General features: G+C 65.2%; 287 protein-coding genes, 18 pseudogenes, 1 CRISPR repeat array and 3 riboswitches (1 of these 309 cut by a window edge). Of the genes and pseudogenes, 134 read left to right on the plus strand and 171 right to left on the minus strand.

Annotated elements, in window-relative coordinates; genetic code table 11:
• Together OCI36_RS10050 and OCI36_RS10060 are read left to right on the plus strand one after the other, a co-directional pair.
• Positions 1 to 478: the 3' portion of a glycosyltransferase family 2 protein gene (locus OCI36_RS10050; protein ID WP_261664955.1), read on the plus strand. The gene continues 425 nt to the left of window position 1, outside the view; the window shows 478 of its 903 coding nt (coding positions 426-903); its start codon lies off the left edge, out of view; it ends in the stop codon at positions 476 to 478.
• A gap of 166 nt (positions 479 to 644) precedes the next feature.
• A complete protein-coding gene (locus tag OCI36_RS10060) occupies positions 645 to 2,411 on the plus strand; it encodes a sugar transferase (protein WP_315941278.1) in 1,767 nt (588 codons plus the stop codon).
• 36 nt (positions 2,412 to 2,447) lie between these two features.
• Here the strand turns inward: OCI36_RS10060 and OCI36_RS10065 are convergent, their stop codons facing one another.
• Positions 2,448 to 3,113, minus strand: a complete 666-nt coding sequence (locus tag OCI36_RS10065; protein WP_261664956.1) for an acetyltransferase — start codon at positions 3,111 to 3,113, stop codon at positions 2,448 to 2,450.
• A 23-nt stretch (positions 3,114 to 3,136) separates the two neighbouring features.
• Positions 3,137 to 3,799 (minus strand): annotated as a pseudogene (locus OCI36_RS10070) (transposase); the annotation flags it as partial.
• 60 nt (positions 3,800 to 3,859) lie between these two features.
• On the opposite strand from OCI36_RS10070, the gene OCI36_RS10075 reads away from it, so the two are divergent.
• Positions 3,860 to 4,948, plus strand: a complete 1,089-nt coding sequence (locus OCI36_RS10075) for a transposase (RefSeq protein WP_261664635.1) — start codon at positions 3,860 to 3,862, stop codon at positions 4,946 to 4,948.
• Here OCI36_RS10075 and OCI36_RS10080 read toward each other — a convergent pair.
• Positions 4,948 to 5,202, minus strand: a pseudogene (locus OCI36_RS10080) (IS4 family transposase); the annotation flags it as partial. The gene OCI36_RS10075 and the pseudogene OCI36_RS10080 overlap by 1 nt on opposite strands.
• A 261-nt stretch (positions 5,203 to 5,463) precedes the next feature.
• On the opposite strand from OCI36_RS10080, the gene OCI36_RS10085 reads away from it, so the two are divergent.
• The 5 genes from OCI36_RS10085 (at position 5,464) to OCI36_RS10105 (ending at position 10,396) form a co-directional block, all read left to right on the plus strand.
• Positions 5,464 to 6,702: a DegT/DnrJ/EryC1/StrS family aminotransferase gene (locus OCI36_RS10085; protein ID WP_261664957.1), complete on the plus strand. Its 1,239-nt coding sequence runs from the start codon at positions 5,464 to 5,466 to the stop codon at positions 6,700 to 6,702.
• A gap of 12 nt (positions 6,703 to 6,714) precedes the next feature.
• Entirely contained in the window at positions 6,715 to 8,622 is a 1,908-nt protein-coding gene (locus OCI36_RS10090; protein WP_261664958.1) for a polysaccharide biosynthesis protein, read from the plus strand.
• Between the two features lie 95 nt (positions 8,623 to 8,717).
• Positions 8,718 to 9,431, plus strand: a complete 714-nt coding sequence (locus tag OCI36_RS10095; RefSeq protein WP_261664959.1) for a uracil-DNA glycosylase — start codon at positions 8,718 to 8,720, stop codon at positions 9,429 to 9,431.
• 103 nt (positions 9,432 to 9,534) lie between these two features.
• Positions 9,535 to 10,086, plus strand: coding sequence for a MarR family winged helix-turn-helix transcriptional regulator (locus OCI36_RS10100; RefSeq protein ID WP_261664960.1), 552 nt, complete (start codon positions 9,535 to 9,537; stop codon positions 10,084 to 10,086).
• On the plus strand, positions 10,070 to 10,396 hold the full coding sequence (locus tag OCI36_RS10105; protein ID WP_261664961.1) for an HNH endonuclease: 327 nt from the start codon (positions 10,070 to 10,072) through the stop codon (positions 10,394 to 10,396). Before OCI36_RS10100 ends, OCI36_RS10105 begins: the two co-directional genes overlap by 17 nt.
• Here the strand turns inward: OCI36_RS10105 and OCI36_RS10110 are convergent.
• From OCI36_RS10110 to thiC, 7 genes are all read right to left on the minus strand, one after another.
• The gene (locus tag OCI36_RS10110) at positions 10,383 to 10,601 is read right to left on the minus strand and encodes a hypothetical protein (RefSeq protein WP_261664962.1); all 219 of its coding nucleotides are present in this window, start codon (positions 10,599 to 10,601) and stop codon (positions 10,383 to 10,385) included. The genes OCI36_RS10105 and OCI36_RS10110 overlap by 14 nt on opposite strands.
• A gap of 167 nt (positions 10,602 to 10,768) precedes the next feature.
• Positions 10,769 to 11,716: an SMI1/KNR4 family protein gene (locus OCI36_RS10115; RefSeq protein ID WP_261664963.1), complete on the minus strand. Its 948-nt coding sequence runs from the start codon at positions 11,714 to 11,716 to the stop codon at positions 10,769 to 10,771.
• 106 nt (positions 11,717 to 11,822) lie between these two features.
• A complete protein-coding gene (gene thiD, locus OCI36_RS10120) occupies positions 11,823 to 12,569 on the minus strand; it encodes a bifunctional hydroxymethylpyrimidine kinase/phosphomethylpyrimidine kinase (protein ID WP_261664964.1) in 747 nt (248 codons plus the stop codon).
• The gene (locus OCI36_RS10125) at positions 12,566 to 13,495 is read right to left on the minus strand and encodes an NAD(P)/FAD-dependent oxidoreductase (RefSeq protein ID WP_261664965.1); all 930 of its coding nucleotides are present in this window, start codon (positions 13,493 to 13,495) and stop codon (positions 12,566 to 12,568) included. The genes thiD and OCI36_RS10125 overlap by 4 nt, the downstream gene beginning before the upstream one ends.
• Positions 13,492 to 14,292 carry a thiazole synthase gene (locus tag OCI36_RS10130; protein ID WP_261664966.1) on the minus strand — a complete coding sequence of 267 codons (801 nt, stop codon included), beginning with the start codon at positions 14,290 to 14,292 and terminating at the stop codon, positions 13,492 to 13,494. Before OCI36_RS10130 ends, OCI36_RS10125 begins: the two co-directional genes overlap by 4 nt.
• 23 nt (positions 14,293 to 14,315) lie before the next feature.
• Positions 14,316 to 15,215, minus strand: coding sequence for a thiamine phosphate synthase (thiE, locus tag OCI36_RS10135; RefSeq protein ID WP_261664967.1), 900 nt, complete (start codon positions 15,213 to 15,215; stop codon positions 14,316 to 14,318).
• On the minus strand, positions 15,208 to 16,977 hold the full coding sequence (gene thiC / locus OCI36_RS10140; RefSeq protein ID WP_261664968.1) for a phosphomethylpyrimidine synthase ThiC: 1,770 nt from the start codon (positions 16,975 to 16,977) through the stop codon (positions 15,208 to 15,210). Before thiC ends, thiE begins: the two co-directional genes overlap by 8 nt.
• Before the next feature lie 95 nt (positions 16,978 to 17,072).
• A riboswitch (TPP riboswitch) is annotated at positions 17,073 to 17,190 on the minus strand.
• Between the two features lie 197 nt (positions 17,191 to 17,387).
• On the opposite strand from thiC, the gene OCI36_RS10145 reads away from it, so the two are divergent.
• A complete protein-coding gene (locus tag OCI36_RS10145) occupies positions 17,388 to 17,525 on the plus strand; it encodes a hypothetical protein (RefSeq protein ID WP_261664969.1) in 138 nt (45 codons plus the stop codon).
• 85 nt (positions 17,526 to 17,610) lie between these two features.
• Here OCI36_RS10145 and hisIE read toward each other — a convergent pair whose 3' ends face one another.
• The 7 genes from hisIE to hisG are packed head-to-tail and all read right to left on the minus strand — an operon-like array spanning position 17,611 to position 23,923.
• Complete coding sequence (hisIE, locus tag OCI36_RS10150; RefSeq protein ID WP_261664970.1) at positions 17,611 to 18,246, minus strand: bifunctional phosphoribosyl-AMP cyclohydrolase/phosphoribosyl-ATP diphosphatase HisIE; 636 nt, start codon at positions 18,244 to 18,246, stop codon at positions 17,611 to 17,613.
• Positions 18,247 to 18,294: 48 nt separating this feature from the next.
• Entirely contained in the window at positions 18,295 to 19,116 is an 822-nt protein-coding gene (gene hisF / locus OCI36_RS10155) for an imidazole glycerol phosphate synthase subunit HisF (protein ID WP_261664971.1), read from the minus strand.
• Positions 19,113 to 19,889, minus strand: coding sequence for a 1-(5-phosphoribosyl)-5-[(5-phosphoribosylamino)methylideneamino] imidazole-4-carboxamide isomerase (locus OCI36_RS10160; protein WP_261664972.1), 777 nt, complete (start codon positions 19,887 to 19,889; stop codon positions 19,113 to 19,115). Before OCI36_RS10160 ends, hisF begins: the two co-directional genes overlap by 4 nt.
• Positions 19,883 to 20,518: an imidazole glycerol phosphate synthase subunit HisH gene (gene hisH, locus OCI36_RS10165; RefSeq protein WP_261664973.1), complete on the minus strand. Its 636-nt coding sequence runs from the start codon at positions 20,516 to 20,518 to the stop codon at positions 19,883 to 19,885. The genes OCI36_RS10160 and hisH overlap by 7 nt, the downstream gene beginning before the upstream one ends.
• Positions 20,518 to 21,600 carry a bifunctional histidinol-phosphatase/imidazoleglycerol-phosphate dehydratase HisB gene (hisB, locus tag OCI36_RS10170; RefSeq protein ID WP_261664974.1) on the minus strand — a complete coding sequence of 361 codons (1,083 nt, stop codon included), beginning with the start codon at positions 21,598 to 21,600 and terminating at the stop codon, positions 20,518 to 20,520. Before hisB ends, hisH begins: the two co-directional genes overlap by 1 nt.
• Positions 21,597 to 22,943: a histidinol dehydrogenase gene (gene hisD / locus OCI36_RS10175; RefSeq protein ID WP_261664975.1), complete on the minus strand. Its 1,347-nt coding sequence runs from the start codon at positions 22,941 to 22,943 to the stop codon at positions 21,597 to 21,599. The genes hisB and hisD overlap by 4 nt, the downstream gene beginning before the upstream one ends.
• Before the next feature lie 50 nt (positions 22,944 to 22,993).
• Positions 22,994 to 23,923 carry an ATP phosphoribosyltransferase gene (hisG, locus tag OCI36_RS10180; protein ID WP_261664976.1) on the minus strand — a complete coding sequence of 310 codons (930 nt, stop codon included), beginning with the start codon at positions 23,921 to 23,923 and terminating at the stop codon, positions 22,994 to 22,996.
• Positions 23,924 to 24,207: 284 nt separating this feature from the next.
• Here hisG and argF point away from each other — a divergent pair, with 284 nt between their 5' ends.
• Positions 24,208 to 25,236, plus strand: coding sequence for an ornithine carbamoyltransferase (gene argF / locus OCI36_RS10185; RefSeq protein WP_261664977.1), 1,029 nt, complete (start codon positions 24,208 to 24,210; stop codon positions 25,234 to 25,236).
• 13 nt (positions 25,237 to 25,249) lie between these two features.
• On the opposite strand, the gene OCI36_RS10190 is transcribed toward argF, so the two are convergent.
• Both OCI36_RS10190 and OCI36_RS10195 read right to left on the minus strand, forming a co-directional pair.
• Entirely contained in the window at positions 25,250 to 25,945 is a 696-nt protein-coding gene (locus OCI36_RS10190) for a PIG-L deacetylase family protein (RefSeq protein ID WP_261664978.1), read from the minus strand.
• A gap of 4 nt (positions 25,946 to 25,949) precedes the next feature.
• Positions 25,950 to 28,193: an acyl-CoA dehydrogenase family protein gene (locus OCI36_RS10195; protein ID WP_261664979.1), complete on the minus strand. Its 2,244-nt coding sequence runs from the start codon at positions 28,191 to 28,193 to the stop codon at positions 25,950 to 25,952.
• A 129-nt stretch (positions 28,194 to 28,322) separates the two neighbouring features.
• Here OCI36_RS10195 and OCI36_RS10200 point away from each other — a divergent pair, with 129 nt between their 5' ends.
• Complete coding sequence (locus tag OCI36_RS10200) at positions 28,323 to 29,480, plus strand: Gfo/Idh/MocA family protein (protein WP_261664980.1); 1,158 nt, start codon at positions 28,323 to 28,325, stop codon at positions 29,478 to 29,480.
• A gap of 18 nt (positions 29,481 to 29,498) precedes the next feature.
• Here OCI36_RS10200 and OCI36_RS10205 read toward each other — a convergent pair whose 3' ends face one another.
• Positions 29,499 to 30,035 carry a lytic transglycosylase domain-containing protein gene (locus tag OCI36_RS10205; RefSeq protein ID WP_261664981.1) on the minus strand — a complete coding sequence of 179 codons (537 nt, stop codon included), beginning with the start codon at positions 30,033 to 30,035 and terminating at the stop codon, positions 29,499 to 29,501.
• A 93-nt stretch (positions 30,036 to 30,128) separates the two neighbouring features.
• Between OCI36_RS10205 and OCI36_RS10210 the strand changes: the two genes are divergently transcribed.
• Positions 30,129 to 30,842 carry a molybdenum cofactor biosynthesis protein gene (locus OCI36_RS10210; RefSeq protein WP_261664982.1) on the plus strand — a complete coding sequence of 238 codons (714 nt, stop codon included), beginning with the start codon at positions 30,129 to 30,131 and terminating at the stop codon, positions 30,840 to 30,842.
• A 91-nt stretch (positions 30,843 to 30,933) separates the two neighbouring features.
• On the opposite strand, the gene OCI36_RS10215 is transcribed toward OCI36_RS10210, so the two are convergent.
• Entirely contained in the window at positions 30,934 to 31,920 is a 987-nt protein-coding gene (locus OCI36_RS10215) for a bile acid:sodium symporter family protein (RefSeq protein ID WP_261664983.1), read from the minus strand.
• A 363-nt stretch (positions 31,921 to 32,283) separates the two neighbouring features.
• Here OCI36_RS10215 and OCI36_RS10220 point away from each other — a divergent pair, with 363 nt between their 5' ends.
• The gene (locus tag OCI36_RS10220) at positions 32,284 to 32,940 is read left to right on the plus strand and encodes a hypothetical protein (RefSeq protein WP_261664984.1); all 657 of its coding nucleotides are present in this window, start codon (positions 32,284 to 32,286) and stop codon (positions 32,938 to 32,940) included.
• A 64-nt stretch (positions 32,941 to 33,004) separates the two neighbouring features.
• Here the strand turns inward: OCI36_RS10220 and OCI36_RS10225 are convergent, their stop codons facing one another.
• Complete coding sequence (locus OCI36_RS10225) at positions 33,005 to 33,316, minus strand: hypothetical protein (protein ID WP_261664985.1); 312 nt, start codon at positions 33,314 to 33,316, stop codon at positions 33,005 to 33,007.
• A gap of 428 nt (positions 33,317 to 33,744) precedes the next feature.
• Here OCI36_RS10225 and ptsG point away from each other — a divergent pair, with 428 nt between their 5' ends.
• From ptsG to OCI36_RS10255, 6 genes are all read left to right on the plus strand, one after another.
• The gene (gene ptsG / locus OCI36_RS10230) at positions 33,745 to 35,838 is read left to right on the plus strand and encodes a glucose-specific PTS transporter subunit IIBC (RefSeq protein WP_261664986.1); all 2,094 of its coding nucleotides are present in this window, start codon (positions 33,745 to 33,747) and stop codon (positions 35,836 to 35,838) included.
• A gap of 131 nt (positions 35,839 to 35,969) precedes the next feature.
• Positions 35,970 to 37,286: an AI-2E family transporter gene (locus tag OCI36_RS10235; RefSeq protein ID WP_261664987.1), complete on the plus strand. Its 1,317-nt coding sequence runs from the start codon at positions 35,970 to 35,972 to the stop codon at positions 37,284 to 37,286.
• A 119-nt stretch (positions 37,287 to 37,405) separates the two neighbouring features.
• The gene (locus tag OCI36_RS10240; protein ID WP_261664988.1) at positions 37,406 to 37,675 is read left to right on the plus strand and encodes an HPr family phosphocarrier protein; all 270 of its coding nucleotides are present in this window, start codon (positions 37,406 to 37,408) and stop codon (positions 37,673 to 37,675) included.
• Positions 37,668 to 39,485: a phosphoenolpyruvate--protein phosphotransferase gene (gene ptsP, locus OCI36_RS10245; protein WP_261664989.1), complete on the plus strand. Its 1,818-nt coding sequence runs from the start codon at positions 37,668 to 37,670 to the stop codon at positions 39,483 to 39,485. The genes OCI36_RS10240 and ptsP overlap by 8 nt, the downstream gene beginning before the upstream one ends.
• On the plus strand, positions 39,482 to 40,690 hold the full coding sequence (gene nagA, locus OCI36_RS10250; RefSeq protein ID WP_261664990.1) for an N-acetylglucosamine-6-phosphate deacetylase: 1,209 nt from the start codon (positions 39,482 to 39,484) through the stop codon (positions 40,688 to 40,690). The genes ptsP and nagA overlap by 4 nt, the downstream gene beginning before the upstream one ends.
• Positions 40,687 to 41,727 (plus strand): SIS domain-containing protein, encoded by a 1,041-nt coding sequence (locus OCI36_RS10255; RefSeq protein ID WP_261664991.1) that lies wholly within the window; start codon positions 40,687 to 40,689, stop codon positions 41,725 to 41,727. The genes nagA and OCI36_RS10255 overlap by 4 nt, the downstream gene beginning before the upstream one ends.
• A 75-nt stretch (positions 41,728 to 41,802) precedes the next feature.
• Here the strand turns inward: OCI36_RS10255 and OCI36_RS10260 are convergent, their stop codons facing one another.
• Together OCI36_RS10260 and OCI36_RS10265 are read right to left on the minus strand one after the other, a co-directional pair.
• Complete coding sequence (locus tag OCI36_RS10260) at positions 41,803 to 43,146, minus strand: acetyl-CoA hydrolase/transferase family protein (RefSeq protein WP_261664992.1); 1,344 nt, start codon at positions 43,144 to 43,146, stop codon at positions 41,803 to 41,805.
• A 37-nt stretch (positions 43,147 to 43,183) separates the two neighbouring features.
• The gene (locus OCI36_RS10265) at positions 43,184 to 44,623 is read right to left on the minus strand and encodes a CCA tRNA nucleotidyltransferase (RefSeq protein WP_261664993.1); all 1,440 of its coding nucleotides are present in this window, start codon (positions 44,621 to 44,623) and stop codon (positions 43,184 to 43,186) included.
• A 184-nt stretch (positions 44,624 to 44,807) separates the two neighbouring features.
• Between OCI36_RS10265 and OCI36_RS10270 the strand changes: the two genes are divergently transcribed.
• Positions 44,808 to 46,661 (plus strand): ABC transporter substrate-binding protein, encoded by a 1,854-nt coding sequence (locus OCI36_RS10270; protein ID WP_261664994.1) that lies wholly within the window; start codon positions 44,808 to 44,810, stop codon positions 46,659 to 46,661.
• Between the two features lie 159 nt (positions 46,662 to 46,820).
• Here the strand turns inward: OCI36_RS10270 and OCI36_RS10275 are convergent, their stop codons facing one another.
• Together OCI36_RS10275 and OCI36_RS10280 are read right to left on the minus strand one after the other, a co-directional pair.
• Complete coding sequence (locus OCI36_RS10275; RefSeq protein WP_261664995.1) at positions 46,821 to 47,636, minus strand: DUF4388 domain-containing protein; 816 nt, start codon at positions 47,634 to 47,636, stop codon at positions 46,821 to 46,823.
• A 108-nt stretch (positions 47,637 to 47,744) separates the two neighbouring features.
• A complete protein-coding gene (locus OCI36_RS10280; protein ID WP_261664996.1) occupies positions 47,745 to 50,504 on the minus strand; it encodes a right-handed parallel beta-helix repeat-containing protein in 2,760 nt (919 codons plus the stop codon).
• Between the two features lie 144 nt (positions 50,505 to 50,648).
• Here OCI36_RS10280 and OCI36_RS10285 point away from each other — a divergent pair, with 144 nt between their 5' ends.
• A complete protein-coding gene (locus OCI36_RS10285; RefSeq protein ID WP_261664997.1) occupies positions 50,649 to 51,566 on the plus strand; it encodes a tyrosine-type recombinase/integrase in 918 nt (305 codons plus the stop codon).
• A 41-nt stretch (positions 51,567 to 51,607) separates the two neighbouring features.
• Positions 51,608 to 52,846 (plus strand): polyphosphate kinase 2, encoded by a 1,239-nt coding sequence (gene ppk2, locus OCI36_RS10290; protein ID WP_261664998.1) that lies wholly within the window; start codon positions 51,608 to 51,610, stop codon positions 52,844 to 52,846.
• A 59-nt stretch (positions 52,847 to 52,905) separates the two neighbouring features.
• On the opposite strand, the gene trpA is transcribed toward ppk2, so the two are convergent.
• The 6 genes from trpA to OCI36_RS10320 are packed head-to-tail and all read right to left on the minus strand — an operon-like array spanning position 52,906 to position 59,762.
• Positions 52,906 to 53,724 carry a tryptophan synthase subunit alpha gene (gene trpA, locus OCI36_RS10295; protein WP_261664999.1) on the minus strand — a complete coding sequence of 273 codons (819 nt, stop codon included), beginning with the start codon at positions 53,722 to 53,724 and terminating at the stop codon, positions 52,906 to 52,908.
• Entirely contained in the window at positions 53,721 to 54,953 is a 1,233-nt protein-coding gene (gene trpB, locus OCI36_RS10300; protein ID WP_261665000.1) for a tryptophan synthase subunit beta, read from the minus strand. The genes trpA and trpB overlap by 4 nt, the downstream gene beginning before the upstream one ends.
• A gap of 60 nt (positions 54,954 to 55,013) precedes the next feature.
• Positions 55,014 to 56,420 (minus strand): bifunctional indole-3-glycerol-phosphate synthase TrpC/phosphoribosylanthranilate isomerase TrpF, encoded by a 1,407-nt coding sequence (gene trpCF, locus OCI36_RS10305; protein ID WP_261665001.1) that lies wholly within the window; start codon positions 56,418 to 56,420, stop codon positions 55,014 to 55,016.
• Positions 56,417 to 57,481, minus strand: coding sequence for an anthranilate phosphoribosyltransferase (trpD, locus tag OCI36_RS10310; RefSeq protein ID WP_261665002.1), 1,065 nt, complete (start codon positions 57,479 to 57,481; stop codon positions 56,417 to 56,419). The genes trpCF and trpD overlap by 4 nt, the downstream gene beginning before the upstream one ends.
• Positions 57,478 to 58,155, minus strand: a complete 678-nt coding sequence (locus OCI36_RS10315; protein WP_261665003.1) for a glutamine amidotransferase-related protein — start codon at positions 58,153 to 58,155, stop codon at positions 57,478 to 57,480. Before OCI36_RS10315 ends, trpD begins: the two co-directional genes overlap by 4 nt.
• Positions 58,152 to 59,762 carry an anthranilate synthase component 1 gene (locus tag OCI36_RS10320; protein ID WP_261665004.1) on the minus strand — a complete coding sequence of 537 codons (1,611 nt, stop codon included), beginning with the start codon at positions 59,760 to 59,762 and terminating at the stop codon, positions 58,152 to 58,154. Before OCI36_RS10320 ends, OCI36_RS10315 begins: the two co-directional genes overlap by 4 nt.
• Positions 59,763 to 60,090: 328 nt before the next feature.
• On the opposite strand from OCI36_RS10320, the gene OCI36_RS10325 reads away from it, so the two are divergent.
• Positions 60,091 to 61,791: a bifunctional metallophosphatase/5'-nucleotidase gene (locus tag OCI36_RS10325; RefSeq protein WP_261665005.1), complete on the plus strand. Its 1,701-nt coding sequence runs from the start codon at positions 60,091 to 60,093 to the stop codon at positions 61,789 to 61,791.
• A 123-nt stretch (positions 61,792 to 61,914) separates the two neighbouring features.
• Complete coding sequence (locus OCI36_RS10330) at positions 61,915 to 63,255, plus strand: FAD-dependent oxidoreductase (protein WP_261665006.1); 1,341 nt, start codon at positions 61,915 to 61,917, stop codon at positions 63,253 to 63,255.
• Between the two features lie 64 nt (positions 63,256 to 63,319).
• Here OCI36_RS10330 and OCI36_RS10335 read toward each other — a convergent pair whose 3' ends face one another.
• From OCI36_RS10335 to OCI36_RS10345, 3 genes are read right to left on the minus strand one after another with little or no spacing between them, the layout of a single operon-like run.
• Positions 63,320 to 63,604: a FeoC-like transcriptional regulator gene (locus OCI36_RS10335; RefSeq protein WP_261665007.1), complete on the minus strand. Its 285-nt coding sequence runs from the start codon at positions 63,602 to 63,604 to the stop codon at positions 63,320 to 63,322.
• Positions 63,605 to 63,618: 14 nt separating this feature from the next.
• Positions 63,619 to 65,856 carry a ferrous iron transport protein B gene (gene feoB / locus OCI36_RS10340; protein WP_261665008.1) on the minus strand — a complete coding sequence of 746 codons (2,238 nt, stop codon included), beginning with the start codon at positions 65,854 to 65,856 and terminating at the stop codon, positions 63,619 to 63,621.
• Positions 65,853 to 66,083 carry a ferrous iron transport protein A gene (locus OCI36_RS10345; RefSeq protein ID WP_261665009.1) on the minus strand — a complete coding sequence of 77 codons (231 nt, stop codon included), beginning with the start codon at positions 66,081 to 66,083 and terminating at the stop codon, positions 65,853 to 65,855. The genes feoB and OCI36_RS10345 overlap by 4 nt, the downstream gene beginning before the upstream one ends.
• Before the next feature lie 294 nt (positions 66,084 to 66,377).
• On the opposite strand from OCI36_RS10345, the gene OCI36_RS10350 reads away from it, so the two are divergent.
• Together OCI36_RS10350 and OCI36_RS10355 are read left to right on the plus strand one after the other, a co-directional pair.
• The gene (locus OCI36_RS10350; RefSeq protein WP_261665010.1) at positions 66,378 to 66,956 is read left to right on the plus strand and encodes a carbon starvation CstA family protein; all 579 of its coding nucleotides are present in this window, start codon (positions 66,378 to 66,380) and stop codon (positions 66,954 to 66,956) included.
• Positions 66,905 to 67,846 (plus strand): carbon starvation CstA family protein, encoded by a 942-nt coding sequence (locus OCI36_RS10355; RefSeq protein WP_261665011.1) that lies wholly within the window; start codon positions 66,905 to 66,907, stop codon positions 67,844 to 67,846. Before OCI36_RS10350 ends, OCI36_RS10355 begins: the two co-directional genes overlap by 52 nt.
• 147 nt (positions 67,847 to 67,993) lie before the next feature.
• Here OCI36_RS10355 and OCI36_RS10360 read toward each other — a convergent pair whose 3' ends face one another.
• Positions 67,994 to 68,917 (minus strand): LysR family transcriptional regulator, encoded by a 924-nt coding sequence (locus OCI36_RS10360; RefSeq protein WP_261665012.1) that lies wholly within the window; start codon positions 68,915 to 68,917, stop codon positions 67,994 to 67,996.
• Between the two features lie 218 nt (positions 68,918 to 69,135).
• Between OCI36_RS10360 and OCI36_RS10365 the strand changes: the two genes are divergently transcribed.
• Positions 69,136 to 69,654 carry a MarR family winged helix-turn-helix transcriptional regulator gene (locus OCI36_RS10365; protein WP_261665013.1) on the plus strand — a complete coding sequence of 173 codons (519 nt, stop codon included), beginning with the start codon at positions 69,136 to 69,138 and terminating at the stop codon, positions 69,652 to 69,654.
• Positions 69,651 to 71,744, plus strand: a complete 2,094-nt coding sequence (locus OCI36_RS10370) for an MDR family MFS transporter (protein ID WP_261665014.1) — start codon at positions 69,651 to 69,653, stop codon at positions 71,742 to 71,744. The genes OCI36_RS10365 and OCI36_RS10370 overlap by 4 nt, the downstream gene beginning before the upstream one ends.
• Before the next feature lie 124 nt (positions 71,745 to 71,868).
• Here OCI36_RS10370 and hutH read toward each other — a convergent pair whose 3' ends face one another.
• The 5 genes from hutH to hutU all read right to left on the minus strand — a co-directional run bounded on the left by hutH (position 71,869) and on the right by hutU (position 78,414).
• Entirely contained in the window at positions 71,869 to 73,371 is a 1,503-nt protein-coding gene (gene hutH, locus OCI36_RS10375) for a histidine ammonia-lyase (RefSeq protein ID WP_261665015.1), read from the minus strand.
• A 100-nt stretch (positions 73,372 to 73,471) separates the two neighbouring features.
• Complete coding sequence (locus tag OCI36_RS10380; RefSeq protein WP_261665016.1) at positions 73,472 to 74,812, minus strand: YjiH family protein; 1,341 nt, start codon at positions 74,810 to 74,812, stop codon at positions 73,472 to 73,474.
• A 51-nt stretch (positions 74,813 to 74,863) separates the two neighbouring features.
• Complete coding sequence (gene hutI / locus OCI36_RS10385; protein WP_261665017.1) at positions 74,864 to 76,087, minus strand: imidazolonepropionase; 1,224 nt, start codon at positions 76,085 to 76,087, stop codon at positions 74,864 to 74,866.
• Positions 76,088 to 76,091: 4 nt separating this feature from the next.
• Positions 76,092 to 77,003 carry an arginase family protein gene (locus OCI36_RS10390; RefSeq protein WP_261665018.1) on the minus strand — a complete coding sequence of 304 codons (912 nt, stop codon included), beginning with the start codon at positions 77,001 to 77,003 and terminating at the stop codon, positions 76,092 to 76,094.
• Positions 77,004 to 77,073: 70 nt separating this feature from the next.
• Positions 77,074 to 78,414, minus strand: a complete 1,341-nt coding sequence (hutU, locus tag OCI36_RS10395; RefSeq protein ID WP_261665227.1) for a urocanate hydratase — start codon at positions 78,412 to 78,414, stop codon at positions 77,074 to 77,076.
• Positions 78,415 to 78,524: 110 nt separating this feature from the next.
• Here hutU and OCI36_RS10400 point away from each other — a divergent pair, with 110 nt between their 5' ends.
• The 3 genes from OCI36_RS10400 (at position 78,525) to OCI36_RS10410 (ending at position 80,826) form a co-directional block, all read left to right on the plus strand.
• Positions 78,525 to 79,286, plus strand: a complete 762-nt coding sequence (locus OCI36_RS10400) for an IclR family transcriptional regulator (protein WP_261665019.1) — start codon at positions 78,525 to 78,527, stop codon at positions 79,284 to 79,286.
• 80 nt (positions 79,287 to 79,366) lie between these two features.
• A complete protein-coding gene (locus tag OCI36_RS10405) occupies positions 79,367 to 79,948 on the plus strand; it encodes a DUF1990 domain-containing protein (protein ID WP_261665020.1) in 582 nt (193 codons plus the stop codon).
• The gene (locus tag OCI36_RS10410; protein WP_261665021.1) at positions 79,945 to 80,826 is read left to right on the plus strand and encodes a DUF1990 domain-containing protein; all 882 of its coding nucleotides are present in this window, start codon (positions 79,945 to 79,947) and stop codon (positions 80,824 to 80,826) included. Before OCI36_RS10405 ends, OCI36_RS10410 begins: the two co-directional genes overlap by 4 nt.
• Before the next feature lie 81 nt (positions 80,827 to 80,907).
• On the opposite strand, the gene hemG is transcribed toward OCI36_RS10410, so the two are convergent.
• The 4 genes from hemG to OCI36_RS10430 all read right to left on the minus strand — a co-directional run bounded on the left by hemG (position 80,908) and on the right by OCI36_RS10430 (position 85,464).
• On the minus strand, positions 80,908 to 82,314 hold the full coding sequence (gene hemG, locus OCI36_RS10415; RefSeq protein ID WP_261665022.1) for a protoporphyrinogen oxidase: 1,407 nt from the start codon (positions 82,312 to 82,314) through the stop codon (positions 80,908 to 80,910).
• 106 nt (positions 82,315 to 82,420) lie between these two features.
• Entirely contained in the window at positions 82,421 to 83,476 is a 1,056-nt protein-coding gene (hemH, locus tag OCI36_RS10420) for a ferrochelatase (protein ID WP_261665023.1), read from the minus strand.
• Positions 83,477 to 83,544: 68 nt separating this feature from the next.
• A complete protein-coding gene (gene hemE, locus OCI36_RS10425; RefSeq protein WP_261665024.1) occupies positions 83,545 to 84,735 on the minus strand; it encodes a uroporphyrinogen decarboxylase in 1,191 nt (396 codons plus the stop codon).
• Between the two features lie 117 nt (positions 84,736 to 84,852).
• Complete coding sequence (locus OCI36_RS10430; protein WP_261665025.1) at positions 84,853 to 85,464, minus strand: DedA family protein; 612 nt, start codon at positions 85,462 to 85,464, stop codon at positions 84,853 to 84,855.
• Positions 85,465 to 85,698: 234 nt separating this feature from the next.
• Between OCI36_RS10430 and rsgA the strand changes: the two genes are divergently transcribed.
• The 16 genes from rsgA (at position 85,699) to OCI36_RS10510 (ending at position 99,566) form a co-directional block, all read left to right on the plus strand.
• A complete protein-coding gene (gene rsgA / locus OCI36_RS10435) occupies positions 85,699 to 86,781 on the plus strand; it encodes a ribosome small subunit-dependent GTPase A (RefSeq protein WP_261665026.1) in 1,083 nt (360 codons plus the stop codon).
• Between the two features lie 320 nt (positions 86,782 to 87,101).
• Complete coding sequence (locus OCI36_RS10440) at positions 87,102 to 87,683, plus strand: hypothetical protein (protein ID WP_261665027.1); 582 nt, start codon at positions 87,102 to 87,104, stop codon at positions 87,681 to 87,683.
• Positions 87,684 to 88,199, plus strand: coding sequence for a GTP-binding protein (locus OCI36_RS10445; protein WP_409996737.1), 516 nt, complete (start codon positions 87,684 to 87,686; stop codon positions 88,197 to 88,199).
• Between the two features lie 86 nt (positions 88,200 to 88,285).
• Positions 88,286 to 88,657, plus strand: a complete 372-nt coding sequence (locus tag OCI36_RS10450; protein ID WP_261665029.1) for a roadblock/LC7 domain-containing protein — start codon at positions 88,286 to 88,288, stop codon at positions 88,655 to 88,657.
• Positions 88,658 to 88,840: 183 nt separating this feature from the next.
• Positions 88,841 to 89,917 carry a sulfite oxidase gene (locus tag OCI36_RS10455; RefSeq protein ID WP_261665030.1) on the plus strand — a complete coding sequence of 359 codons (1,077 nt, stop codon included), beginning with the start codon at positions 88,841 to 88,843 and terminating at the stop codon, positions 89,915 to 89,917.
• Positions 89,918 to 89,936: 19 nt separating this feature from the next.
• On the plus strand, positions 89,937 to 90,257 hold the full coding sequence (locus tag OCI36_RS10460) for a VOC family protein (RefSeq protein ID WP_261665031.1): 321 nt from the start codon (positions 89,937 to 89,939) through the stop codon (positions 90,255 to 90,257).
• A 261-nt stretch (positions 90,258 to 90,518) separates the two neighbouring features.
• The gene (locus OCI36_RS10465) at positions 90,519 to 91,541 is read left to right on the plus strand and encodes a type III polyketide synthase (protein ID WP_261665032.1); all 1,023 of its coding nucleotides are present in this window, start codon (positions 90,519 to 90,521) and stop codon (positions 91,539 to 91,541) included.
• A complete protein-coding gene (locus OCI36_RS10470; protein WP_261665033.1) occupies positions 91,538 to 92,260 on the plus strand; it encodes a class I SAM-dependent methyltransferase in 723 nt (240 codons plus the stop codon). Before OCI36_RS10465 ends, OCI36_RS10470 begins: the two co-directional genes overlap by 4 nt.
• A gap of 22 nt (positions 92,261 to 92,282) precedes the next feature.
• Positions 92,283 to 93,431, plus strand: coding sequence for an FAD-dependent oxidoreductase (locus OCI36_RS10475; RefSeq protein WP_261665034.1), 1,149 nt, complete (start codon positions 92,283 to 92,285; stop codon positions 93,429 to 93,431).
• Positions 93,432 to 93,475: 44 nt separating this feature from the next.
• Positions 93,476 to 94,762 carry a glycosyltransferase gene (locus OCI36_RS10480; RefSeq protein WP_261665035.1) on the plus strand — a complete coding sequence of 429 codons (1,287 nt, stop codon included), beginning with the start codon at positions 93,476 to 93,478 and terminating at the stop codon, positions 94,760 to 94,762.
• Complete coding sequence (rfbB, locus tag OCI36_RS10485) at positions 94,755 to 95,876, plus strand: dTDP-glucose 4,6-dehydratase (protein ID WP_261665036.1); 1,122 nt, start codon at positions 94,755 to 94,757, stop codon at positions 95,874 to 95,876. Before OCI36_RS10480 ends, rfbB begins: the two co-directional genes overlap by 8 nt.
• Positions 95,873 to 96,772, plus strand: a complete 900-nt coding sequence (rfbA, locus tag OCI36_RS10490; RefSeq protein WP_261665037.1) for a glucose-1-phosphate thymidylyltransferase RfbA — start codon at positions 95,873 to 95,875, stop codon at positions 96,770 to 96,772. Before rfbB ends, rfbA begins: the two co-directional genes overlap by 4 nt.
• Entirely contained in the window at positions 96,769 to 97,305 is a 537-nt protein-coding gene (locus OCI36_RS10495; protein WP_261665038.1) for a dTDP-4-dehydrorhamnose 3,5-epimerase family protein, read from the plus strand. Before rfbA ends, OCI36_RS10495 begins: the two co-directional genes overlap by 4 nt.
• Positions 97,302 to 98,024: an SDR family oxidoreductase gene (locus OCI36_RS10500; protein ID WP_261665039.1), complete on the plus strand. Its 723-nt coding sequence runs from the start codon at positions 97,302 to 97,304 to the stop codon at positions 98,022 to 98,024. The genes OCI36_RS10495 and OCI36_RS10500 overlap by 4 nt, the downstream gene beginning before the upstream one ends.
• Before the next feature lie 17 nt (positions 98,025 to 98,041).
• Positions 98,042 to 99,118: a hypothetical protein gene (locus tag OCI36_RS10505; RefSeq protein WP_261665040.1), complete on the plus strand. Its 1,077-nt coding sequence runs from the start codon at positions 98,042 to 98,044 to the stop codon at positions 99,116 to 99,118.
• Positions 99,096 to 99,566, plus strand: a complete 471-nt coding sequence (locus OCI36_RS10510; RefSeq protein WP_261665041.1) for a phospholipase D family protein — start codon at positions 99,096 to 99,098, stop codon at positions 99,564 to 99,566. The genes OCI36_RS10505 and OCI36_RS10510 overlap by 23 nt, the downstream gene beginning before the upstream one ends.
• 33 nt (positions 99,567 to 99,599) lie before the next feature.
• On the opposite strand, the gene OCI36_RS10515 is transcribed toward OCI36_RS10510, so the two are convergent.
• A complete protein-coding gene (locus OCI36_RS10515) occupies positions 99,600 to 101,309 on the minus strand; it encodes a formate--tetrahydrofolate ligase (RefSeq protein WP_261665042.1) in 1,710 nt (569 codons plus the stop codon).
• 207 nt (positions 101,310 to 101,516) lie between these two features.
• Here OCI36_RS10515 and sstT point away from each other — a divergent pair, with 207 nt between their 5' ends.
• Positions 101,517 to 102,728, plus strand: coding sequence for a serine/threonine transporter SstT (sstT, locus tag OCI36_RS10520; protein ID WP_261665043.1), 1,212 nt, complete (start codon positions 101,517 to 101,519; stop codon positions 102,726 to 102,728).
• A gap of 57 nt (positions 102,729 to 102,785) precedes the next feature.
• Complete coding sequence (locus OCI36_RS10525) at positions 102,786 to 103,841, plus strand: XdhC family protein (protein ID WP_261665044.1); 1,056 nt, start codon at positions 102,786 to 102,788, stop codon at positions 103,839 to 103,841.
• A 24-nt stretch (positions 103,842 to 103,865) separates the two neighbouring features.
• On the opposite strand, the gene OCI36_RS10530 is transcribed toward OCI36_RS10525, so the two are convergent.
• From OCI36_RS10530 to OCI36_RS13375, 7 genes are read right to left on the minus strand one after another with little or no spacing between them, the layout of a single operon-like run.
• A complete protein-coding gene (locus OCI36_RS10530) occupies positions 103,866 to 104,864 on the minus strand; it encodes an NADPH:quinone oxidoreductase family protein (RefSeq protein ID WP_261665045.1) in 999 nt (332 codons plus the stop codon).
• Positions 104,865 to 104,873: 9 nt separating this feature from the next.
• A complete protein-coding gene (locus tag OCI36_RS10535; protein WP_261665046.1) occupies positions 104,874 to 105,551 on the minus strand; it encodes an NTP transferase domain-containing protein in 678 nt (225 codons plus the stop codon).
• A complete protein-coding gene (locus OCI36_RS13365) occupies positions 105,552 to 106,898 on the minus strand; it encodes a xanthine dehydrogenase family protein molybdopterin-binding subunit (RefSeq protein WP_315941279.1) in 1,347 nt (448 codons plus the stop codon).
• Positions 106,849 to 107,817: a molybdopterin cofactor-binding domain-containing protein gene (locus tag OCI36_RS13370; RefSeq protein WP_315941280.1), complete on the minus strand. Its 969-nt coding sequence runs from the start codon at positions 107,815 to 107,817 to the stop codon at positions 106,849 to 106,851. Before OCI36_RS13370 ends, OCI36_RS13365 begins: the two co-directional genes overlap by 50 nt.
• Complete coding sequence (locus OCI36_RS10545) at positions 107,814 to 108,773, minus strand: FAD binding domain-containing protein (RefSeq protein WP_261665047.1); 960 nt, start codon at positions 108,771 to 108,773, stop codon at positions 107,814 to 107,816. The genes OCI36_RS13370 and OCI36_RS10545 overlap by 4 nt, the downstream gene beginning before the upstream one ends.
• On the minus strand, positions 108,770 to 109,138 hold the full coding sequence (locus OCI36_RS10550) for a 2Fe-2S iron-sulfur cluster-binding protein (protein ID WP_315941281.1): 369 nt from the start codon (positions 109,136 to 109,138) through the stop codon (positions 108,770 to 108,772). Before OCI36_RS10550 ends, OCI36_RS10545 begins: the two co-directional genes overlap by 4 nt.
• Before the next feature lie 25 nt (positions 109,139 to 109,163).
• On the minus strand, positions 109,164 to 109,334 hold the full coding sequence (locus OCI36_RS13375; RefSeq protein ID WP_315941282.1) for a hypothetical protein: 171 nt from the start codon (positions 109,332 to 109,334) through the stop codon (positions 109,164 to 109,166).
• Positions 109,335 to 109,587: 253 nt separating this feature from the next.
• On the opposite strand from OCI36_RS13375, the gene fdhF reads away from it, so the two are divergent.
• The 3 genes from fdhF (at position 109,588) to OCI36_RS10565 (ending at position 114,060) form a co-directional block, all read left to right on the plus strand.
• Positions 109,588 to 112,689, plus strand: a complete 3,102-nt coding sequence (gene fdhF / locus OCI36_RS10555) for a formate dehydrogenase subunit alpha (protein WP_409996738.1) — start codon at positions 109,588 to 109,590, stop codon at positions 112,687 to 112,689.
• Positions 112,690 to 112,765: 76 nt separating this feature from the next.
• Entirely contained in the window at positions 112,766 to 113,248 is a 483-nt protein-coding gene (locus OCI36_RS10560; RefSeq protein ID WP_261665048.1) for a DUF1641 domain-containing protein, read from the plus strand.
• Positions 113,249 to 113,277: 29 nt separating this feature from the next.
• The gene (locus OCI36_RS10565; protein ID WP_261665049.1) at positions 113,278 to 114,060 is read left to right on the plus strand and encodes a formate dehydrogenase accessory sulfurtransferase FdhD; all 783 of its coding nucleotides are present in this window, start codon (positions 113,278 to 113,280) and stop codon (positions 114,058 to 114,060) included.
• 57 nt (positions 114,061 to 114,117) lie between these two features.
• Here the strand turns inward: OCI36_RS10565 and OCI36_RS10570 are convergent, their stop codons facing one another.
• Complete coding sequence (locus tag OCI36_RS10570; protein ID WP_261665050.1) at positions 114,118 to 115,815, minus strand: S8 family peptidase; 1,698 nt, start codon at positions 115,813 to 115,815, stop codon at positions 114,118 to 114,120.
• Between the two features lie 198 nt (positions 115,816 to 116,013).
• On the opposite strand from OCI36_RS10570, the gene OCI36_RS10575 reads away from it, so the two are divergent.
• Positions 116,014 to 116,331: an HU family DNA-binding protein gene (locus OCI36_RS10575; protein ID WP_261665051.1), complete on the plus strand. Its 318-nt coding sequence runs from the start codon at positions 116,014 to 116,016 to the stop codon at positions 116,329 to 116,331.
• A 115-nt stretch (positions 116,332 to 116,446) separates the two neighbouring features.
• Here the strand turns inward: OCI36_RS10575 and OCI36_RS10580 are convergent, their stop codons facing one another.
• Genes OCI36_RS10580 through OCI36_RS10590 form a run of 3 tightly spaced genes read right to left on the minus strand, consistent with a single transcriptional unit; the run spans position 116,447 to position 119,384 of the window.
• Entirely contained in the window at positions 116,447 to 116,875 is a 429-nt protein-coding gene (locus OCI36_RS10580; protein WP_261665052.1) for a hypothetical protein, read from the minus strand.
• Positions 116,872 to 117,276 carry a metalloregulator ArsR/SmtB family transcription factor gene (locus tag OCI36_RS10585; protein WP_261665053.1) on the minus strand — a complete coding sequence of 135 codons (405 nt, stop codon included), beginning with the start codon at positions 117,274 to 117,276 and terminating at the stop codon, positions 116,872 to 116,874. The genes OCI36_RS10580 and OCI36_RS10585 overlap by 4 nt, the downstream gene beginning before the upstream one ends.
• Positions 117,273 to 119,384, minus strand: a complete 2,112-nt coding sequence (locus tag OCI36_RS10590) for a heavy metal translocating P-type ATPase (RefSeq protein WP_261665054.1) — start codon at positions 119,382 to 119,384, stop codon at positions 117,273 to 117,275. Before OCI36_RS10590 ends, OCI36_RS10585 begins: the two co-directional genes overlap by 4 nt.
• 87 nt (positions 119,385 to 119,471) lie before the next feature.
• Here OCI36_RS10590 and OCI36_RS10595 point away from each other — a divergent pair, with 87 nt between their 5' ends.
• Complete coding sequence (locus tag OCI36_RS10595) at positions 119,472 to 120,443, plus strand: SPFH domain-containing protein (protein WP_261665055.1); 972 nt, start codon at positions 119,472 to 119,474, stop codon at positions 120,441 to 120,443.
• Positions 120,444 to 120,462: 19 nt separating this feature from the next.
• Here the strand turns inward: OCI36_RS10595 and OCI36_RS10600 are convergent, their stop codons facing one another.
• Together OCI36_RS10600 and OCI36_RS10605 are read right to left on the minus strand one after the other, a co-directional pair.
• The gene (locus OCI36_RS10600) at positions 120,463 to 120,798 is read right to left on the minus strand and encodes a DMT family transporter (protein WP_261665056.1); all 336 of its coding nucleotides are present in this window, start codon (positions 120,796 to 120,798) and stop codon (positions 120,463 to 120,465) included.
• A complete protein-coding gene (locus OCI36_RS10605) occupies positions 120,795 to 121,112 on the minus strand; it encodes a DMT family transporter (protein ID WP_261665057.1) in 318 nt (105 codons plus the stop codon). The genes OCI36_RS10600 and OCI36_RS10605 overlap by 4 nt, the downstream gene beginning before the upstream one ends.
• A 96-nt stretch (positions 121,113 to 121,208) precedes the next feature.
• Here OCI36_RS10605 and OCI36_RS10610 point away from each other — a divergent pair, with 96 nt between their 5' ends.
• Positions 121,209 to 121,808: a TetR/AcrR family transcriptional regulator gene (locus OCI36_RS10610; protein ID WP_261665058.1), complete on the plus strand. Its 600-nt coding sequence runs from the start codon at positions 121,209 to 121,211 to the stop codon at positions 121,806 to 121,808.
• Positions 121,809 to 121,818: 10 nt separating this feature from the next.
• Here OCI36_RS10610 and OCI36_RS10615 read toward each other — a convergent pair whose 3' ends face one another.
• Positions 121,819 to 123,327, minus strand: a complete 1,509-nt coding sequence (locus OCI36_RS10615; RefSeq protein ID WP_261665059.1) for a Mur ligase family protein — start codon at positions 123,325 to 123,327, stop codon at positions 121,819 to 121,821.
• A gap of 296 nt (positions 123,328 to 123,623) precedes the next feature.
• Here OCI36_RS10615 and OCI36_RS10620 point away from each other — a divergent pair, with 296 nt between their 5' ends.
• Entirely contained in the window at positions 123,624 to 124,202 is a 579-nt protein-coding gene (locus tag OCI36_RS10620; RefSeq protein ID WP_261665060.1) for a phosphatase PAP2 family protein, read from the plus strand.
• The gene (locus OCI36_RS10625; RefSeq protein WP_261665061.1) at positions 124,199 to 124,516 is read left to right on the plus strand and encodes a GNAT family N-acetyltransferase; all 318 of its coding nucleotides are present in this window, start codon (positions 124,199 to 124,201) and stop codon (positions 124,514 to 124,516) included. Before OCI36_RS10620 ends, OCI36_RS10625 begins: the two co-directional genes overlap by 4 nt.
• A 55-nt stretch (positions 124,517 to 124,571) precedes the next feature.
• On the opposite strand, the gene OCI36_RS10630 is transcribed toward OCI36_RS10625, so the two are convergent.
• Entirely contained in the window at positions 124,572 to 126,896 is a 2,325-nt protein-coding gene (locus OCI36_RS10630) for a penicillin acylase family protein (protein WP_261665062.1), read from the minus strand.
• Between the two features lie 172 nt (positions 126,897 to 127,068).
• Entirely contained in the window at positions 127,069 to 127,581 is a 513-nt protein-coding gene (locus OCI36_RS10635; RefSeq protein WP_261665063.1) for a hypothetical protein, read from the minus strand.
• Positions 127,582 to 127,794: 213 nt separating this feature from the next.
• Between OCI36_RS10635 and nudC the strand changes: the two genes are divergently transcribed.
• Positions 127,795 to 128,646: an NAD(+) diphosphatase gene (nudC, locus tag OCI36_RS10640; RefSeq protein ID WP_261665064.1), complete on the plus strand. Its 852-nt coding sequence runs from the start codon at positions 127,795 to 127,797 to the stop codon at positions 128,644 to 128,646.
• 118 nt (positions 128,647 to 128,764) lie between these two features.
• Here nudC and OCI36_RS10645 read toward each other — a convergent pair whose 3' ends face one another.
• From OCI36_RS10645 to cobT, 5 genes are all read right to left on the minus strand, one after another.
• The gene (locus tag OCI36_RS10645) at positions 128,765 to 129,871 is read right to left on the minus strand and encodes a Gfo/Idh/MocA family protein (protein ID WP_261665065.1); all 1,107 of its coding nucleotides are present in this window, start codon (positions 129,869 to 129,871) and stop codon (positions 128,765 to 128,767) included.
• A gap of 126 nt (positions 129,872 to 129,997) precedes the next feature.
• Positions 129,998 to 130,555 carry a DUF421 domain-containing protein gene (locus OCI36_RS10650; RefSeq protein ID WP_261665066.1) on the minus strand — a complete coding sequence of 186 codons (558 nt, stop codon included), beginning with the start codon at positions 130,553 to 130,555 and terminating at the stop codon, positions 129,998 to 130,000.
• A gap of 157 nt (positions 130,556 to 130,712) precedes the next feature.
• Positions 130,713 to 131,711, minus strand: coding sequence for a GTP 3',8-cyclase MoaA (gene moaA / locus OCI36_RS10655; protein WP_261665067.1), 999 nt, complete (start codon positions 131,709 to 131,711; stop codon positions 130,713 to 130,715).
• Between the two features lie 156 nt (positions 131,712 to 131,867).
• A complete protein-coding gene (locus tag OCI36_RS10660) occupies positions 131,868 to 132,593 on the minus strand; it encodes an adenosylcobinamide-GDP ribazoletransferase (protein WP_261665229.1) in 726 nt (241 codons plus the stop codon).
• Between the two features lie 8 nt (positions 132,594 to 132,601).
• Positions 132,602 to 133,666 (minus strand): nicotinate-nucleotide--dimethylbenzimidazole phosphoribosyltransferase, encoded by a 1,065-nt coding sequence (gene cobT, locus OCI36_RS10665; RefSeq protein WP_261665068.1) that lies wholly within the window; start codon positions 133,664 to 133,666, stop codon positions 132,602 to 132,604.
• 96 nt (positions 133,667 to 133,762) lie between these two features.
• On the opposite strand from cobT, the gene OCI36_RS10670 reads away from it, so the two are divergent.
• On the plus strand, positions 133,763 to 134,596 hold the full coding sequence (locus OCI36_RS10670) for a hypothetical protein (protein ID WP_261665069.1): 834 nt from the start codon (positions 133,763 to 133,765) through the stop codon (positions 134,594 to 134,596).
• Positions 134,597 to 134,640: 44 nt separating this feature from the next.
• On the opposite strand, the gene cobU is transcribed toward OCI36_RS10670, so the two are convergent.
• The 7 genes from cobU to OCI36_RS10705 form a co-directional block, all read right to left on the minus strand.
• Positions 134,641 to 135,189 carry a bifunctional adenosylcobinamide kinase/adenosylcobinamide-phosphate guanylyltransferase gene (gene cobU, locus OCI36_RS10675; RefSeq protein ID WP_261665070.1) on the minus strand — a complete coding sequence of 183 codons (549 nt, stop codon included), beginning with the start codon at positions 135,187 to 135,189 and terminating at the stop codon, positions 134,641 to 134,643.
• Positions 135,186 to 136,619, minus strand: coding sequence for a cobyric acid synthase (locus OCI36_RS10680; protein ID WP_261665071.1), 1,434 nt, complete (start codon positions 136,617 to 136,619; stop codon positions 135,186 to 135,188). Before OCI36_RS10680 ends, cobU begins: the two co-directional genes overlap by 4 nt.
• Positions 136,620 to 136,641: 22 nt before the next feature.
• Positions 136,642 to 137,550: an aminotransferase class I/II-fold pyridoxal phosphate-dependent enzyme gene (locus tag OCI36_RS10685; protein ID WP_261665072.1), complete on the minus strand. Its 909-nt coding sequence runs from the start codon at positions 137,548 to 137,550 to the stop codon at positions 136,642 to 136,644.
• Between the two features lie 76 nt (positions 137,551 to 137,626).
• Entirely contained in the window at positions 137,627 to 138,535 is a 909-nt protein-coding gene (gene cbiB / locus OCI36_RS10690) for an adenosylcobinamide-phosphate synthase CbiB (RefSeq protein WP_261665230.1), read from the minus strand.
• Positions 138,535 to 139,893: a cobyrinate a,c-diamide synthase gene (locus OCI36_RS10695; RefSeq protein WP_261665073.1), complete on the minus strand. Its 1,359-nt coding sequence runs from the start codon at positions 139,891 to 139,893 to the stop codon at positions 138,535 to 138,537. Before OCI36_RS10695 ends, cbiB begins: the two co-directional genes overlap by 1 nt.
• Positions 139,890 to 140,504 carry a cob(I)yrinic acid a,c-diamide adenosyltransferase gene (gene cobO, locus OCI36_RS10700; protein WP_261665074.1) on the minus strand — a complete coding sequence of 205 codons (615 nt, stop codon included), beginning with the start codon at positions 140,502 to 140,504 and terminating at the stop codon, positions 139,890 to 139,892. The genes OCI36_RS10695 and cobO overlap by 4 nt, the downstream gene beginning before the upstream one ends.
• Positions 140,501 to 141,409, minus strand: coding sequence for an ABC transporter substrate-binding protein (locus OCI36_RS10705; RefSeq protein WP_261665075.1), 909 nt, complete (start codon positions 141,407 to 141,409; stop codon positions 140,501 to 140,503). The genes cobO and OCI36_RS10705 overlap by 4 nt, the downstream gene beginning before the upstream one ends.
• A gap of 141 nt (positions 141,410 to 141,550) precedes the next feature.
• A riboswitch (cobalamin riboswitch) is annotated at positions 141,551 to 141,702 on the minus strand.
• A gap of 90 nt (positions 141,703 to 141,792) precedes the next feature.
• Here OCI36_RS10705 and OCI36_RS10710 point away from each other — a divergent pair.
• The 4 genes from OCI36_RS10710 to modA all read left to right on the plus strand — a co-directional run bounded on the left by OCI36_RS10710 (position 141,793) and on the right by modA (position 146,336).
• The gene (locus OCI36_RS10710) at positions 141,793 to 142,743 is read left to right on the plus strand and encodes a hypothetical protein (RefSeq protein WP_261665076.1); all 951 of its coding nucleotides are present in this window, start codon (positions 141,793 to 141,795) and stop codon (positions 142,741 to 142,743) included.
• 178 nt (positions 142,744 to 142,921) lie between these two features.
• Positions 142,922 to 144,073 carry a DHHA1 domain-containing protein gene (locus OCI36_RS10715; RefSeq protein ID WP_261665077.1) on the plus strand — a complete coding sequence of 384 codons (1,152 nt, stop codon included), beginning with the start codon at positions 142,922 to 142,924 and terminating at the stop codon, positions 144,071 to 144,073.
• Positions 144,074 to 144,147: 74 nt separating this feature from the next.
• Positions 144,148 to 145,377, plus strand: a complete 1,230-nt coding sequence (locus OCI36_RS10720; RefSeq protein WP_261665078.1) for an alpha/beta hydrolase — start codon at positions 144,148 to 144,150, stop codon at positions 145,375 to 145,377.
• 47 nt (positions 145,378 to 145,424) lie between these two features.
• Complete coding sequence (gene modA / locus OCI36_RS10725) at positions 145,425 to 146,336, plus strand: molybdate ABC transporter substrate-binding protein (protein ID WP_261665079.1); 912 nt, start codon at positions 145,425 to 145,427, stop codon at positions 146,334 to 146,336.
• A gap of 105 nt (positions 146,337 to 146,441) precedes the next feature.
• Here the strand turns inward: modA and OCI36_RS10730 are convergent, their stop codons facing one another.
• Positions 146,442 to 147,875 (minus strand): NAD-dependent succinate-semialdehyde dehydrogenase, encoded by a 1,434-nt coding sequence (locus OCI36_RS10730; RefSeq protein WP_261665080.1) that lies wholly within the window; start codon positions 147,873 to 147,875, stop codon positions 146,442 to 146,444.
• Between the two features lie 361 nt (positions 147,876 to 148,236).
• On the opposite strand from OCI36_RS10730, the gene OCI36_RS10735 reads away from it, so the two are divergent.
• The 5 genes from OCI36_RS10735 to ilvD all read left to right on the plus strand — a co-directional run bounded on the left by OCI36_RS10735 (position 148,237) and on the right by ilvD (position 153,091).
• Positions 148,237 to 149,121 (plus strand): CoA transferase, encoded by an 885-nt coding sequence (locus tag OCI36_RS10735; RefSeq protein ID WP_261665081.1) that lies wholly within the window; start codon positions 148,237 to 148,239, stop codon positions 149,119 to 149,121.
• 45 nt (positions 149,122 to 149,166) lie between these two features.
• Positions 149,167 to 149,850, plus strand: coding sequence for a molybdate ABC transporter permease subunit (gene modB / locus OCI36_RS10740; RefSeq protein ID WP_261665082.1), 684 nt, complete (start codon positions 149,167 to 149,169; stop codon positions 149,848 to 149,850).
• A gap of 20 nt (positions 149,851 to 149,870) precedes the next feature.
• The gene (locus tag OCI36_RS10745; RefSeq protein WP_261665083.1) at positions 149,871 to 150,521 is read left to right on the plus strand and encodes an ATP-binding cassette domain-containing protein; all 651 of its coding nucleotides are present in this window, start codon (positions 149,871 to 149,873) and stop codon (positions 150,519 to 150,521) included.
• Positions 150,522 to 150,558: 37 nt separating this feature from the next.
• On the plus strand, positions 150,559 to 151,167 hold the full coding sequence (locus OCI36_RS10750) for a thymidine kinase (RefSeq protein WP_261665084.1): 609 nt from the start codon (positions 150,559 to 150,561) through the stop codon (positions 151,165 to 151,167).
• Between the two features lie 100 nt (positions 151,168 to 151,267).
• Positions 151,268 to 153,091 carry a dihydroxy-acid dehydratase gene (ilvD, locus tag OCI36_RS10755; RefSeq protein ID WP_261665085.1) on the plus strand — a complete coding sequence of 608 codons (1,824 nt, stop codon included), beginning with the start codon at positions 151,268 to 151,270 and terminating at the stop codon, positions 153,089 to 153,091.
• A gap of 59 nt (positions 153,092 to 153,150) precedes the next feature.
• Here ilvD and hpaD read toward each other — a convergent pair whose 3' ends face one another.
• The 3 genes and pseudogenes from hpaD to OCI36_RS10770 form a co-directional block, all read right to left on the minus strand.
• Positions 153,151 to 154,131 carry a 3,4-dihydroxyphenylacetate 2,3-dioxygenase gene (gene hpaD, locus OCI36_RS10760; protein WP_261665086.1) on the minus strand — a complete coding sequence of 327 codons (981 nt, stop codon included), beginning with the start codon at positions 154,129 to 154,131 and terminating at the stop codon, positions 153,151 to 153,153.
• Between the two features lie 245 nt (positions 154,132 to 154,376).
• Positions 154,377 to 154,514: a hypothetical protein gene (locus tag OCI36_RS10765; protein ID WP_261665087.1), complete on the minus strand. Its 138-nt coding sequence runs from the start codon at positions 154,512 to 154,514 to the stop codon at positions 154,377 to 154,379.
• Between the two features lie 11 nt (positions 154,515 to 154,525).
• A pseudogene (locus OCI36_RS10770) lies at positions 154,526 to 154,680 on the minus strand (4-hydroxyphenylacetate 3-hydroxylase C-terminal domain-containing protein); the annotation flags it as partial.
• A gap of 216 nt (positions 154,681 to 154,896) precedes the next feature.
• Here OCI36_RS10770 and OCI36_RS10775 point away from each other — a divergent pair.
• A pseudogene (locus OCI36_RS10775) lies at positions 154,897 to 155,151 on the plus strand (IS4 family transposase); the annotation flags it as partial.
• Here OCI36_RS10775 and OCI36_RS10780 read toward each other — a convergent pair.
• A complete protein-coding gene (locus OCI36_RS10780) occupies positions 155,151 to 156,239 on the minus strand; it encodes a transposase (RefSeq protein WP_261665088.1) in 1,089 nt (362 codons plus the stop codon). The pseudogene OCI36_RS10775 and the gene OCI36_RS10780 sit on opposite strands and share 1 nt — an antisense overlap.
• 61 nt (positions 156,240 to 156,300) lie before the next feature.
• Here OCI36_RS10780 and OCI36_RS10785 point away from each other — a divergent pair.
• A pseudogene (locus tag OCI36_RS10785) lies at positions 156,301 to 156,875 on the plus strand (IS1 family transposase); the annotation flags it as partial.
• 14 nt (positions 156,876 to 156,889) lie between these two features.
• Here the strand turns inward: OCI36_RS10785 and OCI36_RS10790 are convergent.
• The 3 genes and pseudogenes from OCI36_RS10790 to OCI36_RS10800 form a co-directional block, all read right to left on the minus strand.
• Positions 156,890 to 157,564, minus strand: a pseudogene (locus tag OCI36_RS10790) (transposase); the annotation flags it as partial.
• Positions 157,565 to 157,597: 33 nt separating this feature from the next.
• Positions 157,598 to 157,807 (minus strand): hypothetical protein, encoded by a 210-nt coding sequence (locus tag OCI36_RS13440; protein ID WP_409996728.1) that lies wholly within the window; start codon positions 157,805 to 157,807, stop codon positions 157,598 to 157,600.
• Between the two features lie 60 nt (positions 157,808 to 157,867).
• Positions 157,868 to 157,999: pseudogene (locus OCI36_RS10800) on the minus strand (IS1 family transposase); the annotation flags it as partial.
• On the opposite strand from OCI36_RS10800, the pseudogene OCI36_RS10805 reads away from it, so the two are divergent.
• The 3 genes and pseudogenes from OCI36_RS10805 to OCI36_RS10815 all read left to right on the plus strand — a co-directional run.
• Positions 157,997 to 158,140, plus strand: a pseudogene (locus OCI36_RS10805) (IS982 family transposase); the annotation flags it as partial. The pseudogenes OCI36_RS10800 and OCI36_RS10805 sit on opposite strands and share 3 nt — an antisense overlap.
• A 7-nt stretch (positions 158,141 to 158,147) precedes the next feature.
• Positions 158,148 to 159,062 (plus strand): annotated as a pseudogene (locus tag OCI36_RS10810) (transposase); the annotation flags it as partial.
• A 648-nt stretch (positions 159,063 to 159,710) separates the two neighbouring features.
• Positions 159,711 to 161,558, plus strand: a complete 1,848-nt coding sequence (locus tag OCI36_RS10815; RefSeq protein WP_261665089.1) for an alpha/beta hydrolase — start codon at positions 159,711 to 159,713, stop codon at positions 161,556 to 161,558.
• 279 nt (positions 161,559 to 161,837) lie between these two features.
• On the opposite strand, the gene OCI36_RS10820 is transcribed toward OCI36_RS10815, so the two are convergent.
• On the minus strand, positions 161,838 to 162,206 hold the full coding sequence (locus tag OCI36_RS10820) for a hypothetical protein (protein ID WP_261665090.1): 369 nt from the start codon (positions 162,204 to 162,206) through the stop codon (positions 161,838 to 161,840).
• A 419-nt stretch (positions 162,207 to 162,625) separates the two neighbouring features.
• On the opposite strand from OCI36_RS10820, the gene OCI36_RS10825 reads away from it, so the two are divergent.
• Positions 162,626 to 163,326, plus strand: a protein-coding gene (locus tag OCI36_RS10825) for an IS1 family transposase (RefSeq protein WP_261665091.1) whose coding sequence is annotated in 2 segments (ribosomal slippage) — positions 162,626 to 162,860 and positions 162,860 to 163,326 — 702 coding nt in all. Because the reading frame shifts where the segments join, the coding sequence is not laid out codon by codon here.
• 106 nt (positions 163,327 to 163,432) lie between these two features.
• Positions 163,433 to 164,353, plus strand: a complete 921-nt coding sequence (locus OCI36_RS10830) for a transposase (RefSeq protein WP_261665092.1) — start codon at positions 163,433 to 163,435, stop codon at positions 164,351 to 164,353.
• Between the two features lie 47 nt (positions 164,354 to 164,400).
• On the opposite strand, the gene OCI36_RS10835 is transcribed toward OCI36_RS10830, so the two are convergent.
• Positions 164,401 to 165,792: a replication initiator protein A gene (locus OCI36_RS10835; RefSeq protein ID WP_261665093.1), complete on the minus strand. Its 1,392-nt coding sequence runs from the start codon at positions 165,790 to 165,792 to the stop codon at positions 164,401 to 164,403.
• A gap of 339 nt (positions 165,793 to 166,131) precedes the next feature.
• On the opposite strand from OCI36_RS10835, the gene OCI36_RS10840 reads away from it, so the two are divergent.
• The gene (locus OCI36_RS10840) at positions 166,132 to 166,974 is read left to right on the plus strand and encodes an HpcH/HpaI aldolase/citrate lyase family protein (protein WP_261665094.1); all 843 of its coding nucleotides are present in this window, start codon (positions 166,132 to 166,134) and stop codon (positions 166,972 to 166,974) included.
• Here OCI36_RS10840 and OCI36_RS10845 read toward each other — a convergent pair.
• From OCI36_RS10845 to OCI36_RS10905, 13 genes are all read right to left on the minus strand, one after another.
• Positions 166,967 to 168,169, minus strand: coding sequence for an NRAMP family divalent metal transporter (locus OCI36_RS10845; RefSeq protein ID WP_261665095.1), 1,203 nt, complete (start codon positions 168,167 to 168,169; stop codon positions 166,967 to 166,969). The genes OCI36_RS10840 and OCI36_RS10845 overlap by 8 nt on opposite strands.
• 96 nt (positions 168,170 to 168,265) lie before the next feature.
• On the minus strand, positions 168,266 to 169,762 hold the full coding sequence (pxpB, locus tag OCI36_RS10850) for a 5-oxoprolinase subunit PxpB (RefSeq protein WP_261665096.1): 1,497 nt from the start codon (positions 169,760 to 169,762) through the stop codon (positions 168,266 to 168,268).
• Complete coding sequence (locus OCI36_RS10855; RefSeq protein ID WP_261665097.1) at positions 169,734 to 170,540, minus strand: LamB/YcsF family protein; 807 nt, start codon at positions 170,538 to 170,540, stop codon at positions 169,734 to 169,736. The genes pxpB and OCI36_RS10855 overlap by 29 nt, the downstream gene beginning before the upstream one ends.
• A gap of 89 nt (positions 170,541 to 170,629) precedes the next feature.
• Entirely contained in the window at positions 170,630 to 171,862 is a 1,233-nt protein-coding gene (locus OCI36_RS10860) for an MFS transporter (protein WP_261665098.1), read from the minus strand.
• 143 nt (positions 171,863 to 172,005) lie between these two features.
• Positions 172,006 to 172,749, minus strand: coding sequence for a metallophosphoesterase family protein (locus OCI36_RS10865; RefSeq protein ID WP_261665099.1), 744 nt, complete (start codon positions 172,747 to 172,749; stop codon positions 172,006 to 172,008).
• A gap of 5 nt (positions 172,750 to 172,754) precedes the next feature.
• Positions 172,755 to 174,062 carry an arsenic transporter gene (locus OCI36_RS10870; protein WP_261665100.1) on the minus strand — a complete coding sequence of 436 codons (1,308 nt, stop codon included), beginning with the start codon at positions 174,060 to 174,062 and terminating at the stop codon, positions 172,755 to 172,757.
• A gap of 105 nt (positions 174,063 to 174,167) precedes the next feature.
• A complete protein-coding gene (locus OCI36_RS10875; protein WP_261665101.1) occupies positions 174,168 to 175,199 on the minus strand; it encodes a sensor domain-containing diguanylate cyclase in 1,032 nt (343 codons plus the stop codon).
• Between the two features lie 164 nt (positions 175,200 to 175,363).
• On the minus strand, positions 175,364 to 177,712 hold the full coding sequence (gene treY, locus OCI36_RS10880) for a malto-oligosyltrehalose synthase (RefSeq protein ID WP_261665102.1): 2,349 nt from the start codon (positions 177,710 to 177,712) through the stop codon (positions 175,364 to 175,366).
• A 101-nt stretch (positions 177,713 to 177,813) separates the two neighbouring features.
• Positions 177,814 to 178,959 (minus strand): thiolase family protein, encoded by a 1,146-nt coding sequence (locus OCI36_RS10885; RefSeq protein WP_261665103.1) that lies wholly within the window; start codon positions 178,957 to 178,959, stop codon positions 177,814 to 177,816.
• 10 nt (positions 178,960 to 178,969) lie between these two features.
• Positions 178,970 to 180,172, minus strand: coding sequence for an AMP-binding protein (locus OCI36_RS10890; protein WP_261665104.1), 1,203 nt, complete (start codon positions 180,170 to 180,172; stop codon positions 178,970 to 178,972).
• Complete coding sequence (locus tag OCI36_RS10895) at positions 180,075 to 180,554, minus strand: AMP-binding protein (protein WP_261665105.1); 480 nt, start codon at positions 180,552 to 180,554, stop codon at positions 180,075 to 180,077. Before OCI36_RS10895 ends, OCI36_RS10890 begins: the two co-directional genes overlap by 98 nt.
• Positions 180,551 to 181,312, minus strand: a complete 762-nt coding sequence (locus OCI36_RS10900) for a 3-hydroxyacyl-CoA dehydrogenase (protein ID WP_261665106.1) — start codon at positions 181,310 to 181,312, stop codon at positions 180,551 to 180,553. Before OCI36_RS10900 ends, OCI36_RS10895 begins: the two co-directional genes overlap by 4 nt.
• A gap of 16 nt (positions 181,313 to 181,328) precedes the next feature.
• Positions 181,329 to 182,459 (minus strand): acyl-CoA dehydrogenase family protein, encoded by a 1,131-nt coding sequence (locus OCI36_RS10905; RefSeq protein ID WP_261665107.1) that lies wholly within the window; start codon positions 182,457 to 182,459, stop codon positions 181,329 to 181,331.
• 377 nt (positions 182,460 to 182,836) lie between these two features.
• Here OCI36_RS10905 and OCI36_RS10910 point away from each other — a divergent pair, with 377 nt between their 5' ends.
• Both OCI36_RS10910 and OCI36_RS10915 read left to right on the plus strand, forming a co-directional pair.
• Complete coding sequence (locus OCI36_RS10910) at positions 182,837 to 183,208, plus strand: roadblock/LC7 domain-containing protein (protein ID WP_261665108.1); 372 nt, start codon at positions 182,837 to 182,839, stop codon at positions 183,206 to 183,208.
• 2 nt (positions 183,209 to 183,210) lie between these two features.
• Positions 183,211 to 183,762: a protoglobin domain-containing protein gene (locus OCI36_RS10915; RefSeq protein ID WP_261665109.1), complete on the plus strand. Its 552-nt coding sequence runs from the start codon at positions 183,211 to 183,213 to the stop codon at positions 183,760 to 183,762.
• A 53-nt stretch (positions 183,763 to 183,815) separates the two neighbouring features.
• On the opposite strand, the gene OCI36_RS10920 is transcribed toward OCI36_RS10915, so the two are convergent.
• The 3 genes from OCI36_RS10920 to OCI36_RS10930 form a co-directional block, all read right to left on the minus strand.
• Positions 183,816 to 184,139 carry a hypothetical protein gene (locus tag OCI36_RS10920; protein WP_261665110.1) on the minus strand — a complete coding sequence of 108 codons (324 nt, stop codon included), beginning with the start codon at positions 184,137 to 184,139 and terminating at the stop codon, positions 183,816 to 183,818.
• Between the two features lie 39 nt (positions 184,140 to 184,178).
• Positions 184,179 to 184,718 (minus strand): erythromycin esterase family protein, encoded by a 540-nt coding sequence (locus OCI36_RS10925; protein WP_409996739.1) that lies wholly within the window; start codon positions 184,716 to 184,718, stop codon positions 184,179 to 184,181.
• Between the two features lie 147 nt (positions 184,719 to 184,865).
• Positions 184,866 to 185,954, minus strand: a complete 1,089-nt coding sequence (locus OCI36_RS10930) for a transposase (RefSeq protein WP_261665112.1) — start codon at positions 185,952 to 185,954, stop codon at positions 184,866 to 184,868.
• A gap of 200 nt (positions 185,955 to 186,154) precedes the next feature.
• Between OCI36_RS10930 and OCI36_RS10935 the strand changes: the two genes are divergently transcribed.
• The gene (locus tag OCI36_RS10935; protein WP_261665113.1) at positions 186,155 to 187,066 is read left to right on the plus strand and encodes a 1,4-dihydroxy-2-naphthoate polyprenyltransferase; all 912 of its coding nucleotides are present in this window, start codon (positions 186,155 to 186,157) and stop codon (positions 187,064 to 187,066) included.
• Positions 187,067 to 187,922: 856 nt separating this feature from the next.
• Here the strand turns inward: OCI36_RS10935 and OCI36_RS10940 are convergent.
• Entirely contained in the window at positions 187,923 to 188,837 is a 915-nt protein-coding gene (locus tag OCI36_RS10940) for a ParB/RepB/Spo0J family partition protein (RefSeq protein WP_261665114.1), read from the minus strand.
• Entirely contained in the window at positions 188,834 to 189,607 is a 774-nt protein-coding gene (locus OCI36_RS10945) for a ParA family protein (protein WP_261665115.1), read from the minus strand. Before OCI36_RS10945 ends, OCI36_RS10940 begins: the two co-directional genes overlap by 4 nt.
• A 347-nt stretch (positions 189,608 to 189,954) precedes the next feature.
• Between OCI36_RS10945 and OCI36_RS10950 the strand changes: the two genes are divergently transcribed.
• The 3 genes from OCI36_RS10950 (at position 189,955) to OCI36_RS10960 (ending at position 193,525) form a co-directional block, all read left to right on the plus strand.
• Positions 189,955 to 190,503: a BPL-N domain-containing protein gene (locus tag OCI36_RS10950; protein WP_261665116.1), complete on the plus strand. Its 549-nt coding sequence runs from the start codon at positions 189,955 to 189,957 to the stop codon at positions 190,501 to 190,503.
• A gap of 284 nt (positions 190,504 to 190,787) precedes the next feature.
• On the plus strand, positions 190,788 to 193,055 hold the full coding sequence (locus tag OCI36_RS10955; RefSeq protein ID WP_261665117.1) for an ATP-binding protein: 2,268 nt from the start codon (positions 190,788 to 190,790) through the stop codon (positions 193,053 to 193,055).
• On the plus strand, positions 193,052 to 193,525 hold the full coding sequence (locus OCI36_RS10960; RefSeq protein WP_261665118.1) for a response regulator: 474 nt from the start codon (positions 193,052 to 193,054) through the stop codon (positions 193,523 to 193,525). The genes OCI36_RS10955 and OCI36_RS10960 overlap by 4 nt, the downstream gene beginning before the upstream one ends.
• Positions 193,526 to 193,618: 93 nt before the next feature.
• Here the strand turns inward: OCI36_RS10960 and OCI36_RS10965 are convergent.
• Positions 193,619 to 195,343: pseudogene (locus tag OCI36_RS10965) on the minus strand (oleate hydratase).
• A gap of 352 nt (positions 195,344 to 195,695) precedes the next feature.
• Here OCI36_RS10965 and OCI36_RS10970 point away from each other — a divergent pair.
• Complete coding sequence (locus OCI36_RS10970) at positions 195,696 to 197,069, plus strand: MDR family MFS transporter (RefSeq protein WP_261665119.1); 1,374 nt, start codon at positions 195,696 to 195,698, stop codon at positions 197,067 to 197,069.
• 100 nt (positions 197,070 to 197,169) lie between these two features.
• Here OCI36_RS10970 and OCI36_RS10975 read toward each other — a convergent pair.
• Positions 197,170 to 199,077, minus strand: a pseudogene (locus OCI36_RS10975) (MDR family MFS transporter).
• A gap of 325 nt (positions 199,078 to 199,402) precedes the next feature.
• Between OCI36_RS10975 and OCI36_RS10980 the strand changes: the two are divergent.
• The 3 genes from OCI36_RS10980 to OCI36_RS10990 all read left to right on the plus strand — a co-directional run bounded on the left by OCI36_RS10980 (position 199,403) and on the right by OCI36_RS10990 (position 203,955).
• On the plus strand, positions 199,403 to 199,903 hold the full coding sequence (locus OCI36_RS10980) for a group III truncated hemoglobin (protein ID WP_261665120.1): 501 nt from the start codon (positions 199,403 to 199,405) through the stop codon (positions 199,901 to 199,903).
• A gap of 123 nt (positions 199,904 to 200,026) precedes the next feature.
• A complete protein-coding gene (locus OCI36_RS10985; protein WP_261665121.1) occupies positions 200,027 to 202,093 on the plus strand; it encodes a WD40 repeat domain-containing protein in 2,067 nt (688 codons plus the stop codon).
• The gene (locus OCI36_RS10990; protein WP_261665122.1) at positions 202,090 to 203,955 is read left to right on the plus strand and encodes a hypothetical protein; all 1,866 of its coding nucleotides are present in this window, start codon (positions 202,090 to 202,092) and stop codon (positions 203,953 to 203,955) included. The genes OCI36_RS10985 and OCI36_RS10990 overlap by 4 nt, the downstream gene beginning before the upstream one ends.
• An 80-nt stretch (positions 203,956 to 204,035) precedes the next feature.
• Here the strand turns inward: OCI36_RS10990 and OCI36_RS10995 are convergent, their stop codons facing one another.
• The 9 genes from OCI36_RS10995 to kdpB all read right to left on the minus strand — a co-directional run bounded on the left by OCI36_RS10995 (position 204,036) and on the right by kdpB (position 214,156).
• A complete protein-coding gene (locus OCI36_RS10995; protein ID WP_261665123.1) occupies positions 204,036 to 204,383 on the minus strand; it encodes a hypothetical protein in 348 nt (115 codons plus the stop codon).
• Positions 204,384 to 204,439: 56 nt separating this feature from the next.
• Positions 204,440 to 205,531, minus strand: a complete 1,092-nt coding sequence (locus OCI36_RS11000) for a sensor histidine kinase KdpD (protein ID WP_261665124.1) — start codon at positions 205,529 to 205,531, stop codon at positions 204,440 to 204,442.
• 45 nt (positions 205,532 to 205,576) lie between these two features.
• Positions 205,577 to 206,890: a polysaccharide deacetylase family protein gene (locus OCI36_RS11005; RefSeq protein WP_261665125.1), complete on the minus strand. Its 1,314-nt coding sequence runs from the start codon at positions 206,888 to 206,890 to the stop codon at positions 205,577 to 205,579.
• Positions 206,891 to 206,902: 12 nt separating this feature from the next.
• Positions 206,903 to 207,919, minus strand: coding sequence for a hypothetical protein (locus tag OCI36_RS11010; RefSeq protein ID WP_261665126.1), 1,017 nt, complete (start codon positions 207,917 to 207,919; stop codon positions 206,903 to 206,905).
• Between the two features lie 104 nt (positions 207,920 to 208,023).
• Positions 208,024 to 209,199 carry a heparan-alpha-glucosaminide N-acetyltransferase domain-containing protein gene (locus tag OCI36_RS11015; protein WP_261665127.1) on the minus strand — a complete coding sequence of 392 codons (1,176 nt, stop codon included), beginning with the start codon at positions 209,197 to 209,199 and terminating at the stop codon, positions 208,024 to 208,026.
• Between the two features lie 115 nt (positions 209,200 to 209,314).
• Entirely contained in the window at positions 209,315 to 209,950 is a 636-nt protein-coding gene (kdpC, locus tag OCI36_RS11020; RefSeq protein ID WP_261665128.1) for a potassium-transporting ATPase subunit KdpC, read from the minus strand.
• Between the two features lie 129 nt (positions 209,951 to 210,079).
• Positions 210,080 to 211,786, minus strand: a complete 1,707-nt coding sequence (gene kdpA, locus OCI36_RS11025) for a potassium-transporting ATPase subunit KdpA (protein WP_261665129.1) — start codon at positions 211,784 to 211,786, stop codon at positions 210,080 to 210,082.
• Between the two features lie 3 nt (positions 211,787 to 211,789).
• Positions 211,790 to 211,870 carry a K(+)-transporting ATPase subunit F gene (gene kdpF, locus OCI36_RS11030; RefSeq protein WP_261665231.1) on the minus strand — a complete coding sequence of 27 codons (81 nt, stop codon included), beginning with the start codon at positions 211,868 to 211,870 and terminating at the stop codon, positions 211,790 to 211,792.
• Positions 211,871 to 212,131: 261 nt separating this feature from the next.
• On the minus strand, positions 212,132 to 214,156 hold the full coding sequence (gene kdpB, locus OCI36_RS11035; protein WP_261665130.1) for a potassium-transporting ATPase subunit KdpB: 2,025 nt from the start codon (positions 214,154 to 214,156) through the stop codon (positions 212,132 to 212,134).
• Between the two features lie 137 nt (positions 214,157 to 214,293).
• Here kdpB and OCI36_RS13380 point away from each other — a divergent pair, with 137 nt between their 5' ends.
• Positions 214,294 to 216,525, plus strand: coding sequence for a response regulator (locus OCI36_RS13380; protein WP_315941283.1), 2,232 nt, complete (start codon positions 214,294 to 214,296; stop codon positions 216,523 to 216,525).
• Positions 216,526 to 216,550: 25 nt separating this feature from the next.
• Here the strand turns inward: OCI36_RS13380 and OCI36_RS11050 are convergent, their stop codons facing one another.
• The 4 genes from OCI36_RS11050 to OCI36_RS11065 form a co-directional block, all read right to left on the minus strand.
• Entirely contained in the window at positions 216,551 to 216,862 is a 312-nt protein-coding gene (locus OCI36_RS11050) for a hypothetical protein (RefSeq protein WP_261665131.1), read from the minus strand.
• Positions 216,784 to 217,644, minus strand: a complete 861-nt coding sequence (gene dinB / locus OCI36_RS11055; protein ID WP_261665132.1) for a DNA polymerase IV — start codon at positions 217,642 to 217,644, stop codon at positions 216,784 to 216,786. The genes OCI36_RS11050 and dinB overlap by 79 nt, the downstream gene beginning before the upstream one ends.
• A gap of 71 nt (positions 217,645 to 217,715) precedes the next feature.
• Positions 217,716 to 218,003: a ZIP family metal transporter gene (locus OCI36_RS11060; RefSeq protein ID WP_261665133.1), complete on the minus strand. Its 288-nt coding sequence runs from the start codon at positions 218,001 to 218,003 to the stop codon at positions 217,716 to 217,718.
• A complete protein-coding gene (locus OCI36_RS11065; protein ID WP_261665134.1) occupies positions 217,889 to 218,536 on the minus strand; it encodes a ZIP family metal transporter in 648 nt (215 codons plus the stop codon). The genes OCI36_RS11060 and OCI36_RS11065 overlap by 115 nt, the downstream gene beginning before the upstream one ends.
• A gap of 103 nt (positions 218,537 to 218,639) precedes the next feature.
• Here OCI36_RS11065 and OCI36_RS11070 point away from each other — a divergent pair, with 103 nt between their 5' ends.
• Complete coding sequence (locus tag OCI36_RS11070) at positions 218,640 to 221,459, plus strand: ATP-binding protein (RefSeq protein WP_261665135.1); 2,820 nt, start codon at positions 218,640 to 218,642, stop codon at positions 221,457 to 221,459.
• The gene (gene yccS, locus OCI36_RS11075; protein ID WP_261665136.1) at positions 221,456 to 223,651 is read left to right on the plus strand and encodes a YccS family putative transporter; all 2,196 of its coding nucleotides are present in this window, start codon (positions 221,456 to 221,458) and stop codon (positions 223,649 to 223,651) included. The genes OCI36_RS11070 and yccS overlap by 4 nt, the downstream gene beginning before the upstream one ends.
• A 16-nt stretch (positions 223,652 to 223,667) precedes the next feature.
• On the opposite strand, the gene OCI36_RS11080 is transcribed toward yccS, so the two are convergent.
• On the minus strand, positions 223,668 to 224,822 hold the full coding sequence (locus OCI36_RS11080; RefSeq protein WP_261665137.1) for a glycerate kinase: 1,155 nt from the start codon (positions 224,820 to 224,822) through the stop codon (positions 223,668 to 223,670).
• 159 nt (positions 224,823 to 224,981) lie between these two features.
• Here OCI36_RS11080 and OCI36_RS11085 point away from each other — a divergent pair, with 159 nt between their 5' ends.
• The 10 genes and pseudogenes from OCI36_RS11085 to OCI36_RS11130 all read left to right on the plus strand — a co-directional run bounded on the left by OCI36_RS11085 (position 224,982) and on the right by OCI36_RS11130 (position 236,004).
• Positions 224,982 to 226,727, plus strand: a complete 1,746-nt coding sequence (locus OCI36_RS11085; protein ID WP_261665138.1) for an IucA/IucC family protein — start codon at positions 224,982 to 224,984, stop codon at positions 226,725 to 226,727.
• A 127-nt stretch (positions 226,728 to 226,854) separates the two neighbouring features.
• Positions 226,855 to 227,943, plus strand: coding sequence for a transposase (locus OCI36_RS11090; RefSeq protein WP_261665139.1), 1,089 nt, complete (start codon positions 226,855 to 226,857; stop codon positions 227,941 to 227,943).
• Positions 227,940 to 228,554, plus strand: coding sequence for a xanthine dehydrogenase family protein molybdopterin-binding subunit (locus OCI36_RS11095; RefSeq protein WP_261665140.1), 615 nt, complete (start codon positions 227,940 to 227,942; stop codon positions 228,552 to 228,554). Before OCI36_RS11090 ends, OCI36_RS11095 begins: the two co-directional genes overlap by 4 nt.
• Before the next feature lie 232 nt (positions 228,555 to 228,786).
• Positions 228,787 to 229,755 carry an ABC transporter substrate-binding protein gene (locus OCI36_RS11100; protein ID WP_261665141.1) on the plus strand — a complete coding sequence of 323 codons (969 nt, stop codon included), beginning with the start codon at positions 228,787 to 228,789 and terminating at the stop codon, positions 229,753 to 229,755.
• 26 nt (positions 229,756 to 229,781) lie between these two features.
• The gene (locus OCI36_RS11105; RefSeq protein ID WP_261665142.1) at positions 229,782 to 230,720 is read left to right on the plus strand and encodes a sucrase ferredoxin; all 939 of its coding nucleotides are present in this window, start codon (positions 229,782 to 229,784) and stop codon (positions 230,718 to 230,720) included.
• Entirely contained in the window at positions 230,717 to 231,709 is a 993-nt protein-coding gene (locus tag OCI36_RS11110) for a FecCD family ABC transporter permease (RefSeq protein ID WP_261665143.1), read from the plus strand. The genes OCI36_RS11105 and OCI36_RS11110 overlap by 4 nt, the downstream gene beginning before the upstream one ends.
• Before the next feature lie 25 nt (positions 231,710 to 231,734).
• On the plus strand, positions 231,735 to 232,808 hold the full coding sequence (locus OCI36_RS11115) for an ABC transporter substrate-binding protein (RefSeq protein ID WP_261665144.1): 1,074 nt from the start codon (positions 231,735 to 231,737) through the stop codon (positions 232,806 to 232,808).
• On the plus strand, positions 232,805 to 233,827 hold the full coding sequence (locus OCI36_RS11120) for a FecCD family ABC transporter permease (protein WP_261665145.1): 1,023 nt from the start codon (positions 232,805 to 232,807) through the stop codon (positions 233,825 to 233,827). Before OCI36_RS11115 ends, OCI36_RS11120 begins: the two co-directional genes overlap by 4 nt.
• Positions 233,828 to 233,991: 164 nt before the next feature.
• Positions 233,992 to 234,822, plus strand: coding sequence for an ABC transporter ATP-binding protein (locus OCI36_RS11125; RefSeq protein WP_261665146.1), 831 nt, complete (start codon positions 233,992 to 233,994; stop codon positions 234,820 to 234,822).
• Positions 234,823 to 234,889: 67 nt separating this feature from the next.
• A pseudogene (locus OCI36_RS11130) lies at positions 234,890 to 236,004 on the plus strand (Gfo/Idh/MocA family oxidoreductase).
• Between the two features lie 39 nt (positions 236,005 to 236,043).
• On the opposite strand, the gene OCI36_RS11135 reads toward OCI36_RS11130, so the two are convergent.
• The 3 genes from OCI36_RS11135 to OCI36_RS11145 all read right to left on the minus strand — a co-directional run bounded on the left by OCI36_RS11135 (position 236,044) and on the right by OCI36_RS11145 (position 240,779).
• Positions 236,044 to 237,237, minus strand: coding sequence for a sugar transferase (locus tag OCI36_RS11135; protein WP_261665147.1), 1,194 nt, complete (start codon positions 237,235 to 237,237; stop codon positions 236,044 to 236,046).
• Positions 237,238 to 237,487: 250 nt separating this feature from the next.
• The gene (locus tag OCI36_RS11140) at positions 237,488 to 239,194 is read right to left on the minus strand and encodes a hypothetical protein (protein ID WP_261665148.1); all 1,707 of its coding nucleotides are present in this window, start codon (positions 239,192 to 239,194) and stop codon (positions 237,488 to 237,490) included.
• Complete coding sequence (locus OCI36_RS11145; RefSeq protein WP_261665149.1) at positions 239,175 to 240,779, minus strand: lipopolysaccharide biosynthesis protein; 1,605 nt, start codon at positions 240,777 to 240,779, stop codon at positions 239,175 to 239,177. Before OCI36_RS11145 ends, OCI36_RS11140 begins: the two co-directional genes overlap by 20 nt.
• 83 nt (positions 240,780 to 240,862) lie before the next feature.
• Here OCI36_RS11145 and galE point away from each other — a divergent pair, with 83 nt between their 5' ends.
• A complete protein-coding gene (galE, locus tag OCI36_RS11150; protein WP_261665150.1) occupies positions 240,863 to 241,906 on the plus strand; it encodes a UDP-glucose 4-epimerase GalE in 1,044 nt (347 codons plus the stop codon).
• A gap of 51 nt (positions 241,907 to 241,957) precedes the next feature.
• Here the strand turns inward: galE and OCI36_RS11155 are convergent, their stop codons facing one another.
• From OCI36_RS11155 to OCI36_RS11175, 5 genes are all read right to left on the minus strand, one after another.
• A complete protein-coding gene (locus OCI36_RS11155; RefSeq protein WP_261665151.1) occupies positions 241,958 to 243,232 on the minus strand; it encodes a glycosyltransferase in 1,275 nt (424 codons plus the stop codon).
• Positions 243,229 to 244,413 carry a glycosyltransferase gene (locus OCI36_RS11160; RefSeq protein ID WP_261665152.1) on the minus strand — a complete coding sequence of 395 codons (1,185 nt, stop codon included), beginning with the start codon at positions 244,411 to 244,413 and terminating at the stop codon, positions 243,229 to 243,231. The genes OCI36_RS11155 and OCI36_RS11160 overlap by 4 nt, the downstream gene beginning before the upstream one ends.
• Positions 244,414 to 244,416: 3 nt before the next feature.
• Complete coding sequence (locus tag OCI36_RS13445; RefSeq protein WP_409996742.1) at positions 244,417 to 245,295, minus strand: O-antigen ligase family protein; 879 nt, start codon at positions 245,293 to 245,295, stop codon at positions 244,417 to 244,419.
• 470 nt (positions 245,296 to 245,765) lie between these two features.
• Positions 245,766 to 246,923, minus strand: coding sequence for a glycosyltransferase (locus OCI36_RS11170; protein ID WP_261665154.1), 1,158 nt, complete (start codon positions 246,921 to 246,923; stop codon positions 245,766 to 245,768).
• Entirely contained in the window at positions 246,923 to 248,227 is a 1,305-nt protein-coding gene (locus OCI36_RS11175; RefSeq protein ID WP_261665155.1) for a lipopolysaccharide biosynthesis protein, read from the minus strand. The genes OCI36_RS11170 and OCI36_RS11175 overlap by 1 nt, the downstream gene beginning before the upstream one ends.
• Before the next feature lie 87 nt (positions 248,228 to 248,314).
• On the opposite strand from OCI36_RS11175, the gene OCI36_RS11180 reads away from it, so the two are divergent.
• The 3 genes from OCI36_RS11180 to OCI36_RS11190 all read left to right on the plus strand — a co-directional run bounded on the left by OCI36_RS11180 (position 248,315) and on the right by OCI36_RS11190 (position 252,337).
• The gene (locus OCI36_RS11180; RefSeq protein WP_261665156.1) at positions 248,315 to 249,592 is read left to right on the plus strand and encodes an LCP family protein; all 1,278 of its coding nucleotides are present in this window, start codon (positions 248,315 to 248,317) and stop codon (positions 249,590 to 249,592) included.
• Between the two features lie 81 nt (positions 249,593 to 249,673).
• Positions 249,674 to 250,888 carry a hypothetical protein gene (locus OCI36_RS11185; protein ID WP_261665157.1) on the plus strand — a complete coding sequence of 405 codons (1,215 nt, stop codon included), beginning with the start codon at positions 249,674 to 249,676 and terminating at the stop codon, positions 250,886 to 250,888.
• Between the two features lie 146 nt (positions 250,889 to 251,034).
• A riboswitch (cyclic di-GMP riboswitch) is annotated at positions 251,035 to 251,115 on the plus strand.
• Positions 251,116 to 251,125: 10 nt separating this feature from the next.
• Positions 251,126 to 252,337, plus strand: coding sequence for a hypothetical protein (locus OCI36_RS11190; protein WP_261665158.1), 1,212 nt, complete (start codon positions 251,126 to 251,128; stop codon positions 252,335 to 252,337).
• 73 nt (positions 252,338 to 252,410) lie between these two features.
• Here OCI36_RS11190 and OCI36_RS11195 read toward each other — a convergent pair whose 3' ends face one another.
• On the minus strand, positions 252,411 to 253,319 hold the full coding sequence (locus OCI36_RS11195) for a ribokinase (RefSeq protein WP_261665159.1): 909 nt from the start codon (positions 253,317 to 253,319) through the stop codon (positions 252,411 to 252,413).
• A gap of 17 nt (positions 253,320 to 253,336) precedes the next feature.
• On the minus strand, positions 253,337 to 254,215 hold the full coding sequence (gene serB, locus OCI36_RS11200; protein WP_261665160.1) for a phosphoserine phosphatase SerB: 879 nt from the start codon (positions 254,213 to 254,215) through the stop codon (positions 253,337 to 253,339).
• 103 nt (positions 254,216 to 254,318) lie between these two features.
• Here serB and OCI36_RS11205 point away from each other — a divergent pair, with 103 nt between their 5' ends.
• Both OCI36_RS11205 and serA read left to right on the plus strand, forming a co-directional pair.
• Positions 254,319 to 255,467, plus strand: a complete 1,149-nt coding sequence (locus tag OCI36_RS11205) for a phosphoserine transaminase (protein ID WP_261665161.1) — start codon at positions 254,319 to 254,321, stop codon at positions 255,465 to 255,467.
• Positions 255,468 to 255,574: 107 nt separating this feature from the next.
• Positions 255,575 to 257,167, plus strand: a complete 1,593-nt coding sequence (gene serA / locus OCI36_RS11210) for a phosphoglycerate dehydrogenase (RefSeq protein ID WP_261665162.1) — start codon at positions 255,575 to 255,577, stop codon at positions 257,165 to 257,167.
• A gap of 74 nt (positions 257,168 to 257,241) precedes the next feature.
• Here serA and OCI36_RS11215 read toward each other — a convergent pair whose 3' ends face one another.
• The 4 genes from OCI36_RS11215 to OCI36_RS11230 all read right to left on the minus strand — a co-directional run bounded on the left by OCI36_RS11215 (position 257,242) and on the right by OCI36_RS11230 (position 261,219).
• Positions 257,242 to 258,426 carry a mechanosensitive ion channel family protein gene (locus OCI36_RS11215; RefSeq protein ID WP_261665163.1) on the minus strand — a complete coding sequence of 395 codons (1,185 nt, stop codon included), beginning with the start codon at positions 258,424 to 258,426 and terminating at the stop codon, positions 257,242 to 257,244.
• A 99-nt stretch (positions 258,427 to 258,525) separates the two neighbouring features.
• Entirely contained in the window at positions 258,526 to 259,002 is a 477-nt protein-coding gene (locus tag OCI36_RS11220; RefSeq protein WP_261665164.1) for a MerR family transcriptional regulator, read from the minus strand.
• Between the two features lie 106 nt (positions 259,003 to 259,108).
• Complete coding sequence (locus OCI36_RS11225) at positions 259,109 to 260,326, minus strand: MFS transporter (protein ID WP_261665165.1); 1,218 nt, start codon at positions 260,324 to 260,326, stop codon at positions 259,109 to 259,111.
• A gap of 185 nt (positions 260,327 to 260,511) precedes the next feature.
• Positions 260,512 to 261,219, minus strand: a complete 708-nt coding sequence (locus OCI36_RS11230) for a metal-dependent transcriptional regulator (RefSeq protein ID WP_261665166.1) — start codon at positions 261,217 to 261,219, stop codon at positions 260,512 to 260,514.
• Between the two features lie 78 nt (positions 261,220 to 261,297).
• On the opposite strand from OCI36_RS11230, the gene OCI36_RS11235 reads away from it, so the two are divergent.
• Positions 261,298 to 262,593, plus strand: coding sequence for an Nramp family divalent metal transporter (locus tag OCI36_RS11235; RefSeq protein ID WP_261665167.1), 1,296 nt, complete (start codon positions 261,298 to 261,300; stop codon positions 262,591 to 262,593).
• A gap of 70 nt (positions 262,594 to 262,663) precedes the next feature.
• Here OCI36_RS11235 and OCI36_RS11240 read toward each other — a convergent pair whose 3' ends face one another.
• The 4 genes from OCI36_RS11240 to OCI36_RS11255 all read right to left on the minus strand — a co-directional run bounded on the left by OCI36_RS11240 (position 262,664) and on the right by OCI36_RS11255 (position 266,358).
• A complete protein-coding gene (locus OCI36_RS11240) occupies positions 262,664 to 263,860 on the minus strand; it encodes an aromatic amino acid transaminase (RefSeq protein WP_261665168.1) in 1,197 nt (398 codons plus the stop codon).
• A 176-nt stretch (positions 263,861 to 264,036) separates the two neighbouring features.
• The gene (locus OCI36_RS11245) at positions 264,037 to 264,870 is read right to left on the minus strand and encodes an acetoacetate decarboxylase family protein (RefSeq protein WP_261665169.1); all 834 of its coding nucleotides are present in this window, start codon (positions 264,868 to 264,870) and stop codon (positions 264,037 to 264,039) included.
• A gap of 181 nt (positions 264,871 to 265,051) precedes the next feature.
• Entirely contained in the window at positions 265,052 to 266,137 is a 1,086-nt protein-coding gene (locus OCI36_RS11250) for a catalase family protein (protein ID WP_261665170.1), read from the minus strand.
• A 77-nt stretch (positions 266,138 to 266,214) separates the two neighbouring features.
• The gene (locus OCI36_RS11255) at positions 266,215 to 266,358 is read right to left on the minus strand and encodes a hypothetical protein (protein ID WP_261665171.1); all 144 of its coding nucleotides are present in this window, start codon (positions 266,356 to 266,358) and stop codon (positions 266,215 to 266,217) included.
• A gap of 47 nt (positions 266,359 to 266,405) precedes the next feature.
• On the opposite strand from OCI36_RS11255, the gene OCI36_RS11260 reads away from it, so the two are divergent.
• Positions 266,406 to 267,494: a transposase gene (locus tag OCI36_RS11260; RefSeq protein WP_261663354.1), complete on the plus strand. Its 1,089-nt coding sequence runs from the start codon at positions 266,406 to 266,408 to the stop codon at positions 267,492 to 267,494.
• Positions 267,495 to 267,725: 231 nt separating this feature from the next.
• Positions 267,726 to 267,881, plus strand: a pseudogene (locus OCI36_RS11265) (IS4 family transposase); the annotation flags it as partial.
• On the opposite strand, the pseudogene OCI36_RS11270 reads toward OCI36_RS11265, so the two are convergent.
• Positions 267,879 to 268,025 (minus strand): annotated as a pseudogene (locus OCI36_RS11270) (IS701 family transposase); the annotation flags it as partial. The pseudogenes OCI36_RS11265 and OCI36_RS11270 sit on opposite strands and share 3 nt — an antisense overlap.
• Positions 268,026 to 268,053: 28 nt before the next feature.
• On the opposite strand from OCI36_RS11270, the pseudogene OCI36_RS11275 reads away from it, so the two are divergent.
• Positions 268,054 to 269,058: pseudogene (locus OCI36_RS11275) on the plus strand (IS630 family transposase).
• On the opposite strand, the gene OCI36_RS11280 reads toward OCI36_RS11275, so the two are convergent.
• On the minus strand, positions 269,041 to 269,520 hold the full coding sequence (locus tag OCI36_RS11280; protein ID WP_261665172.1) for a hypothetical protein: 480 nt from the start codon (positions 269,518 to 269,520) through the stop codon (positions 269,041 to 269,043). The pseudogene OCI36_RS11275 and the gene OCI36_RS11280 overlap by 18 nt on opposite strands.
• Before the next feature lie 60 nt (positions 269,521 to 269,580).
• Between OCI36_RS11280 and OCI36_RS11285 the strand changes: the two are divergent.
• Positions 269,581 to 270,243: pseudogene (locus OCI36_RS11285) on the plus strand (transposase); the annotation flags it as partial.
• A 505-nt stretch (positions 270,244 to 270,748) separates the two neighbouring features.
• The gene (locus OCI36_RS11290) at positions 270,749 to 270,958 is read left to right on the plus strand and encodes a hypothetical protein (RefSeq protein ID WP_261665173.1); all 210 of its coding nucleotides are present in this window, start codon (positions 270,749 to 270,751) and stop codon (positions 270,956 to 270,958) included.
• Positions 270,959 to 271,238: 280 nt separating this feature from the next.
• Here OCI36_RS11290 and OCI36_RS11295 read toward each other — a convergent pair whose 3' ends face one another.
• The 8 genes from OCI36_RS11295 to OCI36_RS11330 form a co-directional block, all read right to left on the minus strand.
• Positions 271,239 to 272,636, minus strand: coding sequence for a hypothetical protein (locus OCI36_RS11295; protein WP_261665174.1), 1,398 nt, complete (start codon positions 272,634 to 272,636; stop codon positions 271,239 to 271,241).
• Positions 272,637 to 272,699: 63 nt separating this feature from the next.
• Positions 272,700 to 273,311 (minus strand): hypothetical protein, encoded by a 612-nt coding sequence (locus OCI36_RS11300; RefSeq protein ID WP_261665175.1) that lies wholly within the window; start codon positions 273,309 to 273,311, stop codon positions 272,700 to 272,702.
• Positions 273,312 to 273,365: 54 nt separating this feature from the next.
• Positions 273,366 to 273,659, minus strand: coding sequence for a GNAT family N-acetyltransferase (locus OCI36_RS11305; RefSeq protein WP_261665176.1), 294 nt, complete (start codon positions 273,657 to 273,659; stop codon positions 273,366 to 273,368).
• 186 nt (positions 273,660 to 273,845) lie between these two features.
• Positions 273,846 to 274,049, minus strand: a complete 204-nt coding sequence (locus OCI36_RS11310; protein ID WP_261665177.1) for a hypothetical protein — start codon at positions 274,047 to 274,049, stop codon at positions 273,846 to 273,848.
• 141 nt (positions 274,050 to 274,190) lie between these two features.
• Positions 274,191 to 274,532 (minus strand): hypothetical protein, encoded by a 342-nt coding sequence (locus OCI36_RS11315; RefSeq protein WP_261665178.1) that lies wholly within the window; start codon positions 274,530 to 274,532, stop codon positions 274,191 to 274,193.
• Between the two features lie 88 nt (positions 274,533 to 274,620).
• Positions 274,621 to 274,944 carry a CAP domain-containing protein gene (locus tag OCI36_RS11320; protein WP_261665179.1) on the minus strand — a complete coding sequence of 108 codons (324 nt, stop codon included), beginning with the start codon at positions 274,942 to 274,944 and terminating at the stop codon, positions 274,621 to 274,623.
• Positions 274,925 to 276,013, minus strand: a complete 1,089-nt coding sequence (locus OCI36_RS11325; RefSeq protein ID WP_261665180.1) for a transposase — start codon at positions 276,011 to 276,013, stop codon at positions 274,925 to 274,927. The genes OCI36_RS11320 and OCI36_RS11325 overlap by 20 nt, the downstream gene beginning before the upstream one ends.
• A gap of 304 nt (positions 276,014 to 276,317) precedes the next feature.
• Positions 276,318 to 276,872, minus strand: coding sequence for a recombinase family protein (locus tag OCI36_RS11330; protein ID WP_261665181.1), 555 nt, complete (start codon positions 276,870 to 276,872; stop codon positions 276,318 to 276,320).
• Positions 276,873 to 276,942: 70 nt separating this feature from the next.
• On the opposite strand from OCI36_RS11330, the gene OCI36_RS11335 reads away from it, so the two are divergent.
• Both OCI36_RS11335 and OCI36_RS11340 read left to right on the plus strand, forming a co-directional pair.
• Positions 276,943 to 277,302, plus strand: coding sequence for a hypothetical protein (locus OCI36_RS11335; RefSeq protein WP_261665182.1), 360 nt, complete (start codon positions 276,943 to 276,945; stop codon positions 277,300 to 277,302).
• A 3-nt stretch (positions 277,303 to 277,305) separates the two neighbouring features.
• Entirely contained in the window at positions 277,306 to 277,719 is a 414-nt protein-coding gene (locus tag OCI36_RS11340) for a helix-turn-helix domain-containing protein (protein WP_261665183.1), read from the plus strand.
• Positions 277,720 to 277,856: 137 nt separating this feature from the next.
• On the opposite strand, the gene cas3 is transcribed toward OCI36_RS11340, so the two are convergent.
• Complete coding sequence (cas3, locus tag OCI36_RS11345) at positions 277,857 to 280,742, minus strand: CRISPR-associated helicase Cas3' (RefSeq protein ID WP_261665184.1); 2,886 nt, start codon at positions 280,740 to 280,742, stop codon at positions 277,857 to 277,859.
• Positions 280,743 to 280,774: 32 nt separating this feature from the next.
• The gene (locus OCI36_RS11350; protein ID WP_261665233.1) at positions 280,775 to 281,758 is read right to left on the minus strand and encodes an IS4 family transposase; all 984 of its coding nucleotides are present in this window, start codon (positions 281,756 to 281,758) and stop codon (positions 280,775 to 280,777) included.
• Positions 281,759 to 282,129: 371 nt separating this feature from the next.
• On the opposite strand from OCI36_RS11350, the gene casA reads away from it, so the two are divergent.
• The 7 genes from casA to cas2e are packed head-to-tail and all read left to right on the plus strand — an operon-like array spanning position 282,130 to position 288,216.
• Positions 282,130 to 283,824: a type I-E CRISPR-associated protein Cse1/CasA gene (gene casA / locus OCI36_RS11355; RefSeq protein ID WP_261665234.1), complete on the plus strand. Its 1,695-nt coding sequence runs from the start codon at positions 282,130 to 282,132 to the stop codon at positions 283,822 to 283,824.
• Entirely contained in the window at positions 283,805 to 284,419 is a 615-nt protein-coding gene (gene casB / locus OCI36_RS11360) for a type I-E CRISPR-associated protein Cse2/CasB (RefSeq protein ID WP_261665185.1), read from the plus strand. Before casA ends, casB begins: the two co-directional genes overlap by 20 nt.
• On the plus strand, positions 284,416 to 285,570 hold the full coding sequence (gene cas7e / locus OCI36_RS11365; protein WP_261665186.1) for a type I-E CRISPR-associated protein Cas7/Cse4/CasC: 1,155 nt from the start codon (positions 284,416 to 284,418) through the stop codon (positions 285,568 to 285,570). Before casB ends, cas7e begins: the two co-directional genes overlap by 4 nt.
• Positions 285,530 to 286,276, plus strand: a complete 747-nt coding sequence (gene cas5e, locus OCI36_RS11370) for a type I-E CRISPR-associated protein Cas5/CasD (protein WP_261665187.1) — start codon at positions 285,530 to 285,532, stop codon at positions 286,274 to 286,276. The genes cas7e and cas5e overlap by 41 nt, the downstream gene beginning before the upstream one ends.
• On the plus strand, positions 286,273 to 286,929 hold the full coding sequence (gene cas6e, locus OCI36_RS11375; RefSeq protein ID WP_261665188.1) for a type I-E CRISPR-associated protein Cas6/Cse3/CasE: 657 nt from the start codon (positions 286,273 to 286,275) through the stop codon (positions 286,927 to 286,929). Before cas5e ends, cas6e begins: the two co-directional genes overlap by 4 nt.
• A 3-nt stretch (positions 286,930 to 286,932) precedes the next feature.
• Complete coding sequence (gene cas1e / locus OCI36_RS11380) at positions 286,933 to 287,865, plus strand: type I-E CRISPR-associated endonuclease Cas1e (protein WP_261665189.1); 933 nt, start codon at positions 286,933 to 286,935, stop codon at positions 287,863 to 287,865.
• Positions 287,866 to 287,877: 12 nt separating this feature from the next.
• A complete protein-coding gene (gene cas2e / locus OCI36_RS11385) occupies positions 287,878 to 288,216 on the plus strand; it encodes a type I-E CRISPR-associated endoribonuclease Cas2e (protein WP_261665190.1) in 339 nt (112 codons plus the stop codon).
• A 66-nt stretch (positions 288,217 to 288,282) separates the two neighbouring features.
• Positions 288,283 to 290,630: direct repeats of the CRISPR family, unit length 29 nt; unit sequence GTTTTCCCCGTGCAGGCGGGGATGTCCCG.
• Between the two features lie 44 nt (positions 290,631 to 290,674).
• Here cas2e and OCI36_RS11390 read toward each other — a convergent pair.
• Positions 290,675 to 291,763 (minus strand): transposase, encoded by a 1,089-nt coding sequence (locus OCI36_RS11390; protein WP_261665191.1) that lies wholly within the window; start codon positions 291,761 to 291,763, stop codon positions 290,675 to 290,677.
• A 387-nt stretch (positions 291,764 to 292,150) separates the two neighbouring features.
• Here OCI36_RS11390 and OCI36_RS11395 point away from each other — a divergent pair, with 387 nt between their 5' ends.
• The 5 genes from OCI36_RS11395 (at position 292,151) to OCI36_RS11415 (ending at position 300,633) form a co-directional block, all read left to right on the plus strand.
• Complete coding sequence (locus OCI36_RS11395; protein ID WP_261665192.1) at positions 292,151 to 293,734, plus strand: class I SAM-dependent DNA methyltransferase; 1,584 nt, start codon at positions 292,151 to 292,153, stop codon at positions 293,732 to 293,734.
• A complete protein-coding gene (locus tag OCI36_RS11400) occupies positions 293,731 to 295,209 on the plus strand; it encodes a class I SAM-dependent DNA methyltransferase (RefSeq protein WP_261665193.1) in 1,479 nt (492 codons plus the stop codon). The genes OCI36_RS11395 and OCI36_RS11400 overlap by 4 nt, the downstream gene beginning before the upstream one ends.
• Positions 295,199 to 296,389 carry a restriction endonuclease subunit S gene (locus OCI36_RS11405; protein WP_261665194.1) on the plus strand — a complete coding sequence of 397 codons (1,191 nt, stop codon included), beginning with the start codon at positions 295,199 to 295,201 and terminating at the stop codon, positions 296,387 to 296,389. The genes OCI36_RS11400 and OCI36_RS11405 overlap by 11 nt, the downstream gene beginning before the upstream one ends.
• Entirely contained in the window at positions 296,386 to 299,343 is a 2,958-nt protein-coding gene (locus OCI36_RS11410) for a type I restriction endonuclease subunit R (RefSeq protein ID WP_261665195.1), read from the plus strand. Before OCI36_RS11405 ends, OCI36_RS11410 begins: the two co-directional genes overlap by 4 nt.
• A 201-nt stretch (positions 299,344 to 299,544) precedes the next feature.
• Positions 299,545 to 300,633 carry a transposase gene (locus OCI36_RS11415; protein ID WP_261665196.1) on the plus strand — a complete coding sequence of 363 codons (1,089 nt, stop codon included), beginning with the start codon at positions 299,545 to 299,547 and terminating at the stop codon, positions 300,631 to 300,633.
• On the opposite strand, the gene OCI36_RS11420 is transcribed toward OCI36_RS11415, so the two are convergent.
• The 5 genes from OCI36_RS11420 to OCI36_RS11440 form a co-directional block, all read right to left on the minus strand.
• Positions 300,628 to 301,305: a xanthine dehydrogenase family protein molybdopterin-binding subunit gene (locus OCI36_RS11420; RefSeq protein ID WP_261665197.1), complete on the minus strand. Its 678-nt coding sequence runs from the start codon at positions 301,303 to 301,305 to the stop codon at positions 300,628 to 300,630. The two genes, OCI36_RS11415 and OCI36_RS11420, sit on opposite strands and share 6 nt — an antisense overlap.
• The gene (locus OCI36_RS11425; RefSeq protein ID WP_261665198.1) at positions 301,302 to 301,760 is read right to left on the minus strand and encodes an FAD binding domain-containing protein; all 459 of its coding nucleotides are present in this window, start codon (positions 301,758 to 301,760) and stop codon (positions 301,302 to 301,304) included. Before OCI36_RS11425 ends, OCI36_RS11420 begins: the two co-directional genes overlap by 4 nt.
• Complete coding sequence (locus OCI36_RS11430) at positions 301,696 to 302,286, minus strand: FAD binding domain-containing protein (protein WP_261665199.1); 591 nt, start codon at positions 302,284 to 302,286, stop codon at positions 301,696 to 301,698. The genes OCI36_RS11425 and OCI36_RS11430 overlap by 65 nt, the downstream gene beginning before the upstream one ends.
• A gap of 29 nt (positions 302,287 to 302,315) precedes the next feature.
• The gene (locus OCI36_RS11435; RefSeq protein ID WP_409996740.1) at positions 302,316 to 302,810 is read right to left on the minus strand and encodes a 2Fe-2S iron-sulfur cluster-binding protein; all 495 of its coding nucleotides are present in this window, start codon (positions 302,808 to 302,810) and stop codon (positions 302,316 to 302,318) included.
• A gap of 249 nt (positions 302,811 to 303,059) precedes the next feature.
• Positions 303,060 to 303,314 carry a DUF2171 domain-containing protein gene (locus OCI36_RS11440; RefSeq protein ID WP_261665200.1) on the minus strand — a complete coding sequence of 85 codons (255 nt, stop codon included), beginning with the start codon at positions 303,312 to 303,314 and terminating at the stop codon, positions 303,060 to 303,062.
• Positions 303,315 to 303,706: 392 nt separating this feature from the next.
• Between OCI36_RS11440 and OCI36_RS11445 the strand changes: the two genes are divergently transcribed.
• Positions 303,707 to 304,414, plus strand: a complete 708-nt coding sequence (locus OCI36_RS11445) for an HD domain-containing protein (RefSeq protein WP_261665201.1) — start codon at positions 303,707 to 303,709, stop codon at positions 304,412 to 304,414.
• Positions 304,415 to 304,418: 4 nt separating this feature from the next.
• On the opposite strand, the gene uvrA is transcribed toward OCI36_RS11445, so the two are convergent.
• Positions 304,419 to 306,950, minus strand: a complete 2,532-nt coding sequence (gene uvrA, locus OCI36_RS11450) for an excinuclease ABC subunit UvrA (protein ID WP_261665202.1) — start codon at positions 306,948 to 306,950, stop codon at positions 304,419 to 304,421.
• Between the two features lie 229 nt (positions 306,951 to 307,179).
• Here uvrA and OCI36_RS11455 point away from each other — a divergent pair, with 229 nt between their 5' ends.
• Positions 307,180 to 307,683 (plus strand): ferritin-like domain-containing protein, encoded by a 504-nt coding sequence (locus OCI36_RS11455; protein WP_261665203.1) that lies wholly within the window; start codon positions 307,180 to 307,182, stop codon positions 307,681 to 307,683.
• 76 nt (positions 307,684 to 307,759) lie between these two features.
• On the opposite strand, the gene OCI36_RS11460 is transcribed toward OCI36_RS11455, so the two are convergent.
• From OCI36_RS11460 to OCI36_RS11500, 9 genes and pseudogenes are all read right to left on the minus strand, one after another.
• Positions 307,760 to 309,055, minus strand: a complete 1,296-nt coding sequence (locus OCI36_RS11460; RefSeq protein ID WP_261665204.1) for a S41 family peptidase — start codon at positions 309,053 to 309,055, stop codon at positions 307,760 to 307,762.
• The gene (locus tag OCI36_RS11465) at positions 309,052 to 309,927 is read right to left on the minus strand and encodes a hypothetical protein (RefSeq protein WP_261665205.1); all 876 of its coding nucleotides are present in this window, start codon (positions 309,925 to 309,927) and stop codon (positions 309,052 to 309,054) included. Before OCI36_RS11465 ends, OCI36_RS11460 begins: the two co-directional genes overlap by 4 nt.
• Complete coding sequence (locus OCI36_RS11470; protein ID WP_315941285.1) at positions 309,924 to 310,589, minus strand: DUF808 family protein; 666 nt, start codon at positions 310,587 to 310,589, stop codon at positions 309,924 to 309,926. The genes OCI36_RS11465 and OCI36_RS11470 overlap by 4 nt, the downstream gene beginning before the upstream one ends.
• Positions 310,570 to 311,658, minus strand: coding sequence for a transposase (locus OCI36_RS11475; protein WP_261665206.1), 1,089 nt, complete (start codon positions 311,656 to 311,658; stop codon positions 310,570 to 310,572). Before OCI36_RS11475 ends, OCI36_RS11470 begins: the two co-directional genes overlap by 20 nt.
• A gap of 57 nt (positions 311,659 to 311,715) precedes the next feature.
• Positions 311,716 to 312,063: pseudogene (locus tag OCI36_RS11480) on the minus strand (DUF808 family protein); the annotation flags it as partial.
• A 202-nt stretch (positions 312,064 to 312,265) separates the two neighbouring features.
• Positions 312,266 to 312,541, minus strand: a complete 276-nt coding sequence (locus OCI36_RS11485) for a thioredoxin family protein (protein WP_261665207.1) — start codon at positions 312,539 to 312,541, stop codon at positions 312,266 to 312,268.
• On the minus strand, positions 312,534 to 313,598 hold the full coding sequence (gene nrdF, locus OCI36_RS11490) for a class 1b ribonucleoside-diphosphate reductase subunit beta (protein ID WP_261665208.1): 1,065 nt from the start codon (positions 313,596 to 313,598) through the stop codon (positions 312,534 to 312,536). Before nrdF ends, OCI36_RS11485 begins: the two co-directional genes overlap by 8 nt.
• A 72-nt stretch (positions 313,599 to 313,670) precedes the next feature.
• A complete protein-coding gene (gene nrdE / locus OCI36_RS11495) occupies positions 313,671 to 315,758 on the minus strand; it encodes a class 1b ribonucleoside-diphosphate reductase subunit alpha (protein ID WP_261665209.1) in 2,088 nt (695 codons plus the stop codon).
• A gap of 121 nt (positions 315,759 to 315,879) precedes the next feature.
• Positions 315,880 to 316,257: a class Ib ribonucleoside-diphosphate reductase assembly flavoprotein NrdI gene (locus tag OCI36_RS11500; RefSeq protein ID WP_261665210.1), complete on the minus strand. Its 378-nt coding sequence runs from the start codon at positions 316,255 to 316,257 to the stop codon at positions 315,880 to 315,882.
• Between the two features lie 296 nt (positions 316,258 to 316,553).
• On the opposite strand from OCI36_RS11500, the gene OCI36_RS11505 reads away from it, so the two are divergent.
• Positions 316,554 to 317,558, plus strand: coding sequence for a tyrosine-type recombinase/integrase (locus OCI36_RS11505; protein WP_261665211.1), 1,005 nt, complete (start codon positions 316,554 to 316,556; stop codon positions 317,556 to 317,558).
• A gap of 21 nt (positions 317,559 to 317,579) precedes the next feature.
• Here OCI36_RS11505 and OCI36_RS11510 read toward each other — a convergent pair whose 3' ends face one another.
• Positions 317,580 to 318,359 (minus strand): AraC family transcriptional regulator, encoded by a 780-nt coding sequence (locus tag OCI36_RS11510; protein ID WP_261665212.1) that lies wholly within the window; start codon positions 318,357 to 318,359, stop codon positions 317,580 to 317,582.
• 83 nt (positions 318,360 to 318,442) lie between these two features.
• Between OCI36_RS11510 and OCI36_RS11515 the strand changes: the two genes are divergently transcribed.
• Positions 318,443 to 319,375: a DMT family transporter gene (locus tag OCI36_RS11515; RefSeq protein ID WP_261665213.1), complete on the plus strand. Its 933-nt coding sequence runs from the start codon at positions 318,443 to 318,445 to the stop codon at positions 319,373 to 319,375.
• A gap of 84 nt (positions 319,376 to 319,459) precedes the next feature.
• Here OCI36_RS11515 and arcD read toward each other — a convergent pair whose 3' ends face one another.
• Positions 319,460 to 320,929: an arginine-ornithine antiporter gene (gene arcD / locus OCI36_RS11520; RefSeq protein ID WP_261665214.1), complete on the minus strand. Its 1,470-nt coding sequence runs from the start codon at positions 320,927 to 320,929 to the stop codon at positions 319,460 to 319,462.
• Between the two features lie 281 nt (positions 320,930 to 321,210).
• Between arcD and OCI36_RS11525 the strand changes: the two genes are divergently transcribed.
• Together OCI36_RS11525 and OCI36_RS11530 are read left to right on the plus strand one after the other, a co-directional pair.
• Positions 321,211 to 322,032, plus strand: coding sequence for a hypothetical protein (locus tag OCI36_RS11525; RefSeq protein ID WP_261665215.1), 822 nt, complete (start codon positions 321,211 to 321,213; stop codon positions 322,030 to 322,032).
• Between the two features lie 84 nt (positions 322,033 to 322,116).
• Positions 322,117 to 323,433 (plus strand): SGNH/GDSL hydrolase family protein, encoded by a 1,317-nt coding sequence (locus OCI36_RS11530; protein ID WP_261665216.1) that lies wholly within the window; start codon positions 322,117 to 322,119, stop codon positions 323,431 to 323,433.
• 31 nt (positions 323,434 to 323,464) lie between these two features.
• Here OCI36_RS11530 and OCI36_RS11535 read toward each other — a convergent pair whose 3' ends face one another.
• Positions 323,465 to 324,241, minus strand: a complete 777-nt coding sequence (locus OCI36_RS11535; RefSeq protein ID WP_261665217.1) for a DUF554 domain-containing protein — start codon at positions 324,239 to 324,241, stop codon at positions 323,465 to 323,467.
• Between the two features lie 243 nt (positions 324,242 to 324,484).
• On the opposite strand from OCI36_RS11535, the gene OCI36_RS11540 reads away from it, so the two are divergent.
• Positions 324,485 to 325,045, plus strand: a complete 561-nt coding sequence (locus OCI36_RS11540; protein ID WP_261665218.1) for a serine hydrolase — start codon at positions 324,485 to 324,487, stop codon at positions 325,043 to 325,045.
• 134 nt (positions 325,046 to 325,179) lie between these two features.
• Here OCI36_RS11540 and OCI36_RS11545 read toward each other — a convergent pair whose 3' ends face one another.
• A complete protein-coding gene (locus tag OCI36_RS11545; protein WP_261665219.1) occupies positions 325,180 to 328,938 on the minus strand; it encodes a YhgE/Pip domain-containing protein in 3,759 nt (1,252 codons plus the stop codon).
• A 254-nt stretch (positions 328,939 to 329,192) separates the two neighbouring features.
• On the opposite strand from OCI36_RS11545, the gene OCI36_RS11550 reads away from it, so the two are divergent.
• A complete protein-coding gene (locus OCI36_RS11550; RefSeq protein ID WP_261665220.1) occupies positions 329,193 to 329,819 on the plus strand; it encodes a TetR/AcrR family transcriptional regulator in 627 nt (208 codons plus the stop codon).
• Between the two features lie 93 nt (positions 329,820 to 329,912).
• Here OCI36_RS11550 and OCI36_RS11555 read toward each other — a convergent pair.
• Both OCI36_RS11555 and OCI36_RS11560 read right to left on the minus strand, forming a co-directional pair.
• A pseudogene (locus OCI36_RS11555) lies at positions 329,913 to 330,286 on the minus strand (acyl-CoA dehydrogenase family protein); the annotation flags it as partial.
• Positions 330,283 to 331,371, minus strand: a complete 1,089-nt coding sequence (locus tag OCI36_RS11560; RefSeq protein ID WP_261665221.1) for a transposase — start codon at positions 331,369 to 331,371, stop codon at positions 330,283 to 330,285. The gene OCI36_RS11560 and the pseudogene OCI36_RS11555, both read right to left, overlap by 4 nt.
• A 47-nt stretch (positions 331,372 to 331,418) precedes the next feature.
• Between OCI36_RS11560 and OCI36_RS11565 the strand changes: the two genes are divergently transcribed.
• Positions 331,419 to 331,625 carry an aminotransferase class V-fold PLP-dependent enzyme gene (locus OCI36_RS11565; protein WP_261665222.1) on the plus strand — a complete coding sequence of 69 codons (207 nt, stop codon included), beginning with the start codon at positions 331,419 to 331,421 and terminating at the stop codon, positions 331,623 to 331,625.
• Between the two features lie 178 nt (positions 331,626 to 331,803).
• Here OCI36_RS11565 and OCI36_RS11570 read toward each other — a convergent pair whose 3' ends face one another.
• Complete coding sequence (locus OCI36_RS11570; RefSeq protein ID WP_261665223.1) at positions 331,804 to 333,984, minus strand: family 1 glycosylhydrolase; 2,181 nt, start codon at positions 333,982 to 333,984, stop codon at positions 331,804 to 331,806.
• Positions 333,985 to 334,260: the final 276 nt, after the last annotated feature.

Consider the following 334,260-nt stretch of genomic DNA (forward strand, 5'->3'; position numbering starts at 1 on the left):
TCCTTTTGTCGAACAGGGGTTGAGCAGTGTAATGCAACGGGGTGGTTTTATCCATCCGACTGTGGCGGGCAAGACAAGCTGGTTTCTGGCACATCCTTATGACGTGACTGCACAGCGCTGTGAAGACATTGAACTTTGGCTGCGTACTGCTGATGTATCCTGCTTCGTGCAGCTGCCTGAGCCACTACTCTTTTACCGTGAAGCCGGCGACCAGCATGCCAAGGTAGAACAGACTTCGGCCGGATATCAGGCGATGCTGCAGGAAAAGTGCTGCACTGCTGCGCCAGAATACCGTTCGCTATTTCAGCAGCAGATACGCGGTTCAAAGCTTCGGGTAGCTCTTCGGCGGACACTCCATACTTTTGGGGCAGAGAAGTATATCTTGCGGAAGCGCTCGCAACCTATCAGCGACGCAGATCGTCAGGCTGGAGAAAGAGCCTTGCAGATAGCTTTGCATCCTTTAAGCAATAATACATAACAACTAGCAGAACGACACGCGGCAAGTGTTCCTATTACTGGATTTTACCGTGCAGTAAGCTAGTGATTGGAGCAGCTAAGCTCTGCGTCAAACTTGCAGTTTCTTCCGGCTTGCCTCATTCAACTTGCCCGATCACGTTAGAATCCCAATTCCCTGAAAGTTCACTATGCCCAGAACCGACCGCAGTATTTTCTTTGCCGTGACCGCCTCTATCAGCCTTGGCTTCTTGCGGGGGCAAGTCAGATTGCTCCGCGATCGGGGCTGGCGCGCCGGCGTCGGCAGCGCGCCCACAGTGCCAGGTCAGCTGGAGAGATTCGCCCGGCAGGAGGGGGCGCAAGCCTACGCGGTCCCAATGCAGCGCGAGATCAGCCCGCTCTCTGATCTTCGTTCGCTGTGGCAGATGTACCGGACACTGCGGCATTTCCGTCCGGCAGTGACCAACGTTGGTACGCCTAAGGCGGGCCTGATTGGCGGTATGGCAGCGGTGGCTGCACGAGTTCCGGTCCGCGTATACACCCTGCACGGCCTGCGACTGGAAACAGCCGACGGAACCAAACGCCGAATTCTGAACCTGACCGAGCGAGTGGCGATGGCGTGTGCTCATCAGGTGGTCTGTGTCAGTCCCAGTTTGCAGCAGCGAGTCCAGGAATTGAAGCTGGCTCCAGCCTATAAAACGCGTGTGCTGGGTTCGGGAAGTCCCAACGGCGTCCGGTTGCCTGAAGCACTCCCCACTGTTGAGGAAACGGAGCAGCGTCAGAACGAACTGGAGCTGCAGGGTCCAGTGGTCGGCTTTGTTGGTCGTTTCGTGCGGGATAAGGGCATGGCCGAACTGATGGAAGCGTTTCAGCTAGTGCGGCAGCAGGTGCCTGCAGCTCAGCTTCTGCTGGTGGGTGACTTTGAGGAGGGCGATCCGGTCCCGGCCCAGGTTCGGGAAGCCATTGAATCAGTACCAGGCGTGGTGAAAACCGGGTTTGTGCCGGATGTAGGGTTTTATTACCCGATGATGGACGTGCTGGCCCTGCCCACCTACCGTGAAGGCTTCCCCACCGTGGCTCTGGAAGCTTTGGCCTGGGGCGTCCCAGTGGTGACCACCAACGCCACTGGCGCCAGGGATGCTGTGCAGGACGGAGTGACTGGCTGGCAGGTCCCTGTCGGGGACGCGCAGGCGTTGGCGGCAGCGCTGCTGGAAGCAATCACCAACCCTAAAGAAGCTCATCGGCGCGGTGCGGCAGGCCGGCGCTGGGTGGCGGCTTCGTTTCGCCCCGAGGATATCCAGCAGCGCTGGGCTGAACTGTACGAGGAGCTGCTGTACCACAGACAGTTGGCTGCCAAAGACCCAGCGAAGCGGTGGCTTGATGCTGCTCTGGCCGCCAGTGGACTGCTGGTCCTGAGTGGGCCAATGCTGCTTCTGGCTCTGGCTATCCGCAGCAAGCTGGGAAGTCCAGTTATCTTCCGGCAGGTGCGGCCGGGGCTGGGGGGCCAACCATTTACCATGTACAAGTTCCGCACCATGACCGATGAGCGGGGGCCGGACGGCGAGCTACTGTCTGACAGCGTTCGCCTAACACCATTTGGCCGCTTTCTGCGCTCCACTTCGCTGGACGAGCTGCCTGAGTTATTCAATGTGTTTAGGGGCGAGATGAGCCTGGTCGGACCCCGGCCGCTGCTGATGGATTATCTGCCGCTGTATTCGTCCCAGCAGGCCCGCCGTCACGAGGTGCGCCCTGGAGTGACCGGATGGGCGCAGGTTAACGGTCGCAACGCGATCTCCTGGGATCAGAAGTTCAAGTATGACGTCTGGTACGTGGACCATCACAACCTGCTGCTGGACTTGAAAATCCTTTTGCTGACCCTCAAAAAGGTCTTTGTACGTGAAGGCATCAGCGCGGCGGGTGAAGCAACCATGTCACGTTTTACGGGGAGTTCGGCTTAAGCGGGAGGATTGGCTCAAGTGCACTTGATAACTTGATTAAAGATGCCACCCGTCTTCCCGTTGCTTAATGGGTTTGGCGGGGGCTCCCACGGCAGTGACATTGTCAGGAAGCGGGCGGGTGACTACTGCTCCGGCCCCGACAACGCTCCAGCGACCTACGCTGACGCCCTGAATAAGGGTAGCATTGGTGCCGATGTCGGTGCCTTCGCCGATGGTCACGTTGCCGCTGATGACCGCTGCGGGTGCAACAGTTACGAAATCCTCCAGGACATCGTCATGTGCGATGGTGGCCATAATGTTGATCAGGACATGGTTGCCGATTCTGTAGTCGTCCGTGGTGGTCACATTGGCGCAGATCGTCACACCCTCACCGATCCTGACTTCCTGACCGATGATAGCTGTGGGATGAATCAGGGTCGCGAACTTACAATGCCCCAGTTCCTGAAGCTGCAAAACGATCTTGCGGCGGGTCGGCGGCGCACCAATACCTACCGCCACCAGTGTCTCAGGGTACGCTGACAGCCACTGAGCGTCTCCCAGCACGGGCAGGCCGTGCACCTGCTGGCCATGCATCTGTGCATTGCTATCCAGCCAGCCTAGGACTTCATAAGTTTGCTGACGCGCATTGATGTCCCGAACCAGCTGATGGATTTCCCGGGCCAGTCCGCCCGTGCCGAAGATGACCAGAGGTTTCGCTTCCACAAGCGGCATTGTAATTGAGAACCTCAGTAGGTGACAACTTCACTTCCAGCCCCTCCTGGTGGGCAAAAAGGCTGGGTCAACAGGTCTAGGACAGCCATGAACTGTTGTGGTTTCCACCGTAAGGCATCCACGAGATGCTGAGCACCGTACCGCACCAGACTGACCGCTCTACGACCATGCTTGAGAATGGGGATGGACTGGGTCTGGTCAAACCAGACCCCCAAGCGCAAACAAAACATCCAGGCCAGTGTCACCAAGCCGAAGAGCCGCTGAAGACGGCTCCTTTCCGTCATCCCAGTCCGCTCCAGGTCGAAGCCTCGCTTCTTGAAGCTGCTGAAGGTGCACTCGATTGACCAGCGCTGCTTGTACAGCTTCCAGGTCTTCCGAGCGCTGAAATCTGTGGCAATGATGACGAGGTCACCTGTGGATGACCTCGTCGCGACCACCCGCATGAGTTCGCCAAACACGAACACCTTTTCGTCGATTTCATGGAAATGACCGTGCTGGACGTGCTTAAACCATTCCTTCCCATTCATGTCGTCCAGCATGTCGCTGTGCCGAATGCGGATCGCCCGCTTGATGCCTTGACGACGGAGAAAACGGAACCACTCCGCACCGATGAACTCACGGTCAGCCACCAGGCCTTGCCAGCGTTTCGCTGGCAAGACGCGGAGGAGCTTCAATACTCAGAACTTGCACCTGAATAGGCGGACAAAAAGCGCTCCCAGAGCTGAAATTCTGGAAGTGTGTACAAACAGGTTTCAGGGGAGCGCACCCATATTCTCTCACAGCGGATTCTGGACATTCCAGAGACGCTGTACCAACGGCGAAGCCTCCAGGCTTCGCTGCACCTCTTCCACAGTCCAGGTCAGAAGACCAAGTTCAGCCAGGCTGAGGGAGTCAGCCCCAGTGCACTGAGTCGCTTCTTCAACGTCTATGACTGGGATTCAGACCGCTGCCGGGAAGAGATGCAGGACTTCCAGTGGCGCATCCTGCTGGATACAGCTCGTCACAAACGCAGACCTCGTCTGCGGCTCAGCGTGGATCTGACCACGGTGGAAAAGGTGGGAATTCAGCTGCCCTACGTCAGCGTCTACAACGGCAGGCACGGCATCCATCTGGTGGTCCTGTTCGCCGAATATGGGGAACTGAAGTTCCCCATTTCTTACCGGGTCTACCAGGGCAAGTACACCAGCACTCCCGTCACGTTAGCCCTTGACCTGCTGGAAGAGGTGCCAGACTTCGTCGGGAAACGCTTTCAGGTCTGCGTACTGGCAGACAGTGGATTCGAATCCGCTGTCTTTCTGGACGGTGTGCAGCGTCTCGGTTTCGAGTTCGTGGTGGGTGTGAGGAGTAACCGGCGCACGGATCATCCTGGACAGGTGACGGTTGCGGACTGTCCGCATGGGGGGTACGTCAACCTCGCCAACTGGCCTCTGGAAACGCTGTCTCTGGGGAGGATGGACCGTGGGGACCGCGAATTCTTCGCGGTGTCGTCTGAGCTGTTAGAGGGGGATGACATCCTGGCCGAAGGAAAACGGCGCTGGGCGCTGGAATCCTTTTTTAAGGAGGGAAAGCATCAGTTTGGGTTGGCGCAGTTCGCGCTGCGAACTGCCAGGGGTCTGGACCGCTGGATTTTGATGGTCTTCCTGGCCTTCACCCTGACCATGCTGTACCGCTCTGAGGACATGACCCTGAAAGAGGCAGCCCGCTTGGCCCTACATACCCTCTTCCCCGAAGTCAGGCTGAACCACCTGCTGAGCCAAATTCAAAAAGAGCAAGAATTCCTCCACCAGCACGGCTATTCGCTCAGCTATGCAAGGTGCAACTTATGAGTGAAGCCATGAACCACGGCTCCAAGCACCAGAAAATTGATGGGCGTTTCCCCATGCTCCCAATTGGTGCGGTCCAGACTCAGCAACACCTTCCCCGGTGGAAGATGGACAACGAGCAGAGCGATGAAAAAGTCCATGTCCAGCTGCTCATCCCGGAAGGTGCGGTCTGCCCGCCTTTTCTTAGCCTGGGGCATGCTGATACCCGGCATGTGGGCACTCAGGTCGTGATGATTGATGCTCCTCGCGGCAATCATCGCCAGAAGGACGTCAATCAAGCGCTGAAGGGTGTCAATACGGAGATGACTGGCGTGCGCTTTGAAGTGCTGGGTGAGTGCGGTAGCCTGCTGAGCAGCGGATTCTGTCGATTTCACACTCCCAGGAGACCGCGAAGAGACAGCCCCATCAAGCTTGATGGGGCCGACTGTTGATTTTTGCCGTCTGGAACGAGGTCAAACTGAAGTTGTCACCTACTGAGATTGAGAACAGCTATGATGCCTCTAAGCCCTGCAAGCAGTATGCTGGATCTTGTGATGAACGAGGTGAGTGCAAGCGGGGCTTCCCGGCAGGAGGCTCCCCCCCGGGCCTGGCCGGGATGGCCGGTCTTTCCTGAAGACGAGCGGCAGGCAGTGATGGCAGTGCTGGAGTCGGGGAAAGTGAACTACTGGACCGGCACCGAAGCCCGTGAATTCGAGCGTGAATACGCCGAGTATCTGGGTGTCAGGCATACCATCGCGCTCCACAACGGTAGTCTGGCACTCGAACTGGCGCTACAGGCGTTCGGGATTACTGAAGGTGAAGTCATTACCACTGCCCGCACCTTTATCGCCTCAGCGAGTGCAGCAGTCATGCGGGGCTGCGTGCCGGTCATCGCCGATGTGGATCCGGTTTCGCAGGTGATTACCGCCGAGACCATCCGTCCGCTGATCAACGATAAAACTCGGGCTATCATCGCGGTGCATCTGGCCGGTTGGCCCTGCGACATGGACTCCATCATGGAACTGGCCCGCGAGCATGACCTGATTGTAATTGAGGACTGTGCGCAGGCACATGGGGCTTTTTACAAGGGCCGGCCGGTGGGCAGCATCGGGCACGCGGGGGCTTTTTCCTTCTGTCAGGACAAGATCCTCACCACCGGCGGTGAAGGCGGCCTGTTGGCCTTCAATGACGAGCTGGCCGGAGAAGACATCTGGAAAAAAGCCTGGGCTTTCAAGGATCACGGTAAGAGCTACGACGCGGTCTATCACCGCGACCATCCGCCTGGGTTTCGCTGGCTACACGAGTCGTTCGGTACCAACTGGCGTATGCTGGAAATGCAGGCCGCTATTGGCCGCTTGCAGCTACGGAAGCTGCCCGGCTGGATTGAGCAGCGCCGTGCCAACGCGGCTGTGCTCAACCGCCGCCTGGGCGAATTTGCCAGCATCCGGCTGACCTTGCCGCCTGCCGAAATCTTGCATTCTTACTACAAGTACTATGCTTTCGTGCAGCCTGAGCGCCTGAAAGAAGGCTGGGACCGCGACCGGGTTATGAATACCATTGCTGCGCAGGGCGTGCCAGCTTTCAGCGGCTCCTGCTCGGAAATCTATCTGGAGAAAGCTTTTCAGGACGCTGGCTATGGTCCCAAGGAGCGGCTGCCGGTGGCCCGCGAACTGGGAGAAACGTCGCTGATGTTCCTGGTGCACCCCACCCTGAGCGGAGCCGATATGGAAGCCATGGCCGATGTGATTTGCAGCGTGCTGAAAGAAGCCACCCGCTAAACGCAATTCGTCATGACCCAGCCTCCCGTTCCTGATCCCATTGACGGCCTGTCAGACACCTCTGCCAGTATCCAGAGTTATCAGATTCAGAAGTTTTTCATCGATCTGGGCCTCTGGACTCTGGCGGCAGTGCTGGCGTACCTGTACCGCAAACCCAGCGCACTGACCGAGGGCCTGGACCGGCTGGATACGTCTGTTCTGAGCCCGGGAGTACTGACCTATTTCCTGATCGGTGCACTGACCATGACCGTGCTCAGCCGCTATTACGGGCTCTACCGCCAGACCTGGCGGCGTATCGGGGTGCCGGATTTGCTGCTGCTGCTGCGCGCCGTATTGCTGGCGACCCTGATTGATCTGGCCGCGGCTTTTCTCCTGCGCGACTTTCTGGATTTGCCCCGCAGTGTGCCACTTTTGACCGGCGTGCTAGGCCTGCTGCTGATGGGCGGCGTACGGCTGTTGGCGCGGGTTCTGCATGAGCGAGTGCCGCATGATCAGCAGCCGGGGATGCGTCGGGTATTGATTGTGGGCGCCGGGGAAGCCGGCAGCCTGATCGCCCGCGAGATGCTGCGGCATCCCGAAGCGCAGATGCGGCCAGTGGGCTTTGTGGATGATGCGCCCGATAAGCGCGGAAGTTCGCTGGTGGGCTTGCCGGTGTACGGTGCAGTGGCCACCTTGCCTGAAGTGGTCCGCCGCGAGAAGGTAGAGGAAGTGCTGATTGCGGTGCCGTCTGCAGCGGGGCCTTTTGTGCGCCAGGTGGTTGATCTTGCCAAGGACACCGGGGTGAACTACCGGATTATTCCGGGCGTTTTTGAGATTCTCTCGGGTGACGTGTCGCTGAGCCAGATCCGTGACGTGAACCTCGAAGACCTGCTACGTCGGCCCTCAGTGCAGCTAAACACTGCCGAGATCGCCGGCTACCTGCGCGGCCGCACTGTTATGGTGACGGGGGCCGGGGGAAGCATCGGTTCGGAAATCGTGCGGCAGATTTTGCCGTTTGGTCCTGCAAAGATTCTGTTGCTGGGCCGGGGCGAAGGCAGCATTTTTGCCATTCAGCAGGAGCTGCGCCGCCTGGCGCCGGAGCTGCCACAGGTGGCCCTGATTGGTGATGTGCGCGACCGTGAGCGGCTGGAGCAGGTCTTTAGAGCGCACCGGCCGCAGGTAGTCTTTCACGCGGCGGCGCACAAGCATGTCCCGCTGATGGAAGCCGCACCTTCCGAAGCGATTCTAAATAACGTGATCGGCACCCGCAATGTGGTGGCGATGAGCCTGAAATATGGGGTGGAGCGGTTGGTCAATATCTCGACTGACAAGGCCGTGAACCCGACCAGTGTGATGGGCGCCAGCAAACGCATGGCCGAGAAGACTGTTTCAGCAGGTGCCGCGCGGGCCCGGCCCGGCCAGGCTTTTGTCTCGGTCCGCTTTGGGAATGTGCTGGGCAGCCGCGGGAGCGTGGTACCCACCTTCATGACTCAGATTCGCCGGGGCGGCCCCGTCACCGTGACCCATCCGGAAATGACCCGCTACTTCATGACTATTCCCGAAGCGGCCCGGCTGGTGCTGCAAGCGGGTGGCCTGGCCGAAAACGGCAAGGTGTACCTGCTGAATATGGGGCAGCCGGTCAAGATTGCCGACCTGGCACGTGATGTCATTCGCCTGAGCGGAGCGCAGAATATTGAGGTTGTCTACAGTGGTGTGCGGCCCGGCGAGAAGCTGTACGAGGAACTGCTGACGTCTTCCGAAGGCACCGATGCCACCACCCACGCCGAGATTTTCAGTGCCCGATTGGAACAGGTGGACCCGGTCGTGCTGGACCGGGATATTGCTGGGCTGGAAGCGGCCGCCCATGCCGGTGATTTTGACCGCATTCGAGCTGAGCTGGACCGGATCATCCCTGAGAATAAGTTCGGCTCTCTGGGCTGACATTTGCCAATCCGGCCCTGGCTGGCCAGACTACTGGCACAGCTCTGCTCGGAGGGTCCAGACCGAACCAACTATCAGCCTGAAGGAGACACACCATGCCTGATCAACCCAATCTGTTCGATTCATCCACAGGCGAACCTGCCGTGCAGCTTCCCCAGGACTGGGGCGAAGTGCTACACGACGCTGTCCGCCGGCCCGAATTCCGGCGTCTCCTGGAATTCGTGGAGCGTGAGCGGCAAAGCCACACGGTCTATCCACCGCGCGAGGATGTGTTCACAGCCCTGCAACTGACGCCTTACCGTGACGCCAAAGTGCTGATTCTGGGCCAGGATCCCTATCATGGGGCGGGGCAGGCGCAGGGCCTGGCTTTCAGCGTGCGGCGTGGGGTACGGGTGCCGCCCAGCCTACGCAACATCTACCGCGAGTTGCAGGAAGACGTGGGAGTCAAGCCGCCCAAGCATGGCAATCTGGCTGCTTGGGCTGAACGTGGCGTGCTGCTGCTGAACGCCGTACTGACCGTGCGTGAAGGCGAGCCGAACAGCCACGCCGGCCAAGGCTGGGAAGACTTTACCGATGCCGTGATCCGTGCGCTGAATGACAAGGAAGAGCGGGTGGTCTTTGTGCTGTGGGGCGCTTATGCTCGCAAGAAGAAAAAGCTGGTGACGGCGCCGCAGCATGTGGTGATTGAAAGCGGCCATCCCAGCCCACTCAGTGTGCGGCACTTTGCGGGCACCCGGCCCTTTAGTGCAGTCAACCGGGCACTGGAAGAAGCCGGCGAGACGCCGGTGGACTGGTCGCTGCCGGAGTAACCAGCCTAAAGTCACTGTCGAGAATCGGGCGGTGCTTTCTGACTGGTTAATCCATTCGGGCAGACAGTAAACCTTTGCCCCTGCCGCTAAACTGTCCAGGTACATGTCCCTCTACGAAGAGCTGCTGCAAAACAGAGAATATGACGATCTTTCGGAAGAGGCGGTGGTTAGTCTGCCGAGAACCCACGCGGTGGTGATGGCCGATTTTGACTCTTTCGTGCGCCAGTACGGGGTGACGCCGGATCAGTACAATATTCTGCGGATTCTGCGTGGTGCCTGGCGCGCTGGAGAGGAACTCAGCCGCGCCGAGATTCGCCGCCGCCTGATTGACCGGGTGTCGCCGGACCTGACCCATCTGCTGACCCGGCTGGAAAAAACTGGTCTGGTCAGCCGCGAAAGCAGGGGTCAACCGGAAGGGAAGCATCCCCAGGCCCCGTTCCGGATCACCGCACAGGGGCTGGACCTGCTGGCCCGGATGGATGAGCCTCTGCGCCAGCACAACATGCATAGTGTGGAGACCCTGGACGCCGCCGAGCAGCGGCAGCTGATCAGCCTGCTGGGCCGCGTCCGTCAGGGTGTTCAGGATCTGCCGAGTATTCGGGCTGGGCAGGCAGCAGAAGCCGGAGCTGGAGGCGAAGATGGCGCGCCGGGCTAAGGCCGCAGCCTGGCCGCCGCCCGCCGCTGCTCCCGCTGCCTGCGCACTGTGCGGCCGCGAGGTGCCGCGCCTGACGGAACACCACCTGGTGCCCCGCTCACAGGGCCGGCGCCGGGGCCTGAAAGTGGCCGAGCTGCCTACCGTGATGCTGTGCCCGGCCTGTCACAAGTACCTGCACACCACCTTTTCCAACCAGGAGCTGGAAACCGGGTATTCGTCGCTGGAGGCCCTGCGGGAACATGAGGGTGTGCAGAAGTTCGTGGCCTGGATTCGCAAGCAGCCGGCCAGCAAGGGCGTCAGGGTACGCTGAGGCTCAGCTCTGCCGGCGCAGTCCCGAAGCCGGGAAAGGCCGCGACCACACCCCGGCCGGTTTGCCCATGCGTGTCTGGCACGCGCAGGCTGGGGCCGTCGCGCACCAGCAGCCCAGCCTCGGCGAAGCGAACATATCGGTCCAGCACGCGCCCCAGATGCTCGCCCAGCACGTGACGCGGGCGCACATTTCCGAAGGTCCGCACCTCGCCGTAGTTCGCCAGGTTTAGGCCCAGATAGCCGCCTGCACCGTCCTCCCACAGCGGCAGCTAGTCGGCGGCGGTACTCGGCGCGCCGTAGGGGCTAAACGGCACCACCGTCCCTGCCGCGTCCGGCGGCCCGAAGCCAGCCGGGTCTGCCGTGCCCAGCTCTTCTAGCGGGACAGAGCGCAGCCCGAATAACCCTCCCCAGTCACGGTGTTGTGCGTACCAGAAGCGCACTTCGGGCGGGAGCGGCCGGCCAGTCTGGCCTCGGCGGCGGTCAGTTCGGCGGGGGTGGCTCCCGACGTGAGGGTGGCCCGCAGGTCAGGATGCTGGGCGGCCAGAAACGCGTCCAGGCGGCGTACTGCTTGGGAAAGAGGCATCTCATCGTCATTCTGCGGGTTCTCGCCGGGCGTGACGGGTGCGGCCTCAAACCCGGGGAAGAGGTTGCCCAGCTGAGAGTAGCCGTCATGGGCCTGTCCGGCTGCATTGGTCAGGGTCACGTTCCACATGTCGTGATCGTAGCCACTCAGCTTCTGCGCGCTCACCTGCCCGGTTTCCAGGCGGCGCAGGTACTCGCGCAGGAAACCTTCCAGGCTGCTGGCCAGCAGATAGCGGTGAGTTTCGTCGCGGCCGGTGGTGATGACCTGCCCGTATGTGCCCACCACGTCCGGCCCCAGGTCCACTGACACATGATTGCCGCCGCCATCGTGCAGAAACGGCACCCACAATGCCGAAGCGTACTGCTCGCGGATGGCCCCGGTAGGGTGCGAGACGGTGAAGATAGAGACGTTCATGTCGCTGTCCTCACGGGCGATATCGTCCCAAGTGCCCCAGCGACCTTCCACCTCTGTCAGCGGCATCCAGTCCAGCCCGAAGAAGCCGCCCACTGCCCAGTTCTGGCCGTCGTGCCAGCGGTAGAGGGCGCGGAACTCCGGCGGTAGCTTGTGCCCCAGCCGCGCTTCCAGAGCGTCCAGCTCGGCGTCGCTGGCTCCGGGGCGCAGGGTGGCGTGGATGGCGGGGGCGTGCTCGGCGTACCAGGCGTCGATGCGGTCCAGCACAGCACTCAGCGGTGCGTCAGCAGGGAGGGGAGCCGGGTGGGGCAGAACTGGGACAGACATGGGAGCCTCCTGGGAAGAAGTCGGGGGCGCGCAACCTGTTGCTGGAACGCAGGCACTCAGCAGGGTGCAGAGGGACAGGGCCAGCGGGAGGGGGCGGGGCATGCCGCTAGTCTAGAGTGCTCACCGCATGTTCCAGTGGGCCGTGTCCCCCGCCTAGGCCCGGAGCCGCTGTGATGGCGCGGGCCACATAAGCGTGTGCTCTGGCGACCGCCAGCGGCAGGGACCAGCCCCGTGCTAGCCCCGCTGCAATCGCGCTGGACAACGTGCAGCCGGTGCCGTGGGTGTGGCGGGTGTGCTGCCGGGGAACGGCAAAGTGATATTCCTCGCCTTGCCAGCGTAGCCGGTCTTCCACCACGGCTCCCTCGGCGTGGCCGCCCTTGAGCAGCACGTCGTGCCCGTCTAGTGCCGCGCCCAGTGCTGCCGCTTCCGGCAGGTTGGGGGTGGTCAGGGTGGCGAGAGGCAGCAGCTCCGTGACCAGGGCAGACACCGCTTCGGCGGCCAGCAGCGACGAGCCGCCTTTGGCGACCATCACCGGGTCGAGGATGATGGGAACGCTTATTCCGCGCAGCTCTGCCGCCACCGCCCGGATGATGTCCACCTCGCCCAGCGCACCGATTTTGACGGCGGCCGGGGGCAGGTCGGCCAGCACCGAACGAAGTTGCGCGGCCACCACGCTGGCCGGCAGGGGAAAGACCTGCTGCACGCCCAGTGTGTTCTGCGCGGTAACGATGGTGATGACTGAGGTGCCGAAGACCCCCAAAGCCTGAAAAGTCTTCAGATCAGCCTGGATACCGGCACCGCCGCCCGAATCCGAACCGGCGATGGTCAGGGCAATAGGTTTGGGTGGCGTCATAGCAGCACCTGGGCCACCTGCTGCGCGGCCAGCGGAGCCAGCGGGGCACCGTGCCGCCCGTGCCCGGTCGCCGCTACCACCTGCCCGCCCCAGCCGGGCAGCGGCCCCACGATGGGCAGGCCATCCGGCGTGCAGGGGCGCAGGCCCACCAGCGCCTGCCGGGGTGTCAGCCGGCCACTTTCCGGCCAGACCCCGCGGGCCGCGCGGCCAAGCCAGCGGGCATCGGCGGCCAGCGGCTGCGCCTCCCAGCGGTGGGGCCGGACGGTGGCGCCCACGTAGTGGCCGTCAGGACGCGGCAGACCGTACAAGGGAAAACCGGCTGAACTGACAGTATGGCCCTTGGCAGTGTAGCGGGCCAGCAGTGGGGCGCTGCCGTCACTGTCCAGCAGCAGTGCCTGTCCACGTACCGGAAAGACCGGCAGGCCGAAGCGCCCCGACCAGGCTACCGCCGCCAGCACCACCTGCTCGGCGGTCAGGGCACCGGCGCTGGTGAGCAGCCGCACGTCGGCCCGCAGCGGCTCCAGCCCCAGCACCTCGGCGCGGCGCAGGTCCAGCCCCAGCCGTGCGGCCCGGACGACCGAGGGAGGATGGGTGGTCGCCTCGTCCTGGCGGCAGGTGGCAGGGGAGGGGAGACTGGCCGCTGCACCGTAGCCCACATGCTCCACGCCCCAGCGTAATGGCACTGCCTGCCCCGTCGCCGCTTCCAGGCGGCGCGCGAAATCGGGCCAAAGGCGCAGGCTCTCGCGGGCCAGGGCGTCCAGTGGCGTGCCGGCCAGCCGCTCGCCGGTGGGGGTCAGCATGCCGGCGCCGGCCCGCCAGGCGGCGCCGGGCTTCTCGGCGTCCAGCACCACCACTTCTGCCCCGGCCCGGCTCAGCGTGAAGGCTATGGCGGACCCGATCAGGCCGCCGCCCACCACCGCGATCACGCCGGGACTTCCGGGTCGGGCAGCCGCACCACGCCCAGCTGCGGGCTGCTGGGGCTGGCGGTTTCGCGCACGGCCATTCGCCCAGCCAGAAAAGCGGCGCGGCCCGCCTGCACCCCCAGGGCAAAAGCTTGTGCCATTGCCACCGGGTCGCGGGCTTCGGCCACGGCGGTGTTGACCAGCACGGCGTCCGCGCCCATTTCCAGGGCGGCCGCCGCCTCGCTGGGCACGCCCAGCCCGGCGTCTACCACCACCGGCACCCCGGCGCCGTCCAGCACCGTGCCGATCAGGGCAGCGTTCTGGAGGCCCCGCCCAGACCCGATGGGCGAGGCCAGCGGCATCACGGTGGCGCAGCCGGCACGTTCCAGCGCACGCGCCAGCACAGCGTCCGGCTGAATATAGGGCAGCACGGTAAAGCCCTCGGCACACAGCATCTCGGCGGCCCGCAGGGTGCCGGTAGGGTCGGGCAGCAGGTAGCGAGCATCAGGAATCACTTCCAGCTTCACCCAGTTGGTACCGGTGGTGGCGCGGGCCAGCCGGGCCACCCGCACGGCTTCCTCGGCGGTGCGGCAGCCGGCGGTGTTGGGCAGCAGCTGGTAGCGGTTCCAGTCCAGCGCGTCCAGCAGGCCGTCGTGTCCGGCACTTTTCAGCTCTACTCGCCGGATAGACACCGTCACGATCTGGGCGCCGCTGGCCTCAATGGCGTCCCGCATCACGCTGAAGTTGGGGTACTTGCCGGTGCCCAGCATCAGGCGGCTGGAGAACTGCCGGCCGCCAATGGTCAGAAGGTCACTCTGCATCTTCGCAATCGTCCTTTCGCCTGTCATCCCCCTACCATCATCTGCACCACGTCCACCACGTCTCCGGGGCTCAGTGGGCGGTCAGGCAGAGAGCCGGCAGGGTAGAAGTCGTCGTTCACGGCGGCCGCCACGCGGGCCGGGTCAACGTCCAGCTCGTGCAGCAGAGCCAGCAGCGTCAGGCCGGCGCTGAGGGGCGCCGGGTCGCCGTTGAGGGTAAAGGTCGGCGTGACAGTCAGGCTGGCCTGCTGAAGTGCCGCTTGCAGTTCGGCCGCCGCCGCTGCCGGGTCGGGTGCGTCCAGCACCGCCCGCACCACCGCCACCCGGCGCGCTCCGGCGTCCAGCGCGGCATGAATGGTCTGATGATCAATGCCGCCAATCGCGTACCAGGGGCAGGCCGGTTTCATGGCAGCCACGGCGCGGATATAGTCCAGCCCCACCGCTGCCCGGCCCGGTTTGGTGGGCGTGGCGTGGACCGGCCCGCAGGCAAAATACGCCGGGGCTTCGGCCAGCGCGGCGGCCGCCTGCTCCGGCGCGTGCGTGGAGCGGCCCAGCATGAGACTTGGCCCCAGCTGCCGCGCCCAGGCCACCGGCAGGTCGTTTTGGCCCAGGTGGACGCCATCGGCCCCGGCGGCCAGCGCCACATCGGGGCGGTCATTCACGAAAAAGGGGATGTGGTGGGCGTGCGCCAGTTCGCGCACTTTTTCGGCCAGGGCGATGTAAGGCCGCGCCTCGGCGTAGCGGGGGTCACCATCGGCCTTGCAGCGCAGTTGCAGGGTGTCCACCCCACCGTCCAGCGCCGCCGCGATGCGGGCCAGAAAATCGGCCTCGGTCATTTCAGGGCGCGGGGTGGCGACGAGGTAGAGGTGGCCCAGCGCGGCAACCCCAGCCTGACCGCCGAGGCGAGGCGGGGCCACCTCAGTCATCCCCGCCTCCCGGCGCCACATAGAGGTCCCCGCCCCCTGCCCGGAACTCCTGCGCTTTTTCGGCCAGACCTCGCTGCATATAGACCTGCAGGTCGCCGGCCAGGTCCTGGCTCAGCTTCATCGAGCAGAACTGTGGGCCGCACATCGAGCAGAAATGCGCGGTCTTGGCGGCCTCGGCGGGTAGGGTTTCATCGTGGAAGGAACAGGCTTTTTCCGGGTCCAGGCTGAGGTTGAACTGGTCTTCCCAGCGAAACTCGAAGCGGGCCTTGGAAATGGCGTTGTCGCGGGCCTGCGCCCCCGGAAAGCCCTTGGCGAGGTCGGCGGCGTGGGCGGCCAGTTTGTAGGTCACCACGCCCTCGCGCACGTCGTCTCTGTCCGGCAGGCCCAGATGTTCCTTGGGCGTCACGTAGCAGAGCATGGCGGTGCCGTGCCAGCCGATCTGCGCGGCCCCGATGGCGCTGGTGATGTGATCGTAGCCCGGCGCGATGTCGGTGGTCAGCGGGCCCAGGGTGTAAAAGGGCGCTTCTAGGCAGGCGTTCAGCTCGCGGGTCATGTTTTCGGCAATCAGCTGCAGCGGCACGTGCCCGGGGCCTTCAATCATGGTCTGGATCCCCTCTTCCCAGGCCACACGGGTCAGCTCGCCCAGCGTGTCCAGCTCGGCAAACTGTGCGGCGTCGTTGGCGTCCTCGATGCTGCCGGGACGCAGACCGTCACCCAGACTGAAGGTCACGTCGTACTCGCGCATGATTTCGCAGATGTCGCGGAAGTGGGTATACAGGAAGTTCTCCTGGTGGTGGGCCAGGCACCAGCGCGCCAGGATGGACCCGCCCCGCGACACGATGCCGGTACGCCGCCTGGCGGTCAGCGGCAGGTGGGCCAGCCGCACGCCGGCGTGAATGGTGAAGTAGTCCACGCCCTGCTCGGCCTGCTCAATCAGGGTATCGCGGTAAATGTCCCAGGTCAGCTCCTCGGCCACGCCGCCCACCTTTTCCAGTGCCTGATAAATCGGCACCGTGCCGATGGGCACCGGGCTGTTGCGGACGATCCACTCGCGGGTCTGGTGAATCTGCGGCCCGGTAGACAGGTCCATCACGGTATCGGCGCCCCAGCGGGTGGCCCAGACCAGTTTCTCCACCTCGTCCACGATGCTGGCCCGCACGGCCGAGTTGCCGATGTTGGCGTTGATCTTGACCCGGAAGCCCCGCCCGATGATCATCGGCTCCAGCTCCGGGTGCATCACATTGGCGGGAATCACGGCGCGGCCGCGTGCCACCTCTGCCCGCACATATTCTGGGGTGATCTCGCCGGGCATCCGGAAGCCGTGGGCAAAGCCGGGGTGCTGGTGCCTGAGCGTGAAGTCGTCCGGCTGACGCATGCTTTCACGCAGCGCCACATATTCCATCTCCGGGGTGATTTCCCCGGCGCGGGCGGCCTGCATCTGGGTGCGGCCACGGGCGCGGGCCCAGGTGCGCACCGGCGCCAGGCCCCGTTCCAGGTTGATGGTGGCGGCCGGGTCGGTGTAGGGGCCGCTGGAATCGTAGACGTATACGTCAGGGTTGGGCACGCTGCGGGTCAGTCCGCCGGGACCGGCTTCCAGGGTGGGCGTCTGGGTAATGGCCCGTACCGGCACGCGAATATCTGCACGCTGCGGGTGGGCCAGATAGAGCTTGCGGCTGCCGGGAAAGCCGCCCAGCGTCAGCCCAGCAAGGTCGCGCCCCGCATCTTTTTTGCCAAAAACAGTTTTATCCAGTGTGGCGGTCATACTTCCTCCGCTGCTGGCCGGAGCAGCGCAGGAACGGCGGCACATGATCAACACAGGAGGCCGCCCGCACCGAGCAGGCCGCCTCCAGGTTGTTTTGACTGCGTCCATCACATTCCCTCCGCTGGTCCTAACCAGTTCAGGTTCAATGGGTTGAACGCCAGACCCCCGGTGGGCGGGTTCTCTCAGCCGCAGTGGGCACCCCAAGTGATGCCGGCAGTGTGGCACGCACCGGGCAGTCCGTCAAGAGGAGGGGTGCCGCTGGCACCGCCGAAAAGTCCACCCTACAGGCCAGCGGTCAGCCTGGGGTCAGCACACCCGCTACGGCAGCAGGAATTTTCTTTATACTGCCGGTGTATCTAAACAGTTGTGTTGCCGCTTGGCCCGAAGAGCCAGGGGGGGAGGACCGCCGAATGTGGACCAGATTGAAAAAAGTGTGGTTGTCGTGGCGCGCCGGGGTGGCGACGGCCAGCGCCGCGCCGTATGTGGCAGCGGGCCAGCCGGCCATCACCGAAGATGACCTGCTGCGGGCTTTCGGCTGCGACGTGTGACCGACGACCAATTGTAAAAGTGCCGGCCCCTGGATATCGGGACCGGCACTTTTGCGGTGTTGCAGAAAATGTAGCTTTCAGTGTCTCAGTGTGAGCGTTGCCGCAGCACGGCGATGACGTCTTCCAGCCGCAGACCGCGCAGGGTCAGCACCACCAGCAGGTGATACAGCAAGTCGGCAGCCTCGCCCAGCAACTCCTCATCGTTCTGGGTGACGGCAGCCAGCGCCACTTCCACCCCTTCCTCGCCCACTTTCTGTGCGGCGCGGCGTGGTTCGCCGGTCAGCAGCCGGGCGGTGTAGCTCTCGGCCGGGTCGGCTTCCCGGCGGCCCTGTACGGTGCGCTCCAGACGGCCCAGCATTTCCAGCGCGGGTGGCTCGGCGCTGAAACAGCTGACGGCCCCGGTGTGGCAGGTCGGTCCCTGCGGCCGGGCCAGGGCCAGCAGCGCGTCGCTGTCGCAGTCGGTGCTCAGGCGCACCAGCTGCAGGGTATTCCCCGAGCTTTCGCCTTTGGTCCACAGGCGCCCCTTGGAGCGGCTGTAAAACGTGACCAGCCCAGTCTCGTGGGTGCGGGCCAGCGCTTCGGCGTTCATGTAGCCCAGCATCAGCACCTGCGCGGTGTCGGCGTCCTGCACCATGCAGGGCAGCAGGCCGTCCATCTTGGCAAAATCCAGGCTGTCGGGGTCGGGGAACAGATCGGTGGCCGGGTCAGTGGGGACAGTCATGGGGAACCTTCTTTCTGAAAAAGGAGTGGGAGACGGGAGAAGTTGCGCTCAGGACGCGGCCGCAGGCACCGGGCGAACGCTGACGCCCTGGCGGGCCAGTTCGGCTTTCAGGTCGGCAATTTCAATCAGGCCCTTGTGGAACACCGAGGCGGCCAGGGCGCCGTCCACTCCCGCCTGCTGAAAGGCGGCCGTGAAGTGCTCAGGCGCGCCGGCGCCGCCCGAGGCGATCAGCGGCACTGGGCAGACCTCGCGGACGGCGCGCAGCTGGGCCACGTCGTAGCCCTGGCGCACGCCGTCGCGGTTCATGCAGTTCAGGACAATCTCGCCGGCGCCGCGCCACACCACTTCCTGCGCCCACTCCAGCGTGTCCCAGCCGGTTTGCCGGGTGCGGGTTTCCTCGCCGGTGAACTGATAGACCCGGTAGCGCCCGGCGTCGTCCTGAAACGAATCGATGCCGATCACCACGCACTGCTGCCCGAACTCGGCCACCAGTTCTTCAATCAGGTCCGGGCGCTGCAGGGCCGGCGAGTTGATGGAAATCTTATCGGCGCCGCGGCTGAGCACCGCGCGGGCCTGCTCGGGCGTGCGGATGCCGCCGGCCACGCAAAAAGGAATATCGATCACCCGGGCGATGTCTGACACCCATTCCTTGCCGACTGTGCGGCCGTCGCTGGACGCGGTGATGTCGTAAAAAACCAATTCGTCGGCGCCGGCCTGCGCGTAGCGGCGCGCCAGAACCACCGGGTCACCAATCACCTCGTGGCCCCGGAACCGCACGCCCTTGACCACCTGCCCATCTTTAACATCCAGGCAGGGAATGATGCGGCGGGTCAGCGGCGAACTAGGTGCGGAGAGGGAAGATAAGGTCATAGCTGAGCCTCCTGAGATGTTGTGACGGGCGCGGCGCTGTCCCAGACCGCCTGGGCCTGCGGCAGCGTGAATTGCCCGGTCAGCAGGGCCTTGCCGAGAATTACGCCAGACACCCCGGCGCGGCGCAGCGCGGCGATGTCGTCCAGGCTGGACACACCACCCGACGCTTGCCAGCGCAGCTGCGGGTATTCCCTGACCAGTGCCGTATAGAGCGCCGTATTGGGACCGCTCAGGGTGCCGTCCCTGGCGATGTCGGTGCAGAGCACGTGCCGGGGTTGCGCTCCCAGCCCAGACAGCTCGGCCAGGAAACTGTCCAGGCTGCGCTCCGAGCCGGCCTGCCAGCCGTGGGTGAGCAGGGTGCGGCGGCCGTCGGCTTCCAGCCGCAGGTCCAGCGCCAGCGTCAGCCGCTCGGGGCCGAATTCGCGCAGCCAGGTGGCCGCCTGTCCCGGATTGGCAATGGCGGCGCTGCCCACCACCACCCGGCTCACGCCGCTGTCCAGCAGCCCGGCAATGTCTTCACCGCTGCGGACTCCGCCGCCCACCTGCAATGGCAGCGATAGCTCGCGGCTCAGGCGGGCCAGTGGCGCCAGCTGCCGCCGCGCCGGGTCGCGGGCGCCGTCCAGGTCCACCAGATGCAGCAGCCCGGCGCCTGCCGATTGATAATTCAGCGCCAGCGGCAAAGGGTCGGGGGCAAACACCATTTTCTGCGCGAAGTCGCCCTGGTACAGCCGCACCACCTCGCCGCCCAGCAGGTCAAGCGCTGGAATCAGCATCCCGCCACCTCCAGTTCCAGAAAGTTGCGCAGCAGCCGTGCCCCGGCCGGGCCGGAACGCTCGGGGTGGAACTGAGCGCCCATGAAGTTGCCCTGCCCCAGCACGGCGCTGAACGGCCCGCCGTAGTCGGTCTGGGCTAGGGTGGCGTCTCCCACTGGCACCGCGTAGGAATGCACGTAGTACATGTAAGCGCCGTCTAGCCCTGCCAGCAGCGGGGTTTCCCGGCGCACGTCCAGCCGGTTCCAGCCCATGTGCGGCAAGGTCAGGCCGCCGACGTCCAGGCGGCGAGTTTCGCCGTCCACCACGCCCAGGCAGGGCTGATTGCGCCCGCCCTGCGCCGATTCCTCGGAGCTTTGGGTCAGCAGTTGCATGCCCAGGCAGATACCCAGCACTGGCTGGGTCAACGCGCGCAGCACGTCCGGCAGGCCCAGGCGCTCCAGCTCGCGCATGGCGGCGCCGGCGGTGCCCACGCCCGGCAGCAGCACCCGTTCGGCGCGGCGCAGTTCGGTGGCGTCGGCGGTGACCAGTGGGGACACCCCCAGCCGCTCGAAAGCGAACACCACCGAAGCGAGGTTGGCGCAGCGGGTGTCCACCACCGCGACCGGCGCCCGCGTTTCCGCCCCGCTCATCACAGCACCCCCTTGCTGCTGGGCAGCTCATGGCCCTCGCGGCGAATGCACTGGCGCAGCGCCCGCCCGAATGCCTTGAACAGACTTTCCACCTGGTGGTGGGCGTTGCCGCCGTCGCTCACGCACAGGTGCAGGGTGGCCCCCAGAGTCTGCGTCAGGCTCTGGAAAAAGTGCTCGACCAGGCTGGTGTCCAGCTCGCCCACCCGCTCGCGGGTAAAGTTCGCCCCAAACACCAGATAAGGCCGGCCCGAGAGGTCCAGCGCGCATTCGGCCCTGACCTCGTCCATCGGCAGCACGAAGCCGAAGCGGCCGATGCCGCGCTTGTCGCCCAGCGCCTCCCGCAGCGCCTGCCCCAGCGCCAGCGCGGTGTCCTCGACCGTGTGGTGCTCATCGATGTGCAGGTCGCCGGACACCTGCACGTCCAGCGCAAAGCCGCCGTGGGTGGCGATCTGGTCCAGCATGTGATCGAAAAAACCCACGCCGGTCTGAATATGAATCGGCCCGCTCCGGTCGAGGTTCACCCGGATGGTGATATCGGTTTCGCGGGTGGTGCGCCGCACCTCGGCGGTGCGCTCGCGGCCCAGCAGCTGCGCGGCGATGCCCGGCCAGTTCAGGCCGCCGCCGGAACCGTCCCGGCGGTAGAGCAGGCCCTCCACGCCCAGGTTGGCGGCCAGCCCCAGGTCGGTTTCGCGGTCCCCGATGACGAAGGAGCGCTGGGGATCGAAGCGGCGCCCCCGCAGTTCGTCCAGCAGCAGCCCGACCTGTGGTTTGCGGCAGGCGCAGCGGTCCTCCGGAAAATGCGGGCAGATGTAGACCGCGTCAAACGTCACGCCCTGCGACTCGAAAATCTCCAGCATCATCCGCTGCGGCGCGGCGAAATCGGCCTCCGGGAAACTGGGAGTGCCCAGGCCGTCCTGGTTGGAGACGATCACCAGCCGGAAGCCGGCCGCCTGCAACTCGCGCAGCGCGGGAATCACCAGTGGCTCGAACTGCAATTTGCTGAGCGCGTCCAGCTGCTTATCCGGCAGCGGCTCAAAGATTAGGGTGCCGTCACGGTCGAGAAAAAGGGTGGGCTGATTCATGCGGGTTCTCCGGATTCTTGCTGGGGGTCGGTCCCGGCCGGGCGGGACAGGCGCACCTCGGCCGCTCTGGCGTGGGCTTCCAGCCCTTCCTCGCGGGCCAGGGCGGTGACGGCCGGAGCCAGGCTGGCCAGGCCGGCGGCGGTCACGGTCTGCACGGTGTAGCGGCGGTAAAAGTCCAGCAGGCCCAGGCTGGAAAAGGCCCGCGCCGCGCCGTAGGTGGGCAGCACGTGGTTGGTGCCGGTGGCGTAGTCGCCGCCCGCTTCGGGGGTCAGGTGCCCAGCGAACACCGACCCGGCGCGGATTCGTCCGCTCAGCGCCGCGGGGTCTGCTACCTGCAGGCTGAGGTGCTCGGGAGCGTAGGCATCGGCCACCTCGGCGGCTTCTTCCAGGCTGCCGGTCAGAATCAAGCGGCTCTGCGCCAGGGTGCGGGCGGCAATGTCGCGGCGTGGCAGGGTCGCCAGCTGGCGGGCCAGCTCCTGGCGGGCCGCTTCCAGCACCCGGCGCTCGGGGCTGACCAGCACCACCTGCGAGTCGGGGCCGTGTTCTGCCTGCGAAAGCAGGTCGGCGGCGGCCCAGGCGGGTTCGGCGCTGGCGTCGGCCACCACCAGCAGCTCGGAAGGGCCGGCCGGCATGTCTGCGGCGGGGCCGCCCGCCTCGGCGCTGACCAGGGTTTTGGCAGCGGTCACGTAAGCGTTGCCGGGGCCGAAAATCTTGTCGGCACGCGGCACCTGCTCGGTGCCGTAGGCCAGCGCGGCTATCGCCTGTGCCCCGCCCACCCGCACGAAATCGGTCACGCCCACTTTCAGCGCGGCGTAACATACAGCGGGCGAAAGCAGACCCTGCGCGTCCGGCGGGCTGCACAGAACCACCCGCTCACAGCCGGCCAGCGCCGCCGGCACGCCCAGCATCAGCACGGTGGAGGGCAGCACGGCGCTGCCACCCGGCACATACAGCCCCACCGTGCGCAGCGGCGCGTAGCGCAGTTCGCACTGCACGCCGGGCGCCGTTTCCACCGTCACCGGCTGCGGCTGCTGCGCGGCGTGAAAAGCGCGGATAGTGCCGTAAGCGGTGTCAATCGCGCGGCGCACCTCGTCGCTGACCTGGGCGGCCTGAGCTTCGGCCTGCTGACGGCTCAGCAGCGGTGATGTCAGCTCCACCCGGTCAAACTGGGTGGTCAGCCGCAGCAGCGCGGCGTCACCCTGGGTGCGCACCTCATCCAGAATGGCCCGCACCCGGGCGGTAATTTCCTGCTCGGCGTTCTGGGCCGGGGGGCGCAGCACCTCGCGGCGCGCTCCAGTGTCCAGCTCGGCCCACACCTGGATGGTCGGCAGCGGTTCGGTCATGGGTTCACTCTCCTTTTTAGGGGCCTGCTTGGGTTTGAGGGAGTCGGGCATCACAGCATCTTCTCGATGGGCATCACCAGAATGTTGGAGCAGCCCAGTTCGCGCAGCCGTTCCATCGTTTCCCAGAACAGGTTCTCGGTGCTGACAGCATGCACCGCCACCTCGGCGTCGGTGTGGCCCAGGCGCAGCACGGTGGGGTGCTCGGCGGGCAGCAACTGGGTCACCTCTTCCAGGCGGCCTACCGGAGCGTGCAGCATGATGTATTTGCTCTCGCGGGCCTGCTGCACTCCGTCCAGCCGGCGCAGCAGCCGCTCCAGCGTGCTCTGCTGCGCCGCTTCCAGGGTGCCGGGGCGGGCAATCAGCTGGGCCTGCGAGCGGAAAATCACCTCGCGCTCGCGCAGGCCGTTGGCTTCCAGGGTGCCCCCGGTGCTGACCAGGTCACAGATGGCGTCGGCCAGCCCGGCGCGGGGTGCCACCTCCACTGAGCCGGTCAACATCACCGGGGTAGCGGCAATGCCCTGGCGTTTCAGCCAGCTGCGCAGCAGGTAAGGGTAGGAGGTGGCAATGCGCTTGCCGTCCAGCGGCGCGCTGCGGTCCTCCTCGGCGCGGCCGGCGATGCTCAGGCGGCAGTGGCCGAAATCCAGCGAGCGCAGCAGCCGATACTCGGCGGCGCTGCCGGCCACCTCGCGCTCCAGCCGGGCTTCTTCCAGCACGTTCTCGCCCACCACGCCCAGGTCGGCGGCGCCGTCCATCACCAGGCCGGGAATGTCGTCGTCGCGCACCCGCAGCAGGTCCAGCGGCCAGTCCTCGGCGTGGGCCATCAGCCGGGCCTCGTGCAGGTTAAAGCGAATCCCACAGGCCCGCAGCAGCTTGAGGGTGTCGTCGCTCAGGCGGCCGGACTTCTGCATGGCAATTTTCAGGCGGGGCGGGCGGTCAGTGGAAACGGCCGGGGCGTCAGGTACGGCGGTGGGCTGGCTCATGGTCGAGTCTCCTTATGCAAGCAGAACTCCCCCGGGGAACCGCTGTGGTGGCTTCCAGGGGAGTTCTGCTTGTGAAGAAGAGGAAGGCACCATCAAGTCGCCACCTTCCCGCTTCCGGGACGTGGCTAGCTCGAATGATGGTGCGACAAGACAAACATCAGTGGCGGTAGCCTATGCCCGAGGCTGCCGGCTTGTCAAACGCCGGGTTGCCCCCCGCCGAGGAACAGGGGGGGCGGTTGCATTTTGGCTGCCCGTACGTATAATTTTGCAATGGTGATACAGCAATGACCTCAGCTCTCTACGGACGCCACCTGCTCAGCCTGCTGGACTGGAGCGCTCAGGACATCCTGAGTGTGCTGGACCTCGCCGCCGAACTCAAGCGCGCCCGACGAGAGCGGAAGGAATTTCCCAACCTGCATGGCCGCAGCCTGGCGATGATTTTCGAGAAAGGCTCTACCCGCACCCGCAGCGCTTTTGAGTTGGGCATGCTGGACCAGGGCGGGCACGCTGTGCATCTGGACAGCCAGGGCACGCATATTTACAGTAAAGAGTCCAATAAAGATACAGCTCGGGTATTGGGCCGAATGTACGACGGCATCATGTACCGGGGCCGGCTACAGCGCACCGTGCAGGAGCTGGCCGACCATGCCGGCGTGCCGGTCTACAACGCCCTGACCGACGAGTTTCACCCTACCCAGATGTTTGCCGACATGCTGACCATGCTGGAATATAAACCGGGTCCGGTCGGGGACATTGCCTACGCCTACCTGGGCGATGCCCGCAACAACATGGGCAACTCGCTACTGCTGCTGGGGGCCAAGTTGGGCATGGACGTGCGCATTGCCGCGCCGCAGCATCTGTGGCCCGAGGAAGCCCACGTGGCTCGCTGCCGCGAGTTTGCTGCTGAGAGCGGCGCCCGGCTGCTGCTGACCGAGGACATCGCGGAGGCGGTGCAGGACACCGATTTTATCCACACCGATGTCTGGGTCAGCATGGGCGAGCCGGTAGAAACCTGGGGCGAGCGCATCGAGGAGCTGCTGCCCTATCAGGTGAACAGCGATGTGATGGCCGCGGCGCAGAACCTGGCAGTGCGGTTCATGCACTGCCTGCCAGCTTTCCACAACGCCGAAACCCGGCTGGGCGCTCAGCTGATGAGCCAGCATCCCCACCTCGCAGGCGGCCTGGAAGTCACCAACGAGCTGTTCGAGTCGCCGGCCAGCATCGTGTTTGATCAGGCCGAGAACCGCCTGCACACCATCAAGGCGCTGCTGGTGGCGACCCTCTGCCCCGAACCGCGCGTCTGGGCTGACTGAACCAGAGAACTGTTCAGGGCTGGCTGGCCGGGTGGAAATAAAGTTCCGGACCGGCCACGGCGCGGACCACCATCTCCGGCGCCAGGGTGAAGCCGCCTGGGTCGTCGGTGATAGTGCCCAGTTGCGTGGCGTGGGCAGCGATGGCGGCGGCTTTGTGGGCCGCATAGGGAGCGGTGTCGAAGCTCAGTGCCTGCGCCTCGGCCGCTGACGGCCAGTCGGGACCGGCCCCCCGCTCGGTCAGCCAAACTGAGTAGCCCAACACCGGTGCCGGGGACGCCGCCCGGACCGGCGCCCAGGCGGCGCGGTGGTCGGGGTGGGGGTCACGCTGCCAGGGCAGCAGCACCAATGCGGGCGGCGCGGCCTGAAAAGCCTGCTGTACGGCCTGGGTCACGGTAGCGACCGGAACTTCTGCCAGCTGCCCATCCGGAAACCCCAGCGCCCGGGTGCGTTCTTCCGGTACGCCCAGCAGGTCCAGGCCGCGCCGCCACTCGGCCAGCCGGGCCGCCACCAGCCGTTCCCGGGGGTATGCCTGTGAGCCGGGGTGCGAGAACCCACCATCGGTGAGCAGTAGCGCCCAGACTTCGGTCTGCTGGGCTGTCAGGGCAGCCAGCAGGGCGCCGCAGCCCAGCGCCTCGTCGTCCGGGTGGGGAGCCACCACCCAGACCGGGCCCTGCAGCCGGCTTGCATTCAGTGGAACAGGTGTCAGCACCGGCTCAGCTCCATGCGGTTCCGTTCAGGGTGGCGGCGCCCACCTGCAGACGGGCCGCGTCGGGGGCCGGCTGGCGCAGGTAGTGGCGCAAGTCACGGATCAGCCGCTCCGGGTCGTTGGGAGCCAGCAGCCCACGGGCCCCCACGGCGCGCTCAGCTGCTTCACAGGCTTGCAGGCAGGCATTTTCTGCCACCACCCGGCACAAGGCCACATAGTCCAGTGCCCCCTCGCCCTGTACGGCCAGCCGGAACCCACCTTCGCGCACTGTCTGCCAGGCAGCTTCTACCCCGGCCGCCGCTTCGGCAAAGCGCAGACGCTGCACATCGTCGTCCTGACGGCCCAGCTGGGTCACGACCTCGCGGGCGGCGTCCAGCACAGCCTCGGCCCCGCCCAGCTGCGCGGCCAGGAAACGCAGGGCGCCTCCGCTGAACTCCGGCTGGCGGTAATAGTCGCCGCTCTGCCCGACAGCGCTGCCGGGCGGAAACACCAGCCCACTCAGGTTGGCCCGTGCACTCACGCTGGCCCGCATGCCCAGCGGCTGCCAGAAGCGGTGATCAAACCGCTCAGGAGGCAGCGGCGCCGGCGCCAGCAGCATGATTCGGCCCTGGCCGGCCACCTCGGCCGGCAGCAGCGGCCGGATGAATTCGGCGCCGGACGCAAAAGTCTTGTTGCCACTCAGTGTCCAGCCGCCCGGCGCTGGCTGCGCCTGCAAGCCGGGAGCTTCCTCGGTGTTCCAGACGCCCAGCAGCTCGCCGCTGGCGGCCGCTTCTGCCAGTTGCTCCGGGGTGCCGTAGCGCCGCAGCAGGCTCAGCGCGTTGAGATGTCCCTCGTACAGCCGGGCCACCGGCAGGCTCAGCCGGCCGACTGCCCGCAGCAGTTCCAGCAGGTCAGGGCCGCTCAGGTCGTGGCCCAGCCCGCCCGGCAAGTTGGCCCACAATAGCCCCTGCCGGCGCAGCGCCGCGATGGACGCGTGTGGAAACTGCCCATCGGCGTGGCGCAGCGGGGCTTCGGCCAGCAGGTCGGGGGCGGCCAGGGCCAGCCGGTGCAGCGCTGTGCCCAGCGACTGGGGCAGACTGGGCGCCGGGGGTTCCTGCGCGGGCAGACCGCTCTGCTCCCAGCCCTGAACTTCTCGCAGCGCCGCACTCAGGACCGGGTCGGAGGCCCGCTGGCCCTGCGGCCCCCCGGTGCCTGCATAGTCCAGCAGGCCGTTGGGGCAGTGGCGGTCGTCCACCCAACCGGGATGGTCCAGCACCGGATAGAGGCAGATGCCCTGCAGCTGCACCCCGGCGGCCCGCGCCGCCAGCGCCTCGTAAGCTACCCAGCGCAGCCAGGCGGACCGGGCGCTGCCCTCGGTGCCGGTTTCGGAAAGGACCACCGGCAGCTCATAGCGGCGCCAGACTTCCGTAAGCAGTTGCCGCAGTGGAATGAACTCCGGGTCGGCCGGCTCCAGCGTGCGCCGCCGCTCGTGTTCCGAGTGGTGGATCCACTGGTTGGCCGGGTAAGAGTTCAGCCCGATCAGGTCCACCAGCTCCGGCGAACCGCCCAGTTCGGGGTAAAGCCGGCCCAGCAGCATGTCCAGCGCCTCGAACTGCGAGGCGTGAAAGCCGGCGGCTTCCTGCGCTTCATGAGGCCGCTGTGGGTCGGCGTGCACGGCAATCAGCGGTTCAGCATGCAGAAAGTGCACCTCTGGTAGCGTGGCCCGCAGCGCCCGCATCGCCGCGATAGAGGCGGCGGCCAGCTGCCGTTTCAGCTCGTGCCCGCGTCCATGTGCGAAAGGCGCGAACTCGCCCACCTCGCCGCCCGACCACGCGAAAAACGAGATTTCGTTGACTGGGCACAGCCACAGCGGCCCGGCCGTATGCTGCGCCAGGAACTCGCCGGCTGCCCGGGCGTAAGCGGCAAAGGCCGGGGCAAATTCCGGCGAGTAGGGATCCAGAAAATCCGGGTAGCCGTAATGCAGCAGGTCCCAGATCACCTGTACGCCGCTGCTCTGTGCGGCCAGCACCTGCTCCTCGGCCGAGCTGAAGTCGTACTCGCCGGGCCGCCGCTCGATCTGCGGCCAGCGCAGGCCGTCGCGCACGGTGCCCAGTCCCAGGCTCTGCACCGCCGCGTAGTCCTGCGCGGCCAGCCGGTCGTGGGCGGTGGCGTCCAGGACATCCACCCGCTGTCCGGAAGGCAGGCGTTGCTGACTGCACTCGAAGCCGCCCATCCAGAAAGAGGCCAGTGGGGAAGCAGAAGGACCATTCATCTTTCCTACGATGCGCTGAGCCGCTCCTGAGATAGATGAACTAGAGCCCTGCACGGCATTTAATCTCAAGGGACCGTCAATGCGCCGCTGCGCCCGGCGGCAGCGGTGGCTTTCTAGACTGAGGAGATCATGACTGAGAAACATCCGCCCCAGACATCTTCCACAGCTTCAACGCACGCCCGGCCTGACGGCCGCATCGGCTACGCCATTGTGGGCGTGGGCCAGCTGACCCAGGACGAGCTGATTCCGTCTATCCGCGAGAGCGACCAGGCTTATCTGGCCGCTCTGGTCACCAGCGCCGAGGACAAGGCTGAGGCGTTCGAGATCTCGCCTCTGCGCCCTGAAGATATTTACGCCTACGAGGACTTCGAGCAGCTGGCTGACCGGGGCGATATTCAGGCGGTGTATATCGTGCTGCCCAACGCGCTGCACCGCGAGTACGTGGAGCGGGCGGCGAGGATGGGCAAGCACGTGCTGTGCGAAAAACCGCTGGCCAGCACCCCGGAAGACGCCAAGGCGATGGTGCAGTCCTGCCGCGAGGCCGGCGTGCTGCTGATGACGGCCTACCGCTGCCAGTACACTCCGCACCACTGGGCCGTGCGCGACGCCGTGCAGCGCGGCGAGCTAGGGCCGGTCCGGCTGCTGAATTCGGTTCATTCCCATGTGGAAGATGATCCGGAAGCCTGGCGCCTACAGCAGGAGATGGCGGGCGGCGGTCCCCTGCCGGACATCGGGCTTTACAGCCTCAATACCGTGCGCTTTGTGCTGGGGCAGGAGCCGCTGTGGGTCGAAGCCGCCCTGGAACAGCCCCAGGATGTGGGCGATGACCCCCGCTTTCAGGAGGTGGAGCGCAGCATCAGTTTCCGGCTAGGATTTGCGGGCGGCGTCCTGGCCGACTGTCAGGCCAGCTACGCCGCGCTGGACGTGAACACTTTCCGCGTGCTGGGCGAACTCGGGCACGCCGCGCTGGACCCGGCTTTTCAGTACAACGATCTGGACCTGACCCTGACCACCCAGCGGGGCCAGCAGCAGCCGGACTTTCCTGAATACGACCAGTTCACGCTGGAAATGGACCACTTCGCGCAGTGCATTCGCAGCGGGGCGCAGCCCTGGACCCCCGGCGAGGAAGGCGTGCAGGACCAGCGTCTGATGGCTGCCATTTACGAGTCGGCCCGGCAGGGACGCCGCGTGGAGCTGGACGCTCCGCAGGGCCGCGATGTGTTCCGCGGCACCCCACCCGAGGTGCCGGGACGGACGGCGCCGCAGGAAACGGTGCTGCCCGGCTAAGGAAGGTGTCCTCCCACTTCAGCTGAACGACAGATACATCTGCACGATGTTGTTCACGTAGTTGCGGGTCTCGGGAATGGGCGGCACGCAGCCGCAGGCCGCCACCCGTGCCGGGCCCGCGTTGTAAGCGGCCAGGGCCAGCTCGATGCGGCCAAAGCGCTGGTACTGCTGGCGTAGGTAGCGGGCACTGCCGCGCAGATTCTGTTGGGGATCGTAAGGGTCGACACCCAGACTGTGGGCGGTCCCCGGCATCAGCTGTCCTAGCCCGATGGCTCCGGCGCTTGAAAGCGCATTCTGGCAAAAGCCCGATTCATGCCATACCAGCGAGAACAGCAGGGTTTCAGGCACGCCCTCGGCGCGGGCCGATTGCCGCAGCCAGTCGGAATATTCCTGTGGCACCAGAATCTGCCGCTGCCCGGCGTTGTAGGCCAGCTGACCGCGTTCGTGCGGGGCGCAGGAATTCCAGCCGCGCTGCACCGGCGCTATCTGCATGGGGGTGGCGGCACTCTGGGCCTGAGCCGCGCTGCCCAGGCCCAGCAGGCCAGCCAGGATCATACTTACCTTCCACTTCATACCGGCTCTTATAATCCCAGGTTTTGCACGGCTCTGTCACAGCTGCCCGGCGCTGACCCCCGTAGAATGCCTGCCATGACTTTCCCCGTGCGTGTGCTGCTGTTCGCCCATCTCAGCCGTCAGGTGCCCGAGCCCGAGTTTGCCGCCGAGGTGCCGCAGGGCGCCACGGTCCGCGACCTGGCCCGGCAGCTGCAGCAGCAGCAGGGGCTGGACCTCAGCGGCTGCATGGCCGCCGTGAACGAGAACTACGCTGCCCCTGACACTGCCCTACACGCCGGCGACGAGGTGGCTTTTCTTCCGCCGGTGGCTGGCGGCTCGGATATAGAGAATGAACAGGAGCCAGGGCTGACCGCCGTGCAGGTCACGGCCGAACCCCTGAGCCTGGCGCAGGCTGAAGCGTTTCTGGTGCGGCCCCGTTACGGTGCCCAGAGCTATTTCGTGGGTACGGTGCGTTCGCCCAACAAAGGGCAGGCCGTGACCCTGATTCAGTACGAAGCCTATGCCAGTATGGCCGAGAAAGTGCTGCGTGAGGCTGCCGACCAGGCCCGCGAGCGCTTTGGCGGCGAGGACGGCGACCTGGCAGTCTATCTGGCGCACCGCACCGGCCGCCTGCAACCGGCCGAGGCCAGCATCGTGATCGGGGTGGGCAGCCCTCACCGCCGCGCTGCACTGGACGCCGCCGACTGGCTGATTGAACATGTCAAGGCCGTGATTCCGGTCTGGAAGTTGGAGGAACTGGAAGACGGCCAGCGCTGGGTGGAAGGCGTCAGCCCGGCCGAAACGCTCTGAGCTGATCTGTTGCCTCCTGACCTGAGAACTCAAAGAGCACCGCCACCGGGCGGAAACCTTATCCGGTGGCGGTGCCCCTCTTTCTAACCGGTCAGCCTAGGGGCTCAGTAGTGGCTGGGCTGACCGGCTGCTCTTCAGGCAGTGGCTGCCGGGCAAATACAGCGGCCAGCATGGCGCCCGAGAGGTTGTGCCACACGGCGGCGACAGCACCGGGCAGCGCAGCCAGCGGCGAGAAATGCAGGGTTGCCAGCGAAGCGGCCAGCCCCGAGTTCTGCATACCGACTTCAAAAGCCAGAGTGCGCTGCGCGGCGGCGCTGAGGCCCATGCTGCGGCCAACCAGGTAGCCCAGCAGCAGGCCGAGGCCATTGTGCAGCACCACTGCAACCAGCACCAGCAGGCCAGCGGTTGCCAGCCGCTCGGCGGCGCCTCCCACAATCACGGCCACGATAAAGCTGATGGCCAAGGTCGAGAGCCAGGGCAGCAGCGGCTGCACCGCTTCGATTCCACGCGGAAAAAAGACCCGCACGATGACGCCCAGCACCACCGGCAGCAGCACCGTCTTGAGAATAGAGATCATCAGGGCACTGAAGCTGACCTGGGTCGCCTGCCCCATCAGCCATAACGTCAGCAGCGGCGTCATGATGGGAGCCAGCAGAGTTGAAGCGGTGGTCAGCGAGACCGAAAGTGCCACGTCACCGCGGGCCAGATAGGTCACCACATTGGAGGCAGTGCCGCCGGGCACACAGCCCAGCAGAATCAGTCCCGTGGCCAGTTCGGGTGGCAGCTGTAGCAGCCTTGCCACGCCCCAGGCCAGCAGCGGCATGATGACATACTGCGCAGCCACACCGGCTGCCACAATCAAGGGGCGGCTGGCAATCCGGGCAAAATCCGGTAGGGTCAGCGTGGCCCCCATAAAGAACATGATCAGCCCCAGCCCCCAGGGTACCAGCGATCCCAGCGACTTGAAGGTGCCCGGCAGGAGATAACCGGCCAGGCCGCTCAGCACGACCAATACCGGGAAAACCGTGACGGCCAGCCGCTCGGCGCGGCCTGGTGGGATAGCTGCCGTACCGGTCACTGGCAGGCTCCGTTTGCCTGGCCGATGCCGGGTTCATACTGCTGAAGATATGGTCGGCTGTACATGGGGTTGCCTCCAGTATGCTAATCGTCTGGCAGCTACAAGCTATTACTTGCCTGCCAGTTGTCAGCTGTTTGATTGGGATGCCCCGACTATAAAGCATCCTGGCTTCTGCGCCACTCTGCCACGCGTTCTGTTTCTCTTGCTCTGTGGCAGGGAGGGTTCACGCTTCTCAGCCCTGCGAGGACCACAGTGGAAAACAGCAGAAGGAGGAGCGCAATGAAAAGGATTTCCAGATCCAGATCCCGTCTAGCCCTGGCCCTGCTGGGTCTCGCTCTGGCTGGGGCAGCGCAGGCCGGCGAAATGCATAGTTATATTCAGACCACTGCCGGCCACCCTGTGCAGGCGCTGGCCTGGTGTGACGCGCCAGACGCTGTCCTGGCCTTGTCCCGGCCACCCACTGATGTTGGCGGCGTGGCAACGCTTTATCGCTGGCGTAAGGGTTCTGTACCCGGCGTGCAGGAAAGCTGGCCTGTAAGGGTAGGGCGGGCAGACCCCGGCGCGGGCAACATTTACTATCCACTGGCTTTCCCCGGCCGGCAGCTGACGGATCAGAATAACCGGGATTACCTGCACATCAGCAACGTCGAAAATGCGCATGACCCTGAATACCGCATGACCCGGGTGGGGGAGATGATGCTGAATGGTCAGCGTCATTCCTGCCGTTATGTGCCTCAGGCGGCCTTTATGGGGGCAACTGACCGGCGTACCGTCATCATCTGGGACAATGGCCGGACGGCTACCTATGCCACCCGCAACTTTGATGGCTCGCCGGGAGTGTATGTGACCGGAGGCCAGCGCAGCCAGACTTCTGCAGGCGTGAACATCTACCGTTTTCCAGCGCCGGGAGGGTACGTCTATAACGTGTCCACCGGCGGGGAAGATGCCAAGGTAACAGTGATCCAGCGTGGTGTGACGCGGCTCAGCGAACCGTTTCGGGCCTATTCACAGGGCGACTAGCGAGATCTAACCAAAAAAAGTGCCTCCGTTGAACTGGAGGCACTTTTTGTTTACTGAGGAAGGCTCAGTTGGTGGTGGTGCTGCTGGCCATATCGGTGCTCATGGTGCTGCTGGCCATGTCGGTGCTGGTGGTGTCACTGGCCATATCGGTGCTGGTGGTGTCACTGGCCATGTCAGTGCTGGTGGTGTCGCTGGCCATGTCAGTGCTGGTGGTGTCACTGGCCATGTCAGTGCTGGTGGTGTCGCTGGCCATGTCAGTGCTGGTGGCCGCACTGGTGGTTTCAGTGGTCGTAGTGGTGCTGGTGGTGGTCTCAGTCTTAGGAGAGCAGGCCATCAGAGCGGTGCTGGCGATCATCAACAGAAAAATCTTCTTCATGGCGCACATCTTGCTCTCCCGACATCTGAGCAGGATGAGAAAAACAAGACCTCTTTTTGCCCCGGTTTCATCCGGTAGCCTAGAGCCCTTTTTGCTGTATTTATAGAGAGATTTTTGTGTGTGAAAGATTACGCTTGTTGAGAGGTAAAAGGACCATTGCCTTTATAAAACTTTAATACTTGTAAGTTGGCCTCAAACTTAGGCCCTCTTTCTCTGCTCAGTGGTCTCCCGCAAGGCTACTGGAAAACTTTCCAGGCTTCAGACGACTCAGGCCGGCTGAACGAGAAAGGGTTTCGTGTTCTGTTTTAGGTCATACTAGAGCGTCCGCCTGGAATGTCAACCAAGAAATGCCGGCCCCTCTGACTCCCGCGGGCCGGAAGCTCTGGCCCGGTTCCCGCTTGCGGCCAGCCCCTGAAAGGATTCCTCTGATGACCCAAACGCCCGTCAGGCAGCCTGTTTCTGCCGCTTCCCCCAGCCCCACAGGACCGCGTAAGAGCCTGTTCGGTTCCTTACAGGAAATCGGCAAGGCCCTAATGCTGCCGGTCGCCGTATTGCCGGCCGCCGGTCTTCTGCTGGGCGTCGGCTCAGCGCTCAACGACAAGTCCTATACCTGGTACAACTCCATCCCCGACTGGCTGCATTTCATCGGCAAGCTGATGGTGGGCGCGTCCGACGTTATTTTCGGCAACCTGCCTATCATCTTCGCCATGGGCGTGGCCGTGGGCCTCAGCAGCGGCGCTGGCGTGGCCGCGCTGGCTGCCCTGGTGGGCTTTTTGGTGATGAACTCCACCATGAGCGCCTGGCTGGGCCTGGGCGACGCCGACAAATTTGCGGCAGTCAAAGACGCGCAGCCGGGCGCCTACGCGAGCGTTCTAGGGATTCCCACCCTGCAAACTGGGGTCTTCGGTGGCATCATCATGGGCCTGCTGGCGGCCTGGCTTTATAACCGCTACAAGGACATTCAGCTGCCACAGTGGCTGGGCTTTTTTGCCGGGCGCCGTTTTGTGCCGATCGTGACGGCAGCGGCGGCCATTTTCCTGGGCATCGCCCTGACTTTTCTGTGGCCGCCGATTCAGCAGGGCCTGAATGCCTTTTCCAACTTTGCGGTCAACGAGCAGCCCACCCTGGCCGCCGCTCTGTTTGGCTTTATCAACCGCCTGCTGATTCCCTTTGGGCTGCACCACATCTGGTATCAGCCGTTCTGGTTTATCGCCGGTGACTACACTAACCCGGCCACCGGCGAGATTGTGCACGGCGACCTGACCCGGTATCTGGCCGGCGACAAGACGGCCGGCACTTTCATGACCGGTTTCTTCCCGATCATGGGGTACGCCCTGCCGGCGGCGGCGCTGGCCATTTATCAGGAAGCCCGCCCCGAGCGCAAGGCAGCTGTAGGCGGCATCATGCTCTCGGCGGCGCTGACCTCTTTCCTGACCGGCATCACCGAGCCGATCGAATTCGCTTTCATGTTCGTGGCGCCGGTGCTGTACGTGTTTCACGCCGCCATGACTGGCCTCAGCTTTGCGCTGATGCACCTTTTCAATATCCACGCTGGCTTTACTTTCTCGGGTGGCTTTATTGACTACGTGCTGCTGTGGCCCAAGAGCCAGAACGCGATCCTCGTTCCGCTGTTCGGTCTGGCCTTCGCCGCTATTTATTACGTGGTGTTCCGCTTCCTGATTCGCCGACTGAACCTGGCGACCCCCGGCCGCGAGGCCGAGGAAGAAGTGACTGCCAGCGCCGCCGCTGTGGTGCCCGCCGACGAGAAAGAAGAAGCGGTGGAAATTCTGCGTGCTTTTGGCGGCCCGGACAACATCCATAACCTGGACGCCTGTATCACCCGCCTGCGCGTTACCGTGAACGACAAAAACCGCGTCAGCAAGGCGCGCTTGCAGCAGCTGGGCGCGTCCGGCGTGCTGGAAGTGGGCAACTCGGTGCAGGCCGTATACGGCACCCGCTCTGACCGCATCAAGGAAACCATGCAGCAGGTGATCGCTCAGGGTGGCTACACCGAGGTCAGCATCCCGGCCGCGCCCCAGGCTGCGCCGCAGCCGATGCCAGTGCAGGACCCGGTCAGTGCGTCTCACCCCGGCTTGCCGCAGGACTGGACCATGCCTCTGGACGGCCGCGTGGTGCCGCTCAGCGAGGTGCCGGACGAAGTGTTCAGCGGCGGCATGATGGGCCAGGGCTTTGCCATCGAGCCGGCCAGCGGCGAGGTGCGGAGCCCTGTGACCGGCGAAGTGGTGACCCTGTTCCCCACCCACCACGCGCTGGGCCTGCGGGCCGACAACGGCCTGGAAGTGCTGGTCCACGTGGGCATTGACACCGTAAACCTGCAGGGCGAGGGCTTTACCCCGCTGGTGCAGCAGGGTGACCGCGTCACGGCCGGCCAGCCGCTGCTGCGGGTGGACCTGGACACTGTCCGTGGCCGGGTGCCCAGCCTGCTGACCCCGGTGCTGTTTACCAACCTGGACGACAGCCAGCGGGTCGAGCTGGACGGCGGCCGGGTGCGCATCAGCTGATTTTTCTTTGTGGTAGAGGGGCAGGAGGCTGGTGAGCCTTCGGCCCCTTTTTCTGGATTGGATCGGGGGCGCAGGTGGGCGGCCTTGGCCTTTTAACATCGGCCAGGGCCGCCGCGCTCTACTATTCGGCTATGACCACCCCACCTGCCTCGGTCCGCATCATCAATCTGGTGCCGGCCGCCCTGATGACTATTGGCGCGCTGCTGCTGATCAACTTCTTCAGTCATGTCGCCTCGCCGCTGATGGCTGTCGTCCTGGCGCTCCTGATTGCCACAGCGCTCAACCCGGTCGTGAGGACACTCTCGCGCTGGATGCCGCGTGGTCTGGCCGCTGCCGCCACTGTGCTGGTGCTGACGGCTGTGCTGCTTGCCAGCGTGCTGCTGACCTTGCCGCCCCTGTTCGCGCAGCTGAGTAACCTCGCTGCACTGGTGCCTACCAATGTGGGCCAGCTGCAGGACATTCTGGGCAATCTGCAGCAGCGTTACCCGCAGCTGGAACCGCTGCTGAACCTCAACAGCGACGCCCTGCGCCAGGTGGAGAACTGGGCCGGCGGCTGGCTGTCGCGTTCGGCCGGCTCGCTGGTGAGCAAGGTCACCGAGCTGGGACTGGGTATTTTTCTGGCCCTGGTCACGCTGGTCATGATCATCTACGCCCTGGCCAACCCCACCCCGCTGATCAACGGTGCCATCGGCGCGGTGCCGCAGGGTTACCGGATCAAGGCCACCCGCGCGCTGGCGCAGATTCTGATGCAGATGGGCGCCTGGGGCCGCGCCACCGTCCTGCTGATGCTGCTGATGGGCGGAGCGATGGCGGCCGGGCTGTATTTCCTGGGCCTGGAAAACTGGCTGATTTTCGGGTTGCTGGCGGCGGTCGGTGAGCTGATTCCGGATATCGGGTCCATTATCGCCACGGCCATTCCGGCCGTGTTCGCTCTGGCCGTCGACCCCAAAATCGCTGTCTATGTGGTGATTCTTTCTATCGTGCTGCACGTGCTGGAAGCCTACGTGGTCGCGCCGATGCTGATGAGCGGCGCCGCCAAGATGCATCCCCTTTCGGTCATGGCCGGCATCCTGCTGTTCGGCAGCGTGTTCGGGCTGGTCGGCGCCTTTCTCACGGTGCCGTTTCTGATCGTGATCAAGGCGCTGTACGAGAACTTCTACCTCACCGACCGCCCCAATATCAGTGACGACGTGGCCCAGGCCCTGATTCGCGGCGATGTGGAAGAGGAGCTGGCCGAGGAAAGAAAGCAGCAGGAACGGCAGGACGAGGAGCAAGAGACCGCGAAACCGGCCGCGCGGGACGAGAGCGGTGTATCGTTGGATCAGCTCGAAGGCTTACTCGGCGACACGCCGGAGGACCAGGCAGGCAGCGCTCCTGGAGCAAAGAGTAGTGTGACCCTTTCGCCGGCGCCAACCGATCCCGGCACCAAGGCTCCTCCCCGGCGCTGAAGCTGAGCGCAGGGCCCCAGTTTCGGGCCGAGTTCAGCCTGGGAATGAGGCAGAATTGACTAAGGTCAGATGTACGGCTGCGCCTGGAGCGCTTCTAACGCATGCGCTATGCTCGGCGTATGGAACAGAAGTTTATCGTGACCGACGAACATGGCCTGCACGCCCGTCCCGCTTCGGCAGTGGTCAAGGCGGCCACGCCTTTCGCGGCCGATCTGAAACTGGTGGCCGGTGACAAGTCCGTGAACCTCAAGAGCCTGATGAGCGTGCTGAGCATGGGCCTGACCAAGGGCAGCGCCTTTACCCTGACGGCGGAAGGTGAAGACGCGCAGCAGGCACTGGACACTGTCAGCCAGACGCTGATTGATCAGGGACTGGCGCAGCGTGCCTGAACCTGAACTGTTGGCCGGCGACCAGGCCAGTATTCGCAGCCCGGCGCAGGAAGCCACCGCCCTGGACGTGGCCCGCCGCCTGACCGGAATTGCTGCTTCGCCGGGCCTGGGTATTGGCCGGGCTTTTGTCTTGCGGCCGCCGGACCTGACGTTTGAGGCCCAGACGGAGGGCGCCGACCCGGCCGAGCAGCAGCGGCGCTTTGACGCTGCGCTGGAACAGAGCCGCGCCGAGTTGCAGGCGGTGCGCGACCGAACGGCCGAGCAGCTGGGCGAAGAACACGCTGAAATTTTCGACGCCCATCTGCTGCTGCTGGCCGACCCCGAGTTGCTGGAACAGGTGACGGCCGGCTTAAAGCAGGGCCAGAGCGCCGAGACGGCACTCAGCCAGGTATCGGAAACCTTTATCGCAGTGTTCGAAACGATGGACGACGAGTACATGCGCGAGCGGGCCGCCGACCTGCGCGACGTGCGTGACCGGGTGCTTTCGCACCTGCTGGGTCGCCCGCTGTCCTCGCTGGGAGACTTGCGTGAACCGTCTATTCTGGTGGCACACGATCTGGCCCCCAGCGACACGGCGGCTCTGGACCGCTCACTGGTGCGCGGGGTCGTGACGGCGGTCGGGGGGCGCACCAGCCACTCGGCCATCATGGCGCGCGGGCTGGGCCTGCCGGCAGTGGTGGGCGCCGGAGAAGCGGCCCTGACGATTGCCAACGGTACCCCACTCATCGTGGACGGCGAACTGGGCCGCGTGCTGGTGGAACCGGGCGAGAGCGCTCTGGCCGAAGCCCAGGCCCGCGCCCGTTCCTACTCCGAGCACCGCGACCGCTTGCTGGCGCTGGTTGGCACCGAAGGCCGCACCCTTGACGGCGAGCGCATTGAACTGGCTGCCAATATCGGCAGCCCCGGCGACCTGCCCATCGCGCTGGACTACGGCGCCGAGGGCGTGGGCCTTTACCGCACCGAATTCCTGTATATGGCCCAGGACCGGCTACCTACCGAGGAAGAGCAGTTCAGCGCCTACCGCCAGGTTCTGGAAGGCATGAATGGCCGGCCGGTGATTATCCGCACCCTGGATATCGGCGGCGATAAGGCCGCGCCCTACCTGAATCTGCCGCAGGAAACCAATCCCTTCCTGGGCTTCCGGGCCATCCGGCTGTGTCTGGCCCGCCCAGACATCTTCCGGGTGCAGCTGCGGGCGCTGCTGCGGGCCAGTGCGTACGGCAATCTGCGAATCATGTTCCCGATGGTGGCCACGCTGGAAGAATTCCGCCAGGCCCGTGGCCTGCTGGAAGAGGAACGCACTCGGCTGGAAGTCGAAGGCGTATCAGTGGCCGAGCATGTCCCGCTGGGCATGATGATCGAAGTGCCAGCGGCGGCCGTGCTGGCCGAAACTTTTGCCCGTGAAGCCGAGTTCTTCTCGGTGGGGTCCAACGACCTGATCGGGTACTCAATGGCCGCCGACCGCCTGAACGAACAGGTGTCGGGCCTTTACCAACCGCTGAATCCCAGCGTGCTGAAAATGATTGCGCTGACCTGTGAAGGCGCGCAGAAACACGGCCGCTGGGTGGGCGTGTGCGGCGAGATGGCCGGCGACCGCCTGGCCATGCCGCTGCTGGTGGGGATGGGCGTCACCGAACTGAGCATGAGTGCGCCCGCTCTGCTGTCGCGCCGCGAACAGCTGCTCAATCTGAATCTGTCCCAGGCCCGCGAAGTCGCCGCCGAGGCGCTGACCCTGGGCACCGCTGCCGAGGTTGAAGCTCTGGTTCACCGGGCTTTCGGCACGGCCGCTGAGGAGCTGGCCGGAGTATGAGCCGCATTCCGGAGCAGCGGGGAGCGGGGGCTAGTCATCCCCTGCTGGAACTTTCCGGCTGGCTGGTGCTGCCGCATGGCACGGCCGCTTCTTTCGGCCGGCTGAGTTTCGGCCAGTGGATCGAGAGCATGGAAACGCTGGAGGAGTCTCAGGATCAGCCCCGGCGCTACATCCTGCCCGGATTTATTGATACCCACGTGCATGGCGGCGGTGGCGGCGACACCATGGACGGTGTGGCAGGTATCCAGACCCTCAGCCGGCTGCACGCCCGGCACGGCACCACGTCACTGCTGGCCACCACCATCACCAACCCCTGGGAGCGGATTATGGCGGCCCTGCAGGCGGTGCGTCAGGTGATGGACTTGCAGGCGCAGCAGCAGGCTCAGGGCAGAGTGCCCACTGGTGCGCAGGTGCTGGGAGCCCATCTGGAAGGGCCTTTTATCAGCCCGCAGCGCCTGGGCGCGCAGTATCCGGCCACCCGGGAGCCTACCCCGGAACTGATCGCGGAGGTGCTGGCTGCAGAGTGCGTGCGGGCCATTACCCTGGCGCCGGAAGTGCCCGGAATCGCTGCGGCAGCGCAGCAGCTGGCCGCCGCCGGAGTGCGCATGGGAGTGGGGCACACCCGCGCCGACGGCGACCAGACGGCCGCGTTCTTGCAGGAACTGGCCCCGCTGGGACGGCTGGCCGCCACCCACCTCTTTAACGCGATGGGCGGCATCGAGGGCCGAGTGCCGGGACCGCCCGGCGCCCTGCTGAGCCATCCCCAGGTCTTTCCGGAAGTAATTTTCGACCTGCAGCACGTGCATCCCCTCAACCTGCAGTTGGCCCGAGCCGCCTGTCCGGACCGGGTCATGCTGATCACCGACGCCATGCGGGCCGCCGGCCAGGGTGACGGCGAAAGCGAACTGGGCGGACAGGCGGTCACTGTGCGTGACGGCCGCGCCACCCTGGCAGACGGCACCCTGGCCGGCAGCGTGCTGACCATGGACCAGGCCCTCCGCAACGCAGTCGGCGCTGGCGTGCCGCTGCCAGAAGCCAGCCGGATGGCCTCGGCTCACCCGGCCCGCTCGCTGGGCCTGACCGACCGCGGCGAGTTGCGCGAGGGCCTGCGTGCCGATCTGGTGGTGCTGGACGAAGACCTGCAAGTGGTGGACGTCTACATTGGCGGGCAGCGCTTGGCACCTGTGCCTCAAGGAGAGATATGACGACAGCCCATCCGACCGACCCTTTGATGCTGCAGGAGACCCGCGAGATTCCCCGCGTGCTGCGTGAGCAGCGAGAGCGCAACGCTGCCGTGACCGGGGCGCTGGCCGCCCGCCTACGGGGGCAACTGCCTCCCTACGCCATTACGGTGGCGCGGGGCAGCAGCGACCATGCCGGCCGGGTGATCAAATACGCGCTGGAAGTGGGCCTGGGCCTGCCGGTGGGCAGCATGGGCCCCAGTGTTCAGACGGTGTATGGCCGCGAACTTCATCTGGACGGCGCTCTGGTCATCGCCATTTCGCAGTCGGGAGCCAGTCCGGATGTGGTGGAGACGGTGCAGGCGGCCCGCCGCAGCGGCGCCATTACCCTGGCGCTGGTCAATGTGGAAGACAGTGACCTGGCCCAGGCGGCCGAGTGGGTGCTGCCCCTGCACTGCGGACCCGAAAAAGCTGTGGCAGCCACCAAGAGCTACCTGGCCAGCCTGCATGCCCTGATGCCGCTACTGGCTGAGCTGATGGACGACCAGAAGCTGCACGCTGCGCTGGACTGCTTGCCGGACCTCTGCGAGCAGACACTGGGGCTGGAAGCTCAGGCCCGGGAGCTGGCAGAACGCTACCGCTTTGCTGAGAACCTGATTGTCCTCTCGCGTGGGTTGCACTTCGGAGTGGGAGAAGAAGCCGCCCTCAAACTGAAGGAAACCAGTGGCCTGCACGCCGAAGCCTACTCGGCAGCCGAATTCAGCCACGGCCCCAAGCGCCTGATTGCCGAAGGCGTGCCGCTGCTGGGGCTGACCTCACAGGATGCTGCCGCCACCACCACCGCCGAGGCATATCAGGCCCTGCGGGGGGATGGCGCCGACCTGCGGACTCTGGGCTCGGCCGCCGGCAGCGACCTGCAGGTCCCGGGCAGCGGCCATCCTTTTACCGATCCTCTGCTGACGGCACTGGGTTTTTATCTATTTGCGGCGCATGTGTCGCTGGAGCGGGGCAACGACCCCGACCGGCCGCCGCTGCTGAACAAAGTGACTCGCACCCGCTGACGGTTTTTCGGGGGTGGACCGGGGCAAGAAGTCCAAGCTTCTTTTTCCGGCCCGCCTTTGCTGTGCCAAGTGCCTTTACTGATTTGCCGGTGCAGTGGGCAGGCCGGGCGCCACACTTAGCGGGCGCAGGCCGCGCGCCGCCGCCGCGGCTTCCAGTTCCTCGCGGAAATCGGGGTGGGCGATGGCGGTCAATGCCTGCGCCCGCTCGCTCAGGCTGAGGCCGTACAGGTCAGCCACGCCATATTCGGTCACGATATAGCGCACGTCGCCGCGGGTGGTCACCACGCCCGCGCCGGGTTGCAGCAGGGGGACAATCCGTGAAGTGACCTGCCCCCGCACCAGCGCGGTGCTGGTCACCGCCATGATGGAGCGGCCACCCTCACTGGCATTGGCGCCGCGCACGAAATCCAGCTGCCCGCCAAAACCCGACACCATTCGGGTGCCAACCGAGTCGGCGCAGACTTGCCCGGTCAGGTCAATCTCGATGGCCGAATTGACCGACGTCATCCGCCGGTTGCGGGCAATCAGGTTCACGTCGTTGGTGTAGTTGCTGGGGTACATCTGAAACATGGGGTTGCGGTCGGCGAAATGGTACAGTTCCGGCGTGCCCAGCATCAGGGTGCCGATGATCTGCCCCGGGTGCACCGTCTTGCGGCGGCCGGTAATCACGCCGGCCTGCACCGCGTCCATCACCGAGGTGCTGATCAGTTCGGTGTGCATGCCCAGGTCCTTCTTGCTGTGCATGGCGCTGAGAGCAGCGTCGGGAATGGCCCCGATGCCGATCTGGACGGTGTCGCCGTCTTCGACCAGGTCGGCGATATGCTGCCCGATCAGTCGCTCCTCGGGGGTCAGGACGGACGCTTCGGTGCTGGGCAGGGCAAAATCGTCCTCCACGATCACGTCCACCTCGCTCAGATGCAGGTGGCAGTCACCGTACATGCGCGGCATCTGCGGGTTGACCAGTGCAATTACGAAAGGTGCCGAGCGGGCCGCCGCCTGCATTCCCACCGACTCGGTGCCCAGGCTGACAAAGCCGTGTTCGTCGGGCGGCGCGACCTGCACAATGGCGGCGTCCAGGCGGATTCTGCCGGAAGTGAACAGGCCTGGAATGTCTTTGAGGAAAACCGGGATGTAATCCAGCTGCCCCTTGCCGTAAGCACGGCGGTCGGCCGGCCCCATGAACAGCGCCCGGCGCAGAAAGGGGCTGTTCTCGTTGGGCAGAGGGTTCTCGCCCATCAGCAGGACCGAATAGAGTTCGGTGCCGCGCAGGCGTTCGCCCTGGCGGGCCAGTTCCCGCAGCAGCGGGGTGGGCGAAGAGGCGTTTCCAGAAATGGCGACCCGCCAGCCGGGGTTCAGGTGAGCAATGGCCTCGGCGGCGCTGAGCCGGGCCGGGGTGCCCGTCCGTGAATTGTGAAGCATGGCCCCAGTGTCGCACCCGGAGCGGGCGGCTGACCCTTCAGAATTCCTTGTGCTCTGGCAGATATTCCTGCTGAAGCAGCTGCAGTAGGGAGCCGCGTTCGTTGCTGGCCCGGCCTTCCAGCACTTGCTCGGTCAGCCACCGTTTGGCGGCGCCCACCCCACGGGGGCTGAGGCCCAGCGCCAGCAGTTCGTGGCCGCTCAGTGCCAGAGCATGCTGCGAGAAAGCCGGCGGCAGCGCAGCGGCAGACGCCCGGATCAGCGCCTGCCGCTCCCGAACCTGCGCTGGGTCCTCGCCCACGTGCGAGAGTCGGTCGGCAGCGTACAGTTCCAGCAGCGGCTCCAGCAGGTCGCCGGCTGCAGCGGCCAGGCGCCGGGCAGCGGCCGGCGAGGCAGCCTGGCCAGGGCGCATGTGTAGCTCAACCAGCCGTCCCAGATCGCGGATGTGGCGCTGATCGGCCCGCAGCCGGCGCAGGCTCTGGCGGGTCAGCTCGGCGCCCACCTTCTCGTGGCCGTAAAAATGCCCCAGGATTCCCCGCGGGCCCCTGTCCAGCCGCCGGGTACGCCCTTTGCCGATATCGTGAAAAAATCCGGCCTGCCGGGCCAGCGGTGCGGCGCTCATCCGGTCCAGCTTCTCCACCACACTCAGCAGGTGCTCCGAGACGGTTTCGCTGTGGTGGGGGTTGTGCTGTTCCAGGCCGTCCACTTCCGACCAGGCTGGCACCAGTTGCGCCAGGGCGCCCGTGTCGGCCAACCAGCGTAGGCCGCGTGCGCTGTGGGGCGCCGCGAACAGCTTGAGCCATTCCTGCCACAGCCGCTCGGGAGCCACCTCGGCCAGCCGGGGTGCGGCGGCCCGCGCCGCAGCGGTGAGTTCGGTGTCCGGCGTCAGGCCCTGCGCGGCGAAGCGGGCGGCCCGCAGCAGCCGCAGCGGGTCTTCGGCCAGCCGGTCAGCCGCCGAGAGGGTGGCCCGCAGCAGCCCGGCTGCCAGGTCCGCTTGCCCGCCGAAAGGATCGTATAACCTGGCTGCGCCGTCTTCTCCCTCGCCCTGGGGGCACAGCCTCAGCGCCAGCGCATTCACAGTAAAGTCACGCCGGGCCAGGTCGTCTGCCAGCGGAAGGCGTGGGTCGCTGGTCCAGCGCGCCGTGCCGGACTCCCGGCGGCTGGGCAGGGCCAAGTCCAGCCACTCGCCGGCCCACTTCACTTTCAGCACCCGGAACGATTCGCCCACCCCCAGCACCGGCGCCGGCGCCAGCCGCTCACGCAGCAGGGTTTCCAGCGCTGGGCTGCTCAGGTCGGGATGCCGCACCAGCAGGTCCAGGTCGTGGGCCGGGCGCCCCAGCAGACGGTCTCGCAGTGCTCCCCCCACCAGGTACAGCTCACAGCCGGTGCCGGCCAGCGCGGCACAGAGTCCTGAAACTGGCTCCGGCGGCATGGCAAAGTTCGGCTGGTCGGTGTTTTTGAGAGAGGGGGCAGGGGCCATGACTCCAGTCTAGAAGACCTGTCATCTGAAAGGCAGACGGACTTGTGCTTGCAACGGATAAAGCAGAACTGTATAAAGACTCAAGGCTTCTTGCACGACCGTTAAACAAATGTACAGACCTGACCCCGCGCAGGTTGTCGCTTGTTCATGGCGTTGCCGGCCCTGAGCTAGAGGAGAACCCCCCATGAAAAAGAACCTGCTGCTGCTGCTGATCGGCACCCTGATGCTGGCCGCCTGTAACAATAAGACCGAAACCACCACCTCCACGACCACCACGGCGCCGGCGTCCGGCACCGAAACGTCCAGTAGTGGCACTGAGACGGCCAGCGCTGCCAGCACCGGCGCGTCCGGCGCGGCCACTGCGGTGGCAAACACCGCCGACACCCTGATCATCCAGCAGTCGGCCGATATTCCCACCCTGGACCCCGGCACCACCTATGACACCAGCTCCGGCCAGGTCGTGGAAAACATGTACGAAACCCTGGTGGATTACGACGGCGCCAGCCTGAACAAGATGGTGCCGGGCCTGGCGACCAAGTGGGAAGAGGGCAACGGCGGCAAGCAGTACCGCTTTACCATGCGCGACGGCGTGAAGTTCCATACCGGCAACCCCATGACCTGTGAGGACGCCAAGTACACTTTCCAGCGCAATCTGGTGACCAACACCAGCTCCAGCGGCAACTGGTTCCTCTCGGAATCGCTGCTGGGCACCCCCGCCAACGCCAACGACGACAAGGACGGTCTGGTGACCTGGAAGGCCATTCAGGCTGCCGTGCAGTGTGACGGCAACGTGCTGGTGTTCAACCTGCCCAAGGTGGACCCCTCTTTCGTGCCCAAGCTGGCTTACCTGGGCCAGGGCATCGTGGATTCCAAGCACGCCAAGGAGATTGGCGAGTGGGACGGCACAGAAAAGACCTGGAAAGACGCCGTGGGCAAGGACCTCGAAGGCAGCCCGCTCTCCAAGGACCCCAGCGGCACCGGCCCCTTCAAGTTCCAGAGCCGCGACGCCAACAACATTATCGTGGAGCGCTTTGACGGGTACTGGGGCAAGGCCCCGGCCCTCAAGACCGTGGTGCTGCAGATCGTTCCCGAGGAAGCCTCGCGCAACCAGGCCTTCTTGAACGGCGACGCCGACGTGGTGGAAGTGGCCGGCGGCCGCCCCTTTATCGAGCAGCAGCTGACCGGCAAGCCGGGCATCAAGATCATCGACAACCTGCCCAACACCTATGTGTTCGGTATTTCCATGAACCAGAAGGTCAAGGACCCGGTCAACCTGGGCAGCGGCAAGCTGGACGGCCAGGGCATTCCGGCCGATTTCTTCAAGGACCCGGATGTCCGTAAGGGCTTTATCGCCGCGTTTGACCAGAAAGCTTACATCGATCAGGTGCAGAGCGGCAAAGGCCAGCCGCGTAACTTCATGCTGCCCGACACCTTCCTGGGCTACGACCCCAGCCTGCCCGCGCCGCAGTTCGACCTCAAGGTCGCCGAGGAGTATTTCAAGAAAGCCTGGGGCGGCAAGGTCTGGGAAAACGGCTTTACCATCAACGCGTCGACCCGCCAGGGCAACCTGGAACACCAGACCATGATGGAAATGATCAAGCAGAACGTCGAATCTCTAAACCCCAAGTTCAAGATCAACCTGAACCAGAAGCAGTGGAGCGACATTCTGGCCGACGCCCGCGCCGGCAAGGAAGCCCTGACCGTGGCGACCTGGGCGCCTGATTATGCCGACCCGGACAACTTTGTCCACACTTTCTACGATTCCAAGGGTTACTACAATGTCCGTACCGGCATCAATGATCCCGAGCTGGACAAGATGATTGATCAGGCCCGCTCCACGACCGACGAGGCCAAGCGGAAGGACCTGTACCGCCAGATCGCTCAGCGGTCGATGGACCAGGGCTACTTCATCATGATGCCCACCAACCCGCAGATCCGCGCCATTCGCGACAACGTGAAGGGTGTTGACGAAACCACTTACAACCCGATGCGCTCGTTCACCATGGGCGTGCTGTGGAAGAACATCAGCAAGAGCTGAACAGTAGAGCAGTAGAGCGATAGCTACAAAAGAGACAGGCGGTGGGGTGACCCGCCGCCTTGTCTGTTTGTTCTATGGAATGACTGGCTACGGCAAGCCTGTTTGCTCTTGCGCCTCCTCGCTGGGTAATGACCTGCTGCTTTCCACATAGGCAGGGCTTTAGAGCACCATCAGATCAGCTTCTTCCCAGTCCTGTTCCCAGATCAGGTCGCGCATCACCCAGCCGCAGCCGGGGAAGCGGTAGCCGCGCTGAATGGCCCGCATCAGCTCGGCGCGGACCAGGCCGATAGGAATAGACCTGGCCTGCTGCACATCAAACAGGCTGAGCTGACCGTTCAGGTCTTCCAGGGGGCTGCCTGCCTGAGCGGCAATAAAGGTGTGTGGCGCCGGCAACGGCAGGAACTGCCACTCCTGATGGGGTGGCTCGTTCTTTGGGCGGAGCAGTCCGGCCTGGGCCAGTTCAGCGACCTGCGAGGCCACCTCGTGCAGCGGCCGGGCGCCCGCGTGTGCCGCGGCCCGCACGCTGCATCCACCGGGCCGGCTGAACGGGGCCATCGCGCCGATAAAGCGGGTGCTGGGGCTGCCAATCCACTCGTTGTAACGGGGCCATTCGTCGGTGACGCGCGCCCACTCACTCAGGATGAACTCGAACGGCGCCAGAGGTGGCTGGGCCTGCACCTGCGCCGGATCAATGGCCCAGAATTCGGCGTGCCCGGCACTCAGGTCCTGCGGAAAGCTGAACAGTGCGTCCAGACCCGGCCAGTCCAGTACAGCGCAGTCCACGATTTCGCCGCCGAAAAAAGCCAACCGCAAAGTCAGGCTGCTGCGGCCTAGAAAAGCCTCGACTTCCAGCAGCCCGGTCTGCTGGGCAGCATGAATCAACTCCAGCAGACTGTTCAGGGGCAACTCGGCCAGGGTCCCACGGATGCCTGCGGCTCCCCCCGAAGCCTGAAAAGAGTGATTTAAGACCAACATAATGTGGTTATATTCGCCTAAGCTTTCTCACTCAATTCTTTTCTTTCGCCATGGTGGGCCGCGGAACATTCCCTGAACGCTGAGCCAGGGCCCGCCCGCTTTCTTTTTTCAGGGAGAGACGCTGATCTCCGATCCTGTCTCGGCCGGCAGGGGCTCTAGCGGCGTGGCAGGAACCGGGTCACTTGCAGGGGCCGCCGCAGGTCCCGGGGTCATGGATGGCTGTGCCTGTGATTGCCCCGGTGATGGGGACTTGTTCTGTTCTGCTGTGCTGGGCGCATTCTTGGCTGGCGCCGCTTTCTGGGCTGGGGCCTGAGTGGCCGCTGCAGCGGAAGCGGCTGGAGCTTCGGGCGGCACAGGCGGCGGCCAGGTAATGCCGTCCAGGCAGCCGTCGCGGCCGAACAGGGGACCGAAAGCCGCCGGATTCAGCTGCACGGTGGCCCGGCCGGCCCGGTTGTTCTGGCAGAGATTGCGCTCGCCGGTGCCGCCGGCCGCTTCCTTGAAGACCAGGCCGTAGCCGCCGTTGCCCAGCAGGGCATTTTGCTCCAGCACCGGCGCCGCTTCACCGCGCACCACGATGCCGTTCTGGGCCTGCTGCTGCACCGTGTTGCGCCTCAGCTGTGCGCGGCTTTTGTCCTGCAAGACCACACCACTTTGCCGGCCGCCGCTGATCCGGTTGCCCTCCAGTACCGGTGCGGCCTGCCCGGCAATGACAATGCCGTTGCCCTCGGCGCCTTCAATCACGTTTTCGCTGGCTTCTCCGCCGGCGGTGCCGCTGTAGTCCAGCGCGCTCCCGTGAATGTTCAGCAGCTGATTGCTGCGCAGTGTTGGGGCTGCTGCTTCGCCTAGCCGGATGCCGGTCCGGCTGCCGCTGATGGTGTTGCCTTCGGCGCTGCCGCTGGCCTGGGCCAGATACAGCAGGCTCTCCTGCGAGGCATCACTCAGCTGGTTGCCGCGCAGCTGCGGCTGGGCCTGACCGCCCACGCTGACGGTGTTCTGGCCGCCGCTGATCCGGTTGTCTTCCAGGGTGGGGGCCGCCGCGCCGCTGATTTCTACCCCGCGCTGCTGTCGGCCCTGAAAGCGGTTGCCCCGCAGGGCCGGTTTGGCGCTGCCGGTGATGACAGCGCCGCTTTCGGCGTTGCTGTCCAGCAGGTTGTCGTGTAGGTCACCGCCGGTCTGGCCGCTGAACCGCACGCCGGTGATGCTGTTGTGTTCCAGCCTGGAGCCGCTGAGCGTCAGGGTGCTGTCTTCCACACTGATGCCGATGGTGTTGCGCGAAAAGAGGCTGTCGCTGACAGTGGCCTGGGCGCCGGACCGCAGCCACAGACCGCTGCCCTGCATCTGCTGGGTGCCTGAGGGAACGGCGCCGGTCAGCCAGATGTTCTGCCCGGTGAATTGGCCGCGTTCGACCCGCACAGCTGCTCCTGCCTCCCGGCCGGCCCAGGCCACCGTCAGGTTCTGCAGGGACAGGTGCACGTCGCGCGACAACACGGCGCTGCCGCCGCCGCTGCCCAGCAGGTAAGTCTGCTGCTGGCCCTGGCCGATCAGTTCGGTGTCCCAGCGCGGTTCCAGCGGTGCGGTGAGCAGATAGACGCCCCTGGCGAGGGTTACCCGCCCACCTTTGGCCGCCGCCTGCATCAGCGCCCCGACCTTGGCCGAATCCAGCACCGGTAGGGTGTATTCGGCCTTGAGCCAGCCGGTCTGCTGGCCGTAACACACCTTGTACCAGTCTCCTTTTTGCGACAGTACCTTGACCACGCTGCGGCCTGGAATGGCGGCTAACGGCGTGCCGGCAGTGTCGGCGGCTGGGCGCAGGTTCAGCGAGGCAGGCAGGGTCATCAGCTGCGCGGCGTCGCCGGGGTTGGGCGCGCTGCCGGTCATAGCGCCGGGTGCCTCGGCCGTGCTGCTGGCGCTGGCCACCGTGGTCTTTTCAGTCTGCGCGGTCTGCACACTTTGCGTTTTTGTCTGGAGGGCCTCACGCAGCTGCGGCAAGCCAAGATAAACAATGCCTCCCAGCAAAGCCAGTGCCACTGGCAGCAGCCAGGGCCACAACGGACGCGGGGCCGGGGCGGGCACCGCGTTCGTTGGTGCGGGCGCGGCAAACTCGTGCTCGCTGACCGGAGCGGTTGCTGGAGCTGGTGCCCCGGCTTGCGGGACAGCCGGCGGCACCGCGGGCCGGTCCAGCAGCCGCAGGGCCGCCGGGGCGGAGATCGGCAGGCCCGCGCCGGCCGGGGCGCTCAGGGCGTCCAGCAGCCGGGCCAGAGGGGAACCGGCCGGCAGCAACTGCACCGCTCCGCGCAGCAGGGCGCCGATGCGCTGCAGGTCGCTGCCGACCGAGCCTTCGCCCAGCGCGGCCCAGAGGTCCTGCACCCCCACGCCGCCCCCCTGATCCAGCCAGACCTGTGCTGGTGTCAGCCCCGGCAGGTGCAGACCGGCCGTGTGCAGCTGCGCGGCCGCTCCCAGCAGCCCACGTGCCAGCAGTTCGCCGTCCTGCGGAGGCAGCGGCGGGTGGTGCTCCAGGTACTGTGCCAGGCTCTGTCCCGGGCGTTCCCGGTAGACCAGGAAGCTGGCCTGCGCGTCGCTCCAGGCGGTCAGGGCCGGGCTGAAGGCCTGCCGCTCGGCCGCCGGGCGTGCCTGCACAGCCGCCAGCCACTCGGCTTCGGTGCGTGCTTCCGGTGGCGGGGGCAGGATTCGGCGCAGCAGCAGGGCCGGGCTGTCTGCTTCCTGCACTGGCGCGAGCGGTTCGACCTGATAGTGCTGCACCGTATAGCCATGCATGCCGGCCTGTCCGGTCAGCGACAGGATACGGAAGTCGCCGGCCCGGTCTCCGGGGGCCAGCGGACTCGGGTCGGGAATCTGGGACTGCGTCATCAGTTCGGTTCCGATGATACTGGACAGGCCGCGGCAACGGGGCTCTTTTGTGCTGCCGGAGCCTCTTTCTGTGTCCGGCTGATTCGGCCAGCTCCCCAGGCCTGAACGGTTGCATCTGCCCCCTCTTTCCCACATACTGCGCGTATGACAAAAGGTGGTCAGATCCCGGCCCCAGGCGATGTCCCGCAGGACGAGCGCCGGCTCAAGCTGGCCCAGGCTGTGCGCGGAGCGGACCTGGACCGGGTGGTGGCGATGCTGCCAGACGCGTTCCGGGCGCCGCAGCACACCGTTCGCTCCACTCTGAAGTGGATTTTCGAGGCGGCAGAGCGCGACGGAATCAACCTGCTGGACCCGCCCGAGGACTTCCAGGCCTGGCTGGGCGCACCACTGGGTGAAACCCGCAGCGGCCCCGACACCGCCAAGCCCAACACTGTGCGGACCCGCCTGACCCTGCTGGGCGCCATGTACCGCGCCCTGTACGACGAAGGCCTGATCGGACGCGATCCGCTTTACGGCTTCAAGCGGCCGCCCGCGCAGCGCAAGCTGAATTACCTGCCGTCACGGGAAGCCATCGAGCGCTTGATCGCTCAGGCGGATGACCCGGAAATGAAAGCGGCCCTGTACCTGATCACCTGGCAGGCTTTCCAGACCGGCGAGGTGCTGGGCCTGAAATGGTCGGACATCGACCCGCAGCGCGGCACCATCCTGCGGCGGCGCACCGAGACACATGTGGCGCCGGAAGTACTGCAGGCCCTGCAGAATCTGGCCGACAAGCAGGGCGGCTGGCTCTTTTCCAAGGGCTGGGTCATGACCATCCGCACCGACGCCGGCTTCCGGCAGGCACTATGGCGCACCTGCAAACTGGCCAACACCGATTATGTGCCGCCGTCGCACCTGCGGCAGGCGGCGCTGCGCGACTTCGGGAACATCCTTTCCGCTCAGGATGCCGGCTATGTCAGTCCCAAAGCTTACGCTGAGGCCCTGGACCTGGCCCGCGGGGTGCTGGAAGAGCAGAAAGCGTACCCGGCAGCGGAGCCGAACACCGGAGCCGAAGATTCCTGAACTGTGACATTCTTCCTGCTTGACAGCCGGTAAAATTGGGCATGTCTAAGTCCAGAGCGAAAGCCAGTGCCTCTACCGCCGCGCCCCCACAGGCCGCCGAGCCAGTGGTGCCGATGGAAGTGCCCGACACCGAGGTGCTGCCGGCGACCCGCGTCAACCCCCGCTCCTATGGGTTGGATGAGCAGCAGGTCGAGGAAAAATACGTGCAGGAGCGTGGCGAGGCCAAAGGGTCGGGCCGGGCAGTGGCCACCCAGGACATTCTGCTGAACACTCCCATCGAGGACATCGGCGGGGTGGCGCGCACGCTGCTGGACGCCCTCTCACCCGACGAACAGCGGGCGCTGCTCAGGGCCCTCAAGCGCGGGCAGGCGGAAGACCCGGCCAGCGAGGACGGCGCCGAGCTGAACGAACAACTCAACCCCGACTGGCGCGAGGGCGGCTACCCTTACCGCTACCACATGAGCCGCCGGACCTACGAGCAGGAAAAATACCGCCTGCAAATCGAACTGCTCAAACTGCAGGCCTGGGTCAAAGACACCGGCCAGAAGGTGGTGATCATCTTCGAGGGCCGTGACGCCGCCGGCAAAGGCGGCACCATCAAGCGCTTTACCGAGCACCTCAACCCGCGCGGCAGCCGGGTGGTGGCCTTGGAAAAACCCACCCCCACCGAAGCGGGGCAGTGGTATTTCCAGCGCTACATCCAGCACCTGCCTACCGCCGGCGAAATCGTGCTGTTCGACCGGTCGTGGTACAACCGCGCCGGCGTGGAGCGGGTGATGGGCTTTTGCACCGATGACGAGTACCACGAGTTCCTGCGGCAAGCACCCGAATTCGAGCGGCAACTGGTCCGCAGCGGCACCCGGCTGATCAAGTTCTGGTTCAGCGTCAGCCGCGCCGAGCAGCGCCGCCGCTTCAAGGAACGCCAGATTCATCCCCTCAAGCAGTGGAAACTGTCCCCGATCGACATGGCCAGCCTGGACAAATGGGACGACTACACCCGCGCCAAGGAAGCGATGTTCTTTCATACCGACACCGCCGACGCGCCCTGGTACGTGGTCAAGAGTGACGACAAGAAGCGTGCCCGCCTGAATGCCATGCGGCACGTGCTGTCCAGCATGCCGTACGACAACCGCGACCCGGCCAATGTCGGCGTGTCTGACCCGCTGATCGTGGGCCGCGCTCAGGGCCTTTACGACCGCGACGAACTGCCCGACGTGGCCGAGCTGCCCGGCAAACCCGGGGCGGCAGCGCCCAAGGGCGGACACGCCAAGAAGAAATAAGCACCGGGTCCAGTCAAGGCAAGCGGCAGGAGTCAGAGGCACTCCCGCCGCTTGCCTTTTTACTGTTCGCCCGGCCGGGTCGCGGCCTTCATCTGCCGCACGTAAGCTTGCAGCCCGTCCAGCATGGCGGCTTCATCGTCCAGATGATCTTCGATGATCTGTACCACTGCCGAGCCGCTGATGGCGCCGCCAGCGCCGGCGTCCAGCGCGGCCCGCACGTGTTCGGGCCACGAGATGCCGAAGCCCAGCAGCGCCGGGGGGCCGCCCGCGTTCCGCAGCGCCCGGATCACGGCCTCGGCCGGCCGGGCGGTGCCGCCCTCGGTGCCGGTCACGCCCGAGCGGGCCAGCAGGTACACGTAACCCTGCGACCTCTGCGCCACCCCACGCAGGCGCTCCTCGCTGGCGTCAGGCGGCGCGATGAAAATGGGCGCGATGCCGTGCCGGGCGGCGGCATCCTGAAAGCGCTGGCCCTCGCGCAGCGGTACGTCGGCCACCAGCACCGAGTCACCGCCGGCGGCCGCCACCCCGCCGTAAAATTCCTCCAGCCCGAACGATTCCACCAGGTTGGCATACACCAGCAGGCCGATAGGCGCGTCCGGATAATCGGCGCGGACCCGACGGATGATGTTCAGCCCGGTGCTCAGCCCGGCGCCGGCCGCCAGCGCCCGGATATTGGCCGCCTGAATGGTGGGGCCGTCGGCCACCGGGTCTGAGAAAGGCAGGCCCAGTTCCAGCGCGTCAGCACCAGCGTCCAGCAGGGCGCGGATCACCTTTTCGCTGGTCTCCACGTCCGGATCACCCAGCGTCACGAAGGGCACGAAGGCGCCCCGCTCGCCGCGTCCCCGCAGCGCCGCAAACATCATCTCGTAGCGGGTCATGCCTGCTCCTCCCCGGCGGCCAGCAGCGACCGCACATGGTCAATGTCCTTGTCACCGCGCCCCGAGAGATTGACCAGCAGCGTGGTGCCTTCGGGGGCGTCCTGGGCCACTTTCAGCGCGTAGGCCAGCGCGTGCGCCGATTCCAGCGCGGGGATGATGCCCTCGTACTGGCTGAGCAGCCGGAACGCTTCCACCGCTTCCGCGTCGGTAATCCCCACGTACTGGGCGCGGCCGGTCTGCTGTAAATAGGCGTGCTGCGGCCCCACGCCGGGATAATCCAGCCCCGCCGACACCGAGTGTGATTCTTCCACCTGCCCCTCGGCGGTGCGCATCACAAAGGTGCGCGAGCCGTGCAGAATCCCGATTTTGCCGGCGTAGATGGGCGCGCCGTGCCGCCCGCTGTCCAGGCCCTCGCCGGCCGGCTCCACACCGGTCAGCCGCACGCCCGGCTCGTCCAGAAAGTCCGCGAACATACCGATGGCATTGCTGCCGCCGCCCACGCACGCAATCACCTCGTCCGGCAGCCGCCCGGTCCGCTCGATCATCTGCGCCTTGGCTTCCTCTGAAATCATCCGGTGGAATTTGCGCACGATGGTGGGAAAGGGGTGCGGCCCGGCGGCGGTGCCCAGCAGGTAGTGGGTGGTGTCGTAGGAGGCGGTCCAGTCGCGCAGCGCCTCGTTCACGGCGTCCTTGAGGGTGCCGCTGCCGGAGTCCACCGGCACCACCTTGGCGCCCATCAGTTCCATGCGGAACACGTTGGGCTGCTGCCGGGCCACGTCCTTGGCGCCCATGTAGATGGTGCAGTCCAGGCCCATCAGAGCGCAGGCCAGCGCGGTGGCGGTGCCGTGCTGCCCGGCGCCGGTTTCGGCAATCACCCGCTGCTTGCCCATTCGCCGCGCCAGCAGAGCCTGCCCCAGCACCTGATTGGTCTTGTGGGCGCCGCCGTGAACCAAGTCTTCGCGCTTGAGAAAAATGCGGGCCCCACCTTTCAGCGGCAGATGACGGCACTCGGTCAGGGGCGTGGGGCGGCCCAGATAGTCTTTCAGCAGGCTGCGGAACTCGGCCTGAAATTCGGGGTCGCTCTGCGCGGCGATGAACTCGGCTTCCAGCTGATCGAGCGCCGGCAGCAGGATTTCGGGCACGTATTGCCCGCCGAACTCGCCGAAGTAGGCGGGCAGCTGCGGCGTGCCGCCGGGGCGTGGGGTGGCCGGGGAAGTCTGGGTGGTCATGGGTGAGCTCCTTATCTAGAAAGGGGAGAAAGGCGGAAAGAGAGTTTGGGCTGCGCCGCGTCAGTGAATGGACAGCTGGACCTCCGGCGGTGCGGTGTCCGGGCGTGTCTGGCCGCCGTATTGCCGCAGCTGGGCAAAAGCCTGGGCAATCAGCGCTGCGTCCTTGACCCCCTTTTCGCGCTCCAGGCCGGAGTTGAAATCCAGGCCCAGCACGCCGGTCTGGAGGGCCGCCTGGGCATTGGCCGGGGACAGACCGCCGGCCAGCAGCGAGCTTCTTCGCAGTTCCGGCGGAATCTGCGCCCAGTCGAACGGCTGCCCGGTGCCGCCGGCGCCCCGGTCCAGCACGAAGCGGTCCACCGCCGCGCCGGGCAGCGGCTGGCCGGCCGGGACATCCAGCGCGTACCAGACCTGCACCCCGGCCGGCAGCTGCTCGCGTAGCGCCTGGATGAAGGTGTCGTCCTGACGGCCGTGCAGCTGAAGGGCGTATAGCGGCAGAGCGCGGGCCAGCGCAGCCGCTTCGGCGGGGTCGTGGCCGGTGAACACCGCCACCCAGTCCAGCTGCGGTGCGGCGGCCGTGAGTGCTTGAGCCTGCGCCACGCTTACCTCACGCGGTGAGCCGGGCGCGAAAATCAGGCCGCCGTACAGCGCCCCGGCTGCCGCTGCGGCCTGAGCAGCTCCCGGCGTGGTCAGGCCGCAGACCTTGTGTTCGCCGTAAATCAGCTGCCGGGCGGCGCGGTCCACGTCCGGCTGGCTGCACAGGCTGCTGCCCACCAGAAAAGCCTTCACGCGCGGCGCCGTGCGGCGCACCGCAGCGTTGTCTCGCAGGCCCGATTCGGCCACCAGCACGGCGCCGGCCGGAGCCAGCGGCGCCAGCTCCGCCGAGCGGTTCAGGTCAATGCTCAGGTCGCGCAGGTCGCGGTGGTTGATGCCGATGATCTCGGCGCCCAGCGCGGCGGCCCGCCGCATCTCTTCCGGGGAGCTGACCTCGGTCAGAATGTCCAGCCCCAGCGAGCGGGCCAGCGCTGCCAGCCGGCGGTATTCCTCATCGTCCAGCACCGACAGCATCAGCAAGATGGCGTCGGCGCCATAGTGGCGGGCGGCCAGCACCTGCACCTCGTCCACCACAAAGTCCTTGCACAGCACCGGCAGGTGGGTGGAGAGCGCCACCGTCTGCAGGTGCGCGTAGTCGCCGCCGAAGAAGTCCGGCTCGGTCAGCACCGAGATGGCGGCCCCGTAGCGCGAGTAGATGTGGGCCAGCTCCTGCGGGCGGTAGTCGGAGCGAATGGCTCCCAGGCTGGGGCTGGCGCTTTTGCACTCCAGGATAAAAGCGTCGCCCGGCGCCAGCGCGGCTTTCAGGCTGCGGCGGCTGGGCGGCAGGTCGGCGGCACGCAGGTCGCCGTAGCGTGCCCGCAGTTCCTCCACCCGCACGCGGCGCTGGGCGACGATTCGGCGCAGAACCTCGCTCATGCGTCCACCTGTGCCTGCGCGGAGGCGGCGTGGGCCGGGTGCTTCAGCCGCTCGACGTGTTCCGCTACCTGGCCCGAGCGCAGCTGTTCCAGCGCCACCTCGACCCCGTCGCGGATGCTGGGGGTGTCGCCCATCAGGTACAGCAGGGCGCCGGTTGCAGCGGCGATGGCCTCACGGTGCGCCTCGGCGCCGCGGCCTTCCAGCACCTCGCGGATCATCCGGGCGTTGTCCTGTGGGCCGCCGCCCACCAGCGCCGACAGCGGCCGGTCCTGCAGGCCCATATCGGCCGGGGTGATGGTGTAGTGCTCGATTCGGTCGTCCTCGAACACCTCGTACACCTGGGTGGGGCCGTGCAGCGCGATCTCGTCCAGGCCCGAGCCGTGGACCACCAGCGCCCGGGTCTGGCCCAGCTGCGCCAGCGTCTGCGCCAGCAGCGGGGCCACCTCGGCGCGGGCCACGCCCAGCAGCTGCCGGGTGGGGCGGGCCGGGTTCAGCAGCGGCCCCAGGAAATTCAGCAGGGTGGGCACCGCCAGCGCCCGGCGCAGCGGCATGATGCGGCCCACCGCCGGGTGGTACTGGGTAGCGAAGATATAGCAGAAGTCGTGCTCGGCCAGCTGCCGGGCGGCGTCCTCGCTGCTCAGCTGGGTGGGAATGCCCAGCGCTTCGGCCAGGTCGGCCGACCCGGTGCGGCTGCTGACCGAGCGGTTGCCGTGCTTGGCGACCGGCACGCCCAGGCTGGACGCTGCCAGCGCCGCCGTGGTGGAAATGTTGATGGTGCCGGCCATGTCGCCGCCGGTGCCCACGCAGTCGGCAATCGGGCGCGGCTGCCTGGGAAAGGGCAGGCAGGCGCAGCGGTAGGCCAGGGCGGCGCCGGCCAGTTCTTCGGCCGTTTCGCCGCGCGTCTTCATGGCGATCAGCAGCCCGGCCATCTGCCCTTCGCTGAAGTCGCCGCCGATCATGGCGGTAAAGAGCTGCTGCGACTCCTGCTGGGTCAGGCGCTGGCCCAGCAGCACCGAGCGGAGCAGGTCGGGCGGGGTGGGAATGGTGCGGGAACGGGTCATTGGGAGGCCTCCTGGGGATGGCTGCTTGGCTGAGAAGCACTGGGCTGGACAAGGTATTCGGCGGCCCGCAGCAGCAGTTCGCGGCCCCGGGGTGTCAGGATGGATTCAGGGTGGAACTGAAAGCCCAGTGCTGGGACCTGGCGGTGTTCGGCGGCCATACAGATGCCGTCTATCTCGGCCAGTGAGCAGAGGTCCGGGGGCACGGCGCGGGTGCCCAGCGAGTGATAGCGGGCCACGCTGACGGTGCCCAGCCCGGCGAACAGCGGGTGCCCGGTGCCTTCAGCGGTCAGGGTCAGCGGCTGCGCTTCGCCGTGGACCGCGCCCACCCGGCCCACCGGATTGCCGCAAACTTCCAGCAGCGCCTGAAAGCCCAGGCAGATGCCCAGCACCGGAAAGCGGCCCAGGGCGGCCCGCAGCAGCGGCGACAGTTCGCCGGCGTCCTGTGGGTGGCCGGGGCCGGGCGAGAGCACCAGCAGCACGCCGCCCGGCTGGGCCTGCAGTTCGCTCAGCCGGGCCAGCAGCTGCGGGGCCGGAACGTTGTTGCGGTAGACCTCGGTGGTCATCCCGGCCGAGGCGAATTCGTCCAGCAGGTTGTAGACGAAGGAATCGCGGTTGTCCAGCAGCAGCACCTGGGGCCCCGGGGTTCCAGAGGCAGAAGGCTGGGGCCGGGTCATGCGCTCTGCTCCTGTGCCTGAACTGAGCCCTCTGCTTGCGCCTGCGCCCGGGCAACAGCCAGCAGCACTGCACGTGCTTTTTGCTCGGTTTCGGTGGCTTCGGCGGCCGGGTCCGAGTCGCGGACCACGCCGGCGCCGGCTTGCACGGTGCACTGCCCGCCCTGCACGAAGCCCGAGCGAATCACGATGCAGGTGTCCATGTCGCCGTTTCCGGCCAGATAGCCCACCGCGCCGCCGTAACTGCCACGCCGCTCGCCCTCGGTTTCGCGGATCAGGCGCATGGCTTCCAGCTTGGGCGCGCCGCTCAGGGTGCCCATATTCATGCAGGCGCGGTAGGCGTCCAGAGCGTCCAGCCCCGGTTTCAGCTCGGCCACCACCTGACTGACCAGGTGCATCACCTGCGAGTAGCGGTCCACTTCCAGCAGCCGCGCCACCTGCCGGGTGCCCGGCACCGCCACCCGCGCCAGATCGTTGCGGGCCAGGTCCAGCAGCATCAGGTGCTCGGAAAGCTCCTTGCGGTCCAGCCGCAGTTCCAGCTCCTGGCGGTGGTCGCGTTCGGGGCAGATGTCGCCGCGTTCGTCCCGGCCCCGCGCCCGGGTGCCGGCGATAGGATACAGCTCGGCCTGGCGCGTGGCGGCCGTGAACTTCAGCGCCGATTCCGGCGAGGCGCCGAACAGCTCGAACTCGCCGGCGTGCAGGTAAAACAGGTAAGGGCTGGGGTTGATCGCCTTCAGCTCGGCGTAGGCGGCCAGGGCGCTGGGGCAGGGCAGGGTAAAGCGCCGCGAGGGCACCACCTGATAGATGTCGCCGGCTTGGATATGCTCCTTGAGCCGGCTGACCTGCGCCATGAAGGTCCGGTCGTCGGGGAACACCTGGGCGGGCGGAGCGGCGGCTGTGGCTGCTGCTAGCGTGGCCGGGGGCAGCGGCGCAGGCAGGGTTTGCAGCTGCGCGGCCAGCGCGTCCAGCTGCTGCTGCCGGTCGGCGGCGGTATCTGGTGTGGCCAGTGCCAGCAGCTGAGCCGTCTCCTGCTGATGGTCCAGCACCAGGGCCGTTTCTGCCAGGTAAAAGCGGTAGTCGGGGCAGCTGTTCACGCCTGCCGGCACCGGGGGCAACTCCTCGAACGAATCCAGCAGGTCGAAGCCAAAGATGCCCAACAGCAGTGGAAACAACTCGCCGGGCAGGCCCAGTTGTTCCGGCGCCCCGGGCCGCACTGGCAACTTTTGCAGCGCCCGCAGCGGCTCCACGTTGCTGGGTGCAGCCAGCCGCTGGCTTTCGCTGAGGCCGGCCGGAGGCGCGGGAAACAGCAATTCGAGGCTTCGGGGTTCCTGCGCGGTCACGAACTGCGGCAGGGCGCCGGCCAGCTGTGCCAGTGCCGTCTCACCGGTAGGCGTGAGCGCCTGCACGCTGACCATGTGGCCGCAGCAGGTCAGGCGCAGGGCAGGCGTGAGCATCATCAGGCTTTTGAGGTGGGCGCCGGAGCGCACGTCGGCAGATTCCAGCAGCACGCTTTCGGGGCCGGAGCTGCCGGGCAGTGCGCCGCGCAGCGCCTGAAAGTAGTGCAGGGCGTCGGGCTGATAGGGCGCGGGAGACTGAAAGGAGAGCAGCATCGGCAGAGGGAGCCTTTCTGAGAGGGGAAGAAGAGAAAAAGGGAAAGCAGCTGCGGCGGGGCTCTCCGGTCTACCGAATAAAAAAACGCCCGCCTGCGGGGAGGCGAGCGGGCGGGGTCTGTAAGGGAGAGGAAAAATTTTCCTGTCAGGATTCAGACGCGGAGATGGCCGGCTCGCTTCAGCGAGGGCCACCACCAGCGGTTGCTCTGAATCTTCATGTAGCCGAGTGTAGGGGTCCGGCAGGAGACTGTCAACCCAGGTGCCTCCCGGCTCCGCAGAAATTGCTGACATCTGGCAAACGAAACCCCTCTACTCTATAGTGGCCGTTATGAAAAAGCTCATGTCGCTCATCTCTTTGCCGTTGCTGCTGGCCGCCTGCCACCAACCAGCCCAGCCCCAACCGGCCGACGGCACCACCACCGTGACGGTGCTGGGTCTGAACGACTTTCACGGCCAGCTGGAGCCATCCTCTTTCCGGGGCAAGCAGGTGAATGACCCCAAGAACCCTGGCAAGACCATGCCGGCCCCGGCCGGCGGGATTTCGGCCATCGGCGGGTTGGTGCAGGAGATCCGCACCGCCAACCCCAACACCGTGCTGGTGGGCGTGGGCGACCTGACCGGCGCTTCTCCGCTGAGCAGCAGCCTGCTGGCCGACGAGCCGAGCGTGCTGGCGATGAACCGCCTGGGCATGAGCGTGAACGTGCTGGGCAACCACGAGCTGGACTACGGCCTGAAGGAGCTGCAACGCCTGCAAAAGGGCGGCTGCGGCGGCGCGCGCGCCGAGAAAGCCTGCCAGTTCGAGAACAACTTTCCCGGTGCAAGCTACCGCTACATCGCGGCCAATGTGTTCGACAAGGACGGCGCCCACGTGTTCCCCGCCTACAAGATGGTCAAGGTGGGCGACCTGAATATTGCCTTTGTGGGCGCCGTACTGAAAGACGCCCCCAGTGTGGTCACGCCGTCGGGCGTCGCGGGGCTGCGATTCCAGGACGAGGCCGAGAGCATCAACAAAGTGCTGCCCGAGGTCAAGCAGCAGGGGGCCGACGCCGTGATTGCGCTGATTCACCAGGGCGGCGCGGCCGGATCACCCTACGATCAGCCGGGCTGTACCGACCTGAGCGGGCCCATCGTGGACGTGGTTAAGCGCCTTGAACCCAGCGTGGTTGCCGTAATGACCGGCCACACCCACCAGGCCTACAACTGCGTGGTGGGCGGCCGTCCGGTGATTCAGGGCGCCTCGCAGGGCCAGCTGATGCAGCGCCTGGACCTGACTGTGACCCGCAGGAACGGGGTGTCCAGCGTGACCGGCGTGAAAGCCGAGAACCTGCTGGTAGACGCGCAGAAATACAGTTCGCCGGAGCTGGCCGACCTGGCCGCGCAGGCCAAGGCCAAAACTGCCCCGGTAGCGAACCGGGTGGTGGCGACCATCGGCGCGCCGCAGTTCAGCCGCCAGACCAATGCCGCCGGGGAAAGTGCCCTGGGTGACCTGATTGCCGACGCCCAGCTGGCCGCCACCCGCGCGCCCGAGCGGGGCGGGGCCGTCATTGCCCTGATGAACCCGGGCGGCATCCGCGCCGACCTGCCGGCCCAGCCTTCGGCTCAGTCCTCGACCACCGTCACCTACGGCGACATTTTCGCCGTGCAGCCGTTTGGCAACCTGCTGACCGTGCTGACCCTGACCGGCGAACAGATCAGGGCCACTTTGGAACAGCAGTTCGACAACCCTTCGGCCGGCAGCCAGCGCATCTTGCAGGTCAGCCAGGGCTTTGCCTACAGCTATGACCTGTCGCAGCCGGCCGGGCAGCGCGTGCGGGATGTCACCCTGAACGGCCAGCCGCTGAACATGAATGCCGATTACCGCGTGACCGTGAACTCGTTCCTGGCCGATGGGGGCGACAACTTCAGCGCACTGCGGGCCGGCCGCGACCGCCTGGGCGGCGGCCTGGATGTGGACGCGCTGTCGGCTTACCTGAGCAGCGGTGCAGTCAAGCCCGGCGCGCAGAACCGGATCACCCGCGCCGCCCCCTGAGACTGCCGGGCCGGGGGAGGCGAAGGGAGGGGCGAGGCTATCCCGCTTCCTCCCGCCCCTTGTGCGTTCGTTGGCCTGGGTCTAACCCGGCGGCGTACCGGCAACCTTTAAGCTGAAAGCCTTATGCGAATCGTGATCGTGGGCGGCGTGGCCGCCGGAATGAGTGCCGCCAGCCGGGCGCGGCGACAAAACCCCGACGCCGACATTGTGGTGTTCGAGGCGGGCGAGTTCATCTCCTACGCGGCCTGTGGGCTGCCCTATGCGCTGGGCGGCGAGGTAGAGGGCAGCGACTTCGGCCGGCTGGTGATCCGCACGCCGGGGCAAATGCGGCAGCGCGGGATTTCGGTGCGGCTGGGCTGTCAGGCCGAAGGGGTAGACGCCCGCGCCGGCACTGTGACGGTCCGTGGGCCGGACGGGGCCACCCGCGCCGAGCCGTATGACCGCTTGCTGCTGGCGACTGGCGCCGAGCCGGTGCGGCCTCCCTTTGCCCAGACGGACCTGCAGGGAGTCCACGTGCTCAAGTCCATTCCTGACGCGCAGGCGCTGGACGAGACTCTGCGGGACGCACAGCGGGTGTGCATTGTGGGCGGCGGCTATATCGGGCTGGAAATGGCCGAGATGCTGCGCCAACGTGGCCTGAGTGTGGTACTGGTAGAGCGGATGCCTGAAGTGGCTTCCATTCTGGACGAACCACTGCGCGCGCCGGTGCGGGCAGCGCTGGAACGCGGCGGCGTGGATGTCCGCACTGGCGTCAGCGTGAGTGGCCTGACCGGTCACGGGCGCGTGACCGGCGTGCAGACCGACGCCGGCCTGATTCGCGCCGATACCGTGCTGGTGGCGGTCGGCATTCGCCCCCGCACCGAGCTGGCTCGGGCGGCAGGCGTGACGCTGGGAGCAAGTGGTGCCATCGCCGTGAACAACCGCCAGGAAACGGACGTGCCGGGCATCTCTGCCGCCGGCGACTGCGCCGAAGCCCTCCACCGGGTGACCGGCCGGCCGGTATACATTCCGCTGGCGCTGACCGCCAACCGGGCGGGCCGGGTGGCTGGCGTGAACATGGCCGGCGGCGACGCCACCTTTCCCGGCATCGTGGGCACCGGTATTTTCAAGACGTTTGAGCTGGGCATCGGCCTGAGCGGGCTGACCCAGGCGCAGGCCGAGCAAGCCGGGTTGAAAGCCGCTTCGGTGGACCTGAGCACCACCGACGCCGCCGGCTACCATCGCGCCGCCCGGCCGGTCCACATTCGCCTGACCGGCGAGAAGGGCTCCGGCCGGCTGCTGGGCGCACAGATCGTGGCGGAAGAACACCACGCCGCCAAACGCATCGACGTGATTGCCGCCCTGCTGGGCACCGGCGCCAGCGTGCAGGACCTCTTCGACAGCGACTTGGCCTACGCTCCGCCTTTTTCCAGCACCTGGGATTTCCCGCTGGTGGCGGCCGACCGGCTGCTGCGGCTGCTGTAAAGCGGCGCTCGCCGGCCTGGAGAACTATCTCAGACTGGCGAGCTTCAACGTCTGCGGTTTCAGGTCAGGGGCGGGCCAGGTAGCGCTCGCCCCGGGGGGTCAGCCGCAGCAGCGGCAAAGGTGTGCCGGCGTCTTCGTCATCGGCATTGCGGCAGAGGCTTTTCAGGGCGCAGGGGCCGCACTGGCAGTCACCGGACTGTGGCTGCGCGGCCTGCACGTAGCCACTGCGCTCCAGCGTGAGCAGCATGCCTTCCAGCGCCTGCGGAGTGCTGCCCAGCCGCCCGGCCAACTCGGCCGGAGTAAGTGGCTCGCCGGCCACGGCCTGTAAAACGGTTTTCAGCAGCGGCATCTCGGTTCTTCCTTTCAGCCCCAGAAGGCCAGCGCGGTGCGGTAGGTGAGGAAGGCAGCCACCCAGGCGGTGACCAGCTGATACGCCACCGTGATCCAGGCAATGCGGCGGCCATGTTCCTGGGCAATGGCACCCACCGTGACCACGCAGGGCGTGTACAGCAGCACAAACACTAGATAAGCCAGCCCCGAAGCGGGCGTGAAAGCCTGGGCCAGCGCGGCGGCCAGTGGGGAACCCACTTCGGCGCTGCTGCTGGCGCTCAGCGAAGGCAGCGCAATCAATCCGGGCAGCGCGGCGAGGGTGGCGTTCACGGTGTCCCACAGGGCCTGGCCCGCCTGCTGCAAACCGGCCAGCAGGCCCAGCGGCGCGGCGGCGGCGGCCTGTTCACCCAGGTAAATCTGGCCCAGGGTGCCCACCACCACTTCCTTGGCGATGAAGCCGGGAATCAGGGCGCCGGTCGCCTGCCAGTCACCGAAGCCCAGCGGCGCGAACAGCGGCGAGAGCCAGCGGCTGACCATTCCGAAGACCGATTCGGCCGGGTTGACACTGGCAAAGCTGGCCCCGGCGGTGGCCGGCAGCGACAGCAGCAGCCAGACGCCGGTCACGGTCGCCAGCACAGTGGTGCGGGCGCGGCGCGCGAAGCTGGCGGTGCGGCGCCAGGCGTGTTTCCACAGCACCCGCCAGGCCGGGAAGCGGTAGGGCGGCAGTTCCAGCAGCACGCCGCTGCCCTCAGCCGGCAGGGTGGTGCGACGCAGCACCCAGGCGAAGGCCAGCGCCACCAGCATGCCCAGCACGTACAGCCCCCACACCAGCCAGCTGCCCGATTTGGGAAACAGCGCCGCCGCGAAAATCACGTACACCGGTAGCCGCGCCGAGCAGCTCATAAACGGCAGAATCATGCTGACCAGAATGCGGTCGCTGCGGTGTTCCAGCGTGCGAGTGGCCGACACGGCCGGCACGTTGCACCCGAAGCCCAGGATTAGGGGAATAAAGGCGCGGCCGTCCAGCCCCACCGAGCGCATCAATCGGTCCATCAGGAAAGCGACCCGGGCCATGTAACCGCTGTCTTCCAGAAAGGCCATCGCCAGGTACAGCACCAGCAGGGTGGGCAGGAAGCTGAGCACCGTGCCCACCCCCGGCAGGATGGCGCCCACCACCAGGTCGCGCAGCAGCGGCAAGCCGGCCAGCAGCCCGGCCGCCCAGACGCTGACCACTTCCAACAGCGGCCCGCCGATCAGGTCCACCCAGGGCGCCGCTACGGTGAAGGTGAGGCGGAAAACCAGCAGCAGCAGCGCGAAGAAAACGGGCAGGCCCAGCAGCGGGTGCAGGGTCAGCGCGTCCAGCCGCTCGCTGAGGGTGCGCCGCGCCTCGTAGGTGGGGGTAGCCAGCTGCGCGATGTCGCGGGCGCGGGCGTAGCGGGCCTCGGCGATGTCGATCAGGGGGTCCAGACCCTGGGCTTCCAGCGATTCGGTCAGGGCGTCGGCCTGCGCTGTCAGCTCGGCGTGCCCGGTGGCGACCAGGCGGCTGCGCAGGCTGGGGTCGCCTTCCAGCAGCGCCAGCGCCAGGTAACGCCGGGCGTGTGCCGGCAGGGTCGTGACCGCCTCCATGCCGCCCGTCAGCTGCCGCACCGCGTCCTCAACGGCGGCCGGGTAGCGCACCGGCTGCCCCGGCTGCGAGGCGAACAGCGCCGTTTCGATGACCTCGTCCACGCCCTGATTGTGGCTGGCCACCGTCTCGATGACTGGCACGCCCAGCTGCCGCGCCAGCGCCGCTGCGTCCACCTGAATCCCCTTGTCGCGGGCCTCATCTACCAGGTTCAGCACCACGCTGACCGGCAGCCCGAAGTCCAGCAGGCTGAGGGTGAGGTAGAGGTTACGCTCCAGGTTGCCGGCGTCCAGCACGTTGATAACTGCTTCGGGCGCCTCGTCCAGCAGGGCGGTGCGGGTAATCAGTTCCTCGGGGGTATGCGGGCTGAGCGAGTACGCGCCCGGCAGGTCCAGCAGCAGCAGTGGGCGGCCGCGGTGGTTCAGCGCCGCTTCGCGCTTTTCCACCGTCACGCCGGCCCAGTTGCCCACTTTCAGCTCGGTGCCGGCCACCGCGTTGATCAGGGTGGTCTTGCCCACGTTGGGGTTGCCGGTCACCATCACCCGGGGGCGGGCCGCGGCGCGCAGGCGCTCCAGCGTGTCCTGGCAGGCGTCTGGCAGGTTGGCAGGTAAGTCGTCGCCCGGCCGCGGCGGAATAAAAGTGGTCACCAGCTCACCTCAATAGCTTGCAGGTCGGCGCGGCGCAGCGCCAGATCGGTGCCGCCCAGCCGCAGTTCGACCGGGTCGCCGCCCGGAGCGGCGCGCAGCACCCGGATGGGCGCGCCACGAATGCAGCCCAGCTCCAACAGGCGGCGGCGCAGGGGGTGTGAGCGGTCGATGCCCACCACATGGGCAGGCTGGCCGGCAGGCAGTTGGGCAGCGGTTTGTCTGGTCATAGGGAAAGTTCCTGTGGCCGGCTAGAAGGGCAACTGGCGAATACCTGACCAGACTACTCCGATTTGTAGGGATTGCAAGGGGCCAGTGGCCTTTTCTGCCGTCTGGAAGCTGACCGACCGGTCCGGCAGCCATTCCCGTTGTTCCTTTTTGCATCCGCTTTCGTTCTGTCCTTCAGGGTGCCTGATTCTTCTCATGTTTCTGCCGCTGTCCCTCATTCTCGAACATTCTCAAGCAGGCAAAACGTGTCCTCATGCTAAATTGTCACGTCACTACAACATAAAGGAAGATAAAATATGATCACATTTTTGGTTTCACTGGTGATTCTGGTGGTGGGCTATTTCACCTATGGTGCCTGGATCGAACGGATGTTTCAGGCCAACGATGGCCGCCCCACCCCGGCACTGACCCATGCCGACGGTGTGGACTATGTGCCGATGGGCGAGGGCCGCAATTCGCTGATTCAGCCGCTGAATATTGCCGGTGTAGGCCCCATTTTCGGGCCGATCATGGGTGCCCTCTACGGGCCGGTGGCTTTTCTGTGGATCGTCTTCGGCTCGATTTTTGCCGGGGCCGTTCACGACTACCTGACCGGAATGATTTCTATCCGCAACGGCGGGGCGCACCTGCCCGCGCTGGCCGAGAAATACCTGGGCAAAGCCTTCCGGCATGTGGTCAATGCCTTTGGCGCTGCTGCTGCTGGTGCTGGTAGGCACGGTGTTCGTGACGGCGCCGGCTGGCCTGATCGTGGGCATCTCGCCGGCCTGGGTCACGCTGGGGCTGGTCACGGCGGTGATTTTACATCCTGGCCACCCTGCTGCCGGTGGACCAGATCATCGGGCGGCTGTATCCAGCGTTCGGGCTACTGCTGCTGATCAGCGCGGTGGGCATCGGCGGGTCGCTGATTCTGCGCGGCGCTCCCATCCCCGAGCTGACCCTGCAGAACCTGCACCCCGACAACGTGCCGATTTTCCCGCTGCTGTTTCTGACCATTTCCTGCGGGGCGCTGTCGGGCTTTCACGCCACGCAGTCACCCATCATTTCCCGCATCACCCAGCGTGAAAGCCAGGGCCGCGCCATTTTTTACGGCATGATGATCACCGAGGCCGTAATTGCCATGATCTGGGCCGCCGCCGCCATGAGCCTGTTTGACGGCCAGAGCCTGAACGCCCTGCTCAAGGCCAGCGGCCCCGCCGCCGTGGTCAGTCAGGTGGCGACCACCACCCTGGGCGCGGTGGGCGGCACGCTTGCCATCATCGGCGTGATCGTGCTGCCAATCACCTCCGGCGACACCGCTTTTCGCAGCGCCCGTATGATTATCGCGGATTATCTGAATATCGGTCAGCAGCACATCAGCAAGCGCCTGATGATCGCGCTGCCCATGTTCGTGATTGCCGCCGTGCTGACGCAGGTGGACTTCAATATCCTGTGGCGCTACTTCTCGTGGGCCAACCAGTCCACCGCCATGATCGCGCTGTGGGTGGGCGCGGTGTACCTGACCCTCTCGCGCAAGAACTTCTGGGTGGCACTGCTGCCTGCCATGTTCATGACCGCTGTGACCTTCACCTATATCCTGAACGCCCCGATCGGCTTCGGGCTGGCGCGCACGCTGTCTATCGCCGGTAGCCTGGTAATCACGGCCGCCTTTACTGCCGCTTTCTTTGCCGGTACCCGCCGGCAGCTGGCCGGCAGTGGCCCCGCCGTGGTGCCGGTAGACGAGCCGGCTGGCCCGGTCCGGGTGCCCACGGCTGCGGCCGGCGACTGAGCCTCAGAGCACTACCAAGTTCAGACAGGGCTGCTGCTCCGGAATGGAGAAGGCGGCCCTGCTTGGTGATTGCCCGGTGCCGGACAACGGGTGCTGGACAATGGGCGGCGGGGAACGGTCAGCGGATAGGAAAAGAGCGGCCGCCGCTCAGCCGGGGAGGCGAAGGCTTCCGCTCTCCTCGCCGGCAAGCTGGGTGCTGCCCCGCAGAAAGGTGGTCAGGGCGTGATGTTCGGGGCCCTGCATGGCCGGGGGCGGCGCAATCAGCAGCTGGTTGACCCCCACCAGCGGGGCTTCCAGGCCCAGGGTGGCGATCAGGCCCAGGTCGCGTTCGCGCTGCACGAACTCGCGTGGCAACAGGGCCACGCCGTGGCCGTCCAGCAGCGCCTCACGCACCCCGATCAGGCTGCCGAGTTCCAGGCTATGCGGGGTCAGGCCGGCACCTTGCAGCAGCCGCTCCGACTGCCGCCGCACCGACGAGGTCCTTACCGCCCACAGAAACGTTTCGTTTTTCAGAGCGTGCAGCGGGGCGTAGCGCAGCTCGGCCAGCGGGTGCCCGGCCGGCAGCGCTGCGACCAGATCGTCCTCGCCCATCTGCTGAATATCGAGCTTGTCGGTGGGCACCGACACCGGCCCCAGTACCAGCGCGGCGTCCAGATCGCCGCTCAGCACCAGTCCGGCCAGGGTGCTGGAATCGCCGGCCAACAGTTGCAGGTGCAGGCGCTGCTCGGCCCCGGCCGTTACCAACCCGTAAGCTCGCCGCCCCAGCGAGTACGACAGCCCCAGTTTCAGAATGCGTTCGGGCCGCTCCTGCACTCCGGCGATATGGTCGCCCACCTGCCGCAGGGCGCGGTCCACTGCGTGCGCGTAGGGCAGCAGCTGTTCGCCGGCCGGCGTCAGTTCCACCCCGTGCGCCCGGCGGCGGTAAAGCGCCTCGCCCAGCTGTTCCTGCAAGGCCCGCAGCTGACTGCTCACGGTGGGCTGACTGAGGTTCAGCTGCTCTGCGGCGCGGCTGACACTGCCCAGCTCCGCCACCACCGAAAAGGCGACCAGTTGGTCCGAACTGACTTTCATATGGCTCACTTTATCGCTTCTGCCAATACCCCAGCTGCCGATTTGCGGCTGTCATAGCAAGCGCCAATATCCGCCCGGCAACTTTTAACCGGCGAAAATAGTTGACTAAAGTCAATAATAGGCGTAGGTTAAATTCAACGGCGCCTCCTCTGGGGGCGTATCCAATTTCTAAACTGGTGGCCGCGCTAGAAACGGCGCGGCCTGGAGGACCACCTGCTGTGACCACATCCCCCCCCTCCTCACCGCCTTCCCCCGACCAGCTGCACGACGAGCAGATTCTGCGTTTTCTGAGTGGGCTGTGGCGCCTCAACCGCCGCATCAAGGCCGACGTGATTCCGCTGCTGGTGCCGTTCGGGCTGGACCTGCGGCTTTATTTCATTCTGCTGGCCATTCGCCGTGGTCAGCGCCATCCCAAGACCATTGCCGAAGGGCTGGATTTCCCGGCGAGCATGCTGAGCCGCTACCTTGAACAGCTGCGCACCCTCGGCTATACCGAGCGGCAACTGGACCCGGCCGATTCGCGCCGCATTCTGCTACAGGTGACGCCCGCCGGACATCAGGCGCTGGACGGCGCGATGGACGCCATCAAACGCAACACCAGCAAGCGGCTCAGCCAGCTGGACCCGGCCCGCCTGAGCGCCCTGCTGGACGCCATTGACGTGCTGACCAGCCTGGACCTGCCCACCAGCCCGCTTTCCCCTCCACACCCCAGCCCCGCCCAGAAGGAGACTGCATGACTGCACTGACCGATTCCGAAAAAGGAAAGGAAACCACCCCGGCCACTGCGCCGGCTGCCGCAGATACCCTGCCGCACTACACCGAGGCCGAACGTAAAATCACCCTGACCGGGCTGATGGTGGTCTTCCTGCTGGCGGCCCTCAGCCAGAACGTGGTGGGCACCGCCATGCCGCGCATTATCGAGGACCTCAAGGGCTTTAACCTCTACACCTGGGTGACCACCGCCTACCTGCTGGCCGGCACGGTGATGGTGCCGATTTACGGCAAGCTGTCGGACCTCTACGGCCGCAAGCCGGTTCTGATTTTCGGGATTGTGGTGTTCCTGCTGGGCAGTGCCCTGTGTGGACTGGCCGGCGAGCCGTTCCTGGGCAATTTCCTGGGTGGCGGCATGAACCAGCTGATTGCCTTCCGCGCCGTGGCCGGCTTTGGCGGTGCCGCCCTCTTTACCACGGCCTTTACCATCCTGGCCGATATGTTCGAGCCGGCCGAGCGTGCCAAGTTCGGCGGCCTGTTCGGGGCCATCTTCGGCCTGAGCGCCGTGCTGGGGCCTATTATCGGCGGCTTCCTGACCGATAGCCTGTCCTGGCGCTGGACTTTTTATGTGAACCTGCCGCTGGGCTTGCTGGCGCTGTTCCTGATCGTGGCCAAGATGCCGCGTCTGGGCCAGCGCAGTGGCGGCAAGATTGATTTCCTGGGTGCGCTGTTTATTCTGGGCGCCACCATTCCGCTGCTGCTGGCACTGACCTGGGGCGGCATCACTTACCCCTGGGACAGCACCACCATCCTCAGCCTGCTGGGCGGCGCTTTTGTCAGCCTGCTGGCGTTCCTGTTCGCAGAAAGCCGGGCCTCGGACCCCATCATTCCGCTCAGCCTCTTCCGCATTCCGATGTTCCGCACCGGCAACCTGGCCTCGTTCGTGATCAACATGGCCTTTTTCGGCGTGGTGATGTTCCTGCCGCTGTACATGCAGATGGTGCTGGGCGTGTCGCCCACCAAGAGCGGCATGAGCATGCTGCCGCTGATGGCGGGCCTGATGGGCTCCAGCATCCTGGCCGGCAACGTGGTGGCCAAGACCGGCGCTTACAAGCCCTGGATGATCGGCGGCGGCATCGTGCTGGTGTTCGGCATGTGGCTGCTGACCGGCCTGCAGGCCGAATCCACCCTCACCGACCTGTACTGGCGCATGTTTATCGTGGGTCTGGGCCTGGGCCCGGCGCAGAGCCTCTTTACCCTGGCAATTCAGAACGCCGTGCCGGTACGTGAACTGGGTGTGGCGACTTCCAGCAGCCAGTTTTTCCGGCAGATCGGTTCCACCATCGGCGCGGCCGTCTTCGGCACTCTGCTGATGAACAACCTGCACACCGAACTGCCCAAGCACCTGCCCGAAGTGCCCGGCGCGCAGATGGACACCAAGAACATCGACCTCGGCGCCCTACGCGCGGCCGGTTCCGGCAAGGGTGGCCCCGGCGTCAAGATCAAGCAGGCCTTCAACGACCAGTACGTTCAGATCGAGAAGGCCATGAACGGGGATCAGGCCGCCGCCAAGGCCATTCAGGCCAACCCGCAGCTGCCCAACGAACTGAAGACGCTGGCGACCGGCGGCCTGAAGGCGCAGGTTCACCAGAAGCTCAGCACCCAGGCGGCCGGCATCAAAGCGGCCCTCAGCCAGGGCGAAGCGGGCCGGCAGGTGCTGCTCAACAACGCCGAAACGCCTCAGGCCCTCAAGGACCAGCTCAAGTCCATTCCGCCGCAGGCCTTCGCTACCCCGCAGGGCTCGGCTGCGGTGGCTGCCAAAGTCAGCCAGGCTGTGATGGCGCAGGAAGACAAGGTCTACGGCCAGGCCAAGGACAAGGCCCTGGCCACCATCAAGACCCGGCTGGACAAGCAGGGCACCGAGCTGGCCGACAAGGTGGACACCGGCCTGAAGGAAGGCTTCACCGCCGCCATGACCCGGATGTTCGGCAGTGCGATCTGGTTCGCGGTGGCCGGCCTGATCATCACGCTGCTGGTGCCGGTGCTGCCGCTGGTCAGCCGCCGCAGCGCCGCCGCCCAGCAGCCTGAAGCCGAGGCGCCCACGACCTCTGCCTGAGCTTTACGGCCGGTAACCGCCCAAGCGAAGTTCCAAGAAAGAGCGCCCCCGATGCAATAGGGGCGCTCTTTTTGCTGGAGGTTGGCCGGGAAGGGTTCAGGCGGTTGGCAGGCTGGCCGGAAATTTACTCGCCGCGCGCTGCCGCGACCAGTTCGCCGTTCAGCACCGCTTCGCGGATGCGCAGCACTTCGGGCCGGAAATAGCGGTCACCTTCCAGGGTGGGCATCAGGGTACGCAGGTATTTCCAGGCGCGGTCCACGCCTACGCCGGGAGTGAGGGACTGAAAGTCCAGGCCCTGCGCCGCGCAGGCCAGTTCGATGGCCAGCACGCCCGCCACGTTGTTCACGATATCGCGCAGCTGCCGCGCTCCGTGGGCGCCCATGCTGACATGGTCTTCCTGGTTGGCCGAGGTGGGAATGCTGTCCACGCTGGCCGGGTGGGCCAGCACTTTGTTCTCGCTGACCAAGGCCGCCGCCGTGTACTGCGCGATCATAAAGCCGCTGTTGAGGCCGCCCTGCGGGGTCAGAAAAGCGGGCAGCCGGCTGAGTGCAGGGTTCAGCAGCTGCTCGGTGCGCCGCTCGGAGATGCTACCCAGCTCGGCCACCGCCACCTTGAGGGCGTCGGTGGTCACAGCCAGCGGCTGCCCGTGAAAGTTGCCGCCCGAGACGACTTCACCGGTGTCCGGGAAAATCAGCGGGTTGTCGGTCACGGAGGCGAACTCGGTGGCCAGCACCTGCTCGGCGTGGGGCAGGGCGTCCCAGGTGGCGCCGTGCACCTGCGGCACTGCCCGCAAGCTGTAGGGGTCCTGCACCCGGCCGTCGCCGGTCAGGTGGCTGGGGGCAATTTCGGAATCTTTCAGGTAGCCGCGCAGCTCGCCGGCCACCGCCAGCGCGCCGGGGTGCGGGCGCAGGCCCACCACGTCGGCCTGAAAGGGGCGGTGCGAGCCGTAGCGGGCCTCCACCGTCATGGCAGCAGCCAGGTTGGCAGTGTCCAGCAGCGTGCGGGCGTCGGCCAGGGCCAGGGCCAGCAGGCTGCCCATCAGCTGGGTGCCGTTGATCAGGGCCAGGCCCTCTTTGGCCTGCAGGGTCAGCGGGGTCATGCCCAGTTCGGCCAGCACCTCGGCGGCGGGGCGCACCCGTCCCTGATACTCGATCTCGCCCAGGCCCAGCAGCCCCAGCGTCAGGTGGGCCAGCGGGGCCAGGTCCCCCGAGGCGCCCACGCTGCCCTGAGCCGGGACCACCGGCAGGGCGTCGGCGTTCAGCAGGGTCAGCAGCGCCTCGACCACGGCGGGGCGCACGCCGGAATGCCCCAGAGAAAGTGACTGCGCCCGCAGCAGTAGCATGCCGCGCACCACTTCGCGGGGCAGAGGCTGGCCCATGCCGATGGCGTGCGACACGATCAGGTTGTGCTGCAACTGCGTGAGCTGTTCGCGGCTGACCTGCACGTTCTCGAACTTGCCGAAGCCGGTGTTCACGCCGTAGATGGGCGTGTCGCCCTCCACGATTTGTTCGATGACAGCCCGCGCCCGCTCAATGCGTGCCCGCGCGGCGGCCGAAAGTTCCACTTTTTCAAAGCCGCGCACCACGCTGATAAAGCCCTCCAGAGTGAGGTTATTGTCCAGAATCATATTGGCTCCTTTTGATCTAATTCTCTTTGCGAAATTATGCTGCTGAGCCAGTCGGGGGATTGAAGTTCAGCGTTTCTGTCCTGTGCTGCCGGGGAGAGCCTCAGCCCAGCCAGCCGGCCGCTATGCCGACCCGGTAGACCAGGCTGGCCAGCACAATACTCAGGCCGATCCGCAGCAGCCAGATCAGCAGCAGACGGCCCAGGCCCAGCGGAATCCGGGTGGCCAGCATACAGGGCACGCTGCCCGAGAAGAAAATCACGCTGCTTACGCAGGTGACGGCTGCCAGGTAGCGGGTTGCCAGGTCGGCGTCCTTGAGCAGCAGCGCTGGCAGGAACATCTCGGCCAGCCCCGAAGCCAGGGCGCCTGAGTGAGCGGCGGTGCCGGGCAGCGCGGTCAGCCACAGGAAAGGCTTGAGCAGCAGCCCCACCGCGTCGAACACTGGCGTGTACTTGGACAGCACCAGCCCCAGAAACCCGATGGCCAGAATAGAAGGGGCCACCACCGACGCCATATTGATGCCGTCGCGCAGATTGTCCAGCAGCATCTGGCCCAGCGGCGGACGGGCGCGGGCCACCTGCAGCCCGGCCTCCAGCGCCTGCGCGGCGCGGTGGCCTGGCTGTGGCTGCGGATCGGGGTTGGCCTCGTGCTCGTCCAGCCCGGCGAGGGGCGGCAGCCAGGCGGTCACGGCCGTGACCACGAAGGTGATCAGCATGGTGGACCAGAAGTAGAAGTTCCAGCTGTCCATCAGCCCCAGCGTGCGGGCCACCACCATGAAGGTGGCCGAGACGGTGGAAAAGCCGGTGGCAATAATGGGCGCCTCGCGCAGCGAGTATTTGCCTTCTAGAAAGACCCGGTTGGTAATCAGCAGGCCGATGGAGTAGCTGCCCACGAACGACGCCACCGCGTCGATGGCCGAGCTGCCCGGCGTGCGGAACAGTGGCCGCATCACCGGCTCCATCAGTACACCCACCGCTTCGAGCAGACCGAAGCCCAGCAAAAAGGTGAGCGCCAGGGCGCCGATGGGAATCAGGATGCCCACCACCAGCGCCAGTTTCTCGAACAGAAAAGGCAGCATGTCAGGCGCCATCGCCCAGGCGGGTGCCAGCTGGGTCAGATAAAGCCCGGCCAGAATCAGCCCCAGCCACTTGAAAAAGGTAAAGACCTTCTCGCTGGTGCTGCTGCGAAACCGGCCGTCCAGCAGCGGCGAAACGGCGCCCCAGGCCATCAGTGCCAGGACCAGACCCACGGCCAGCGGGCGGGCCTGCGTGACCAGCAGCGTGGTGAGGTGGTCTGGGATGATGGTGCTGCGTTCACCCAGCGTGACCGGAACAAAGAACAGCAGCAGGCCGAGGGCGCTGAAGCCTATCAGTTGCAGCAGGTTCAGAGTGTTGGACGCCGGGGGCGAGCCGGTAAGCGTGGTGCGGGGGGAAGGCTGGGACATGGGGGTGCCTCCTGGGGCTATCTCCGGCAGCTCAGCGGCCTGGAGTCGAAGTCACGGATGAGAGAGAGGAGTGCTCCGCTGCACCTGCGCTACCGCCTGGCCGCCCAGCGTATAGGTCACCTCGCGCCAGTCGGGACCGTTCAGCACGCAGAAGTCGGCCCGCTGGCCGGCGCTGAGGCTGCCACGGTCGTTCAGGCCCAGGGCGTGCGCCGCGTTGACGGTACAGGCGCTCAGGGCTTCGGCGGGAGTCAGGCCATTCAGGCGCACCGCCAGTGCCAGCGCCAGCTGGGTGCTGAACAGCGGCGAGGAGCCGGGGTTCAGGTCGGTGCCCACTGCCACGCAGGCGCCGGCGTCCACCAGCTGCCGGGCCGGGGCGGCGGGCAGGCGCAGGTGCAGCGTCACGCCTGGCAGCACCGTCGCCACGGTGTCCGAAGCGGCCAGCGCGGCAATCTGCGCAGGGCCGCTGGCCTCAAGGTGGTCCACGCTCAGCGCGCCCAGTTCGCAGGCCAGCTCGGTGCCGCCGATGGCGTGGAACTGGTCGGCGTGCAACTTGAGCTGAAGGCCGTTGGCTGCCCCGGCCAGAAAAATGGCGCGGGTTTCCTCCACCGTGAAGGCTTCCTTTTCGGTGAACACGTCCACCGCCTGCGCCAGTCCCTGCCGGGCCACCTCGGGAATCAGTTCTTGGCACACGCCCTGCACGTAGCAGGCGCGGCCTTCCTCGGGCGGCACATGAATCAGCAGGGTGGGGCACAGCTCGAATTCGCCTTGTAGCTCGCGCACCGCCTGCAACATCCGCAGTTCGGCCCCAAATTCCAGGCCATAGCCGCTCTTGACTTCGGTGGTGGCCGCACCCGAAGCAACCAGAGCAGCCAGGCGCGGGTGGGTCAGGGCCACCAGTTCGTCCAGCCCGGCGGCCGCCGTGGCCCGCATGGTGGAGCGAATGCCGCCGCCGCGGGCCAGGATTTCCTCGTAGGTGGCGCCTTGCAACTTGGCTTCCCAGTCGGCCAGCCGGTTGCCGGCCCAGACTGCGTGGGTGTGAGGATCGATCAGCCCCGGCACCACGGCCCGGCCGCCCAGATCCACCACGTTTGCGGTGGCCGGCGCCTGTGCCGCGGGCCCGACCCACTCGATCACGCCGCCGCGGACCAGCAGCGCCGCGTTCTCGGTGATCTCCAGCCGGCCCATCTCGGCGCCGCGCTGGGGGCCGGGGCGGGGGGTCGCCAGCTGGGAAATGCCGGTGTAGAGCGTCTCGGCCGGCATAGAATCAGCGGGCATCACATCAGTGGGCATCAAACACCTCGCACAGGGTTTCCATGATCAGACGGGCCATCAGCAGTTCGCTGCGGCCGCTGGGGTCGAGATTGGGGGCCAGTTCCACCAGGTCCAGGCCCACCACCGTATTGTTCCGCGCCGCCGCTGCCAGCAGCTGCATGCCCTGCGCGTAGCTCAGGCCGTCCGGCTCGGGGCTGGAGGTGCCGGGAATTACGGCCGGGTCAAAGCCGTCCACGTCAACCGAGAAATAGACGTTTTGCCCTTTTGGCAGCTGTTCCAGCACGCTGCTCAGGTCGGCGGTGACGTCTTCCATCGGAATGAGCGCATGGCCCCGTGCCCGCGCCGCCGCCACCGCTTCGGGGTCAAAGCGCAGGCCGCGCAGGCCGACAGTGGTGATGTGGACCAGGTTGGGCATCGCTTCGCAGGCCCGGCGGAAGGGGCTGGAATTGCTCCATTTCGTGTTGCGCACATCGGTAAAGTCCAGGTGGGCGTCCAGTTGCACCACATGCAGGTCAGGCACGTCGCTGAAAGCCTGCAGCAGCGGATAGCTCACCGAGTGGTCGCCACCCAGAAAGACCGGCAGACGGCAGCGCTCCCGCAGTTGCCGGGCGGCCTCGGTGGTGCGTTCATGCGCCAGTTCCGGTTCCAGACTGGGCAGGATCACGTCGCCAGCGTCGGCAAAGGTCACGCCCTGCAGGCGGGTTTTGCCGTTCAGCCCTGTAAAAGGCGGCACACTTCGCAGGGACGCTTCCCGCAACGCACGCGGCGCAAAGCGGGCGCCAGGGCGAAAGCCCAGCGCAATGTCGAACGGCACGCCCAGCGCCGCCACGTCTGCCTGCCAGTCGCCGTCTGGTGCGACGAGCGGGGCGCGGGCGAAGGTGGGAATGCCGGAATAGGTGAGGTGGGTGGGTTGAGTCATGGGATAGGTTCTTCTCCCGGGTTCTGGGGCCTGCGGCGATTCTGGCTGCCGCAGGTCGGCGGTAGGGCTTTTACTCGTGGTTCTTGATCCCCAGGCTGGGCAGGTCGATGCCGCGCTCCTGCGCCGTTTCGATCGCGTGTTCGTAGCCGGCGTCGGCGTGGCGAATCACGCCCATGCCGGGGTCGTTCAGCAGGCAGCGGCTCAGGCGCTCGGCGGCTTCGTCGCTGCCGTCGGCCAGCGCCACCAGGCCGGAGTGCTGCGAGAAGCCCAGACCCACGCCGCCGCCGTGGTGAAAGCTCATCCACGCGGCGCCCGAGGCGATGCCGGTGCCGACCACCCAGCGGAAGGGACCACGCCCCTCACAGAAGGAATCACGGATAAAGGCCGGCACGAAGCCGGGGTAGCTGAAGGCATCCTCCACGCCGGCTTCGAAGGCGCGCTGGCGCAGGTTGTTGCCGTAATCGAAAGCCACCGCGCCGCGCTTTTGCAGCTCCAGAATGGCCCGCACGTGCCGCGCCATCGCCTCGTAAGCCCGGGCGCGGTAGTCGTCCGGGTGCTCGCTGCGCAGTTTGGAAGCGTCCTCGTCGGGGCGCATCACCGGGATATAGCCCCACATCGGGTCGTGGGCGCTGGTCTGGTCGGTGATCAGGTCGGGCGTCCAGTTCATGTCCACCAGAGCGGGCACCAGTTCGGCCGCGTTGCCCAGCACGCCGATAGAGCGGGCCACGCCCTCGGCCTTGTACCCCTCGGCCCGCTTGATGGCGTCCTGCAGGTTATCGGCCACCTCGTCCAGGTAGCGGGTTTCCAGCCGCTTTTCGATGCGGGTGGGGTCAATCTCGATGCAGACGGCCACTCCGCCGGCCAGCTTGACGGCCAGCGGCTGTGCGCCGCCCATGCCGCCCAGGCCGGCAGTCACGGTGATGGTGCCGGCGAGCGAGCCGCCAAAGTGCTTGCGGGCCGCTCCGGCAAAGGTTTCGTAGGTGCCCTGCAAGATGCCCTGCGTGCCGATATAGATCCAGCTGCCAGCGGTCATCTGGCCATACATCATCAGCCCGGCCTGGTCCAACCGGTCGAACTCTTCCCAGGTGGCCCAGTGCGGCACCAGGTTGGAGTTGGCAATCAGGACGCGCGGCGCCTGCGCGAAGGGGCGGAACACGGCCACCGGCTTGCCGCTCTGAATCAGCAGGGTTTCGTCGTTCTCCAGCCGGTCGAGGGTTTCCACGATCTTGTCGAACGCTTCCCAGCTGCGGGCGGCCTTGCTGCGGCCGCCGTACACCACCAGATTCTCGGGGTGTTCGGCCACTTCGGGGTCGAGGTTATTCATCAGCATGCGCTTGGCAGCTTCTTGAATCCAGCCTTTGGCGGTTTTCTGGGTGCCACGCGGGGCACGAATGACACGGGGTTCGGTCAGGGTCTTCTGGGGTTCCTCCTTGGATTTTGATGTGTTCCTATGCTGCCGCTGAGTTAAACCAGCCACAAGACCCTTTTCCGCCTCCTCCGGAAAAGCTTTACACTCCCTTTATGTCCCGCACCCTTCAGACGGTAGCCGGCGCGGTGCGCGTACTGGAGGCTTTCGACGCCGACCGCACCGAGTGGCGCCTGAGCGACCTGGCGCAGTTTCTGGACCTGCCCACTTCTACCCTGCATGAGCAGCTGGAAACCCTGGCCGGCTCGGGGCTGCTGCGCAAGACCGGCCGGGGCCGCTACACCTTGGGCTGGCGGCTGCTGAAGCTGTCCAGCGCGCTGTATTCGTCGCTGCCCTGGTATGGCCCGGCCCACGATGCCATGAACGCCCTGGCCCGTGGCACCCGCCGGCTGGCTTTTCTGGCGGTGCTGGATCAGGGGCCCGGTGCCGCAGGCCCACGCGTGCTGTGCATTGCCCGCAGTGTGCAGGGCCGCGAGGGCGAGCAGGTGGAAGGCGAAACCCGCTTCGAGTTGCCCCCTCACGCGACGGCCGGCGGCAAGTTGCTGTTCGCGCTGCACGGCTTACCGCTGCCGCCGCGTCAGGCACGCTACACCGCCGCCACCTCACAGCGACCCTGGGCACAGGAGGCCGCCGAAATCCGCACCGCCGGGCTGGCGCTGACGCAGGACGAATGGTCGCTGGGCACCTCCTCGCTGGCGGTGCCGCTGCGCGGCGAAGGCGGCGAGGTGCTCTGCGCGCTGGGCTTCAGCCTGCCTACAGCGCGGCTTTCCGGGCAGGAGATGCTGGAACGCCGCCTGCGCACTGCCGCGCAGGAGGTGAGCTGGGCGCTGGGGCATCAGGCTGGCCGGCCCGGCTGAGAGAGTGGGCGTTTCTTCATTAAAGGCCGCCTTAGCCGTCTTGAGTTCCCCCAGCGCTGCCGGGGGAGCACAGTAAAGTCATGAGTGACCAAGACAAACAGACCTCCAGTGACGGCTTCGGTCCCCTGATCGAGCGGCGCTACTGGATCGAATTCCAGCAGCCCCAGAAGTCTGCGGCCGAGATCATGGGCTATATCCAGCGCAACATCGACGAGTTCAGCCCCAAGGCCCTGGCCGATTTTGAAAAGGCCGAAGGCTCCGAGCGCAAGCTGCGTCCCGGCGATGAATTCCACATCACTATTCTGGGTCCCTGGAACGGTGACGTGCGGGTGCTGGAAGTCAGCGATTCGCAGTTCAAGCTCGAAACGCTCGAAGGCCACCCGGAAGCCGGCGAAATCACATTTTCCATCGAACCGGTCGAACTGCTGGACAACGCCCTGCACTTTGAAATCCGCTCGCTGGCCCGCTCGCGCGACGGCCTGGTGGCGGTGACTTACGACAAACTGGGTGTGGGCAAAAAGGCGCAGGAAATCACCTGGGTGCAGTTCTGCCAGCGGGTCTGTGAATTTGCAGGTGGCGAGGCCATCGGGGACGTACAGGTCCGCACCCTTTATGAAGAAGACCTTGACCACCGCACCAAGGCCGAGGCTGAGAACCAGTGAGCCGTCCTGAGCACGCCCAGCGGTTGGGGCGTCTGGGCCGGCTGGGCCGCTTGGAACAGCTGCGCCGGCCGCTGAGCCCCGAAGAACAGCGCCGGCGGCTTTACGAGCGCCAGAAATACCGCCTGGACCAGTACACCAGCGCCAAGCCCAACTTCGACCCCACCCGCCTGAGCGAATACACCGCCGATACCGGCTGGCACGTGGACGACTACGAGCAGGACCTGATGCCCGAAAGCCCCGGCGACCCCTGGCCTGACGGGTCATTCCAGGCGGCCCAGCAGGTGCTGAGCAACTACACTTTTCCGCCGCCTGACCTGATCACCGGTATCTTTACGCCAGACACCCCGCTGGAAGACCGCATCATGGTGCTGCGCGGCCGTTTCTTGATTTTCACTTTCTGGTTTGGAGTGAAGGTCAATCAGGTGGTGGACGAGGTCCGCGCCCTGCCCGACGGCAGCCACGAGGCGGTCTGGGGCTACTCCTACCAGACGCTGGAAGGCCACTACGAGATGGGGCAGATTGACTTCACGGTGCATAAGGCGCTGGAAACGGGCCGGGTCACTTTCCGGATTCACGCCGTTTCGCGCACTGGCAAGATTGCTAACCCCATCTACCGGCTGGGTTTCCGGATGTTCGGGCGCTATCTGCAGCGGCGTTTTGCTTACAGCTCCATGCGCCGGCTCAAGCAGCAGGTGGGCGAAATGCTGCGCGAAGGCCGCCTGACCCCGCCGCCCAGCCAGACGCCGGTGCAGCCGGCCGAATCCGGCGACCTGCCGCCGCAGGTGGAGCAGCACATCGACCAGCAGACCGGCTCTCATCTTTCGGATGGTGACCCGACTGATGGAAACGCAGGAGAGAGCGCAGCAAAGCAGAATTGAGCTTTGCTGAAAGCTGAACAGTCTATCCAAAGCCGCCGGGCGCCCTGTCAGAAGACAGAAGCAGCACCCGGCGGCTTTAAGTCAGCGGCCAGCTGCGGCTTCTACCACCGCCCGCGCGGCGCTGCGGCCGGCGTGAACGCAGTCGGGCAGGCCCACGCCGGTAAAGCTGGCCCCGGCCACCTGTACGTTCTGCGGCAGGGCGGCGCGGATGGCCGCCAGATGGTCCCGGTGCCCCACCACGTAAGCCGGGTTCTTGCCGCGCCAGTCGGCAAAGGTCTGGAACAGCGGCTCGCCCTCGGCGCCGAGCAGCTCCTGCACGTACTGCTGGGCCAGCCGCAGGGCTTCGTCCGGGTCAGTGTTCTTGAAAAAGACCCGCAGCAGTACGTGGCCTTCCGGGGCGCGGCCGGCCATCTTGCCCGAATGCACCGTGATGGCCGTCATGGGGATGTCCTCAGCCCAGTCCACCTGTAGGCCGTGCATATTCATATCGAATTGGAACTGGTCCTCGCGGTAGGCCAGCATCACCGCCACCGAGGAATTGGTCTTGAGCTGTCCGGTCAGTTCGGCGGCCTGCGGAAAGTCGCCGGTCAGCATCGGCGCAGCGGCCCAGGCCGGCGCCGCAACGATCACGCCGCGTCCGGCGAGACGTTCGCCGCTCGCCAGCGTCACCCCGTCCTGATGAATCTGCGCCACCGGCGCGTTCAGCCGCACCTCGCCAGTCAGGGCGCGGCCCACGGCGCGGGGCAGTTCGCCCATGCCCCGGCGGAACGACCCGAACACCGGTGTGGTGCGCGGCGGCAGCGCCCGGTGCCCGGCAATCAGGCTGCCGGCACGCTGCTCCATTTCCAGAAACTGCGGAAACGCCATCTGCATGCTCAGCTCGTAGGGGTTCGCCACGTAAATCCCGGCCGCCATCGGCACGATGAAATTCATGGCTTCCTCGCCAAAGCGCCGCTGAATGAACGAGGCTAGCGATTCGTCCTCGTCGGCATTTTCACGCGGCGGCACATGTTCCTCGGCCAGCATCCGCTCGGTGCCCTCGGGGCTCAGCACCCCGCTGCGGCGAAAAGCTTCGGCGTCGGTGGGCACGAACATCCGTAAATGTTCCGGGAAGGTCAGCAGCTGGCCCCCTTTCAGAAAATACAGCCGCTTGGTGTCCTCACGCGGATGAATCAGCTCCGGTTCCAGGCCCACCTCGCGGGCCAGTTCCAGCGCCCAGGGCTTGCCCAACACGAAGGCGTCGGCGGCCTGCTCTACCAGAAAATCGTCCCAGAACTCGGTCTGCACCTTGCCGCCCAGCGAGTCGCTGGCTTCCAGCAGCACGTAGGGCACGCCGCGCTGTTGCAGTTCCCAGGCGGCACTCAGCCCGGTCACGCCGCCGCCCACCACGATCACCGGCCCGGCTCCGGCCGGCTGCGCCCCGCTCTCTTTGGGGGACAGGGTAGGGACAGAGGAAAGGGAGGAATCCAGCTCAGTTTCAGGGGTCATTTCAAAGCTCCATATCAGAAAGAAGGGAAAAAGCCCCTCTGCCGGAGAGTCTGGGCAGCAGGGGCCGGAGAAGAAAGGGGGCCGGGGGCAAGTTCCCCGGCGGCCCTCAGGCCAGTTCCTGCGCCTTGCGGTGAATCACGCTGGCCAGCGTGCCGATGAAAAGGGGGTCGGTGTTCAGGGCCGGCGGGCGCACCAGGGTCATGCCGATTTCGTGGGCCACCTTCTGCGCTTCGATGTCGATATCGAACAGGATTTCCACGTGGTCCGACACGAAGCCGATGGCGATGGACACCACCTTGTCGACGCCGCGTTCTGCCTTGAGCTGCGGCAGCCAGTTTTCCAGCTGCGGCCCCAGCCAAGGCTCGGGGCTGCGGCCTTCGGACTGGTAGCTCCAGCTCCACTGGTTGTCGCTCAGGCCAGCCTGCTGCGCGATCAGGCGGGCCGATTCCAGCAACTGATCGGCGTAGGGGTCGCCCTCACGGACCACCCGCACCGGCAGGCTGTGGGCGCTCAGCACCACGTGCACGTCGCCGCGCTGGCCCTCGGGGAATTCCTGAATGCCCATCCGCACCCGGTCGGCCATCGCGGTGATGTAGCCGGGCTCGGTGTGGTAGTCGTTGACAAAGGCAAAATCAATCTGGCCGTGGTACATCTCCAGCGCCGCCTTGATTTTCTTCTGGTACTTCTCCACGCTCAACTTGGAGTAGTGCGGCGCCAGCACGATGGCTACCGCCCGCTGAATGCCGTCGTCCAGCATGTCGCGTACCGCTTCTTCGATCCAGGGAGACCAGTGCCGCATGCCGATATAGGCGCGGTAATCGCCGCCGGTGCTCTGCAGCTGCTGCATGGTCGCTTCGACCTGGGCACGGGTGAACTCGGGCAGCGGGCTCTTGCCGCCGATGGCGCGGTAGTTGCCGCTGATTTCTTCCAGCACGGCGCCGTAGGTGGGCCGGCCGGAGCGGATGTCGGCCAAGTAGCCGGACATCTCGTCCAGCGTTTCGGGGCCGCCGTAGGCCATAAACAGCACGCCGATGGTCTGGTCGGTCACCGGGCCCTGCTGGCCGATGCGGGTGCTGGGAATGCTGGGCGCAAACGAATCGTTGACGATGCGGACCGGCGGATAGGGATTGACGTCTGGGGTGGTCGTTTCGGATTGGGTCATGGTCGGGGCTCCCTGAGGGTCGGAAAGGTCAAAAGCAAAAATTGAAGCGGGCGGCAGAGTGGGGCCGCTCAGCGAGCGGTGCGCTCGTGAACGTAGTCAGTCACTCGGCGCACGCTGTCCAGCGGCGTGGTGGGCAGGATGCCGTGCCCGAGGTTGAAGATGTGCCCGGGGCGGCCGCCGGCTTCGTCCAGTACCCGGTCCACCTGGTACTTCAGCTCGCGCCAGGGAGCCGCCAGCAGCAGCGGATCGAGGTTGCCCTGAATGGCCTGGCCGGGGTTCAGCTGGCTCCAGGCGGCGTCCAGCGGGGTGCGCCAGTCCACACCCACCACATCGGTCCCATAGCGGGCAATGTCCGGCAGCAGGTGCCCGGTGTCGGTCCCGAAATAGATAACCGGCACCCCGTAGGGCTTGACCGCTTCGATCAGGCGCTGGGTGGCCGGCCAGACGAAGGTCTGGTAGTCGTAGCGCGACAGCACGCCGGCCCAGGAATCGAAAATTTGCACGGCGGCAGCCCCGGCCTTGATCTGCTCACCCAGCGAGTCGGCCTGCACGGTCGCCAGTTTGTCCATCAGGCGGAACCAGGTGGCCGGCTCGGCGTACATCATCTGCTTGGTGTACTCGTAGTTCTTGGAGCCGCCGCCCTCAATAGCGTAGCTGGCCAGGGTAAAGGGCGCGCCCACAAAGCCGATCAGCGGAATGCCGCGGGCGTCCAGCTCGGGTTTCAGCAGCCGCACGGCGTCGGCGGTGTAGGGCATAGCTTCACGGGCGGCCGGCACCGCCAGCAGGTCTACCGCGCGGGTGCTTCTCAGCGGATTGCTGATGCGCGGGCCCGCGCCACTCACGAAATCCAGGTCCAGACCCATGGCCGGCAGCGGGGTCAGGATGTCGTTAAAGAGAATGGCGGCGTCCACGTTGAACGCCTGCACCGGCTGCAGGGTAATCTCGGCGGCCAGCTCAGGGGTGCGGATACATTCCAGCATGCTGCGGCCGGCGCGGACCGCGCGGTATTCGGGCATGTAACGCCCCGCCTGCCGCATGAACCATAGCGGGGTGTGGGGGGCCTGCTCGCCACGGGCCGCTTTCAAAAAAGCCGAGTCGGCCAGTGCCGGATTGGGCTCCACCCGGACAGAGGGCCGCATCGGCCGCTTGGGCGGCTCGTGCAGGGCCTGGTCGGCCGGGGACTGCCCGGTCGCGCGGTTGCCCTGCGGCTCGGGGGAGGGCTGGGCGCTTGGGTCGGTATCGTGCTGGGAATGAGTCACAGTGGCTCCACCATACCCGCCGCCTGCTGGGTCTGCCAGGGGACAAATTAACCTGTTCTGGTCTGTTATTTACCGAACGGTCGGTCTCTCTGACGGGTGTTGCCGGAGCCTGCGGGCTCAGCTTTCCTGGGCCGCCTCCTGCGCCGCACGCCGCCGTGCCAGCCGCCAGCGCAGCAGCAGCGCCAGGGCAACCAGGGCGCCGGTCACGGCCAGCGCCCGGCCGCCCACCTTTTCCAGATAAGGCAGCACCTGCATCCCGAACCGCCACAGCACCCACTGCCACAGCCCGATATGAATCAATGCCCCGATCAGGCTCAGAATGATGTACGGCACCAGCGGGTAGCGCATGGCCCCGGCCATCAAGGTGACTGGCGTACGCAGCGCCCCGATGGTCCGGCTGGCCACCACCGTCAGTGCGCCGTAACGCCGCAGCAGGTCGCGGGCCTGGTCACTTTCCAGGCGGCTTTGCCAGCGCTGCGGAATAAAGCGGCCCCCCCAGCGCCCGAAAGCGTAACCGGTGATGCTGCCCAGCCAGTTGCCCATGGTGCCCCAGAAAATGGTCGTTTCCAGCGTGGTTTTGCCGGCGTCGATCAGGCCCACTTGCGCCATCATCGGCAGCACGCCGGGAATGCCGGGAATGCCCATTCCTTCCAGAAACAGCAGCCCGAAGGTGCTGAGATGCAGCATGGTGGGGTCCAGCCCGGCCAGCCAGGCACGCAGATCGATCATCAACCGATGAGTGTACCTCCCCGCTCCGGCAGCAACATGAAGTTCAGTCTTGTTTTGGAGGTGCCCTGTCCTCTAGAGCATTTCACAAAAAGCTGTGCCAGCTTCTAGCGAGCGGGGCGAGTGCACAACAAAGAGCAGGACGGACTTGCGAAGCTGCGGAGCAGAGAATGGAGCGGGTGGCGGTGCTGTTTCGACGCACGCGTCATTCGGGGAACTGCTCTAAAATGCCAGGCAGTGACTGCTGACTTTTCCGCAGCTGCCGGCAGCCCGGCCGCTTCCCCTTCCGCTTTTCCGAACCTGGCCGCCTATGGCTACGGCCCGGCTCAGGCCCAGGCGTTGGCTGCGCTGGAGGGTGACTATCCGGATGGACAGCCGGCCCGTGTGATCCGGGTAGAGCGCAACGGCTACCGGCTCCAGACCGAGGCTGGCCCCCGCGAGGCTGTCTGGCCGGGGGGACGCCGCCACAAGCTGCTGGACGTGCCGGTGATTGGGGACTGGGTGGTCTACGCGGCCCCGGAACCCGGCGCGGCCGCCGAGCAGGCCCTGCGGATTGAGGCGGTGCTGACCCGGGCCAACACCTTGATCCGCGCCGTGCAAAAGGGCCGCCGCAGCCAGCCGCAGGTGCTGGCTGCCAATCTGGACACGGTGTTTGTAATGACCAGCCCGGCCGACTGGGAGCCGGAGCGGCTGACGCGCTATGTGCAGGCGGTGCGGCTGGCCGGGGCGCAGCCGGTCATTCTGCTGAACAAGCTGGATCAGGCCCCTAAGGGCTTTTTGGACACCGCCCGCGCCGCCGGACTGGACGCGCCGGTGCTGCCGCTGGCGGTCCGGGGCGGAGAAGGGCTGGAGGCGCTGGAACCCTACCTGAAGGCCGGGCAGACCGTGGCCCTGACCGGATCGTCGGGCATGGGCAAATCTACCCTGACCAACCGGCTGCTGGGCGCGTCGGCTGCCGCGACCGGCGAACTGAGCAACTTTTCCGGCGAGGGCCGGCACACCACCACCTGGCGCACTCTCTACCAGCTGCCGGCAGATGACATTGGCGGCGGCGCACTTCTGATCGATAACCCTGGTCTGCGTGATCTTGCCGTGTGGGACGAGGAAGGCGCAGCGTTCTGGACCATCGAGGAACTGGCCGCCGACTGCCGCTACTCGCGCTGCACCCACGGCCGCGAGCCCGGCTGCGCGGTACAGGCTGCCGTGCAGCGCGGCGAACTGAGCGAAGAGGTGGTGGATGCTTACCGCGAGCAGCAGGCTCAGGCGGCTCCGTCAGGCCGGGCCGAGCGGCCGCGCGAGAAGAAGCGGACGCACCGTTGAACCGGGCTCCATTGAATAGAGCTCCGCTGAGCAGGGCCGTCAAGTCGCCCGGAGAATTTTTTACGTCAGGGAAGGCTTCTGGAGCAGCTTTTCGCGTCCTGCCAGACTTGGCGGGATGTGATACTCCTGACAGGAAGTGCAGCATAAGCTCGGCACCAAGGTGTTGAACCACCAGACAAGAATGACGAGAAGAGAAAGGAAGGAAGTGACACGTGGCTATTTACGGTGATTTTGCCGATCATGCTTTTCCCGACGTTGCCAAGGTGTTGCAGCGCCACACGGGGACGCTTTTTCTGCAGTCCGCCCTCGGGGGGAGGAGTGTGGAACTGCATCTTCACCGCGGAGAGCTGCGGGCGCTGTTCGTGGACGGGTTCCCGGTGCGCGAGGCACTGCGGGTGCAGGACATCCTGCGCCAACTGATGAACGGCGCGACCGGCACCTACGAGTTCGAGGCGATGGCGCCGGGTGAACTGACAACCCATTTCTCGCTGCCGCTGGCGCAGGTGCTGCGCTCGCTGGTGCAGGACGCTCATATTGACGAGTCCCAGCTGCCGCACGAATCTACCCGGTTCGTGACGGTGCCGGACGCCGAGAGCCAGGTGCCCAGCCTGCCGGTGGCCTTACAGGGAGCCTGGCGCAGTGTTGCGCCGCTGCTCAGCCGTGGCGGCAGCGCCACCGAGCTGGCCCAGACGGCCTTTATCAGCCTGGATGAAGCCCGGCTGATGCTGTTCCGGCTGCGCGCCGCCGGTATGGTGACTCCTTACCGCGCTGCGGGCGTGGTCAGCCCCGCTGGAAGCCCGGTGCAGTTTGAATCCCAGGTGGCCGCCGCTGCCGAGCCCGAAAAGGCCGGCCCGGTTCGCCGTTTTCTCAATGCTCTACGCCGCCTGACTGGAGGTGCATAAGTGGGACCTATGAAACTGGTGATCTCCGGGCCGGTAGGTGCCGGCAAGACCACCTTCGTGCAGACACTGTCTGAAACCGAAGTCGTTGCGACCGAGGCCGAAGCCAGCGAAGATATCGGCAAGAAATACACCACGGTCGCTTTTGATTTCGGCACGCTCAACCTCGACGGGCAGGAGCTGCTGCTGTACGGCACCCCCGGCCAAGACCGCTTTGACTTCATGTGGGACGTGCTGTGTGAAGGTGCGCTGGGCCTGACCCTGCTGGTGGCCGGCGACCGTCCCGAAGATTTCGCGCAGGCCCGCAACATTCTGGAATTCATCACCTCGCGTAACCCGGTGCCGTTCGTGGTGGGCGTGACCCGTCAGGATCTGCCCAAGGTCTGGAAGCCGGAAGACGTGGCCAGCTACTTCGACCTGCCGGCCGAACAGGTCTGCGGCCTGAATGCCACCGACAGCGACAGCGCCCGCGAGGTGCTGATTCGCCTGCTGGAACTGAACTTTCCGAGCAGCCGCTGAGCGCCGCTGCCGACGCCTGAGCCGCGAGATTTTTCGTCACATTTTCCCATGACCCGGCAGCCTCTGTGGCTGCCTGGAGGTTTTGCATGACCAGAAGCAAACAGGAGCGGTTGCAGGTGACCCTGAGTGGCCTGCGCAGCGCCATTCCCGATGTCCGGGGCGCCATGATCGCCACCACCGACGGCCTGCCTATCGCGCAGCTGTTTACCGACAACACCGACGCCGGCCGGGTGGCCGCGATGGCCGCGACGGCCCTGGGCTTGGGCAAGCGCATCAACGACACCCTGGGCACCGGTGACCTCAGCGAGATGAGTGTCAGCGGAATGGAAGGGCAGGTTTATATCTACGCCACTGGCCGCAAAGGTGTGCTGGCGGTGGTGGCCCCGGCCGGTATGAACCTGGGCCTGCTGCACATGGAGGCCCGCGACACGGCCGGCCGGGTGGCCAGTATTCTCTGAAGCCCTTATACGATCACTTCAGAGTTACCTCAGAAGGCGGAGGCCGCAGCCAGCAAGCGCGGTTTTCGCCTTCTGTGCTGTTCGGGGGGGCAGCGGCCTGAGCTGTACGGCCGGACCAGCGTCAGGCCATAATGGCTTTCTACTCACACCACTGATCTTGCTCCTTTTCGCAGGAGGACCCCCATGCCCCCGAGCGCTGCTCCCGGCCGTATTACCCGCCAGAACAACCCCGACAACCTCGAAACCCCGTTTGCCTCGCTGGACGGCGAAGTGACGTCAACCCAGCAGCATTATGTTCGCAGTCATTTTGCAGTGCCTAAGCTGGACCCAGGCACTTTCAGCTTGAAAGTCGCCGGACTAGTGGGCCATGAACTGAGCCTCAGCCTGGCTGACCTGCGGGCGCTGCCGCAGGAAACTCGCCGGGTCACGCTGGAATGTGCCGGCAACGGCCGGGTGTATCTGCCCCAGAAGACCAGTGGCGTGCAGTGGGAGCTGGGCGCTGTCAGCACGGCCGACTGGACCGGGGTGCCGCTGCGGGCTGTGCTGGAGCTGGCCGGGGTGCAGCCGCAGGCGCTGGAAGTGGTGCTGCAGGGCGCTGACCGGGGCACCATGGATGACCCGCTGCCCAGCGGGGGTGACATCCACTACGCCCGCAGCCTGCCGCTGGCCAAAGCCCAGGACGACGTGCTGCTGGCTTACGAGATGAACGGCCAGCCGCTGCCCGCCTGCCACGGTTTTCCGCTGCGGGCGGTGGTGCCGGGCTGGTATGGCATGGCTGCCGTGAAGTGGCTGAACCGCATCGAGCTGCTGGACCGGCCCTACGGTGGGTACTTCCAAACGGTGGATTACGCTCGCTGGGAGCCGCGCGGCGACCTGCCGCCCGAACGGGTACCGCTCGGCCCGCTGCACATCAAAGCCCAGATTGCCTCTCCAGCGCCGTATCAGGCGCTGCCGCTGGGCCAGCTCTGCCGCATAACCGGTGCAGCGTGGTGTGGAGAAGGCCACCCGGCGGCAGCCGAGGTGAGCACCGACGGCGGCCAGACCTGGCAGCCGGTGCGCTGGACCACGCCGGCGCAGCCTGGCCTCTGGCGGCTGTGGGCCTTCGACTGGACCCCGGCGGAGGCTGGCCCGGCCGAACTGCTGGTGCGGGCTACGTCCTCGACCGGCGAAACCCAGCCGCAGACCCATGACCCCGGCCGGGGCAGTTACGAGATCACCCACCCTGTCGCGGTGCCGGTCACGGTGGTGCCGCGTGCCTGAGGGCCGGGTTGCTGCGGTCATGGTTCATGTGCCTGATCCTGCGGCGGCGCTGGACTGGTACAGCCGGGCCTTTCCGCAGGCGCAGCGCCGCCGCGTGGAAGGATTGACCTTGCTGGACCTGGACGGCTTCAGTCTGGAGATCGTTCCCGCCGATAGCCGGGTGGGCAGCGGTGCGGCCGGCAGCGTGGTCTACTGGCAGGTGCTTGACTTTGCGGCAGAAGTGGCCCGCCTGCAGGCGCTGGGGGCCACCCTCTACCGTGGTCCGCTGGCGATTGAGAACGGGCAGCAGATGTGTCAGCTGCGGGATCCCTGGGGCAATCTGCTGGGCCTGCGCGGCTGAGCTGGCTGTAACTACTCACCTGATTACCGCTGCTGGGTATAAACCGCTGCTTTTCCTCAATTTTTCCTCAGCCAGATACATCCGGCGCCGGCTTCCGGTACGCCATATTGGCTTATGATTAGTGGTTTTCCGGGTCCGTCCGTCCGTGTGGTTTCTCCTGTGAGTGCTTTTCTGTTGTCAGTCGGGACTGCCGTTCCCGAATATGTTTATCCGCAGGAGATGGTGCGGGACATGATCAAAGCCTAATCCAGCCTGGGCCGATTGGCACGGCGGCTGGTGCCGGCGGCGTTCAACGCCTCTGGGATAGCGCAGCGTCACAGCGTGATTGGCGACTACCGGCCCGGGTCCGGTGGTGGTCCATTTTATGACGAAGCCAGCGGAGTGATGCTGGCGCCCAGCACCGGGGCACGCAACGCCGTGTATGTGCAGGAAGCCACGCCGCTGTTCGTGGCGGCCGGCCGCCAGGCGCTGGAAGCCAGTGGCCTCAGCGCAGAAGACATTACCCAGGTGGTCACGGTGTCCTGCACCGGCTTTTTTGCGCCGGGACCCGACTATATGGTGGTGCGTCAATTGGGGCTGCGGCCCACCACCGGCCGCTACCATGTGGGCTTTATGGGCTGCTATGCGGCCTTCCCAGCCCTCAAGATGGCACAGGCTTTCTGTGAAGCCGACCCGCAGGCCAACGTACTGGTCATCTGCACCGAGCTGTGCAGCCTACACGTCAACCCCGGTGACGATCCCGATTCTATTCTGTCCAGCACGGTGTTTGCAGACGGTTCGGCGGCAGCGGTCGTGAGCGGACAGCTGCCGCGGAGTGGGCAGCGGGCCCTGCGCCTGGACGCTTTCGAAACCACCCTGACCCCGCCCGGCGAAGGGGAGAAGGACATGGCCTGGAAGATCGGCGACCAGGGCTACGAGATGGTACTGAGCAGCTACGTGCCTGACATCATCGAAACTCACCTGCACGGCGCGCTGGGTCCACTGCTGCTGAATCTGGCTGAGGAGGTGCAGGCCAGCGGCGCCGAAGTGGAGCACTGGGCGGTGCATCCTGGTGGCCGGGCTATTCTGGACAAAGTACAGGGGAGCCTGGGTCTCAGTGAGGAGCAGATGCGGCCCTCGCGGGAGGTGCTGCGCGATTACGGCAATATGAGCAGCGCCACGGTGCTGTTTATTCTGCGTGAGCTGCTTGCGCAGGCCCAGCCGGGCGAACGGGCCTGTGCGATGGCTTTCGGCCCCGGCCTGACAGTGGAATCGGGCCTGATGACTGCGGTGATGGGCGAGTGACCCTGCAGCCTGGCAGCTGGCTGCCTGACTTTTCCCGCCGTGAGCAGGAGCAACCCGAGCTGATGGACGACCCGGCCTGTGACCTGCCGGAGCTACACCGCACCTACGCACAGTTCGGGGCTGTCAATGCACTGGTGTCTGGCTGGCCGCTGGTGTACCGCACGCAGATTCGGCCGTTTTTGCAGCCCGGACGGGCCAACACCTTGCTGGACATCGGCTGCGGTGGGGGAGACGTGGCCCGGACTCTGATCCGGTTGGCCGCCCGCGACGGGTACACGCTGCGGGTGCTGGGCATTGACGCCGACCGCCGGGCCACCGACTACGCTCAGGCCCAGCCGGCTTTTTCGGGGTTATATTTCCGGGCAGTGGTGAGCAGTGAACTGGTCCGGGAAGGCCAGCATTTCGACTTCGTGACCTCCAACCATGTGCTGCACCACCTCACGGCGCCAGAGCTGACGGCTTTGCTGCACGACTGTGAAGCTCTGGGTGACCGCACCGTTCATTCCGATATCGAGCGCTCGGCGCTGGCCTGGGCCGGCTTCGGTGCGCTGACCGCGCCTTTTTTCCGGGACTCGTTTATCGTGCCTGACGGCATGTTGTCGGTGCGCCGCTCTTTTACCCTGCCGGAGTTGCGCCGCGCCGTGCCGCCCGGCTGGCAGGTGACCCGCCCCTTTCCTTTTCGGCTGCTGCTGACCTATCCGGGGGCTGGCCGTGCCTGAGAATCCTGTGACAGACTCGCCCATGCTGGACGTGGCTGTGGTGGGCGGCGGCCCGGTAGGCACTTATCTGGGCTGTCTGTTGGCTCAAGCAGGGCTGAGTTTCGCTGTGCTGGAGCGGCGCACCCAGCCGCTCCAGCATTCGCGGGCCATTGGGATTCATCCGCGGGCGCTGCATGGATTCAGCCGGCTGGGTCTGGGAGATGCGGTCCAGGCAGCTGGCGTCACCATTCGCCGTGGCCTGCTGCTGGGTGAGGGCAGCCGGGTGCTGGGCGAGCTGAGCTTCCGTGCGGCCGACCCCCGTTTTCCCTACATCCTCTCGCTGCCGCAGGTGCAGACCGAGCAGCTGCTGAATGGTCGGCTGGACGCCCTGGCTCCCGGGGCACTGCGCCGCTCGGTCACGGTGCGGCAGTTGAAAGACTGCGGCAGCCACCTGACCCTGACTCTGGAAACGGCCAGCGGTCAGCTGGAGCAGCTCTCGGCCCGTCAGGTGGTTGCTGCCGACGGCTGGCGCTCGGCCCTGCGAGAAGCGGCTGACCTGGACTTTCCGGGCGGGCTCTACGCTGACCGCTATCTGATGGGCGACTTTCCCGACACTACCCCTTTCGGGCAGGACGCTGTCATTTCGCTCACGCAGGGCGGCGTGACCGAATGTTTTCCTCTGCCAGGCGGGCTGCGGCGCTGGGTGGTACACACTGGCTGCGACCTGCTGACTGACGCCGAACCAGCGGCGCTGACCGATATTATCCGCGAGCGGACCGGCCTGCCGGTGCCGGCCAGCGAGTGCCGAATGCTCAGCGCGTTTACAGTGCGCCGGCACCTCGCGCCACGCATGCACCTGGGCCGTCTGAGCCTGATCGGAGACGCGGCCCACGTGGTCAGTCCTATCGGCGGGCAGGGCATGAATCTGGGCTGGCTGGACGCCGAAACGTTGGCACCGCTGCTGACCCGCGCGGCCCGGGGTGAGCAGGTGGCCCCTGCCGAGTGGCGGCGCTGGGAGCAGACCCGCCGCCGCTCGGCCTGGATGGCGGCCCGGCAGGCCGAGGCAAACATGAGCGCCGGCCGGCCGGTGACCGCTGCGCAGCAACAGGCCCGCGAAGCTCTGCTGACAGGCCTCCTGGGCCCGCGCACCGCGCCACTGCTGGCCAGTGCCTTTACCATGCGCTGGCTGTAAGTCTGGCAGAAACAAGCTGGAAGAACTCGAAGGAGAGAAAGCCCGTGAACATCCTGATTGCAACCCAGCCGATTGCCGGCCATGTGGCGCCGATGGCGGCCATTGCCCACGAACTGCATGCCCGTGGGCACCGGCTGCGCTGGTACACCGGCCGCAAATATGCCGCGCAGGCCGAGCGAACTGGGGCCAGCTTTGAGCCGTTCGTGCATGCCCGCGACTATGACGACGCCGATTTCGGGGCGGCTTTTCCGGGCCGGGACAACCACCGCCCCGGCCTGGAAAAGCTGCGCTTTGATGTCCGCGAGGTGTTCGTGGGCCAGATAGAAGGGCAGCTGTACGACCTGCGCGGCCTGCAACGTGCCTGGCCGCACGACCTGGTGCTGGCCGACCAGACGGTGGCCGCCGCTCTGCTACATGAGGAATTGGGTGGGCCGCCCGCCGCGCTGCTCGGGGTGCTGCCGCTGGGCATTGTCAGCCGGGACACCGCTCCTTTCGGCCTGGGGTTGCCTCCAGTGACCTGCCCCTGGCAGCGCCCAGCCTACCGGCTGCTGGACCGCCTGACCAAGTGGGCGGTATTTGGAGAGGTCAACCGTGATCTGGCAGCACTGTGCCGGCGCATGGGTTTGCCTGAGCGTTCCTTCGCGCCCCCGGTGGCCCCGGCGCTGATGCTGCAGCCCAGCCTGCCAGAGCTGGAATATCTCCGCAGCGACCTGCCGCCGCAGCTGCACTTTATCGGGGCGTTGCAACCACCGCATGTGCCGCGCCCTCTGCCGGAATGGTGGCCGCAGGTGCAGCGGTCCGGGCGCCCGCTGGTGCTGGTGACCCAGGGCACCCTGGCCACTGACCCGCAGCAGCTGATCTGGCCCACCCTGCAGGCGCTGGCGGGTGACAACGTCACCGTGGTGGCGGTCGGCGTGGACCCGCAGACGCTGCCTCCGCTGCCGGCCAACGCTTTTGCGGCAGCTTTCGTGCCGTTTGCCCAGGTGCTTCCCCAGGCCAGTGTGTTCGTGACCAACGGTGGTTACGGCGGCGTAATGCAGGCCATGGCGGCCGGTGTGCCGTGCGTGATGGCTGGCCGCAGCGAGGACAAGGCCGAAGTGGCGGCGCGGGTGGCTCACGCTGGAGCCGGCCTGAATCTGGGCACTTCCCGGCCCCGGCCGGCCGCCCTGCGCCGCGCGGTCCAGGCCCTGCTGGCCGCAAACAGCCCTCAGCGCCGTCAAGCCCGCCGCTTTGCCGCCGAACTCGCGCAGCACGACGCTCCCCGCGAGGCTGCCGACCTGATTGAGGCGCGCTTTGCGGGAGTGGCCGCCAGGGGAGCCGCACATGCCTGAGATTCCTGCTCCTCCGCTGTCTCATCTGCTGGTGACCGGCGGTCTGGGTTTTATTGGCAGCCATTTCGTGCGGCATTGGCTGAGCCGGCAGCCGGCGTCCCGGGTCACTGTGCTGGACAAACTCACCTATGCAGCCAGCCCCGAGCGACTGGCTGACCTGACCGGGCACCCGCGCCTCAGGGTCGTCACCGGCGATATCACCGATGGGGCAGCGGTGCGCCGTCTATGTGAGGAAAGCGGCGTAGATATGCTGGTCAACTTTGCCGCCGAGACTCATGTGGACCAGTCCATTCAGGCTTCTCAGGTCTTTACCCTGACCAACGTGCTGGGCACCCAGGTGCTGCTGGACATCGCCCTGGCCCTGGGCCTGCGGTTCCATCAGGTGTCCACCGACGAGGTATACGGGGATATTCCTGCCGGGCAACGCAGCCGGGAAGACGCTGCGCTGTTGCCGCGCAGCCCCTACTCGGCCAGCAAGGCGGCGGCCGATCATTTCACGCTGGCTTACGTGCACACCCACGGCCTGCACGCCACCATCACGCGGGGGTCCAACACAGTCGGCGCCTGGCAGCATCTGGAAAAGGTGGTCTCGCTGTTCGCCACCAATGCCCTGCTGGGCGAGCCGTTGCCGCTGTACGGTGACGGCTGGCAGCAGCGCGATTACCTGGACGCCGGGGACCATTGCTCGGCCATTGCCCTGGTGCTGGAGCAGGGGGCGCCCGGAGAAATCTTCAACGTAGGCACCGGCACCGAAACGGCCAACCGCCGAATGGCCGAGCTGGTGCTGGAGACGCTGGACGCACCCAGAGCCCTGCTGCGGCAGGTGGCCGACCGCCCGGGACACGACCGCCGCTACGCACTGAATACTTCCCGCCTGGGGCAACTGGGCTGGCAGCCACGGCTGACATCCGAGCAGGCCATCGTGCAGGCGGCCCGCTGGTACCGGCAGCACCCGGAGTGGTGGCGCGCGCTGCGGGCCGGGGATTTCGGGACTTATTACCGCCGGCAGTACGCGGCCCGGCTGGCCGGCGCCAGCTCTCTGGAAAGCACCGGCTCTCCGGAACATTCTGGCTCTCTAGAAAACGCTGCGCCTATCACAGAGGCCGGGTCATGAGCCAGCTGGGCATCATCCTGGCAGGTGGGCGGGGCACCCGGCTGTATCCGGCCACGCTGGCCCTCAGCAAGCAGCTGCTGCCGGTTTACGACAAGCCGATGGTGTATTACCCGCTGACCACCCTGATGGAAAGTGGCTTGCGCGACCTGCTGGTGATCACCACCCCGCAGCATCAGCCGCAGTTTCAAGCTCTGCTGGGCAGCGGCGAGCAGTGGGGAGTCCAGCTGCAGTACGCGGCACAGCCCGAGCCGGGCGGTATCGCGCAGGCGTTGCTGCTGGCCGCGCCTTTCTTGCAGGGGCGCGGCTGCACCCTGATTCTGGGCGACAACATCTTCCACGGGCCGGCGCTGGGGCAGCGGCTTCGGGCAGCGCGGCATACGGCCGGCGCGACCATTTTCACCTATCCGGTCAGTGACCCTCAGCGTTACGGCGTGGTGGCTTTCGGCCCGGACGGCCGGGCGGCGGCCCTGCTGGAAAAACCTCCGGTGCCGCCTTCCAATCAGGCGGTAACGGGGCTGTATGTCTATGATGGGCAAGCCCCTGCCCTGGCCGCGCAGCTGGTTCCCTCAGCGCGGGGCGAGCTGGAAATTACTGACCTGAACGCCGCTTATCTGCGCCGTGGCTCGCTGAATCTGCAGCGCCTGGGCCGCGGCTACGCCTGGCTGGACGCCGGCACCCACGACTCGCTGCTGGAAGCGTCCGCCTTCGTGCAGACCCTGGAGCGGCGGCAAACCCTGAAAATCGGCTCACCGGAAGAAGCCGCCTACCGCCAGGACTGGATTGGCCGCGGCGAGGTGCAGCGCCTGATTCGGCAGTTGGGCCAGGGCAGCTCCTACGCCCAGCACCTTCAGACCCTGCTGGACACGCCCCCCGAATTGCTGGAGGAAGAACCATGAAACTGACCGACGCTGTGACCCGTGACGTCACTTTTCAGACTTACGGCGCTGCCGAACCCCTGGAGGGCGTGCAGCTGCACCCTTTGCGCAAACACCGCAGCGAAAACGGCGCCTTTATGGAGTGGCTGCGGCTGAATGAGGGCCAGCTGTCTCAGCCGGCAGTGGCCGGGTTCGTGCCGGCGCAGCTGAGTGTGTCCTGGGCCGCACCGGGCCGGGTGAACGCTTTTCACCTGCATCCCAGGGAACCGCAAAATGAACTCTGGACGGCCGTGCAGGGACAGCTGCTGGTGTGGCTGGTCGACGTGCGGGCCGGTAGCGCGACCAGCGGGCAGCGTCAGCGGGTGCTGCTGAGCGCCGAGGAACCAGCCGCCCTGTTTATTCCCAGTGGGGTGGCCCACGGATATCAGGCCGGCCCGGACGGGGCACTGCTGCTGTACGGTGTGGACGCCAGTTTTGACCCGGCCGCGCCCAACGAGGGCCGGCTGCCCTGGGACTACTTTGGGCCGGAGCTGTGGCAGGAGGACCGCGGATGAGGCTGCTGGTCACCGGCGGCAGTGGCCGGTTGGGGCGTGCACTGCGGACCTTTTTCCCCCAGGCTTGGTGGCCGTCTCATGCTGAGCTGGACGTGACCCGGTCGCAGCAGGTGCAGGCTGCCGTGGCTGCCTACCGCCCCGACCTGATTCTGCACGCGGCAGCCTATACCGACGTGGCCCGCGCCGAAACCGACCGGGCCACCTGCTGGCAGGTCAATGTGGAAGGCACCCGGCACATTGCCCGGGCGACGCTCGACCACGGTGCCCGGCTGGTGTTTGTCAGCACCGATTATGTTTTCCAGGGTGACCGGGGCCAGTACCGTGAGGACGACCCGCCCGGTGTGCCCACCACCTATTACGGCCTGACCAAACTGGTGGCCGAGGAAGCGGCCCGGCAGGCCGGTGCCCTGCTGCTGCGCACCAGTTTCCGTGAGCGGCCTTTTCCCCACCCCCAGGCCGTTACCGACGCTTATACCTCGCAGGATTATCTGGACGTACTGCTGCCCGAGCTGGCACTGGCCGTTCAGCACGCGCTGGAGCTGGGCGCCGGACCGTTACATGTCTCTTCTGTGCGCCGCAGCGTCTATGAACTGGCCCGGCTGTCCCGGCCTGACGTGCGCCCGGTGCGGCGGGCCGACATGGCCACCCCGCTGCCGCAGGATGTCAGCCTGGATTCCAGCCGCTGGCGGGCCCTCTCACAGCAATGGAGAATCCCCTGAAACTGAAACGCTCTGCCGTGTTGGCCCTGTGTCTCTCGCTCTGGCCGCTGGCTCAGGCGGCTGGCCCTGCTGCACCCGCACCCGGCGGGCAGCTCAACTTGGGCCCCATCTCGGTGCAGACCGGCACTTTGCCGCCTCCCTCAGCGACGGCCCTGCGTGGTGGGGCCACCATGACCGACTGTCCACGCCCGGCTGCCCGTCTGGACCGGGTGCTGTATGACCACCTGCGCGGCCAGGGTGCCGAGCTGAGCTGCGGCAACCTGTTTCTGCAGCTGCTGGAGTTGCCCGGCGACCCACAGCAGCTGGGCCCGCAGGGCGGCTACCGTGAGCTGGCCGCGCAGATCCGGCAGGCCCGCAGCGAGGTGCTGCTGGCAAACATGGTCTGGGATTCTGGGCCGCAGTGGCCTGGGCGCCTGCTGGCCCAGGCCACTGCGGACCTGCGGGCCGACGTGCTGGCGCACCCGGAAGCTTACCCACAGGGCATGACAGTCAGGATTTTGCTGGGGCATTCGGTGCGGCCCGAAGATGCGCCGCTTGACCCGCGCCTCAGCCTGGACTACGCCGCGCAGGACCTGCTGGCGGCGGGGCTGCCCCTGACCGGCGAGGCCGAGGGCCCCTGGCGGCTGGAACTGGCCGACTACGCTTTTGCGGTGCCACATAGCCACACCAAGTTGCTGGTCACAGACCGTGAGCGGGTGCTGGCCGGGGGGTTCAACATCAGCAACTTGCATTTGCCGCTCAGTACGCCGGGCGGCCGGGGATCGCACGACCTGGGGCTGGCAGTAAAAGGTCCGGTGGCGCGGCAGGCGGTGGCCGCCTTTGAAGACCTCTGGAGCCTCAGCCCGGTCGCTGACCTGTCCGCCGGGTCTGGGTACACGCACCACCTCAGCGCAGGTGCGGGCTGCCTGCACCTTGGGCCCGCCAGTGCCTTCTGCGCCGCTGATCTGGGTCTCAGCGCCGCCGACAGCCGGTACCGCTCTGGTCTACCCGCTGTACCGCCGCAGCGGCTACGAGCAGGCGGACGCGGCGCTGGTGGCTCTGCTGGCAGCCTCGCAGCAGCGCTTGGACCTGATGCAGGCGCAAGTCGGCGGTGACTTGGCCTGTGATCTGGTGCTGGGCCGGACCCCCGGCTGCTCGGCCCGCGGCCCGGGCCTGCCGGCCTGGCAGGCGGTGGCGGCCGCGGTCAAGCAGCGTGGCGTGCGGGTTCGCCTATTGCTGGACCAGGGCCAGCCGCTGGCAACCGAGAACTGGGCATTGCTGCGCCGCCTGCGGGACGACCTGGCGCGTGCCGGCGCGGCAGACCGGCTGGAGGTGCGCTGGGCGCCGCACCGCCTGCATACCAAGGCTGTCATTGTGGACGGCCAGATGACGGTGGTGGGCAGCACCAACCTGCACTTTTCCTCGTTTGGGCCGCGTGGGCTGACCGAATATGCCCTGGCGACCAGCGACCCGCAGGCTGTGGCAGCGGTGCAGGCCAATTTTGCGGCCGAGTGGGCACAGGGTGTGGAATTGCCGGAGCCGTGGTGGTCCGCTCCCCGCTGAGAACAGCCCCATAGTTTCCCAGTTCAGCAGGAGTCAGAACAGGCCCTGGATCTCGCCGTTTTCGTCCAGGTCAATCTTGCAGGCAGCTGGGGCCCGGCCCAGCCCCGGCATTGTCCGCATGTCGCCGCAGATGGCATACACGTAGCCGGCCCCCGCAGCGGCCCGCACCTCGCGCACCGGCAGCCGCCAGCCGGTGGGCGCACCCCGCAGCCTAGGATCGCTGGAGATGCTGAGGTGGGTCTTGGCAATGACCACCGGGAAATGCCCGTATCCCAGCTCTTCGAACCGCTTGAGGTCCCGGCGTGCCTGCGGGCTGAGGTCGAGGCCGTCTGCCCCGTACACACCGCAGGCCACTTTTTCAAGCTTGGTCACCAGCGGGTCGGCGAGGTCATAGGTGGGCCGGAAGTCGCTGGGGTCTTCGCAGGCGGCCATCACGGCCTGCGCCAGTTCAGTGGCTCCGGCGCCGCCGTCCGCCACGTGGGTGGCGCGGGCTACCCGGGCACCTGCCGCCTGCGCCACCTCCTGGATCACGGCGTGTTCGCTGTCAAAATCACCCGGGAACACGTTGATGGCGACCACCGGCGACACCCCGAAACCTCGCACGATCTCAATGTGCTTGCGTAGATTGTCGGCGCCGGCGCGCACGTCGCCTGGGTTTTCTTCCAGCATTGCGGCCGGCAGCGGCTGGCCGGCCACCACCCGGTGGCGCCCCGAATGCGTTTTGAGCGCCCGCACCGTCACCACCAGCACGGCGGCGGCCGGGCGCAGGCCCGACACCCGGCATTTCACGTTGAAGAACCGCTCGGCGCCCATATCGGCCCCGAACCCCGCTTCGGTAATCAGGTAATCGGCGGCGCGGCTGCCCACCAGATCGGCCATCACGCTGGAATTGCCGGTGGCGATGTTCCCGAAAGGCCCGGCGTGAATCAGCGCGGGCGTGTGTTCCAGCGTCTGCATCAGGTTGGGCTGCAGGGCGTCTTTCAGGATGACGGCCATCGCGCCGGCTGCGCCCAGCTGCTCGGCCGTGACCGGCTGGCCGCTGCGGGTAAACCCGATCACGATCCGGCCCAGGCGCGCCCGCAGGTCCTGCAGCGAGGTGGCGAGGCTGAGAATCACCATCACTTCCGAGGCGGCCGTGATGTCAAACCCGGTCTGCCGCGGCACGCCGTCCTGCCGGCTGCCCAGCCCGGTCACCACGTTCCGCAGCGCGCGGTCGTTCATATCCAGCACCCGGCGCCAGGAGATGTTCTGCGGGTCGATCTCCAGCCGGTTGCCGTGGAACAGATGGGCATCGATCATGGCGGCCAGCAGGTTATGGGCGGCCGTCACTGCGTGAAAGTCGCCAGTCAGGTGCAGGTTCAGCGCCTCCATCGGCACGATCTGGCTGTAGCCCCCGCCGGCTGCCCCGCCCTTGACGCCGAAAGTGGGCCCCATGCTGGGCTGGCGCAGGGTCAAGGTGGCCTGTTTGCCGCTGGCGGCCAGCCCCTGCGCCAGGCCCACCGCCGTGGTGGTCTTGCCCTCGCCCAGCGGAGTTGGCGTCACGGCCGTAACCACGACCAGCCGCGCCGGCGGCCGCCCGGCGGGGGTGTCCAGCACCCGCAGGTCCACCTTGGCGACGTGGCGGCCGTAGGGAATCAGGTCCTCTTCGGGAATCCCGGCCCGGGCAGCCACCTGACCGAGCGGCCACAGTTCGGCCTGCCGGGCGATCTCCAGATCGGAGGGCAAAGTCTGCTGAGCTGTCATGGTGCTTTTCACTATGGCAAACCGGCGCCGGCCGCTGCCCGGTGCAGTCCGTTTCCGCTGGACACCGCCGCTGCTGAGACCCACGGTTTGGGGTATGGTGAGCGGCCAACGGACCGATAACTGGCGTGCGGGGCGGCATGACTGTAGTTCTGCCGCGCCTGAACGGTGCTCTGGCCCGAGTAGGCCAGCAGGGGGAGGAGAAAAAAGATGTGGAAAGTTCTGAATCGCTGGGGTCTGGTGCCCCAAATTATTGTCGGTCTGCTGATCGGCGCCGGGGTGGCCCTGCTGTGGCCGGCAGCCGGCGCGGCGCTGGGCCTGCTGGGCACCCTGTTCGTGGGTGCGCTTAAAGCGGTGGCCCCGGTGCTGGTGTTCGTGCTGGTGATTGCGGCCATCTCAGGCCACCAGCAGGGCCAGGACACCAATATGGGGTCGGTGCTGTGGCTGTACCTGCTGGGTACCTTTTCCGCCGCGCTGCTGGCCGTGGCCTTCAGCTTCGCCTTTCCCACCCAGCTGACCCTGGCCACTGCCGTGCAGGACGCTGCCCCGCCCGGAGACGTGGTGACGGTGCTGACCAATCTGCTGAGCAACGCCGTAATGAACCCGGTGCGGGCGCTGGTGGAAGCCAACTACATCGGCATTCTGTTCTGGGCGGTGCTGCTGGGGCTGGCACTGCGGCAGGCCGGCGCCGGCACCCGGCAAATGCTGCAGGAAGCCGGCGACGCCGTGTCGCAGGTGGTGCGCTGGGTAATCGCGTTTGCGCCGCTGGGCATCCTGGGCCTGGTGGCTTCGACGGTGGCCGAAACCGGCTTTGACGGCCTGCTGTCGTATGGCCGGCTGCTGGCGGTGCTGCTGGGCGCCATGCTGACCATGGCCCTGGTGATCAATCCCCTGATCGTGTGGTTCAAGCTGCGCCGCAACCCCTACCCCCTGGTGCTGACCTGCCTGCGCGAAAGCGGCATTACCGCCTTTTTCACCCGCTCCTCGGCGGCCAATATCCCCGTGAACCTGGCACTGGCCGAGAAACTGGGTGTGCGCGAGGAAACCTATTCCATGTCCATCCCGCTGGGGGCCACCATCAACATGGCGGGCGCGGCCATCACCATCACGGTGCTGACGCTGGCCGCAGCCCATACCGTGGGCACCGAGGTCAGCCCACTCTCGGCGCTGCTGCTGAGCCTGGTGGCGACCATCAGCGCGGCTGGGGCTTCGGGGGTGGCGGGCGGCTCGCTGCTGCTGATTCCGCTGGCCTGCTCGCTGTTCGGGATTTCCGAGGACGTTGCCCTGCAGGTGGTGGGCGTGGGCTTTATCATCGGCGTGATTCAGGATTCGGCCGAAACGGCCCTGAATTCCAGCACCGATGTGCTGTTCACCGCCACCGCCGATTTCGCGGCCCGCCGCGCGGGGGGGCAGGAAACCTAAACCGTTCGTCACCTTCCTGTGGCCCGCTGCGCGCGGGCCTTTTTTATGCTGCGGGAAGTGGACGAGACTTTTGACGACTTTCTGAGGGCCCTGACTGGCCTGCCGGCCGGCACCCCGGCGGTGGTGGCGACCCTGGTGGGCGCCGGCGAGAGCCGCAAGCCGCTGGGCCGCCGCGCCATTTTCCTGCCCGGCAGCGAGCCGCTGGGGTCGGTTACGCTGGGCGGCTGCGCGGAAGGCGCACTGCGCCGGGCTGCCGACGAGGTGCGGGCCAGCGGCCAGCCCCGGCTGCTGGACGTGAACCTGGGCAGCGAGGAAGCTTACGAGTTCGGCATGACCTGCGCCGGGCAGGTCACGGTGCAGCTGGTGCCCACGCCCCCGGATTCGCGGTTGTGGACGGCCGCAGCGGCAGCCCGCGCCCGCGGCGAGGTGCTGCGGCTGGTCACGCCGCTGGGCGCAGGAGGGACGCCTCTGTTGCTGACCCAGGCCGGTGAAGTGGTTACCGATGGCACCGCCGGCAGCGAGCCGGATCCGGCCCTGGCCGCGCAGGCGGCGGCGTTGCCGCTGGACGCGGAAGTGCTGGAGCGCAGCGGCAGCGCCTTTCTGGAAACCCGGCTGCCCCCGGCCGAACTGGTCATCGTGGGCGCCGGCCCGATTGCGGCGCCGCTGTCGCGAATGGCCCGCACCGCCGGGCTGCGTGTCACCGTCTGCGATGACCGGCCCGGCCGCCTGAACCCGCAGCGCCTGCCCGACGCCCACGCGTTGCTGCTCAGCCGCCCCGACCAGGACCTGCAGCTGCCGCCGCTGTCGGCCCGCAGCAGCCTGGTCATCATCTCGCACGACTACGGCCACGAGGTGCCGGTGCTGCGGCAGGTGCTGGGCAGCGACGTGCCTTATGTGGCGATGGTCGCGAGCCGCCGCCGTGGCCGGGCGGTGCTGGAGTTCCTGGCCGAAACCGGCGTGGAGCGGCAGCTGCTGGAGCGTGTCCGTTCGCTGGCAGGGCTGGACCTCAACATCGAAACCCCGGCCGGCATTGCCCTGAGCATTCTGGCCGAGCTGACCGCCGTGATGTACGGCGGTAGCGGACAGTCCTTATCTCAAAAACGCGCCGAGTAACGGCTCTCGGCCCGCCGCCAGGGATCAGCGCCAGGGTTCGATGATGACCTTGCCGGTGGTGCGCCGGCCCAGCAGGTCCTCGAACGCCTGGGCGGTTTCGCTCAGCGGGTAGCTGGGGCCCGGCTGCGGCACGATCTGGCCTTTTTCCAGCAGCGCCGCGAACTCGGCGGCTGCCTGGGCCTGTGCCTGGGGATCACGCAGCAGGCTGTTGAGCCACAGCCCGGTCATGGTGAGGTTGCGTTTCATCAGGTGGGTTGGGTTGAGACTGACTTCCTCGCGGCTGGCGTTGCCGATCAGGATGATGCGGCCCCGGCTGGCCGCCATCGCCACGCTCTCGTTGATGCGCCGGCCGCCCACGATTTCCAGAATCAGCGGCACACCTTTGCCGCCGGCCGCCTGACGCACTTTTTCCACCCGCTCGGGGTCGTCTTGCAGCAGGGTCACGTCGGCGCCCAGCCCGCGGGCCAGTTCCAGTTTCTCTTCGGTGCTGGCCATGGCAATCACCCGCATATCCAGCGCCTTCGCCATCTGGATACTGGCCTGCCCCAGTGCGCCGGCGGCCGCCTGCACCAGCACCCACTGGCCCGCTTCGCCGTAGCCTAGGGTACGCAGCGCGTGAAAAGCGGTCATGTACGACACCGCAAAGGCGGCCGCCTGCGCCGGGGTGTAGGTCTGCGGCACCGGCACCAGGGCGCTGACCGGCACGCTGGCGTAGCCGGCCAGCCCTCCGTGCCCAGCCAGGCAGGCCACCAGTTGGCCTTCCTGCACGCCGCTTACACCTTCACCCAGCGAGACGACCCGCCCGGCAAATTCCATGCCCGGCACGTAAGGATAGTGGGTGCGGGTCAGGTACTCGTTCATGGCGGCCAGGGCGTCGGCGTAGTTGATACCCACCGCTTCCACCTTCAGCAGCACCTCGCCGGCGGCCGGCTGCGGTACGGGCACTTCCTGGAATTCCAGGGCTTCGGCAGGGCGCCCTTCGTGGACGGCAACGACAGTGCGCATGGTTTCTGTTTCAGACATTCGCCCAGACTAGCGCGGAACAATTTTCCTTGCCTGAGACAGCGCTTCGGGCGTGTCTACGTCCAGCAGCTCGGCGGCGGGTCGCTGCAGCTCGGCTGTCTGTGCCCGGTACTGCCGCAGCAGCTGACGCGGGCCGTGGTCGGTGGGGTCCAGCGCCAGCAACTCGGGGAACAGTGCCCGGCGCAGCAGCAGCGGCGGCGCGGCCACCTCGCCGTACACGCACTGCACGGCGGCCACCTGTTCGGGCGTTGCATTGGCAGCCACCTCGCGCAGCTGCCGGTGGGTGTCCAGGCTCACCAGCGGCATGTCGGCCAGGGCGAAGACGGCCCCGCCTATCTCGGCCGGCAGCGCCTGTACTGCTGCCTGAAACGAGGAGAGCAGCCCCCGCCCCGGCTGCGGGTTGATGACGCACTCGAACCCCAGCCCGTCCAGCGCCGCCGCAACCTCGGCGCCCAGCTCGCCAGGCGGCACCACCGCCAGCCGCAGCGCGTCGTCAGCGCCAGCCAGGGCCGCGCCGGCGTGGCGGCACAGCGGCTGCCCGGTCAGCGGCACCAGTACTTTGGGCACCAGCACTTTGGGCGGCAGGGCTTTGGGGGCCCCGGCGGGCTCGCCAGAAAAAAGGGAGCCGGACGCCTGACGCATCCGCTCCCCTTTGCCGGCGGCCAGCAGAATACCGGCCAGCCGCATCTAGCGGCCCTGCTCGGCCCAGCCGGCCAGCACCTTGTCCACCGTCAGCGGGTACTCGCGGATGCGGACCCCGCTGGCGTTGTACACCGCGTTGGCGACCGCCGCGCCCACGCCGCAGATGCCCAGCTCGCCTAAGCCCTTGCCCTTGATAGGCGAGGCCTTATCATCCAGCTCTTCCGGGAAAATAACGTCCAGGTCGGGAATATCGGCGTGGACCGGCACGTGGTATTCGGCCAGGTCGTGGTTGACGAACAGGCCCAGGTTCTCGTCCACCTGCAGTTCCTCCATCAGTGCGGCGCCCACGCCCATGGTCATACCGCCCAGGCACTGGCTGCGCGCCGTCACCGGGTTGAAGATCCGGCCGGCCGCCGCCACGCTGGTCAGGCGCCGCACCCGGATTTCGCCGGTCACGCTGTGAACCGCCACCTCGCAGAAGTGCGCCCCGAAGCTGGCTTGGGCGTATTTTTCGCTCAGGTCGCCAAAAGTAGCGTTGACGGTGGCCTCAATCGGCTCGGGGGCCTTGGCGGCCACCACACCCAGCAGAGTGCATTTGTCGCCTTCCCAGACCTCGCCGTCCTTGAACACGGCCTGCTTGGGGTCATACCCGGCTGCCTTGGCGATCTTGTTGCGCAGCTCGTCGGCTGCGTAGTACACGCCGGTGGCCGAGCTGTTGGCGCCCCAGGAACCGCCCGAGCCGCTCGACTTGGGAAAGTCGGAATCGCCCAGTTTGACGGTCACGTCGTCCAGCTCCACGCCCAACATCTCGGCGGCGGTCTGGCCCAAAATGGTGTAGGAGCCGGTGCCGATATCGGTCATCTGGGTTTCGACGGTGATCTTGCCGCCCCTATCCAGCCGGGCCGTGGCGCCGCTGGGCTTTTGCTGGTTGCCGCGAAAAGCGCTGGCCACCCCCAGCCCGATCAGCCATTCGCCGTCACGGACCTGCCCCGGCTGCGCCACTCGCTGGTCCCAACCGAACGCTTCGGCGCCTCGCCGCAGGCTGTCCACCAGTTTGCGGCTGGAAAAGGGCCGCTGGGGGCCTTTTTCCGGGTCGTAGCCGATGTCGTTGATTACGCGCAGCTCGATGGGGTCCATCTCCAACTTCTCGGCCAGCTCGTCCATGGCGCATTCCAGCGCCAGCATGCCCACCGCTTCGCCGGGCGCGCGCATAGAGCCACCCGGCGGCAGGTGCAGTTCGCTGAGGCGCTGGCGCACCAGCCGGTTCTCGCCGGCGTAGAGCAGCTCGCTCTGGTGACTGGCGGTCTCGGCGCTGCCCCCCGGCAGATTTCCGGAGTAGGAATCATGGCGCAGAGCGTGAATGCGGCCTTCCTGATCGGCCCCGAAGCGCAAGGCGCTGAATGGTGGCGGGGCGATGGCTGGTGTGGTTGAAAATCTGCGGGCGGGTCAGGGCGCACTTGACCGGGCGGCCCAGCATCCGGGCGGCCACCGCGCTCAGCACGGCGTCTCCATAGAACATCAGCTTGGAGCCGAAACCCCCGCCGATATAGGCCGAGATGATCCGGACATTTTTCTGCGGCATGTCCAGGGTCTTGGCCACGCCGCGCTGCACCCAGTGCACCACCTGATGCGAGGTGTACAGCGTCAGCTGCTCGCCGGCTTCGTCCCACTCGGCCAGCGAGGCGTGCGGCTCCATCATGACCTGTGACTGGTACGGCGTGGTGTAAGTCACGTCCAGCTGCACGGCGGCCCGCTCGAAAGCGCCGGCAAAGTCGCCCACCTTCTGGTCCTTGCTCTCGTCGTCGTCGCCGGCCGGCTCGGCTTCGGCCATCACGTCGGCCAGCACGAAATCGCCCTCGTCCGTCTGGTCCTCGTACTCGATGACCAGAGCCTGCGCGGCGGCGCGGGCCTGCTCGAAGGTTTCGGCCACCACGAACGCCACCGCCTGGTGGTAGTAATCCACCTCGTCGTCGGACATCTGGGGAGTGCTGTCGTTTTCCTGCGGCACCGGGGATTCGCTCTCGCCCTGCGCCGGCATGTTCTCGTGGGTCAGAATCAGCAGCACGCCGGGCATCTTCTCCGCGGCGCTCTGATCCACCGACTTGACCTTGCCGCGGGCCACGCCGGCCCCGACCAGATAGCCGTAGGCCGCGTTTTGCGGCTCGCCTTGCTGGTGGCCGTATTCGTAGGCGTAGGTGGCCTGCCCAGTCACTTTGAGCGGGCCTTCCTTGCGGGGGTGGGGCCGGGTCAGGACTTTTTCCTGGTCCAGCGGGTTGATTCCGGCGGGGGTGTCGAACTTGCTGCCGCTCATGCTGCTCCTCCGTTGTGCTCTGCCGCGTTCATCACGGCCTGGACAGCCCGGCGGGCCAGGTCCAGCTTGAACGCGTTCTGTTCGGTGGGCCGGGCGCCTTCAAAGGCCGCATCGGTCACCGCCTGGGCGCCCTGCGCCCACTGGGCTTCGGCTTCCGGCACCCGGCAGGGCTTGGGCGCCACGCCGCCGAACGCCACCCGCGCCTGTCCGTCCTCCGTTACCACGGCTGCCACCGACACCAGCGCAAAAGCGTAGGACTGACGGTCGCGGACCTTGTGGTAAAAGTGCTGCCCGCCCAGCGGCACCGGCAGCGTGACCGACAGGATCATTTCGCCCGGTTCCAGCACGTTTTCGATGTGCGGGGTGTTGCCGGGCAGCCGGTAAAAGTCGTGGATGGAGATGTCGCGCTCCGTGCCGTCCGCCTGCTGGGTCTGAATGGTGGCGTCCAGCACGCTGAGAGCCACCGCCATATCGCCGGGATAGTTGGCGATGCAGTCGTCCGAGGTGCCGATCACGGCCAGCGAGCGGCTGACGCCGTGCAGGGCGCCGCAGCCGGTGCCGGGTTCACGCTTGTTGCAGGGCAGGTCGGTGTCGTAAAAGTAGGGGCAGCGGGTGCGCTGCAGCAAGTTCCCGGCGGTGGTGGCGCGGTTACGAATCTGCACCGAGGCTCCGGCCAGGATGGCCCGGCTCAGCACCGCGTAGTCCTGCCGCACGCGGGGATGCGCCGCCAGGTCGGTGTTGCGCACGCCGGCGCCGATTTTCAGGCCGCCGCCTTCGGTGTCCGAGATGTCTTCCAGGCCGGCGCGGTTCAGGTCCACCAACTGCGCCGGGGTTTCGATGCCCAGCTTCATCAGGTCCAGCAGGTTGGTGCCGCCGGCCAGGTATTTGCCGCTGTCTTCCAGCAGGCCGGGTGCCTGCGCGGCGTCTTCGGCCCGTACATATTCAAACGCCCTCATTCGCCGGCTCCTTCATGTTCGTGCACGCTGCGCACCGCTGCAACGATGTTGGGGTAGGCGGCGCAGCGGCAGATGTTCCCGCTCAGGCGCTCGCGCACCTCGTCGTCGCTGAACTCCACTTTGTTCAGGTCCGCGGTGACGTGGCTGGGCTCTCCGCGCTCAATCTCGTCCAGCACCGCCACGGCCGACATGATCTGGCCGGGGGTGCAGTAGCCGCACTGAAAGCCGTCGCACTCCACAAAGGCGGCTTGCATGGGATGCAGGTCGTCCGGAGTCCCCAGCCCTTCAATGGTGGTCACCTCGTCGCCGTCATGCATCACGGCCAGCGACAGGCAGGCGTTGAGGCGCTCACCATTCACCAGCACGGTGCAGGAGCCTCACTGCCCATGGTCACAGCCTTTTTTTGGTGCCGGTCAGGCTCAGGTGCTCACGCAGGGCGTCCAGCAGGGAAACGCGGGGGTCGAGGTGCAGCTGTTGATCTCGTCCGTTGACCTTCAGGTTCACTGCCACGCTGGGCGGACTCTGAAGCTCGGCGGACCCTTCGGAAGTCGTCTGGGTCATCAGGTCAGCCTAGCAGCCGCGCCGCCGCTCTGAGCGCAGAAATCCTTTGTGCTGGATTAAGTTTCTCTGGCCTTTCCCACCGGCCTGACCTGCGGGTCTGCTGCGCTGCCGGGCGGCGTATAGTGGGGCCGGTTTTTCCCTGTTTGCTCCCTGCTTTCTCCTTTCTTCCTGTTTGCTCCCGTTTCACCTTGCTCTCTGTCCTGAGTGCGCCGCCGGGGCGCTCAGGCTGCTCCTGAAAGGTAACCTGCCTCCCGTGATCCAATCCGACGATCCCAGCCTGAGCAACAACATCGGCCCCAAGGAACCGACCGCCGAACTGGTGTTCCCGCCCGGCCCGCTGCATCCTGCCAGCGGCCAGTGGGTAGAAGTTCAGATCGACGGCGTGCCTTACCCCGCGCAGCTGGGTGAACCCCTGCTGGACGTGATCAACCGCTCCGGCACCGAGCTAGCGCAGGTCTGCTACCACCCGCAGCTGGGCCCGATCCAGTCGTGCGACACCTGCACGGTGGAAATAGACGGCCAACTGACCCGCGCCTGCGGCACCCCGGTGCAGGCCGGGCAGGTGGTGCGCACCCAGACCGAAGCCGCCAGGGCCGTGCAGCGTGACGCCTACGACCGCCTGCTGGCCAATCACGTGCTGTACTGCACCGTCTGCGACAACAACAACGGCAACTGCACGGTTCACAACACCCTGAGTACCCTGCGGCTGGAACACCAGCAGCGCTCCTATCATCCCAAGGGCTACGAAAAGGACTTTTCCAACCCCTTTTACCGCTACGATCCCGACCAGTGCATCTTGTGTGGCCGCTGCGTGGAAGCCTGCCAGAATGTGCAGGTCAACGAAACTCTCAGCATCGGCTGGGAGATGGATCAGCCGCGCGTGCTGTGGGACGGCGGCAAGCCGATTGGCGAGTCGAGCTGCGTCAGCTGCGGCCACTGCGTCACGGTCTGCCCCTGCAACGCCCTGATGGAAAAGAGCATGCTGGGCGAGGCCGGCCTGATGACCGACCTGCCGCTGCCGGTGTTCAACTCGGCGGTAGAAGCGGTTAAAGCGGTGGAACCCAGCACCGGCCTGGAAGCGATTCTGGGCATTTCCGAGGTCGAGTCGCAGGGCCGCGAAGGGTACATCGAGCGCACCAAGACGGTCTGCACCTACTGTGGAGTGGGCTGTTCCTTCGACGTGTGGACCAAAGGCCGCAAGATTCTGAAAGTGGAGCCGCAGCAGGGCGCGGCCAACGGTATCTCCACCTGCGTGAAGGGCAAATTCGGCTGGGACTACGTGAACAGCGAAGAGCGTCTGACCTCCCCGCTGATCCGCGAGGGGGACCGCTTCCGCGAGGCCAGCTGGGATGAGGCGCTGGACTACGTGGCCCGCCGCCTGACCGAAATCAAGGGTCAATACGGTCCCGACGCGCTGTCGTTCGTCGCGTCCAGCAAGTGCACCAACGAAGAAGCGTTCCTGGTGCAGAAGTTCGCCCGGCAGGTGATCGGCACCAACAACGTGGACAACTGCTCACGCTACTGCCAGAGCCCCGCAACGGTGGGTCTGGTCCGCACGGTGGGTTACGGCGGCGACTCGGGCACCATCAAAGATCTGGAGCAGGCTGACTTGGTCGTCGGCATCGGCACCAACACTGCCGAGAGCCACCCGGTGCTGGCCACCCGGCTCAAGCGGGCGCAGAAACTGGGCCGCCAGAAGAGCATTGTGGTGGACCTGCGCGAACACGAGATGGCCCGCCGCGCCGACCTGTTCTTGCAGCCAAAGCCGGCCACCGATTTCATCTGGCTGAATGCGGTGAGCCGTTACATCCTGGATCACGGGCTGGAAGCAAAAGAGTTCCTGGCAGGGCGGGTGGACGGCCTGGACGAATACCGCGCCAGCCTGGCACCCTACACCCTGGAATACGCCGCTGAAGCCACCGGCTGGAGCGTGGAAACGCTGAAGAATCTGGCCGAGACTATTGCCTCACATGAGCGGGTGTGCATCACCTGGGCGATGGGCGTGACCCAGCAGTGCGGCGGGTCTGAAACCAGCACCGCCATTTCCAACCTGCTGCTGCTGACCGGCAACTACGGCCGCCCTGGCACCGGCGCTTACCCGCTGCGCGGCCACAACAACGTGCAGGGCACCTCCGATATGGGCGCCATGCCGGACCAGGTGAGCGGCTACCAGCGCGTGACCGACCCCGAAGTGGTGGCCCGCCACGAGGCCGAGTGGGGCATCCGGCTGCGGCCCGACCGTGGCCTGGACAACACCCAGATGATCGACGCCGCCGCCGAGGGCCGGCTCAAGGCCATGTGGCTGACCGGCGAGGAAATGAGCCTGACCGACGCCGACGTGAACCACCTGATTCGCGGGTACGAGTCGCTGGAACTGTTTATCGTGCAGGACCTGTACTTCACCAACACTGCCCGCTACGCCGACGTGATTTTGCCGGGTGCGCCCAGCCTGGAAAAAGAAGGCACCTTTACCTCCACCGAGCGGCGTATTCAGCGGCTGTATCAGGTGATGGAGCCGCTGCCCGGCTGCAAGCCCGACTGGCAGATTTATCAGGCGGTGGCGCAGCGGATGGGCGCCCAGGGCTGGAACTACACCCACCCCGGCGATGTGATGGACGAGGTGGCCCGGGTCAGCCCGATGTTTGCCGGCGTGCACTACAGCCGCCTGGAAGGCTACGACACCCTCTGCTGGCCAGTGGCGGAAGACGGCACCGACACCCCGCTGCTCTACACCGAAGCCTTCCATTTCGAGGGCGGCAAGGCCCGGCTGTGGCCGGCTGAGTATGTGGCCCCGGTCAACGTGCCGGACGCCGAATACGACCTGCAACTCAACTCGGGCCGGATGCTAGAGCACTTTCACGAGGGCAACATGACCTTCCGGGTGGCCGGCATCGCCGCCAAGACCCCAGACGCGTTCGTGGAAATCAGCCCCGAACTGGCCGCCGAGCGCGGCGTGGACACCGGCAGCTGGGTCCGGGTGGTGAGCAAGAACGGCGCCGTGCGCCTGCGCGCGCTGGTCACCGAGCGGGTGAGTGGCAACCAGATTTACATCCCCATGAACTCGCGCGAGCTGGAAGGCTCGGTCAACCTGTTGACCGGCCAGAACCGCGACAGCATCACCCATACGCCTGCTTACAAGGACACGGCGGTGCGGCTGGAAGTGCTGGGAGAGCGTGGTCCCTCGCCACTGCCGCGCCACAATTTCCGCTTCGGCCACCCCACCCCGCAGCGCGGCGTGGAAGTGGAGCGCAAGTGGGCCCGCGACGATTATTTCTTCCCCGACGGCAGTTACCGGGGCGGCATTGCCGAGGACAACACCGGGCAGGCCGCAGCCACCTCCGGCAGTGACGACTAAATTCCCTGGCCCGGTGTGGAAGTGGAGCGCGGGTCCTTCCCACTCCCCGCCCGGACCACCCAAAGGAGTCTGAAAGATGGCAAAAGCGATCGAATACACCCCGCAGCCCCCTACCCCGGCCGAGCGGCTGGGTACGGCGACCGCCCAGGCCGAGCCGGCCCTGACCGAAGCGCTGGAATTGCTTACTGAACTGCACCAGCGCGGCGGGCTGGACCTGGCCCTCAAACTGCTGCGCGGCGGCGAGAACCTCAGCGCGGCGGCCCTGGACAAGCTGACCGGTGAAACCGGTATCACCGTGCTGCGGAACCTGGTCGAAGTGGTCAAGCTGGCCGGCTCGCTGGACCCCCGCGAGCTGGAAGCGTTGCTCGGCGCGCTGGGCAGCGGCGTGGAACAGGCCGCCCGCAGCGTGGAAGTCGGCACCCGGTTGTCGCCGGCCAGTGCGCTGAAGCAACTGGCCGACTCGGATGTGCAGCTGGCCCTAGGCGCCACCTTCGGGCTGCTGAAAGGCATCGGCGCCTCGCTGCGGCAGGCGCGCGAACAGACGGAGCGTCCCGGCTGAACACCAGCCCACTCAACGGAGTCTGGCCGGTGCGCCGCTACGGCCCGGCTGGCCTGGACCCTATTCCCGCCGATGACCTCTTGGCCGCCGAGGAGCCGCTGGAACTGCGCCTGCTGACTGCCGGGCAGGCTGGAGAAGAGGAGCGCCCCCTGGTGGTGCTGATGCGCACGCCCGGCGCTGACCGCGAGCTGCTGCGAGGCTGGCTGCATGCTGAGGGCCTGAGTGGCCAGCTCCAGCCGCACCCGGAGAATCCCAATCTGTGGTACCTGCGGGGCGAGGTGCCGCCCGACTATGTGGCCCGCCAGACCTCCAGCGCCTGTGGCATCTGTGGCAGTGGCAGCGTGGAACGGCTGCTGCTGCGAACGGGAGCTCTGCCCGCCAGGCCACCGCTGGACCCGGCCCTGCTGGCGGCCCTACCGGAGCGCCTGCGGGCCGGGCAGAGCGGCTTTGCTGCCAGCGGTGGCCTGCACGGCGCCGCGCTGTTCAGCCCGGACGGCCGTCTCCTGTGCCTCTTCGAGGACATCGGCCGTCATAACGCCGCCGACAAGGTGGTGGGCTGGGCGCTGGACCGGCCTGAGCTGGACCGGCCCGGCAGCGTGCTGGTGATCAGCAGCCGCCTGGGCTACGAAATTGCCCAGAAAGCGGTGTTGGCCGGCATCGGAGCGGTGATCGGGGTGGGGGGCGCCACCACCCTGGCGGCCCAGACTGCCCAGGCGTTTGGGCTGCTGCTGGCCGGCTTTGCACGCGGCGGCCACCTGACGGTTTACACCGGCGCCGAGCGGCTGCTGGGCGAAGGGGCGCACGAGCACTAAACGGAAGTAGGAGCCGGGGGCAACTGCTGCCCTCGGCTCCTGTTCTGCTGCTGGTCCTCAGCGCACGGCGATGTTCTGGGTGGTGTCGCCCTGGGCGTCCACCGTGGTCTGGCCCTGGTACGACGCTTTGGAGGTGTCCACTTCGGCGCGCAGGTCGTAGCGGCCGCGTGGCAGGTTCAGCGTGTAGGGCAGCTTCAGTGTCTTCAGCGTTTCAGCGGTTTGCTTGAACGGTGCTCCCACCGCCCGGCCATTCTGATAGGCCTGCACGATCAGCGTGTAGCGGTTCGGCTGCGGCGCCGGTGTGCCGCTCAGGCGCTGCGCAGCGGCCAGCGCGCCTGGCAGGTTCAGCTGCGGCTGCGCTGTATCGGCCGACGGCTTGCCGCCTTCCAGCAGCGCCTGACGAACCTGGGCGGCCTTCAGGCCAGGATAAGCGGCCCGGATCAGCGAGGCGGCCCCGCTGGTCAGTGCGCTGGCCTCGGAGGTGCCGGCACTCAGCTTGTAGCCGCCGCTACGGTCCAGTTCCAGCCGGTCCAGTTCCAGCATCGTGCTGGTGCCCCGGCCACAGCCCGATTCGCCGCCGGGTGCCAGCAGGTCCAGCTTCTGGCCATCTTTCGGCCGGGCGCTGAAGCACGACATCTGCCCAGCCGGGTTAACAGCCCCGACCGCGATCACTTCTGGCTGGTTGGCGGGGAAATACAGGCCGTCGCCCGGAGTGTTGCCTGCCGCCGAGATCATGACGATATCGGCCTGCGCAGCGCGCTCGATCTGCTGGCGGACCGCCGGATCGCTCTTCAGCCCGGGAATGCCCAGACTCATGTTGACGACCCGGGCACCCTGCTTCACGGCGTAGCCGAGGCCAGCCGCCAGGCTGGAGGTGGTGGCAAAGGCAGCATTGCCGCCCTGCTGGTCGCCCAGCACCTTGACCGCCAGCAGGGGACCGCTCCAGGTCATGCCGCTCAGGCCCCGCCCGTTGTTGGTGGCGGCCCCGATCAGGCCGGCCATCGCGGTGCCGTGCCCACGCGGCTCGGTGAGGATGTCGCTGTAATCGCTGTCGGTACCGGAGCAGCCGCCCCCAATAACCGTCGAGCAGAAGTCGTAGCCGCCCCTCAACCGGCTGCTCAGGTCGGGGTGACTGCGGTCGGCGCCGGTGTCCAGCACAGCAGTCAGCACGCCGGCCGGCGACTTGCCCTGGCCCTGCAGTTGCCGCCAGGCGGAAGCGGCCCCGATCTGGGTCAGGTAGTCCTGATGCTGGATGCCGCCCACGTCGATCCCAGCGTTTCCGGGAAAGCCGGGGTCATTGGGCGTGGTGGCCTGCACCTGGTAGAGGTATTCGGGCTGCGAGGCGATGCCGCTCTCAGCCAGCTGCTGCGCCAGCTCCTGCGGCTGCGGGGTCCACACCCGTACCAGGCCCAGTTCGCTCAGGCTTTCAGTGCGCAGTCCGGCCAGCTGGGGTGAGAGCGACTGCGCCGAGAGGCCACCGGAGGTCACCAGCAACTGGTCAGGCACGTGTGGGGCGTCCCAGTCGGCCGTTTCTGCTGTTTCCGCGGCCATAACCGAGAGCGCGCCGGCCGGCAGCTGCACTTCGCCGCTGACGCGAACATTGCCCGGTTGAGAAGGCCCAGGAGTACCGCTGCCGGGATTCGGGGCGCTACCACCGCCACCGCAGGCGGTCAGGCCCAGGGTCAGCAGGGCACCGAGGAGCCAGGGGGCAGTTCCAGAACGCTGCCGTGGGGCCATAGGAGTCAAAGGAGTCATATCTCCACTCTGGCCTTCTACCCGCCCGCCTGGATGAAGTTATCTGATCTTAACTTTATCTGCTGCGTGCTGGACAGGGTTTTTTGTTCTTACGAACTTTTTGCGCGCCAACAAAATTAAGGTTTCTATAAGGAAGTGGTGCCTGTGTGACACTGTTACTGACTGGACATTTCAGATTGCCACGTGCAAACTGCGCCTATGACGAAAAAAGCGAGCAAAGCCAAAGCCGCAGCTCCTGCGGAAAAGATGAACAAGTCCCAGCTGGTGGAAAAGGTCGCCGAGCAGACCGGCCTGACCAAGAAGCAGGCTGACGAAGCCGTGAGCACCATGCTGGACACCGTGGTTGAAGCGCTGCGCGGCGGCCAGGCTGTGGGCCTGCCCGGCCTGGGCACCCTGAGCGTCAAGGAAACTGCCGCCCGCACCGGCGTGAAGCCCGGCACCACCGAAAAGATCCAGATTCCTGCCGGCAAGAAGGTGGCTTTCAAGGTGGCCACCACCCTCAAGGGCAACCTCTAAGCTTTTTCCTTTCCAAGCAAAAAAGCCCTGGCCTGCGCCGGGGCTTTTTTTATGGTCTTGGGTAACAGACTCAAGCGTTGCAAGCGGGGGAGAGGCCGGCCCTACTCCGAGCAGGTCAGCGATTTTTCTGCGGCGGCCCGCTGACCGTGATCAGGGTTTCGCTGCCCTGGCGCACGGCGCTGTACTGAATCCGCTCGCTGCCTCTGAACAGGAAGGCCGAGTAATCGTCGTCCAGCAGGTCGTCGGTTTGCGGCCGGTAGCCTGCGCCTGTCAAGGTGCCCAACAGGGCTTTGGGCTGCCAGCCGCTGAGACGAAACTGCTCGGCCCGGCCCAGGCCCTGGCGAATGTCCTGACGGTAGCTGCTGGACGCTGGGCATTCCGGAGTGATGCCCGGCGGAACCGGCGCAATGCCCCAAACACTGCCCAGCTGCTCGAAGCAGTACAGCGGGCCGGCCCAGCGCCGCTCGTTCAGTCCCCAGAAGGCGCCCAATGCCAGCAGCAGGATGGCCACCACCAGCAGCGCTGCGCGGGCAGGGGCGGTCATTCGGTTTCTCCCATATGTGCCGTCATCATATCCAGCAGCAGCTCAATATGGCGGTCGTGCAACGCGTAGTAGACGTTGCGGCCTTCTCGGCGGGCCCGCACGGCGCGGCTGGCCCGCAGCAGCCGCAGCGAGTGGCTGACACTGCTTTCCGAGGCCCCGCTGACGGCGGCCAGGTCACAGACGCACAGCTCGCCTGCCCGCAGCGCCAGGAGCAGCCGCAGCCGCCCAGGGTCGCCCAGGAGCCGGAAGACCTCGGCCGACCCGCTTACCACTTCGCTGCTCGGCAGAACTTCCCGCGCAGCCGCCACCGCTCCAGGGTGCAGACAGCGGGTGTCGCACACGTCGCTCTCTATTTGCGGGGCCGGAGCCTGGGGCGCTCCCTCGCGCTCACGAACGGTCATGCCTGAGCCTTCCGGGGCCGCCAGCCCAGCAGCCGCAGGGCGTTCAGCGTAACCAGCACGGTCGCGCCGGTATCGGCCAGCACGGCCATCCAGAGCCCGGTGTAGCCGAGCAGGGTGGTGACCAGAAAGACTGCCTTGAGCCCTAGCGCCAGCGCGATATTGACCTTGACATTGTTCATGGCGGCCCGGCCCAGTTCCAGCAGATCGGCTACTCCGCCCAGCTGTCCACCCAGCAGGGCTGCGTCTGCCGTTTCTAGGGCCACATCAGTGCCGCCGCCTACCGCGATGCCCACCTCGGCCTGGGCCAGGGCAGGCGCGTCGTTGATGCCGTCACCTACCATTGCTGCTGGGGCCGGCAGTTCGCGGATGATCCGCAGCTTGTCTTCCGGGCGCAGTTCGGCTTCCACCCGGTCCAGGCCTAGCTGCTGGCCGGCAGCCGCGGCGGCGCGGGCGTTGTCGCCGGTCAGCATCACGCTACCCACCCCCAGGCGGCGCAGGTGGGCCAGCGTGGCGGCGGCTTCGGGGCGGGGCTCGTCGCGCAGCGCCAGGGCGCCCAGCACCCGCTCTGGTGTATGCAGCACGCTGAGGGTGTGGCCACTTTCTTCCAGGGTAGTGATGCGGGCCTGCAGATCAGCGTCCAGCCCCACTGTCTGGGCAGCAAAGCGCGGCGAGGACACACTCAGGCGCTGGCCTTCCACCAGGGCCTGGACTCCACGGCCGCCCAGTGCCTGGGCTTCGCTGGCCGCCGGCAGGGCCAGCCCCCGCTCCTGAGCTGCCCCCCGGAGAGCCAGGGCCAGCGGGTGCTGGCTGCCGGTTTCTACAGCGGCCGCCAGGCGCAGGATTTCTGCCTCCGCCGGGCCGGCGCTCAGTACCTCTGTGACCTGGGGCCGGCCAGCGGTCAGGGTGCCGGTCTTGTCCAGGGCCACGGTCCGGATGCTGGCCAGGGCTTCCAGCACCGCGCCGCTGCGGACCAGAAGACCGGCGCGGGCCCCGGCGCTGATGGCGCTGGTCATCGCCGCTGGAACACTCAGCACCAGGGCGCAGGGGCAGCCGATCAGCAGCAGCGCCAGGCCCTTGTACAGCCAGGGCAGCCACTCAGCGCCGGTCAGCAGTGGCGGCAGCGCGGCCGTCAGGATGCCAGCCAGCAACACCAGTGGGGTATACCAGCGGCTGAAGCGGTCAATCAGGCGCTCGGTGGGGGCCTTGCCGGCCGAGGCTTCTTCCACCAGCCGGACAATCCGGGCGATGGTGTTGTCGCCGGCGGGCCGGGTCACTTCCACTTCCAGCACGCCCTCGCCGTTCACACTGCCGGCATAGACTTCGGCACCGGGGCTTTTGCGGACCGGCAGGCTTTCGCCGGTCACCGGGCTGTCGTCCAGGCTGGAAGTTCCGCTGCGGATGATCCCGTCGGCCGGCACCCGCGCGCCGGCCGGCACCTGCAGGCGCTGACCCGGCTGCAGCGAGGCGGCCGGCACTTCGCGCACCTGTCCGCCTTCCAGCAGCTGCGCGGTATCCGGGGTCAGCGCGGCCAGCGCCTGAATGCCCCGGCGCGCCCGGCCGGCCGCGTACCCTTCGAGCCACTCGCCCACGGCAAATAGGGCCACCACTGCGGTGCCCTCGGCCGCTTCACCGATCAGTACGGCGCCCACCACCGCCACCGTGACCAGGGTGTTGATGGAAAAAGGATTGCCCCGCTGCGCCGCTGCCAGCGCCTGCCGGGCCAGCGGAAAGACCGCGATCAGGGCCGCCGCCGAGAAAGCCACCTGGGCGCCGGGCGGATAGACCAGTGCGGCCGCCACCGCCAGCGCCACCGCTCCCACGCTCAGCAGCAGCAGGCGGCCCTTGGGGGTGGCGTACCAGGCCGGTTCAGCGCTGACTTGCCCGTCCTGCTGCAAGGTGGCGGGGTGGCCCAGGCGGCGCAGTTCGTCTTCCAGGGTGCGGCGGCTGGTCTGGTCCTCGTCCAGCCGCAGCCGCAGGCTCTGCTGGGTGTGGTTCAGCTGCACGTCACTAACTCCGGGCAGCCGGCACAGCGCGCCGTCCACGGTGCGGGCGCAGTTGGGGCAATCCATGCCCTGCACCCGGTAATTCAGCTCGGCAGAGTGGGTCATGGCCCGACTATATCTGAAGACCTGTTCAGATGTTGCAGGGGTTCCCCTCCCCCCGGGCAGCGCCGCCCTGTTCCGTTACACTGAAATATGTCCCGGCCTCAGATGACCCCCCAGTCCACCTCGCCGACTCCGCCGCTGCCCGACTATTCCGAGCCGCCGCTGCGCCCCAGCCACCAGGCCTCACAGGAACATCCGGCCTTTGCGGTCAACGGCTTTGTGGCCTTGGTCGTGATGTTGGTGGCTGCAGCCGCCCTGCTGTTCGTGTTCTGGCAGGTGCTGAGCAGCGCGGCGGCCACCATTGGCCTGGCTCCGCTGCTGATCGTTTTGCTCCCGCTGGCAACCCTGATGCTGCGCGGTTTTTTCGTGGTGGCGCCCAATCAGGCTGTGGTACTCACCCTGTTTGGCAAATATGTGGGCAGTGTGCGCCAGAATGGCTATTTCTGGTCCAACCCGTTTGCCGGCCGGCAAGATTTATCGCTGCGTATCCGCAACTTCCAGTCGGAGCGGGTCAAGGTAAACGACGCCGCCGGCAACCCGGTGGAAATTGCCGCTGTAATCGTCTGGCGGGTGGTGGATACGGCGCGGGCGTCGTTTGATGTGGAGAATTACAACTCCTTCGTGGACGTGCAGGCCGAAACGGCGCTGCGGCATCTGGGCACCGCCTTCGCTTACGAAGCCTACGGCCTGGATGAGCACGGGGAGCCGGTAGTCAGCCTGCGCGGCCGCCCTGACGAGGTGGCCCATTATCTGCGTGAGGACCTGCAGGCCCGCCTGGCGCTGGCCGGGGTGGAAGTGCTGGACGCCCGCATCAGCCACCTGGCCTACGCGCCGGAAATTGCCAGTGCGATGTTGCAGCGCCAGCAGGCCGAAGCCGTGTTGCAGGCCCGGCAGGTGATCGTGGACGGGGCTGTGGGCATGGTGCAGATGGCCATCGAGCGGCTGGAAAACGACGGCGTGGTGGAATTGGACCGCGAGAACCGCGCCCAATTGGTCAACAATCTGCTGGTGGTCCTCACTTCCGAGCGGGGCGCCCAGCCCACCCTCGACTCGGGCCGCTAAGGCCGGCCAGGGGGCTCTATCACTTGGTAGCAGGCGGCTCACCTGGCGTGGCTAGCTTCAGCCCAATCAGCGCCGCGATCAATGCGGCCAGCAGCCCCAGGCGCAGCGGGCTGAGGGCTTCACCGAACAGAGTGGCCCCCAGCCCCACGGCGCCGACCGCTCCGATGCCGGTCCAGATGGCATAGGCGGTGCTCAGCGGAATGGTGCGTATAGCTTTCGCCAGGCACTCGAAGCTCAGCACCGCCAGCACCACAAAGGCCAGCGTAAAACTCTGCTGCGTCTGGCTCAGCTTGAGCGCCGTTGCCATGCCGACCTCGAATAGCCCGGCCAGTCCCAGCCACAGCCAGCCATTCATGCGCCGCCCCCGGTCAGCCGCAGGGCGGCAATCAGCACGACCACTGCCCCCAGCAACCCCAGCTGCACCCGGCTGAGCCGCTCACCGAAAAAGGCGGCGCCCACCAGCGCCGTGCCGACTGCCCCGATGCCGGTCCAGACGGTATAGGCGGTGCCCAGCGGAATGGTCTGCATGGCCCGTTCCAGCAACCCGAAGCTCACCACGGCGAACAGCAGGAACAGCCAGACGTAGTTGGGGTTGCGCTGTTCCAGTTTCAGCGCGGTGGTGAAGCCCACCTCACACAGACCTGCCAGCAGCAGAGCGATCCATCCCATCAGTTTCCCCCTTAGTTCGCACGCTTGTGCGATTTCCCTGGCCTTCTTATAGCACGAACGTGCTAAAACGTGCCCGGCTGTGCTAGAACATGAGCGATGCCTAAACAGGTGGACCATGACCAGCGCCGCGCCGAACTGGCGCAGGCGGTCTGGCGGCTGATTCGCCGCTCAGGGCTTGGCGGGGTGACCATCCGCGCTCTGGCCGAGGAAAGCGGCTGGTCCAGCGGAGCCGTGCGCCACTACCTGCCCAGCCGCGCCGCCATTTTGGCGTTTGCTGCCGAGCAGGTCAGTGCCCAGGCGGAGGCACAGCTGCGCCGCCTGCCGCTGCCCGGCACCCCCCGCGAAAATCTGCTGACTTTTCTGGAAGCCACCCTGCCGCTGGAACCCTCAAGCCGTGAGTGGCTGGAGGTGTGGCTGGCGTTCGTGGGCGCCGCCGTGAGCGACCCCGACCTGGCCGATGTGCAGGGCCTGACTTACCGCGACCTGCACGCCGCGCTGGTGGAGATTCTCAGCGAATTTGCCGGGCAGGGCTGGACCCTCAGCGACCCGCCGGCCGCAGCGGCCCGCGACCTGCAGGCCCTGCTGGACGGCCTGAGCGTGCACCTGCTGCTGGACGTGCTCACCCCGGTCCAGGCCCGCTCCGCGCTGGAACGGGCGGTGGACCGGCTCTCGCTGGCGCCGCCTCCCGCTCCCTGAAGAAAGAAGGTCAGGCCGGTGTCGCCGGTTCGGCCGCCCTGGCCTGGTAGGTCTCGCCCCGCAGCGCGGCCAGGGCGGCTTCGGCATCGTTCCAGGCGAAAATGGTGCGGCCGCGCTGCAGGAAGTGCTCGCCGCCCTTGTTAGCGATCAGCACCGTATCCTCCGGCCCGGCCTGCTCGATGGCGGAGGCGATGGCCTCAGCGCGGTCCCCGATGCGTTCCCAGTTGTGCCGCACCGCCGCAGCCGCCATCACGTCCAGAATCTCTTCCAGCGGTGTTTCGCGGTGGTCAGCCTCGGTCAGAATCACCCGGTCGGCCCAGAGGCTGGCGGCGGCGGCCATCGGGCCCCACTTGGAAGTGTCGCGCCCGCCGGCGGCGCTGCCCACCACTGCCCACAGCCGCCCCGGGGTGAGGGGACGCAGCGCCCGCAGGCTCTGTTCCAGGCTGTTTGGCGTGTGCGCTGAGTCGGAAACCACCTGTGGCTGTCCGGGCCGGGTCGGTAGCCGCTGCATCCGCCCGGGCGGACCCTGAAAGTGGGCCAGACCAGCTTTCAGCTCCTCGGCCGTGACCCCATAGCGGTGTGCTGCCGCCATCGCCGCCAGGGCGTTGCCCATCTGAAAAGTGCCGGTCAGCGGCAGGGCTGCCCGGAAAGCCCCGGCGGGTCCGTCTACCGCGAACGATGCCCGGCCGGGGGCATCTTCGCGCAGGTCTGCCGCTCGCCACTCGGCCCCAGGCTGCCCGGACGCCGAGTAGGTCAGCTCCTGCGAGGCCACGCCGCGCAGCTGCTTGGTCCAGGGGTCGTCCAGGTTTAGGACTGCCAGCGGCGAGCGCTCGATCAATTTGCGTTTCTCGGCAAAGTAGGCTTCCAACGTGCCGTGAAAATCCAGATGCTCGCGGCTCAGGTGGGTCCAGATGCCCACTTTCCAGTCCACGCCGCGTACCCGCTCCAGCGCCAGCGCGTGGCTGCTGGTTTCAATGATGGCGGCTTGCGCTCCTGCCTGCACCATCTGCCGCAGCAGGCCCTGCAACTGCGGCGCTTCCGGGGTAGTGAAGTGTGCCGGGTAGGCTTCCAGGCGGCCGTCAGGCAACTGATAGCCGGGGCTGCTCAGCAGACCGGTGGGGACGCTGCCGGCCCGCAGCAGGGCGGCGGTCAGCCAGGCGGTGGTGGTTTTGCCGTCGGTGCCGGTCACGCCAATCACGGCGGGCAGTTGCCGGCTGGGATGGCCGTTCAGCAGCGCGGCGGCGTCGGCCAGGGCGGCGCGGGCGTCGGGCACCCGCAGGTAGGGCAGAGGTGAAGCTTGCCCCGGCTGTAGGCCCTCGCCCAGCACGGCTGCAGCGCCACGCCGGGCCGCCTCGTCCAGAAACATGTGGGCATCGTGCTGCTGGCCGCGAATGGCGACGAACAGCGCACCGGGCGTCACCCACTCGGCGCGGTGGGTCACGGACTTGATTTCGGTCGGCGGCCCACTTTCCGGCAGCGGGTGCAGGCAGAGGGCGGCCGCCAGTTCGGACAGCAGCATGGCCGGCATCATAGCGGGCCGGCGCAGGCACAATGGCGGCACAGGGCGGAGTTCGGCCAGAATTTCAGTAAAACTTTAGATGGACGCCGGTTCGCGGCCAGCAGCGTAGGCTGGCCGGATGACCCACCCGCCTGACCCCCGGCCTGATGGTGCCCACTCCGCTCCGGCCTTTCCTGAAGCCGCCTCGCCAGCCCCTATGATCCCAGCTCCCATGACCCCCGAGCCTGAACCGGCTCCCGCCCCCCCCACTACACTGGCTGGGGCTGCTGCTTGGCGTATTCGTACCACTGCTGGCCGTGGGCAAGCTGGGCGACAGCATCCTGGAAAACGAACGTTTCCGCTTTGAAACCCCCTGGATGCTGGCCGCACATGAGCGTTTCAGTGCCCAGCTGGATTCCTTGGCAGTGTTCCTGCATTTCTGGGGTGGCACCTGGGTGATGGCCGGACTGCTGCTGCTGCTGATCGCTTGGGCCTGGACCACCCTGGGCCGGCGGGCCGCGCTGTTCACCCTGCTGGGGCCGGGCAGCGCCGTTGCGACCGGCAGCGTGCTGAAATTCACTTTTGACCGCCCGCGCCCGGAGCTGTGGCCCCGGCTGGTGCAGGAACACAGCGCCTCTTTTCCCAGCGGCCACGCCACCATGAGTGCGGCGCTGGCCACCTGGCTGGTGCTGCTGCTGTGGCCCACCCGTTGGCGCTGGCCGGCGGTGGTGATCGGCGTGCTGTATGCGGGGGCCATGGGCTTCTCGCGCATTCTGCTGGGCGTGCATTACCCCACCGACGTGCTGGCCGGCTGGCTGACCGGCCTCGCCATCGTGCTGGGCGTATTTCGGCTGCTGCGCCAACCCCTATGGCGCCGGGAAGCGGCACAGCGGTGAACTTCCCTCACAACGCCGATGAACAGCGCTACGAGGCCTATCAGGACGGCCAGCAGGTGGGCGCCCTAGAATACGAAGACATGGGCAACGCCGCCCTGCTGACCCACACCGAAATCAGCCCGGAACACGGCGGCCAGGGCTATGGCGGCCAGTTGGTTCAGGGCGCGCTGGAAGACCTGCGCCAACAGGGCAAGATGATCGTGCCGCAGTGCCCCTTTGTGGCCGACTTTATCCAGAAGCACCCCGAATATCTGGAACTGGTGCATCCCAACCAGCGCGGCCAACTGAGCATGGAAGAACGCGAGAACAGCTGAGTTCTGTTTTTCTAGCTGCTCGCTCCCCGGTTAGAGAGCCGGGGAGCGGCTTTTTCTACCGTACTGGCTTCAGCTGCAATACCTGGGTCTTGCCCCAGTCGGCGGGCCGGGTGCTCATCGGGAGGTAGTCGCCGCTGGCCCAGCCGCGCAGCTGGCTGCGGGCGTAGGGTGACAGCGGATTGCCGCTTTGTCCCAGGGTGCCGGTAAAGCGGCTGGCGTCCGGGTCCGACAGGTCAATCAGTTGCCGGTAGCTGGCGGCGTGGGTGAAATCGAGGGTGCCATCCTGGCGGTTGGGACGGGCCACATTCACCGTGTCGCTGCCACCCGGTGCTGCTATCCGGGCGTTAAACAGCGGCGCCAGCGCCCGGATTTCCCCGAAAGCACCGTGGGCGCTGTAGGCCCGGTGAACCTGACCGTAGGGCCGCTGTGCCGCTTTTTGTGCGGCTGTTTCCAGGGTCTGTGCCAGCAGGTCCGGACACGGCGCCACCTGAGCACACAGCGGCCGCTCTGCCTTCAGCGCCTGGGCTACGGCGCGGGTGCTGGGATCGCTGCCCAGCGCCGCTTTGCCCTGGGCTTTCAGTTCGGCCAGCCACCACTCGAACACTGTGGCGGCCTGCGAATCGGTGCTCAGTCGGCCGTCCCAGGCTTTCAGCCCGTCCAGCGCTGCGGTGGCTGGGGCACTCAGCCCGGCGCGGGGGGTCGCCAGCAGCGCCGCTTTCATCTCGCGCCAAGGCCCGCTGAGTGGGTCGTTCTGAAGCTCGGCCAGGTCGTCCAGCGTCAGGCCGTGGGTGCCCTGCAGCCGCTCAGTGATGCGTGCCGAGCGGTAGGGGTCGGCCCAGGCGCGGTCGTTGGTCATCAGCCAGGGATAGCCCGGCGGCACCGAACGGTTGTTGGCCGTGACCACCAGCCCGTCGGCTGGGTTGAAGGTCTGTGGCAGTTCCCCGAACGGCACCCAGCCCTGCCAGCGGTGCTCGCTGTCGGCCGGCACCGGCAGGCTGCCGTCCCACCCCCGGCGCACCGGCACCCGCCCCGGCGCGATATAGCCCACGTTGCCGTCTACGTCGGCATACACGAAGTTCTGGCTGGGCCCCACATAAGCCTGCATCGCCGTGAGAAATTCGTTCCAGTTCTGCGCCCGGTTGACCCCCAGATAAGCTTTCAGGGTGGTGTCGCCGTCCATCAGGGTGGGCCAGCTCAGCGCCAGCTTCGAACCCTTCGGCCCGTCCACCACCGAGCTGACCACCGGGCCGAAGTCGCTGTCTTCCAGCGTCAGATGCACGTCCTCAGCGCCCTTGACCTGGATAATCTCCTCGTGGGTTCGCAGCGCTGCTCCGGCCGGCAGCACGAAAAAGTCCTGCACGTCGGGGTTGTGGTTGGTCACGCCCCAGGCAATTCGCTCGTTGCGCCCGATCACTACGGCCGGCAGTCCCGGAATGGTGGCCCCGATGCTGTGCAGCGACGGCCCCTGGATTTCGGCCAGATACCACAGCATCGGGCTTTGCAGCTTGAGGTGGGGATCGTCGGCCAGCATGGGTTTGCCGCTGGCGGTGTGCGCGCCGGAAATCACCCAGTCGTTGCTGCCACGGCTGGCCTCGAACTCCATGCCCAGCTTCCGGACGGCGGCCAGCTGCCGCTGCAGCTCCTGCAGGTGCGCGGCCGGCAGGTCGGCCGCGCAGGCGGTTCCGGCGCTGCTGGCGTCCTTTCCGGTCACCGGCAGTTCGTCACGGCTCAGGATGGTGGGCCCCGAGGCCGGGTAGGGCGGGTTCAGCCGGCTGAGTGCAGCGGGGCCTTCGCTGCGGCACAGCTTCCAGTTCTCCAGTTCCTGTTCCCAGTTGCCGCCCAGGTCAAAAGCCATCAGCTTGCTCCAGGCCACCGAGTCCACATCGGTCCAGGGCTCGGGCCGGTAGCCCAGAATCAGAAATTCGGGTGCCGTCTTGCCCAGTGCGAACCCGGCATTGACGCCGGCCGTATAAGCCGAGATCAACCGCCGGGACTCGGGGTCCAGGGCTTGCAGCGCCGAAGTGGCTGCCCGCTGAAAGCCCCAGGTCCGTAGGAAACGGTCCTGTTCCAGCGCCGCTGGCCCCAGCACCTCCGACAGCCGCCCCTGCGCGATGCGCCGCTGGAAATCCAGCTGCCAGGCCCGGTCCTGGGCGTGGACCAGCCCCAGCGCGTACACCGCGTCGGTGTCGCTGGCCGCCCGGATATGGGGAATACCGGACTGGTCGCGGGTCACCGTAACTCCCTCGCCCAGCCCGCTGACATTCAGTGCGCCGGTCAGTTGCGGTAGGGTCTGAGACCGGACATAAAGCAAAGCCAGCAGTGACGCCAGCATGGCGGCCAGCAACAGCCCCAGGCCGGCCCTCAGCAGAGTTTTGAGCATGTTGCAGTCTACTGGAAAGGTCTGGCTCTCGGGTGCTCGGCGTGGGGGAGAGGCACGACCATAGCTCGCTCACGGTGAAAAATGAAGCCAAAAAAGACCAGCCCGGCGGGCAAGTTGGCCGGGCTGGATTTTGCAGCGGATGCTGCTCGTCTTATATCGGTATGGCCGGGCCTTACTGGCCGCTGGTGCTGGTCTGGCTGGCTGTCTCGCTGCCGGTGCCAGTGCTAGTGTCGGTGCTGCTGGCATCAGTGCCAGCGCTGGCACTGTCCATGCCGGACGCAGTATCCGTACCCGAAGCGTCCGTGCCCGAAGCTGTATCCGTAGCAGCGTCGCTGGCCGTTTCTGTGCCAGAAGCGCTGTCATTTCCACTGACCACACCGGTTGTGCCGCCGGCGGTGCTGGCCGGGGTATCGGTGTCACTGGAAGTCGCTTCAGTCAGGCTAGGTGCGGTATTGGCAGCGCTGCTGGTTCCGGCGTCCGGGGCGTCGCTGCTGCTGGGCTGGTCGCTGCTCTGGGTGGTCTGGCTTTGCTGGCCGGGGCCGGCCTCACCTTCTACAGCATTTACTACGGGCATTTCGCCGGCACCTTCGCCGGTTTTCTGCGAAGTGCGTGGCTGGGTCAGGCCCATAAAGGCCACCATCAGCACAGTGATCAGGACTGCGGCAATCAGTTCGGGATTTTTCATAGTGTGTTCCTCCGTCGGTGTCTGGTCGAGATGAAGCCGGCAGCTGACTGCTCAGCGCCTCCGGCCTGTACCTGATTTCCCGACTATAGCGCCCTCCTTTTTGGCGTGGTTGCCTGCCGGCTTAAGTCAGCTCAGAGAAACGGCACCCTTCTACTTTTATAATCGAATTACATAAGTAAAGTCTCTGCTTCAATACCCCTCTTATACTCAACCATGCTTGCCTTCACGCGCCCAGACGACTTCCTGGCCACACCCATCCCCCTTACCCCAGAACACCGGCTGATCCTGATTGCCCCCGACGGCCGCAGCCTCCTGCCCCCCGGCCCCGAGGGCTGGCCGCGCCTGGGAGATGTTCCCGCTAAGGCAGTGGCTGAAGCTCCCATCAGCCTGGGCCACTGGCAAGGTGCCGCTTATGCCGTAGCCCACAGCACCAGCGGATTTGCCCCAGATGCTGGAGCGATCAGCCTGCGTCAGCTGGCGGCTGCAGGAGATGAAGAGACAAGCGGCCTGGCCGGCTACGCAGTACAGCTGCTGGAGTTTCATCAGACCCACCGCTTTTGCGGCCGCTGTGGCACGCCCACCGAAGCCCTCGGCCGAGAACATGCCCGGCGCTGCCCAGCCTGTGGGCTCACCGTCTATCCACGGGTGGCGCCCGCCATCATGGCCCTGATCTGGCGCGGTGAGGGACCCGAGCGCGAGTTCTTACTGGCGCGGGGGCCACGGCACACTCCAGGCATGTTCTCGGTGGTGGCCGGCTTCGTGGAACCCAGTGAAACTCTGGAAGACTGCTGCCACCGCGAGGTGCGCGAAGAACTGGGCGTCACCATCCGCAGCCCCCAGTACCGGATGTCGCAGCCCTGGCCGCTGCCGCATTCGCTGATGGTGGCCTTCAGTGCAGAGTATGTTGCCGGTGACATCGTGCCGCAACCGGGCGAGATCGAAGAAGCCCGCTGGTTCCGCGCCGACCAGCTGCCGCCCATCCCGGGAAGCATCAGCTGCGCCCATCACCTGATTCAGGCCGGCGTGCGAGAAGCTTTAGACGATCTCTTACCTAAGCGATCTTAGGTAAGAGAGGGGGAATTTTCTTCCCGACCTCTTCCCCTCAAAACATCTCCGAGGCCCCTTCTCGTCCATTCTGTAAGGCAGGGCCTAAATATCCTTCCTAGCCCTGCCTCTCCAGAACTCAGCCTTCGGGCAGCTGAGGTTTCTGCTGCCCCCGGAACAGATCTTTACCCGCCTCTGTCTTCAAGTCCACCCGCTGACCAGTTCTCGCACTTTCGTATAGGGCGTCCATCACTACATGATCGGCCACGCCTTCCTCGCCCGGAGTCCAGGGAGTCTGACCACTGCGAATGCACCCAGCAAAGTGATCGAACTCGTTACCGAACTGATCATAAGAAGGAAATGCCGGCTGATGCTGGCCTTCCTGGTCTTCCAGCGTCACTTTAAGACCCTGATAATCGAAGGCTGGATCCATCAGCGCCATGCCTTTTTCGCCCAGAACACGCAGCATAGAAACCCGCTGCGCCGCGTAGCTGGTCTGACAGGTCGCCACCACACCGCCAGAAAAGCCCATCATCCACGACAGACGTTCCTCAACTTCAGTAAAGCGCTCGTCATCCTGCGGCTGATTCAGCTGGGCAAACACCCACTGCGGCTCTTCAGCCATGACAAAACGGACCGTGTTCAGCGAGTACAGGCCGATGTCAGGCAGGGCACCGCCGCCGGCCAGGTCTTTTTTCAGCCGCCAGGCAGCAGGGTCGTCCTGAACCTGGGCATTAATGGAATCCAGGGCACGGATGGTTCCCAGCCGTCCACTCTGCACCGCGTCACGCACCGCCCAGTACTCGGGAGTGTACTGGCAGCGGTAAGCGGTCATCAGCAGCACGCCGGCATCCTGGCAGGCCTGCACCATTGCCCGGGCATCGTCTGCGCTAACGCCCAACGGCTTTTCACAGAGCACCTGCTTGCCCATTTTTGCGGCCCGCTCCACGTACTCACGGTGCAGCGAGTTGGGCAACACGATATAGACAGCCTCCACATCCTCGCGGTCTTTCAGCTGCTCGAACTGCTCGTAGGTATAAACGTCGTCGTCGCTCAGGTCCAGGGCCTGAGCAAAAGCCCGACCTTTTTCCACGTCACCCGTGACCAGAGCAGCGACATAAGCGTGCTCACTGGTGCGGGCGGCTGGAATCAGTTCATCGGCGCTGAGTTCACCGATACCGACAATGGCGTAGCCGACGCGCCGGGTTTTGGGCTCGGGCAAGGGAAGATCCGGTTTCAGAGACATGCTTTCACCGTAGCGTCTGACCCATCCTGGCGGTTACGAAGCGGCTTTAGGGTCCGGTTATTCTGTCTGCCCTTCTGAGCAGCTCAATGGCTCACTTCATCCACTGTGTCAGGGCCCTGCAGCGGGTCAGTCACAGCAGGTACAGTGTCCTGGTTCCCACAGGGACAGGCTTGTCCAGCTGTGACTGGCGTGCCGCAGCTGAGGCAGACCAGTGGGCCCTGATACCCCGGCAGCGGCCGGGGTGGCTCCAAGTCCCAGGGCGGCATCACCTGTAGGCCGGGCGGGGCCTGGCCCGGCTCGTGCTTGAAAGTGCTGAATACTAGCCAGATTCAGGACGCCGTCACGCACCATTTCCAGCGGCTGGCCTTCCAGCAGGGTTTCGGCCGTTTCATTGTGGACGGCCAGGCGCATGATCAGTTGCTGCATGCCTACCACCAGCGCCAGTGCCAGCATGGCGTGCAGCAGTGGCACTTCCGGGTAGAACATCGGGTCACCGGCCGCCGAGCCCATGCCGATCACCAGCGCCAGCTCCAGCGGGCCCAGCTGCGCCACACTGCGCTGTCCGGAAAGCCGCAGCAAGAAGATCAGCCACAGGAAAATCACCGCTGTCCGGAACACGATTTCGAGCATGAACAGCGGGGTGATGTCTTTCAGGAACATCCGCTGCCAGTCGAAAGGCTGCACGTCACCTGTCACTTTGATCTCTCATTCCCCGTCCATCCTTCAGTGGAGTCGTTGCCGCCCTGCACTGCGGGCCTGGGCAACAGCAAACCCCAGTGTACCCGGCCGGCAGGCCAGGGAAGGCGCAAAAGCTTAGAACAGGATAGGGACTGGGGGAGCCTCAGCCCCCGATAAAGCTCATCTCGATGCGGGGCCGAGTGGCTGTCTGCTCGCCGCGTTCTTCCGAGTAGCGGTCACGGCGGGCCTGCCACAGACCGGCAATGCGGTCACGCAGCTGGGCATCATCCTCGCCGGCCCGCAGCGGGGCTTTGAGGTCATAGCCGTCTGTGGCAAACAGGCAACTGTAGAGGCTGCCGGTGGCCGAGAGGCGCAGGCGGGAGCAGTCGCCACAAAAGGGCGCTGTAACGCTGGAAATCAGGCCCACCTCATGGCCATCGCTTGAGACGAAGCGGCGGGCCACCTCGCCGGGCTGTTTTGGGGGCAGGGGCGAGAAGGTCAGATCCTCGCCGGCCAGCCGTTCCAGCACCTCGGCAGACGGGACCACATGTTCCAGGTCCCAGCCATTGTGGTTGCCCACGTCCATGAATTCGATAAAACGGACCGCCGCTTTGCCGCGCAGCTCACGCCAGAACTCAGCCAGACCAGCGTCGTTCATGCCGCGCTTGACCACCGTATTGAGCTTGACGCCCAGCCCGGCCGTCAGCGCCGCGTCAATGCCGGCCAGCACCCGCTCGGGCGAAACGCCCAGGCCGTTCATCTCCCCGAAGGTTTCCGCGTCCAGAGCGTCCAGGCTGACCGTGACCCGCTGCAAACCGGCCGCTTTGAGGTCGGCAGCGTAGCGCGGCAGCAGCAGGCCGTTGGTGGTCATGGCGAGGTCCTCCGCCCCGTCCAGCCGGGCCAACCGCTCGACCAACTGTGGCAGTTCCCGGCGCAGCAGCGGTTCGCCGCCGGTCAGCCGCAGCTTCTGCACCCCCAGGCCCAGCATGATCCGGGCCACCCGCTCGATTTCCTCGAAGGACAGCAGCTCACTCTGCGGCAAAAAAGCGTAGTCCTGCCCGAAGACCTCGGCCGGCATGCAGTAAATGCAGCGCAGGTTGCAGCGGTCGGTCACCGAGATTCGCAGGTCTCGCAGGAGGCGGCCAAACTGGTCAGTGATCACGGGGCAGGGTCCTTTCCGGGCGGGCAGGAGGCCAGGAGTTGGTCCTGGCCGTAAAAATGCAGCGATGACACTCTAACAGGGGGCGCTGCAGGCAACCGTAACCGTGAAGAGAAGGTAGGAAATCGTCTTCTCTGTGTCCAGTTTGGGGTGCCCAGGTCAGCGCCCCCAGGCCAGGGCCAGCAGCACTCCCAGTTCGCCAGCGCTGATCAGCAGGCCGTAAATGTCGCCGCTGATGCCGCCGCCCAGACGCCCCGCAGACCAGTGGGCCACCAGCAGCATTAGCGCCAGGGCCAGCAGGGCACCGGGCCAGACGCCAGGCCAGAACAGCACCGGCGCGGCCAGCAGCAGGGCCGGCAGTAGGCGGCCTTCGCGTGAGCGGGCGCCCAGCGATTCGGCACGGGCCGCCGGGTAGAGGTTCATCGGTAGCAGCACCAGCGCCCGGGCCACCACGGCGGCAGCGACCGGCGCGTACAGCGGCACGCCTGCGGCCAGCAGACTCCAGAAGGTAAGCAGGTACAGCACGCCGCTGCCCAGGCCAAATGCTCCCACATGCACGTCCTTGAGAATGTCCAGGCGTTGGGCCGGGGATTTCATTGCCAGCAGGGCGTCGGCACTGTCGACCAAGCCGTCGAAATGCAGCCAGCCGGTCAGACCCAGCCAGACTCCTAACGTCAGTGCGGCGCCCACCCCGTCTGGCAGGGGTGCGGTGAGCCACAGGGCCGCCGCACTCAGGCTGCCTACCAGATACCCGGCCAGCGGGTAATAAGCGCTGGCCCGAGCAAAATCGCCCGGCTGCACTGTGGCAGGCGGCAGCGGCACGGCTGTGAGAAAGGCCAGGGCGAGGTGGGCGGCCCGGCCCTGCTGCCGCAGAGCTGCCCACAGCTGCCCGCTCAGGTGGGTACTCCGGCTTCTTCGAAGGTCTGCATCTCGCGTAGAGTAGCTGCCGCCGAGCGTAGCAGCGGCAAGGCCAGCACGCCGCCGGTGCCTTCGCCCAGGCGCAGGCCCAGATCAAACATCGGCTTGAGGCCCAGGTGGGCCAGCTGCGCAGCGTGCCCCCGCTCGGCGCAGTGGCCGGCGGGGAAAAGGTAGTCGCGCAGTGCCGGGCAGAGTGCCACCCCTACCAGCGCGGCGCTGCCTTCCACGAAGCCGTCCAGCACGACGGCGCGGTGCAGGGCAGCAGTCTGGAGCATCATGCCCAGCATGGCAGCGATCTCGTAGCCGCCGAACTCGGCCAGCACGTCCAGCGGCGCTGTCACGTTGCTGCGGTCCAGGGCTGCCTGCACCACCGCCACCTTGTGGGCCAAACGTTCGTCGTCCACGCCGGTGCCGCGGCCGGTCACAGCGGCCGCGTCCAGCTCCAGCAGCCGCGCCGTGATCACTGCTGCCGGCGTGGTGTTGCCGATGCCCATCTCGCCCGGCACGATAAAGTCGGCGCCGGCTTCGATGGCTTCACGGGCCAGTGCCGCGCCGGCCAGGATCAGCGTCTGGGTTTCCTGCGGGGTCATGGCAGCTTCCTCGCGTAGGTTGCGGGTGCCGCGCCGGACCGCCGCCCGGTGGAGGGCTGGATGAATCGGCAGGTCGGCATTGACACCGGCGTCCATCACATAGACTCGTGCGCCGACAGTGCGGGCGATGGCGTTTACAGCGGTGCCGCCCGGGCCAGCCGGGGTGTCGGCCAGGAAGTTCAGCACCATCGCGGGGGTAACTTCCGGCGGATAAGCACTGACACCGTCCTGGGCCACGCCGTGGTCACCGGCAGCTACCAGGACAGCGGCGCCCTGCGGCGCTGGACGCTCACTGCCGAAGACACCAGCCAGTCGGACAGAGAGGGCTTCTAGATCTCCCAGTGCACCGGTGGGTTTGGTGAGCTGGGTTTGACGCTCTGTGGCACGTTGTATGGCAGCTTGATTGACGGGAGTGATGGATTGGATTAAATTTTGTAATTCTCGCATCATAAACCTCTTCTGGAAGACGTAAGCAAAGTTTCAGGGGTTGAGGAAAACCAAAGGGATACCTGTAGAGCCTGCCCCAGACCGACTTAAGATGTCAGCATGCGACATTTTCTCACGGGAACCTTGCTCAGCCTGCTGCCGCTGATCGCAGCTCATGCACTGGCCGCCCCTACTTCCAAAACGGCTGGCACGGCTTGGGGGCAATGGACTGTGCAGACCCAGCCTAGGCCGGAAGAGAGCCGGCTGAATCTGCTGCGCCGGGACCGGACTGACCTGACTCTGCAGGAACATCTGATCCAGACCGAGCAACAGCCACTGCGGCCGGGTGGGCTCCCTGAGCTGGCCGTCAGCCTGTATTCCGGCGGTGCCCACTGCTGCACGACGCTGGTCATCCTGACCCAGGACCCCGGATTTCTGAAGACCCTGGGCGTGCTGGATCTGGGCAATGGCGCCGTGGAATACCGGGACCTGAACGGTGACGGCACCCGGGAAATGCTGGTCTGGGGTGACAGCCTGGCCTACTACGACTGGAGCTACGCGGCCAGCCCGGGTCTGCGCACAGTGGTGGGCTGGGACAGTGCCCAGGGACGCCTGACCGACCAGACCGGGCGCTACCCTGGCATTCCACTTTCACAGGCCCGGGCCTACCGGAACGAATTGATTCAGTTGCTGCACACCGGCAAGACTGCTGAAACGCAGGAGAGTCAGCATGCAATGCTGGCCGGCTGGTACACCAACATGGTGCTGGGCGGCCAGAGCACCCAGGCCGAACGGCAGGTGCGGCAGCTCACGGCAGCGTACCCAGAGCTGCAGAACTGGTTCAGAAAGCACCGGGGCGACCTGCTGGCCGCGGCCAAAAGCGAACGCAGCGGGCGGCTGCTGACCGGGCCGGCTGCACTGAAACAGCTGAACCGGGCGCAGGATACGCAGTAAAAGTACCCAGAGCGGCCAGAGAGTATAAGGGAGTGGCCTGGCCTTCACCCGGATTTCTCTTCCTCTCCCCTTGTCAGCGGCCCCTTGAGCATCACCGGGAGCCCACTGACCAGCAGCCAGGCCTGGTCACTCTCGGCGGCGCAGCGCTGGTTGACCCAGCCCAGCAGGTCACGGTAGCGCCGCGCCAGAGCGTTATCGGGCACGATGCCGAAGCCTACCTCGTTGGTGACCAGAATGGTGCGGCCAGATCTGGCGCGTGCAGCGGCCAGAAGCTCATCAGCCGCCGTCAATACAGCCGCGTCGGACCAGTCGGCCAGCACCAGATTGCTGACCCAGAGGCTGAGGCAATCCAGCAGCACCGTGCCGTCCGGGGCCTGCCGCAGCGCAGCGGGTACGTCTAGCGGTTCTTCCCACGTCTGCCAGTGCGCCGGGCGGTCCTGACGGTGCCGGGCGATGCGCTCGCTCATCTCATCATCGAATGCCTGGGCGGTGGCGAGATAGGTGACGGGTGCGCCGTACCCAGCCGCCAGACGCTCGGCAAAAGAACTCTTGCCGCTGCGAGCGCCCCCGGTCACGAAATACAGTTCATTCATTCCAACCACCCCCGGATGCGCGGCCAGTCGAGCGCCGACTGAACCTGCCCGGCGATAGCGTCCAGCCGGCTGTCCAGCGTGTCGAGCGCCGGCGGCAGCGGCAGCCCGGCCCAGCCCAGGAACCGCTCCAGATAGGCTGGGTTTTCCAGCAGCCCGTGCAGGTAGGTGCCGCGCACGTTGCCCTGGCGCCACAGCTGGCCTGGCGCGAGCATATGCACACCGGGGCCAGCCACCGTCTGCCCGTGGTGGATTTCGTAGCCGCGCAGCTGCAGGCCAGTTTCAGGGTCGTGCAGGTCGCTCAGGCGGGTGCTTTTCTCGCGGGCAAAAGTGGTGTGCAGGTCCAGCAGGCCCAGGCCGGGCACCTCTTCTCCCCCGCCCTCCACGCCATGCGGGTCGCTGATGGCGGTGCCTAGCATTTGCAGCCCACCACAGATGCCCAGCACCGGCACGCCCTGCCCGGCCAGCCGGGTGATCGCGCCCGCCAGCCCGGTCGCACGCAGCCAGGCCAGGTCGGCGGCGGTGCTTTTGCTGCCAGGCAGAATTACCGCCCGCGCGCCGGTCAGCTCGGCAGGTGCCGAGACCGGGCGGGCCAGCTCGCCCAGCGGGGCGAACTCGTCCAGATTGGAGATGCGCGGTAAGCGGGGAATGGCGACAAAGCCCGCGTCTGCCGGAGGTGGGCCGCCGGCCGCACGCTCCAGCGCCACGCCGTCTTCCTCCGGCAGCGGCAGGTCCAGCCAGGGCACCACGCCCACGGTGGGCACGCCGGTCTGGGCTTCCAGCCACTGGGGCGCCGGGGCCAGCAGGGAAGCGTCACCCCGGAAACGGTTGAGCACAAAGCCGCGCAGCAGGGCGCATTCTGCGGGCAGCAAGCAGTGCCAGGTGCCCAGCAGGTGCGCGAAAGCCCCGCCCCGGTCAATGTCGGCGGCCAGCAGCACCGCCGCCTGGGCCTCGCGGGCCACCCGCATATTCACGATGTCCGATTCGCGCAGGTTCACCTCGGCGGGGCTGCCGGCGCCTTCGATGACCACTACGTCGTATTTGTCCAGCAGGGAATGCAGGCTGCGCTGAACATGCGGCCACAGCTGCGCCTTGCGCTCACGCCAGGGCAACTCTGTCAGTTCCGGGTGGGCGCGGCCCAGCAGCACCACCTGCGAGCGGGCGTCGGCCTCGGGTTTCAGCAGCACCGGATTCATCCGCACGTCGGGCACGGCGCGGGCCGCAGCCGCCTGCACCAGCTGGGCGCGGCCCATTTCCAGCCCCGGGGTGCGGCTGTGCGGGGGAGTCACGCCAGCGTTGTTGCTCATGTTCTGAGCCTTGAAGGGCGCTACCCGCAGGCCCTCGTTGCTGAGAATGCGGCACAGCGCAGCGCTGAGATAGCTTTTGCCGGCGTTAGAGGTGCAGCCCTGCACCATCAGGGCGCGGGCAGTCATGAGTTGCCTCCCAACAATTCGGTCAGGGCCGCCACCTATTCAGCGTCGGCCGCCGGGGCCCCTGGGTGCTGACCCGCAGGTGCCCCGGCAGCCCGTAACTGGCGCAGTCGCGGACCCGTAGGCCCCGTTGCAGCAGCGCGGCAACGCAGGAAGCGGCGTCTCCGACCTCCAGCGTCAGAAAAGGCGTGCCGTGATGCTCAACCGTGCCCAGCGGCCGCAGCCCCGCCGCCAGGGCCGCAGCGCTGGCCTGCACCTGGGGCAGCGTGACGTGTAGGAACGCCTGGGCAACGGGGCTGGGCAGTGCCTGAAGCAGGGCCGCCGTGCCGGCCGGTAAGTGCCAGGCCGGGGCGAGGTTGTCCAGCCGGGCACACAGCGGTGGGTCGGCCAGGGCGTAGGCGGGCCGGGCTCCGACCAGCCCGTGGGCCTTGCCGGGCGACAGCAGGTTAATGACGGCCGGATGATGCAGCGGCTCCGCACCCACAAAAGGCGCATAGGCCAGGTCCAGCAACAGCCAGGCCCCGGCGGCCGCGCAGACACCGGCCAGGGCAGTCACTTCGGCGGGGGGCAGACAGCGGCCGGTGGGGTTGTGTGGCTGTCCCAGGTAGACCAGCCGGGTGCCGGGGGACAGCGCAGCCGGCACCCGGTCCATCACCTCTACCTGCAGGCCCTGCAGGGCGGCGGCCCGTGCCAGTTCCCCGAACGGCGCGTGCAGGCTGAGCAACTTTTCGCCCGGCAGGCTGAGCGCCCGCACGCAGCGGTGCAGCAGGTCGGAAGCGCCCACGCTGAGAGCCACGGCAGCAGGGTCCACACCATGCCACCCGGCCAGGGCCGCCCGCACGCTGGTGTAGGCAGGGTCAGGGTAGCGGGTCTGATCGGCCGCCTGCACCGCCTCCAGCAGCACGGGATTCGGGCCGTAAGGGTTGCTGTTCACGCTGAAATCCAGCCCGCTGAAAGGCTGAGCGCTGGGGCCGCCGTGCGGAGCGCGGGGCAGCAGAGGGGCAGGGTCATCAGTGGTTTTCCTCCGGCAGCAGCAGGACAGCCACCACCGCCAGCAACGTAGTCCGCCGGGCCAGCGCCAGCGCCCGCCGCAGGTCGTTGGCCTCTGGGGAGCGGCCGGCGGCATTCAGCACGTAGAGTGGCTTTCCGTCCGGGCCGCGTTTGTCCAGCCGCACGTCCAGCACTCCGGCAAAAGCGCTCATGGGATGCCCGGCGTTGGGGCTGGGAGTCCGGCGGCGGACCCGTGCCCAGACGCGCCAGCCCCGGCCCCCGCCAGCCAGCAGGGCGCACACGGCAGTCAGCCGAGCCGGAGCCAGGTTGAGCAGGTCGTCGGCGCGGGCGGCGGCTTTGCCGGCCCATTCCAGCTGAGGCGTGCGGTAGCCCCACAGGGCGTCGGCAGTGTTGGTCAGGCGGTAGGCGGCGGCCAGCGGTAGGCCACCGGCGCGGTAGGCCAGCAGCGGGGCCACCAGGCTGTCGGAGAGGTTTTCAGCCAGGCTTTCGATGGCCGCGCCTGCCACCTCGGAGGCGCTGAGGGGAGCAGTATCACGGCTGACCAGATGCCAGCCCAGCAGCCGGCGGGCTTCCGGCAGGTCGCCGCCTACCAAAGCTGCCGCCACCTCGTCCACCGCGGCAAAAAGGGCGCGGCGGGCCAGCAGCGGCTTGAGCAGGGCGCCCTGCAGCGGCCAGGGCAAGTGGGCGGCCGCCCGACCGGCCCCGGCCGCCAGGCCCGCACCCAGCGCCCAGCCGGCCGCACCCTCGGCCAGCTGAGTGCCCGGCGACTGCCCCTGCCAGCGGCCACGCGCCCAGCCCAGGTAATGCCCCATCCAGACGACCGGATGCAGCCGGGCAGGTGGCTCGCCCAGGGTGTCCAGGGCGAGGGCCAGCAACAGCACACGGCGGCTTCGCGTAGCCTTCCGCATCAGCAGCACGCCTCCACCAGTCGCCGGGCCAGGGCCGGGTCAGCGCCGAGGTGCAGGTGCAGATAGCTGGCCAGCACCTTGCCCTGGGCGCGGCCCTCTTCCACCACTTCACCGGCAGCGGTGGTCCAGCGGTAGGCCGGGTGAGAAGGCGGGTCCAGCCGCTCGGAATAGTGGAACTCGTGCCCGCGCAGCACAGCGCCGGCCGGCGCCAACGGTGAGGCGTGCAAAGCCGCGGCCTCGCGGTAGCCCAGGCTGAGGCGCGGCTGCATCCGGGTGCGGGCCGGAATCACGCCGCACATCTCGTGCTCGGCGCCTTCCAGGTCCAGCAGACTCTGGCCCAGATACATCAGCCCGCCACACTCGCCGATGACCGGGCGGCCTGCGGCGGCAAAGTCGCGCACAGCCCGGCGCATGGACACATTGCGGCTCAGTTGATCGGCATACAGCTCGGGATAGCCGCCGCCCAGCAGCAGACCGCCGACATTCTCAGGCAGGCCCGCATCATGCAGGGGGCTGAACGGCAACAGCTCGGCCCCGGCCAGGCGCAGTTCGTCCAGTGCGTCGGGATAATAAAAGGAAAAGGCTGCGTCCCAAGCGTAAGCGATGCGGGCGCGGGGTTCAGGGAACTGCAGCGGCGCGGCCGGCGCCAGCGCGGGCAGGCGGGTGGCGGCCAGCAACGCGTCCAGCCGCAGGAAGCGGGCAGCCTGCAAGGCAGCAGCCTCGTCCCAGGCGGCTTCCTCGGCGGCCAGCAGGCCCAGGTGCCGCTCGGGCAGGTGCAGGGCGGGGTCATCCGGGATGAAGCCCAGCAGCGGCAAGCCCACCTCTGCCAGCGCCGCCTCACACAGCCGGGCGTGGCCTTCGCCTCCCACCCGGTTGAGAATCACGCCGGCCAGGTCCACCCCGGCACCGAAATCACGCAGCCCGGCCGCCACCGCCGCCGCCGTGCGGGCCATGCCGCCAGCGTCCAGCAGCAGCACCACCCGCAGGCCCAGCTGCCGGGCCAGCGCGGCCGTGGAATGCTCGTCGGAGGTGGGGTCCAGGCCGTCGTAAAGGCCCATGACCCCTTCCACCACGCTCACATCGGCAGTGCCGGCCGCGCGGGCGAACAGCGCCTCTACACGCTCCGGCGGCAGCAGGAACGAGTCGAGATTGCGCGCCGGGCGCCCGGCGGCCCGGCCCAGGTGGGTCGGGTCGAGGTAGTCGGGGCCCAGCTTAAATGGCTGCACGCTCAGGCCGGAGGCCCGCAGCGCCAGGCACAGCAGCGCCGCCGCCGTGGTTTTGCCGCTGCCCGACGAGGGCGCCGCCAGCACGAAAGCGCTGCGGGCCGGGACCGACACCGACGCCGGCGCCGCGCTCAATATTCGATGCCTTTCTGTCCGCCGATGCCGGCTTCGTAAGCATGCTTGACGGCCCGCATCTCGGTCACGGTGTCGGCCAGGGCTATCAACTCGGGCAGGGCGCTACGGCCAGTGATCATCACGTGCAAGTCGGGGTCGCGGCCGCGCAGCACCGCTTCCACCTCCGGCCAGGGCACCCAGCCGTAGGTCAGGGGATAGGTGAATTCATCCAGCACGATCAGGTCGTACTCGCCGCTCTCAATGGCCGCGCGGGCCAGCGTCCAGCCGTGAGCGGCCAGCGCGGCCGAATTCTCCAGGTCGCGGCTGCGCCAGGTAAAGCCGTCGCCCAGGCCCTGATAGGGCAGCTCCAGCAGGTCGAGGGTGCGGTGCTCACCGAAGCTGGCCCCCTCGTGCTTGAGAAAATGAAACAGCCCGGTGCGCAGTCCCCGCCCGTGGGCCCGCATCATCAGGCCCAGGGCGGCGGTGCTTTTGCCTTTGCCGTCGCCGGTATTTACCAGCAGCAGGCCGCGCCGACCCTTGGAAACGTCCTCCCGCTTGCGGTAGCTGTCCCGCGCCTCTGCCAGCTCGCGCATGGCCGCCTCGCGGCGCTGCCGGGTGGCGTCGTCCATCATTTGAGCGCTTCGGGATGAATCATCCGGATCAGGGTGCGCATGGCCTGCGGCAAACGGGGGCCGGGGCGCGAGAGGGCGTCGCGCTCCTCGGCGCTGGGCTGGTACACCCGGCCGCCGCGCACAGCTTGCAGGTTCTGCCAGCCGGGACGGCGGCGGGCGTCGTTCAGGCTCAGGCCGATCATCACCTGCGGGTTGCTTTTCACGATCAGTTCCGGGTCGATTTTGGGAAAGTCGCCCAGGCTGGCCGGCACGATGGTTTTCCCGCCGGCGCGGGTGATCAGGGTGCCGATAAACGAGTTAGGGCCCACCGAGTAGGGCGCCGGGTCCACCTCGTAGTAGGTGCTGACCTTGGGCCGGTTCACCACGGTGCGCTCCAGGGCACCCAGTTCGCGCCGCATGGAGGTCACGGTGCGGGCTGCGCCGGTTTCGCGGTTGGTCAGCTTGCCCAGCACCACGATTTTCTGGAAGACCTCGTTGTAGGTCTGAGCGGTGCCGCCATAAACGGTCAGGCCGGCGGCCTCCAAGCGGGCCGTCAGCCGCGAGGAGCTGGATTCGTCGGCCAGCACCAGGTCAGGCTGGAGCGCCACGATTTTCTCAATGTCCGGCTGAAATCCGCTGCCCACCTTGGGAATCCGGGCGGTCACGTTCTTGGGATAGTTGGAGTACTCGTCAATGCCCACCAGCTTACCGCCGGCACCGATGGCAATCAGGGTCTCGGTATGAGAAGGCAGCATCGCTACGATGCGCATGGGTTCTTTTTTCAGCACCACTTTACGGCCCAGGTCATCGGTCACGGTCAGCGGGTAAGTGGTGGCATGGGCAGCCCCCAGCGCGGACAGCAGCAGGGCGGCAGTCAGGGACTTGCGGGCCAGGGATTTGTGGGCCAGAGTCTTGGTCTTGGGCATGAGAGAAGGTCCTCGGTGCTGGGCTCGGGCGCGGGGGCAGGCGCACAGCAAAACCGGCCCTAGCGAAAAAGGCTGCAGCGCGGAAGAAGACAGAACATCTGGCGGCTGGGGCCCCTTTGACGGCGAAGGGGGGCGCAGGCACAAAAAAAGTGCCGGCCCGGCTCAGGAGGCATTCGGGCTTGTGAGGGTTCTTCCCCCAGATACCGCTGCGCGACAGCGCCGGAGTCTCACCGGCTTCCCCTCGGTCTGAGCCTTTTGCAGCTTAGCAGAAGGCCGGGGGCCTAAAAAAGGAGTGGCAGGAAGGGCAGCCCTGTTCTTCCGGCCGGGCAAAGCTGATTCATATCGTCAGGAACACGCCAGAAAAATAGGGCACAATAGCAGACATGATTGCTCGTCTGCGCTGCACTGCCCTGCTGTCTTTGCTGGCCCTGCTGCCCGCCGCCGCTGCCCAGGACAACTCACCATTCCGGGTACCCGAGAACTATCTGGGCCGCTTCGGGGGCACCTCGCCCATCTTTGAACTGAACGACAAAAGCGACATCACCCGCCTCGGCCTGAACGGCATTCCGCTGCCCACCAACGCCGATATCCGTTTCACGGTTGCCAAGCGGCCCAATAGCTGGGACCTGCTGCTATCCACCCGGCGGAACGACACCACCTACCTGATCGGCACCGAGAATCAGGTGCGCCGCGTCGAAGTCAGTCATAATCCCTACACTGGGCCACAGTTCACCGGTCTGCTGCGGGAAAAAGGCCTCTCGGAAGTTTCGGCCGGCTACGCTTTTACCACCCTCGACAACAAGGTGTATGTCTATAACAAGGCTGGACTGGCGGCCTCGGGTGACTTACGCGAACCGTTCACTTACACCCAGGTCAGCACCTCCTACAACGACAAAGTGGGCGAGGTCAATTTCCGGGTGGCTCCGCTGGCGCGGCTCTATACCTATCCTTTTGAGGGCAAAGTGCATGCCAGCGCGGAAGTGGTGGTCAGCGCCAACACCCGGCCGACCCCGCAGCTGCTGCTGGAAGCCAGTCACCTGGAGCGCTTTGCCACCGGCGACTCGGTGATTCCCGACTTCCGGCAGGGCCGCGCCGAGGAAACCAACCTGAACGCCACCTACCGCGTTCCTTACCAGAACGATCCACAGTTCGGCATCGGTGCGCTACGCGGCGGCTACACCCACAACTGGCAGAACGACTGGAACTATTTCCGCGGCGACCTGTTCCTGCGCTCCAATCTGCTGCCGTTTATGGCTGGTCCGCGCGCCGAGTACCGCCTCTCCCCCGATGGCAAGGGGTCATGGGTCTACGGCCTGGTCACGCTGGGCAAATAAGTCCGGCAAGGGACAAGCGCCTGGGGCGGATGGCTGGCATTCACCTCTCAGGCGCTTGCTGTATCGGCACTTTGATTTCTCTTGCAGAAGATGACTGCCTTGCCCCCCACCCGCCGCCTGGACCACGCCGAGCCTCTCAAGCTGCACTTCCATGCCCGGGTAATAGCGGCCAGGGAAGGTGAAGTGGCCCTGGACGCTTCAGCCTTTTATCTTTTATCCGCAGGGCGGCGGGCAGAATGGTGACCAGGGCTGGCTACGTGCCGGTGCCGAGGAATGGACGGTGACCGGCACCCGGCTGGACAAGGCCAGCGGGGTGGTCTGGCACGCGGTCGCGGGCGAGCTACCCCCGGTGGATACCCAGCTGAGCGGCGAGGTGGACGCCCACAGCCGCCTGCGGCAGATGGCGCGGCACACCGGCGAGCACCTGCTGGCTCAGGCCTTTGCCCGCATAAACCCGGCTTTCGAGGTGGCGGCGGTGGGCATGCGCGGACCCGACTGCACCCTGGACCTGCGCGGCAGCCCCAGCGAGGCGGACGCCCAGGTGGCCGAGGCACTGCTGCGAGAAGTGATGGTGGCCGGCCCGCTGACCCTAGAGACACAGCTGGTGCCGCACACCGAACTGGGCCGCTATCCCCTGCGCCGCGCCACGCCGCTGACCGGTGACGTGCAGCTGGTTATCTTCCGGGACACGGCAGGTGAGCTGTTCGACGTGAGTGCCTGCGCAGGCACCCACCTGCCACTCGGCAACCTGGCGGCGCCGGTCACGGTGCTGGGGCTGGAACACATCCGGGCGGGGCTGACCCGGGTTACCTTCCGCGCCGGGCCGGAAGCGGCCGAGTATCTGGGCGAAGTGTACCGCTCGGCCCGCGCCCTGGCGCAGGGCTTCAACACCGGGGTTGCAGAGTTGCCGGAACGGGTAGAAGCCCTGCGCAGCGAGCGCGACCGCCTGGCCGCCGAGCAGAGCCGGCTGCGTGCGGCGCTGGCCGCCGCTCTGGTTACAGCGGCGCCGGTCGAAGCCTATGGCCCCGTGCAGCTGCGGGTACTGTCCCTGCCGGATGCTGGACTGCTGCCCGCAGCACTGAGCGAAGTCCCTGCCGGCGAGGTGCGGGCGGCGGTGGCCGGGGAGCGCTGCAGCGTGGGCAGCGGTGTTCCTGAGCTGGATGCCGGGGCACTGCTGCGAGCCGCCCTGACAGTCAGCGGGGGCAAGGGCGGCGGCCGGGCCGAGCTGGCCCAGGGGCAGACCCAGCAGCCGGAGCAGTTTCTGGCCGAGGTTCGCCGGGCGGTGGCAGAGAAAGCAAGCTGGTCTTACGTCTGCCACAGCCGGAGATAGGCCCGCCCAGTACCGGGAGCCAGGGGCCGGTTCAGTGCCAGCATCCGCAAGCCCTGGGAGCGTAAAGTAAGGCCATGCACCTTCATCTGCCCGGCCTGCACCTGCAGGACCTGCGCCTTCAGGTTCCCCTGGACCATGCCGTCCCCGGCAGCCAGAGCATCGAAATCTATGCCCGCGTCGTGACGGCCCAGGATGGGGAACAGCGGCCCTATCTGCTGTACCTGCAGGGCGGCCCCGGCTCGGAAGGGCCACGCCCGGCAGCGCTGAACGACCTGCCGGCCTGGCAGCAGCGGCTGCTGCGCGACTACCGGCTGGTGCTGCTCGACCAGCGCGGCACTGGCCTTTCCACCCCGGTGGGCCGGCTGGAAGGCAGCGCAGAAGAACAGGCCGACTATCTCAGCCATTTCCGCGCCGACGCCATCGTCCACGACGCCGAAGCGGTGCACCGGGCACTGGGGGCCGAGCGCTGGAGCGTGCTGGGGCAGTCGTTCGGGGGCTTTTGCACCCTGACCTACCTCTCGCTGTTCCCGGAAGCGGTGGAAACAGCTTTGTTTACTGGCGGCCTGCCCGCGCCGGGCCACCACATCGACGAAGTCTATGCCCGTACTTGGGAGACACTCCGGCGCAAGTCGGAAGCGTATTACCGCCGCTTTCCGGAAGACCGCCCCCGCGTCGCCCGGCTGATGGACCTGGCCGGGGCCGGCACACTCCGCAGCGAGCGGGAAGAAGAGATCACCCCGGAAATGCTGCGGCGGCTGGGCATGCACCTGGGCTCGGACGGCGGAGCCGAGCGGCTACACTTTTTCCTGGAGCATCAGCCCAGTTCGCCGCTGTTCCGCGCCGGGGTCAGGGCCATGCTGCCTTTCCACGCCAGCAATCCGCTGTATCTGGTGCTGCACGAAGCCTGCTGGGCCGACGATCAGGTGACCAACTGGGCCGCCGAGCGCACCATGCCGGCCGAGTTCGCCGCCGACCCCACCCTGCTGGCCGGCGAGCATGTCCACCGCGATTTTCTGCGCTGTGATCCCCTGCTGCACCCTTACCGCGAGGTGGCCGAGCTGCTGGCCGCTCGGCACTGGGGCCCGCTATACGACCGCGAGCGCCTGCAGGAAGTGCCGGTTTCGGCGGCAGCGGCCATCTATGTGGACGACGCTTTCGTGCCGTTTGAGTTCTCGCGTGAGACGGCCGGACTACTGCCGGGCCTGCGCACCTACATCACCGACGAATATGAACACAGCGGCATCCGCGCCAGCGGCGAACGGGTGATTGACCGGCTGCTGGGCCTGGCGGGAGGTCAGCTGTGAGCTGGGGCCAGTTGTCCTGGGGGCGGCGCTGCGGTCTGCTGCTCCCCTTGCTGTGTCTGGCGGCCTGCTCAGCGCCGCAGAATGACCAGAAGAGCCAGAATGCGCAGGGTGCCTCGGCAGCCAGCGTGGGTCGGTCGGCCTCCGAGTCCAGCGCTTCCGGCGCGGCGACAGACACCGGCAGTGCTTCAGCGACGGCCAGCGGCGCGGCGGGCGAGCAGACCACACTGACCCTGGCGGTCGCGGCCAGTCTGCGCGAGGTGGTCACCGAGGCAGCGCAAGCCTACCAGCAGCAGCACCCCGGCACCCAGGTCCGGATCACGGCGGCCGGGTCGGGCGCGCTGCTCCAGCAGCTCAAGGCCGGTGCCCCCGCCGACCTGTTTCTATCGGCCGATACCAAGACCATGCGGCAGGCGGCAGACGCCGGGCTGCTGGCTGGCCCTGCCCACACGCTGGTCTATAACCGCCTGGTCCTGATCGCACCGCAGGGAGAAAAGCTGCCCTTCACGCTGCCAGCGAGCGCCGAGCAGGCCGCGCAGTGGCTCAGCGCCCAGAGTGGCAAGGCCAAGGTGGCCATCGGTCAGCCAGACAGCGTGCCGGCCGGGCGCTACGCCCAGAGCGCCCTGGAAAGGCTGAACGTCTGGGAGCAGCTGAAACCACGGCTGGTCTACGGCGAGAACGTGCGGCAGGTCATGGACTGGGTGGCGCACGGCGAGGCCCAGGCCGGCTTCGTGTACGCCACCGACGCCGCCCTGATGCCGCAGAAGGTGCAGGTCGTGGCCAATCTGCCGGTGGACCAGCCCATCGAATACCAGCTGGCGCAGCTCAAGCAGGCCCCGGCGCCGGCCGCTGCTGCCGAGGTGCTGGACTTCCTGCAAAGCCCGCAGGCCCAAAGCATCTTCAACAAATACGGCTTCCTGTCAGCGCCCGACCAGCAAAGTTCGGCCCAGAAGGGCAACTGATTCGGGGACCAATACAACCAAGCGAGCCAGGAATTTGCTGCCATTTGACCGGCAACACATCCTGGCTCGCTTAGGCATGGCGGGTCAATTCAACCCGTCAGCCGCTCAGCCGACCACTTGGCTGGGCTTTTTCTCGACTGGGAAAACGCGCACCAGTTTCTGGTTGGTGAATTCCAGCATGCCCATGCTCGACAGCTCGCGGCCAAAGCCGGAGCGCTTGACGCCGCCAAACGGCAGCTCGGGCGAGGACGAGGTGGGGTGGTTGATCCAGACCATGCCGGTTTCCAGGCGGTCGGCCACCCGCTGCGCCCGCTCGGTGTCGCTGCTGAACACGGCGCCGCCCAGACCGTAGACGGACGAGTTGGCCAGCTGCACGGCTTCGTCCTCATCCTTGACGCGGTAAACCACCGCCACCGGGCCGAAGAGTTCCTCGCGGTAGGCCCGCATGTCGGGGGTCACGTCGGTGAGGATGGTGGGCAATAGGAACGCGCCGGGATGCTCGGGGCGCTGACCGCCGGCCACCACCGTGGCACCCTTATCAATGGCGTCCTGCACCTGGGCCTGCAGGTCACGCGCGGCCTGCTCGGAGGACAGCGGGCCCACCTGGGTGGCCGGGTCCGCCGGGTCGCCCGGCTGCATCGCGGAGAAGGTCGCACCCAGCTTGGCGACAAAGTCGTCGTAGAGGTCGTCCACAACAATCAGGCGCTTGGCGGCGATGCAGGCCTGGCCGGTGTTGCTGAGGCGGCCAACCGCCGCTGCCTGCACGGTGGTGTCCAGGTCTCCGGTGTCCAGCACGATAAAAGGATCGCTGCCACCCAGTTCCAGCACGCACTTTTTCAGGTGCCGGCCGGCCAGTTCGGCCACGCTGGCCCCGGCGCGTTCACTGCCGGTCAGCGAGACACCCTGCACGGCGGGGTGGGCAATCACCTGTTCCACATCGCTGATTCGCAGGAAGACGTTGTTGTACACGCCCTGCGGCACGCCGGCGTCCCCAAACAGCTGTTGCAGGGCCAGCGCCGACTGCGGGCAGAGTTCCGAGTGCTTGAGCAGCACCGTATTGCCCACCACCAGGTTGGGCGCCGCGAACCGCACCACCTGATACAGCGGATAGTTCCAGGGTTCGATGCCCAGCAGCACGCCGGTCGGTGCGTGCAGCACGGCCGCTTCGCCCTGCGGCACTGGAATGGTCCTGGGTTCCAAGAAGGTGGGGCCCTGCTCGCCGTAGTACTTCAGGATGCTGGCGGCCAGGGCCACCTCGCCCCGGGCTTCACGCAGCAGCTTGCCCATCTCGAGGGTGATCAGGGCAGCGAGTTCCTCGGTGCGCTCCAGCATCAGCTCGCCGGCGCGGCGCACGGCTGCGGCCCGCTCCTGCACCGGGCGCACACTCCACTCGCGGTAGGCGCGGTCGGCCCGCTCGATCACGGCCGGCACTTCCTCGCTGCTCAGGAAAGGAAAAGTCTTGACCGTTTCGCCGGTGTAGGGGTTGACGGTGGCAAAAGGGCGTTCAGGCCGGGCGGCTGGTTGAGAGTTGGCAGTCATGGGGTCACTCCTTGAAAGAGATGGTGGTGGGCCACCTGTCTGTCCGCTGCGCCCAGACGGCGAGCGGCCGGCAGGCGCCGGGAATCAAGGCGGAGACTATAACCGATTCATAGCACCGCCAATGAGAAAAAATGTGCCGCTGGGCTTGCTGCTTTTCTCATGGCTCCGGGGGCGCAGCCGGACCTGATGAGAGCCAGTGGAAGCAAGTCGGACCAAGCTCCGCGCGGATACGGTAAGTTCAGAGAGTTCTTGACAACCCACCTCGGGCTTTGCCGCGTATCGGCCGGCCGCCCTTTTGGCCTTGCCAGTCTCGTGGCTGGCCCCTTCCCCACTCGCCTCATTGCAAGGCAGGAGTTCTCCCTTGACCACTTCCTCCCCTGATCTGACCCGTTCGTTTCCGCCTGACGGCCCTCTGGCCGGCCTGAAAGCCGTCTCGCTGGCGGGCAATATCCCTGGCCCGGTGGCGGCCAGCGCCCTGCTCCGCGACGGCCTCAGCGTGACCAAAGTGGAAGGCCCCGGCGGGGACATGTTGGCCCAGGCCGCGCCCGGCCTCTATGCCGAACTGGCCGCCGGACAGACGGTGTTGACGCTGGACCTGCGCGCCGAGAGTGGGCAGCAGGCTTTCCGCGAACAGCTGAGCGGCAGCGACCTATTGATCACCAGTCAGCGGCCGGCTGCCCTGGCGCGGCTGGGCGTGACCCGCGAGGCTCTGGCAGACCTCAACCCGCAGCTGTGCTGGGTGGAAATCGTGGGCGACACGACCGAGCCGGAAGTGCCGGGGCACGATCTCACCTATCAGCTGCAGGCCGGGCTGCTGGCCCCGCCGCAGATGCCGCGCAGCCTGCTGGCCGACCTGAGCGGCGCCCACGAAGCCGCCCGCGCAGCCGTAACATTGCTGCTGGGGCGCGAGCGTGGCCGCCCGGAACGCTGGCGCCGGGTGGGTCTGCGGCAGGCGGCCGAGGGGCTGGCTCTGCCGCTGCGCCACGGCCTGACCGCAGAGGGTGGCTGGCTGTCTGGGCGCTTGCCTGGCTACCGCCTGTATGCGCTCAAGGACGGCTGGGTCGGCGTGGCGGCGCTGGAGCCCCACTTTGCCGGGCGTCTGGAGGCGCTACTGGACGGCCGCCGGCTGCCGGAAGTGCTGGGCGACATGACTGCCGACGAGTGCAACCGCCTGGCCCAGCAGCACGACCTGCCGCTGCATGCCATTGCCAGTGAGGGTGCGGCGCAGGCCGCCGGACTGCGCTGAGGCGACAAAGGCTTTGGGGTGCGAATGCCGTAAGCTGGGCAGGCGATGCCCAACCCCGCCGCCACCTGGACCCCGCTGTTGCTGTCGCTGCAGGTGGCCGGCTGGGCCACCGCCATCAATCTGGTGCTGGGCACGGCGGCCGGCTGGTGGCTGGCCCGCAGCCGCTGGCCGGGACGCAACCTGCTCGACTCGCTGCTGACCCTGCCGATGGTGCTGCCACCCACCGTGCTGGGCTATTACCTGCTGGTGCTGGTGGGGCAGCGGGGGCTACTGGGGCCCGCGCTGGGACAGCTGGGCATTCAGCTGGTGTTCACCGTCTGGGGCGCGGTGCTGGCCGCCACGGTGGTGTCGTTTCCGCTGGTGTTCCGGCCCGCCCGCGCTGCCTTCGAGGGCATTGACCGGCAGCTGGAAGGGGCCGCCTGGGTGCTGGGCCTCGGCCGGGCCGCCACTTTTTTCCGGGTCACCTTGCCGCTGGCCTGGCGGGCACTGCTTTCAGGCCTGCTGTTGGCCTTTGCCCGCTCGCTGGGCGAGTTCGGCGCGACCCTGATGATTGCCGGCAGTATTCCGGGCGAGACGCAGACCCTCTCCATCGGCATTTACGAGGCGGTGCAGGCCGGGCAGGACGCCGCCGCCGCGCAGATGGTGGCTGTCACTTCGCTTGTGTGCGTCATCACCCTGCTGCTGGCGCACCGCCTCTCCCCTCCCCGGCCGCAGGGACGAGTGGAATGATGGCCGGCAGCGAAGGGGGTATGCCGCCCGTCTGGGACCTGCAATTCACGGCCACGCTGGGCCGGGGGCCGGGCCGCTTCGAGCTGCAGGTGGACCGTCAGCTGCGCGAGCGGCGCACCGCGCTGGTGGGACCTTCGGGCAGCGGCAAAAGCCTGCTGCTGCAAACCCTCGCCGGGCTGGTGCGGGCCAGGCAGGGCCGGCTAGCTTTTGAGGGCGAGGTGCTCCAGGACACCAGCGCCGGCCTGTGGGTGCCGCCACAGCAGCGGCAGCTGGGCTACATGTTTCAGGATTATGCGCTGTTTCCCCACCTGACCGTAGCGCAGAACATCGCGTCCGGGCAGCAGCGGGGCTGGCTTAATCCGCCGCGCCGGGTCCGTGACCCGCAGGTGAGCCGCTGGCTGGACCGGCTGGGCCTCCGCCCGGCAGCCGACCTCTACCCGCACCAGATTTCAGGCGGGCAGGCGCAGCGCACCGCCCTGGCCCGCACCCTGCTGGCCCGGCCGCGGGCGCTACTGCTGGACGAACCCTTCTCGGCGCTGGACCCGGCGCTGCGGCGCGGGCTGGGCCAAGAACTGGTGGCCGTACTGGACGACCTCGACCTGCCGGTTATTCTGGTCACCCACGACCCGCAGGAGGCCGAGCAGCTGATGCGTGAGGTGATCACGCTCTAGGCGCTCCTGTTACCGGCCGCTCCTTATACTGGCGGTCGTGCTTAAATCTCCCTACGCCGGTGGTCACCTGGAAGTGATCGTGGGCCCGATGTTCAGCGGCAAGAGTGAAGAACTGATTCGCCGCATCAACCGCGCGGTGATTGCCCGCCAGCAGGTGGCGGTGTTCAAACCCGCGCTGGATGACCGTTATCACGCTGACGCCGTCGCCAGCCACGCCGGGCGCTCGCTGGACGCCCTGCCGGTTCCCGACGCCGCCGCCGTGCGGGCCGTGCTGAACGGCGAAGGCTCACTGCTGAGCGCCGGCCCGGCCCGGCCGGACGTGGTGGGCATTGACGAGGCGCAGTTTTTCGGGCCCGAACTGATTCCGCTGGTGCTGGAGCTGGCCGACCAGGGCGTGCGGGTCATTCTGGCCGGGCTGGACCTGGACTTCCGCGCCGAGCCGTTCGGGGTGATGCCTGAACTGCTGGCCCGCGCCGAGAGCGTCGAGAAACTGACGGCCATCTGCACCGTCTGCGGTGCCCCGGCCACCCGCTCGCAGCGCCTGATCGGCGGCCAGCCGGCCCGCTTCGACGACCCGGTGGTGCTGGTCGGCGCCCAGGAAAGTTACGAAGCCCGCTGCCGCCTGCACCACGACCCCGGCCGCTGACCTGCGGGGGCAAGCCCTGCCACATTGCGTCACCCGTGCAGAAACAAAAATGAGAGTGCCGGCGTCCTGCCACGCCACTGCTAGAACGCTAAACTGCGGGATGCCGACCTACCGTTCCAGAACCACCACCGAAGGCCGCAACATGGCCGGCGCCCGTGCCCTGTGGCGGGCCACCGGCATGACCGACGGCGATTTCCAGAAGCCCATCATCGCGGTTGTTAACTCGTTCACCCAGTTCGTGCCGGGGCACGTGCACCTCAAGGACCTCGGGCAACTCGTCGCCCGCGAGATTGCGGCGGCGGGCGGCGTGGCGAAGGAGTTCAACACCATCGCCGTGGACGACGGCATTGCCATGGGCCACGACGGAATGCTGTACTCGCTGCCCAGCCGCGAAATCATCGCCGACAGCGTGGAGTACATGGTCAACGCTCACTGCGCCGACGCGATGGTCTGTATCTCCAACTGCGACAAAATCACCCCCGGCATGTTGATGGCCGCGCTGCGCCTCAACATCCCCACCGTGTTCGTCTCGGGCGGGCCGATGGAAGCCGGCAAGGTCAAGCTCGGCAGCGGCGAGCACGCGCTCGACCTGGTGGACGCGATGGTGATGGCCGCCGACGACAACGTGTCGGACGAGGAGCTGGACGCCGTGGAGCGCTCGGCCTGTCCCACCTGCGGCTCGTGCTCGGGGATGTTCACCGCCAACTTGATGAACTGCCTGACCGAGGCGCTGGGGCTCTCGATGCCGGGCAACGGCTCGGTGCTGGCGACCCACTCCGACCGCGAGAACCTGTTCAAGCGCGCCGGACACCTGATCGTGGACCTCGCCAAGCGCTACTACGAGGGAGACGACGAGAGCGTGCTGCCGCGCAGCATTGCCACCTACGACGCCTTCGAGAACGCCATGACCCTCGACATCTCGATGGGCGGCTCGACCAACACGGTGCTGCACCTGCTGGCCGCCGCGCACGAGGCCGGGGTGGATTTCACCATGCAGGACATCGACCAGCTTTCGCACCGGGTACCGGTGCTGTGCAAGGTCGCGCCTGCCAAAAGCGACGTCCACATGGAAGACGTGCACCGCGCCGGCGGCATCATGGGGATTCTGGGCGAACTCGACCGCGCCGGGCTGCTGAAGACCGACGTGAGCACCGTGCACGCGCCCAGCATGAGCGCCGCCCTGAACGAGTGGGACGTGATTCGGGGCGAAAACCACCACGAGTTCTACCGCGCCGCGCCCGGCGGCATTCCCACCGTCTTCGCCTTCTCGCAGTCGCGCCGCTACCGCGAACTCGACACCGACCGGGAAGTGGGCGTCATTCGCCGCGCCGAGCACGCGTTCTCGCAGGACGGCGGACTGGCGGTGCTGTACGGCAACCTCGCCGAGGACGGCTGCATCGTCAAGACGGCGGGCGTGGACGAATCCATCCTGAAATTCAGCGGCCCGGCGCGCGTTTTCGAGTCGCAGGACGCCTCGGTGGACGCCATCCTGAATGGCGAAGTGAAAGAAGGCGAGGTCGTGCTGATTCGCTACGAAGGCCCGCGCGGCGGCCCCGGCATGCAGGAAATGCTGTACCCGACGAGCTACCTCAAGTCCAAGGGCCTGGGCAAAGCCTGTGCGCTGGTCACCGACGGACGTTTCTCGGGCGGCAGCAGCGGCCTGAGCATCGGCCACGTCTCGCCCGAGGCGGCGGAAGGCGGCACCATCGGCCTGGTCGAAACCGGCGACCTTATCGAAATCGACATCCCCAACCGCAGCATTCACCTCGCGGTGCCGGATGCCGAACTCGCCGCCCGCCGCCAGCAGCGCGAGGAACTCGGCTGGAGACCGGCCGAAGAACGGCCCCGCAAAATCACGGCGGCCCTGCGCGCGTACGCGTCCATGACGACCAGCGCGTCGCGGGGGGCGGTGCGGAACATCTAAAGATCAGAATCAAAAAGGCCACGGTGCGTGCAGAACGCTGTGGCCTTTCGCTTTTTCAATCAGATGACGTGCAACGGAATCCCCATCAGGGCGCCCTCGCGTGCGGGCTGAACGCCGCCGCCGAAAGCTTCCAGCGGACTGGCCTCCTCAAACCACGAGCGCGGCGTTTTGGCGCCCCACAGTGTTTGTCGCCTTGGGTCGTCACGCAGCCAGCGAATCGGCTCGAAGTCGGGGTCCACGGTGATGTAGTCGGAGGTGTACAGCTCGATGCGGTGCCCGTCGGGGTCGCGGATGTAGAGAAAGAAGGCGTTAGATACGCCGTGGCGCCCCGGCCCGCGCTCGATGCGCTCGGGCATGCGCGCCCCGGCCAGGATGTCGCAGGTTTTGATGATGCTCATGGCGTCAGGCATCCAGTACGCCCAGTGGTGCAGGCACGGCCCGGCGCCGTTAGTGAGCGCGAAATCGTACACGCCGCCCCGGCGCTGAATCCAGGCAGCCCAGTACTGTTCCTGCTCGTCCACGGTGTACTCGCTGACCCGGAAACCGAGTTCAGTGCCGTACCAGTCGAGCGTCGCCTTCACATCCGGCACCCGCACGTTGCAGTGGTCCACGCGCTGAAGCCCCGGCCCCCGGTGCTGGTGGTAGTCCTGCAACAGCCACGGGTACGTCTTGACCTCGTGGTAGAAGGTCAGTGGGATGCCGAAGGGGTCTTGCATCCGCAGCATGCGAGGCCGGTCGAGTTCCCCTTCCCAGCGGTGCGGCAGCCCCTGCGCGTCGGCGAGGGCGAGCAGCGCGTCCAGACTCGCCTCGTCGCGCATCCGGTAGCCGAGGTGACGCACGCGAGGCGACTCGCCATCTTGGCACTGTTCGAGCTTGAGCGTCCACTCGCGGTCTTCCACGCCGCGCAGGTACAGGGCGCCGCTTTCCTCGTGCAGCACGTTCATACCCAGCAGGTCAACGTAAAATTCCTTGCTGGCATCCAGGTTGGAAACGGTAAAAATGGCCTGGGCGATGCGGATGATGTTGGGTTTGTGGGTCATGGAATTGCCTCGCTAATGACAAGTTCGGGGCGGCCTTTCCGAACATCGAAAATGACGGCGAGAGCATTGGCTAGGGCTTGCTGCTCATCGGCACGGAGATGAAGAGACAGGTCATAGCCTGACGTTTCCAGCACATCCGACGCTTCCAGACTCAGGGCAATGGTCAGGCGTTCCGGGCTGAGCGTGCATGTCTGAATGCCTCCATAAAAGGTGGTCTGCTCCGGCGTAACAATGCAGTAAGTGTCTCAACCCAATTTTTTGTCCTGATCGTCGAAGTGGTAGGCAAGTTCCAACATCAGAGCGGATTCTTCATCCTCTCCCAGCGCCAGGATGTAGCAATCGGTTTCATCGTCGGCAACGAACGAAAAAAAGCGAATGTCCATGCGCGCCACGGTCAATCTCTCCGCTTCAAAAACTCCGCAATCCGTGCCACCGCTTCGCTGCTGTCGTACACCTCGTACAGCGCCGAGTGTATCCGCACCGGGTCGCCGAAGAAGTAGCGCTCGTAGAGTTCAGTTCCTGGCGGCCCGCGAAACTGCTCATGCTCAGTAGGTGACAACTTCAGTTTGACCTCGTTCCAGACGGCAAAAACCAACAGTCGGCCCCATCAAGCTTGATGGGGCCGACTGTTCACGGTTTCCTGAGAGTGTGAAAACAACAGAATCCGCTGCTCAGCAGGCTACCGCACTCACCCAGCACTTCAAAGCGCACGCCAGTCATCTCCGCATTGACACCCTTCAGCGCTTGATTGACGTCCTTCTGGCGATGATTGCCGCGAGGAGCATCAATCATCACGACCTGAGTGCCCACATGCCGGGTATCAGCATGCCCCAGGCTAAGAAAAGGCGGGCAGACCGCACCTTCCGGGATGAGCAGCTGGACATGGACTTTTTCATCGCTCTGCTCGTTGTCCATCTTCCACCGGGGAAGGTGTTGCTGAGTCTGGACCGCACCAATTGGGAGCATGGGGAAACGCCCATCAATTTTCTGGTGCTTGGAGCCGTGGTTCATGGCTTCACTCATAAGTTGCACCTTGCATAGCTGAGCGAATAGCCGTGCTGGTGGAGGAATTCTTGCTCTTTTTGAATTTGGCTCAGCAGGTGGTTCAGCCTGACTTCGGGGAAGAGGGTATGTAGGGCCAAGCGGGCTGCCTCTTTCAGGGTCATGTCCTCAGAGCGGTACAGCATGGTCAGGGTGAAGGCCAGGAAGACCATCAAAATCCAGCGGTCCAGACCCCTGGCAGTTCGCAGCGCGAACTGCGCCAACCCAAACTGATGCTTCCCTTCTTTGAAAAACGACTCCAGTGCCCAGCGCCGTTTTCCTTCGGCCAGGATGTCATCCCCCTCTAACAGCTCAGACGACACCGCGAAGAATTCGCGGTCCCCACGGTCCATCCTCCCCAGAGACAGCGTTTCCAGAGGCCAGTTGGCGAGGTTGACGTACCCCCCATGCGGACAGTCCGCCACCGTCACCCGCCCAGGATGGTCCGTGCGCCGGTTGCTCCTCACACCCACCACGAACTCGAAACCAAGGCGCTGCACACCGTCCAGAAAGACAGCGGATTCGAATCCACTGTCCGCCAGTACGCAGACCTGAAAGCGCTTCCCCACGAAGTCTGGCACCTCTTCCAGCAAGTCGAGGGCCAGTGTGACCGGGGTGCTGGTGTACTTGCCCTGGTAGACCCGGTAAGAAATGGGGAACTTCAGTTCCCCATATTCGGCGAACAGGACCACCAGATGGATGCCGTGCCTGCCGTTGTAGACACTGACATAGGGCAGCTGAGTTCCCACCTTTTCCACCGTGGTCAGATCCACGCTGAGCCGCATTCGAGGTCTACGTTTGTGACGAGCTGTATCCAGCAGGATGCGCCACTGGAAGTCCTGCATCTCTTCCCAGCAGCGGTCTGAATCCCAGTCATAGACGTTGAAGAAGCGACTCAGTGCACTGGGACTGACTCCCTCTGCCTGGCTGAACTTGGTCTTCTGACCTGGACTGTGGAAAAGGTGCAGCGAAGCCTCCAGGCTTCGCCGTTGGTACAGCGTCTCTGGAATATCCAGAACCTGCTGTGCGAAAATACGGACGCGCTCCCCTGAAACCGGTTGATTCACACTTCCAGAATTTCAGCTCTGGGAGCGCTTTTTGTCCGCCTATTCAGGTGCAAGTTCTGAGCACAGTGAAGCGACCCGGCAACAAATTCTTGATGCTGTCCACGAGCGGATGAGTCTGAGAGGAGTACAGCGCGTCTTTGGTGTTCACCGCAACACCGTGATCCGGTGGATAAAAAAGGGGCCCGTGAAGTGATGCAGACTGGTACAGTCTGCATGACACCTCCAGAAGAAGTGGTCATTGAGCTGGATGAAATGTGGACCTTCGTTGCCAAGAAAAAACAGACGAGGTGGATCTGGATTGCCCTGGAGCGCAGCACCCGCAGGGTGCTGGCCTGGGTATTGGGTGACCGCAGTGAGCAAACAGCGTTCAAGCTCTGGGAACGCTTACCATTGTCCCTTGAGCAGCGACTGAAAGGGACGTTTTGCACCGATCTGTGGCGAGCCTACGATGAACCGCTCTTGGGGGTAAAGCGGCTAACCCGGAAGGGAGAAACGAATCATGTCGAACGATTGAACTGCACGCTGAGACAGCGGCTGGGTCGGCTTGTTCGTAAGTCGTTGTCTTTCTCGAAGACGGACGAAATGCTCGAAGCCAGCCTGACTCTGGCCTTCCACCGATACAACTTGTCACGTTGATGCAGCCACTACCCGAGCGCAGAGAAGACCGTTTCAATGCGTTTGCGAATTCTGGGATGGCGAGATTCTCGCCATCCCGTGTCGTATTTGGTGTTCTTCTTGGGTGGATACACGTAGCCTAGACAGCAATAGCCTTTGTCGCCAATGATGGTTGGGCCTTCAAACTCTGGCCACCTGAGATTCAGCTCGTAACTCACCGTAACGTCGTGGAGGTTTGCAGGTCGGATGACGTACTGAACGATTTGTCCACCTGGTGTGACCCAGGCGTGCAACTTGTATCCGAAGAACTCACCCTGAGTTCCGAAACCCCACTTTGCTCCTGGGAATTGACAAAGATGAGTGCGTTTGGGACGGCAAATGGGGAGGGGCATCGAATCAATCACAACCTCGGCGCACGGCTGAGCTGGGCTGGCAACATGTTCCAAGAGTGGTAAAAGCTTGATGCCCCTGGTGTAAGCCTGTGTGTAGGAAGGAAGACCGGGACGGTCTTCCTTGAGGATGTTCCACCAGATGGAAGCAAATGGATGCTTGAAGATGAGACGGGAGAGCAGCAGAGCAACCAGCATGGCATCTGTGACCTTCTGGTGCTGGCAGGATTTCCGGTCACTGAAGTGCTTCCTGGCCCAGAGATAGAGGTGGCGAATGACGTGTCGACGTCCTAAACTATGGTGGAGACGATATTTAGCCATGTCGTCTCTATTTTTATGTGCCTGAGACGCACTTCAACAGTGGTCGGTCAGCCCTAAACGGCGTAAGCGACTCAGTGCACTGGGGCTGGCTCCTTCAGCTTGGCTGAATTTGATCTTCTGGCCTGGACTGTGGAAAAGGTGTAGCGAAGCCTCCAGGCTTCGCCGTTGGTACAGCGTCTCTGGAATGTCCAGAATCCGCTGTGAGAGAATATGGGCGCGCTCCCCTGAAGCCTGTTTGTACACACTTCCAGAATTTCGGCTCTGGGAGCGCTTTTTGTCCGCCTATTCAGGTGCAAGTTCTGAGCTGTGCGCTATAGGGCGGGCCTCCGGGTGGAAACGACGGCCACAACCCTTACATAAGTAGGTCTGGGTGCCATTTTTGGCCTTCCCATTTTTGACAGTGTGTGTGCTTTGACAGGCTGGGCACTCCGGCATCCTGTCAGTAGATCACGTTGGTACAGCCACTACCCTGCGCTCGTAGAAGCGCAAATTCGTTCCGTTCAGACCAAAACTCTGGCGTCACTCAAGCTCCGCGTCGTTCTGGCTGTACTCGCGCACAACCTCGCTAGGCCCTAAACGGCGTCGCTTCTTCAACGTCTATGACTGGGATTCAGACCGTTGCTGGGACGAGACGCAGGACATCCAGTGGCGCATTTTGTTGGACGTAGCTCACTCCAAACGCCGACCTCGGTTGCGGCTCAGTGTGGATCTGACCACGGTGGAAAAGGTGGGAACTCAGTTGCCCTTTGTCAGTGTGTACAACGGTAGACATGGCATCCACCTGGTCGTCCTGTTTGCCGAGTATGGGGAACTGAAGTTCCCCATTTCTTACCGGGTCTACCAGGGCAAGCACACCAGCACGCCCGTCACTCTGGCGCTCGACCTACTGGAAGAGGTGCCGGACTTCATCAAGAAACGTTTCCGGGTACGTGTCCTAGCGGACAGCGGCTTTGAAGCCGCTGTTTTTCTGGAAGGCGTGCAGCGTCTAGGTTTCGAGTTCGTGGTGGGTGTGCGGAGCAACCGACGCACGGATCATCCTGGGCGGGTGACAGTGGCGGATTGTCCGCACGGAGGGTATGTCAACCTCGCCAATTGGCCTCTGGAAACGCTGTCTCTGGGGAGGATGGACCGTGGGGACCGCGAATTCTTCGCGGTGTCGTCTGAACTGCTGGAGGGGGACGAGATCGTTGCTGAGGGTGCGCATCGCTGGGGGGTGGAATCCTTCTTTAAGGAAGGTAAGCACCAGTTTGGGTTGGCGCAGTTCGCGCTGCGAACTGCCAGGGGTTTGGACCGCTGGATTCTGATGGTCTTTCTAGCCTTCACCCTAACCATGCTGTACCGCTCTGAGGACATGACCCTGAAAGAGGCAGCCCGCTTGGCCCTACATACCCTCTTCCCCGAAGTCAGGCTGAACCACCTGCTGAGCCAAATTCAAAAAGAGCAAGAATTCCTCCACCAGCACGGCTATTCGCTCAGCTATGCAAGGTGCAACTTATGAGTACTGGGGAGATCTATATTTTCCGAGGCTGCCTGGGCATTCAGCTCTCCGTCATCCAGCTCCGCAATACTGCGAATGATGAACAAGGTCTTCTGTCTCGCGCTGTGTCTGGTCCTGGGAAGCAGTTTCGCTCAGTCAGGGTCCTTTCCGGTTTCGGCGACTGTCCTGGGACCAGCCTCCGCCGCTCGCCAGATCCTGGCGCCCAGTGTCCGTCAGGGTGAGACTTTCAAGCTGGAGGTCAAAGCAACCCAGAGCGGGTATCTGACCCTGCTCCTCCGCCGGCCGGATGGCAAGCTCGGTCTGCTGCAACGCTCCCAGAGGACTGTTGCTGGAACAACTCTCCCAGTCAGTCTGCCAACCACCCGGATGAATCCTGGGCAGTATCAGGTTCTGGCCGTTTTCTCCGGAGAGCCGCTGACCTTCGCTCAGGCGTACCGCGCTGGAGAGAAGCATCTCCTGCTTGAGATAACGGTTCGGCCAGCCATACAGGCCCCGGCTATTTTGGATCTGCGCTCCCCGCTCCAGGCCCCCCTGAAGGAAGCGCCAAGAGGCGCACAGGATCGGCCGGGCGGGGGTGACTGGCCGCTGCAGAGGTACTGAGCTATCACTTAACTTCTATGGTGTTTTTAATGGTACACTGAGCGGGACATGAAAAAATCTTATTTCGGTGTGCTGGGTGCGGTGACCCTGGCCCTGACCGCCTGTGGGGGCCGGGGCGCCCCGACGGTGGAAGGCAGCAACAAAGAGGCTTTGCAACAGATTCAGAACCAGAAGCTCAACTGGGAAAAGTGTGACCCCACTGTCATCAGCCCGAAGGTCGCCAAGGACCTGGGTGACCGGATGCAGTGCGCCGATATCCGGGTGCCGATGGACTGGAACAACCCTTCCCACGGTGAAGCCAGCGTCAGCCTGCTGCGCGTGACGGCGGCCAAGCCGGACCAGCGCCAGGGCGCCATCTTCTTCAACCCAGGTGGCCCTGGTGGTGACGGGCTGCTCTTTGGCGCGGTCTTTGGCTACCTCTGGGACAAGGCCGATACCAGCACCCAGGCCGGCGCCGAACTCAAGCGCCTGAGCGAGCAGTACGACTTGGTCGGCTTCTCGCCGCGCGGCGTGGGTGACAGCAGCCTGATCAGCTGCGGAGCCAACCGTGAGCTGGAATCGGTGAACAACCCCAGCTATGACCGCAGCAAGGAGAACACTGACAAGCAGCTGCGCAATGCCCGTCTGGTGGCCGCCGCCTGCCAGAAGTCGCCCATGAGCCGCTTCGTAAACACCGAACAAACGGCCCGTGACCTGAATCTGGCCCGTCAGCTGATGGGGGATAAGAAGCTCAACTACATCGGCTACTCGTATGGCACCTGGCTCGGCTCCTGGTACGCCAAGCTGTTCCCGGAACAGACTGGCCGGATGGTGCTGGACGGCAACACTGCTTTCGACAAGACCCTAGAAGAATCCTTCCTGATGCAGCCGCTGGGCTTCGAGCGTGCTTTCCGGGATGTGTCGCTGTACTTCGCGGCCCGTCATAACGACCTGTTCGAACTGGGGCAGACTAAGGAAGAAGTGTATGCCACCTATGACGCTCTCCCGCCCAACCTGAAGTACGCGTTGCAGGGCTACGCGGGTGGCAGCATTATCCAGAATATGTACACCGATGACGGCATCACCGAGAATTCGTTGCATCTGGTGGCCGCCCGTGGCGTCAGCGATGTGCTGAAAGCGAATCCAGGGGCTAAAGACATGGACAGCCTGGCTCCGCTGCTCGAAAAGCACCAGTTCGCTCAGAATGCCCAGGTGAACAAGGTTGCCCAGCAGTTGGCCCTGCCACTGGCTGAAGCGTTCTTCGAACTTGAAGACGGCGCTTCCTATCCGCTGGAGCTGAGCAGCTCTAACGCCACCTTCACGGCAGTGAAGTGCAACGATACGCCGAGCACCCGTGACCCACAGCACTGGGTGGATCTGGGCACCCAGCTGGCGCAGAAATATCCGCTGATCGGTGGCCAGTACACCGAAGAACCCTGCATCTACTGGGGGGAGCCCACCGCCAAGCGCCCCGCGACCCCGGCGAGCATGCCGCCCATCCTGATGCTGCACACCGAGAGCGACCCGGCCACGCCGCGCGAAGGGGCCATCAGCGCCTGGAAGTCTTTGCCAAACGCCAAACTGCTGATGGTGGACAACGAAGCCAAACACACGGCATTCCCCTATGACACCGACTGCGTGGATTATCCGGTGGCCCATTACTTCACCAGTGGCGAGCTGCCCCAGCAGAACTTCACTGCCTGCCAAGCGCTGCCATTGCCCGGCGAGGACGAGGTATATCCGGTCGGTGAGAGCTACACTACCGGCATTGCTCCCCAGAGCGTAGGCCCACAGGGCCCAGTGCGCGGCGCGCAGAAGCAGAGTGCTTTTGTCCAGACCGAGGATGTTCAGCAGGCCAAGCAGCTGCTCAAGGACATCATCGAGCGCAACGCCATTGCGCGTCCTGGCCAGCAGTAAGGTAACAACTGTTCCAGAGGCCTTTTCCTATATCAATACTGTGTTGTAAACGCCGGCGTCCCTACTTCAGACAGTGGGGACGCTGGTTTTATAGGTGAAAGCCGGTCGGAGCCTTGGCGGATAGCGTACCTTTTGCCCGCCGTCTGTGGACAGCTGAATGTACCTCAGTAAAAACTTGTCTGTGACAGCCTAATGGCAATGGCTGTATCAGAGTAGGGCTTTTTCCTGACCGTCCCTCGTGACCTGTTAGCCCTCGTTTAAAGTGAGCGGCAGGAAAGCTTACTCGTCCGGGTCTGCCTTCCAGTCGGTACTCAGATAAGCCGTAGAGACCAGCGCTGCCAGAGCGCGCCAATATTGTGTTTCTCGGTCGGTCTCTGCGTCCAGCAGCCGAGGCATCAGTGCCAGCAACGGCACGCTGAGCAGCTCAGTTCGCCCGTGGACCTGAAATAGAATGACCCGCCGCAAAGCCAGCGGATAGTCGGTGAGCGCGGCCACACCCAGATAAGCCAGGGCAGCGCCCTGCGAGGCCCGCTGCGTCTTTTTGGGCAGGCCCAGCGCGCCGGGCAAAAAGAACATGCCTGCGCATGCCAGATAATCGACGACGCCATGAGCGCGGGGGGTCAGGCCTCTGTGAGTGAGAAGTTTCATATGCTCCCACTATCGGAGCGCCGGGCCCCCGACGTATGACAGAAACGTGGAGTGGCCCTCCGCAAATCTCTCATGCCCTGGCCTGGGCGGGAGGGGGCAGCAGGCTACGTCGCACAACCTGTGGAGATATGCTCTGCGGAGACAATATGGGAATCTGCCTTTTGGGCTAAAGGCCAGACGATTCGGAAAGCTCCAAGGCAGGCCCAGGCAAAGTGCGGTTTGAGGGCGAGGAAAGCCAGGTGCGTTCTGAGGTCGGGCTACGCTAACAAAAAGACGTCCCACCTGGGATTGAATGAGCTAACGGCCAGTCTGTCATCCATTTAAAAGCGCCACCAATGCTAAGATTTGGTGGCGCTGCTAGCTTTATTCGTGGTTATTGAATTTTGGTAGTGGCTGTACCAACGTGATCTACTGACAGGATGCCGGAGTGCCCAGCCTGTCAAAGCACACACACTGTCAAAAATGGGAGGGCCAAAAATGGCACCCAGACCTACTTATGTAAGGGTTGTGGCCGTCGTTTCCACCCGGAGGCCCGCCCTATAGCGCACAGTGAAGCGACCCGGCAACAAATTCTTGATGCTGTCCACGAGCGGATGAGTCTGAGAGGAGTACAGCGCGTCTTTGGTGTTCACCGCAACACCGTGATCCGGTGGATAAAAAAGGGGCCCGTGAAGTGATGCAGACTGGTACAGTCTGCATGACACCTCCAGAAGAAGTGGTCATTGAGCTGGATGAAATGTGGACCTTCGTTGCCAAGAAAAAACAGACGAGGTGGATCTGGATTGCCCTGGAGCGCAGCACCCGCAGGGTGCTGGCCTGGGTATTGGGTGACCGCAGTGAGCAAACAGCGTTCAAGCTCTGGGAACGCTTACCATTGTCCCTTGAGCAGCGACTGAAAGGGACGTTTTGCACCGATCTGTGGCGAGCCTACGATGAACCGCTCTTGGGGGTAAAGCGGCTAACCCGGAAGGGAGAAACGAATCATGTCGAACGATTGAACTGCACGCTGAGACAGCGGCTGGGTCGGCTTGTTCGTAAGTCGTTGTCTTTCTCGAAGACGGACGAAATGCTCGAAGCCAGCCTGACTCTGGCCTTCCACCGATACAACTTGTCACGTTGATGCAGCCACTACCTGAATTTTATTTGGAACGCGGAGAACCTTTTTCTCAGAACTTGCACCTGAATAGGCGGACAAAAAGCGCTCCCAGAGCTGAAATTCTGGAAGTGTGTACAAACAGGCTTCAGGGGAGCGCGCCCATATTCTCTCACAGCGGATTCTGGACATTCCAGAGACGCTGTACCAACGGCGAAGCCTGGAGGCTTCGCTGCACCTTTTCCACAGTCCAGGTCAGAAGACCAAGTTCAGCCAGGCAGAGGGAGTCAGTCCCAGTGCACTGAGTCGCTTCTTCAACGTCTATGACTGGGATTCAGACCGCTGCTGGGAAGAGATGCAGGACTTCCAGTGGCGCATCCTGCTGGATACAGCTCGTCACAAACGTAGACCTCGAATGCGGCTCAGCGTGGATCTGACCACGGTGGAAGAGGTGCCGGACTTCATCAAGAAACGTTTCCGGGTACGTGTCCTAGCGGACAGCGGCTTTGAAGCCGCTGTCTTTCTGGAAGGTGTGCAGCGCCTCGGTTTCGAGTTCGTGGTGGGTGTGAGGAGCAACCGGCGCACGGACCATCCTGGGCGGGTGACGGTGGCGGACTGTCCGCATGGGGGGTACGTCAACCTCGCCAACTGGCCTCTGGAAACGCTGTCTCTGGGGAGGATGGACCGTGGGGACCGCGAATTCTTCGCGGTGTCGTCTGAGCTGTTAGAGGGGGATGACATCCTGGCCGAAGGAAAACGGCGCTGGGCGCTGGAATCCTTTTTTAAGGAGGGAAAGCATCAGTTTGGGTTGGCGCAGTTCGCGCTGCGAACTGCCAGGGGTCTGGACCGCTGGATTTTGATGGTCTTCCTGGCCTTCACCCTGACCATGCTGTACCGCTCTGAGGACATGACCCTGAAAGAGGCAGCCCGCTTGGCCCTACATACCCTCTTCCCCGAAGTCAGGCTGAACCACCTGCTGAGCCAAATTCAAAAAGAGCAAGAATTCCTCCACCAGCACGGCTATTCGCTCAGCTATGCAAGGTGCAACTTATGAGCCTGACGCTTGTTAGCTAGGGGAGAGAAGGCTAAACGCTTCTTTCCTTAGCCTTGAAGCGCCTTCTGGAGGTCCGCAACAAATTCCTGCATCTCCAGACGCGCGGCAGCTCGAGTCGCTTCCTGTAACAATTCTGCTGCGCCCCACTGACCATCCAGACACGCTTGCTCAAAGTGTTTCCATTCAGCGGCCGAAAAATGGTTTCCTAAGACCAGTTTCAGCGATGCCCGGCAAGCTCGCCACTGCTCGGCGGGTAGAGCTTGCAACAGGGCCTCGTTGCGGGCAGCCTGCTCTGCCTCCCACTCAGCGTCGGGAAGCGGAGACACTGCGGTGGGCACCAGCTCAGCTCCAGATTCCAGCTCCGGTTCATCCAGCAAATAGCGTTCGCGGTCTTCCAAAACCCGGCGCAGCAGGCCAGCTGGGCTCCGGACTGGTGGGTGCCCTGCATACTGGCGGGCCTGCACGAAACGGATGGCCTTTTCTACCCGGTCCGGATATTCGGCAGCAAACTGCTGCGCGACTGGAATACTGAGGCCGAATTCAGCGTCCAGCAAAAGCTGAACCAGCGCCGGGTCTGGGTCTCCCTGCTGGCGAAAGTGATAGGTCAGCCGGGTTTTCTGCCCTCTGCCGGCAATTTCCACTTCTGTCAGGTATCCTGCTGTCAGCTCATCGTGGGCCGCCTGTAGGCTCCGCAGGACCTTGCTGGGCCGGGTATCCTGGATGCCACAGGCCTCGCGCCAGTCGCTCAAATTCACTGCCAGCTGATCAGCTTGGGTACCGTCGTCCTGCTGGCGGTGGGCAGACAGCAACCGGTAGAGCGCGCGGGCCGGCGGCTGCTCAATCTGCCGCAGCAGGGCGCGGTCAAGCTGATGAATGTACCCGCTCCGCAAGCTTTCGGCAAATTCAGGCGTCAGCACGATGCGGAGGGTCTTATCACGCGATAGGGACGTCTGTTCAACATCGCCCGTTCGGATGCCCTGCTCCCAGAAACTGATCTTCTCGAAAAACCCCAGAGTCTCGTTGTAGTAGGTGGTGCCGCCCTTTCCACCCGGCTGTTCAAAGCCTTCCCGCACCAGAAAGCCGGTGCGCCAGTACCTCAGCAAGCTTTCTCGGATTCGCTCGTAAGTGCGGCCATTGTCCGGCATATGAGCCGACTGCGCCAGCTCATACCCGCTGGTGATGATGGTGTTGTCCTCTGGGAAACCACGCAGGGCAAAGATGGCTTCCAGGCCCGTGATCACATCGGTGTCAATTCCGCGGGGCCGCCCCAGGTCGGCAAAACCTTGCAAATGGTAGCGCCGGCCAGCGATGCTGAAGTTGCTTTCCCAGCGAAGCGCCTCCTCCTGCGAGAGCCGCACCTGAATGCTGGTGATGCCGAACCGGGCCAGCGACCGAGTATCGCGTATGGTGTCCAGTCCTCGAATTGTGTTGTGTGCCATGCCGCCTCCGCTTGAGTCTGCTGCCTTGTTGTTGTTTTTTCTTTTTTAAAGATAAAAGAAAACAACAACAAGGGACAGGGCCATTTGCGTGCTGGACAGCTTTGAAGCCGCAAAACGGCCCAAAGGTGTCGGGAAAAAAATGGCCAAACGGCCCAAAGGTGTCGGTATCGGTTTTGCCTCTCCGCAGGCTTGAAAAAGGCCCAAAATGGCCCAAAGGTGTCGGTATTGAAGACTAAAATTGAGTCCATTCGGCTTAACTTTTAGCAGTCAAACATAGTCAAAAAATTGCTCTTACCCCCTTCTGTTTCTTCTTGCGCTCAGGCCGGTTAGCCTGAGCCCATGACCTCTTCTTCCTGGCGCAGCGTGCTGTATGTTCCTGCCGATAATCTCAGGGCTCTCGAAAAGGCCCGCACTCTGGGAGCCGACGCAGTCATCCTGGATCTGGAAGATGCTGTAGCGCCGGAACATAAGGCTGCAGCGCGTGAGCAGGTCGCTGCGGCCCTGGCACAGAACTGGCCCTGCCCGGTCCTGCTGCGTCTCAATGCGCCAGATACTCCCTGGCACCGGGAAGACCTTGCCCTGGCACAGGCAGCTGGGCCCAGCGGCGTGGTGCTGCCCAAAGTGGAAACGCCGCAGCTGCTGGATAACCTGCCGGGAGCCTGGCCGCTCTGGGCCATGATCGAGACCCCGCTGGGCGTGCTGCGAGCCCCTGAGATTGCCGCACATGGCCGGGTAGCCGGACTGATCGCCGGGACCAACGACCTGGCCCGTGACCTGCATACCCGGCCCCATCCGGAGCGGCTGCCGCTCATACAGGCGCTCAGTCTGATAGTGCTGGCCGCCCGTGCCCACGGACGGGTGCCCCTGGATGCGGTCTACAACAATGTTCGCGACGACGCTGGGTTCCAGCAGGAATGCCGCCAGGGCCGCGACCTGGGCTTTGCCGGAAAAACGGTGATTCACCCCTCACAGGTGCAGGCGGCCAATCAGGAATTTGGGGTGACAGACACCGAAGCCGAGCAGGCCCGCGCGCTGCTGGCTGCCTGGGAAGCAGCGCGGGCGGAGGGACGCTCGGTCGCCACCTTTGGCGGAGCGCTGGTTGAGCAGCTGCACGCTGACGCAGCGCAGGACCTGCTGAAGTCCTACGCGCGGCAAGCGGAAGGCCGGGGGGCGGTCAGCTGAACAGCTGCGGCAGTGTGGTCAGGATAGTGCGGACGCTCAGTACCGTCATTGCCACCACCACCAGCCAGCCGCTCCAAGTCATCCAGGCCGGGTGCCGGTAGTTGCCCACCAAGTTACGGCGCTGGGCAGCGACCAGCATGGTGCCCAGCGCCACCGGCAAAATCAGGGCGTTGAGCGCGCCTACAGCCAGCAGGATAGTCACCGGCCGGCCCACCGCGGCAAACACCGCCGTCGAGAGCAGGATAAAGGCCACCGTGATGCCGGTGTGATAGCGCTCAATGGTGGGGTGCGGCGAGCGGATAAACGACACGCTGGTATACGCGGAGCCAACGACCGAGGTAATGGCGGCCGCCCACATCACCACGCCGAAAATGCGGTAGCCCACCTCACCGGCCGCGATCTGGAAGACGGACGCAGCCGGGTTGGCCGGGTCAAGGGTGGCCCCGGCACTGACCACGCCTAGGGCGGCCAGAAACAGCAGAATCCGCATCAGCGAGGCAATTAGGATGGCAGAAGTCGCGCCACGGTTCACGCTGGGCAGCGCTTCGACGCCCTTGATGCCGGCGTCCAGCAGGCGGTGTCCTCCGGCAAAAGTGATGTAACCGCCCACGGTGCCGCCCACCAGGGTGATGATGGCAAACAGGTCGAACTTGAGGGGAGCGAACGTGCGCAGGGCCGCCTCGGCGTAAGGCGGGTGCGACGTAAACATCACATACAGCGTCAGCAGAATCATGACGCCGCCCAGCAGCTGCGCGAGGCGGTCCATTGCCTGTCCGGCTTCCTTGTACAGGAAAATGCCAATGGCGAACGCGGCGCTGAGAACGGCGCTCAACACCGGACTGAGGCCGGTCACGACATTCAGGCCCAGCCCAGCGCCGCCCACGTTGCCGATATTGAAAGCCAGCCCGCCAATCACAATCAGGGCGGCCAGCAGGGTGCCCAGGCCCGGCAGCACCGCGTTGGCCGTGTCCTGGGTGCGGCGGCCGGTCACGGCGATGATTCGCCAGATATTGGTCTGCACGATCAGGTCAATGATGATGGAGACCAGGATGACGAAGCCGAAGCTGGCCAGCAGCTGCTGGGTAAAGACCGAAGTCTGGGTCAGGAAGCCGGGGCCGATGGCCGAAGTCGCCATCAGGAAAGCGGCGCCCAGCAGGACGCTCCAGTTGTGTTCTTTGGATTTTGGGGTGGTCATAGGAGGCTCACTGGCGTTTGAAGGGCGAAACGTGGAAAGTTTTGCGTTTTAGCTGGTATTAAATTTGCCTGGTCAGCATATGAAGCGTGAGTGCGCCTAAAAGGTATCACCTGCTATAAATCGTACTTCGCGGCCCGGCAGGCTCTGGACCAACTGCGGCAGGTCGTCCGGGTGGATGCGCCCGCCCCGCCGGTAGCCGCCCAGGGTGCCTTTGTCATTCAGCAGAATGATGGGCACTCCGCCCGGCGGCAGTTGCACCGTGCCGACCGGAGAACCTTCCGAGACGATCTCGCCGCCCGGAACGGTGGGGCCGTCCAGCCGTGCGGCCATCCGGTCGAGGTCGCGCACCCGGTAACTGAACCCCAGCAATGCCGGTTCGGGCGGCTCGCCGGCTGCCACTGGGATGAGGCGCAGCTCCAGCGGTGCCGTCTGTCCAGCTGACTGCCGCACCCACCACGGCAGAAATTGCCGTGCCCGCCGCAGGTGCCGGGGCTGCGCGCTGCCCAGCAGTTGTCCTGCCTGCAGCGGCCGGCCCAGTCCGCCCTTGAGGTCGGTGCTGGCGCTGCCCATAAAGCCAGCCGCCTCGAAGCCGCCGGCCACAGCCAGGTAGCTGACCCGTCCCTGGCCGTTGGGCCGGAAGTGGAGCCGCTGCCCCGCTTGTGCCCGGAAAGCGCTGTAAGGCGGCTGCGGCTGGCCGTCCAGCAGGGCCGTCAGCCCCAGGCCAGTCACGGCCAGCCAGCACTCCTGCAACACGGTCAGTTCGGGGCCGCGCAGATGCAGTTCCAGCAGCGGCGCATCTGCCGGGTTGCCCAGCAGTTCGGTGGCCAGCGCCGCAGCCTGGGGGTCCAGCGGCCCCGAGCGCACCAGCCCGAAGCGCCCAGTCTGAAAGCGGCCCCGGTTCATCACCAGGCTGAGGGCACCCGGACGTTCCACCCGCAGGAGCGGAAACTGCGGTGCGGTCGGGAGCAGGTCCAGCGGCTGAATGGGCGCCAGGGGCGGCGCGCCTGGGGCTTGCGGCACGAAGCGGACCCGGTCGCCCGGCTGCACCAGAAAAGCGGGCTCGCGGCGCGGGTCGTAAGCGGCCTGCAGGGTGCGGCCCAGCAGGTTCCAGCCGCCGGGTGCCTCGACTGGGTAGATGCCGGTCTGGGCGCCGGCCACTGCCAGCGAGTGTGCCGGAACGCGGGCGCGCGGCGCCGCCCGGCGTGGCAGCTGCAATTCCGGCGGGGTGGTTTCCATAAAGGGAAAGCCGGCCACGAACCCCAGGGCCCGTACCCGGTAGGTCTGCTCGCTGTGCCGCGCGGCCACCTCGGCGGGGCTCAGGCCGCTGAACTCGGCTGCGGCGGCCAGGTCCTCGCCGTCGTAGCAGGCTGGGATTTCGACCAGCCGGCCAGCGGCTTCGTTGTTGCCGGGGGTCCAGGCGGCCAGCCACCCGGTCAGGGTGTCCAGCGTCAGCGCCCGCTTGTCGAATTCTATGTATAGCGATTCGTAGGCCGGAACAGCGTCCAGCAGCCCCGGCAGCCCGCTATGCAGCAGGGCCTGGGCCAGCGCGGGCAGCTGCTCGGGCTCAGTGTCGTGCCAGTAGTGGGCCTGCATCGCTTTCCGTTTCTCCTGCGGCCAGTGCGGTCAGCGTGACCCCATCTTCCGCCAGCCGGGCGCGAATGGCCCGGGCAATCTCGACCGCTCTGGGATTGTCGCCGTGAATGCAGAGCGTGTCCACCTGCAGCCCCAGCTGCCGGCCTTCTAAGGTGGTCACCTGCCCGCGGGCCATCTCGGCGGCGCGCCGGGCGGCTTCTTCCGGGTCGTGGATGGAGCTGCCCGGCAATGAGCGGGGTGCCAGTTGCCCACTTTCGATATAGGCCCGCTCGGGAAAAGCCTCGCGCCACACGGTCAGCTCCTGGGCCTGTGCCTGCCGGGTGAGGGCCTCGCCGGCTGGCCCGGCCAGCGTGACCATGCCGGCCTGCGGCACCAGCTCGCGGACCGCCCGGCAGAATGCTTCGCCGGCCACCGGGTCTTCATGGATGCGCATGTACAGGGCGCCGTGAGCCTTGACGTGTTGCAGGGGAGCACCGACCAGCTGCAAAAAAGCTCCCAGCGCCCCGAGCTGATAAACGGTCGCCGCGTAAATCTCGTCCGGGCTGAGGCTCATGGCGCGCCGCCCGAAGCCCTGCAGGTCCGGATAACCGGGGTGAGCGCCGATGCCGAGGCCGCAGCTCTGCGCCAGCGCCACGGCGGCCTGCAGAATGACGGGGTCGCCCGCATGAAAGCCCAGCGCCAGATTGACGCTGGTCAGTTCGGGAAACAGCTGCTGGTCGTTGCCGGCGGTCCAGTTGCCGAAAGATTCGCCTGCGTCGGCGTTCAGATCCATCTGCATGCTTCAGCCCTCCTTGTCAGCTTGAGGGCTGAAGCATAGCAGCGAATGCCAGCTGCGGCCACTGTGCAGCCTGACAGTTGCTGCTGGGTTTAGCCGGCGTCCGCGCTGCCGATAAAGGACGACTGCCCCGCGAACCAGGCCAGAACGCACTGCGTGGCCAGCAGCAGGCTCAGCAGCAGCAGGGAAGAGGTCCACGAGCCGGTGCGGTCGAACAGGTAGCCGGCGCCCAGCGGGCCGGTGGCCGCCACCAGATAGCCCACCGCCTGCGCCATACCCGAAAGCGAGGCGGCCGCCTGCGGGGTACGGGTCCGCACCGAGAACAGAATCAGCGACAGTGAGAAAGTGGCCGCGCAGCCGATGCCCAGCAGGCTGGCCCACAGCCAGGCCAGGTTCAGCGGGCCCAGCCATAGGCCAAGCAGCCCGCTGAGGGTCAGGGCCGCCGACCCGACCGCAATGCCCTGCAGGCGCGGCACCCGGCCCGCCAGCAGCGAGATACCGAAGATACCCAGCAGCGAAACCCACTGCATCACCGTGCTGTACCAGCTGGCTTCCAGCGGGTTGATGCCGCGCTCGGTTAGGATGGCAGGCATGAAGTTGGCCAGCGAATAGAACACCAGCGACTGAATGCCCATAAAGAGGCTGAGCACCCAGGCGGCCGGCTGTGTCCAGAGGTTACCGCCGGTTTGCGGCAGGGGCTCCGGGGCCAGGCGGGCCTGGCGGGAGCCGCGGCGCAGCCCACCCCAGACCAGCGCTGACAGCAGCGCCGGCAGGGCCCAGATACCCAGCGAGAGCCGCCAGCCGCCCAGGTGCGACAGCGGGAGAGCCACGGCCGCCGCGATACCGGCCACCAGGCTCATGGTGGCCGACTGAATGCCGGTGACCAGCGCCACCCGCTCCGGCAGGCTGCGTTTGACCAGGGCCGGCAGCAGCACATTCCCCAGCGCAATACCGGCCGACAGCACCGCCGTGCCGGCCAGCAGCGCCGCCTCGCCGGGCAGGCCACTGCGCAGCAGCAGCCCGCTGAGCAGCAGCAGCGACGCAGCCAGCAGGGTCGTTTCCAGCCCGTAGCGCCGCGACAGCCCAGCCGCAAAAGGCGACACCAGAGCGAAGACCAGCACCGGCAGGCTGGCCAGCATGCCCATCAGGGTGCCGGAAAGGCCCAGGTCGTGCCGGATCACCCCGACCAGCGGCCCGACCGACAGCAGCGGCGCCCGCAGGATAGAGGCCAGCAGCAGGATGCCCAGCAGCAGCCAGGCAATCGGCACGGCGGGCCGGGAGCGGGGCTGAGCGGCGGGCGGTTGGTCGGGTGTAAGCGTGGACATAGGCAGCGCACTCTCCTGGAACTGGACTGGCCCGGCGTGACAGCTGGGCACAAGCAGCCAGTGTAGTGCAGCCGCCCGGAATCCGGAAACGGGTGCGGGCAAGTGCAATGTGGCCAGCCGAGCGCTGGTTCCCAGAGCCTGAGTCAGGGGCGTCCGGCTCGCAGCTGGCGGGCTTCCTTGCCGCCCCCCGGGGCGTGCGCCTCGGCCCAGGCAGCGGCGGCGGCCACGTCATAGGTGACCCGGCGAAACTGTACCTGCCAGCTGCCGGCGGCTTCACCTTCTCCGTTTTCCAGCAGCACCCAGCGGGCCAGGGGGCTTCCATCTTTCTGGCGGCTGACGGCACCGCAGTTGACCACCGTCAGCCGGCCGATCTGCCGCAGATGCTCGTGGTGCGAGTGGCCCACCACGACCACCCGGGCGGGGCTGTCTTCGCCGGCCAGGTCGCCCAGAGCAGCCAGCACCTCGGCGTCGGTCTTCCAGCGGCCGGCAGCCTTGTCCCACAGCAGATAGTCCCTGGCGCTGTCCGGTGTGCCGTGCCCGCACACCACGGCGCCGCCTGCCAGCGTGACCCGCAGCGGCAGCCCGGCGACATGCTGGACAGCTTCCGGGGGCAGCTGGCCGTGCAGCCACTCCAGCATGGCGCGCTTTTCGGTGACCTCGGCCAGCGGCTGCGCCAGGCGCTCGTCGGTATTGCCGCGTACTTCCAGCGCCTCATAGCGTTCCTGCAGAGTTCTTTGCAGCTGCCAGGCACCGGCCGGGTCGGCTCCGCCGTAGAGCCCATCGCCCAGGTTGACCCAAGCGTCCGGCTGCTGGTCGGCAATGTCGCGGATGACGGCTTCCAGCGCGAAACGGTTGCCGTGCACGTCACTGAAAACGGCTATCTTCATGGCCTTTATCCTCGCACGGCCAGTCGCCAGGCCAGCGCCGCCAGCGTGACCAGCAGCACCGGCAGGGTCAGGGCGATGCCGGCGCGGATGTATTGCCCCCAGCCGATCCGGATGCCTTTTTGCGAGAGCACGTGCAGCCACAGCAGCGTGGCCAGGCTCCCGATGGGCGTGATCTTGGGGCCCAGGTCGTTGCCCACCACGTTGGCATAAATCATCCCCTGGCGCACCAGCCCCTGCGCTCCGCTGCCGTCTATGGCGATGGCCCCGATCAATACACCCGGCAGGTTGTTCATCACGCTGGCCAGCAGCGCCGTCAGCACGCCGGTGCCCAGGGTGGCCGCCCAGAGCCCCTGCCCGGCCAGGGCACCCAGCCAGCCGCTCAGCACGTCGGTCAGGCCGGTGTTGCGCAGGCCATACACCACCAGATACATGCCCAGCGAGAACACCACGATCTGCCACGGTGCGCCGGCCAGCACCCGCCGGGTGTCCACCGCCTGTCCGCGGGCCGCCGGGAACCACAGCAGCGCGGCGCCCAGCACCGTGATCAGGCTGACCGGCACCCCCAGCTGTTCGGCCGAGAAATAGCCCAGTAGCAGCAGCGCCAGCACCGCCCAGCCCATCCGGAACACTGCCGGGTCACGGACCGCGCTCTGCGGCGCAGGCAGTTCGGCCACGCTGTAACGGCTGGGCAGATCGCGGCGGAAGGTCAAGAACAGCGCTCCCAGTGACGCCAGCACCGCTGCGAGGTCCACCGGGGCCATCACGGCGGCGTATTCACCAAAGCCAAGACCGAAAAAGTCGGCCGAGACGATATTCACCAGATTGGAAATCACCAGCGGCAGGCTGGCGGCGTCCGCGATGAAGCCGGTCGCCAGTACGAAAGCCAGCGTGGCGGCCGGTGAGAATTTCAGCGTCCGCAGCGTCGCCAGCACGATCGGCGTCAGGATCAGTGCGGTGCCGTCGTTGGCGAACAGCGCCGAGACGGCGGCGCCCAGCAGCACCACCAGCGCAAAAAGCCGCTGGCCGCTGCCCCCGCCCCAGCGGGCCACATGCAGCGCCGCCCAGTGGAAAAACCCGGCCTCGTCCAGCAGCAAACTGATGATGATCAGGGCCACGAAAGTGACTGTGGCGTTCCAGACGACATTCCACACGGCCGGAATATCGCCTGGGCTGACCACGCCGCTCAGCAGCGCCAGCGCGGCTCCCAGTAGGGCGCTGTAGCCGATGCCCAGGCCATTCGGCTGCCAGCGGAACCTGGGCTGCCAGATCACCAGGGTCAGGGTCAGCAGAAAAATGGCGGCCGCCGTCAGCATGACTCCCCCCGCCCAGGGCGCCGGGCAGCGAAGTAGGGCCGCTGTGCCCGGCGCAAAAAGATATCTTCTCTGGGTGTCATACCTGCCGGAGTATAGGCGGGGCGTTCAGTCGGCCAGCGGCCCCGGCCAGATCAGCCGGTCGCGGCCGGCCGCCTTGGCACAGTAAAGCCGCCGGTCGGCCAGGCCCAGCAGGGCGCTGAGGTCCGGTGCGCCGACTTCGGCCAGGCTGACACTGCCGCCGCTGACCGTGAGCGGCGGCAGTCCACTGTCGGCCGAGCGGCGCAGGTCCTGCTGAATTCCCTCTACCACGGCCTGGGCTTCGGACGCGCTGTGGCCTTCAAGCAGCAGGATAAATTCCTCGCCTCCCCAGCGCCCTACCAGGGAGCCGGCGCCGGTGTGGCTGCGCAGGACGTCGGCGGTATAGCGCGGGGCCTGATCGCCCGTCAGATGGCCGTGCTGATCGTTAATCTGCTTGAAGTGGTCCAGGTCCAGCAGCACCAGATAGCCGCCGCTGCTGCCGGGGTGCTTGAGCCAGCTTTCCAGCCTTTCCTCGGCAGCGGCGCGGTTCAGCAGGTCAGTCAAGCCGTCATGCAGGGCCAGCCCCTGCAGCATTTCCGAGCGGGCCCGCTCACGGGTGACGCGCTCACCATGCTCGGAGTTCAGCGTCATCGCCACCAGCAGGGTGCCCAGCACCAGCAGAGTCAGCGGGTCCGAGACGCCGGTCAGGAGGGCGACCGTGCACACCACCAGATACAGCGTTCCCACCAGTGTGACGGCCGGGCCCGGGGGCAGCAAGGCCAACATCAGAGCGGCCAGAATCCCCACGCTGAGCAGCGACGAGGCCTGTAAGGTACTGCCCTGCTGAGCGGCTTCCAGCAGGGCCACTGCGGTCCAGGCCAGCGCCTGTAGCGAGATAAATACACTGATCAGCCTGAAGTTGGGGCGCTGGGGCAGGGCCATCAGCAACACAGCCGCGCTCATCACCGAGCCCAGCCGGGTCATCTGGGTGCCTAACCGGTCGCCGTGAAGGGCCGAAAGGGCAAAAAGGTGACACAGCAACGACAACGCCGCAATCAGGAGAACCAGACGGCGGCGCTGCACAATGCGGCTTGGAGAGAAAAAGATCTGCAGTGGCACGGACTTCCTTTGTCAGTTTCCCCCTGACCTTCCCAGTGTTCCGCAGAAAGGCAGGGTTTGCCTGTCAAAATGCGGCATACCTGCTTGATGGTTTCCTTAGCCTGCCCCTTGTCAGAACCTGACAACCTGTCAGCCGGGCTTATGCATTGCCCGGCCCCCGGGCCTCACCGTCGCCGCAGCAGGGCCACCGGGTAGTGGGCCAGCAGGTCGGCCAGCCGCACAGTGCCGCTGAACGGCTGGCGGGTCAGGATTTCTTCCCAGTCACCTTGCGGCAGGGTCAGGGCAGTGTCGCCCCAGCCGTCGGCCCGCTCCAGCCCCAGCGGCAGCCGGGTCGCCACCGCCACCACGCCTCCCCGGCTGAAGGCAAAAGCATGCTGTGTCCGTTCTCCCTGCGCCCAGAGCGGCTGATAGTCCCCGAACAGTTCCGGCTGGTCCCGCCGCAGCCGCAGCGCCCGCGATGTCAGCAGCAGTTTGGCGTCGCCGCGCGAGTCCACGGGCGGGCGGCAGCCATCAGTGCCAGGGTCGGCCTGGTCCAGCGCCTGCAGGCGGCCGGCCAGCTCAGCGTAGTTCACCGGGCGGCGGTTGTCGGGGTCCACCAGGGCTGGCGACCAGACTTCCGACCCCTGGTAGACGTCGGGCACGCCCGGCATGGTCAGCTGAATCAGTTTCTGCGCCAGCGCGTTGCTGTAGCCAGCCTGCTCGGTGCGGCCCGCGAAGTCGGCCAGGCGCTGCTGCTGGTCGCCCTGCACCAGCCGCTCCACCAGCCGGCCCAGCCGCGCTTCAAACTCGGCGTTGTTGTCCAGCCAGGAGGTCTGGAGGCCAGCCTCACGGGCCGCCTTAAGGGCGTATTCGCCGGCCCGCTCGGCGCTGACCGGCCAGGCGCCCACCAGAGCCTGCAGGACCAGGTTCAGCAGGGGACCGTCCTGCAGGTCGGTGTCGCTGCCCCGCAGGTCCTGCTCCACCGCCTGCACCAGTTCAGCCCACTCCTGCGGCATCTCGGCCAGCACCTGAATGCGGGCGCGCACACCTTCCGAGCGCTTGGTGTCGTGGGTGGAGAGTGCCGTCAGCCCGTGCGGCCACTCACGCCCCCGGCGGGCGAAGGCGGCGTGGGCTTCCTGGGGCGTCAGGGCGAACTGCGAAGGGTCGCCGCCCACTTCGGTCAGCGAGGTCAGGCGGGTGTAGCGGTAAAAGGCGGAATCTTCCACCCCCTTGGCCATCACCATGCCGGAAGTTTGCTGAAAACGCCGCGCCGTTTCGCTCAGGTCCTCCGGTGACTGAGCATTCAGCCCCAGCAATGGCTCCAGCTGCTCCAGCGCCGCGCTCAGGTCGGGCCGGCGGCGGGCGGCTTCGGCCAGCGCGGCGGCCAGATAGTCGCGGCCCTGCGGCAGATATGAGCGGTACACTCCGAAACAGGCCAGCACCTCGCTGAGGGCGTCCACGGCCACGGCATGGCTCAGCGCCAGCCCTTCCTGCTCGGCGCTGCGGGCCAGGCGCTGCACCTCGGCATGCAGGGTGGTGTCGGTCACGGCCCGCTTGGTGGTGTGAATCAGGTCGTGCCAGTCCAGCGCCTGACCGCCGCGCAGCTGGGTGTCCAGCCGGGTCAGTGGCGCTTCGCCGGCCGGGTCGGTCAGCAGCCGGTCGATTTCGCCCAGCGCGTCGTAGCCGGTGGTGCCCTGGGTGGCCCAGTCCTGCGGCAGGCTTTCGCCGGGTTCCAGAATCTTTTCCACCACGGTGTATACGCCGCCGCTCAGCTGTTGCAGGTCTCTTAGGTAGTCGCCAGGATCGCGCAGGCCGTCCGGATGGTCGATTCGCAGGCCGTCCACCAGCCCTTCCCGCACCCAGCGCAGAATCTCGGCGTGCGACTCTTCCAGCACGGCGCGGTCTTCCACCCGCACCCCGGCCAGCGTGGCAATGGTAAAAAAGCGCCGGTAGTTCAGTTCGCGGTCACCGCGCCGCCAGTCCATCAGGCGGTAATGCTGGCGCTCATGCACCGCGCGGGGGTCGTCACCTTCGGCCCAGCTGCCTTCGGCCAGCGGAAAGCTCTGGTCGTAATAGCGCAGCTCGCCGCCTTCTATCTTCAGGGCGCCGAGGTCATCCTCATTGCCCAGCACCGGCAACAGCACTTTGCCGCCGCCCGCTTCCCAGTCGATGTCGAAGGCGCGGGCGTAAGGTGACGCTTGACCTTCCCGCAGCACCGACCACCACCACGGGTTGTGGGCCGGCACCGCCACGCCCTGGTGGTTGGGCACGATGTCCACCAGCACGCCCATGCCGTGTTCGTGGGCTTTCTGTGCCAGCTGCCGCAGTCCCTCCTCGCCGCCGCGCGCCGGGTCAATCACGCTGGGGTCGGCCACGTCGTAGCCGTGCTCGGACCCGTCGCCCGCCTGAAGGATAGGGGAGAGATAGACCCAGTCCACGCCTAGGCTATGCAGGTAATCCAGGGTCTCGGCCGCTTGCCCCAGCTGAGCGCCCGGGGTGATCTGAAGGCGGTAGGTAGAAGCAGGAATCTTCACCCGGTCAGTCTGGCCCAAAAAGCGTCCGCCTGCCACGGGGAAAATCTCATGCTTTGGAGCGGCGGATTGGGCGAGCAGGGGAAGTGTGCCCGCCGGCTCCGTTACACCCGCTCAATAATGGTTGCCGTCGCCATGCCGTGTCCGATGCACATGGTCTGCAGACCCACCGCGCCGCCGGTCGCTTCCAGGCCACTCAGCATTTTGGCCATCAGGCCGGCGCCGCTGGCGCCCAGCGGGTGCCCGTGGGCAATGGCGCCGCCCCAGGGGTTTACCCGGGCCGGGTCAGCCTGCAATTCCTGCATCCAGGCGACAGCGACACTGGCAAAAGCCTCGTTGATCTCGATCCAGTCAATGTCGTCCAGGGTCATGCCGGCTTTCGCCAAGGCTTTCTTGGTCGCCGGAATCACGCCGGTCAGCTGCATGATGGGATCGTCCCCGACCGCCACCCGGGCGCGGAAGCGGGCGCGGGGGCGCAGGCCGTCGGCCAGGGCAGCCTCCCGGGCCCCGACCAGCACAGCTGCGGCCCCGTCGCTGATCTGGCTGGCGTTGCCGGCCGTCACCACGCCGTCACTGCGAAAAGGAGTCTTGAGGCTGGCCATCTTGGCCGGGTCAAGTTGCTCGCGCACGCCCTCGTCGTACTCCAGCGTGACCGGTTCCCCGGCTGCATTCAGGCCCGGTGCCGGCAGCAATTCGCGGTGCAATGCGCGTGACTGGGCGGCGCGGCGGTGGCTTTCGGCTGCAAAGCTGTCCAGCGCCTCTCGGCTCAGGCCCCAGTGTTCGGCAATTCGCTCGGCACTCTCGCCCTGGTGAATCAGGCCGACTTTGTCCAGCAGGTCGGGGTTCAGCCGCTCGAAGCCGCCGCCGATATCGCTGAACATCTCGACTCTTGTCATGCTCTCGACGCCGCCGCCGATGGCGTAGGTCAGGTCGCCGGCATCGATGCCCTGTGACGCGAAATGAATGACCTGCTGCCCGCTGCCGCACATGCGGTTGAGGCTCACGGCCGGCACCTCGGGCGGGAACCCGGCCATCATCACGGCCAGGCGGCCGATGTTGGCGCCCTGTTCGCCCGACTGGGTCACGGCTCCGGTGACCACGTCTTCCACCCGGCCCGCGTCCAGCCCGGCGCGGTCCAGCAGTCCGCTGAGGGTCAAGGCCAGCAGCGCGTCGGGGCGCACGTCGCGGTAGGCGCCGCCCCTTTTTCCGTAAGGGGTACGCACGGCTTCCAGAATGACGGCTTCTCTCATCACTTGACTCCTAGGCCTGCTGTGCCTGTTGGGACAGCTGTTCACGCAACTCGCGCTTCAGAATTTTCCCGGCGGTATTGCGCGGTAATTGTTCGGTGAAATAGATGTTTTTGGGCACCTTGAAGGCGGCCAGCTGCTGCCGGGCATGGTCGCGCAGCTCGTCAGCGGTGGCCTCGCTGCCCGGCCGCAAGACCACCACTGCCGTCACGGTTTCGATCCAGCGTTCGTGCGGCAGGGCGATTACGGCCACCTCGGACACGTCCGGGTGAGTATAGAGGGCTTCTTCCACCTCGCGGCCCGCCACCAGCACGCCGCCGGTGTTGATCACGTCTTTGACCCGGTCCACCACGTACAGGTAGCCTTCGGCGTCCCAGTAGCCCAGGTCGCCGGAGTGGAACCAGCCGCCGGCAAACGCTTCCTCGGTTTCGCCGGGCTTGTCCCAGTAGCCCACCAGCAACTGCGGCGAGCGGTGCACGATTTCCCCGAGTTCGCCGGGTGCGGTGTCCTGCATGTCGGGGTCCACCACCCGGGTCTGCACATTCAGCACTGGCCGGCCGGCCGAGGCAGGCCGCTCGCGGTGTTCTTCCGGTGTCAGCACCGTGGCCAGCGGCCCCAGTTCGCTCTGGCCGTAGCAGTTGTAAAAGCCGGCCTGCGGCAGTGCTTCCATGATTTCCTGCAGCACCGGCGTGGGCATGATTGAGGCGCCGTAATAGAGCTTTTTCAGGTGGCTGAGGTCCCGGGTGCGGAATTCGGGATGATGCAGCAGGCTGAGCCATACGGTCGGCGGGGCGAAAAAGGACGTGATGTTCTTGGCTTCCAGCAGCGGCAGGACCACGTCGGGTGCGGGCGCGGTGATCAGGTGGCAGGTCACGCCGGCCAGCAGGCCCGGCATCAGAAAGACATGCATCTGTGCGGAGTGATACAGCGGCAGCCCGGCCAGTGTTACATCGCTGCGCGCAAGGTCCAAGTCGTGCAGGCAGCTGAGATAATGAGCGTGCAGTGCGGCGTGCGTCATCATGGCGCCCTTGGGCAGCGCGGTGGTACCGGAGGTATAGAGCAGCTGCGCGAGGTCGTCGCCGCCGAGGTCCACCTCCGGCGGGGTGGCCGGCCGCAGCTCATCCTGTGCCCAGGTCAGCACATCGCTCTGGGCGCCGCCGTGAAAGGTGCCCAGCAGCCGCAGCGGCACCGGCAGCGCTTCTTCCAGGTGCGGCATCAGTGCCGGGGTCGGTCAGGGCGGCGGCGGCGCCGGACTGCTCGGCCAGGTAAGCCAGCTCGCCGCGCCGCAGGGCGTAGTTGACCGGCACATGCACCAGCCCGGCCAGATTGCAGGCCAGCCATAGCAGCACGTAGCTGTCGCTGTTCTGTCCGAAAGCCAGCACCCGGTCACCCTTGACCAGTCCAGCTTCCAGCAGCGCCCCGGCCACCCGGCAGGCGCCCCGCTCCAGCTCGGTGTAGGTCCAGCTGCGGTCAGCGAAAGTCAGGGCCACGGCGTCCGGCTGGCGCCGCACCGCCCGGCGCAGCGCATCGGCCAGGGTGTCGCGCCGGGCCGGGTGCCGGGCGTAGGTTGCCGCCTCGTTCATTTGAGTGTTGGTCATCTGGGAGCCATCCGGATGGCTCCGTCGAGCCGGATGGTCTCGCCGTTGAGCATCTGATTTTCAAAGATATGCCGGACCAGCGCGGCGTATTCCTCGGCGCGGCCCAGGCGGCTGGGAAAGGGGACCTGCGCCTCCAGCGAGTCCTGAGCTTCCTGCGAAAGCCCGCGCAGCATCGGCGTCTCGAAGATGCCGGGGGCGATGGTCATCACCCGGATGCCGCTGCGGGAGAGGTCACGGGCCACTGGCAGGGTCATGCCGGCCACCCCGGCCTTGCTGGCCGAGTACGCCGCCTGCCCGATCTGCCCGTCGAAGGCCGCCACGGACGCGGTGTTCACGATCACGCCCCGCTCGCCGCTTTCGCCGCCCTCGTTCTCCAGCATGGCCTGCGCGGCCAGCCGGATCACGTTGAAGGTGCCGATCAAGTTGACCCGGATGGTGCGCTCAAACACGTCGAGGGGGTGCGGCCCGCGCTTGCCGGCGGTGACGATGGCCGGCGCGATGCCGGCGCAGTTGACGGCACCGTGCAGCCCGCCGAAGCGTTCCTGTCCAGCCTGAATGGCGGCCTGCACGTCTTCTTCGCTGCTCACGTCGGCGCGGTAGAACAGCCCACCAAGTTCCTGAGCCAGCGCTTCGCCTGCCTCGGCGTTCAGGTCCAGCATCAGCGGACGCCCGCCGGCGGCGGCCACCATCCGGGCAGTGGCAGCGCCCAGCCCGGAAGCGGCGCCTGTAATCAGCACAGTCTTTTTGTTCAGGTCCATGGTTTTCCTCCTGCGGTTACCGCTGCAATTCGCGGGCGATGACGAGTTTCTGGATTTCGCTGGTGCCTTCGTAAATCTGCAGCACCTTGGCGTCGCGGAACAGCTTCTCGGCCGGGTACTCTGCCGAGTAGCCCATGCCGCCGAAAATCTGCACGGTTTCAGTGGCCGCCTGCATGACGCTTTCGGCCGCGAACAGCTTGGCCTGCGAGGCCGCCAGGGTGTTGCGCCGGCCGTGGTCCACCAGCCAAGCGGCGCGGTAGGTCAGCAGCCGCGCCGCTTCCAGCGTGGTGGACATCTCGGCCAGCTTGGCGGCAATCAGCTGATGCTGGATGATCGGCTGGCCCATTGTCTGACGGGTCTGGGCGTAGTTCAGGCTTTCTTCCAAGCAGCGGGCATGCACCCCGACGCCGAAAGCCGCCACCATCGGCCGCGAATGGTCGAACTCGTCCATGGCGATCCGGAACCCGGCGCCTTCTTCGCCGATGCGCTGCGCAGCCGGCACCCGGCATTCGTCGAAAAACACTTCGCAGGTGGGGGCACAGCGCTGCCCCAGCTTGTCCAGCGGTTCGCCCACTGTCAGGCCGGGGGTACCGCGCTCCACGATAAAAGCGCTCAGGCCACGGTGCCCGGCTTCCCCGGTCCGGGCGAACACCACGAAAAATGACGCGTGATTGGCGTTGCTGATCCAGATCTTGCTGCCCGACAGCACGTAGTCGTCGCCCTGACGGACCGCGCGGGTTTGCAGGCCGGCCACGTCGCTGCCAGCGCCCGGTTCCGTGGCGGCGTAGGAGGCCAGTTCGCCGGCCACCAGCCGCGGCAGCACCCAGGCTTTCTGGTCCTCGCTGCCGTGCCGGATGATGGCCTCGGCCGCCAGCGCGTTGATGCTCAGTGCGGCGCCTACGCCCACGCAGCCGCGGCAAAGTTCCTCGGTGACCAGGGTCAGGGCCAGGCAGCCTAGGCCGGCACCACCATACTGCTCGGGAACCGTTAGGTTAAGCAGGCCAAGTTCCAGCGCCTGCCGGTAGATGGCCTGTGGAAAGGCCTTCTGACGGTCAAGTTCGGCCGCCTGGGGAATAATTTCGCGTTGGGTAAAGGTACGGGCCAGCTGTTGCAGCTGACGTTCTTCGTCGCTGAGTAGAAAATCCAAGACATGTCTCCCGGGCAGCACTGCGCTTCAAGAGGCATGCTGTACAGATTTTTTAGAGTGAACCGAGTATAGCCAATCCGTCTCTTTTGTCCAGTGCCCGGCCTGCACGCCTTGCCACTTGACAGGCGGGGCGCCCGGAGGAGCTGCCATTCAGGGCCCAACGCGCCAGGCTACCGACTCCGCTTCAGGCCTTAGGCAGTTTTTCTGCGTTTGGAACGCTGGTTTCCACTCAAATATTCAAATGTCACGATTTTGTTATTGGCTGTAGGGTTACATAGCCTGGCAGGCGGGGAGAAATTAAAGACAACGCGGCCGGCTTCTTTACTAAAGAGGCCTGGATTCCTTATTGTTCGGCAATTTCTTGAAAGGAGCGAAACATGACTTTAAGTAAACAGGAACTTTTGAGTGGAATTATTCGGGATCTGCGTTCGGCTATTCCTGATCTGCGTGGCGCCCTGATCGCCACCACCGACGGTCTGCCCATCGCGCAGCTGTTTACCGACAACACCGACGGCAACCGCGTGGCCGCCATGGCGGCGACCGCCCTGGGTCTGGGTAAGCGCATCAACGACACCCTGGGCACCGGTGACCTCAGCGAAATGAGCGTGGCGGGTCTGGACGGCCAGGTATACATCTACGCCGCCGGCCGCAAAGGCGTGCTGGCCGTGGTGGCTCCCAGCGGCATGAATGTCGGTCTGCTGAACATGGAAGCCCGTGACGCTGCCAGCCGCGTCACCCAGGTTCTCTAACGATGACAGGTGAACGCAAAAGCTGGGAAATCAAGGACACGGCGGTGGCCGCCGAGCTGATTGACCTGATGAACCTCACTGAGCAGGACCGGCGGGTGCTGCAGGCTTTGCAGGGCGCCGCCGAGCATGAAGCGGTCCAACTGGCCGATGACTTTTATGCCCGGGCCCAGAGCCATGAACCGACCAGCCAGTACTTTGAAGGCGTGGATGTCGATCATCTGCACCGTACCTTGCAGGACTGGTTCAGGGGGCTGTTTGCAGGACAGTACGACGCTGCCTATGCCCAGAAGCGCATGCGAATCGGTGAAATCCACGTCAAGATTGGGCTGCCGGTGCGTTACCCGCTGGCCATGCTGGATCTGATTCAGAAGCACGGTGAAGTGGTGGCCAGCAGCAGTGATGAGACGCAGCAGGCGCTGGACGCCTTCCGCAAGATTCTGGCGCTGGACATCGCCGTGTTCAATCAGGCTTACGAGGACAATCAGCTCAAACACCTCGGTGAACTGATGGGCAGCGAGCGCCTGGCCCGCCGTCTGCTGCAGGGCGAAGTGTAAACTGCTGACCCTCCGCTGCTCTCTGACGCCCCGAAACCTGCGCCGCCCTACACTTACCAGGGCGGCGTCTGTATTACAAATCCGTAAAAGAGCCCGGCCAGGCCGAAGGCGAAGGCCAACGAAGTCAGAACAGTAAAGCTGGTCCAGGGCCGGCCCAGTGCGCCGTGAACGACCAAAACCACCAACGTAAAGCCGGCCAGCCAGGGCGAGAAGCCAGCTGTGTCCCTGAACAACCAGGCGGCTCCGATCACCAGGCCGAACATCACGGCCAGGCCAGAGATACCCAGCCAGAGGGCGGCCCGCTGACCTTTGGCCTGAACTCGCTGCACCTGCTCTGCCTTTTGCGGCTGCTCTTCTTCTGAACTCGTCCTACCCATATACTTCACTCTAACCTGTAGGCCCGGCCCGCCGGCGCTTTAGCGGGCCAGAGTGGCCGGGGTGCTGCGCTGGGTCAGGACCACCACATCGAACGCTTCGGGAAACACCACGAAGTTGTAGCCTAGGCCGCCCGGCTGCGCCGTGTTCCCGATGCTCCGCAGGGGCTGTGGCCGGCTGAAATAGTCCTGCAGCACCGGGAAACGCGGCAGTTCGGCCATCTTCAGGAACATGGCCGGCTGGCGGTAAGTCATCAGGGCTTCGGGGGCATCCGGCCAGGCGTCCGACAGCCCAACTGCCTGCATGCCTTTGTCCGGCTCCGTAACGGAGATGGCCAGCGCCGAGCCCTCAGCGAAAGTCATGCCGACGGTGCGGTAGCGGTTTCCCAGGGCTTGATGCAGGAAGCGGCCCATGTCGTAATCGCCGTATTCAACCTGTTCAGGGGCTTTGGCGACATGGGTGTTATGCGCCCACAGCATCATCTTGTCCTGCGGGTGACGCTGCAACTCTGCCAGCACGTTCCGCGACATCAATTCATCCCGGCTGACCACGCCGGCCGCCTGCTGCACGCCCTGCTGCACATTCAGGGCCAGTAGCCGGAGTTCTGCCGCGTGCGGGGCAGTGCTGGGCAGAGCTTCAGCACGGTCTAGCAGAGTCTGGGCCTGGGCCAGATAACGTTCCTGGGCGCCTTTTTCTTTGATCAGGTCCTGCAGGGCGTAGCCTTCTACTCATAAGTTGCACCTTGCATAGCTGAGCGAATAGCCGTGCTGGTGGAGGAATTCTTGCTCTTTTTGAATTTGGCTCAGCAGGTGGTTCAGCCTGACTTCGGGGAAGAGGGTATGTAGGGCCAAGCGGGCTGCCTCTTTCAGGGTCATGTCCTCAGAGCGGTACAGCATGGTTAGGGTGAAGGCCAGGAAGACCATCAAAATCCAGCGGTCCAGACCCCTGGCAGTTCGCAGCGCGAACTGCGCCAACCCAAACTGATGCTTCCCTTCTTTGAAAAACGACTCCAGTGCCCAGCGCCGTTTTCCTTCGGCCAGGATGTCATCCCCCTCTAACAGCTCAGACGACACCGCGAAGAATTCGCGGTCCCCACGGTCCATCCTCCCCAGAGACAGCGTTTCCAGAGGCCAGTTGGCGAGGTTGACATACCCTCCGTGCGGACAATCCGCCACTGTCACCCGCCCAGGATGATCCGTGCGTCGGTTGCTCCGCACACCCACCACGAACTCGAAACCGAGGCGCTGCACGCCTTCCAGAAAGACAGCGGCTTCAAAGCCGCTGTCCGCTAGGACACGTACCCGGAAACGTTTCTTGATGAAGTCCGGCACCTCTTCCAGTAGGTCGAGCGCCAGAGTGACGGGAGTGCTGGTGTGCTTGCCCTGGTAGATCCGGTAGGAAATGGGGAACTGAAGTTCCCCATACTCGGCAAACAGGACGACCAGGTGGATGCCATGTCTACCGTTGTACACACTGACAAAGGGCAACTGAGTTCCCACCTTTTCCACCCTGGTCAGATCCACGCTGAGCCGCATTCGAGGTCTACGTTTGTGACGAGCTGTATCCAGCAGGATGCGCCACTGGAAGTCCTGCGTCTCATCCCAGCAGCGGTCTGAATCCCAGTCGTAGATGTTGAAGAAACGGCTGAGTGCACTGGGATTGACTCCCTCAGCCTGGCTGAAGTTGGTCTTCTGACCTGGACTGTGGAAGAGGTGCAGCGAAGCTTGCAAGCTTCGCTGCTGATACAGCGTCTCTGGAATATCCAGAACCTGCTGTGAGAGAATATGGGCGCGCTCCCCTGAAACCTGTTTGTACACACTTCCAGAATTTCAGCTCTGGGAGCGCTTTTTGTCCGCCTATTCAGGTGCAAGTTCTGAGTCGTACCATCCCGGCGCATCTGAGCTGGACTCAAAGCTTGCGCCATACTCCTTCAGAGTAAGGGCTGGGCGAAAAGTGCTTCATGATGGCTCCCTCTGATGCCATCAGCCTTCCAAAACAAACGTGCATGATAGAGAGCATGACTTCGTCCACCAATTTTCATGCCACAGGACGGGACTGGTTGGCTGCAGCACGCCCGTACACCTGGCCCAACGCTTTTGCGCCAGTGATTGTCGGCACAGGAGCAGCGGCCTGGCAGCACGGAGCCGATCCTGGCCGCGCTTTTCTGGCACTGCTGGTGGCCTGGGCCCTGATTGTCGGCGTAAACTTTGCCAACGACTACTCGGACGGCATCCGTGGTACCGATCAGGACCGAACTGGCCCTACCCGCATCACGGCACAGGGCCTCGCCCGGCCTGGGGACGTTAAGCGTGCCGCATTCCTGGCTTTCGGTTTTGCCGGTCTGGCAGGAATCCTGCTCTCGTTGTGGTCGGCGTGGTGGCTGATTGCGGTGGGGGCGCTGTGCATTCTGGCCGCATGGTTTTATACGGGAGGCAAAAATCCTTACGGGTACCGTGGTTTGGGTGAAGTCGCTGTGTTCATTTTCTTTGGCTTGGTCGCTGTACTGGGCACTGAATATACCCAGGCCCGCGCTGTCTCCTGGGTCGGTTTGGCGGGCGCTGTGGGCATTGGTGCCATCTCGGCGTCAGTGAATCTGGCAAACAACATCCGTGACATTCCCTCCGACCGCGCCGCAGAGAAAATCACTCTGGCAGTCCGCTTGGGAGATTCAGCGGCGCGGCGGCTCTTTGCCGGATTGGCCCTGGTTCCCTTCGCAATGACAGTGGCTCTAGCTCAAGTCTCCCTGTCGGCACTGGCAGGCCTGCTGGCCCTGCCTCTGGCCTTGCAGGGGATCCGCATCGTCCTGGGGGGCGCACAGGGCCCAGCGCTTATTCCGGTTCTGGGGCTGAATGGCCGGGCCATGCTGGTCTGGGCTGTACTCACCGCCATAGCACTTTTTTATGGGGCGGGTCACCTACACGCGCTATAAAAAATGCAGCCGGGCTGGCCGGGCCTTTGCGCGCTGATCTGGAGATGACCAGCACCTCTCCCCTGCCAGCCGCTCCCCAGGGAATTCCGAAGGCTATTTCTGCCCTTCATGCCGCCGAAGCCAGTCTGTCAGGTCATTGATGGGCTGCTGTTCTCTAAGGGCCAGGTCACCCCGGATAATGTCGGGCGCTTTGCCCAAGCTGTAGCCTGGGCACGGGTACAAACTGAAGGTATGATTCGTGTTCCCTGCTTTGCTGAGGCCGCTGTTCAGTTGCCGGGCGCGCTGGTGTTCACACCCGGTTGCCGCTGGGCTACCTGCAGCACCGTGCGTGCATCGGCCAGCAGGTCCTACATGCTCGGAGTGCTCTAGCCGGCAAAAGCCTACTGCGCAGTGGTCGGATTGAAATTCTGTGCCGCGTAGCGCTTGTCGTACCGCATTACCGGCAAAGCCCTCCTGAGCCAGCGAGCACGACAGTTTGTCGAACGAACCCTGCACCACGCCGCCCGGCGTGACATAGCTGCCGTTGCAGTCTTCAGGCCCGGTGCCCTGAATCAGCAGAACTAGCGGGGAATTTGAAAGTGGGACGATACCTTCTCGTTTTTGTAGCCTGGTAGATCCCTCTTCACCACTTAGGCCAAGCTGGCAGACTGAGCAACAAAACGGCCCAGTTGTAAATGGCCAGCCTTAGGGATACCGGTATCCATAGTTTCAAAACCATCGGCAGTGCCCAGCCCTGGCGCTCTTATTCTGACTGCTGTTGCCCACTTTGGAAACTGCCTTCCTACAAGCTCTCCTCGCTTTGTAGATGGCCCGCCTTGCAGGAACCGACCGCCCGGGCGGATCTCCCCTTGCCCGCTTACTCTTCCAGCAGCTTCGCCAGTTCATCCAGAAGCCGCTGGGCTTTCTGACGTTTGCGCTTGTCCAGAGTCCCCAGCCGCTTCGCCGTGAATTTGCGGCTGACCTGTCTCATCTGCTGGTCCCAGCTGTTTGTTGTCGTCTCCTGCTGTTGGGCGCTGTTCCCCGCTTGCCGGGACTCCTGGAGTGCTTGCTGCACCTGCCTGCGGCTCCACTCGCCAGAGACAATTAGGGGCAGCCACTGCCGCTGCTGCTCTGGCGTCGCAGACCGGATGGCCAGCACCGCCGAGTAAGGGGCCCCCTGTTCAATGGCAGCTACCAGATGGTCAGGCAACCTCAGCAAAGAAAGATAATTCCGCCGGTAGCTGAGGTAAGTCAGGTCCTTATCCACGAATTTCAGTACTTCGCCGAGCACCCGCACTGTCTCCTCAGCAGGGGCCGCGCCTCTCAGTTCTGACTGGACCTCCTCTGCAGGACGTTCCAGCTGCAGGGCCGTCAGTTCCAGAACGGCGCGGGCCACTTCGTAAGCGTTGAGATCCTCGCGCTGCAAGTTCTCGCGCAGGCCATGCGTCCGTGCTTCCAAATCCGTCATCTCGCGGATCACTGCTGGAATGGTCACCTGCTGTGCCTGCCTGGATGCCCGCAGGCGCCGTTCTCCGGCCACCAGCTGATAACGGCCATTCTCAAGGGGCCGCACCAGCACCGGCTGCAGCACGCCGTTCTCTGCAATGTCTCTGGCCAGCTCTTCTATCTGCTGAAAGTCCCTGCGGGCCTGAAAAGGGGAGATTTCCAGGTCGTCAAGGTGGAGGTACTCCACCGGCACATGGCGTTCCTCGGCAGCGCGAATGCCGCTCTGGGCTTTGCTGGCACGGGCCATGGCCGCCTGCAACGCGGGCGTGCTGGGTTTTTTACTCATGCTCGGTCCTCCACACGCTCCAGCAGGGTATCCGTGGCCGCAGCAATCTCACGCAGGGCATCGGCATCCCCACGGTCACTGCCGATGGGTCTCCCCTCGGTCTGCGCCTTGCCATAAACAGCTGGGCGGCTGGTCATCGGCCCGGCGAGGCGGTCTCCCAGAATTTCCCTGAACGCAGCGACCATCTCGTGGGCCACCTTGGTGTTGTTCATCTGAGTAATCAGATACATTGCCACCTTGAGCCCCCGGTTGGTGCGGCTATGCTCGGTGATGGTTTCCTGCACTCCGTCCAGAGCGTTCAGACCTTTAAGAGCGGCCTGGATAGGGACCACGACCCAGTCTGCCGAATTTGCGGCGTTGCTGGTAATACGTCCCAGGCTGGGAGGAGAATCCAGAAGGATGTAATCGTATTCGCCGCTTTCCCGCAGAGCGTCAATCGCCAGCCGGAGGCGCCCTTCGGAGTTGGTCAGTCCGCCCAGAATCCGCTCGGTACGGGCCAAAGAGAGGTGGCTTGGAATCAGACTCATGCCGTGAACCTGCAGCGGCTCAGGCAGGGGTTCATAGTCCATCAAGGCACCCTGAACGGTCTGGGCCGGTTCCGCGTCATAAATGCCCAGCCAGGTGGTCAAGTTGGCCTGCGGGTCAAGGTCAATCAGCAAAACCCGTTTGCCCCGGCGGGCCAACTCGGCCCCCAGGTCGCGTGTGGTGGACGTTTTACCCGCTCCCCCTGCGTGGATGAACATCAGGATTACTCTGGTCTGACCGGTCATAGCTTTTATTATGACTGCTCCCGTTATGGATACCGGTATCCATAGAGGATCAACCCCTTCCTAACAGCACTGATGAAGGCGGCATATCAATCAAGAGAAAACCAGGGAGACGGCGTACAAACCCTGGCCGCCTCCCTATAAAGGAAAAGACAGCTTGTTATCCTGTAGGCTAGATGATGAGATTTTGGCCGCCAGTTCTGCTGCTTTTCTTTCTGGCTGCCTGCAAGGCACCCGCCGCCCCACAGCAGGCTCGGGCCGCCGTCTTTGAAGGAGACTGCCCGCCCTGCACTGCTGCAGTCGTTTCCGCCCTGCAGGATGATCCCAGCCGTGACTGGCAGGTGGAAGTGGTGCGTCATAACCTCAGCAGCTCGCTGCAGCAGGCCGACCTCTTGGTGATACCCGGAGGCAACGAGGACCTGGCCGACACCTGGCAGCGGCTGACCGTCAAAGACCAGCGGGCAGTGGACACTTTTGTCCACCAGGGTGGCAAATACTTGGGCATCTGCCTGGGAGCTTATCTGGCCGGTGATTTCCAGAGCCAAGCGGAGCGTGTGGGCTGGCGGTGGTTGAACGCCACAGAATACCAGGGGCCACTTCAAGGTGATGTCATGGAAGCCCTGGTCAAGACGCAGTGGCAGCGCCCAGCACAAACCCGGCTGCTTTATTTTTCCGAAGGCACCAGTTTCGGGCGGGTGCCCCCACCACGTGCCCAGGTCCTGGCCCACTACAGCAACGGCGAGATTGCCGCAATGATCGTCCCGGTGGGCCGGGGGGCCGCCGGCGTGATCGGGCCGCATCCGGAGGCGAATGAAGACTGGTACGACCTAGAAGACTTAGGTGATACCGACGGCTACGACGCTGACATGCTGTACACCTTCCTGGACGCACTGATGTGATCTGGAGAAGCTTCTTTAACCAGTGCAGGTTCTCCAGCTGGGATAAGGCAAGTGCAGTGTAGCGTGCGTTACGGCACGCGCTGCCCGGCAGGCAGCTGGGCTCTCAAATGCGAGACGCGGCCGGCCACGGTGAACGGTAGTTTATTATCTATTGAGTGAGTATTCTCGAACGCCTCTATAGCGAAATATGGCCTGTCCAGTCGGGGTGGAAACAGGTTCTGCCTGGCGGGCGTCTGCAGAGAAGGTCCGGGTTCGGGCAGGCAGCGGCCTGGCAGGGGGCCTGAATGTCCTCCGGCCCTGAATCGCTGTTGCCACCTACCTACCTGGGAGGGCCTCCTGTCACCGGCGAGAACTGTGACCGAGAACCGATTCATATTCCCGGGAGCATTCAGCCGCACGGCGTGCTTCTGGTGGTGCAGGCCGATTCGCCGGAGCAGAATCTTCCGGTGCTGCAGGCCAGCGAGAACATTGCCGAAATGTTGGGTCTGGACCCTGACCGCGTTCTGGGGCAGCCGCTGGGCCTGTTGCTGGGCGAACAGGCTGGTGTGGCGCAGGCGCTCCAAGAAGTCCTGCCGGCCGGCACGACCGACCGGTTACAGTTCCGCATGACCGTGCCGCTCAAGGTACCGCTGGCGCTGACAGCCCACCGCGCCGGCGACCGGCTGGTGCTGGAATTCGAGCCTGAGCCGGGCGAGCGGCCCGAAGCGGGGCACCGCCTGCGCAACGCGGTTTTTGCGTTGGAAAATGCCCAGACCCTTCAGGAACTGCTGGATGTGGCCGCCAACGCTGCGCGCGAGCTGAGCGGGTTTGACCGGGTCATGATCTACCGGTTCGCCCCCGACCAGAGTGGGGAAGTGGTCGCCGAAAGTCGCCGCGCCGATCTGGCACCGTTTCTGGGTCACCGCTTCCCCGAGTCGGATATTCCGGCTCAGGCCAGGGCGCTGTATGTCCGGCACCTGCTGCGCCTGACGGCCGATGTGGACGCCCCGCCGTCCCCGCTGCTGCCGCGGATGGACCCCCTGACCCAGGCGCCGACGCCGCTGGGCGGCGCAGTGCTGCGGGCCACCTCGCCCATGCACCTGCAATACCTGCGCAATATGGGCGTCGCTTCCAGCCTGTCGGTGTCTATCGTGACGGCAGGCCGGCTGTGGGGCCTGATTTCCTGCCATCACAGCACGCCACACATCACGCCGCCCAGTGTCCGGGCTGCGCTGGAAGAGCTGGGCCGGCTGCTCAACGTGCAGGTTCAGCTCAAGGAACAGGCCGACGTGGCAGCTTTCCGGGCGCGGCTGCAGGCCCGGCACCAGGAGGTGCTGAATGTGGTTGCCCAGACCCTGACGCCGCTGCAAACCCTGAGTGACCCGGCGCTGGGCCTCCAGGAACTGCTGCAGGCCGGCGGGCTGGCGCTGCGGCTGGAAGGCGAGTGGCGCACACTGGGCGCTGCTCCGTCTCCTGAAGAACTGGACAGCCTGCTTGACTGGCTCAAGGAAGAAGGCGGCGCGGCGTTCGAGACTGACCATCTGGAGGCACATTTCCCGCCGGCGGCAGCCTGGAGGGCGCACGCCAGTGGGTTGCTGGCCGTTAGCATCAGTGGGGGCTGGCAGGAAGCCCTGCTGTGGTTCCGCGGTGAGGAGCAGCAGGTAGAGGTCTGGGGCGGCGCCACCCCGGAACATGCCAAGACCGAACTGGGGCCGCGCCGGTCTTTTGACACTTACGTAGAGCAGGTGCGGGGGCACTCGCGGCCCTGGCACGCCGGCGAGGTCAGCGAGGCCCAGGCCATTGGGCAGAGCCTGAGCGCCACCCTGGGCGAACGGCTGACAACCCTGCGCCGGCTCAACACCGAACTGGCCCACAGCAACGAGGAATGGCGCAGATTCGCCTTTATCATCTCGCACGATCTGCAGGAGCCGGTGCGTTTGATCGGACAGTTCACCGAGCTGTTTATGATGCGTCAGAGCAGCACCCTGGACGAACAGACCACCCGGCTGCTGCAGTTTCTGTCCAGCGAAACTTCCCGGATCGGCAGCCTAATTGCGGACCTGTACCATTACACCGAACTGCTGTCCTATCCCGAGCTGCGGCGGCAACCGACCTCACTGCTAGACCTGCTGCAACGCAGCCTGGCTGAACTGGGATCCCTGCCCGGCGAAAAGCAACTGGACTGGCAGCTGCCGCCGCAGGACCTGCTGCTGGATGTAGACCAGACCAAAATGCAGCTGGCGCTGACCCACATTCTGCGCAACGCCCTGACGTTTGGCACAGCTCCGGTCAGCATCACAGTTCAGGCCAGTCAGGATGCAGGGGGCTTTATGCAGCTGAGCATCCGGGACAACGGCCCAGGCATTGCCCCGGAATATCAGGAGCGGGTATTCGGTCTGTTTCAGCGGCTGAGTGGCCCCAGCGCAGGAGCAGGAAACGGTGTCGGGCTGACCCTGGCGCGCAAAGTCGCCGAACTCCACGGCGGCACATTGACCCTGCGCTCGGTCCTGGGGCAGGGCACCACCCTGGACTTTTCGCTGCCTCCGGCGCAGGGGCCAGGAGCAGATACGTGAGCCCGGCCACTGGCACCCAGACCCAGATTCAGACGCAGCCACACCACGTGCTGCTGGTGGATGATAGCCACGGTGACGCGTTTTTGATGGAATCCTGCATTGAGCTGGCCGGCGTGTCGCTGCAGCTGAGCGTGGCCCTGGACGGAGTGGAGGCGCTGGAGTTTCTGGCCCGCGAGCGCCAGGAAGGCCGCCAGCCGGAGCTGATGCTGCTGGACCTGAACATGCCCCGGATGAACGGTTTCGAGGTGCTGGAAAGCCTCAGAAACACGCAGGACTACCAGGATTTGTGGGTGGTGGTGCTTACCACATCCAACACCCAGATTGACCGTGCCCGGGCCAGAGCGCTGGGCACCGATATCTTCATCACCAAGCCGTTCGGCCTTGCCGAAACCACCCAGCTGCTCAGGAAAATCGAGGCAGCTCTGCAAGGCCAGCTTCCCTGGGCCGAGCTGCAAACTCCGCCGGCCTGATAATGCCAGCTTCGTGTCAGGCTGGCGGCGCAGGAACTGATGCTACAAAAGGAGGCTCTGAAGAACCGGCTTTCTCCAGAGCCCTCCTTTATTTTAGCGGTCTTCAGGCGCGTTGCCGTTGAACTTGTCGCCGTAATACCCCGAGTCAAGGAAACGCGAGAGCAGTTTCTCGCCGGGGAGCGGCTTGTTGTTATTGAGTACGCGGGCCGCGTTCACGATATTGCGGATGTCGTACTGGGCGGGGGCCACCGGCGGCACCGGACGGTTGAGTTTCAGCAGGCCGTAGACGGCCTCCATGGCCGTGCGCACCGAGCTTTCTACCGTGAAGGCCACGTCGGCCTCCGTCTCTACGAACTGCCCCAGCAGGCCCAGGTTCACCGAGCCCTGCGGGATGATGTCGGGGCGGTCACCCCGGCGGCGCGGCATGAACATGGAGGTGATATAGGGCATCATCACCGGGCGGCAGATGGTCTGTGCCATGATCTCGTCGCGCTGTCCCAGCAGGCCGAGATGATAAAGCAGCTCGTCGAGGATTTCCTCGCCGGTGCAGTCCTGCAGATTCTTCTTGACATAGTTGCCGGGCCGGTTCACGAAAAGACCATAGCCCCAGACCACCACGGTATCGGCAGGCTGAGTGGGGTACTGCGGCTGACGGTTGACAGTAAAGCTCATCAGCCAGTTGGAATCGGTGACCGAGATGATGCCGCCTGTCGCAGTGCGCCCGGTGAGCAGTTCACGCTGGGCAAGCTCGGCGATTTTCTCGGTCAGCGGCGAGGGTTTGCAGGTTAGGGTGAACGATTCCCACTTGGACTTGTCCACGTGATCGGCAAAGACGCCCGGATGGCCAAAGACCTCGTCCTGGCGCGCCAGGTTACGCCACAGGGTAAAAGCACCATTGTGCTGTTCGGGTTTCAGCGGGGCAGGCGTGTGCATGTCGCCATTGGCACTGCTCTCGGTCATGGAGCCGAGCGTCACGAACACCAGGTCGCGCTCGGACACGGGAATGGTTTCCTCGCGCCCCTCGTGGACGGTCTTAATGCCCCGGACCACTCGCCGCTCAGGGGTCAGTTCCAGGTCAAGGTCAAGCACGGTGGTGTCAAACTGCACCCGCACGCCGCGTTCTTGCAGCCACTTGATGATGGGCCGCACGAACGAATCGTACTGGTTGTACTTGGTAAACTTCAGAGCGCTCATATCGTTGATACCGCCGAGGTGCTGCACAAAGCGGTGCATGTAACGCTTCTGTTCGGTCAGGCTGTGCCAGGTCTGGAAGGCGAACATGGTGCGCCAGAAGGTGAAAAAGTCGGTCTCGAAAAAGTCGGGGGTGAAGTAGTCCTCTATGCTCTTGCCGTAGGTCTCTTCTTCCGACATCAAAAAGAGCCGGGTAAGCTACAGCTGCTGGGCGCGGTTGAGGTTCATATGGCTGAAATCCTGCGGCACGCCCTAGTTCCGGATCAGGCGGCACTTGCTGTAGTTGGGATCCAGGTCATTGAGCAGCCGGTACTCGTCCAGCACGCTGTGGCCGGGCGTTTCCAGTGAAGGAATGTCGCGCAGCACGTCATAGAGGCACTCGTAGTGGGTTTCCATCTCGCGGCCCCCGCGCATGATGTAGCCGGTTTCGGGATTGCCGCTGCCGTCAAGCGAGCCACCCTTGTTGTCCAGCTCTTCCAGGAGGGTGATGTTCTCGCCGGGCATCTGCGCGTCCCGGATCAGGAAAAAAGCACCGGTCAGCGAGACGATGCCGCTGCCCACGAAATAGGCTTTGCGCTCTCTTATATCATCGGGAGCCACGGGTTTCACGAGATTGTAATTTCCCATCAGAGATTCCTCCTTGCACACAGAGCCCTGCCATTCAAGCAGGTAAAACCACACACCGTGTGATGGACGTAGGTTATTTCACAGTGTGGAGTAAATCAAGGCTTTTTTGGCATTTTTTGGTGGCCCCTCTATACGGTTTCTTCCGGTTGCAAAAGGCTGTCCTGAACGGCACTTTTATGGTGCCGGAGACAGCTTTCCGATCTGACCTCATCAGCCTGTAGACCAAATCCGCCCATGCTCACCCGGGTCATGGCGGCCGTCCGCCATACTGTCCTTCTGTCCCGGTTCCAGCCCAGTTGCCCGGTTGTTCTCCGCCCCCACTGCCGCTTCTCACGTCACGAGGTTGCCTGTTATGACGTCTCCTTCTGCTTCTCTTTCTCCCCAGCAAGCTCGTCTGCGGCGCCTGGCCACCCTCGGGCTGATCATCGGCGTTTTTCTCAATGCGATGGAAGCCAGCGTGGTGGCCACCGCCATGCCCAGCGTAATCAGTGACCTGCACGGTTCGTCCTACTACGCCCTGCCTTTTGCCGTCTATATGCTGACCAGCACGGTGTCCAGCCCCCTGTGGGGCCGGGGGTCGGACATCGTGGGCCGCAAAAAGCTTTATCTGGCCGGGCTGGTGCTGTTTGTGGTGGGGTCGGCGCTGTGTGGGGCCGCGCAGAATATGGGCTGGCTGATCGGCGCGCGGGCGCTGCAGGGCCTGGGCGCCGGGGCACTGCTGACCATCAGCATGACCATTGTGGGCGAGCTGTTCTCGCTGCAGGAACGCGGCCGGGTGCAGGCCTTTATCAGCGGGGTCTGGGGCGTCTCGGGGCTGGTGGGGCCGCTGCTGGGCGGCTTTCTGACCGACCATCTGTCGTGGCGCTGGGTCTTTTACGTCTCGTTGCCGTTTGGGATCGCCGCTTTTGCCATGGTCAGCCGTTTCCTGCAGGAAACCGGCGAACGCCGGCCAGCACAGCTCGACTGGCTGGGCGCCGCACTATTTACCGCCGGCAGCGGCCTGACCATCTGGGGGCTGGAAACCCGGCACTGGCTCCTGGTGGCGGTGGGCCTGGCCGTACTGGCCGGCGCGGTGGTGCTGGAAACCCGGCACCCCAACCCGCTGCTGCCGATGCAGGCACTGCGGGCCAAAACGCCCTCGGTGGCGTTTGCCGGCAATTTTCTGGGCGGGGCCGCGTATTTTGGGATCATCGCCTACCTGCCGCTTTATGCCCAGGGGGTCGCGCACCGCGGCGCCACCTCGGCCGGCGCCGTGCTCACCCCGATGCTGGTGGGCTGGACACTGGCCAGCATCCTGGCCGCGCAGCTGATGAAAAAGGTGCCGCTGGCCCGGCTCACCCAGACCGGCTTCACCATTTTGGTGGCGATGTTCATCGCCCTGACGTTCACGGTGCATTCACCGCTGTGGGTGACCAGCACCATCGGGTTTTTTCTGGGCTCAGGCATGGGCTTTTCGATGCTGACGCTGCTGCTGGCCGCCCAGCAGGAGGCCGGGCGCAGTGAACTGGGCGCGGTGACCAGCGGCGTGATGTTCGCCCGCCAGATGGGCGGGGCGCTGGGTGTGGCGGCCATGGCTCTCCTGATCGGGCAGAGCGCCATCGACAGCGGCGGCACCGAGCTGGCCGAGGGTCTGCGCCGCGCCTATTTCCTGGCGCTGGGGCTGGTCGCGCTGGCGCTGGGCATTACCCTGACCCTGCGGGTGCCTGCAGAGAACCAAGCGGAATAGGGGAGAGGGCAGCGCCCGGACAGGCACCTGATCAATACAGGAAAAACAGGGGAGGGGACAGCGGCTAGCCGGTGCGCTGTCCCCTCCTCACCACCTTTTCTTATTCTGCAGGGGCCGGTTCCGCGCCGGGAGCGCCGGGACGGTTCATTTCCAGCCGGCGGTCGGGCAGCATCAGGACGGCCAGGAAAGCCAGTACCATCACCAGAATACTGGTGCGGAAAATCTGCGCGATGGCCTGGGCAAAGCTGGTTCTGATGGCCAGGTCCACCCCGTCCAGGGTTTTGTCGGCCTGCTGGGTTGCCTGCTGCTGCGCCGCCTGCATTCCGGCCCGCAGACCGGCCAGCACCTGCTCCTGGCCCTGCGGAGTCCGGATGGCCTGGGCCGGCACCCGGCTCAGCTGCTGGCGCAGTTCGGCCGGCAACTTGGGATTTTGCTGCAATGCCTCAAAGCGCGCCGGGTCGCCGCTGCGGACCGTCTGTTCCAGCAGTGCGAACTGGCCGCTGAAGCCCTGAGCAATGCCCGCCCCGGCCTGAGCCCTGGCGGCGTCCACATCGAAACTGCTCTGGTTGCGCGCCGACCCGCTGCCCGCGCCGCCGGAGAACTGCTCAAACTGCTGCTGCAACTGCGGCGGGGCCTGCCGGATCACTGGGTCCAGATTGGCTGTCATCTGGGTGCTGAGGGTGCTGGTCAGAATGGCGCCGAACAGGGCGATGCCGATGGTGCCGCCCATCTGCTGAAAGAAGGTGCCGGCCGAGGTGACCACGCCGATCTGGTAGGGCGCCACCGCGTTCTGCGCCGCCAGAGTAAACAGCGACACCGAGGGCCCCAGCCCCAGGCCGATCAGGAACATCCGGGCGGCCAGCAGGCTGTAAGGGGTATCCACCTGAATGGTGGAGAGCCACCAGAAGGCCGCAATGGCGATCAGATAGGCGGCGATCAGCAGCGGCTTGTAGCGCCCGCTGCGGGCCGCCAGCAGACCCGAGCCCTGCGCGCCCAGCGCAAAGCCCAGCGTCAGCGGCAGGGTGGCGAGGCCGGCGCTGGTGGCGCTAAAGCCCTGAACATTGATCAGATACAGCGTCAGAAACAGCACCGCACCCAGGAAGCCGGCGCCCAGCAGGAAGCGGGCCGCCATGGTCCAGGAGATGGTGGGGTTGGCAAAGAGGCTGAGCGGCACGATAGGGCTGGGATGACGGCCTTCCCAGAAAATGAAAGCCCCCAGCGCTGCCAGCGAGAGCGCAAACAGGCCCAGCATGGTGGGGTCCAGCCAGCCGTATACGCCGTCGGCGCCCCAGGTCAGCGCCAGCAGCAGCGGCACCGTAAAAATGATGATCAGCAGGGCGCCGATGTAATCCACGGCGCCTTTGAGCCCGCTTTCCAGGCGCGGCATCTTGGCGGTGATAAAGGCCAGGGCAATCAGGCCAATAGGCACATTGACATAAAAGACCCAGCGCCAGGAGAGCTGATCGGTCAGAAAGCCGCCCAGCAGCGGCCCCACCACGCTGGAGAGCCCGAACACTGCCCCGAAAAGGCCCTAGTATTTGGCCCGTTCGCGTAGCTCGAACAGGTCGGCCACGATGGCAAAAGCCACGGTGGCCAGCGCGGCGGCGCCGATGCCCTGCAGGCCCTGGAAGACCACCAACTGCATCATTGGGCTGCCGAACAGGTTGCCCAGAAAAGGCTCGCCGCTCAGGCCGCACAGGGCGCTGCCCAGCAAAAAGACCACGATACCGAACGACAGCACCGGCTTGCGGCCATACAGGTCCGACAGCTTGCCGTAGATGGGCACCAGGGCGGCGCTGGTCAGCAGATAAGCGGTCGTGACCCAGGAATAGAGGTTGAGGCCGTTGAGCTCCTGAACGATGCGCGGCAGGGCAACCGACACGATGGTCTGGTCAAGCGCACTGAGAAACAGCGCCAGCAAAACGGCGAAAACGATCACTTTCTTGGTCTTCAGGTCGAGAATCTGGGCGTAGTTGATGTGTTCCGGCGGTGAAGCGTTCTGGGTCATGGTCTGGGGTCCTGCCGCGCGCGCGGCTGCGTTGAGAGGGGACTGCTCTGGGAGCGGGGAAGTGAAAGGCCCGAAAGCCTGAAACCGAGGTTGGAGCCAGAGAATATTGATTCAGTTCCATCATAGTCAGAAATGACTAGGGAGGAGAGGAGACGGTGAAAGGTGATGTGCGGCAGTGATACTACCCTGGGGCAACCAGCGCTGCGCACCTTGCCCAAAACTCCTGACTGCTGGAGAATCCCAGTATGCTTGCGCCCCTGCCATCTTTTTCCTGCCAGCCCGCTGCCCCGGCCCGCTTCTTTTCACAAAACTGGAGCCAGCGGCCATGACGGTGCCGATTCCGCTGGAAGGCGGGGGGCAGCCCACGCTGTTCGAAAGAATCGGGGCGCAGCCGCTGCAGGCGCTGCTCTGGGACTTTTACGCCCGAGTCTGCCAGGACCCGGAACTCGGGCCGGTGTTCAGGGACCGGCTGGGGCCTTTTCCGCAGGCCGGCTGGCCGCTGCACCTGGCCCGGGTGGAGGGCTTTTGGCGCAGCGTGACCCGTGGGCCGGGCGCCTACCGTGGGCAGCCGGGGCAGGCCCACCTGAATCTGGGCATTCAGCCGCACCACTTTGACCGCTGGCTGGCCCTCTGGGAAGAGACGCTGCCCGGGTACATGGGCGAGGCCGAGGCCCTCAGCCTGCTGAGCACTGCCCGGCGTATGCGGCCGACCCTGGAACGCTTTGCCGTTCACGGTCAGGCCCCGGACGGCCCCAGACGCCTTGAGACTAAAAATCCTGAGACTAAAAATCCTGAAACCAGACGCCCCGAAAAGGGCGGGCAGTAAGCCCAGCTGGCTCCTGACCGGGAAGCTGGGGCCTTCAGCAAGAACACCAAACGGCCCCGGCAGGACGCTGACCCTGTCCTCACACGGCCCTCACTCCGCCTTCCCCCCCGCTACACTGCGGCCATGCACAACGCACTCCAGCTGGCACTCCGGCTGACTGCAGGCCTGCTGCTGTTCTCTCCGGCAGCGGGCGCTGAGTCACTTACGCTGACCGGCACCTGGACTTTCGGCGGGCATCAGGGCGAGGTGGCCTGGGGCACCCTGACGCCGGACGGAGGGCGCGTCTATACCCAGAGCGGCGCGCAGCTGCTGACCTGGGACGCACGGAGCGGCGAGCTGATCTCCAGCCGCGAACCGGCCGGCGGAGAGCCGCTGAACGTGCCGGCCGACGACTGGACTGTGGTCCCGGCACCGGCTGGGCAGCGGGTTCTGGTGAGCACCGGCAGCGGCGAGGGAACGCGGCTGCGGCTGCTGGACCTGAGCAGAGGACGCCTGGGCGCCGATTTTGGGCCGCTTCAAGGCGGCCAACATGCAGAGTGGACCCCGGGGCAGACCGCCGTGGTCCTGACCACTTACGAGGCGCCGCAGGTGCGCTACTGGCGGCAGGCGGACGGCGAACAGGCGCGCAGCCTGCCGCTGAAGGACCCGCCGCCCGCCGGGGCCGGCGACCTGCGCGCCGCCTTTGCCCCAGACGCCCAGACACTGTATGTGATGGGCCAGAACCTGACCGCCTATGACCCCGGCAGCGGGAAGCCGCTGTGGCAGCTGAGTACCAGCGAGGTCAGCGGCCGCAGTGGGAGGCCGCTGAGCGCCTGGACCGGCAGCTTTCTGACGCCCGTGCTGAGCCACAATCCGGCCCGCCCGCAGCTGCTGCTGACCTCGGCCGACGGCCTGCTGCTGCTGAATACCCAGGGCACGCCCAAGCCGCTGTGGCTGGACGCCGGTCTGACCAGCCTAGCGGTGGCCGGCATCTATGGCGTGGACTGGAGCGCCGACGGCAGCCGGGTGTTCGTCTCTGCCGGAGGCTACCTGCACGAGATAGACACGGCCAGCGGCCGGACACTGGGGGTGGTGGACGGCCGGCGCCTGCTGGCCAGCACGCCGCAGCGGCTCTGGACCAGCCATTTCGACCGGATGGCCGCTTTCGACCGCCAAAGTGGGCTGGACTTGGGCCTGCTTGCAGATACGCCCCCGGCCTGGAACTCGCCGCTGGCGCTGGGCCCCCAGGGGGAACCGGCCGCCGCGCTGGTGCAGTCGGCCCAGGGGCTGGCGGTACAGGACTTTGCCAGCGGGCAGCTGCGTGCCCTGAGCGACCACTTCACCCGCGCCGCACACTTTTCGCCTGATGGCCGGCTGGTCGCCAGTGTGGGACCGGCCGGCCTGCGGGTCATGGACGCGCAGACCCGGCAGGTGCGCTGGCAGGCCGGCGCCCGCAACAGCCACGATTTCGCCTTCAGCCCCGACAGCCGCCGGCTGGCACTGGGTGAGGCAGGCGCCACCCGCCTGCTGGACACTGGCAGTGGGCAGGAGACCGCCCGGCTGAACGCCCCAGCCACCGCTCAGGCCCAGGGCGCCCGTGGGCTGAACCGCGCCCTGGCATTTAGTCCGGATGGCCGGCAGCTGCTGGTGGGCTATGAGGCGAGCGCTGCCACCGTCTGGGACCTGCAAAGCGGCACGGCAGCCCTGACGGTAGGGCGGGGCGGCCGCGGCTGGGTGCTGAGTGCCGCCTTCAGCCCGGACGGCCAGACCCTGGCCCTCGGGTACGGCGGCGGCGAGGTCCGCACCTACCGCCTGCCCGGCGGAGAACCGCTGCAGAGTTTTCAGCTGCAGGGCGCGGTGCGGGCGCTGGCCTTCGGGCCAGACGGGTCGCTGGCAGCCGGCGGCCTGGGCGGCGACCTGCGGCGCTGGGCACCTGCGGCCGGGCCAGCCAATCTCAGCCCGCAGGCCAACCTCAGCCAGCAGCTGCCCGGCGGAGTCACGGCCCTGGCCTGGGCCGGGTCCACCCTGCTGGCCGGCACTGCCGGCGGCGAGCTGCACTCCTACGCGGCCGGCAGCGCCCAGCCCGGGCCGGTCATGCAGGCCGGCGGGCTGGTGCAGTCGCTCGACTGGAACGCGGCCCGCCGGGAGCTGCTGAGCAGCGTCCGGGACAATACCCTGCGCTTTTATCACCTGGAGGAATCCCAGCCATGAGCCGTCCCCGCACTTCTGTTTTTTCTGCCTTCTCGCCGGCCCATGTTTCTCCGGCCCGTTTCTCTCTGGCCTATTTCTTTCTGGCCCTGCTGACACTCAGTGCCCCAGCCGGAGCCGTGACCCTGTCGCCACTGCCGGCCCAGACGCTCACCTTCGCGGCCGGGCGCGACGTACAGGCAGTCAGTTTCAGCGAGGACGGCCAGCAGCTGCTGACCCTTGATGAAGCCGGCTTGACCCTCTGGCAGGTCACGCCGCTGCGGCCGCTGTGGCGCAGCCACGTCCGCCTGGACTGGCGCCCGCGCAGCGCCCGCTGGAAAGCGGGGGAAATTGTGCTGCTGGGCGACGAAGGCCGCCGGGCCAGACTGGCAGCGGCAGACGGCCGGCAGCTGGGCGAGGACCGCCTGCCACTGCCGGCCGAGGTGCGCCGCGCACTGGGGCTGGCAGCGCAGGCGCCAGTCCTCCACTTCACCGCCCAGGGCATCTGGCAGCCTAACCCGCAGCAGCCCGGCCTTCCTTTTGACGTGGGCGGCGGGCAGCTGAGCGGCTTTTACGCGCAGCAGGGCCGCTGGCTGGCCGTCAAGCCGCCCGGCTACGCTCCGCTGGAAGTCTGGCAGTCCGGGCAGGCAAAATACCGGTTAGGCAGCATCTTTCCGGCGTGGGGATTCGAATCGGGAGGCGGCATTTCCGAGCAGCTGTCACTGAGCCCGGACGGCCGCTGGCTGGCCTGGAGCGCCCAGCGCCGGGTGACCCTCTGGGACCTCGGCAGCGGTGAGAAGCGGGCCGTACTGCGCCCCGATCCCTATCAGGAAAGCTCCGAGAGCTTGCAGGTCGGCTGGACGCCTTCGGGCGACACCCTGCTGCTGTGGTCGGACCGGGCACTGTGGCGATATCAGGTGCCAGCAGCAAACGCGGGAGCGGCGGCAGATTTTGCGCTGCTGGACCGCACCGCAGCGCCGCGGGACGCCCTAATCCGGACCGTCGCCAGCAATGGCGCCCTGGTCAGCGGGGCACAGTCGCTGCTGCTGAGCCGGCCCGGCCAGACTCCAGCTGAAGGGACTACCGCTGCCGAGGTCATTGGCCCGGTGCCGCAGCAGGTCTTTTTCAGCGACGACGGCACCCGGACGCTGGTGCTGTCCCCGCCGGCGCTGTGGGTGTTTGGCACGGGGGCGGCGGGAAAGCCGCTGGCGCTGCGTCTGCCCGCTTTTGCCGAGGGCAGCTGGCTGACCCTGGACAGCGCAGACCGGCTGACGATCTACGGCCGCGACCTCTCGCAGACCCCCGGTCAGGAGCCGGGGCTGGCCGCCAGCGTCTGGCAGGCCGATCTGCGCGGGCTCACGCTCGGGCAGCTGATCCCGCTGCGGCGCTTGCAGGTGGACCCGCGCCTCAACTGCCCCGGCGGCGCCGCGCCGGCAGGCCAGTGGCTGACCCCGGTGCTGCGTGACGTGCGCCTCTGCCAGCAGGAGCGGCAGCTGAGCGGCCTGCGGGGAACCCAGGCCGTCTGGACACTGGAGCTGCCGGACGTGGCCCAGGCCCTGGTGACGCCGGACGGGCAGTGGTTTGCGCCTCAGCTCACCAGCAGCCGGGGCCAGCTGAGCGTGTACCGCAGCGACACCGGGCAGCGGGCCGGGCAGCTCGCCCTGCCCACGCTGCCACCTGACACCTTCTGGAACCCGGAACTGCGGGTGGATGCCCAGGGCCGCTGGGCCGCCGTACACGCCGGCCGGCAGTGGTACCTGGCCGACCTGCGCCGCGGCAGCGTGCAGAACGTCCCGCAGCTGGAAGGCGCTGTGGACGTGGCCTTTGTGGGAGACAGGCTGGCCGCTACCCTAGCCGACCGGGTGGTGTGGCTGGCGCTGCAGTAACGCCGGTAAGGAAGAGAAAAGTTCGGGGCCAGGCACCTTGCCAGTCGGCGGTGTCCGGCCCCAGCACTCCGGCGACGACCTCAGCTCAGCGGTTCTTCCGAAGGCAGCAGCACGACTTCCACGTTACCGCGCACGGCGTTGCTGTAGGGGCAGACCGTGTGGGCGGTTTCCATCAGGGACCGCAGCTGCTCGGCAGGCAGTCCCGGCACGTATACCCGCACCCACACGCTCAGCACGTAGCGCTGGTCGGGGATAGCCTTCAGGGTCACGTCCGCCGTGGCCTGCGCCGCACCCCGCAGGCGCACGCCCTCTACCCGAAGCTGCTGGCAGTGCAGGCCTGCTTCCGCGAAGGCGCTGCCGCTGCTGCCCGAAGAAGCCCAGCAACTGCGGCAGCTGGCGCGGGCTTTTGGAAGTCCGGACCCGGCCACCGATGAAACGCCGAGAGTAGAGCCAGACGCGGGCTGAGCGGCCGCCCGGCCCGCGCTCAGTCACGGCTGATGATATGCACGTCCACCCCCTGCGTTTCCCGCAGCACATACTTGATGATGTCGCCGCTGAGAAACTCGGCCCAGCGTGAGCGGCTGGTTTCACCCATCACAATCTGGGTGGCGTGGACCCGGTTCACGTAGGCGACCAGCGCCGCGCCGACGCCCGTTTCCTGCCCCAGTATGCTGAATTTCCCGCCTAGGGCTTCGGTGATTTCGCGGCAGGTGTCCAGCATCCGCGAGGCCTGCGGGCTCAGCCGCTGCGGGCGCACTGTCACCACATGCTGCTGGCCGCGCAGCCGCTCGGCCAGCAGACCCCTGCGCCGGATCAGCCGGGCCGCCGTGTCCTCGGCTGACATCGCCACCACCACCACCTCGTGCGCGGCCGGCTGGCCGTCGGGCACTTCCAGCTCCACCACCTGCGCCACCCGCCGCAGCGCGATCTCACGCAGCGCGGTCAGGTTGGGCAGCGTGAAAAAGTTGCCCAGCGCCTGATCCACCTTGTCCGGTGCGTAGATTTTCCCGGCCCTGAGACGCTCGCGCAGGTCCTCGGGCGGCAGGTCGATCAGGATCAGTTCGTCTGCATTTTGCAGCACGAAATCCGGCACCCGCTCGCGCACCCGCACCCCGGTGAGCCGCGCCACCGTGTTGTTCAGCGATTCGAGGTGCTGCACGTTCATGGTGGACAGCACGTCGATGCCGGCGCCGCGCAGCGCTTCCACGTCCTGCCAGCGTTTTTCAAAGCGGCTGCCGGGAGCGTTGGTGTGGGCCAGTTCGTCTATCAGGACCGTGCTGGGATGACGCTGGATCAGACCGTCCACATCCAGCTCGCTGAGGGTCACGCTGCCGCGCCGCAGTTCCCGCGGAGGAAAAACCGGCAGGCCCCGGGCCGCCTGCTCGGTCTCCGGCCGGCCGTGGGTTTCCAGCACCCCGATCAGGGCGTCCTCGCCGCGTTCCAGGCGGTCGCGCAGCTCGTTCAGGGCGCGGTAGGTCTTGCCCACGCCCGCCGCCATACCGATAAAGATGCGGTGGGTGCCACGCTGGGGCCGCACAGAACTACGCGGCAGGGTCAGCCGGACCGGTTCAGACACGGGCGCCGCCTCCCGGCCCGGCGCGGCGTTCAGCGCTGGCCGGGGTCATTTGGGAAGTCCGCCCACCGTGGTCAGGTGGTAGCCCTGCTGCCGGGCCACCCGCAGGAAATTTTGCAGCACCTCCAGCATCTGGGGCGCGTTGTCGTGCAGCAGCACGATGCCGCCCGGCCGCAGCTTGCTTTGCAGCCGGCCCTGCAAGGTGGCGGCGCCGGGGTTCTGGAAGTCGCCGGGGTCGTCGGTCCAGAACACGGTGGTCAGGCCCAGAGCGCGGGCCGCCTGCAATGTCTCCGGGGTGTACTCCCCGCCCGGCGGGCGGAAATAGCGCACCGGTTTGCCGGTCAGCTGTCGCAGCACTGTATTGGTCCAGCGCATTTCATTGATGGCGTCGGCCAGCGGGAGCGGAGGCAACCGCACGTGATGGTAGGTGTGGTTGGCGACCTCATGCCCCTGCTGGACCATATCGCGGATGAAATACGGGTAGGCGGTGGCGTTCCGACCGATCACGAAAAAGGTGGCCTTGGTGCCGCTGCGCCGCAGCAGATCCAGCAGCAGGGGCTCGAACAGCGGATGCGGCGCGTCGTCAAACGTCAGGGCCGCCAGCGGCAAACTGGGGTCCTTGCCGCGGTACAGCAGCCCGCCGACGCGCCCGCCCTGCCGGCGTGCCTGCAGTTCCAGCGAAGAAGCCGGAGCGCCGGACGGCAGCGGGACATTTTCCAGCACCCGGTCGGCCTGGCGGAACTGCGGCAGGTTGCCGGGATTGACCCACACCCGCTCGTAGGGACGGCGCCGGGTGCCCCAGGCCAGAAAGTCGTCCAGGCGCGCGCGCGGCACGCTGGCCGTCAGCACCGGCAGTGGGCCGCCAAAGCCGGCGTAGCTGCCCTGGTCGTACACGCTGATGTCCACCTCATCCAGGCTGGGCCGCGCGGCCAGCACACGCCGGGCCACGAAAACGGCCAGCGGCCGCAGATGCTGGCGCTCCTGCGGGGTCACGGTAAGGACGGTGTGGGCCACCTCGGTAAAGCCGTTGCTGAGGTACTCGGTGCGGAAGACCTGGGCAATGGGCGGCGTGAGTTGCAGCCGGGGCAGCGCCGGAGCCGGGCGGGTCCCCGGCGCGACCGGCTGCACCTGCCCGGGCAGGCCCGAAGCCGGCGGAAAAGGCGCCAAGAAAGGCAGCGGCGCCGGCAACTGGGGAGCGTCGGGGTCGGGCTGGGCCAGCGCCGCCGGCGCCAGCAGCGCGGCCCCCAGGCAGAAGGCAGCGGCAACTGCCCGCACCACCTGGCCCGGCCAGGAAAGCTGGTGCTGGCGGCGGCCGCCCCAGCCTGAGCCAACCGGCTTAATGCGCTGACCGTTTCTGAACATGCAGTCCATTCGTCACTGCCCCTTGCCGTTGGCCCAGGCCAGATTGGCCTGCATGCCGGCCGGGGTATGACCCTCGGCCGCGTAGAGAGCGGCGGCCTGACGGTACTGCTGCCGGGCCTGATCCAACTGGCCTTCCTTGCGCAGCACGGTGCCCAGCACGCTGGCGGCCAGTGCGTTGCGCGGTTCTTCTTTCAGGGCCTGCCGCAGCCACCGTTCGCTGGTCTTCAGCCCGGCGGGGGTGGCCCGGCCGCCGGTGCCCAGCACGCCGCCGCTGGCCCGCTCGCCGCGGTAGTAGCTGAACTGCGAGCGCACATAGTTCATGCTCAGGAAGCTCAGGTGCGCGGGCTTGCCGGCTCCGGCCCCGCCCACCTGCCGGTAACTGGTGATCAGGCCCTGTGGCCCGAACTGGGGCGCCAGAAAGCGGTAATCACCATCGGCCCAGCCCAGAATGCCCTGGTGTGAGGCGAACGGCTGCGGCTCGCTGGCATCCACCTGCAGGTCGCCAGCGCCAATGGGCAGCCGCAGCACGCTGGTGACATGGCCCAGGTTGCTCTCCTGGCCGCTCATGCTTTTCCAGACCATCACCAGACCGGCGTCCAGGCCGGCTTTTTGCAGCAGCCCGGTAATGATGGTGCTTTGCAGCAGGCACTGGCGCTCGCCAGTCTTCACGATGCTGGCGAACTCGAAGCCGCGTTCCAGGCTGAATTTCGGCACCACTTTCTTGATGAATTTGTGCGCCCAGGCGGCGGTGTCACGGGCCAGCGCATCCTTCTCGGCCGGGGACTTGGCAGCCTGTAGCTGTGCCTTTCGCCGGGCCAGCGCCTGATCCAGGGTCTGGCCGCCCGCCAGAGGCACGCCGCCGCGCAAGTAGGCGTCGGCCAGCCAGCTCTGGAAATGGCCCGGCATCCCGGCCAGGCGGTACGAGTCGTCGGCCAGGGCCTGGAAGTTCTTGCCGCCGTAGCTCAGGTCGGCCGGCGTAGCGGCCGCCGCGCAGGCCAGCGGCGTCAGCATCAGAGTGGTGGCAAGCACAGCACTGAATTTTCTTTTGAACATTTTTGGCTCCTCTTCTGAGAATGAACGGGAACGAAGGCGGCCGGGTGAGAGTGGAAGCGGCACAGAGGCACGAAGCCGAGCTAGAGCTTCCAGATCATCCCCCGGCGGGCCATCCAGGCCAGGCCCAGCCAGACGGCCAGCACGTAGCTCAGCGTGTAGGCCCAGCCGCCCCCAGCTGGCCCGAAACTGGCCCGGGCCAGCTCCAGCAGCGAGGCCGCGACCGATTCGGTCTTGCCGGTCCAAGTGACCTGCCAGTCCAGCAGAATCCACACTTTGATCAGGATGGGCAGCACGTAGCCGGCCAGCGCGTTGCGGCCCGGAATGGTCAGCGGGGCCAGCAGCGCCGCGCCGCCGGGCACCCGGCCGGAATCGGCCAGCAGCCAGAAGGCCAGAATGCCCAAAGTACCCAGGCCAGCGCTGTACAGCACATAGGGCGGCGTCCAGAGAGCCTTGCTGAACGGCAGCTGCCCGCTGGCGGCCCAGCCGTATCCCAGCGCGCCGAACAGCAGACCCAGCCCCAGCAGTTTCCAGGGGGCGCCGGGGTCTTTTTGCTGGAGTGGGCGGGCCACCGCCGCGCCCAGCAGCACCAGCGCCGTAGCCGGAACCACCGAGAGCAGCCCGCGCAGGCCCCAGGGGGAAAGCCAGGCGTCGTTCAGGGCCTGAACCGGGTTGGCCGTTTCGCCCACCACGCCTATGCCGCCCGGATGCGGCGTCACTGTCAGAAACAGGGCGTAGCCCAGCAGCAAGGCGCCCGCGACCAGCAGCTGCCAGCGCCCACGCAGGCGGCCGCACAGCGCCGCAAAAAAGGTGGCCAGGGCAATCAGCTGCAGCACCCCCAGCCCCAGCGTCGGCGCATGCTGGGTCACGCTGGTCACGAAGGCACCCAGCAGGTACAGCCGCGCGGCGCGGGTCAGCAGGCGGCGAAAGCGCAGCCGGCCGGTCACGCCCGCTTTCTGCATGGCGGCCAGCGAGAACGGCAGGGCAGCCCCAGCGCAGAACAGAAACCAGGGAAACACCAGGTCGGTCAGCGTCAGGCCGCCGAAAGGAGCGTGGACCAGCTGCGCCGGCGTAAAGTCGCCCAGCGCGACGTTGTTGACCAGCAGCATCAGCAGCACGGTCAGGCCGCGCCAGGCGTCCAGGGCGGTCAGCCGGAAGCGGCGGGCCGGTGGCTGGGCGGGGGAGGCGGGGGCAGCCGGGCCGACCTCGGACGCCTGTGCATGTACTTGAACCTCCGGGCCAGCCAACTCTGTTGCCATGTCTTTACCCCTTTGCGCCGCTGTTCGCCTGCTTGCCACTGCACCCTAGAGAGCGAAGATCAAAGGACGGTGAAACGGCTGGCAAGGCAGCCCATCGGCCGCAGCGCTGCCTTGCCTAGTCAGCCGGCTGAGCTTCCGGGCCGGTCGGCTGCCCGTCCAGGCTCAGATTCACCGCCAGCACGTTCACGCGCGGCTCACCCAGCAGGCCCAGGTCACGGCCCTTCAGGTGGGCGCGAATCACTTTTTCCACCTCGGCAGGCTGCACGCCCCGCGCCTGAGCGATGCGGCTGACCTGCAGCAGCGCCGTTGCCAGCGTCACGTCAGGGTCCAGGCCGCTGGCCGAGGCGGTCACGGCATCTACAGGCACCGGCACGTCCGCGCCCAGGCCGTTTTCCTGGCGGAAGGCAGTGATGCGCCCTTGCACCGCGTCCCGCAGTTTGGCATTGGTGGGGCCCCAGTTGCTGGCGCCGGAGTTCTCGGCGTTGTAGGGCTGGGGGCCGCTGCCGTCGGTCTTGTTGGTCATGGAGGGGCGACCGTGCAGGTAACGCGGCGAGGTGAAGTTCTGGCCCAGGACCGCCGAGCCGACCACCTGGCCGCCCCGCGTCACCAGGCTGCCGCCCGTCTGATTCGGAAACGCGGCGCCCGCGACCAGGGTGGTCAGCAGCGCACTGAGCAGCAGCCGGGGCAGCGGCGTGGGGCGCTCGGCGGGGAGGGAGGCAGAGTCCTGAAGGTGGGCATTGGGGGTGGTCATTTTGGTTCCTCCTTGAACGTGGTTTTATCGGTGGGGTTGGGCGGTCACAGACCCCTCACCCCTTGCTTTGCAAGGCCCTCTCCCCTGGGGAGAGGGAGGGAGCCGTGCCAGCGGCGGAAGGGTGAGGGGTTATTTCAGCACCACGCCCCGCAGCATCTGGAGGTGGTCGGCGACCGGCCCCAGCGTCAGCGCGGGCAGGAAAGTCAGCGCGCCCACGATCAGGATCACGAACACGGTCAGAGCGCCGAACAGCGCGGTGTCGGTGGGCAGGGTGCCGGAGCCGGTCGGCACGCGCCGTTTGACCGCCAGCATCCCCGCGACCGCCAGCATCGGCAGCAGCATCAGGTAGCGGCCCATCAACATGCTCAGGCCGATGGTGAGGTTGTAAAAGAGGGTGTTGGCGCTCAGGCCGGCAAAGGCGCTGCCGTTGTTAGCGGTGCCGAACGTGTAGGCGTACAGAATTTCGGAAAAGCCGTGCGGGCCGGGGTTGTTCAGCGAACCCAGGGCGCCGGGCAGCACCACGGCCAGCGCGCTGAAGCCCAGGATGCTCAGCGGGTGGGCGAGAACCGCCAGCATGGTCAGCTTGACTTCCTTCGCCTCAATCTTCTTGCCCAGGAATTCCGGCGTGCGGCCCACCATCAGCCCGGCGATAAACACGCCCAGCACCAGGTACTGCACGAAGTTGATAAAGCCCACGCCCTTGCCGCCGAAGACGTTGTTGAGCATCATCTGCAGCATCGGCACGAAACCGCCCATGCCGGTGAACGAGTCGTGCATGGCGTCCACGCTGCCGGTGGTCGCGGCGGTGGTCGTGGTGGCGAACAGCGAGGTCTGCGCGATGCCGAAGCGCACCTCCTTGCCTTCCATGTTGCCGCCCGCCTGGGTCGCCGTGATGGCCTGCTCCGCGCCTAAGCCGCTCAGGATGGGGTTACCGGCCTGCTCGAAGCCGAAGATCAGGGCCAGGAAGCCCACGAACATCACCAGCATCCCGCCGAAGATGACCCAGCCCTGTTTCAGGTTGCCCAGCATCCGCCCGAACACATAGGTCAGCGCCGAGGGCAGCAGCAGCATGGAGAGGATGTGCAGCGCGTTGGTGAGCGGGGTGGGGTTCTCGAAGGGATGCGCGGCGTTCATGGAGAAAAAGCCCCCGCCGTTGGTGCCGATGTGTTTGATGCTTTCCAGACTGGCGACCGGCCCCAGGGCGATGCGCTGGGCCGCGCCTTCCAGCGTGGTGGCCGTCGCGTAGGCGTTCAAGGTCTGCGGCATCCCCTGCCACACGAACACCAGCGCCAACACGAAGCAGACGGGCAGCAGCACCCGGTAAATCAGCCGGGTCACGTCCACCCAGAAGTTGCCCAGGTTGGCGCCGTCGCGCCCCGCCAGCCCGCGCATAAAGGCCAGCGCCGCCGCAAAGCCGGTGGCCGCCGAGGTGAACATGAAGGTCGTGATGACCGCCATCTGCGAAAAGTACGACAGGCTCTGCTCGCCGCTGTAGGCCTGCCAGTTGGTGTTGGTCATGAAGCTGACCACGGTGTTCGAGGCGAGGTCGGGCGACTGCGCGGCCAGGCCCGCCGGGTTCCAGGGCAGCAGCCCTTGCAGCCGCAGCAGCAGGTAAGCCAGCAGCAGCATGACCAGGTTGGACACCACGATGGCGAGGCCGTAGCGCTTCCAGTCCATCCGTTCGCGGGGATTGACGCCGATGACGCGGTAGGTGAGCCGCTCCAGGGCGGTGTCTTTGTGTCCACTGGCCAAGCTGTACAGCCAGTTGCCGACGGGAACGACCAGCGCCGCCATTACGGCGAGCAGCACCACGAATTGCACGAGAGATGCGGGCATGGTTTAAAAGTCCTCCGGATGCAGCAGCGAGTACAGCAGGTAGACGAACAGGGCCAGCGAAATCAGGGCGAGGGCGAGAATCATAAAACCTCCATTGGAAAGGGTTCCCCGAACGCTTGCCAACCGAGCGGACGCGAGAAGGAGCCGGCCGGGGTTGCTTGGAACGGAGCAGCAGACGGCGCTTTTCCGGCTGATGTGGAGTGGAGAGCAGGCCCGGTCATAATTTGTCCATGCCTTTCAGGTAGGCGGCGCACAGGGCGAAAAAGACGACGAGCAGCAAGGGAAGGAGAATGTCCATAGGTTTTTTCCTTTGGCAAGGCACAGGAGCGGGGAGGCGCGGGGGCCTCAGCGCATCAACGGCGTAATCAGCAGGTCAATCAGCTTGATGAACACGAAGGGAATCAGCACGCCGCCCAGGCCGTAGGCCAGCAGGTTGCGGTTGAGCAGCGCTCCGGCGCTCATCGGCTTATAAGGCACGCCCCTCAGCGCCAGCGGAATCAGCGCGGGAATGACCAGCGCGTTGAAAATCACGGCGCTCAGCACGGCGCTGCCCGGCGAGTGCAGGCCCATCACGTTCAGCACGCCGAGTTGCGGGTAGGCGGTCACGAACAGCGCCGGCAGAATGGCGAAGTACTTGGCGACGTCGTTGGCGATGGAAAAGGTGGTCAGCGCCCCGCGCGTGATCAGCAGACCTTTGCCGATTTCCACCACTTCCAGCAGCTTGGTGGGGTCCGAGTCGAGGTCCACCATGTTGCCGGCTTCCTTGGCGGCCTGGGTGCCGGAGTTCATGGCGAGGCCCACGTCGGCCTGCGCGAGCGCCGGAGCGTCGTTGGTGCCGTCGCCCATCATGGCGACCAGCTTGCCGCTCGCCTGCTCCTGCCGAATCATCTCCATCTTGTCTTCGGGCGTGGCCTCGGCCAGAAAGCCGTCCACGCCAGCTTCTTTGGCAATCGCCTCGGCGGTCAGCGGGTTGTCGCCGGTAATCATGACAGTGCGCAGGCCCATGCGCCGCAGCTGCTCGAAGCGCTCGCGGATGCCGGGTTTGATGATGTCGGAGAGCGCCACCACGCCCAGCAGCCGGTCGTTTTCGATGACGGTGAGCGGCGTGGCGCCCTGACGCGACACCTCGTCGGTGATGGCGGCGAGTTCGGGCGGAATGCGGCCCCCGCGCTCCCCCGCCAGCGCTGAGATGCGGCTGCCCGCGCCCTTGCGGATGGAGGTGCCGGGAAAATCCACGCCGCTCATGCGGGTCTGGGCGGTGAATTCGATGAACTCGGCGCTGGCGGGTTCGGGCGCGTCCACGCCGAGTTGCCGGGCCAGCGCGACGATGCTTTTGCCCTCGGGCGTGGGGTCGGCGAGGCTACTCAGCAGTGCGGCTTGCGCCAGTTCCGCCTCGGTCACGCCGGGCAGCGGGTGAAATTTGGTCGCCATGCGGTTACCGATGGTGATGGTGCCGGTTTTGTCGAGCAGCAGCACGTCCACGTCGCCCGCCACCTCCACCGCCTTGCCGCTTTTGGCAATCACGTTGGCCTGCAGCGCCCGGTCCATCCCGGCGATGCCGATGGCCGGCAGCAGCCCGCCGATGGTGGTGGGAATCAGGCAGACCAGCAGCGCAATGAGGGTGACCGCCGAGGCCGGCGCGCCCGCGTACACCGTGAAGGGATAGAGCGTGACCACCGCCAGCAGGAAAATCAGGGTGAGGCCCGAGAGCAAAATAGACAGCGCAATTTCGTTGGGCGTCTTCTGGCGGCTGGCGCCCTCCACCAGCGCGATCATGCGGTCGAGGAAGCTCTCGCCCGCGCCGGAGGTGATTTGCACCACGATGCGGTCGGAGAGCACCTTGGTCCCGCCGGTCACGCCGCTGTGGTCGGTGCCGGCTTCGCGGATGACGGGGGCCGATTCGCCGGTGATGGCGCTCTCGTCCACGCTGGCGAGGCCCTCCACGATTTCGCCGTCGGCGGGAATCATCTCGCCCGCTTCCACGACGACCAGGTCGCCGCGCTGAAGCTGTGTGCCGGCCACGACTTCCTCGCGGCCGTTCATCAGCCGCCGGGCTTTGACGTCTTCACGCGCCGAACGCAGCGACGCCGCCTGCGCCTTGCCGCGCGCCTCGGCTAATCCTTCAGCGAAGTTGGCGAACAGGACGGTCAGCAGCAGCAGCGTCACGGCCAGCTCATAGCCCCAGGGCTTGCCGGTCAGCAGGTTGGCGACGGTCAGATAAGCGGTGAGCGCGGTGCCCACGTACACCACGAACATCACCGGGTTGCGGGCCTGGTCGCGCGGCGAGAGCTTGGCAAAGCTGGCCTTGACGGCGCCGCGCACCAGCTCGGGAGAAAAGATGCTCTGTTGAGGCTGAGGGGCCGCTGTCATGGCACCCACCGGAAAGAGAAACTCTGCATGCCCCGTACTGTGCGCCGGCTTCCCAGGGCGGCACACTGGCCGGCTGGCGGCCCCGACTGGCCAGTTGGCCAGTGGAGGTCCCGGCAGCCGGCTCTATGGTAAAAGGCATGGCCCGGATGACCACCCGCGAATTCCTGCGCGAACTGTTCGCCCCGCCGGCTCTGCCGCTTGCGCCCCAGGTCGTCTGGGCGGTGTGCGTGACCCTGATGGCGCTGGCCTTCGTGGCCGACCTGATGACGCCGGCCTCGCTGGCGGTGGGCACGGTGCTGAGCGCGGCAGTGGCCTTCAGCATGCTGGGCGGACGGCGCGAGGTAACCTGGCAGCTGACTGCGCTGGCACTGACGCTGAACCTGGCCGCCGGGCTCTGGAATGCCCAGCGCGACGGCCTGGACACCACCGCCCTGCTCAACCGCCTGACCAGCCTGGTGACGGTCTTTCTGGTGGGGGCGCTGACCCTGCGCGCCCGTGAAGCGTCCGAGCGGGGCGTGCGGCTGGAAGAAGACCAGCGCCAGCTGACCCGCGAGCGCACCCTGCGGGCCCTGGCCCAGAGCATGGGCGGCCCGCTGGGGCAAAGCGAATTCGTGGAGCGGGCCGCCCCGGCCCTGCTGGAAGCCAGCGGCGCGCTGCGGGTGGAAATCGGCGCGGTGGAAAAGGCCATGCTGCGGGGACCACACGCCCTGGCCGCCGTCAGCGACGACCTGCTGGAACCGTCACGGCTGGGCAGCCGCATTCCGCTGGAATATCTGGCGCACCCGGCGCACGCCGGCAACCTCTGGGCAGTGGACGGCGGCCACACCTGGCTGGCGCGGCTGCGGCGTCCCAGCGAGGGCGACCTGCTGATTATTCTGAGCGGCCCCAAGCTAGAACCGGCCCTGCTGGCCGAGGCGGTAGGGGCGCTGCAGCCCCTGCTGGAACGCACCGTGCTGCTGGACGACCTGCGCGAGAACCGCGCCCAGCTGGAACGTCGCGGCGAGGTGATGCGCGACCTGATCTACGCTTTTTCGCACGACTTGCGCACGCCCCTGATGGCCAACGCCATGAACATGCGGGCGGCGCTAGGCGGTGCCTACGGCCCGCTGCCGGAGGAGTACCGCGCCACGCTGCGCCACGGCCTGGAATCCAACGCGGCGCTGCTCTCGCTGGCCGAGCAGCTGCTGGAAGTGGCCCGCTTCGAGAGCGGACAGATCATGGACGACCCGCCCGAGCCGGTGCCGCTGCGCCCGCTGGTGGAGGGTGTGCTGGCCGAACTGGAGCCGCAAATCCAGGAAAAAGGCATTGAATTGGAGACCAGCCTGACTCCGCTGACCGTGCCCGGCTGGCCGCACGAACTGCGCCGCGCTGTGCAGAACCTGGCCGGCAACGCCATCAAGTTCGTGCCGCCCGGCGGCCGGGTGCGGGTGCAGCTGAGCGAGGAATACGGTGAAGCGGTGCTGCGGGTGGCCGACAACGGGGCCGGGGTGCCGCTCAGCCAGGAAGCCCAGCTGTTCCGGCGTTTCCGGGGCAGCGGCGCCGGCAGTGGCAAGGGCCTGGGCCTGTACCTCACCCGGCAGATTGCTCTGGCGCACGGTGGGCAGGTCTCTTATCGCCGCGCGTCCGGCGAGGGGGGGGGGAGCAGGCGGCGGCCCTTACAGCGTCTTCACCCTGAGCCTGCCGCTGACGTCTGTCCCACTGCCAGCAGGGCGCAGAGCAGGCAAAATGTCAGAGGCATGAGCGAACAGAGCACCCGCATCCTGATCGTCGAGGATCATCCTTTTACCCGTGACGGCCTGCGGGCCATCCTTAATCTGGAGCCGGACCTGGACGTGGTGGCCGAAGCCCGCAGCGGCGAAGAAGCGCTGGAGCTGCTGGAGCACACAGCGGTGGACCTGGTGATCATGGACATCGGGCTGCCGGGGATGGACGGCATCGAGGCAGTCAGCCGCATCCGGGCGCGCTGGCCGCAGCTGCACACGGTGATGCTGACCGCCCACGACATGCGCCAGGAGGTGCTGGCGGCGCTGGCTTCCGGGGCGCAGGCCTACTGCCTCAAGAGTGCCTCACCGGAACTGCTGCTGCTGGCGGTGCGGGCGGCCGCTTCCGGCAGCGCCTACCTTGACCCGCAGGTGGCCCACCACGTGCTGGGCGAGATCCGCGCGCCGTATCAGGCCGACCTGCTGACCGCCCGCGAGCGGCAGGTGCTGCGCGGCATCGCCGAGGGCCAGGCCAACCGCGAAATCGCCGCCGACCTGGGCATCAGCACCAGCATGGTCAAGCTGCATGTGCAGGAGATTCTGGACAAATTGCAGGCCGCCGACCGCACCCAGGCTGCCGTCAAGGCGCTGCGCAGCGGCATGATCTAGCTTCCCCCGGCCAGCTGCGCGGACTTTATTCCGGGCCGAACAGCCAGGGCTGCGCGGGCAGCTCATCCGCCGGCGACAGGCTGCTCACGGTGACGCCGGTCAGCCGTACCCCGCGCCCGGCCCGGAATTCAGGCGCCAGCAATTCGGCGCTGAGCAGATGCGCGACCGCCTGTTCCAGCTCGGCGGCCTGCCGCAGCGGGCGGGGCAGGGTCTGCTGCCGGGTCAGGGTGCGGCGGTCGGAGAATTTCAGTTTCAGCGTCACCGTGCGCCCGACCAGCCCGGCCCGCTCCAGCCGCGCCGCCACCTGCGCGGCCAGCGCCGGCAACCGGGCCCGCACTGCCGGCAGACCGTAAAGATCGTCGGCATAGGTTTCCTCGCTGCCGATGCTCTTGTGCGGCCTGTTGGCCTCCACCGGGCGGTCGTCCTGCCCATGGGCGATGCGCCAGAAATGCCCCCCGCCTTGCCGAAGTGCCGGGTCAGCAGCTCCGGCGAGCCCGCCCGCAGCTCCGCGCCGGTCCCGATGCCCAACGCCCGCAGCCGGCGGGCCGTGGCCGGGCCGATGCCGTGAAAAGCCTCAACCGGCAGTTCCAACAGCAGGGCGTCTGCCTCGGCCGGCAGCAGCACGGTCAGGCCGTCGGGCTTGTTCAGGCCGCTGGCTAACTTGGCCAGGAACTTGTTCACGCTGACCCCGGCGGTGGCGCTCAGGCCGGTGCGCCGGCGAATCTCCGAGCGGATGGCGCGGGCGATCAGGGTGGCGCTGGGCGGGCCGCGCCGCGGCTCGGTGACATCCAGATAAGCCTCGTCCAGCGACAGCGGCTCGACGGCAGCCGTGTACTCGTGAAACACCTCATGCAGCTGCCCGCTCACCTCACGGTAAGCCGCAAAGCGCGGCGGCACCACCAGCAGCCCCGGGCAGCGTTCTAGGGCGCGGTAAAGCGGCATGGCGCTGTGCACGCCAAAAGGCCGCGCCTCGTAGCTGGCGGTCAGCACCACGCTACGCCGCCCACCCCAGGCCACCGCCAGCGGCTGGCCGCGCAGCTCGGGGTGATCCCGCTGCTCGACCGAGGCGTAAAAAGCGTCCATATCCACATGAATGATCTTGCGCTGCGGCGCACTCACGGCGCCCAGTTTACGCCCAGCATCGCCTGGACCAATCTGCCCAGCGCAGCATTCTTCAACCCAGCGCCCTATCAACCCAGCGCCACATCCAGCACCATCATGGCGACGAACCCGCCCAGCGCCGAGAGGGTTGCCAAGTCGGTCAAGCCGGTGCGCTGGGATTCGGGAATCAGTTCCTCGATCACCACGAAAATCATCGCGCCGGCCGCGAAGCTCAGGGCGTAGGGCAAAAAGGGGAGAGCATTCACCACGAACAGCGCACCCAGGTAGCCCCCGACCGGCTCCACCAGCGCCGACGCCTGCCCGAACATGAACGCCCGCCGGCGCGAGAGGCCGGCCGCGTACAGCGGCAGGGCCACCGCCAGCCCTTCTGGAATGTTCTGAATACCGATCCCCAGCGCCAGGGCCAGCGCGCTGCCCAGCGTGGCTCCCTCTGCGCCCTGGCCGGCCCGCCGAAGCTGACGTCCACCGCCATGCCTTCAGGCAGGTTGTGGATGGTCATGGCGGCCAGCAGCAGGGCGCCCTGTGACCAGCGCACCGGCACGCCCTCGGCCTGCTCGCGGGCGAAACCGGGGTGCAGGTGCGGCAGCAGTTTGTCCAGCCCGCCCACAAAGCCGGCGCCCAGCAGCAGCCCCACGGCCGCCGGAACCCAGGGCACCATGCCCTGATTCCCGGCCATCTCTATCGCCGGGTTGAGCAGCGACCAGAAGCTGGCGGCCAGCATCACCCCGGCGGCCAGGCCCTGGGCGGCACTCAGCAGCCGCGGACTGACCGAGCGCGTAAACAGCACCAGCGAAGCCCCCAGCGCCGTAAGAGACCAGGTAAAAATGGTGGCACCCAGGGCCTGCTGAGGGGGAGAAAGCTGCTGGAAAAAGGAAAACAGGCCGTCCACCGCCCTATGCTGCCACAGCCCCGCGCAGCCTGCGGGCGCGCACCGCGCAGGAGCTCAGGAAAAGGTTACACAGGACTGCGCAATAAACGTTAGATTAAGGGGTATGCCCGCAGCGGTTTCTCCCTCCGAAGACATATTCGTGGCCAGTTGCGCCCGGCTGGCCGATTTTCAGCAAGTCGCGGAGGTGCTGGAATTCGTGCTTGGCACCGTGGGCGAGGCCCTGGCTGCTCCGGCCGGCGCCGCTTTTCCAGTGTCCGGCGGCCAACTGCTGACCTCGGCTGCCGCTGCGGTTCTCTGGGGGCAGCCGGCCCCGGCGTTCCTGGAAAAAGCCGCCACTCTGGCCACAAACTCTCTGGCCACAAACTCTCTGGCCACAAACTCTCTGGCTGCAGACTCTCTGGCCGCGAACAATCTGACGCAGGCGGCTCCGCTGGCCGGGGAGAGCGGCCCGCTGACCCTGCCGCTGCGCCCGCAGCCGCAGTCTGCCCCCGGTGCCGTGCTGGTGCTGGACCGGCCGGCCGGCAGTGCAGCCGCGCTTCCGGGCCTGACACCAGGTCTGGAAACTTTTCTCAGCCTGAGTGCGCTGGCGCTGGACCGGCTGCAGCAGCAAGCGGCGCTCAAGCAGCTACAGCGCCAGCAGAAGCGGGAGCGGCAGCTGCTGATGGCCAGCCCGGTCGCCATCGCGGCCGGCCGGCTGGATGGCCGGCTCACTCTGGTCAACGACGCCTATCTGAACCTGCTGCGCTACAGCCGCACCGAATTCGATTCCGGCCTAATCAACTGGGCCAACCTGACCCCGCCCGAGTACCGGGGCACCGACGACGAAGCGTTTCAGCGCGCCTACAGCGCCGGGGAATCCGGCTGGTACGAAAAGGAGATGCTCAACCGGCAGGGCGAGCGCATTCCGCTGCGGGTCAATCTGTTCCGGCAGGGCGAGCACGGCAACGACGACGATATTCTGGTAGTGGGCTACCTGCACGACCTGCGCGAACAGCGGGCGCTGGAAGCGGCGCAGGCCAGCATGACGGCCGAGATGAATGCCCTACTGCAGCAGCAGGGGCTGTCGCTGGCGCAGCTGGCGGCGCAACTTCAGACTCAAAACGGCGAACTTGAAGCCCGCACCCGGGTGCTCGAAGGCATGGCGCAACTGACCCGTGGCCTGGAGCTGCACACCGACGCCTATGACCTGATTCACCGCGCCCAGATGCTGGCGCAGGAATTGCTGCCGCAGGGCTTTGCAGTGTACTACGAGCCTGAAGGCGGGCTGTGGCGGCTGCGCTCCCAGCTGGGCAGCGTGGGCAACGCCGAGCTGCAACGGACCCTGGAAGCCGGCGTGCCGTTCGAAGAAACCCACAACCTGATTACGCCCTGGCGCAGCGGCCAGCCTTATTTTCAGGATGCCTACGACCGCGCCGCCGACGGCCTGGAGGACCTGACCCAGCAGCTGCAGTCCACCGCCACCATTCCGGTCTGCACCCATGGGCGGCCGCGCGGCATCTTTGCTTTCGGGCTGAATGTGTCCCAGCCCTGGACACCCAGCCAGAAGGTGATTCTGGAAAGTCTGGTCGCGCAACTGGGTCTGGCGCTGGAGCGGCTGGAAGAAACCCGACTGCTGATCGAGCGGTCCCAGGCGCTGGAGAACAGCAACGCCGAGCTGTCGCGCGACCTGACACTGGAACACGACCCGCTGCTCCTGATCGGCCGCGCCCAGGACCTGCTGGTTACCCTGATGCCCGGCAGTGTCAGCACCTATTACGAGCTGAGTGGCGACATCTGGCAGCTGCGCTCATACCGCGGTGAATTCCCCGACGCGGCCCTGCTGGCGTCGTTGCAGCGCGGCCTGCCGGCCGGGCGCACCATCATCACCGATCAGCCGTACCGCACCGGGCAGCCTTTTTATCAAGACGTCTACGACCCGGCCACCAACGCCACGGTGGACCTGCGCCAGACCCGGTTGCTGCGCAGCGCCGGTTCCTTTCCGGTGCATACCGGCGCCGGAGTTCGCGGGGTGCTGATCGTGGGCCATTTCCGGGAAAAGCCCTGGACTGCCGCCGACCGCACCCTGCTGGAAACCGTGCTGTTCAGCCTGCAGCTGGCGCTGGAACGCGCCGAACAGACCCAGGAGCTGCAGCAGCACACCCAGGAGCTGGAACGCAGCAACGCCGAGCTGGAGCGCTTTGCCTTTATCGCCAGTCACGACCTGCAAGAGCCGCTGCGCACCGTGGCGATTCAGTCCGAGCGGCTGCTGGACAGCCTGGAATCTCCCAGCGACGCCCAGGCCCGCTTCGGCAGCTATATCCGTGAGAACCTGCGCCGGATGCAGAGCCTGCTGCAGGACCTGCGCGCCTTTATGGAGCTGGGCCGCCGCCAGCAGGAACCGCGCAGCGTGGACCTCAGCCGCAAGGTGGAATACGCGCTGTCCGACCTGCAAGACGAGGTGACCCGCACCGGCGCCAGCGTCCGGGTAATCACGCCGCTGCCCAACGTGGAGGGCGACCCCACTCAGATCCGCGAACTGCTGACGCACCTGCTCGACAACGCCCTGAAGTTTGCCGCAGATGGCCAGGCGCCGGAAATCATGATTTCGGCAGAGCGGCAGGGTGACTGGGTGGAAGTGGCAGTGCAGGACCGCGGCATCGGGATTGCCCCGGAGCATTTCGAGCAGATTTTTACGGTGTTCCAGCGCCTGCACGGCCGTGACCGCTACGCCGGCAACGGCATCGGCCTCTCGATGGCCCGGCGCATCACCGAATTGCACGGCGGGCGCATCTGGGTGGAGACGCCGCCGGAAGGAGGCGCGGTGTTCCGCTTCACGCTGCCCGCCGCCCGCGCATCCTACCTGGGCTGCCGGGCGCATACTGGAAAGGCGAAAAGCGAGGCACGGGCCGTCAACTCCCCGTGCCTTCCGGATATCCGACTGTGACCAACGTGAAAAAGCCCTTTCCCTTGCCCGACCCCAAGTTGCTGGATACGCTGCCGATGTTTGTCAGCATCAGTCTGGCAACGGCGGCGGTCTGGGCGCTGCACATCCCCGAGCTGGCAATGCCGCTGATGCTGGGCGTGATTGCCGGCGGGCTGGTGGACCTGGACCACCGCCTGACCGGGCGGCTGACCAACGTGGCTTTCGCGCTGCTGGCGTTCATGGTGGCCTCGCTGGCCGCGCAGCTCACGCTGGGCAACGGGCTGCTGTTTGCGGCCGTGATGACTGCCCTGACCTTCGTCTCTACCCTAATCGGGGGGGCCGGCACCCGCTACCAGACCATCGCTTTCGGCACGCTGGCGGTGGCGACCTATACCTCGCTCACCTACACACCCGAGGCCCCCTGGTATCTGCACCCGCTGCTGATTCTGACCGGCACGCTGCTCTACAGCAGTGTCACGGTGGTGCATCAGCTGCTGTTTCCGCACCGGCCGGTGCAGCTGCGCCTGGCCGCCGCCTACGCGGCCCTGGCCGGGGCTTTCAGCGCCAAGGCGGCCCTATTTGACCCGGACGCGGCCGATGACCTGCCGCAGCGGCAGCTGGCCCTGGCCCGGCAGAACTCGGCAGTGACAGCCAGTTTCAATGGGTGCCGCCGCGCCCTGTTCTACCGGGTACGCGGCCAGCGCCTGCACGCCCGCACGGCCCGGATGCTGCGCTACTACCTGGCGGCGCAGGACATGCACGAACGGCTCAGTTCGGCGCACTTCGACTACCGCGAACTGACGGCACACCTGCAGCACACCGACCTGATTTTCCGGCTGGGCCGCCTGCTGGAACTGCAGGGGCAGGCCTGCCGCGAGGTGGCCGTTAGCCTGCGCCACAATACGCCTTACCGCGCCGGTCCCCAGCTGAAGCGGGCCATGCAGGGCGCGGCCGACTCGTTTCAGCGCTACAGCGCCGCACACCCGGTGGGCCCCAGCCTCCCGGCGCTGCAGCGCCTGCTGGGCAACCTGGAGGGGGTAAATGTTCAGCTGGAACAGCTCAGCGTGGACCCGCCCGCCGGCGCCCACGCGGCTTCCGGCGATGTCCGGATTGCCGCTGCCGAGGCCGAAGACCTGCCGGTCGCGCTGCTGACACTGCGCCGCAACCTGGGTCTGCACTCGCCGGTGTTCCGGCACGCGGTGCGGCTGTCGCTGGTGGTGGCGGTGTCGTCCCTGATTGCGGCAATCTTTCACCTGAAACTGGGCTACTGGATTCTGCTGACGGCACTGTTCGTCTGCCAGCCCAACTACTCGGCCACCAAGAACCGGGTGGGGCAGCGGGTGGCCGGCACCGTGCTGGGGGTGGTGGTGGGGTCGCTGGTGCCCTTTTTTGCGTCCTCGCTGGAAAGCCAGCTGCTGATCATCGTGGTCTGCACTGCCCTCTTTTTTATTCTCCGCAGCACTCGCTACGGCCTTTCCACCTTCTTCGTGACCATTCAGGCGCTGACCAGCCTCTCGCTGGCCGGATTAGACCTCTACGCCGTCATGCCGCTGCGGGTGACCGACACAGTGGCCGGCTCGGTCATCGCCTGGCTGGCAGTCACGCTGCTGTGGCCCGACTGGCGGCATCTGGCGCTGGACCGCACCGCCGCGCGGGCCTTTCGCAGCGCCGCAGATTACCTGGACCAGATCACAGAGCAGCTGCGCAGCGCCGGGCCGCAGGGCGAGCCGCTGGAGTACCGGGTGGCCCGCCGCCGGGCGCACGAGGACGCCGCGCAGCTCAGCTCGGCACTGTCGGACATGAGCAGTGAACCGCGCCGCTACGCTGGCCGCCTGCAAAGCGGGTTTGACCTGCTGCAGCTCGACTCCACCCTGCTGGGTTACATCTCGGCGCTGGGGGCTTACCGCAGCCGGCTGGGACCGGGGCCTGATCCGGCGCGGCTGGCGGACCTGCTGCGGCCGGCCGGGCAGCTGAGCGACTTGCTGCGCCGCCTGGGTGAACTGGACCGCCCGGCTTTTGACGCAGCGCTGGCTAGGGTTCAAGCAGACTTGGACCGCCTGCGCCCAGCGGACCCGGCTGACCCCAGTCAGGTGCTGTGGCAGCAACTGGCCCTGATTGCCGGGCTGCTGGAACCGGCCTATCAGGCGCTGCAGCAGGCGTCAGCGCCTGCTCAAGCACCGCTGGGTCCTGGCCCTGCCCCGCTGCCCGGCTGAGAGGGCCTCCCCCACCTCAGCGCTCCGGCCCGCCCGGCCGCGCACAGCCATAAAGCCGGGTCAGATGCTCCGCCTGCCGGGTCAGCAGTTCGGCGGCCCGCACACGGCTTTCAGCCAGCGACAGCGGCCGGTCGGCCAGGGCAAAAGCGGCAGTCAGTCCCGGCACCGCTTCCAGAATGCCGGGACTGACCTGCCCGGCCAGCGCGATCACCGGGAAACCATGCCGGGCCGCCAACGCCGCGACACATGACACCACCTTGCCATGGGCACTCTGGCGGTCAAGGCTGCCCTCACCGGTCCAGACTAGGTCCCAGACTTCGGTCTCCAGGCGCCGGGTCAGGCCACTGGCCTGTGCCACCAGTTCCGCCCCCGGCCGTAGCCGAGTGCCCAGCAGCGCATGCAGGCCTCCGGCGGTTCCCCCAGCCGCCCCCGCGCCGGGCAGGTCATGCAGCGCCACCCCGAACTGCCGCTGGACCACATCGGCAAAGTGGGTCAGCGCGCAGTCCAGTTCCGCGACCACCGGCGGCGAAGCACCTTTTTGCGGCCCGAACACAGCCGAGGCGCCCTGGGGGCCCACCAATGGGCAGGTCACATCACAGGCAACCTCGATGCTCAGCTGCCGCACTTCCGGCGCCACGCCTGACAGGTCGATGTGGGCCAGCCGGGCCAGTGCCGCGCCTCCTTCCGGCAGCGGGTCACCTTCAATGTCTAGAAAACGGACGCCCAGCGCCCGCAGCAGTCCTGTGCCGGCATCGTTGGTGGCGCTGCCGCCGATGCACAGCAGCACCCGGCCGCCGGGCGGCAGTTCCCGCGCCGCTGCCAGCAACAGTTCGCCGGTCCCGAAGGTGCTGCTGCGGCGGGGGTCCAGCACCTGCTCACTCAGCAGGGTCAGGCCCGAGGCAGCCGCCAGCTCGACTACGGCAGTCGCGCCGGAAACGGCATAACTGGCCCGCAGCGGCCGGCCCAGCGGTCCGCTCACCTCCCGCTCTCGCCGCTGAAAGCCGCCCACGCCGGTCAGGACCTCCAGGGTGCCTTCGCCCCCGTCGGCCAGCGGCAGGCAGCAGATCTCGGCCGCCGGCGCCGCCGCCCGGACCCCGGCCGCAATGGCGGTGGCCACCCCGGCGGCGTCCAGGCAGCCCTTGAAGGAGTCCGGCGCAATCAGGGCCCTCATCCGGGCCACCAGAGCGCCCTGAGAGGGCCTGCGGTTATCTGCATGGCCTCACTATAGGCAAAGGGGACTGTAGGGGCCTTCCTGCCCCGCCCAGGCGCCCACCGGACGGCCGGACCTCTGCCTGAGCTTTTCCTGACCACAGCCGGTAGAATAGGCAGCATGAAGTCAGAAGACACTTCCCCGGCGCTGACAGCCGCGCAGCAGGCCGGGGCCATGAACCTGCTGCACTGCCTGCTGCGTGAACTCGGCACCCCCGCCGAGCGCGAGGTGCTGACCTGGGAGGGGAGAACAGAAGGGGAAGATGAGCGGAAGGCGGAACCAGCCCTGCGCCTGACCCTGCAACAGCCACAATTGCTGGGAGCTGAGCTGTGGGTGCCGCTGCTCAGCCGCTGGCCAGAGCCGCAGCCGCAGTGGCCCTGCTGGCCGGATGGGCGGCAACCGGAGCCGGCAGCCCTGCAAGCACTGCTGCTGGACGAAATCACTGCCCGCACCGGCCATGACAGTCCCAACGTTCGCGCCGACCACGCGCTGAGTACCGCTTTTACTGCCCAGTTCCTGGCGCCACATCTTGCCGCTGCGCAGCCGGAGCCGCTGCCACGGGGCATGAATAGTTTCATCCGGTCCGAGCAGGACCTGCTGCTGGGGCACCGGTTTCATCCCTCGCCCAAATCGCGCGGTGAGCTGGGGCTGGCCGGCTGGCGGCCTTACTCGCCGGAGTTGCAAGCCGCTTTTCCTCTGGAATACCTGCTGGTGCCGCACAGCCGGCTGCTGGAAGGCGGCGCCCCAGGGAGCCGCACCGAGCTGGCAGACCGCCTGACCGAGGTGGCCGAGTACGCGCCCCCGGCCGGCACGGCACTGCTGCCGGTGCATCCGGTGCAGCTGCAGCTGCTGCGCCAGCGCGACGACTTTCAGGCCGCACTGCGCCGGGGAGAAATGGAATTGCTGGGCGCCCGTGGCCGGACTTTTTTCCCGGGCACCAGCCTGCGTACCCTCTACGAGCCACGCAGCGACACAGCCCTCAAATTCGGGCTGAACCTGCGGATCACCAACTGGGTCCGGCGCAATATCACCGCCGAGATGCAGGCGTCGGTGGCCCTCTCGGAATATCTGGACGCTGCCTTTCCAGCAGAGCTGCGAGCACAGATGCTGCTGGAGCCGGCCTACCGGGGTGCCGCAGCTCCGGGCGAGGACGGCACTCCCAGCGAACTGCAAGAAAGCCTAGGCGTCTTGCAGCGTGAAGGCACTGGCAGGCACCTACCGGCAGGCGGCTGGCTGGTGCCCGCCTGCACCCTGTTTGAAGAGGAGGTGGCCGGCCGGCCCAGTTGGCTGCGGCGCATCATTCAGGCGGCCGGTGTCCCGCTGGAAGAAGGCCTGCAGCGGCTTTACCGTTCATACCTGAGCAGCCTGCTGAACCTCAGCCTGCGCTGCTTTGAGGAATTCGGCGTGTTGCTCGAACCTCACCTGCAAAATACGGTGGTGGCCATCACGCCGCAGCTGGAGTGCCGCTGCCTGGTCCGCGATATGGACAGCGTGCGCTTCATTCGTGGCCGGGTCCAACCGGTGCCGGCAGGCCGCGCCATTCCTGCAGCCACCCTGGACTACGCTTCCTACAGCGAGGAAGTCGCCTGGCAGCGCCTCAGTTACACTCTGATCGTCAACAATCTCTTCGAGGTCAGCAAGGCCGCCCTACGGCTCGCCCCGGCCCTGGAGGCCCCGCTGGCTGAGATCTACCGGGAAGTCCTGCAACAGCTGGCCCGGGGCGGCTCCCTGCTGGCCGACTATCTGCTGGATGACCCAGTCATCTGGTTCAAAGCCAACCTCAGCACCCGCTGGCGGGGCCTGAGAGATAGCCAGGCTCCCTTTTTACGTTTTCCAGCCTCGACCTTTTCAGGGCATCCGCTATGAAGCATGGTGCGGCTGCCAAAGGAGCCTGGCCTTTGCCAGGCCTCTGAGGCCACTGAAAGGGCCTGACTCAGAACTTGCACCTGTATAGGGAGACAAAAAGCGCTCCCAGAGCTGAAATTCTGGAAGTGTGTACAAACAGGTTTCAGGGGAGCGCACCCATATTCTCTCACAGCGGATTCTGGACATTCCAGAGACGCTGTACCAACGGCGAAGCCTGGAGGCTTCGCTGCACCTCTTCCACAGTCCAGGTCAGAAGACCAAGTTCAGCCAGGCAGAGGGAGTCAGCCCCAGTGCACTCAGCCGTTTCTTCAACATCTACGACTGGGATTCAGACCGTTGCTGGGAAGAGATGCAGGACACCCAATGGCGCATGTTGCTGGACGCGGCTCGTCACAAACGCAGACCTCGTCTGCGTCTCAGTGTGGACCTGACCACGGTGGAAAAGGTGGGGACTCAACTGCCCTACGTCAGCGTCTACAACGGCAGGCACGGCATCCATCTGGTGGTCTTGTTCGCCGAAAATGGGGAACTGAAGTTCCCCATTTCTTACCGGATCTACCAGGGCAAGCACACCAGCACCCCGGTCACACTGGCCCTCGACTTGCTGGAAGAGGTGCCAGACTTCGTCGGGAAGCGCTTTCAGGTCTGCGTACTGGCAGACAGTGGATTCGAATCCGCTGTTTTTCTGGAAGGCGTGCAGCGCCTGGGTTTTGAGTTCGTGGTGGGTGTGCGGAGCAACCGACGCACGGATCATCCTGGGCGGGTGACGGTTGCGGACTGTCCGCATGGGGGGTACGTCAACCTCGCCAACTGGCCTCTGGAAACGCTGTCTCTGGGGAGGATGGACCGTGGGGACCGTGAATTCTTCGCGGTGTCGTCTGAGCTGTTAGAGGGGGATGACATCCTGGCCGAAGGAAAACGGCGCTGGGCACTGGAGTCGTTTTTCAAAGAAGGGAAGCATCAGTTTGGGTTGGCGCAGTTCGCGCTGCGAACTGCCAGGGGTCTGGACCGCTGGATTCTGATGGTCTTCCTGGCCTTCACCCTGACGACGCTGCACCGCTCAGAGGCCCTGACCTTGAAGGAAGCTGCACGCCTGGCTCTCTACGCCTTGTTCCCCGAAGTCAGGCTCAACCACCTGCTGGGCCAGCTTCGGAAAGAGCAAGAATTCCTGCGCCAGCACGGCTATTCGCTCAGCTATGCAAGGTGCAACTTATGAGTCACACCGACCTGCCTTCGGCTTACCTGGCCGGGGGGTCTACCGGCACCTACAACTGGGGCAGCGCCGTGATGATGGCGGCTTTCAAGTTCCGTGACCGGTATGGCCTGTCGCCCTCGGAAGGAGACGCAGCCGAAGCCGGAGCCTATTTCCCAGATGAGGCAAGCAACTACGCGCTGGACGCTTACGGCGCCCACTTTGCCGAGGTGAAGGTGAGCAGTGTGACTGGGGAGGTCCACGTGACCCGGATGCTGGGCGTGTATGACCCGGGCCGCATCATCAACCCGCGCACCGCCAACTCGCAGTTTATTGGCGGGATGACGATGGGCATAAGCGCCGCGCTGCATGAGGAAAGCTACCTCGATTCCCGCTTTGGACACGTAATGAACAGCGACTTTGCCGGTTATCACATCGCTGCCAACGCCGACGTGCCCCAGGTTGAGGCCCGCTGGATCGAGTACCCCGATCCTATGTATGGCCCGACCGGCGCCAAGGGAATCGGTGAAATCGGGATTGTGGGTGTACCTGCCGCCATCGGCAACGCGATCTACAACGCGACGGGCAAGCGCCTGCGCGAGCTGCCATTTACGCCTGCCAAGCTGGTGGAATAAGCCTGAGCTACAGAAAAGCAGACCAGGGCGGAGAACTCTGGTCTGCTTTTCTGTGCTTGCAAGTGCAAGTAGAGATTATCCAAAGAGGAACGCCAGCTCGTTCCTGGCCGCGGCTCTCTCCAAACCGCCGAGCCTCCTATCTAACTCAAACTTGACTGTTTCGCTCGGAATAGGTTAGTATGGTCACTGAGACGGCACAGGGACACGAAGGCCCGCCGGCAAGGAGAGACGGATGAAGCGAGCAAACTGGTATTTTGCCCTGGTTCTGGGCAGCGCGGGGATGCTGGGTCTGGGCCAGGCTCAGCCGGCTCCCCTGACCGTTCAGCATGATGAGGGCACCGCCCGGATTGAAAAGACCCCGGAGCGCCTGCTGGTGATTGACGAAGAGGCACTCGGCTGGATTTATGCACTGAATCTGGAAGACCGGGTGGTGGGCCTGGGCAGTTCGTATATCACGCCCGCGATGCTGGACGGCAGCCGGGTCAAGCCGGAGGTGCTGAAGCGGGGATTTTTCGGACATGGCCGGCTGAACGCGCCAACCTATGTGGGCAGCTGGACCGCCCCCAACCTGGAAACGGTGACGGCGCTGCGCCCCGATCTGGTGGTGCAGGCGACCTGGGATGGCAATGAAAACTACGAGAAGCTGAATGCGGTGGCACCGACGCTGGGCTACAAGGAAGGGGGCGCCGACTACTGGAAGAAAGCCGTCACCGACCTGGGCGAGATCTTCGGGCGGCAGGAACGGGCAGCGGCCGTGACGCAACTGCCGGCGAATGTCAACCGCTATAACCACGCTGCGCTGGAAGCAGCCGGGGTGTTCCAGCGTTTTCCCAAGGTGGTGGTGGTGGCGCCCTTCGCCGGCGGAAGCAACTGGGTGTACGGCAGCACCCGCCTGATTGACGACCTGCGTGCCCTGGGCTTTAAGGATGGCATCCAGCTGGACAAGACGACCCTGGACATAGGCGCCGAGGTCAGCGAGGAAGCGCTGCTGGGCCTGGACGATCAGACGCTGGTGGTGCTGTTCCCGCCGGGCGGAGAGTACAACGGCGCCAAAGCTTTCATGCAGAGTGCCGTCGGACAGCGCCTGAAAGACCAGACCGTGCTGTATGAACCCGAAGAATTCAGCCCCTACGCCGGCCCACTGACCCAGGCACGCAATTCCAACCGGGTCACCAAAGCCATTTTGGACTTCGTGCGGTGAGCGGGGTGCCGGCACGGAAGGGTCACATGCGGCTGTGCGCCGATCTTTCGCGTGAAAGCGGTGCCCAGCTGCAGGGCAGTGCGCACCGCTGGGACACTTGCATCGCTTTCGAGGCCACCGTACACGAGTGGGACCTGTTTCGTGACCCTGCCAGTATGAGCCCGGCGCAGCGCAGGGCCCTGGCTGTGCTGGGTGACTGGGTGGAACGCTCGGTCACCGGGTACGGCATGGTCATGTATGCGCCGCACGACCTGTCCAACTTTGATGCCGGGCGGCGGCGGGCCAGGGTATACACCCGCCCGGCCGGGCCACTGGGCCACTTTCAGCGGCAGGATTTCTACGCGGACGAAACCCAGCTCTGGGCGTTGTTCGAACAGTACGTAGCGGGGGCAGGGCAGTCGGAAGCCGAGCCGGTCGCTGCGCTGGATGGCCCGGACTGGCACCTGTGCACCCACGGCCGGGTAGACAGTGCCTGCGGGCGGTACGGCGCACTGCTGTTCCAGACCCTGCGCGGTGAGGACGCCCGGCTATGGCGCACCGCGCACTTCGGGGGGCACCGCTTTGCGCCCACGCTGCTGGAACTGCCGGCCGGGCGCTACTGGGGCAACCTGACCCCCGAGCTGACCCAGCAACTGATGCGGCGCGGGGGCGACTGGCGGGCAGTGGCCGCCTGTTACCGTGGCTGCGCCGGCTTTGACCGGGCCGCGCAATACGCCGGCGCCGCCGCGTTCGAGCGGGCCGGCTGGTGGTGGCTGGACGCCCGGCGCGAGGCCGAGGTGCTGCACGAGGATGCCCAGGGCTTTGAAGTAGAGCTGCGCTACTGGCCCCCGCAAGGGTACGGCGCGCCCGGCCGGGTGCAGGTGCGCGGCGAACTGACGGCCACCCTGCAGCTGCCAGAAAGCAGCCATACCCCCGATCTGTCGCCGGCCCCACAGTACCGCGTCACCCTGGGGGGCGATCTGTGAAGGCCCGCCCCCCAGTCGCCCGGACACTGCTGTGGTACGCCGCCGCCGGGGCGCTGCTGGCGCTGGCCGTTCTGGTTTCGCTGAGCAGCGGCGCGCTGCAGATTCCTGCCGAGGACGTGCTGCAGGTGCTGCGCTTTCCAGACAGTTCCAAAGAAAGCCTGACCGTCTGGACCCTGCGCTTTCCGCGCACCCTGGCGGCCGGCCTGGCCGGCGCGGCGCTGGGTGTCAGCGGCTTGTTGCTGCAGGGCGTGACCCGCAACCCCCTGGCCGACCCCGGCATTCTGGGGGTAGAAGCCGGCGCGGCGCTGGCCCTGATGCTGGGGGTGGTGTTTTTCCCGGCCGTGAGCGGGCTGAGCGTGCCACTGGCCTTTGCCGGCGGACTGCTGGCGGCGGCCTTCACCCTGGGCTTCGCTGCCCGGGGGGGCTTTACCCCGCTGCGGCTGGCCCTGAGCGGGGTGGCGGTGGCGGCGCTGTTCAGCGCAGCGACCCGCGGCATCCAGATTCTGTGGGAGGACCGCGCGCAGGCCGCGCTGGTGCTGCTGAACGGCACGGTGGCCGGGCGCAGCTGGGAGGACCTGGGCCGGACCTGGCCCTGGTTGGCACTGCCGCTGCTGCTCAGCCTGCTGGTAGGCCCACGCGTCAACCTGCTCTCGCTGGGGCAGGACGTGGCCCGTGGCCTGGGCGCCCGCGCAGGCCGTGACCTGCTGGGCCTCAGCCTGCTGGGCGTATTGCTGGCCGCCGGGGCCGTGGCGTTGGCCGGGCCGCTGGGGTACGTGGGGTTGATCGTGCCGCACCTGGCCCGTGGGCTGCTGGGACAGGATCACCGGCTCACGCTGCCGCTGAGTGCCCTGCTGGGCGCCGCCCTGCTGATCTGGGCCGACGTGGCCGCCCGAATGATCAACGCCCCGGCCGAAACCCCGGTGGGGCTGCTGATCGCCGCGCTGGGCACACCCTTTTTCGTCTTTCTGGCCCGGCGAATCCGTGCCTGAACACTCGACCCTGGAGAACCAACCTATGATTGACCTTGCTTACGCTGCCCCTTTCCTCGCCTCTTCCCGGCTGGCCCGCTGCCGCTGGCTGGCCCTGGGCCTCAGCACCGCGCTGCTGGCCTGCTCACCGCAGGAGCGCGCGCAGACCGGCGCCGCATCCAGTGCGAATACAGATGTGGCCACAGCATCTTCTGCCTCTGCGGCTCCTGATCAGGCCAGCGGCGCGGCCGCCCCGGCTTCTGCCGCTTCCAGCATGCAGACCGGGGACACGGCCTCACGGGTGGTGGCGCTGGAATATTCCTATCTGGACATGCTGGCCGCGCTGGGTGTGAAGCCAGTGGGCGGCGCGCTGGGCAACACCGGCGCCGAGCGGGGAGCCCCAGCCTACTTGCAGCAGTATCTGGACGGCGTGGCCGATGTGGGCACCCGCGCCCAACCCAGCCTGGAAGCCATCAGCGCCCTAAAACCGGACCTAATTCTGGCCGACAGCAAGATCCAGGCCAGCGTGCTGCCGGCCCTGCGGAACATCGCGCAGGTGCAGGACTACAATAACCGCTCGGCCAGTTATGACGACGTGATGGAGCAGCTGCGCAGCGTCGGCAAGCTGACCGGCCGTCAGACTCAGGCCCAGGCCGAACTGGACCGCCAAGCCCGCTTGCTGGAGGACACCCGCGCCGCCGCAGCGCCGGACGCTCCCGCGGTGCTGGCCGCCGTGGCAACCCCGGAAGCCTTCTTGGTCCACTCCAGTCAGAGCTTTGCCGGCAGCCTGTTTCAGAAGCTGGGCCGCTCCTACGTGGCGCAGGCAAAGGACGGCGATGTGATTTACGAGGTCAGCCTCGAAGGGCTGGCGGCCCTCAACCCGCCCTCGCTGGTGCTGATGAACGCTCAGGACCAGACGCCCATCACCGTGAAATGGGCCAGCAACCCGCTGTGGCAGGGCCTGGACGCAGTGAAAGCGCAGCGGGTCTACGAGGTAGACCGGGACCTGTGGGCGCGCTCGCGCGGGCCGCTGTCGGTGGAGCGGATTTTCGGACAGATGCGTGACAGCGGCCTGCTGAACAACCAGGCCCCGGCGGAAGGCTTCCGGCCCCGGCCATGACCATGCCGGCTCTTCCTCGCCCCGCCGGCTGGCCGCAGGCCGCGCTGCCGCTGGGACTCCTGCTGGGCCTGCTGGTGCTGGGGTTTTTCGCGCTGGGTGTAGGCGCTGTGCCCACGCCGCCGGGTGACCTCTGGGCAGCGCTGAGCGGTCAGCCGGGCGAGGCCGCCGACGTGACCCGCCGGCTGGTCTTTGACCTGCGGCTGCCCCGGGTGGTCACGGCGTTGCTGGGGGGAGCCATGTTCGCGGTCAGCGGAACCATCCTGCAGGCGGTGGTGCGTAATCCCCTGGCCAGCCCCGACCTGGTGGGCGTGGGCGCGGGGGCTGGCCTGGCCGTCACCCTGCTGCTACTGGCGCTGCCGGCGGCCCCGGCCTGGCTGCTGCCCTGGGGCGCTTTCCTGGGGGCCTGGGCGGCATTTGCCGTGGTGATTGCTCTGGCCCGCGCCGGCTCGCGGCTGCCGCCGGTGCGCCTGGCCCTGCTGGGGGTGGCGGTAGGCGCCGCCTGTGGGGCACTGCAGCAACTGGTGCTGCTGCGGGCGCCGGACCACATCGGCGGGGCGTTGGCTTTTCTGGCCGGCACTGTTTATGGCGCCGACTGGGTACGGGTCGGCCGGGCGCTGCCCTGGGCGGTGACGCTGCTGCCCGCCACCTGGCTGCTGAACCGTCGGCTGGACCTGCTGGCCCTGGGCGAGGACACCGCCCTGGCGCTGGGGCTGCGGGTCACACTGGGCCGCTACGGCGCCCTGACAGTCGCGGTAGGACTGGCGGCGGCGGCCGTCACCGCCTGCGGAGTCCTGGGCTTCGTGGGGCTGGTCGCCCCGCACCTCGCCCGGCTGCTGGGCGGCAGCCTGCACGGCCGTCAGCTGCCGCTCAGCGCCCTGCTGGGGGCGGGGCTGGTCCTGGCCGCCGATACGCTGGGCCGAGTGCTGGCGCCCCCGCTGGAAGTTCCGGCCGGGCTGATCACCACCCTGATCGGGGCGCCCTATTTTCTGTATCTGCTGCGCCGGAGCCTGCCCAGATAAGGTGTTCAGCCCAGATAAGCCGGGAAGCAGGCGAGCAGCAGACTCCGCAAAGGGAGCCGGGACAGCAAATGGCAGGCGCTGCCCATGCTGAAGTAAAGCCGGGCTGCCCAGCAAAGAAGTCCCCGCAGACTGAAAGTCGCAGATTGAAAGTCAAGGTAAACGACATGACCGAACCGATCCCCCCCCGCCCGCTGGAAGCCAGCCACCTGACGCTGGGTTACAGCAACCAGGCGATTCTGAACGACCTGAACTTCTCGCTGCGCGGCGGCGCCGTCACCTCGCTGGTGGGCGCCAACGGCTGCGGCAAATCCACCCTGCTGCGGGCACTTTCGCGGCTGCTGGTGCCCAGCGGCGGCGCGGTGCTGCTCGACGGGCAGGACCTGCACCGGCTGAATCCAAAAGCGGTGGCCCGGCGGCTGGCCATTTTGCCGCAGGGACCGGTGGCGCCGGAAGGCCTGACCGTCGAGCAGCTGGTGTGGCTCGGGCGCCACCCGCACCAGGGTTTACTGGGCGGCCGCAGCGAAGCCGACCGGGCGCAGGTCGCCTGGGCACTGAGCCAGACCGGCATGACCGCCTTTGTAAGCCGGCCGCTGGAGGCCCTGAGCGGTGGGCAGCGTCAGCGCGCCTGGATCGCCATGAGCCTGGCCCAGAGCACTCCGGTGCTGCTGCTGGACGAGCCCACCACCTATCTGGACATCAGCCATCAGCTGGAAGTGCTGGAACTGGCGCAGCGCCTCAACCGCGAGCAGGGCAAGACGGTGGTGATGGTGCTGCACGACCTCAATCAGGCGGTGCGCTATTCCGACGAGCTGGTGGCGGTGCAGGGTGGGCGGGTCTACGCGCAGGGGGACCCGGCCGAGCTGATGACTCCGGAGCTGCTACGTGATGTATTCGGGCTGAAAGCCCACCTGCTGCGGGACCCCGACACCGGCCGGCCGCACATCATTCCCTACGCGGTGGCGCGGGTGGTGGGTCCGCAGGAAGCCAGAGGCTGAGGGCCCCGGGAAGGCCGGCCGCTTCCTCTCCTGCGCTAGGCCGGGCGTTTACAGTGGAGCTATGGCAATGCTTCCCTCCCCCACCGTCGCCATCGTGGGCTGCGGCAACCGCGGCGCCGATGCCTACGCCCGGCACCTGCAGGAGCAGGGCGCGCAGGTCACCCATCTGGTCGAGCCCCGGCCGGCCCGGCTGGCCGAGGTGGCGGCCCGCCTCGCAGTGCCGCCGGAGCGCTGGATTACCACGTGCTGCTGGAAAAACCGCTGGCACTTCAGGAGGAGGAACTGGAGCGGTTGCTGGCGGCCGAGGCGGCTTCGGCCGGGCGGGTCAGCGTGTGCCATGTGCTGCGCGCCACGCCTTTTTTCCGCGAGGTGACGGCGGTGATTCGCTCTGGGCGGCTGGGACAGCTCATCGGAATCAACCTGAACGAGAACGTGGCGCACTGGCACTACGCGCACTCCTACGTGCGGGGCAACTGGCGCAGTTCGCCGCCAGCGGCGCCGTTTCTGCTGGCCAAGAGCAGCCATGACTTGGACCTACTGCGCTGGTGGGCCGCCGCTCCGGCCCGGCGGGTCAGCTCGGCAGGGGGGCTGCATCACTTCCGCCCCGAGCAGGCACCTCCCGGCGCGGCGCAGCGCTGCCTGGACTGCCCGGTGCTCGGCTGCCCCTCCGACGCCCGCATCATTATTTACGGCACCCGTGACCCGGACGCTTGGCCGGTGACGGTGCTGACCGCAGGGGGCCGCAGCTTACAGCAGGCACTGCAAGAAACCGCTTATGGCGAATGCGTGTATCTGGGCCTCAACAATGTCTGTGACCATCAGACGGTCACGGTGGAATTTGCCGGCGGGTCCACGGCGCAGCTGACCGTCAGTGCCTTTACCCACAACAACACCCGCACTCTGAAAGTGCTGGGATCACACGGCGAACTGCGCGGGCAGCTAGAGCTGGGCGAGCTGGAATGGCACGATTTCCGCAGCGGTGGGGTGCAGGGCTGGACGGTGGATGTCAGTGGCAATCACGGCGGCGGAGACGCGTCCCTGGTCCGGGACTGGCTGGGCTTTCTGCGCGGTGAACGTGAGCTGCCCACGCCGCTGAGCGAGTCGCTGGATTCACACCGGATGGCGTTCGCGGCCGAGCGGGCGCGGCTGAGCGGCACGGTAGAGACCTTGGACCAGAGCTGAGAAAAAAAGGAAATCTAGGGAAAGCTCCGGCCCAAGGTCTCAGCGAGCACCAAACCCGGTCAGAATGGTCAGCACCGTCTTCCAGACAATCTTCAGGTCCAGCGCCAGTGAGCAGTGCTTGACGTAGTAAAAGTCGTAACGCAGTTTCTCGGTAATCTGGCCCACGCTGTCGGTGTAGCCTTGGGTGACCTGTGCCCAGCCGGTGATGCCGGGGCGAACCCAGTGGCGCGAGGCGTACATCGGAATACTTTCCTCGAACTCCACCGTAAACGCCCACTGCTCGGGCCGGGGGCCGATGATGCTCATCTCGCCGCGCAGCACGTTCCAGAACTGCGGCAGCTCATCCAGGCGGAACTTACGCAGAAAAGCACCCACCGGGGTAATGCGCTGGTCTCCCTGCTTGGCGAAGGCCGGGCCGGACCGCTCGGAGTCGCGGGACATGGTGCGGAACTTGACCAGCTGAAATGGCTGACCGTTCAGCCCCACCCGCTCCTGCCAGAACAGAATCGGCCGGCCGCTGTTGAAATACACCACGGCAGCCACAACGGCCATCAGCGGCAGCAGCACCGGCAGGGCCAGCAGAGTGAAAAACACGTCGAAGAATCTTTTCCAGGGCAGATACCCGGTCCGGAAAGCAGCCGGCGAAACCCAGGCCTCATTCACGTCGTCCAGCGCCACGCGGCCGGTCAGCTCCTCATCCAGCAGGCGGCCGGTGACCACCGGCATGTTCATCAGCTGGGCGTGTTCCAGCATGCGTTGTTGCAGGGCGCTGGGCTGCTCAGGCTGCACCACCAGCAGGTCCACATTCTGCAGGGCCGCCGGGTCCTGCGCCGTCAGCTGCACTGTCTGCAGGTGCCGCCGCCGCAGGTAAGGCCGCAGCTCCGGGCTCAGGGGTTCCAGGACGCCCAGGCGCAGAGGTGTGGCTCGTCTCTGGGCCAGCCCCTGAGCCGCCGCTGTCAGCACCAGCCAGAGCAGCTGAGGCGCGGTCAGGAGCCATACCGCCGCCGACTGCCCAACAGCGGCGAACAGAGCCGCCGCCACTGCCCATGCCACCAAAGGCGGCAGAAAGTCGGCAATAGCAGTCTGATCAGAGATGCGAGCCGCCAGCGGCACGGACAGCAGACCAGCCACCAACCATAAGCGCAGCAACGAACCATGCTCATTCTGACTGTCCAGCAGATCGAAGCCCGGAACTGAAGCCAGCTGAAACACCCAGGCAACCAGAACCACCACCAAAAACAGCATCAGACCTCGTCCCAGCAGCGGAGCTGGGAGAGGAGAAGATGTGGTGGACACAAGAGATGGAGGTAAGGCAGAAGCTTTCATAGGACTTGAAACCAATTTCATCAAGAATAAAGGCTCTGCGGTTGTCATGAATCTAAAAGATTAATCATGAAGTTTATATGAAAAAAGGCTCTGGCTTAGGCCAAAGCGCTTTCTGAAGGCTAAAGATTAACGGACTTTGGGGTGCTTTCCGTTGTTGCTAGCCTTCGGTTCGTTGCCGGTCGGCTTCAATCAGAGGCCAGGCCAGGCCATAGGTGTCGTCGTAAGGGCCACACCAGACCATCGCCCAACCGGATCCGAATGGTTCCGCATTGCCCTGCCGCACTGCCTGCTGGGCTTCCAGTGGCGTCATCCAGGCGGCGTAGTGTAGGTCCTGGCGCGACAGCCAGTCCTGGGCCCGCGAACGAGCGATTGCAGCCTCGCCGCCAGGTCCATAAGGAATCAGTACCGGCATGGCCGAGCCAGCCGGTGCATTCAGCTCACTGCTCAGCGTGGCGTAGTCGCCCTGGTGGCGCAGTTCCTGCCAGCGCCCGCCCGGCCCGCCGCTCTCCAGGCGGCGCCACTGGGCAGCGTACTGCCGCTGGCTTTCCGGGTCGTTGAGGAGATCACTGCTTTCCAGTAGCTCAGCAGTCAGGCGGCTCTGCCTCTCCCAGGCGTGCGGCACAGCCACATCACGCAGGTGCAGCAGAGTCAAAGACGCATCACAGCTCAGCTGCGCTGCCTCGATCAGGTGTGGCAACGGCGCCATCAGGTGATAAACCCGGTCAAAACAGCCGAGTGGGGAGCTGGGCAGGGCCGTGGCGATGACGGTCAGATTCTCCGCCGACTCGAAACGGCCGGCCAGCTGCGTCATCCGGTCGTCCAGATGTGCCCGGCAGAGGCTGCTGGAAAGCAGGACGCTTCCGGGCAGCCGGCCGGCCAGCCGCGCCGCACTGGCACGCGAGTAGAGCACCACCAGCGAACGCCCCGGCTGAGCCGACAGCCACCCGGCCAGCTGCAGCAAAGTCTGGGGCGCATCACCGGCAGGCAGCGCCCTCGCCGGCCCGGCATCTGGCCGGGGCGCCGGGCAGAACTCTGCCGGCAGCTGACGGTACTCTGCCGGCCAGAGAGTTTCAAATGCTGGCAGAGCCACCACCGTCCAGCCGAACAGCACCGCCGCATCGGACAGCAGTGCAGTGACCATTTCCAGGCGGCTGGCCGGCAGCGCTTCAAGCCCCTCAATCAAGGCCGGACGAGTCAGCAGGGCGGGCAAGTCGGGCAGTTCCCAGTTCCAGGCGGCGCTTAGGGTCGCCACCACATATTCCAGGGCCAGCACCCGAGGCTCTGCCGTTTGGGCTTCAGTCGGCGGGACTTCAGCCGCATTGGACCCGGCTGCCAGAAGCCGCCGCAGCCCCCAGCGGCCTCCCCATGAACTGCTGACCCACTGCGCTTCTTCCCAGCCCAGCGCCGCAAGCAGCTGCCGGCCGGCGGCCCAGCGGTCGCGCTCCGGCAGGGCCGGAAGGCGCCAGAGTCCTGCGAGCAGCTGCCCTGCCGGCTGCCCGCACAGCTCCTGCGGCGCCGGGGGCCGTTCCGCTACCAGCAAACCGGCCAGCACCCGCAGGTACATTTCCCGCTGGGTCGCGCTTAGGCGAGACAAATCCACGGTGCTCTGCTGCAATGGCGCGGCGGCTGCCAGTAGCTCCGGCGGGCAGGGTTCTTCCAGCAGACGCCGGCTTTCCTCGGCGTCGAACAGGCCGCCCGTGCGGGCCAGCATGGCGCGGGCCAGTTCAGGCTCGCCCCCGGCTGCTGCCAATCGGGCCGCCAGCAATGGGTCGTGCCCGGCCAGCTGCGCCAGCTGCCCCGCTTGCTCCAAGTGTCGCTCCAGCAGACCGCAGGCCAACGGCGGCTCAGCCGCGCTCCAGGTCATAGCGGCCTCCTTCACGCTGGGAAAGCGCAGCGCCTGGCATCCCGTAGCCATAGTCACTGTTGCTGGCTCCGCGGGAACGGTTCATCACGAAGCCCAGCGGGCGCACGCCTAGACGCTGGGTTTCGGATACCAGTCGCTCCACCTGAGCCTGTGGGGTGCCGACACTGACCACCATCAGCAGGCCGTCCAGCATCCGGGCCAGCGCCAGCGTGTCAGCGATTTTCAGGACCGGGGGCGTGTCGACCAGCACGATGTCGTAGTGCTGGGTGATGGCCCGGATGCTGCTGAGAAGCCGGGCCGGATCCAGCTGGGAATCGCTCAGGGTCATCAGGTCAATGCGTGGCTGTACCTGAATCCAGAACAGGGTATTACCCGTTTCGTGCGGCGTTTGCCCCTGAGCGTCGCCTAGCAACAGCTGCCGCTGGCGCTGCCGGAACACGTCGGCATCTACCACCAGAACCTTCATCCCACGGGCTGCGAACGTGGCTGCCAGTCCGGCTGTAATCACGCTCTTGCCCTCGTCCTCCTTGGCGCTGGAGACAGCCACGGCTGGTGTGTGGCCGGTATCCGCGTCCTGCCCGCGTTCGTTCAGACTGGCCAGCAGACCCAGCCGCACAAACTCCAGGCTTTCCCGGAAGCCACCATGTTGCAGAAAACTGCCGATATCGGCCAATTGGCCGCGGCGACCCGGCAGCGGCGGCAGCAGGCCCAGAATCGGCAGGCCGAAAGGCCGCAGCGCTTCCTCATCCTGTACGCGCTGCACCAGGCGGTCACGCAGCAGCGACAACAGAATCCCAAAGAAAAGGCTGGCACCGAACACCAGCGCGGCGTCGCGCAGGGGCCGTGGTGACACCGGATCGGCCGGCAGCACGGCACCGGAAATCAGCGAAAGCGTGCCACTGGCAGTCAGGCGCAGCACTTCCACCTGCTGCAGCGAGCGGGCCACCTCGGCGCGCATTTGATTGGCGGTGTCCTGACCCACTGCCTGCCCGCCGACGGTGGGCTGCTCACGCAACTGCTCCAGCTGATTCAGCAGGTTGGTGCGGGCGCGGTCGACTCCTTCCAGCGCCCGGGCCCGGTCCCAGTCCAGCAAGGCCCGCGCAAAGGCATTGGCGGTAGCCTTGGCCGCTTCCGGCGTGCCGGCGCTGGCCACAATCTCGTAGTTGCCCACCAGATTCTGGTCAATCTCGGACCGCAGGGTCACCGTCCGATAGTCGCCAGAATGCAGTTCTTGCCTGACCGCTGCAGCCAGGATCTCATACTGGTTCTTATCGGTGAGGGTCTGTTGCAGCCCTTTCAGGGCGCTATCGGTGACTTCAGGGCTCCGCAGCGCCCGGCTCACCACGCCGGCCGGCAGACCCGGCGCCGTGACCAGCGAACTGTTGAGCAGGCTGTTGCCGGCTGCGCTCGGGAGCGCCGCCACGCCAGCCGATGCCTGATACACCGGCGGACGCGACTGAGAATAGAAATAGCTGAGCGCCGACAGAACTGTAGCCACCAGCAACACCGGCAGCAGCGCCGAGCGCAGCGTGCGGGTCAGGGCAGTGATGTCCAGATCCTGCGCCTGGGAAGGCAGCTGGGTCATGGCGACTTTCCGGCGGGGGGGCTGGCGGCAGGGGAGCTGCTGGTCCTGACAAATTTCATATTCTTCACAAGTATAGTCGTTACATGAAAGTTTTGGTGACAGGTGGAGCAGGCTACATTGGGAGCACGACCTGCTCGGCTCTGGAAGAGGCGGGGCACACGCCGGTGGTACTCGATTCGCTGGTGTCCGGCGCCCGTGAATTCACTGAAGGGCGCATCTTTTATCAGGGAGATGTGGCAGATACTGCACTGGTGCGCTCCATTTTTGCGGAGCATCCCGATATTGCTGCCACCCTGCATTTCGCGGCGCGGATCGTGGTGCCCGAATCGGTCGCACAGCCGGCGCTGTACTACCGTGAAAATGTCCTGAAGAGCCTCAGCTTGTTTGAAACCTTGCTGGACCTGGGACAGGCCCGGGTCATCTTCAGCTCCAGCGCCAGCGTGTACGCCAGCCCGCCTGACTTTGAAGTGACCGAAACCAGCCCCCTGGCGCCGCTGAGCCCCTACGCCCGCACCAAAGAAATGATGGAAGACATTCTGGCTGACCTGTGTGCAGCGGCAGCCCAGGCTGGACAGCCCCTCAGAGGCATTGCGCTGCGCTATTTCAACCCGATCGGTGCTGACCCTAGGGGCCGCTCGGGCCCCTATCTCGACGATCCCTCGCACCTGCTGGGCCGGCTGGTCAGCGCAGCGCGCAGCGGCGGAGAATTCGCCATCACCGGCACTGACTACCCTACCCGCGATGGCACCGGCCTGCGAGATTACATCCATGTCTGGGATCTGGCCCAGGCCCACGTGGCTGCCCTGGAAAATTTCGAGCAAGCTTTCGAGCGCGCCGAGCAAGAACTGGGGGAGCCGGTCACCTCCCTGATTATCAATGTCGGTACTGGCAACGGCGTCACTGTCCGTGAGCTGGTCGAAGCGTTCGGGCAGGTGTCACCCCAGCCGCTGAAAGTCAGCGACGCCCCCCGCCGCCCGGGGGACAATGCTGGTGCCTATGCCAACATTGGCCGCGCCCAGCGCTGGCTGGACTGGGAACCCCAGCACACCACCGAAGAAGGCCTGCAAACGGCGCTGGACTGGGCTGAGCAGTGGGCCAAGCGCCGTGGGGCGGGCAGCGGAAAATAAGGCAGCACGGTGGAGGAAGCGCTGTGACTTCTAGGCCACGGCGCTTTCTCCTTACTGGCGCAGCCGCCTGACGCTGTCCAGCGCCAGAGCGACACCAGCCAGGCCCAAAGCAGCCCGTACCCAGGGTGCTCTGGCCTGCCGAACGGCGCGGCGCTTTTCCCAGGCTTCAGCATAGAAATCGTCCCACAGAGACCAGAGCTTTTCCTGGGCAAAGTTCTCGGTGACCCAGGCCTGGGAGTGCTGCCCCAGCCGGTCGCGCAAGGGCTGGTCGGTCAGCAATTGCACCAGAGCGTCGGCAAGTGCCGGCACGTCGCCGGCCGGCACCTGCAAGCAGGTCACACCCGGCACTCCCGCGTCCCGGACACCAGAAGCGTCGCTGATGACACTGGGCACCCCGTAAGCGCCGGCCTCCAGCACGACCATACCCAACCCCTCGTGCCGGCTGGGCAGGGTATGGACCGTCATCAGCGGATAGAGCCGGCTCATGTCGGCTTCGAATTCCACTTGAATCAGCCCCGGCGCTTCTTGAAAAGCGCGCAGAGCTTCTTCCGAGAGAGGGTTGGCCGGATCCGGCACGCCCACCAGCAGCAGCCGGGCTTCCGGAACCCGCGCATGAACCTGCGGCCAGGCCAGCAGTAGTTCCTCGGTGCCCTTCTGGGGGGCCATACGGGCCACAAATCCCACCACCGGCGTGCCTACCGGCAGCCCCAGTTCCTGACGGGCCGCAGCCACGGCAGCCGGGTCGGGATGGGCATAGCGCTCCACCGGGATTCCGGCGGGGCTGCCGGCGCCCAGCACCCGGATTTTGGACGCCGGAACCAAGCCCAGGACCACCGCCTCGTCGCGGTTTGAAGGGCTGACACACAGCACCTCGTGGGCGCAGGCGACCGTCAGACGCTCCATCAGCAACAGCACCGGGCGCAGCAGCGCCAGCCGGCCAGTGGCCGCCGTTTCACTGCGCAGGCCGTGGATAAAGTACACCCGCAGCGGCACACCCAGAACAACCCCCACCAGGCCGCCCAGCAGCCCGGCTTTGGGCGTGGAAAAGTTGATCACGTCGGGCCGCACCTGCGCCGCCGTGCGCAGCAGCGCCAGCAGCGCCAGCAGGTCACGGCGCGGCGAGATGGCCCGGGCAAAAGCCACCGCATGATGGGTGGCGCCGCTGGCTGCGACAGTCCGCTGGACCTGTTCAGCCGGCTGGGCTGGAGTCACGAAATGGACATCCCAGCCCTGGCGGCGCAAGTGGCCGAACTGCTCGGAGAAAAAGGCCAGCGAGGCGATGGCAGTGGTGGTGGTGTACAGGATGGTCTGGGGAGAATCTCTCATGGTCTTTCCTTCCGGGTCGCCTGTGAGCGCACCACGCGCTGAAAGGCAGTGCGCTCCCTGTCCAGAACGTCGTCAGCGTACCCGCGTGCCAGCGCCAGGTTACGGGCACTGGCCGCGCTGAGGGCCGCTGGATCGGCTGCCAGCCGGCCCCAGACATCTGCCAGTGCCTGTGCGTTGTCCGGGGGTACCAGATATTCGGGCGGCAGCAGCTCAGGAATGCCGCCGACCGCCGAGCCGATGGCCGGCAGAGCCTGAGCCTGAGCCTCCAGCAAAGCGCGCGGCAGGCCCTCGGTCCGCGACGGAATCAGAAACAGCTCGGCGGCCGCCAGGTCGGCACGCACGGCCTGCGGGGTACTGCGTTGCCCAGCAAATTCGACTGCCGCAGCCACGCCCGCCTGCTCAGCCTGCGCTTCCAAGGCTGAGCGCAGAGGCCCGTCCCCGACAATGCGCAGCCGGACATTCTGCCCCCGGCGCCGCAGCAGAGCCAGCGCCCCAATGGCAACGTCCACCGCTTTGTGCGGCTGCTCCAGACTGCCTACCAGCACCGCCAATGGGCCCGGGCCGCTATAAGCCCGGGGAGCTTCCCGGAACGCTTCAGGAGGCAAGTGAACGTCTGACACGCCAAAGGAAGGCACCCTACGGCGCGGAGGGTAGCGGCGCTGCAACGCTTCTCTGGTCACGTACTGCACAGCGCCGGCTTGGCGGCATTGCCGCTGCGTCAGCCCCGTCAACACCACCCGGAACAGCGGCCGCAGGGGATGCTGGGTGCCCGCCGGGCCGTAGCCCATATAGGGATCATTGATGACCTCAGCAGCAAAAGGGCGGTGCTGGGCCTGCCGCAGGGCAGCGGCCAGATGTCCCAGCAGGCCCGAGAGCCGCACGATGACGGCATCTTCAGGCTCAATGCCGCGCTGCAGGGTCCGCACCACAGCCGGCAAGCGCCGCAGCAGGCCTACTGGCCCCTGGTAAGAGGGAACATGCAGCACCGTGACCCCCGGAGCGTCCACCCGGCGGTAGCCCGGCGGCACTGCGGACACCAGCTGCGAGCGGCCCACCACCTGCACTTCCTCGAAAGTCGCCAGGTAGCGCTGCCAGTGTGCTGCGGTAGCGTGGCCGTTGTCATAGGTGGCACCGTCAGGCGTATGCAGGAAGCGCTGTTCCAGAACGATAGAAACACGCAAGATTTATTTCCTTCTTTCTACTATAGGCGGCTGGAATCTGGAAGCGGAAAAGCCGCTCGCAGGAGCTTCAGGCGTCAGGGCCACCACCATGGCCAGGGCCAGCAGCGGCAGGAACGACCCGAAAGCCGAGTTGGGATAGAGGGTCTCGGTGGCGAAGGTCGTGGCCCATAGACCGATCAGCACATTCAGGCCAATGCCAGCGCGGCGGCTTCGCAGCGCATACAGGCGTGTCATCAGCTTCCAGAACAGCATAACCATGACGGTCAGGCCCGCCAGACCGGTCTCGTAAAGGACCTGTAGAACCATCATGTGAGCGTTGGAGCCGTTGTTGGCAATGCCGGAGCCCAGCCCACTGCCCAGCAGCAGCCGGACCGGATCGGCCATCAGGTTCCGGAGATAGGTCTGCCAGATTTCACCGCGCCCGGCCAGGTTCTCGGTGTTGCCAGCCTGCAGAATGGTGGCCTGCCGCGCCACCAGGCTATCGAGCTGATCTTGCAGGTAAGGCGCAGCCAGCAGGCCAGCCACCCCGGCCAGCAAGATCAGCAGGGTGGAGCGCAGCGGCATCCGCAGGCTTTCCAGCAGCATGAACAACAGCGCTCCCACCAGGCCCGCCCGCGCCCCCGACAGAAAACAGGCCACCACGATGCCCAGCAGTACCCAGGTGTTGGCTTTGGCGGGGCGCAGCATCATCAGCAGAGCGCCCTGCAGCAGTACCATCGCCGCCACATGCGCGTGGTTGTAGCCTACGGTGCCCAGGCCGCGCTCATGATGCAGGTAATACGATTCCCACGGCCCGGAAACCCCCAGGCCGCGCGGCAGCAGCTGCCCTAAAGTCTGGGGAATGGCCGGCGAAAAATAGGTCCAGATGACCGTCAGGGCCATCACCACAAAGCCGAAACGGGCAGCCCGCTCCCAACCGGCCAGGACCCCAGCCGACAGCGGCAGCCGGGCCGCCGCCCAGAACACCCCCAGCAGCTGCAGCAGCTTGAACAGCTGAAAGACCCCGAAAGGAATGGCCACGTCCAGCCGGCCGTCTCCCATCACGAACAGCAAGAGCAGCGAACCGGCCGCCAGAGCAGTGACGGCAGCCAGACTGCGGGCCAGTGGGCGCAGGTCCGGCCGTAGAGGAGCGCGGTAGAGTACGGCGCCCAGCAGCAGCAACCACAACACCAGGTCGGCCAGAGTGGGCCAGAGTGCCCAGGGACCCACGCCTAGCACAGGCAGGCCAAACCCCTGCACGGCGATAAACACGCCCAGCAGCCAGGTGACCGCCCGCTCCAGAGTCGGCGCCCAGCTTTGGTTCGTTCTCGTTCCCGGTGCCGGCAGGGACGCTGCGCCAGTCCAGCGCAGACTCACGGCTGTTCCCCGCGCCCGGCCCGCAGGTAGAAGTCGGTCAGCTCACGGACCCCTTCTGAAATGTCAAACCCCATCCTGGGTGGGGCATGCCGGCCGTGCGCGAGGGCGTCCGCGACCGCGTCGGCCCAGACGACCGGCCCATCGCTGAGCGGCAGCCTTGCCACATCAATAAAGGGGAAACGGACGTCGTCGGAGGTAATCGGCACGCCGGTGGACACCACGCAGGGCAGCCCGGCGGCCTGAGCCTCAATAAAGGCCAGACAGAGGCCCTCAAAATGCGAGGGCAAGACGAAAGCGTCCATCAGCCACAGCAGATCAGCCACGTCGGCGCGGGACCCCAGCAGCCTGACCCACTCGCTGAGGCCCAGCTGCTCGGCGCGCTTTTCGATGGCCGGGCGTTCGGCGCCTTCTCCGATCAACAGTACGTAAGCTGGGCCATGCCGCCGGTGATACTCAGCCAGCACGTCCAGCAAAAACAGGTGGTTCTTCTCAGGCCGCAGCTGCGCCACACAGCCGAGCACCTGCGCCGGCCGCAGCTGGAGCTGCTGGCGCAACTCGTCAGTGGGCCGTGGCGTCTGCAGAGCGGTCAGGTCAACACCCAGGTTGATGATCTGCACTCCCTGGGCACGCCAGTCGGGGCCAAACAGCGCATTCGCGGCCGCCTGGCTGACCGCCGTGCGGTGGGTAACCGAGTTCTGCAATGCACTTTGTGTTAGGCGCAGGTAGATGGCCCGCGCCCCACGCGCCTGACGGTCGATCTGCGCCGTGTCGTTATGGCTGGTCGCTACCCGCGCCGGCACCCCGGCCAGCCGCGCCACCCACAGCAGCAGCCCACCGAAATGGTGGATATGGCTGTGCACGATGTCATAAGGCCCGTAAGTCCGCAGCACACGGCGGTAGGCCCGCAAAAATTGCGGGAGCTGGCCGGTAGGCGGCAAATGAAAGATCCGGGCGCCCCGGGCCCGCAGCTCGGCCTCGTACTCGCCGGTATGCGGCTCGGGGCTGGCAATCAGAATGTCCATCTGCACCTGGGCAGGATCGGCGCGGCGAAATACGTTGACCAGCCAGGTTTCGATGCCACCACGGTCCAGGTTGCCAGTCAGGTGCAGCACGCGGACCGGGGGCTGGGAAGAGGGTGAAGCAGCGGGGTTCATCAGGGAGCTCCAGGGAAAGGGTCAGGAGGGGCGGGGGAAACGGCCGGCTCAGGAAGGTCTCTGAGGGCCTGCCTTACGATAAGCCAACTGCCGGCCAGTTGCGTGAAAGCACCGATCAGGCTGGCCGTTGCGGCGCCCAGCAAGCCCTGGCGGGGAATAAACCACCAGCAGGCCAGGGCCAGCACCACTGTAACGGCGGCAAACAGTGGCAGCTGTTCCTTGAACCGCCGGGCTGCTGTGACGGCGAACCCCAGTGAAGAGGCCAGATACCCGGCCGCACCGGCCAGGTTCAGCCAGAAGAAGGCCCGGTGCTGCGCGGCGTACTCGGCGCCGTATAGCAGCGCGAGTAGGGGCTGACCACCCAGGGCGCTGAGCGCGGTCAGCGCCAGGCCCGCGCCCCCCGCACCTGCCATCAGCAACAGGGTCAGTCGCAGGAAACCGGCGCGGTCACCACGGGCAAACACCTGCGAGAGACGGGTGGTCAGGGCGGTACCTAGCGCCACCACAAAGACGCTGCCCGCCACCGAGACATAACTCAGTGCCGCGTAGATGCCCAGCGCTTCACCGCCCAATTGCCGTTCCACAATCAGCCGCGGCAAGTTGGTCCCCAGTGACACCAGCGCAATGACCAGCCCCAGCGGCAGCGCCAGCCGCAGCAGCGCAGCGTTTGGTTTGCCGGCCCACCAACGGCCCGGGGCCAGCCGGCGCGCCCGCGGCAGGTCGAACAGCAGCAGGGTGCCCAAACCCGCTGCGGCGACGCCCATGGTCGCCAGAGTCAGCTGGCCGGTCAGGAGATAGATCAGACTCAGCAGGGCCAGCCCCGCCAGGCCGCGCAGCAAGGTAGACTGCGCAATCCAGTCCAGGCGCTCGCGCTGCTGCATCAGACCGTAAATCAGGTCGCTGCCGCCTTCCAGGGCCTTGGCCACACCCAGCCACCAGACCGGGCCACTGGCCTGCGGATACAGCAGGGCCAGCGCTGCAGTCAGCCCCAGCCCCAGCCCCATGCTGGGCAGGCGCACCGTGGCGTAATCGCGGAACCCGAACTCTCCGCGTGCGTCGGTGGCCTGCACTGCCCGCAATTGCAGGCCCAGCAGCAGGAACAGAGGCGCCGTCAGCGCCAGGCCCAGCGAGTAACGTCCCACATCTTCGGTACCGCCGCTGCGCGCCAGGACAATCACCATCAGCCACTGAGCCGCCGAATAGACGCCCTGGCCCAGCACAGTCCAGAGCATGCCGGACCGCAGGCCAGGCGGCGGAGCGGCCGGCGCAGGATCCGGAGAAGTGGCAGGAGAGTCGGGGGTCATCGGCAGAGGTCTCCCCACAGCATAACCTGCGTCCTGCAGTCAGAACTGTCCGGGCAGCCGGGAACAGCCCCACGGTATACTCGGCAGATGAGGCGCGGATGGTGGTGGCTGTGGACGGTGCTCCTGCTGGCGCTGGCCGCCGGGCTGCTGCTCTACCAGCGCCAGCAGGAGGTCAGCCGGCTGGGCCAAAGTGTCTACTACGAGCTGGAAGGCGACAGCTTCCCTCCCCTTCCGGGCGTGCTGGACGACCCGGTATTCGCTCAGTTGCCCCCGCCGCCCCCTGACCGGCCGGTGTCGTGGGGACGTTACCGGCCGGCGCCGGCCAGCCAGACAACGCCAGCCAGCGGCAATAGGCCGGAGTCCAGAGCTGCCGTGGCCTCCTCCAAGGCTTCCAGCGCTGAGACCAAGGACAGCCCACAGCCGCATGGGGAGCTACCAGCGGCCGGGACGAGCAACATAAATTCAGCGCAACCGGCAACAGCAGCGGCCTCAGCTGCCCAGAGCGCGGCACGGACGCCTAGAGATACAGGATCGGTTCAGCGTCCTCAGACCAGTGCGGCAGAGACTGAGCGGGCAGTGTCAGGGCAGGCACCTGCCGGCCCCGCGCCGGCCGCCGGGGTCGCACCGACCGACTTTACCCAGCGCCTTCAGACCAACGTCAAGCTGCACATCCTGCTGATGGGCAACGACCAGCCACAACTGGGCAGTGGCCGGGCCGATGTGCTGGTGGTCCTGACCTTTGACCCGGTGGCCCAGCAACTGACCTTTCTGAGCATTCCCCGCGACACCCGGGTGCAGATTCCAGAGCATGAGGTGAGCAAGATCAATGCGGCCTACGCTCTGGGCGGCCCCACCCTGCAAACTCTGGCAGTGGAACACTTTCTGGGTATACCGATGGATAAATTCGTGGAAGTCAGCATGGACGGGTTCAAACGGGCCATTGATCTGGTCGGCGGGGTGCAGGTCAATCCGCCTTTCGCCTTTGAACTCGACGGTCAGCAGTTCACTCCGGGGCCGGTCAGGCTCAATGGAGAGCAGGCCCTGGCCTACACCCGGATGCGCAAGCAAGACCCCCGGGGAGACCTGGGCCGCAATCAGCGGCAGCAGGAGGTGATCCGCAGCCTGATGACGGCCCTGGGAAGCCGCTCGCCCGAGGAACTTCAGGCCCTGTTGCCGCAGCTGCAGTCTCAGGTTCGCACCAACTTCTCACCTTCGGAAGTCGTGGCACTGCGCCGTACCCAGGCCTATGCCCTGCAGCACCAAAGTACCCTGAAGCCAGCCGGAGAAAACCGCAGAATTGAGGGGCTATGGTACTACCTGGTGTCTGATCAGGAGCGGCAGCGGCTGCACCTGCTGCTGCGCTGAGGTGAGGTTCAGTGGGCCGACTCAGGCCAGATGAGGAAGAGGCCGGGCGCAGGTCTCATGCTGGTGCCTTACAGTCCTGAAATGTCACTGCTTTTCCGCCACGCGGCTCCTGCCCGGCTGCCGGTCCTGGCTTCCCTGCTGATAGCAGGGCTAAGCAGCTGCCAGATGCTGCAGCCGGCCGCAACAGACCCGGGCGGGACCGCCTTGCTGGCACCCGACACCCAGCTGCAGGAGGCTGCCGCCACCACCATTACCCACCGCGCCGACGGCACAGTACTGGTCAATGGCCACTCCTTTTTCCCGTTCGGCTTTTACCATGTCTCCTGGGCCTGGCAGGGCACGCCGCAGCGCCGCGCCCAGGACATCCAGCGACTCGCGCAGTCCGGCTTCAACCTGATCGTGACCGAGCCGGTCGACGACCAGGACAGCGCCAGCTTTGCAGGAGTGCTGGATCAAGCCCAGCAGGCCGGCATCTTCGTGATTCCTTATGGGCTTTCGCCCGAAACTCAGCAGAGCATCGGGCACCATCCGGCCCTGCTGGGCTTCAAGGTGGCCGATGACGTCACCACACCGCTGGCAGCGCAGCAGGCGGCCGGGCGCAGCGAGCAGCTGAGGGCCCTTAACCCTGAAAAGCTGACTTATCTCAGCCTGGCAGTGGGACAGGAAAAACCGGACCCCGCCCTTTTCCGTACCGCCGACCTGATTGGCAACCAGAGCTATCCTATCGGTAACGACGACATCAGCGTCACCTACCGGACCATGCATAGCGCTGTCGAGAGCGCACTGGCCCAGGGCCGTGTGCCCATTGCCAACCTGCAGAGTTCCTTCTGGGGCACCGCCAAGCCCACCCCCGACGAGGTCCGCAACATGACCTATCAGGCGCTGCTGGCCGGCGCCAAGGGCGTGGTGTATTACGCTTACCGCGCCACCGAGAGTGATCTGGACGGCGAGCCGTTCCTGTGGCGCGGGTTTCAGCAGCTGTCACAGGAAGTGGCGCAGCTCTCTCCCCTGTTGCTGGACGGCGAACTGCTGCCACTCAGCCATGAAGCCGACATTACCCAGGCGCCCCTGACTGCTTACCTGCGCGGCCGGGACGCCAGCAGTCAGGAGCAGGGCTACCTGATCGCGGTCAACACCAACCGCCGCCAAACGCAGACGGTGCAGCTCCAGCTTCCAGAGACACCTACCCGCTGGGACACCGTCGGCAGCGTCATAACGGCCACGCTGGAACACAGCGGTGAGGCGGTTACCGGCACCCTGGCCCCTTTACAGGTCACGGTTGTGCGGATGCGCTGAGTCAGTTCCGCCGCATCCGCCAGAGCTGACACATCGATTTTGTATGAAAACGGTTATTTATAAACCCTTATGCTAGGCGGTAGTTCAGAGCAGCTTCTGCTATAAGCCGGCGGCCGCCAGCACACCTCATCCTGCTCTCTTTCACTTCTCGATAACGGCAAACCCTCTGTGAGGAGGGGACGCAAAGCCTACGGGACTTCAGCCTTGAAGTCGGCCGGGCCACCGAAGGAAGTCATCATGAAAAAATCCGGACTGATGCTCAGCCTGCTAGGGTTGATTATGGTTGGTTGCTCTGCTAATGCTGCGCTCGAACTTCCCGAACAGACCGAAACGGCTGTCACTGCCAGCGAACCCTCGCCCACTGAGGGCCTGCTGGCCCTGGCGCGGGCCCCCAAAAAGGCCAGCGGCCCCAGCACCGCCAAAGTGCGGCCCGACGGCACCCTGATGGTAAGCGGCCAGGCCATGTTCCCGATGGGCTTTTATCATGTGTCGTGGGCCGGCAACGCCGAGCGGCGCATGCGCGACATGAACGCCATCGCCGACCTGGGATTCAACACCATGAACGCCACCATGTTCGACCCCGAGGAAGACCTGGCCAGCTACCGTCACCTGATGGACGCCGCCCAGGCCCGCGGCATGAAACTGATGGTCGAGGACTACAACGACACCTCGGTGCGTGCGCTGAAAGATCATCCGGCGCTGCTGGGCTGGATGGTGGCCGACGACTGCAACAACCTGGTGGCCCCGGCAGAATTGCAGCGGCGGAGCGAGAACGTCAAGCGGCTCGACGCCGATCATCTGACCTACACCAGCATGGCGATTTCCTTTGCCAACAGCCACACTGAATACTTCGGCCGGGCCGACGCAGTGGGCAACCAGAGCTACCCGGTTGGCGGCGGTGACACTGTGAACGTGGTCTACCCTGTGATGACCCGCCTGGTCAAAGAGGCCCAGGCCCGGGGCACCATGCCGATTGCCAACCTGCAGAGCTTTCGCTGGGAAGACGGCCGCTACCCCACCCCGGCCGAGCTGAACAGTATGACCAATCAGGCGATTGCAGCCGGAGTCAAGGGCATCCTGTATTACACCTATCTGGACCGCACCAACGACCTTGCCCGCTATCCGGGCCTGCATAGCGAACTGCGCGAACTGGCCAGCGAGGTGAAACTGCTGGCCCCTGTCCTGACCGAGGGTGAACGCAGCGAACTGCCGGTCACGGCCAGCAATCAGCAGGCCACAGCCCACCTGTGGACCTATGGTGGCCGCCGCTACCTGCAGGTGCTCAGCCTTGACGAGCGAGCCGGCCAGACCGTCCGGGTTCAGCTGCCGGGCAAAGTAGGACAGCTCCGGCCCCTGTTCGCCGGACGGCCCAGCGGCCTGAAACTGCAGGGCTCGGCTGCGACCGGCACCCTGCCGGCCCTGTCGGCGCACTGGTACGAGGTTCGCTGACTGTTCGCCAACTGGGCGGGGGTTGTCCGAGTCCACCATCCTGCCGTGGCTGAACGCTAAAGCCCAGTGACCTTCAGCGTTCAGCCACGGCAGCCCAGGCCGCTTCAATTTCATCGGCCCAGGGAATGCTGGGCTGGGCGCCCGCGCTGGTGCAGGCCAGCGCGCTGGCTACTATGGCCCGCTCCAGCGCCTCTGCCAGTGGCCTTCCAGCCGCCAACCCCTCGGCCAGGACTCCGGCAAAAGTATCGCCCGCCGCCGTGGTGTCTTGTACCTTGACCGAGAAAGCCGGCAAGCGCAGCTGCTCTGAGCCGCTCAGGGCCAGGCAGCCTTCCCCGCCCAGGGTCACCACCACAGTCTGTGGGCCAGCCGCCTGGGCGCGGCGCAGCTGCTCGTCCAGCGCTCCGGCGCCCACCAGCGCCTCCAGCTCACCCTGATTGACGATCAGGAGATCAACCAGCTTCAACAGGTCCGCATTCAGTGACCCGGCCGGGGCGGCATTCAGGATCACCTGAACCTCGGCTTCCCGCGCGGCTGCCGCAAAAGCCTGCACCGTGCCTACAGGCACTTCCAGCTGCAGCAACAGGTGCGATACGCCGCTCAGGTCAGGGAGATGCTCCGGGGCCAGCCAGGCATTTGCGCCGGCCGCCACCGCGATGCTGTTCTCGCCTTTCTCGGAAACGGTAATGAAGGCGGCGCCGGTCGGGGCGTCCACCCGGACAGTGCGGTCCTGCACGCCGCTTTCGCGCAGGGAAGCCTGCAATGTTCCGGCGAAAGAGTCCTGACCCAGCGCACCCAGAAAAGCGGTCCGGCCGCCGGCGCGGGCGCAGGCCACCGCCTGATTGGCCCCTTTGCCGCCGGGCGCGGTGTGGTAGGACGGCCCCAGCACCGTCTCGCCGGGCCGCGGCAGCTGCGGAACACGGGTCACGAAGTCGAGATTGGCACTGCCGGCCACCAGAATGATGGGCCGTTCGTCTTGCGCCATATGTGGGGCAGCGTCTTTCATACGGACACGAACTCGCTTTCAGCGTAACCCTGCAGATAAAGCAGCGCCGTCAGGTCACCGTGGTTGATCCGGACCTCGCACTGGGCTGCCACAGCAGGCTTGGCATGCAGGGCCACGCCGGTTCCGGCCAGCTCCAGCATGCCCAGGTCGTTGGCGCCGTCGCCCACCGCCAGAACATCGTCGGGCTCCAGTCCCAGCCGGGCAGTGATGTCCAGCAGCGCCGCCACCTTGGCCTGACGGCCTAGAATCGGCCGGGCCACCTCGCCGGTCAGCCGGCCGCCTTCCAGTAGCAGGGTGTTGGCGCGGTGCTCATCGAAACCCAGCTGCGCGGCCACAGCGGCGGTAAAAGCCGTGAACCCCCCCGACACCAGCGCTGCATAGGCCCCCTGCGCTTTCATGGTGGCCAGCAGAGTCCGGCCGCCGGGACTCAGGGTAATGTGCTCGTCCAGCACCTGAGCGATCACCGGCTGGGGCAGCCCACGCAGCAGGCCCACCCGGGCCAGTAGGGCGCCCTCAAAATCCAGTTTGCCGTTCATGGCACGGGCCGTAATGGCGGCCACCTGGGGGCCGAAGCCGGCCGCCGCCGCCAGCTCGTCGATGCATTCCTGCTCGATCATGGTGGAATCCATATCGGCCAGTAGCATTTTTTTGCGGCGGCCGGCGCTCGGCTGAATCACCAGATCGGTGCGCTGGGCCTGCCACTCTTCCCAGACCGGCCAGTGATCGGCGGGCAACTCCGGCACGCTGAATTCGGCGGCCGCACCGGGCGCGAGCCAGCGCAGGCCTTGCCCTTGCCAGTGCTCCAATAGCCCAGCTACAGCGGGGGCACTCAGCGTTCGGGCGGTGGGAGCGGTAATCAGGGTGACGGTGTACATAGGGCCACTGCCTAGAGTAAACAATCCGGCGGGCCGGGGGCGGCAGTGTCACTGCGGCAGTACCCTGGCCTGCCTGTCTCTACCCGTATATTTATAAGGGACTATGAATGACGCCACGATCCCGGCGACGCGGCCGGCCAACCCGCGTTTTTCCTCTGGCCCCTGCGCCAAGATTCCCGGCTTCCAGCTGTCCATGCTGGAAGATGCGCCCCTGGGCCGCTCACACCGGGCCGCTGGCGGCAAGGCCAAGCTGGCCGAAGCGATTGCCCTGACCCGGGAAGTGCTGGGCGTCCCGGACAGTTACCGGATCGGCATCGTGCCGGGGTCCGATACCGGCGCGCTGGAAATGGCGCTGTGGAGCCTGCTGGGCGCGCGCGGTGTGGAGGTACTGGCCTGGGAAAGCTTCGGCGACGGCTGGGTCAAGGACGTGGCACAGCAACTGCGGCTGGACCCGGTGGTCCGCCGCGCCCCTTACGGCGAGATCGTGGATTTCAGCGAGGTAGATTTCAGCCGTGACGTGGTGTTCACCTGGAACGGCACCACCTCCGGCGTGCGGGTGCCGGACGGCGCCCTCATTCCAGCCGACCGGGAAGGTCTGACCATCTGTGACGCCACCTCGGCGGCTTTCGCGATGGAACTGCCCTGGGACCGGCTGGACGTGGTGACCTTCTCCTGGCAGAAAGTGCTGGGCGGCGAGGGCGCGCACGGCGTGCTGATTCTCTCGCCGCGCGCAGTAGAGCGCCTGGAAAGCTATACCCCGGCCTGGCCGCTGCCCAAGGTGTTCCGGCTGACCCAGGGCGGCCGGCTGATCGAGGGCATCTTCAAGGGAGAGACCATCAATACGCCGTCCATGCTGTGCGTGGAAGATTATCTGGTGGCGCTGAAATGGGCGCAGTCGGTCGGCGGGCTGCCGGGCTTGATCGCCCGCTCGCAGGCCAACGCGCAGGTGGTCAGCGACTTTGTGGCGGCCCGGCCCTGGATCGCCAATCTGGCGAGTGATCCGGCCACCGCCTCGACCACTTCGGTGTGCCTGAAATTCACCGACGAACGCATTCACGACGCAGCGGCTTTTGCCAAAGCGGTCGCCGGCCGCATCGAGAAGGCCGGCGCCGGCTTCGATCTGGGCGCCTACCGCGACGCTCCGGCGGGTCTGCGTATCTGGTGTGGGTCCACCGTGGAGAAAAGCGACGTTGAGGCGCTGATGCCCTGGCTTGACTACGCTTTCCAGGCCGAAATTGCCCAGCTGGGCTGAAACTCCTACGGCACCACGGCACTTTTTTCTCACTTTTTCCCTCCCTGTCCTATACCGTCTCACCCCCACCGCAGGCCCCACGGCCCTGCCCGGAAGGAGCATTCCCTATGGCACCCAAAGTTCTCGTATCCGACGCACTGTCGGAAACCGCTGTCCAGATTTTCCGTGACCGGGGCGTCGAAGTCGATTATCAGCCCGAACTGGGCAAGGACCCGGCCCGGCTGGCCGAGGTGATCGGTCAGTATGACGGCCTGGCCATCCGCTCTGCCACCAAAGTGACGCCCGAGTTGCTGGAGCGGGCCGAACACCTCAAAGTGATTGCCCGCGCCGGCATCGGTGTGGACAACGTGGACATCCCCGCTGCCTCCAAAAAAGGCATCATCGTGATGAACACGCCTTTCGGCAACAGCGTGACCACTGCCGAGCACGCCATTGCGCTGATGTTCGCGGTGGCACGGCAGCTGCCCGAAGCGAGTGCTTCCACCCACGCCGGCAAGTGGGAGAAAAACCGTTTCATGGGCGTGGAGCTGTTCAACAAGACGCTGGGCCTGATCGGGGCCGGCAACATCGGCTCTATCGTGGCGGACCGGGCCCGCGGCCTGCACATGAAAGTGATCGCCTACGATCCCTTCCTCTCCGAGGAACGCGCCCTGGAACTGGGCGTGCGGAAAGTCGAGCTGGACGAACTGCTGGCCCGTGCCGATTTCATCACGCTGCACGTGCCGCTCAACGACAAGACCCGCAACCTGCTCTCCAGGGAGAATCTTCAGAAGACCAAGCCGGGCGTGCGCATCATCAACGCGGCCCGCGGCGGCCTGATAGACGAGGAAGCCCTGGCCGAGCTGCTACGCAGCGGACACGTGGCCGGCGCCGCGCTGGACGTGTTTGCAGAGGAACCGGCGCGGGAGTCGCCGCTGTTCGGCCTGCCGGGCGTGGTGGCGACGCCGCACCTGGGCGCCTCAACCACCGAGGCACAGGAGAACGTGGCGCTGCAGGTGGCCGAGCAGATGTCCGATTACCTGCTGACCGGTGCCGTGCACAACGCCCTGAACATGCCCTCGGTCACCGCCGAGGAAGCTGCCCTGATGGGCCCCTGGATCAAGCTGGCGCGGCACCTGGGCGCTTTTGTGGGCCAGATGGTAAGCGAACCGATGTCCTCGGTGCGGATCACATACGACGGCACCGCCGCTGGCCTGAACACCAATGCGCTGAATGCTGCGCTGATTTCCGGCATCATGAAGCCCTCCAACCCTGACGCCAATATGGTTTCGGCGCCGCTGATGGCCCGGGAAAAGGGCATTCAGCTTTCCACCACCACTCAGGACCAGACAAGCGGGTTCGACGGCTTTATCCGGCTGGACGTCTCCACCCAGAGCGGCGAGCGTTCTGTTGCCGGCACCGTATTCAGCGACGGCAAACCGCGCTTTATTCAGATTCGCGGTATCAACCTGGACGCTGAAGTGGGCGAGCACATGCTCTACACCCGTAACAAGGACGTGCCCGGCGTGATCGGTTCGCTGGGGATGACGCTGGGCAACCTGGGGGCCAACATCGCCAACTTTACCCTGGGCCGCTCCGCACAGGGCGACGACGCCATCGCCATCATTTATCTGGACGAGGCTCTGCCCGAAACCGCCGCACAGACTCTGCGCGACACCGGCAAGTTCATTCAGGTCAAGCCGCTGCAGTTCGACGTCTGAGCCTAGATACCTGACCAACAGAAAAAGCCGCTGCAGGGTGAAAGAAAAACCTCAGCAGCGGCTCTCCAGTTAACTCAGTCGGCGTCCCGGCTGAAAGAGGGCGTCACGGGGGGATTCTGGCGGTTTTGCCCGGTGGGGCGCTCCTTTTCGCTGCCTTCGTTCACCGCATCCTCCGAGGTCACCAAGCGGATTTCCAGCGGTGCGTTGCCAAAGCTCATGCGGCGCTTGGGATAGGGAATGCTGATGCCGGCCTCGTCCATCGCAATCTTGATGCGGCGGTTGAACTCGCGGCCCACGGCGTACTGGCTTTTGGGCCGCACCTTGAACAGCGCCCGCAGGGTCACGGCATCTACGCCCAGCTCGGTGACGCCCTGAATGTCCGGCTCATCCAGAAAATAGTCTTTCCAGGCGGCGTCAGCGTACAGCTCTCGGCTGACCTGCTCCAGCACCCGGATGGCGCCGTCCACATCGGCCTCGTAAGCCACGTCCACCGTGGCCACCACCCGCGCCCAGTCCTTACTCTTGACGGTGATGGTGTTGATCTGGCCGTTCTGAATGATGTGCAGCGCCCCGCTGATGTCGCGCACCGAGGTGGTCCGCAGGTCCAGCGCCTCCACCGTGCCCGACACCGCGCTGAGGTTCAGATCAATATCGTCGCCCACGCCGTACTGGTCAGAGAGCAGGATAAAAAAGCCGTTGAACACGTCCTTGATCAGGCTCTGCGCCCCGAAGCTGACAGCCAGACCCAGCACCGAAGCGCTGGCCAGCAGGCTGGTGGCGTTGATGCCGACTGTCTGCAGGGCGGCGATCAGGGCCATAAAGACCACCACAGCCTTGAGGGTGCTTTCCACCACGCTCTTGAGGGTCCGCACCCGCACGGTGCGGCGGTTGAAATCGTCGCTGGGTACGATGCGCCCGGCCGCCTCACCGATCAGCGACCAGGCGACCAGCGCCAGGGCCACGATCAGCAGCAGTTGGCCCACCGTGGCCTTGAGGCCGTCTAGCACAGCCAGGCCCAGGTCAAACAGTGGGCTGGAGGTCAGGTAAAACGCCTGGGTGGCCAGGCCCAGGAACACCACCAGGGTCAGCAGCAGCCACAGGCCATGCAGCACCGGGTAGAGCCGGGCGTTCATGCGGGGCCGCAGCCAGCGCAGCAGGGTCATGCCCAGGCGGTAGAGGGTCACCGTGATGACCACGCTCAGCGCAAACTTGAACCAGGCCGAGGGCTTAACAATCTGTAGCTGAAGTTCTTCCCACATCTTTCACCTTGGCGCGCCGGCTGCGATATGTACGTCAGCGGCGCGCCCTGGCTCATCTTAACGTGAGCCGGGGCGCATGGGCCGTTCTCGGGGAGCCGTTCAGCTGCCGCCGGACTCGCGCAGCAGGTCACTGACCTGCTTGCCGCCCAGGCGCTGCTGCACATAGTCCAGGTCGCGCTGCACCTCACGGCGCAGGGCACGGGCGTCCTTCAGTTCCTTTTCGGTGGCCTGAATCCGCTCGGTCAGCACGGTCAGCTGGCCGCCCAGGTCCTGCTCTAACGCCTCCAGGGCGCCGCGGGTCAGCACCTGCCGGCCCTCGGCGTCGCTTTCCTGAGGGTGTGTAAAGGTGGCCTGAATGGTGCTGAGGCTCAGGCCCATCGCCCGCATCCGCCGAATGCGTTCCAGCCGCTGCACGTCGGCCTCGCTGTAAAGGCGGTAACGGCTACCACTGCGCTGCGGAGTGACCAGACCCAGTTCCTCGTAGTACTTCAGGGTCCTGAGGGTCATGCCCAGGCGGGAGGCCACCTCTCCCACCCGGTACAGGGTGGCCGATTCGGGGCTGGGTGCAGCGGTCATAGGCTCCAGTCTAGAGAAAGGCCCGGCCGCTGACCATGACAGGCGTCCGGCCGGGAAAAGCGGAGAAATGTGGCGGTCATTGGGCGCATGGCTGATGTCTCCGGGCTCAGTGGACGTGGGGGTCGGTGGCCCGCGCCGCGTCAATCTGACGGGCAGCCACCGCCGTGATCAGCAGACCCAGCACCACAGCGCCTGCGCCAAAAGCGTAAGGCACCGGCGCGCCCATCCGCTCGGCAATCAGGCCGCTGCCCACCGGCGCGGCGGCGGCACCCAGCCAGCGCAGGAAGTTATAGGCGCTCGTCGCCGTGGGCCGGGGCATATGGCTGACTTCCACGCTGAGGGTGGTCATGGTGGCGTTCATCAGGCCGAACAACACACCGCTCAGCACCACCAGACCAACCTTGACTCCGGAAGCGACCGGAGCAAAGCCCAGCAGCAGGAAGATCAGGGTCAGGCCCGCCAGCGAGCCCATCACCACATGGCTCGCCTTGGCGTTACGCAGCAGCACCTCGGCCAGCTTGGTGCTGCCCAGGCCCAGCAGGATGCCCCAGCCGAAAAAGGTCAGTCCCAGGTTCAGGGTACTGAGGTGCAGGAACAGCGGGGTGTAGCCCAGCAACAGGAAAAAGCCGAAATAGTACAGCAGGCCGGTGACGCCCACCGCCAGGAAAGCCGGGCGCGAGTAGGCGCGGAACACATCACTGATAGGACGGACCGGGTCCTTGCTTTCCGGCACCTTGACCAGGGCGGCCACCGAAGCCAGCGCCAGCAGCATCAGCGTGGCGGCGCCAAAGAAAGGAAAGCGCCAGCTGTGAGCACCCAGCAACCCGCCCAGCAGTGGGCCCATGCTCATGCCCAGGCCGATGGCGGCCTCGTAGCGCATGATGGCCTTCTCAGCGTGCCCGATCAGGGCCAGCAGCAGCACCAAAGCGGTGGGCGTGAACAGCGCGTTACCCAAGCCCCAGCCACCACGGAACACTGCCAGCGCCGGAATGCTGCCGCTCAGGCCACAGGCGGCGGCAAACAGCGCAATCAGAGCCAGGCCCACCAGCGCCACCCGCCGCCGGCCAAAGCGGGTACTGATGTTGCCGGCGAACAGGGTCATGACCGCCATCACGCCCAGGTAGGTGGTGAACAGCAACTCCACCTGAGGAGGCGTGGCCCCCAGCTGCTTGCCGATTTCCGGCAGAATCGGGTCCACCACACCCACACCCATAAAAGCGATCAGGCAGGCGGCCGTAACAGCCCAGGCGGCGATGTTGCGGCGCCTGGGCTCGGAAGCATCGGGGATGACGGCAGCAGGTTCAGAAGAAAGCGTGGACGACATGACCTAAACCTATACGTATAGGTACAGGTTAGTCTGTAATCTGGCTTGCCAGTTGCCGTTCCGGCCAGGCACGCCCCGGTAAAGATAAAAAAGGTCAAGGGCAGACCCTGGACCTCGCTGTGTTTCAGCACTCTGGCAGCGGCTTCACATGCCTTAAAAAGCTGTCTCAAACGACCTGGGGCTGCTCAGCGCTCCGGCTCAGGCGGCGAAACCCGCACCATTACGTCAGCAGCCACCGCCAGCGACAGGGTCACGGTTGCCGTCCGGCTGACCGAAAGCGGCGAGGTCACTGCCAGCTGTACGGTGCCCAGCGCTGTGTCGGCGGCCAGCAGTTCCACCTCAGCTTCCGGCTCCAGTCCGGCATCTATCAGGGCGCGCAATTGCTGGGCGTCCCGGTGCGGCACCCGCGAAATCAGGGCGTGGTCGCCTGCCTTCAGGCTGGTCAGCCGGCACTCAGAGCGCTGCGGCACCTCGCCCGCCAGGGTGGGGATGGGGTCGCCATGCGGGTCGTAGGCAGGATCACCCAGCCAGGCAGCCAGGTAACTTTCCAGCCGCTCCGATACGGCGTGTTCCAGCAGCTCGGCTTCCTCATGAACCTCGTCCAGCAGCATGCCCAGCCGGTGCAGAAACAGCTCCAGCAGGCGGTGATGGCGCAGGATTTCCAGCGCAGCCCGCTGGCCGGCAGCGGTCAGCTGCGCGCCCCGGTAAGGCTCATGGGCCAGCAGGCCCTGCTCGGCCAGCTTCCGGAACATGCTGGTTACGCTGGCCGGTGAGACCTCCAGCGCCCCGGCCAGGGCGGTGGTGCTGACCGGGCCTTTGCCCTGTTCGCCCAACAGATACAGCTGCTTGAGGTAATTCTCAACGACGGGAGTAAAGCCACTGGACTCGGCCATGGATTTAGACTACTCTAAATTATGGTTTAGGGCAATGTGCCCCCAAGAGCCGCTCGCTGAAATGGAGGATGCAGCATTATGTCTCATAACGAAACTCAGGCTAAGCAGCTGGACCAGCGGTTAGAAGATCAGTCCCGGGCCGTCCTGGAAGGCCGGTCCACCCGCCGTGGGCTGGCGCGCATCGTACCTTTTATCGGCCCAGCTGTGATTGCTTCAATCGCCTATATGGACCCGGGCAACTTCGCCACCAATATTCAGGGCGGCGCCGATTTCGGCTATCAGCTGCTGTGGGTCATCCTGGCCGCCAACTTGATGGCGATGCTGATCCAGAGCCTCAGCGCCAAGCTAGGCATTGCCACCGGGAAAAACCTGCCGCAGCTGATCCGGGACCGCTGGCCCCGTCCACTGGTGTGGTTTTACTGGATTCAGGCTGAACTGGTCGCCATGGCCACCGACCTGGCCGAGTTCATCGGCGCCGCCATCGCTATTCAGCTGCTTACCGGCCTGCCGCTGTTCTGGGGCGCCGTCGTGACCGCCATTATTTCCTTCTGGATTCTCAGTTTGCAGCGGCGCGGCATCCGCGTCATGGAACTGGTGATCGGCGCCTTTGTGCTGATGATCGGCCTGGCTTATCTGGTGCAGTTCGTGCTGGCGCACCCGGCGCTGGCCGACATAGGGCGCGGGTTGGTGCCCTCATTCGGCGGGCCCCAGAGCGTGTATCTGGCGGTCGGAATGATCGGCGCCACCGTAATGCCGCACGTGATTTACCTGCACTCGGCGCTGACCCAGGACCGGGTCGAAGCACTGAACGACAGCCAGAAGCAGCGGCTGGCGCGGCTCAACCGGATAGACGTGGTGCTGGCGATGGGCCTGGCGGGCCTGATCAACATGGCGATGCTGGCGATCGCTGCCGCGACGTTTCACGGCAAGGGCATAGAAAATGCCGGCGACCTGGAAACGGCTTACCATACGCTGACTCCCCTGCTGGGCAGCGCAGCGTCGGTGGCGTTTGCCCTAGCTCTGCTGGCCAGTGGGCTGAGCAGCACCGTGGTCGGCACCCTGGCCGGGCAGGTCATCATGCAGGGCTTCGTGAATTTCAGCATTCCGCTGTGGCTGCGGCGCACCATCACCATGCTGCCGGCCTTTGTGGTGATTCTGGCCGGCATGGACCCCACCCAGACCCTGGTGCTCTCGCAGGTGATTCTCAGCTTTGGCGTGCCGTTCGCACTGGTGCCGCTGCTGGTCTTTACCGCACGGCGCGACATCATGGGCGGGCTGATCAGCAGCCGGCCGGTCAACCTGCTCGGCTGGCTGATTGCTGCCGTGTTGATTCTCCTGAACGGCTATCTGCTGTGGGGCGTGTTTGCCGGTTGAAGGACAAAAAAGAGGCGCGCCGGCGCGCACCCGCCTCTTTTCTTTTTTTCCTGCAACCTCAGCTTCTCCTTCAGGACTCCGCAATCACCTCTGCCACAGCGTCGGCCAGCAGCGGAACTGTCTGGGAGTTCAGCCCGGCGATGTTCACCCGGGAATCGGCCGTCATATAGATGCCGTATTCCTCGCGCAGCTGGTCTACCTGCTGGGGCGTCACGCCCAGGCGCGAGAACATGCCCCGGTGCCGGGCGATAAAGTCGAAACGGTCGCTGCCGGTGCGCTCACGCAGTTCGGCGGCCAGCTGCTCACGCAGCTCCAGCATGCTCAGCCGCACGTCTTCCAGTTCACTCTGCCAGTCGGCACACAACTCTGCGTCTTCCAGGATGGTGCTGACCACCCGGGCACCGTGATCGGGCGGAAAGGAGAAATTCTGGCGGTTCAGCGCCGCCATGTTGGCCTGCACCGTCGCACGTCCCTCTGCCCGTGACTTGGCGATCAGCAGGCCGGTGCGCTCGCGGTAAATGGCAAAATTCTTGGAGCAGGAAGCGGCAATCAATACCTCCGGCAGCTCGCGGGCCAGCAGACGGGTGGCAAAAGCGTCGGCTTCCAGGCCGTCTCCGAACCCCTGGTAAGCCAGGTCCACCAGCGGGAGGGCGCCGGTCTGGGCCAGAACCCCGGCAATCTGTTGCCACTGCTGCGGGGTAGGGTTGGCGCCGGTGGGGTTATGGCAACACCCGTGCAGCAGCACCACGTCGCCCGCTTTAACCTGGGCCAGGTCTTCCAGCATGCCGGTCAGGTCCACCTCACTACTGGCCGCATCAAAGTAGCGGTAGCTCCGGTGCGGAATCTCCAGCGCTTCCAAGATGGTGATGTGGTTGGGCCAGGTGGGATCGCTGTAATGCACCGTCAGCTGCGGGTTCGCGGCCCGCGCCAGCTCCAGCGCCAGCCGCACCGCGCCAGTCCCACCCACCGAGGCGCTGCTGGCCAGTTGTGGCTCTAGCTCCTGTGCCAACTCTGCGCCCAGAATCAGGCCAGTCAGTTCGCGGCGAAAGGCCGGGTCGCCGGTCAGTTCCGTATAGACCTTGGTGTCCTGGGTGTCCAGGATGCGGCGCTCGGCAGCTTTGACCGCCCGTTTGATCGGTGTCAGGCCCTGGGCATTGCGGTAGACCCCCACGCCCAGGTCAATCTTGTTCTCTCTGGGATCGGCGCGGAAGGCGGCGGTCAGGGCCAGAATCTTGTCGGCAGGCTGGGGACTGAGTTGCTCTAGCATGGTTGGCTCCTTGTGGGAAATCACGGCCGGAACTGACCCGGCCAAGCTCCATCATAGGGGCCTGGAGCCAAAAAAGAGGAGCGGCGCCACCCGAATCTATATCAGGCGCGCCGCTCTCTCTTTGCCAGGGCAAGACCCGGACTTTTTTCTTGTCGTCTCAGCTGTAAAAGCTCAGGTCAGATACCGACCCCTTCGTTCAGCCGCAGCTGGAAATGATGGGTGTAGGCGACCTGCTTAGGCGTGGCGCTTTCGCCAATCAGCCGGCGAATCCGCACGGCCATCGGGTGCAGCGAGGTGGCCGAGGTCTTCAGCACGAAGTTACCCGGCTCGGCGCTGTAGCCTTCGTCACTGCGTGTGTCGGACGTGGCGCGGAACAGCTGGTCCTCGAACTTGGAGTATAGCACCAGATCCTGCCAATCGGGCAGCTTCTGTTCGGCGCCGGCTTCACCTTCCAGCGAAATAATGAACTCGCCTTCCCGCTCGGGGTCCAGCACCTTGCCGGCAAAGTTCTTGCCGTCCAGCGCAAAGGGGATTTCAGTCACGAACTTGGGGTAGCCCCACAGGTCGATGCCTGCGGCGCAGGCCGGGCCGGTGGTGACCGGCAGGTCCACGATGTACTGGCCGACCTGACGGCGGTCAGAAGGCAACGTCACAGCCTCTTCGGGGTCGGCCGGCAGCGGATAGCCCTTGGGGTTGACCAGCAGCGCAATTCCGGCTTCGTTGTAGGGCGTGCCGTTGGTCAGGCGGCGGTATTCGTAAAAGACGGCGTTCATCACTGCCTTGCCGTTGGGCAGACGGACCAGTTCCAGATCCGGCGCTTCAATCAGTTCATTGGCGACGTCCCAGTCCACTTCAAAAGTCGCCATCACGCAGCTTGCGTCGGTGTAACGGGTCGGCAGGGCCATCACGCCCAGGCTGAAAGCCCGGTGGTGGGTGGGCACCTGAAAAAACGGCGTCTTGAGTTCTTCGGGGTTGGCAGAACCGAGCAGCTGAGTATCTTGCTTTGCCATAAGGATCTCCTTGAAGGTGCTGGAATGCGCCAGCATCCTGAAATGCTGTGGATGGCTGGCAAAAAGGGAACGAAAGGAAAAAAGCGCCCCGGCCGGGGCCACCGGGTGCAGGCCCTGGTGGCTCGGGTCTAGAGGCGCCTCATAACCTGATTTTATTCGTCCTGGACGGGACAGAATATAATCAATCCGGGATTTCGCTGATGTCTTTGGGCTCTACCCGGGGCTGCACGTTCATATCGTGGCGGAAGGCGGTGGAGGATTCGTAGGCCTTGATCCGCACGCGCATGATCGAGCCGAGCGGCTGGTGTTCCGGCAGGGCGTGCCAGGGGTTAAACGACAGCTTGTCGTCGGAGAAAACCCGGCGTTCGGGGCTGTAGGCTTCCTGCTTGGGAATCACCAGCCGGGCAATAGCCTGCTGAGGCGAGAGCTTTTCGTCCCATTCCACCGAGCCGTCTTCCACCGGCATTTTGTCCAGGTCGGTGCACAGCTGGGCGCGCAGTTCGTACTCGGCGCTGTTCTTGTGAAAGAAGTCCACCAGGGCGTCGCGCTGCGCCGAGGCGTTCTTGGTAGTGTCAATAATCTGACCTTCCAGCGCCTTGACTTCAGAAGACAGCGGAGCAGCACTCAGCTTGGCGATGTAGTCGCCGTAGCGAATGGCAGCCATGGTGTGGTAGGTCTGGCCCAGCAGGTGCTCATTCTCGGCAGCGATGCCGTCCAGGGTGGGATCGCTGATGCCCAGCAGGCCCAGCACCTTCTGGCCACCGCGGGCTACGGCTGCAAAAGCACGCTGGCTTTCTTCGGAAGCTCCGTCTTGCAGAGCAATCACGTTCTGCATCTTGAGATATTCATCCACCGTGCCGAAAGGAATCACCGGCATGGTCACCATCAGGAAGTCCTGGGTCACTTCGTCCTGATGGTCAGGCAAAATCTTTTTGCCGGGCACGCCGATCACCTTGATGGCCATACCGTGCGGTACAGGAACGCTGTCGTCTCTGATTTCGCCGGGAGCGCTGGAGAAACGAATGACCACCGGGTAGCTGGCCGGCTTGGCGAACAGGCCCTGTGCGAGGTGTTCAGGCAGCTCAGGAATTTCCAGAGTGCCCACCACAGTGCCGTGCTGCTTGGCATGGGCGTCACGGATGGCATGGCGGTGCTTATCGAAGGCCTTGACGTTGGCCTCGTGCATCAGCCGCACGACCTCGTTGATTTTCTCGTCTTCACCAGGCTGCTTGACTTCAACCTCCGGGGTGTATTTAACGTAATTCATGAGTCCTCCTTTGAACGAATCATGGCTTGCGCGTTTCTAGGCTGGCTTGGTTTCCCGAACTCGCCGGGTTTCCGGACTTACTTCAGCTCACTCAACCACTTCAGCGCCGACAGGCTAGGCATAAACAGGTACTCGCCGCCACGCAGCTGGTTGAAGGTCTCCATGCCGCGCAGGCGCTCACGCACCGGCTCCTTGGGCAGGGTAAAACTCAGAACTTGCACCTGAATAGGCGGACAAAAAGCGCTCCCAGAGCTGAAATTCTGGAGGTGTGAATCAACCGGTTTCAGGGGAGCGCGTCCGTATTTTCGCACAGCAGGTTCTGGATATTCCAGAGACGCTGTACCAACGGCGAAGCCTGGAGGCTTCGCTGCACCTTTTCCACAGTCCAGGTCAGAAGACCAACTTCAGCCAGGCTGAGGGAGTCAGTCCCAGTGCACTGAGTCGCTTCTTCAACGTCTATGACTGGGATTCAGACCGCTGCTGGGAAGAGATGCAGGACTTCCAGTGGCGCATCCTGCTGGATACAGCTCGTCACAAACGTAGACCTCGTCTGCGGCTCAGCGTGGATCTGACCACGGTGGAAAAGGTGGGAATTCAGCTGCCCTACGTCAGCGTCTACAACGGCAGGCACGGCATTCATCTGGTGGTCTTGTTCGCCGAGTATGGGGAACTGAAGTTCCCCATTTCTTACCGGGTCTACCAGGGCAAGTACACCAGCACTCCCGTCACTCTGGCGCTCGACCTACTGGAAGAGGTGCCGGACTTCATCAAGAAACGTTTCCGGGTACGTGTCCTAGCGGACAGCGGCTTTGAAGCCGCTGTCTTTCTGGAAGGTGTGCAGCGCCTCGGTTTCGAGTTCGTGGTGGGTGTGAGGAGCAACCGGCGCACGGACCATCCTGGGCGGGTGACGGTGGCGGACTGTCCGCATGGGGGGTACGTCAACCTCGCCAACTGGCCTCTGGAAACGCTGTCTCTGGGGAGGATGGACCGTGGGGACCGCGAATTCTTCGCGGTGTCGTCTGAGCTGTTAGAGGGGGATGACATCCTGGCTGAAGGAAAACGGCGCTGGGCACTGGAGTCGTTTTTCAAAGAAGGGAAGCATCAGTTTGGGTTGGCGCAGTTCGCGCTGCGAACTGCCAGGGGTCTGGACCGCTGGATTCTGATGGTCTTCCTGGCCTTCACCCTGACCATGCTGCATCGCTCAGAAGGGATGACCTTGAAAGAGGCGGCACGCCTGGCCCTCTACACCCTGTTCCCCGTAGTCAGGCTCAACCATCTTCTGAGTCAGCTCCAAAAAGAGCAAGAATTCCTCCACCAGCACGGCTATTCGCTCAGCTATGCAAGGTGCAAGTTATGAGTAAAAGTGAGGTCTTCATCCTGCACACCCACAATAGGATCACGTTCACCTCAGTAGGTGACAACTTCAGTTTGACCTCGTTCCAGACGGCAAAAACTAACAGTCGGCCCCATCAAGCTTGATGGGGCCGACTGTTCACGGTTTCCTGAGAGTGTGAAAACAACAGAATCCGCTGCTCAGCAGGCTACCGCACTCACCCAGCACTTCAAAGCGCACGCCAGTCATCTCCGCATTGACACCCTTCAGCGCTTGATTGACGTCCTTCTGGCGATGATTGCCGCGAGGAGCATCAATCATCACGACCTGAGTGCCCACATGCCGGGTATCAGCATGCCCCAGGCTAAGAAAAGGCGGGCAGACCGCACCTTCCGGGATGAGCAGCTGGACATGGAACTCAAAACCCAGGCGCTGCACACCGTCCAGAAAGACAGCGGATTCGAATCCACTGTCTGCCAGTACGCAGACCTGAAAGCGCTTCCCGACGAAGTTTGGCACCTCTTCCAGCAGGTCAAGGGCTATTGATAACGGCGTAAGTATGCGCTGCTAAACTCTAGGGACCGTGGAATGGCAACCGAACCAATATTCTCGTGCCCAACTTGAGAGCGGCGTCTGGCTGCTACCGAGTGGCTGCAGCAAGGCAGCCACACACACCGCGAAATTGCTGCTCACTTCGGCGTCTCCGTGCTCACGGTGACTTCTTTGAGTGCTCGGCTCAGAAAGAAGGGAAGCTTGCAAGCGACGGTCAGCTCTGGTCGTCCTGCTCGGCTGACTGAGTCTCAGCACGACCAGCTTCGCACCCTCCTGCGGGAGGGTGCTCTGCAGCATGGGTTTCCTGACGAAACTTGGACGACAAAACGCGTGGCAGAGCTGATCGGGCGGCACTTCGAGGTGTGGTACCACCATGATCACGTCCGTAAAATCCTACGAAAGTTGGGGTTCAGCCCACAGATGCCAGATGGGCGGGCTGCTGAGCGGAACGAACTTCGGATTGCATCCTGGCGGGAACAGGTGCTCCCGGAGTTGGAAAAAAAAGGTCGCTGAGGGAGCCACAATCATCTATCTGGATGAGGTCGGATTCTCGTTGAAAGGCGTGCGAAGGCGAACGTGGTCACCCAGGGGCGTCACGCCCCTGGTCACGCTCAGAGCGAACTGGGAGAAGCTTTCGACGATTGGGGCGATCACTTCAGATGGACGATTCTTCCAGCACACAACATCCAGAGCGATCCGCAGTGGAGAAGTCATCCGATTCTTTGGGCACATCCTGCGCCAAGTTCAGGGGAACATCGTCGTGGTGCTGGACAATGCGAGAATTCATCACGCGAAAGTGACCCAGGCGTTCGTGGGTTCCCACGAACGCCTCTCTCTGATCTTTCTGCCTCCGTATGCTCCAGAGTTGAACCCGATCGAGTTGGTGTGGGCCTACGTCAAGCGCAATGTGTTGGGGAACTTTTGTGCCCACTCCATCAGAGCGCTGAAAAAGAGGCTTGTCACCGCCTGGCAGCGGGTCCGCTATATTCACCTGCCCCGTCAGCTTATGGACGCCAACTTACGCCGCTATCAATAACGTGACGGGAGTGCTGGTGTACTTGCCCTGGTAGACCCGGTAAGAAATGGGGAACTTCAGTTCCCCATACTCGGCGAACAAGACCACCAGATGAATGCCGTGCCTGCCGTTGTAGACACTGACATAGGGCAGCTGAGTCCCCACCTTTTCCACCGTGGTCAGATCCACGCTGAGCCGCAGACGAGGTCTGCGTTTGTGACGAGCTGTATCCAGCAGGATGCGCCATTGGGTGTCCTGCATCTCTTCCCAGCAACGGTCTGAATCCCAGTCGTAGATGTTGAAGAAACGGCTGAGTGCACTGGGGCTGACTCCCTCAGCCTGGCTGAACTTGGTCTTCTGACCTGGACTGTGGAAAAGGTGCAGCGAAGCCTCCAGGCTTCGCCGTTGGTACAGCGTCTCTGGAATGTCCAGAATCCGCTGTGAGAGAATATGGGTGCGCTCCCCTGAAACCTGTTTGTACACACTTCCAGAATTTCAGCTCTGGGAGCGCTTTTTGTCCGCCTATTCAGGTGCAAGTTCTGAGTATTGAAGCTCCTCCGCGTCTTGCCAGCGAAACGCTGGCAAGGCCTGGTGGCTGACCGTGAGTTCATCGGTGCGGAGTGGTTCCGTTTTCTCCGTCGTCAAGGCATCAAGCGGGCGATCCGCATTCGGCACAGCGACATGCTGGACGACATGAATGGGAAGGAATGGTTTAAGCACGTCCAGCACGGTCATTTCCATGAAATCGACGAAAAGGTGTTCGTGTTTGGCGAACTCATGCGGGTGGTCGCGACGAGGTCATCCACAGGTGACCTCGTCATCATTGCCACAGATTTCAGCGCTCGGAAGACCTGGAAGCTGTACAAGCAGCGCTGGTCAATCGAGTGCACCTTCAGCAGCTTCAAGAAGCGAGGCTTCGACCTGGAGCGGACTGGGATGACGGAAAGGAGCCGTCTTCAGCGGCTCTTCGGCCTTGTGACACTGGCCTGGATGTTTTGTTTGCGCTTGGGGGTCTGGCTCAGCCAGACCCAGTCCATCCCCATTCTCAAGCATGGTCGTAGAGCGGTCAGTCTGGTGCGGTACGGTGCTCAGCATCTCGTGGATGCCTTACGATGGAAACCACAACAGTTCATGGCTGTCCTAGACCTGTTGACCCAGCCTTTTTGCCCACCAGGAGGGGCTGGAAGTGAAGTTGTCACCTACTGAGAGGTCGATAAAGCTGCCTTTCTCGAAACGCAGATCATAGATTTTTCCGCTCATGCCTCATCGTTTCTGTTTGGTGGTTGGGGGTCAAGTGGTGCCGAACCGATTGAGTGGCCGACCGATGATTACGCCTATAACAGAATCTGGAATGCCCTGCTGAGCCATCTGCCGGCCTTGCTTCCCCGGGTGAGGCGGTCCGTGAGGCTGGTCGCCGGTTCAACCCTGGTCCCTTGGGGGGCTTGTCCTGCCAGTGATGCCGTCTGGTACGGCTTTTGATGGCTGACAGCGGGAGTCGTTTGACGGTAGGCGGGCAGCAAGGGTGGCCTAGTTTGTCCCCACTTTTTTGGCCGAGACCATGAAAGTGGGCCTGTCGTTCTGTGCCGGTATGCCGCCTACAGCTCACAGGAGCGCCGTGAAGGGGGGAGCGGAGCGTCTTGTGCCTTCCTGTTGGGAGGCGGGCTTGTTGGGGGCCTGTAGAGCCTCCTGAGTGGGAAGCTCGCCGATCTGGTTGGTTGATGACCCCTCGCCTGCTGATGGCTGCCTGAATCTCCGCTATCCCCTTATTGCCCCTGTTGTTGATCAATCTTTTCAAAGAAAGAAAAAAAGATTTGATGATCATCATCAAGGGGCGGCGGCAAATGCCGTGATGGACGGCATCCTGTCTGCCCATTTCGACAAGTGGATAATGGGCGGCGGCCCCATTTCGACAAGTGGATAATGGCAATTTCGACAAGTGGATAGTGGAGGAGGGGCAAACTTCGACAAGTGGATAATGGCAATTTCGACAAGTGGATAATGGGCGGCTCCCAAACTTCGACAAAAGGATAATGGGGGGCTGGGTCCAATTTCGACAAGTGGATAATGGGAGTTCGACAAAAAGATAATGGGCAGTCGGCTGGTTTTTGGCCGGTTCGGGCCTGAAGTGTCCCCCTTCCGACCGGTCATGGGGGGCAGCAAAAAGGCACCTGCTGGTGCAGGTGCCTGTGGTCTTATGGAGCTCAGTTTTGCTGAGGCCGTAATTCCAGGTCGCCCGCTTGCCACCTTTGGATCTGTTCGGCGGCCTGGTCTTTGGTCGTCTGGTTGAAGACTTTCAGGTGTTCAAGGGTGATGAGACCCTGTTCGCCCAGTTCCCGGCATACGGCCGCTTGTTCCTTGCTCAGCTGACCGATACTGCCCAGCTGCTTGAGTTTGCTCTCAAAGGTGTGGACCGGCATGGCCGGTTCTTCGGGGGCCGGTATGGTCCGGGTGCTGAGTTCCCGCGTGATAGGATGCTGAATTTCTACGGTTTTCGGCTGACTGACGGTGTTCGGCCGCGCACGTCCGCGGAAGTTGCTCAGGTCTTTTTCGCTGATGCCGTTTCGCAGGATGCCGATGACATACTTGGCGGCGTCGTCCACATCTTTACGCTTTTCTATCTTCCACAGGGCGCATTCCACTTCTTCGCGGCTGTGGGCTTCGCTCAGGCTGCTGGCTTTCCCCGGTGCCACCCCGACAGCGGTGAGCAGGTCGATGATGTACTGGTCAGTCAGGTTGCCGTCGCGTCTGAATTTGAGGTGCAGCACCGAAGCGTCTCCCCGTCCACTGACCGAGTAGCTTGCCAGGTAGCCGATGTTGTCTTTGGTCAGGATATCAAGCGGTCCATCCGCCCGCAGCAGCGGTGTGGCGATTTGGCTGATGTGCTGCTGGTTGCTGAGGATTCGGCCCACTTCGATAAATTCAGTCAGCAGAATGTCCAGCTCATCGTGAACCTGGGTGGGGTCATCGTCATTCCGCCGCAGGGCGTCCAGGTTGCGGTAGATGTTGCGGCTGCTGGGGCTGGGCAAGTTTTGCAGAATGTGCGGGGTCAGACTGAGGGCCAGGGGTCCGGCAACCGAGGCAGCGATGTCTGGATTGACCCGGATCAGCTTCATGTGCCGGGACTTGCTGGGGTCAAAGTCGTGTTCGACCTCTTCTTTGGCCACGGCGTCGAGGATGTGGAACTCGTACTTGCTGTGGTAGGTACGGAACAGCGTCGGCTCGCGCCAGCAGTTCTCGATGGTATAGCTGGCCTTGTGCAGGGCGCTCAGCATGAAGTCGATGGCGGCGTAATGCCGGGGATGTGGTTTGAGGCCACTGAGCCGCATCAGTTCCGCGACGCTCAGGCGCAGTTCAGGATTCATGTTGCCTGTGGTCTGCTGGATCATCAGGGCCGTCAGGATGCCCGAGAGGATGTCGGCGGCCAGCCCGTAGGGAATGCCGAACTTGAGCGAGCCTTCGCAGCTGATGGTGCCCAGCGCGTTCTTGGATTCCCAGCCAAGCTGGAACCTTGAGGGCAACCGGCTCTGCGAGCAGATCAGTCCCAGCCGGGCAATGTTGTAATCCATTTTGGGAGAGGCTTGACTGATCATGTGGCCCATGCCCCCAAGTATGACTGAGCGGCCAGGGCATGAGGGGCATCTGCGGCGGTGGAATTCATACCCTCACCGTGCCTGCTGGTCTGGTTGGTTCTCAAGTCCGGCCGCTGCCATTTCCATCTGCTGCCAGGTCCAGAGCAGCTGCCGGTTCAGCGCGTCGTCGGTGCGGCGCAGTATTAGGCTGTTCGGCTGCATGGCTGGCTGGGCAGCCTGGATACGGGTCAGTACCTCGTGGTCGCTCAGTTCCGGGTGCAGGTAGGCCAGCAGAGCAGCTGCACACGCCGCCGAGCGGGATACCCCGGCCATGCAGTGCACATGGACGCGCAGAGGCCCGCCATCCTGTTTCTTCTTCAGTCGCTCGCCTTCTTTCAGCAGCCTGGCCAGCTGCAGTTCCGTCATGCGGAACGGCGAAAGGGGCTCATCGCTGAACTCCAGCCGAAGCGTGCGCTCGGTGGTGACGCCCTTCAGCCAGCCCGGCGGCACCTCGCCGGGATCTCCGATAGACACCAGCAGGTGCAGGTGCGGGTTTTGGCCAGGGGAAAGAATTTCTTCCGGGTACGCGGTCAGCCAGCCGCCGACGGTGATGCGGGGCAGGGGCACAGGCTCGGAGTCCGGGGCATCTGGGGTAGCCGTGACAGCGCGTTTGCGCCTGAACAGGGCACTGAGAGAGATGGTCATGCCCTTACAGTGACTGCGGGTCTGGTTGGTTCTCAAAGGCTGAGCCGCGCCGCCTCAACCGTGCAGGTCGAACCACATGGGCCAGGAGCCGTCCGGCCAGGGGCGCTGTGCGGCCGTGAAGCCGAACGCCTGATAGAACGCCAGGCTCTCCCCGGTCGCTTCCAGCGAGACGGTGCGCAGGCCGATGTTCTGTGAAAAAAAGCGGGCTTGCTGCACCGCGTACTCCAGCAATGCTGACCCGTACCCCCGGCGCTGGGCTGACACCTGTACGCTCAGCACTTCGACGTGCAGCGTGGAGACCCGTTCCCGCCCACCCAGCTTGGCAATGACTTCTGTGGGAGCCTGCAAGACGCTGGCTTGCTTCCAGGCTGATGACCGCCTGGAGCCGGTCCCCTTCGTACAGACCGTGTAGACGGACCAGGTTCTTCTTCGCTTGCTCCACTTCCGCGAGCAGTTTGCGGTCTATGCGGGGGTCGCCACACTGAAAGGCCCCCCAGGACTCGCTCTGGGGGGCAATGGCTTTGAGGTAGCCGTTCACAGCTTGCGAACCATGCCGGGTGCAAGAAAGAGCGGTTTGCCTTCGGCTTGAAGCTGCGCTTCCTGGCATTTGATCCGTTCCAGCGTCGCCAGCCTGCGGGCCTCGGTTTCCGGGTCACGCTTGCTGGGGTCCAGGATTTTCTCCATGTCCTCAGCCGTGATAAAGCCCTTGGGCAGCGGTTCAATGCTTGGTTTGGTCATCAGGACCTCCTTGAGACAGTCTAGCATCCCCATTCTGTTCAGAACATGGTTTTTCCGGCTTTCCCCCCGGAGATTGAGGTGCTCTCCCAGCAGGCGTTCTGCTTCAAGCAGAACGAGGGAGCCGTAGCGCCGCTTCCCTCGTCACTTCGCGTTGCCGTGGGGATCGAGGTACGGCTCCCAGTAGTGCTGTCCGTGAACGCCGTGACGCTCAAAGTCTTTCTCCTCGGTGGAGCGGGCATCCGGGTGGCCGCGCCGGTGTGAGTTTCCGCCCCCAAGAAGGAAGGCGAAGGGGAGGCTGATGATGGTGAGGACCGTCATCCCGATGTTTCCAGCTCGCTCCCGCTTTTCTTCCGGTGTGAGTGGCTTTTTCGGCGGGTTCGGATTCTTCATCACCAGGGCAGAGAGCGGCCAGAAGTTGTTGTACAGAAAGCGTTTGATGGCCAGGGCTTCGGGAGTATCGGGGACAGGCGGAGGTTTGGTCATGGCGGGGGTTCCTTTGGGAGAGGTAAGCAGCCCCCACGCGGGCGGGCAGGCGGGCGTGGGGGCTGCTGGTCGAGAGAGGGCTGGGGCTTTAGCGGCCGAAGTTGACGGTCCAGCTATGTTCGTAAACCGTGGGTTTCGTGGGCGTAGCGCTTTCGTACGGGGCGCTGGTGTAGCCGACACCGACGGAAGCGATGTTGTTCTGGGCGAGGATCTGGCAGTGGGGGAGAGAACGAAGGAAGCTCTTGATTGATTCTGCCGCAGTGCTTCGGCCAGCGTTTACAATTTCCCCTCCCGAAACCATGCCTGGAGTTCCCAGGCCCAGTTCAGCGTAAGCACGGTAAAGGCGGTCTGCAAGATCGTAGCCATAGAAGTTCGGGTGGCTTCTATTGTTCTCATAAGTTGCACCTTGCATAGCTGAGCGAATAGCCGTGCTGGTGGAGGAATTCTTGCTCTTTCCGAAGCTGGCCCAGCAGGTGGTTGAGCCTGACTTCGGGGAACAAGGCGTAGAGAGCCAGGCGTGCAGCTTCCTTCAAGGTCAGGGCCTCTGAGCGGTGCAGCGTCGTCAGGGTGAAGGCCAGGAAGACCATCAGAATCCAGCGGTCCAGACCCCTGGCAGTTCGCAGCGCGAACTGCGCCAACCCAAACTGATGCTTCCCTTCTTTGAAAAACGACTCCAGTGCCCAGCGCCGTTTTCCTTCGGCCAGGATGTCATCCCCCTCTAACAGCTCAGACGACACCGCGAAGAATTCACGGTCCCCACGGTCCATCCTCCCCAGAGACAGCGTTTCCAGAGGCCAGTTGGCGAGGTTGACGTACCCCCCATGCGGACAGTCCGCAACCGTCACCCGCCCAGGATGATCCGTGCGTCGGTTGCTCCGCACACCCACCACGAACTCAAAACCCAGGCGCTGCACGCCTTCCAGAAAAACAGCGGATTCGAATCCACTGTCTGCCAGTACGCAGACCTGAAAGCGCTTCCCGACGAAGTCTGGCACCTCTTCCAGCAAGTCGAGGGCCAGTGTGACCGGGGTGCTGGTGTGCTTGCCCTGGTAGATCCGGTAAGAAATGGGGAACTTCAGTTCCCCATTTTCGGCGAACAAGACCACCAGATGGATGCCGTGCCTGCCGTTGTAGACGCTGACGTAGGGCAGTTGAGTCCCCACCTTTTCCACCGTGGTCAGGTCCACACTGAGACGCAGACGAGGTCTGCGTTTGTGACGAGCCGCGTCCAGCAACATGCGCCATTGGGTGTCCTGCATCTCTTCCCAGCAACGGTCTGAATCCCAGTCGTAGATGTTGAAGAAACGGCTGAGTGCACTGGGGCTGACTCCCTCTGCCTGGCTGAACTTGGTCTTCTGACCTGGACTGTGGAAGAGGTGCAGCGAAGCCTCCAGGCTTCGCTGCTGATACAGCGTCTCTGGAATATCCAGAATCCGCTGTGAGAGAATATGGGCGCGCTCCCCTGAAACCGGTTGATTCACACTTCCAGAATTTCAGCTCTGGGAGCGCTTTTTGTCTCCCTATACAGGTGCAAGTTCTGAGTCCGAGGGTTGGTGTTTACTCTGCTGGGTCATGGATGTTTCTTCTTTATAAGCGCACAACGGATGTACCGCACACGTTGCCTCTTGATCATAGCTATTGTCCAAAATCCCCCTTCCACACGCATCATCATTTTTAGGCTGGGCTGAGGTTCAGCTGTCTGGTTACAACACTCTAATTTGCAAAAAATTCGGGAAGCTATCAGTCCCCCAGAAAATTTTGTGCAAGCCCTTTGACTGTTTGGCTTCACTCCCGCAGGTACTCGTACACGGTCTTGCGACTGACCCCAAACCGCTCGGCTAGCTCTGGTTTCTTCACACCCTGCGCAGCCAGCTCCCGTAGCTCAGCGATCTGGCCAGCAGTCAGCTTGGGTTTCCTTCCTTTGTAGACTCCACGCTTCTTGGCCTGAGCTATTCCTTCCGCCTGGCGCTCGCGGATCAGGTCTCTCTCGAACTGAGCGAAGGCTCCCATGATGGAGAACAACAAAGTCGACATCGAGTCCTGCCCTCCGGGAGAGAAGGTCATGTTCTCTTTGACGAAGCGGACGGTGATTCCCCTGCCGGTCAGTCCCTGGACCAGCTCCTGCAGGTCCAACAGGTTGCGACCAAGACGGTCGAGGGAATGGACGGTGACGGTGTCACCGTCACGGACATACTCCAGCAAAGCCTGGAGCTGTGGGCGCTGCGTGTCCTTACCAGAGGCCTTGTCAGTAAAAACCTTGTCGAAGATCATTCCGTCCAGCTGACGGATCTCGTTCTGACCAAAGCTGCTGACCCGTTTGTATCCGATGGTGGAAGGCATACCGCTAGTCTGTCACTTTAGGGTGGCTCGATTCCCTACTTACCTTCTTTGTTTAGCCTATACTAAACAGATGCCGTTCGTTCTCTACCAGCGTCCTCATGCTCAGCGAGCGGCCGTTTTGGATGACCTTTTGGAGATGGTGGCCTCTGGTCAGCAAGAAGCCGTCAACACCGCCATCAGAATGCTGACCGACCTCTACTTGCAAGGCCATCAGAGCAGTTACGCCAAGAAATTGCAGAGCCTGCCCATTTGGGAACTGAAGTCGCATTCCAGAGGAGGAAGCAAGGGGGGCACCAGGATTTACTTCTACTTCCGCACCAACGGTAACGCAGTCATCATCAACGCTGAAGTGAAGGCTGGGGACACGCCGAGTGCTGCCCTCCTCAAGGAAGCCACTCTGGTCGCCATGACCGACAAGGAAAGGAAGTAGCTCATGAAAACAGCACAGGAATGGCAACAGCACCTTGGTCTGGATGAACTGCCGGATGATGAATTCGTGACGGCCTTGAATAGCTTGGAAGGAGAGGAAGCTATTGCAGGTGGTGGCTTGGAGGCTCAGGGTCTGGTAGCCACTCAGACTTCACCAGCGGAGCTGGTGGGTGCCCTGGTGGTGGAAAGTGCCGGTGAAGCCTTCAAAGCGGCCAGACAGGAGCAGGGACTGACCGTACGTCAGGCGGCTGAGAGCTGGGGCATTTCTCCAGGGCGCGTCTCTCAAATGGAATCTCCAGAAGCCAATCTCTACATGAGCACGGTAGGGAGCGCAGCTCTACGGATGGGCTACCGGGCCAAGCTGGTGCTGGAACCGATTGACGGTGGACAACCTATCGAAGCTTCATTGAGTCAGTAGTCATTTGACGAGTCAGATTGTCACTTTAGGGTCTTAGAGTAGCTCCGGCGCCTATCACGAAACATCCAAACCAACCCTAAAGTGACGCAAAAGCAGGCCCTTTTTGTCACCCTGGTGTTGTCACGTTTGGGTATACTCTAAATTGGCAAATACTGTACTCCCAGTTCATCATTCATACATACCCTCAATTTCCCCAGATCTCTATAACCCGCCGTCAGATCCAGGGGCATTACGTCTCGTAACAGCGGGTGCGCTTGCCAGCCCTGGTGCCCACTGCCTAGCCCGTGCGGCCACAGTTCGCCGCGTTCAGCAGCCGCCACGATTTCCCAGCGCGACACGCTCAGCGAGCGGCGGTAGATGCGCTTGGCCGTCTCCGCATCTCCTTTCTGGAGCGTCTGGTGCTGGGTGACGAGTTCCGGCCAGGGCTCCTTTTTGGGTTGCAGGGCTCTGGGCGGCGGGCAGACCACCCATTTTCCATCCTGCTTCATGACCGGAACAATCCGCACGCTTTTATCACCCAGCCGGGTGCGCGGAATCTCGTCCTCACCGGCCAGCGCGTCGTCGTTCACGCTCTCGGAGTCGGGTTCCTCGGGATGACGGTGCAGGGGCGTTTGCCAGAACTCGTCGGGGAGGCCGATGTGGGCATATCGGCCCTTCGATTCCAGCCCCTCCTGAACGCTGCGGAGCTTGGCCTCGGCCCGCTCAACGAGCTTACGGCGCTCGGCGGGAAGGTCCTGCACCGGACAGGGCGAGCCGTACACCTCCTGCACCAGCGGGTCAAGGTCGTCCGGCAGGGTGAGGCTTGTTCGGCCTGCCAGCGTGTGCCAGGTGCGGTAGAGCAGCGCGGGCGCATAGACACGGCCCCACGCCTCACTTTTCAAGGCCTCGGCGGGCCATTCGTTCAGGCCGGAGACGTACAGCATGGGTTCGGTGTGCCCGCGCCGGCTCTCCGGTGAGCGCGCGTGTCGGTGGAGCCGCCCGGCCCGCTGAAGCAGCAGGTCTACCGGGGCGAGATCCGAAATCATCACGTCAGCGTCGAAGTCCAGGCTCTGCTCGGCGACCTGCGTGGCAATCAGGATGAAGCGCTCGGGGCGCTGTCCGTCCTTGCCCAGGTACTTCAGCACCGCTTTTTCACGGTAGGCTCGCTCGTCGGCAGGATAACGGGCGTGGTAGAGCAATACACCCAGCTTCTGCGCGCCCTTCGGCGCGCCCGCCGTGCAGGTCTGCGCCGTGACGCCCTGTTCACTGAGCAGCCGCACCACTTCCTTCTGGACCTGTTGCGCTCGCTGCACTGTGTTGACGATGACTGCCGTGCAGCCGCCGGTCACAGCGAGTTCTACCGCTCGGGCGGCGACGGCGTCAGCACTGCTGTCCAGAGCCCGGAGCGCAATCTGCTGCGCGGGGCGGCTGCGGTTGCCTTCCGCATCGGTGTCCGGGACGGTGCCCGACGTGACCTCGCCCGCCTGCGTCGCTACCGTCCAGCGCGGGTAGGTTTCGGTGGTCGGAATGTCGTTTGCGCCCCAAGCGGCCAGCAGTCGGCGGCGGCTCTCGTCCGGCAGGGTGGCCGACATGATGACCACACTGGACCCCAGGGCACGCAGCCAGCTCACCAGCGCCGCGATGAGTTCGGACGTGTAGGTGTCGTAAGCGTGAACCTCGTCCAGCACCACCACCCGGTTCCCCAGCCCCCACAACCGCACGAACTGGTGAGACACGCCCAGAACCCCCAGCAGCGCCTGGTCCACCGTGCCCACACCGAATTCGTCCAGCAGCGCCCGCTTGCGCGAGGTAAACCATTCCTCCACGCGAACCGCTTCCACCGAATTATCCCCCGCCGCGTCGGTGTTCGTGCGGTAAAAGATGCGGGTATTTTCCAGCCGCTGCTGGAACGGGTCGTTCAGCAAGGTGCCGCCGTGTGCGAGCTGGATGCTGACGGACTTTTTGGACCCCTGCCCTCGCAGAAACTCCACCAGCCGCCCGAACATCGCGCTGCCCGTCGCCTGCGTCGGCAGGGCCACATACAGGCCCCGGTGCTGCGCGGCGTGCTGAAGCTGAAGGTAGGCGTACAGCGCCGCTTCCGTTTTCCCCTCGCCCATCGGGGCTTCGACCAGCACCAGCGCGGGGCCGCCTACCTGCGCCAGCGCTTCGGCCAGCACGGTTTGCAGCGGGCGGGGCCTGAAGTCGCCCTCGGTGAGGTAGCCGAACACCTCCTCTAGCGGCGGCAACTCAGGGTGTAGGGGGGCAAAAGCGGGCCAGTGAACCTGTTCCCGCAGCATCTCACGGGCCTGCGCCCTAGCCCTAGCAAAGTAGGCGGCGGGGTCTACATAAGCGGAAAAGTCCGTCTGCGTGGGTAGGGGAAAGCTACTGCCCAGCCAGTCGGCAAAACTGGTGAGGCCGGCGAGGCGCATGAAGGCGGGTGCCGAGAGTTCGGCAACGGCAGGCACGGCGGCGTAATCGGCCCCGACCGCCTTGCACACGAGGCGGCAAAGTTCGCGGCGGACTCTTTCCCAGCCACCTTGACCAACCTGCATGTCAGAGAGGTTTTCCCGGTCAAGGCTTTCCACTCTGAACCCGTGATGGCAGCCCACCGCATCACCCAGCTGCTTGGCAAGCTTGTGCGGCCACCCCAACTGCCCATTTAGGAAGGCAGGAAGGCAATATTCACTGATCACGCCGTGCGGCGTATAAGGCTCCCGCAGCAACGCGGAAAATTCCAGCCGGGTGTCCACTTCTGCTTTGCCCCCCAGCCACTTCACCTGAAACGCCGGACTCGCTTTGCCCAGGTCGTGCAGAGCCACTAGCGCCAGCGTCCACGCCAGCCCCTGCTCAGCAGGCAGGCCCAGGTCAGCGGCCATCTGCGCCCGGACCTGCAGCGGTTCTAGGTCCAAAATCTCGGCGGCGCAGGCGGCCACATTGAGCAGATGTTCCAGCACGCCGAGCTTGACCTCGCCGGTCTGATGCGGGCTTTTGGCCCACAGAGAGCCAGTGATCTGGGTCACAGCGGGCAAGGCAGAGAGGGTCATGCAGCCAGCATAAGCCGGAGCTGTCGTGAAGCTCAGTAGGTGACAACTTCACTTCCAGCCCCTCCTGGTGGGCAAAAAGGCTGGGTCAACAGGTCTAGGACAGCCATGAACTGTTGTGGTTTCCATCGTAAGGCATCTACGAGATGCTGAGCACCGTACCGCACCAGACTGACCGCTCTACGACCATGCTTGAGAATGGGGATGGACTGGGTCTGGTCAAACCAGACCCCCAAGCGCAAACAAAACATCCAGGCCAGTGTCACAAGGCCGAAGAGCCGCTGAAGACGGCTCCTTTCCGTCATCCCAGTCCGCTCCAGGTCGAAGCCTCGCTTCTTGAAGCTGCTGAAGGTGCACTCGATTGACCAGCGCTGCTTGTACAGCTTCCAGGTCTTCCGAGCGCTGAAATCTGTGGCAATGATGACGAGGTCACCTGTGGATGACCTCGTCGCGACCACCCGCATGAGTTCGCCAAACACGAACACCTTTTCGTCGATTTCATGGAAATGACCGTGCTGGACGTGCTTAAACCATTCCTTCCCATTCATGTCGTCCAGCATGTCGCTGTGCCGAATGCGGATCGCCCGCTTGATGCCTTGACGACGGAGAAAACGGAACCACTCCGCACCGATGAACTCACGGTCAGCCACCAGGCCTTGCCAGCGTTTCGCTGGCAAGACGCGGAGGAGCTTCAATACCAACCACATACGGGCGTAGGTGTGGCTGTTCCCAGACTCATCAAGAGGAACCCAAATCAGGGGCAGGGTGAAGCCATGAACCACGGCTCCAAGCACCAGAAAATTGATGGGCGTTTCCCCATGCTCCCAATTGGTGCGGTCCAGACTCAGCAACACCTTCCCCGGTGGAAGATGGACGACGAGCAGAGCGATGAAAAAGTCCATGTCCAGCTGCTCATCCCGGAAGGTGCGGTCTGCCCGCCTTTTCTTAGCCTGGGGCATGCTGATACCCGGCATGTGGGCACTCAGGTCGTGATGATTGATGCTCCTCGCGGCAATCATCGCCAGAAGGACGTCAATCAAGCGCTGAAGGGTGTCAATGCGGAGATGACTGGCGTGCGCTTTGAAGTGCTGGGTGAGTGCGGTAGCCTGCTGAGCAGCGGATTCTGTTGTTTTCACACTCTCAGAAGACCGCACACAGACGGCCCCATCAAGCTTGATGGGGCCGTCTGTTGGTTTTTGCCGTCTGGAACGAGGTCAAACTGAAGTTGTCACCTACTGAGGTCGTGAAGCTATCACTTTAGGACCAGCATAAACGGTGGACTCAAATTATCTGAAATCTGCCCTCAACCCTGACAAAATGCGGCACAAGGGGGACATCCCTGCACGACATTCGCCCCAGGAGGTGATGATTTCTGGCTACTTTTTCTCTACTGGATGAACCCTGGATTCCTGTCTTGAAGGCAGACGGCACGCAAGAAGAAGTATCCCTGCGCAGCACGCTGCTCCAGCCTACGCTGTACCGCCGTATTGACGCAGGCCATCCGCTCCACACGGCAGCCCTCTACCGGCTGCATCTGGCAATTTTGCACCGGGCCTTGATGGGGCCAGCAGACGCAGAGCAAGCGGCACAGTGGTATTTGCACGGCTTTCCGGCAGAAAAACTGGAAGCGTATCTGAACCGCTACGCGGGCCGCTTCGACCTGTTCGGGCCGCAGCCGTTTATGCAAGTGGCGGACCTAAACCCCGCCGAGGTAGGGGAAAACTTCCGCAGCCACTGGACCCGCCTGAGCACCGAGGAAGGCAGCCCCAACACGACAGCGCTGTTCAACGTAGAGGCCCGGCCCGGCGGCGACCGCAGCGATACCCTGACCCCAGCGCAGGCGGCGCGGCAACTGCTGGCGCACCAGACATTTGCGTTGGGCGGACTGATTAAGCGGTTCACCACGTCGGCTCGGGCGGCCCCGGTCGCCACCGCCGCCCTCTTTTTGGCCGAGGGAAGCGATTTGCAGCAGACGCTGGCGCTGAATCTGACACCCTATACGCCGTCCATGCAGGCGAAGGACTTGCCGGTCTGGGAGCAGGAGCCACTCACGGTGGCCGACATTCAGCGCGTCTACGCCGACAAGGGACCGCAGGCCCGCCCCGCCCAGGGCTACGCCAGCCGTTACAGCTGGCTCAGCCGCAGTGTGCTACTGCTTCCGGAAGACACACCGGAGGGCCTGTGCGTCCGCACCATCGGCTTCGGCGCGGGCCTGCCGCTGCAAGGCGCGGGCGAGGGCAGTGGCAGCAATACCGACCCGATGGTCACGCTGCATGAAAGCAGGGACGAAAAGAGCGAGCCTTACCCCTACAAGCTGCGCCGTGACCGCCTGCTCTGGCGCGACCTGACGGCGCTGCTGCCCGACTCGGCGGCCACGGTCACCGAGGACAGGAAAGGCAAGGTCAAGACCAAACCCGGACGCGCGCCGGAAGTGCTGCTTCACGCGACGAAAGTGATGGAACTGGCCCACGCACAGGCCCAGCCCGCCGTAAAGCCGCCTAGTCAGGACGAGGCGGAAGACTGGGACGCCCCCCTTCCCGATGCCCGTGCAAAACATCCGGTCATTCCGGTGCAGGTCTTCGGACAACTCACTGACCAGGGCAAAGCATTTGCCATGCGCCAAGAGTCTTACACGCTGCCGCAAACGTTTATCGAGGACTCGGACAAGTTCAGGAATTATCTCAAGCAGTCGCTGAACGACGCCGGGACAATAGGTGAGGCGCTGCGCCGCTCGGTATTCGTGCTGGCGCAGGAACTGCTCAAAAAGGATGGCGAGCGCAGCCCCGACCCCGCCGACATCCGCAAGCTGGCCGACCAGATTCCCGCCACAGCGACCTACTGGCAAGCTCTGGAAACGCCTTTCCGCGCTTACCTGCTGGATCTGGACAGCGACCCGGTGAAAGCCACACTGCGCTGGCAGGCGGCGCTGAGTCGAGCAGCCCTGCGCGGCTGGCAGGTGGCCGAGGAAGCCGCCGGCATGAACGCGATTGGACTGCGGGCGGTACAAAAGTCGCAGGGGCTGCTGCTGAAAGCGCTGGGAACGCTGCTTAAAGAAGGAGAAAAAGATGACCAGAACACCAGATGACCGGCCTGCCCGTTTCGTGCATGAACTGACGAGGCTGGAACGCGGCCCGCTGGCGCAACTCCGGCGCGGGCTGGGCGGTGACGAGCGTAGTGTGTACTGGCTGGAAGGGCTGTACGCCCGCACCGGCTACGGCGAAGCGCCCAAATACAGCAAGGACGCCCTGCAACTGCTGGCCGGACTGTACGCGCTGAAGCCCCAGGCCCGTGACGAAGGCGAGGAAACCGACGTTCCAGCAGAAGCCGAAGCCACGGCCAAAGCCGTGAATGCCCCCAGCATCGGCAAACTGATGGGTCGGCTGTATGTCCTACAAGGCGCACGGCCCAGCACAGAAAAACGTTTCCTGGCTCTGCTGGACACCGACCGCGACGGCCTGAATTACCAGATGCGCCAAGCAGTGATGCTGCTCTCTACAAAAGACCTCATGCCCGACTGGGTGCGCCTCGCCGACGACCTGCTGCGCTGGGGCGACCCGGTGCGCCGCCGCTGGGCCAGGGACTTTTACACCGAGATTCACCGCGAAACGCCACAAGACGCCGCTGCCGCCCCCACCGACGAACCCGCTCAAGCCCCCAACCAAGAAGGAGCCAACGCATGAAAGCCATCCTCGAACTGCACTACCTCCAGAATTTTGCCCCCAGCAACCTCAACCGCGACGATACCGGCAGCCCCAAGGACGCTTTCTTTGGGGGTACGCGCCGCCTGCGGATTTCGTCTCAGTCGTTCAAGCGGGCCATGCGGCAGGACTTCGCCACCCGCAAGCTACTGAACGAAAACGAATTGGGTGAGCGCACTAAGCGGGCGCATGAGGAAATTGCCCGCCGCATTCAGGCAGAAGGCAGCACCGATGCCGAGCGGCTGGCCGCGGCGGAACTGGCACTGGGCGGTCTGGGCCTGCCCGTTAAGGACGGCAAGAGCCAGTACCTGCTCTTTCTAGGCCGTGACGAGTTGCAGCGCGTGGCCGACATCGTGAGCGCCAACTGGAGCGAGTTTCAGGCGGTCCCCGAACCCGAAAGCGAAGGCGGCAAGAAGAAAAAGGCCAGCAAGAAAGCAGCACTCAGCGGTGACCTGAACGCGCAACTCAAAGGTGCACTGAACGGCTCCAAAGCAGTGGACGTGGCCCTCTTTGGCCGGATGCTGGCCGACCTGCCCGACAAGAATGCCGATGCCGCCGCGCAGGTAGCCCACCCCATCTCGACCCACGCGCTACGCGAGCGGCAGTATGACTTCTACACGGCGGTAGACGACCTCAAGCCGCAGGACAACGCCGGGGCCGACATGCTGGGCACGGTAGAATTTGCCAGCGCGACTATGTACCGTTACGCCTGCCTCGACCTGCAAAAGCTGCTGGACAACCTGCAAGGTGACCGCGAACTGCTGGAAAGGGGACTGCGGGCCTTCCTCTACGCCAGTATTTTCGCCGCTCCGACGGGGAAACAGAACACCTTCGCCGCCCATAACCACCCCGCGCTGATGGTGCAGGTGGTCCGGCGGGACGCCTCACCGCGCAACCTCGCCAATGCCTTCGAGAAGGGGGTTAAGGCCGACCAGGGCAGCGGTTATCTCGTGCCCAGCATCGAGAAACTAGCCAACGAGATGAAATGGCAAAACGGCGTTTTTGGGGACGCGGGCAGCGCCCGGTTTATCGCCCGCGAAGGCGGGAACGAGGTCTTCGGACAGGAAATGGCGACGGTGGACGCCCTGATTGATGCGACAGTGGCCGAGGCGATGCAGGCACTGGAGGGCTGATGTGGCGACTTTACTCCTGAGACTGGTGGCCCCCATGCAAGCGTGGGGCAGCCGCAGCCGCTTCGACGACCGCGACACCGAGGCAGAACCAACCCGCAGCGGCATACTGGGCCTCTGTGCGGCGGCGCTAGGGATTGACCGCGCCGAGCCGATTGACGACTTGGTCTGCTTGCGCTTTGGCGTACGCGTGGACCGTGAGGGCAGCGCGGGCCGCGACTACCACACCGCGCAGCTGTTTCCCGGCAACCCCAAAACCAAGACGGACGTGACCACCCGCTTTTACCTGTCGGACGCGGCCTTCTGGGTGGGGCTGGAAGGTGACGCGGGGGTTCTGGCCCGGTTGTACGCCGCCCTGCAAAACCCGCACTGGCCGCTCTCGCTGGGGCGCAAGGCGTTTCAGGCGAGTCTGCCGATTTTCGCAGGGCCACCAGCGGAACTGCCGCTCTGGAACGCGCTGCGGCAGGCTCCGAGTCTGCGCCGCAAACAGGACGAGGAGCCTTACCGTTTCGTGCTGGACCGGGACGCCCTACCCCCCGAACTCCGCGCCGGGGCGTCCCCCTCACGGCGGCAGGACGTGCCGGATGGCCCTTTCGTTCACCGCCGCTACCTTTCCCGCGAGGTGCTGGCGCTCACGCAGACGCTGGCACTCGCCACCGACCCTTTGGTTGGTCGAAACTGGTGCGAGCCAGACGAGGCCAGCGCATGAGCCTTTACCTTTCCCGCCTCCAGCTCAATCCCCGTGACCGTCAGGCCGCAAATGACCTTCGCAGCGCCTACAGCTTGCATCAGACGCTGCGCTGGGCCTTTCCAAATGCGGGCGCCGTGCCTGGTCCCTTCCCCGAAGGTGAGCGCCTCCTCTGGCGCGACGACGGGCCGCAGGGCATCCTTGTGCAGAGTGTGACCCGCCCCGACTGGGCCGCCATTACCGGGCGTCATCCCGACTATTTTCAGGCCGAGCCACACGCCAAGCCGGTTGACCTTTCCGGCTTGCAGAACGGGCAGCAACTCGCTTTCCGGTTGCGGGCCAACGTGACCGTGAACCGTTTCCGCGACGGGCAAGACAAACAGGCCGACCCCCGCACCAAACGCGAAGCCCTGCGCGGCGCGAAAGAACAAGTGGAGTGGCTAGAACGCCAGGGTGAGCGCGGTGGCTTTTCGGTCATCGGCACCGACATCGCGCAAAGCGGCAACGTGCGGCTCTACAAGGCGTGGGGTGGAACACCCATGACCCTCTTTGCCGTGACCTTTGAGGGATTGCTGCGGGTGGAAGACCCCGTCCGACTTCCACAGACCGTTCAGTGCGGCATCGGCAAAGCAAAGGCGCTGGGCTTCGGCCTGCTCAGCCTGGCGCGGGGGTAGGCCGTGACGGACGGCAAATCCATCATCTGGAAGCGGCAGAACCTGCGCGAATTGCCCAAATTCCGGGACGGCACATCTTACCTGTATCTCGAACACACCGTGCTGGAGCAGAACGACCGCAGTATTCAGGCCTTTCATCCCGAAGGCATGCTGACGATTCCCTGTGCCAGCCTGGGCGTTTTGCTGCTCGGGCCCGGCAGTAGTGTGTCGCACAGCGCGATGACGGCCCTGTCGCGCACCGGCTGCTCAGTGGTGTGGGTGGGCGAACAGGGCGTGCGCTTCTATGCCGCCGGCATCGGCGAAGCCAGCAAATCACAGCGGCTGATGCACCAAGCGCGCCTCTGGGCCAACGAAAAGAGCCGCATGCGGATTATCCGCCAGATGTACACCATGCGCTTTCCCGAAGGGCTGCCGGACGACCTCTCGCTGCAGCAGATTCGCGGGCGCGAGGGGGCACGGGTCAAAGCCCTCTACTCGCGCTACAGCAGTGCCTACGGCGTGAAATGGGAGGAACGTAAATACAACCGCGCCAACTGGGACGACGCCTCGCCCGTCAACAAGGCCCTCAGCGCCGGGAATACCTGCCTAAATGGGCTGGCGCACGCTGCGATTCTGAGTTGCGGGTACACGCCCGCGCTCGGTTTCGTCCACACTGGTAAACAATTAAGTCTGGTATATGACATCACCGACCTGTACAAGATGGAAATCGTCTCGCCCATCGCTTTTCAGGAGGCAGCAAAGGGCGGCGACGACATCGACCGCCGGGTGCGCCTCGCCCTGCGCGACCACATCCGGCAATCGCGGCTGCTGGAACGCATGGCGAATGACCTACTGACACTCTTTGACGACGAGCACGAGGATGACCCGCAGGAAGAGGACGTAGGCGACCTCTACGACCCGGACGGCAACGTACAGGGCGGCAAAAACCATGGCTGAGCGGGTGGACGCATGGTGGTAATGACGCTGGAAAGGGTGCCAGACTCGTTGCGCGGTGAGCTGTCGCGTTGGCTGATTGAGGTGCAGACCGGCGTGTATGTCGGCGCGGTGAGCGCGACCGTCCGTGACCTGCTATGGGACAAGGTAGTGCAGCACGCCCGCTCTGGCCGTTGCACCCAACTTTTTCGCAGCAACAACGAACAGGGCTTCGTGATTCGAACACATGGCGAAGCCCAGCGTACCCTGATAGACATAGAAGGCTACCAGCTGGTTGCTGTGAAAAATGCCCGCTACAAAGAGCACTTGCCCAAATTTACACCGAAATACGAAGATGAGTGGGAAACATTGTGATTTATATCCAATGCATGCGAAGATACCAGATAGCCTTTTCAGGCCGCGCAGCTTGACAAGAGAAGTGTTTTCCCCGTGCAGGCGGGGATGTCCCGTATGACGGCCTGCCCAGTGCCACGCCTGAGCAGTTTTCCCCGTGCAGGCGGGGATGTCCCGCCCCAGCCGTTGCCGGAGCCGGAGCCCATTGAGTTTTCCCCGTGCAGGCGGGGATGTCCCGAGCGGCCAGCTGAGCCATGACGGTGCCGGTGCGTTTTCCCCGTGCAGGCGGGGATGTCCCGAAGGGGCGCGAGTACCGGCAGGCGGTCGCTGAGTTTTCCCCGTGCAGGCGGGGATGTCCCGCTGAGTAGGCCAGCCTTAACAGTGAACTGTGCGTTTTCCCCGTGCAGGCGGGGATGTCCCGCGACCGGCAGCCGCCCAGCGGCATGAGGCTGCGTTTTCCCCGTGCAGGCGGGGATGTCCCGGGCGCGGGCCGTCGAGGTGCTGCGCGACCCGGGTTTTCCCCGTGCAGGCGGGGATGTCCCGTCCACCCGGTAGTGGTTCTTCGCAGGCATCCCGTTTTCCCCGTGCAGGCGGGGATGTCCCGCGGGGAACCACGCTCAAGGAGCGTGAGAAGCTGTTTTCCCCGTGCAGGCGGGGATGTCCCGCAGCAGCAGCCGGCGCTTGGAATGCACCGCGCGTTTTCCCCGTGCAGGCGGGGATGTCCCGAGCCGCCGCTCGAGGCCAACCGAGCAACATCGGTTTTCCCCGTGCAGGCGGGGATGTCCCGAGGACGTTGAAACGCGAACCTCTCAGATGGGCGTTTTCCCCGTGCAGGCGGGGATGTCCCGTTTCCACTCCCCGAAAAACCTCCGGCCACCTTGTTTTCCCCGTGCAGGCGGGGATGTCCCGGCCGCCGTGCAGGGCATCGTGGGCGGCATGGTGTTTTCCCCGTGCAGGCGGGGATGTCCCGCCACTGCCCCGGCTCGCAAGATGCGGAACATCGTTTTCCCCGTGCAGGCGGGGATGTCCCGTACCCAGACAGCACGGACATCTCGAAGGCGCCGTTTTCCCCGTGCAGGCGGGGATGTCCCGAGACCAGTCATCACGTACAGCAGTTTGGAAGAGTTTTCCCCGTGCAGGCGGGGATGTCCCGACTACTAAACCTGCTATTATTTCTAGGAGTTGGTTTTCCCCGTGCAGGCGGGGATGTCCCGATGAGAATGGTGATATTTACACCCCGACCCCGGTTTTCCCCGTGCAGGCGGGGATGTCCCGCTAGCCCCCACGCAGGCCGCAGCAGCAGCGGCGTTTTCCCCGTGCAGGCGGGGATGTCCCGACCACGCTGGCGGTGCATCTCGCGGGGCTGTTGTTTTCCCCGTGCAGGCGGGGATGTCCCGGCTGCAGGTGTGGGCGTGGGGATTACCGGGATGTTTTCCCCGTGCAGGCGGGGATGTCCCGAGATTTCATCTTCATTCTGGACCAATTCAAACGTTTTCCCCGTGCAGGCGGGGATGTCCCGTAGTGTATGTTGGACCCGATAGACTAGAGCAGGTTTTCCCCGTGCAGGCGGGGATGTCCCGAGGGCATCTCCTACCGATTTTTCCTCCGCCTCGTTTTCCCCGTGCAGGCGGGGATGTCCCCGCGTGAGTGAGCGCGTCGAGCGGCGCCGGGACGTTTTCCCCGTGCAGGCGGGGATGTCCCATCACGGCGGGGGTGATCTCGCGGCCGGTGATCGTTTTCCCCGTGCAGGCGGGGATGTCCCGCTGTAACGGTTGACAGTCTCGTTGAGGAGCTTGTTTTCCCCGTGCAGGCGGGGATGTCCCGGCGCTGCGGGCCGCTTTGCTGGAGCTGGCCGAGTTTTCCCCGTGCAGGCGGGGATGTCCCGCGGCACCTGCGCCGCGTCATGGCGATGTACGGGTTTTCCCCGTGCAGGCGGGGATGTCCCGGACGACAGCCCGGTAGACCTGCAGAAGGAATAGTTTTCCCCGTGCAGGCGGGGATGTCCCGCCCCGGCAGAGGGTGAAATCATCCCCGACTTCGTTTTCCCCGTGCAGGCGGGGATGTCCCGCCCTCGCCGCTGCCCTCTGCGCCATTATTGTTGTTTTCCCCGTGCAGGCGGGGATGTCCCGTGCAGACCGGCCTGGACGCCGAGCGCACCACCGTTTTCCCCGTGCAGGCGGGGATGTCCCGGATACGGCAGCGCCTACCGGCATGTTGCCCAGGTTTTCCCCGTGCAGGCGGGGATGTCCCGCAGCTGAACAGTCGTCCACGGTTTCCGGCGGCAGTTTTCCCCGTGCAGGCGGGGATGTCCCGAACAGCCCTCAGCCTGCCCAGGGCGCCGTGCTGTTTTCCCCGTGCAGGCGGGGATGTCCCGTAGACCAGCAGGCCGCCGCAGAGCTGGAGGCGGTTTTCCCCGTGCAGGCGGGGATGTCCCGCCCTGTCGAGACCGACAAGCCCTGATTGCCCAGTTACGTTAGACTTATAAGTTGCACCTTGCATAGCTGAGCGAATAGCCGTGCTGGTGGAGGAATTCTTGCTCTTTCCGAAGCTGGCCCAGCAGGTGGTTGAGCCTGACTACGGGGAACAGGGTGTAGAGGGCCAGGCGTGCCGCCTCTTTCAAGGTCATCCCTTCTGAGCGGTGCAGCGTCGTCAGGGTGAAGGCTAGAAAGACCATCAAAATCCAGCGGTCCAGACCCCTGGCAGTTCGCAGCGCGAACTGCGCCAACCCAAACTGATGCTTCCCTTCTTTGAAAAACGACTCCAGTGCCCAGCGCCGTTTTCCTTCGGCCAGGATGTCATCCCCCTCTAACAGCTCAGACGACACCGCGAAGAATTCGCGGTCCCCACGGTCCATCCTCCCCAGAGACAGCGTTTCCAGAGGCCAGTTGGCGAGGTTGACGTACCCCCCATGCGGACAGTCCGCAACCGTCACCTGTCCAGGATGATCCGTGCGCCGGTTACTCCTCACACCCACCACGAACTCGAAACCGAGACGCTGCACACCGTCCAGAAAGACAGCGGATTCGAATCCACTGTCTGCCAGTACGCAGACCTGAAAGCGTTTCCCGACGAAGTCTGGCACCTCTTCCAGCAGGTCAAGGGCTAACGTGACGGGAGTGCTGGTGTACTTGCCCTGGTAGACCCGGTAAGAAATGGGGAACTTCAGTTCCCCATATTCGGCGAACAGGACCACCAGATGGATGCCGTGCCTGCCGTTGTAGACGCTGACGTAGGGCAGCTGAATTCCCACCTTTTCCACCGTGGTCAGATCCACGCTGAGCCGCAGACGAGGTCTGCGTTTGTGACGAGCTGTATCCAGCAGGATGCGCCACTGGAAGTCCTGCATCTCTTCCCGGCAGCGGTCTGAATCCCAGTCATAGACGTTGAAGAAGCGACTCAGTGCACTGGGGCTGACTCCCTCAGCCTGGCTGAACTTGGTCTTCTGACCTGGACTGTGGAAGAGGTGCAGCGAAGCCTGGAGGCTTCGCCGTTGGTACAGCGTCTCTGGAATGTCCAGAATCCGCTGTGAGAGAATATGGGTGCGCTCCCCTGAAACCTGTTTGTACACACTTCCAGAATTTCAGCTCTGGGAGCGCTTTTTGTCCGCCTATTCAGGTGCAAGTTCTGAGCCGAAGGATTGCGAAGACGGAAGACAACCTCATCTTCGGAGTCTTTTTCTCTCTACTTCGTTATTCTGAATTGATGCGTCCCCCCGTAGCAATAGCTTCCTCAGAATATGAGTGCTGCCAGCGCTGGGAAAATTAGGTAATGAGTCGGTGCCCCAGGGGCCAAGTCCAACTTTTACGCGGCTGCCGGGCGAGACACAGCTTCCAAGGGGTGCGGTTCGCTGCAATCCTCTCTCACCGAGCTAACAAACGAACGCGGTCATGCGCCCAGTGCAGAGGCAGCATGGTGGAGAGACGTCTTCTAAATAGGGGCCTGTACAACGTCCAATTTGAAAGCCGGAAACTATCTTATAAGTCTCGAAAAGAACCCCTATTTTCTAGAAGAGTTTGAGGAAAATGTGAAAAATACGCAACAGACCCTAGATCTTCAGCCAGATCTCTCAATAGCGGAATTACAAGCCCGTCTCTGGGATGCGGCGAACGTCCTGCGCGGCCCCATTGATGCGGCGGATTTCAAGGCGTACATCTTCCCGCTGCTGTTTTTCAAGCGTATCAGCGACGTATGGCAGGAGGAGTATGACCAAGCGCTCAAGGACTCGGAAGGCGACGTCAGCTACGCCTCCTTTGCCGAGCAGCACCGTTTTCAGGTACCAGAAGGTGCTCACTGGAAGGATGTGTTCGAGCGCACTGAGAACATCGGTTTCGCCCTGGCGACGGCGCTAAGGGCAATCGAACGGGCGAACCCGGACACGCTGTACGGCATCTTCGGCGACGCCCAGTGGAGCAACAAAGACCGCCTGCCGGATGAGCTGATGGGCAAGCTGCTCAACCAGTTCCACCGTCTGAACCTCGGCAATGCCAGCGTGCGTGAAGACCTGATGGGGCAGGCCTACGAATACCTCATCAAGAAATTCGCCGACAACAGCAACAAGGCCGCCGGGGAGTTCTACACGCCCCGGGCGGTGGTCAGGCTGATGGTCAACATCCTTGACCCGAAACCCCGCGAGAGCATCTACGACCCGGCCTGCGGAACGGGCGGCATGCTGCTCGAAGCGGTACACCACATCCGTGAGCAAGGTGGCGAGTGGCGGAACATGGTCATTCGTGGACAGGAACGCAATCTGACCACACAGGCCATTGCCCGCATGAACATGTTCCTGCACGGCATTGAGGACTTCGACATCGTGCGTGGGGACACGTTGCGCGACCCCGCTTTCAGCAGTGGTGACCAGCTTGAGCACTTCGACTGCGTGCTCGCCAACCCGCCCTTCAGCCTGAGTCAGTGGGGAGCCGACCGCTGGCTGGCTGACCGGTTTGACCGCAATGTTTTTGGAGTTCCTACTGACGGCAATGGTGACTACGCCTGGATCATGCACATGATGAAGAGCCTCAAGCCTAAAGGTGGACGCATGGCCGTTGTGATGCCGCTAGGGGTGCTGTTCCGGGGCGGGCGCGAGGGCAAAATCCGCGAGCAACTGATCAAGGGTGACTACATCGAAGCAGTCATCGAACTCGGGCCGAACCTGTTCTACGGCACGGGTATTCCGGCCTGCGTGCTGGTCATCCGCATGGAAAAGGCACAGGCCGACCAGCTCAAGGTGCGTTTCATCAACGCCTCCAGCATCTTCACCAAAGGCCGCGCCCAGAACACCCTCAGCAACGAGCAGGCCGACGAAATCTTCGCACTGTACCAGTCCCGTGAGGACGTGCCCGGCCTAACCCGCACGGTGGGCATTCAGGAAATCCACGATGCTGGCTACACCTTGAAGCTGGGGCAATACGTACAGGCGGAAGTCCAACAGGACACCACCACCGTCGAGGAAGCGCTCGCAGACCTAAAGGTGAAGCTAGCCGCACAGGAGCAGGTTGAAGCTGAACTCGAAGCCCTTCTCTGCAAGGCAGGTTACCTGTGATTACTCAGAAAGAACTCGAAAGTCACCTGTGGGGCGCAGCCGAGAAACTGCGCGGGCAGATTGACGCCAGCGATTACAAGCAGTTCATCTTCCCGCTGCTGTTCTTCAAGCGCATCAGTGACGTGTGGGACGAGGAATTTGAGAAGGCCAAAGCGGAGTCGGACGGCGACCTGACCTTCGCCACCTTTGCTGAGAACCACCGCTTTCAGGTGCCAGAAGAAGCCCACTGGGACAAAGTCCGCGAGACGACCAAGAACGTGGGCACCGCCATCCAGACGGCCCTGCGTACCCTGGAACGCGAGAATCCCGATACCCTGAACGGCATCTTTGGCGACGCGCCGTGGACGAACAGCCAGCGCTTCAGCGACGCCACCCTGATTGGGTTGATGGACCATTTCAGCCGGGTGAAGCTGGACAACGCCAACGTCCCCCATGACCAGCTCGGCAACGCTTACGAGTACCTTATTCGGCGCTTTGCCGACGACAGCGGCCACACCGCGCAGGAGTTCTACACCAACCGCACCGTCGTTCACCTGATGACGCAGGTGGCCGGCCTGAAAAGTGGCGAGAGCGTCTATGACCCCACCTGCGGCAGCGGCGGCCTGCTGCTGAACGCCGTGCTGGAACTGCGGAACAAGGGCCAGGAGTGGCGCAACGTCAAGGTGTACGGTCAGGAAGTTAACCTGATTACCAGCGGCATTGCCCGCATGAACATGTTCCTGCACGACATTGAAGAGTTCGAGATTGCCCGGGGCAACACCCTGGAGGAACCCGCCCTACTGGAGGGCAACCGCCTCAAGACCTTCGACGTGGTGCTGGCGAACCCGCCCTACAGCATCAAGCAGTGGAATCAGGCCCGCTTTGCCAGTGACCCTTACGGGCGTAACCGGTACGGCACACCGCCGCAGGGCAACGCCGACTACGCCTTCTTGCAGCACATCATCGCCAGCCTGAACGAACACGGACGCGCCGCGATTCTGTTTCCCCACGGCATCCTGTTCCGGGATTCCGAAGCCGAGATGCGCCGGAAAATCCTGCAAGACGACCTGATTGAAGGCGTCATCGGACTGGGGCCGAACCTTTTCTACAACTCCCCGATGGAAGCCTGCGTGCTGGTCATCAACCGCCACAAGGCCCCGGAGAAGCGCGGCAAGGTGCTGCTGATCGACGGCAAGCACGAGGTCACCCGGCAGCAGGCGTACAGCTTCCTCTCGCCCGCCAACGAGGAAAAGCTGCTCGCGGCGTGGCGCAAGCCCGAGGAACACGCGGACATTGCCCGCGTTGTAGACCTTGAAGAAATCGCAGGGCAGAATTTCAACCTCAGCATCAGCCTTTATACCCACAAGGGCCATGCAGGAGCCGCCGCGCAAGACGTGAGCGCCGCCGTAACATCCTGGCAACAGAGCCGCCAAGCACTCAGGGAGCAGTCTGAAAACCTGTTCTCCCTGCTTCAGGAGACCAGCCATGCCGAATAACCATCACGAATGGCCTACCGTCACCTTCGGGGATGTGGTGCAGGAAATCACCGTCCACGAGCGCGAACCGGAAACTCAGGGTCTTGACAGGTACGTGGGCCTTGACCACCTTGACCCTGGTGACCCTCGCGTGCGGCGTTGGGGCCTGATTTCCGAGGGAGTCACCTTCACCAAAGTCTTTCGGGCGGGTCAAATCCTCTTCGGAAAGCGCCGCGTTTACCAGAAAAAGATGGGCGTCCCCAACTTTGATGGCCTCTGCTCCGGTGACATCATCGTGCTGGATACCAAAGACAAGCGGCTGAGCCGTGAATTTCTGGCGCTGGTAGTGCAAACCGAAGCCTTTTTCGCTCATGCCGAGAAGACTTCCAGCGGTTCACTGTCGCCCAGAACCAAGTTCCGGGAATTGGCAAAGTTTAAGTTCCTCCTGCCCCCGCCAGAGCAGCAGCGTGAACTGGTGGAACTCATGCAAGGCTTTGAACGAGCGATAGAGGCCGGGGAAGGTGTGGCCGAAGCAGCATCCAAAGTGCAAGATCTACTGCTGAAGAACTTGTCTCCGCGAAAACCGAATGTCAATACGATTGATGAACTGAGTGAGCATGTCACAAGTGGCTCACGCGGTTGGGCAGCATACTACTCAGGGGAAGGGGCGCATTTCGTTCGCATTGGCGATTTGAAGCGTAGACAACTTTATCCTGATTTATCAGAGACTCAAAAAATCTTGGCCCCTAATACAAAGGAGGCTGATCGCACACGCTTGTTAGAGAACGACATTTTAATTTCTGTGACTGCCGATATTGGGATAGTCAATTTAGTTCCGGAAAATGTAGGTGAAGCTTACGTAAATCAACACATTGCTATTGTTCGCCTGGATAGAGACAAGGCAAATCCAAAGTTTTGCGCCTATTTTCTCCGCTCGCCGGAAGGGCAAAAGCAGCTTCAAATGTCAAATGATTCAGGCATAAAAGCGGGAATCAATTTACAAAGCATAAGGCGTTTGAAGGTCAACTTGCCAAGTGCAGAAAAACAGTCAGAATCTGTGCAACGCTTGGACTGTGCCGCCTCGCTCCTCAAAGAACACAATGCGGCTCAAAGTAATCTACGTCAACTCCGCTTCTCCATCCTCAACACTGCTCTCACACCCTCGGCCACGGCTGAGGCGGCTGCCGAGGTGCCTGCATGACCTTCAACGAAGGCAATACCCCCGAAGCCATGATTACCCACACCCTGACCCACCTCAGCGCCCCCCATGCCCGCTGGACGTTCGTAAAGGCCACCGAACTGCCCCGCAAGGAAACGGACGTGTGTGTGTGGCCCTGGGTGACCGAGGCGCTGGTGCGGCTGAACCCCGAAATCGCGGCGAACCCGGCGCTGGCCGATGAGGTGGTGTACAAGTTGCAGGCCATCATTCAGGGCGGCGGGCGCAACCTGGTCGGGGCGAACGAAGAATTTACGGCGTGGCTGCGCGGCGAGAAGTCCATGCCGTTTGGCGAGAACCACGCGCATGTGCCAGTGCGTCTGATTGATTTTGAGGATGTGGGTAACAACAGTCTGGTGGTGACGCAGCAGTACACCTACCGCGCGGCGGCGGAGAAGCGGTTTGACCATGTGCTGCTGGTCAACGGGCTGCCGCTGGCGGTGGGCGAAATCAAGACGGCGACCCGCAAGGCGGTGACCTGGGCCGACGGCGCGAAGGATTTCATGGAGGACTACTGGAAGACCTGCCCGGGCATGTTTGTGCCGAACGTGCTGTGCTTCGCCTCCGAGGGCAAGACCTTCCGTTACTCCGCCATCGGTGGCCGCCACCATGACTGGGCACCCTGGCGCGAGACGACTGACCGTACGCCCAGCCCCCTGCTAGAAGTACAGAAGGCCACCGAAGGTCTGCTGAACCCGGCCACGCTGCTGGAAATGTTGCAGGACTACACCATCTTCCCGGTGCTGAAGGGCGGGCAGAAGGTCAAGGTGATTGCCCGTTATCCGCAGGTGGAGACGGTAGAACAAATCGTGGAGCGCGTGGTGCAGGGCCGCCTGAAACGGGGTCTCATCTGGCATTTTCAGGGTTCAGGCAAGTCGCTGCTGATGGCCTTTGCCGCCCAGAAGCTCAAGACCACGCCGGAACTGAAGAACCCGACGGTCATCATCGTGGTGGACCGCACTGACCTGAACACGCAAATCGGCGCGACCTTCGACGGAGCGCAGGTGCCGAACATCGTCAATGCGGATTCCCGCAAGGAACTGGAAAAGCTGCTGCGTGAGGACACCCGCCAGACCATCATCACCACCATCCACAAGTTTGGCGAGGCGGATGGGATGCTGAATGACCGCAGCAACATCATCGTCATGGTGGACGAGGCCCACCGCACGCAGGAGGGTGACCTGGGGCGCAAGATGCGTGCGGCGCTGCCGAATGCTTTCCTGTTCGGCCTGACCGGAACCCCGATTGCCCGTAAAGACCGCAACACCTTCGCCTGGTTCGGCACCGATGAGGACGAGGGCGGCTTCCTGAACCACTACTCGTATCAGCAGTCCATTCGCGACGGAGCGACCCTGCCAGTGAACTTCGAGCCGCGCCCGGCGAACTTGAAAGTTGACCGCACTGCGATTGATGCCAGCATGGAAGCTCTTGCCGCTGAAGAACGCCTTTCCGATACGGACACACAGGAACTGGTCAAGCGGGCGGGCCGCATGGAGCACCTGTTCAAAGCTCCCAAGAGGTTACAGGCCATCGCCGACGACATCGTCGACCACTTCCGCAAGAAGGTGGAGCCTTCTGGTTTCAAAGGGCAGGTGGTGATGTATGACCGCGAGGCCTGCGTCCGCATGAAGCTGCTGCTCGACGAGCGACTCGGCCCAGAGGCCAGTGAAGTGGTAATGATTACCCAGCCTGACGACCTGGAAAAGTGGCAGGGGATGGGCCTGACTGTCACGGGGGAACAGTTCGAGCGCTGGACGGAACTGGACAAAGACCCGTCAAAGCTGGAAAAACTGCTTGACCGCTTCCGGGATAAGAAAGACCCGCTGAAGCTGCTCATCGTGACCAGCAAACTACTGACGGGCTTCGACGCCCCTATCAACCAAGTGATGTACCTAGACAAGCCCCTGCGCGACCACACGCTGCTTCAGGCCATCTGCCGTACCAACCGCCTGTACCCGGGGAAGCAGAACGGCGTGGTGGTGGATTACCTCGGCGTCTTTGACGATGTTGCCAAAGCACTGGACTTTGACCCAGCCAGCATCGAAGATGTCATCCAGAACATGGAGGAACTCGGCAAGCAGTTCCCTGATGCTATGGCGACCGCGCTGGGCTACTTCGACGGTGTCGACCGCACTCAGGATGGCTTCGAGGGGCTGCTTGCCGCCCAGGAGAAACTGCCCACCGCCGAGGAACGTGACAACTTCGCAGCAGACTACAGCGTGGTTCACCGCCTCTGGGAGATTCTGTCGCCTTCAGACGTGCTGAACCCCTACGCCAGTGACTACCGCTGGCTGTCCAGCGTGTACGAGAGCCTGCAACCGCCCAGCGGCATCGGCGTGTTGCTTTGGCATACCCTCGGCGCGAAGACGCTGGACTTGATTCACCAGCATGTCTCAGTTGACCATATCCCCGATGATCTCGAAACGCTGGTGCTGGACGGGGACATTCTCGCTATCCTCAACCCGGATGACCAGAAGAAGAAGGGCCAGCAGATCACCCTGGCGATAGAGCGCATCCTGCGGAAGAAGAGCAATCAGGCGAAGTTTGAGAAGCTCGGCGAACGTCTGGAACGCCTGAACGAACGCTACGCGCAGGGCATCACGGGTGGCCTGGCCTGGCTCAAGGAACTGCTGGAACTGGCCCGCGAAGTGCTGGAAGTAGAGCAGGAAGAGGAAGTCGAGGTCATCCCTGATGGCAAGGCAGCGCTGACCGCGCTCTTCGAGGAGCACCGGGGCGAGAACACGCCTGAAATCGTGGGACGAATCGTGGATGACATCGATGCGTTAGTACGGGCCGCCCGCTTTGAAGGCTGGCAGGCGACAGTCGCAGGTGACCGCGACATGCGCAAGGCCCTTAGGAAGGCGCTGCTGAAGTACAAGCTCCACGAGGATGCAGAGCTGTTCGACAAGGCTTACGCTTATATCAAGCAGTACTACTAAAGGGGACCTTTTGCCTTCATTTGATACAGATAGATACGTTACGGAAGAACTCCTCAAGCAGAATTACCACGTTCGCGTTTACCGGGCACTTGACCGGGAACGTGACGAGCAAGTCATCCTAAAGGTGTTAAAGGATGATACTCAGAACTTGCACCTGAATAGGCGGACAAAAAGCGCTCCCAGAGCTGAAATTCTGGAAGTGTGTACAAACAGGCTTCAGGGGAGCGCACCCATATTCTCTCACAGCGGATTCTGGACATTCCAGAGACGCTGTACCAACGGCGAAGCCTGGAGGCTTCGCTGCACCTCTTCCACAGTCCAGGTCAGAAGACCAAGTTCAGCCAGGCAGAGGGAGTCAGCCCCAGTGCACTCAGCCGTTTCTTCAACATCTACGACTGGGATTCAGACCGCTGCTGGGAAGAGATGCAGGACACCCAATGGCGCATGTTGCTGGACGCGGCTCGTCACAAACGCAGACCTCGGTTGCGGCTCAGTGTGGACCTGACCACGGTGGAAAAGGTGGGGACTCAACTGCCCTACGTCAGTGTCTACAACGGTAGGCACGGCATTCATCTGGTGGTCCTGTTCGCCGAGTATGGGGAACTGAAGTTCCCCATTTCTTACCGGATCTACCAGGGCAAGTACACCAGCACTCCCGTCACTCTGGCGCTCGACCTACTGGAAGAGGTGCCAGACTTCGTCGGGAAGCGCTTTCAGGTCTGCGTACTGGCAGACAGTGGATTCGAATCCGCTGTCTTTCTGGACGGTGTGCAGCGCCTGGGTTTTGAGTTCGTGGTGGGTGTGCGGAGCAACCGACGCACGGATCATCCTGGACAGGTGACGGTGGCGGACTGTCCGCATGGGGGGTACGTCAACCTCGCCAACTGGTCTCTGGAAACGCTGTCTCTGGGGAGGATGGACCGTGGGGACCGTGAATTCTTCGCGGTGTCGTCTGAACTGCTGGAGGGGGACGAGATCGTTGCTGAGGGTGCGCATCGCTGGGGGGTGGAATCCTTCTTTAAGGAAGGGAAGCATCAGTTTGGGTTGGCGCAGTTCGCGCTGCGAACTGCCAGGGGTCTGGACCGCTGGATTCTGATGGTCTTTCTAGCCTTCACCCTGACCATGCTGCATCGCTCAGAAGGGATGACCTTGAAAGAGGCGGCACGCCTGGCCCTCTACACCCTGTTCCCCGTAGTCAGGCTCAACCATCTTCTGAGTCAGCTCCAAAAAGAACGAGAATTTCTTCTCCAGCACGGCTATTCGCTCAGCTATGCAAGGTGCAACTTATGAGAACGACACTCCCTGCGAGGCGTCATGAATCTTCAGGTGAGGGCGTTCGCCCAGTATGCTCAGCAGGCCGTCCAGCTTTTCTTTGTCCCACTCGGCAATCACCGAGTGCATCTCCATGGGGTTGTGGTGTTCGTAGGGGGTGCTGTAAATCTCGTCCACCGTGACCGGAGCCTGCAGCATGCCCTGGTCCACGTCGCCCTGACTGGTATCCGAGGGCGCGCCAGTGTTGATCCGCAGCGGCATGTACTGATCGGGGTGGTCCGAGCGGAACAGGGTATCGCCCCCCTCGTCCACCGGCTCATATTCCACTTTGACCAGCGAGGCGGCGTGGCGGGCAATCTCCTGCGACTCGGCCACCACGGCGCCGATATATTCGCCCCAGTAGTGCACTTCCGGGCTCTGGAGGATATACAGCTCGGTATCGGTCTTGGCCAGCAGCCGGAGTGCGTTTTCGTGGGTCAGGATGGTCAGCACGCCCGGTACGGCGCGGGCCGCCGATAAGTCGATGGATTTGATCTGGCCCTTGGCGATGGTGGACGTGATTGGAAAGAGGTAGGCCGGGTTCTTGGCCGGCTGCTCGAAAGCGTAAGGGGCCGTGCCGGTCACTTTCAGCTGGCCGTCAATCCGGACGCGGTCGTGTCCGATATTTTTCAGGCGTTTTTCGGCGGTCATGCTTCTCCTCCCAGTTCGGCGCGGCGCTGCGCTGCGCGGTTTTCTACCAGTTCCTCCAGAACCGACACGACCGTGTTGCGCAGCATCGGCACTTTGAAGGCGTTTTCCGGGCCGGTCTGGGCATCTTCCAGCTCCGCTTCGATGGCGGCGCGGAAATTCTCGCGGGTGGCGGGCTGGCCCAGCAGCGCCGCTTCAGCTTTGGCGGCACGCCAGGGCTTGTGCGACACGCCCCCAAAAGCCAGCCGGACTTCTTTCACGTTGCCGCCTTCCAGCTGCAGCGCCGCCGCGACCGAGACCAACGCAAAAGCGTAGGACGCCCGCTCGCGGGCCTTGCGGTAGGTGGAGTGTGCGGCGACCGGCAGCGGCGGAATCTCCACGGCAACGATCAATTCACCGGGGCGCAGGTTGGTGTCGAGGTGCGGAGTAATCGCCCGGCAGGCGGTGAAACTCGGCAAAGGGAATCCGGCGTTCACCCTCGGGGCCTTCGGCCACCACCACGGCGTCCAGCGCGGCCAGCGGCACACACATGTCTGAGGGGTGAACCGTCACGCAGTACTCGGAAGCGCCGAACAGGGCGTTGTACTTGCCGAACCCGGCAATAGCGGCGCAGCCAGTGCCGGGCTCGCGCTTGTTGCACGGCGTGGTCTGGTCGTAGAAATACACGCAGCGGGTGCGCTGCAGCAAGTTGCCGCCGGTGGTCGCCATGTTGCGAATCTGCGGCGAGGCGCCGGCCAGAATGGCCTCGGCCAGCATGGGGTAGCGCTGGCGGATCAGGGGGTGAGCGGCCATCCGGCTGTTCTTGACGAGTGCCCCGACCCGCAGGCTGCCGTCCGGCAGTTCGCTGATATCAGCCAGGTCCAGCCGGGTGATATCTACCAACTGATCAACCTCGCGGATGCCCATCCGCAGGTGGTCGACCAGATTGGTGCCGCCGGCCAGGTAAGCGCCGCCCGGAGCCAGTTTCTCCACAGCGTCCGGCACGTTTTCAGCACGCTGGAAATCAAAGGGCTTTACCGCTTCACCCCAGCCGCTTCACCGACTTCCAGCGGGGTCAGCCGCTCCATCCGCGCCGACTGACCGGCTTCGCGGATGGCCGAGACGATATTCACGTAAGCGCCACAGCGGCAGAGGTTGCCACTCATGCGCTCGCGGATTTCCGCGTTGGTGAACTGCGGAGCCTCACGCACATCCGGGGTCACGTGGCTGGGCATGCCCTGGGCCAGTTCGTCCAGCATCCCCACTGCCGAGCAGATTTGCCCCGGCGTGCAGTACCCACACTGAAACCCGTCCTGATCCAGGAAGGACTGCTGCATCGGGTGCAGGTTGTCCACAGTGCCCAGACCCTCGGCGGTCACGACTTCCGAACCGTCACAGGAGGCGCTCAACGACAGGCACGACAGCACCCTTTCGCCGTCAATCAACACTGTACAGGCGCCGCACTGTCCGTGGTCACAGCCCTTTTTGACCGACATGACGTTCAGGCGGTCGCGTAAAGTGTCCAGCACCGAGGCGCGGGGGTCGAGGTCAAGCTGGTGTTCCTGGCCGTTGACAGTCAGTTTGACGGGCAGGGTGCCCAGCGGCGCAGCGTTCCGGGCTGCCGCTGATGAGGCGGAATGGTCGGTTATCTGATCCTCCAGGAGAATAATTCAGAAAAAAGAGCAATGAGCTATGACTGTGGGCCTGAGAGAAGCCAGGGGCCCCGAAAAGCAAAAAGAGGCCGGCAGCAGGTGCTGTGGCCTCTGAGCAGAGCGGGCTTATTCGCGGTGCTTGGGATGCGGGTCTTCACTGAGCCACTGCTGGCTGACCTGCTCGTGGTTGAGGTTCAGGTGAACATGCTCATCCACGTGGTCCACGGCGCTCAGCGGCAACCAGTGATGCTGGCCGGCGTCGTCCTTGATTAGCTTGATGTAGTCGCCGTCCAGATGGTCGACCACACCGTGCTGCTTGCCCTCGGCGCACAGCACCGGCATATGCTTGGTAATCCGGTCACGGTCGGTGGTATTGGTCATGGGATATTTCCTCCTTGGTTCCAGCTTAGGCATCACCAGTCTGAGCCGGGCAAGCCAGTCCTTGGCTGCTTCTTAAATAAGCGTCTTCCTGTACGCCAAAGCTTGAGGGTACTAAAAGCCAAGTACCTGAATATTTGCAAGGCCTCTTTACTCCCTTTCCCTTACATAACCGTTCTTAGGTAAGGGAGGGGGAATTTTCTTCCCGACCTCTTCCCCTCAAAACATCTCCGAGGCCCCTTCTCGTCCATTCTGTGAGGAAGCTGTTTTTTATGCCGTGTGACACGCACGAAAAAAGCAGCGAAAATGGCGAAGGTGCCCAGTTTCTACTACCTGCCCCTGTTCCCAGGTATTTCCGGGAAAGAGCCGGGCCGACTCGGGTAAGCTGGCTGCATATGACTTCCCGTTCCAGCTTTCCGCTTACGGACCGCTTCAGCCAGGCGTTACTGCTGGCCACCGCGTGGCACCACGGCCAGTACCGCAAGGTCGGGCCCGAGGAAACCCCCACGCTGCCCTATATCTCTCACCTGCTGGGCACGGCGGCGCTGGCGCTGGAATTCGGTGCCAGCGAAGACGAAGCCATTGCGGCGCTGCTGCACGACGCCCTGGAAGACGGCCCAGCGCATACCGGCCGCGACGCCGAGCGCCTGCGCGCCGAACTGCTGGACCGCTTCGGCCTGCGGGTCACCGTGCTGGTGGACGATGCCACCGACGCTTCGCCCAAAGCTGGAGGAAGCAAGGCGCCCTGGGCCGAACGCAAACAGGCTTATTTGCGGCGGCTGAACGACCTGCCGGCGTCCTCATTACTGGTGAGCGCCACCGACAAACTGCATAACGCCCGCACCATGCTGGTGGATGTGCTGGCCCTGGCGCCCGAGCAGCGCCCCGGCTACTTCGAGCGCTTGCAGCAGGGAGAACTGGGCACCCTGCAGTATTACCGGGCTCTGGCCGACGCTTTTCAGGAAACCGCACCCCGGCTGAGCGACCGCCCCCGCCTGCTGCAACTGTTCAGTGAGCTGAGCCGGACCGTAACGGCCCTGGAAGCCGCCTGCGGCCTGAGCAGCGACGCGGTGCGCCGTACGCCCGGGCCACTGCTCAGCTAAACGGCTAAGGTTGGAGTGCCTGCGCCAGATAGGGCGCCGTCACACTTCCCGCTGCCTGGGCCACCTCGGCGGGCGTGCCCTGGGCCACCACCCGCCCGCCTTCCTCGCCCGCGCCGGGGCCGATGTCGAGTACCCAGTCGGAGGCGGCCACCACCTGCATCTTGTGCTCCACCGCAATCACGGTGTTGCCGGCGTCCACCAGCTTGCCCAGTTGCCGCTGCAAGCGCTCCACGTCGGCGGGGTGCAGGCCGGTGGTGGGTTCGTCGAGCACGTACACCGTGCCGCCGCGTCCGCTGCGCTGCAACTCGGTCGCCAGCTTAATGCGCTGCGCCTCGCCGCCCGAGAGTTCGGTGGCCGGCTGCCCCAATCGCAGGTAGCCCAGACCGACCTCGCGCAGGGTGTCCAGCGCCCGGAAAATGGCGCCCTCGTCGGCAAAAAAGTGGTGCGCCTCGTCCACCGTCAGGGCCAGCACGTCGGCGATATTTTTGCCCCGGTACTCCACTTCCAGCGTTTCGGCGTTGTAGCGCGTGCCGTGGCACACCGGACAGGGCGCGTACACGCTGGGCAGGAACAGCAGTTCCACCATCACCCAGCCCTCGCCCTGGCAGTGTTCGCAGCGCCCGCCTTTCACGTTGAAGGAGAAGCGGCCCGCGTTGTAGCCGCGCTCCCTCGCCAGCGGAGTAGCGGCGAACAGCTTGCGCACGTGGTCGAAGAGGCCGGTGTAGGTCGCCATGTTGCTGCGCGGGGTGCGGCCAATCGGTTTCTGGTCTACCCGCACCAGCCGGGTGATTTGCCCCAGGTCGCCGCCCAGCCGCGCGCTGCCGCTGCCATAGTCGGCGGGGTCTTCCTCGTCCTCTGGGTCGGGGTTTACCGGCTGTCCGAAGTGCGCCGCCAGCGCGTCCACCAGCGCCTGACTGACCAGGGTGGACTTGCCCGAGCCCGACACGCCCGTCACCGAGGTCATGACGCCCAGCGGAAAACGCAAGTCCAGGTCGTTCAGGTTGTTGCGGGTCACGCCGTTCAGTTCCAGCCAGCCGGCCGGCTCGCGCGGTTGATGCGGCTCGGCGTGGCGGTCAGCGAAGAGATATTGGCCCGTCTGGGACGCGGTCACGTCTCTTAGCCCCTCGGGCGGGCCGCTGTAGAGAATCTCCCCGCCCTTCTCGCCGGCTTCCGGCCCTACGTCCACCAGCCAGTCGGCGCGGCGAATCACGTCCAGGTCGTGTTCCACCACGAACAGCGAGTTGCCGCCCCGCTTGAGGTCTTCCAGCGCCGAGAGCAGCGCCTCGGTGTCGGCGGGGTGCAGCCCGGCAGAGGGTTCGTCGAGCACGTACACCACGCCGAAGAGGTTGGAATACAGCTGGGTGGCGAGGCGCAGGCGTTGCAGCTCGCCGGGCGAGAGGGTGGGCGTGGAGCGGTCCAGTCCCAGGTAACCCAGGCCCAGGTGCAGCAGCACGTCCATTCGCCTGACCAGGTCCGCCGTCATGCGTTGCAAGGCAATGGCCTGCTCGGGCCGGTTCTTGACGCGCTCGGCGTGGCCCGGTTCGCGCTCCTCGGCGTAGGGGCGCAGCAATTCGGACACCCGCGCCAGCGGCAGCCGCGACAACTCGGTGATGTCCAGCCCGGCGAAGGTCACGTTCAGCGCCTCCTGACGCAGCCGTTTGCCGTGGCACAGCGGGCACTCCTCCGAAATCATGTAGCCCTGCACCCGCTTTTTCATAGAGGCGCTCTCGGTGTTGGCGAAGGTGTGCATGACGTGGCGCCGGGCGCTGGAGAAGGTGCCCATGTAGCTGGGTTCCATCTTCTTTTTCAGCGCGCGCCCGGTTTCGGCGGGGGTCAGGCCCGGATAGACCGGCACCACCGGCTGCTCGTCGGTAAAGAGAATCCAGTCGCGTGTCTCCTGCGGCAGCTCACGCCAGGGCACGTCCACGTCGATGCCCAGTGTGACCAGAATGTCGCGCTGGTTTTGCCCGCCCCAGGCCTGCGGCCACGCGGCCACCGCCCGCTCGCGGATGGTGAGGCCAGGGTCGGGGACCATCGAGTCCTCGGTGACGGTATAGACGCGGCCCAATCCGTGACACTCGGGGCAGGCGCCTTCGGGGGTATTGGGCGAAAAACCCTCGGCGTACACGATGCCCTGGCCGGGCGGGTAGTCGCCGGCGCGGGAATACAGCATCCGCAACAGGTTGGAGAGGGTGGTCACGCTGCCCACCGAGGAGCGGGCGGTGGGCGTGCCGCGCGCCTGCTGCAGCGCCACAGCGGGCGGCAGGCCGTCAATGGCGTCCACATCGGGCACCCCTGCCTGATTGAACAGCCGCCGGGCGTAGGGCGAAACCGATTCGAGGTAGCGGCGCTGCGCCTCGGCGTAGAGGGTGCCGAACGCCAGCGAGGACTTGCCCGAACCCGAGACGCCGGTAAACACCACCAGGGCGTCGCGCGGCACCTCTACCGAGATGTCCTTGAGGTTGTGCTGGCGAGCGCCGCGCACCTGCACGAAGCCGCCGTCTGGAGAAGAGGAAGCAGGAGGAGAAACAGTCATCACTCCCGGCAGTATGCGTCAGCGGCGGCACTGGTCCGGCCGGTCTTGTAGGTTTGCTCAAGTTTGGGGCTCTGTCATAAGCAGTCAGGGAGCCACCCCCCAGTGAACGTGAAAACCGGACTTTAAGACCGTTTAAAGCCAGGTCTGGGGCGCCCGTCCGTCGCAGCGCGGATACTGGAGGGGCAAACTTTCCGCTTTCTCTTCCCTCTTCCAGAAAGGACCCATACCCATGCGTAATTTTTCCCTGCGTGACCTGTATCTCTCCCAGCTGCGTGACCTCTACTCCGCCGAAACCCAGCTGCTTGCCGCGCTGCCCAATATGGCAGTGAATGCCCGCGACGCCCAGCTGAAACAGGGCTTTGAAGATCATCTGGCCCAGACCCGCGAGCATGTGCAGAGGCTGGAGCAGATTTTTGCGGCTCTGAACGAACCCACCGCCGGAAAAGTCAGCAAGGCCATGCAGGGCCTGGTGCAGCAGGGCGCCGAGGAAGCCGGCGAAAACAAGGCTGGCCCAGTGCGCGACGCGGCCCTGATCGCCTCGGCGCAGCGAGTGGAACATTATGAGATTGCCGCTTACGGCACCGCCGTCTCGCTGGCACGCCTGCTGGGCGAAGACCAGGCAGCGGCCCTGCTGGACGCCACCTTGCAGGAAGAAGGCCAGACTGACGAAAAGCTGACCCAGGTGGCTGGGAAGGTTAATCAGGCAGCGCTGCAGGAAACCGCCCAGAACTGAAGCAAGAGCTGCCAGCTCTTAAAGCCGCCCCGGCCAGAGCAGGCTGGGGCGGCTTTTTAAATCTGGTCTTTGAACGCTAAAGTCCCAGTCGGTTCAGTGCCCGGAGGGCCGCCTGCAGTTCCGGGTCCTGCCCGGTGCGGATAAAAGCGCGGTCATCGCGTTGCAGGGGCACCTGTGGCTGAACTCGGGCACCCAGTGGCTGCCCAAGGACCGACTGCATCTTGGCCGTGGTGACCTGCAGCCCCGAGCCGTCGGCCAGGTCCAGCACGATGGTCGAGGTATCGGCCAGCCCGGCGGTGGGCCGGCCCAGCACCACCGTTTGTGGCCGGGTCAGCAGGTCGCGGGCCATGAATTCAGCGCCGCTGGCCGAGTCACCGTCAATCAGCACCGCCAGCGGGCCGCTAAAACGCTGGGGTTTGAACACCCGCTGGCCGCGCTGGGGCTGGCCGTCTACCAGGTAGCGTCCTTGCTGATAAGACAGGGTCTGCGACGAGCTGCGTTCCACTTTGCGCAGGGGCGCCGGGTCGGTCAGGGCACCGGTGCTGAGTAGCGTTTCGGTCACGTAGCCGCCAGGGTTGCCGCGCAGGTCAAGCACGGCACGGGTGGCCCCCTGCTGCTGGGCGCGGCGCAGCGCATTGTGCAGGTCCTGCGCCACTCCGTCTCTGTCGAAGTTGCGCAGGCGAATCAGCGCGGTGTGATCATCCAGCAGGTCCAGGCTGACCGGCGGTGTGACGAAAGGTCGCCCGGCCAGCTCGGCTTGCCCAGGTCGCCCGGCACGGGTATAGGTCAACTTGACTTCCCGGCCTGAGCGCCCGGCGGCAGCCAGTTTGTCTTCGCCCCACAGGCCCCGCAGCGGCAGGCGGTCCAGCCGGGTGAGCAGGTCGCCGGGTTGCAGGCCGGCCAGAGCAGCCGGAGAGCCAGGGATGACTTCGGTGACCAGCACGCCCTGGCCGAGAACGGTGCGAACCACCACGCCGAACGACGCCTGGTCCACCTCACCCGCCGAGGCGAGATTGATGCTGTTCCATTCCTGCGGGCTAAAGAAATTGGTGTGCTCATCGTGCAGTTCGCGCAGCACTTGCCCGATCAGGGGATAGGCCAGCTTGGAATCACACACGCTCCGGCCGGCGCAGAGGGCCTCGGCGCGTGGCAGGAACCGTTCACGCAGGTCCTGCGCCCGCAGGGGTGAGGTTCCGTTGTAGTTCAGTGCCAGCTCGTAAATGACCTCGTCGAACAGATCCTGGGCCGTCACTCGGTCACTGTTCTGCTCGTTGCTCTGGGCTGTAGAGGCCGGCTCCGCAGCCGCCAGAGCCGGCACCGGAGCCAGCAAGGCCAGGCTGAGGGCCAATGTCTGCCACTCGCGCCGCCTCACCGCGGCACCTCGAAAGTAGCAGCCGGAAGGGCCGGGTTCAGTTCAAGCACAACCTGCTGGCGGGCCAGCACATCGCCGTCAGACCATAGCAGCGTGCGAACACTGCCGGTACGTGGAGTCTGAGCGGCAGGAGCGGGCGCTTTGGCGGTCTCATTTCCCCGGCGGCCAGCACTCACCTCGCCGTAATAGATGATCAGGCCCTCGTCACAGTCCTTACAGTTAGCGTCACCTTTCTTTTTGCCGGGCCGGTCGGCCAGCAGGCGGCCGGTCTGCGGGTCCAGCAGGAAACGCTGCGCCGAGCTGTCCGGCCAGGTCGCTTCAAGTGCCAGCCCCCGCAGGGTCAGCGTTTCAGTGTCCAGCCAGGTCTGCATGCCGGCCACTTGCAGGCGCACCCCCGGCTGCGCAGCCGAGCTCAGACCTGCCAGACCGGCATGCAGGTTGGTCTGGCGCAGTTCGGCGGCCCGCTGGCGCGGCACCGGCACCACGCCGCCCTGTGGGGTGTAGAGCTGGGCCCGGCCTGGCGTCAGCACCTGCACTGAATCCAGGGTGTCTCCGCGCCAGTTGGTCAGGCGCAGCCGCTGGCCGGAGAGGTCCAGCCAGGCTTCGCTGAGCTGTAGGGAGCTGGTCGGGCTGCTGCCCCTTAATCCGCTGGTCTGAGTGCGCTCGTGCAGGACGCGTAGCCCCTCAGCAGGAAGGCCGCTGGCGGCCTGCGCTCGGGTCAGCAGGGCCGCCGCGCTGAGCCTTTCTAGCGGGGAAGTTGCAGCAGCAGAAACAGGCGGGTGGCTCTGGGCAGGCGCGGGGCCAGGTGCAGCCAGGGCCGCTGGTCCTACGAGCGAGAGGGCCAGCAGGGTTGCCGGTAAAGTGATGTTCACAAGGCCGAGTCTAGCCGGTTTTGGGGGCGTAGAAGCGCGGCCGACTTAGGCGGGTGTGCCCGCGCCCCGGCGCCGCGGCCACAGGTGAAGGGTATACTCAGCAGCCCTGAGCCGACAGTGCCGGCCAGCCATTCCATCAAAGCGTGCGCCGCCGGCACCGCCTGACCGGCCTGCATTTCCAGGCTGTGGAGTAGATGCTCCAGTTCCGGGAACCCCAGCCGGGCCAGCCCATCTACGATGATGTGACCGCCCACCCATAGCATGGCGGCCGTGCCGATCACCGACAGTGCCGTCAGTACGTGCGGCATGGCCCGCACCAGGCCGCGCCCAAAGGCAGCGGTAGCGCCCTGGGAACTTTGCGAGAGCTTCAGCCCGATATCGTCCATCTTGACAATCAGGCCCACCACGCCGTACACCAGCGCCGTGATCAGCAGCGCGACGGCAATCAGGATCAGCGCCCGCGAGAACAGCGGCTGATCCGCCACCTCAGCCAGCGCAATGGCCATGATCTCAGCCGAGAGAATCAGGTCGGTGCGGATGGCGCCGGCCACCATCTGCCGCTCGTGTTCCTCGCTGGAGAGGGCCGCCGCCTCTCCCCCGTCCTCCTCAGCATGTGCGTGTCCGCCGCCGAAAGCCGCGTACTCATAAGTTGCACCTTGCATAGCTGAGCGAATAGCCGTGCTGGAGAAGAAATTCTCGCTCTTTTTGGAGCTGACTCAGAAGATGGTTGAGCCTGACTACGGGGAACAGGGTGTAGAGGGCCAGGCGTGCCGCCTCTTTCAAGGTCATCCCTTCTGAGCGATGCAGCATGGTCAGGGTGAAGGCCAGGAAGACCATCAGAATCCAGCGGTCCAGACCCCTGGCAGTTCGCAGCGCGAACTGCGCCAACCCAAACTGATGCTTCCCTTCTTTGAAAAACGACTCCAGCGCCCAGCGCCGTTTTCCTTCAGCCAGGATGTCATCCCCCTCTAACAGCTCAGACGACACCGCGAAGAATTCGCGGTCCCCACGGTCCATCCTCCCCAGAGACAGCGTTTCCAGAGGCCAGTTGGCGAGGTTGACGTACCCCCCATGCGGACAGTCCGCCACCGTCACCCGCCCAGGATGGTCCGTGCGCCGGTTGCTCCTCACACCCACCACGAACTCGAAACCAAGGCGCTGCACACCGTCCAGAAAGACAGCGGATTCGAATCCACTGTCCGCCAGTACGCAGACCTGAAAGCGCTTCCCCACGAAGTCTGGCACCTCTTCCAGCAAGTCGAGGGCCAGTGTGACCGGGGTGCTGGTGTACTTGCCCTGGTAGACCCGGTAAGAAATGGGGAACTTCAGTTCCCCATATTCGGCGAACAGGACCACCAGATGGATGCCGTGCCTGCCGTTGTAGACACTGACATAGGGCAGCTGAGTTCCCACCTTTTCCACCGTGGTCAGATCCACGCTGAGCCGCATTCGAGGTCTACGTTTGTGACGAGCTGTATCCAGCAGGATGCGCCACTGGAAGTCCTGCATCTCTTCCCAGCAGCGGTCTGAATCCCAGTCATAGACGTTGAAGAAGCGACTCAGTGCACTGGGACTGACTCCCTCTGCCTGGCTGAACTTGGTCTTCTGACCTGGACTGTGGAAAAGGTGCAGCGAAGCCTCCAGGCTTCGCCGTTGGTACAGCGTCTCTGGAATATCCAGAACCTGCTGTGCGAAAATACGGACGCGCTCCCCTGAAACCGGTTGATTCACACTTCCAGAATTTCAGCTCTGGGAGCGCTTTTTGTCTCCCTATACAGGTGCAAGTTCTGAGTCGTACACTTTCTCGGCACCCTCGAAGCACAGATAGAGCCCGCCCAGCATCAGGATGTAGGTGATGGCGGTGGGCAGCAGCTGGCTGAGCAGCAGCACTACCGGCAGAATGATGATCAGTTTGTTGCGCAGCGAGCCCTTGGCGATCTTCCAGATGATCGGCAGCTCACGGGCCGGCGAGAAGCCGGTCACATAACGCGGGGTCACGGCAGCGTCGTCCACCACCACGCCGACCGTTTTGGCGCTGGCTCGGCCTGCGGCGGCGCCGATATCGTCCACCAAGGCAGCAGCGACCTTGGCAATGGCTGCCACGTCGTCCAGCAGGGCAGCCAGGCCGCCGCTCATGCGGTATTCCAGGGAATAAGGGTGAGGATGAGGGCTGAAAGTAAGCGCGACATCCGGGGCAGAGTAACAGGTTGGGTGTGGGGAGGTTTTAAGGTGGGGTTGAGGAAATGGTAGGGAAGAAACCTTTTGTTTTTTATTCGCATATTAAAAAACTGCTGGAAGAAGAGGCCTATAGGCCTCTTCTTCAATATTCGCGTTCAGTTCAGGACGACAGAAAGTTCTTGACTTCGCCCAGGCCACCGGTGTTGCGCAGGATGGCGCCGCGCTCGCGGTCAATCAGCGCCGGGGTGCTCTGTACGCCGTATTCAGTGGTCAGCGCCTCAAACTCGGCAGTGTTCTGCTCTCGGTGAACGACATCAATCTGGTCGTTGAACTGGCCTTTTAGAGGTTTATCCAGCATCAGGCGCAGGCGTTCGCAGTTGGGGCAGTGGTCCTGAGTCAGCAAAATAAAGCGGGTAGCGGTGGCGGTTTCAGTCATGAGCAAGGGCCTCCAGGGGGGCGGAAACGGCAGGGGTAGGGCGGTGCGGGGCCTGGCGAGACGCCGTTTTACGTTCGGCCGGCCAGAGTTCGTCGAAGTCATCTTCGGTCAGGGCTTCCACACTGATCTTGGCGTAGGAGTTGCCCTTGGCACTGAAAAAGTCGTGGGTGGTGCCTTTGGCCTTGATGCCGTTTTGCACGACCGGATTGATTTCCTCGTCGTCGAAAGTGCGCTCCAGACCCAGATTGTCGGCCAGCACGTTAAAGTTGTAGCGGATAAACTTTTTGACTTCGTCTACCAGTCCTACGTCGGCATAGAGATACTCGGTGTAAGCCAGCTCGTTGCGGTACAGGCTCATCAGCGTGTCCTCATACCAGGCCAGGGCGTAAGCCTGCTCGGCCTCGTTCATCTCGGCGAACTTTTCCTGCGCCAGCAACGCCACATACACGCCGTGGACCGCCTCATCCATGATGATCAGGTTGAAAATCTCGCCGGCCGACACCATCCGGCCCCGCCCCGCCAGATAGAGCGGATAAAAGAAACCAGAATAAAACAGCGCCGTTTCGAGCATGCACGACACCACCATCTTTTTCCACAGGCCCAGGTTCGAGACGTCCGGGTCGCCGTAGATGCCCATGATGACCGAGATCTTATGCTGCAGCTGCGGCTGGGTGCGGACCCACTCGAAGACCTCGCGTTCCTCGGAGGTGGTCAGGAAGGTCTTGTTCATCAGCGAGTAGGACTTGGCGTGAATGTCTTCCATCATCCCCTGAAACTGCAGCGTGGCCTTGCGCACATGGCCCTGGACCAGGTGCCGCAGCGCCGGCATACCGACTTCGCCCTGCAGAGTGTCGAGCGCGTTCAGGCCCGCCGAAGCGTGGATATAGGTCCAGCGCTCGGCCTCACTGAGCGACTTCCAGACGATGGCGTCGTTACTGAGTGGGATTTCTTCCGGGAACCACAGCTGCGAGGTGTACTTCTCGTAAAAGGTGGTGGAAAAACTGTCTTCCGGCTCGGACCAGTTGGTGGCGGAGAAAGGATCAGGGTGGGGGTGCATGAGGGGACTCCTTGGGCACAGGAAAAAGAGAGGTTCAGAGGAAGGTGCAGCGGCTAAAGAGCTGGTCCTGGCTCAGACGGCGCAGGTCAGGCACTCCTCAATGGTGGTCTTGCGCATCCGGGTGTAGTACAGGGTCTTGACGCCGCCCAGGTAAGCCTGGATGTAATAGCGCTGCAGGTCGCGGGTGCTGGAGGAACCGGGCACGAACAGGGTGCAGCTGATGCCCTGGTCCACATGGCGCTGGGCAGTGGCGACCGTGTCCAGCACACGTTTCATGTCCATGTCGTAGGCTTCTTCGTAGTACCACTCGGTGTCCACGTTCAGGTGCGGCATCGGGTAGATGGTACGGGCCTTGTTGGAGGTGCGCGTTTCGACTTTCTCGGTGATCGGCATGATGCTGGCCGAAGCGTGCGACACGTACGAGATGGAACCGGTGGGGGCGACCGCCATCACGAAGGAGTGGGCCAGGCCGTATCGCTGGATGTCGCTGACCAGCTGCGCCCAGTCCTCGCGGGTGGGCAGGGTGTGGCCTTCAAACAGCGCCGCCACCTCGGCAGTCTTGGGGGCAAAGTCCTTGGCCAGATACTGCTCGAAGTAGGAGCCGTCAGCGTAGCGGCTGCCCTCGAAGCCACCGAAGACGAAGCCGGTGTCGCGGGCAATTTCCATGCTGGCCCGGCGGGCGTGGTAATGCACAGCCGCGAAGAACACGTCCACGAATTCCAGCGCTTCCTCGGAGCCGTAAATCAGCTCGTTCTTGGCCAGAAAGGAATGCAGCCCCATGGCGCCCAGGCCGATAGAGCGCATCTCGTCGTTGGCCCGCTTCACGGCCGGCACCTCGGTCACGGAGGTGGAACGGGCCACATCATCCAGCATCCGGACAGCGGCGCCCACCACCCGGCCCAGGTCACCGCTCTGCATGGTCTGTTCAATTACCAGGCTGGACAGGTTGCAGCTCACGTCCAGGCCAACCTGGTCCTTGTGTTCCTCGCCGTAGGAGTGAAAATAGCTGGGCAGGGTGGGCTGCAGGATTTCCGAGCAGAGGTTGCTCATCTTGATGGTGCCCACGTTGGGAATCGGGTTAGCGCGGTTGGCGTTGCCTTCAAACAGCAGGTAAGGGTAGCCGCTCTCGCCCTGGGTGATGGCGATGTCTTCCAGTACGCGACGAGCGCTGATGCGCTTTTTGCGGATGCGGGGGTTGTCGGCCAGCGCCTGATACTCGCTGCTCCAGTCAATCGAGGTGAACTCGCGGCCGGTTTCCTGCTCGACCGAGTGCGGGTAGAACTGGTAGATGTCTTCGCCGGAACGCACCTTCTGCATGAAGATGTCGGGGATGGTGGCGCCGACGCTGAGGGTCTTGAGGCGCGAATCCTCGTCGGAGGCGATTTTCTTGGAGCTGAGCACGTCCATGAAATCGGCGTGCATCACGCTGAGATAGATGGCCCCGGCGCCGGGGCGCTGCCCGGCCTGATCGGCGTAACGCAGCATGTTGTCCAGCATCTTGGCCACACCCATCACGCCCTTGGTCACGTTCTGGATACCGCGCAGCGACTCGCCGCGTGCCCGCAGGTTGCTGACCTCCACCCCGATGCCGCCGCCACCCTTGCTCAGCTCGGCCACGAAGCTGAGCGTCTTGGTGATGGAGTTGAGGTTGTCGGTGCAGTCCTGCAGCAAAAAGCAGCTGACCAGTCGGCCGGTATTGGCCTTGCCGGAGTTCATCAGGGTAGGGGTGGCCGGCGTGAAGGTCTGGTTCACCAGATGATGCACCAGCTCCAGCGCTTCTTCGACGGTGCTGCTGCGGGCCAGCGCGGTGATGCTCATGCGGTCTTCATAACGCTCCAGCCAGCGTGAGCGGTCAGGGGTCATGGTGGCATACTCGGAATAAAACTTGTAGGCGCCCATGAACGACCGGAAGCGGAACTTGTAGCCGTAGGCGCAGTTGAACACCTGCTGCACCTCGTCGTAGCTGTAGCGCTCGAACAGGGCCGGGTCCCAAAAGCCGTTCTCGACCATGTAACGGATTTTTTCCTTCAGGTCGTGGAAAAAGACGGTGTTGGGGTTGACCTTCTCCTGAAAGTAGACCTGCAGGGCGTCGGTGTCGTAGGTGGTGTTGATTTCGGTGCCCGAGAGCACCTTGTTGTTGAGTTCAATCCAGCGTTCCATGGTGTCTGTGCCTCCTCTGAGCGGCATAGAGTGCAAAAAAGGTGACGGAAGAGTCGTTCCGCCTGTGATGGGGCGGGGCCAAGCAGGGCAGCGGCGAAGATGCTCTCTCCTCTCCCCCGCCTTAGTCGGCCGCGTCGGCCTCCTGCCGGCTCAGCCAGGCAGCCACGGCCTGCACGTCGGCGGCGCTGCCCGATTTGTTGACCCGCGCCACGAACGGCACCCCGTACTGCCCGGCAATCACGTCACCGGCCCGGCCAAAGTTCTCGCCCCAGTGAAACGAGCCGCTGCTGACCACTCCGCGCAGCCAGGGACTGTGCCGCCGCAAAAACGCCGCCGTGCTGTCCGGTAGCACGCCGCTGCCAAAGGTATAGGTGAGCAGCAGATACGGCCCACGCGGGTCGGCTTCGGCCAGCGCCACAGCTTCCAGGCCGGTGCAGTCCGCAACCTTGAGGGTGAACCGGCGGGTGTTGCCGGTCAGGGTGTCGTAGATGAGTTGCACGAGTAGGACTCCTTTTGAACCCATGTCAGAAGCCCTGCAGCGGTCAGAAACACGCTCAGCGGCTACAGGAACAGGTCATGAGGTCAACTCCTTGGCCCCAGATAGGGCAAAGGAACGAGAGCCGACAGGCCGGATGGGCTTGTGGTTCTTATGGCCCAAATTCTAGCCGGGGCGCCGGGCCGAATCAAGGCCCGCAGTACAAGAAATAGCACCCCTATGGGGGAGTGGTACAAGATATAGCGTCCTGCACTCTGATCTGAGGGGTTCCGGGAACGTCCTAAGCTATCATGCTTGCCATGACATCGGCCCGCACTCTTGAGCACTACCAGGGAGATTTGCTGTCCAGCACGCGGGAATGGACCAACCTGCACGACGATGAGCTGAAGCGCCGCGCCGCGCGGGCCGCCGGCGACAAGGACGTCACCGAGCTGGTCAGCCTGACCACCGCCTATCTGGCCCATGGCGGCAGCAGCGGCGTGCTGACCAGCCCGCGCACGGTCGAGGCCTACCAGCTGGGCACCCGGCAGTTCGTGGAATACGCCCGCGACAACGCAGTCAGCCTGCTAAAACCGGGGCGGCACACGGCGCAGGGCTATGTGAACTGGATGCTGTCGCAGGGGCGCAAGCCGGCCGGCGTGCAGCTGAAAGTGGCGGCGGCCGGCTGCCTGTACCGGGCGCTGCGCTGGTCGGGAGCCACCGAGGTAGACCCGTTCCGCGACGTGCGGGTCCCCAAGGACCGCACTCCAGGCATCATCAAGCGCCCGCCCTATACCGAAGACGAGCTGGCCGACGTGCTGGAACAGGCCGACACCCACAGCCAGTTTCTGCTGTTCGTGACGGCGCACGCGGGCCTGCGCATCAGCGAGGCGCTGAGCCTGGAATGGGACGACATTGACGAGGCGGCGCGGCGCATTCATGTGCGGTCGGGCAAGGGGCGCAAGGCCCGGATGGTCGCCATGAGCCAGAGTCTGGCCCAGGCCGCCCGCGCCTACCGCCTCAGCTATGGGCCCGGCGGCCCCGAACATACCGACGGCAAGCGCACCACGCCGCCCGAGCGGGTCTTTCGCTACGGCTCGGTGATGACGGCGCGCTATCACCTGGAACGGGCCTTTCAGGCGGCCGGGGTAGAGTTCCGGGGCTTTCACCCGGGACGTAAGTATGCCGGCACCCGGCTGCTGCAACAGGTCAAGGATTTTGGGCGGGTGGCCGCGCACCTGGGCCACGAATCGGTGGACACCACCCGCCGGGGCTACGCCCGGCTGGCCGCCGACGACCTCAAGGACGACCTGGCCGACTGGTAAAGCAGCCGGAGGCTCAGGGCCTCACAGCAGCCCCAGCTCACGCAGCCGCCGGCGGTAAGCCTGCGGGCTGATGCCGGCCATGCGGCGAAACTTGCGGGTAAAGGCCGAGTGGTCGCTGTAGCCGCAGGCGTGCGCCACCTGCGACACCGTCATATCCGGGCGGCGCAGCAGCCGCACCGCGTGGTCGAAGCGGACCCGCAGCAGCAACTGCTTGGGCGTCAGGCGGGTGACCCGCCGGAACAGCCGCTCCAGCGAATCGGTCGAGAGGCCCACGTGCGCGGCCACGTCGCGCAGCAACAGGTCCTCGGCAAAGTGGGCGTGGATATAAGCCAGCGCCGAGGCCACCCGGGGAAATTCGGGATGGCGACTGGCCTGCGGCAGGTCGCGCGACAGGCCCACCAGCCCCACCACCGCCCCATCAGGGCCCATCAGGGGAATCTTGTCGGTCAGGCACCAGATCGGTGAGCCCTGAGCGGTCAGGTAGAACTCCAGCACATCGTGCAGTTCCTGGCCCAGTTGCAGGGTCTGTTCGTCCTGCCGCTGGGTGCGCTCGCCCACCTCGCCGGTAAAGGCCTCGGCGGCGGTGCGGCCCAGCAGGTCACTTTTCATGGCACAGCCGCTGCGGTGCCGCAGCACCTCGTTGACCATCACGTAGCGGCCAGCCGTGTCCTTGACATAAAAAGCCAGGTCCGGCTGGGTGTCCATCAGGGCTTCTAGCGGCGAGCCGAGGGCCGGTGTGAGCAGAGCGGTCAAGAGCTGTGGGCTGGGCAGATGAAAGGAGCGGAACGCGGCAGCAGGCACAGCCCGCAGTATGCCAAAAGCCGCAGGAGCAGCGGACCTTTCGTTCAAGACAGGCTTTACTGACACTCTGTAAATTGTCAGGCATGCTTCAGCGCTCTTCCCTGCCTCCGCGCCTCCAGAGCCTGCCCGCCGAATGGGTGGGCGTGGGCCTGGCGCTCTTTTCAGCCATGGCCTCGGGCACCGTCGGCACCTGGGCCAAGCTGGGCGCAGCGGCGGGCCTGAGCACCTCCACCATGCTGAGCTGGCGTTTCGGGCTGCTGGCCCTGCTGCTGATCAGCCTGGGTTATGCCCGGATCAGCCGCAAGCAGGTGCTGCCGCTCCTCTTTATCGGGCTGCTGCATGTGGGGTCCACCCTGGCCTATTTCACGGCGCTGGAACACATCACTGCCAGCACCTCCGCGCTGCTGGTGTACTGCTCGCCTGCGGTGGTGATTCTGCTGGGGCTGCTGGCCCACGTCCGGCCTTCGCGCTGGCAGGTGGCGGCCCTGACGGTGACGCTGCTGGGGCTGGCAGTGGTGGTCGGGATTCCCGGCCCGGCCGACGCCAACGCTGCCGGCCTGATGATGGGCGGACTGGCGGGGCTGCTGTACGGCGGTTACTTTTTCGCCAGCCACCGCCTGAACCGGGGCATCAAGCCGCTGACCGTGACCGCCGTGGTCAGTCTGGTCACCGCTGTGGTGGCCGCTGCGGTGGGCGGCGTGCAGGGCGACCTGGGCGTGCCGCTCGGCTGGTCACAGTGGCTGCCGGTGATCGGGCTGGCGCTGATTCCCTCGCTGATCGCCATGCCCACGCTGTACGGCGCCGTGGCCCGCATTGGGGCCACCCGGGCGTCCATGCTGACCACCACCGATCCCCTGTGGGCCATCACCTTCGCGCTGCTGCTGCTGGGCGAGCGGCTCTCGGCCGGGCAGCTGCTGGGCGGCGCCCTGATTCTGGTCGGGGCCTGCCTGGCACAGCGGGAAAGCAAGCCGGGCAAGCGCCGGGTACGCCGGGGCAAGTACTGGAGTTCGCCCTGAGCCGCAGTCCAGAGCAAGCAAGAAAAGCAGGAGGCTCCGGGCGGGGCCTCCTGCTTTTTGATGTGGGGTGCCAGCCACAGGCGGTCAGAGGGTCAGGAAACCCTGCTTCAGCCCATAAGCGGCGTAGAGGGCGGCCAGCACCAGCAGCGCCAGTACCAGCAGTTCCCAGGGCTTGAAGACCGGCAGGTGCTGCTCACGGCGGGCCTTGATATACAGCAGGGCGCCGGGAGCGTACAGCAGCGAACTGAGCAGCAGGTACTGCGGGCCGGCGGCGTACAGCAACCAGACCGCGTAAATCGAGGCCACGGCGGTGATCAGCAGGTCGCGGTTCCGCTCTGCGCCGCTGCGATAGCCGGCTCCCTTGGCAGCCACCTGCAGACCGTACAGCGCCGAGAACAGATATGGCAGCAAGATAGTGGCGCTGGCAAGGTACAGCATGGTTTCGTAGGTGGAATCGTTGAACAGAACCAGCAGCAAGAACAGCTGCACCATCAGGTTGGTCGCCAGCAGGGCGCTGGATGGCACGCCACGGGCATTTTCACGGGTCAGAAAGCGCGGCATCTCCCGGTCACGGGCGGCGGCGTACAGAATCTCGGTGCAGAGCAGTGTCCAGGCCAGCATGGCCCCCAGCAGGGAAATCAGCAGGCCGCCGCGAATCAGCCAGGCCCCCCAGGGGCCCACGGCCGCTTCCAGCACGTAGGCCATGCCGGGGTTCTGCAGCCCAGCCAACTGTGGCTGGCTCATGATGCCCATACTGATGACATTGACGCTGACCAAGAGTGCCAGGGTCAGGGCAAAACCCAGCACAGTTCCTTTGCCAATGTCGCTGCGCCGGGCGGCCCGCGAGGAGTAGGTGCTGGCTCCCTCGATGCCGATAAAAACCCAGACGGTGACCATCATCATCTGCTTGACCTGCTCCAGCGGGCTGCCCAGCGCCGGGCTGGCGTGGCCCCAGAAGTCGGCGGTAAAGACCGGGAAGCGGAACGCCAGCGCACCCAGGATCACGAACAGAATCAGCGGCACCACCTTGGCAACCGTGGTCAGCAGGTTGAGGCTGGCCGCCTGCCGGATGCCGCGTGACACCAGCAGATGCACCGCCCAGAGCAGCGCCGAGGCGCAGGCGATGGACAGCGGCGTATTGCCCTCCCCGAACGCGGGAATGAACTGCCCCAGGGTGCTGCCTATCAGCACGAAATAACTGACGGTGCCGATAAAAGCCGAAATCCAGTAGCCCCAGGCGGAAGAAAAGCCCAGGAAATTGCCAAAGCCGGCCTTGGCATAGGCGTACACGCCGGTGTTCAGCTCGGGGCGGCGGTTGGCCAGCATCTGAAAGACCAGTGCCAGCGCCAGCATGCCCACGGCGGTAATGGCCCAGCCGATCAGCATCGGGCCCGGGGCGGCCTGGGCAGCCACATTCTTGGGCAGCGCGAAGATGCCGCCGCCGATCATGGAGCCCACCACCAGAGCGGTCAGGGCCGGCAGGCCCAGACGCGGCGGGGGCGCGGCCGCCGGCACCTGCTCGGCGGCCGGCTGGGAAGAAACGGGTTGTGTCATGACAGAAAAAGCCTCTCGGGCACTTGCCCCGGCGCGGTGTTGTCCAGGGCAAGAAAACAGAAGGAACGGAAACGACTCAGGAATGGGGCCGGCCCGTGATCACCAGGTAAAAATTCACGCTGCACAGCGGGAGCAGGCCGGACCAGGCGGCAAAACCGTTCCATTTAAACACACGGACGCAAATTCCCCGCTGCGCCGCCCGGGGCCGGCTCTCATCCGGGTCTGAAGGGCACCTTAGCGCGGGCGCTCACCGGCCGGCGGCGGCGTTAGAGTCTAGAGACATGAACACTGCTGCAAACGGCCGTCCGGCCCTCTCTCTGTCCCGGACCCTGGATCCGTCCTTTCCCTCCAACCGGCTGGCCGCTGGAGGCATCGCGGCCGGGGTGCTGCTAGGCCGGCTGCGGGGACAGTCGTGGGCGGGCAGCCTGCGCACCGGCCTGGGCTCCTTTGCCGCCTGGGCCACCGCCCGTGAGCTGGACCCCGACCATGCCGGCAGCGCCACGCTGGCGCAGGCGACCGAACTGCTGCTGGGCCTCCTGGCCGATGAACCGGCCGATGACCTGAGCGCCCTGGAAGAACTGGCCGCCGCATTCGTGGTTCTGAGCAGCCTGCGGGTGCTGAGCGCCACCGTGGGTGTGGCGCCCACCCGCCCCGAACAGGCGCTGCTGGCCGCCGGCGCCCTGTGCGCGGGCCTGACCGGGCAGAAAGCGGCGGCGCTGGTGCCGGGCGCTTCGCTGCTGCTGGGCCATCCCCGCGAGGACGACCTGGGCCCGGCCGATCCCTGGGGCGGCGTGGCGGCGCTGGCGGCGGCCTTGCTGCCGGCCTGGCTGGAAGCCAGCGAGCGGGACAGCGGCCCCAGCCGGCTGGCTGCAGCAGCGGCTCTGGCCACGGCGCCGGCTTTTGTCCGGATCGAGAACGTGGAAGCCCGCAACGACCTAGACACCGCCGAGATTTCTCACGAGCGAGTCAAGTCCAGCCGCCTGCTGAGCGCCGGCGCCCTGGCCCTGGGGCTGATCACCGGCGGAACCCGTGGTCTGCGGCCCCTGGCGGCGGCCTGCGCCGGGGTGGGCCTCTGGGCGCTGGCCAGAGCCCGGCAGAAGTAAGCAGGCGTCAAACTCCATTCTGGTCCGCGGCAGTTCTCATGCCCGGGCCATTTTTTTGCCGGCTCAGACGCTTATGCTGCGGCCATGCCCCGTCTTTTGCTTACCCGTCTGCCTCTGCTGGGAGCTCTGCTGCTGGCCGGAACATTGCCGGCAGCCTGCGTGGCCCAGAACAGCCACAGCGAGCCGGAGACCAGCCAGCCGGCTGCAGCGACAGCATCTGCCACAGCGACCGGAGCAGAGACCCCGGCCACGCCGGCAGACCGTGGGCCTGGGGCAGCTCCAGCGCTTGCTCCTCAGCCGTCCGGCGGCTTCGACCCGGCGCTGGCGGCCGATCCGGGCGCCCGGATTTTGGCGGCGCAGCTCCCGGCCGTGCCGGTGCAGCCCCGGGCCAGCCGGCCGGCGCCGCGGATGGCTTATGTGGCCCTGGGAGACTCGCTCACCGCGGGCATGCAGGCGGCCGGGCTGACGGCACCGGGCCAGTACGCCGCCTACCCAGCCGTGCTCGCGCGGCTGACCGATATTCCGTTCGGGATTCCAGCCACCCAGCAGGGCTGCCCGCTGCCGCTGGGTGGGGGGCTGCGCTCAGCATCGTGTGTGCGGGTTGCCGGCGACCTGCGCGGTTCCAATTTTGCGGTGCCGGGCGCCCGGGTGCAGGACCTGTACCTCAAACGGGGCGGCGAAAGCAGTGACGAACTGACCCGGCGAATGTATGGCCTGATTCTGGGCCCACGGCAGACCCAGGTCGAAGCGGCACTGAAATCCAGGCCCGATTACCTGACGCTCTGGATCGGCTCGAACGACGCCATGATCGGCGTCACCAGCGGCGACCCGGCCGAGGTTACGCCGCCGGCCGACTTCGAGCGGCAGTACCGCCGGGTTCTGGAAGCCCTGAGGCCCGCCGGCGCCCGCACCCTGCTGCTGACGGTGCCGGACGTGACCCGGCTGCCCCTGATAAGCCCCGGCCGGGTGCTGTTCGAGAAAGGCGTGGCCGGCCCCAGTTGCCAGGGCAGCGAGAACCGGCTGCCGCTGAGTGCTTTTCTGCTGAATCAGCCACTGGACTGTGGGTCACCCGCCGCGCTTACCCCGGCCGAGAGTGCCCAGATTCAGGAAACGGTGGCCGCCTATAACGCGTCTATTCGCCGCCTGGCCACCGAGTTCGGTGACGACGTGCTGGACGTGCAGCCGCTGATGGACCGGCTGGACATCCACCCCGCGCAGGACGAAACCAGCCCCGAGCCGTTCGGCGCCGACCTGTCGGCCGATGGCGTCCACCTGTCGGGCGCCGGGCAACTCAAGCTGGGCTATGCCCTGGCGGAATATGTCCACCAGCACTGGAAGATCGGGCTACCACCTGCGGCCACGCAGGAACTGGCCGCTGCCGGGATGAGCGGCACCGACTGAGCGGCCCGGGTCCAGGACACGGCCATAAGCCTCAAGACCAGATTCGGCCCAGGCCCCAGGCCAGCAGCGAGCCCAGCAGCAGCGCCGGCAGGAAACTGCCCACCCGCACCCGGCTGCCCCCGGACTCCAAAGCGCTCAGCATCAGATTCCAGCCGATGCCCAGCAGCATCAGCCCGCCGGTGCCGGACAGGGCCAGCATGACCGGATTGCCGCGCAAAGAGGCCGGGTCCAGGGTACTCAGAGCGCTGCTGGCCAGAGCGAAGGCCCCCAGGGCAATGCCGCCCTGCACCACCAGCACGCTGAGGGCGCTGGCCAGCACACCGCTGCCGTACACACCGGCCAGCGCGGTAGCCGCCACGATATCCAGCCCGGATTTGAGCAGGTAGGTGGTGGGGTCACCGGTCAGGCCATTTTGCAGCCCGCCGATGATGGTCATGGGGCCCACGCAAAACAGCAGGGTAGCGGCCACAAAGCCCTCGGTAAAGCGGCCCCCGCCCCGCAGCCGGCGCTGCACCCGGTCACCGATGCGGCCCAGTGCGTTCTCGATGCCCAGCAGCTCGCCGCTTACCGCACCCAGCGTCATGGCGACCAGACCCACCACCATGCCCGGCACCGGCCCAAACGCGATATCACGCAGGGACCAGGCCATGTCCATGCCCAGAAACAGCGTGACCAGCGAAAGCGCCTGGAGGAGGGTGCGCTGCACCTGCTCGGGCAGCCGCTGGCCGAACAGCAAGCCTGCCACCGCGCCCAGAAGCACCGCCAGCATGTTAAAGAGGGTGCCTGAAAGTGCCATCAATGCGCTCATTTTTTCTCTAAAGTCTCCTTCTGCTGTTTCTTCTGGTGGGAGTTTCCAACACTGCTGACAGCGGCAAAAAACCAGCACACAAGGATAACACTGGGGTAATGGGCTGGCGGACACGGTCAGCGCACACCCGCCTAGACTGAGCAGCATGTGGCGCCCTTCTCCCCTGCAACAGCTGGCCCGGCAAGCAGCCGATCTGACCGGAACATCGCCTGAGACGCTGGAGCGGTCTCTCCGGCCCCTGGCGTGGCGTGGCCTGGTGCTGGGGGTGCAGCAAGGCGGACAGCAATTTACCGGCAGTGTGGGCAATCTAGACCCCGCCGCGCCGCGCGAAAACCGTTCACGGCCGCGCTGCTGGGCCGGCTGGCCGCGCAGGGCCGACTTGATCCACTGGCTCCGCTGGCCCAGCTGGGAGGTGACTTCAGAGGGTTTCCGCCGTCCATTACCCCATATGCCCTGGCCACCCATACGGCCGGGCTGCCTCCGCATCCCCTGCGCACCGGCTTGACTGCTCTGCTGGACCCTTACGCGCCTTATGGTCTAAGCAGCGCAGCAGTGCTGGCCTCGGCGCGGCGCTGGGCAGCCGCCGGGCGGCCGGGCCGCTTCGTGTATTCCAACCTGGGCGCCGGGGTGCTGGCATTGGCGCTGGCCCAGGCCGGGGGCGCGCCTTTTCCCGAACTGCTGCGCCGTGAGGTGACCGGGCCGCTGGGGTTGCAGGCGACCGGGTATCCCCCGCCGGCAGCACTGCCACCCGGTGCCACCGATTTCGGCCGGCTGGCTGGTGTCCGGGGGCGTGTGGTGGCATGACGGGGTGGCCCGGCGGGCCAGAGCGGGACTGGCCTTTTGCCCGGCCAGCGGAGGGGTTGCCGCCTTGCTGGTGGCCAGCGGTCCGCCGCGCGGCCAGGGACCGCGGTCGGCGGCCCTGGTCCAACGGGCGCTGTTTACTCTCCTTGGCCGTCTCTAGGTCGGCTTTCCTGCTCTTTTTGGATGTCTTCGAGTTCCTGAGCTTCCCGCGCCTCCCGGGCTTCCTGAGCATTCCTGATGGTTTCGCGCTCGGCTCGGGCGGTGCGAATCTGGCGCACCCGGCGCCCGATATCGTCCTCATGCACGTGACCGGTCGACAGCGGCGAAACGATCAGCGGCCGGAAGTCGATGTCGTCCACCAGTTCCCAGCGGCGGCGGGCAAACAGGGCCAGCAGGATACTGACCACCAGCATTGCCGCCAGATACAGCATGAACTTGAGATACTGCCCCTGGTAAGCGCCGGCGATGGCGTGCCGCAGGGCCCCCACAGCCTGGGTGACCGGCACCCAGTTATGAATGTTCTGGAAGACAGTGGGCGAGAGTTCGACCGGGTAACTGCCGCCGGACGAGGCCAGCTGCAGGATCAGCAGCACCAGCGCGATAAAGCGGCCCACCGAGCCAAACATCAGAATCAGCGCCAGAATCAGGGTGAAGAAGGTCAGGCTGGCCAGCACCGACGCCGCCAGCACCTGGCCGGTGTGCAGATAATGCACGCCCAGCGCCTGAACCCCAAACACCGTGATTACGGCCTGCAACACCACCAGCAGGGCCGGCACGGCGAACTTGCGGGCCACGCGGGCGGCCTGACTGGTGGTGCGGCCGCTGTAGGGCAGCTGCTGGAACGGAAAGACGAAGGTGGTCAGCACCGCACCCACCCAGAGGCTGAGTGACATGAAGTAGGGCGCAAAGCCGGTGCCGTTGTTGTCCACTGCCGCAAATTTTTCGGTGTCGGACAGCACGCTGCGGCTGAGGCCGGCCGGGTCGCCGCCCAGTTCCTCGAATTCGGAAGGCACCTTGTCGTGCAGTTCGTGCAGGCCGTTGTTCAGCCGGCCTGCGCCACTCAGCAGGTCGGAAGTGCCGCCCTTGAGGTCACCGGCGCCGCTGTCCAGCTTACCCAGGCCCTCGCTCAGGTCACCGCTGCGGCTGGCCAGTTCGGAAGCGCCGCCGCTCAGCTTATCTAGATCAGCCTGGGCCGGCAGCTGGCTGTTGATGGTGCCCACCCCTTCGCCGATGCGCAGCACGCCGTCGGCCAGGTTGTTGACGCCGCCTTGCAGCTGCCCGGCACCGTTCGCCAGCCGGGCCGCACCACTGGCAGCCTCGTTGGTGCGGGCTGCCAGGGTGGCCGCGCCGGTATTGACATCGTTCGCGCCGCTGGAGAGTTGAGTGGCCCCACCAGCCAGCTGCTGAGCACCGGCCACCGCACGGCCTGCGCCTTGCTGCGCCGTCTGGGCACCTTCGGCCAGACGGACCGCGCCAGTGTTCAGTTCGCCTGCGCCGCTGGAGAGCTGGCTTGCACCTTCCGCCAGGCGGGTCGCCCCCGCTACCGCTGAGCCGGCGCCCTTCTGAGCGGACTGCAATCCTTCGTTCAGCCGACCTGCACCGGCATTCAGTTCACCTGCGCCCGTGGAAAGCTGGCTGGCACCTTCGGCCAGACGGGTCGCGCCGGCCACGGCGGCCCCGGCACCCTGCTGCACGGTCCGGGCGCCCTGTGCCAGGCGAGTCGCGCCAGCGTTCAGGTCGCCCGCGCCAGTCGAAAGCTGGCTGGCGCCTTCAGCCAGGCGGGTCGCGCCGGCCACGGCGGCCCCGGCACCCTGCTGGGCAGTCCGGGCGCCTTCGGCCAGGCGGCCGGCCCCGGCATTCAGATCATTGACCCCTGTGGAGAGCTGGCTGGCACCTTCGGCCAGACGGGTCGCGCCGGCCACGGCGGCCCCGGCACCCTGCTGGGCAGTCCGGGCACCTTCGGCCAGGCGGGTCGCGCCGGCGTTCAGGTCGCCCGCGCCGGTCGAAAGCTGGCTGGCGCCTTCGGCCAGGCGGGTCGCACCCGTCACGGCGGCCCCAGCGCCCTGCTGGAGGCGGGGCAGGGCCTGCAGCAGATCGTTGGTGCCACTGTGCAGTTCCTGCGACCCCTGGTTCAGCTGCGCCACACCCGACTTCAGCTGTCCGGGCAGCAACGGCTGGTTGCGTACCCCTTCATTCAGTTTGGTCAGGCCCGTCGCCAGTTCAGCGGCGCCAGTGTTGAGGCGGTCCACGCCGCCAGTCACCTGATCCACACCGCCGGCCAGCTGCGGCAATTGCTGGGCCAGCTGGGTGTTCCCGGCCGCCACCTGATCCGCGCCCTGCTTCAGACGGCCGCTGCCGGTCGCCAGCTGACTGGCGCCGTCGGCCAGGTCACCCAGGCCGCTTTGCAGCTGTGGCAACTGCTGGGCCAGTTGAGCGTTGCCCGCAGCCAGCTGGTCGGCGCCTTCTTTCAGGCGGCCCGTGCCGGCGGCCAGCTGACTGGCGCCGTCGGCCAGGTCACCCAGGCCGCTTTGCAGCTGTGGCAACTGCTGGGCCAGTTGAGCGTTGCCCGCAGCCAGCTGGTCGGCGCCTTCTTTCAGGCGGCCCGTGCCGGCGGCCAGCTGATCGGCCCCGTTCGACAGGTCACCCAGACCACTTTGCAGCTGGGGCAATTGCTGGGCCAGCTGAGTATTGCCGGCCGCTACCTGATCGGCGCCCTGTTTCAGTTGGCCACTGCCGGCCACCAGTTGCCCTGCGCCGTTCGTCAGCTGACCCAAACCGCTTTCGAGCTGTGGCAATTGCTGGGCCAGCTGAGTATTCCCAGCTGCCACCTGATCCGCCCCCTGTTTCAAACGGCCGCTGCCGGCCGCCAGCTGCCCGGCACCGTTCGTCAGTTGACCCAGACCGCTCTGGAGCTGCGGCAACTGCTGGGCCAGCTGGGTGTTCCCGGCCGCCACCTGATCGGCACCTTGCTTCAACCGGCCAGTGCCGGCCGCCAGTTGCCCCGCACCGTTCGTCAGCTGGCCCAGACCCGAAGCCAGCTGGGCGTTGCCCTGGCTGAGCGACGAGGCACCGTCACGCAGCGGCTGCAGGGTTTTAGCGGTAGGAATGGCGTCGTTCAGCTGGCCCACACCCTGCTTCAGCCGGGCGGTGCCGCCGGTCAGGGCCTGCACCCCGTCGGAGACCTGCCCGGCGCCGTTCGCCAGGCGCCGGCTGCCGTCGGAAGCGGTGGCCAGGCCGTTTTTCAGGTCGCCGGCCCCGTTGTCCAGACGCTCAGCGCCGTCGCGGAGTTCACGCGACCCGCCGGCCAGCTTGCCAGTGGCGTCCTTGATGTCCTTAAAGCCGTTCTGGACATCTTCCAACGACGCCTGCACCACGTCCCAGCGGGTTTCGTTCAGCGATTTGTTCAGTTCGCTGCTCAGCCGCGCCGAGAACGAATCGGCCACGCGGCTGGCGAAATAGTTGGCGCCTTCGGCCACATAGAATTTCAGCAGGCCATGCTGCGAGCTGTCGCCCGACACGGCCTTGCTGCTGAAGTCGGCCGGGATGGTTAGCGCGAAATAGATGTCGCCGCGCTTGACGGCGTCGCGGGCAGCCTGCTCGGAGTTGTAGATGGTCAGGTCAAAGGGCGGGTCTTTGCGGAAGTCGTTCATGACCTCACTGCCCAGGTTGACAATCTTGTTGTCGCGGACCGTTCCCTTGTCCAGGTTCACGATCCCGACCGGCAGAGCTTCGAGGTTGCCGTAAGGGTCCAGGGCGCTGGCCAGGTTGATGCTGGCATACAGCGCCGGCACCACCAAAATGGCGGCGGCACTCAGCCACATCATGGGCCAGCGCCACATTGACCGTTCCGAGGGGGTCAAGCGGCGGAAATCTTTGGCGAAATCCTGCAGGGGCATTGCGGTCTCCTTAAAGCGCACCAGGTGCGTTGACTGAAATTTCAGGGGGAGGCGCCGGGGGGAAAAAGGCCCTTCGCTCTTTGCGGGAGGAAGGGAGCCCGGCCGGTGTATTTCTAAGCTTACTGCGCCTGCTCCCAGGCAGGGGCGCGATCAGCGCACTCCAGCCCTGAGCGGGGCGTATGATTTGGAAGTATTGCAGTGCATTGACACTTTGTCAAGTGACATCTTGTTAAGTGGATGTTACACTGCTTCTTATGTGCCCGCCTGTACCCTCACGCCGACCCGACCGCGCCCGCAGGCTGCCCCGGCGCCTGAGCGCCGAAGACCGCCGCGCACAGATTCTGGAGACGGCCGCCGAACTGTTTATTCAGCGTGGCTTCGAGAGCGTGGGCATGGCAGACCTGGCCGAGGAGCTGCGGATTTCGCGGCCCACCATCTACACCTATTTTGCCTCCACCGAGGAAATGCTGGACGCCCTGCTGGAAGCGCGGCTGGAGGGCCTGCCGGGGCGGCTACACCCCTACCTGCACAGCGCCGAGGACACCGCCACCGCTTTCGACCACCTTTTCATGGTGCTGCTGGAAGAACGCGACCTGCTGATGCTGCTGAATTCCGGTGGGGGGCCGCTCTTCCGGCAAAAACGCCGGGCTTTTTTTCAGGCGCTGGAAAGCCGCCTGCAGCTGGCCGAACTGCCCCGGGCGCAACGCAGCGGGCCGGCGGCGCAGCGGCTGGTTTTCCTCCTGCTTCACCTGCTGAGCAGCTCGGCGTACGCCCAGCTGACCGAGGAGCCTTTCGACGCTGGCGCCCTGGCCGCCACCCTGGACACTTTCGTGACTGGCGGCATCCGGGCCCTGGCCGAGGAGGCCGGCGGGGGCAACTGAGCCGGCGGGCACGTGCCGGGCAGCAGCCCAAAAGAAAACAGGCAAGGAGAAAACGATCTCTCCTTACCTGCTCTTTTTTATTTCGCGCTTGGCTCAGACGAAAGCACTCAGGCCAGTGATGGCGCGGCCCACCACCAGGGTATTGATTTCGTTGGTGCCCTCGTAGGAGTATATGGCCTCGGTGTCGGCAAAGTGCTTGGCGACCCCGTGTTCCAGCAGAATGCCGTTCCCCCCAAAGACCTCGCGGGCACGGGCCACCACTTCGCGGCAGCGGGCGGCGGGGTGGACCTTGGCCAGCGAGGCGTGGGCATCGATCATGTGGCCCCCTCGTCGGCCATGTGCGAGAGGCGGGTCACCATGCCCAACATAGCGGTCACATCGGCCAGCATCAGCACCAGGTGGTTTTGAATCAGCTGGAATTCCCCGATGCGCTTGCCAAACTGCTTGCGCTGCTGGGTATAGCTCATAACTTGCACCTTGCATAGCTGAGCGAATAGCCGTGCTGGTGGAGGAATTCTTGCTCTTTTTGAATTTGGCTCAGCAGGTGGTTCAGCCTGACTTCGGGGAACAAGGCGTAGAGAGCCAAGCGTGCAGCTTCCTTCAGGGTCATGTCCTCAGAGCGGTACAGCATGGTCAGGGTGAAGGCCAGGAAGACCATCAAAATCCAGCGGTCCAGACCCCTGGCAGTTCGCAGCGCGAACTGCGCCAACCCAAACTGATGCTTTCCCTCCTTAAAAAAGGATTCCAGCGCCCAGCGCCGTTTTCCTTCAGCAAGGATGTCCTTCCCCTCCAGCAGCTCGGATGACACCGCGAAGAATTCACGGTCCCCACGGTCTATTCTCCCCAGAGACAGCGTTTCCAGAGGCCAGTTGGCGAGGTTGACATACCCTCCGTGCGGACAATCCGCCACTGTCACCCGCCCAGGATGATCCGTGCGTCGGTTGCTCCGCACACCCACCACGAACTCGAAACCTAGACGCTGCACACCTTCCAGAAAGACAGCAGATTCGAATCCGCTGTCCGCCAGTACGCAGACCTGAAAGCGTTTCCCCACGAAGTCTGGCACCTCTTCCAGCAAGTCGAGGGCCAGTGTGACCGGGGTGCTGGTGTGCTTGCCCTGGTAGACCCGGTAAGAAATGGGGAACTTCAGTTCCCCATACTCGGCGAACAGGACCACCAGATGGATGCCGTGCCTGCCGTTGTAGACACTGACATAGGGCAGCTGAGTCCCCACCTTTTCCACCGTGGTCAGATCCACGCTGAGCCGCAGACGAGGTCTGCGTTTGTGACGAGCTGTATCCAGCAGGATGCGCCACTGGAAGTCCTGCATCTCTTCCCAGCAGCGGTCTGAATCCCAGTCGTAGATGTTGAAGAAACGGCTGAGTGCACTGGGGCTGACTCCCTCAGCCTGGCTGAACTTGGTCTTCTGACCTGGACTGTGGAAAAGGTGCAGCGAAGCCTCCAGGCTTCGCCGTTGGTACAGCGTCTCTGGAATATCCAGAACCTGCTGTGCGAAAATACGGACGCGCTCCCCTGAAACCGGTTGATTCACACCTCCAGAATTTCAGCTCTGGGAGCGCTTTTTGTCCGCCTATTCAGGTGCAAGTTCTGAGTTCTTCTGTTCTTCCTGCCTTCCTTGACAGTCAGCAGGTGGCGGTACGCTACGGGCATTTCTATGCCTACCGCTTACTGGAGGCTTTAGGGCTGGACCTCTCTGAAGGCGTCGTCCGAGTTTCAATGGCTCACTACAATTCAATGGACGAAGTAGAGCGCTTGATTGCTGGACTTGAAAAGTTCGGGCTCTAGTCCTGCTCCGAAGGAAACGTTTTGGGAAACTTCAGCGTCCAGAAACACTGTCCTGGACGCCTCAGCACATCTCTAAGAATATTCCCAGATCACGACTTATAAAGCAGATTGACTCATTGTTCTTCTGAAGATCGGCCCGGTCTCTGCCTAGGGTCTGCCTGGAGCTATGGACGGTGTTTTACCTATCCCGCGTAGCCATGCTCCAGCGTTGCAGCGCATCTTCAAAGTCAGGCATCAGCCAGGCCCGTTCGCTGCCCAGGACGCTGTAGTGGGGCCGCGCTGCCGGCAGGTCGAGTTGAGCGGTGGGCACAGCGTCAATCAACTCTGGATCCAGGCCTTCCAGGCTGGCCACTTGCCGGGCCCAGCCAGCCCAGGTTGTGGCTCCCACATTTGCGAGGTGCCATAGACCCGACTCACCGTCTATCAAGAGATCCAGGGTAACCCGGGTCAGGTCCGGCACATAGGTCGGTGAGACGGTCTGGTCATTGGCCACGGTCACGCGCCGCCCGGCTTTCAGTTCGCGGCGCACGAATTCTGCGAAATTGTACTGGTCCCAGGGGCCAAAAAATGCGCTGGTACGCACCACCAACGCCCCAGGCAATGCTGCCAGGACCGCAGCCTCAGCGTCGCGCTTGCTGCGACCGTAAGCATTCAGTGGAGCTGGCTGGTCACTCTCCAGATAAGGCACCGACTTGTCGCCGCCAAACACCAGGTCCGAGGAAAAGGTAAGCAGGCCGAGACCATGCGCCGCGCAGGCCTCGGCGAGAAGCTTCGGGCCCAGGAGGTTCTCACGCTCACAGCGCGGATCATTCTCGGCATCATCAACCCGGACATAACCGGCTGCATTGATCACCGCCCAGGGCTGCCAGCGCTTAAGTGCCGCTTCAATCGAGTCTTGGTCAGTGATATCAAGCTGCTGACGGTTACAGAGGACATAAGGCAGCCCACGGTCTTCGCAGGCACGCCGAAAGGCCTGCCCCAGCGTGCCGGTCTCTCCGGTGATGAGCAGGGGAGGCCCTGCCACCGGCTCGGCCTCCACATCTCCGAACGGTGGATACAGCAGCCGCTCGCGGCGGTGCCACCAGCCAGGCCCGGCCAGCACCGGATGTGAGGGGGCTGCTGCCTTTCCCGCCGCCAGCTTGCGGGCCAACCCTGCCAGAGCGGTAGGGCGCGGTTCGGGGGCGCGCACGTCCCATAAGCCGTTCTCGTAGTGCCCTTCGCGGCGGGTCAGCAGGCTGTTCCATTCATAAGCCCCGAAAGCCGCCCAGGCGGTCACGGCGCGGACATCCACGCCTTCACGCCGCACCTGCTGCGCGCCCCGCCAGCTCTCCAGCAGCCAGCGCAACTGCTCCTCGCGGGTGCAGTCCAGGTGTGCCTCGGTAATAGCCAGCGGCAGTCCGTAGCGGGCATGAGCCTCACGCAGCCGGTCTGCTCCCAGCCCAGGTTGCGCCCCGCGGACGCGCACGCTCTCCACGTCCGCATAAGACCGGTTGATATTGCCTCCCAGGAAATGGGCCGGATAGCGGTCCAGGTGCTCATCCAAGAAGCGTTCGCTGGTCACGTAAGTGTTCAGGCCCAGGATGTCTGGCGGGCAGGGATGCTCGCAAAACCAGTCCAACTCGGCTTCGGAAGCGCCGCAGCTTCGCAAATAGCCCCAGAGCGGATGCTCAGGCGTAACCCGGCCCATGAGTAAATCTATGCTCAGCCAGCGCCGCTCGTTTTCAAAGTCGGCCTGCTCGCGCAGTGCGGGAGTGCTGAAGGTGCGGCCCATATCTTCGGTCTGGATCAGCTGCGCCTGTGGGTTCACCTCACGGATGGCCTGCATGGACAGTACTGTGGCGCGCAGCTGATGCATAAGCGCCCGCCAGAAACTGCCGTCATCGTGGGCGTGGGGATACCAGTGCCCATACAGCCCGGAAAAACGGGCCGTGGTCAGCGGTTCATTGACGGGAGTATAGGCCCGGACATGTGGATAGCGCTCGGCCACCGCACGGGCATATTCGGCCAGCCCGGTCGTGAAGGCCGGATCCAACAGGTGGGTGTGCCGTGGGCCACCGCCGTGGTGGACTAGGCCCAGAATGGGTTCAGGGCCCTGTTCGGCCAGCCGTTCAAGCCGGGCGTCGGCCCAGCGCCAGTCCGCATCCTTCAGCCCCTGCGGCGCGGTGCGTTCCCAGAGAAGTGGAAAGCGCACCCGCTCAGCTCCTAATGTTCCCAGCAGATCCACATCGCTCAGACGCTCATGAAATCCGCTCAGGACCAGTTGATCAAGGACTTCCTCTCCCACCCGGGTGACGGTGGGCTCGATACCAACCCATAAGGCCAGATCAGAAGAGGAGTCAGGTCCAGCAGAGAAAATCATGCCTTAGTCTGTCTCCTTGGCCGGGCCAAGAGGCCTGTTCTGCATATCAGGGCCTTTACAGATTTGGCCACCAGTTCTCATAAGTTGTGCTCAGAACTTGCACCTGTATAGGGAGACAAAAAGCGCTCCCAGAGCTGAAATTCTGGAAATGTGTACAAACAGGTTTCAGGGGAGCGCACCCATATTCTCTCACAGCGGATTCTGGACATTCCAGAGACGCTGTACCAACGGCGAAGCCTGGAGGCTTCGCTGCACCTTTTCCACAGTCCAGGTCAG

It is taken from the genome of Deinococcus sp. Marseille-Q6407 (genome assembly GCF_946848805.1).
In the GTDB taxonomy this organism is placed as follows: Bacteria; Deinococcota; Deinococci; order Deinococcales; family Deinococcaceae; genus Deinococcus.

What these genes read in the sequence shown, in the direction of transcription:
- OCI36_RS11100 (WP_261665141.1), top strand. Translation starts at nt 228,787, where the DNA reads ATGAAGCGAGCAAACTGGTATTTTGCCCTGGTTCTGGGCAGCGCGGGG.
- arcD (WP_261665214.1), bottom strand. Translation starts at nt 320,929, where the DNA reads ATGACACAACCCGTTTCTTCCCAGCCGGCCGCCGAGCAGGTGCCGGCG.
- OCI36_RS10270 (WP_261664994.1), top strand. Translation starts at nt 44,808, where the DNA reads ATGAAAAAGAACCTGCTGCTGCTGCTGATCGGCACCCTGATGCTGGCC.
- OCI36_RS10730 (WP_261665080.1), bottom strand. Translation starts at nt 147,875, where the DNA reads ATGACTGCCAACTCTCAACCAGCCGCCCGGCCTGAACGCCCTTTTGCC.
- modB (WP_261665082.1), top strand. Translation starts at nt 149,167, where the DNA reads ATGCCCAACCCCGCCGCCACCTGGACCCCGCTGTTGCTGTCGCTGCAG.
- OCI36_RS10085 (WP_261664957.1), top strand. Translation starts at nt 5,464, where the DNA reads ATGCTGGATCTTGTGATGAACGAGGTGAGTGCAAGCGGGGCTTCCCGG.
- argF (WP_261664977.1), top strand. Translation starts at nt 24,208, where the DNA reads ATGACCTCAGCTCTCTACGGACGCCACCTGCTCAGCCTGCTGGACTGG.
- OCI36_RS10275 (WP_261664995.1), bottom strand. Translation starts at nt 47,636, where the DNA reads ATGTTGGTCTTAAATCACTCTTTTCAGGCTTCGGGGGGAGCCGCAGGC.
- OCI36_RS11240 (WP_261665168.1), bottom strand. Translation starts at nt 263,860, where the DNA reads ATGCTAGAGCAACTCAGTCCCCAGCCTGCCGACAAGATTCTGGCCCTG.
- OCI36_RS11515 (WP_261665213.1), top strand. Translation starts at nt 318,443, where the DNA reads ATGCTTCAGCGCTCTTCCCTGCCTCCGCGCCTCCAGAGCCTGCCCGCC.
- OCI36_RS10590 (WP_261665054.1), bottom strand. Translation starts at nt 119,384, where the DNA reads ATGACCCACTCTGCCGAGCTGAATTACCGGGTGCAGGGCATGGATTGC.
- OCI36_RS10915 (WP_261665109.1), top strand. Translation starts at nt 183,211, where the DNA reads ATGACAGGTGAACGCAAAAGCTGGGAAATCAAGGACACGGCGGTGGCC.
- OCI36_RS11120 (WP_261665145.1), top strand. Translation starts at nt 232,805, where the DNA reads ATGACCATGCCGGCTCTTCCTCGCCCCGCCGGCTGGCCGCAGGCCGCG.
- OCI36_RS10595 (WP_261665055.1), top strand. Translation starts at nt 119,472, where the DNA reads ATGTCCCGGCCTCAGATGACCCCCCAGTCCACCTCGCCGACTCCGCCG.
- OCI36_RS10225 (WP_261664985.1), bottom strand. Translation starts at nt 33,316, where the DNA reads ATGAAGAAGATTTTTCTGTTGATGATCGCCAGCACCGCTCTGATGGCC.
- OCI36_RS11350 (WP_261665233.1), bottom strand. Translation starts at nt 281,758, where the DNA reads ATGATTGCCGCGAGGAGCATCAATCATCACGACCTGAGTGCCCACATG.
- rfbA (WP_261665037.1), top strand. Translation starts at nt 95,873, where the DNA reads ATGAGCCAGCTGGGCATCATCCTGGCAGGTGGGCGGGGCACCCGGCTG.
- hutI (WP_261665017.1), bottom strand. Translation starts at nt 76,087, where the DNA reads ATGCCCGCTGATTCTATGCCGGCCGAGACGCTCTACACCGGCATTTCC.
- nudC (WP_261665064.1), top strand. Translation starts at nt 127,795, where the DNA reads ATGCTTGCCTTCACGCGCCCAGACGACTTCCTGGCCACACCCATCCCC.
- trpCF (WP_261665001.1), bottom strand. Translation starts at nt 56,420, where the DNA reads ATGAGCGAGGTTCTGCGCCGAATCGTCGCCCAGCGCCGCGTGCGGGTG.
- OCI36_RS10895 (WP_261665105.1), bottom strand. Translation starts at nt 180,554, where the DNA reads ATGACCAACACTCAAATGAACGAGGCGGCAACCTACGCCCGGCACCCG.
- OCI36_RS10765 (WP_261665087.1), bottom strand. Translation starts at nt 154,514, where the DNA reads ATGGACATTCGCTTTTTTTCGTTCGTTGCCGACGATGAAACCGATTGC.
- nagA (WP_261664990.1), top strand. Translation starts at nt 39,482, where the DNA reads ATGAGCCGCATTCCGGAGCAGCGGGGAGCGGGGGCTAGTCATCCCCTG.
- rfbB (WP_261665036.1), top strand. Translation starts at nt 94,755, where the DNA reads ATGCCTGAGATTCCTGCTCCTCCGCTGTCTCATCTGCTGGTGACCGGC.
- OCI36_RS10835 (WP_261665093.1), bottom strand. Translation starts at nt 165,792, where the DNA reads ATGGCACACAACACAATTCGAGGACTGGACACCATACGCGATACTCGG.
- OCI36_RS11080 (WP_261665137.1), bottom strand. Translation starts at nt 224,822, where the DNA reads ATGAGGGCCCTGATTGCGCCGGACTCCTTCAAGGGCTGCCTGGACGCC.
- OCI36_RS10680 (WP_261665071.1), bottom strand. Translation starts at nt 136,619, where the DNA reads ATGACTGCCCGCGCCCTGATGGTGCAGGGCTGCACCTCTAACGCCGGC.
- OCI36_RS11185 (WP_261665157.1), top strand. Translation starts at nt 249,674, where the DNA reads ATGTCACTGCTTTTCCGCCACGCGGCTCCTGCCCGGCTGCCGGTCCTG.
- OCI36_RS10235 (WP_261664987.1), top strand. Translation starts at nt 35,970, where the DNA reads ATGACCACCCCACCTGCCTCGGTCCGCATCATCAATCTGGTGCCGGCC.
- OCI36_RS10600 (WP_261665056.1), bottom strand. Translation starts at nt 120,798, where the DNA reads ATGAATGGCTGGCTGTGGCTGGGACTGGCCGGGCTATTCGAGGTCGGC.
- casB (WP_261665185.1), top strand. Translation starts at nt 283,805, where the DNA reads ATGACCAGAACACCAGATGACCGGCCTGCCCGTTTCGTGCATGAACTG.
- OCI36_RS10280 (WP_261664996.1), bottom strand. Translation starts at nt 50,504, where the DNA reads ATGACGCAGTCCCAGATTCCCGACCCGAGTCCGCTGGCCCCCGGAGAC.
- OCI36_RS10090 (WP_261664958.1), top strand. Translation starts at nt 6,715, where the DNA reads ATGACCCAGCCTCCCGTTCCTGATCCCATTGACGGCCTGTCAGACACC.
- OCI36_RS13445 (WP_409996742.1), bottom strand. Translation starts at nt 245,295, where the DNA reads ATGGCCCTGACGGTCATCTGGACCTATTTTTCGCCGGCCATTCCCCAG.
- OCI36_RS10380 (WP_261665016.1), bottom strand. Translation starts at nt 74,812, where the DNA reads ATGTCCCAGCCTTCCCCCCGCACCACGCTTACCGGCTCGCCCCCGGCG.
- OCI36_RS11570 (WP_261665223.1), bottom strand. Translation starts at nt 333,984, where the DNA reads ATGATTTTCTCTGCTGGACCTGACTCCTCTTCTGATCTGGCCTTATGG.
- OCI36_RS11085 (WP_261665138.1), top strand. Translation starts at nt 224,982, where the DNA reads ATGAAGTCAGAAGACACTTCCCCGGCGCTGACAGCCGCGCAGCAGGCC.
- OCI36_RS10285 (WP_261664997.1), top strand. Translation starts at nt 50,649, where the DNA reads ATGACAAAAGGTGGTCAGATCCCGGCCCCAGGCGATGTCCCGCAGGAC.
- hutH (WP_261665015.1), bottom strand. Translation starts at nt 73,371, where the DNA reads ATGATTCTGGACAATAACCTCACTCTGGAGGGCTTTATCAGCGTGGTG.
- OCI36_RS10105 (WP_261664961.1), top strand. Translation starts at nt 10,070, where the DNA reads ATGGCGCGCCGGGCTAAGGCCGCAGCCTGGCCGCCGCCCGCCGCTGCT.
- ilvD (WP_261665085.1), top strand. Translation starts at nt 151,268, where the DNA reads ATGCCGACCTACCGTTCCAGAACCACCACCGAAGGCCGCAACATGGCC.
- OCI36_RS13375 (WP_315941282.1), bottom strand. Translation starts at nt 109,334, where the DNA reads ATGACCCAGACGACTTCCGAAGGGTCCGCCGAGCTTCAGAGTCCGCCC.
- hisG (WP_261664976.1), bottom strand. Translation starts at nt 23,923, where the DNA reads ATGAGCCAGCCCACCGCCGTACCTGACGCCCCGGCCGTTTCCACTGAC.
- OCI36_RS11550 (WP_261665220.1), top strand. Translation starts at nt 329,193, where the DNA reads ATGTGCCCGCCTGTACCCTCACGCCGACCCGACCGCGCCCGCAGGCTG.
- OCI36_RS10955 (WP_261665117.1), top strand. Translation starts at nt 190,788, where the DNA reads ATGTCCTCCGGCCCTGAATCGCTGTTGCCACCTACCTACCTGGGAGGG.
- OCI36_RS10220 (WP_261664984.1), top strand. Translation starts at nt 32,284, where the DNA reads ATGCATAGTTATATTCAGACCACTGCCGGCCACCCTGTGCAGGCGCTG.
- OCI36_RS10260 (WP_261664992.1), bottom strand. Translation starts at nt 43,146, where the DNA reads ATGCTTCACAATTCACGGACGGGCACCCCGGCCCGGCTCAGCGCCGCC.
- pxpB (WP_261665096.1), bottom strand. Translation starts at nt 169,762, where the DNA reads ATGCAGGCCCACTACTGGCACGACACTGAGCCCGAGCAGCTGCCCGCG.
- nrdF (WP_261665208.1), bottom strand. Translation starts at nt 313,598, where the DNA reads ATGCACCCCCACCCTGATCCTTTCTCCGCCACCAACTGGTCCGAGCCG.
- OCI36_RS10865 (WP_261665099.1), bottom strand. Translation starts at nt 172,749, where the DNA reads ATGAAGATAGCCGTTTTCAGTGACGTGCACGGCAACCGTTTCGCGCTG.
- OCI36_RS10580 (WP_261665052.1), bottom strand. Translation starts at nt 116,875, where the DNA reads ATGACCGCCCCTGCCCGCGCAGCGCTGCTGGTGGTGGCCATCCTGCTG.
- OCI36_RS11530 (WP_261665216.1), top strand. Translation starts at nt 322,117, where the DNA reads ATGCCCCGTCTTTTGCTTACCCGTCTGCCTCTGCTGGGAGCTCTGCTG.
- OCI36_RS10820 (WP_261665090.1), bottom strand. Translation starts at nt 162,206, where the DNA reads ATGAAACTTCTCACTCACAGAGGCCTGACCCCCCGCGCTCATGGCGTC.
- hisD (WP_261664975.1), bottom strand. Translation starts at nt 22,943, where the DNA reads ATGACCGAACCGCTGCCGACCATCCAGGTGTGGGCCGAGCTGGACACT.
- cbiB (WP_261665230.1), bottom strand. Translation starts at nt 138,535, where the DNA reads ATGCGGAAGGCTACGCGAAGCCGCCGTGTGCTGTTGCTGGCCCTCGCC.
- hpaD (WP_261665086.1), bottom strand. Translation starts at nt 154,131, where the DNA reads ATGACCCACAAACCCAACATCATCCGCATCGCCCAGGCCATTTTTACC.
- OCI36_RS11335 (WP_261665182.1), top strand. Translation starts at nt 276,943, where the DNA reads ATGCCGTTCGTTCTCTACCAGCGTCCTCATGCTCAGCGAGCGGCCGTT.
- OCI36_RS10335 (WP_261665007.1), bottom strand. Translation starts at nt 63,604, where the DNA reads ATGCCGCTGCTGAAAACCGTTTTACAGGCCGTGGCCGGCGAGCCACTT.
- OCI36_RS10130 (WP_261664966.1), bottom strand. Translation starts at nt 14,292, where the DNA reads ATGCAGAGTGACCTTCTGACCATTGGCGGCCGGCAGTTCTCCAGCCGC.
- OCI36_RS10390 (WP_261665018.1), bottom strand. Translation starts at nt 77,003, where the DNA reads ATGACTCAACCCACCCACCTCACCTATTCCGGCATTCCCACCTTCGCC.
- OCI36_RS10855 (WP_261665097.1), bottom strand. Translation starts at nt 170,540, where the DNA reads ATGCAGATGGATCTGAACGCCGACGCAGGCGAATCTTTCGGCAACTGG.
- OCI36_RS10115 (WP_261664963.1), bottom strand. Translation starts at nt 11,716, where the DNA reads ATGTCTGTCCCAGTTCTGCCCCACCCGGCTCCCCTCCCTGCTGACGCA.
- OCI36_RS11215 (WP_261665163.1), bottom strand. Translation starts at nt 258,426, where the DNA reads ATGTGGGAAGAACTTCAGCTACAGATTGTTAAGCCCTCGGCCTGGTTC.
- OCI36_RS10360 (WP_261665012.1), bottom strand. Translation starts at nt 68,917, where the DNA reads ATGAAAGTCAGTTCGGACCAACTGGTCGCCTTTTCGGTGGTGGCGGAG.
- OCI36_RS11125 (WP_261665146.1), top strand. Translation starts at nt 233,992, where the DNA reads ATGACCGAACCGATCCCCCCCCGCCCGCTGGAAGCCAGCCACCTGACG.
- OCI36_RS10510 (WP_261665041.1), top strand. Translation starts at nt 99,096, where the DNA reads ATGCAGGCGCAAGTCGGCGGTGACTTGGCCTGTGATCTGGTGCTGGGC.
- OCI36_RS10670 (WP_261665069.1), top strand. Translation starts at nt 133,763, where the DNA reads ATGCGACATTTTCTCACGGGAACCTTGCTCAGCCTGCTGCCGCTGATC.
- thiD (WP_261664964.1), bottom strand. Translation starts at nt 12,569, where the DNA reads ATGACGCCACCCAAACCTATTGCCCTGACCATCGCCGGTTCGGATTCG.
- OCI36_RS10560 (WP_261665048.1), top strand. Translation starts at nt 112,766, where the DNA reads ATGGCAAAAGCGATCGAATACACCCCGCAGCCCCCTACCCCGGCCGAG.
- galE (WP_261665150.1), top strand. Translation starts at nt 240,863, where the DNA reads ATGAAAGTTTTGGTGACAGGTGGAGCAGGCTACATTGGGAGCACGACC.
- serB (WP_261665160.1), bottom strand. Translation starts at nt 254,215, where the DNA reads ATGTACACCGTCACCCTGATTACCGCTCCCACCGCCCGAACGCTGAGT.
- OCI36_RS10325 (WP_261665005.1), top strand. Translation starts at nt 60,091, where the DNA reads ATGAAAAAGCTCATGTCGCTCATCTCTTTGCCGTTGCTGCTGGCCGCC.
- trpB (WP_261665000.1), bottom strand. Translation starts at nt 54,953, where the DNA reads ATGACCACCCAGACTTCCCCGGCCACCCCACGCCCCGGCGGCACGCCG.
- OCI36_RS11220 (WP_261665164.1), bottom strand. Translation starts at nt 259,002, where the DNA reads ATGACCGCTGCACCCAGCCCCGAATCGGCCACCCTGTACCGGGTGGGA.
- OCI36_RS11225 (WP_261665165.1), bottom strand. Translation starts at nt 260,326, where the DNA reads ATGTCGTCCACGCTTTCTTCTGAACCTGCTGCCGTCATCCCCGATGCT.
- OCI36_RS10430 (WP_261665025.1), bottom strand. Translation starts at nt 85,464, where the DNA reads ATGATCGATCTGCGTGCCTGGCTGGCCGGGCTGGACCCCACCATGCTG.
- OCI36_RS11235 (WP_261665167.1), top strand. Translation starts at nt 261,298, where the DNA reads ATGTCTCATAACGAAACTCAGGCTAAGCAGCTGGACCAGCGGTTAGAA.
- OCI36_RS10645 (WP_261665065.1), bottom strand. Translation starts at nt 129,871, where the DNA reads ATGTCTCTGAAACCGGATCTTCCCTTGCCCGAGCCCAAAACCCGGCGC.
- OCI36_RS10315 (WP_261665003.1), bottom strand. Translation starts at nt 58,155, where the DNA reads ATGACCCGGCCCCAGCCTTCTGCCTCTGGAACCCCGGGGCCCCAGGTG.
- OCI36_RS10500 (WP_261665039.1), top strand. Translation starts at nt 97,302, where the DNA reads ATGAGGCTGCTGGTCACCGGCGGCAGTGGCCGGTTGGGGCGTGCACTG.
- OCI36_RS10845 (WP_261665095.1), bottom strand. Translation starts at nt 168,169, where the DNA reads ATGACCACCCCAAAATCCAAAGAACACAACTGGAGCGTCCTGCTGGGC.
- OCI36_RS11205 (WP_261665161.1), top strand. Translation starts at nt 254,319, where the DNA reads ATGAATGACGCCACGATCCCGGCGACGCGGCCGGCCAACCCGCGTTTT.
- OCI36_RS10615 (WP_261665059.1), bottom strand. Translation starts at nt 123,327, where the DNA reads ATGCTGCTGTCCGAACTGGCGGCCGCCCTCTGCCTGCACCCGCTGCCG.
- OCI36_RS11545 (WP_261665219.1), bottom strand. Translation starts at nt 328,938, where the DNA reads ATGCCCCTGCAGGATTTCGCCAAAGATTTCCGCCGCTTGACCCCCTCG.
- hemH (WP_261665023.1), bottom strand. Translation starts at nt 83,476, where the DNA reads ATGACCCAATCCGAAACGACCACCCCAGACGTCAATCCCTATCCGCCG.
- hisB (WP_261664974.1), bottom strand. Translation starts at nt 21,600, where the DNA reads ATGAATCAGCCCACCCTTTTTCTCGACCGTGACGGCACCCTAATCTTT.
- OCI36_RS10720 (WP_261665078.1), top strand. Translation starts at nt 144,148, where the DNA reads ATGCACCTTCATCTGCCCGGCCTGCACCTGCAGGACCTGCGCCTTCAG.
- OCI36_RS10095 (WP_261664959.1), top strand. Translation starts at nt 8,718, where the DNA reads ATGCCTGATCAACCCAATCTGTTCGATTCATCCACAGGCGAACCTGCC.
- cas7e (WP_261665186.1), top strand. Translation starts at nt 284,416, where the DNA reads ATGAAAGCCATCCTCGAACTGCACTACCTCCAGAATTTTGCCCCCAGC.
- OCI36_RS10630 (WP_261665062.1), bottom strand. Translation starts at nt 126,896, where the DNA reads ATGCTCAAAACTCTGCTGAGGGCCGGCCTGGGGCTGTTGCTGGCCGCC.
- cobT (WP_261665068.1), bottom strand. Translation starts at nt 133,666, where the DNA reads ATGATGCGAGAATTACAAAATTTAATCCAATCCATCACTCCCGTCAAT.
- OCI36_RS10610 (WP_261665058.1), top strand. Translation starts at nt 121,209, where the DNA reads ATGCCTAAACAGGTGGACCATGACCAGCGCCGCGCCGAACTGGCGCAG.
- OCI36_RS10890 (WP_261665104.1), bottom strand. Translation starts at nt 180,172, where the DNA reads ATGCCGCACCTGGAAGAAGCGCTGCCGGTGCCGCTGCGGCTGCTGGGC.
- uvrA (WP_261665202.1), bottom strand. Translation starts at nt 306,950, where the DNA reads ATGACTGTTTCTCCTCCTGCTTCCTCTTCTCCAGACGGCGGCTTCGTG.
- OCI36_RS11230 (WP_261665166.1), bottom strand. Translation starts at nt 261,219, where the DNA reads ATGGCCGAGTCCAGTGGCTTTACTCCCGTCGTTGAGAATTACCTCAAG.
- OCI36_RS10980 (WP_261665120.1), top strand. Translation starts at nt 199,403, where the DNA reads ATGACGGTGCCGATTCCGCTGGAAGGCGGGGGGCAGCCCACGCTGTTC.
- OCI36_RS10195 (WP_261664979.1), bottom strand. Translation starts at nt 28,193, where the DNA reads ATGAATGGTCCTTCTGCTTCCCCACTGGCCTCTTTCTGGATGGGCGGC.
- nrdE (WP_261665209.1), bottom strand. Translation starts at nt 315,758, where the DNA reads ATGGAACGCTGGATTGAACTCAACAACAAGGTGCTCTCGGGCACCGAA.
- OCI36_RS10460 (WP_261665031.1), top strand. Translation starts at nt 89,937, where the DNA reads ATGGTTCATGTGCCTGATCCTGCGGCGGCGCTGGACTGGTACAGCCGG.
- OCI36_RS10240 (WP_261664988.1), top strand. Translation starts at nt 37,406, where the DNA reads ATGGAACAGAAGTTTATCGTGACCGACGAACATGGCCTGCACGCCCGT.
- OCI36_RS10255 (WP_261664991.1), top strand. Translation starts at nt 40,687, where the DNA reads ATGACGACAGCCCATCCGACCGACCCTTTGATGCTGCAGGAGACCCGC.
- ptsG (WP_261664986.1), top strand. Translation starts at nt 33,745, where the DNA reads ATGACCCAAACGCCCGTCAGGCAGCCTGTTTCTGCCGCTTCCCCCAGC.
- OCI36_RS10710 (WP_261665076.1), top strand. Translation starts at nt 141,793, where the DNA reads ATGATTGCTCGTCTGCGCTGCACTGCCCTGCTGTCTTTGCTGGCCCTG.
- OCI36_RS11455 (WP_261665203.1), top strand. Translation starts at nt 307,180, where the DNA reads ATGCGTAATTTTTCCCTGCGTGACCTGTATCTCTCCCAGCTGCGTGAC.
- OCI36_RS11095 (WP_261665140.1), top strand. Translation starts at nt 227,940, where the DNA reads ATGAGTCACACCGACCTGCCTTCGGCTTACCTGGCCGGGGGGTCTACC.
- OCI36_RS10205 (WP_261664981.1), bottom strand. Translation starts at nt 30,035, where the DNA reads ATGATCCTGGCTGGCCTGCTGGGCCTGGGCAGCGCGGCTCAGGCCCAG.
- OCI36_RS13380 (WP_315941283.1), top strand. Translation starts at nt 214,294, where the DNA reads ATGGCCCGGATGACCACCCGCGAATTCCTGCGCGAACTGTTCGCCCCG.
- OCI36_RS11005 (WP_261665125.1), bottom strand. Translation starts at nt 206,890, where the DNA reads ATGTTCAGAAACGGTCAGCGCATTAAGCCGGTTGGCTCAGGCTGGGGC.
- kdpC (WP_261665128.1), bottom strand. Translation starts at nt 209,950, where the DNA reads ATGACCACCCCCAATGCCCACCTTCAGGACTCTGCCTCCCTCCCCGCC.
- OCI36_RS11485 (WP_261665207.1), bottom strand. Translation starts at nt 312,541, where the DNA reads ATGACTGAAACCGCCACCGCTACCCGCTTTATTTTGCTGACTCAGGAC.
- OCI36_RS11330 (WP_261665181.1), bottom strand. Translation starts at nt 276,872, where the DNA reads ATGCCTTCCACCATCGGATACAAACGGGTCAGCAGCTTTGGTCAGAAC.
- OCI36_RS10200 (WP_261664980.1), top strand. Translation starts at nt 28,323, where the DNA reads ATGACTGAGAAACATCCGCCCCAGACATCTTCCACAGCTTCAACGCAC.
- OCI36_RS10370 (WP_261665014.1), top strand. Translation starts at nt 69,651, where the DNA reads ATGACTGCACTGACCGATTCCGAAAAAGGAAAGGAAACCACCCCGGCC.
- cobO (WP_261665074.1), bottom strand. Translation starts at nt 140,504, where the DNA reads ATGATGGACGACGCCACCCGGCAGCGCCGCGAGGCGGCCATGCGCGAG.
- OCI36_RS10815 (WP_261665089.1), top strand. Translation starts at nt 159,711, where the DNA reads ATGAAAAAATCTTATTTCGGTGTGCTGGGTGCGGTGACCCTGGCCCTG.
- OCI36_RS11505 (WP_261665211.1), top strand. Translation starts at nt 316,554, where the DNA reads ATGACATCGGCCCGCACTCTTGAGCACTACCAGGGAGATTTGCTGTCC.
- OCI36_RS11190 (WP_261665158.1), top strand. Translation starts at nt 251,126, where the DNA reads ATGAAAAAATCCGGACTGATGCTCAGCCTGCTAGGGTTGATTATGGTT.
- OCI36_RS10910 (WP_261665108.1), top strand. Translation starts at nt 182,837, where the DNA reads ATGACTTTAAGTAAACAGGAACTTTTGAGTGGAATTATTCGGGATCTG.
- OCI36_RS11420 (WP_261665197.1), bottom strand. Translation starts at nt 301,305, where the DNA reads ATGACCGCCGAAAAACGCCTGAAAAATATCGGACACGACCGCGTCCGG.
- OCI36_RS11015 (WP_261665127.1), bottom strand. Translation starts at nt 209,199, where the DNA reads ATGGCAACAGAGTTGGCTGGCCCGGAGGTTCAAGTACATGCACAGGCG.
- OCI36_RS11070 (WP_261665135.1), top strand. Translation starts at nt 218,640, where the DNA reads ATGCCCGCAGCGGTTTCTCCCTCCGAAGACATATTCGTGGCCAGTTGC.
- hisIE (WP_261664970.1), bottom strand. Translation starts at nt 18,246, where the DNA reads ATGACTGTCCCCACTGACCCGGCCACCGATCTGTTCCCCGACCCCGAC.
- OCI36_RS10320 (WP_261665004.1), bottom strand. Translation starts at nt 59,762, where the DNA reads ATGCTGCTCTCCTTTCAGTCTCCCGCGCCCTATCAGCCCGACGCCCTG.
- OCI36_RS11105 (WP_261665142.1), top strand. Translation starts at nt 229,782, where the DNA reads ATGCGGCTGTGCGCCGATCTTTCGCGTGAAAGCGGTGCCCAGCTGCAG.
- OCI36_RS10990 (WP_261665122.1), top strand. Translation starts at nt 202,090, where the DNA reads ATGAGCCGTCCCCGCACTTCTGTTTTTTCTGCCTTCTCGCCGGCCCAT.
- OCI36_RS10860 (WP_261665098.1), bottom strand. Translation starts at nt 171,862, where the DNA reads ATGTCCACGCTTACACCCGACCAACCGCCCGCCGCTCAGCCCCGCTCC.
- kdpA (WP_261665129.1), bottom strand. Translation starts at nt 211,786, where the DNA reads ATGCCCGCATCTCTCGTGCAATTCGTGGTGCTGCTCGCCGTAATGGCG.
- OCI36_RS10920 (WP_261665110.1), bottom strand. Translation starts at nt 184,139, where the DNA reads ATGGGTAGGACGAGTTCAGAAGAAGAGCAGCCGCAAAAGGCAGAGCAG.
- cas6e (WP_261665188.1), top strand. Translation starts at nt 286,273, where the DNA reads ATGAGCCTTTACCTTTCCCGCCTCCAGCTCAATCCCCGTGACCGTCAG.
- OCI36_RS11175 (WP_261665155.1), bottom strand. Translation starts at nt 248,227, where the DNA reads ATGACCCCCGACTCTCCTGCCACTTCTCCGGATCCTGCGCCGGCCGCT.
- ppk2 (WP_261664998.1), top strand. Translation starts at nt 51,608, where the DNA reads ATGTCTAAGTCCAGAGCGAAAGCCAGTGCCTCTACCGCCGCGCCCCCA.
- OCI36_RS10145 (WP_261664969.1), top strand. Translation starts at nt 17,388, where the DNA reads ATGTGGACCAGATTGAAAAAAGTGTGGTTGTCGTGGCGCGCCGGGGTG.
- OCI36_RS10605 (WP_261665057.1), bottom strand. Translation starts at nt 121,112, where the DNA reads ATGGGATGGATCGCTCTGCTGCTGGCAGGTCTGTGTGAGGTGGGCTTC.
- thiE (WP_261664967.1), bottom strand. Translation starts at nt 15,215, where the DNA reads ATGACTGAGGTGGCCCCGCCTCGCCTCGGCGGTCAGGCTGGGGTTGCC.
- cas5e (WP_261665187.1), top strand. Translation starts at nt 285,530, where the DNA reads ATGCGACAGTGGCCGAGGCGATGCAGGCACTGGAGGGCTGATGTGGCG.
- OCI36_RS10450 (WP_261665029.1), top strand. Translation starts at nt 88,286, where the DNA reads ATGACCAGAAGCAAACAGGAGCGGTTGCAGGTGACCCTGAGTGGCCTG.
- OCI36_RS11315 (WP_261665178.1), bottom strand. Translation starts at nt 274,532, where the DNA reads ATGACCAAACCTCCGCCTGTCCCCGATACTCCCGAAGCCCTGGCCATC.
- OCI36_RS11320 (WP_261665179.1), bottom strand. Translation starts at nt 274,944, where the DNA reads ATGCAAGGTGCAACTTATGAGAACAATAGAAGCCACCCGAACTTCTAT.
- OCI36_RS10840 (WP_261665094.1), top strand. Translation starts at nt 166,132, where the DNA reads ATGACCTCTTCTTCCTGGCGCAGCGTGCTGTATGTTCCTGCCGATAAT.
- OCI36_RS11310 (WP_261665177.1), bottom strand. Translation starts at nt 274,049, where the DNA reads ATGACCAAACCAAGCATTGAACCGCTGCCCAAGGGCTTTATCACGGCT.
- OCI36_RS10060 (WP_315941278.1), top strand. Translation starts at nt 645, where the DNA reads ATGCCCAGAACCGACCGCAGTATTTTCTTTGCCGTGACCGCCTCTATC.
- OCI36_RS11405 (WP_261665194.1), top strand. Translation starts at nt 295,199, where the DNA reads ATGCCGAATAACCATCACGAATGGCCTACCGTCACCTTCGGGGATGTG.
- OCI36_RS10635 (WP_261665063.1), bottom strand. Translation starts at nt 127,581, where the DNA reads ATGAAAAATCCCGAACTGATTGCCGCAGTCCTGATCACTGTGCTGATG.
- OCI36_RS10475 (WP_261665034.1), top strand. Translation starts at nt 92,283, where the DNA reads ATGCTGGACGTGGCTGTGGTGGGCGGCGGCCCGGTAGGCACTTATCTG.
- OCI36_RS10455 (WP_261665030.1), top strand. Translation starts at nt 88,841, where the DNA reads ATGCCCCCGAGCGCTGCTCCCGGCCGTATTACCCGCCAGAACAACCCC.
- OCI36_RS10575 (WP_261665051.1), top strand. Translation starts at nt 116,014, where the DNA reads ATGACGAAAAAAGCGAGCAAAGCCAAAGCCGCAGCTCCTGCGGAAAAG.
- thiC (WP_261664968.1), bottom strand. Translation starts at nt 16,977, where the DNA reads ATGACCGCCACACTGGATAAAACTGTTTTTGGCAAAAAAGATGCGGGG.
- OCI36_RS11440 (WP_261665200.1), bottom strand. Translation starts at nt 303,314, where the DNA reads ATGACCAATACCACCGACCGTGACCGGATTACCAAGCATATGCCGGTG.
- kdpB (WP_261665130.1), bottom strand. Translation starts at nt 214,156, where the DNA reads ATGACAGCGGCCCCTCAGCCTCAACAGAGCATCTTTTCTCCCGAGCTG.
- serA (WP_261665162.1), top strand. Translation starts at nt 255,575, where the DNA reads ATGGCACCCAAAGTTCTCGTATCCGACGCACTGTCGGAAACCGCTGTC.
- OCI36_RS11295 (WP_261665174.1), bottom strand. Translation starts at nt 272,636, where the DNA reads ATGGGCCACATGATCAGTCAAGCCTCTCCCAAAATGGATTACAACATT.
- OCI36_RS10160 (WP_261664972.1), bottom strand. Translation starts at nt 19,889, where the DNA reads ATGCTGATTCCAGCGCTTGACCTGCTGGGCGGCGAGGTGGTGCGGCTG.
- cobU (WP_261665070.1), bottom strand. Translation starts at nt 135,189, where the DNA reads ATGAATGAACTGTATTTCGTGACCGGGGGCGCTCGCAGCGGCAAGAGT.
- OCI36_RS10870 (WP_261665100.1), bottom strand. Translation starts at nt 174,062, where the DNA reads ATGCTGACGGCGGCCGCCATTTTTCTGCTGACCCTGACCCTGGTGATC.
- OCI36_RS11445 (WP_261665201.1), top strand. Translation starts at nt 303,707, where the DNA reads ATGACTTCCCGTTCCAGCTTTCCGCTTACGGACCGCTTCAGCCAGGCG.
- OCI36_RS10900 (WP_261665106.1), bottom strand. Translation starts at nt 181,312, where the DNA reads ATGGACCTGAACAAAAAGACTGTGCTGATTACAGGCGCCGCTTCCGGG.
- hemG (WP_261665022.1), bottom strand. Translation starts at nt 82,314, where the DNA reads ATGACCCCTGAAACTGAGCTGGATTCCTCCCTTTCCTCTGTCCCTACC.
- OCI36_RS11145 (WP_261665149.1), bottom strand. Translation starts at nt 240,779, where the DNA reads ATGACCCAGCTGCCTTCCCAGGCGCAGGATCTGGACATCACTGCCCTG.
- kdpF (WP_261665231.1), bottom strand. Translation starts at nt 211,870, where the DNA reads ATGATTCTCGCCCTCGCCCTGATTTCGCTGGCCCTGTTCGTCTACCTG.
- OCI36_RS11340 (WP_261665183.1), top strand. Translation starts at nt 277,306, where the DNA reads ATGAAAACAGCACAGGAATGGCAACAGCACCTTGGTCTGGATGAACTG.
- OCI36_RS11115 (WP_261665144.1), top strand. Translation starts at nt 231,735, where the DNA reads ATGATTGACCTTGCTTACGCTGCCCCTTTCCTCGCCTCTTCCCGGCTG.
- OCI36_RS10210 (WP_261664982.1), top strand. Translation starts at nt 30,129, where the DNA reads ATGACTTTCCCCGTGCGTGTGCTGCTGTTCGCCCATCTCAGCCGTCAG.
- OCI36_RS11410 (WP_261665195.1), top strand. Translation starts at nt 296,386, where the DNA reads ATGACCTTCAACGAAGGCAATACCCCCGAAGCCATGATTACCCACACC.
- OCI36_RS10940 (WP_261665114.1), bottom strand. Translation starts at nt 188,837, where the DNA reads ATGAGTAAAAAACCCAGCACGCCCGCGTTGCAGGCGGCCATGGCCCGT.
- OCI36_RS10350 (WP_261665010.1), top strand. Translation starts at nt 66,378, where the DNA reads ATGATCACATTTTTGGTTTCACTGGTGATTCTGGTGGTGGGCTATTTC.
- OCI36_RS11155 (WP_261665151.1), bottom strand. Translation starts at nt 243,232, where the DNA reads ATGAGAGATTCTCCCCAGACCATCCTGTACACCACCACCACTGCCATC.
- OCI36_RS11535 (WP_261665217.1), bottom strand. Translation starts at nt 324,241, where the DNA reads ATGAGCGCATTGATGGCACTTTCAGGCACCCTCTTTAACATGCTGGCG.
- OCI36_RS10535 (WP_261665046.1), bottom strand. Translation starts at nt 105,551, where the DNA reads ATGCGGCTGGCCGGTATTCTGCTGGCCGCCGGCAAAGGGGAGCGGATG.
- OCI36_RS10945 (WP_261665115.1), bottom strand. Translation starts at nt 189,607, where the DNA reads ATGACCGGTCAGACCAGAGTAATCCTGATGTTCATCCACGCAGGGGGA.
- OCI36_RS13370 (WP_315941280.1), bottom strand. Translation starts at nt 107,817, where the DNA reads ATGAGCGGCAGCAAGTTCGACACCCCCGCCGGAATCAACCCGCTGGAC.
- cas2e (WP_261665190.1), top strand. Translation starts at nt 287,878, where the DNA reads ATGGTGGTAATGACGCTGGAAAGGGTGCCAGACTCGTTGCGCGGTGAG.
- OCI36_RS10100 (WP_261664960.1), top strand. Translation starts at nt 9,535, where the DNA reads ATGTCCCTCTACGAAGAGCTGCTGCAAAACAGAGAATATGACGATCTT.
- OCI36_RS10585 (WP_261665053.1), bottom strand. Translation starts at nt 117,276, where the DNA reads ATGACCGTTCGTGAGCGCGAGGGAGCGCCCCAGGCTCCGGCCCCGCAA.
- OCI36_RS10885 (WP_261665103.1), bottom strand. Translation starts at nt 178,959, where the DNA reads ATGAGAGAAGCCGTCATTCTGGAAGCCGTGCGTACCCCTTACGGAAAA.
- OCI36_RS10745 (WP_261665083.1), top strand. Translation starts at nt 149,871, where the DNA reads ATGCCGCCCGTCTGGGACCTGCAATTCACGGCCACGCTGGGCCGGGGG.
- OCI36_RS11180 (WP_261665156.1), top strand. Translation starts at nt 248,315, where the DNA reads ATGAGGCGCGGATGGTGGTGGCTGTGGACGGTGCTCCTGCTGGCGCTG.
- OCI36_RS10405 (WP_261665020.1), top strand. Translation starts at nt 79,367, where the DNA reads ATGAGTGACCAAGACAAACAGACCTCCAGTGACGGCTTCGGTCCCCTG.
- OCI36_RS10985 (WP_261665121.1), top strand. Translation starts at nt 200,027, where the DNA reads ATGCACAACGCACTCCAGCTGGCACTCCGGCTGACTGCAGGCCTGCTG.
- hisH (WP_261664973.1), bottom strand. Translation starts at nt 20,518, where the DNA reads ATGAGCGGGGCGGAAACGCGGGCGCCGGTCGCGGTGGTGGACACCCGC.
- trpA (WP_261664999.1), bottom strand. Translation starts at nt 53,724, where the DNA reads ATGACCCGCTACGAGATGATGTTTGCGGCGCTGCGGGGACGCGGCGAG.
- OCI36_RS11245 (WP_261665169.1), bottom strand. Translation starts at nt 264,870, where the DNA reads ATGGCAAAGCAAGATACTCAGCTGCTCGGTTCTGCCAACCCCGAAGAA.
- OCI36_RS11300 (WP_261665175.1), bottom strand. Translation starts at nt 273,311, where the DNA reads ATGACCATCTCTCTCAGTGCCCTGTTCAGGCGCAAACGCGCTGTCACG.
- OCI36_RS11140 (WP_261665148.1), bottom strand. Translation starts at nt 239,194, where the DNA reads ATGACCTGGAGCGCGGCTGAGCCGCCGTTGGCCTGCGGTCTGCTGGAG.
- sstT (WP_261665043.1), top strand. Translation starts at nt 101,517, where the DNA reads ATGTGGAAAGTTCTGAATCGCTGGGGTCTGGTGCCCCAAATTATTGTC.
- OCI36_RS10935 (WP_261665113.1), top strand. Translation starts at nt 186,155, where the DNA reads ATGACTTCGTCCACCAATTTTCATGCCACAGGACGGGACTGGTTGGCT.
- OCI36_RS10705 (WP_261665075.1), bottom strand. Translation starts at nt 141,409, where the DNA reads ATGCCCAAGACCAAGACTCTGGCCCACAAATCCCTGGCCCGCAAGTCC.
- OCI36_RS11470 (WP_315941285.1), bottom strand. Translation starts at nt 310,589, where the DNA reads ATGCAAGGTGCAACTTATGAGTACGCGGCTTTCGGCGGCGGACACGCA.
- hisF (WP_261664971.1), bottom strand. Translation starts at nt 19,116, where the DNA reads ATGACCTTATCTTCCCTCTCCGCACCTAGTTCGCCGCTGACCCGCCGC.
- OCI36_RS11170 (WP_261665154.1), bottom strand. Translation starts at nt 246,923, where the DNA reads ATGAACCCCGCTGCTTCACCCTCTTCCCAGCCCCCGGTCCGCGTGCTG.
- OCI36_RS10495 (WP_261665038.1), top strand. Translation starts at nt 96,769, where the DNA reads ATGAAACTGACCGACGCTGTGACCCGTGACGTCACTTTTCAGACTTAC.
- OCI36_RS11525 (WP_261665215.1), top strand. Translation starts at nt 321,211, where the DNA reads ATGAACACTGCTGCAAACGGCCGTCCGGCCCTCTCTCTGTCCCGGACC.
- trpD (WP_261665002.1), bottom strand. Translation starts at nt 57,481, where the DNA reads ATGACCCGTTCCCGCACCATTCCCACCCCGCCCGACCTGCTCCGCTCG.
- OCI36_RS10265 (WP_261664993.1), bottom strand. Translation starts at nt 44,623, where the DNA reads ATGGCCCCTGCCCCCTCTCTCAAAAACACCGACCAGCCGAACTTTGCC.
- OCI36_RS10545 (WP_261665047.1), bottom strand. Translation starts at nt 108,773, where the DNA reads ATGAGGGCGTTTGAATATGTACGGGCCGAAGACGCCGCGCAGGCACCC.
- cas3 (WP_261665184.1), bottom strand. Translation starts at nt 280,742, where the DNA reads ATGACCCTCTCTGCCTTGCCCGCTGTGACCCAGATCACTGGCTCTCTG.
- OCI36_RS11195 (WP_261665159.1), bottom strand. Translation starts at nt 253,319, where the DNA reads ATGGCGCAAGACGAACGGCCCATCATTCTGGTGGCCGGCAGTGCCAAT.
- OCI36_RS10970 (WP_261665119.1), top strand. Translation starts at nt 195,696, where the DNA reads ATGACGTCTCCTTCTGCTTCTCTTTCTCCCCAGCAAGCTCGTCTGCGG.
- OCI36_RS10530 (WP_261665045.1), bottom strand. Translation starts at nt 104,864, where the DNA reads ATGTCTGAAACAGAAACCATGCGCACTGTCGTTGCCGTCCACGAAGGG.
- OCI36_RS10345 (WP_261665009.1), bottom strand. Translation starts at nt 66,083, where the DNA reads ATGACCAGACAAACCGCTGCCCAACTGCCTGCCGGCCAGCCTGCCCAT.
- OCI36_RS11250 (WP_261665170.1), bottom strand. Translation starts at nt 266,137, where the DNA reads ATGAATTACGTTAAATACACCCCGGAGGTTGAAGTCAAGCAGCCTGGT.
- OCI36_RS10330 (WP_261665006.1), top strand. Translation starts at nt 61,915, where the DNA reads ATGCGAATCGTGATCGTGGGCGGCGTGGCCGCCGGAATGAGTGCCGCC.
- OCI36_RS10400 (WP_261665019.1), top strand. Translation starts at nt 78,525, where the DNA reads ATGTCCCGCACCCTTCAGACGGTAGCCGGCGCGGTGCGCGTACTGGAG.
- OCI36_RS10570 (WP_261665050.1), bottom strand. Translation starts at nt 115,815, where the DNA reads ATGACTCCTTTGACTCCTATGGCCCCACGGCAGCGTTCTGGAACTGCC.
- OCI36_RS10515 (WP_261665042.1), bottom strand. Translation starts at nt 101,309, where the DNA reads ATGACAGCTCAGCAGACTTTGCCCTCCGATCTGGAGATCGCCCGGCAG.